The following is a 461,373-nucleotide window of genomic DNA, read 5'->3' as shown; positions in this document are numbered from 1 at the left end:
GCCGGCCGGGCCGGCCGGTACGGCACCGAGGACCGGGTGATCCTCTCCGACCTGCGCGCCCAGCAGCTCACGGCGCTCGGCGCGTTCCGGGTGTCCGCCACCAGCGACCAGATCCGGCGGTACGACGAGACCTCGGTGGACCCGGGGTTCCAGGTCGCCACCCGCCTGGAGGAGCGCAGCCTGCCGGTCGGCGACGCGGCGCCGGAGGTGCTGCCCTCGGAGCAGTGGTGGTCGGCGAGCCAGCAACGCCAGGAGCTGCTGCGGCAGGTCGAGGCGAGCGTGCTCGACGACGCGGTGCGTCAGGCCGACGACGCCAGCAGCGGCCAGCTCCGCACCACCCTGCTGGTGGTCGGTGGCGTCGTGGCGGTGCTGCTGGTCGCCCTGCTGATCTCCCTGTTGGTCGGGCGGTCGGTCGCCCGGTCGATGCGGTTGCTGCGCAGTCAGGCGCTGCGGATCGCGCAGGTGGAGCTGCCCGACGCGCTGGACCGGCTGCGCACCGTCACCGGTGGCGTGCCGACCATCGACGTGGCCCCGGCGGTCGTCCGTTCGCTCGACGAGATCGGTGAGCTGGCCGAGGCGTTCGTCGCGGTGCACCGCAGCGCCGTGACGGTCGCCGTGGAGCAGGCGCTGATGCGACGCAACGTCAACGCGATGTTCGTCAACCTCGCCCGCCGCAGCCAGGTGCTGGTGGAGCGGCAACTGGAGCTGCTCGACGACCTGGAGCGTGAGGAGAGCGACCCGGACCAGTTGGAGAACCTCTTCAAGCTCGACCACCTGGCCGCCCGCATGCGCCGTAACGACGAGAGCCTGCTGGTGCTGGCCGGTACGGACTCCACCCGCCGGTGGAACCGTCCGGTGGGCCTCGGCACCGTGCTGCTGGCCGCCGCCGCCGAGATCGAGCAGTACCAGCGGGTACGACTGGAGCCGATGGGCGTCGTGAACGTGGTCGGGCACGCGGTCGGCGAGCTGGTGCACCTGCTGGCCGAGCTGCTGGAGAACGCGACGGCCTTCTCCCGTCCGGACACGTTCGTCGTGGTGAGCGCCCGGGTCGAGGCGTCCACCGCGCTCATCGAGATCGTCGACGACGGTCTGGGCATGAGCCCGTCCGCGCTGGCCGAGGCGAACGCGGTGCTGGCCAGTCCGCCGGCCGCCGACGTCGCGACAGTCGAGCGGATGGGTCTGTTCGTGGTCAGTCACCTGGCGAGCCGCCTCGGCGTGCGCGTGCAGCTCGAAGGGCGCCAGAGTGGCCTCGTCGCGCGGCTCGTGCTGCCGGCCACCCTGCTGGCGCCCGGCGACGCGGTCGAGTTGGATCCGCCCGCGCCCGCCCGGATGCTGGCGTCGAACGCCGCCCGGGGCGTCGCGGCGCAGCGTGGGCCGGGGGCGGCCCCCTCCGCCGGCGTCCGCGGGCCAGCGATGCCGCTGGACCTTCCGGTGGCCGGTCGCCCGCCGGCCGCCGCCGTGCCGCGCCAGACCCGTCCCGTTCCGGTACGCGCCGAGGACGTGTTGGCCCCGGCCGCCGCCGGAGGGGGCAACGGCGGCTGGTGGTCCCGCCAGGGGCCGACCGGGCCTGCTGCCCCCGCCCAGCCCGTGCCGCCCGCCACGCCGGTGACGGCCGGCACGAACGAGCGGGGTCTTCCGGTACGCGTACCGATGGCGCAGCTCTCCGCGGTCACCCGCCCCGCCCAGCCGGAGTCGTCGCCGCCGCGCGCCGACCTCGACCCGGACGCGGTCGGTGGCATGCTTTCCCGGCTCTACAGCGGGGTACGGCGTGCCGAGGCCGAGGACACCACCGAGATACCGGTGCCACCCTCGTGGGGGCACGACGAAGGAGGACGACGACAGTGACGACGTTGAGCCAGGAGGCACGTGATCTCAGCTGGCTGGTGAGCGCGTTCGCGGAGCGGGTGCCGGGTGTGGCGCACGCGGTGGTGGTCTCCTCCGACGGACTGCTGGTGGCGATCTCCGACCACCTGCCCCGCGACCACGCGGACAAGCTCGCCGCGGTGACGTCCGGGCTGATGAGCATCACGGCGGGCGCGGCGCAGATGTTCGACGGCGACATCGTCAAGCAGACGGTGGTCGAGATGGGCCGGGGCTACTTCCTGGTGATGCAGGTGCGTGACGGGTCGATCCTGGCCACGCTCGCGGCCGGGGACGCCGACATCGGCGTGGTGGGTTACGAGATGGCGCGGTTGGCGAAGCAGGCGGGGGAGATGCTCACCCCGGCGCTGCGCGCGGAGTTGCAGCAGGCGCTGCCCCGCTGAGTCTGCCGGCCGTGACCCGGACGGTCACCGGCTCACCCGAGCCGAGCCGTCCGGGCCCGGCTGTCCGGGCGAGGAGTTCAGAAGCCGCCCTCGGCGATGACGGAGCGGTACCAGTGGGCGCTGCGCTTGAGCACCCGGCGTTGGGTCACGTAGTCCACGTAGACCAGGCCCCAACGCTGCTCGTAGCCCTCGTCCCATTCGAAGTTGTCGAGCATCGACCAGACATGGAAGCTCTCCAGCGGCACCCCGTCAGCGATGGCGCGGTGCGCGGCGGCCAGGTGGTCGCGCAGGAAGGTGATCCGGCCACTGTCGTCGACGGTGTCGTCCGCGGCCAGGGTGTCGGGGGTGGGCAGACCGTTCTCGGTCACGGTGAGCGGGATCGGGCCGTAGTCGCGGGTGACCCGGGTCAGGATGTCGTACATCCCGTCGGGGTAGATCTGCTGCCAGCCGGCCTCGGAGGTGGGCCAGCGGTGTTCGGTGCTGCCGTCGGCGGCGACGTAGATGGGCGTGTAGTACTGCACGGCCAGCAGGTCGACCGGCGACGAGATCACCGCCAGGTCGCCGTCGCGGATGCCCCGGACCATCCGGCTCTGCGGGCCCAGGTCGGCCAGGACGTCCTGCGGGTAGCTGCCCTTGAGCACCGAGTCGAGGTAGAGGCGGTTCTCGTAGCCGTCGTAGAGATGTGCGGCGGCGGCGGCCTCGGCGGAGTCGTCGGTGGGGTAGCAGGGGTGCAGGTTCAGCGCGGGGCCGATCCGGCTGGTGCTGTCCGAGGCGCGTAGCGCCCGCACCGCGAGGCCGTGCGCGAGCTGCAGATGGTGGGCGACGAGGTAGGCGGCGGCGGGGTCCTGCCGGCCGGGGGCGTGGTGGCCGGTGAGGTAGCCGTTCTGCACGACGGTCTTGGGCTCGTTGATGGTGAGCCACACCGGCACCCGGTCGCCGAGGGCGGTGAAGACCGCGTCGGCGTAGTCGGCGAAGCGGTAGGCGGTGTCGCGGGACTCCCAACCACCGGCGTCCTGCAACGCCTGCGGCAGGTCCCAGTGGAACAGGGTGGCCATCGGGGCGATGCCGCGCTCGTGCAGACCGTCGAGGAGACGACGGTAGAAGTCGAGCCCACGCTGGTTGGGCACGCCGCTGCCGTCGGGTTGGATGCGGGGCCAGGAGATGGAGAAGCGGTAGCTGCGCAGACCCAGGTCACGCATCAGGTCGAGGTCTTCGACGTACCGGTGGTAGTGGTCGGCGGCCACGTCCCCGGTGTCGCCGTTGCGGGTGCGCCCGGGGATGCGGCTGAAGGCGTCCCAGACCGACTCGCCACGGCCGTCCTCCTTGGCGGCGCCCTCGATCTGGTAGGCGGAGGTGGCCGCGCCCCAACCGAAGTCGCGGGGGAAGCGCAGGGGGCCGGCGGGCCCGGTAGGTATCGACATGGATTCTCCTCGTGGATACGGGGCCACCGCCAGGTTCGGGAGCGCTCCCAGGATAGGCCAGAAGCGCTCAACCCGGTGAGCCGGCCGTCACGGCGGCCGACGATGGCGGGTCGAGGCGGGTGAGGGCCCCGGACAGCGAACGAGGCCGACCGGGCGGCGCTTCGCGCCTGTCCCGTCGGCCTCTTTTCCCATCGTGTACGGGGGTTTAGTGTGGGGACGGGGGAGGGCAACCCCCGTCCCCACCGTAACTGCACACACACGGGCGGAATTGGGTCCTGCCGTGCGTGTCGCGCGGGAGCCGGGCCACGCGAGTGGCTCTGGTTCCACCTCCCTCCCTGTGGCGGGATGATGGCTGACGGCGGCGTCCGGGCTGGCCCGCCGTCGGCCTTCGGATGGTTCCCCGGGTCCGCCACGAGGACGGTCCCGGCGATCTTCCAGTTGGAACCTTTGTCGATGGAAGCGCTCCCATCGACCGATGTTGCGACTGTAACGCCCGTCACGCCTTTGTGAAAGACCCAAAACGAGATCGAAACAAGTGGGTGAACCAGCTCGCTCCGCGCTTGTTGTGGGAGCGCTTCCATGGCACACTGTCGATTCAACGCGACAGGAGCCAGATCGCGTGGGCGTGGGACCGCCGAGGGCAGCCGGAGCACGACTTCCGGTCACGGCACCCGAGCGCAGCCGGCGGGACCCCCTCCCGCGCGGGCCGCATCGCCGCACCCCGGCCGGGCCCGGGGCTACCACCTTCCCGGCGCCTCGAATCCCCCGCGTACCACCACCCTGCGGGCAGGCGCCTCGCCGGGCACCACCCGGCCTGGTCCGAGGAGACACCGCGCACATGAGACATCTGGCACGACGCCGTCGAGTGGCGATCCTCGCCGCCGCCGCGCTCGCCGTTGGCGGGGTGACCCTGCCCGCTGGCGCCGCACAGGCCGCACCGGCCTGCGACGTGGTCTACGCGACCAACGACTGGAACACCGGCTTCACGGCCAACGTGACCATCAAGAACCTGGGCGACCCGATCAGCAGCTGGTCGCTCAAGTGGACCTTCCCGAACAGCGGCCAGCGGGTCACCCAGGGCTGGTCGGCCCGGTTCAGCCAGTCCGGCAGCGAGGTCACCGCGACCAACGAGTCGTACAACGGCAACCTCGGCACCGGGGCCTCCACCACCATCGGCTTCAACGGCTCCCACACGGGGAGCAACCCGAAGCCCACCTCGTTCACCCTGAACGGCACCCCCTGCAACGGCACCCCGGCCAACCAGCCGCCGACCGTCTCGCTCAGCCTGCCCTCCGGGCCGTTCACCGCGCCCGCCGACGTGCCGCTGACCGCGAGCGCCAGCGACCCGGACGGGACGATCAGCAAGGTCGAGTTCTACCGCAACGGCCTGCTCATCAACACCGACACCACCGCGCCGTACTCCTACACGCAGGAGGACCTGCCGGCCGGCAGCTACACGGTGCAGGCCAAGGCGTACGACAACGCCAACGGCATCGGGGTCGCCGAGAAGTCGTTCACCGTCGGCGCCGCCAGCGGCCCGACGCTGGTCGCCACGCCGTCCGCGGTGAGCGTCAACGAGGGTGGCACGTCCACCTTCAACCTCAAGCTCAGCGCCGCGCCGACCACCAGCGTGCCGGTCACCCTCACCCCCTCGGGTGACAGCGACATCACGGTCTCGCCGACCACCGTCACGCTGACCCCCAGCAACTGGAACACCGGGGTCACCGTCACGGTCGCCGCGGCCGAGGACACCGACACCGTCGGCGGTAGCGCCACCATCACCGCCGCCGCCACCGGTCTCGCCTCGCTGGCGGTCGCCGCCACCGAGATCGACAACGACACCCCCGGCGGCGACAACGCCTACATCAAGAAGTTCCTCGACCAGTACGGCAAGATCAAGAACTCGGGTTACTTCAGCCCCGAGGGCGTGCCGTACCACTCGGTCGAGACGCTGATCGTCGAGGCGCCCGACCACGGCCACGAGACCACCTCGGAGGCGTTCAGCTTCTGGATCTGGCTGGAGGCCCAGTACGGCCGCGTCACCCAGAACTGGGCGCCGTTCAACAACGCCTGGACGGTGATGGAGAAGTACATCATCCCGTCGCACGCCGACCAGCCCACCGCGGCCTCGGCCGGCACCCCGCAGTACGCCGCGGAGTACAACCTGCCCAGCCAGTACCCGTCGGCCCTGAACCCGAACATCTCGGTCGGACAGGACCCGCTGCGCTCGGAGCTGCAGTCCACCTACGGCACCGGCGACATCTACGGCATGCACTGGCTGATGGACGTCGACAACACGTACGGCTTCGGCCGCTGCGGCGACGGCACCACCAAGCCGGCGTACATCAACACCTTCCAGCGGGGCACCCAGGAGTCGGTGTGGGAGACCATCCCGCAGCCGTCCTGCGACACCTTCAAGCACGGCGGTCAGTACGGCTACCTCGACCTGTTCGTCAAGGACACCGGCGCTCCCGCCAAGCAGTGGAAGTACACCAACGCCCCGGACGCCGACGCCCGTGCGGTGCAGGCCGCCTACTGGGCGCTGACCTGGGCCAAGGCGCAGGGCAAGCAGGCCGACGTCGCCGCCACCGTGGCCAAGGCCGCCAAGATGGGCGACTACCTGCGGTACGCGATGTTCGACAAGTACTTCAAGAAGATCGGCAACTGCGTCGGGGCGAGCACCTGCCCCGCCGGCAGCGGCCGGGACTCGGCGCACTACCTGCTGTCCTGGTACTACGCCTGGGGCGGCGCGTACGACACCAGCCAGAACTGGTCCTGGCGGATCGGCTCCAGCCACAACCACTTCGGCTACCAGAACCCGTTCGCGGCCTGGGCGCTGACCAACACGCCGGAACTCAAGCCGCAGTCGTCGACCGCGGTCTCCGACTGGACCAAGAGCTTCGACCGGCAGCTCGAGTTCTACACCTGGCTCCAGTCGTCCGAGGGCGGCATCGCCGGTGGCGCGACGAACAGCTGGGACGGCAGCTACGCCCAGCCCCCGTCGGGCACCAGCACCTTCTACGGCATGTTCTACGACGTCGACCCGGTCTACAACGACCCGCCGTCGAACCAGTGGTTCGGCATGCAGGCGTGGTCGATGCAGCGGATCGCCGAGCTGTACCTGCAGACCGGCAACGCGAAGGCCAAGGCGCTGCTGGACAAGTGGGTGCCGTGGGCCATCGCCAACACCACGCTCGGCACCAACTGGTCGATCCCGTCGGACATGAAGTGGACCGGCCAGCCGACCACCTGGAACCCGAGCAGCCCGCAGCCCAACACCAACCTGCACGTCGAGGTGATCAGCAAGGGTCAGGACGTCGGCGTCGCCGCCTCCTACGCCCGGATCCTGATCGCGTACGCGGCCAAGTCGGGCAACGCGGCGGCGAAGACCACCGCCAAGGGTCTGCTGGACGCGCTGGACGCCGCCAGTGACTCGAAGGGTGTCTCCACCACCGAGACGCGCGGCGACTACAAGCGCTTCGACGACGTCTACGACGCCTCCACCGGTCAGGGCCTCTACGTCCCGCCGGGCTGGACCGGGAAGATGCCCAACGGCGACGCCATCGCCGCCGGGAAGAGCTTCCTGGACATCCGGTCGTTCTACAAGAACGACCCGGACTGGCCGAAGGTGCAGGCGTACCTGAACGGTGGCCCGGAGCCGACCTTCAACTACCACCGCTTCTGGGCACAGGCCGATGTGGCCATGGCGTACGCCGACTACGGGACGTTGTTCCCGAACGGCTGAGAGCCACCCGGGGTGGGTGGAGTGCCCCGCCCACCCCGGGGTTCGGCCGGGTCCGGGGGAACGACGGGACCCGGCCGGCGGACGGCCTGACACCCACGGTCAGGCCGGGGTGGGCCGGTCATCTGGTCAACGCAGCGGGTCGACCGGCCCACCCCACCGCCCGGACTGAAGACTGCCGCGAAAAAGCCCAGAAATTCGGGCTGTCACGGGATCACACCAAGGACGTTGACGGAGTAACGTACGTCACCGGAGAGGCCGCTCCCCCCGTGGCGGCCTCTCCACTTTTTTTATCCCCGGGACCGCGGCGCGGGGTCCGGCAGCGCCGCGACCGGGTGCCGCAACCCCGGGTGCTCCGGTGGCAACGACCGGCGCAACACCACCCAACTCACCGCCAGCGCCGCCGCGACCAGCGGCCACGTCAACGCGACCCGCGCCACCACGAGCGCGAGCACCTGTCCACTCAGGTAGAGCGGGACGAACACCGCCACCCGCAGCAGGTAGGTCGCCGTCCACACCCAACTGGCCCGGCCGTACCCGCGCAGCAGCGCCGGATCCCGTCGCCACCGGGCCCGCTGGCCCAGCGCCGCGCCGACCAGCACGCCCAGCAGCGGCCAGCGCACCACGATGCTGACGGCCCACGCCAGCGCGCTCGCGGCGTTGGACAGCACCTGGATCAGAAAGAAGTTCTCGGCCCGGCCGGTACGCACCGCGATCAGCGCCGCGACACAGACGGCCAGCAGGCCGATCAGCACCGAACGCGGCCGGTCACCCCGGCGCAGCCGTACGCCGGCCACGACGACACCGACGGCGAGCGCCGCGCCCACCCCGGCCCACAGCGACTCGCCGCCGACCAGCCAGCCCACCGCGAACGCCACCGGCGGCAGGGTGGCGTCGGCCGCCCCACGCCGCCCGCCCAGCAGGTCCGCCAGTGATTCGGCCCGCTCCGGGCCGGCCGGGACCTGCCCCGGCCCGTCCACGGTCGGTCGCGCCGGGTCGGGCTCGACCTGGCCGGACTCCCGCTCCGGTGTGCCGCTCACCGCCACCTCCTCACCCCCGCCCCAACCTAACCGCCGACAGCCGGTGGGCCACCGACCGACCGGCCGGGCCCGGCCGCTACGGTGTGCGGATGCGCGCGACGGCACGGGGTTGGACCGCGGTCTGGTTGGTCGTACTGGCCCTCGTCCAGGCGGCCGCCTTCCTCGCCGTCTGGCGGGTGGCCGTGCACACCGAGATCGGTCAGTGGGTCGACACGGTCGCCCTCACCGGCAACGAGATCGGTCAGGACCGTATCGACGGACCGGTGGACCGGATCCTGAACGCGATGTCCGTCGTGTCGCTGCTCGCGGCCACCGCGACGATCGGCTTCATCGCGCTCATGCGGGGGCGGATCGCCCTGGCCGTCACCGCGACCCTGCTCATCGCCGGGGCCAACGTCACCACCCAACTGCTCAAGTTCGGGCTGAGCCGGCCCGACTTCGGCGTCGATCCGGAGCGGGCGGCGGTGGGCAACAGCCTCCCCAGTGGGCACACCGCCGTGGCCGCGTCGGTGGCGGTCGCGTTGATGCTCGTCCTACCGCGCAAGGTACGGGCCGTCGGCGCCTTCGTCGGCGCGCTCTACGCCGCCCTCGCCGGGGTGGCCACCCTCTCCGCCGGTTGGCACCGGCCCAGTGACGCCGTCGCCGCCTATCTGGTGGTGGGGGTCTGGGCGGCGCTGGCCGGGCTGCTCCTGCTGATCACCCAACGGGAGCAGGCCCAGGTCGAGCCCGGCGACGCGCACCGCCTCGCCGCCGCCGTCCTCGGTGTCGCCGGAGTGCTCGCCCTGATCGCCTCCGGGCTGGCGCTCGCCTGGCTGGTGGATCTGCGGGGGACCGGTCCGGAGGAGCTGGCCCGCCGACCCCTGTTCGCCGGGTACGCGGGCAGCGCCGCCGGCATCGCCGGGACGATGGCGGTGGTGATGGCGCTCGCGCTGACCGTCGTGCACCGGCTGGTACCCCGCGTGAAGGGCTGACCGGGCGGGCGTCCACTGATCAGCCGCCCTGGCGGGGCGCGGGCACGTGCGGGGCGACTTTCCGCAGGTGGGTGAGCACCACCGGGTCGATCCGCCCCGGCACCAGGCGCTCCTCCAGGTTCTCCAACCCCGCCCAGGAGACCAGCGCCGCCTCCGGCCCGGCGTCGCCCACCGGGTGACCCAGCGCGGTGAGCAGCGCCGCCACCTCGTCGGCGACCGCGCCGCTCAGGTCGAGCAGGGTCGCCGGGTCGGGCCGACTGAACAGCATGGTGTGCACGGCCAGCAGGCGACCGAGCTCGGCGACCGGGTCCGGATGGTCGTCCACCCGCAGGTCGACCACCACGTCGCTGGTGCCGCCGTACCCACCGCCGCGCTCGACCACCAGCAGGCCGGCGCTCTGCCGGCCGCGCCGGTCCCCGCCGGCCTCGTCACCGGCGCGCAGCGCGGCGACCAGCCGCTCGGCGAACGGCAGCGCCGAGGCGTCTCGCCACGTCTCGCCCATCGCGTCGACAACCTCGGGGCCGGCCAGGATGTTGCCCTGGGCGGCCCAGCCGTCGCCGACGCGTCCGCCCGCCCAGGGGTGGCAGGCCGGGCCGGTCCAGCTCGCGCCCGGTCCACTGACGCCCACCACGCCGAGCTGCCGATGCTGCCGCTCGGGGTCGGCGGCGACCAGGCCGGCCACCACGTCGGCGGCGGTCACCCCGGTGCGTAACAGCGCGAGCCCCTGCGGACGGTAGGCGAGGTTGACGTGCGCCTGGGTGGCCAGCGCGCCCACCTCCGCCGCGGCGGCCGGCACCAGCGCTCCGGCGGCGAGGAACTTGCTCGCCACGACGACGCCGTGGCGGCGGCCGTCGGCGGAGCGGGCGACGAGGGAGAAGGTCACCCGCCGAGAATAGGCCGTGTGTCGAAGTCCTCGGTCGAGCCGAGGCGGAGTCCGGACGGCGGTCCGGCAAGGCGGAGATGCGTTCGGATACCGGTGTTGTATCCGGACGCATCTCCAAGGCGGCAGGTCGTCGTCCGGGTCCGCCGCAGGCCGGCCAGGGACTTCGACACACGGCCTAACCCGCGTGGTCGCGTACACCGATGCCTCAGAAGGGCGTCGCGGCGGCCTCCGGCGGCGCGCCGCGCGCCCGGCGGGCGTCCGCGACCGCGACGCCGCCGAGCACGACCGTCCCGGCCGCGGTGGCGACCACCCCCGGCAGGAACAGCAGCGGTACGGCCGCCGCCGCGAGCACTCCGATGGCGATCCACCGCGACGGCGAGACCCGCCCGAAGACCTCGTACTCGAAGCGGGCCCGACCGGTCAGGAACAGCGCGGGCCCGCCGAGCACCATGACCACCCACGGCGCCGGGGCGTGGCCCAGCGGTTGCTCGATGACCAGCTCGTAGCCGATCGCCGTCGCGGCCAGACCGATCACCATGATCAGGTGTGTGTCGGCCGCCGAGCGGCCGATGTTGGCCGGGTGGCGGGCCATCTTCACCGCATCGGCCAGAATCTGCCCGGCGCGTTGCACGTAGATCCGCCACAGCATGATCGACGTGGCCACCGCGAACGCGAACGCCACCATGTGCCCCGAACCGTACGGGCCCTTGCTGTACGCGAAGCCGGCCACCAGGATCGTCTCGCCGAGCGCCACGAGGAAGAACTGCTGGTACCGCTCCGCCAGGTGCTCCCCGGCGATCTCCCACTTGGAGACCGTGGAGCGGCCCAGGCCCGGCACCGGCCAGCCGAACCGTGCGGCCAGGTACTCGACGAGCAGGGCCACGGCCCACAGCACCACCTGCCCGTTGGTGGGCAGCAGCGCCCCGCCGATCCACAGCACACCCGTGACGGCGAACACCACCGCCATGCGCACCTTGAGCCGGCGGTACGGGTGCGGCCCCAACGCGACCGACAGGATCACCGGGCGGGTCACCTGCGCGATCACGTACGCCGTGGCGAACATGAGCGACGTCTCGCTGAACGCCCGGGGGATCGCCACCCCCATCACCATGCTGCCCACGAGCGCGGTCAGCACGACGATCTGCAGCGGCGCGCGGTACGGGTCGTAACGGCTCGTCGTCCACGCCGTGCCCTGCCAGACCGACCAGAGCGCCAGCAGCAACAGCAGCGTCTTGCCGCTGCCGGTGATCGCCGCCGCGGCGTGGTCGCGGGCCGGCTCCCTGCTCAGATCCTCGAACGCCCGCGCGGAGATCCGGGTGAGCGCGAAGACGTACACGAGGTCGAAGAAGAGTTCCAGGAACGTCGCCCGACCGGGCGCGGCCGCCGCCGGGACCGGCTCCAGGTGACCCGCCGCCCTGGAACCCATGGTCAGCGGCCTGCGCCGGTGCTCCGGTCCACCTCGCAGTGGTAACACCTCCGTCGGCAGCGGCGCGGCGAACCGGCGATTACGCCCACTAAGGGGATCTTGCTCATGGGCGCCGTCAACGGGCACGATCGACCGGTGACGAATCGATGGGGCATGACGGTGCCGTTGGGCGGGGTCCCACTGGCCGACCACCAGGCGGTCTACGCGACCCTCGAGCAATCCGGGTTCACCGACGTGTGGTCGTCCGAGGTCGCCGGGACCGACGCGTTCACCCCGCTGGCCCTCGCCGCGGCGTGGCAGCCGCAGCTGCGGCTGGGCACCGCGATCACCCCGGTCTTCACCCGTGGCCCAGGGCTGCTCGCGATGAGCGCGGCGGCGCTCGCCGAGGCCGCTCCGGGCCGGTTCGCGCTCGGCATCGGCGCGTCCTCCCCGGTGCTCGTCCGGGACTGGAACGCGGCGCGGTTCGACGAGCCGTTCCGGCGTACCCGGGACATGCTGCGGTTCCTGCGTGCCGCCCTGCGCGGTGAGATGGTGGACGAGGTCTACGACACCTTCACCGTGCGCCGGTTCACCCTCGAACGCCCGCCGACGGCGCCGCCGCCGATCCTGCTCGCCGCGCTGCGCCCGGGGATGCTCCGGCTGGCCGGCGCCGAGGCCGACGGGGTCATCCTCAACTGGCTCAGCGCCGACGACGTGCCGCGACCCCTCGCCGAGCTGGGCGAGCGCCGGACCGGCTTCGAGGTCGCCGCGCGGATCTTCGTCTGCCCCACCGAGGACGCCGCGTACGCCCGCACCCTCGGCCGCCGACTGATCACCAGCTACTTGACGGTCCCGGCGTACGCCGAGTTCCACCGCTGGCTCGGCCGCGACGGGACGCTCGCGCCGATGTGGGAGGCGTGGGCGGCCGGTGACCGCCGCGCGGCGAGCGCGGCCGTACCCGACGAGGTGGTCGACGCCCTGGTGCTGCACGGCTCACCAGAGCGGTGTCGGGCCCAGGCGCGTCGCTACGCCGAAGCCGGCGTGGACGTGCCGGTCCTCGCGCTGCTGCCCACCCCGGAGGTGACCGCCGGCGGCGCCGCCGCGCTGATGACCCTCATCGCGCAGCTGGGCCCCGAGCCGCTGGGAGCGTCCGCGTGAACCTGACCGACCGGATCGTGGTCGTCACCGGAGGCGCCGGTGGCATCGGGGCGGCCCTCACGCGCCGCTTCGCCGCCGAGGGCGCCGCCGCCGTGGTCGTCGCCGACCTGGACGCCGAGGCCGTACGCGCCGTGGCCGAGGGCGTCGGTCCGGTGGCGCACGCCGCCGCCGTCGACGTTACCGACGAGGCCCAGGTACGGGCGCTCGTCGACGACACCGAACGGCGGTTCGGCCGCATCGACCTGTTCTGCGCCAACGCCGGGGTCACCACGGGCGGGGGAGTGGAGGTCGACGACGCGGGCTGGGACCGGGCGTGGCGGGTCAACGTGCTCGCCCACGTCTACTCGGCCCGTGCCGTGCTGCCCGGCATGCTCGCGCGCGGTGGCGGCCACCTGCTGCACACCTGCTCGGCGGCGGGGGTGCTGACCGCGGTGGGCGACGCCGCGTACACCGCCACGAAACACGCCTCGGTGGGCTTCGCCGAGTGGCTGGCGATCACCTACCGGGACCGGGGCATCCGGGTCAGCGCCCTCTGCCCGCAGGGGGTGGACACCCCGATGCTCGCGGACGGGATCGCCGAGGGGCACCTCGGCGCCCGGGTGATCACCGCCTCCGGCGCGGTGCTCACCCCGGACCAGGTCGCCGACGCGGCGATCGCCGGGCTCGCCGAGGAGCGGTTCCTGATCCTGCCGCACCCGGAGGTCGCCGACTACGCCCGCCGCCGGGCCGAGGATCCGGACGGCTGGCAGGCCGGCATGCGCAAACTCATCCGCCGCCTCACGACCTGACCCGGCGGGGCCTGGCCCGGCGCGGCCTGGCCCGGCGCGGCCTGGCCCGGCGCGGCCTGGCCCGGCGCGGCCTTTCTCCAGCCCCTGTACCTGTATCGCCGGCTCCTGGAGCCCTGACGTTGTCGACGTGATGGTCATGGCAGGCAGCATGGAGGGTTGACGCAGCGTCAAGGTCAAGCCTCCGTCAGGCCGGCAGGCTTCGAGTTGACCAAGAGGTTTGCGTCAGAAAGACGTCCACCGATGACGCGAACCTCTTGATCAGCGCCGGAGGCGGCGGGCGCGACGCAGGGGAGCGGGGTGCACGGACCAGAGCACGCGACGCCACCAGGGGCGGGCCGCCCGCAGCGTCGTCACGTAGGCGGTGGCCACCTCGGCGGCGCGGGCCGCCTGGTCGGCCGTCGCGGTGCCGGGGGCGAAGCCCACCTGGTTGAGCAGCGCCGCCAGCTCGTCCACGGCCGGGTCGGTCCCGGCCTGCCCGTCGGGCCGCGAACCATCCCTCCGCTGGTCCCGGGCGTCCGTGAGGGCCTGCCGGGCCCGCCCGGCCACCTCGGTGGCCGCCAGGTCGTCGCCGACCGGCCGACCGGCCAGCCGCAACGCGTCGGTCAGCTCCCGCCAGGCGCCCGCGATGCGCTGGCCGGGATCACCCCGCACCAACCGGTCGCGACTCAGCGAGCGGCGCATCGCCAACAGGGTGAGCAGCAGCGCCCCCACCACCAGCAGCAGAGAGCCGCTGCCACCCGCGACCAGCACGGGTGTGGACACACCACCGCGCGCCGGCGGCACGTCGGGAGCGGCCACCGGGTCCGGCGACGCGGTCGGCTCAGTGGTGGGCGCGGGCACCTCCGACGGCGGCGGGTCCTCGGGTGTGGGGCGGAAGTCCTCCTCCACCGGCCGCGGCTCGTTCTCCGGTCGGGGCAGCGGGTCGAACGGCACCCAGCCCAGCCCGTCGAACAGCACCTCCGGCCAGGCGTACGCGTCACCGGCCCGCACCGGCCCCTGACCACCAGAGGAGAAACCGACCACCACCCGCGTCGGCAGCCCGGAGAGCCGGCCGAGCACCGCGAACGCCGCCGCGAACTGCTCCGACGTTCCCCGCTGCCCGCCACCGTTGCGCGGGCCGAAGAGGAAGAAGGCCAGGTTCGGGTACGCGTGCCCGCTCGGCGCGTCCGCCACCACCCGGTAGTGCTCGCCCAGGAACTGCTCGATCGCCGCCGCCCGCGCCCACGGGGCACCGTTCTCCTCGGCGAGCTGGGTTGCCAGCCGGCGCATCGGGTCCGGCACACCGTCGGCGACCCGCAGCACCCGGGCCACCTCCTCGCCGGCGGGCACGTTCGCGCTGGCCAGCAGGTTGTTGTCCGGGCGCTCCCGCACCGACGTCACCTCGTACCGCAGACCCGGCGTCAGGCCCTCCGGCCGGATCAGCGTCCCGGTCGCCGGGTCGTACGCCACCCGCGCGCCGCTGACCTCACGCGGCGTCGCCACGGCGGGGAGCAGCCGCCCGGTCAGCTCCGCCACGGTGACCTGCTGCCGGACGGTCTCCACATCGCTGTCCCGGGCCGGCACGGTGGCCGGCAGGATCCGCCCCGCGTTGCGGTACGTCGCGCCGACCCGCCAGGTGATACCGTCGTAGTCACTGAGCACGGCCAGCCGGATCCGCACCCGGCCGGCCGCGTCCGTGCCCTCGGCGGATGGGGCGACGCCCTCCGTGCGCACGTCGAGGAGCTTCTGCTCCGGGTGCAGCGCCCACCCCGAGATCCGGATCAGCGGGTTCTCGTCGAGCGTCTCGACCTGCGGCGGCTCCACGTACCGGCGCGGGTCGACCGGCCGCCCGTCGACCTGGCCGGCGATCACCGGGCCGAGCAGCGCGACCAGACCGATCACCAGGACGACGCCGAGCGCCGCCGACACCGCCAGCCGGAGTCGCACCGCCGCCCGTACCCCGGGGGCGAGACCGGCCGCCGGGTCGCCGCCGGCCGGCGGCGTGCCGGTCGGTGCGGCCAGCCCGACCGCCGCGACCGCGACGAACGCCACCGTCGCCCCGATCGCCGGCTCGGCGTTCGGGCCGACCACGTAGAGGGCCGCCGCGTAGAGGCCCGCCGCCGGCAGGTAGCCGAGCAACACCCGGCCGGTGCGCAACGCCACCTCCGCCCCGGCCAGACCGGCCAGCCAGGCCGCCACCACCGGCACCAGCACCGTGTCCGGCGTGGGCTCCACCGGGATCATCGCGGTGAGCAGGCGGGGAATGCCGTTGCGCGCCGCGTCCGCGCTCACCTCCAGCAGGCCGCCCGGCAGGTCGGCGCGGGTGGCGGCCAGGCGCAGCGACCACAGTGTCCAGCCGGCCAGCGCCGCCATCGACACCGGCGCCACCAGCCACGACGGCAGCCGGCGCGCGGCCACGCTGACCAACACCGAGCCCACCGCCGCGCCGATCACCAGCCGGGTCAGCAGGTCGCCCGCGTACACCCGGCCCAGCGCCACCCCGGCGAGTGCGACGAGCGCGATCAGCGTCAACGGCACGACGGCCGCCCGCAGCCCGCGCACCACCCGCCCCGCCGCGCTCGGGCCGCCCGATGTCGCCTGCTGCGGCGCGAGGCCCGTCACCACCGGCGCACCCCGTCCCACTCGGCGGCGAACTGCGCGCCGTCGACCGCGTCGACCACCACCAGGCCGCCCGTGCCCGACGGCGTCGGCTCCGCCGCGCCGAACACCCCGACCACCACCGACGGGTACGCGCCGCGCAGCGCCCCCACGTGACCCAACCCGTCCCGCCCACCGGGACCGGTCAGGAAGACCAGCGTGTCGCCGAGCCGCTCCTGGCGCAGCCGGGTGGTGACGGCGCGCAACGCGTCCTCGGCATCGGACAGGTCGGCGGCGGCGAGCCGGTCCAGCGGGCCGAGCGGGACGGCCTCCCCGCCGTCCGCCTGCTCCGGACCGACCAGCAGCAACAGCACCGGCAGATCCGCACGGTGCGCGGCGGTCACCACCGACGCCGCCGCCTCGCACGCGGACTCGAACGACTCCGCCACCCCGCCCGTGCGGTGCGGGTGCGCCGCCGCCCGATTGTCCAGCAGGACGACCAGACTGGGCAGGCTGGTGTCCACGTTCTCCCGCACCATCAGCTCGCCGACCCGGGCGCTCGTGCGCCAGTGCACCCGCCGCAGCTCGTCACCCACCACGTACTGCCGCAGCGAGTCGAACGTGATCGACCCGTGCGGCACCCCGTCGACCCGGCCGTCGAGGCTGCGCCCCGCGCCCGTCGGCACCGCCGACAGCGGGTGGATCCGCGGGTGCACCCAGACCGGCGTCGTCTCCCCGTACGGTCGGGCAAGCGCCACCAGACCCAGCGGATCCCGCCGGGTCACCCGCAACGGACCGACCGCCACCACCCCACGACGGTCGGTCGGCACGTCGTAGCGGACCTCGGTGTCCCGACCGGGACGCAGGCGCAGCAGCGGCACCGGCACCGCGCGGCTCCCGCAGCGGTCCTCGGCCAGCAGGTTCGCCGAACGCAGCCGGCCGGCGTTGCGGACCGTCAGCGTCATGCTCGCCGGCTCGCCGCGCGCCACCCGGTCCGGATCGGCCCGGCGCGCGACCACCAGCCGGGGCCGCCAGGCCGCCGTCAGCGCCGCGTAGCCGACGGCCGCGCCGGCCGCCGCGCCCAGCAACGTCAACTCGGGGTACGCGAAGCGGAAACCCGCTCCCAGCAACACGACGGCGGCGACGAGCAGCCCGACCCCGCGGGCGGTGATCCCCATGACGCTGCTGCCGGTCAGCCCTGCACCGGGGCGGGTTGCCCCGACGGAAGCGGCACCGGCACCGAGGCGACGGCCTGGCGCAGCACCTCCGCGGCGGTCACCCCGCGCACCTGCGCGTCCGGCGTCAACAACAGCCGGTGCGCGAACACCGGCTCGGCGAGCGCCTTCAGATCCTCCGGCATGATCCAGCCCCGCCCGTCGATCAGCGCGTACGCGCACGCCGCCCGCGTCAACGCGATCACGCCCCGAGGGCTGACCCCGACCCGTACCTGCGGATGGGTACGGGTCGCGGCGGCCATCCGGACCGCGTACGCGTACAACGGCTCGGCGATGTGCACCCGGCGCGCCATCCGGACCATCTCCCCGACGGTCGCCGTGTCGGTGATCGGGACGAGCGCCTCGGGGGAGCGGACCGTCGCGCCGCGCAGCACCTCCACCTCGACCGCCTCGTCCGGGTAGCCGACCGACAGCTTCACGAGGAAACGGTCGAGCTGCGCCTCGGGCAGCCGGTAGGTGCCGTCCATCTCCACCGGGTTCTGCGTCGCCACCACCAGGAACGGCGCCGGCACCGGGTGCCGGACCCCGTCCACGGTGACCGTGCGCTCCTCCATCACCTCCAGCAGCGCCGACTGCGTCTTCGGCGACGCCCGGTTGATCTCGTCGGCGATCACGATGTTGGCGAACACCGGCCCCGGATGGAACTCGAACTCCCTGCTCGCCTGGTTGAAGATCGTCACGCCGGAGACGTCCGACGGCAGCAGGTCCGGGGTGAACTGGATGCGCCGCCACTGTCCCTGCACGGTCGCCGCGATGGCCCGTGCCAGGGTCGTCTTACCAACCCCCGGCACGTCCTCCAGCAGGACGTGCCCCTGGGCGAACAGCGCCGTCAGCGCCAGCCGGACCACCTGCGGCTTGCCGAGCACCACCGCGTTGACGTTCTCGGCCAGCCGGGCGGCCAGGGCGGCGAAGCCCTGGACCTCCGGCTGGGTGAGCGGCTCGTGGGTGTTCACGGTCGGTGGTGCTCCTCGCCTGGTGCTTCAGCAGGTGGGCAGGACGTTGATGTTGTCGCCGCCCTCCAGGTTGAGCCAGGCCCAGGGAATGTAGTTCTTCCCGCTGTACTCGACCTGCACCCACCAGGTGCTGCGCTTGTCCTTGTTGTAGATGTAGGCGTAGACCTCTTCGCCCGACTTCTTGCAGTAGGCCTTCAACCGCGTGCCGTTTGCCACCCAGCCAGCCTGGCGGTCGTTGTCCTGCCGTGGGACCTCGAAGATCTCGTTGCCGTTGCGTTCGCCGGGGATCTCCCGCGTGCAGTAGCTCGCCTCCGGGCCTGACGCGCCGTTGCGGCACGTCGCGATCCCGTACAGCGGCAGCGTCTCCTCGCTCCGCTGGGCGCTGCCCTTACCGGCGGCGTTGGTCGCCGTCACCGTGAACGAGTACGCCGTGCCCGGCGTCAGACCCGTCATCGTGATGCTGGAACACGCCCCGGCCTTCGCCGGCTCACCCGACGTGCTCAGCGAGCAGGTGGCCCTGCCGCCGCCCGCGTCCACGGTGAACGTGACGGTCGCTCCCGTCGCCGTCGACGAGGAACCGGTCACCGTGACCCGGGGCGCCGCGACCGTACGGGCCGTGGCGGTCGCCTCCGGACCCGGCCCGGCCTCGTTGACCGCCTTCACCTTCACCGTGACGTTCTGGCCGTTGCCCAGGCCGGTGACGGTCGTGCGGGTCTCGGTCACCTCGCTGGTCTTGCCACCGACGTCCACCTGGTACTTCGTCACCGGCCGCCCGTTCGCCTCGGCCGGCGACCACTGCACCGTGACCGCGCCCGGCTGGTCGGCGACCGTGCCGGCCTGCAGATCCAGCGGACGACCCGGCGCCGCGAACGGCACCACCGTGTTGCTGACCGGCGAGGCCGCCGAACCGGCGCCCTTGTCGTTGACCGCCACGACGGTGAACGCGTACTGGGTGCCGTACTCCAGCTCACCGGCCGGCACCACCAGCTCGGTCTTGGTCGACTCGCCGGCCGGCGCGTTCGTACCCGCCGACGTGGCCGTCACCGCGTACTTGGCGATCTTGTTGCCCTGGGCGTTCGCGGCCGGCCACTTCACCACCACGGTGCCGTCCGGCCGCTCCTGCGCCGTGACACTGGCCGGCGGATCGGGCACCGCGGCGGTCGGGGTGACCGGATTGCTGCTGCGCGGCGGGCCGTCACCCTTGGCGTTCACGGCGTGCACCGCGAACCGGTACGTCTCGCCGTTGGTCAGCCCCTTCACCTCGACCGAGCGCTGGTTGGCGCCCACCTCCAGGCGCTGACCGGCACCCTGCACGACGTACTTGATGATCTCCGCGCCGTTCGCGGCGGCCGGCCGCCAACTCACCCGGGCCTGGGCGTTGCCGGCGGCGGCCGTGACGCTGCGCGGCGCGCTCGGCTTGGTCACCCGGGGCTTCTTCGGCGGAGGCGGCGGCGGGGGCGCCGGTGGCGGGTCACCGCCCAACACGTCGTTGGCGTACTTGTCGACCTCGCGCACCTGGTGCTTGTCGTCCACCACCCGGGCGGTGGCCGAGTCCGGCGAGTTGATGAAGAGGTGGTTCTCCCGCACCTCCATCTCCAACGGGCCGGTCGCCTTGCCCTTGATGGTGTCGACCAACTGGCCGCCCGCGTCGAAGGAGTAGATGGTGCCGGTGGCCTCGTCGGCGCAGTAGAACCGGTCGGCCCACGCCACCGCCGGGCTCAGCCGGTCGCCGCTGCCCGGCACCGTGAACGCCCGCTCCTCACCGACGTCACCCACCACCAGCACCCGCCGCTCGGCCGGCACCGTCACCGGCACCCGCGACCCGGACGTGCGAGCCGGCACCGCTGCCCGGCCGGGCAGCGTCAACGGCGTCGGGCGTACCTCACCGCGCCGCACCCGCACCAGCTTCCCGGCCGTCCGGTCCAGCACCGCCACCCCGTCGTCCAGGGTGGAGACCTGCAACTCGTGGCTGGGGTCGGCGACGTCGTACGTCTCGACCCGCTCCGGGCTGAGCCCGCCACCGGCCGGCGCGGCCGAGGCCGGCGCGGACGGCAGCTTCGCGGCGGTGACCGCCGAGACCGTGCCCTCGCTGGGCACCGCGATCCAGAGCCGGCCCTCACCGTCGAACGCGCCGCCGGTGATGCCCGGCGGATAGCGCACCGGCTCGCCCACCGGGCTCAACGACCGTGGGTCGAGCTGCCGCACGATGCCCTGCACCGCGTCGACGACGAACGCCGCGTCCTCGTGCAGGGCGACACTCACCCCCAGGCCGGGCGTGGTCGGCGTGGTCGCCGTGAGCTGCAACGTCGCCAGGTCGAGTGAACTGATCTGCCCGGTCTGCAGGTCCCGCAGGATCAACAGCCGGTCGGTCTGGGCGACCTGCATCGGGTGCCGACGGGCGCCGGGAATCTCGGTGCGGGTGTCCACCCGGGCCGTCACCCCGTTGACCCGGGCCAGCTCGCTGCGCACCGCGCTCCACAGCCAGGAACTCGCGTCGTAGTTGGCCACCGCGTTGTCCGCCGCGCCCAGTCCCAGGACGGTCAGCCCCATGGCGGCCAGCAGTGCGGTGACCGTGCCCACCGTCACGAGCCCGCCTCGCAGTCGGGACCGGGCACGGGGGGCGTCGGTCCGCTCGGCGTCGTCGATGCTGGCCACAGCCGGCTGCCTTCCCTGAGTCGTGGCAGGTGGCGTACGCCTCGCGGCGACCCCTCCCCTGAGCCGGGTGCCATCATATGGCCCGGCCGGGAACGGGGGAACCCGCACCGTCACCCCTGTGGATACCGAGCGTGCGCGGTGGACGCGCAGCTCAGCTCCACAATCGCCAATCCGACGACGACCAGCTCCACGGCGAGGTGATCAGCTCGGCGGCGTGGAGCGCTCGCGGTCGGTGCACACCTGACCCGAGGTGGCGAAGCTGTCGGTCGAGTACACGGCCAGCACCGTGAAGCAGTAGTCCACCCGGGAGCTGAGCCCGTTGACCGTGTGACTGGTCCGTCCCGGCTCCACGGTGGCCATCACGCCGAGCGCCGACCCCGCCCGTCCACCCGCGACCATGAACGGCACCGTGCCTCCGGACGGATCCGTCCAGCTCAACGTGATCGTCACCGCGTCGTCGCGCAGCTTCAGGTCGCCGGGAGGGGGACCGGTCGTCGCCGGGGCCGCCGTCACCGGCGTCCCGGACGGCGGCGGCTCGTTACGGCTCAACACCACCGCGCCCAGGCCCGCGACCGCCACCAGGGCTACCCCGGCGGCCACCGCCGCGCCGATCACCGTCGCCCGGTTGCGGCCCGTCGAGCCAGTCCCATCGGTGTACGCCGACGCGTGTACCTCCGGGGAGTAGTACTGCCCCGGGTACACCTCGTGACCGGTCCGAACGTGCTGCGCCGGGTACCGCTGGCCGGCCGGGTACTGCTCGGCGGCCGGGTACGCGGACGTGATCGGCGGCCCGTCGGACGCGGCCAGGCCGGGCACCAGGTCGTCCACCGGAGTTGACGCAAAGCCGCCGTGCCCGCCGGTGACGTGTGCCGGGCCGCCGTGTCCACCCGGGACGGGTCCCGGTCCGTTGTGTCCGTACGGGATCGGGGCGACCGGCGGCGTCGGGGCGGGTTCGAGGTTCGGTGCCCAGCCGGGTGGGGTCGTCAGCTCTCCGGCGTCGGGCCTGCCCGGTTGGGGGCTCGCCGGCCCGACGGCCGGAAACACCTCCGTCGACGCGGACGCGAAACCCGACGCTTCGCCAGGCCCGGTGGTCGGCGCTTCCGTGCCTGCGTTGCCCGGTCCGGGCCGCTCGGGCACGCTGGCCTGGCCGTCCGCTGTGCCCCCCGTCCCCGGCACGCTCTCGACGACGGGTGCGGGCCGGACGTCCGCCGACTCCGGGACGTCAGCACCGGGCGCGGGTAACGGTTGCGGGGGTGCGCTGCTGCTCCAAGGCGGAACGGTCAGTCCCCACGGCGGTGCGCTCACCGGAGGCGCCGACACCGGTTGGCCCTGGCCGGGCGGACCGGACACGGGGTGGTGCTGGTTGGGCGGCCCGGAGACCGGCTGGCTCTGACCGGGTGGTCCCGACACGGGGAAGCCGGGCGGCCCGGACACCGGGAACGCCTGGGTCGGGGGGCCGGAGACGGGGTAGGGCGGTGCGGACGTCGGAAACGCCTGGGCTCGGGGACCGGAGACGGGGTGCGGTGGTGCGGAGGTCGGGAACGCCGGGCCGGGGGGTCCGGAGACGGGGTGCGGTGGTGCGGAGGTCGGGAACGCCGGGCCGGGGGGTCCGGAGACGGGGTGCGGTGGTGCGGACGTCGGGAACGCCGAGGCCGGGGGACCGGACGCGGGGTGAGGTGGTGCGGAGACCGGGAACGCCGAGGCCGGGGCACCGGACACGGGGTAGGCGTGCCCCGGCGGCCCGGACACCGGGTTGACGGGCGGCCCGGAGACTGGTTGGTCGTACCCGGGCGGAGCGGACACCTGGCGGTTGGGGCGCGCGGCTGGTCCGGAGGCCGGGGGCAGGGGCGGTCCGGAGACCGGCTGCGACGGTGCGGCGGGCGTCGCGCCGAGCGCGTGGTGCGAGGGCGTGCCTACCGGTCCGTTCGTCGTCGGGATCGCCCCGGACGGTGCCGAACCCTCCGCGGTGACGGCTGTGCCGCTCCGCCCTGTCGCCGCGAGCCGAGCCGCCTCCTCGGCCAGCAGGGGCTCGATCTGCCGTACCTGAATCGTGGGGTCATCCCACCGCGGAGCCGGCACCGGCGCTGCCGGCGCGCTGGTGTGCCCAGCGGTGGTGGGCTGCGGCGCGGCGGTGGGCGGCCCGCCGGGGGCCGGGCGGACCGGCGCGTCGTCCGTGCGTTGGCGCGGCGGCGCGGGTGGAGGCTGTTGCCGCACGTCCGACGTGGGCTGGGCCGTCACCCCGGGCGGTGGCGCGAGCATCGGCCGGGGCGCGGCTGCCTGCTGCTCGACCCGCTGGCGCGGCAGCATCGGCGGTGCGGCGGGTACCGGGGGGACGGCGGACGCCGGCCGCGCCGGACCGGTGGGGGGCGGGGGAGGCTGCGGCGCCCAGGGCGACGCGGGCGTCGGCGGATTGCCCGCCGCCGGACGCATCGCGGCCAGGGTCGCCAGAGACAGCGTCGGCCCGGAGAGCGCCGACCGGGCCCCGAAGTCGGTCGAGGTGTCGGCGGCGGAGGTCGTGGGTCCGGCGTACGGCTGCTCCGTAGCGGGGCTGGTCTCGCCGAGATAGGTCCGGGCGGCGCGTACCACCGGGTGGTTCTCCCCGAGCGCGGCGGGCCCGGCGCTGGCGACCCTGGTGTAGTTGCGGCGGGCCTCGTGCCTGTTACCCAGTTCCTCGGCGACCTCCGCCAGCTCGAAGGCGAGCGCGAGCATCGTCGGCTCGGAATGGTCCCACCGCCGCTCGCCCACCGCGAAGGCCTCCTCCAGCACCCGGCGGGCGGCGAGCGGGTCGTCGGCCTCGCGGTGCAGGCGGGCCAGCAGGTGCGCGGTGTGCAACGTCTCGGGATGGTCCTCGCCGTACGGCGGACGGGCGGACCCGACGGCGTCCGCGAGTAGCTGCCGGGCGGCGTCGTGGTCGCCCGCCGCGCGCAGCGCGAGGGCCCGTTGCTGTACGGCGGCCAGGGGAGAGGGATGGGACACAGGGCAATGCTGCCGTCACCGGGCCGCCGACGCTACCCGGGCCCGCGCTCAAGCCGACTCTGATGACCCTGGGTGGTGGTGTGAGCAGCGGCGGGAGGGCGATGTGCATGATCCACGAGCGGCGTGTACAGTAACTCCCCGTGCGGCCCGCTGGGCCGACCTTCGGATGCAAGATCATCTGGGTCGACGAGGTAGGCTGAACGAGCAAGTCCGGGTGGCGGAATGGCAGACGCGCTAGCTTGAGGTGCTAGTGCCCGTATAGGGCGTGGGGGTTCAAGTCCCCCCTCGGACACATCATTACCACATATCGATCATGATCCGCGCAGGTTGACCTGCGCGGATTTTTCTGTGGTTGGTGTGCAGTGCTCCTGGTCGCAGACGATGGTGATCTTTCTGCTGCGCAGGAGTGTGACCAGGTCGCGTGGGGTCCGGATGTCGCTCTGGGTCGTCATGTAGCCTCCCCGTCTGCCCGATCACGTCGTATTCGTGGGCCGGTCGAGCATCCGTCGGCGGGGCGCGGCACGCATCGGTGGTAATTGCGACCCGTTCATCCACCTCGACCAGCTGGGCGAGGTCGACAGCGAGTTCCTCCAACTCCCGGAAGAACGCACCATCGTGCTCAGCGCCGAAGGCGTCGACGTTGGCGTTTTCCGGCTGCCAGTCGGGCGGCGTTGCCCATGCCGCGACGAGGGCGGGTCAGCCGGTCGGGGTGGGGCGGACGTGGAGCAGGTTGCGCTCTGCGAAGACCTTCCGCGCCTCAGCGTCGGTACGGGTCGATGATCTCCTTGGAGCGCAGCGCGGGCGACGACGAGCGGGCGGCACGGCTGGCGCCGATTCCGCGATCGTGGTCATCCTGCCGGACCGAGGCAACTGCGGAGCGCGCGCTGAGCGGTCAGTTGTAGGGCATGCTGGGGAACCAACCGAAACCGAAGTGCGCGGGAACCCGCAGGTCCCAGTACACGACGGTGAAGACGCCCAAGGCGACGAGCAGCGTCCCCGTGGCGAGGGTGCTGCGGCGTGGGTCGGCCATCCAGCCCAGGAAGCGTCCCCGGCTGAGCAGGACGATGCCAACGAACAGCACTGTCACCACGAGGATGTTGCCGACGGACTGCAGAGCGAACGCCAGCGCACCGTAGACCGGGTTGCCGGTGTCCACCGCCCAGTGGAACAGCTTGTTGAACAGCGGATAGGGGCGGCCGATGAGAAATCCACCGATGAGCGCGCCGAGCACCACCACGCGCCCCGCCGGCCGGTCTGCGAACACGTCCGGCACGATGCGGAGCGCCGCGAGGCCGAGGTAGAGCAGCGCCAGACCGATCAGGCCGAACACCACCGAGGACTGGATGAGCCGGACCGGCATGTCCCCGACTGACGCGGTGGACAGCTGCGGCAGCCGGTCGCCGAGCACCACGCCGATCGCGCCGTACGCCGCCGCTACGGGCAGCATGCCGGCCGCCAGCAGGCCGATGGTCCGCAGAAGGGGACGCCACGTCCCGCTGGCCGTCCGTGGCGTCCGGCCGGCCTGGCTCATCGGCCCAATCGAGGCGACCATGGCGATGTTGCAGGCGGTGAAGGTGCCGGCGAAGCCGGATACGAGGGCGAAGAGCAGGCCAGCGCCGGTGCCGGAGAGCGCGGTGGCCTTGGCGTCGTGCCCGAGTACTCCATTCGCCACGGTGTCACCGATCATCGAGTCGACCAGCTCGAACGACCACATGACCGCCAGCAGCAGGCCGGCGGCGGTGCTGACCAGCGCGGCCTGCCGGTGGCCGGAAGGCGCGGCGGAAACGGTCTGTGGCGCGGTTTCGCGGTGATCCTCGTGGTCCGTTCGCAACGTCATCGTCGCCTCACCTCCGGGTTGGGGGGCTGGGGAACGGTCGCGGGCAACGTCGCGTCGCGGCCGATGATCCGAGCATGCCGAGCCGGCGTCGCCGGCACGTCTTTCGAGTGCGGAACTTCGGGTCAGTAGACGGCGGCGGCGACCGATGGGGCCGATGGGGCCGACGGGGGCAGCCGGTGCGGCAGGGGAATGCGCTCCGGCTCCCCGGTGAGCAGGTGCCGGGCGACGTCGGCCCCCATCTTCATGGCGTGGTCCATGTTCCCGTACTCGTACATCCAGACGCCGAAACGGCCGCGGGAGTAGATGCCCCGCCCCTCAAGATGGTCGAGGATCAGCGCCACGGCCTCCGTGCGGTCCAGCGTCGGGATCGGGTACGCCATCGGAATCCTTCGCACGTACCGGGAGACGACGGCGCTGGGATCGGGCAGCAGCCCGGCCTGCTCGAGACCGAGCAGGGTCTGCCGCACCGCCACGTCGTCATCCGGCCATTCGCCGTCGGACGGCAGGGCGATCTCCGCCAGGTACGACACGTGGTGCTCCCGTGGCTCCGGCATGTTGGCACTGGCGAACAGGCCCATGTTGGTGATCCTGTAGAACGGATAGCTGCCCTCAGGGAAGTACAGCCAGTGCCACGCCGGGTCGATCCGGCCCTGGGCGCCGACGCCCACCACCAGCACCCGGTTGTGGCGCAACACCGCTGCGGCGTCGCGTACCTCCGCCGGGCACCGGGTGAGCGCCGACACCAGCGCGGTCAGGGGCATGGTGGAGACCAGCCGGTCGTACGACAGCCGCTCGCCGGAGCCGTACGTGACTGTCCGGGCGTCGGGATCGATCTGCCGCACCGGCGCCGCGTACCGTACGTCGGGCAGCCGGGCCGCCAGGCGCCGGAACGGCTCGCCGATGCCGCCGCTGCTCGGATAGGTGAAGGTGCTGTTGGGTCCCCACCCCGGCGCGGTGCGACGCTCGACCAGGTTGCGCAGCGCGCCGTGCCAGTCGACCGTGGCCACCCGGTGGGTCACCCAGTCGGTGGACATCTCGTCGGTGGGCACCGTCCACACCTTCTCGTGGTACGGCCGCATGAACCGCTCGACGATGCCGGTGCCGAAGTGTGCGAGCAGCCAGTCGTCGTAGTTGCGCACCACGACGTTCGGCCGCTCGATCATCTTGACCAGGCAGTCGACGGCGTCGTCGGTCGGCAGGGCGCTGAGGTTGTGCTGGAACGGGTAGGGCACCCAGTTGTCGCCGTAGCGGATGTAAGAGGAGCGCTGGTGGCGCAGCACGTCACCGGCCATGACGTCGTCGAGCAGGGCGTCGAAGTCTCCGAAGTAACTGAAGGCGACGTGCGCGCCCTGGTCCCACACGAAGCCGCCCTCGTCGGTGAACGACGAGGCGAGCCCGCCGGCCACCATGCCGCGTTCCAGGACCATCGGGCGGGCGCCGGCGCGGTGCAGTTCGTGGGCGGCGGCCAGTCCGCACGGGCCGGCGCCAATGATGAGCTGGTCGTATCGCATCCGTGCGTTACCTCCGCAGGCGGGAAGGAAGGGAGGTCCGGCGGTTCGGGCGGTGGCCCGGCCGGACCGGAGGCTCAGTCGGCGGCGGGCATCGGCCGGATGACAATGCTCGCCAGGTCGACGCCCTCGGGCTGGCCCAACACCCAGACGATGTTGTCGGCGACCTGGCCCGCGGTCAGGCTGCCCCCCGGGGGAGTGCCGCCGGCGCGCGCCCAGAAGGAGGTGTCGACCCGGCCGGGCGCGATCAGGGTGACCCGGATCCCGTCACCGGCAACCATCAGGCGGACGTTCTCCGCGAGCCCGGTCACCGCCCACTTCGTCGCCCCGTACAGGTTGCCGTGGGTGGCGACGAGGCCGGCGAGGCTGCCCACCAGGATGATCCGGCCGCGGGTGCGGCGAAGGCTCGGCAACGCCGCGCGCACCAGCAGGGCCGGTCCCAGCACGTTGACGAGGATCATCTCCCGCCAGCCCTGCGGGTTCCCGTCGTCCACGGCGTCGAAGGTGGCCATGCCGGCGTTCGCGATCACCGTGTCCAGCCGCCCGAAACGCTCGACCGTGGTGCGTACGGCCCGCTCCACCGCGGCGGGCTCGGCCGCGTCGGCGGGGATCACCGCCAGTCGCTGCCCGGCGTCGGCCCCGGCGGCGAAGCGGGCGAGCCGCTCCGGGTCCCGCCCGGTCACCGCGACCCGGTGGCTGCGGCGCAGCAGGCGTTCGGCGGTCGCCGCACCGATGCCGGCCGCACCGCCGGTGATCAGGGTGACTGGATCGTCCGCCATGGCTGTCCTCTCCTCCGCGCCGACGGGCGTGGCCGGCGGCCGGGGTCGGCCCTGCGCGGGGAGTGACATGCCGACCTCGCCGCCACCATTCTCGGCCGCCGCCGTGGGACTTGGCGTCTCCGAGATTGCCGGGTCCGGACACGCGTGCGGGGCAGGGCCCGGCCCTGCCCCGCACGCGGGTTCGCCTAGGGCCTGTTTCATGAGAACTGGCCGGCCTGCGGCGGGCCCGTACGACGACCGGCGGCGTTGCGGTGGTGTCCGGATACAACACCGGTATCCGGACACCACCGCGCCTTGCCGGATCGCCGCCCGGACTCCGCCTCGGCTCGACCGCCCTTATGAAACAGGCCCTAACGGGCCTGTGCGGGCGCCTCCGCCGCGGCCGCGCCGGCGACCGGCTTGGTCGGCTTAGGCGGCGGGGGCACCGGGTCGACCTTGCGCAGCGCGAGGACCGACAGAACGGCCAGGCCGAGCACGACGATCGCCCCGACCAGAGCGACGGTGTTCAGACCTGCGGTGAAGGCGTCGTGCGCGGCGTCGACCAGGCCGCTGCCCAGTGGGCTGGGCAGCGACCGGGCGGTGGCTTCCGCGGCTTCGACGCTGCCCCGGGCGGCCCGCGCCGCCTCGGCGGGGACGCCGGAGGGCAGCGCGTCGGTCAGTTCGGTGCGGTAGACGGCGGCGGCGACGCTGCCCAGGGCCGCGATGCCGAAGGCCACCCCGAACTCGCTGCCGGTCTGCATGACCGCTGAGGCGGAGCCGGTCTCCTTTGTGGAGACGGCGCCGATCGCCAGGCCGGTCACCAAGCCGAGCGGGATGCCCACGCCGAACAGCACGATGCCGAAGCCGATCAGAATGGGCGCTAGCCCACCGGTGCGGGTGACCTGGGTGAGCACCACGTATCCGAGTGCTGCGATGACCATTCCGGTAGCGAGCACGTACGCCGGGCGGATCCGTTGCGCCAGACCCGGACCGAGCATGAGCCCGACGATCAGCCCCAGGGTCGGCGGTAGCATCCACAGCCCGGTCCCCAGGGTGGAGAGGCCCTCCACGGTCTGCAGGTGCAGCGTGACCAGCAACGAGCTGCCGCCCTGCACCGCGCCGCCGAGCAGGCCGAAGATGACCGCCGCGGCGAAGATCTGGTTGGAGAACAGCCCGGTGTCGAGCATCGGATCCCGAAGCGACCGCTGGCGCAGGACAAAGGCGGTGGCCGCCACGAGACCGAGGACCACGGCGCCGAGGGGCGCGGGCGCCCAGCCGTCCTTCGCCAGCTCCTTGAGACCGAAGATGACGAGCAGCACGCCGGCCAGGGAGAGCCCGACGCTGGCGAGATCGAGCGGACCTCGTTGCGGATTGCGGTATTCGGGCAGCAGCCGGGGACCGGTCAGCAGCAGCAGGAGCATCACCGGGACGGCGATCAGGAACACCGAGCCCCACCAGAAGAACCGCAGAAGGACACCACCGACGATCGGTCCGATCAGCAGGCCGCCCATGAAGCAGCTCATCCAGGAGGCGATGGCCATCCCACGCTGAGCCGGGTGGACGAACATGTGGCTGATCAGGCCCAGCCCGCAGGGCATGACGGTAGCTGCCGCCACGCCCATCAACGCCCGGGCGCCGAACAGCATCCAGAACGAGGTGGAGAAGGCGGCGACCACCGAGGTGATCCCGAACAGCGCCGCACCCAGCAGCAGCAGCTTCCGCCGGCCGACCCGGTCACCCAGGCTACCCATCGTGATGAGGAATCCGGCGGTCATGAAACCAAAGATGTCGACGACCCAGAGCTGTTCGGTGCTGTTGGCGGAGAGCGCCCTGCTCAGGTGCGGCAGGGCGAGGTAGAGCACGCTGAGGTCCAGCGACATCAGCAGTGCGGCGAGGGCCAGCACGGCCAGCCCGGCGAACTCGCGGCGGCCCGCAAGCGCGCCCGGAGGGGCGGCGGTGTCCGACGGAGTGTCGGCGTGCGACGACATGTTGATCCTTCCTTCACTGTTGTCGGCCGTGTGGGGACGGCGGGACAGGGTCACCGGACGTACGGACGGAGCTGCCGGTGATTGCGCAGAGCCTCGGCCCACCAGACCAGCTCGTCGAACATGCGCCGGGCGTCCACCGACACGGACTCGGCGTCGACTGGCCGGCCGTGGGCGTCGAAGAGCGCCCGGTGGTGTGACAGGCTGATGGTCTCCCGGATGGTCGCCGCACCGAGCGCGGCGAAGACCTGCCGGAGCTGCTCGGCGGCGCGGAGGCCGCCCGCGGGGCCGCCGTAGCAGAGGAAGCCGACCGGCTTCGCCTGCCATTCCTCCCGGTACCAGTCGACGGCGTTCTTCAACGACGCCGGGAAGCTGCGGTTGTGCTCGGGCACCACCACCACGAAGGCGTCCGCACCGGCCAGCCACGGACTCAGGTCGCACACGGCCTGCGGCATCACGTCGCCATCGGCGAGGCGTACCTCCGGCAGGCGCGCCTCGGCCAGCTCGATCAGGTCTACCTGGAGGTCGTCGCGCAGCTCGGCCTGGCCGGCGAGCCAGCGGGCCGCGACCGAGCCAAAACGGCCGGCCCGTATGCTGCCGACGACGATTGCCAATCGTAATCGCGATGACGACATTCCACGAACTCCTCGTATCCGTTGGCCGGCGTCCGTTGAGATGGCAATAGCTCGTCGTCATTGTCGTCGCGCGGCTTACGGATCTGTTCCGGATTTGTTCCGGCACGTCGGAGCAGCGTCAGAACGCCTCGCAACGCCATCTGCGCGGGTCTCGGTTAGAGTCCCCACATGCGCTTTGGTGTGCTCGGCCCACTGGAGGTGTGGACCACCAATGGGCGGCACGTCAAGATTCCCGAGTGGAAAGTGCGGGCGCTGTTGGCGGACCTGTTGGCGCAGTCCGGCCAGGTTGTCACGGCCGACCGACTAATCGATGATCTTTGGGGGGACCGGCCGCCGACCAACCCGCACGCGGTGCTCCGCAGCAAGATCTCCCAGTTGCGGCGGGTGCTGCGCGACGCCGAGCCGGGCCTGCCCGAACCGGTGGTCCGGCGCGGCGTCGGCTACGTGCTGGACATCCCGCCCGACGCGCTCGACGCGCACCGCTTCGAGGCGCTGCTGGCCCGTGCCGAGCGCACCGAGGATCGGCGCGAGAGGGTCTCGGTCCTGGCCGAGGCGCTGGCGCTGTGGCGCGGACCGTCCTTCGTGGGGTTCGCCGACGCCCCGTTCGCCGTCGGGGCGGTGGCCCGGCTGGAGGAGCGGCGGCTGGCCGCGCTGGAGGATCAGGTCGAGCTGCGCGCCGAGCTCGGTGAGGACGTGACGCTGATCGGCGAACTGGCCGACCTGGTGGCCGACCATCCGTTGCGGGAACGGTTCCGGGCCACCCAGATGCGGGTGCTGTACCGCCTCGGCCGGCAGGGCGACGCACTCGCCGCGTACCGGGACCTGCGCGAGCGGCTGAACGAGGAACTGGGGCTCGAACCGTGCCCGGCCGTGGTCGGTCTGCACCAGGCCATCCTGCGGCAGGAGGAGGGCCTGACGGCACCGCCTGCCGGGCCGCCGGTCCGGCGACGGCTGACCAACCTGCCGACGCCGCTGACCGGACTGGTCGGCCGTGACGGCGCCGTCGACGAGGTGCGCGCCGTGCTGGGCGGCGGCCGCCTGGTCACCCTCGTCGGCCCGGGCGGGGTGGGCAAGACCCGGCTGGCGGTGGAGGCCGCCGGCGGGCTGAGCGCCGACTTCCCCGACGGGGTCTGGATGGTCGAGCTGGCCGCTCTGGACCGGACGGTCGGAACGGTCGACCAGGACAGGGCCGACCGTTCCGCGATGCAGGGACTGGTTGACCGGATCGCGGCCGAACTGGACGTGCGGGCCCGTGCCGACACCCAGTCCTGTGTGGAAGGTCTGGCCGACGCACTGCACGACCGCCGTCTCCTGCTGGTGCTCGACAACTGCGAACACGTCGTCGACGACGTGGCCGAGCTGGTTCGCCGGCTGCTTGGTGGGCTGCCTGGCCTGCGCGTGCTCACCACCAGCCAGGAGCCGCTGGGTGTGTCCGGTGAGCAGGTGTGGGTGGTGCCGCCGCTGGCGTTACCCGAACCGGGGGTCGACCACGACCCGGACCGGCTGCTCCGCTACGGCGCGGTCGAGCTGTTCACCGTCCGCGCCCGGGCCGGGGCGGCGGGCTTCACGCTCGGGCCTGACAACGCGGCCGACGTCGCGGCGGTCTGCCGCCGGTTGGACGGCATCCCGCTGGCCCTCGAACTCGCCGCCACCCGGGTCCGGGCGATGGGCGTGCGCCAGCTCGCCGCCGGCCTGGACGACCGGTTCGGATTACTCGCCTCGGGGCGGCGCTCGGAACCGGCTCGGCAGCAGACGCTGCGGGCGATGATCGACTGGAGTTGGGAGCTGCTCAGCGGTCCGGAGCGGGCCCTGTTGCGCCGGCTCGCCGTGCACGCCGACGGCTGCACGCTCGCCGCCGCCCGTGACGTCTGCGCGGGCGGCGAGGTGGCCCCGAGCCAGGTGCCGGACCTGCTGGCCCGCCTGATCGACCGCTCCCTCCTGGTACCGACCGAACAGCCCGACGGCCCCCGGTACCGCCTGCTGGAATCGGTCGCCGCCTACTGCCTGGAACAGCTCGGTGCGTCCGGCGAGCTGACCGACCTGCGCTCTCGCCACGCTGGGTGGTACACCGCTCTGGCCGAGCAAGCCGACGAGCGGCTGCGCGGTGTGCACCAGCGCACCGCCCTGCGCCAGTTGGACGCCGAGGCGGCCAATCTCCGCGCCGCGCTGCGCGGCTGCGCACACCGTGGCGACGCGCACCTCGCGCTGCGCCTGACCTGCGCGCTCGCCTGGTACTGGGTGCTGCGCAGCCGGGTCGGTGAGGGCCGCGCCGCGCTGACCGCCGCGTTGGCCGTGCCGGGCGCCGCGCCCGAGGGACTGCGCGGCACCGCGATGACCTGGCAGGCAGGCATCGCGGCGCTGGCCGGCGAGCCGCCGGACGCGCTGGTCGAAGAGCGGTACGCCACGGCGAAGAGCTATGTGGATGATCCGGACGATCCGGCGGGCCGGGCCCGGGCGGCCCTGCTGCTCGCGGTGGTCACCCCGATCGATGTCACCCGGCCGGCCGCGAACCCGGTCAACCGGCTGCTGGCGACCTTCCGGGCCCTCGGCGACCGGTGGGGGGAGGCCGCGGCGCTGGCCGTGCTGGCGTACCACGCCCAGTTGTGTGGCGACTTTTCCGCCCTGCGCCGTGACGCCGAGCGGAGCCTGGTGCTCTTCGGTGAGTTGGGCGACCACTGGGGCATCCTCCAGGCGACCACGCCGCTGGCCGAGCTGGCCCTGTTCACCGGCGAGTACGACCGTGCCGGCCGCTGGTTCGCCCACGGGCTGCACATCGCGCAGGAGCTCGGGCTGCGCGCCGAGGTGGCGCGGCAGCTGAACGGTGCGGGCCGGATCGCCCAGCTCCACGGTGACCACGTGCGCGCCCGGGAGATGTTCCGCCGGGCCCGCACCGTCGCCGCCGAGGAGTCGGTCAAGGCCATGGAGCAGGCTGCCGACCTCGGGTCGGCGGTCTCCGACCGGTGGGAAGGGGATCTCGACGCTGCGGAACGGCGGCTGCTGCGGTGGCTCGACTGGAACCGGCGAGCCGCCTGGCCGGCGGGCATCGCGGCGGTGCAGGCCGAGCTGGGGTACGTCGCCGAGCAGCGCGGCGACGCCGACACCGCGTCGGCCCGGCACCGGGAGGGCTGGGAAGCCGCCCTGCAGACCCGCGAGCGCCGGACCATCGCGTTGGCGATGGAGGGCCTGGCCGGGGCCCGGGCGGTGGCCGGCGACGGGGTGGGCGCGGCCCGGCTGCTCGGTGCCGCGGCGGCGGCCCGCGAGTCGGTGAGGATGCCGTTGCCGCCGGCCGAGCGCCTGGACGTGGAGCGGATCGCCGGGCGGGTCCGCGCTCTGCTCGGCGAGCACGGCTTCAAGGGTGAGTTCGATTACGGGGCCGGCCTGCGGCCGGAGGAGTGTGTGGCGCGGACCCTGACAGAGGTGTCCCGCACCGTCGCCCCTGCCGCCACCGGCGGTGCCGCCGGTGGCGCAGATCAGTCCAACATGTGAGGTGCCCGGAGGGCACGGAGAGAGGTAGACCATGACCGAGAGCATCTTTCCGGCCGGCGGTACGACGGTCGAGGCGAACGGGGTCGACCTGTGCGTCGAGACCTTCGGCCGGCCCGCGGACCCGGCTGTACTACTGCTGGCCGGGTCGACGTCGTCGATGCTGATGTGGGACGAGCAGATCTGTCAGCGGCTGGCCGACCACTCGCGCTTCGTGGTGCGCTATGACTACCGCGACACCGGGCAGTCGGTGACCTATCCGCCCGGCAAGCCGCCGTACACCCTGCTCGACCTCGCCGCCGACGTGGTCGGCGTGCTGGACGCGCTCGACCTGCCCGCCGCCCACCTGGTCGGCCAGTCGATGGGCGGCATGGTGGCCCAGCTGGTGGCGCTCGATCACCCCGACCGGGTCGCCGGCCTCGTCCTGGTCTCGTCCAGCCCGGTCGTGCCGGGCTCGGACAGCCCCGACCTGTCCGGCATGTCCGATGAGTTCCAGAAGGCGTACGCGGACGTCCAGATGCCTGACTGGTCGGACCGGGAGCAGGTCATCGAGTACCGGTTGTCGTTGCAACGTCCCTGCACCGGCTCCGGCCGGATGTTCGAGGAGGCGCGCTACCGCCGGTTGATCGGGCGCGAGTTCGACCGGGCGGTGGACATCGAGGCGAGCATGAAGAACCAGTTCGCGATGGGGGACGTGCCGCCGTGGCGCGGGCGGCTCGGTGAGCTCGCCACGCCCACCCTTGTGATCCACGGCAGCGACGATCCGGTGCACCCCTTCGACCACGCCACCGCCCTGGTCCGGGAGATCCCGGACGCGTCGCTGCTGCGTCTTGACGGGGTCGGCCACGAACTGCACAGCCAGGACTGGGACACGATCGTGGCTGCCGTGGTGACGCACACGGCCTGACCGCCGCTCGCCCGATCGAGGTGAGCAGCCTGCGAGATGCCCCGGTCCGTCGGCCCCCGCCATGCTGGAACGACAGGGGCCGCCGGCCGGGCCGGGGCAGTGTCCGGCGACCGATCCGGCGCCCCGATCCACGTCGTGGTCCGCACTCGCCACCCTGACCGGGTCCGGCAGGGGCGGGCCGACACAGGAGGAGCGCTCATGCGGATGCGGGTGTTGGCAGGGACCGTCAGCCTGGGGGTGGTCGCCGGGTTCGCCGTCGCGGCCCCCGCGGGGGCCGGCATCCGGCCCAGCGTGCCATCGGTACGCGACTGGTCCGTCGCCGGGCAGAACACGCACAACACGCGGCACGCGGCGACCGAGCGGACCATCGACGCCCGCAACGTCGGCCGACTGCGGCCCCGCTGGGTGTTCACCGCGAACGGTGACATCAATTCCACTCCGGCGGTGGCCGACGGCGTGCTCTACGTACCGGACGCGGGCGGCACGTTGTGGGCCATCCGGGCCTCCGACGGCACACCGGCGTGGTCGCACCCGATCAGCGACTACACCGGCCCACCGGTCGACGGCTCCCGCACCACACCTGCGATCTCCGGTGATCTGGTGGTGATCGGCAAGGGCTTCACCGTCGAGTCGCCCAGCGGCGCCGGCGTCATCGCCGTGGACCGCGGGAACGGCTCGCTGCGCTGGCGTACCCAGGTCGACCCCAACCCCCGCGCGAAGGTGACCGGCGCCCCGGTGATCGACCGGGGCGTGGTCTACGTCGGCGTCTCCTCCTCGGAGGAGATCCTGCCGGCACCGCACACCTTTCGGGGCAGCGTCGTCGCGCTCGACCTGCGGACCGGCCGGATCCTGTGGCAGACCTACATGGCCCCGCCGGGTTACACCGGCAGCGCCGTCTGGGGGAGCAACCCTGTCGTGGACCGTCGCCGGGGCCTGGTGTACGTCGGCACGGGCAACAACTACACGGTGCCGGAAGGCGTGTGCACCCGCCCCGCCCAGACCGACTGCGAGTTGCCCGCCGCCAATGACTACTTCGACTCGGTGGTCGCTCTCGACCTGCGGACCGGGCGGGTCCGCTGGGTGCACAAGACGCTCAGCGCCGACGCGGTGTCCGAACTGGACCCGCCACCCGGCACCGACATGAACTTCGGATCGTCGCCGAACCTGTACACCACGACGATCGGCGGACGCCAGCGCGAGCTGCTCGGGATCGGGCAGAAGAGTGGCGACTACTGGGCGCTGGACCCGGACGACGGCCGGGTGGTGTGGAAGACGCAGGTCGGCCCGGGTGGTGGCATGGGCGGAATCCAGTGGGGCTCGGCCACCGACGGCCGGCGGATCTACGTGGCGCTGGCCAACTCGGACCGGGTGCCCTTCGTGATCCCGTCCGGTAACGGCGGTGAGACCACCGTGACCGGGGGAATGTGGGCGGCGCTGGACGCAGCGACCGGCCGGATCCTGTGGCGGACCCCCGATCCGCAGGGCGACATCGACATGGGCTACGTCACGTCCGCCAACGGTGTGGTGTACGTCGGTTCCGGCGCCGGCACCGGCGACAACATGTACGCCCTCGACGCCCGCACCGGCGCCATCAAATGGCGGTTCGCCAGTGGCGGCTCCGTGATCGCCGGAGCCGCAGTCGTTGACGGCTCGGTCTACTGGGGATCCGGGTACCACATCGGTACGGGCAACAACAAGTTGTACGCCTTCGACCTGCGCTGACCGATAGCCCGGACGGAGCGCAGGCTCCGCCCGGCATCCTCCACCGACGTCAGGGTGGTTGAGCGATCATGATCGAATCTGGTTCGTGGACCGACCGCCGGGACCGGCACGGTGCGGCGCCCATCCCGGGTGCCGCCACGGCGCTCCGGCCGGATCCGTCGATGCGCGGAATCCTGCTCGCCGGAGGTACCGGCTCGCGGCTCTGGCCGGTGACCAAAGCGGTCTCGAAGCAGCTGGTTCCGGTCTTCGACAAGCCGATGGTCTTCTATCCCCTGTCCATGCTCATCTCGATCGGCGTCCGCGAGATCCTGGTGATCACCACGCCCGAGGACCGCGACGCGTTCGTCCGGCTGCTCGGTGACGGCTCTCAGTGGGGGCTGCGTCTGGAGTATGCCGTCCAGCCCCGCCCGGAGGGGATCGCTCAGGCGTTTCTCATCGGCGAGGAGTTTCTCGACGGGCGCAGTTCGGTGCTGATCCTCGGCGACAACCTGTTCCACGGGGCCAACCTGGGGCGCTGGTCCGGGCCGGGCGCCGAGGTGGTGGGCGCGCACATCTTCGCTTGGCCGGTGCCGAACCCGTCGGCGTACGGAGTGGTGGAGTTCGACGCCGCCGGCCAGGTGCTGTCCATCGAGGAGAAACCGTCGCGCCCGCGCTCGCGGTACGCCGTGCCCGGCCTGTACCTCTACGACAACACCGTCATGGAGGTCGCCCGTGGCCTGCGGCCCAGCGTGCGCGGCGAGTTGGAGATCACCGCGGTCAACGACCACTACCTCCGGAAGCGCCAACTGAGCGTCACCGTGCTGGATCGGGGCTCTGTCTGGCTGGACACCGGCACGGTCGCCGACATGGCCCGGGCCGGGGAATACGTCCGGGTGGTCGAGGAGCGCCAGGGCTGCAAGATCGGCTGTGTCGAGGAGGCGGCCTGGCGGGCCGGGCTGATTACCGACGCGGAACTGCGCGAGCTGGCCCGGCCCCTGCTCAGCAGCGGATATGGCGAGTACCTCCTGGGGCTGCTGAGCTGATCATGCCGACACGACAACCGGCTGGACCCGACCCGCGCTGCCCCCGATCGGCCCGAGCCCCGCCGTGACCGACACCCTCCCGGGCGGGCCGGAACCCGCCGCGTCACCGTCGAGCACCCCGGAGGCCCCCAGGTGGAAGGGTCGATCGTCCGTCGTCTCACCCACGACCACACGTGGGTGCTGGTGTCCGTGTCCGGCCTGGTCGGGACCGCGGACGTCGCCGCCGTCCTCGCCGCCGTCGGCCGGGCCGGCACGGCGGCGGAGATGCTGACCCTGCTGCCGGCACCCGAGGGCACCGCGCTGAGCTTCGTCACCCCACGGTCCGACGGCCCACCGGTCCTGACAGCCCTGGCCACTGCCGCGCCCGTCGGCGGAGGCGCGATTGTGCGCTGCCGCGGCGACGTGGCCCGCCTGATCCTGCACGGCGAGGGCATCCGCGCCGACCCACTGGTGCTGCCGACCTTCCAACAAGCGCTGCACCGCGTCGGCGTGACGACGCTCGCGCTGTCCGTCTCGAACACGCTCGTCGAGGCGGTCTGCGCCGCGGCCGCGCTGCACCGGGCGCTCCCCAGCCTCACCGCCGCGTTCGATTGCGAGGCGGCGATCCTGCCCGCGCCCCGACCGCGATCCGTGCCCCCGGTGGCCGCCCGGCCGCCCGTGGCCGGCCGTACCACGCCGCCACTAACCATCGCCGGACGTTAGGAGAGATTCATGCGCGTCCTGTTCGTTGCCCCACCCGCCCTCGCCTCCCACCTGTTCGTGCTGACGCCGTTGGCCTGGGCCCTGCGCACCGCCGGACACGACGTCCGCGTCGCCACCCAGCCGGACCTCGCCGAGAGCATCACGCAGGCCGGCCTGACCGGCGTGCTGGTCGGCTCGGACATGGGGGAGACCCTCATGCGGGTCGCCGCGGCCGAGCCGGCGGAGAAGCCGGCCGCTCCGGACCACCCCCGGCAGGAGGACTACGCCCGCGAGGATCCGTTCGGAGAACTGGACTACCTCACCCGCCACCTGCTGCGGCACCTGTGTCCCGACGACATGCTCGACGAGCTCGTGGGCTTCGCCCGCGCCTGGCGGCCCGACCTGGTGGTGTGGGACGGGCTGAGCTACGCCGGCGCGGTGGTGGCCCGGGCCTGCGGCGCCGCGCATGCCCGCATGCTGTTCGGCGCCGACGGGTACGTGCAACTGCGCACTGCGGCGCTACGCCGCCGTCCGGACCGGGACCCGCTGCGCGAGTGGCTGGAGCCGCTGCTGGAGCGGTACGGCAGCAGGTTCGACGACGACGTGCTGACCGGCGACTGGACCATCGACACCCAGCCGCCGTGGATGTGGCGCCCGCAGGGTGCCCGCCACCTGCACGTGCGTCCGACCGCGTTCAACGGCCCGTCGATCGTGCCGGAGTGGCTGCACCAGCCGGACGGCCGGCCGCGCGTCTGCCTCACCCTCGGCGTCACGCACCGGGCCGCCGACGTCGCCGAGGCGACCGCGGCGGACCTGTTCGAGGCGGTGGAAGGGCTGGACGTGGAGGTGGTGGCCACGCTGAACGCCGAGCAGGTCGGCGACACGCCCGTGCCGGCGAACGTGCGGCTGACCGATTTCGTGCCGCTCAACGTGCTGCTACCCACCTGCCGGGCGGTGGTTCACCACGGCGGCAACGGCGCGTCGGCGTCGGCGTACGAGCACGCGGTTCCGCAACTCGTGGTGCCGGGGGCGTACTGGAGTGAGAAGTGGTTCGGTCCACTGGCAGTGGCGAACGGGGTGGAGGACCAGGGCGCGGGCGTCTACGTCGCCGACTCCGACAAGCTGACCGGGGAGCTGCTGCGCAAGGCGCTGGAACGTGTGCTCTCCGACCCGTCGTACGCCCACCACGCCAAGCGGTTGCGCCGGGAATTGCTCGCGGTGCCGACGCCCCGCGACGTGGTGCCGCTGCTCGAAGGGCTGACCGCCGAGCACCGCCGGGACCGGGTCTGACCCAGCACAACGCACGGGCCCGGCCGGACGGTGTCCGACCGGGCCCGTGGGCGTAGCGGCTCAGCCGCGGGACCGCTCGGCCACGAACTCCCGGATCGTGCGCCCCACGTACGCGGTCATCTCGTCGGTGATGCCGGGGTAGACGCCGATCCAGAAGGTGTTCTCGACGACGACGTCGCTGTTCTCCAGGCTGCCCACCACCCGGTAGTCGACCTGCCGGTACGCCGGCTGGCGGGTCAGGTTCCCGCTGAACAGCAGCCGGGTCCCGATCTGCCGGGACTCCAGGTGCAGCACCAGCTCATTGCGAGTGAACGGCGCGCCCGGCTGCACAGTGATGACGAAGCCGAACCAGCTTGGATCGCTGTCCGGCGTCGCCTCGGGCAGCAGCAGGCCCGGCACACCGTCGAGGTCGGCCCGCAGCAGCTGCCAGTTCTTGCGCCGGGCCTCGCCGAACGCGGCCACCCTGTCGAGCTGGCGAAGCCCGAGCGCCGCCTGCAGGTCGGTCGTCTTCAGGTTGTAGCCGATCTGGGAGAACGTGTACTTGTGGTCGTACCCGAAGGGGAGCCCGCCCAGTTGGCAGCCGAACCGCTTGTGGCAGCGGTCGTCCTCACCGGGCCGGCACCAGCAGTCGCGTCCCCAGTCCCGAAAGGACTGCACGAGGTGGGACAGCTCCAGGCTGTTGGTCAGCACGCAGCCACCCTCGCCCATGGTGATGTGGTGCGCGGGATAGAAGCTGACCGTGCTCAGGTGTCCGAACGTGCCGGTCGGTCGGCCCTGGTAGAGCGAGCCGACCGCGTCGCAGTTGTCCTCGATGAGCCACAGCCCGTGCTCCTCGGCCAGGGCCATCATGCCGGTGGCTTCGAAGGGGTTGCCGAGCGTGTGCGCCACGATGATCGCCTTGGTCCGAGGGCCGACCGCGGCCCGGACCCGCTCCACCGTGGTGTTGTAGGTGCCCAACTCCACGTCGACGAACACCGGCACCAGGCCGTTCTGCACGATCGGGTTGACGGTGGTGGGGAACCCGGCGGCCACCGTGATCACCTCGTCGCCCGGGCGCAGCCGTCGGTTGCCCAGCTCCGGGGCGGTCAGCGCGGACAGGGCGAGCAGATTGGCCGACGAGCCGGAGTTGGTCAGTAGGGCCTTGCGCATCCCGAAGTGGCGCGCGAAACGCCGCTCGAACTGCACGGCGTATGTGCTCGCCGCGATCCGCATGTCCAGCGCGGCCTCGACCAGCGCGGCACGCTCCGTCTCGTCGAAGACCGGGCCCGACGAGAGCACCGGCGTCTCGCCCGCAAGGAACTCCACTGCGGTGCTCTGCTCCCGGTGGTACTCGTGCACCAGATCGAGAATTCTCGCCTTGAGGTCAGTCATGCCTGCTCGCCTTCTCTCTCCATGAGTCGCGTGGGGCGGGGTCGTCGGCGTCCGCGGACGCCCACACATCCCGGACGGTCCTGCTCAGCGAGCGGTGCGGCGACCAGCCCAGCACCGCGCGGGCCCGCCGGATATCCGCCTGCTGCCAGCTCGCGCCGGCCGTCCGGGCGCCGTCCGCCGCGGGCACGAGCGTGAGGTCGTAATCGACCCCGCTCGCCACGGCGAGGGCCCGGACGACCTCCTCGGCCGAGCGGGCCACCCCCGAGCCGACGTTCAGCGCCCGGTCGTCGCCCACCGCCGAAGTGGCCGCCGCGACCACCGCGTCCGCCACGTCCCGGGCGTCGACGTAGTCGCGGAACTGCCGCAGGTTCAGCAGGCGCAGTTCGGCCCGCCCGCCGCGTTCGTGGGCTGCCCGCAGCTCGGTCAGCGCGGCGCCCAGCACGCTGACCGGTGACATGCCGGGCCCGATCGCGTTGAACACGCGCAGCACCACGACGTCGAGGTCGTGTGCCGCGGCGACCGCGCGGAGCCGGCGGCTGCCATCCAGTTTGGAACGGCCGTATGGGCTCGCGGGCTCGGTCACCGTGTGTTCGTCGATCGCCATCGGCGGCGGCACCGGGGCGTACTCCAGGCACGAACCGAGATGCACCAGTCGGGCCGGTATGGCGCTGTCCGCTAGGGCGAACGCGATCTGCTCCGGCACCTCGGCGTTGGCCACCACCATCGCCGCCGGCTCGGGACGCCAGATCAGCCCGGCCGCGTTGACCACCAGAGCCGGTGCCAGGTCGCGTAGGGCCGCCGAAAGGACGGGGTACAGCGGCCCGGCGGACGGCAGGGCGATCCGGCGCGGCATGTCAGGGCTGCGGACGGCACCCACCACGTCCCACCCCGCCGTGGTGAGTGCGGAACGCACGTGCCGGCCGAGGAAGCCGGTGGCGCCGACCACCACGGCGCGCGGCCCGGTCACCGGACCTCCACCCCGGCGTGCCGGCGCACCGCCTCGGCCAGGGCCGCCCGCCCGATCACCTCGTCGTGGTGCTGCCGCAGGCTCCGGCGCGTGGTCACCGCCGCCGCGAAATCCGCTACCAGCGCGGCGAACTGGTGGTGACTCCGCAGCGGGCGCTGTCGTTCGCCGGCGGCACCGCTCAGGTTCAGCACGGGCCGGTGCTCCGGCGGCGGGGTGAACGCGCGCTCCAGTACGATCCGCCCCTCGCCACCCCACAACTCGTACGCGTTGCGGTAGGCGTGCTGGAAGCCGAAGGAGATCGCCGCCTCGACGCCGTCCGGCGCGACGAGCAGGGCGGAGCCGGCGACGTCCACGCCCGTCGGGCCGGGGCGCAGGTGGGCGCTGACGACCCGCAACTCCGGCCCCAGGAACATCTGCGCTGCCCGCAGCGGATAGAAGCCGAGGTCGAACAGCGCGCCGCCGCCGAGCTCCGGCCGGTACCGGACGTCCTCGGGTGGCAGCGGCGGAATGCCGAACACGCTGGTGACGGTGCGCAGCGGGCCGATCTCGCCGGCGGCCACCAGCCGCCGGACAGCGTCGTGCTGCGGGTGGAGCTGGAACGCGGCGTTCTCCATGAGGACCAGGTCCCGGGCGGCAGCCCGGCCGATCAGCTCGTGCGCCTCCGTGCCGGTCCGGCCCAGCGGCTTCTCGGCCAGCACGTGCCGACCCGCGACCAGGGCGGCGTCGACCCAGCGGGGCAGCAGTCCGGCCGGCAGTGGCACGTACACCGCGTCGATGTCGTCGCGGTCGAGCAGCCGGTCGTATCCGGTGACCGGAGCGGCGCCGAACCGGTCGGCGAACCGCTGCGCGCGCCGACCGTCCCGGCTGGCCACGGCGACCAGTCGCAGCCGGGGCTCGGCGACCACCGCCGGCAGGGTGCGGCGCCAGGCGATGTCCGCGCAGCCCAGTACGCCGAGCCGGACCGGTCCGTGCCGGTTCACGGACAGGCCTGGGCGAGGCTGTGGAGCGCGGCCAACAACGACCGGCCCTCGACTGTCACATAGTGGCTGTGCGTCAGGAGCATCGCGAGTTGGTGCGGCGTGACCCAACGGAAGGACTCCGGTGGCCGCACCGGCACACGCTCGTCGGCCTCCACCACCATGTACCGGTTTTCGGCGTGGTAGAAACGGCCGCCCTCCTCGGAGAGCACGCAGTCGTAGCGGATCCGTTCCGGCGGCGCCGTGAGCACCGTGTCCAGGAACGGTGGCTGGTCCATCGCAGGCAGATGGGCGTAGTTCTCCGGCCGGCACAGCACGGTGGGGCCGAGTTCCGGAACGTCGCGCAGGCCCGGCTGGACGGCCGCACGGGCGAGCAGGTGCAGCACACCGCCGATCGGCCGGGCGAGGAACGCGACGACGCCCCGGCCACGGGGCCGCAGCAACGGCTGACTCCAGCCGGGCACCTCCCGTACGGCGGTCCGCACGTCCACGCCGATGATGCTGAAGTGCCGGCTGGCGTCGTGGTCGATCGCGTACCGGTCGCGGTGCCAGCCGTGCACCGGAGCGAGACCCATCCGCCGGACGACCAGGGGACGACGGCTGCGCAGCGCGGTGAGCCAGCTCAGCACGTCGATGTCGCGCTCCACCGCGCCGGCGGTGGGGGCGAAACCCTGGGCCACCAAATCGGCGAAAGCGTCGCCGGTCGGCTCGACAGACGGCCGCAGCACCGTCGCAAGGCAGGCCAACACCGTACGGGTGTCCATGTTGACGACGTTGTCGAGCCCCATCAGCACTTGCAGGTCGCGCAGGGTGATCCAGCGGAAGTTCTCCTGCTCGGGGACCGGACCGACCGCCTCGACCACCATGTTCCGGTTGCGCTTGCCCAGAAACCAGGAGCCCTGCTCGGACTGCAGCACGTCGGCGACCACGGTTCCCCGTGCCGGCCGGACGAAATGCTCCAGATACGGGGTCGCGGCACCGCCGTGGACCCGTGTGTAGTTGCTGTGGGTGGCCTGCACCGTCGGCGAGACCTGCACCCCGTTGACGTTGCCGGGCTCCATCTTGACCTGCACCAGGCACTCCAGCTCGGCTTTGCGGCGTAACAGCAGGCCGAGCAGCCCGATCTCCGGCTGGGAGATGATGGGCTGCTGCCAGCCCGGCACCGCCCCGCCCTCGCCGCGCACGTCCAGCCCGGTCACCGTGAAGAACCGCCCGCTGCGGTGTCCCAGGTCGCCGGTAGCCGGATCGGTCCTCCAGCCCCGCAAAGCGTCCAGCGGCACCTGCGTCACAGTGCTGGCGCTGGCCTGGCGCCGTTCCTCGTACCACTGTCGCAGGCCGTCGTCGGGCCAGGCGCCAGCGGTGGTCGACGCCGCCCCGGTGGTCGCCGTCCCGGTCACCGACCGGCCTCCCGCCGGGGCGTGGTTCGGTCGGTGACCGGCGCGGCGGCGCGGTCAGCGAGGCCGCACGCCGTGGCCAGCCGTTCCAGGGCAGGGACCACCTCGTTCGGGGTCGGCTCGGCCAGCACCTCGGCCCGCAGCCGGCCCGCGGCCTCCCGGAACGAGGGCTCGGTTACCAGCCGCAGCACAGCCTCGCGGATCACCTCGGGAGTGACCTCCTCCTGCGGGATGCTCAGCCCGGCCCCGAGTTCCTGGATCCGGCTTGCGCGAACCGGGGCGTCCCACTGCGCCGGCACGAGCGTGAGCTGGGGCACCCCGCATCGAGTGGCCGTCGCGCCGATGCCCGCCGCGCCGACGTGCACCACGGCCGCGCAGGTGGGTAGCAGCGCGTGCATGGGCACGAAGTCGACCAGCCGCACGTTATCCGGCAGGTCGATCGTTTCGCCCTCCGGAGGCACCAGCGTGGCGACGACCTCCAGATCGAGGTCGCCGAACACCTGGAGGGTCTTGATCGGGATGGGGTCGTGGCCGTGGAAGCCGCGCATCGAGATGCCCGCCGTGATGCAGACCCGGGGGCGCGCGGGCGGCTCGCGCAGCCAGTCCGGCAGCCGCGACGGCCCGTTGTACGGCACGTACTGCACGGTGACGGTGGGCAGGCCCAACGGCAGGCGCATGCTGGCCGGGGACTGGTCGAGGGTGTACTGCCCGGTGATGAGCTCCTCGTCGTACGAGGACCCGAACCGCTCCGCGGTCTGTGCCAACCACTCGCCGAGCGGGTCCTGCCGCCGCTCCGGTAGCTGCTGCGCCAGCAGCGACAGGAAGTGCTGCCGCATCCGGACCATGACGTCGGCGCCCCAGAGTAGGCGTACGTGAGGTGTGCCGGTGGCCCGGGCGGCCACCGCCCCGGCGAAGGTGAACATCTCCCAGACGATCAGATCCGGCTCCCAGTGCCGGGTGTAGGCCACCAGGTCGTCGACCATCGGGTCGTTGAAGACCTGTCCCGAGTAGATGGTCGCCTCGCGCAGGAAACGGACGAAGTCGTCGTACGCCACGCCGGCGGGGTCGATGAGCACGTTCGCCACCCGCTCCGCCCAGCCCTCGTCGTCGGACTTCTCCACCAGCACCTGGTCGAAGCTGTGGTCCCGGCCGACCGACACGGCGGGCAGCCCCGACGCGACGATGGTGTCCTGCAACGCGGGCTGGCTGGCGATCCGGACCTCGTGCCCGGCGGTACGCAGTGCCCACGCCGTCGACACCATCTGGAAATAGTGGGTCCGTTCGGCGTAGGTGACAAAGAGAACCCGCATCTGACACCCTTCCTGAAAGGAACGAGGAGAATTGGCGCTGACCGGAGGAAAGGTCTGCACTCCGCTTCCGGTCGGTCTGCACAACGGACTCGAGGCCGGTTTTCGAGGTGGTTCACCCGCCGCCAGTAGGGTGCCCGGTGACCATTCTGCGCCCTTCGCCCACACGGGTCTTCTCGCAGATTGCGCGGTCGATGGCCCGGTCGAGCAGTTCATGGGTCGGCTCGGGCGTCACCCGCACGGGGACGGCGGCCAGCACGGTGAGCGCCGCAGCGTAGCCCGGTGGCACCGGCAGGTCGGTGAGGTAGGCCGGCGGGCTCACCTGGGACCGGTAGCGCAGCAGGGTGAGCCCCGGTCCGAGCGTCACCTCCGACATCGGCACCCGCAGCCCGTCACCGGTGGCCTTGAGCACGGATTCCTTCCTGGTCCAGCAGCGTAGGAAGCCCGCCCGCGAGCGGATGGGGTCGACCTCGTCGCGCGCCTGGATCCGCCGGGCCAGCCGGCGCCAGTCCAGCTCCGCCTCCTGTTCCACGTCGAGGCCGACCGGCCCGGCGCTGGTCACCGCCACCCCGACCAGCTCACCGGCGTGCGTCACCGACAGGTGCAGCGGATGCCCGGGCAGGGTGGGCCGTCCGTGCGGACCACGGCAGTCCGGGCAGCGGCGGCGCACGGGCACCCGATGCGCCGGGAGGCCGATGCGAGCCCCGGCGGCCAGCCGCAACAGCGCCGCGCCGAGGGTGAACCGGTCCCGGGCGGCGTCCCTGGCGAAGCCGGCACGGCGCCGCAGCTCGTCGGTGTCCAACAGATTCAGATGCTCGGAACGCAAACTCGCCAGCGGCGCCCACCAGACTCCGCACAATTGTTCGGGCTCCATTTGCGAATGATGGCACGAGGGTGCCGATTACGTGGTCGGCGCAGGTTTCGAGGCTCCGCAATTTTGGAGGTGCGCGCCGCGCGGGTTGGGCCGACGATGGTGGCGGAATGACCGCCGAATTCCGGCCGCGACATCCTGCGGCCCGAATTGCGGACGGTGCCCGCCCCGGCCGAGCTCGAACCGGCGGACCGGTCCGGCCACCGCGTGCCCGCGAACGGAGGAAGCCATGCGCGCCCAGCTTCGGTCCGACACCTCGCTGCTGGAATTCTGGGAGGCGACCCGGCTCAGCGACGACGCCCGTTACCCGGACCAAACCGAGCCAACAGCGGGCACGGACAAGGCGATCCGGGCCACCCTGGCCGGCGTGCTCGGCCACGGGTGCGGCCAGCGGGTCGGCACCGTCCTCGCCAAGGGCGGCACCTTCGTCCAGGCCCGCACCACGCCGTCGGCCGGCGCGCTGTACCCCTTCGAGGTGCTGGTCGGCCTGAGCGACGGCGAGCGGTGCGTCAGCTACCTGTACGAAGTCGACTCCGGGCAGCTCAACTCATTCTCCTCGGCGCCACCCGTGCCGCTGGCCGAGCTGGTGGCGCAGGCGGGGCTTGCCGACGTCGAGCCCGCACCGGTGCGCGCCGTCATCACCCTGGTCGCGCGGCCCTGGACCTCGATGGCCAAGTACGGGCGACGCGGCTACCTGTATACCTACCTGGACATCGGTCACGCGGCCACGAGTCTGGCGCTCGCGGCCCGGGCGGCCGGCCTGGAAGCCGCCATTCACCTGCGGTTCCGCCGCCAGTGGCTCGCTCACGCCCTGGGCCTGGCCGGCACCTGCCGGGAACCTCAGGCCGTTGTGACGATCAGCGCCCCGGAGGAGACCTCGACCGGCCGCCCGGCCGCCGACCCTCCGGCCGACGGGGATGGCGTGGTGACCCCCGTCTGGCGGGACCGCCGGCAGGCCCGGCTGGAGCCACCGGGCGACCCGGAGCGCCGCAACTTCGAGGCGCTGCGGGACATCAGCCTCGCCTACGCGCCGGCGGCGGTCGCCCGTCCCGGCCGGATCGTCTCGGTAACCGAGCCGCCGCCCCCGGCCGACATGTCGGCGGACGTCGTGCTGCGCCGGCCCGATAGCGTCCCGGGCGACCACGCGGCGCTGGCCGTGCTTCGGCAGTCGGCCAAGGGTTTTCTCCCGGCGGCGGTCTCCCTGGACCAGCTCGCCGGCCTCCTCGAGGGCCTGGACGGGCAGCTCGCCGCCGACTTCGCCGAATCCACCCCGACGGGCGTCGGGGTCCGCGTGGTGGCACGCACGGTCACCGGCCTCACCCCCGGCGCGTACGCCTGGTCTGCCCGTCGGTACGCCCTTCTGCCGGCGGGCGGCGGCCCGGTGGAGGTGGAGGACGTACTGGCCACCTGCCAGCGGCAGGACGGTCTGCGGCACGCCGGGGCGCTCGTGCTGCTGCACACACCGCTGCGCTCGCTGCTGCGCGAGCAGGGCCGGGCCGGCCTGGCGGAGATGCACTTCCACGCCGCCCACGTGGCGCAGCGCATGTGTGTGAACGCCGCCCGGGAACGCGTCGGCATCACCTGCGTCGGCGGCTTCGACGAGGCGCACGCCGCCCGGCTGGGCCGGCTACCCCGGGGCGAGGAAGCGATCTACCTGCTCGCGGTCGGCGTCGCCGACGCGACCGCCCGCAAGGTCGACCGGGATCCGGTCGCGTACAGCCACGGCCGTAAGGCCGCGGGCCTCATCTGAGCACCGGCACAGATCGGATTACGAAGTGAGCGACCCATGCTGACCGACACCGTCCTCGCGGCCCGGCTGACCTCGGCGCACCACGACCTGGCCCGCGCCGCCGGTGAGCTGTTCACGCCCGAGCGCCTCGCCGGCTGGCGGGACGGCCCGGACGGGCCGCTGACCACGCGGGCCTGGCGGGACATCGCCGCCGCCGGCCTGCTCGGGGTAGCCCTGCCGACCGCGCTCGGCGGCCGAGGGCTGGGCCTGCTGGGCAGCCTCGTGCTCGGCGAAGCCATGGCGCCGCTGGCCGACGCGGGCGTCCTGCTGGGCATGCACGTGCACAACGACGTGGCGGCGCACTGGCTGACCGACGCCGCGCCCGAGCTGCGGGACCGGTACCTGCCCCGGCTGCTCGACGGCACGCTGGTGGCCTGCCAGTGCGACACCGACGCGTCCGCCGAGGAGCCGACAACGGCCCGTCGGGAGGGCGACGAGGTGATCGTCAGCGGGTCCAAACGGTACGTCGTCAACGGCGCGATTGCCGGGCTCTGCTTCGTCAGCGTCCGGCTGGACAACGCGGCGGCGCTGGTGCTGGTGGAGAAGGACCGGCCGGGGGTGCGGGTCGGCACGGTGTACGACAAGCTCGGCACCCGGTCGGTGGATTCGGCCCGGATCGACTTCGCCGACGTCCGGATCCCCGCGGCGCACGTGCTGTCCCGCGGCGGCGTCGCCCAGTTGCTGCGTTGGAACCGGGTGATGACCCGCATGCGCTACCTGATCGCTGCCGACGCGTACCTGATCCACCGGCGGCTGCTCGACACCATCGGCCAGCACAGCACCCGGCGGCGGCTCGGCGGCCGGGCGCTCTCGACCTGGCCGGTCAACGCACACGCGCTGGCCGCGGCGCGGGCCGACCTGGAACTCATGGCGGCGGGCCTGGCCCACCTGCTGGACCGGGTGGACGGGCCGGCCCCGGCAGTGCCGGAGGTGGCCGAGCTGAAGTGGTTCTGCGTCGAGCGGGCGTGCGCGCTGGCGGCGCTGTGCTGCGACCTGGAGGGCGGCGCCGGCTACATGTGGGGCAGCCCATCCCTGCGTGACCTGGCCCAGTTGCGTGGCCTCCGGATGGCCGGCGGCAGCCAGACCACCATGCTCACCCTCGCCAACCATAGCTTCGCGTGCCGGGCCGAACTGTCCGGTACGCCGCACCCCACGGCGGCGCTGGCCGGCGCCGGGACGGCGGCCGGTCATGTCTGACGACCGGCTCGACGTCACCTTCCGGGCGGCGTGTGCCCGCTTCGCCGACCGGCCGGCGCTGCGGTTGGGCGCCGCGGTGCTCAGCTACCGGGAGGTGGCCGACGAGGCGTCCCGACTGGCTGGGGTACTCGACGGCATCCTCGGCCAGCGCGCCCGCCCGAACCCCGACCGCGTCGCCGTGTACGCCCACAACAGCATCGACTACCTGCTGTCCTACCTCGCGGTGGTGTTCAGCGGGCGGGTGCCGGTGCTGATCGACCAGGCGTTCGGCGGGCGTGAGCTGGCCGCTATCCGGTCCGGCTGCGGCGTAACCGCCTACCTGGTGGACGCCGGGTCGTCGGCGCACTTCCCGCTGCCGCCCGAGTCGGTGGTGCCGCTCGCCGGTAGTACGCACGCCCTGATCATCGTGCCCGCCGAGGGGGACGTGCCGGACCTGCTCCCGGACACGGCCGTCTGCCGGTTCACCTCGGGCACCACCGGCGTGCCCAAGTGCCTGGAGTTCTCCGGGTTCGCGGTGCACAGCGCCGCCCGCAACTGGGTCGCCGGCACCGGGCTCGCCGCGACGGACCGGACCCTGTGTCTCGCCGCGTTCACCAACGGGCTGGCGTACAACACGTCGCTGTTGTCGACGTTCCTGGTCGGCGCCGAACTGTCCGTCAACCCGGGACTCCCCACCTCGGCGAAGATCGTCCGGGCGCTGGCTGATTCTCGTGCCACCCGGCTGGTCGCCTTCCCGTTGGTCTACCGGATGCTTGCGGACGCCGACCTCGCGGCGGCCCGGTTCGCCGGCCTCGACCTGGCCGTCTCGGCCGGCGCGGAACTCCCGGCCGAGGTTCGCGCCCGCTTCGAGAAGCGGTACGCGGTGCGGATCGCCGACTACTACGGCGTCGCCGAGGCGGGGCCCTGCACCTTCGAGCGGGATCCCGCCTACCGGCGGGGTCTCGGCACCGCTCTACCCGGTGTGGTCCTGCGCACCCGGTCCCACTCTGGCGGGCAGGCGGAGGTGCAGCTGCGTACCAGTTCGATGGCCAGCCGATATCTCAACGCTCCGGGCCTGCTGGAGAGCCGCATCGACGCGGACGGTTACTACGCCACCGGTGATCTCGGCTATGTCGAGGACGGCCGGCTCTTCGTCACCGGGCGGTTGGCCGGGCCGATCAACCTGGCCGGGCGCAAGGTGGATCCCCGCGAGATCGAGGACGTGGTCAAGGAGCTCGACGGGGTGCGGGACGCCGTGGTCTTCGCCGACACCGGCGCGGACGACCAGGTGTTGCTGCACCTGGCGGTGGTGGGTCGCCCGCCGCTCGGCCGCGCGGGGTTGGTCACCGGGTGCCGGGACCGGCTGGCCGCGTACAAGGTGCCGCAGCGGGTCAGTTTCGTAGCGGAGATCCCGCGCTCGTCGACGGGGAAGGTGCGCCTCACCGACCTGCGCGCCGTCGTCGCCGAGTCGGTGGAACGCCCGGCGGGCGGGATCCGGTGAGCGTGAAGGAGGACAGGATGACCGGGGTGGACGTGCGGACCGGCGGTCCGGATCTGCGGGAGTGGGTGGAGTCGCTGGTCGTCCTGGCCACCGGTCGGGCGGTGTCGGTGGACGAGCTGCGCGGCTGCGCCGGGTCACTGGAAGCCGCAGGGGTCAACTCGATCGCCTACATCAACCTCATCGAGGCTCTGGACCGACAGTTTCACGTGGTCGTCGACCCGGAGCGGGATGCCGAGGCGTTGTCCAGCGTGGACGGGATCATGGCGCTCATCCGTACGGCCGGCACCGACGACGGGGCGGACCGGGCATGAGCGCCCCGAGCCTCGCCGGCACGTCCCGGAGCGCTGAGGTCCGCCGTCTGCTGGCCGAGCTGGCTCCGGCCGGCGCTGCCGCCGCGGCGGTTTCCGGCGCGGTGCTCGCCGCGGGCCCCGACGTCGGCCTGCCGGACGCCGTTGCCGTGCTCGAACACGCCTGCGGGGTACGGCCGCTGCTGGACATCCTTCCCGGGGTCGCCCACCCGACGGTGGGCGCGGTCCGCGCCGGCGACCTGCCCTGCGCGCTGGCCCTGTTCACCCCGGACGCCACGCTGTCCCTGACCGTGCCGGTGGTCCGGGCCCGGCGCGGCGCGGACGGGATCGTCCTCACCGGCCGGTACCGCTACGGCAACCCGGCCGCGTCGGCCGCCCTGGTCCTGGTCGAGGCGGCCGATGGTCCGCGGCTGTCCCTCGTCCGGCACGACCTTCCGGGCGTGCGGACCACCGGCACCGACGGATGGGGCTGGGCTGAGGTGGCCGGCGTGACCGTCGACGAGATGCTGCTGTCCCGGCCGGTCTCCTGGGACCCGGCGGGTCCGTTGCTGACCGCCATCGATGCCTACGCCTGGGCGTACGTCCCGGTCGCGGCGGCGCACGCCGCGGAGGCGGTGGCGCGGTTGCGGCGGGAACTGGCCGACCAGGCCGTCGAGGTGCTCGTCGCCTCGCAGTACCTCGCCCACGAGCTGACCCGGCTGGACATCGAGCTGGCGTTGCTGGCCTCCGCCGCCCGCTTCGGCCCCGGACTGCGCGGCGGTGGGCCCGGCGGCATCGCCGCGGCGGCCGTGCTCACCGCGTGCGCCACCCTGACCCACCGCACCGCGCAGGTCGCGGCCGACTTCGCCACCGAGCTGGGCGTGCCCGGCGGCCCGGCCGCCGATCCCGCCTGGCGGACGGCGGTGCAGGCGCCGTTCGGCGGGCGACGGATGGCCGAGGGCGAGCTGGCCCGCCGGATGGGTCTGCTGGCGGAGCGGAGCTGAGATGGCCCTGCCCACCGTCGTCTGCGGACGGACCGGCCGGATGGCGACGCTGCTGGCCCAGGCTGTTCGGGACACCACCGACCTGGCGCTGGCCGGCCGGCTCAGCCTGCGGGACCCAGCCGGACCGCCGGCCGCCGGCGTGTTCACCGCGCTCAGCGACCTGCCCGCCGCGCCGGCTGTGGTGGTCGACTTCACCCACCGGGCCGCGACCGTCCGGCTGCTGCGGGCCGCCGAGGGCACCCCGTGCGCGCTCGTCATCGGCACGAGCGGTCTCACCGAGACCGATCAGGCGCTGCTGCGTCGGGTGGCGCGTCGGCGGCCGGTGGTGCACGCGGCGAACTTCAGCCCGGTCATGGCCCTGCTCCGCCGCTTCGTCGGCGAACTCGCTCAGGTGCTGGACGACAGTTGGGACGCCGCCGTCGTGGACGTGCACCACGCCCGCAAGGTGGACGCCCCCAGCGCGACCGCGTCGGCCCTGTCCGGTGCCTGGGGCGGCACCCGGGCCGCACCGCCGATCTCCTCGCTGCGGTTCGGGGACGCCGTGAGCGAGCACCGGTTGCTCGCCGGGGGCGCGGGCGAACAGCTGGAACTCACCCACCGGATCAACGAGCGGTCGGCCTTCGTCCCTGGCGTGCTCGCGGCAGTCCGATTCGTCGGCCGGGCCAACCCCGGCCTCTACCGTCTGGAGGACGCGCTGTGCGGCTGACTTCATCGCAGCACCTGCGGGAACTGGTCGTGAACCTGGCGCGGGAGCAGCCGGACGGCGTCGCCCTGTGCGCTCCGGGCCAACCCGACCTGGCCTTCGCCACCCTCGCCACCCAGTTTCTGGCCACCGGCGAACGGTTGCGCGAGCTGGGCGTCGGTCCCGCGGACACGGTCGCGCTGGCACTGCCCTCGGGGCCCGCCCTGGCCACCACCTTTCTCTCCGTGGCGGGGCACGCCCGCTGCATGCCACTCAACCCCGCACATACCGCGGAGGAGTTCTCCGACTACCTCCGTCGGTCCGCGGCCCGCGCGTTGGTGGTGCCGGCCGGCGCGGCCGGGACCGCCGCCACCGCGGTGGCCCGGGAGCTGGGGATCCGAACGTTGGAGCTGGTGACCCGCCCGTCCGACCCGGCGGGCGTGGGTGTGCTCGTCGGGCATGCCGTCGATCGGCCGGCGGCCGACCGGCCCGGCCACGCGGACGACATCGCCCTGCTGCTGTTCACCTCCGGCACGACCGCCCGGCCCCGGATGGTGCCGCTCACCCACGCCAACCTGCTCACGGCGGCCCGCAACACCGGCGGTGCGCTGCGGCTCGCGCCGGACGACCGCTGTTTGAACGTGATGCCGCTGTTCCACGCGCACGGCCTGACCAGCACGCTGCTGGCCAGCCTGGTGCGGGGGGCGTCGGTGGTCTGCCCACCCGGCTTCGACGCCGCGGCCTTCCTCGATCAGCTCGTCGAGTTCTCGCCCACCTGGTACACCGCCGTCCCCGCCATGCACCGCGCGGTGCTGGACGCCGCCGCGAGCACCGGCCGTCGGCCGGAACGCCGGCTGCGTTTCATCCGCTCGGCGTCGGCGCCGCTGCCGGACACCGTGCTGGACGGGTTGGAACGGCTGTTCGCCGCGCCGGTGGTCGAGGGGTACGGGATGACTGAGGCCGCCTCCCTGGTGACGTGCAACCCGCTGCCCCCCGGCGACCGTCGGCGCGGTTCGGTCGGCCTGCCGGTGGGTGAACCGGTCCGGGTGCTCGACCCGGCCGGTCGGCCGGTGCCGGCGGGCACCGCCGGAGAGATCGCGATCCGCGGCGCCAACGTCACGGCGGGCTACGCCGACGATCCGGAGGCCAACGCGGCGGCCTTCGTGGACGGCTGGCTGCGCACCGGCGACCACGGCTACCTCGACGGGGACGGCTATCTGTTCGTGGTCGCCCGGGTCAAGGAGATCATCAACCGGGGCGGCTCGAAGGTGTCCCTCGCCGAGGTGGACGAGGCCCTCGCCGATCATCCCGACCTCGCCGAGGCCGCCGCCTTCGCCCTGCCCCATCCGACCCTGGGCGAGGACGTGGCGGTGGCGGTGGTGCCCCGCGTCGGGGTCACCGTGCGCGAACAGGAGGTGCGGGAGTTCGCCGCCCGGCGGCTCATCGCTCACAAGGTGCCCGGCCGCGTCTTCGTGGTCACCGCGCTGCCCCGCACCGCCACCGGCAAGGTCCAGCGGCTGCGGCTCACCGAGCGACACACCCCGGCCGGGCGTACGCCTGCGGTGGCGACCAGCAGTGACCTGGAGCGCCGGATCGCCACGGTCTGGGTCGCGGTGCTGGGCACCGAACGGCCCGGCGCCACCGAGAACTTCTTCGATCTCGGCGGTGACTCACTGCGGCTCGCACAGGTCGCCGAGCGCCTCCGGGTCGAACTGGGCCGTGAGGTGCCGGTGCCGGTGCTGCTCATGCACCCGACCGTGCGCGGCCTGGCCGAACACCTGAGCCGGGACGGCGCGGCCGACCCGCCGCCGGCCGACGAGCAGCGCCGCCGGCACGACGGTCGCGACCGACTGCTGCGCCAGCGGCGGGGCCACGGCGCGGCCGCACCGGCGGGGGAGGCCGGCTGATGGCGACCGGTCTGGAGATCGCCATCATCGGAATGGCCTGCCGCTTCCCCGGCGCCGACGGCCCCGACCAGTTCTGGCGCAACCTCCGCGACGGCGTCGAGTCGATCAGCCACTTCGACGCGGTGGAGCTGGCCTCCGCCGGGGTGCCCGAACAGGCCCTGGCGGAACCCGGGTACGTCCGGGCGCAGGCGGTGCTGCCGGACATCGACCGGTTCGATGCCCAGTTCTTCGGCATCAACCCGAAGGAGGCCGACCTCATGGACCCGCAGCAGCGGGTCCTGCTGGAGTGCGCCTGGACGGCCATCGAGGACGCCGGCTACGACCCGGACCGGGTCGACGGGCCGGTGGGCGTCTACGCCGGCACCTACTACAACTCGTACCTGCCGCTGCTGCCGCCCACGGACGACGTGGCGGAGCAGTTCGCCCGCAACATCGCCAACGAGAAGGACTACGTGGCGACCCGGTTGGCGTACAAGCTGAACCTGACCGGTCCGGCCGTGACCGTCCAGACGGCATGTTCGACGTCGCTGGTGGCGGTGCACCAGGCCGCCCAGGCGCTGCTCGCCGGGGCCTGCGACCTTGCCCTCGCGGGCGGGGCGACGGTCCGCGCCGAGCAAGTGACGGGCTACCCGTACCAGCCCGGCGGGATCTTCTCCTCCGACGGGCACTGCCGGGCCTTCGACGACGACGCCGACGGCACCGTTCCCGGCAACGGTGTGGGTGTCGTGGTGCTCAAGCGGCTGGAGGACGCGCTCGCCGACGGCGACACCGTGTACGCGGTGATCCGGGGCTCGGCCGTCGGCAACGACGGCGGCGAACGGGCCGGCTTCACGGCCCCCGGCGTGGCGGGGCAGGCGCGGGTGATCGCGGCGGCGTACGCGGTGGCCGAGGTGGACCCGGCGACGGTCGGTTACGTCGAGGCGCACGGCAGCGCCACTCGCCTGGGCGACCCTATCGAGGTCGAGGCGTTGACCCGCGTGTTCGGCCCGGCCGGGGCGGCCCGCTGCGCGATCGGCTCGGTCAAGACCAACATTGGGCACACCCACGCGGCGGCCGGAGTCGCCGGACTGATCAAGGCGGTGCAGGCGCTCCGACACGGGCAGATCCCACCCAGCCTGCACCACGTCCATCCGAACCGGGGCATCGACTTCAGGGCCACCCCGTTCGTGGTGAGCACCGGCCTGACCGCCTTCCCGCGCGGCGACCATCCCCGCCGGGCCGGTGTCAGCTCGTTCGGCATGGGCGGCACCGGCGTACACGTGGTTCTCGAGGAGGCCCCGCCGCCGGACGCGCCTCCACCGCCGGACGCGGCGGGTCCCTGCCTACTGGCGCTCTCCGCCCGTGACGCCCCGGCACTGGAGGAGCGCACCGACGCGATCGCCGTGCACCTGGCCGCCCGTCCCGAGGTGGACCTCGCGGCGGTCACGCACACCCTCTGGCAGGGGCGGCGTCCCTTCGGCCACCGGCGGGTGGTGGTCGCCGCCGACGCGGCGGAGGCCGCCGCCGCGCTCACCGCCCGGGACCCACGCCGGGTGCTCAGCGGCGTGCCGGGCGACACCCGGCCGGATGTCGCGTTCCTCGTGCCCGGCGTGGGTGACCAGCGCCGAGGGCTCGGTTACGAGCTGTACCGCACCCAGCCGGCCTACCGGGCCGCCGTCGACGAGTGCGCCGAACTGCTCGCGCCGCTGCTCGACAGGGACATCCGGACCCTGCTGCATCCCCCTGCGGACGCGCCGGCGGCCGGCCCGGCGGACCTGCGGCGGCTGCTCGGGCGTGGCACGGCCGTCGCCGGGGAGGAGCCGGAGCCGCTGCACCGCACCCGGTACGCCCAGCCCGCCGCATTCGTCACCGGCTACTCGCTGGCCCGTCTGTGGGCCGCTCACGGGGTCCGGCCCGCCGCGCTGATCGGCTACAGCCTCGGCGAGTACGTGGCCGCCTGCCTGGCGGGCGTGTTCACCCTTCCCGACGCGCTGCGCCTGGTGGTGCGCCGGGCACAGCTCATCGACCGGCTCCCGGCCGGTGCGATGCTCGCCGTACCGGCCGCCGAGACCGAGCTCGCCGCCGATCTGGTGCCGGGTGTGCACGTGGCCGCGGTCAACGGTCCGACCCTGTGCGTGCTGGCCGGCACGCCGGAAGGGGTCGCGGAGGTCGAGCGACGCCTGCTCGCCGGTGGCCGGGCCGTGCGGCGGCTGCCCACCGGCCATGCCTTCCACACCCCGCTCATGGATCCGGTCGTCGACGAGTTCGCCGACCTGGTCGCCTCGGTGGCGCGACGCCCACCGGCCGTGCCCTACGTGTCGAACGTGACCGGCACCTGGGTCACCAGCGACGAGGCCACCGACCCGGCGTTCTGGGTGGCGCACCTGCGCCGGCCGGTCCGGTTCGCCGACGGGCTCAACGAGCTGTACGCAGATCCCGACCGGGTGGTCGTCGAGCTGGGCCCGGGACAGGCTCTGGGCAGCCTCGCCACGCGGGCGGGCACCACGGGCGTCACGGTGTCGAGCCTGCCCGGCGTCTTCGACCGGGACCCCGAGCCGGTGCACTTCCTGCGGGCGGCCGGCCGGGTGTGGCTGGCCGGGGTGACGATGACTCCGCCCGTGCCGGCGGGCCGGCCGCCGCGCCGGGTGCCGCTGCCCACGTACCCCTTCCAACGTCGGCGGCACTGGGCGGTGCCCCCGGCCGGGTCGCGGTCGCACCGCGTCCCGCCAGCGCTGACCCGTCGCCACGACGTGGCGGATTTCTTCCAGGTCCCCGCCTGGGAGACGCTGCCGCCACGCCCCCGGCGCGACCCCGTGGCGAGCACCGGGCACTGGCTGGTCCTCGCCGACGACCGGGGTCTCGGTGCCGCCCTCGCGGCCGAGGTGACGTCCGGCGCCGACTCGGTGACCGTGGTGCAGCGTGCCGAACACGACGCCCCCGGCCTGCGCCGGCTGGCCGACGGCCGGTACGCGATGCCGGCGGCGGACGGGAACTACCCGGAGCTCCTCGCCGAGCTGACCCGGGCCGGCCGGCGACCCGACCGGATCGTGCACCTGTGGACGGTCGGGATCGGCCCGGGCACCGGCGAACGAGACGCTAACGAGCGAGGCTTCCGCAGTCTGCTCCCGCTCGCTCAGGCGCTCGCCGGCCGTAACGACGACAAACCGGTCGACCTCGCAGTGGTCACCGCCGACCTGCGTCGGGTGACCGGCGCGGAGGCCGGATCGCCGCTGGCCGCGACGGTGCTCGGGGTGTGTCTGGTGCTCCCGCTGGAACACCCACACCTGCGCTGCCGCACCCTCGACGTCACCCTCTCCGGCGGCGGGCCGGAGGAGGTCGCGGTCACGCTGCGCGAGGAGCTGTGCGATCCGGCCGGGCCGGCCACCGTCGTCCTGCGCGGCCGGCACCGCTTCGGGCCGACCTACCAGACGGTGCCGCTGCCCCCGGCCGGCGGCCCCGTTTCCGGCGGTAACTATCTGCTGACCGGCGGGCTGGGCGGCGTCGGTCTGTCGCTCGCCCGAGAACTGGCCCGGACCGAGAACGCCGGCCTGGCCCTGCTGTCCCGCACCGCATTGCCGCCGAAGCAGAGGTGGGACGAGTGGTTGGCGACACGCCCCACCGACGCGACGGCGGACCGGATCCGCGCGGTCCGCGAGCTGGAGCGGCTCGGCGCCCGGATCGCTGTGCTGACCGCCGACGTCACCGATCCCGGCCAGCTCCACGAGGCAGCACGGCACGCTGTCGCCGCACTCGGCCCGGTACACACCGTGGTGCACGCCGCCGGAGTGGCCGGTGGAGGCCTGATCCAGCTCAAGGATGCCGCTGCCGCGGCGCGGGTCCTGGCCCCGAAGGTGCGCGGCGGCCTCGCCGTCGTGGACCTGGCCCGGCGCATCGGCGCCCGGACGGTGGTGCTGTGCTCGTCCACCCTCGCCCTCAGCGGCGGAATCGGTCAGGTCGACTACGTGGCCGCGAATGCGTTCCTCGACGCCCTCGCCCAGCACGCCGCCGGCGAGCCCGGACCCGAGGTGGTCTCGGTGAACTGGGACGCCTGGCAGGAGGTCGGGATGGCCCAGCGGCATCTCGCCGCCGCCGACCCGGCCGCCGCGCCGGCGCAGCCGGTGGATCATCCGCTGCTGCGCGCCCGCCAGGAACTCACCGACGGACACGCCGTGTACGACGCGACAGTGGACGCCACCGACTCCTGGCTGGTCGACGAGCACCGGATGCTCGGCGACGCCGTGGTGCCCGGGACCGGTCATCTGGAGCTGGCCCGGGCGGCGTACGCGGACCTCACCGGTGCCGGCTCCGCCGTTCTCACGGACGTGCGGTTCCACACCCCGGCCGTGCTGGGCCGGTCGGGCCGGCGGGACCTGCGGGTGGTCCTCGACCGGGCGGTCGAACCGGTCCGGTTCACCGTGGTCAGCCCGCACCCTCGGGCGGGGGACACGGACGGGCCGGCCTGGCAGGTGCACGCCACCGGCCAGGTGGCGACGCTGGCCGGGCACCCGCCACCCGACCGGCCCGTCGAGCGGCTCATCGCCGACGGCCGGCTGCGAGACCTCGGGCTACCCGAACCGGTCGCGCTGATGAGTTTCGGCGGACGCTCGCGGTGCCTGCGTCGGGTGTGGCGGGGCGAGCGGGAGGCGCTCGCCGAGCTGGTCCTGCCCGACCGTTACGCCGCCGACCTCGATCGGCTGCACATGCACCCGTCGCTGATGGACCTTGCCGCCGGTTTCGTGGGCACCCACCTCGCCGAGACGTTCCGCATCCCCATCTCGTACGGGCGGCTGCGGTGCTGGCGGCCCCTGCCCCGCCGGGTGTACAGCCACCACGTGTACCGGGAGGACGACCGGCCGGACCGGGAGACCAGCACCGCCCAGATCACGCTCTACGACGCCGACGGCCGGGTGCTGGTCCAGATCGGGGACTTCGTCCTGAAGCGCGTCGCCGACCTGCGGCAGACCCTGGACGCGGCGCGCTCCGGCAGCGGCCCGGAGATCGGCGACTTCCGGCTCCCGGGCGGGCCGGCCGGCAGCGGCGCCGGGTTGCTCGGCGCGCACCTGGTCACCGGTCTGCGGCCGGCCGAGGGCGCCGACGCCTTCCGCCGGCTGCTCGCCGCGAGCATCGGCCCGCAGGTGGCCGTGGTGGCCAAGGACCTCGACGCGGTGCTCGCCGACATCGCCGGTCGCCGGGTGGCCGACGCGGTGACCGAGCGGCCGGCGGCGCATCCCCGGCCGACGTTGGCCACGCCGTACCGGTCGCCGGGGGACGCCGTGGAGGCGCGGCTTGTCGATATCTGGCAGGGCCTGCTCGGCGTGGACCGGGTCGGGGTCGACGACGACTTCTTCGAGCTGGGCGGGCACTCCCTGCTCGGGCTGGAGATGGTCAACCGGATCGGCCGTGAGTTGGGGCTGAGCGTGCCGCTGAGCCTGCTGTTCGAGGCGCGCACCGTCGCCGAGCTGGCCGACGCGCTCCACCGGGAGCCGGCGCCGATCGGCTCGGCCGTACTGACCGAGAGCCGAGGAGGGTGACCGATGAGGGACATCGAGAGGGTCGGCGTGGTGGGCGCCGGCGTGATGGGAACCGGTGTGTCGCAGGCGCTGGCGGAGGCCGGGCTGCGGGTGGTCCTGGTGGACCGAACCACCGAGATCCTGGACCAGGCCCGGCGCGCGGTGGGTGACGGCGTACGCCTGCGGCGGCTGCTCGCGGGCACCGGCGGGGACCGGGCGGCGGTGCTGGACCGGATCACCTGGCGCACCGACCTGGACGCCCTCGCCGAGGTCGACTTCGTCATCGAGAATGTCACCGAGGACTGGGCGGTCAAGCAGCCGGTGTACGAGCGGCTGGACGAGGTGTGCCGGCCGGACACGGTGCTGGCCGCGAACACCTCGGTCATCGCGATCACGGCCCTCGGCGGGCTGACCCGCCGGCCGCAGGCGGTGCTGGGTATGCACTTCATGAACCCGGTGCCGCTGCGACCCATGGTCGAGGTGATCCGGGGCCACCACACGAGCGACGAGACCATCGAGCGTGCCCGCTCCCTGCTGGAGCGGTTGGGCAAGGAGGCCGTGGTGGTGGCAGACTCGCCGGGCTTCGTCAGCAACCGGGTGCTCATGTTGACCATCAACGAGGCGGCGTTCCTGCTGCAGGAGCGGGTCGCCGACGTCGCTGAGATCGACCGGCTCTTCCGTGGCTGCTTCGGACACCCGATGGGCCCGCTCGAAACCGCCGATCTTATCGGTCTGGACACCATCGTCCAGTCCATCGAGGGGCTGCACGAGGCGTTCGCCGACAGCAAGTACCGCCCCTGCCCGCTGCTGCGCCGGATGGTGCAGGCGGGCCTGCACGGGCGCAAGAGCGGCGCGGGCTTCTACTCCTACGCCGGCGACCGGCCGGCGCCCGCGGAGAGGCGAGGATGATGGAGAACATTCGACAGCAGGTCCGCGCGTTTCTCGCCCGGTACATCCGGGACCGGGAGATCGCCGACGACGAGAACATCTTCGCCGCCGGGCACGTCAACTCGCTGTTCGTCATGCAGCTCGTGCTGTTCGTCGAGGGCGAGCTGGACTGTCCGGTGGCGGACGCGGACCTGGAGCTGGAGAACTTCAGCAGCGTCGACGCCATTGTGGCCCTGGTCGAGCGCCGGATTGCGACGGTACGCGGATGAGGCTCCAGCTCACGCCCGACCAGCAGCGGAAGCGGGAACGGTTCGCGGCGTTCGCCGACGACCACCTGGTTCCGTACGCCGACGGCTGGGACCGCGCGCAGGAGCTGCCCCGCGCCGTCGTGCACGGTCTCGCGGAGGCGGGGCACCTCGGCGCCGTAATCCCCGCCGATCACGGCGGCGTCGGTCTCGACGCGATCAGCTTCGGGCTGCTGCACGAGGAGGTGGGCCGGGGCTGTTCCTCGGTACGCAGCCTGCTCACCGTGCACAGCATGGTGTCGTACGCGCTGGTCCGGTGGGGCCGCCCCGAGCAGCGTGCCCGCTGGCTGCCGGAGCTGGCCCGGGGTGCGTGCCTGGGCGCGTTCGCGGTGACGGAACCGGGTGCGGGCAGCGACCTGGCGGGGGTGTCCACCCGGGCCCGCCCGGTGGCTGGTGGCTACGCGCTGGACGGACACAAGCACTGGATCACCTTCGGCCAGTACGCCGACCTCTTCCTGGTCCTCGCCCGGCTGGCCGACCGGCCGGCGGCATTCCTGGTGGAACGGGAGCGCGCCGGGCTGACAGTGGTGCCGCAGACCGGCGCGCTCGGCACCCGCGCCTCGATGCTGGCCGAGTTGCGGCTGGCGGACTGCCGGATCCCGGCGGAGAACCTGGTAGGGCGGTCGGGCTTCGGGCTGTCCGCAGTGGCCGCGACCGCCCTGGAGCTGGGGCGCTACAGCGTCGCGTGGGGCTGCGTCGGGCTGGCGGAGGCCTGCCTGCGGGCGTCCCTGGCCTACGCGGACACGCGGGAGCAGTTCGGCCAGCCGCTGCGTCGCCACCAGTTGGTGCAACGGATGCTGGCGGACATGGTGACCGGGACCAGCGCCGCCCGGCTGCTCTGTCAACAGGCCGGCTGGCTGCGCGAGAGCGGCGACCCCGAGTCGGTGCACGCCACCTGGCTGGCCAAGTACTTCGCCTCCACCGCCGCGGCCCGCGCGGCCGACGACGCCGTGCAGATCCACGGCTCGCGCGGCATCGGCGACGCGTACCCGGTGCAGCGGCACCTGCGCGACGCGAAGGTCATGGAAATCATCGAGGGCAGCACGCAGCTTCAGCAGATCACCATCGCGGAGTCGGCGTACCAGCTGCGGCCCCGACCGACGGGTGGGGTGGAAACCCGCCCCCAGGACGTCAAGGGAGCGATCCGATGAGCTCCGGGGTCGTACCGCCGCCCACCGGGGCGCCGTCCGGAAAAATGATCAAGTGTGTCGTCTGGGACCTCGACCACACGGTCTGGGACGGGGTGCTGCTGGAGGACGGCGAGGTGCGGTTGCGGCCGGGCATCGCCGAGGTGCTGCGTGTGCTCGACGAGCGCGGTGTCCTGCACTCGATTGCCAGCCGCAACGATCCGGACGCCGCGCTGGCGGCGTTGCATGAGCTGGGCGTGGCCGAGTACTTCCTGCACCCGCAGATCGGCTGGGGCGCCAAGTCGACGTCCGTACGGGCCGTCGCCGACGCCCTCAACATCGGCCTGGACGCGCTCGCCTTCGTCGACGACGACGGCTTCGAGCGGGCCGAGGTCGGTCACGCCCTGCCCGAGGTGCGCTGCATCGACGCCGCGGAGGCGGCCACGCTCGCCGACCGCCCCGAGCTGAGCCCCGAGGTGGTCACCTCGGACGCCCGGCAGCGTCGCGACATGTACCGCGCCGACCTGATCCGCCAGCAGGTGGAGAGCCGCTTCGACGGGCCGACCGAGGAGTTCCTGGCCACCCTGCGGATGCACCTGACGATCGCCGAGGCGGGCCCGGACGACCTGCTCCGGGCCGAGGAGCTGACCGTGCGCACGCACCAGCTCAACACCACCGGCTACACCTACTCCATGGCGCAGCTCGACGCGTTCCGCACCTCGCCCCGGCACCGGCTCTACGTGGCGCGGCTGTCCGACCGCTACGGCCCGTACGGGACGATCGGGCTCACCCTGATCGAGCTGGACAGCCGGGTGTGGACGATCAAATTGCTGCTGATGTCCTGCCGGGTGATGTCCCGGGGTGTGGGCGGCGTCGTCATCACGTTCCTGCGCCGGCTGGCCCGCGACGCGGGCGTGCGGTTGGTTGCCGAGTTCGTGCCGAACGGCCGCAACCGGATGATGCACGTCACCTACCGGATGAACCGGTTCCGGGAGATCGGCCGCGACGGTGACCGGTTGCGCCTCGAGTGCGACCTCACCGACGTACCGCCGATCCCCGGACACCTGCACGTGGAGACGCCGTGACGCCCGACGCGGCGGCGGCGGACGCCGTCGCGGGCCCGGCGGGGGAGGTGGGCGTGGTCCGTCCCCGGCCGCTACCCGAGGCCGCGCTGCGGCTCATCTGCTTCCCGTACGCCGGCGGAGGCGCCTCGGTCTTCGCTTCCTGGCCGGCGGGAACCGGGCCGGACATCGAGGTCTGCGCCGTCCAGCTGCCCGGCCGGGAGGCGCGGCTCGGGCAGCCGCCCTTTCGGGACGTGCGCACCCTCGTCTCCGCCGTCGAGGCGGGCGTCGGCAGCCTGCTGGACGAGCCGTTCGCGCTCTTCGGGCACAGCATGGGCGCCCTCGTCGCCTACGAGTTCGCCCGCCGGCTGGCTGCCCGAGGTCAGCCGGCGCCGGCCCACGTGTTCGTCTCCGCCCGGCCGGGGCCGCACCTGCCCCGGCCCTGGCCCGGCGCGCACCTCCTTCCCGACGACAAGTTCATCGACCGGCTCCGGGAGATGGGTGGCACCCCGGCGCAGGTCCTCGGCGACGCGCGGCTGATGCGGCTGGTCCTGCCGGTCCTGCGGGCCGACTTCGCCGTCAACGACGAGTACGTGCACCGCCCCGGGCCGCTGCTGAGCTGCCCGGTCACCGCGCTCGGCGGCCTGGACGATCCCCAGGCGCCGCCCTCGGCGCTGGCCGCCTGGCAACGGCACACGAGCGGTCCGTTCCGGCTGCGGCTTTTCAGCGGCGGCCACTTCTACCTGCGCGAGCACCGCGACGAGTTGCTGCGGGTGGTCCGGGAGTCGCTGACCGGCCGCTGAACCCCGCCGGCTCACCTTTTCAGCAGCTCCGCCACCTGGTACGCCAGGTCGAGCGCCCGGTCCCGCGCGAGCCCCCGTCCGCCGCCCGCCGGCGTGCCCGGTCGGTCGCCGTCGAGCGCCACGCGCAGACCACCGGGGTGCGTGCACAGCGCGCGGTGCACCGCGAAGTACCCGCGTACGCCCTCGAGGATCCGGGCGAACGGTGTCCCGGGCGCCGCCATCGGGTCGCACTGCCACAGCACCCGGCGCCCGGCGGCGGTCACCTTCTCCACGATCGGGGGGAGCGACTCGTCGATCCGGCCGGGGCCGATCCGGCAGGTGAGGGTGAGCCGGCCGGCGACGTTGTCCGGGTTGAGCCGTTCGCAGAGCTCGACGGTGGCCTCCGGCAGCGTGTCCGGCCCCAGGGTCACGGTCACCGGGTTGGCGATCCGGGCGACGAGGTCCACGTGGGCGCCGTCGAGGCGGCCCACGTGCTCGCTGAGCCCGAGTAGGTGGCCGGAGAGGCCGTACCGCCGGCCCCGAGCGGCCCGGACCAGTGGGCGCTCGTACTCCAGCACGAGAGCGTCGTGAGAGCTGTACGGGCGGGCAGGTGGGCGCGTCGCGGCGTCCGGCACCCCGCACGCCCGGATGAAGGCCATGGCGCGGCCGAGTTCCTGGGCGGCGTCGAGGTGCGGTGTGGCCGGGTCGACGCCGTCCAGCAATCCCTGCTGCCAGCGGTGCACCGACTGGAGGTCGGCCAGGTCCCCGGTGAAGTGGGCGCGCAGCACGTTCATCGCGCCCGCCGCGTTGGCGTAGGCCAGGATCAGTCTCTGCGGGTCGGGGATTCGGGCCGCCTCCGCGGGCGTGCGGTCGTTGATCAGGTCGCCCCGCCGGCCGGGCGGTCCGGCGTGGTCGATCGGCGCGGCCGCCGGGTGGGCGCATCCGCCGGCGGCCCGGGCGACGCTGACCACCGGCATTGAACCGCCGTACGCCAGGACCAGGGCCATCTGGGCGAGGGTCGCGGCGTTGGCGACCAGGTGCGCCTCGGTGTTGCCGGCGGAGGACTCCACGGGGTCGCCGCCCTCAAGGAGGAACGCGCGGCCCTCGGCCGCGACGGCCAGCCGGTCGCGTAGCTCGTCGACCTCGGCCGGCGTGACGAGCGGCGGCACGGTGGCGAGCTGGCGCATCACGACCGCCAGTTCCGCCTCGTCGGGCCACGGTGGTCGCTGCGCCCTGGGCAGGCCTCGCCAGCCGTCGAGGCCGTTGGTGTCGTGCTCGGCGGTTCCGCTGATCTCCGGCGTGGGCCAGGTGGTCGGCGGCCAGCGTCGCAGCAGGCCTGGCGGTTTCATACGGTCTCCCTCCGACGGCCCCGCCCACTCGTCCGCCGGTCCAGGATGGCCCCACGCCGGATACCGGCGGATCTCCGAGAATGCGCAGCCCGGGTCGGGGCCGGGCGACCAGCTGTCGGGCGGCGAACGCGCGCAATTCGGAAGGTGCGCGGCCGGCGCGGCGGATGCGACGGTCGGGTGGTCAGCGGGCGGTCCGGTGTGTCGTACCACCGTCCGGCGGGCAGGAGACGCCGAGGAGGCACTTGTGGCGGTGAACCGGGGATCGCGGGCGGTCGTGCTGGGCGGGAGCATGGCGGGCCTGCTCGCCGCTCGTGTGCTCACGGACGCGTACGACGAGGTGACGATCGTCGACCGGGACGAGCTGGCCGGGAGCGGCGCACGCCGGGGCGTGCCGCAGGGCCGCCACGTGCACGGCCTGCTCGCCCGGGGCCAGCAGATCCTGGACGAGCTGTTCCCCGGCTTCACCGCGCGGGCGGTCGCCGCTGGCGTGCCGACGGGTGACCTGGGCGAGCTGCGCTGGTTCTTCAACGGCAGGCCACTGCGACGGGCGAGCACCGGACTGGTCTGCGTCTCGGGGTCCCGGCCGCTACTGGAGGCCCAGGTGCGCGACGCGGTCGCCGCGCTGCCCGGGCTGCGACTGCGCGACGGCTGCGACATCGTCGGTCTGGTGACCACGGAGGACCGGAGCCGCGTCACCGGTGTCCGGGTGCACCCGGCCGGCGCCGCCGACGAGGAGGTCATCCCCGCCGACCTGGTGGTGGACGCGACCGGGCGCGGGTCTCGCGCCCCGGTCTGGCTGGCCGAACTGGGCTATCGGCGGCCGGCGGAGACCCGGGTGCCGATCGATCTGGTGTACACCACCCGGCACTACCGGCTGCGCGACGAGGGCATCCTGCGCGGAGACCTGTCGATCAACCCGGTCTCCACCCCCTCGCACCCCCGGGGGGCGTTCTTCTCCCGAATCCAGGACGGCCGGAGCGTGCTGTCGCTGACCGGTGTGCTGGGCGACCACCCGCCGGCGGACGAGCGGGGCTTTCTGGACTTCGTCCGGTCCCTGCCCGTACCGGACATCTTCGACGTCATCCGTGACGCCGAACCGTTGGACGACCCGGTCTCCTTCCGCTACCCGGCGAGCGTGCGCCGGCACTACGAGCGCCTCGACCGCCTCCCAGCCGGGTTCCTGGTCCTCGGCGACGCCCTGTGCAGCTTCAACCCGGTATACGGCCAGGGCATGACGGTGGCCGCCCTGGAGGCGCTGACCCTGCGCGAGCACCTCCGGACGGGTCTGGCGCCCCGGCCGGGGGAGTTCTTCCGCGACGCCGCCCGGGTGGTCGACGTGCCGTGGGACGTCTCCGCCGGAAGCGACCTGAGTTTCCCAGGGGTGGTCGGGCCGCGCCCGCCGAAGGTCCGGATAGCTAACGCGTACATGTCCCGCGTGCAGGCCGCCGCGGTCCGCGACGGCGCGGTGACCCGGACCTTCATGCGGGTGGCCGGCCTGGTCGACCCCCCGACCGACCTGATGCGCCCGCGCATGATGTGGCGGGTCCTCACTCAGGCGCGGGGCGTGGCTCCGGCCCCGGCCCGGCCGGTCGAGCAGGCCACCGTCGGCGACTGAGCCGGCGATTCGCGTCTGCGGCCAGGACGGCAATCTGGAAGATGCACTGTCGTCCTCGGGCGAGAAGCATAGGCACAGATGATCTTCGCCCCTGGTCCCGTCCTCCACGCGAGGGGTCGGGACGGCCCGGACCCCTCAGATAGCAGGTGCTTCCATGGTCATGTCACGTCGGCAGATCCTCGGCTCGACTGCCGCGTTATCCGGCGCCACCGTCGGTCTCGGCGGCCTGGGTGCCACGCCCGCCCAGGCCGGTGGCAACCCCGCGACCGCTGTCGACCCGCTGGTCGCCATTCACTCCGATGATCCGCGGTACGCGCAGCTCATGCTGCGTTCGTTCAACCCCCGGTTCATCTCGTCCCCGGAGACGGTCCACCTGACCTACACCGCCGAGCAGGTCCGTGCGGCGGTCGAGCAGGCGGTCGGCCGTGGACAGCGCATCACCGTCCGCAGCGGCGGTCACTGCCTCGACAACCTGGTCGGCGACCCGGCGTTCCGGGTGCTGGTCGATGTGTCGGCCATGAACCAGACCTGGTACGACCAGCGGCACCGGGCGTTCGTCGTGGAGTCCGGCGCCACCCTCGGCCAGATGTACGAACAGCTCTACCTGGGCTGGAAGGTCACCGTGCCGGCCGGCGTGTGCCCACCGGTGGGTGTCGGCGGCCACATCAGCGGCGGCGGGTACGGGCCGTTGTCGCGTAAGTTCGGCCTCTCCGTCGACCACCTCTACGGCGTGGAGGTGGTCGTCGTCGACCGGTCCGGTCGGGCCCGGACCATCCTGGCCACCGGCCGTCCCGACGACCCGCACCGCGACCTGTGGTGGGCGCACACGGGTGGCGGCGGGGGCAACTTCGGGTTCGTCACCAAGTACCTGTTCCGCACGCCCGGCGTCACCGGCGACGACCCGGGCAAGCTGCTGCCCACCCCGCCACCGACCCTCTTCATGACCTGGGCTTCCTACCCATGGGACGGGCTGACCCAGGAGGGCTTCGTCCGACTGGTCAAGAACCACAACGCGTGGCACGCCGCCCACAGCGGCCCCGGCGACCCGTTCGAGGGTCTGCACAGCGCGCTGCACCTCAACACCGAGAAAGAGCAGGCCATCTACCTGGAGATCCGCACCGACGCCACCATGCCCGACGCGCGCAGGATGCTCGACGAGTACATCGCCGCCGTGTCGGACGGGGTGGGCGTCGCCCCGCAGATCAGCACGACCGACGACCTCTGGTTGGCCAACGCGACGCTGGAGTTTCCGCAGACCATCCCGCCGCGCACCAAGTCCAAGGGCAGCTACCTGCGCAAGCCCCTCGCCGACTGGCAGATTGTGGAGCTGTACCGGGGCCTGCGGGACCCGGCCTACAAGGGGCAGTGCCTGGTCTACTTCGCCGGCTACGGCGGCCAGGTCAACGCGGTTCGGCCGGGCGCCACCGCGGTCCCGCAGCGGGACTCGATCCTCAAGCTCTGGTTCTCCGCCTCCTGGCCGAACGCCGCCGACGACGAGGAGTCGGTGGACTGGGTGCGCCGCTTCTACCAGCGGGTCTTCGCCGACACCGGTGGCATGCCGGTCTCCGGCGACCGCTACGACGGCTGCTACATCAACTACCCGGATATCGACAGCAAGGACCCGGCCTGGAACCGGTCCGGCGTGCCGTGGAGCACCCTCTACTACAAGCAGAGCTATCCCCGCCTGCAGCGCATCAAGTCCAAGTACGACCCGAACAACATCTTCCGGCACGCCTTGTCCATCGAGCCGGCGGCTGGCTGAGTCGTCGGGCGGGTACGCCGAACGGGCCGGTCGCGACGCGATCGGCCCGTTCCGTGTGGCTCACCGGCGTTCAGGTCGGCGGCACGTCGTCCGGCGTCTCAGCGGCGAGCCGCCGCCGGATGTCCTCGCGCAGCGCCTTCTTGTCCACCTTCCCGACGTTGGTGCGGGGGAGGGCGGCCACCTCGACCAGCCGCTCCGGCCGCTTGAACCGGGCCACTCCGGCGCGCTCCATCACCGCCTGCACGTCGGACAGCTGCACCGGCGCACCGGCCCGGATCACCGCGTAGAGGCAGACCCGCTCGCCGAACTCGGGATCGGGCATCGCCACGGCGGCGGCCAGGTCGATGCCCGGGACCTGGTAGGCGAAGTTCTCCACCTCCTCCGCCGAGATCTTCTCGCCCGCCCGGTTGATCATGTCCTTGTCGCGTCCCTCGACGACCAGGTTGCCGTCGGGACGGCGACGCACCACGTCACCGGTCCGGTACCAGCCGTCGGCGGTGAACGCGATCCGGTTCTGCCCCTCGGCCCGGTAGTAGCCGCGGGGGGTGTATGGCCCGCGGGTCAACAGCAGCCCGGGGATGCCGTCCGGCACCGTCCGGCCTTCCTCGTCGACCACCAGGATCTCGTCATCCGGGCAGATAGGGCGGCCCTGGGTGTGGCACACCACCTCGTCGGGGTCGTCCAGCCGGGTGTAGTTGAGCAGCCCCTCCGCCATGCCGAAGACCTGCTGAAGCTGACAACCGAGGGTGGACCGGACCCTCCAGGCCACCTCGTCTGCCAGCCGGGCGCCACCCACCTGGAGCACCCGCAGCGTACCGAGGTCATATCCCGGCCCGGACTCCTGAAACGCGAGCCAGCTCTGGGCGATGGTCGGCACCGCGGCGGTCACCGTGACCCGTTCCCGCTCGATCAGGTCGAAGACCTTCTTCGGCGCCGGCGACGGGGCGACAACCACCCGACCACCGACCAGCAGGGTGCCGAGAATGCCGGGACACGCCAGCGGGAAGTTGTGGGCCAGCGGGAGCGCCGCCAGGTACACGGTGGACGGGCCGAAGCCGGAGATCTCGCCGCTGCGCCGGGCGTTGTACGCGTAGTCGTCGTGGGTCCGGGCGATCAGCTTCGGCAGGCCGGTGGTGCCGCCCGACAGCAGGAAGAGCGCCACGTCCCGGCTGTCTGGCGCGGCGGCGTCCAGCTGCCGGCGCGCCGCTGCCGGGTCCTCGGCGGGCCGGCACAGCGCCCGCAGGTCCACCGAGCCCGGCGCGGGCCGAGCGCCGGCGGCGAGCACATGCGAGAGGCCCGGCTGCCCCGCGGCGATGCGCCGGGCCATCTCCTGGTGGTCAAAGCGGTCCGTCTCTGCGGGCACCACCACCGCCCGAGCCTCGGCCTGCCGGACGAGGTGGGACATCTCGTGGTGGCGGTGCGCCGGCAGCGCCATGACCGGCAGCACGCCCAGCCGCAGGCAGGCGAGCGTCAGCACGACGAACTCCCAACGGTTGTCGAGCTGCACCACGATCCGGTCGTCCCGGCGCAGGCCCAGCGTGTGCAGGCGCAGCGCCAAGCCGTCGGCCCACTCCACCAGCTCCCGGTAGGTCAGCCGGACGTCCCCGCTGACCAGCGCCTCCGCGTCGGGCACGGCGTCGGCCACCGCCAGGATGCACGCGCCCAGCGGCCGACCCTCCCAGTAACCCGCGGCGACGTACCGGGCCACCGCCTCCGGCGGCCAGGGCACCAGGCCGGTCCGGCTGGGCTCGGGCCCGCCCGCTCCACCTGTCACTGTGGCCTCCTCCCGCCGGCTGGCCGTCCCACCGCCTCGCCCGATGCGGGCGGGTGCGTAGCGGCGGACGGCCCGCAGACGCGGGGGCCGGACATCGGACCGCAGGCTGGTGAGACTTCTCTCGATCATGCCGGTGGGGCGACCGGGGACGCATCTCTGAGCGTGCCGACCGAGGAGGGGGAGCACGGCCGCGGCGGGCGCCCTCAGGGGCGCCCGCCGCGGCCAACCGGTCAGTTCTGCTGCTCGGGCAGCGTCGAGTAGTGCTTCACGAGGTCGTCGAAGGACGGCTCGCCGCCGCCCAGGGCCGGGCGGCCGGCCTCCCGGTCGAGCAGCTCGCCCATCTTGTCCAGAGCCAGGTGGAAGCCGGCGGCGCTCTGCGCCAGGTGGCCCGGGTCGCCGACCACGTTCTCCAGCACCAGCCGGCAGCCGTCCCCGTGTGGGCTCAGCAGCCAGCGGTAGACGTCGCCCTTGCCGGCGTACACGAACCGGCGCGGCTCGTCGATCTCGACGACCCGGGCTCGCTCCACCATCTCCGGAGAGAACGTCACGGTCACGTTGCCGCCCTCGACCGGCTCCACGACGACTGAGAAGCCGAACCACGAGGAGTGCTCCTCGCTGTCGGTGATCGCCCGCCAGACGCGTTCGGGCGGGTCCGGGTAGTCGTGAGTGAAGCGCAGAAGCGGCTTCTCGTCGGGGCCGGGGTGCCGGGTGGTCCGCGTACGGAAGGTCTCGGGATCCATCAAATCCGGTCTCCTCTTGGTTCACTGGCCTGGCCCACGGGGTGTGGGCCGGTCGTAGCAGACTGTCAATATTGGACGGAACGGGTCAAGTGCACACGCCCGGCGGCCACGTCGGTCGATCCGATGTGGCCGTGGCGGCACTGTTCCCCGTCAGCCGTGGCAGGAGCCCGCAGCGGCATCGCCGTAGCGGTCGTGGTGGCGGATCCACCCCATGGTGTCCGCCATGCCCTCCTCCTGGCGGCCCAGCGGGGTCAGGTCGAGGTAGTTGTAGGTGTTGTTCAGGATGTCGCTGCCGCGCCCGTGTGTGGAGTACGCGTAGAGCACCCGGCCGTCGTCGTCGCGCAGGAACGCGCTCACCCCGGGCAGTTCCGGCTCGTCCGTGCCGACGTCCAGCGTGAAGTCCCGGTAGAAGGCGTCGCCCCGGGTGGTGTACCAGGGGATGTCCCAACCCATCCGGCGCTTGAACGGCACGATGTCCCGCTGCGGCGCGGCACAGACGATGACCAGTGAGGTGTCCCGCGCGTGGAGGTGTGCCAGGTGACCGATGTTGTCGATGAACAGCGAGCAGACCGGGCACCAGTCGTGCCCCTCCAGCGGCCACATGAAGTGGTAGGTGAGCAGTTGTCGCCGGCCCTCGAACAGCTCCGGCAGCGTCCGCTCGCCGTCCGGGCCCTCGAAGACGTACTCCTGGTCCACCACCATCATCGGCAGCCCGCGTCGGTCCACGTTGAGCGCGTCCCGCGCCCGGGTCACCTCCTTCTCGCGCTCCAGGAAGGCCCGCCGCGCGGCGAACCAGTCGGCCCGATCGACGATCTTGACATCCGTCATCGCTCTCTCCTCCTGCCGAGGCTCCGGCGGCTCACCGCAGGCCCTCGCCGCGGTCAGGCAGGGCGTCGACGAACTCGCCCCGGGCCAGCGCGGCCGCGATCGTCTCGATGTCGTCGCTCATGTAGCGGTCCCGGTCCAGGGTGGACACCAGGGACCGGATCCGGTTGTGGATCGCTCGCCCGGCCGGGCTGAGCCGGTCCGCGACGCCCCGCAGGTCCACCGCCTGAGCGGCGGACAGGTACTCCACGGCCAGGATGAGGTCGTTGTTGCGCAACACCCGGCGGGCGTTGCGGGCGGCAATCAGGCCCATGCTCACTACGTCCTGGTTGTCGCTGTTGGACGGGATGCTCTGGGTGCTCGCCGGGCTGATGGTCCGGTTCTCCGCGACAAGCGCCGTCGCCGGGTATTGGGCGCCGGTGAAGCCGCTGTTCAGACCCGGCTCACCGGCTACCAGGTATTCCGGCAGGCCGCCGTTGAGGTGCCGGTTGAGCAGGCGGTTGGTCCGCCGCTCAGAGGTCACGCCGAGCTGGGTCAGGGCGATGGTGAGGAAATCCATGGCGAAGGCCACCGGCTGACCGTGGAAGTTGGCGCCGTGGAAGACCTCCTTGCCCTCGAAGAAGAGCGGGTTGTCGTTGGACGAGTTCAGTTCGGTCGTCACGATGCCCGTGGCGTGGTAGACGGTGTCCCGCACCGCGCCGACGACCTGCGGGATGGCCCGTAGCGTGTAGGGCTTCTGCAGGTAGATCTCGCCGCGCTGGACGCTGACCCCCTGCTGCTTCTGCTCCTCGACCTGACGGCGGATCTCCCGGTGCTCCAGCGCCAGGCCGCTGCCGGCCAGCAGGGCGCGCATGTTGGCGGCGTTGTCGATCTGGCCCCGGTGCGGCCGGGCCAGCTCGTGCCCCTCGGCCATGAAAGCACCGGTCGAGCCCTGCAACGCCTCCAGCGCCAGCGCCGTCACGATCTCGGCCTGCCGGACCTGGTTGAGCGCCCGGCCGGCCAGCAGGGCGCCAAGGCCGGTCATGGCGGAGGTGCCGTTGATCAGCGACAGCCCCTCCTTGAACCGTAGCTGCAGCGGCTCCACACCGAGTTGCCGCAGGACGGGGCCGGTGGGGGTGGGTCGGCCGTCGCGCAGCACGTACCCCTCGCCGATGATCACGGCGGCGATGTGCGACAGCGGGGCGAGGTCGCCGCTGGCGCCCAGAGAGCCGATCTCCGGGATGGCCGGGGTGATGCCCTGGTTGAGCAGCAGGGCCAACCGTTCCAGCAGCTCCGGCCGGACCGCCGAGTAGCCCCGCGCCAGCGCGTTGAGCCGGGCTGCGACCATGGCCCGTGCCTCGTCCTCGGCGAAGATCGGCCCGACCCCTGCGCAGTGGCTGCGCACCAGGTTGAGCTGGAGATCGATCTCCATGGCGTTGTCGACCATCATGTACGCCAGGTCGCCGTACCCGGTGGTGATGCCGTACACCGGGATGCCCTGCTCGACGATGTCCTGGAACATCGCCCTGCTCGCCGCGGCCTTCTCCAGGGCCGTCGGGGCGATGACGCACGGCGCCTGCTCCTCGGCTATCCGCCGGATGCCGGCGATGTCCACGTTCTGACCGTCGAGTTCGACGGGCGTTGTCTCCACCAGGGTCACGTCTCTCCACCTAAATGTCGTCGGGCTGGGCGGTTCGGGGACTCGTAGCGTCATCCCCGCGCGGGGCGGTCAGGCGCTGCCGCTCACCTCCCCCCGCGTCCGGGTACCGTCATCGGGCCGCGTCTCCGCGTCCACCAGAGCGGCGAGCCCGGCCAGCGTCGGGTCGGCGAGGAAGCGGCGGGCCGAGACGCTGACGCCGGTCCGCTCCCGGACTTCGTGCAGGAGCGGCGGGATCAGCAGCGAATGCCCGCCGAGGGTGAACAGGGAATCCTCCGGCGTCACCTCGTCGGTGCCGAGCACCTCGGCCCAGACGCCCGCCAGGATCCGCTCGGTCGAAGTGGAGGGCTGGCGGTCACCGGGCGCGCGCAGCGACGTCGGCGCCGGCAGTCGACGCCGGTCGACCTTTCCGCCCACGTTGCGCGGCAACGTCGGCAGGGTGCGGAAGCTCACCGGCGGCATCAGGCTGCCGAACCGCTGTCGCAGCCGGGACCGCCAGGCGGCGGTCAGGTCGTTCGCGCCCGCGCCGTCCGCCGGCTCCCGGACCACCACGTACGCCATCAGGCGCACGACCAGGCCGCTGTGATCGCGTACCGGCACCACCGCGCACTCGGCGATCGAGTCCGCGGCGGCCAGCGCCGTCTCCACGTCGGTGAGCTCCAGGCGGGTGCCGAAGAACTTGATCTGGAAGTCCTGCCGGCCGCGGAACTCCAGCAACCCGTCCAGCCGCCGGCGTCCGAGGTCCCCGGTGCGGTACCAGCCGTGGTCCGGCAACCCGAACTCCTGGTGGGCGCGCAGCGGCGTGAAGGCGTCGGCGGGCGCCTCCGCGCCCACATAGCCGGGCGTGACGTAGGGGCTGCGGACGACCAGTTCACCGGTGACCCCCGCCGGGCAGGGCCGGTCCTGGTCGTCGACGACGAGCACCTGGCGGCCGGGGATCGGCTCACCGACAGGCACCGTCCCATGTACCGGCCCGGTCACCTCATGCCAGGTCGCCAGCACGATCTCCGTCGGGCCGTACAGATTGGTCAACCGGGCCGCCGACAGCGCCCGGCGTAGTTCCCCAGCCAGCTCGCCGGGGAGCGGCTCTCCGGCGAGCAACAGGTGCCGCAGCGCCGGCAGCGCGTCTCCGTGACCCCGCGACACCAGGGCCCGCAGAATTTCCCGGGCGAAGCTCGGCACGGTCTGGAAGTGGCTGATCCGTTCGTCGGCCAGCCAACGCACCAGCCGACGGGGGTCCACCCGCACCCGGTCGGGCACCGGGCAGAGAGTCGCGCCGGCGCCGAGCGCGGCGAAGATCTCGCAGAGCGCCGCGTCGTATCCGGGCGCCGCCCACTGGGCCACCCGACTGCCCGGCTCCATCGCGAAGTGCGTTGCCATCCACTGGCAGAACTGCGCGAAGCCGGCATGGGTGTGCGGAATCCCCTTCGGCACGCCGGTCGACCCCGAGGTGTACGCGACGTACGCCAGGTCGGACGCGTCCGGGCCGGCCGGTACCGGCGGGTCGACCTCCGCGTCGGCGCGGAGCAGCGTGTCCACCGCGATGGCCTGCCCGTCCAGTTCGGTGCGGTACCAGCGGGCCAGCTCGTCGTCGTCCGGGTCGCCCTCCACCAGCAGACAGGCCGGGCGCAGGTCGCCCAGGATCAGCCGACCCCGTTCACCTGCCTCCCCGGCCCCGATGCACACCAGGTGCGCGCACGCGTCGAGGACGCCCAGCAGCACCGCCACCTGGCGCGGCCCGGCCGGCATCCGCACCGCCACCGGCGCGCCCGCCGCCAGGCCCAGGCGCCGCAGCCCCCGGGCGCTGGAGCTGGCGAGGCTGGCGAGTTCGCCGTAGGAGACGGCCTCCGACTGCCAGGCCACCGCGGTCTCACCCGGGTCCTGCTCGGCGCGAGAGTGCACCGCCGCGGCGACGGTGGGCCAATCGGCGGCGACCGGTTCGATGCGGTCGGCGGCCCGGGCTGCGGCACGGAGCTGCTCCGGCGTCTCCAGCGGCAGCGCGGCCACCGGCTGGCCGGGATCCTTGAGCGCGGCGTCCAGCAGGGTACGCAACTGGCCGAGCAGCGCCCGTGCCGACTCCGGCTCGAACAGGTCCGCCCGGTACGCCAGCGTGCCCGTCACCGCCGACTCGACGGTGTCGACCTCCAACGACAGGCTCACCGGGACCGCCCCGGCGCGGACGGGCAGCCGGCGGACGATCGCGCCGGTGAGCACGAGGTCCGGCTCGGGCGACTCCGGGCAGCTGAACGCCGCGTCGAGCAGAGGTGGCCGCTGCGCGTCCCGGTCCACGTCCACCTCGGCGACCACGTCGGCGAAGGGAAGTTCCCCGTGGTCGAGCGCGGCCCGGCGGGCCTGGGCCACCCGGGCCAGCAGGTGCCGGAAGGTGGGGGCGTCGGCGAAGTCGACGCACACCACCAGCGGGTTCTGGAACGGCCCCACGGTCGCGGCGAACTCCGGGCGGGGCCGCACCGCCACCGGGTGTCCTACGGTCACCCGCTGCTCGCCGGTGTGCCGGAACAGCAGCGCGTGAAACGCCGCGGCCAGCACCACGGCCGGGACGCTGCCTTCGGCGGCGCACACCTCGCGCAGGTGGCCAGCGGTCTCCTCACCCCAGTCGAAGGACACCGCCCCGCCCGCGTACCCCGAATCGGCCGCGGGCGGTCGGTCGGCGGGCAGCGACAGCGTCGGCGGTGGCGGGGTCAGCGCGGTCCGCCACCACTGCGCCAGCCGCCCGTACGTCGGGCCGGTCGCCTGCTCCCGCTGCCACCGCGCGAAGTCGCGGTACTGCAACGGCAGGAACGGCAGGGCGGGCTCGCGGCCCTGCACCGCCGCCGAGTAGCACTCGCCCAGCTCGGTCACCAGGATGCGGGCCGAGCTGTCATCGGCCACCAGTCGGTGCAGCACCAGCAGCACCTCGTGCTCCTCGGGGCCGAGCCGGACCAGTGTGAACCGGCTGAGCGGGCCGTCGGCGTGGTCGACCACGGATTCGGCCAGACCGGTGCGCAGCCGTTGCGCGGCCGCCGCCCGCTCCGCCTCGGCGACGGTGGTGAGGTCGACCAGCGCCGGAGCGTCGGAGCCGGCGTCGATCGCCTGCCACGGGACGCCGTCCCGCTCGACGACGCGGGTCCGCAGCGCCTCGTGCCGGTCGACCAGGGTCCGCCACGCGGCGCACAGGGCGTCCTCGTCGAGCGGGCCGTGCACCTGGTACGCGCGGCACACCGTGTGCGCCGGCGTCTGCGCGGACAACCTCTCCAGAAACCACAGGCCCTGCTGGGCCCGAGAGGTGACCGCCTGGACGCCGTTGCCCCGTCTGTCGTTCATCGCTACCCGTTCCTCGTGCTGTCGATGACCCGCCGGCGCCACGCCCCGTCGCGCCGGCGGAGCCCGGGCGCCGGCGCGACCGGGGGAATCAGTAGAAGTAGCTGATGTAGGGGGCCCGTTCGGGCGTGGCCATGGTGTCCCAGAGCTGTGCGCAGCGCGTGTCCCGCGCGACGATGCGGCCACCCCGGGCCAGGTCGGTGGCGGTGGTGCCGCCGAGCAGGATCGCGCCGACGGCCGCCACGTGCATCTCCAGGTCCGGCTCGGCGGTGCTCCGCCGGCAGGTGGCCTGCCCCGCGTCGACGTCGAGGCGGAACGTGCCGTCGGTGTGGCCCTCCGGGTCGTGCACGCGCAACGTCAAGGCCCCGTCGCCGGCCCAGCCGCGAGCCTCGAGCAGCGTCGGCACGTCCAGCGGGCGTAGCCACACGCCGTCGTGGCGCTGCGCGCGCAGTTTGCGTGCGTCGGTCACCCACCACGCCAGCGGGTTGTCCACCGGGGCGTACCACACCTGGATGGTGGCCACCATGTCGACGGAGAGCAGGTAGCGCCAGAGCGTGGCGGCGGCCTCGGCGTCCACGGCGAGAAAGTCGATGACCTGGAGCATGTTGCGGGGCGTCGTCTCCGGCGCCCAGTCCGAGGTGATGCGGTACGACACGAAGCCCCGGTCACCCACCGCGACGCAGGCCCGCGGCGCACCGCCGCCGCCGATGGCGAGCATCTGCTCCAGGCGCGGGTTCGTCGGGTCCATGGCCAGCCGGTCCCAGTAGCAGGACGGCGGTATCACCTCGCCCGGGGTTCTGGCCGCCTGCCGCTCGTACACCGACTGGGCAAGATCCCGGGCCGCAATGCCGGAGACCCGTCGTACGGGCAGGTCGCCGTCGGGCGCGTCGTCGCGCCAGCCCACCCCCCGCACGTCGATGTTGAGGCTGTTGTACCAGGTGGCCGGGCCGTAGCCGAAGCGCCAGTAGATGGGCCACTCGGACACGCCCCCGGCGGCGATCGGCTTTCCCTCCTCGACCGCCCGCTCGTGCAGTCGGTGCAGGGTGGCCTTCATGAGTCCCTTGCGCCGCAAAGTGGGGTGGCAGGATCCGCCGGTGCAGGCGGCGAGCGGCACCGTCCGGCCGCCCGGCAGCACCAGGTCCCGGTGCAGCGAGGCGTTCGTTGCCACGTAACCGGCGTCGTCGGTGATGGCGATGGCCCGGTCCGGAGGGTGGGTGCGTCGGTAGAAGTCGACCACCTCCGGATCGTCACCGGGCGGCGAGGCGAACGCGCCAAGCCAGTTGTCGAGCCATTCGCCGTACCGTTCCTCGGTCACCTCGACCAGACGCATGCCAGCGGGAAGGTCAGCGGTCATCACACGAGTCCCTTCGGTCTGGTCGGTCACTTGCCGGATGCGGCGGGCACGGCCGGAGCGCTCAGTTCCGCCAGCGGCAGCTCGGGGTTGGCGACCCCGGCGCGCAGCACGTGGGTGAAATCGGCCAGCATGGCGTTCATCGAGGCCTCCGTGAACCGGTCGACGCTGCTGTTCACCGCGAAGAGCAGTTCGTTGGTCGGGCTCAGCTCGGCGGTCCACAGGATCGCGTCGTCCGGGATGTCCGGCCCGACCGACTGGGAGACACGCCGTTGGGCGGCCGTGCAGCCGACCCCGCCGGTGCCCTGTTCGCGCAGCACGAACGGGTTCGGTGACATCTGGAAGCCGGGCCGGGCCCGCTCGGCGATCCGGTCGCCCTCCTCCAACGCGGCGATCTCGTCGGCCACCTCGGTTGCCAGCCGGACGAACGGCACCTCGTGCGTGAACGCCGACATGCAGCTCTCCCGGACACGCTCGACCACGTCGCGGAAGGTCTGGCAACCGGTCAGGCTGGTGCGCAGCGGGAACAGGTTGACGAAGTAGCCGACGGTGTCGGCCATCCACCGGCGCCGCCGTCCCGGCCCCGACGTGAGCGTCCAGATCACCCCGTCGGTGATCCCGGTCCGGGCCAGCAGGTGCACCCGGTACGCGGCGAACAGCACCATGAACGGCGAGCACCGCAGGGACCGGGCGAATTCCACCGTCGCGGTGCCCAGGTCGGGACCGAGTGCGAACCGGTCGCACCGGGTGCCCGCCGGGGCGCCCACGGCCGGCGGTCGGTCGGTCGGCAGGGTCACCGGCCGGGCGTCGCGCAGTCGTTCCCGCCAGTACCGGAAGGAGGCGGCGGCGGACACCTCGTCCGAACCGGCCTGCTGCCGGGAAACGTACTCCCGGAACTGGTGCGCCTCGCGCAGGTCGGGCTGCCGGCCCTCGCGCCGCGCCGCGTAGAGCTCGACGATGTCCCGCATCACCAGTCCGAGCGACCACACGTCCACCACCGGCAGGTGGGCCACCAGCACGACGATCGAGTCGTCCTCGGCCAACCGGCCCACGTGGACCCAGAAGGCCGGCACCTGGTTCATGTCAAAGGTCTGGCCCTCGATCTCGTTGAGGAATTCCTCGGCCCGATCGTGGCGTGGCCTGCCGTCGTCGGGCAGGTCGCGGACCACCACCGTCGGCGAGCCGGGCGGCAGGACCTGCTGCCGCCAGCCGTCCTCGTCGTGCAGCAGCACCGTGCGCAGCGCCTCGTGCCGCTCGACCACGTCGTCGAGGGCGGCGGTGAACGCGGGCAGGTCGAGGTCTCCGGTCAGCCGCCAGCCACCGCTCGAGATGGGGCGCGGGCCGAAGGCGCCGGCGGAGCCGTCGTTCAGGTGTTGCAGGCGGAGGAACTCCTGCTCCAGCGAGAGCGGGAACGGGGTGTCGGGCATCATCGGTCTCTCCCTCTCCGGGGGTGGCGCACTCTGACGTCAGGTGGCGGGTTCGAGGGTCACGAAGACCTGACGGATGAACGTGTCGAGGTCCGGGTCGTCGAAGAGCTGGTCGACCCCGACCGAGGTGATGCCAAGCTCGTCCTCGATCCAGGCGATGATGAGCAGTGCGGTGATCGACTGCCCGCCCAGCTCGAAGAAGGTGGCGTGCTCCGAGCCCGGGGGCACGTCGAGCGCCTCCCGCCAGATGGCGGTGATCTGTTTTTCCACCGAGGAAATGTCGGTGCCGGACGCGGAAGCGCCGCCCGGCGCGGGGGGCGTGCCCATAGGGTCACCTTTCTGCTGGAGCGGGCGTCCGCGCCGCCACGGCGCCGGACCGCCCGCCGGCAGGTCCACAGCCCGATCGTGGCACCGCCGGTCCGGGCGCTTCACCTCCTGAATTGCCCCGACCGCCTCGTCGTTGCGCACCTTCAGAGAAGCCGCCGCCGGGGCGGCGCCGATATGGTCGGAACGCTTGCTGGCTGCCGCAATCCCCTTGCCAGTCAACGGATTCCCGCGCGGCCGGCGGACGGATCGGGCCACCGCGCCGTCGTTGGTATCAGCGGTGGGTGGCCCCTGACATCACCCCGGGCCGATCCCCGACTCACGCCGGCACCGCGTCTCTCGGATCGGTGCCGCGTCGCCCGCGCAGCTAGGCCGGACTTCCTGGAGGAGTAGATGGCTGGTCATCGGAAGTACCACGAACGGACGATCGCGCCGGTCGACGATCCATTGGCCGCGGCGGGACAGCTCGTCGCGGCCCGGCAGGGCCGCGACCACGTGTGCTACGAGGGGCCCGAAGGGTACGCGGTCGCCGTGGACCCGGTCGCGGAGGTGATCGCCGACCGGCGCCGACTGGTGCTGCGCACCGACGAGGGCCAGCGGACTCTGCCCTTCTCCGGCGCGGCGCTGCGCGGGCTGTCCGCCCTGCTTGACGAGGTGCCGGTGGAGGCCTGGCGCTGCTACGGCTGGGCCGGGTTCGAGCTCGCCGCGGCCCGGGACGGGTTGACGGAGCTGCTCGACGACGAGCCGTTCCTGCACCTGATGATTCCCCGCGTCGAGGTGCGCTTCCACACCACCGGCACGCTACTGCGGGCGCTCGATGTGGCCGACCTGGACGGGCTCCAGGCCGAGCTGGAAAGCGCCGCGCCGGTCCGCCTGCCCGCCGGTCCAACCCCGGTGGACGACTGGGACACCGAGCCGTACCGGCACGCGGTGGAACGGGCGATCCGCACGATCCGCTCCGGTCGGCTGGAGAAGGTCATCCTGTCCCGCAGGGTGGCGGTCGCCTTTCCGGTCGACCTGACGGCGACCTACCAGCTGGGCCGCCGGGCGAACACGCCGGCCCGCTCGTACCTGCTGCGCCTCGGGGGTCTGGAGGCCACCGGCTTCAGCCCCGAGACGGTGGTCGAGTTTTCGAAGGGCTGGGTGACCACCCAGCCGGTCGCCGGCACGCGTGCGCGTACCGGCCGTGGGGAGCTCGACGAGACGCTGCGTCGGGAGCTGCTCACCGACCCCAAGGAGGTCTACGAACACGCGATCTCGGTGAAGGTGGCGGTCGACGAGCTGGCTGAGCTGTGCCGCGGCGGGCCGGTGGAGGTCCTGGAGTTCATGGCCGTCCGCGAACGCGGGTCCGTGCAGCACCTCGCCTCCACGGTCCGGAGCCCGCTGGCGGCGGCCGGCGACGCCTGGGACTCGTTCGGCGCGCTGTTCCCCGCGGTGACCACCTCCGGTGTGCCGAAGCGGGCCGCGTACGAGGTCATCCACGAGCTGGAGCCGTGCGCCCGTGGCCTGTACGGCGGCGCGGTGCTGACCTACGACGCGGACGGCGCGATGGACGCGGCGGTGGCGCTGCGGACCGTGTACCAGCGCGACGGCCATGCCTGGTTGCAGGCGGGCGCCGGCATCGTCGGCACCTCGTCGCCGGCGCGGGAACTGACCGAGACCCGGGAGAAGTTGGCCACCATCGCCCGCTACCTGGTCGCCCGTGAATCCGATGGTGCCGCCGGCGAGCGCCGGGGACACCCGTCGAACGCGAACCAGGAGATGGGGGAGACATGCAGCCGTTCCGCATAGCCGTTCCGGAGGCGGACCTCGACGACCTGCGTCGTCGCCTCGCCGCCACTCGGTGGCCCGACGAGCTGCCCGACGTGGGCTGGGAGCGGGGCGTCCCGCTCGGTTATCTCCAGGATCTGGCCGAGTACTGGCGCACCGAGTACGACTGGCGGGCCGCGGAGGCCCGACTCAACCGGTACCCGCAGTTCCGCACCGACCTCGACGGCGCACCCGTGCATTTCCTGCACGTACGGTCTCCGGAGCCCGACGCCGTGCCGCTGCTGATCACGCACGGATGGCCGGGGTCGGTGGCGGAGTTCCTCAACGTGATCGGGCCGCTGTCCGACCCGGTGGCGTACGGCGGCGACCGCCGCGACGCGTTCCACCTGGTGATCCCCGCCCTGCCCGGTTACGGCTTCTCCCGGCCGCTGCCCGGTCCCGGCTGGGATGTGCCGCGCATCGCGTCCGCCTGGGGGGAACTGATGAGCCGGCTCGGGTACGAGCGGTTCGCCGCCCAGGGCGGCGATGCCGGCTCGGTGATCTCCCTGGTGCTCGGCGCCCTGTACCCGGAGCGCCTCATCGGGGCGCACGTGAACATGCTGATGGCGTTCCCCCGCGACCCGGCCGAGCTGGCCGACCTGGACGAGGCCGACCGTCGGCGGCTGGCGCTGCTGGGCCGCTTCGACACCGAGCTCTCCGGCTACATGCGGATCCAGCAGACCCGCCCGCAGACCCTGGCGTACGGGCTCACCGATTCGCCCGTGGGGCAGCTGGCATGGGTCGTGGAGAAGTTCCGGGAGTGGACGGACTCGGCGAAGGCGCCCGAGGACGCCGTGGACCGGGACCACATGTTGACCGTCGCCTCCACCTACTGGCTCACGGCCACGGCCGGCTCGTCGGCCCAGTTCTACTACGAGGGCGCCGCGGCGGTGCGCGCGGCGGCGGCGGGAGCGCCTCCGCCGCCCGTGCGGGCGCCGGTCGGGGTGGCGGTCTTCCCGCACGACATCTTCCAGCCGGTGCGCCGGTTCGCCGAGCGGGACTACCCGACGATCTCCCACTGGACCGAGTTCGACCGGGGCGGCCACTTCGCCGCCATGGAACAGCCCGACCTGCTGGTCGGCGACATCCGGGCCTTCTTCCGGCCGTTGCGCTGACCCGGGTGTCGGCCCGCCGGCCGCCCGTGGCCGGGACCCTGCCGCAGCGGCGCGGGCCTCCGCCGCTGCGGACCGTCGAACGAGGTCCACGGAGGACACCATGGAGGAACGGATGGAACAGCGCTGCCCCGTCCGGCTGGACACCACCGGACGTCGGATCCACGCCGAGGCGGACACCCTGCGGACACAGGGCCCGGCGACCCGCGTGGAGCTGCCGGGTGGGGTGCTGGCCTGGTCACTCAACAGCTACGCGACGATCAAGAGGGTGCTGACCGACCCGCGGGTCACCAAAAGCGCCCGCAACCACTGGCCGGCGTTCATCAACGGTGAGATCCCGCCGGACTGGGAGATGATCAGCTGGATCGCTATGGAGAACATGGTCACCGCGTACGGGCGGGATCATGTGCGGCTGCGCCGGCTGGTCGGCAAGGCGTTCACCCCGCGGCGCACCGAGCTGATCCGCCCGCGCGTGGTCGAGCTGACCGGTGAGCTGATCGACCGGATGGCCGCCCGTGCGCCGGGCGAGGTCGTCGACCTGCGGGCCGAGTTCGCGTACCCGCTGCCGGCCCGGCTGGTCGCCGATCTCATCGGCATGTCCGAGGAGGCCCGAGTCGAGACGGCCAAGGCGATCGACATGATGGTTGACACCACTGTGTCGCCGCAGCAGGCCCAGCAGATCCTCCAGGACTGGCGCGCCGCGATGGTCGAGCTGATCGCCGAGAAGCGCCGCAACCCCGGCGACGACATCACCAGCGACCTGATCGCGGCCCGCGACGTCGACGGCACCCGGCTCACCGAGGCGGAGCTCACCGACACCATCTTCGCCATCCTGGGCGCCGGCTCGGAGACCACCATCAACTTCTTTGACAACGCCATCACCGCCCTGCTGACCCACCCGGATCAGTTGCACCTGGTCCGCACCGGAGAGGTGAGCTGGGACGACGTCATCGACGAGACGCTGCGGGTGGAGTCGCCGCTGGCGCACCTGCCGCTGCGGTACGCCGTGGAGGACATCGACCTCGGCGGCGTCACCATCCCGGCCGGCGACCCGATCCTGGTCAACTACGCGGCGGTCGGCCGGGACCCGGCCCTGCACGCCGGCGCCCCGGGGGAGTTCGACGTGACCCGCGCTGACAAGGAGCACCTGTCCTTCGGGCACGGGCCGCACTACTGCCTGGGCGCCGGCGTGGCCCGGTTGGTGGCCACGGTTGGGCTGTCCAGCCTCTTCGACCGCTTCCCGGAGATGGCCCTGGCGGTTGCTCCCGACGAGCTGAGCCCGCTGCCCACGTTCATCATGAACGGGCACCGCAGCCTGCCGGTCCGGCTGACCGCGCCAGTGCCGTCGCTGTCCTGACGATCCGTCCCCGCCGCGCCACCACGCCGACCGGCGGGGTGGCGCGGCGGCGTCGTGGGCGGGAGAGGACGCGAACCCGGGGGCGTCGCGATGGCGACGCCCCCGGTCGGTGTTGGTGCATGCCGGTCAGCCGGGCTGGGCCGGGCTGTTCTGATAGGCGGCCAGCAACCAGCGTCCCTCCTGGCGGTTGAGGAGCCAGGAGGCCCGGATGGCCCGCTCCGGCGCGACGTCGGACTCACCCTCGGCCAGCACGCCGCCCTCGGTCAGCAGCAGCGCGGTGTCGGGGGAGAGGAACCGCACCTCGAACGGCTGACCGGTGACCCGGGTGCCCCGGTACGGCCCGGCGAAGGCGGTGGCCATGAAGTCCCGGATCTCCGTCCGCCCCTTGCGGTAGAGACCCGGCAGGATCATCGTGCCGTCCTCGGCGAACTGGGCGGCGAAGGCGTCGGCGTCGTGCTCCGCCCAGGCCTCGACGATGCGCTGGGGTACGGCGGCGACGGCGGCCTGCTCGGCGTCCGATGGAGCGGCCGACTCGGATGTGGTGGAGGTCATGTCGTTACTCCCTTCCATGGTCGGTGGCGGCGGGCGCGTGCGTCGCCGTCACAGGTAGAGCGTGTTCGGTTCGAGGCCGCACAGCACCCGGCCGTACAGCTCCGCGTTGGTGTCCGGGTTCATCAGGGCGTGCAGGTTGACGGATTGCACGTCGCGCAGGACCCGCTGCATCGGCACCGAGTCGTAGACGGAGGAGCCGCCGCTGGCGTCGGCCAGGATCCGGACCGCCTCCCGCGCCCGTCGGCAGGCCGCGCCGAGCGCGGCGCGGGCCCGGGCACGCTCCTCCACACTCCACTCGCCGGCGTCGTTCGCCTTGCCGTCCACGAGGTCCGTGAGCCGGTGGGCGTGGTGTCGGGCCTCCTCGAGGCGCTGCGCCGCGTCCGCGACCTGCAGGTGGGTGACCGGCGCCTCGGCCTGTGCGTCGTACCCGGTGTAGGTGATCTTCCGGTCGGGCAGTCGCTCGGTGAAGATGTCCCAGGCGGCCTGGGCCAGGCCGACCACGGACCCGACCGACGACGCGGACGCCACCGGCAGCAGCGGCGGACGGTAGATCGCCGCCTCGGCGTTACGTCGGCTCGCGGACTGCTGCTGGAGCACCGCGCCCAGCGGCAGGACCCGGCTGGCCGGCACGAAGAGGTCGTCGGCGACCGTGCTCACGCTCCCGGTGCCACGCAGGCCCGCGGTGTGCCAGTCGTCGACGATCGTCAGCGCCGACATGGGCACGAGGGCCATGACCGGCATCGGACCGCCCTCGGCGTCCAGCTGGACGGCGATGATCTCCTGCCAGTGGCTGTGCAGCGCTCCGCTGACGAATCCCCAGCGGCCGTTCACCACGATGCCGCCGTCCGCGCGGATGGCCGTCGCGGTGGGACTGAGCGTGCCGCAGATGCGCACATCCGGCGTGGCGAAGACCTCGTCCTGCACCTCGTCGGGGAAGAGGCAGGTCATCCAGGTGGGGATCCAGTAGACGGAAGCCACCCACGCTGCCGCGCCGTCGCCGCGGGCCAGTTCGACGGCGACGTCGACCAGCGTGCGGGTGTCCGCCTCGTAGCCGCCGTAACGGGCCGGGACCCGCAGTTTGAAGACACCAGCCTCGGCCAGCGTCTCGATCGTCTCCTCCGGCAACCGCCGGTTCTGCTCGGTCCACTCCGCCCGATCGCGGAGCACCCGCGTCGCGGCGGTGGCCCGCCGGACGACTTCCTCCCTGGTGGGGACACCGGTCGCCAACACCATTGCCTCCTCGATGTGCTCGTTGGCTGTGACAGGTCGGGCCGACCGGGTCGCCCCGGCCGGGGTCATGCGGCCGAGACGGCGAACTGCCCCGGGGTGCGACCGGTGCCGGCCGGCCCCCGGTACGCCTGGGCGAGGTCGAGCCAGCGGTCGGCCTCCGGCCCGATCGCCCGCAGCCCCAGGTCGTCGCGGTGGCGACGGCGGGTGACCAGCAGGCACAGGTCCTCGGCTGGACCCCGGACCGAGTTCGGGGCGTCCGGTGGCCCGAACTGCCAGCGGGTGCCCGACGGCGCCACGATGTCGAAGTGGAAGGTCGTGTCCGGCGGGGTCAGCTTGCGTGCGTGGTACCCGAAGTCCCAGGTCCGGACGGCGAACTCCACCAGGTGCCGCAGGCGGTCGGTGCGGGTGCGGCGCACTCCGAGCGTGTCCGCGATGTCCTGGCCGTGACCGAACAGCTCCATCATTCCGGCGGCTGCCAGCACCGGCGCCGGCAGCGGGCGGACTAGCCACGGCACCAGTTGCCCGGCAGGCACCGCCGCCAGCGCATGCTCGGTCTCGGCCCGCTGCCGACGCCACTTCACCAGCAGCTCAGCCGGGGTGTCGTGCAGGTGCGGCGCCATCGCCGCGACGACGTTGGCGTTGAAGTCCGGGCCCAGCCCGCCGGCCATCGCCGTGAACCCGTCGGGGTTGGCGGCCGCGAGCCCGGCTAGGTGGAAGGTGGCGGTCAGGTGCGCCATCTGGTGCGTGATCGTCCACCCGACCGCTGGTGTGGCCAACTGCCACTGCTCGTCGGAGAGGTCCGCCACCAGTTGGTCGATCTCGTCGCCGTCGGCCGCCAGGGCCGCGATCACGTCCTGCTGCTCAGCCACCTGTTCGTTCCTCTCGGTCGGGGTCCGGCGCGCGACCGGCGGCCAGCGTGTCCGGACCGTCGGGACGGGAGCGGTCAGTCCCAGGATGGCGGGGGCGTGGCAGTCGTGTCCTCTCCCGACGTGCTCTGCCCGCCGCCGCTCCGACGGAGATCCTCGTGCAGCCGCACGCCGACCTGCCGGGCCGCGGTGAGACTGGCCCACGCGCTCAGCGCGACCAGCGCCGCGTCGTCGTGGCCGCCCGCCCGGACCTCGTCGATCAGCCGGTCGGTGACCTGGTAGGACGCGAGCGCGACAAGCAACGCCAGGCGCCCCGCGGGCCGCTGCGCCGGGGCCAGCGGCGCGACGAGCGCGTCCAGTTCGGGCCGGCCGATCGGCCCCGGTGTCCCGTCGGTGGTGCGGGCCACCCGGTCCCGCACCAGCCGGCGCAGCGGCTCGGGCGCGGCGGTGGCGGCGCACCCGTCGACCGCCCCGACGGCGCGGGCCAGCGCGTCGACGATGGACGGGCTGCCCGCCGCCCAGGCGAGGTCGGGTGGGGTGGCGGCGGCGGGCGGAAGCAGCGCCAGTGAGCGGCCGGGCGGCCGGTCGGTGCGGGCCAGCGCGCCGAACAACCCGGCGGCGACCCGCCGCGCGCCGCCTCGTACCGCCGGGGGCAGTGCGGGCAGCGGCGACTCGGTGAGGAAGACGTTCACCATGCGGTTGAGGTAGTGAAACGTGACCGCCACCCCGATCAGCCCGGCGGACCAGGCGGCGGGAAACGGCGGCGGCGGGCGGCGGGCCGGGCCGGGCGAGCCGCTGGCCTCGGCCCAGGCTGCCAGCTTGCGCAGCCGTGGGTCGGCCAACCCTGCGGCGCCCCGGGCGACGACCGCAGGCGCTCCCGCCCTGCCCACCAGCCCGGTCAGCGTCGCGCCGTGTACCTCTACGCAGTACGGGCAGCGGTTGCTGTGCGACACCGCCGCGGCCACCGCCTCCCGTGCCGTCCGCTCGGCGGGCCCGGCCGCCAGCAGCGTCTCCCGCAGCATCAGCCAGCTCGCAGCCAGTGCCGGTGGGGCGGGCGAGTGTAGGGCGATCGGCGGTGCGAGCATGCCGAAGTCGTCGACGACCTGCCGGTAGACGTCGTCCACCGTTCCGCGGGCGGCGCTCGGCTTGACCGGCCTGATGTGCTGGACCTGGGCGAGACCGGGGTTTCCCATGGCCCGGGCGAGCAGTCTTCCCATCGCTTCTCCTTCTCCGCCGCCGGGTGACGGTCCGTCCGTCCCGGCCGTCGGCCGTCGTCGGTCAGCCGCGCAGCGCTGGAGAACGGGCGGACACGGTGGAGCCCTCAGGCAGCCCACCGTGATAGGTCACCGGCACGCCGCGCTCCTGCAGAGCCCGGACGATGCCCGGGATGGCCCGTTCGGCGAGGGCGGCGATGGTCAGCGCCGGGTTCACGGTCAGCGCGCCGGGCACCGCCGAACCATCGGTGACGAAGACTCCCGGGTGGCGCCGCAGCTCGTGCCGGTCGTCCAGCGCCGAGGTCTCCGGGTCGTCACCGATCCGGCACGACGCCAGCGGGTGCACCGTGTACGCCCCGACGACGTCGTTCGTCCACGGCATGACCCGGGCCAGCCCGTCGCGCTCCAGAATGTCGCGCACGTCGGCGTCGGCGGCCGCCCAGCCGTGCAGGGTGTTGGCGGTCGGCACATAGCGCAGTGGACCGCGGCCCAGCATCTGCTGGGAAATCCGCTCGGCGTTGCCGGTGGCCGGCGGCGGCCCGAAGACACCCTCATTGTCGTCCTCGGACATCGTGAAGATCGTTAGCCAGGACTGCCAGCGGCGCATCAGCTCCTTCTTCTCCGCACCGAACCAGGTCGGCCCTGTGGCGTCCGGGACCTGGGCCAGGATGGTGCCGAGGCCGGGCGGGAAGTAGAGCTGCTCCAGCGAGTACCGGTCGAACTCCGGCAGATCCGGGTCGAGGCGGTCCCAGCTCGCCACGGTCGGGCCGCGCCCGATCTGGTTCGCGGCGTACGCCTGCCCGCCCGGCCGACTCAGGCCCAGCACCGTCCGGACCCGGTCCTCGTCGAAGACCGCCGTGTTCAGCCGTTCGCCGTTGCCGGAGAAGTATCGGCCGACGGCCGGCGGCATAGGGCCCAGCTCCGGCTCCGAGCGGCGGAGGAGGACCGGGGTGGCCCCGGCGCCCGCCGCGACGATGACGACCTTCGCCTCGATGGAGCCCTCGTCGTGCAGCACCCGGTAGTCCTCGTCGTCGACGATCCTGTAGTGCACCCGGTAGCCGCCGTCGTCGGTGCGGGAGAGGTGCTGCACCTCGTGCAGCGGGCGGATCTCCGCGCCGTGCGCCAGCGCCGCCGGCAGATAGTTGAGCAGTAGCGAACGCTTCGCGTCGAAGCGGCAACCGGCCATCATCCAGTTGCAGTTGGTGCAGCGTTCCAGGTCGATCGCGGACGGCACCGGGTTGGCCGTGCGGCCGGCGTGCGCGCAGGCGGCCCCGAAGAGGCCGCCGGCGTAGGGAACCTGGTCCCAGTCGTACCGGGTGACCGGCAGCGCCTCGGTGACTCGGTCGTACCAGGGGTCCAGGGTGTCGCGGTTGATCGCCGCCGGCCACATCGGGCGCCCGATCCCGCCGCGCCGCTCGAAGACGAACCGCGGCGCCCGCGGCATGGTCGCGAAGTAGACCACGCTGCCGCCGCCGACACAGTTGCCGCCGAGGACGCTCATCCCGTCGCCGACCACGAAGTCGAAGACCCGGGTGTACGAGGAGCCCAGCTCGAAGTCCTGGTCGAACTCGTCGCCGCTGAGCCAGGGCCCTCGTTCCAGCACCACCACCCGGGCGCCGCCGGCGGCGAGGTGATACGCGGGGATCGCGCCGCCGAAGCCGCTGCCGATCACGAGGACGTCGGTGCTCTCGGTGCTGTTCATGCCGGGCTCCCGGTGGACGTGGTGTGCGGGTGCAGCGGCGCGAGTGGGCGTCCGTACGAGTACTCGGGAAATCGCCATAGGCCGTCGGCGTCGGGCTGGTGGTAGCCGATGGTGAGCAGGCCGGGGTGCCCGGCGGCCAGCGCTGCGTGGGTGTTCGTGTGGGCCGCGCTGTCGAAGGCCATATTGCTGAAGAGCGCCAGGCCCACCCACATCTCCTTTTCGGGATGGCCCACGGCCAGCAGTTCCTGGAGAAGGTGGGTGCGGTCCTCGTGCGTGAGTGCCACGAACGGCGGCACCTCGGGGTCCAGCCGGTGTCCCCGCTCCTCGGCGTAGCGGCTCGCGTGGGCGTTCAGCGCCGCGGCGAGCGGCTCCAGCACCGCGGCGTACCCGCTGGCCGGATGCTCCAGCAGCTCCAGCGCGCCGGCCGCGACGGCTCCGCCGCCGTCCGCCGCGCCGGAGACCGCCCGGTCATCCGGCCACCGTCGCTCGCCCGGCACGATCGTGTCGGCGAACGCTTCGATCGTCATGACCCGCACCTGGTCGGAGTCGTTGGTGTCGGCGTGCACAGCTGCCTTCTTTCTGTGGCAGTGGGGGGCGGCGTACCTCGGTTCGATGTGCGGGCCGGCGTGCGCCGCTAACGGAAGGGGACCCGGGTCGACGTCGCGGCGGGCCCCCGCCGCCACGGCGACCAGCGTGAATGTGCGGATTCATCCTGCCGACGGGTCGATCGCCCCGCACCTCCGACGTTGCGGTGCTGACCACGTAGGAGATGGCCTTCTTGCGGCGTGCGCAATCAGGCGCGCGGCGTTTGCCGCGCGAGTCCGTCGCCGAATACTGGCGGTGGCGCCGTCGCGACGCGGCGTCGTCCGCGCCGGCCCCGAGTCGGTGCCAGGTGACGCGGGAGGCGAGATGATCGTGGGGCGGGTGGCATCGTCGGTGGTTCGGCGACACGTCAAGTACGTCAATCCGGTGCCGACGACCGAGGCGAGCGGGCTGGTGGCGCAGACCTACGCGCAGATCGCGGACGAGATGCGACTGGTGGTGACGCCGGCCCTGCCGCACTCGATCGTTCCGGAGCTGCTCGCCGCGTACTGGATGCTCAGCCGCGAGCCGCTGCTGCCCACCACCGTGGTGGACCGCTCGGTGAAGGAGGCGGTGGCCGCCACCGTGTCGGTCGCCAACATCTGCCCGTACTGCGTCGACATGCACAGCGTCGGCCTGTACGACCTGGCCGGGGAGCCCGATGCCGAGGCCGTGGTGGCCGACCGGGTTGAGGAGTTGGCCGACGACCAGTTGCGCCTCGCGGCGCGCTGGGCGCGATCCGCGCACACCGCCGACCCACCACCATTCCCGTTCGACGAGCCGGCCCGGCCCGAGCTGGTCGGAGTGGTGGTGGGCTTCCACTACATCAGCCGCATGGTCAACGTCTTCCTGGCCAACTTCCTTCTGCCGCCCGGTCTCAACCCGCGGGCACGGCGCCGGCTGAAGCGCGGCATCAGCCGGGTGCTGCACCCGACGCTGCACGACCCGCGTGAGCCCGGCCGGTCGGTTCCGTTGCTGCCGCACGCCCCGCTGCCCGCCTCCGCCGGCTGGGCTGCCGGCAACCCGCACGTGGCCGCGGCTACCGGCCGGGCCTACGCGGCGTTCGAGGCCGCCGGGGAGCGGGCGCTCAGCCCGGTGGTGCGGAACCTGGTCGGGGAGAGGCTCGCCGCCTGGCACGGCGAGGACACCGGCCTGAGCCGCCGCTGGTGCGAGCTGCTGGTCGACGGGCTGCCCGAGGCGGATCGCGCTGCCGGCCGGCTCGCCCTGCTCACCGCGTTCGCCTCGCACCAGGTGGACGAGGAGGTGATCGGTGAATTCCGGCGGCACCGACCGGACGACCGCAGTCTGGTGGAGGCGGTGGCGTGGGCCAGTTTCGCGGTGGCCCAGGAGGTGGGCGCCCGACACGTCGCCGCCGGGCCTGCCGGACCTGAGCACGGTCGAAGACGCGGTACGGACGGCCCGACCCGCAGTCTGGGAAGGCACTCGTGCCCGGTCACGCGCGGGTGACGTATGCGATCCCCAGAGGAGGCAGAATGACCAGCTACGGAGTGGCCCTCACGGACACCGAGGGTCGTCCGGGGGGCCTCAACGGAGCCCACCACCGCTTCGCCTTGAACGCGTTCATGGTCGTCGTCATCGGTCACTGGGCCGAACACCTGGCCCAGGCATACCAGATCTGGGTGCTGGGCTGGCCGGTGCCGCAGTCCCGCGGCGTGCTCGGGCTGGCCTACCCCTGGCTGGTCACCTCGGAGTGGCTGCACTACGGCTACGCCCTGGTCATGCTCATCGGCCTCTGGGTGTTGCGCCCCGGCTTCGTCGGCCGCAGCCGCAGCTGGTGGACGGCTGCCCTGGTCATCCAGTTCTGGCACCACATCGAGCACCTGCTGCTGCTTCTGCAGGCCCAGACCGGCCACTACCTGTTCGGCCGCTCGGTGCCGACCAGCATCCTGCAACTGGTGCTGCCCCGGGTCGAGCTGCACCTGTTCTACAACACGGTGGTCTTCCTGCCGATGATCGTGGCCGTCTACCTGCACCTGCGGCCCAGTCCGGCGGAGCAGCGGCTGATGGCCTGCTCCTGCCGCCCGGCGACGGCGCAGGCATGATCCGGGCGACGCCGGTCGCGGACCGGATTCCGTCCCTGTCCCGGGCCCGGGTACTCGCCGCCGTCGTGCTGACCGTCGTGGTCGGGATCGCCGTGCTGCTGGCCGCCGGTCGCGAGCCGCAGTTGCGGTTGGTCGGTGCGCAGCCCGGCGAGGACACACCGTTGCGTGTCGCGCCGACGAGCGTGTCGCTCACCTTCAGCGACGACCTGTCCATCGAGACGGTGCATCTGGCCGTCATCGGCCCCGACGGCCGTCCGGTCAGCCAGGGCCCGCCGAAGGTCGACGGCCGTCGGCTCACCGTGTCCACAGTGGATGGGGGTGTGGGCCGCTACCGGTACGCGTATCACCTGAGCCTGACCGACGGTCGCGAGGTGACCGGCGACGCCGGCTTCGTCGTCGGCACGGGCGTGGCCGTGGCATCCGCGCCACCGGCGGATCCGGCCGGGCACCAGCACCTGCGCCGGGACGGCTGGAACCTGGCCCTGGCCCTGGTCGACCTGGTGCTCGTGCTGGGCGCACTTGTCGCGTTGCTGCCGGCAGGGCGTCGGCGCGGGCCGCAGCGCGGTGGTGACCGGACCCCCGGTCGCTGACCGTCCCGCCGGGCCGTCCCGGCCTCACCGAATCGGCGTCCGCCCGCGCGGGACGCGGACGCCATCGCAGAAAGGGGGAGAGCAATGCCCACCACACTCGGTTCCCTCCGGCGGCTGGTCCTGGCACCGTCGCTGGCGGAGGTGACCTTCGCCCGGCGGGGCTTCCCGGTCGGGCCGGCCCCGGTGACCAGACGACTCGAGGCCATCCCGCAGTCGGTGATCTGCGGCTTCGAATGGGGCATCGACACCCGCGACGAGTGGGAGCTGGAACGGCGGCTCAGCCTCGTCGAGGAGGAACTGCGGGGCTTCGCGTACGAGGGCGCGGCGATGGCCTGCACCGTGCTGGACGCGATCGGTCCCCGGCGCGGCGGGCGCACCCGCAGCCTGCTGCTCGGCCCGGGTGCGCCGCACCTGTTCCTCGCCTACATCGGCATCGGGTTCGCGATGGCCCGGTTGCCCCGGATGCGCTGGCGCACGGTGCTGCCCGACCTCACCGGGTCGCCGTACCACCCCACGATGAGCTGGCTGGCCGTCGACGGGTACGGCTTCGACAGGGCCTACTTCGAGATCGACCGGTACGTGCGCCGGCAGGAGCGCCCGGCGCCGTACCCCTGGCTGGGTCGGGCCGACTACTTCCCGCGCGCTGTCGACCAGGGGATCGGACGGTCGTTGTGGTTCATCCACACGGCACGCCCCGACGACGTGGCGGCAGCCGTGGACCGCTTCGCCGCGGAGCGGCACGCCGACCTCTGGAGCGGGGTCGGGCTGGCCGCCACGTTCGCCGGCGGCGTCGACGCGGACGCGCTTGCCGCCCTGCGCCGGCTCGCCGGCCGGTACGCCCCGGACCTCGCCCAGGGCGCCGCGTTCGCCGCGAAGGCCCGCTGCCACGCCGGTCACGTACCCGAGCACTCTCGGACTGCCATGACCGCGCTGGGCGACTGCTCCGTCGAGGCCGCCGCCGCCCTCGCCGACGATGTGGCCGCCGCCCTCGACCGGGCGGGCGACGTCGAGCCGTACGAGGCGTGGCGGCGAGCGCTGCGCTCCCGGTTCGCGCCGGCGACGCTGTCCACCAGGGACTGAGCCACCGGTCCCCGCCGACGACCCGGCCGCCATCCGTGGCGACCGGGTCGTCGGTTGGCCCGGACCCGGCCGGCGGGGCCTTCAGTCCGCACCTTTGAAGAAGACCTCACGTTCCCTTTTTGCCACCATCAGGATTGACGTTTTCGCGTCTTTGCCACACCCACTCTGCTGGGGGGAAAACATGCGTCTTGTCCGTGCCCTGCGCCGCCGCATCCTGACGCCGAACGTGCGCGAGACCAGGATGGAAGTGCGCGGCTTCACCGTGAAGAACGATGCCGCGAAAAGCTTGCTGGAAACCGTCGGGTCATCGTTTCTCGAGGGCTACGGATACGCGGCTGAGGCACCCCACGCCGCTGCCGCAGAACCTCGACTTGAAACCGTTCCAACGCAATTTCGCGGATTCGCGTACGAGGGCGCGGCGATGGCGCTCGCGATGCGCGACGGGCTGCGCCTCGGCCGCCCGCGGCACGTCGCCGACCTGCTGGCCGGGCGGGGGGACGCGCACGCCTACATGGCTTACGTCGGCGTGGGTTGGGCGATGGGCCGGCTGCCCCGGTCCCGGTGGAACCGGCTGTACGCTCCCGACCCGCTGCTGCGCTGGCTGGTCCTCGATGGCTACGGATTCCACCAGGCGTACTTCCGCACCGCCCGGTACGTGTACGCGGCGTACCAGCCGGCCCGCTTCCCGTGGCCCGGCGACGACCGCACCGGCTACGCCGCCCGTGCCATCGACCAGGGCATCGGGCGGGCCCTGTGGTTCGTCGGCGGCACGGACGTGGACCGGGTCGGTGAGCTGATCGGCGGGTTCGCCCCCGAGCGGCGCGCCGACCTGTATGCCGGCGCGGGTCTCGCGGCCACCTACGCCGGCGGGGCGACCGAAGCCGAACTGGTCCGCTTTCACTACGCGGCTGGCCGGCACCAGAGCCAACTGGCACAGGGCAGCGCGTTCGCCGCCGGCGCCCGGGTGCGCGCCGGGCTGCTCGTCCCGCACAACGAGGTGGCCACCGCGGTCTTTTGCGGCATGACCACCACCGAGGCGGCCAAGGTGACCGACGCCGCGCTGGCGCGCGCCCAGCCAAGCGCCACCCACCCCGCCTACGAATCGTGGCGGGTGGCCATCGCCGAGGAGTTCCGGCACCGGCGCTGAAGAGCGCCGCCTCGCCGCCCAGTCCGGGCTTGCGTCCCGGACAGCCGCCGAACCAGAGGTCCGTCCGTCCGCCGCCGAGTGGGCCGGATCGACACCGGCGCGTACCGAAGGAGAAAGCTGTGAGCAGGATCGCTGTCGTCGGGATGGCCTGCCGGTACCCGGACGCCACCTCACCCCGAGAGCTGTGGGAGAACGCCCTCGCGGGCCGCCGGGCGTTCCGCCGGCTGCCGGACGTCCGGATGCGCCTGGAAGACTACTGGGACTCGGACCCGCGCACCCCGGACCGCTTCTACGCCCGCAACGCGGCGGTCATCGAAGGCTACAAGTTCGACCGGATCGCCTACAAAGTCGCCGGCAGCACCTACCGCTCCACGGATCTCACCCACTGGCTGGCTCTGGACGTCGCCGCGATGGCGCTCGCCGACGCCGGCTTCCCCATGGGTGAGGGACTGCCCCGCGAACGCACCGGTGTGGTCGTCGGCAACACCCTCACCGGCGAGTTCTCCCGGGCCAACCAGCTGCGGCTGCGCTGGCCGTACGTGCGGCGCATGGTGGCCGCCGCGCTCAAGGAGCAGGACTGGGACGACGACAGTCTCAGCTCCTTCCTGGATGGCTTGGAGGCGACGTTCAAGAACCCGTTCCCCGAGGTCGACGAGGACACCCTGGCTGGCGGCCTGTCCAACACCATCGCCGGGCGTATCTGCAACCACTTCGACTTCAAGGGCGGCGGCTACACCGTCGACGGCGCCTGCTCCTCCTCGCTGCTGTCGGTGGCCACCGCGTGCAAGACCCTGGTGGACGGCGAGGTGGATGTCGCGGTCGCTGGCGGCGTCGACCTGTCGATCGACCCGTTCGAGATCATCGGCTTCGCCCGCACCGGCGCGCTCGCCACCGGCGAGATGCGCGTGTACGACCGCGGCTCCAACGGCTTCTGGCCGGGCGAGGGCTGCGGGATGGTGGTGCTGATGCGCGAGTCCGACGCGTTGCGGGCCGGCCACCGGATCTACGCCACCGTTGCCGGATGGGGCATCTCCTCCGATGGCAAAGGCGGCATCACGCGGCCCGAGGTCGCCGGCTACCAGCTCGCCCTGCGCCGCGCCTACGAGCGGGCCGGCTTCGGCATCGAGTCCGTGCCGCTGTTCGAGGGGCACGGCACCGGCACCCCGGTCGGCGACGCCACCGAGCTCAAGGCACTGTCGCAGGCCCGGCGGGCCGCCGACCCGGGGGCGTCAATGGCGGCCATCAGCTCGATCAAGGGCATGATCGGTCACACCAAGGCCGCAGCCGGGGTGGCTGGCCTGATCAAAGCGGCGATGGCCGTGCACCAGCAGGTGATACCCCCCGCCGTCGGCTGCGTCGACCCGCACGAGCTGCTGGCCGAGGAGGCGGCGACGCTGCGCGCGCTGCGCAAGGCGGAGCCCTGGCCGGCGGACGAGCCGGTCCGGGCGGGTGTCACCGCGATGGGCTTCGGGGGCATAAACACCCACATCGTGCTCGACGGCGTCCCAGCGGTGCGGCACGAGCGGTTGGACAGCCGGACACAGGTGCTCGCCTCCTCGGCCCAGGACGTCGAGTTGCTGCTGATCGACGGCGCCAGTCCCCAGGAACTGCGGGAGCGGCTGGCCCGGCTGCTCGACTTCGTCCCCCAGGTGTCGTACGCCGAGCTGGGCGACCTGGCCGCCACCCTGCACGCGGAGCTCCGGCACCTGCCGCACCGCGCTGCCGTCGTGGCCAGCTCACCGGAGGACGCGGAGCGGCAGCTGCGCCGCCTCTGCCAGGCCCTCGACGCCGACGAGACCGAGCTGTTCAGCAGCGACGGACGGTGCTTCCTCGGCCACGTCGGCGGCCCCCGCCGCGTGGGCTTCCTCTTCCCCGGGCAGGGCTCCGGCCGCGGCACCTCCGGCGGGGCGTTGCGGCGCCGGTTCGCCGAGGTGGAGGAGATTTACCAGCTCGCGGACCTGCCGAGCGGGGGGTCGGCCGTTGCCACCGAGGTCGCCCAGCCTCGCATCGTCACCGGCTCACTGGCGGGACTGCGGGTGCTGTCCCTGCTCGGCATCAAGGCCAGCGTGGCCGTGGGGCACAGCCTGGGGGAGATCTCCGCCCTGCACTGGGCGGGAGTGCTGGACCGGTCCTCGCTGCTGCGTACCGCGGCGCTGCGCGGGAGGACGATGAGCCGGCTGAGCGCCTCTGGCACGATGGCCAATATCGGCGCCGCGCCCGAGCTGGTCACCGACCTGACCGCAGGACTGGCGGTGGTGATCGCCGGTTACAACGGTCCGGAGCACACCGTGATCGCCGGGAGTGCCGCCGACATCGAGGAGGCCACCCGGCGCGCCACCGAGAAGGGTCTGTCGGTCAGTCGGCTCGCGGTGTCGCACGCTTTTCATTCCCCGCTGGTGGCTCCGGCGGCGGAGGCCTTCCGCGACGCCCTGTCCGGGCAGCGCTTCGCGGCGGTCGGCCAGCGGGTCATCTCGACGGTGACCGGTGAGGCGCTGGCCCCGGAGACCGACGTCGCCGCGCTGCTGCACCGGCAGATCACCGACCCGGTGCTGTTCGCCCAGGCGGTCGCGCTGGCGGCCAAAGAGGTCGACCTGTTCGTCGAGGTCGGACCGGGGCGGGTGCTGTCCGGGCTGGCTTCCGCCAGCACCGACGTGCCGACGGTGGCGATGAACACCGACGACGAGTCGTTGGCCGGGCTGCTGCGGGTGGTTGCCGCGGCGTACGTGCTCGGTGTCGCCGGCGTCGGCGCGGCCCTGTTCCACGGCCGGCTGGTCCGTCCCCTGCGGGTCGGCCAGGAATTCAGCTTCTTCGCCAGCCCGTGCGAGGCGGCGCCGGTCCTGAACCTGCCGGCCGCCACCAGTCGGCCAGCCGCCGGGCCGGTCGCATCCGACGGGGTGAAGCCGAGTGACGAGTCGGGTGTGGACACGCTGCGGCGGCTCGCGGCCGAGCGGGCCGAGCTGCCGCTGGAGATGGTCCACGGGCAGAGTCATCTCCTCGACGACCTGCACCTCAGCTCGATCACCGTCGGCCAGATCGTCAACCAGGCCGCCCAACTGCTCGGTGTGCCGCCCGCGCAGACTCCGACCAACTTCGCCACCGCGACGGTGGAGCAGCTCGCCGAATCGCTGCGGGAGCTGGCCGCGACCGGTGGCGGCGTCGGGCCGGGACCGACCGTCGAGGGTGTTGGTGACTGGACCCGGGCCTGGCGGATCGATCTCGACGAGACACCCTGTCCGGCCCGACCGGCCCCGGAGGTGCACGGCCACTGGGACCTGCACGCCGACCCCGGCCACGCGCTGGCCGAGCCGCTGCGGGCGGCGCTGAGCCGCGGTGCCCTCGGCGGCGGCGTCCTGGTCTGCCTGCCCGACCGGTGCGAGGAACGGCACGTGCGGATCGCGCTACGCGCGGCGCAGTCCGTCGCGACCGCCGCCCCCGGCACCCGGTTTGTCCTGGTACAGCACGGGCGGGGCGCGGCCGGCCTGGCCCGGACGCTGCGGCTGGAGGCGCCGCACCTGCGCACCACGATCGTGCACACGCCCGCTGTCCTCGATGCGGTGGACCGGGTGGTCGCCGACGTGGCCGCCACCGCCGAGCACAGCGAGATCTACTACGACGACGACGGGCGGCGGCATGTCCCGACGCTGCGCGCCATGCCGGTACGGCCCGCGGCCCACACCGCGCCGCTGGACGAGACCGACGTTCTGCTGGTGACCGGCGGTGGCAAGGGGATCACCGCGGAGTGCGCCCTTGCCCTGGCCGTTGACAGTGGGGCCCGGCTGGCCGTGCTCGGCCGCAGCGATCCGGCCGGCGACGAGGAGTTGGCGGCGAACCTCCGTCGGATGGCCGATGCCGGCCTCCAGGTCTCCTACCAGCGGGCCGACGTCGGCGACGCCGCCCAGGTGCGGGCCGCGGTGGACCGGATCCGCGCGGACCTCGGCGAGGTGACCGCCGTGCTGCATGGCGCCGGGCGCAACGAGCCGATGCCCCTCGCCCAGGTGGACGACGCCGCGCTACGGCGGACCTTCGCCCCGAAGGTGGACGGGCTCACGGCGGTGCTGTCGGCGGTGCGGCCCGAACGGCTGCGGCTGCTGGTCACCTTCGGCAGCATCATCGGCCGGGCCGGGCTGCGCGGTGAGGCGCACTACGCGGTCGCCAACGAGTGGCTCAGCGACCTGACCGAGGAGTTCGGCCGGCAGCACCCCGAGTGCCGGGTGCTCTGCCTGGAATGGTCGGTCTGGTCCGGCGTCGGCATGGGCGAGAAGCTGTCCGTGGTGGAGACCCTCAGCCGGGCGGGGATCAGTCCAGTCAGCATCGACCAGGGGCTCACGCTGCTGCGTCGGCTGCTCGCCGACGCCCAGGCACCGCCGACCGTGATGGTCGCCGGGCGGGCCGAGGGGGTCGACACCATCCACCGGGACAGCCCCGAGCTGCCGCTACTGCGATTCGTGGACCGGACCCCGGTGCGCTACCACGGCGTCGAGCTGGTCAGCGAGGTAGACCTCACCTCGGCCACCGACTTCTACCTGGCCGACCACCAGCTCGACGGGAACCTGCTGTTCCCGGCCGTGTTCGGCATGGAGGCGATGGCCCAGGTCGCCACGGCGGTGAGCGGCGGCGTCTCGCCGGTCATCGAGGACGCCCGCTTCGTCCGACCCATCGTCGTGCCCCCGGACGGCAGCACCACGATCCGGATCGCCGCCCTCGTCGTCGACGACGACCGGGTCGACGTGGTGATCCGCAGCGCGGAGACCAACTTCGCCGCGATCCACTTCGCCGCCTCGATCCGGTTCTCCGGCGAGCCGGCCCCCGCGGCGGAAGCCGACGAGCAGGCCGTCGCCGGTCTGCCGCCGGTTAACCTGGACCCCGCCGTCGACCTGTACGGCGACACCCTGTTCCAGGGCGACCGGTTCCAGCGGCTGCGCCGCTACCACCGGGCCGCCGCGCGGCACGTGGACGCGGAGGTGGCGGCGGTACCGTCCACCGACTGGTTCGCGGCGTACCTGCCGGCCACCCTGCTGCTCGGCGACCCGGGCGTACGGGATGCGCTGATGCACGGCAACCAGGTCTGCGTGCCGGACGCCACGCTGCTGCCGGCGGCTATCGAACGGCTCTGGCCGGCAGGCGAGCGTCTCGCCGAGGCGGGCACGCTGCGCTACCGGGCGAGGGAGCGCAGCCGGGACGGCGACACCTACGTCTACGACATCACCCTCCACGACGACGTGGGGACGGTCATCGAGCGGTGGTCCGGGCTGCGGCTGCGGGCCGTTCGCAAGGGTGACGGCCGCGGCCCTTGGGTGGCTCCGCTGCTCGGCCCCTACCTGGAGCGCACGCTCGGCGATCTGCTGCCCGCTTCGGTGGCGGTCGCGGTCGAACCCGACCCGGTACTCCCGGCGGCGCCGGACGCGCCGCAGGGCGAGCACCTCCGCCGGCGCCGTGCGGCGACGGCGCTCGCTGCCGGCCGCGCGCTCGGCCGCCCGGCCGAGATCGGCTACCGCCCCGACGGCCGACCCGAGCTGCGCGAGGCCGCCCTGGTCTCCGCGGCCCACGACGCCGGACTCACCCTCTGCGTCGTCGGTGCCCCCGGCTGCGACGTGGTCCGGGTGAGCCCGCGCCCGGTGCACGTGTGGGCTTCCCTGCTGGGCCGGCACGCCGACCTGGCGAGGGCGGTGGCGGAGACGGACGGCGAGTCGCCGGAGACCGCCGCCGCCCGAGTCTGGGCCGCGATGGAGTGCCTGCACAAGGCCGGCCACACCAGTCTCGCGCCGCTCGGGCTCGAACCGGCCGACCGGGCCGGGTGGACCGTCTTCTCCTCGGGCGACCTGCGCATCGCCACTCTCGCCACGACGCTTCGCGACGTGCCGGAGCCGGTGGTCTTCGCGATCCTCACGGAAGGACGTGGCTGAACATGGACAAGTACTTCGAGTACCTGCACACGGTGGGTTTCGAGGAGACCAATCTGGTCGGCAACGTGTACTACGTCAACTACCTGCGTTGGCAGGGTCGCTGCCGGGAGATGTTTCTGAAGGAACGGGCGCCCGAGGTGCTGGCCGACCTGCGGCACGACCTCAAGCTGTTCACGCTGCGGGTGGACTGCGAGTTCTTCGCCGAGATCACGGCGTTCGACGAGTTGTCCATCCGGATGCGTCTGGTGGAGCTCGCGCAGACGCAGATCGAGTTCAGCTTCGACTACGTGCGGCTGGACCAGGCCAACGGCGAGACACTGGTGGCGCGGGGCCGGCAGCGGGTGGCGTGCATGCGCGGGCCGAACACTCGTACCGCGCCGGCCCGGGTGCCCGAGGCACTCGCGTACGCCCTCGCACCGTACGCCCGGTCGGTCCGGGTCTGAGGTCGGGAGGTGAGCGTGGACAGCGCGCGGACGGCCCCTGCCGGGGTCATCGATCCGGACACCCTGCGTTGTGCCTTCGGCGCCTTCGCCACCGGCGTGACCGTGGTCACCGTCGGCGGCGCGGCTCCGCACGGCATGACGGCGAACTCCTTCACCACCGTGTCACTCGATCCGGCGCTGGTGCTGGTCTGCGTCGATCGCCGGGCGATCATGCACACCTGCCTCGTCGAGGCCGAGGGCTTCGGTGTCTCCGTGCTGGCGGCTGACCAGGAGAACGTGGCCCGGTACTTCGCCGACCGGCGCCGCCCCATGGGTGGCGCACAGTTCGACGCGGTGCCGTGTCTGACCGGCCGGCACACGGGAGTGCCACTGATCGCCGGCGCGGCTGTTCATTTCGAGTGCCGGTTGTGGCGCAGCTACGACGGCGGCGACCACACCATCTTCCTGGGCCACCTGGTCTCCCTGGAACGCAGCGCGGACGCGGACGCGTTGCTGTTCCTCTCCGGGCGGTTCCGGCAAATCGGGCGGGAACGGAGCGGTGCGGCATGACCGATGTACGCGAGCGAGGCCGACGCCGGCCGCCGGGGCCCTCGGCCCTGGCCGGTCCGGGACTCCTGCTGGCCATGAGCCGGGACAGGCTGGGCATGATGACCTCGGCCGCGGCGCGCTACGGCGACGCCGCACGGCTGCCGGTCGGCCCGAAGCAGCTGTACTTCTTCAACCATCCCGACCACGCCAAGCACGTACTGGCCGACAACAACGCCAACTACGAGAAGGGCATCGGCCTGGTGCACGCCCGGCGGGCGCTGGGCGACGGGCTGCTCACCAGCGAGGGCGAGTTGTGGCACAAGCAGCGCCGGGTGATCCAGCCGGCCTTTCAGAACCGGCGGTTGGCCGACTACGCCGGGGTGGTCGGCGAGGAGGCCGCCGGGCTGGTCCGGCGGCTCTCGGGGCGGGTCGGCGGCGCGCCGGTCGACGTCCTCGAGGAGATGACCGCGCTGACGCTCGGGGTGCTCGGCCGTACCCTGCTCGATTCGGACCTGAGCAGCTTTGCCGACGTCGACGACTCGTTCGCCGCGGTGCAGGACCAGGCCATGTTCGAGCTGACGACTCTCAGCGCCGTGCCCACCTGGGTGCCGCTGCCCCGCCAGCTGCGGTTCCGGCGGGCCCGCCAGCACCTGCAACGGGTGGTCGACAGGTTGGTCGAGAGCCGGCGCGGGGGCGCGGACGAGTCGGACGACGTGCTGTCCCGGCTGATCGTCTCGACCCGCGCCGAGGCCGACCCACGGGTCGGGCGGCAGCGGCTGCGCGACGAGTTGGTCACGCTGCTGCTCGCCGGCCACGAGACCACCGCGAGCACGCTGGGCTGGAGTTTGTACCTGATCGACAGGCACCCCGAGGTGGCGCGGCGGCTGCGGGAGGAGGCCCGGGAGGTGTTGGGCGACCGCCTGCCGGTCTACGGCGACCTGCACCGCCTCACCTACACCGCGACGGTCGTGCAGGAGGCGATCCGGCTGTACCCGCCAGTGTGGATCCTTCCCCGCAAGGCCCGGGAGGACGACGAGGTGGGCGGCTTTCACGTGCCGGCCGGAGCGGACATCCTGGTGTGCCCGTACACGCTGCACCGGCATCCGCGTTTCTGGCCGGAGCCGGAGCGGTTCGATCCCGACCGGTTCGGGTCGGGGCACGGCGCCGAGCGACCGCGGTACGCCTACATCCCGTTCGGCGCCGGACCCCGCTTCTGCGTGGGCAGCAACCTGGGCATGATGGAGGCGGTGTTCGTTTTGGCCATGGTGATGCGGGAGCTGCGACTGGTCGTCCCGCCCGGGCAGCGGGTGCGGCCGGAGCCGATGCTCTCGCTGCGCATCCACGGCGGACTGCCGATGGCGGTGCGCCGGCCGGAGTGAGCCACGACGACAACGACGTCCGGCCGGTCGTCCGGCACCGGGTCGCGGTGCGGAATGACCGGCCGGCCTGGCGCGGGTTCAGGGCACGGGCCGCTGCCCCGACGGCCGTCGTGGCGGGGGACCCAGGAGGAGCGCGTCATGTGATGGAACCCGGCCGCTGCGGCGTCGGACCGGCCGGGCGCCACCACACCACCGTGGGGTTCAGACCTGGCTGACCAGCCGCTCCAGCGCGGCCTTGCGACTGTCCAGGAGTGCCAGCAGGACCGGAGGATCCAGCTTGCAGGCGGCCTTCAGGTGGACGTGCGCGGAGACGCTGCTGCGCCCGCGTAGGGTGATCGGACCGACCGTGGCGACGGTGACGTCCTTCTGTTGCAGGCCGAGCGGCTCGCCGCCCACCGAGTGGCAGAGCACGTACCACGTGCCGTCGGGTACGGAGTCGAAGACGTACTCGCCGGGCTCCCGCAGGATGGTACAGCGCAGCGGGGTTCCTTCCGGGATGCGGTGGGGGAACAGGCCCATGAAGATCAGCCCGTCGGGGCCGCCCTCGGGTGGTCCGTACACGGTGCCGCCGATCCGGTTCTGCGAGGCGCCGCGGTTCTGGGTGGGGATCCGGGGGACGTAGCCGCCCGTCCGGCGGTAGTTCGTGGGGGAGAGCCCGACGCTGCGGGTGAAGCGGGTGCTGAAGGTCCCCACGCTGTTGTAGCCCACCCGCAGGCTGATGTCCGCGACGGTGAGCCTGGTGGTGATCAGCAGGCGCTTTGCCTCCTGGAGCCGGATCGCCGAGAGGAATCGTCCGGGCGAGATGCCGGTGACGCGTTGAAAGACCCTGGTGAAGTGGAACTTACTGAACATGGCGGCCCTTGCCATGTCATCCACCGTCAATTGCTCCGAAAGATTTTCGAACATGGTGTCAATTACTCGCTCCACTGCTCTTTCGGTGCTGCTGTGCATTTGCTCTCCCCGCATGAGAAGCCTGCGCGACTTGCGATGGCCAGCCTTTTGGGCCACCGGTGCGGATTGACCGGAGGGGATTACCCGCTACGGCGATCGATGCTAGCCAACGTAAAAAAGGCTCGCAACACGTGCCGCAATCGGAGCTTATCGCCGCGTGACGATGCCCGCTTATTGAGCCTTGCGGAGTAGTAGAAAGTGCCGCTGTCCATTTGTATCGAGTCCGGGCGGCGTCCGCCTCGCGCGGCTGTCGGCGTGGCCTCGCCTTTTGCCGGTCAGTGACCGCCGTCACTGTGGTGACCGCAGAGTAGCGCGACGACCGCATAATGTGACAGAGTTCACAGCCCAGGGTTGTCCGGCGAAGGGGCCGTCATACTTTCGATGCTGGTTGATCTACGAGCGGTAGACCGAACCGCCAGCGACCTGGGGGGTCTGTGCGTATCTCCGAGCTCAGTCGGCGCACTGGAGTGTCGATTCCCACCATCAAGTACTACCTGCGGGAGGAGCTGCTGCCGCCGGGGGATCTCAAGGCCCGCAACCAGGCTGAATACGGCGAGCGGCATCTCCGGCGCATCTGGCTGATCCGCACGTTCACCACGGTGGGCGGCCTGGATCTGTCGTCGGTGCGCAAGCTCATCCAGGTCATCGAGGACGAGCGGCTGCCCTTGGCGGCCGTATACCAGATGCTTGACCGCACGATCTCCCGGCCATCGCCCGAACCGCCCTGCCCGGACAGCGTGGCGCAGGCCCGGGACCAGGTCGACCGCCTGATGGAGCAGCTGGCCTGGCGCCCCCTCGACGACTCGAGCGGCACGACCACCCTGGTGCACGTGCTCGCGGCGCTGCACACCCTGGGCTGCGAGTCCGACCTGGCCTTCCTGCAGTCCTACGCGAAGGCCGCCGCGGCGCTCGCCGACGCCGAGCTCGACCTGCTGGTCAGCGACAGCGGGGAACCAGACCGCGGCGCGGCGGTCGTGCGGGGAGTGCTGCTCGACGTCGCCTCGGCAGCGCTGCGCCGGATGGCCCACGAGCAGCAGGTGCTGGTCCGGCTGCCCGACGCCGCAGGCTGACCCGGCGCGCGGCCGGCGCTCATGGAGCAAGTTCCAAGAAGACTTCTCTCGTCGGCTGCAGCAGGATGTGGATAACCGGCAAATGATGCTGCGGCAGAGTATTGGCGTCGACTGCGGCGACTAGAAACAGCAGGCGTCGACGGTAATTGCAGACCGAGTCGAGCTCTGGACGTCAACTGCTCAGCGCAGGTTCGTTTTCTGTCGGCTGCGGGCAACCAACTCCATCGCTGTCGACAATGTTTGTCGACAGCGATGGGTGATTGCCGCGCCGACCGGGAGGCGGACGCGGGCGACACCACGTCTGGGAGGAAAATTGACACCGAAACCATCGGGCGCATTCCGTCGTGCGCTCCCCGCAATCTTCGTGCTCGCCTTGGTGGCCGGGCTGTTCGTCGTCGCACGTCTGCCCGCCGCATCGGCCGAGGAACGCTCGTCGCTTGCCGCCAGGTTCCGGTTCACCGAGCTGCCCATCGCCCTGCCGCCGGGCCTGCCCCAGCGAACCGTCCGGCAGGTGAACCCGGCATACGAGCACATCCGGTCCTGGATCTCCTCCGTCGGCGCGGCCATCGCGGTCAACGACATCGACGGCGACCAGGCCCCCAATGACCTGTGCCTGGTCGACTCCCGCAGCGACAGCACCGTGGTGACGCCCGCCCCGGTGCCGGGCCAGCCGCCCCGGTACGCGCCCTTCGTCCTCGACCCCGCCCCACTGCCCACCCACGCCGCGATGGCGCCGATGGGCTGCGCGCCCGGTGACTTCAACGGTGACGGGCTCACCGACCTGCTGGTCTACTACTGGGCACGGACGCCGGTGGTCTTCCTCCACCGGGCGGGTGCCGCGGCAACACTGTCCGCACAGACCTTCCAGCCGACCGAGCTGGTGCCCACCACGCCGGGGCCGAACGGGGCCTACCAGGGCAAGCTCTGGAACACCAACGCGGTCTCCATCACCGACTTCGACGGTGACGGCCATCCGGACATCGGTGTGTTCAACTACTTCCCGGACAGTCAGGTGCTTGACCCCGCCGGTCAGCCCAACGTCACCATGAACCACTCGCTTTCCCGCGCGACGAACGGCGGCGGCGCCCACCTGCTGCGCTGGACAGCCGCGACCACCGGCGCCCGGCCCACGGTCAGCTACGTCGAGCAGGACGCCGCCGTGCCCCCGGCCGCGGCGACCGGGTGGACTCTCGGCGCGGGCTCGGCCGACCTCGACGGTGACCTGCTCCCCGAGCTGTACCTAGCGAACGACTTCGGCCACGACCACCTGTTCCGCAACGACTCCACCCCGGGCCGGATCCGGTTCAGCCTGACCGAGGGGCGGCGTGGGCCGTTCACCCCGAAGTCCATGGTGGTCGGGCGGGATTCCTTCAAGGGCATGTCCATCGACTTCGCCGACCTCGAGGGCAGCGGCCGGTTCGACATGTTCGTCAGCAACATCACCACCTCCTGGGGCCTGGAGGAGAGCAACTTCGTCTGGCGCAACAACGCCACCAGCACCGAGGACGCCCGCCGCCGGCTCGACCGGGGCGAGGCGATCTTCGACAACAAGGCCGCCGACCTCAACATGGCGTGGGTCGGCTGGGGCTGGGACAGCAAGATGGCGGACTTCGACAACAGTGGCCGGCTGTCGGTGGTGCAGGCCACGGGATTCGTCAAGGGCAACATCAACCGGTGGTCCTGGCTCCAGGAGCTGGCCATGAGCAACGATCTCATGCTCGCCGAGCCGCACATGTGGCCCAACGCCGAACCCGGTGACGACATCGCCGGCTCGCAACCCTTCGCCTTCTGGGTCCGCGAGGACAACGGGCGCTACGCCAACATCAGCGCCGAACTCGGCATGACCGACGACACGCCCAGCCGGGGCGTGGCGGTGGCCGACACCGACGGCAACGGCGCGCAGGACTTCGCCGTGGCCCGCCAGTGGGGCGCCCCCGTCTTCTACCGCAACGAGAACGCCGGCCAGGGCAACTTCCTCGGACTGCGGCTGCACCGTCCCGCCGACGGCGGTGACGATCCCGGTAGCCCCGCGTACGGCGCGCAGGTCCGCATCCGCGCCGCGGACGGTCGTACCCAGCTCGCCCAACTCGACGGCGGCTCTGGCCACTCCGGCAAGCGGAGTTTCGACGTGTTCTTCGGCCTGGGTGCCGCCGGTGACCGGCCGGTCGAGGCCGAGATCAGCTGGCGCGCGGTCGACGGCACGGTGCACCACCAGACCACACAGCTGACCGCCGGTTGGCACGACCTCGTGCTCACGGATGTCGCTCAGGAGGTGAGGTAGGCATGACCAGCGTACGTAGCGCCCCATCGTCCACCCGGGACGACGCCAGCAGCACCGTCGCGGCCAGTCCGGCGCCGGTCAACGGCCAAGCCCCCGGAGCAACGGTCACCGGAATGGGCGCCCCGCCCGGTGGCGTATCCCCGCGCATCGATCGCCGCGACCCCCGCTATCTTGCGCTCCGCAACTTCGCGCTCTCGATGAGCGTCTTCAACATCCTCGGCTACACGGTGCTCGGCTTCGAGCAGCCCTGGACGTGGCCGTTGTTCGCGCTGGCGATCGGCTACACCGCCGAGATCGTCATCGAGCAGGTCACCGCCTGGGCGCAGCGGCGCCGTCCGACGTACCGCGGCAACGGGGTGTGGGGCATGTACACCTTCCTGCTGCCCACCCACATCACCGCGCTGGCCGCGAACATGCTTCTCTACGCCAACGACCGGTTCTGGCCGATCGCCTTCGCGGTGGTCGTCGCGATCGGGCAGAAGACGGTCCTCCGCGCCCCGATCAAGGGGCGGATGCGTCACTTCATGAACCCGTCGAACTTCGGCATCACCATTACGCTGCTCACGTTCTCGTGGGTGAACATCGCCCCGCCGTACCAGTTCACCGAGAACGTGCCGGACTCGATCCGGATGATGGTGCCGCTGATCATCATCACCGCCGGCACCGTGCTCAACGCGATGCTGACCCGCAAGATCCCGCTGATCGTCGGCTGGCTCGGCGGCTTCGTCATCCAGGCGCTGGTACGTCACTTCATCTGGGACGTGGCACTGTGGGGCGCGTTGGTCCCGATGACCGGGGTCGCCTTCGTGCTGTTCACCAACTACATGATCACCGACCCTGGTACGACGCCGACGAAGGGCCGAGACCAGTTCATGTTCGGTGCGTGCGTCGCCACCGTGTACGGCATCCTCATGGCGTTCAACGTGGTCTACACCCTGTTCTTCGCCGTGACGATCGTCTGCCTGCTCCGCGGCCTGTACTGGTGGGGCCGGCACCTGCGCGGGCGGCGGGTGGAGTCGGCGTCCTCGGCCGTGCCGCAGCCGGCGCCGGCCTGACCGGGAGGTACCTGCGACACCAGGGCGGCGGTCCCATTGGGCCGCCGCCCTTCCGGGCAAACGAGCACATCGTGTACGGGGTGGGCGCGACAAGGTTCGTCACACCGCTGATACGCGAGCCGGCCCGGAATTGACGCCGTCGATACGCCAGGTTGCCGTCAGGGGACCGCCGGTCACGTGAGGCATCAAGCGTGCGGCGGATCGGGTGTGCCAGGCGGGAGGCATCCGCACGGGTGGAGTATCCACCTGGACCGGTGAGAACCGGACGATCCCGACGACGAAGACAGCGGCGAACCGACCGGCAGCGCGGTCGTAGTCTGCGATCTGCCTACCGCCTCCAACCTCGTCGACTTCGTGCAACTGCTCAACCGCAGCGTCGCTGGCACCAGCGACAGCCTCACCATCACCTGAGCGCACGACCGCCCGACTGGGGCCTCGCGTCGTGCTCGACGTTGACGCGAGGCCCGGTCGTCGGAGCGAAGGACAAACTCGGGGACCGTCCTTCGCTCGCTCTCCCGCCGATTCGGGACGTACCGTCAAGGACAGGTCCGGCGCATCGGAGGGCGACCTCCGGTAACCGGCGCGACCGGGCACGGACGGAGGGGATGTTCGGTGCGGGCGAAGGGGCGCGCGGAAGGGCCGATCGGAGAGGCCGCCCCTCGTGCAGGAAGCAGGGGCTAGTCCGCCAGGGCCGCGCGGCGGAGCCGCCGCACGTCGGTGATCGTCATGCCGACCAGGACGGCCGCGCTCACGATCATGACGAGCCACGGGGCCAGCATGGTCAGCAGCGGCGTCGAGGCGAGCAGCAGCGCCAGCCAGGCGACGCGGGTGGGCGGGAGTTGGTTGAGGAGCACGTACTCCGAGCTCATCCGGCCGAGCACGTACAGGACCGGTCCCACGGCGAGGAGAGCGACCCAACTCGCCGGTGTGGTCCCCTGCGGGTCGTGCAGGACGAGGTCCACGCCGCCGGACGTGGCGATGATGCCGGTAACGACGAAGGCGTAGACGTACGGGGCCAACAGGATCGACCTGTCCGGACGCAGGTGCGCCGACCGGTCGACCAGCTTGTTGCTCTGTAACACGTAGATTTGCCAGAACAGCAGCGCAGTGACGACCGCGGTGAGGAACGCGACGGCACGGGCCGGGGTGTAGCTCGCGCCGCTGAATATCAACGTGGACATCAGTGCCATGTCGCCGAGGGCGAGAATGGTGATCTGCTGGTAACGCTCGCCGAAGTGCGTGCTCAACCGGTTGATGGGTAGCCGGCCTCGTCGAGGCGTCGGGTAGCGCAGTCCGGCGGCCAGGTAGTCGACAGCGAGCGCGCCGGCCCACAGGCCGGTGCGCCACGGCGGTCCGGTGAACCCGCCGGCGAGCCACAGGACGCCGGAGAGGACGAACCAGAAGAGGACACGTTCCTCCCGGGCGTGCGCACGGAGTGGGCGCAGCGCGACGACCAGCAGGATCCCCCGGAGCAGATGGATGCCGACGTACGCGCCGGCGAAGAGCAGCCCGCGCTCGCCGTAGGCGGCCGGTACGGCGATCGCCATGAGGGCCACGCCGAACACCGTGCCGGCGACCACCGCCTGGACCGCCCGGAGTCGGGGATCGTAGAACTCGGTGGCGTTCACCGTCACCGACCAGGTCCACCAGGCCGCCAGCAGCAGGATGAGGGTCTGTCCCAGGCCACCCCAGCTCGGATTCCTCGCAAACTGCATCGAGAGCTGCGCGAACACGGCGACGTAGAAGACGTCGAAGAACAGCTCCAGGAGCGTCGCCCGATTCGACGACTTGGGGCTACGTCGCGGCCCGGTCGGCTCCGTGCTCGTCATGGGCCCGCCGTTCCCGGCGCGTCCTCCGCCGACGCTTCCGCGCCAGGTGGTGACGATCCCGAGGCGACGCCGTGACACCCATCGCCGAGGGCTTGTCGCACATGGCGATCAACGAGCAAGGTGGCCGGAGGTTACCCGCCAGTCGAGCGGGGGGCGGTGGCCAGCGGGGGTGGATCGAGCCAGCTGGCCGCAGACACCTGGTAGCCCTCGATCGAGTTCGAGCCCTGGAGGGCGTGCGCGATCAGAGTTCGTCGGAGGTGTCCCGTCCAGCGGTTCGGCTCGGCGGCCTGCGGATCGGGTCCAGGGGCGCCGTTCGGGGTCTGTCCCCGGCAGAACTGGACAGACCCCGAACGGATTTGCGCTAACTCACCGAATCGATGGACTCACCTCAGCCGGTGCAGGGCGTATTGATCGTGTCCTCGCCCGAGACGTTGCCGCCGTAGATCCAGCCGTATGGCGCAGCCCCTCCGACGCTGACGTAGTACCACCAGTTTCCCGCCGAGTTCTGGAACCGGCACCAGCCGCCGAGTCGCTGGCCCACGATGAGGTAGTTGCTCACGTTGCCGCAGCTGGAGCCCGGACCGTTCCTGAGGGGGATGGACGTCGTCACGGTGGCGCCCCCGAGACCGTTGCTCGTCGGACTCCAACCGCAGACGGCCAGGGCGCTCGAGGGGGCGTTCGACGGTGTGAAGTTTGGCGCCTGGTTCGTTGAGGCGCTGGCCGGTGCCGCCCCCGATACGACGCCAAGCGCGATGGCGGCGCCCACCGCGAGTGCCCCCCGCTTCAGCTTCTGCATATGCTCCTCCTCCGTTGCGGAACAGATCGAGAGGTTTCTACATCGATCTGGCCTTGAGTCTCGCCGGGGATTGGTGACGCGGAAAAGGGTCTGACCTGTGCGGAACAGTCTCGTACAGTTCCGTACACACCGTCTTGATGGCTGCCGGTGGCCTGGAGCGCCACCTTTCTCGGCCGCCTCTTGCCGCGCGACCCGGCTGCCTACAGCCGGAAAGGAGCAGGCTCGTCAGCTGTCGGTGGCGTCAGCGGCCCGCATGGCGGCGGCCTCCTCGCAGACCTCGGCCGCTGCGACAAGGTTTCCCGACATGGTGAGTGCGCCGGCAAGGGTGTCGAGGCCCACGGCCAGCCAGGTTCGCGAACCGATACGTCGCCACAGGCCGGTGGCTGCTTCCGCACGACGTCGAGCAAGCGCAGGTTGCCCCGCCAGGAGTTGGGCCTCCGCGAGCGCGTTCAGTGTCGCGGCCTCGCCCCACAGGTTGCCGAATTCGCGGTACGTCCACAGGCTGCGAGCCAGAAGCCGTCTTCCCTCCGCGTGTTCACCCCGGCGTACGAGGACGTCTCCCAGCCAGCACGTCGCGTGGGTGGCGCTGAGCCGGTCACCCAGGGCCGCGCTGATGGTTGCCGCCTGTTCGAAGCAGTCGCCCGCGGCACGGTAGTCGCCGTGCGCGCGGTGACTCTGCCCCAGGCAGCGCAGAGCCTGCGCTTCGCCAGGCCGATAGCCTGCGAGCCTGCTGATGCGAAGACACTCCGCAAACCGCTTCTCAGCCCTTTCCGCGTGCCCATTTTCCAGCTCGATGACGCCGATGCCGTTCATCGCGTAGACGAGGCAGTTGACGTTGCCGGCCCCGCGAGCCAGCGTGGCGGCAGCCTCGAAATGACGTATCGCAGACGGGTAGTGACCGAGTAGCCGGTGTACGTAGGCCAGCCCGGCGGTGGCGCTGGCACGGTATGTCGGGCCTTCACCCTCGGCGAGCAGAAGTGCCTGCTCAAAATGTTCAATCGCTTCCGGGTACCGGTCCAGAATGGTGGTGAGCTCACCGAGGCACCGGTGCAGTTTCGCGGCGCTGCGCCGGTCGCCGCCGTGCAACGCCACCTTCAGCGCCCGGTCCTGGAGCCGTTCCCAGTCGTCGAAGTGACTGCCTATCTGGAAGAAAGAGGTCATGGCGGTGATCAAACCGGCAGCCGAAGCGATGTCGGTGCCGTTCAAACCCCAGTCGGCCACGCTGATGAGAAACCGGCGTTCGCCGGTGAACCAGGTCTGCGGGTCGGTGAGGAGTTCGTCCGTGACTTCTCCTGGTAGTCGCCAGTGCACGAGCCCGGTTTGCGGTATGCCAAGAAAGTCGGTGCAGAGGATGTCCGCGGCACGCTCTGCCAGGTCGAGACTCGCGCTGAGCACCCTGGTGGCGGCCGAGCGGCATTCGTGCGGTGAATCCTCTTGTTCGGCACGTTCGCGCCCCAGCAGTTTCACCAGGTCGTGCAGACGGTAACGGGGGCCGGCGGTGCTGACGGAGGAAATCTCCACCAGGTGCACGTCCACGAGACCGTCGAGCACGGCCTCCGCATCCGGGAGGCTCAGGTCGAGGAGCGCTGCGGCGGACCAGGAGGCGAAATCCGTCGCGGGTAACAGGCTGAGCATCCGCAGGGCGTGCTGTGACTGCACGTCCATAGCCTGGTAGGTGAGTTCGAGGCTGGCCCGTACGGCCACATGTCCGACGGCCAGTTCGTCGAGCTTGCGCTGTTCGTCGGCCAGCGCCCGGGCGACCTTCCTCAGTGGCCAGTGAGGACGCGCGGCGAGTCGTGCTCCGGCCACCCAGACCGCGAGGGGAAGACCGCCGCAGGTGTCCACGATCAACCGAGCGGATGCCGGGTCGGCGACAATCCGTTCGTGGCCGAGCATGTCGGCCAGCAGAGCGAGGGCGGCTGACGGCTCCAGCACACTCAGGGGCAGGCGACGGCCACCGAGCTCGGCCAGGCTGGTCCGGCTGGTGACGATGGTGGCGCAACGTGACCCGCTCGGCAGCAGGTCGCGTACCTGAGGTGCGTCACGTGCGTTGTCCAGGATGACGAGTACCTGTTTCTCGGCCAGCAGCGTCCGGTACAGATTGATCCGATGAGGCAGATTCGCGGGCACGGCTCCACCGCGTACGCCGAGCGCACGCAGGAACGCGCCGAGAACGGCTGCCGGCGTGGCTTGCTGTTCATTGAAGCCGCCCAGGTCGACATAGAGCTGACCGTCGGGGAAGCGCAGGGTGAGCAGGTGCCCGACGCGTACCGCGAGTGCGGTCTTCCCGCCGCCGGCCGGGCCGGTGATCAACAGAGTCGCCGGGCCAGGTCCGTCCTCGGTCAGTAGCCGGCAGGCCCGATCCACCTCCTCGTCTCGGCCCACGAACACCGACAGGTCGGGCGGGAGCAGGTAGGGTCTCGCCTGCGCTGCGGGCAGGCCGGTGTTCGGAGACTGGGCCGCCTCGGCAATGCTCACCCGCGCCGCGATGCCTGCGGCGACGTCCACGTCTGGTGTCGTCTCTTCGGCCACGGCCAATACCCGTTGGGCCTCGAGCCACTCATCGACGACAGACGGTGCGCAGCGGCACGCCCGCACAATCGCCGCGACCAACTCCTGGTTGGGCAGTGAGCTGCGATTGAGCGCAGTCGCGACGGTGCTCGGGGGCAATTGACAACCTTGCTTCCGGCCCTCCCTCTCCAGGGATCGGTAGGAAAGCCCGGACCACGCCTTCAGCGCGCGCAAGCGGGCGACAAACTCCGCCGCTGTCCGCACCCTGCCGGGCCTCGGTAGCGGCGTTGTCACGATTCCATCCTAGCGACCACCAGCGAGGCGGATTGACCCTGAGATCGCGTCGAATCGCTCACCCGGCGCTAAGGTGAGTCGGTCCCTGTAGGGCCGCCGCTGAGTGACTTCGTCCCGCGCTGGGTGGGCAGAGTCATGCGTTTGTGCTGAACGAGTGTGAAGATCGCTGCCGTCACCCGTATCACCACATTGCGCACCCCCTCGCCGGGGTTCTGACCTCGACGCCCGGCGCCGGCGTCAGGACCGCAGCCGCCTGGCTCATTGCGCCCCTGCGCCGGACCTGGCGGCCACAACGCTCGAGTTGCTGGTCGACGCGTGAACGTCGAGATAGGCCTGTCGGATACGGCCGTACGTGACGTCCTGAGCGAACTCGGCAACCACTGCCTCACGGGCGGCCACCGCCATCCGCTGCGCCAGGCTCGGATCGTCGAGCACGGCCGCGACGAGTTCCGCCGTGCCAGCAGTGTCGCCGGGCGCGGCGAGGAATCCGGTGCGCCCGTGGTCGACGATCTCGGCAAGGCCACCGGTGTCCGCAGCTACCAGCGGCGTTCCGGTCGCCATCGCCTCGGTAGCGACCAGCCCGAACGGCTCCAGGCGCGACGGCATGATCACCACCGAGGACCGCTGATAGGCCGCACGGACCTCCGCCAGCGTGCCGAATGGACGCCAGGTCACCAGGTGAGCCAGGCCCGCCGCGTGCAGCCGGTCGCGGACGACGGTCTCCAACCCTCCGACGCCCATGATCTCGAACCGGGCCCGTGGGTGGCGGGCGTGTACCCCGGCGAAGATCTCGGGTACCAGGTCGAACCCCTTCTGCTCGTAGAACCGGCCGACGTACAGCACGGTGTCCGGGCGGCGCGTCGCTGGGTCGTCGGGCGGTCGGAAGAACGTCGTGTCGGTGCCGTTGTACGCCACCCGGGTCTTGCCGGCGGTGAACGGGAATCGCCGTTCGAGGTCGTCACGGACCGCGCCGCTGACGGCGATCACCAGGCCGGCGTGCGCGAGGGCGGAGAACTCCATCTGATAGTTGAACGGGCCTGGCACGTCGTCATACGCGCCGATGTCCCACGTCATCGGCAAATGACAGGTGTAGACCAGCGGCACGCTGTTCTTCCAGATGCTCTGTGACGCGATCACCCCCGGCCAGTCCTGGCACACCACCACGTCGTAGTCCTGGGCGGCGCCCCGCCTGGCCAGCTCGCTGGCGGAGTAGGTCAGCACCCGGTCCCCGGCGAACGCCGGCAGGTGCACCGACGGCACGTCCAACGGGCGTTCGCCGAGGTGGAACAGGTCCACGTGGTCGCCGGCCGTGCGCAGGTAGCGCACCAGGCACTCCATGTAGGTGCCCAGACCACCCGTGGTCTGCGGCGGATACTCGTAGGTGAACTGGGCGATGCGCATCATGCCGGTCCTCTCAAACGGTTGTCGACGTCCGCGCCATCTCGGTGCGCAGACGCCGGGCGAGCAAGGCAACGGTGAGGCCGGCCACGGAGACGATGGAGAGCGCGGCCCGGAAGCCGGCCGCGTCGATGAGGACGCCGACCAGCAGCGGGGCGACGAGGAAGCCGACGCGTGACACCAGCGACACCGTGGCGATGCCGGCACCCGCGCTCGCCCCCGAGAGGCGGCCGACGAGGCTGAACGCGATCGGAAAGATCGGGCTGCTGCCGAGGCCGACCAACGCGAACCCGGCCAGCGCCGCGACCGGGGAGGCGACGAGCAGGCTCAGCCCGAAGGCGACGGCGGTGAGCAGCGCGCCGGCCAGCAGCACGCGGGTCGGCCCGAAATGGTCGACCAGCCGGTCGCCGACCAGCCGTCCGGCAGCCATGAACACCGAGAATGCGACGAACGCGAGCCCGGCGACGCCTGGCGCGGCGCCCAGCCCGCTGGTCAGATAGACGGCGCTCCAGGACTGTGGGACGTCCTCGATGAAGGCGGCGGCCAGCACGATCAGCCCGAGCAGGACCAGCACCGGCGTCACCCGGGCCGTCCGGGTGGTCCCCGGACGGGAAGAGGCTGGCGCGGCGGGTGCGGTGTGTCGGTACAGGCCCCGGCCCAGCACCAGCGCGGCGGCGCAAATCACGACCCCGACCACCAGCAGGTGCAGCCAGACGGCGACACCTAGTGCCGCGGCGGCGGTGCCGAGGACGCCGCCGGTGACCGCGCCAATGCTCCACGAGGCATGGAAGCCGTTGAGGAGAGAGCGCCCGGACCGCTGCTCAACCAGGACGCCGTGAGCGTTCATCGCGACGTCCATCAGCGCGTCCACGGCGCCGAGCAGGACCAGCGCCAACAGCAGGCCCCACCAGGCGGGGGCGAGGCCGGGCAGCACCAGGCACACCGCCAGGGCGGTGATCGCCGCGAGCAGTGCCCGGCGGCTGCCGTACCGGTCGACCACCATCCCGGACAGCAGGGTGAATATCAGGCCGCCGATGCCGCCGCCGGTGAGGCTGAGGCCGAGGGTGGTGGCGTCGAGGTCCAGAGCGTGCTGGACGGACGGGATGCGCGGCGCCCAGGTGGCGAAGGCGGCGCCGTTGGTGAAGAAGGCGGCGCCGACCGCCCACCGCGCGTGGCGCAGCGTCCGAGCGTCCGAAGTGGTCTCGATCGACACATGGCCTCCAGGTCAACGGCGAACACGACTCTCCGTTTGGCTGATCACTGTGCGTACCTGGGCATGCAGACGCGGATTGGTCGTCGCGACGACATCCCCGCTCCACGCGGTGACCGGCCGGCCGTCGTGGCCGCTGACCACCCCGCCGGCCTCCTGCACAATCAGCACCCCGGCCGCGTAGTCCCACGCCTGGCCGTCCACCTCGGCGAACACATCGACGCTGCCATCGGCCACCCGGCACAGCGCCTCGCCACCGCAGCCGGTGATCCGGATGTCGTGCGCGGCGTCCCACAGGCCGAGCAGGATCTCCCGCGCCCGCTCCTTCCACGGCGGCGGCGACGCCGAGCATATCGCCAGGGCCCGGGCCAGGTCGGTGGTGCTGGTCAGGCGCAGACGGCTCGTGCCGCGGTACGCCCCGCCGCCGCGTACGGCGGTGTATTCGACGTCCGTTCCAGCGGCGTAGAAGGCTGCCACCATCGTGCGGTCACGGTACGCGTACGCGACGCTCACCCCCCACGTCGGCAACCCTCGCAGGTAGTTGTGCGTCCCGTCCAGCGGGTCGACGACCCAGCAGTGCGGCGAGGCGGGTCCGTGGTTGCCCGACTCCTCGGTCAGCACGTGGTGCCCGGGAAAGGCCGTCCGGATGCGGCTGAGAATGAGCTGCTCGGCCGCCGCGTCCGCCGCGCTGGTCAGCTCGTATGCGTCCTTGGGCACCGCCGCGACACCGCCCGCGGCGGCGTGCAGCAGCTCCCCGGCTTCACGGGCAGCGCCGCGGGCCACTGCCAGGGCCCGTGCCGGGTCGGCCGAATCGGTCATTGACGGCCCGCCAGGAATCGGTCGTGGAACTCGGCGAGCACGTCGGCATCCTCGTACCCCAGGCGCATGCTGGCGGTGGCCGCCCGCGAGAAGAACCGGAACGCCTGGCCCTCGGTCGGCGTCAGCTCGCCCGGGTCGAAGTCCGCCCGCATCCAGAAGGTGTGCTCGAAGCCGTACGACCGTTGCCGCGCCCACAGCACTCGGACCTCCTGCGGGTGCGGCGTCAGCCCCAACTCCTCGCCGAGTTCCCGCAGCACACACTGGTGCGGGGTCTCGCCGTCCTCGATCATCCCGCCGGGCACACTCCACATGCCGGGGAACGGAATGGCAGGGTCGTCGTCGCGCAGTTGGAGCAGCACCTCGTCGCGCCCGTTGACGACGATGACCTGCACGCCCTCCGGGCCGGTCATGTCACCGCCCCCGGGAACTTGAGCAGGGCGGCTACCACGTCGGCGACGTCGCCGTCGGACATCGTCGGGAACAGCGGAAGCGACAGGATTCGCCCGCTCATCTCGGTGGCCACCGGAAGGTCACGTTCCACGGGGGAGAGCACCTTGCGGTAGTACGGCTGCAGGTGCATGCCGCGGAAGTGCACCCCGGCGCCGATACCCTCGGCGCGCAGGTGGGTCAGCAGGGCATCGCGCGTTCCCGGCGGGGCGTCGCTCGGCACCGTGACCACGTACAGGTGCCGGGCGTGCCGGTCGCCAGGCCGGACCGCCCGCAGCGGCGTGAGCCAGTCCAGGGCCTCGAGTTGTTCGTCGTAGCAACGGCTGAGCCGCTCGCGCTCGCTGATGTACCCGTCGAGCTTCGGAAGCTGATGCAGGCCCACCGCCGCCTGTACATCCGTCATGTTGTATTTGAAGCCCGGCAGGTGCAGCTCCCAGTGGATCGAACCCGAGGCACTGTTGCGCTTCCACGCGTCGGTGGAGATCCCGTGCGTCACGAGCATCCGGGCGACTCGCTCAGCCTCGTCGTCGTCCAGGGTCAGGATGCCGCCCTCGACCGTCGTGATGTTCTTCGTCGGATAGAAGCTGTACGCGGTCATCGTGCCGCGCGAGCCGATCCGCGCGCCGCCGTACGTTGCGCCGATGGCGTGCGCCGCGTCCTCGACCACGGCGAGCCCGTGCCGGCGGGCGATCTGGTCGATCGCGTCGAGGTCGCACGCCTGCCCGGCCATGTGCACCGGAACGATGGCCTTGGTGCGCGGCGTGATCGCCCGCTCGATGAGCGACGCGTCGATGTTCAGGGTGGCCGGCTCCACGTCCACGAAGACCGGCCGCGCCCCCAGATGCCAGATCACATTGGCCGTGGAGGGCCAGGAGATCGGCGTGGTGATGACCTCGTCGCCGGTCGATACGCCGACCGCGGCGAGGGCCACGTGCAACGCGCCGGTACAGCTGTTCGTCGCGATGGCATGCCGGCTGCCGACGTAATCGCGAACCATCGCCTCGAACCGCTTGGTCCGGGGGCCGGTTGTCAGCCACCCCGAACGCAGCGTCTCGACGACCTCGGCCTCCTCCGCCGGGCCGATGTCCGCCGTGGCCAGCGGCAGGAAGTCGCGCCGGACCGGCTCGCCGCCCTCCGCCGCCGGCTTGCGTGCCTGCGCCAGCAGAGTGCGGACGGTGTTGGCTCTCGTCACGTCGGCCGGGGTCAGACCGTCCTCCGTCGCCGAGTTCAGGATCTCCTGGATGCCTTCTGCGGGCTGGCGACCGGCGACGATGCCGGTGTCGCGGCGCAGCGCGGAGGCGTCGGCTGCGTAGTCTCGGGTGTCGAGGAGCGTGCCGGAGCTGGTCAGCTCCGCCCCGGGGACGCGCTCAGCCACCTCTTCGGCGATCTCCCGGACGGAGGCGTTGATGCTGACCATGTTGTAGACGGCGGCGTCGGTGGACACCGCGTCGGGATCGTCCACCAACCGGACGTAGGCGTCCGCTGCGTCCGCCACGTGCAGCAGCGGTCGACGCTGGCGGCCGTCTCCGTCCACATGCACCTTCTGGTGCAGCACCGCGGAGGCGGTCATCGCGTTGATCATCAGGTCGTAGCGCATGCGCGGAGACGTACCGAACAGGGTGCCCATGCGCAGGGAGACGGTCCGAAACCCAGGTCCGGCCTCGGCGGCGATCGCCTGCTCCGCAGCGATCTTCGACCGGGCGTACGCCGTGAGCGGCGCGACCTCGGCGCCCTCGTCCAGGAACTTCGCGTCGTTCATCCCGTACACGCTGCAGGAGGATGCGAACAGGAACAGGCGCGCGCCGTGCGCCTTGGCGAGCCGGGCGAACGCGACGGCAGCGTCCACGTTCACCGACTCGGTCCACGACTCGTTGATGTCGCCGGCCGGGTCATTGCTGAGCGCGGCGAGGCAGATCCCGACGTCTATGCCGGTCAGCGCGCTGTCCGGCAGGTCCCGGACGTCGCTCTCCACGATCCGCAGGTTGTCGTTTCCCTCCACGGCGGCGAGGGCTTCGCGACCGAAGTAGAACCGGTCCACCGCCACCACCCGGTGGCCGGCGGACAGCAGACGGGGTACCAGTACGGAGCCGAGGTAGCCGCCGGCTCCGGTGACGACGACTCGCCGAGGTTCGCCGGGCCCGCTCCGGGCCAGCTCGGTGCTGGGCGCGTATTCCTGCACTGTCATGACGGTCTCCTTCGGTGCCCGTACCCGCTGGCGTTCATCGCCACCGCGCCGTCGGGGGCGGTGATTGCCGTCGTGCTGAGCGGCGTGCCGCCCTCGTCCGCCGACGCGGCGAGCAGGTGACACAGTTCGATGTCGATGAGGGCGTTCCCGGCCGGGTTGCGCACCCGGGCGGTTCCGCGGCAAGCCGCCACGAAGGCCGCCGCCTGTCGTGCGAAGGCGTCATTCGAGGCGAAGTCGCGGGTCACCGACGGACCGCGCCGCGGATGGTGGCGCAGGCCTCCCGGCTCCAGATCACCGGGCCGTAGGTCCAGGGCCCCGTCGGTGCCGAGGATGCGGACATCCCAGGCGTCCATTCCCGGCGGCCGCACGTAGCTGGCGGTCATCGTGCAGAGCACGTCGCCGGGGAAGGTGAGCAGGATGGCGCAGGTCTCGTGTCGCACCGCGCCGGCCCGCGTCAGCGCCTTGCGGTTGGCGATCGCCGCGACGGTCTCGGGTGTGCCGAGAATCCAGCGCAGCGGATTGAGGAACGCGTAGCTCACATGCGTGACGAACATGCCACCGCTGGCTTCTTCGTCGTAATACCAGGAGCGCGGATCCTGGTCCACCAACGCGATGGTCTGCACGGCGAGCAGCTCGCCGAGGGCGCCCGAGTGGATCATCTCCGCTGCGGCGTGCCAGACACGCTTGTACCGGGCCTCGTAACCGGCCTCGACGACCAGCCCGTACTCGGCCGCGAGCGCGGCGATCTCCCGGGCGGCCGGACGGGTCGCCGCGAGACTGCCGCCGGCCAGCACGTGCATCCCCGAGCGCAGCGCCCAGCGGACCACGTCGTCCTGTAGCTGGTGCGGCACCTCGGCGAGCAGCGCGTCCGGGGCGGTGGACGCCAGCTCACGGTAATCGTCCGTGCTGACGGGGATGCCGAAGCGGGCGGCGAACTCCTCGGCCCGGCTGCGGCGTCGGGCGGCAATCCCGCACAGCTCCACGCCGTCGACGGCGGCCAACGCGTCTGCGCGGATCTCCGCCATCCGTCCGGCTCCCACCACGGCGACGCGCACGGCCGGCGCCTACCGGCCCGCGACGGCCGGGACCGCCGCCGGTCCTGCGGTGAGCCCGGTTCGGGTGAACGCGGCGGCCGCCTTCGGCGCCTGTTCGGTAACCTGCGGAGCGGGCTCCGGCGGTCGCATTGCCATTTCCGGCGGCCCGCCGAGCGGGCCGCCGATCGGCTCGAAGGAGCCCGCTCGCATCGAATCACGGTATGCGTGCAGCGCCATTTCGTCGGTTCGGACAATCTTTTCGGCGAACGTCGTCCGGCGCAGCGTCACCCGGTTGTTCCAGGCTCTTCCCACGGTTTTCCGCCTTCTTTCCGAAGTGGCCCGACCGTCCGATCCGAAACGCCAGCTCGCGATGTATCGCCTTTTTCTAGGCCGGAGGGTGGACGGTATCAGGTCAGCAGCCATAAATGTCAATGGCATTGATTGGCATGGTGGTTCGGTGCCTCCCGTCAACTGCCGAACAATCGGATGGCGACAGGACTTCCGCTGGAAGGTGACAACCGTCAGGTGTGGGCGGGCGTGGACGCCCGGACCAGGACCACGCCGGGAGCGTCTGCCAGGCGGGAGTTGAGCTGCGCGACGGCGGCCTCCGTCGTGGTCGCCGCGCAGTCCAGTCGATCCACCGGCAGGTCCGGGCCCACCGCCCGGACCAGGCGATCGACCAGCGCGTCCGCGCTGTCCGGGCGGTCCGCACCGGGTGCCAGGGGCTGGCCTCCGGTCTTGTCCTGGGTGCCGTTGACCAGGACGACGACGACCACCGGAACGCGCCGCGCCGCCACGTCGAGCAGGCCCTGCAGTCCGGTGTGGAGCAGAGCGTAGTCGCCGATGACCGCCACTGTGGCCGCCTGGCCGCGGGCTGCGCCGCCGGCCACGGAGACCGCCGAGCCGAGACACACGGCGGCGTCCGAGGCCTCGTACGGCGCGTAGCAGAGGTTGACCGACGACCCGACGTCGGTGGCGACGAACACTCCGGTCCGGCGGAGATCGGCGATCGCCGCGAACACCGGATGGAACGGTGGGTAGGTGGAGTCCTTGCGGGTCTTGGCCTGGACGGTCCGCCACTCGGCGGGGCCCTCGGCGAGCGCACGGGTGACAGCCCCCGATCTGATCGGACCCTCCGGCGGGAGGTGCCCGCTGATCCGTCCGATCGCCTGGTGACCGCCCGGGACCTGCTCACGGATCCGCCGTTCCAGATGCGGCAGCGGGCTCTCCAGGATGACGATGCGGTTGTGCTCCTCGACGAACCGCGTGATCTCTTTCTCGTTCCGGTCGGCACCGAGCCGGCGTAGCGTCAGCCGGCACGCGCCGTCCGGCACCTCGGCCTCCGAACGCCCGAAACAAATCAGTCCCACGTCGTGCGGCGCAGCGCAGGCCAGCACCGGTTCGGCGCCCGGCACAGGTGAGTTGGTGGAGTGCTGGCGCAGGCGGCGGTGCTGTGTCCGGCCCAGTTTGGTGAGCCGCTGGGCGACCGCCGGGTCGAGCGTCGGCCGATCGCCGGCGATGGTGTCGCCCACCGGCTCCGGGCCGCCGCCCGCGCCGGTCGGCACGGCGCCGGTCAACCGCAGGACGACCGGCACCGATTCGGCCTCGGAGAGGCGGACGACGGTGGCGATACAGTGCTCCAGATCGCCGTCGAGGGTCGGTTCGATCAGCGGGATGCGCAGGATCTCCGCGAGGTCGCGGCTGTCCTGCATCGCTGTGGAACGGGAGCAGTCGAGATCGTCGGCGACGATCAGCACGATCGCCGCTCCGATCGAGTGCACCGCCGCGTTCAGCAGCGGATCGAACGCCACGTTGAGGCCATTCTGTTTGCACATCACCACGCTGCGTCGACCGACGAAGGACAGGCCCAGGGCGTTCTCCACCGCGACTTTCTCGTTCACCGACCATTCGAAGCCGAGCAATGCTTCCGCCGCGGTGTCGGCCACGTGTGTGATTGGCGCTCCCGGTACCGCGAAACAGTGTTCGACGCCGTGTTTCGCAAGCATCGCGGAAACCGAGCTGCAATCGCAGTCACCTTGGCAATGGCTCACGTCGGCTCCCTACATAGCGATGTTCATCGACTTGCGACGCTACCACCGCTCGAATTGGAATTGCGCATTCCGGGACGTGTAAAACTAGAGAAATTCGGCGCTCGAAGATGGCATTCACCGGGACCGCCGGCCGGCGCTCACCGACCGTCGTCCTCCCACCAGCCCGGATAGGCGCGGTCCGGCATGGTCGCGGCATCGAAAGCGGTCATCCGGGCGTACCCCTGGTAGAGCCGGAAGTAGTGGGGGAGGGCGCAGCGACCGAGCCAGGGCTTGCGGGTGCCGCCGTAGTGCAGGATCCGGGGCGCAGGCCCCCGGTACTCGCGGACCACCGTCCGTGCGACCTGGAAATTCCACTCGTAGCCCAGCTCCCGCCAGTGATCGCCGAGCGCGACGTTGAGCGAGTCCTGGTCGGGCAACACGAGGTCGGTGCGGTTGCGGGCGAAGTCGAAGACGCGCCGGGTGGCGTCGATCGCATCCCAGCGCTTCAGGTCGATGACCAGGACCCCCGCATTCAGTTGCCGTCCGGCGTACCGCTTGCCAAATATCTGCGCCGGTGCCCCGAAGTCCCAGTCGCGCACCGCTCCGAAGGCATGCTCCCCGAGTGGGGCCTCGGCCAGCGGCCGCACATCGCCGACCACAAGGGTGTCCGCGTCCATGTAGAGCATCCGCCGGTGCCGCCCGGCCAACAGGCCGGGGGCGAGCAGGTAAGCGAAAACCGTCGGCGCGAACTCCCTGTTCTCGCAGCGGGTGGAGGGCAGATCCCGCAGGAGCGCCTCGTTCACAGGAAGGAACTCGACGGTGGCGGCGGACGACCACGATGCGGCGATGAGCTCCCGCGATCGTGCGGAGATGCCGATGTCGACCACGTACATGGCGGGCCGCACGCCCTCCGGGAGGTTCGCCAGCAGCGACCGGCCAGAGACCGCCGCGGGGAGGGCGTAGTTGTCGTCCGTGGCCCACACCAGGGCCACGCTGTCGGTTGTCGCCACGGGAGTTCTCCCTGGTCCGCGAACCGGAATGGTCAGAACGTGGGACCGCCGGCGGCGATGCACCGCCGGCGGTACTCGTCGTACATCACCCGCATGTCGGGCAGGTGGTGCGGGTCGCCGAAGCGGTAGACGACCGGTAGTGGCCCGTTCCATTCCCGGCGTAACTCGTCGAGGACGGGGAAGTGCCACTCGAGACCGAGCCGCTTCCAGCGCGTCGGTACGTCGCGGCGGCGGAGCTTGTCCTCGGCGAGCGTCCTGGTGTCGACCACCAGTACGCCAGGGTCGATGATCGGGATGTCACCCGAGCCGGGTTGAGTGAAGCGCGGTGCGCCGGCTACCGGGCAGCCGTCCAGGTCGATCGAGCTGAGCGGCGACAGGTCGCCGATGACGAGGGTGGCGCAGGCCAGATGAATAATCCGGTGGTGCGCCTCCGCCAGCTTCTCGGAGAGCAGGACGGCCGCGCCCAGCTCCCCGGGCGGGAGCGGCGCACCGGCCGCGGGGTCAAGGAATTCCAGGCGGCCGCGGCCGAGCAGCGCCGACAGGCTCTGCTTGGTCTCCGGCCGCAGCCCCAGATCGAGTACGACGAAGTGAAAGTCGTCGGACGGGCTGTTCTCCAGGAGCGAGGTGGCGGACACCGCGGCGGGGCCGGCATCTGCTTCGGATACCGCGTACGTGACGACATGGCGGTTCGGTCGGTGCACCGGTGGCTGACCTTCCTCGGGGGAGCGATCGCGGGCCAGCGGACCTAGATGAAGTCCACTCCGGACCTGTCGCGCTGCCGGGACAGGAAGGAACCGATGATCTGGGCTGCCGCCTGGTCCTGGGTCATCCCCTTGTTGCGCGCCCACGCACGCATCTGCCGATGATCCGCCGCTGGCAGCGTGACGACGACCTGCCGGACCCCCTCGGCTCCGCGCGCCGGCACGCCGATCGGGTGCAGACCGGTGCGTGGATTGCCCTTCAGCTGCTTCATCGATCGCAGCCGGTGGATCTGCTCGGCCCGGGTCAGCCCGGCGAGCTGAGAGGCGATGGCCTTGAGGTCCACCCGCTCCCGGGCCACGTCCTTGACTGCGTCCTCCACCCTCAGGGCGGTCTTCACGTCGATGTCGCCCTGGTCGACCAGCGTCTTCAGTTCCGGGTCCAGCCGCTCGTACTTCACGTACGAGCGAACCTGGTGATACGGCAACCCGAGCTCGTCCGCTGCGGCCTTCATCGAGCCGTACTTGTGGTAGAGCAAGGTGCAGACGTCAATGAGATCCAGCTGGTTCATGTTGCGCCGGATCAGGTTCTCGCTGAGCGAGAGGACCTTGGCGGAGATCTCGTCGACCGCTCGCTCCAGGATGGCGGCGTTGATCGTCCGGCGGTTGAGCCGTTGGTGGGCGAGGAAACGGCGTTGCCCGATGATGATCTCGTACCGGTCCGCCGTGCCGTCGATCGGTGCGACGACGATCGGCTCCAACTGGTTGTTCACCCGGATGCTCTCCACGAGATCATCCAGGCCCTCATCGACCGCCCGGGTGCGGGCCTGCCGAGCGCTGATCTCCAACCGCTCCAGTGGCAGGTCCTCCACCGAGCGAATCTTGACACCCACAATCATCCCCCCCGTGTGCAGAAGTTCGTCTAGATCGATCGACCTCCATGGCATTTCTACAACCTGATGGTTTCATTGGCCACGGCCACGCCAGGAATGCGCGGTATGGATGGTTGTCCACCTAACGCCAAGCGCGAGGGTTTAACGGGGTGGATGCCGTTGCTACAGCACGGATGCGGGGCGACGGTGGCGGTGATCCCCGGGCCGGGCCCGGTCGCCCGTCGGCTGCGGCGTGCCGTCCTGGTGCCAGGGGACCGTGATCGATCGACAATGCGTGCCGCAGGGAAACTAGATTCGAAAGTGTGATCTTGGCAGGCCGAGGGCGGCTGTCAGCGGTCGGACTTCCGGGGGTGTACCACGAGATCGCCGGCCGCACTCGAGGTGATCTGATCGTCGGCGAAGGTGACGTCGACGGGGATCCCGGTGCCCGACAACTCGTTGTGACCCTTGACGTAGGCGCCGGTCAGCCGCCCGTCGCGGCAGTGCACGACCGCGCAGCCGCCCGGCACCAGTGTGGTCCGCAGTGGCCGACCCATGACTGTCGTCCGCACCGGCACCGGGTCGTCGCCGGCACCGGGAACGGGCCGGTGGAACAGGAAGACGAACACATCACCGGCGGCGCTCACGCGGCGCAACTGGAGAACGCCGTCGCCTGGCCCGTCGGCCCGCGGCGCCGTGTGGGTCCAGGCGGCCAGCGCCGTACGGGCGTCGGCGGCGACGGTGATCGGCAGCCCGGCCTGGGCCGCGTCGGCCAGGCGGGAGCACCGGGCACCTCGCTCGTCAACCCCCGGCAGCTCACCCAGTAGCAACACGGGGCGTCCACGGCGGGCGTACGCGACCAGGAGTTCCTGGAGTTCGGCCGGCATGAGCGGTCCTGATGTGGTGACCAGCGGACGGCCCTGACCGATGTCGTCGTCCGTCTCGCTGAGCGCGATCGAGAACGGCACCCCGTACCGCAGACAGTGCTGGACGAACGGCGTGATCGTCCGGCCGGCGGGCGGTTCCGTCCCGTTGCCCCACGAGGTGATCGCCGCCTGGGCGGGGCGGACGAGGAGGACAACGTCGGCCTCCGGCCGGCTCGCGGCCAGGGCCGGTCCCGCCGCACGCAGGAAACTGGTGAACCCCCGCAGCGCCGCCAGGCTGGTCCCGGGAGAACCGTCGACCTGTATCGGCGCTGCCTCGCCGTACGGCGGGTCGAGCAGCGCTGGATCGCCGGCGACCATCCGCCGGTGCGCCGCGTCCATCATGAGGTGACCGCCCCACTCGGCGGTGGCGCAGGCGGTGTAGACGCTGATGCCGGTGGCGCCGCAGGCGAGGCCGAGCAGGGAGCGGTAGATCGGTACGGAGGCTGCGGCGCATGCGCGCCCGACCCACGTCAGCGACCAGTTCTCCTCCAGCACCGGCCCGGGGGCGCGCTTGGCCGCCAGCACGTACCGGGTCAGCTCGTCGTCGTCGGCGGGGTCGCCGGTCCAGTTCGTGAATCCATAGTGGACCGTACGCGCCGTCGTCGGTCCAGTGCGGCTCAGCCAGGCATCCAGAGCGGGGGATCGCGCTCCCGCCGGCGGCGCTGCGTTCATCAGCAGCGGCACGTTCAGGCCGAGCCGCGCGCCGATGTCGTCCAGCCCGGCCGCCAGCGACTCGTTGAGCCAGGCCGCCCATTGGGCGTGGTCGCCGCCCGCGCCGGGGCGCGGCGGCCGGAGGCCGGGATACCGCCGGGCGAAGGCTGCCAGTCCGGGCTCCGAGTAGTCCAGGGCGTCCGGCGCCAGCCCCGTCTCCCCGAACCAGCCCTCGTTGCCCACCTGGACCGCCACGACCGGCCCGTGCGGATGGATCCGGGGCCGCAGGACGTCGCCGACCGCGCGCAGCCACTGCCCGGCGTCCGCCAGGAAGACCGGATCATGCGGCGACGGCAGCGGGTAACCCTGCGCGGACAGCGGCTCGTCGGTGGCGGAGAGCGCGGCGACCCGACCGGTGCCCCCGGCTGGTCCGACCCTGTCGGGCAGTCCGCCGAGGGGGAGTTCGGCGTGCACGTACGGGCCCGGTTTCGGCAGCGCCCACAGGCCGGCGGCGTGCACCAGGTCGAGGAACCCGACCAGGTCCCGGTTGCCCGGGCCGGTGAAGGTGAAACGACCCGGCTCCATCTCGTGGTGGCGCCAAGGAACGTAGAAGCTGACGGTGGTGAGCCCGGCCGCCCGAAGCGCGCGCAGCTTGGCCGCCCACCGCTCGGCCGGGTCGCGGTAGTACGGGTAGTCGCCGGCCAGCAGCAGGTCCGGCCGGCCGTCGATGACCAGCACACCGTCGCGGATCACGGAAGTCATGCGTCCGCCGCCGACATGGTGAGCAGGATCTTCAGCGCGGCATACCCGTCGGCCGGGTCCGGGACGCCCAGCATGGTCATGGCCTCGCCGGCCCGATCCAGCGGGATCTCGTGGCTGACCAGGGACTCCAGCGGCAGGCTGGGGGCGAGCTTCAGCGCGGACCTGAAATCCGCGGGGGCGTACGGGCCGGCGCCGACCAGCCGGATCGCGCCGGTCGCCAGCCGGTGCAGCGGAATCCGGGCGACGCTGCCCAGCCGCTCACCCATCACCAGGATGGTGCCGCCGTCGCCGACGAGGTCGATCCCGATCCCGGGCATGGTGCCGACGGTGTCGATCACCAGGTCCGGCCGGCGGACGAGATCGGCGACGGCGGTTACCTCGACCGAGCGCGGCAGCGCCTCCCGAACCAGGGACGCCCGGCGCGGGTCCGGTTCGGTCAGCTGAACCCGGAAGCCCCGGTAGGCCAGGACCAGCGCGCAGAGGGCGCCGATCGGGCCGCCGCCGAGGACGAGGATGGTGTCGTCCCAGCGGGGTGCCGCGCTGCGCAGGTTGTTCAGCACGCAGGCCAGCGGCTCGACCAGCGCGGCGCGCCGGTCCGGCAACTCGTCCGGGATCGGGTGAACGAAGCGTTCCGGCACGAGCGCGTACTGCGCCATGGTGCCGTCGCGGTCGACGCCTATTTCGTGACCGTCCTTGGCCCGGCAGAGCGCCATGCGTCCCCGTTGGCACATCGGGCAGGTCGTGCAGTAGTAGGTGGGGTTCACCACCACCCGGTCGCCGCCGCGCAGGCTGCGCACCGCCGCGCCGACCGCCGCGACCCGGCCGACGGATTCGTGGCCCAGCACGACACCGGGTGCCGCCGCGGCCTCGCCCAGCAAAATGGCGCGATCGGTGCCGCAGATGCCGGTCATCCTGATTCTGACCAGCACGTCCTCGGGGTCGGTGATGATCGGCACCGGCCGCCGGGTGAGTGTCCCGTGCGAGGTCGCGGTGTGGAGCGCGTACGCGGGCATGGTGGCGGTCACGGCGAACTCCTTTCGTCGACTGGACCCGGACGACGGCTACGACGGCAGACCGGCGAGGTGCCGCTCCGCGTCCGGCTCGTCGGCGGTGGCGAGCTGGTCCACGAGGTCGTCGAGCAGCAGCGCGCCGACGAGGTAGTGGTAGGCGGCCAGCTCGACCGGCGTGATCGGCTGCCCGTCGGCGCCGCGCCGGAGCTTGTCGTCCGAGAGCCGGCACGCGGCCTCCGACAGCACGTGCAGGTCGTGGGTGAGCAGCAGCCGGGTGCGCCACCCCGGATCGTCGAGCAGACCGCGCGTACCGGGCAGTTGGGTGAGGAAGGGCACGAAGGCGAGAACCGCGTCCCGGTACGGGTGCTCAGCGCTGTCGCGCAGGCCGGCCCGGTACGACCGCGGCGTCCCGCCGAGCGACTGGACCACGCAGCCACGCCGGAGGGCGGGATCCCACACGGAGAGGCTGAACAACGCCTTGGCGATGTCATAGATCGGGTCCAGCGGCGCGGTCGAGCCGCGGGGATCGATCAGCCGGAAGTCCCGGCCGTCGGGGGCGACCAACACGTTGCGGGTGTTGGCGTCGCCGTGTGCGGGAAAGCCGAGCCGCCGGGGCGCGAGCTGAGCGAGCCGGTCGGCCTCCCGGTCGCGCAGCTCGGTCAGTACGCGGATCGGCGAACGGCAGCGGCGGCCGTTGACGATCAGCACCTCCGCGCCGGTCAGCTCCGGCAGGGCTCGCCGCAGTAGCGGCAGCCGGCGGAAGAAGCGCTCGATGACCACCCGATCCAGGTAGTCCGCCGGTGCCGGCGCCGTCGTCGCGGCGTAACCGTGTTCCAGAAGTTCGGTGGCCACCATGCGGTAGGTCTCGAAGAAGGCGCCGGTGTCACCGGCGCGCAGCGGCGCGGCAAGGTCCCGGGACGGAAAATACGGCATGACCTGCGCCGCCCACTCGGGTCGGTGCACGCTGGCGGCGATCGGCTGATACCGCATGGCCAGCCGGGGCGCCTGCCGGCGGGCCAGGTCGATCTGCGACTCCTTCATCCGGAACGAGGCGAGGTCGTGGCCGTCGACGGTGCCGGGTCGCGCCGCTACGACCTTCAACACCATCGGCGTGCCGTCCGGCCGACGCGCATGGTAGACCCGGGCCGACGAGCCGCCCTCCAGGATCTCCGCGCCGACGGAGACGCCGAACCACTGTGCGGCGGTGTCCCGGCACGTCTCCGGCGCGTCGACGGTCACCACCGGATGTTCTCCAGGATGAGTTCGTGGAGGCGGGACGTGGACGCGGCGATGCAGGACTGTTGGTTGAGTGGGCTGATGTCCAGCAGCACGGTGTCGTGCAGGGACTTGCCGTAGGCGTCGGTCACCACCACGCCGGCCCGTTCGGCGATGAAGACGGCGGCCGCGATGTCGTACGGGAACAGGTGCAGGATGTTGCCGTGCCCGACCCGGCGGAACTCGGTCTCCGACTCCGGGCGGTCGCGCAGGATGCGGTTGCCGATGTCGACGTACGCGTCCATCTGCCCGGTCACGATGCGGGAGAGCGAGAACGACGCCGAGTTGAAGACGTAGACAGCGCCGCGGTTGGCGGAGGCGTCGATGAGGTGCCCGTACGCGTCAACCATCATCCGGGCGGGATGCCCGTTGAATTCCAGCGACCAGAACATCCGCTCCAACTCGCTGGTGTCGCTCAACCGCGGCACCGGATCCGGGTACCCGCCGGACTCGACGGCGCCGCCGTTCTCGTCGGCGTACAACCAGTTGCCGGTCTTGACCTCGGTGAGCACCGCGTGCGTGATGTCGCCGATGGTCGGGGTCCCGGGGTACGGCGCCGCGGCGATGGACACACACGCCATCTCCAGGTCGGCCGCCGCGGCGCGGGTGCCGTCGATCGGATCGATGATCAGCACGTGCCGCGGGTCGTCCCCGATCACTGTCAGGCCGGCGCTCTCGGTGTAGCAGGCGACCGGCTGACCCGCGCGCCGCAGGAAGTCGGCGGCGGCCTGCTCGGCGACGACGTCGACGGGGAACTCCGCGTCACCGCCCTGTGCCGCGCCACTCACGTAGTGCCGGCCGACTCTGCTGCGGCTGGCCACGACGGTGTCCCTGATGTGCTGCGCCAGGCCCAGCAGCAGTTCACGCATGACGGTCACCGCACCGAGAGGAAGAGTTGGGTGAGGCGGTCGCACATCTCGTCGGCCTCGGCGAAGCTGATGATCAGCGCGGGGCGGACCTTCAGCACGTTGCCGTACCCGTAGAGGGAGGTGCGCAGCAGCAGCCCGTGCGCCATGCCCTCCTCGGCGAGGTGGTTGGTCAGTTCGGCGTCCGGTCGACCGTCCGCGTCGGTGATCTCCATGCCCAGCATCAGGCCCAAGCCGCGTACCTCGCGGACGAAGCCGACCTTGGTGGCCAGCTCCTCCAACCGTTCCCGGATGTGCGCGCCCACCGCGCGGACATGCTCCAGGAAGCCGGGTCGGCGGATGATCTGCAGCGTCCGTGCGGCCGCCGTCGCGGCCAGCACGTTACCGCCAAAGGTGGAGTTGATGTGATGGGCGGTGAGGCCGGAGAACCGCTCCTCGGTCAGGATCCCGGCGATCGGCATGCCCGACCCGCCGAGCCCCTTGCCGAAGGTCAGCATGTGTGGCGAGACGCCGAAGTGATCGGCCGCGAACATGTGACCGGTTCGACCGAAGCCGGTCTGGATCTCGTCGAAGATCAGCGCGATGCCGCGCTCGTCGCAGAGCCGGCGCAGCACCTGGAGGTATCCGTCCGGCACCACGATGTTGCCGCCGTTGCCGGAGATCGGCTCGACGATGATCGCCGCCACCTTGCCGGAACTGGCGTAGTCGATGAAGTCGCTGATCCGCTCGGCGCACAGCAGGTTGCAGCTCGGATACTCCTGCTTGTAGAAGCAGCGGAGGCAGTACGGGTCCGGCACGTGCACCACGCCGGGCATCTGGAACGTGAACGGCGCCCGCCGGAACGCCGCGCCGGAGGCCGCTGTCATGGCGATGGTCTGTCCGAGGTGGCCACGGAAGAGGCTGACCACGTCGGACTTGCCGGTCACGTGCTGTGCGATCTTGATCGCGCCCTCGTTGGCGTCCGAGCCGCTGGCCGACTTCAGGTGCACCTTCGCCAACCCGGGCGGCGCCACCTCGGTCAGGCCGCGTACCAGGTCGTTCAATGCGTCGGTCTGGAACTTGGACGTGACGTGGATCAGGTTCGGCGCCTGTTCCTGGATCACCTGGACGATCTCCGGGTGGGAGTAGCCGAGGGACAGGTTGAAGGTGCCCGCGGAGCAGTCGAGGAAGCGTTGCCCGTCCTCGGTGTATGCCCACACGCCCTCACCGCGGACGAACTTGAGCCGGTCCGGGCGGTAGTAGTAGCCCGACAGAGGGTCGTCGCCACCTAGCATGCTTGTCGGTTCCGCGTGCATGGTCATGTTTCCTCCGTCATGGGTCAGACGAGTATTTGCAGCACCCGCGTGAGGCGGAGCTGTTCGAAAGACTCGAATCGCAGGTCCGCCGCGCTCAGGTCGAGCGACGAGGTGACCGGGTTGGGCACCGCGACGCACCTGATCCCGGCCGCCTTGGCGGCGTGCACGCCGCTCGGCGTGTCCTCGAAGGCGATCGCCTCCTCGGCCGCGACACCGAGGTCGTCGAGCGCTGCCAGATAGAGCGCCGGTTCCGGCTTGGCGAGGCGTCGGTCGGCGTCGGCGCACCGGATCGTGCGCCAGCCGTCGGCGACGCCGCACTGCCGGCTGTAGCGCTCCACCCAGGCGCGCGGGCTGTTGCTGACGATCCCGCGCGGCAGGCCGAGCGCGTCCACCTCGGCGAGCATGTGCGGCACACCGGGCCGTGCCTGGATGGTCACCAGCAGTTGGTCGAGCCGGCGTTCGAGCCGTCGGTCCAGCGCCGCCCGGTCGATCGGCCCACTGGTGAGGTGGTCGAGGTGACCCCAGATGTCCGCGCCGATCCGGCCGACGGCCTGGGTCCACTGGTCGTGGCCGAGCGACGCGCCGGCCTCGGCGAAGATCTCGGCGTGCGCCTGGAAGATGAGCCCCTCCGGGTCCCACAGTGTGCCGTCGAAGTCGAAGAGGACCGCTCGGGCACGGGTGCGGCGCGCTCGACGCTCCCGGGTGAGTAGTGCCACGCGGCTGGCTCCTTCGGTGTCTACGGCGATCGCAACGGTCGGCTGTCCAGGGCAGACAACCACCCCGGTCTGGCATCGGCCTGGCAGCGGGCTGGTTGCGCTGTCAGCCCGGTGCCAGGGGGGTCGTCGACTGTGATGCCACGACGGTGGTGCCACGACGTGAGGAGTCAGCGATGCGGGTGGCAGTGATCGGCCATGTGGAATGGACGACGATCGCCGAGCTCGGCGAGGTGCCGCACCGCGGCGAGGTCGTGCACGCGGCCGTCACCTGGGAGGGGCCGGCCGGCGGCGGCGCTGTCGCTGCGGTACGGATGGCCGAGCTCACCGGCGGATGCGTCTTCTTCACCGCGCTCGGCGACGACGAGGCCGGCGAACGGTCACGGTCGGCGCTGAAGGGCCGCGGTGTCGAGGTGCTGGCGGTGACCCGGACCACGCCCACCCGTACGGCGGTCAGCCTCGTGGACGCGACGCGGGAGCGGACGACGGTGACGCTCGGGCCCCGGTTGCACCCGGAGGCGCACGACCCGCTTCCCTGGGACGACCTGGCCGGATTCGACGCGGTCTTCTTCGCGGCGGGAGCGCCGGACGTGCTCCGGTCGGCCCGCGCCGCCCGGTCCCTCGTGGTGACCACTCGCGAGCTGGAGACGGTGGCCGCGGCCGGGGTCCGGCCCGACGCGCTGGTCGGCAGCGCCCGCGACGGCGCCGAGCGGTACCGGCCCGAGCTGCTGGCCCAGACGCCCGGGCTGGTGGTGGTGACGGACGGCGCGCAGGGGGGCACCTTCACCTTGGCCGGCGAGCCGCCCGACGTCTATCCGCCGGTGCGGGTCGACGGGCCACTGCTGGACACCTACGGCGTCGGGGACACCTTCGCCGCGGCCCTCACCGTCGGCCTCGGCGCGAACCTCGACGTACCGGCGGCGTTGGAACTGGCCGCCCGCTGCGGTTCGGCCTGCCTCACCGGCACCGGTCCGTACGGCGCGGGCACGTCGGTGGCCGCCCTCCGGATCCAGGGGTGAGTCCCGCCAGCGCCGGTCGGTCAGGCCACGGCGTAGTCACCGAAGCGGCGCGTGGACGCGGCCGTGAGGCGTCGTCCGATCAGCGTCCTCAGCCGCCGTTCCTCCGCGTCGAGGCCGCCGTCGGCCGCGGCCCGAGCGGCGTACGGCAGGCAGTAGCGCTCCCTGTCGTACCACAGCGCCGCCGCCCCTCGGTCGGACGGCGACGGAGCCGGCCAGCCGGAATGGACGCCGTGCGGGACGAGCATCCGGTCGGCCTGCTCGGCCGAGCGCAGGTACCACCGCACCAGCCGTTCACACGCCTGCTTCCGCACGACTGCCGGGCGTCGCCGCGCCAGCTCGGTGGCGTGCAGCCGCGGCAGCGCGCGCAGCCTGCAGCGGCCCGCCGGGTCGAGCTCCACCAGGTGCAGGTCGACCAGCAGGTCCAGCGCTGTCTCGGTGTCCCGGACGCTCGCGCCGGCCAGGGCGCCGCACGCTTCCGGGCCGAGGTCCGGCATCGCGACGGTCCCGAGCAGCGCGAAGAGCGTGCCCGGGTCGACCGGGCCGCCGCTGGGCAGGCGCGCCAGGCTGGCGTCGATCCGCGCGGCGACCCCGTCGTTGCCCGACCGAAGTTCGGCAAGGCGTTGCGACTCGTCGCGCAGCCGCCGAGCGAGGGTGGCGATCCGACGGCCCGGATGACCGGTGATCCGTGCGCCGACGAGCCGCAGTGCGAGGGGGAGCCCGTCGCACGCCGCCACCACGGCGGTGGCGTCGCGCTGCTCCGCGTGCACCCGGTCCCGGCCCACGAGCCGCGTGAACAGGGCGCGGGACTCCTCAGGGTGCAGCGCGTCCACGGCGAAATGGTGATCCCCGGGCACTCGGGTCAGCCGGCTCCGGGCGGTCACGATCACCGCGCACGTGCCGGCGCCGGGCAGCAGGGCACGGACCTGATCGGCGTCGGCGGCGTCATCGAGCAGAAGCAGTACCTGACGGCCGGCCAGCGCGCTCCGCAGCAGTGCGGCACGTTCGTCCACCGCCTCGGGCACCACGGCGGCCGGTACGCCGACGGCACGCAGGAACCGGGCCAGCGCCTCCCCCGTACCCAGCGGCCGGTCGCTGCTGCCGCCGAGGTCCACGAACAGCTGCCCGTCACCGAAGGCGCGACGCACCAGGTGCGCGACGTGCAGGGCGAGCGCGGTCTTGCCGGTGCCGGCCGCACCGGTGATTGTCACGACGGTGACCGTCTCCCGTCGCGCGCCGGCCCGCACCAGGGCGCGCAGTTCGGCGGCGGTGGACTCCCGGCCGGTGAAGTCGGGCAGGTCGGCGGGGAGCTGCGCCGGCGTCGGGGCGCGGGCCGGTGCCCGTACGCGGTCCCAGTCGCTGTCGGTATCCGACCACGAACCCAGGATCGCGTCGAGTCGGCTCTTGAGTTCCGGACCGGGCCCGAGACCGATCTGACCGATCAGGTTGTGCCGGGCGGACTCGTAGACGGCCACCGCCTCGGCGGGCCGGCCGGCCTGCGACAGCGCGTGCATCATCTGCTCGGTGAACGGCTCCCGCAGCGGGTGCTCGGCCACCAGCCCCCGCAGCCGCGCGATCACCTCGTCATGACGGCCCAGGCGAAGCTCAGCCTCGTTCTGCCACTCCCGCACGGTCAGCCACTGCTCGCGCAGCCGCTCGGCCTCGTCGCAGCGCAGCGCCTCGGCCGGCACGTCGGCGTACGGCTCACCCCGCCAGAGGCGTGCCGCGCCGGCGAACTCGGCGGCGGCGTCGGCCCAGCGCTGCTCGTCAAGAGCCCGCTTGCCGGCCGCCCGGTGCTTGTGGAACAGCCCGACGTCGACCTCCTCGGGGGCGACGGTCAGCAGGTAGCCGCCGGTGTTGGTGCGGATTCGCGCGCCCAGCGCAGGGCCGAGCGTGCGCCGCAACCGCATCACGTAGCTGTAGACGGTCGAGGTGGCTCCGCTGGTCTGGCGGCCGTTCCAGAGCAGGTCGGCCAACTGGTCGATGGTGACCACGGTGTTGGCGGAGCGCAGCAGCGCGGCGAGCACGACCCGCTGGCGGGCAGAGGCCATGGCGATCTCCCCCTGCGCGTGCCGGACCGCCATCGGTCCCAGAACACCGAAGGCCGGCGACGGGATATCGGTCATGGTGCGGCCCCTGTCTCAATCGGAAGATTTGCGGGCCGGGTGATTTCCGCCGTCCCTGCACGGAACCCGTTGCATGGTATTCCGCCGGACAACGCCGGCAAGTCAACGCGGTAAATGGGCAACGATGAGATCCACGAAATGGAGGTCCGGAATTGAACACGATAGGCGTGGATGTCGGCGGGACCAAGATGGTCGCGGGCGTGGTCGACGCGGACGGTCGTGTCCTGACCCGCCGAAGTGAGCGCACTCCGGCGGAGACAGCCGATGTTCTTCCGGCGATGTGCCGCCTGATACGGGCGGTGCGCGGCAAGCAGGAGATCGGGGCGGTCGGCGTCGGTGCCGCCGGTTTCGTCGACCTGCACGGCGCCACGGTCCTCTTCGCCAAGCACATCGGCTGGGCCGGAGAGCCGGTGCGGGAGACACTGGCGGGCGTCCTCGGCCTTCCTGTGGTGGTGGAGAACGACGCCAACGCCGCGGCGTGGGGCGAGGCGCGCCACGGCGCCGGGCAGGGCGAGAGCAGCCTGGTGTGCGTGACCATCGGCACCGGGATCGGCGGCGGGCTGATCGTGGACGGGAAACTGTTCCGGGGCGGCCACGGGGTAGCCGCCGAACTGGGTCACCTGTGCGTGGTGCCGGACGGGCACCGCTGTGGGTGTGGCGCCCTCGGCTGCTGGGAGATGTACGGGTCCGGGGGAGCCCTGGTACGCGAGGGGCGTCGGCGCGGCGCGGTGGCGGCCGCGGACGCCCTCGCCGGTTCCGCGATCAGTCGGGCCGCCCGGGCGGGCGAGCCCGTCGCGGTCGATCTGCTGGCCTGGTTGGCCGACTGGATCGGGCGGGGCCTGGCCGGGCTGGCCGCCGTGCTCGACCCGCCCTGCTTCGTGCTCGGCGGCGGCGTTGTCGCCGAGGCGGGCGACCTGCTGCTCGAGCCGATCCGCACGTCCTTCCGCCGGCACCTGACCGGAGCCGAGCACCGGCCCGCGGCACGTGTGGTGCCGGCGGCGCTCGGCCACGATGCCGGGCTGATCGGCGCCGCGGACCTGGCACGCGCGGCCGCCGAGCGGAGCACGGCGCGGAGTGTTTCTAGTGCACCGACGGGCTGGCGGCTCTAGGTGTGCTGTCCACGCAGGTCGCTCGCGACGGTGTGACGACGTGCGCTGATGTCCGTCGGCCCGGCCGCCCGGGTCACCGCGCCCGGGTGGATCCGACCCCCGTGCGGCCGGGCGGTGTGGTCTGCCGGCGTGCGTGCTTCTAGTGACAGAACGCGTACCGGGTGGCGACCGGGCCATCGACTGATTCGGGCCTGGGCGCGCATTCCGGAGACATTGTGTGGATACTGAGGGCGGCGTCGACCGCGAAGCGGATACCGTGGCGCCGGACACGAGGGCGGTTCTCGAAAGTGGATAAGTCCCGCGGTTCGGGAGCGCTGATCGCCCATTATCTGTGGCCCTACCGCGGCCGGGGGTTCGCCCTCGCCGTCCTGGTGATCGCCGACATCGCGATGCTCACGGCCAATCCGCTGATCGCCGCGCATTTCGTCAACGAAGCCGAGCGGGGAGCACCCTCGCGCGAACTCCTCCGAATCGCCGTCGCATTCCTGCTCATCGCATTGGCGAATCTGGCCGTCACCCTGATCTCCGGACGGCTGGCCGTGGGGCTGGCGCAGCACTCCACCAACGACCTTCGGATCGATCTGGTGGATCACGTCCTTCAACTGGATCACGCCTTCCTGTCTCGCACACCCAGCGGTGACCTGTTGGAACGCATCGACGGCGATACCACGACGCTGGAGCAGTACCTGTCCTCGTTCATCTTCGACATGCTCGCGGCCTCACTGCTGACCATCAGCGTGGTGACGGTGGCGGTGATCAGCGACTGGCGGCTGGGCGGCGCGCTCGCGGTCAGCGCGGTGATCGCCTTCGTGATCGTGATACGCGCGCAGGCCGTGGCACGCCCGTGGCTGCGCGCCGAACGCCGGGCCCGCTCGCAGCTGTCCGGCTTCATCTTCGAACGGCTCTCCCGCCGGGAGGACATCCGTGCGGCTTCCGCCGAGAACTACACACTCGACCGACTCGACGAGCCGCTCACCGGCCTGCGTAAGGCGATGGCCCGGGCCGGGGCGGGCCTGCGGGTCTCGTCCAGCGGGCTGGAACTCGGCGTGGCGATTGCCTCCGCGGCGGTCCTGGCACTGGGCGGGTTCCTACTGGCCGGCGAGGACGTCGCGCTCGGCACCGTGTTCCTCGCCTATCAGTACATCGGAGTGCTGAGCCTCGCGCTCTACCGGGTCAGCCAGCGGCTCTCCGACCTGGCCGCGGCCTCGGGCAGTCTGAATCGCATCGCCGACCTGCTCGCACTGCCGGTAGCGGAGACGTCCGGTCCGCTCCGTCCCGCACCCGACGCCGACGTCGAGTTCCGTGATGTCAGCCTCAGCTACGACGGCGTCACGGTGGTGCTGCGGGAGGTGAGCTTCCGGGTGCCCGCCGGTGGGTCGCTGGCGCTCATCGGCCGCAGCGGGAGCGGCAAGAGCACCGCGTCCGGACTGATCTGGCGGGCGTACGACCCGGATGGGGGAACGGTGACCCTCGGCGGCGTCGCGACCACCGACCTGCCGGTTCGGACGGTCCGCACCGCGGTGGGTGTCGTCACCCAGGAGACCTACCTGTTCCACGCCAGCCTGCGCGACAACGTCACGGTCTTCGACGCGACCATCGGGGACGCGGCGGTCTCGGACGCGCTCCGGGCGGTGGGGCTGTCGAGTTGGCTGGCCGCCCTGCCGGCCGGGCTGGACACGGTCATCACCGGTGACGGGTCGAGCCTGTCCATCGGACAGCGGCACCTGCTGTCCATGGCCCGGGTGCTGGTGCGCGATCCGCGCATCGTGGTGATGGACGAGGTGACCTCGCACCTGGACCCGGCCACCGAGCAGGTGGTGCACGACGCCATGGCCCGGTTGATGATCGGTCGGACGACGGTGCTCGTCACCCACCGTGGCCAGGCCCTGGACCTGGTCGACCAGGTGGTCGTGCTGGACGCCGGGGCAGTCACCTGGCAGGGGCCACGGGACGACGTGCCGGCCTCCATCGCGTCATCGCTGCTGAAGGGCGCCGTCTGATGGCCATCCTGCGGTTGCTGTTCGCGGCGTTCCGCGTACACCCGAGGGCGTTCGCCCTCAACCTGGCCCTGCAACTCGGCCGCATGCTGATCCCGCTGGCGCCTCCGTTGCTGGTCAAGGCGATCTTCGCGCGCTACCAGGCCGGGGTCACGCTGACCACGGTCACCTGGGGGCTCATTCTGGGCATCCTCGGCATCTCGGTGATCCGCATCGTGACAGTGGTCGTCGCCACCGCGGCGGACGGACAGTGCAAGGCGCTGATCATCGACGGTCTGACGCGGAGCGCCTTCCGCTCGGTCCTGCGCGAGCCGGCCGCCACTCCGCTGAGTCGACCGCTCGGCGACGTGGTGAACCGGCTCAGCGCGGACACCCTCCGAGTGTCCGACCAGGCTGTGTCCGCCCTGCAGACCGCCGGCACCGCGGTGATGGGGTTCGTGGCGCTGTCATTGATGATCGCGCTCGACTGGCGTCTGAGCCTCGCGGTCGTGGTGCCGGTCACGGTCTGCGGCGGGGTGGTCTGGCTGTCCCGTTCCCGCGCCGGCATCGCGTACCAGGCCGAGCGGAATGCCGCCGGCGAGGTCAGCCAGCAGATCAGCGACATGACCAGCGGGGCGGTGGCTATTCAGCTGGCCGGGACACGTGCGGAGGCGCTGCGGCTGCTGCGGGAGTCGTGCGAGCGGCGGCGTCGGGCGACGACCCGGTCGCGGATGTACTTCGAGGTGCTGCTGGGTTCGACGCTGGCCAACATCAGCGCGATCGGCGTGGGGCTGCTGCTGCTCATCGGAGCGGGCCAGGTCGGTACGGTCGCCACGGCCGCCGATCTGGCGCTGTTCATGGCCTACCTGCACTCGGTGGTGGCTTTCGTCGCGATGTTCGGCGGTCATCTGGCCGCGTACCGGATGTCGGAGGTGTCGGCGACCCGGCTGGACGCCGTCGTCCCGGGCACCGTGGACGGGTACGCGTCGGCCGACGAGGCGGCGGTTCCGGCCACCGACGCGTCTGCGGCCGGCCGCTTCCGGGACCTTCGAGTCGAGCACCTCACGTTCGTCCACCCGGAAAGCGGCCACGGAATCCGGGACGTGAGCTTCACCCTGCGACGCGGCCAGCTGTTGGTGGTGATCGGAACGGTGGGCGCGGGCAAGACGACGCTGCTGCGCGCGATTCTCGGGCACCTGCCGCGCCAGGGCGGCCGGGTGCTGGTCAACGGCGAGGAGCAGGACGTGCTGCAGCTGCCGAACTTCGCGTACACGCCGCAACGACCCGGCCTGGTCTCCGACTCGGTACGGGAGAACATCCTCGCCGGTGCCCAGGACGCACCCGAGCGGGTGGACGGTGCGGTGTGGGCGAGTGCGCTGGAACTGGATGTGGCGCGACTGCCCGAGGGGGTCGACACCGTCGTGGGCCCCGAGACCGGCCTGTCCGGAGGCCAGGTTCAGCGCGTCGGGCTGGCGCGCATGCTCGCGCAGGGTGCGGACGTTCAGGTCGTCGATGACCCGTCGAGTTCACTCGACGGTCGCACCGAGCGTGAGGTGTGGAACCGGATGTTGGGCCGACCGGACACCACCTGTATCGCGGTGACGCACCAGCGGTGGATCCTGGACCGCGCCGACCTGGTGTTGGCCCTGAACCACGGCACCGTCGAGGCGCTGGGCCCCTGGCGCGAGGTGCGCCGGACATCGGCGGTGGCCCAACGGCTCTTCACCCGCACCGGCCGGGCCCGCAGCGGCCCGGTCCGTACGGATCAGGACCGGGCCGGCGAACCTCGGCGCTCCTGGCTACCCGCCGGGCCGCGCCGAAGCCGATGATTCGGTACGCCCGGTAGCGGTCCGTCGCTCAGCGACGGCCCAGTACCTCCTCGTAGGCCACCAGGTGGTCCGGCATGCCCACCGCCGAGTCGTACTGCTGTGCCGTCTTCGTCCCGCCGGCGCGCAGCTGCTCGACGAGCAGCGGCTCGGTCAACGCCCGGATGAGCTGCCGGGTGAGCGACCGGGGATCCTTGGCGGTCCACAGCAGGGCGTTCTGCTCGTGGACGCAGAACTCGTCGAAACCAGTGACGTTGGTGGCGATCAGGCACGTGCCGGAGGCGAGTGCCTCCAACGCGGACAGTCCCAGACCCTCGCGCCAGCTGGGCTGAACGACGAAGTCGGCCGCCGCGTAGACGTCCGGCATCTCGTGGTACGGCGTGTCGAAGATCAGCTTGATGCGGTCCTGAAGCCCGTGCTCGTCGATGAAGGCGGTCATCTCCTCGATGTAGCCGGGCGTACCGCAGTTGGCGGAGCCGAGGAGTCGCAGCTCCAGGTCGAAGCCTTCGGTACGGCACTGGTGCACGGCTCTGAGCAGCTCCATCTGGCCCTTGTACCGGGCGAACCGGCTCGGGCAGATGAGGAGGGGGATGCCCGGCGTGGCCTGCAGCGCGTTCCGTCCCCTCTCGCGGTCACCGGAGGCGAACCTCGCCACGTCGATGCCCTGGCGGACCGGGCGGACGCGGCCCTGCGGGGACAGCCGGCGGACCACCCCTTCGTAGTGCCGGCTGGTGGGCATGAAGCAGTCGATCGAGTTCAGTCCGTGGACGAACCTGCCTCGGGCGGCGCCTGCCGGGGTTTCCAGCGCCGACATCTCGAAGAATGACGTCACGAGCTTCGCGTCGAGCTGTTCGTCGGCCAGCGCCATCGAGGCCATCAACGCTGTGCCGTGCGAGAAGACGTGGACGATGTCCACCGGATGGTCCGTGAGGAAGGTGTGCAGCTGCTGTCCGATCCGGAACATCTGATGTTCCCAGACCAGCCGGTGACCGTCGTAGGAATTGTCCGGCACGAAGACCGATCCGCCGGACCCGTGTACCGCTGATGCGATGGCATCGGTCGTTTCATTACCACAGACGAGGTGCGCCTGCACGCCCAGACCGACCATTCCGTAGAGCAGATTCTGGACGCTCACCTCGCCACCACCGGTGACCGGAGGCATCGCTGCGGACACGTAACACACGCTCAGTTTCCCGTTCATTGCTCGCCTTTCTCGGCAGCGGCCCGGCGACTGGGACACAGGGAGACGCAATCTGCGTCGGGCCGGTTGGGAAGGTGGCCGCCGGGCCGCATTCCGCGTCGGCTGGCCTGTCGTGAGGACCGCTCCACTGTAGCCTTCGGCAGAAGCGGTTCAGCGGCCCTGATACGGGCGATCACATTGTTGTCCACGTATGTCGCAAACCGCATCCCTCCGAGCCGGAAAGGCATCCCATGCCTGATCAGGTCTTCAACATCGGCGTCGTCGGCGCCGGCCTCGTCGCGCAGACCGCCCACCTGACGGGGGTGCGAAAATCCACGTCCGCCACGCTCTACGCGATCTGCGACGCGGCGGAGGATCTGCTGCGCCGCGTGGCGGACATCCACCGCCCGGTCACCACCTTCGCCGACTACGACGCGATGCTGGCCGACGACAAGGTCGACGCCGTCATCGTCGCCGTCGCGGACGAGTTCCACGCCGCGCTCACGATCCGGGCGTTGGAGGCCGGCAAGCACGTCATCGTGGAGAAGCCGATGGCGACGACGGTGGAGGACGCGGAGGCGATCGCCGAGGCGGCCCGCCGCAACGATCGGATCGTCCTGGTCGGGCACGAGAAGCGTTACGACCCCGGTGTCGCCTTCGCGCGGGACTTCATTCGCGACGAGATCGGCGAACTCATCGCGTTGAAGCACTGGTACGGCGACTCCGCCTACCGCTACCAGATGACGGACACGCTGCAACCGGTCATCGAGTCCAGCGCGGCCTCGGTCCGCCCTCCCGGCGACCCGAAGGGTGACCGACAGCGGTACCTCGTGCTGGCACACGGGTCACACCTGTTCGACACGGCGCGCTACCTGGGCGGTCCGATCGAGAGTGTGCGCGCCCGCCTCTCGACCAGGGCCGGAGCGCACTGCTGGTTCGCCGAGGTCGCCTTCGCCAACGGTTGTCTCGGCCATCTGGACCTCACCGTCGCGGTCCGGATGGACTGGTGGGAGGGCTTCCAGGTGTACGGGGCCGAGGGCAGCGTGGTCGGCAGGGTCTTCCACCCGTGGTATCGGCGCGCCGCCGAGGTGCAGGCATTCTCCACCCGGGACGCGCAGTTCCGGCAGCCGCTCGGCGAGGACGCGGAAGTCTTCCGACACCAGGTCGACGACCTCGTCTCGGCGGCCACAGCGGGAACTGCGCTGCGCGGCGCAGACGCCGAGGACGGCCTGGCGTGCGTGCGGGGGATGGTCGCCATGACCCGATCGGTGCGATCCGGCGACTGGGTCAAGCTCGCTGACGTGAGCGGGGGTCAGTGACGGGGCTCGAGCCCCGCGTCGGCGGGGCGACGACCAGTTCGGTCTCCGGGTCGTGGTCGAGGTGCGGCGGGCCGGCCACGACCATGGTGGCCCGGGCCCAGGGCTGTTCCCGCAGCATGAACGGGAGCTCATCGCGCAGCCAGTTCGCCACGTGCTCCATCTGCTCGGGGGAGTCGCCGTCGCGGACGACCAGCAGGCGCTCCTGCTCGTCCAGGTCGCCCTGCAGGTACACCGAGGCGTCGAGCCAAGGGGCGAGTTCCTCGCGGATGATGCCGGTGCCCTCGACGTAGACGAAGTCGGTGTTGGCTGGAACGGTGATCGATCCGGGCCGGTCACGGTCGATCCAGGGCTGCGGACGGAAGTCCACCGCCTCGCCACGGTGCAGCGGGCGCAGGACGTTCTCGGCGAGCACCGTGCCCCAGTCGAAGTAGCCGTGGTGCCAGGCCACGTCGTCGGTGTGCACGATGGCGGAGTTCGGCACCGCCTCGCGCAGCCGCTCGGCCAGAGTCGTCTTTCCGGCGCCGCCACGACCGTCGATCGCGATCACCCGAGGACGCCCGGTGACGTCGGGTGACGCGTCACGAAGCTGCTGGATGACGTCGAGGACCGGCACTGCCCGCCAGCCCACCGCCTCCGTCTCGCCTGGATGTAGTCGCATCGACAACCCTTTCCCGAAACGGTGGTGGCACCCGAGGGGGCTCAGCGCCAGTCGCCCCAGCCTATCGACGCACGGGTCGGCGGACACCTCCGTGCCGTGGCGGCGGCGCCCGGCGCACCGGCGCTGTCGCGGTGGAACTAGAACCACTCGTGCGGGGCCGCCACCGGAAACAGCGCTCGGTCGCGGGTGACGACGCCTGCCGCGGGTTGCGATGGCAATGCGGCTATGGGACTGTCGACTTTCCGGAAGCCTCGTGCACCACCGCTTCTCGCCGCGTCTCGGCGACCTCCGCTGATCGCCGCGACTTTCTCGATGGTGGTGCTGGGCGTGGTGACGCCGCCACCATTCGAGCTACGTGCCGCTGATGTGCTGTGGGCTAGCGATCCGCTTCAGCGGCGGTGCCGCCACGAGGGCCACTGATTAGCCGGAGAAAGAAAGAGGGTCGCCGTATGGATGCGGACCGACAGCCGTTCGCGGTCGTGCTCGCCTTGGACGACAGCTATGCGCTGCCCGCGGCAGTGGCGATACGGTCGTTGGTGGAGAATCTCGCGTCCGATACGGCAGTGGAATTTGTCATTCTCGATCTGGGTATTTCTGCGGCCGGCGCCGATCGGCTGCGGGCCGCGGCGGCGCCCTACCGGTTGGTGGTCGAGCACTTCGACACCACGCGGCTCGCCGATCTGCCCGTCTCCACCGAGGGTCACTCCCGGCAGTTCGGTACGGTGATCTTCGGCTACCTTCACCTCCCCGTGCTGCTGGCCGGCCGCTACGAGCGCCTGCTCTATCTGGACGCCGACATCCTCGTCGTCGCCGACGTCGCACCGCTGCTGCGGCTCGACCTCGCCGGTCGACCGGTAGCCGGCGTGCCCGACTGGGGCATCCCCACGGTCTCCGACGCCCAGGGTGTCCCCGACTGGGCCGAACGGGGACTGGCACCCGACACCCGGTACCTCAACTCCGGCCTTCTGGTGATCGATGTCGACAGGTGGCTCGCCGCCGATCTCACCCGGTCCGCACTGGCCTACGCCGGCCGCCACTCGCACCTTGACCTGCCGGACCAGCAGACCTTGAACGCGGTGCTGCGCGGGGACTTCGTGACGCTGGGACGGGAGTGGAACTGCATCGTCTGGCCGCCCCTGCTGGACACCTACTCCGGGCCGCTCCCCAGGATCTGGCACTTTGTCGGCCGATTCAAGCCGTGGACACGGGGCTGCCGCTCACACCACCACCAGTTGCTGTACCAGGCCTACGCCGAACTGGTGGGTTGGCGGCCGACGTGGCTCACCGCCGGGCGTTCGCGGCTGGCCGTACCCGAGCAGAACGAGCGAGCTGCGTAGACCAGCTCGTCCAACCCGTCCGAACACGTATCCCAGGGAGATCATCTTGAGTATCGATCGACGACAGTTCCTGAGCGTCAGCGGCGCGGGGGCGCTGGGAGTCGCGCTGTCCGGCACCATCGACGCGCTCTTCAGCGGTGCGCCCGCCCTGGCGCACCACGGCAGCGGGTACGGCGACCTCCTGCCCGACCCCGCCGGGTTGCTCGACCTGCCCCGCGGGTTCCGCTACCGGGTCCTGTCCCGCGAGGGCGACCCGATGCGGGGCGGCACCGTGCCGGGCAACTTCGACGGCATGTGCACGTTCGAGAGCCCGCGTGAGGGCCGTCGGCTGGTGCGCAACCACGAGAACCGCCAGGACGCCGAGTCGCCGGTGCGGGCGATGCCCGCACTGACCTTCGACCCGGCCGCGGCTGGAGGAACCACCACCGTCGCGATACGACCGAACGGTGCCGTCGACGAGCACGTCAGCCTGGCCGGTACGGCCGTGAACTGTGCCGGTGGCAGGACCCCCTGGCAGACCTGGCTCTCCTGCGAGGAGACCGAGAGCCGTCGGGGCGAGGAGGGATACGAGGCCGACCACGGTTGGATCTTCGAGGTCGACCCGTTCCACAACCTCCGCAACGAGCGGCCGACACCGCTTACCGCCATGGGACGGTTTGTGCACGAGGCGGTCTGCGTCGACCCCGGCACCGGCGTGGTCTACGAGACCGAGGATGCCTGGGCGGAGAAGTTCGGCTGCTTCTACCGCTTCCGGCCCCGCCGCCCGCTGGGCGGTCACGGCAGTCTCCGCGCGGGCGGAACTCTCCAGGTGATGCGCGTGCCGGGCGTACCGGACCTGTCGGTGGTGCAGGAACCGGATGCCACGTTCGACAACATCGAGTGGATCGACGTGCCGGATCCCCGGGCGGTCACCACTCCGACCCGCTTCCAGGACTACGGCGCCGCAGGGGTGACCCATGCGCAGAAGCTCGAGGGCGCCTGGTGGGGCACGGACGACTGCGCCTACTTCGTCTCGTCATATGCCAGTCGGGAGGACGGGTCCGCCGCGGCCCACAAGGGTCAGGTCTGGCGGTACGACCCACGTCGGCGACGCCTCACCCTCGTGGTGGTCTTCCACGGGACCGGCAGCGAGGAGCAGCTGTTCGAGACGCCGGACAACATCTGCATGACGCCGTTCGGCGGCCTCATGCTCTGTCAGGACGGCGGCGGCGACAACTACCTGATGGGTACGACGACGGCGGGCGAGCCGTACCTGTTCGCGCGCAACCGGCAGAACATCGGTACGGAGTCGGCCCCGGCGTACGGCGAGTTCGCCGGGGTGTGTTTCTCCGCCGACGGGCGAACCCTCTACGTCAACTGCTACCAGCCGGGCACCACCTTCGCCATCACGGGACCCTTCCGCTCCTGAGCGTCGCCGCAGTCATCGCGGGCCCCGCGCCGACCCCTGTCCCGTCCGGCGGGGGTCGGCGTGCCGTCCGCCCCGCCGTCCGTCACGTCCCGACCGGATCCAACCCACCCTCCGCACCATGCCTCCGTCCGGCGCTTCCGCTTGCTGAGCGCCAGGGCAGGGCACCGGTGTCTCCACGATTGCGATGACGAGCATGCGGATTCTGCTCCTAGGAGCGTCGGGATACGTCGGCGGCGCGCTCTGGAAATCGTTCTCCGTCCGCCACCACGTCGTCGGCACCCGCGGTACGCGCGACGTCGAGGGCCTCGTCCACGTCGACCTGACCGACGCGCGGACGCTGAGCCGGCTTGCCCGGCAGGACTTCGACCTCATCGTGCACACCGCCGGGCTGGTGGGGCTGGAACAGGCGGAGGCTGATCCGGAGCGGGCGTGGCGGCTCAACGTCGAGTCGGTCCGGACTCTGCTGGAGGCGGTCCGCGACCGACCCACGCGCATCGTCTACCTGTCCAGCGACAACGTCTTCGACGGCTCCCAGGAGGCGTACGTCGAGTCCGACCGCACCGCGCCGGTGAACGCCTACGGACGCACCAAGGTCGCGGCGGAACGGCTGCTCGGCGGGCCTCACCTCGTGGTCCGGATTCCCCTCGTGTACGGCTGGAGCCCGGTCTCCGACCGGTTCCTCGCCCGGTTTCGGGGAGCGCGGACGCCGGCGCAGACCGACATCCTCTGTGCGCCGGTGTACCTGCCGAGCGTCGCCACGGCGCTCGAGGTGCTGTGGACGGAGTCCGGCGTCGTTCATCTCGGTGGCCCGGAGGTGGTCACCCGATTCGAGCTGATGTCGCGGGTCCGCGACGCCCTCGACCTTCCGACGGAGGTGGTGCCGGTGCGCAATGCCGATTCGCCGAACCCGTGGTTGCGTCCGGGTCGGCTCGTTCTGCGCAGTACCCGACACGAGCCGTTGGGGCCGGACCTGCCGACGGCGCTCGATCACCTGCGGCGGCGCCGTGGCGCCTCCCGCCGGGAACCTCCGACGTCCGGGTGACGCCACGCTGGCCGGTGGCACGGCGGCCAGGTGATCGCCGCCGCCAGCCGCCCCGCCGGCCCGGGGGCTCAGGCGGGGTCGGCTCGACGCCTCAGGGTTGGGCCGGCGGCGTTGCCAGGACCGTGGTCATGATCGTCCTTGGGGCGTCCCAGCCTGCTCCGGCTGCCGGTCGCCACCCCCGCCGGGCGCCTCGACGTGCGGGTGCGGAGCGTCCCAGGCGATCCGCCCGCCGGACAGGGTCAGCAGGAAGACCAACCCGGCGGCGAGCGCCCCGTCGGGCAGCGGTGCGGTGAAGACCGGACCACTGCGCCGCATCGGGTACGTGTACCGATTTCCGCTGCCGGTGTCGGGCCCGGTGAGCCACGGCAGGACCAGCTCCACCCGATCGGCGTGCGGCAGGTGGTAGACCACGTGCGGGACGCCCTCTCGGACCTCGATCCGACAGCGCTCACGCACCAGCCGACGCCGCGTGTCACCGGTCGACGGCGCCAACTCGGCGCAGCGGTCGAAGTCGCCGCGCCGGTAGGCGGCGTCGAACAGGCGATCCACCACGTCACGCTGCACCGGGGCGCACCGCCGGTACGCCGTCAGGTCGCCCAGGGCGAGCGCCGCCTCCGCGATCCGGCCCCGGTGGCGGCGCCAGTCGTCCTCGCTCAGCTGGTCGAACCAGCCGTAGGCCAGCGCCAGCTCGATCGGGTCGCTGCCCGCGCCGCCGCTGGGGGCCAGCGCGAACTGGTGCAGCCGGGCCAGTGCGCTGCGTTGCCAGGTGAAGCTCCGCGCCAGCCGGCGGGCATTGTCCGACAGTCGGCGGTGCGTCGCCGGTTTCTCGCGGTACACGTGCAGCGCGTGCCGGATGGTCCCGGCCAGCGACGCCGCCAACACCGCGTCGTCGGTGCGGAACGAGCGGGGGACGGCGTACCCGGTGGCGATCGGGTCGGTCAGTGGCCGGAGGTGGCCGTAGTGGCTGAGTGTCTCCTGGGCGGTGGCCACCGGCACCGCCCCGCAGGCCATCGCCTCACCGAGGGTGATGAGGAAGCCGTCCAACTCGAACTTGGACGGAAAGAGGCAGAAGTCGGCGACCGCCGCCGGCGCGAACAGGTCCTCCTCCGCGACCATCCGCCAGTCGAGGTACACGTTGCCGGGGTACCGGTCGGCAACCTCCTGGAAGTAGGGGTTGCCCGCCGCGCCGCCGGTCTCGCTGGTGCCGACCGCGCAGCGGACGAGGAAGTTGACCTCCCGGTCGTGACGCAGCACCGCGTCGACCGCCCGGAACAGCTCCAACTGACCCTTGTGGTTCTGGTCGAAGCGGGCCGCGTGATAGAAGGTCGGCCGGCGGGGGTCCAGGCCGAGCCGGCCGAGGACGGCGTCCCGGTTCACGTCGCGAGGGTCGCGGGCCAGCCACCAGTCGGGCAGCGCGCAGCCGCCCACGATCTGCTTGTGCGCCGTCTCCCGGACCACGCGGGCGACGGTGGACGAGGCGAACAGCCGCTCCGACGGGGCATCCCGGAACGTCGAGTAGTAGTCGCGTTGGCCTGCCGAGACGAAGTCGATCAGGTCGGTGTACGCCGCGACCAGCGCGTAATAGCTGGTGTAGTCCTCGCCCTGCTCGTGGCGCAGGTGTGAGGGGCGTAGGTACCGGGCCATCCGGTCGCGCAGCGGGTCGTCACCGGAGGGCTCGGCGAAACGGTCCAGATCCACTGTGACACCGAGGTGGGTCAGCAGCCTCTCCACCTGCGGCCGGTAGACCTTCCCGCTGATCGGCGGGTTCATCGCCACGGTGCTGACCACCATCCGGTCGTCGCGACGGGCGTACGCCGGCGGCAGCAGGTAGTGGAACAGCGGCTCGTACGCCTGCACGACGACCGGCTCCGGGGCGAGGAACTGGTCGATGAAGCGGATCGCGTCGACCTGGAAGACCAGCGGCTTGAGAAAGGCCAGGTCAACGCCCTGCATCTCGTTCGGCGGATAGAACTGCTCGGGCAGCAGGTCGAGGTATGCGTCGGAGAGCAGATAGAAGTCGACCCCCTCGCGTTCCAGCCGCAGACCCCGGGTGACCAGCCGCAGTTGCAGTTCCCCCGGGTGGTCGGGCCAGAGCCGCTGGTCGAGCACCACCGGAACGGTGTGCTCGTCGGTCCAGTCGACGACTGTGGCACCGTGTCGAGCGGTCAGGTGTGCGGCGCAGCCGTGCGCCGGGGTCACCACCGACACCCGGTGTCCTTCCCGGGCGTACTGGCGGGCGAGGTTCCAGACCAGGCTGGCGGTGCCGCCCCGCATCATTCGAGGGTCGAAGCCGAGCGCCTCGAAGGCGACCTTGACGATGTGCATGTTCTCCCCTCCACCGGCGTCGGCCCCCTGGGTCGGCCGGGTCGCGTCACAGGCTGTTCCGTCGCCCGGCGGTCACCGCGCAGCGCCGGGCGAGCTGGATCGCGTGGCGCAGATCCATGGCGGCGAAGTAGGCCCGGTCGTGGTCGTAGTCGTACGCCAGCTCGTGCAGCAGCCGACGGAGGTACAGCAGCCGGGAGACCGGGTGCGCGGCGGCGGCCGGGTCGTCGCGATAGCCGGCGAGCAGCAGATCGCAGACCCGGCGCTGCCACTGGTCGGCGGCCCGGCTGAGCTGGCGGAGCCGCATCCGGCGCTCGGGACTCCATCGCGGGTCCGAGGCGACGACGCCGGCGTCGAGCTCCAGGCCCGCCAGACAGGCCTGGTCGCGGGTGCCGCCGAACTCCTCGACGACCTGCTGTAGGACCTCCTCGCCGGTGAAGTACTCCGTGGCCCGGTGCAACGAGACGACGTCCTGCCACGGCGACTGGGTGGCGAAGGCCGGGTCGGTGGGTTCCAGTGCCACCGGGGACAGGTCGATCAGCCGCAGGTCCCACTCGCCGCCCGGGTGACGGCGGATCAGCACGTGACCGAGGTGCAGGTCACCGTGGCAGGGCGCAACGGGGGAGGCGGGCATCAGGTCTGCCTCGGCGGCGGCCTCGCGCAGCTCGGCGCTGAGGCCGGCCGCCGCGGTGTCCCGGGCGGCTTCCGGAAAGCGCTGATCGGTGATGATGCGGGGCAGCAGATCGGCCAGCCGGTCGTCGATGTCGTCGATGCACGCCGCGACGGGGAATGGGGCGCCGGTGGCGGGACCGGCGAGGGCGCTGTGGAAGCCGCGGAGGCTGCGGCCGACCTGACGCAGGGGGACCTCCAGCGGGCCCAGGTGGTCGCGGACGTCGTGGGGCCGATCGTCGGTGGGAACGTGCCGCCACATCTCGCGCAGGTTCTCCCGCAGGGGCACGTCCAGCGGTTCGCCGGACAGGTACTCGTAGAGCAGGCCGAGTGGCCACCGCCGTCGGGTGTGCGGCTCGACGTAGACGTAGTCACCCCGGTACGCCGCCGTGTATCCGGTGCCGTCCATCCGGCGCACCGCCGCCGGCTCGTTGAGCCCCAGGTGCAGCCTGCGGTACGTCTTGTGCACGTGTGGGGTGCCGGCCAGGTCCACCAGGGACAGAGAATTGGAGGACCAACCCGGGTCGAAGGGCAGTTGCCGCCGGAACTCGGGGGCGCCGCCCGAGAACTCGATGACACCGCCGCGCGCGGTGCGGACCCGTCGCCCGGCGGCGAGTGCCTCGGTCACAGCCCTGTCGAACGGCTCGAACGGGTGCGCCTCGCGGGCCTGCCCGGCCGCATCCCAGGTGACCACGGCGGCCCAGCGCAGGTCGAGCCGGTGCGGGGTGCCCAGCAACACCAACCGGGCGGGCCGGGGCGCGCCGGCCAGGTCGGCGTGGTCGATGACGGTGAGCCCGTCGGCGTGCCGTCCGGCGGCGTCCATCCACGGCGCCTGGCGCAGGGTGCGGACGAGCTGGTCGAGGTCGTACGGATGCGCCGGCGTCATGTCACGCACCCGCCGGCCGGCTCGTCCGCGGCCGCGAGGCCCTCGGTGCGGGGGCGCCGCGTGCGCCAGGTCCCCGTCCCCTCATCGTGGCAGCCGGTCGAGAGAAACGCGGCGGGGGCGCGGATTCGTTTCCCGGACAGAGGTGGTGCTGACGATTGTTGAACGCGGCCCAGTATGCGTTCTGCTCTGCACGATGTGATCCCCCGTTGTTCTTTCGGGATGCGGCGCGAAATGGCCATCAATTGATCACCGAGGCTACTCGTAGGCGTTTGAGTGTCGCAAGTGAGAGAGTGCCCATCGGCGTGATCGGGCACGGATCGAGTGAGCTGACCGGTGGCGGTAACTGTGCCGCCGGAGCGACTGGCCGTGCAACGATAAGTGCCTCTGCGCTGCCGGGGCGAAGTCGGCACGGCTGATCGCGGGGGCGTCGCGGCGACTCGCCGATGGTGCCCGAGAAGGTGACCATCGCTCGTGTCGCTCGGCGCCCACTCTGCCGTCGGGTGACCGCCGCCCGCCTGCACCGGTGGGGCGGCGGGCAGGCGCGCCGGTGTGCAACCGGTCGGGCGCGTGCTGGTCGATCGGTCGACGGAAGATCGGACAGGGATCGGATTCGAGCAGGTCAGGGGCGGTGCGGGTGGCTCGATCGCCAGGTCGGCGGGTAACCGGGGGTGGCCCGTCGGCAGTCGTCGGTCAGCTGTGTGGTTCTAGGAAACTTCGTCGACTGCTTGCCAATACAGCGAAAATCATGATGGTGTGAGGGTTGGGCGGAGCGGGGGCTTGACGGTCCGCGCCCGCCACGACGCCGCGGGAGTCATGGCCCCGTCGGATGCGGTGACCGCCTGATTTGCGTCGACCGAGTCTCATTCCGACAACCCGATCGGCACGGCGATCATTGGGGCGCTGGCCCGATTGGATATGTCCCTGTACCGTCTTGCAGAGTTCGATGAAGGAAAATTTGACGGCTCAGGAACAACGCATTTTGCAAACATCGCGCTACGGTCGATGAAGCTCGTTGCGCTGCGATGTCTGGTGCCGAACCGAATCAGCTCGGTGAATTGTCCAGCAGGATCCCGGCGTGCACCACGCCGCCCGGGCCGGCCTGCGGTGCGGCTACGACAACTGCCGGAACGGGCGTCTCAGGACGCGTGTGCGGCAGCGAGATCTCGACCACTACATGCGGAGCGGGGGGCACTGTGATCACGCCGAAGACGGCGGGCGAGCCCGGAGTCACTGCCGATGCCCGGGGGTTCGCGTTGCGCAGCCCGGAGGGCACCGCGTACCGGGTCGACATCGACACCGACGTGCTGTCCCCGGCGAACCCGACACTGGCCGACTACTTCGCCGGCCGGCGGGTGCTGGCGTTCGTGGGCCCCACCGTCGACCGGCTCTACGGCGCTCCTCTGCGGGCGTATCTGGATGCGCGGTTGGCCAGGGGCAGCTGGAGTATCCACCGCATCCGCTCGGGTGAGCGGCACAAGACGCTCGCCTCGGTCGAGGAGATTTGTGCGACGGCGAAGAAGCACCGCCTGGACCGGCAGGGCGTGATGCTTGCCGTCGGTGGGGGTATCACCGCGGACCTGGTCGGCTTCGCCGCCGCCATGTACGCCCGAGGCATCGACTACGTCAAGGTCAACACCACGTTGGTGGGGCAGGTGGACGTCGGCGTCGGTGTGAAGACCGGCGTCAACGCCTACGGCTCGAAGAACATGCTCGGCGCGTACCACCCGGCGGTCGGCTCGCTCAACGACCCGGGCTTCTTGAAGTCGCTGCCGGCACGTGAGATCCGCTGCGGCCTCGGAGAGATCGTCAAGATGGCGGTCATCAAGGATGCCGCGCTCTTCGGCACCCTGGCCGCGCACCCCCTGCTGTTCCAGGACACCGCGTCCAGCCGGCAGCGTGAGGATTACGTGCTGCGCACGGCGATGAAGTTGATGCTCGTCGAACTCTGCGGCAACCTGCGGGAACGCAGCCTGGCCCGGCTTGTCGACTTCGGGCACACCTTCGGGCCCGTCATCGAGGTGGCCAGCGGGCACCGGATCGCGCACGGGGAGTCGGTGGCCATCGACATGGCGATCTCCAGTCACGTCGCCCGGCTGCTGGGCATCCTCGACGTGGCCGAGTGCCGGCGCATCGTGAGCCTGCTGTGCGCTCTCGGCCTGCCGGTCTTCGACCCCGCGATCTGCACCCTCGACCTCATGCGGGCGGCGCTGCACTCCGCCTGGGACCGGCGCGGGCGGCGGCTGCACCTCGTGGTGCCCGACAGAGTCGGCTCGGCGGTCTTCGTCGACGACCTGAAAGACCTGCCGGACGACCTGCTGGCGGCGGCGCTCGATTCGCTCGCCCGCGACGCGGTGGACCGGCCGATGACGGGAGTGGCGCAATGACGAACCTGGAGAGCCTGATGCGGACCTCGGTCGGCGACCACGGCGGAGTGGGCGAGCTGCGGGTGTACCGCGCCTACGACAGGGACACCGCCCCGGCTGACGTCGCCTTCATCGACCTGGTCGTGCTGCCACCCGGCAGCTCGATCGGCCTGCACCGGCACGGGGACGACCAGGAGACCTACGTGCTGCTCCGCGGCGAGGCGACGATGCGCCGCGGCGCCGAGGAGTTTCGCGTCCGGGCCGGTGACCTGGTGATCAACCCACCGCACACCGTGCACGGCCTGGTCAACGACTCGTCGGAGGACGTACGCCTGCTGGTGTTCGAAATCGCCCCGGTCACCGGCGGGACGCCCTCGTGACCGGTCATCGCCAGCGGGATCTCCTCACCCGGGAAGCAGCCCACCTGGCACCCGGCGCCTCGGAGGAGGCGGCCGTCGGCGAGCGGGTCTTCACCTCCGGCGTCGGTACGGTGTTGACCGACGCCGACGGCAACCGGTATCTGGACTTCGCCGCGGGCACCCTCACCCAGTCCCTCGGACACTGCCACCCCGAGGTGGTCGCCGCCCTCACCGAGCAGGCCCGCCAGCTGTGGAACGTGCACGACTTCGCCACCGCTGACCGGGCCGAGCTGTGCGAGCTGCTGGCGGCCCTGCTCCCGGCGGAACTCGACACCTACGCGTACTTTTCCACCGGCGCCGAGGTGGTGGAGGCCGCGCTGCGGGCGGTCGCGGCCGTCGCCCCGCCGGGCCGCAACCGCATCGGCGCGCTGCGGTACGGCTTCCACGGCAAGACCCAGGGCGCCCGGCTGCTGGTGCACTGGGACATCGGCTACCAGTCGCTGGCCGGCAACAGCGTGCTCGGCTACTCGCCCTACTGCTACCGCTGCCCACTGGAGCTGACCTATCCGAGCTGCGGGGTGCGTTGCGCCGACCTCGTCCGCAAGCACATCGCCGACAAGCCCAACATGTCGGCACTGGTCTTCGAGCCGGTCCTCGGCGCGGCCGGGGTGATCGTTCCGCCCCCCGGCTACTGGGAGCGGATCGGCGACGCGTGCCGCTCCAACGGGGTGCTGCTCGTCGCGGATGAGGTACTCACCGGCGGGGGCCGCACCGGCACCTTCCTCGCCAGCGAGCAGTTCGGTGTCGAACCGGACCTGGTCACCCTGGCCAAGGGGATGGCCTCCGGCTTCCCGTTCGCGGTGCTCGCCGGGCGGCGGGAGGTGCTGCGCCATCCGGAAATCGACCGGGCCGGCTCCACCGCCTCCACCTTCGCGAGCAACCCGCTGGGCATCGCCGCCGCCCTGGCCACCCTGACCGTGCTGCGCCGCGACGAACTCCTCACGCAGGTCCGCGTGCTCGGTGACGTGCTGGCCGCCCGGCTGGCGACGCTGCACGATCGGCACCCGATGCTCGGGGACGTGCGCGGGCTCGGGTTGCTCTGGGGACTGGAGTTCGTCCGGGACCGGACCACCCGCACCCCGGCGCCCGAGCTGGCCCGCGCGGTCTACCGGCGCGCCCTTGACCTCGGCCTGCGTACCGCGCTCGGCGGAAACATCCTGCGGCTGGCCCCACCGTTCACGCTGGACGCTGCCGAGCTGGCCCACGGCCTCGACCTGCTCGATCAGGCGCTCACCGAGACCGCAGAGGTGACCCGGTGATCGTCGCGGATCACCTCAGCAAGCACTTCAAGCGTTTTCGGCGCGACCCCGGCCTGCGGGGCAGCCTGCGCACCCTGCTGACCCGCGATCACGAGCTGATCCGCGCGGTGGACGACGTCTCGTTCGAGGTGCCGGCCGGGGCGAAGGTGGCGTACATCGGTGCCAACGGCGCCGGAAAGTCGACCACGATCAAGTTGCTGACCGGGATCATGCGGCCCACCACCGGCCTGGCTCGGGTCGCCGGCCTCGACCCGCACACCCAGCGCACCACGGTGGCGCGTCGCATCGGCGTCGTCTTCGGCCAGCGCAGCCAGCTCTGGTGGGACCTACCCGTGCTCGACTCGTTCCGCATCCTTCGCCACCTCTACGAGGTGCCGCCGGAGGTGTACCACCGCAACATGGCGCTCTTCCGCGACCGGCTCGATCTGGACGCCCTCGGCGCCACGACGGTGCGTCAGCTCAGCCTCGGGCAGCGGATGCGGGCCGAGATCGCGGCGTGTCTGCTGCACGACCCGGCCGTGGTCTTCCTCGACGAGCCGACCATCGGGTTGGACCTCATGCTCAAACAGGCGGTCCGTGACCTGATCAATCACGTCAACGCCGAACTGGGCACGACCGTCATGCTCACCAGCCACGACATCGGCGACATCACCGGCATCTGCGACCAGGCGCTCGTCGTCGACCGGGGCACCGTCGTGCACCAGGGGACGATGCGGGAACTGCTGCACTCGGTCGACACCCGGGCGGTGATATTCGAGTACGTCCCGGGGACTGTCAGTGCGGCGGAGGCCGTCGGACGCATCGAGGCCGGGCTGCCGGAGGCGACCGCCACCCCGACCGAGGCGGGCCGGATCAGGGTGGTGTACCCGGTGCGGCGCTGGTCGGCCCGCCAGGTCATCTCGTTCCTGTTGGACGCCTTCGAACTGACCGACGTCCTCATCCCCGACGCCGACCTGGAGACCGTGCTGCGCCGCATCTACGGCAGCGACCCGACCCCGGCGGCCCCCGTGGGCGGCGCCCGATGACGCAGGCCCTGCGCAGGTACGCGCCGATCGCGCTCGCCGGGGTACACGCCGTCCTGCAGTACCGGGCGACGATCGTGCTCAGCGCGGTGACCGCGGCGACCGGCACCGCTTTGCAGGTGTTCCTCTGGCGGGCGGTGTACGCCAACACGTCCACCCCACCCGGGCTGGCGTTGACCAGCCTGACGACGTACGTGGTGCTGGCGCAGGTGCTCGCCCTGCTCCACGCCAACAAGGTCGACGACGTCGTGGCCGGCGAGGTGTACCGCGGCGACATCGCCGTGTCGCTGCTACGACCAGCCAACTACGTGCTGACCTGCCTGGTGACCAACCTCCCGGCGGCGGTGGTCGCCGCCGCCCTCGCAGGCGGGCCGGTGCTTCTGGCGTTCGCGCTGCTCACACCGCTGCGCGGGCCGACGGTGGCCAACGTGCTGTTGTTCTCCGTCGCCGCCGCGCTGTCCGTGCTGCTCGCCTTCGAGGTCAACCTGCTCGTCGGGCTGGCCGCGTTCGTCAGCACCAACACCTGGGGCATTCGCATGATCAAGAATGCCGCGGTGGCCTTCCTGGCCGGCCAGATAGTGCCGCTGGGCCTGCTGCCGGAGGACGTGGCCCGGGTCATCCGTCTCCTGCCGTTCCAGGGGCTGATCGACGGGCCGTTGCGGTTGCTGCTCGGCACGTACCGCAGCGCCGCCGAGGCCGGCGGCATCCTCGCCGTCCAGGCCGTGTGGGTGCTCGTCCTGCTCGGCGTGACCGCAGTGGCCTGGCGGGGCGCCCTGCGTCGGATTGAGGTGGTCGGCGGATGATCTGGGCGACGATCCGGCGGTACACCTGGCTGACCGTTGTGCTCTCCGGGGTGAGCATGCACCGGCTGACCGCGTACCGGTTGGACTTCTTCGTCGGCGTCGCCAGTTTCGCGATCCGGGTGGCCTGTCAGATCGCCCTGATCGGCGTGGTGTTCCGACACGTCGACGGGCTGGCCGGCTGGAACTATCAGCAGGCGCTGTTCCTGCTCGGGTTCTCGCTGCTGCCGCGCGGTCTGGACCGGCTCTTCACCGACCAGTTGTGGATCCTGGCCTGGCAGCTGGTGCGGACCGGCGACTTCTACCGCTACCTGATCCGGCCGGTGAACCCGCTGTACATCATGCTGTCCGAGCGGTTCATGTACCCGGACGGCTTCGGGGAGCTGTTGCTGGGCATCGCCATCGTGGTGATCGCCGGAGAGTCGATGGACCTGCACCTCAGCGTGGTGCAGTGGCTGCTGTTCCTCCCGCTGGTGCTCTGCGGCGCGGTCATCCAGGCGGCGGTGAAGGGACTCTTCGCCTCGCTGTCGTTCTGGACCACCTCCAGCCTCTCCGCTGTCACCGCCGTGCACCAGCTCGGCGACTTCGGGTCCTACCCGATGGGGCTCTACCACCCGATGTTGCGGGCTCTGCTGACCTGGTTGCTTCCGTTCGCCTTCACCGCCTACCTCCCGGCCCGCTACCTCATCTTCGGCGACATCGACGGACTGATCTGGATACTTCCGGTGACCGTGCTGACCGCAGCCATCGCGTACGGCACGTTCCGGCGTGGTGTCGACCGCTTCGAGATGACGGGCAGCTGAACGTGCCCCCGCTCGCCGGCTGCTGCCGTACCCGGTTCCGGTGGCCGCGGTGCGGGCCGCGACTGTCCCGCGGCACCCCGCGGTCGGCTCGCCCGCCGCCCGCAACCGTCTGCGCCGCGCCCGTTCCGTCGTCCACTCCCGTCGGAGGGATCTGACCTGATGCACGTCATCGAGACCTACTTCGAATGCGGCGGCTTCGACCACCGCTTCATCCAGGGCGGCACGTCGGTCTACCTGTGGAATCTGGCCCGAGCCGTCGCCCGGGCGGGGCACCGTGTCTCCATCGTCACGCCCGCGCACGGCCGCCTGGCCGACCTGCGGGAGCTGACCGACGTTCGCGACCTGCCCTACCGCGACAGCTATGAGCTTCCGCTGGTCCTCGACCCCCGCGTCTGGCGAGAAGGCTTCCCGGACGAGGTTCGCGTGCCGCTGTCCACCACCGCGCACCACCTCGCCCTGGAGGGGGTGAACCTCTACTTCCTCTCCAACGAGCTGCTCGACAGCCTGCCGGACCGCTTCTACCCGTCGTACGACACGAAGGGGCGGGACCTGGTCTTCTTCAAGCCCATCGCGTACCAGGTGGACAGCATCCGCTTCATCCGCCAGTACTTCGCCGGGGAGCGGGCCGTGGTGCACGCCCACGAGCCGTATTACCACTACCTGATGCCCGCGGCGTTCCGTGCCGATCCGAGCAAGCAGGTGGTCAGCACCGTGCAGAGCAACATGCCGATCGGCAAGTCCGAGTACCGACCCCTCGTGCGTCGCCTCCTGGACTTCCTCGACACGAGGTTGGCGCTGCCTCCACCGGACCCGGCGCCCGACGGGTCCCTGGCACCCATGATCCAGTACCAGCAGCGCACCCACCTGCACTACGCGTACCCCGACGACCACGTCCGCATCTACGACCTGGTCGCCGAGCACGCCGACCGGATCGATTTCCTCTCCCCGGGGCACCGGCGGTTCTACAGCGACTTCGCCAACACCCCGTTCGAGCAGGTCTTCGCCACGCTCCCGGTCGCGCAGACGGTCCAGCGACACGCGGCGAAGCAGGTGGTCGGTGGCTGCGCCATCGGCGAGGCCTGGACCGGAGCCCGGCCGGATGTCGACCGGACGTCGGTGCTGGCCGGCCTCGGCCTCGATCCGGCTCTGCCGACGTTCTTCCACAATGCCCGCTACGCGGTGCACCACAAGGGTCAGGTGGAGCTGATCCGGGCGGTGGACCGGGCGCTGACCGAAGGGCTCGCCGCCAACATCATCGTCCGCTGCATCAGTGACGCGGGCATCGACGATCCGCTGTTCCACGAGGTCGCCGCCCGGCACGCCGGCCGGATTCATCTGGAGTGGCACCGCGTCGACGACAAACGCATAGTCGAGTACGCCTCCAGCGCCGACTTCTGCCTCTTCCCGTCGAAGTTCGAGATGGACACCTTCCTCATCGCCATGGGGGAGGCGATGGCCTGCGGGGCGGTTCCCATCGCCACCGCCCAGGAGGGCATGGCGCATTTCGGGCATGTGCCGGACCCGCTGAGCGGGCCGCTGCCGCCGGGCGCCACGGGCTTCGCCGTCAACCGGTCGTTCGCCGAGGACGACCGGCTGCTGGTCGACGCGCTGGTGGACCGGATGCATGCCGCTGTTCGGCTGCTGCGCGAGGATCCGGACCGTTACGCCGCGATGTCAGCGAACGCCGCCGCGACAGCCCGCGCGTTCACCTGGGACCGGTGCGCCGATCGGCAGCTGGCCACCTTCACCGCCCTTCAGGGAGGTGTCCCGCCCGAGCTACCCGTCGAGCGGATCCTCGAGCACGGCTGGTTCGACCTGCTCCCGGAGTCCGCGTGGACGGAGCACCGGGAGGCCGTCGCGGAGGCTGCGCTGCGCCGCGGCGACATCGAGGCGTACGGGCGGTGCCGGCCGGTCGACGACGAGGCGGCCTGCCAGCTGTTCGAGGCCGCCTGGGAACGGGCCGACACCGCGGCCTGCGCGCGTGCCGCCGAGGGTCGGCCCGACCTGTCGACCCGGCTCCGGAAACGCTACGAGCTGAGCGTGGGACGCCTGCGGCACCACATGCCGCACGTGGTCCGCGCTGAACTGGTCCTACCCGGCGACCCCGACGACCTGCGCGCCCCGGCCACAGTGCTGCCGATGGCCCGCTCCGACGACGGATTCGAGGTGGCGCTGCCGGCCGGGACGACGTCCCCGCTGCACGTGCTGCTCACCCTCGCCTCCGGTCGCACCACGTGGGACGTGGTCGGTCATGCGTGACGAGGTACGCGCGGTCCTGCTCGCCGGCGGCGAGGGACGCCGGATGGGCCGGCTGGGCCAGGGCCGGCTCAAGCCGCTGATTCCGTTCGGCGGGTCCTGCCGCCTGATCGACTTCAGCCTGGCCAACGCCGCCGCGTCCCGCCTGCCGCTGGTGGTGCTGCTGTCGCAGTACGAGGAGCGGCGGCTCATGGACGACCTGCGCCGGACCTGGTGGCGGCGGGACTTCCGGGTGCACTTCGGTCCGTGGGACGAGTGGTACCGCGACGGCGTTCCCGGCCCGCTGCCCGCCTCGGACGCCCCGCCGGAGCGGGGAACGGCCGATGCCCTGATCCGTAAGGCGCGCTACATCTTCGAGCCGGGCGTACGGGACGTCCTGGTCCAGCACTCCGACCACGTGTACCGCTTCGACTACCGGCCGATGATCGCCCAACACCGGGCCAGTGGGGCCTCCCTGACCCTGGCCTACCAGCGGATCGACCCCCGCTACGTCCACCTGTTCGGCATGGTCGAGTTCGATCCGATGGGCCGGCTCACCCGGTTCGTGGAGAAGCCGTCCACCGTAACCAGTGACCTCGTCTTCTCCGCGTTCTGCCTCTTCGACGCGGCCGTGCTGCACCGGTACCTGGAGCAGCTCGACGGCACCGACTGGCAGCACGACATCAGCCGGGACGTGATTCCGGCGATGCTCGCCGCGGGGGAGCGGATCGAGGGTTACCCGGTGCAGGGCTACTGGGCGGACATCGGCACCGTGGAGCGGTACCACAGTGCCCACCTGGGCATGGTCGACCCGGGCACGGCGGCCCGCCCGGACCTGGACACCATGCCCCGCACCGTCGCTCCGGCCGTGGCACGTTCCCTGATCAGGGACGGTTCCGGGGTGCGGCGCAGCGTCGTCCCGGTCGGCCTGGTCAACGCCGGGCTGGTCGAGGAGAGCGTCGTCTTTCCCGGGGCGAGAGTGGGGGCCGGGGCGCACGTCACCCGCTCCGTGCTCCTGCCGGGTGCGCAGGTGGCCGACGGCGTCCGGCTGGACTCGGTCATCGTCTGCGAGGACGGCTTCGTGCAGGACGTCCCCGAGCCGCCGGTCGTGACGGGAGCCGACCGTTGAGCGGACCGCTGGTCGTGGTGCTCGATGTCGGCGGGACGACACTGCGGTCGGCATGCTTCGACCGGGCCACGAGGATGCTGCGCGGGATCAGCCGGGTGCCAACGGAGGGGATCGGTAGGTACCCGTCGGCGCCGGTCACCGATCTGCACGAGCGGGTGGTCGACCAGATTGTCGAGGTTGCCGGGGCCCAGCTGCGGGCACACGGGGCGGGCGCGGTGTCGGTGGCGTTCGCCGGGCCGACCACCACGACCGGCGCGGCACTCGCCGCCCCGACCATCTTCGGCGCCGGTGGACCGCCGATGCCGCTGGGCGAGCTGGTCGGGGCCCGGCTGGGCGTGCCGGTCTCGGTGGTCAACGACCTCACCGCGGCGTCCTGGCGCTACCGCGACACCATCCCCGCGCCGTTCTGCCTCATCACTGTCAGCTCGGGCGTCGGCAACAAGGTCTTCTGGGGTGACAGGGTGCTCGTGGACCCCGACGGCCACGGCGGCGAGCTGGGCCACTGGCGGATCGATCCCGCGCCGGACGCCCCGATCTGCGACTGTGGGCAGCGCGGGCATCTCGGCGCACTGGCCTCGGGACGGGCGATGCAGGCAGCCGCTCGCCGGGCGGCCGCCGCGGATCCCCGCGCCTTCGCCACCTCCGCCCTGGCCCGGGTCGGTCCTGCCGAGGCCATCGACAACACCGCGCTGGTAGCCGCGATCCACGCAGGAGACACCTTCGCCCTCGACGTGCTCCGGTCCGGGCTGCGGCACCTGGCGACCGCGATCACCGGGATGTTCACCGCGATCGGGGTCCGCCGGTACGTGCTGATCGGCGGGTTCGCCCAAGCCGTCGGGGAGCCCTTCGTCGACCTGCTGCGGGAGGCACTCGCGGCGGCGGGTTGCTTCGGTCTCGATCGGGCCGCGATCGACGGGATGGTCGTGTTCGGTGAGCCGGACGACGACCATGGCCTGATCGGGGCGGGCCGGTTGATGGACGTCCAGCTCTCCGGGAGCACCCCGCTGGCGCTGGCGGGTCCCTGAATGCGAAGGAGGAGAAGGTGCGTGTTCTCGTAGTTGGCAGCGGATTCGTCGGCCGTACGGTGGCCGGGGCCGTGGGGGCCGGCGGTAACCAGGCGGTGTTGGCCTCTCGGCGCCGCCCGGACGGGGTGGCGGCCTGGGTCGGTCTCGACGTCACCGACGCTGACGCCTGCGTCGCCGTGCTGCGCGACATCCGTCCGGACGGCGTGGTGGCCGTGCACGGTCCCTCCGACGTCACCTGGTGCGAGGAGCATCCGGAGGAGGCACGACAGGCGCACCTGGGCAGCGCGGAGAATCTGGTGCGGGCGGCGCGGAACGTCCGGCTGGTCCAGATCTCCACCGACAACGTCTTCGACGGCGCGGCACCCGGGTACGACGAGACGGCCCGGCCCGCCGCGGCCAACGCCTACGGCCGGGCGAAGTTGGCCGCCGAGCGGGCGTCGTGGGAGCACGGCGACAGCACCGTGCTGCGCGTGAGCCTGATCTACGGCCCCGAGTCTCCCGCCCCCGGGCGGCGGCCGAACTTCGTCGCCCACTGCGCCCAGGAGCTGCGCGCCGGTCGGTCCGTGACGGTGCCAGACCGACAGTGGACCACCCCCGTGTACGTGGACGACGTCGCCGCGGTCACCGTCGCCGCGCTCGGTGGCGCACCGCCGCTGCTGCACCTGGGCGGGCCTCGCCGGATCAGCCGCGTCGACTGGGCGTACGCGATAGCAGACCGGATCGGCGCGTCGGGGTCGCTGGTGGAGGTGGAGCCGAAGGAGTCCGGCCGGTACGCCTGCCGTCCGGTGAACTCGTGCCTGACCAGCGTGCTCCTACCCGATCTGCTCGACCGCTGGGGGCTTGCGGTGCGCGACGTCGACGCGGGGCTGGTCGCCTCGGTGGGGGCGGCGGCGTGAGCGGGCGCGTCACCGGCACCGGCTCCCGTGTCGTGTACCGCAACCGATGGATGACCGTTCGGGAGGACGAGGTGCGATATGCCAACGGCAGCACGGGTTTCTACGGTGTGGTGGACAAGCCCGACTACGCGTTGATCATCCCACGCGACGGGGATCGGCTGCACATGGTGGAGCAGTACCGGTACCCGGTGGGCGGGCGGTACTGGGAGTTCCCCCAGGGGTCGTGGCCCGAGAGCACCAACGGGCGGTCGACTGTCGAGCTGGCCAGCCACGAGCTGCGTGAGGAGACCGGACTGTCCGCGACGACGCTCGTGCCCCTCGGACGGGTGCACGTGGCGTACGGCTACTCGACACAGGGCTGTCACGTGTTCCTCGCCGAGGGGTTGCGCGCGGGCGAGCCGGCCCGGGAGACCACCGAGTCCGACATGCGGCAGGACTGGTTCGACCGCGACGCCTGCCAGAACCTCATCGCCGCGGGCCGGATCACCGACTCGGCGACCCTGGCGGCGTTGGCACTGCTCGACCTGCACGACCGTCGGGCTGAGGGGCGGTGAGTCAGCTGGGTCGCGAAGCCGCGGAACGACCGCACGGCCGGGTGACGGGTGACCCCGGGGCGCCACCGTTCCGGGTGGTCGCCACCGACCTCGACGGCACCCTGCTGCGCCGGGATCTCACCATCTCGCCGCGCACCCAGGCCGCGCTGGGCCGCATACGGGCCGCTGGCGCCCTGCACGTGGTGGTCACCGGCCGTTCGGCGATGGGCTGCCGCCGGCTGCTGGGCGGGGTGACGTACGACGGGGTTGCGGTCTGCGGCCAGGGCGCCGAGTTGTACGACTTTGCCAGCGCCCGGGTCCTCGCCTCACGCCTGCACGACACGGAGGTTCTGGTGTCGGCGCTGCGCCGGCTACGAGAGGTGACCGGCCCGCTGGAATTCGGTGTGGTGTCCGGGCGGCCGGACGGGCAGTTCCTGGCCACACCGGGATTCGCCGCCAAGCCGGGGCGGGACTGGACGGTCGTGACCGACGAGCGCGAGCTGTGGGAGAGGCCGGTGGCGAAGGTGCTGTTGCGGCACCCTGACCTCGATGACGACACGTTGACCGCGTTGGCGGAGCGGGAGTGCGCTCCGCAGGTCGCCGTGACGCACTCCGGCACCGCGCTGGTCGAGGTGCTGCCGGCGGGGGTGAGCAAGGCCAGCGGACTGGCCGCGGCAGCCGAGCACATCGGGTTCACCCGGGCCGAGACGATCGCCTTCGGGGACATGCCGAACGACATCCCGCTGCTGACCTGGGCGGGCTGGGGTGTGGCGATGGGCAATGCCCACCCCCGGCTGCGCACCTACGCCGACGAGATCACCGTCGATCACGAGCAGGACGGTGTTGCGGTGGTCCTGGAACGATTGTTCCTGTGATGCCGATAGTTCTGGCTCTGCTCAACTCCCGCGCGTTCACCTCGACGCCCGGTGTGCAAACGCCGCCTGCCATCCCGCAATCGAGTTCCAAGGAGCACCGGTGAGCCCTGAGATTGACGTGCTGGTCCTGGGAGGGGCCGGCGTCGACACGATCGTCTACGTACCGCAACTGCCCCTGCCCTTCGCCGACAGCTACCTGGTGCCGGCGATCGAGACGCGGGCCGGTCAGACCGGCGACTTCATCACCCTTGGCCTGCACGCGCTGGGTCTGCGCACCCACCACATCGACGTCGTCGGCGACGACCGCGAGGGTGACCTCGTCCGCGCCCTGCACCGTGACCGGGGGATCCCCCTGACCGACGTGCCGCTGCCGGCCGGGACCCGCCGCGCGGTGAACCTTGTCGGGCCGGACGGACGGCGGCTGTCGCTCTACGACAGCAGCCGGTCCGGCGCGGACGACCGGTTGCCCGCTGAGACGGTGGCGAGGCTCGCCGCGGCCAGTCGCCACGCCCACGTGTCCATCACCTACCCGTGCGCCTTCGCCATACCCGCGCTGCGCGAGGCCGGGCTGACCATCTCTACCGACCTGCACAACTGGGACGGCGTCGAGCCCTATCACGAGGCCTTCGCCCACAGCGCCGATCTGGTGTTCGTCTCCGCCGCCGCGCTGTCCGACCCGGAGAGGACCATGCGGCGGATCATGGAGCGGGGCCGGGCCCGGCTGGTGGTGGCCACCGCCGGAGCGGACGGCGCCTACCTGCTCGCGGACGGCGAGATCACCCACATCCCGGCGGTCACCCCGCCGGCCCCGGTGCTCGACTCGAACGGCGCGGGTGACGCCTTCGCCGCGGCCTTCCTCTTCGGTTGGCTGGCCGCCGAGCCGCCGCAGCAGTGCGGTCGGTACGGCGCGATTGCCGGGGCCTACGCCTGCACGGTGCCGGCGACACGTGCCGACGCGATCGATCGCGCCGCACTGCTTGCCCGAGCCGCCGAGTTGGCGAACCCGCCGGTCGGCGTGGACGACCTTCGGCCGTCCCGGTGACCCGCGCGCCCGACAGCGCCTTCGACGTCGTCGTCCTCGGCGGCGGGGTGGCCGGGTGTGTGCTGGCCGCGCGCCTGAGCGAGAACGCCGACCGCAGGGTCTGCCTCGTGGAGGCCGGCGCTGACCATGGCGCTCGCCAGGAGGCCTGGCCCGCACCGCTGCGCAATGCCCGCGCTCTGCCCCGTGAGCACGTGTGGGAGCGGCACGCGGCCTCCTTCCGCATCCGCGCCCGGGTCCTTGGCGGCTCCTCGTGCATCAACGGCTGTTGGAACACCTGGGGTTCCGACGCCGACCACGCCGAGTGGGCACGGGCGGGCGGCCCGAGGTGGTCGGCGGCTGGTCTGGACCGGTTCCGCCGCCGGGCCGTCACGCAGATGCAGATGACCCCCGTGCCTGAGCAGGAATTGTCGCAGTGGAGCCGTGCCGCAGTCGCCGGCGCCGAGGACCTGGGCTGGCAAGAGGTGGACATGGCCCTCCCGGGTAGCCCCGGCTACGGCATGCCGCTGCTCAACGCCACCGAGGGCCTGCGCCGCAACGTCGCCTTCGGCTACCTCGATCAGGCGGTCAGGTCTCGGCCAAACCTGACGATCATCGCCGGGAGCACGATCGATCGGTTGATCGTCCGCGCCGGCCGGGTCCGCGGCGCGGAGGTCGACGTGAACGGACAGGACGTCACGCTGACAGGCGGCGAGTACCTGCTCGCCTGCGGTACCTTCGGCTCGCCGGCGGTGCTCATGCGCAGTGGAATCGGGCCCGCGATCCACCTGTCCGAGGTGGGCGTGCGTGTGGAGGTCGACCTGCCAGGCGTCGGCGCGAACCTCACCGACCAGCCGGGGGTGTTCGTCCCGCTGCCGCCCACCCCGGAGCTGAACGCGGGACTGGCGGCCAAGGACGCGGCCGGCGACCTGTATGTCAGCCGGGTGCTGGTCCGCGCGGCGAGCCCGCGCTGCCCGGACGGGGCATGGGACCTGCACCTCCTGCCAACGGCCGGGCCACCACTGTTCGGCAAGCTCCCACCAGGGCAGTACGAGGCCGGCATCTCGGCCTTCCTGATGAAGCCGGTCAGTCGCGGCCGGGTGAAACTGCGATCCGCTGATCCCGCCGACGAGCCGGAGATCACTCCGGCGCTCCTGTCCGACGAGGACGGCCACGACCTCAGGACCCTGCGCCACGGGCTGGACCTGGTCACGGATCTGGCCGCCACGGCACCGCTGAACGCACTGGCGGGACCGGTGATCGGCCGGCCCGGCCGGGACCTCACCGACGACATGCTCCGGACCCTGGCCGGCACCTACTGGCACCCGGTGGGTACCTGCGCGATGGGCGGCCAGGACGACGGGACGGCGGTGGTGACCCCCGACGCGCGGGTGCGGGGGGTCTCGAACCTGCGCGTGGTGGACGCCTCCATTCTGCCGACTGTGCCGGCCGCCAACACCCAGTTGCCGGTGCTGGCCATCGCCGAGATGCTGGCCGACGAGCTGAGGAGCTGAGACCGTGTCCGATCCGAGCCACGGGGGACCTGTTGTGAACACCGACGTGCGTGACTTCCGCCTGCTCTACGGATGCATGGGCCTGGGCGGGGCCTGGGACGACTCCCCGTACGGCCCGCGCGAGATCGAGCAGGCCGAGGCCGTGGTGGTCGCCGCGATGGACGCCGGGATCACCGCCTTCGACCATGCCGACATCTACCGGCGCGGTAAGTCCGAGGCGGTCTTCGGCGAGGTCCTGGCCCGCACGCCCGGCCTGCGCGAGCGTATCGTGCTGCAGAGCAAGTGCGGTATCCGCCTACCCGACGGTGGCCACGGTGGTCGCTACGATCTGCGCGGTCCGCACATCGTGCGTTCCGTGGAGGAGAGCCTTACCCGGCTTCGCACCGACGTGCTCGATGTCCTGCTGCTGCATCGGCCCGACCCGCTGGCCGATCCCGACGAGACCGCCGAGGCTCTCGGGTCGCTGTACGAACAGGGCTTGGTACGCCAGTTCGGGGTGTCCAACATGAGCGCCGCGCAGATCGCGCACCTACAGTCTCGGCTCGACCAACCGCTCGTCGTGAACCAACTGGAAATGAGCCTGCACAAGCGGAACTGGGTCGAAGCGGAGGTGTCTGTCAACACCACCACCACCACTGGATTCCCCCTGGGTACGGTGCAGTATTGCGTCTCCGAGCGGATGGGAATGCAGGCCTGGGGTGCCCTGGCGCAGGGACGTTTCACCGGGCGAGCCGGAACCGAGGCCGAGGAGAAGACCACTCGGCTGCTGGTCGAGCTCGCCGAGGCGAAGCGGACCACGCCGGAGGCCGTCCTGCTGTGGTGGTTGCAGCGTCACCCGGTCCGGGTCGCTCCGGTCGTCGGCACCACCCGCCCGGAGCGCATCGGCGCTTGCGCCGACGCGGTCGGGCGGGAGCCCGATCTCAGCCACGAGGAGTGGTACCAGCTGTGGGTTACCGCCCGTGGAGCCGCACTGCCGTAGCCGGTGAGCCATCCGGTCGCGCGCGAACCGATACGGGCTGAGCGGTGGTCCACGCCCAGCGCGTGGCCGACTTCTCGACCGGCGGCCTGACCCGTCATCGACATGAGGTGCCGGTCCCGGCACTCGAGCCAGCCGCCGTCGCCTGCGTCGGTAGTTCCGGGACCGGCTTCAGGCTCGCGAGGTGATGGCGTCCTGGTCACCGAGGTGGTGGAGGCAGCGTCCGACAGTCGATCCCGGCGTCGAACAGATCGTCCAGCGGCTCGCGGGAAAGCGCTGGACGTGCAGCCGGAACTGCTCGGTCGTCAGCCGCTGCCCCTACGAGCAGAACGGCGGCGGGTCGTCCGGGTCCTTTGTGATGCCCAGGTCCGCGCAGTCGAAGGCGCTGCCCACCCCATGGATGCGCCAGCCTCGGCTCGGCGTGTACCGGAAGAGGTACGCGCCGTCGCCCTCCTGGTTCGGGTCCCAGCCGGTCGCCCAGTCCCTCCAGCAGTCCACCCTTTCCGGCCTGATCCGGTAACCGTCCGGCAGGCCGGGGACCCGGTTCAAGGTGGCAGCCGTCACCGGGCAACCATGGTCGGGTCGTTCACTCGCGGTCGTCATCGACGGCCGGGCCGGGGATGTCGACGCTGACGGTGGTGGTGGCGCCGACGGCGGCGGCGAGGTGGAGTTCGGCACCGCCGAGGGCGGCGGAATAGGGGCATCCGTCGGTGGATCGATCGCCGGCGTTGGCGGGCCAGAAATTCCGCCACCCACCAGCGTCGCGGCAGCGACGATCGCCAGCACGCCCGTGGCCGCGGCGGCGCTCCTCACGAGAACGCCGTGCCGGCGCAGCCGGCGGGACTCGTGCAGCGCGCGCTCGTACAGGTCGGTGCTTCCTCCGTGCTCGGCCAGATCGGTCATGACGTCGCGTAGCCGATTGAGATCGTCGGTCAACGGGGTACCCCGTTCGTCTCCGTAGCGGACAGCAGCTCGGGCGCGATCTGACGCAGCCGCGCCAGCGCCTTGCTCGTCTGACTCTTGACCGTGCCGATCGAGCAGGACAACATTTCGGCCGCCTCGGCCTCGCTGCGGTCGTCGAAGAAGCGCAGCACCAGCACCGCGCGCTGACGGCGGGTGAGTTGGTCCAGCGCCCGGAGCAGCGACAGCTTCAGGTCTGTGCGACCGGCGTGGTCGCTGTCCGGATGAGGCAGGTCGGCCAGTTCTCCGGGCAGGCTCTCGGCGATCCGGGTCCGTCGCCAGCGGCGGGCATGCAGGTGGTACATGGCGATGCGGGTGTACGCCTCGAAGTGTCCGCTGTCCGCAAGCCGGCGCAGCGCCCGATGGGTGCGTGCCAGCGCGTCCTGCACCAGGTCCTCGGCCAGGTGCCGATCACCGGTCAGGAGAAACGCGCTGCGTTGCAGCGCCGCTGCCCGGGCCCGGACGAACGCGCAGAACTCAGCCTCGGCCGGATCCTCCGGCCGAGATCTGGTGCTCGTCGCCGGGACAGCCCGACGCGCCACTGGGTCGGCCACCATCGCTCCGCTTCTCGTCATCGGAACAACACTCGCAATCGACAACTGCCACTGGTCATTCGGTCCGCTACGAGCAGAACGGTGGCGGGTCGTCCGGGTCCTTCTCGATGCCCAGGTCGGCGCAGTCGAAGGCGCTGCCCTGTCCGTGGATGCGCCAGCCCTGGCCCGTGGTGTACCGGAACAGGTACATGCCGTCCCCCTGCTGGTTGCGGTCCCAGCCGAAGGCCCAGCTTCTCCAGCACCCCACGGTGTCCGGGGTGATGCGGGAGCCGTCGGGTAGGCCGGGCACGCGGTTCAGAGTCACAGCGGTCACGGGACAGCCGCCGTCGGGAGGCGTGCCCGACGTCGTCGACGGTAGTGCCGCGGGTGTCGATGGCGCTGCCGAGAGGGTCGGCGCCGACGGCGGTGAGGCGGTGGTGATCGCGGAGGACGCCATGCTGGGTGGGGCCGAGGATCGTGCCGAGGCGGCAGGTTGACCGTCGGAGCAGCCTGCCGGGGCGACCGCGACGAGAGCGGCAGGTACGAGGATGCGAAATCCGGTGTGGAGAGCCATACCTGGTGAAAGACCCGCCACACCGGAAAGGTTGCCGGTGGGCCGCCGAGACTTTCTCGCACCGACTCGGGTCGCAATTCGAGTGCCCGGCGCCACCTCAACTTCGACGATCACCGTGCTCGTAAAGCAGGTGTCGTTGAAGATTCCCGCGAAACAGAGCCAGGGTGATCGTCAACCTGGCTTCGGTTAACGTCGCAAGGTTTCTGATGAAACTCAAGGTTGCATTTCCACGACTAATCGATGATTGAAGCGACGTTGTTCGATCGAGGCGAACGGCTCCCTGGTCGGTGGTGGCAGGGTCGCGCTCCAAGCGGTGCGGGCGGCCTATCGGCTGAGGCGGACAATCCCCACCGAATCGATGTCGGCTGGTCTCTAAACGTGATGTTCACCGCACACGCGCAGTGACCTTCGGCTTGACCCTGCCCCAAGGGCAGGGGGTCCGATGTGCCGGAGAACTCGCGAACCCGATGACGGGAGCTGGAGATGAGGTGGAGGCTCGGCGCTGCCCTGACCGGGGCGGCCGCCGTGGACGGAATGCCGGCCATCACCGTGAACGCCGCCGGGTACGGCGTCGACGTCCTGGGCGGCAACGCCCACGCCCTGGACACGACCACACGCACCTGGTCGACCGGGTCATGCCGCAGCAGGACGTCACCTGTGACAAGCGCTGAGAAGCAGCGACCTCTGGGAGAAGAGAATGAGCCGGAGAAGCACGGCAGTAACAAGCTTGGCCCTGGTGGTGACGGTCGGTCTGGTCGGCTATCTGGCGGCGATGCCGGCGGACGCCACTGACGTGAAGGGCGCCGCGGCCAAGGGCGTGACCTGGGGTGCCTGCCCGGCCCCCGTCGCCGCGGTCGCGCCCACCCTGCAGTGCGGCACCGTCTCGGTGCCGCTGAGCTACAGCGACCCCGACGGGCAGCAGATCGAGCTCGCGGTGTCGCGGATCCCCAGCACCAACCCGGCCAAGCGCCGCGGCGTGCTGCTGATGAACCCGGGCGGCCCGGGTGTGCCCGGCCTGACCATGCCCAACGACCTGGTCACGCTGGGCGCGCCGAGCGGCCTCACGGACGCCTATGACCTGATCGGCACCGATCCCCGCGGCACGGGGAAGTCGGCCCCCGTGGATTGCAAGTTCACTCTCGAGCAGAAGTATTCGGGCAACATTCCGCCCTACGCCGTGGACGCGGCCGCCGTCGAGGAGCAGGCCGCGAAGTCCCGGGCGGTGGCCGAACAATGTGCCGCCAACGACACCGGCGGTCTGATGGCCCACATCTCCACCGCCAACGCCGCGCGAGACCTCGACCGGATCAGGCTCGCCCTCGGCGAGCGGAAGGCCAGCTTCTTCGGCCTCTCCTACGGCTCGGCGCTGGGCATGGCGTACGCCTCGATGTTCCCGTACACCAGCGATCGCGTCATCATCGACAGCAACACCGGCGACACTGCCCTGACCCGGGCCTCGCTCCGCCGGTTCGCGCGCGGTGCGGAGCAGGCCTTCCCGGACTTCGCCGCGTGGGTGGCGCAGCGGCACCAGGCGTACGGTCTCGGCCGCACCCCGGCCCAGGTGCGGGCGAACTACTTCCGGACCGCCCAGCGGCTCGACAAGACGCCGGTCGCCACCGTGGACGGTCAGCTGTTCCGGGCCATGATCTACGCGGGCCTCTACAACAGGCCGGGGGACTACGCCCGGACCGCGCGATTCTGGCAGCTGGCGGCCGCGTCCAACCCGGCGGCGGCCCGTGAGCTGACGGCCGCTGCGGGACCCGGGACGGCGGGCGCGACGCCGCAGCCCGGTTCGGTCGTGCTGTCGGCGTACCTGGTAACGGTCTGCAACGACTCGGTGTGGCCGCGCGACATCCAGGCCTATCAGCGCAGCGTCGCCGAGGACCGGAAGGCGTTCGCGCTCTACGGGGCGGCGACGGCCAACATCAACCCGTGCGCCTTCTGGCCGTTCAAGCCGTCTGAGCCGCAGGTCGCCGTCAACGACAACGGCCCGGCGAACGTTCTCATCATGCAGAACCGGCGGGACACCGCCACGCCGCTGCTGGGCGGGCAGCTCGCGCGCAAGGCCTTCGCGAAGCGGTCCCGTCTGGTGACCGTCGACGAGAACCAGCACGGGGTGTTCATCTTCGACGACAACCCGTGCGCGCTGAACGCCGGCACCGCCTGGCTGGTCGACGGTGTGATGCCGAAGCGGGACATCTTCTGCAAGGCGTCCGCCGGCTGACGCCGCGTACGCACCACGCCGGGGGGCGGATCGTCTCCCGGCGTAACCAACGGATTTACCACCACTGCCTGGTTGGAAGGATCAGGCAGGTTCGTGGAAGTGGAAGCCCTGTCCGGCCAACCGGCCGCCGTCGTAGCTGTCTGAATCTGCCCGGCGCCGGTCAAGGACCGGTCCGGGGGTGATGACCAGGATGGGAGATGCCGCATGACCAGATCGACTGACAGTTCCGATCAGGACCTGGACGCGACCCTCGACTCCTTCGCCCAGGGGCTGGCCCACGTCTCCCGCTCACCCGTGCTGCGCACGCCGGGCGATGAGGGCCTCGACTACCAGGACCTGACCTATCCGTCCGCGGACGGCGTGCCGCTCGAGGCGTGGCACATTCCCCGTGCCGGCTCGACGAAGCTGGTCGTGGCCATGCACGCCTTCGGCTTCAACCGGTACGGTTTCCCGGCTCACGTCGAACCGTGGCGGTCGGCGTTCGGCCCCGGTAACGACACCGAGATCGACTTCGTCAAGGACTACCGGATCCTGCACGACGCGGGCTACCACGTGCTCGCCTTCGACTTTCGCAACTGCGGCCTGAGCGCGGCGGCCAACGGCGGGCTGTCACTCAACAACCGGTTCGAGGCCCGCGACGTCATCGGCACGATGAACTTCATCCGGTCGCGGCCCGACCTCGCGGCGATGGACGTCGGGATCTTCGCCCGCTGCATGGGCGCCAACGCCACCTTCCGCGCCATCCACACCGACCCGGCAGCCTTCGCCGACGTCCGCTGCCTGGTGGCCCCGCTGCTGCTGTCCCCACGCGCCTTCCTGGAGACGGGCCTGGCCGCCGCCGGTCTGGGCGAGCACGCCGACGAGGTCGACCAGCGATACCACCTGATCACCGGCGGGTGGCTGACCGAGGGCCGGACCAGCGCGTGGGCACCCGCGGTGACCATGCCCACCCTCACCTACGGCGTCCACGACGACACCCTGACCCGGCCGTCCGACCTCGAGGAGGCGTACGAGGCCGTCGGCGCCGACGAGAAGGAGCTGTTCTGGATTCACGACACGCCGCGGCGCTGGGACGGCTACAAGTATTTCCAGCGGCACCCCGACCGGATCCTCGACTGGTTCGCGCGGTTCATGACGTAGCGAGACAGGCGGACAGGACGAACCTGGAACAGGCCGGCCGGTGGCTCGCTGCCATCGCGCCGGCCGCCACCACCGACGTCGCCGGGCTGGGCGTGCGGGACCACGCGGCGTCGCGCCCGGGCGGGGAGGTGAGATCCGGGGAAGCCTCGCTAGTGGGGAAGCGCGCCGGGTGCGTCGACCTGACCGGCGATGATGACCTTCATGCGGTCCAGGACGTCGAGCTGCGCGGGGTTGTACAGCTCTTTGACTGCTTGACTGATGATCGCCCAGTGACGCGGTCCGCGGCCCGCTTTGCCGTCCTTGGCCACGGCCATCAGGTCGGGGTGCCTCTGCTGGTGCTCGTGGACCTCGGGCGCGTAGCGTTCGGCCAGCAGTCGCCGGGTCTCCTCGTCCGCGTCGGCGGGCAGCGAGTCGAACTCGCGTGCGCAGCCGGTGCGCGGGTGCGACATCAGCGCCTTTAGCTCCCGCAGCACCCAGGGTTCGAAGACTCGTGAGCCGAGCATGGCGATCGTCCGATCGCTGTCCGTCAGATCATCGGCGACCCCGCCGAATCCAGCCGGCAGCTCCGTCAGGTGCAGCTGCTCCCGGACCTCGGTCAACTCGGCGCGGATTCGTCGTTTGCGTTCGATGTCGGCGACCATCGCGGAGTCGAGCGTGCTGAACAACTGCTCCGCACCCTCGACCCGATGCCGCATGGCCGCGATGTCCGACAGCCGCACACCGAGATCGGTGAGGCGGCGGATCTCCAAAAGCCGGACCAGGTGCGGCAGCCGGTACTGCTTGTAGCCGTTGGCCAGCCGCTCCGGCTCTGCCAGCAGACCGATCGCGTGGTAGTGCCGCACCGTCTTCACGGTGAGGCCAGCGATCTCGGCCAGCTCTCGCGTGCTCCAGCCACGCCTCGCGCGCATCAGCAGATGAACACCCCGTTCCCCTGGGGCGCGGTCATGGGCAGGGGCGGTCGCCGAGCCTGCCCCGGGTGGGTAGAGGGTGGCGTACATGCGTTCGATGACATCGATCTGGGCCGGGTTGTGCAGGTCGAGGATTCCCTCGAAGACCACCGACCAAGCCCCCATGTCGACGCCGGTAGCGGCCCGTTCCGCCATTGCCTTCAGCTGAGGGTGGCTGTGGATGTCGCGGATGACCTCAGGCGCGTACCGCTCCGCGAGACTCTGCCGAAGCTGCTCGTTCGCATCGCCGGGCAGGGTGTCGAACTCCGTCGCCGTCCCACTTCGCGGCCTGGACATCAACTCGCGCAGGGTTTCGACGACCGGCGGGTCCAGCAGCCGGACGGCGACGAGCAAGAACGCGTGGGTGGCCCGCGACCGGCTACCGACGTGACCGTCGAATCCGGATGGAAGGCCGGCCAGGCTGACGTCCCGCAGGATCAGCGCCAGTTCGGCCCGGATCCGTTGCTGGTGGTCGATGCTCGCCGCCAGTTCGGCGTCCAAGGCGCGGAAGGTCCGATCGGCGCCCTCGCTCGAGTCCTCGACGTCCGCGACCTCCGGCAGTGAAACTCCGAGTTCCACGAGGCGGCGGATTCGTAGCAGCCGGATCAGATGTGCGGTCTCGTACTGTTTGTAGCCGTTGTGCGCTCGTTGCGGTTCCGGCAGCAGCCCGATCCGGTGGTAGTGGCGAACGGTCTTCACCGTGGTGCCAGCGACCTCGGCCAGCTCGCGAGTGCTCCAACTGATCTTCATCCGAAGTTCGGCCTCAGCCGGCCGCTACTCGATCGGTGAAAGCGGTGAGCCTTGTCATGGCCCGGCTGACCCGCTCGTCCAGCGCCAGCGTCTCCTCGTGCTTGACGAGGCGTCCGCGGGGCTGGCGTTTGCCACGTAGGTAGAGCGAGCACGCCAGGTCCGAGCACACGTACTCGCCGACCGTGTTGCCGCGTCGGCCCGCGGCGCCGGCCAGGGGTGCCGCGAAGAGTGTCACGCCCGAGGAAAGGTGCTCGGTCTGGCAGATGCGACACATGCTCGACCGCTGCCCGCGCCCCTTGCTCGCGTCGGACTGTCTGAGGACCAGACCGATCGGGCCGTGAGGGCCGGGAGCGACCAAGGCCGCACGCTGCGGTGCGGCGGGATCGGGCCAGCCGAGAAAGTCGAGGTCAGCCCATGGCACGGCGCCTTCGGTGAAACCCGGTGGCAGCTTGATGCGCCCAGCCTCGCCCTTGCTGCAGTTGACGAACGAGGACCGGATCGCTTTCTCGTCGAGCGGTTCCATGTCAGCGACGATAGCCGCCACCGCCTCGAAACGGAAGCGGACGTCGGTTTCCGTTTCGTGTACTGTCGGCCCCGGCAAACCGACCGCCCGCTAGAAAGTCAAGGTCCCGTGGACACCCAGACCCGACGCATCCCACTCAACGCAACCTTCGCCGTCCTGGCGGCGTCTGTGGTCGCGTACACCCTCATGCAGTCATTGCTGACGCCCGTCCTCGCGACGATGGTGACGGTCCTGCACACCACGCAGAGCACCGTCACGTGGGTACTGACCGCCTACCTGCTCTCGGCCTCGATCTTCACGCCGATCATGGGTCGGGCCGGCGACCTGCTGGGCAGGAGAGGTGTTCTCGTCTCCGCCCTGCTGGCGTTGTCGTTGGGCTCCCTGCTGGCGGCGATCGCCACGAACATCACGGTGATGATCATCGCCCGGGTCGTCCAGGGAGTCGGCGGCGGCGCTCTTCCGCTGGCCTTCGGCATCATCCGTGACGAGTTTCCCGAGGACAGGGTGGCCGGCGCGGTCGGGCTGATCGCCTCACTGAGCGCGGTCGGTGGGGGTCTCGGCATCGTCCTGGCCGGTCCCATCGTGGACCTGTTGGGCTACCGCTGGCTGTTCTGGCTGCCCATGATCGCGACGATCGCGGCCGCCGCCGCCGCCTACGTCGCGGTGCCGCCGTCGCCCGCACGTGGTGGCGGCTCGGTGAGCTGGCTGCCTGCGGTGCCGCTCTCGGCCTGGCTGGTGTGCCTGCTGCTGGCGATGACCCAGGCGCCCGCGTGGGGCTGGGGCTCACCGGCGGTTGTCGGCCTGCTGATCGGGGCGCTGATCCTGGGCGCGGCGTGGATCCTGGCTGAGCAACGCGCCGCGGTTCCCCTGATCGACCTGCGGATGTTGCGCCTGAGTGCCGTATGGACCAACAATCTGGTCGCGCTGCTCACCGGTGCCGCCATGTACGCGGTCTTCGCCTTCCTGCCGCAATTCGTCCAGACCCCTCCTGCCGCCGGCTACGGCTTCGGCGCCAGCATCGCAGCAGCCGGTCTGCTGCTCCTACCCTCGTCGATCACCATGTTCGTGTCCGGAGCGTTCGCCGGCCGCCTGGCCGCGGTCATCGGTGCCAAGCGCGTCGTCGTCCTCGGTTGCCTCATCGGTGGCGCCGCCCTGGCACTGCTCGCCGCCGCGCACGATCACACGTGGCAGATCTACCTGGTGTCGGCTCTCATCGGCGTCGGACTCGGACTCGCCTTCGCGGCGATGTCCGGCCTCGTCGTCGCCGCCGTGCCACCGTCGCAAACCGGCGTCGCCAGCGGCATGAACGCCAACATCCGGACGATCGGCGGCTCGATCGGGGCGGCGCTGATGGCCAGCGTCGTGACCTCCCAACTGATGCCGAACCGCCTGCCGGAGGAGTCCGGCTATACACTCGGCTTCGCCGCGATGGCGGTCGTACTGGTGATGGCCGCGGCGGCCGCGCGGCTGATACCTGACACCTCTGCCAGGCAACGGATGGCTCCAATCACGCCGCCCGCCGAGCAGGGCGAACCGACAATGCGTGTCGGCGGAACACACGTCGCCGTCGCTCCGGGAGGGGAATTCTCGTGCGCCGAGACGCGGCCCGAAACCAGGAGCTGATCCTGAGATGCGCCCATGAGGTGTTCACCGAACTGGGAACCGATGTGGGCATGGACGTCGTCGCCAGCCGTGCGGGCGTGGGTGTCGGCACCGTGTACCGGCACTTCCCGAACAAGGACCTCCTCCTCAGCCGCCTGGTGAACATGATGTACGAGGGCCTCGTCGAAACCGCGCAGCAAGCCCTCGCGCGAGGAGACGGGACGGGCCTGGAGGAGTTCCTTCGCCTGCTCAGCAGATCGTTGATCGACCACCTCGGCTATTCCGACCGGTTCATCAGCGGCCGAGGGCCGGAAGTGGGCGAGCAACTGGACAGCCTGTTCGACCAACTCCTGACCCAGGCGAAGGCGCATCACCGGATCAACGAGAACACCACGAAGGGCGACCTCCAGATCCTGATCTGGGGAGTGCGCGGTGTCGTCGCCGTGAGCGGCTCCGTAGCCCCCGACGCCTGGCAGCGCTTTCTCGACATCCATCTCGCGGGACTACGCGCATCGCCATTCCCCAGCGCTGAGCCAGGGCCGGATACCGAACAGATCAGGCAGATTCTGGACGCTCGCGGCAAGGAATGACCTTCCTGGCCGACATGTCCGATGCGGCGGCGCGCTCCGCCGCCGCACCGGCGGTAACCAACGGCCGTCTCTGCCCCCCGGCGCGATCTTCGTAGGGCGGCGGCGCAGCTGCCGCGGCCGGCACTGCCGGCACTGCCAGCACCAACGCGACCGTCGCCATGGCGACCCGTGCCCGGAGCCTGCGCTTCCCGGGCCGGGCCGGCCGGGCCCTACCGGGGTTGAGCTGGCGACGGATCAGTTCGACGATGCCCCCGAGCAGGAACGACAGTCCGAGACCGACGGCGATGCCGAGGAGCGGGTTCTCGACGAAGGCCGCACCGCCCAGCACACCGAGCCCCGAGACGTACGCTGCCCAGGCCAGCGCCGCGATCGCCGACGCCGGGCTGAAGCGCGACAGCGGCAACCCGGCCGTACCGGCGGCGACGTTCATCGTCACGCGGCCGCCGGGCAGGAACCGGGACGTCACGATCAGCAGACCGGCCCGGCGCTCGATCTGCCGACCCGCCGCGGCGACGGCTCGGGCGACACGCGGAGAACGCCCAATCAGCCGCGATCCGACAGCGCTGCGGCTCAGGAAATACGCGAGGTGATCACCGATGAACACGCCGACAGCGGTGGCCACGACCACCAGCAGCGGAATCGGCGTGCCGGTGCGGGCGAACACGCCGGCCGCGAGGACCGCCGCCTCGGACGGGATGAACGGCAGGATGCCGTCCAGGCTGCCCAGGAGCGCCAGCAGCGGGTACAGAAGCGGCGAGGTCATCACCGGGTCGACGAGGCTCATCAGATCCATGCCTCGAAGCGTGGGCGAACGACACCGGCCGCCACGTCGCTCCGCGGTGTCGGTACGAGTCGTCCCGCCGTAGGGGGTGGCGTACATCCCCGGTTCGATGTAGCGCGGATGACCTCCTGGGTACGGTGGCCGCGTGACAGCATCGCCGGAGCCGAACCAGTACGCCGGTTCGCCCACGCCGGCCGGGATCGATCTCCGGCGGCGCCGGCCGCTGCTGACGTGGCTGCTGTGGTGGCTCGTCGCCGGAGGGCTGGCGCTGCTGGCCCTGTCCGCGAATGCGGCGCTGGGTGCTCAACTGTTCGGAATCAACCCGACGGTCGCGGTGCTCGCGGGCCTCGCCCAGGGCGTCGCGCTGCTCCTGGTCCTCGTTCGGCCTCGCGAGGCGACCGCACTGCAACTGCTGGCTGTGGTGGTGATCGCGGTGGCTCTCCCCGCCGGCTCGGCCTCCACGTGGCCGCTCACCGTGCCGGGCCTGCTGACGCTGATCGCGCACACCGGCCTGGTCTCGGCCCGCTACGACTGGCGCGCCGCGGTGCTGACCTGGGGATCGAGCACACTGCTCATCCCTGTCGTGGCGGCGCTCGACCCGCGCGGCCGATCGGTCGGCGACGGCCTGCTCATGGAGATTCTGTTCGCGGCGCTGTCGGCCGTCGTGCTCGGCACCGTCCTGCTGATCCGCCGCTGGCGGGACATTCGCCGGGAGCTCGCCGACGCGCGGCACGACGTCGAGATCGAGCAGAGCCAGCGAGCCGTCGCCGAGGAACGCACCCGGATCGCCAGAGAACTGCACGACGTCGTCGCGCACAGCATGTCGGTCATCCACATGCAGGCCACCTCCGCGTCGTACCGGATCAGCAACCTGGGCCCGGAGGCCGAGATGGAGTTCAAGGGGATAGCCGCCGGCGCCCGGTCGGCGATGCGCGAGATGCGACAGCTGCTGTCCGTGCTGCGGGCGGAGGACGCGGACGTCGAGCTGGCTCCGGTGCCCGACCTCAGCGGGCTGCCGGACCTGGTGGCTTCGGCCGAACGGGCCGGCCTGCCTGTCGAGGTACGTCAGACCGACGCCGTGCGGGCAGCGGCGGTGCCGGAATCCGTGGCCCTGGCCGCGTACCGCATCATCCAGGAGTCGCTCAGCAATGTCATCCGGCACGCGCCCGGCGCACGTACGCTGGTCAATCTCGATCTTGAAGGTGGTGATCTGGTGCTGTCGGTCGTGAACGAGGCCGCGGTGCGGCCGGCCCAGCCGATGGAGACCTCCAAGCTGACCGGTCACGGGCTGACCGGAATGCGCGAGCGGGTCCGGCTGGTTGGCGGATCGCTGGAGAACGGCGCCGGTGACGGAGGCGGCTACCGCGTGAGGGCACGAATGCCGATCGGGGGCCCGCAGTGATCCGCACGCTCATCGTGGACGACCAGTCGATGATTCGAGTGGGCATCCGGGCGATCCTGGAGGCGCAACCCGACATCGAGGTGGTCGGTGAGGCGGAGAACGGACAACTCGGCGTGGACCTCAGCCGCAGGCTGCGCCCCGATCTCGTCCTGATGGACGTCCGGATGCCGGTACTCGACGGGCTGGCCGCGACCCGGTCCCTGCTCGGGTCCGAACGCCCGGCGGAGCACACCCCGCGAGTGCTGATGCTGACGACGTTCGACCTCGACGATTACATCTACGCCGCGCTGCAGGCGGGTGCCAGTGGCTTTCTTCTCAAGGACAGCGAGCCCGACGATCTGGTCCGAGCCGTCCGGGTGGTGGCCGGCGGCGAGGCGCTGCTGGCGCCCAGAATCACCCGTCGACTCATCGAAAACTTCGTCGAGACGCGACCACACCAGCCCACCGGTACCACGGCGCTCAATGCCCTGACCGACCGTGAACGCGAGGTACTGCGCCTGATAGCGCTCGGCATGTCGAACACCGAGATCGCCGCCTCGCTGTTCATCGCCGAGCCCACCACCAAGACACACGTCAGCCGGATCCTGCAGAAGCTCAACCTGCGTGATCGTGTCCAGGCCGTGGTGTTCGGCTACGAGAGCGGCCTCGTCTCGCCCGGCGGACAGGCCCGCCCGAGCAGGTAGTCCCGAGCTGTTCCTAGACCGGGTGCCGATGTCGAGGTCGTCTCACTCTCCCGGTCATCCAGGTGACCTACGCAGGCCCCTACGACGGATGTACGCCGGACCCTACGAGCGGCGGCGCCGGAACGATCCTCCGGACTGACGCCGGGCGACGTGGCAGGCATCCACAGTTGCCGGCATGGAAGTGCTGAACAGTCTCTGGGCGGCGGTGGAACACCACCCGTACGCGGTGATCCCTCCGCTCGTCATGGCCGAAGGACCCGCCGCGACCGTCTTCGCCGGGTCGCTGGTCGGCGCGGGGACCGCGAGTTTCTGGCCGCTCCTGGTGGTGGTGGTCTGCGCCGACGTGGCCGCTGACAGCCTGCTCTACCTGATCGGTCGGCTCGGTGCCCGATCCGTCTTCAGCCGGTTGCTCCGGCGTCTCGGGTTGAGCCACGAGCGTCGCGGCCGGCTGACCGCGGCCGTACGCCGGAACCTGCCCAGGGTCGTCTGGAACGCCAAGGTCGCCGACCTCGCAGCGGTCCCCTCCTACGTCGCGGCCGGGCTGGCCCGGGTGCCCTTCCGGCACTTCCTGGCCTGGGTCGCCGCCTTCAGCCTGCTCCGCGCCGCCCTGCTGATCGGCCTGGGCGTGCTGGTCGGTGACCGGGCCGCCGAGCTGTTCGCGAGTGCCGGCTCCGCGCTGGTCATCGGCGGTGCGTTGGCCCTCGCCGTCATGTTCGTCAACCTGTTCGTCCGGCGCGCTGTCGGACGTCGTCATTCCGAGGTGAAATCATGAAGATCCTGATCGGCGTCGACACCTACGCTCCCGACGTCAACGGCGCGTCGTACTTCGCTCAGCGGCTCGTGGCCGCGCTGGCCGGCCGGCACGAGGTGCATGTGGCCCGCCCGTCGACCGACCGCAAGACCCGCACCGTCACCTCTGGCGGTGTGGTCGAGCACCATCTCGCGTCGCTGCCGGTGCTGCGGCGCAGAGGTTTCCGGTTCGCCAGCCCGGCCGGCCTGAACTCGCGGGTCCGGCGGCTGTTGGAGTCTGTCCGGCCGGACGTGGTGCACGTGCAGAGCCACTTCTTCATCGGCCGCGCCCTCATTCGGGCCGCCACTCAGCTTGGCATCCCGGTCGTGGCAACCAACCACTTCATGCCCGAGAACCTGACGCACTACCTGCCGGGGGGCGAACGGCTGCACGACTGGGCCTGGGCCGACGCCGCGCGTGTGCTGTCCCGTGCGGACGTGGTGACCGCTCCGACGCCGTACGCGGCGGCGTTGGCCGAGCGCTCCGGTGTCGCCGGGCCGGTGCTGCCGATCTCCTGCGGCATGGACCTCTCCCGCTTCCGGGCAGACGCGCCGGCCGCCGGCTTCCGCAGGCGCTACGGCGTTCCGACCGGGCCAACGATCGGGTACGTCGGTCGCCTGGACAAGGAGAAGAACCTCGAGGTGCTGGTGCGGGCGCTGCCCGCCGTACGCGCGAAGGTGCCAGCCGCCCAGGTGGTGCTCGCCGGCACCGGTGCGGAAAGGCGTGCGCTGATCCGGCTGGCCACCAGTCTCGGGGTGGCCGATTCGCTGATCTTCACGGGATTCGTCGACGACGATGATCTGCCCTCGGCGTACACGGCGGCTGACGTCTTCGTGAACGCCGGCACCGCCGAACTGCAGAGCCTGGTGACCCTGGAGGCTATGGCGTCCGGCAGGCCCGTCCTCGGCGCCGACGCCGCCGCCCTGCCGCACCTCGTGCACGACGGCGACAACGGCTACCTCTTCCCGCCCGGCGACTCCGCGACGCTGGCCGCCCGGCTGATCGACGTGCTCGCCGATCCCGATCGCGCCGCGGCGATGGGCCGCCGTAGCCGGGCGCTCGCGGAGGAGCACGACGTGAGCCGTACGGTGGCCGCCTTCGAGGACCTGTACGCGCTCCGGCGCACTCCCGCAGCATCCCCGGTCGGGCAGCTGTCATGACGGTCACCACCCGGACGACACGCGCCGGCTGGCGTGCCGGTGCGTTCGTCGGAGCGGCCGTGTCCCGGAGACGCGCTCCTCAGCATCCGCGGAAGGCGCATGCCCGAGCACCGCCCGGGAGATTCGGTCTCCCGACCAGTGACGCCACGTCCACGCCTCGGAGATGACACCACGCCACCGCCGGGTGGCCGTGGTCCGCTGGTGGCATGCGGCTGGCCGACCCGACGCGGAGTCAACCGGGCCGCGGTGGGCCCAGCCTCCCCACGGCATCAGCCGGATGCGGTCGCGGCGAGACGTGGGCGGGCGTACGCGGCATAGGTGAGGTAGCCGTCGTCGCCGCCGGTGTAGTAGGTGTCCGGGTCCGCGATTGTCAGCGGTAGGTCTGTCCGGAATCGCTCGACGAGGTCGGGGTTGGCCAGGTACGCGCGGCCGAGCGAGATGAGGTCTGCTCCGTGGCCCAGCCAACGCTCGGCGTCGTGCCGGGTCGCCGCCGCCGGGCTGTTCGCCGCTGAGGGGTTGATGATGAGCGTGCCGGGCCAGGCGCGGCGCAGCCCGAGTAGTACCCGCTCGTCGGTGCCGGCCAGGTGGACGTACGCCGGTCCGAGTGGGATGAGCTCGGCGAGCAGCGCGCCGTACACCTCGGGGATGTCCGTGTCGATGGCGTCGGCGATGCCGGCGCCGGGCGACAACCGCAACCCGACGCGGTCTGCGCCGATCGCGTCGATGGTGGCCGCGACCGCCTCCACGGCGAACCGGATGCGCCCGGAGACGGACCCGCCGTAGCGGTCGGTGCGGAGGTTGGCGTTGTCGGAGAGGAACTGCCCGATCAGGTACCCGTTCGCGCCGTGTACCTCGACGCCGTCGAAGCCGGCCTGGACCGCGCTCCGCGCCGCCGCCGCGATGGATTCGATCTCACCCGGCACCTCGCCGGTCGACAGCGCCCGCGGCGTCGGCGCGAGCTGCGGTCCGGTCGGGGTGAACACGTACGTCCCGCGGGCGGCGACCGCGGAGGGCGCGACCGGCTGGTGGCCGGTCGTGTCCGGGTGGCTGATCCGACCCGCGTGCATGATCTGAGCGAAGATCCGGCCTCCGTTGGTGTGCACGGCGGAGGTGACCTGCCGCCAGGAGTCGACCTGCGCGGGGGTGTGCAGTCCCGGCGTGAGCGGATTGGACTGTCCGACCGGGCTGGGGTGCACACCTTCGGTGATGATCAGACCGGCGCTGGCCCGTTGGGCGTAGTACGTCGCCATCGATGCGGTGGCGAGTCCGTCGCGGGTGGATCGCACCCGCGACATCGGGGCCATCACGATGCGGTTGGGAAGCTGCAGCCGGCCGAGAGAGACGGTGTCGAAGAACGATGTCATGACCCTCACCGTAAAATCTGACACTGATGTCAGATGCAAGCTTTCGTGGCGCGACGTGGCGGGGCTCACGACTCGCCTCGCCGCGCTCGCATTCCGTGGCCCGCGCGGTCACCGCATTGATGAAAGCGAACAAGAGGAGCTCACGATGCAGCAGGTCGCTGATTCGGCGACCCTTTTCGTAGGCTTCTCCTTGGCTTCGTTCAGGAGGTGGCGGCCCTCGCCATGGCGACGAGACTCAGGCGTTGGTGAGTTCCGTGCGATGGGCGCGGTTGGCGGCGATCAGCTCGTCCAGCACGGCGCGGGTCTTGATCAGCTCCTCGATGTGCCGGTCAAGCCGGTCCCGCTCCTGACCCATGCGCTCAAAGGCGGCCTCGGAGGTGTCCGCACTCGGGGCCTCGACGCACGGCAGCAGGTCGACGATCGTCCGACTGCTCAGGCCGGCGGAGAACAGTCGCTGGATGAACAGGATCCGCTCGACCTGACCCTCGACGTAGCGGCGGTGCCCGCCCGGGCCGCGCAGGCTGGTGAGCAGGCCCTGTTCCTCGTAGTAACGCAGGGATCGCACGCTGACCCCGGTGCGGCTGGCGAGTTCACCGATCCGGATGGTTGTGGTCATCGCTGCCTACCCGCCCTTATCTCACGTCTGTGTGAGATTTACCCTACCGGCACTCGTCCGCCTCGCCCATGCCCGTCGCCCCGGCGGCTTCGGCCCGTACTGGTCGTGCACCATGCCGAGGACCAGGTCATCCCGGCGGGGCCTGCTCGCGACCGCTCGCCCAGCGAAGGCGTTCGGCGAGGTCACGCACCTCCTCGTCGAACACCCGGTCGATCTCGCAGGGGCTGTGTCCCCTGATCGGTGGGGGAAAGATGTCTCCAGGGGCTGCGGTGACGTCGCGTGGGTCACGGAACCGGCGATCCACCGACTGCGCTCGGTCGAACCCGCCGGGCTGCTGGGGTGAGAAGACGCGACCGCCGATCGGGTCGGTGTCGCGCCACAGGTTCACCCACCGCCAGTCGACCCGGTCGGCGATCTCGCGAATCACCTCGTCGCTGACGTATGCGGGGAAGAGCCGGGCGTACAGCCGGCGCAGCGGGGAGCCGTGGGTCAACAGGGCGATCCGGTCGGTGACCCGGCGTGGCAGCTGGAGGACGGTCGCGGCGAGCAGGACGGAGCCGTGACTGTGTCCGGTGAGCACCACCGTGTTGCCGGAGTCGACGAGGTGGGTGATCCGGCAGGTCAGTTCGGGCAGGGCCCGCTCGGCGTAGCAGGGTGGCGCGAACGGGTGCGCCGTTCGGGGCCAGAAGGTGCCCAGGTCCCACAGCACGCCCACGTAGCGACGGAATCCGGGCGTGCGGTAGGCGAAGATTCCGCCGACGATCAGTCCGAGGAAGAGGGCGGCGATCAGGTAACTGCCGGCGCCGATGCTGAAGTTGACGAAGCCGGCCGGGAGGCCCACGTAGCGCTGGATCAGCTCGTCCGGAGGCGTCGGCAGCAGACCGAGCGTGACCGCTGCTATGCCGATCCCGGCAAGGCAGGCGTAGAGCACCGCGAGCGGCACCAGCCTCTCGGTGAACCGGGCACGGGCTATGGTCCTGCGCACCTGCCGCAGCCGTGGCTCGGCATCGGCCGGCGCGTCCGGAAAGTCACGAGCGACGATCGCCGACGCGGCGCGGATCCGTCCCGGCCGGGACACCAGCGCCTGCACGCCAGCGACGGCCAGTGTCACCAGCACCGCCAGTGAGAAGCCGAGAATCGCCCAGACGCAGGCCTGCGGAGGGCTGGTGATCGACGCCTGTACGGTCGGCGCACCCCGGTTCAGGATGTCGGACACCCGGTAGACCAGTTCGGCGGAGAACGTGAGCGCCAGACTGATCGCGGCGACGGGCGCCGCCAGGGCACCGAGCCCGAGCGAGAGGGCCATCCCCGGCTGTCGATTGCGGTGCCAGAACAGCGCCACCCCCAGGGCAACCAGCAGCACCGCCTGACCGACGAAGAACCCTACGGCTGTCAGCTCGTAGCCGGGTAGATCGTTCTGCTCGGGCCAGGGGCCCGAACTGGTCAGGATGTGGATCCAGACCAGCGCGCTCAGGCCGAGGGCGATCGTGCGCAGCGCACGGACCAACCGATCGAGCCGCCATTCCGTATGTGCGGCCAAGGGCGGAGTGCAGAGCAGAACCGCACACGTGATCAGCAGAAGTGCGCAAGGTGTCGCCAGCGCGACGGTGCCGATCGACAGCCCCTGTGCGGCCCGGGCGACGAGCAGGCTGAGGTCGAGGGTGGCGAACGCCGCTGTGACGTGGATCGAGCGCAGCCGGCCGACCAGCGGTTCGTTGTCCCAGCGGCCGACGGCGGTGAGTCGGTGCGTCGGACGGGTCTGGTTGGCCGACCGGAGAACGTGAGTGGGCAATGCAGGGCGAGCGGTGATCCCCCACACCAGGGCGATCGCCGCCACTGGCACCAGCGCGAGCACCGCCAGGCGCTGTCCGGCCGGGCGTCCGCCGAGCCAGGAGAGCCAACTCCGTCCGCCCAGGCACTCCGGTGAGGACATGCACTTCCAGGCGATCACGTCCAGCGCGATCCCGACGATGCTCAGCACGTACATCGCGGTCAGGATGAGCGCCAGCAACCGGCAGAGCGCCTTGATCACCGGGTCGGCGCCGGCTCCGGCCGGACGCATCCAGATGGCGAGGTTGATCAGCATGAAGGGCAGCAGGATCACCATCGACAGCGTTCGTACCGCGTTTCCCGCCGGCAGGTTGTTCCAGCGGTAGGCCTCCAGCGCCACCCCGTCCGGCTCGCCGCCCTCGTGACATTCCGGCGAAGGCCGGTAGAAGCCACCCCTGTGGTCACCCGCCACCTGCCGCACGTGCGGCCGATCCAGCAGCTCAGCCGGGCCGATGGCGGACACCCCGTGTACCCGCAGCTCTACGACACCCACTTCCCCGGCGCGCCCGCCCACCTCTCGTTGATCCATCCCGTATCGGCCCCCGGCGCTTCCGCAGCGCACACGACCCGCTCGGCTGATCCGGCGGCGCCCGCGTGGCGAAACGGCGTACCCCCCAAATGGGAAAACAAGCCTGGGCGCCGGTCGGCGCGGCGGTTCCTCAGGGTTGGAGCGAGCGCAGCGTCAGTGCCAGATGACGCTGGAAGTCCGCCCCGGCGTCGGGGCCGGCGGCCAGGACGACGCCGTGGTGGGCGGCGATCAGCAGCCGGAAGTCGGCTACGGTCAGGTCGGTACGGACGCCGGCGGCCGGCCCCTCCCACATCCGCGGGAGGAGCCGGTGCGCGTCGGGGGCCTTCGGTGAGTCGGCGGATGAGAAGGACGCCCGGACCGGCCTGGCCCCGCTTGTCCTCCTGCTGCCCGGCCGGCTGGAGTCGCCCCTGCAGCAGGTGGCCGGCCTCACCCTCTTCGACCATCTGACGCTCAGCCAGATGTCGCACGGACGGGTTAGCTTCGCGGAAGCACCGAGATGGCCACGATGGCGCTGTTGACGACAGTGGCCGTCACGGTCCGGGTCACGGCTGCACCTGCGGCGTCGGCGCCCCAGTCGCCCCGCTCGAGTTCCTTGGCCCGCGTGATCACCGGTGACGTCCACGGGATCTCGCGGTGGAACTGCGGGAGGGTCCCGCTCGCCGAGAGCAGCGCCCCGAGCGCGGCGACCCGGGCCTGCGGCTCGGCACCGTCCACGAGGACCCGCCGAACGTCGGCGAGCAGGCGGGACCGGCGTTCGGTCCGGCCGTCACGCAGCGCCGTCGTCCGGAACAGGCCGAGTACCTTACGGGGTTCCTGGTCGATGTCGCCCCGTGCGACGAGCCGCTCCAGCACCGGCCCTCGCAGGGTGGGGCCGATCGCGGCCAGTGCCGTCTGCACCCCTCGGGGTTTCTCGGCGAGGTAGTCCCACGCCGGTCGCAGGAGGCTGTCCGATGGCGGGTGACCGGCGACGCTACTGACCCGCTGCCGGTCGGTCGTGGTCAGGTGCTCGCCGAGGGCGAGGTCCGCGAGGACGGCGCCGCCGAGGACGTAGAAGAGGGTGTTCTCGCCGGCGATGGTCCCGGATGCGGGTTGGAACAGGAGCAGGAGAAGGTCTTCCACGAGGGTCGCTGCGTCCGACCGGGGCTCGGTGGTCATCGGCGGGGCTCCCAGCGGAAGAGTCGGGTGGCGAGGGCGACGGCGACGACGACCCAGCCGAGCGTGGGCGCGAGCAGGAGCAGGGAATCGGTCACGGCGACGCCGCCGTTCCAGGCGTTCATCGTCAGTTCGGTGGCCGCCCCGCCGGGCAACAGCCGCTTGAGAAGGGCGAGGCTCTCGGTGCCGGAAACACCGACCCAGGTGGCCACCGCGATTACACCGAGCGTAACGGGCAGCGTGGTCACCTGAGCGTGCTCCGGTGAGTTGGTCAGCCCCGCGGTGGCGAGCGCCAGACCGGTCATCATGGCCAGGGTGGCGAAGACCGCCACCACCAGCAGGGCGACGTTGGACGGCCGACCGGCGACCACGGCCAGGGCGGCCAGGATCGCGGTCACCTGCACCGCCGCGATGACGAGTACGGGCAGCAGCAGTCCGGCGAGGATGCCGGCGTCGCTCTCGGCGGTGGAGCGCAGCCGCTTGAGAAAGAGGTTCTGCCGCCGGGAGGCCAGGGTGGTCACGGCCGCGGCGTAGAGGCCGAACGCGGACACGGTGAACATGACGACCGCTGCGATGTAGCCGAGGCTCCCGAGCGCGGCGTACGTCTCGTGCTGACGCACGAAGAACGCGCTGACCGCGACCGGGATGATGAGGCTGGTGACCAGTACCAGTCGGTTGCGGAAGATCTGGATCAACTCGCTGGACGCGATGGACAACACGGTGATGGGCCTCTCGGAAGAACGAATCAACTGTTGATGGCGCGGAACACGTCGTCGAGCCGGGTCGGTCCCGCCGTCAGGTCGCGCAGTTCCACGGCGTGGTCCTGCGCCCAGCCGAGCAGGAGGTGCAGGTCCTTCTGCAGCTCGAAGGTCTCGACGGTGACCTTCCCGTCGGCGTCCGCCACGGCCGCCAGCGGAAGTGGCGCAACCGGTGCGGCGAGGGAGAAGCGGATCACGCCGGGGAGGGTGCGGGTCAGCTCAGAGACCGTGCCCTCGCGGTGCAGGACGCCCTGGTGCATGAGCCCGATCCGGTCGGCGCGCTGCTGCGCCTCCTCCAGGTAGTGCGTGGTGAGCACGATGGTGGCGCCGTTCTCCCGGAGCCGGTCCACGCTCGCCCAGACGGCGTCGCGGGACTGGATGTCGAGGCCGGTGGTCGGCTCGTCCAGGAAGAGCAGGTCCGGGGTGCCGTAGACCGCGGTGGCGAAGTCCAGCCGCCGCTTCTCGCCGCCGGACAGGTGGGACACCTTGCGGCCGGCGCGATCGGTGAGGTCGACCAGGTCGATCACCCGGTCGACGTCGTCGGTGCGGCGGGTGAGCCGGCCGACCAGGCCGACCGACTCACGGACGGTGAGATCCGGGGAGAATCCGCTCTCCTGGAGCATGACGCCCATCCGGGGACGTACCCTCCGACGGTCGCCGGGGCTGTGCCCGAAGACGCGTACGGCGCCCGAGGTGGGTTTCCGGTGTCCCTCGACGACCTCCAGGGTCGAGGTCTTCCCGGCGCCGTTGGTGCCCAACAGCGCGTAGAGCTCTCCGGGTCGCACCGCGAAGGTGAGGTCCTTGACGGCGTGGAAGTCGCCGTAGGTGAGGTTCAGCCGTTCGACGTCGATGACGGGTGTGGTGGACATGCACCCATGACAGCGCGGATACGGCCGGCCGGTCAGTGGCGCCGCGTCATCACCGCATGTGACGTGGTGTCACTGGTCGTCGCACCTGGCTGCCCGATACTGAAGTGGTGACCGGAAGATCGCCGCGCTTCACCGAGTCGACGCAGGGGAGGCTGCGCCGGCTCAACCTCGCTACGTCACTGCCGCCGGTGGTGTTCGCCGCGGTGGTCCTGCTGTACACCGACGCGCGTACCTGGTGGCACCTCCTCGTCCTGGCACCCGGGGCCGTGGCGGGCGTGGTGGCCTTCGAGCGGTGGACGGCCAACGATCTGGCACGGGCGGCGTTGCCGTGCCTGGCCGTGGCGGGAGTGGTGTGGCCGCTGGGGGTCCTGATTGTCGGGAGCCCCAACGCCTACTGGGGGTTCTGCGCCGTGGGCTCCCTCACCCTCCGCGAGGTGCGGCGGCGCCGGAAGCTGGTGGTGGCCGGGCTGTTCACCTACGTCGCGGCCGTCGGCGCGCTGCGGCTGTTGGTGCAGCGGGACGACATCGGTCACGTACTCCTCACGTACGTCCTCATCCCGACCGTCCTCACTGTCCTCGTGACCATCTTCACGGTGTTGGGTGAGCGCTTCTACGACCTCATCCGGGAACTCGAACAGACTCGGGAACGGGAGGCTGAACTCGCCGTGATGCGGGAACGCGTCCGGTTCGCCAGCGATCTGCACGACATCCAGGGCCACACCCTGCACGTCGTGAAACTGAAGATCGCCCTGGCCCAGCGCCTGCTGCTCGGTGACACCGTTCGGGCCGAGAAGGAGCTACGCGAGACCTACGCGCTGGTCAGCGACACCATCGCGCAGACCAAGGAACTCGCGTACGACCAGCGGCGGCTCAACCTCACCGCGGAGATCGAGAACGCCAAGAACCTGTTCGAGGCCGCCGGCATCCGGGTCCGGGTGACCCGGGAGGGCGAGGTCGACGCCCGCGTCAGCGAACTGCTCGGTCAGGTGCTCCGCGAGACCACCACCAACATCCTGCGCCACGCGCAGGCTACCCAGGTGCGGATCACGCTCGCCGCGTCGGGCATCACCATCGTCAACGACGGCGTGACCGCCACCGACGGCCTCCCCGCGCTCAGGGGACTGGCAGCACTTAGGCAGCGGCTGGCGGGTGACGGAGGGGAGCTGACCGTGGAACAGCAGCAGGGACGGTTCCGGACGGCGGTGACGTTCCCGGCCGTGCGTGCCGACGCAGAGCGGAGTGACGACCGATGACCACCATCGTGCTCGCCGACGACGAGGCGCTGCTGCGTACGGCCCTGGCCGCGCTGCTGCCGATGGAGGGCGACATCACCGTTCTCGCCGAGGCGTCCGACGGCCGGACGGCCGTCGAGGCCACCCTGCGGCACCGGCCGGACGTGCTGGTCATCGACCTGGAAATGCCGGACGTGGACGGTCTCGGCGCGGTCGCCGAGATCCGCCGCGTGCGGCCCGAGCAGGTGATCCTCATGCTGACCCGGCACGCCCGCCCGGGCGTGCTGCGCAAGGCGTTGAAGCTCGGCGTCCAGGGTTTCGTCAGCAAGTCCGCCGAGCCGGTTCACATCACCTCGGTCATCGCCACCCTGCACGCCGGGAAACGGTGGATCGATCCGGACGTGTCCGCGCTCGCCGTCACCGAGGACAACCCCCTCACCGACCGTGAAGCCGACGTGCTGCGGGTCACCGGTGAGGGCTACTCGGTCGCCGACATCGCCGTCCGGCTCCACCTCGCCCCGGGCACCGTCCGCAACTACCTCTCCAACGCGATGCGCAAGACCCAGACCCGGACCCGCCACGAAGCGGCCCGCTACGCCCGCGAGCACGACTGGCTGTGACCATCGGGGGACCATGTCAGATCGGCATGGACACCGCTGTTTCCGTCTTCGACCGCATGCCGGATCCCTGCCACTGTCGAGTCCTGTCCGACCGGCGCGCCCGCGCCGGACCACGGCACCGACAAGGAGCGATCATGGTGCTTCCGACACACCGTCTGGTAGCCGCCGCGGCAGTGGTGGCCCTGGCCGCCTGCGGCCCCGCCGACGCCGCCGAGCAGCCGGCACCCGACCGTACGACGACGGCCAGCGCGTCCACCGCCGCCACCGCGAGCCCCGATTTCCGGCGACTGGAGGAGAGGTTCGACGCGCGGCTGGGGGTCTACGCGATCGACATCGGCTCAGGTCGCACCGTGCGGTACCGGGCCGACGAGCGGTTCGCGTACACGTCGACGTATAAGGCGTTGGCGGCTGCCGAGGTCCTCGACGAGACCACGGACGCCGAGTTGGACCGGGTGGTCCGGTACTCGGCGGACGACCTGGTGACCTACTCGCCGATCACCGAGCAGCACGTTGCCGACGGCATGACGCTGCGCGCCATCGCCGACGCGGCCGTGCGGTACAGCGACAACACCGCCGGCAACCTGCTGTTGCGCCAGCTCGGTGGACCGCAGAAGTTCGAGAAGGAGTTGCGCGAGGTGAGGGACAAGGTCACCGATCCGGCGCGCTACGAGACCGAGCTCAACGAGGCGAAGCCGGGTGACCGCCGGGACACCAGCACCGCGGCGGCCTTGGCCGAGGATCTGCGGGCGTACGCCGTGGGAGACGCCCTCGAACCGGCGGACCGCGACGTGCTCAACGGTTGGTTGAAGGGCAACACCACCGGCGGCGCGCTGATCCGCGCCGGGGTGCCCGACGGCTGGGTCGTGGGGGACAAGACCGGTGCTGGCGGCTACGGCACCCGCAACGACATCGCGGTGATCTGGCCTCCGAACCGCGCGCCGATCGTCCTCGCGGTGCTGTCCAGCCGCGACCAGAAGGACGCCGACTACGACGACGCCCTGATCGCCCAGGCGGCCGAGGTCGCCATCACCGCGTTGTGACGGCGCGTCGGCCCGCTCCGGAGGCGTGCTGACGCCAGCCTGCCTGCCGCACCCGTGTGGATCGACGACGCGTACCTCGAAATGTCACGGTGAGCTGGTGACACAGTGGCACTGCACGCCGGACGACGGCGCGCGCTGCAATGGGATGTCCGGCATCTTCGAAAGGAACCTCCCAATGAGCGCGCCACGATCCGATGGACCCTGGGCAGGGGCGGAAGGCCCAAGCCCTTCTGGCCAGACACTCTCGCGCTCTCGGACGTCGGCGCGGTCCGGGCCGGCCGTCGACAGCTCCCGGCCCTTCGGCGCCCACCTGCGCATGAGCTGGTGGAAGCCGCTCGTGGTCATCCTGGTGCCGCCGCTGGTGATGCTGCTCCTCCAGGTGGTGCTCTACCAGGTCGTGGGGGTCGTCGAGGGCAGCGACGACCCGATGTCGCCCACGCTCACGCCGTTGAAGTTGTTGGCCATCAACATCAGCATCGGCGCGGCGGGCGTCCTTGCGATCCTGCTTCTGGTGTGGATCGCCAAGGTGCCGTGGCGCAGCCTGATCAGCTATCCCCGAACCTTCGACGCCCGCCGCCTGACGTACTACCTGGTCGGAGCGGCGCTGCTGGTGGGTGCCGGGATCGGTGTCGTGGCGCTGGTCGCGCCCGACTCCCCAGGCTGGACCGCCTTCGGTGTCACCGGCACGACGATCGGCGTGCTGGCGGTAACCGTACTGAGTACGCCTTTCCAATCCGCCGGCGAGGAGCTGATGTTCCGGAGTGCCGTGCTGCCCGCCGCCGCGTCCTGGGTGCGCGCGGTGCGCCCCGCCCTGGTTGTCGGGCTCGTCGTATCCGGTCTGGGCTTCGCCGTGGTCCACGGGTCGGCCGACCCCTGGCTGTTCGGCTATTACACGTTCATCGGCATCAGCACCGGCCTGATGGCCATTCTCAGTCGCGGCATCGAGGCGTCGGTTGCCTTCCACGTCGCCAACAACGTCCTGTTCGGGATCGTCAACACGGTGATGGCGGACGGCGAGCCCTACGCGATCGACCGGTCCACCGACTCGGGTGACGCGACGCTGCTGATCCTCGGCGCCGTCAACATCGCCATGGTGGTGCTGGTCTGGCTGCGCGAGCGGCGAGCCCGGACCACCCACGCGCCCTAACCCCACCAGGGCAGGGTGCCCGTCCGCAGGTGATCGTGCAGGCTCCGGGCGACCTGTGCCATCGTCGCCTCACTGCCGGGCTGTGCGACGGCGGGCACCCGGGACGCGGTGAGGGCGGCGATGGCGTACGACTGCCCGTCAGCATGATCCACCACCCCGATCTCGTGGCGCAGGTGCAGCAGGGTGCCGGTCTTCGACGACCAGCGGGACGCGTCCGAGGTGAAGTCGGGGGCGAGTCGCTGCCGGTGCAGGTTGTCCGCCAGGAGAGCGCGTACGCGGGCGGCGGTGCTCTCGTGGATCGTCGAGGGCCGCCAGAGGGCGTGCAGCAGGTCGACGAAGGCCCGCGCCGACCCGGCGTTGGCGCGGCTGACGTCGAGTTGGGCGACGGGATGGCCCTGCCCGGGGGTCGCCGCGCCGATGGCGAGGGAATGTGCCAGGTGTACGTCGTCGGGGCCGAGGCGCTCCGCCGGCGTCTCGGCGAGGTCGCCGACCCGGTGCCGCACGGCGATGCCCTCGATCCGCAGTCGCCGCAGCTCGGCGGCGACCGCAGCCGGCGGGACTAGGTCGAGCAGGGCGTCGGCGGCGACGCCGTCGCTGACGGCGGTGCTCAGATAGAGCAGGTCGTCCACGGAGACTCGCGCGGGATGGCGGAAGCGGCTGAGGCCGGTCGGGCCGGGAGTGGTGATCCGACCGGGCGCGACGTCGACCGGCATCGCCGGGTCGAGCTCCCCACGCCCGATCCGTTCCAGGACGGCGACCGCCAGCGGCACCTTGACCAGCGACGCTGACGGGTACGAGGTCTCGGCGTCGAAGCCGATCTCCTGGCCGGTGTCGAGGTCACGGACGAGGAAGGCGCCGCGCAGTCCTGCCTCGTCGAGCAGGTCACGCGCGTTGCGGACGACAGCCGCGGCGCTCATCCCGCCTCCCCTGTCGGCCGGTCACCGGTTGCCCCGTCCCCGGCCGCGCCGAGGCATCGTGCGATGTCCGCGTACAGGACGGTGCGGAGGTGGTCGAGGTCCTCGCGTGCCCCGGCGGCGACGCCGTAACCCCGTACGAGCCGCGGGCCGGCGAGGGGGCACCAGTGCAGCGCGAAGTCCTCGGCCTGCTGGCGGGAGCACAGCAGCAGATCGGGGGAGCCGAGAGCCGCTGCCGCGCCGTCGACGAGGGACGGCGTGATCGACACCTGAGCCGGTGCCAGGCCGGCCGACTGGCCGGCGCGGGTCACCGGATCCCGCAGGTGCGCGACGTCGTCCTCGGGCTGGATCAGGATTCGGCGGCGTGCCTGCGTACGGGCTCGGCCGGTGCGCAGCGTCTCCAGGAACACCGTCGGCGCCGGGAAGGGAGTCCGGGCGGCCAGCCCGAGCGGTACCCGCCACAGCGCCGTCGCCTCCGGAACCGCCACGATCCCCGTACCGACCTCAAGGGTCTGGCAGAGCCTTACGCGCTCCTGTGGACCGGCCGGCCGTACCTCGAGCTGGATCCGCTGCCGCCGAGCCGCGACCACCAGGGCCGCGAGGCGGTGCGGCGGGCAGATTTCAGGTACGGCAACCCGTAACGGTCGTAACCGGGCCCGCTCGGCGTCGTCGGCCATGGCGTCGGCGAGGTCGACCAGCCGTCGCGCCGTGGGCAGCATGTCCTGCCCGAACGGGGTCAACCGGACCGCGCGCGAGGTCCGGTCGAACAGCCGCGACCCGAAGCGCTCCTCCAGGGCGGCGATGCGGCGGCTCGCCACCGACTGGGGGATTCCGGCCGCTGCGGCACCGGAGGTGAAGCTGCCGTGGCCGCTGACGGCGACGAAGGCCCGACACGCGGCCACGATGTCCATCCGGCCAACCTATACCCGGAACGCATGGGTGAGACCGCAGGAATCAAGACCGGCATCGTTCGCTGCGCACGGAGTCGTCCGCGGTGAGGCGCGTGCAGTGGCCGACGAACTGGGCCCACCGCCGCGGTGGCTCGACGAGAGGCCGGCGTTCATGTCTCCGGCAAGGACGACCCGACGTCACCGACGAGCAGCAAGCCAGGGCTGCGGTGAAGGCCGCAGTGATCGTCTTGGCCGCGTCGACGTACTGGTCAACAACGCCGGCTACGGGCTGTTCGGCAGCGTCGAAGAAATGTCTGACGCCGACACCCGAGCGCTCTTCGACACCAACGTGTTCGGTCTGCCCAACGTCCTGCGCGCGGCGAACCCGCGGGCTGGTGCCCGCAGACCGGCGCGGAAAGCGGGAATGCCGGACGCAGGCCGACCGTCAGGTCCTGAGTGTCCGGTCTGCCGTTGCCGGTAGCCACGAGGAGGGCGTGCGCACCTCGATGTAGGGTCCTGCGCGTGACTGATCCACTCCTGCCGAGTGATCCAGTGGAGCTGGGGGGCTACCGGTTACTCGGGCGGCTCGGCCAGGGCGGTATGGGCGCGGTCTATCTCGGGCGGGACGGCAACGGGCGGCTGGTCGCGGTCAAGATGATCCGGCCCGAGTACGCCGACGACACCGAGTTTCGCGGCCGGTTCCGCAGTGAGGTCAACCGGGCCCGGCAGGTTCCGCCGTTCTGCACGGCCGAGGTGCTCGACGCCGACCCCAACCATCCCACGCCCTACCTGGTGGTCGAGTACGTGGACGGCCCCAGCCTGGCCGAGGTGATCACCCGCAACGGCCCGCTCAGCGGGGGCAGCCTGCACAGCGTCGCGGTCGGGGTGGCGACAGCGCTGGCCGCCATCCACGGCGCCGGAGTGATTCACCGGGACCTCAAGCCGGCCAACGTGCTGTTCGCGCTCGGCACCCCCAAGGTCATCGACTTCGGCATCGCCCGGGCTTTCGAAGTGACCAGTCAGCACACCCGTACCGATCAGATGGTCGGAACGGTCGCCTACATGGCGCCGGAGCGCTTCGACACCGAACGTCGTGCCGTGGTCGGCCCGGCCGCGGACGTGTTCGCCTGGGGCGCGGTCGTCACCTACGCCGGCACCGGGCGTACCCCGTTCCGGGCCGATTCGCCCGCGGCGACCGCGGCCCGGATCCTGACCCAGCCGCCGGAGCTGTCCGGGTTACCGGACCGGCTGCGCGAGGTGGTGGCCCGCACGCTGGCCAAGGACCCGACGGAGCGGCCCACCGCGCACGAACTGCTCGACCTGCTGCTGGACCTGGATACCGACGTGAAGACCAAACTGATCCGCCCGGAGCTGCTCCGGGCGGCCACGGCGGCCCGACGGACCAGCAGGTTCGGCTTCGGCCGCCGGCGACCGGGCCGGGTGCGGCGAATGGCCCTGGCCGGTGCGGCAGTGCTGGCGCTGGGCGTGACCGGAGTCCTCACCGCCCAGCTGCTGCCCTCGCTGGGGGTGGCCGGGAATGGGCAGGGCGGCGCTCCGATCACGACGGGTGGCGCCAGCACGCCCGGGCCAACCTCGTCATCGAGCCGGGTCGCGGGACGTCCGGCGATTATCGACCGGCTGGACCGGCCCGGCCAGTGGACGGACAGCCGCGACGAGGCCGAGGGCCGGTGCGTCTTCGGCGACGGGCGGCTCGAGGCCCGTACCGGGATGTCGCCGGTGTACCGCTGCCACGGTCCGCAGGACTCCTTCAAGGATCAGACCGTCAGCGTCGACGCGACGGTCCTCACCCCGGGGGCGTGTGCGGCGATCTGGTTCCGGGTGGCCGGTGCGAACGCCTACCTGGTGTCGCTCTGCGAGACCGAGGTCCGACTGGGCGTGGACACCGACGACGGCGTCACCCAGGAGGCGCGGGCCGCGGTTGCCGGAGCCGTCCTGGGACATGCACGCCGGGTGGGAGTCGTCGTGCAGGGCGACAAGGCGACCGTCGAGGTCGACGCCGCGCCACTGATCACCACCGCGCTCGGGCCGCCGTCCCTGACGGCAGGCCGGGTGACATTCGGCGTCATCGATGACGTCATCAGCGGCGACGCCCGCGCCGCGTTCGCCCGTGTGGAGGTCACGAAGCTGTGAGATGCAAGCTGCTCGCCGCGCTGCTGATGGTCGTGGTGGTCGGCGGGTGCGGCACCGGCTCGCCGGACGCCTCCTCCGCCACCACCGCGTCACCGTCGGCCGTCGCGGGCCTCGGCGGGCCCGCGAGCGACCCGCCGGGCACCCCCACGGGTACGCCGTCAAGCGCGCCGGCCGTACCGCAGCCCCGATTCGCCGACCTCACCCAGGGCAGCACCACGTCGGTGGTGACGCTGCACTCCTACGACCCGGCCAACGCATCCGCCGTCGTGGAACCGATCCTCTTCATGACCAGCGACGCGTACTGCCGGGCATTCAAGATCGATCGATCGGACGGCCGGTGTACGCACCTGGCGTACATCACGGAGGAGAGCCATACCAAGGTCACCGTGCCGCTCGCCGATGACGTCGATTACTTCACCTGGGAGGACGCCCAGGGGGACGTGTGCATGGACGCCCCGGAGAAGGGGGGCACGTGTCCCATGACGGGCACACAGTTCGCCGCGTGGTTCGCGCTCAACAAGGGAGCCATGGTCGCGGTCGCCACCGAACTCGGCATCATCACCCGCATGGCGATCGTCTACACGCCCTGATTGTCTCCCCGGTTGAAGACCGGGCCGCCGCTCGGTGCCTCAGCCGGCGGGGGAGCGAGGCCAGAGGATCTCGTCGGCGGCGTCCTCGGCCGCCTGAAGGACCCGGAGGATGTTCCGGCCGGTCAGCTTCTCCAGGTCGGCCTGTGACCAGCCGCGCTGCCCGAGTTCATTCAGCAGCCGCGGGTAGCCGGACACGTCTTCGAGGCCGATCGGCTGGCGATCGCAACCGTCGTAGTCGCCCCCCAGCCCGACGTGGTCCATCCCGGCGACCGCGCGAACGTGGTCGACGTGGTCGGCGACCTGGGCGATGGTGGCCTCCGGCCGGGGATGCGTCGTCAGCCAGGCCCGGAAGGGTTCAGGAGCGTCGGCCGGGACACCGGGCAGGCCGAAGGCGGACGACGCGGGTCCGGCGGGAAGGGACGACGGCAGGTGTTCGCCGGGGCGCGGCGCGCGCGTCCATTCGTCCTCCGCCGGCGGCAGGCCCAGCCGTCGCCACTCCTCGGTCGCCGCCGCGAGCCACTCGGCGACCTCGCCGGAGACGAACGGCGGCGCGAACGCGACCATGCACACGCCGCCGTTGTCCCGCAGTCGGACAAGGACGTCGTCGGGCACGTTGCGGCTGTGCCCGGTGAGCTGCCTGGCCGAGGAGTGGCTGAAGATCACCGGAGCGGTGGCGACGGCCAGGGCCGCGCGCATCGTCGTCTCCGCCACGTGCGACAGGTCGCCGAGCACCCCGATGCGCTGCATCTCGGCGACGATCGCACGGCCCTCGTCGTTCAGGCCCCCGACGCCGGGCCGGTCGGTCGCCGAATCGGCCCAGGAGGTGTTGTGGTTGTGGGTCAGGGTCACGTAGCGCACGCCCAGCCGGGCGAAAGAGCGCAGCACCCCGAGCGAGGAGGCCAGGCTGTGTCCGCCCTCGATGCCGATCAGGGAAGCGATCCTGCCGGTGCTCAGGGCCCGCTCCACGTCCCGGGCTGAATACGCGATCGCCAGCTCGTCCGGATACTCGGCGGTCAGGCGGTACACGGCGTCGATCTGCTCCATCGTCGCCACGACCGCATCCGGTTCGCTGAGGTCCGACGGCACGTACACGGACCAGAACTGCCCACCCACCCCACCGGCGCGCAGCCGGCCCAGGTCGGTCTGCAACTCGGGCCGCTCATGCAGGCCGGTCACCCGATAGCCGCTTCGGGCCCGCAGAGCCAGCGGCAGGTCGTTGTGCCCGTCGATCACCGGCATGGCACGCAGAGCGGCTTCGACCACGGACATCTGTCAGCTCCTCACCGTCGGCTGTTCGGCGACGTCGGCCGGGTCACGGCTGACCCCGGTGGCTCGCGTGCCAGGAGCCATCCTGCCGCCGGAGGCCACAGGTGTCTTCGTGCGGTGCGACGAGACCGGGGGTGGATTCCTGTCCGCCCTTCCACCACTTCGGGTAGCGGTCGCTGTCGTCGCCGACGACGAATCGGCAGGCGTCGTGTTGTCGGTGGCACCGAAGACAACCGGGCGCGGTGATCGGCAGTCTTGCCGGACACGTAGGTGGGTGGAGGCGGCGCGATGAAGGCTCTTAAGTTGACGGCGGTGCTCGGCGTGGCCGTCCTGACGATGAGTGCGTGTGGTGGCGGTTCCGGCGACAGCGGCGGAACCGACCTGGTCAACGGCAAGACCTTCGTCATGGCACTGCCTGGCGACCCCGGCAACCTCGATCCACACTTCACCTCCCTGTCGGTCACCGGTCAGGTCGGCCGCTTCCTGTACGACTCGCTGCTCGGGTTCGCCCCGGACGGGCGGTTGCTTCCCGGCCTCGCCGCGTCGTGGGAGTCGGCGGGCACCACGGCGACGTTCACGCTGCGCAGGAACGTCACCTGCTCCGACGGCAGCGCGCTGACCGCGAGCACCGTGGCCGCGAACATCAACTTCGTCGGCGATGTCAAGAACGCCTCGACGCGGATCGGCACATACGTCCCGGCCGGCGCCAAGGCCACGGCGGACGACAGCGCCGGAACCGTCGCTGTGACGGTGCCCGCCCCGGACGCGTTCCTGGACCGCAATCTGGGCGGCCTGCCGATCGTCTGCGACGCCGGTCTCAAGGACCGCGCCAAGCTCAAGCAGAACGCCCTGGGCTCCGGCATGTTCACGCTCACCGAGGCGGTTCCCGACGACCACTACACGCTGACCCGGCGCAAGGAATACGCGTGGGGGCCCGGCGATTTCAAGGCGGACCAGGCCGGACTGCCCGACAAGGTGGTGCTGCGGGTCGTCGCGAACGAGGCCACCACCGCCAACCTGATGCTCTCCGGCGAGGTGAACGCGGCCCGCTTCACCGGGCCGGACGGCCAGCGGTTGCAGGGCGCCGCGTACCTCAAGCGCGACATCATGGCACCGACCGGAGAGATGTGGTTCAACCAGAAGCCCGGCCTGCCCACCGCGGCGCTGGACCTGCGCCGAGCGCTGGTGCAGGCCCTCGACCTCGCCCAGCTTCGGCAGGTCTTCGTGAGCGGGCGTGGCGGCCCACCGACCGGGCTGGTCGTCCCCGCCACCAGCCCCTGCAAGCAGGACACCGTGACCGGTAACCTCCCGACATTCGACGCCGCCGGCGCGAAGACGGCCGTGGCCGCGGCCTTGAACGGCAAGCCCGTCAAGCTGACCGTCGCGTTCGACACGTCGTCCGGTCCGGGTGCGCAGGCCGCAGCGGAGCTCGTGCAGCAACAGTGGGCCGCCGCCGGCGTACGAGTGGAACTGAAGTCGGTGACCGAGGCGCAGATCGGTCAGATCGCCTCCGGCCAGTTCGCCTGGGACGTGGCGATGTTCCCGATCGGCGTGTCGCTGCCCAGTCAGCTGGTGCCGTTCTTCTCCGGGCCCACGCCCCCCAACGGCAGCAACTTCGCCAGTGTCCGCAACGACGCCTACGTGGCCGCGGTGACCGCCGCCGCCAGAACCCCCGGTGACGGGGGATGCGATCAGTGGGCCGCGGCGGAGAAGGCCCTGCTGCAACACCTCGACCTGGTGCCGTTCGCCAACTCCAACGTGCCGGTGTACGCCCGGGGATCGCAGTTGGACCTCTCCACGGGCGACGTCGACCCGGCGTCCATCCGGATGCTCGGCTGAGGAGCACCAGCGTGACCGCGACGACCGTGACCGCCCTGGCCGAGAACCAGTGGATCCGGTTCACGCTGCGCCGCTGCGGACGACTGCTGCTGTCACTGTGGGTCCTGGTGAGCGCCGCGTTCCTCATGATCCATGCGCTGCCCGGCGACCCGGTCCGGGCCGCGTTGGGCCCCACCGCTCCGAGCGCGCTGGTCGAGCAGCGGCGTGCGCAGATGGGCCTGGACGATCCGCTCGCGCTGCAGTACGCGCACTTTCTCGGCCGTCTGTTCACCGGGGACCTGGGGACGTCGATGACCTCGGGCCTGCCGGTCGCCGACGTCATCGGGGACCGGATCGGCTCCACCGTCACGATGGCGGCGCTGGCGTTCTCCGTGGCTCTGCTCGTCGCGATACCGCTGGGGCTGGTGATGGCGGTGCTGGCCCGAAGTGGGCGTCGGGCAGCCGACGGGCTCTTCACGTCGGCCGGCATCGTGGCCGCCACCATCCCGGAGTTCCTCCTGGCGGTCGGCCTGGTGTTCGTGTTCGGCGTGCAGCTCGGCTGGGCGCCGGTGGCCGGACGATCCGGGGCCGGCTCCTACGTGCTGCCCGTGGTGGCACTGGCCGTCGGGCCGGCGTTCGTGCTGGCCCGCATCATCCGCGTGGAACTGCTGACCGTGCTGCACGCCGACTACATCCGCACGGCCCGGGCGAAACGGTTGCCACCGTGGCTGCTCTACCTGCGGCACGCGCTGCCGAACGCGCTGACCGCCGCCCTGACCATCGGCGGCCTCCTGTTGGGTTCGCTGGTGGCCGGGACCGTGCTGGTGGAGAACATCTTCGCGTGGCCGGGGCTGGGTGGCACGATCGTCCAGTCCATCCTCGCCAAGGACTATCCGACCGTGCAGGGCGTGGTCCTCGTCTACGGGGCCGGCGTGCTGCTGGTCAACCTCGCCGTCGACGTGGTCCTCGCCGTGCTCGACCCGCGCTCCGCGATCCGGGAGGGCTGAACCATGGCGGGAGCGACGGCGCGACGGTGGGTCACGGTGCTGCGCAGTCCGCTGGGCATCCTCGCCGTGCTGCTGCTGTTGGTGGTGCTCGGCCTCACCGTGCTGGCGTACCCGCTGTGGCACGCCCGCGCGCACGCGGTGGTGCCGGCGGAGATCCTGCAGGGTCCATCCGCCCGGCACCCGGCCGGCACCGACCTGCTCGGCCGGGACATCCTGGCCCGGGTGCTGGTGGCGACCCGGCTGTCAGTCGGCCTGGCGCTCGCCGCCACCGGCATCGGCGTGGCCGTCGGCCTCCTGCTCGGCGCGGCCACAGCGCTGGCCGGAAAGCGGTTCGGGCGCTGGATCGGCACGCTCGTCAACATCGCGGTGGCGTTCCCGAATCTGTTGCTGGCGCTGTTCTTCGCGGTGGTCTTCGGGGTCGGGGCCAAGGGCGCGGTACTGGCCATCGGGTTCGCGATCGCGCCCGGCTTCGCCCGGCTCACCCAGACGCTCGCCGCGGCTGTCTCCGGGCGAGACTTCATCGCCGCCGCCCGCATCGCCGGAGTGGGCCGCGTCCGCATCCTCTTTCGGCATGTGCTGCCCAACATCGCCGAGCCCCTCGTGGTCACCGCCACATCGGCCGCCGGCAGCGCGTTGCTGGCGTTCGCCGGTCTGTCGTTCCTCGGGCTGGGTGTGCAGGCACCGTCCTACGACTGGGGGCGGCTGCTCGGCGAGGGCCTGACACAGATCTACATCCACCCGGCGGGAGCACTCGCGGCAGGGCTCGCTGTCGTCGTCGCGGCGTTGGCGTTCAACCTCGCCGGGGAGGTCGCGGCTCGGGCGCTCAGCTCGCATGCCGCCCAGCACGGTCTCCGGCGCCCACCCGCACCGGAACTGGCTCCCGTCGTACCAACGGGAGAACCGACGGTGCTGGCCGTGGAGAACCTCAGCGTCTCCTTCCCGGCCGACAAGGGCTTCGTCACTCCCGTACGCGGAGTCAGCATGACGCTGCGACGGGGTGAGTCGGTCGGCATCGTCGGCGAGTCCGGTTCCGGCAAGAGCCTGACCGCGCTGGCGATCGCCCGGCTCGTGGAGAGTCCGGGCCTGGTACGGGCCGACCGGCTCGACTTCCTCGGCACCGACCTGCGGGCCGAGGACTCCCGCTCGGTGCGCGGCCTGCTCGGCACGTCGCTCGCGATGGTCTTCCAGGACCCGATGACGTCGTTGAATCCGATCCAGCGGATCGGCCGTCAGCTCGCCGAGGTGGCCGAACGGCATCAGCGGATGAACCGACGCAGGGCCTGGGACCGGGCGGTGGAACGGCTCGATGCCGTACGCATCCCCGCTGCCGCCCGGCGCGCCCGGCAACTGCCGCACGAGTTGTCCGGCGGCATGCGTCAACGGGCGATGATCGGCATGGGCATCATGGCCCAGCCTTCGTTGATCATCGCCGACGAGCCGACCACGGCGCTCGACGTGACAGTGCAACGTCAGGTGCTGGAACTCCTGGCCGAGGTTCGCGGCGGCAACCAGGCAGCCCTCCTGTTCATCAGCCACGACATCACCGTCGTCGCCGAGGTGTGCGTGCGGGTGCTGGTCATGTATGCCGGTCACATCGTCGAGGACCTGCCCAGCGCGGCGCTGCTGCGCGACGCGCGGCACCCGTACACCCGGGCGTTGGCCGCCGCCGTGCCCACCATGGAAACCGACCGGGAACAACCACTCGCCGTGATTCCCGGCCGCCCCGCTGATCCGCGCCGACCAGTCGCCGGCTGCCCGTTCGCCCCCCGCTGCCCGCTGGCCACGGAGCAGTGCCACGAGCAGAACCCGCCACTGGCCACGTACGGCACCGCGCACCGCGTCGCGTGCTGGCACGCCGATCTCGCACCGCCGGCGGTGGCACCCGTCACCGTTTCGGAAGGAGACCTGAGATGAACCTCGAGCACCGGCTCGCCACGATCGCAGCACGTCACGGCGTCCCCGGCGCCGCCGTGGGCATCCTGCACGGCGACACCATCACCGAAGCCGCCTGCGGTGTCCTGAACCGGGCGACCGGCGTGGAGGCCACCACCGACTCGCTGTTCCAGATCGGGTCGATCACCAAGGTGTGGACCGCGACCGTGGTCATGCGGCTGGTCGACGACGGGCTGCTGGATCTCGATGCGCCGCTGGTCGACGTGCTCCCGGAGCTGCTGCTCCGGGACGCCGACGTGACCAGGAAGCTGACCATGCGCCATCTGCTCACGCACACCAGCGGCATCGACGGTGACATCTTCACCGACACCGGCCGCGGCGACGACTGCCTCAAGAAGTACGTCGCACTGCTGGCCGAGGCCGCCCTGACCCACCCGCTGGGCGCTACCTGGTCGTACTCGAACTCGGGGTACTCGCTGGCCGGCAGGGTGATCGAGAAGCTGACCGGTGACACCTGGGACGCGGCGCTGCGAGAGATGCTGTTCCGACCGCTCGGGCTGACACACACCGTCACGTTGCCGGAGGAGGCGCTGCTGTTCCGTACCGCGGTCGGTCATCTGCCCGGCGCCGACGGCTCCCCGGAACCGGCGTCGCAGTGGGGCATCCCCCGATCCGCCGGCCCGGCCGGCGGCGTCACCGCCACCGTCGGCGACGTGCTCCGCTTTGCCCGCATGCACCTGAACAGTGGCAGATCCGCCGATGGCGCCGCTGTGCTCAGCACCACGGCGACCACCGCGATGGCCGCCCACCAGGTGGAACTGCCCGACAAACACACTGTCGGTGACTCCTGGGGGCTCGGCTGGGAGCGGATGGGCTGGGACGGCCACCGGCTCATCGGTCACGATGGCAACACCATCGGCCAGGCCGCGTTCCTGCGCCTGCTGCCCGAGCGGGATATCGCCGTGGCACTGCTCACCAACGGCGGTAACGCCGCAAGACTGTACGAGGAGTTGTACCGGGAGATTTTCGCCGAGATCGCCGACGTGGCCGTGCCGCACCCACTCGGACCGCCGGACAAACCGGTGGCGATGGACGTGGCCCCGTACGCGGGGCTCTACGAGCGGGCCAGCATCCGGCAGGAGGTGCTCACCGGCGGGGACGGCCCGATCCTGCGGGTATCCGTGACCGGGCCGCTCGCGGAGGTGCTCAAGGACCAGAACGTCGACTACCGCATGGTCGCGGTCGCTCCGGACCTGTTCGTCTGCCAGGACCCGACGACCGGCAACTGGATGGCCGCCACGTTCTACCAGATCGAGAGCGGGGAGCGCTACGTTCACTTCGGAGCCCGCGCCACACCCCGGGTCGGGTGAGGTCGACATGCCCGAGCTTGTTTTCGAGGACGTCACCGTACGGTTCGGCACCCGCCGGCGCGGGACCGTGGCGGTCGACAGTGTGAACCTGACCGTGCCGGCCGGAGCGGTCGTCGGCCTGGTCGGCGAGTCCGGGTCGGGCAAGTCGACACTGGCCCGCGCCGCGGCCGGGCTGACGCCCGTCACCGGCGGCCGGATCCTGCTCGGCGGGCAACCGCTGGACGCGGTTCGGGCGCGTGGACGACGTCCGCTGCAGATGGTCTTCCAGGACCCGTACTCCGCGCTCGATCCCCGGATGGCGATCGGCGCGTCGATCGCCGAGGCCGTGCCCCGCGGCAGCACCACGGCGCAGCGCCGCGCCGAGGTCGCGCGGCTGCTCGGTCTCGTCGATCTGCCGCCCGAACTGTCCACCGCCAGCCCGGATCAACTGTCCGGCGGTCAACGGCAGCGGGTCGCGCTCGCGCGGGCGCTCGCCGGGCAACCCGAGGTCCTGGTGGCCGACGAGATCACCTCCGCGCTGGACGTCTCCATTCAGGGCGCCGTGCTCAACATGGTCCGGGACCTGCAACGGCGGATGCGGTTGACAATGCTGTTCATCTCGCACAACCTCGCGGTGGTGCGCTACGTCAGCGACTTCGTTGCGGTCATGCACCAGGGCCGGATCGTGGAGTACGGCCCGGTGGACGACGTGCTGACGGATCCGCGGGACCCCTACACCCGGGACCTGCTCGCCGCGATTCCGCACGCCCGGGCGTAGGCCCGGCCGAGACAGGACGGCGGTCACCCGATGCAGCCTCGTGCGAGCCTGGGCCGGATCCTCGACGACCTCGGCGCCACGTTGCTCGACCTGGTTCACGGCGACTCGCACACCGGCGCGCCGATCGGCGGCGTCTCGATCCACGACCCGTTGGACGAGCTCGTTCTGCCGCCGCACGCCCTGGTGCTCGGCGTCGGCCTGCGGGAAATCCACGAGATCGCCGACCTGCTGCGTGCGCTCGGCACGCACGGCGCCGCCGGTCTCGTGGTCCGTGGTCCCCTGGCCGACTCCGACAGCCTGCGATCAGCCTCCCAGGAGTCCGGGGTGGCGCTGCTCGCGCTGACCCGCGGCGCATCCTGGGCGCAGCTCGCTGCCCTGCTGCGGTCCATGCTCGGTCAGGGCGACGTCGGCGACGCCGGACCGGAGACGCTCGGCGGGATGCCCTCCGGGGATCTGTTCGCGGTGGCCAACGCGGTCGCGGCCCTGGTCGACGCGCCGGTCACCATCGAGGACCCGGACTCACGGGTGCTGGCATTCTCCGGGCGTCAGGAGGAGGCCGACGAGTCCCGGGTGGAGACGATCCTCGGTCGGCAGGTGCCGGAACGGTACGCGCGAGTGTTGGCCGAATCCGGCGTCATCCACGACGTGCGCAACAGCGAGCAACCGGTGTTCGTGGCACCGCTGCCCAGCATGGCCACCTTCCTGGTGCCGCGCGTCGCCGTGGCGGTCCGCGCCGGCGACGAGTTCCTCGGCTCCATCTGGGCAGCCGTACGCGAGCCTCTGAGCCCGGACCGGTCCCGTGCCTTCAGCGACGCGGCGAAACTGGTCGCCCTGCACCTGCTGCGGTTACGGGCCGGCGCGGACGTCGCACGGCGGTTGCGGACCGACCTGGTCAGCACAGCGCTGGAGGGAGGCTCGGGCGCTCGGGAGGCCCTGGCCCGGCTGGGGCTCACCGATCAGCCGCTGGTGGTGCTCGCGCTCGCGCCGGCCGAGCGGATCACCCCGGGCGTCGATGACCGATCCGGGGTCGTCGCGCAACGCCAGCGCCTCGGAGACGCGCTGGCGATGCATCTGGGCACGGTGCATCCGGCCAGCGCGGTCGCCCTGCTCGGCGATGTGACGTACGGGCTGTTGCCGGTCGGCCGCGACGCGCCGGCGAAGCAGGCGGCCCGGGTGACCGCCGGGTTCCTCGATCGGATCGGCACCCGACTGCCGGCGATGGCCGGTGTGAGCCCGGTGGCGAACACACCCACCGACCTGCCCGCCGCCCGCACCAGCGCGGACCGGGCCCTTCGTGTGCTGTGCGCCGGGCGGGGCGGTTCGCGCCGGGTCGCCCATCTCGCCGACGTGTACACCGAGGCGTTGCTGCTCGAAATGGGCGACGCCATCGCGGCTCGTGGGGACGCACCCAGCGGCGTGGTGGCGCGGCTGATCGCGTACGACGCGGAGCACCAGTCCAGCCTCGTCGAAACGTTGTCGGCCTGGCTGGACGCGTTCGGTGACGTGGTCGCGGCGGCGGCGGCGTTGCACGTGCATCCCAACACGTTCCGGTACCGGTTGCGGCGCCTCGCCGAGCTGGGCGGCCTGGATCTGACCGATCCGCACGCGCGCTTCGGCGTGATGCTCCAGCTGCGCGTGTTCGGACTCTGACAGCCGATCTTGGTCGTCCGGACGAGAGTGGCGTGCCCGTCTCGTGCCGCCGCACCAAGACAGCGATCGCGGTGACCGGCAAGCTTCGTACCAGAGTTCCCCAACGCCAGGAGAGTGCCGTGGTATCGCCGATCGGCTGCACCGCCACCCGGAGAGAAAGGTCGACGGACATCAACGTTGAACTCTGGCAGCGTCGCCTGGCCACGCTCGCCGAACAGCACCGCGTTCCCGGCGCCACGCTCGGCATCCTGCGGCTGCGCCCGGATGGACCGGACGAACTCTTCGAGGCCGCGTACGGCGTACTCAATGTGAACACCGGGGTCGAGACGACCACCGATTCGGTGTTCCAGATCGGCTCCGTCAGCAAGGTGTGGACCGCAACCCTCGCGATGCAGTTGGTGGACGAGGGGCTACTCGATCTCGACGATCCGGTGGTCCGGGTGCTGCCGGAACTCACCCTGTCGGACCCGACGGTGGCCGAGCAGGTGACGATGCGCCATCTGCTCGCCCACACCAGTGGCATCGACGGCGACGTCTTCACCGACACCGGACGCGGTGACGATTGTCTGGAGAAGTACGTGGCAACGCTGCGCGACGAGGCGCAGAACCACCCGCTCGGCGCCACCTGGTCGTACTGCAACTCCGGGTTCGTGCTCGCCGGGCTCGTCATCGAGAAGCTGACCGGGATGACCTGGGACGCCGCTGTCCGGACCCGGCTGACCGGGCCGCTCGGGTTGGCGCGTACCAGCACGCTGCCCGAGGAGGCCCTGCTGGAACGGACCGCGTGCGGGCACACCGACAGCGCCGACGGACCGGAACGGGTCCCGCAGTGGATGCTCCCGCGTGCGCTCGGGCCGGCCGGCCTCATCAACGCCAGCGTCGCGGATCTGCTGCGCTTCGCCCGGATGCACCTCACCGGGGGTGTGGCGGAGGACGGCACCCGCGTGCTCAGCGAGCGCAGCACCGCGGCGATGGCGGAACACGAGGTCGACCTGCCCGACCGGTACACCCTCGGCGACTCGTGGGGTCTGGGCTGGATCCGCTTCGGCTGGGACGGGCGTCGGCTCATCGGCCACGACGGCAACACCATCGGGCAGTCCGCCTTTCTGCGGTTGCTGCCGGAGCAGAACATGGCGGTGGCGCTGCTGACCAACGGTGGCAGTGCCGGGGACCTCTACCGAGATCTGTACCGGGAGATCTTCGCCGACATCGCCGGCGTGACGATGCCACCGCCGTTCACGCCGCCCGCCGAGCCGGTGTCGGTGGACGTGACACCGCACCTGGGCACGTACGAGCGAGCGAGCACTCGGTTGGAGGTCCTCGACGGCGCGGACGGCCCGGTGCTGCGGATGACCGTGACCGGCCCGCTCGCCGAGCTGACGCCCGATCCCGTCAAGGAACTACCTCTGATCGCGGTCGGCACGGATCTGTTCGCGATCCGTCTGCCGGACCGGGACTCGTGGATGCCGGTGACGTTCTACCGGCTGCCCACGGGGGAGCAGTACCTGCATGTCGGCGTTCGCGCCACGCCGAAGGTGACGTGAGATGAGTCTGCGGGAACGCCTCACCAGTCGTCTGCCGCACATGCTGGAGGACATCGCGGAGTTGGTCGGGTGCGAGTCGCCATCGGCCGACCTCGCCGCCGTGGCCCGAAGCGCCGACGTCCTGGCTGCCGTCGGACAGCGGCGGCTCGGCGTGCCGGCGGAGAAGATCGTTCTCGACGGGCACACCCACCTGCGGTGGCGCTTCGGTTCGGGGCCGCCGACGGTGCTGCTGCTGGGTCACCACGACACGGTCTGGCCGATCGGTTCCCTTCGCGACCGGCCGTACGAGGTGAGGGACGGCATCCTGCGTGGACCGGGGTGCTTCGACATGAAGGTCGGCGTTGTCCAGGCGCTGCACGCGGTCGCCGAGCTGCACGACCGTACCGGCGTGACGCTTCTCGTGACCGGCGACGAGGAGCTGGGATCGCCCAGCTCCCGATCACTCATCGAACAGGAGGCGGCGGGAGCCGCCGCAGCTCTGGTGTTGGAGGCTTCCGCCGCCCGTGGCGCTCTCAAGACCGCCCGCAAGGGCATGTCCCGTTACGTCGTGCACGTCGAGGGACTCGCCGCGCACGCCGGCCTGGAACCGGAGCGTGGTATCAACGCCGGGGTCGAGGTCGCCCACCAGATCCTCGCCGTTCTCGCCCTGGCCGATCCGAGCCGAGGTACGAGCGTGGTGCCGACCGCGATGTCCGCCGGCAGCGCGGGCAACACCGTTCCGGCGACCGGCACGTTCGTCGTGGACGTGCGAGTACGCGACACCGACGAGCAGCGACGGGTCGATCTCGCCCTGCGGGAGCTGCGGCCGGCCGTCCCGGGCACCCGGCTGACCATCGAGGGTGGGCCCAACCGGCCGCCGTTGCCGTCTTCGGCGTCCGAGGCGCTGTACGAACGCGCCGCAGCGGTGGCGCGAGACATCGGTCTGCCGGTCCCCGGGCGGGCCGCCGTCGGAGGCGCGTCGGACGGAAACCTCACCGCTGGCGTGGGCACGCCCACGCTGGACGGGCTCGGGGCGGTCGGCGGCGGGGCGCACGCCGACTCCGAGCATGTCGTGGTCGCGGAGATCCCGCACCGGACGGCGTTGGTGGCCGCGCTCACCAGGGCCTTACTGGAGCAGCCGTGAGTGCGGCCGTTGCGGTGAGCAGCACCCCCGGGGATGACGCCTCGGCCTCCGCGGCGGCGGCCCGGGTCCGCGTCGCGGCACTGACCGAGCTCGACGACCTGCGCGCCGTGCACCGGCTGCTGATCAGCATCTGGCAACGGACTCCGGACAATCCACCGATGACGCCCGAGCTTCTGCGCGCTCTCAGCCTGGCGGGCAACTATGTGGCCGGGGCGTTCGACGGCAGTGAGCTCGTCGGGGCGTGCGTGGGCTTCTTCGCCGCCCCTGAGCGCCGCGAACTGCACAGTCACATCGCCGGAGTCTCGGCCACCGTCCTGGGCCGCGGGGTGGGACACGCACTGAAGCTGCACCAGCGGGCCTGGGCGCTGCAGCAGGGCGCGGCCACCATCGCCTGGACGTTCGATCCGCTCGTCGGCCGTAACGCGTACTTCAATCTGGTGAAGCTGGCGGCGACGCCGACGCGTTACCTGACGAACTTCTACGGCAGCATGCATGACGGGATCAACGGCGACGACGACACCGATCGCCTCCTGCTGCACTGGAGTCTCGCGGACCCTGAGGTACGGCAGGCGTCGGCTGGCCGCGTACGCCGATGGGACGCCGCGGCACGGCGGCGAGCCGGTGCGGAGGTGGCCCTCGACCGGGATGCCGACGGTGCGCCGGTGATCGGCAGCACCACTGGCGACGACCTGCTCGTGGCCACCCCCGAGGACATCGAGAAGCTACGCGTGGCTGACCCGGCAACCGCCCGCCAGTGGCGCCGGGCACTGCGGGAAGTGCTGGGCTCATTACTGGCCGAAGGCGCGACGGTCCTCGGATTCGACCGGGCAGGGTGGTACCTGCTCAGGCGTGACAGTGCGACGAGGAGAGATGGATGAAACTCACCGGCATCGAGTTACGCCGCGTCCGCATGCCACTGGTGGCACCGTTTCGGACCTCATTCGGGGTCGAACACGACCGGGACATCCTGTTGGTTCGCGCGGTCACGGACGAGGCGGAGGGCTGGGGGGAGTGCGTGGCGATGGCCGACCCGCTCTATTCCAGCGAATACGTCGAGGCTGCCGCGGACGTCCTGCGTCGGTATCTCATCCCCGCCCTTGGCGCCCGGCCACCTGCCGACGCGACCGCGGTCGGCCCGACGCTGCAGCGGTTCAAGGGACACCGGATGGCGAAGGCGGCGTTGGAGACGGCGGTGCTCGACGCGGAACTGCGGGCCGGTCGCCGGAGCCTGGCGCGCGAACTCGGTGCGGTGCGGGACAGGGTGCCGGCCGGCGTTTCGGTCGGCATCATGGACTCGGTCGACCGACTGCTGTCCGACGTGGAGGGTTACCTCGATGAGGGCTACATCCGGATCAAGCTGAAGGTTCAGCCCGGCTGGGACGTCGAGCCCGTCCGCGCGGTACGGGAGCGCTTCGGCGACGACGTGCTCCTGCAGGTCGACGCGAACACCGCGTACACCCTCGGGGATGTCGCGCTGCTGGCCGCGCTTGACCCGTTCGGGCTGCTGCTGATCGAGCAGCCGCTCGACGAGGAGGACATCCTGGGTCATGCGGCGCTGGCGCGGCAGGTGCGCACTCCCATCTGCCTCGACGAGTCGATCGTTTCGGCGCGTGCCGCCGCGGATGCGATCCGCCTCGGGGCGTGTCACATCGTCAACGTCAAGCCGGGTCGGGTCGGTGGCTATCTCGAGGCCAGGCGCATTCACGACGTCTGCGCGGCCCACGGTGTACCGGTGTGGTGCGGCGGCATGCTCGAGACCGGCATCGGTCGAGCGGCGAACGTGGCACTCGCGGCGTTGCCGAACTTCACCCTGCCCGGGGACACCTCCGCCTCCGGCCGCTACTACCGGACGGATCTGACCGAGCCGTTCGTCCTGGACGACGGGCACCTCGCCGTGCCCAACGGCTTCGGCATCGGCGTCGCTCCGGTGCCGGAGATCCTCGCCGAGATGACGACATCGCTCGAATGGCTACCCCTGGCCTGAATCCGCCTGTCCGGGTCTCGCCGGGACGCCTCAGGTCCGGACGGATCGCGTTGACTCGACCACATCCCGTAGTTAGCGTTTACACCCTTCGTCCACTTCGGAGCGCGCCGCCACCACCAGGCCGGCCAAGGAGGACCACGTGCGACTGCGACAGCGAAGGTCACGTCCCGGACCGATTCGGCAGGGCAGAGGTGTCGTAGCCCTGACATTGGGTGCACTTCTGGCGGTGCCGATCGGCGCGACACCCTCGCACGCTGCCGAGCAGCGGCTCGATGAGGGTCTGGTGCACCACTTCGCGCTCGACGAGACCAGTGGAACGACCTTGGCCAACTCGGGTAGCGCGGGCTCGGCCGCGAACGCCACCCTGGTGAACCCCGGGAAGGCGAGCCTGACCGGAGACGGAGTCAGGTTCAACCCCGACTCCTACCAGAGCGCCCTCGACGGCGCGTACGTGGCGCTGCCGAACGACATCACCGCCGGCATGTCCAACCTCACCGTCGACTACGACGTGTGGATCGACCCGGCGAACGTCGGCGAGCACCAGATGTGGAGCTTCGGCCGCAAGTCGGGCTCGTGCGACGCCGACACCGGCGCCGAGGGCTCGATCTTCGCGTCGAACACCCAACGGTTCCGCGTCGCGGTGGGTCCGGCGAACCTGCAACAGAACCGGGTCCCCATGCGGGAGGGAGCGTGGACCCATGTCACGTACACCCAGTCGTTGAACCCGGACGGAACGAGCTGGGCCGGCCGGCTCTACCTCGACGGTGTGCCGCACGCGACGTCGACGAACCTGACCACGCCACCGTCGGTGAGCGCTGCCGGAACCAACTGCAACTTCCTCGGTCGCTCGCAGACGTCGGGTCACTACTCGTTCCGCGGGACGATCCGGGACTTCCGGGTCTACGACCGCGCACTGAGTCTCGACGAGACGCTCACCCTGGCGGAGAGGACCGTCTCCGAGGGCGTCCGCGCCGACGCCGCCGCCATCGACCTCGGCCTGACCAGTGCGGTCGTACACGACATCGTTCTGCCCAAGGTGGGCTCCGTGGCCGGGTCGGCCATCACCTGGACGAGTTCGGACCCCTCGGTCGTCGAGGTCCACACCCCGCCCGCTGTCGCCAGCGCCCGCAAGGTCGCGGTGACCGGCACGATCAAACGGCCCGCGCAGGGGCAACCCGACGCGACAGCCACGCTCACGGCGACCGTCCGCAAGGGCGCCCAGGGGGTCACCACACGGGAGATCCCCGTCGTGGTCAAAGCCGAGTTCGACGACGCGCAGGCGGTCGGTCGTGACGCCCTCGACCTGACCCTGCCGGGCACCGATGACGTACGCGGGAACCTGAACCTCCGCGCCAAGGGCGAGTTCGGCTCGACGATCACCTGGCGGTCGACGACCAATCTCGTCACGCCGACGGGCGAGGTGACCCGTCCGGCCTTCGGCCACGAGGACGTCGCCGGCACCTTGACGGCGACCATCACCAGGGGTACGGCCTCGCGGACCAGGTCGTTCCCGGTGACCATCACCGCCATGCCCCGTTCCGAGGAGTACGAGCGGTACTTCATGGGCTACTTCAAGGGCGAGGGAATCGCCGACGGCGAGCAGATCATGTTCGCCACGTCCAACGGGAACACCGCTCTGGACTGGACCGGGCTGACCGGCGGCCGGCCGTCGCTCATCTCGCAGCTGGGCGACCAGGGCCTTCGTGACCCGCACATCGTTCGCTCCCCCGACGGCGACACGTTCTACATGATCGCCACCGACCTCAACTGGTACGACCAGGGCGGATACGCCATCAACGACACCCAGTACATCGAGGTGTTCGAGTCGCACGATCTGGTGGACTGGACCCCTCAGCGGCACGTGCAGGTCGCGCCCGACAACGCGGGTAACGCCTTCGCCCCGGAGTCGCTCTGGGTCGAGGAGATCGGCGCCTACGTCGTGTTCTGGGCCCAGTCGCTGTGGAGCGACCCGGTGAACCGCACCGGCCAGGGCAACGCGCAGATGTGGTACGCCACGACGCGGGACTTCAGGACGTTCTCCGCTCCCCAGGTCTGGCAGGACCCCGCTCCGCTGTCGCGAATCGACACCACCGCGATCCGGGTCGGCGACCACTACTACCGGGTGACCAAGAACGAGGCCGGCAACCAGGGCTCGGACATCTTCTCGGAGAAGCACACCGACTTCCTGGACAGCAACCTCGACAACTGGACGTTGGTCGCGCCGGCGCTGGGACGCACGACGTGGGTCGCCAACCAGGGGTACGAGGGACCGGTCATCTTCACGGCGAACCCCGGCGACACCTCCTGCCCCGGCCAGTTCTACCTCTGGGGCGACCGGTACACGAACGGCGGCGGATACCAGGCCGCGTGCCACGAGAACATCGAGGCCCCGACCTGGAACGCCAAGGCGATCACGATGACCAACGCGGGTGTCGTCCGTCCGCGTCACGGCACGGTGATCCCGCTGACCGTCCGCGAGTGGAACGACATCCGCGGGATCCCGAACACCGACGTCACGACCACCACCGAGGTGGCTGTCGCGCCGTACCCGAGTAAGGCCCAGACGACCCGAGCCACCGCGACGGTCACGGCGGCCGACGGGTTCGAGACCGGCGGTCAGGTGCGGTTCAGCATCGGCTCGTGGTCGACGCTCGCCCACCTCGACGACGGCGTGGCCACTGTCACGCTTCCGGCGGGTCTGCCGGCGGGCACCCGGGCGCTCAAGGCCGAGTACCTCGGCTTCGGCTACCTGAAGGCGTCGGCGGGTACGGCGTCGTTCGAGGTGCCCTCCGGCCCGACCGCCGTCAAGGTCAAGGCGAAGGCCACGCCAGCGTCGGTTGTCCGCGGGGGAACGTTCAGGTTGACCGTGACCGTCGAGCCGGCGGGCGGACCGAAGCATCACGCTCCGACCCCGACCGGCGAGGTCACCGTCACCTTCGGCGGCACCGTGCAGGTCGTACCACTGACGGATGGTGCGGCGGTCGTCGAACTGCGGACCGCCGACCTGCGTCCCGGGACCTATCGGGTCCACGCGGCCTACTCCGGTAACCCGACCTACCGGTCCTACGCCGCCGACTACCAGAAGTTGCGGGTGCGCTAGCCGGCACAGGCGCCCCGGGACGAGCGGGGACGGTCCGCAGCGGGAGCGGGCGAGATCCGTTGATCTCGCCCGCTCGTCGTTCACGGCTCCCGGTCGCCGCCGCCGTGGGGCGCCGACTGGATGGCAGGACGGATGTGAAGCGGGATGCGGCAAGTCCTCGCGCCGATAGAGCCGGAGGATAAACCGCATCGCCGTGACGTCACTACAGTGGCGTCCATGACCGCACGTCCACTTCTTGCCGAGCAGTTCGATCTGCGGCCGCATCCCGAAGGTGGCTGGTTCCGGGAAACCTACCGGTCCGCTGTCACGTTCGAGCCGGACGGCTACCCGGGCAGCCGTGCCGCCGCGACCGCGATCCTCTTCCTCCTCGAACCGGGGGATTCTTCGGCCTGGCACACCGTGCGGTCGGACGAGATCTGGTTCTGGCATTCCGGTGGCCCGCTGGCGCTGACCATCGGCAGGGACAGTGAGCCGACGATCCTGAGCGCCCAGCGCCCGCAGCTCCTCGTGCCGGCAGGCGAGTGGCAGTCCGCGAGACCGGCGGGCGACGAGCACGTTCTCGTCAGCTGCGTGGTGAGTCCGGGCTTCGAGTTCGCCGACTTCCAGATGCCGTGAGCAGCAGTATCCGCCTGGGCGGTGCTCCGCGGCCGCGATCCTCGGGTGCGGACAGTGGCCACCGCGAGGCAAGGGCGACGGTGACGTCGTCGGCCCACCGCACGATGTCCTCGAGCAGCTGGTGCAGCTGCTCCGGCGAGGTCGGGGGCAGGTCGTCGACCACGACCAGGCGGTCGCCGGCCGCGACGGCGTCGGCGACGAGATCGCGTACGGGCGCGTCGTCCCCTCGGCACCAGCGGGCGCCAGATCGAGGAAACCAGCGGCGCAACGCGGTGGTCTTGCCATAACCGGCGGCGGCCGCCACGCAGCAGACTCCCCGCTGGTGACCTGCCCGCAACGGATGCACCGCGCTCCCTCCGGCCGTGCCGCGCGAATCCGGATGAAAGCTCGCCGATCGCCCGTGGATTAAGGTTCACCGGGGACGTCCGGGGAGGCAAGGCCCTGGTCGGTCGCGTACCCGATCCACGGTGTGTCCACCCGGTGATCGCGACGACAAGGTCCTCAACCCTCGGCCGAACGGTGTTCGGCTCGGGTCGCGGTGCTGCTCCGTACCGGATGCGTCCCCACCTGTAATGCGGCCTAGCAGGCCGTGTTGTGCTTCGGCAGGCGCCCGTGCACCAGGTACGCGGTGACCATGCCGGTCAGGCAGGCGTTGGCCAGGCCGCTGAGCAGAGGCACATGTGTCTGCTTGTCCACGGTGACCAGCCGTGAGCCGGTGATGGACCGGGCGGTCGCGATCGAGTTGGCCAGCGGCACCGAGGCGTCGCGCAGCGCGGCGACGACGAGCGCCGCCGGGGCCCGGTTGCTGGCGAGCGGCGGGGTGTTGTCGTGGCTGACCGACCAGAAGGCGCAGGGGTTGAGGTTGGCGATCGACGGGCCGAAGACGGGATAGCGGGTGCCGAGGCGGGCCACGTCGTGGCGGTAGATCGCCAGGTCTCGCGGCCACGCGTTGTCGCCGCAGCGGAAGGCCATGTTGACCGCGGTGTGGTTGTCCGCCGGCACGTCCGGGGTCCCGGGCAGGGGAGCCGGTCGCGGGTCGAGTGGGATCGGCGGCGGGGTGCGGGAGAGGATGGCGGCCAGGTTGGTGGCGACCACCGGCCACAGCTGCTCGAAGTACGTCGCGATGACCGTCAGGGAGCCCAGCTCGCCGGCGGTCCAGGCGTGATCCCCGGCCACGATCGGCTCGATCGCCGCCTCAGCGAAGGATTGGCTCAGGGTTTCCGCGACCTCGGCCGGCGTGGCGCCGAGCCCGAACGCCGCGCTGTTGTCGGCGAGGTACCGGGTGAAGGCGGCGTAGTTCTCCTCGAAGGCCGGGAGCCGCCTCAGCTCGTAGGGGCGCCAGGCGAGGTCGTAGTTGACCGGGCTGTCCAGCACGAACCGGTCGACCCGGTGCGGGAAGAGTGTGCCGTACGCGACGCCGAGCATCGCCGCGTACGAGCCCCCGAGGAAGGAGAGCTTCCGCTCCCCCAGACGTGCCCGGATGACGTCCATGTCGCCGGCGGCCTGTGCGGTCGTGGCGAACGGCAGCGCCCAGCCGGCGTGCCGGGCGCAGGCGCGGGCGTACTCGCGCGCCTCGGCGGCGGTGTCCTTCAGGGATTGATAGGTCGCGGTGCGCACCCAGTAGCCGCCCGGCTCCTCCTCCGGCTGGCCACAGGTGATCGGAGTGCTGCGTTCGACGAAGCGCATGTCGAACCCGACGATGTCGTACCGGGCGAGCACCGCGGGATCGACGACGGCGGCGAGGTTCAGCGGCTCGGGGACGCCGGCGCCACCCGGCCCGCCACCCGTGGTGAACAGCACACCGCGGCGAAGCGCCGGGTCGGTCGCGGGGAGCCGGGAGATCATGATGTCGATCGTCGGGCCGGATGGCCGCGCATGGTCGAGCGGCACCTGGACGATGGCGCAGCGCAGGCGGGTGTCACCAACACCTGGGCAGGCCCGCCACGTGAGGGTCGTCCCGCTGGCCGCCGAGGCTGGGGCGACGGCCATGGTGAGGCAAGCGACAACGACGGCGGCCATCGCGCGCACCCATACCCCCCGAACATTGACTCCTGTGTATCTACGCTGCACACGTTAGGCGCATGTCCCCCACGCCGCAACGTGGCCTGGGTCCGACGCTGACCGGGTCGCAGCCGCTCATGCCGCCGAGGGGCCGCCGTTGGGCGACCGCCTGTCGTCGAAACTCGGCGCCTGAACACTTTCCCGCCTGATCGGCAATGTCAGGGTGGAGCGCGGACTGTGCCGAGGAGGGCCATGGCTTCGGATGCGGATTTGATAGGCCGGTCGCTGGACGGCGATGTCGACGCCTTCGTAGAGGTGGTCGAGCGTCACGAGGCCGCCGTCGGTTCGTACCTCGCTCGCCGGGCGGGGCGGGATGCGGCTGAGGACCTCCTGGGCGAGGTCTGGGTCGCGGCGTTCGAATCGCGGCGATCGTACGACCGGTCGTACAACGATGCGCGGCCCTGGCTGTACGGGGTGGCATTGAATCGCCTGCGGCGCTACTGGCGGTCCCGGCCGGCCGAGGACCTGGTCGCGGACGTGCCGGACGTCACTACCGGGGATCCGTGGTCGGCGGTGGACCTCGGCGTGGACGCCCGTGCGGTGCTCCGGTCGGCCCTGACGCGGCTCAAACCCGAAGAGCGGGAGGTTCTCAGGCTCGTCGCGTGGGAGGACCTGACCGCAGCCGACGCCGCGCGGGCACTCGGCATACCGGCCGGCACCGCGCGGCGGCTGCTGAGCCAGGCCAGGACGGCATTGCGCGACGCCCCGGGGGTGTCCGCGCTTCTGAAGGACCGCAACAGCGCGAAGGAGAGACACCGATGACCGACGAGCTCGATCTGGTCGGTGCGTTGGGCAGCGCGGAACCACTACGCCCCGAGGCGTATCAGCGGGCACGCGCGGTGCTGCGGGCGGCTATGGCCGACCCCGGAACCGTGCGGCCGCTGGGCGCGGGACCAGCGGGGGACACGACTATGGAGGCGACCTCAACCATGGAAACGACGACAACCACGCGGGACCACGAATCCAGCCCGGCGCTTCAGCGCCGCCGAAGGATCGGTATCGCGGGCCGACTGGGCATCGGCGCGGGGGTGGGGGTTGCCGCCGCGGCGGCAGTCGTCGCCGTGGTGCTCAGCTCGTCGGCGACCGGGGGCATGGAGGCCGGCAAGGATTCGCCAGCCGCCACCTCGGGCCCGACCACCGTCGACGGGTCGGCCGAGCGCGCGCCGCTGATGACCCTGGCCGGCTCCATCAAGACGGTCACCCCGGCGGCGGGCGACGCGTGGCTGGTGAAGGCGACACAGGTCCACGGCACCAAGACCATGCAGGTCGTCTACACGCTCTACACCGACGGTCACGCTATCTATACGGGCAACAGCGTGAAGGACATCAAGCGTGCGATCGCCCGTCACCAGGACCAGATGACGGAGGGCGGCTACGCTCCGCTCCTCAAGGCCGCCGCCGCCGCGGCGGACAGCAGCCCGACCGACGGCCGGACCCAGATGCTCAAGGCAGCCAAGGATCCGCTGGTGGGCCTCGACCCCACAGCGCAGAAGACGATGTGGGACAAGCAGCAGGCGAAAGCCCAGGTGATCATCAAGCAGAAGGGCGGCAACGCCAAGCCGAAGCCGTACAGCCCGCAGGCCGTTGAGCGGCACTTCGACAACGCGCTGTGGACGTACAGCACCGAAGCGCTGTCCGCTGGCGACGGCAACACGCAGATCCGAGCCGGTGTGCTGCGTCTGCTGTCCACCATCTCCGCGGTTACCGTTCAGAACTCGACCACCCACGGCAGGGCCACGCTGACGATCACCGCCGGCCCCGAGGTGTTCGGCGGCGAGGGCAGCGAGGTGCTGATCATCGACGCCACGACCGGCATGCTGGTCAAGGACGTCTCCACGGTGCCGGGCCTACCCCTGGCCTCCACGACGTACGAGTCCTCCCGCGTGACGACGGCCGACCTGTAGGCCGGGAACTCCCACCCATCGGCATTCCGGCACACGGGCGTGACGCGCCCGGCGCTCGATGACGGTGCGGGTCGCTCGGAGGCGGCCCGCACCGTCGTTCGTCGTGCGCACGGTCCGTGCCTGACTGCGATGATCGACGCGTGACGTACATCCCGGACCTGGCGCCCTATGACTACTACCCGGGCGCACCGGACGCCGTTGCCGTTGGTTGGCTGGACTCGGGCATGCCCTTCACCGCAGGAGCCTGTCCGCGAGACGTTCGAGACCGCCTGGTGAGGCTCGGCGCTGAGCCGGTACGGCTCATGCGCGGGTACCACTACTGCCAGTTCTGTGCGGCGACGGTCGAGCCTCCGCGCGTGATTCGGGCCGACACGCGGGCCTACGACGCTCCCGATGTTGTGCGCGGGAACGGCGAGATCTGGCTCACCGGAGCGGACGGGACGAACTTCGCCGCACCGGCGCTGATCGGCCACTACGTCGAAGAGCACCGCTACCTGCCACCCGCTGGCTTCATCGAGGCGGTTCGGACCGGTGTTCCCACCCCCGGCGTCGCGTAGTGAGGTCAGCGCTACGCGTCCCGGAACCACCCGATCGCTGGAGCGTTCACGTAGTCGTCCTCATGCTCCGGCGGCCAACGATCGCGCAGAGCAGTCAACGTCTCGGCGGCGGCACCGGCGACAGTGCATGGCGGCGAGTGCAGGCATCCTGGAGAACCCGCAGCCGCGAAGCTGCGATGCATGTCCCATGCTTGCGCCAGTTGCTGGTCAGACAGGCGGTGCAGAACGTAGACGCGAGGGTCGTAGTCCCACGACCCGCCCTCGTCGTCATTGGTCACCATGACGAACCAATATTCGCGACCGCCATGATGGGCGACGCCGGTGATGGGACCGTCATACCAATCGCTGAACCACTCTTTCCGGACCTGGGTCAGCTCAGGCAGGCCAGTGAGGCGCGACGCCGCGTGCACATCGCCGATCGTACTGCCGGGCGCACACACCGCAGCAGATCACTCCGGCCAACAGATAGCGGCGGGGGATGCCGACAGCTGGGGTCGGCGCGGTGTTGGCAGCTGTCCAACGTCGCCGGGTCGAGGCCGCCGGCCGGCGGGAGCGGGTGGATCCGACCCCTTGTCGAGATGGTCCTTGAGGTCGGCGGCCCACTGTACGAGCCGGTCATCCGACGGTGATGGCCACGGCGCGGCCGGCCCGGCGGCCGGAGAAGAGACAGCCGCCCAGGAAGGTGCCTTCCAGCGCGCGGTAGCCGTGCATGCCGCCACCACCGAACCCACTGGCCTCGCCGGCGGCGTAGAGCCCGGGTACCGGCTGGCCGGCGCCGTCCAGCACCCGACCGTCGAGGTCGGTGTGCAGGCCGCCCAGGGTTTTGCGGGTGAGCACGTGCAGGCGTACGGCGATCAGCGGTCCGGCCTTCGGGTCGAGGAACCGGTGTGGCGCCGCGGTCCGCATGAGCCGGTCGCCCCGGTAGTTCCGGAAGTTGCGGATGGCGGCGATCTGCATGTCCTTGGTGAAGCTGTTGGTCAGCTCCCGGTCGCGTGCCTCGATCGTGCGCTGGATGTCGAGCGGGTCCAGCAGAGGCTCGTCCGTGAGCGCGTTCATGCCCTTCACCAACTCGTCCAGCCGGTTGGCCACGACGAAGTCGGCGCCCTGCTGCTTGAACGCCTCCACCGGCGCCGGTGCGCCGCCACGGAGGCGGCCGAGTACCTGTTTGACGCTGCGACCGGTCAGGTCCGGGTTCTGCTCGGAGCCGGAGAGCGCGAACTCCTTCTCGATGATCTTCTGGGTAAGGATGAACCAGCTGTGGTCGTGGCCGGTGGTGCGCAGGTGGGCGAGCGTGCCGAGGGTGTCGAATCCGGGGTAGAGCGGGACCGGCAGCCGTCGTCCGCGCGCATCGAGCCAGACGGACGACGGCCCGGGCAGGATGCGGATGCCGTGCGCGTCCCAGACCGGGTTCCAGTTCTGGATGCCCTCGACGTAGTGCCACATCCGATCGGGGTTGATCACTGCGCCGCCGGCGTCCTGCGCGATGGTCAACATGCGGCCGTCCACGTGGGCGGGCACGCCGCTGATCATGTGGTTGGGCGGCGTGCCGAGCCGTGCCGGCCAGTTGCGGCGGACCAGGTCGTGATTGCCGCCGATGCCGCCAGAGGTGACGATGACGGCCTGCGCGGTGTAGGCGAAGTCGCCGATCTCCTCCCGCGAGCTGGCGGTGCCGCGGGCGGCGTCGCTGGGCTCCAGGACCCGGCCCGTGGCGCCCACCACCGCGCCGTCGCTGACGGTCAGTGCGTCGACCCGGTGTCGGAAGGCGAACCGGACGAGGCCGCGTCCGGCGGCCTCCCGCACGATCGCGATGAAGGGTTCGAGCAGACCCGGTCCGGTACCCCAGGTGACGTGGAAGCGGGGCACCGAGTTGCCGTGTCCGGTGGCGTCGTAGCCTCCGCGTTCGGCCCAGCCGACGATGGGGAACATCTTGACGCCGAGACCCCGCAGCCACGCGCGTTTCTCACCAGCGGCGAAGTCGACGTACGCCTCGGCCCAGCGCCGTGGCCACGCGTCCTCGGGGCGGTCGAAACCGGCGCTGCCCTGCCAGTCCTGCCAGGCGAGTTCGGTCGAGTCGCGGATGCCCATCCGGCGCTGCTCGGGCGAATCGACCAGGAACAGCCCGCCGAAAGACCAGAAAGCCTGGCCGCCGAGACTCTGCTCGGGCTCCTGGTCGAGCAGCAGGACGGACCGGCCAGCGGTGACGAGTTCGGCGGTGGCCACCAGTCCGGCCAGGCCCGCGCCGATCACCATCACGTCCGCGTCCGCTGTCCTGGTGGTCATGCCGGCTCCTTCAGTTCGGTGAGCGGGTGGGTGGGCCCGGCCGTCGAGGGCGGCGACGAGTTCCTCGGCGCCTTCCATCCCCGCGGCCAGCCCGGTCTCGGCAGTCTGCCCGGCCATCTGCGGGAAGACAGTGATGCCGGCCACGCCGCGCAGGATGCTGTCGGCGGGCAGCGGTGAGGTCCCGTGGGATCGTGTCGCAGAAGGTCGTAAGCCGCGTAGCTCAGCCGGGATCGGACCCCTCTGCCGGCAGGTGCAGGTGTTGCAGGTCCTCCGGTACCGGGAGGTCCGGCCGGTAGATCAGCATCGGGGGCTGGCTGTCGGTGTCGGCGCGGGCGGCGGGAGCGTCGGCGAGGGAGAACTGGTCTCGGAGTCGGCCGAAGAAGTCGTCGACGTCGGCGACGATGAGCTTCGCGCGGCGTCGGGCGGGGTAGACGGCGACCCAGTCGCCGGGGTCGAGGATTCCGTGTACGCGTCCGTCGACGACGACGGTGACCTGGCCCGAGCGGGGGAGCACCTGCACGCCCACCGGTTCGTCCGGGGCGGTGACCATGCTGCGGTTGAACGCCATGTGAGGGGCGACCGGGGTGAAGACGAGGGCGTTGAGGCGCGGCGACAGGACCGGTCCGCCTGCGGCGAAGGAGTAGGCGGTGGAGCCGGTCGGTGAGGCGACCATGACGCCGTCGGCGGAGTAGGTGGCGAACAGTCGTCCGGACAGGTACACCGCGACGCTGGTCTGCCGGTCCCGGCCGAGTTTCTCGAAGACGACGTCGTTGAGGGCGCTGAGGCCCAGCGGGACACCCCAGCCCACCTCGTCGGGTGTGCTCGGCCGGGGGAGAGGCGGGACGGCATCGGGACCGCGGCCGTAGCGCAGCAGAGTGCGAAGTTTCGGTGGGACCTGTAGCGGGCGCGACGCCCGCAGGGTGAGCAGCATGCGCTCCTGGATGGGTGCGCGTCCGGTCAGGGCGGCGCCCAGCACCCTCGGCAGGTCCGTCGCGGCGAACGGGGTGAGGAAGCCGACCCGGCCGGCCTTCACGCCGAGAACGGGTGCGTCGGCTTCGACTGCGACGGCCAGTCCGCGCAGGAGAGTTCCGTCGCCGCCGATCGTGACGACGAGCTGAGGTCGCTGCGGCAGGTCGGCCAGCACGTCGGCGGGGCTCTGCTCGTCCTGCCAGACGTCCAGGGTCCGCGCAGCGGCACCGTGCTCAGCGCAGATCCGCGACACCATGTCCGCCGTCTCGGCGGCCTGCGACCTGGTCGGGTGTACGACGACGCCAACGAGCATTCGAACTCCTCCACGCCCTCTCGGCTGTCATCTCATCTGACGCTGAACACTGCGGCATCACCCTACGTACAGGGTTCCGTGGCGAGGCTCGAGGCATCCCGTCATCGCTCGCTCCACGGCAGTTCAGCCATCCGGCGCAGGCACGACGAGACGTCGACCACTCGCGCGCCGCCCTCGTCGAGCACGGACTACGCCGGAGACGGCAGGGCGTCGAGGCGGGCGCGGACCGACTCGCTCGATGGATGGTCGAGGTCGGTGAGGATGCTCAGGGCCTGCTGCCACACGGTCCGCGCGGCGCCCGCGTCCCCCGCGCTGAGGTGGGCGTCACCGAGGTGAGTGAGGGTGTCCGCCTCGTGGGCGCGGTAGCCGAGTTCTCGGAACAGTCCGAGGGCCTCCCGGTAACAGTCGACGGCCCGATCGTGCTGGCCGAGGTGGTGCCGGGCGTGGCCGAGGCTGTCCCAGGTGGCGGCCGTGCCGCCGCGGTCGTTCACCCGGCGCAGGAGGCTGAGCGCGTGTTCGCAGTAGTCGACGGCGGTGGCGTGGTCGCCGAGCAGCGTGTGGCACCAGCCGACAGCGTTGAGCGCGAACGCCTCCCCGCGTTCGTGTCCGGCCGCGCGGTAGAGCAGGACGGCCCGGCGGGCGTGCTCCAGGGCGCTGGGCAGGTCCTCCCGGTGCTCGTGCAGATAGGCGAAGAGGCGGTGGATGAATGCCTGCCCGGTCGTGTCGTCGCTGCCCACATAGAGGTCGAGGGCGTGGTGCAGGTGCTCCTGCGCGTCGTCGAGCCGCTGCAACCGCAGGTCGGTGTGGGCGAGGCTGAGGTGGGCGCCGGCACGCGCGGCCGGGATGCCGAGCCGGTCCGCGCACTCCAGCGCGATCCGCCAGGCGACGGCGCGGTCGTACCAGTACCCACGGCGTTCCAGGTACGTGTCGAGGGCCCAGGCGAGCTGCCAGGCCCCCCGGTCGAGGCCGGACGCGGCGGCGAGGCGCAGCGTGGCGAGCAGGGCGGCGCGCTCGGCGTGGAACCAGGCCGTCGCCTGACCCGGGTCCGCCAGGTGCTCCGACGTGTCGGCGGCCGGCGGCGGGTCGAGCGGGAGCGGAATGGGATCCCGTTGGGCGTGCACGAGCCGGTTCGCGGCGTGCGCGGCGTGCGTGTAGTGGCCGACCAGGCGCGACCGCGCGGTCCGCCCGTCGTCGGGGGCAACCTCCTCGGCGGCGTACGCGCGCAGGAGGTCGTGCAGGGCGTACCGGCCGGGTGCCGGTTCGGCGACCAGGTTGGCGCGGACCAGTTCGGCCAGCAGGCGGCGGGTGGGGGTCAGCGGTTGCCCGGCGAGGCTCGCCACGGCGTGCGCGCCCACGTCCGGGCCCGGGTGCAGGCTCATCAGGTGGAACAGCCGCCGCGCGTCGGCGCTCAGCGCAGCCTCGGACCAGGAGAAGACGGCGCGTACCCGGGTGGTCGGGTCGCCGGCGTCGAGGGCGTCGAGGCGGCCGTGCACGTCGTCGAGTTCGGCGGCGATCGCGGTCAGCGGGAACGCGGTCTGCTGCGCGCGAGCGCAGACGATGGCGAGGGCGAGCGGCAGCCGCGCGCAGGCCGCGATGATCTGCTGCACGGCGGCCGGCTCGGCGGCCACCCGGTCGACGCCCAGGCGGCGGGCCAGCAGGAGCCGGGCCTCGTCGGGGTCGAGGACGTCGACGGCGAGCGGGTGGGCGCCGTGCACGGTCACCAGGGGAGCGAGCCGGTCGCGGCTGGTGACCACGGTGGCCGACGTGGGTGCGCCGGGCAGCAGGAGCCGTACCTGATCGGCGTCGCGGGCGTTGTCGAGCACGACGAGGATCCGCTTACCGGCCAGCAGGCTGCGGTAGCGCGCCGCCTGCACGTCCGGGTCGGCGGGAATCCGCTCGGGCGGCAGGCCGAGGGATTCGAGTAGGCCGCGCAGCGCGGCGGCCGGCCGGACCGGCACCCCGCCGGGGTCGAAGCCGCGAAGGTCGGCGTAGAGCTGGCCGTCGGGAAACCGGTGCGCCATCTGGTGCGCCCAGTGCACGGCCAGGGTGGTCTTGCCGACGCCGGCAGTGCCGGAGATCACCGCGAGCACGCCGCCGGTCGCCACCCCTGTCGGCTCGGCCAGCAGCTTGTCGAGGCCGGCCAGGGCGTCGGTGCGCCCCACAAAGCCGCGGACGTCCGTGGGCAGCTCCGCCGGCACGGGGGCCGGCGTACCGGCGGCCGGCGCGGCCCGGGGTTGCGGGGAACTGCCCTGCAACAGCGCCTGGTGGAGCATCTGGAGGGTCGGTTCCGGGTCGACGCCGAGCGCTTCGGCCAGCCGGGTCCGTAGTGCGGCGTACTCCCGCAGCGCGTCGGCGGTGCGCCCGAGCGCGTGCTGGGCCCGCATCAGCGCGGCGGTGAGCGACTCCACGAGCGGGTGTTCCGCCGCCAGCTCGGCCAGCAGCCCGATGGTGACGGCCGGGTTGTGCGCACCCAGCTCGGCATCCGCCCACGCCACCACGGCGTCCAGGTGCTCCCGGGTCCAGCTCTCCCGCATCCGGGCGGCCCAGTCCCCGGCGATGCCGGCCAGCGGTACGCCCTGCCGGAGCCCGATCGCCGCGCGCAGGGTGGCCAGCCGTTCCCGGTCGTCACCGGTGTCCCCGGCGCGCAGCAACAGCCGACGGAACCGGTGCAGGTCGACCAGTTCCTCGTCGATCTCCAGCACGTACCCGCCGGAGCGGTGAACCAGCGTCGGCGCGTCGGCGTCACCAGCCGCCTCGCGTAACACCTGCCGGATCCGGGTGACGTGCGCCCGCAGGCTGCCCCGTGCGTCGGCGGGGGCCTGCTCGCCCCATACCCGGTCGACCAGCGCGGCCTGTTCGACGACCCGGCCCGCGTCGACCAGCAACGCCGCCAACACCGCCCGCTGTCGCGGCGGCCCCGGGTCGACCGGTCGTGCCCCGGCGAGGACCTGCACCGGGCCGAGCAGCCGGTATCCGACCGCTTCGGCCCGCCCGTTCACCACGAGACCCGCACAGCATCAGCCACCTTCGGCGTCGCAACGATTCCACAACGTAACGGCCCATCGTCGGTTGCCATTCTCTTCGTGCCCGACCGCAACGGCATCACGGGGGTCCGGAGGCGGTCGGTCGAGCCGAGGGAGGGAGGCAGCCATGAAGATCGTCGTTCGCGCCGTGGAGTCGGTGAAGACCACGCAGTACCCCGATTCCTGATCACGCCCGGTGGGCGGCCGTCGTTCGCCGGCGGTCGCCCACCCCGGTGAAACCATCCTCGGACCCGGAGGTTTGTCATGCGTGTCGGCCTCAAACCCTGCGAGTGGGAGCGCGTCGGCGACAGTCTGGTCGTTGTCTGCGACCCGAGCCGCTCGGTGCAGCTCGACGACCCGGACGGCCAGGTGGAACGCCTGCTCACCGTGCTGTCCGACCAGCCGGGAACGCTCGCCGAGCTACGCGCCGCCCTGACCGCCGGCGGGGTCGAGGTGAGCACCGACGACCTCGGCGGCGCGCTGGACGCGCTCGACGACCTACGGTTGCTGCGGGACGTCGACCGGCACGTCGACCGCGCCCGGGCCGGCCGGGACTTCAGCAACCTCGCCTTCTTCGAGCTGTACGCGACGCTGGAGACCAGCGAGGCCGACCTGCAACGGCGGGTGCGCGACGCCCACGTCCTGCAACTGGGTACGGGCGGGCTCGGCTCCAACGTGCTGCAGAACCTGGCCGGCCTCGGCGTCGGCAGGCTCACGCTGGTGGACGCCGACGAGGTGGAGCCGCGCAACCTTGCCCGGCAGTTCCTGTACCGGGAGGCGGACCTCGGCACCACGAAGGTCGACCGCGCCGCTGACTGGGTGCGCTCCTTCCACTCCGGCATCACCGTCGAGGCGGTACGCCGCTGGATCGCCGGCCCCGACGACATCGCGGACCTGCTGCCCGGCGTCGACCTGGTGGTGTCCGGCGTCGACCAGGGCGAACGGATCGACAACTGGGTCAACGAGGCGTGCCTGCGCGCCGGGGTGCCCTGGGTCCGGGGCGGCATGGTCGGCTCCCAGCTCATCTACTTCTCCGTCGACCCGGGCCGTAGTGCCTGCTACGACTGCCGGGTCCGCGCCTACGGCGACGGCCGGGACGTCCAGGCGTCGGTGCTGGAGCCGGCCGCGATGACCGCGCAACGGCTCAGCGCCCGCATCTCCCGCCTCAACCGGGCCAACGGGCCGTCGGCCGCGCTGGTCGGGTCCCTCGTGGCGTTCGAGGCGCTGCGCTACCTGACCGGCTACGAACCGCCGTACGCGGCGGGCGCCGAGGTGCTGGTGGACCTCTCCGCCGGCTGCCGACCCAGCCGCGAGCCGTGGCCGCGCGACCCGGACTGCCGCACGTGCGCGATGGCCGGCGCTCGCACCGCCGCCACCGCGTCATGACCGACGCGACGAGCACCGTGCGGCTGCGCCCGCTGACGGTCGTCGAGGAGGGCACGGACGTCCTCGTCGGCGACCCGGAACGGGGCGCCTACGTCGCGATGCCCGCGGTCGGTGGTGTCGTCATCCGGGCGCTGCTGGACGGCGCCCCGCTCGCCGAGGCCGCCGAGCGGGGCGAGGCGTTCGCGGGCGAGCCGGTGGACCTGGACGACTTCGTCGCCGTCCTTACCGAACTGGGGTTCGTGGACAGCGACGAGGTGCCCGCGCCGGTGCCGACCGCCGCCGTGCAGCAACGCTCGTGGACCGCCGGCCCGCCGGCGGCACTGGTCCGGCCGCTGTTCTCCCGGGTGGCGTGGGTGATCTACGCCGCCGCCGCGATCGGGGTGGTGGCGTGCCTTCTGGTACGCCCGGACCTCTGGCCCCGGCCGGCCGACCTCCTGCTCACTGACGATGTCGGCACCAGCCTGCTGATCATGCTGCCGGTCACGTACGCCCTGGTCGCCGTGCACGAGGCGTGGCACTGGCTGGCCGCGCGCGCACTGGACCTGCGGACCCGCTTCGGTATCGACCGGCGGCTGTTCTTCCTGGTCTTCGAGACCGACCTGTCGCAACTGTGGAGCGTGCCGCGTCGCCAGCGCTATGGCCCACAGCTCGCCGGCCTGGCCGTCGACATGGTGCTCCTCGCGGCGCTGCTGGCCGGGCAGGTCGTCCTCGGGCCGGTACGTCCCCTCCCGGCGCTGGTCTTCGTCCTGGTGGCCAGCACGCTCTGGCAGTGCATGATCTTCCTACGTACCGACCTGTACGCCGTCCTGGTCACCGCGATCGGCTGTCGCGATCTGTGGCGGGTCAAGTCCCTGCTGCTGCGGCGGGCCTTCCGCCGGCTCGACGAGCGGCAGCGGGCCGAGCTGGACCGGGCCGACCCGCACGACGTGCGGGTGGGCATCTGGTTCCGCTGGGTGTGGCTCGCCGGGTGCCTGCTCGCCGCCGGCTACTTCGTGCTGTTCTACCTGCCGCTGCTGCGCTACGTCGCCGGATGGGCGGCCGACGGGTTCGCCGCCGGGCCGGGCAGCGCGAGGCTGTGGTGGGGGCTGGTGACCGCCCTGCTGGTCTACGCGCCGATCGTGGTGACGCTGGTGCTGGCCGTCCGGGCGGTACGCACCCGAGCGGGTCGGTGAGCCGCCGCGCCACCGAGCCCTTCGACGCCTCCCTGCTGCGGTGACCTGCGGCAGCGCGGTGCTGACACCGCGTGCCTGCGGAGGGAAAACTCGTCGTGCCGGGTGACAACCCGCACGTCAGCCACGATTCGAGGGCATACGGCCACCTGCCGGTGGAGCTGTTGGTCGGCGCGCGCGAGAAGCGGTCAGCCGGTCTTGGTGGCGAAGGGGCCGCCGGCGCCGAACGCGAGCCGCGCGAAGTTCTCGGCGATACGGCGATGTCCGGCGGGGTCGGGGTGCACCCCGTCGGGAAGGGGGAGTTCGGCGTAGTCCGCCTCGCCGTACAGGTCACGTCCGTCGAGGTAGTGCAGGTTCGGGTCATCGGCCGAGCGCTGTTCGACGATCCGGGCGAGTTCGTCACGGATGACGTTGAGGGTCAGCCGTCCGGCGCTGCGTTCGGCCGGATCGCCCGTGGCCTTGAACCGCAGTGTCCCGCCCTGGAAGTCCGGCACGAGAGGACCGGGCGTGTCCTCTTGAACCGGGCACAGGATGGCGGACACGACGAGCAGTGGCGTGGTCGGGTGCCCTTCGCGGACAGTGTCGAGGAAGCCGTGGACCGCAGGGGTGAAGGCGCGGAGACGCATCACGTCGCTGTTGACGATGTTGATGCCGATCTTGATGCTGATCAGGTCCGTAGGGATGTCCCGCATGGTGCGGGCGGTGAACGGGTCGAGCAGCGCGCTCCCGCCGAACCCCAGGTTGACCAACTGGACGCCGCCCTCGGCAGCGGCCAGGGCTGGCCAGATGGCGGTGGGATGACCGGCGTTCGAGCCGTGGCTGATGGAACTGCCGTGGTGCAGCCACGTCCTGCTTCCGTTGGATGGGGTCTGCTCGACGGGCGCGTCGGTGCGCAGCGCGATCAACTCGGTGATCTCCGTGTGGGGAAGCCAGATTTCGACGTCCTTCGCACCCTCCGGCAGACCCGCGAAGCGGGCGGTGCCGGCCGGCCCTTCAGCCAGCACAGAGGTTTGGAGGAACATGTCGGTAACCGTCCGGACGTTGCCTTCGGGCACCGAGGCCTGTGCGGCCAGGCGGCCGTTGATCAGCAGGTCGTAGACGCCGTCCGGTGGGGCCGGGAAGCCTTGGTAGACCCGCTTGGTGGGCAGCGTGTCCAGTTCGATGGCGGTGGCCCGGGTACGGAAGGCCAGCCGTACGCCGGATGGCTGTGCCTCGGCCATCGCCAGTTGGTCGTCGGGGATCTGCTGGCGCGCCCGTTCGGTCAGCCGATGCGGCAGTAGACCCCGCGCGGTCGCCTCCAGATCGACAGCGCCGCGCACGAGGCCGGCGCTGATCGGAGTGGTGGTCCACTGGTGTTCGGTGGGCATTGCCGCACAGCCTCTCGATCGAGATATCGATGTTCATCGGCGCGCCGCGCTACGAACCGCCGGCGGTGGTGCGGCCGTTGTCGGGTCAGCGGGTGCTGCGGTTGCGTAACACCGCGTCGAGCGAATCCACGATCCATTCCCAGGATTCCAGCGCGTTGGGAGCGCTGTGCTCGAAACCACCGGCTAGCTCCAAGCTGACGTAGCCGTGGAAGACGCTGCCCAGCATCCGGACCGCGTGGGTCGCGTCCGGCTCGTTCAACCCGTAACCCCGCAAGATCGCCCGAGCCATCTGCGCGTGTCGGACACCGGCACTGGCGGCCGCCGTTTCCGGACCGAGCCGGAGCCGGGCGGCGGCGTAGCGGCCCGGGTGCTCCCTGGCGTAGTCGCGGTAAGCGTCGGCGAACGCGGCTAGAGCGTCCCTGCCGGCCCGACCGGCGACGGCATCAGCGACGCGGTCGGCGAGTTCCTCAAGCGCGAACAGCGCGATGCGGATCCTGAGGTCCTGTGAGTTCTTCAGGTGCGAGTACAGGCTCGGGACCTTGACGTCGAATCGCCGAGCGAGCGCCGAGACGGTGACCTGGTCGAAGCCGACCTCGTCGGCCAGTTCCGCTCCCGCTCGGGTCAGACGCTCCGGCGTCAGTCCTGGTCTGTCCATCAGCCCTCCTGTTTGCCTACAGTCATTATGCTACTGCCTAATACCTATAGGCAAATCCGCTCGTGGGCGTGAGCTGAGGCGACGTTCCGCTTGGTCGCGTGCGCGTCAGCGCTCCGGCTCGCCGGGTGAGCCTCAGTGAATGGCCGGGCTGAGTCTGGTTGCCGCCGCGCTGGCCCTGGTCGCGCTCCTCGACGCCTGGCGCAGCCGGGGATGGTCGCTGGGGGTTCCGTCCCTCGCCGACCGGTCGGGCGACATCCGGCGAGCGCGAGGCCGGCGCCGGACCGCACGCGGCCGCGCGGACGAGGCCGTGCCGGCAAATGGCCTTCGATGGGTCCGGCTCGTCCTAGTGGGCTAGACGCTGGAGCCAGTCCTGCAGGAGTGCGGTCTCGACGGGGCGGAGCGGGACGGCAGCTGGATCCGTCCCGCCGAGGGTGGCATCGAGCGCGAGGGCGCGAGCGGCGAGGGTGGAGTCCGGGGCTGGGCTCGTGTCGGTGGTCAGGGCGTCGATGAGTGCTTCCCGCATGCGCGATGAGACCTCCGGGTCGCGTTCGCTCTCGGGGGTGCCGATCAGGGAGAGCGTGGTGCCGGTTACCGCTGCCAGCGTGAGGTGGGCGGCAAGGACGGGCGGCACCCGTAGGCGGCCGTTGGAGGCGGCGCGGCCGAGGAACGTCATGAGGAGTTCCTGAGCCTCCCGCGCGGCAGGCGGCCGCCTGCCGGGGCGATCGGTGCCGTACATCAGCAGGTAGAAGGCGGGATGTTTCAGGCCGAAGTCGACATGCATGTCCCATCCGCGGCGTATGTCGTCGACCGGGTTGCCGCTCGACGACAAGGTGTGCTTCTGCGCCAGGTAAAGGTCGAAGGCGTGGATGGCCAGCGCCGAAAGGAGCCCGTCCTTGTCGCCGAAGAGCTGGTACAGGGAGGCGGCGCGGATGCCCGCCGCCGCTGCGACGGCGCGGGTGGAGAGCCCCTGGGCGCCCTCCCGTTCCAGGAGCTCGGCTGCGACTTCCAGGATCTGCCGGCGACTGCGGGTCTTCGCATCATCCACGGTTGCAATGTTACGGCATAAGGCGTATCACTGGTTCGGCCAGCGATACGAGAATTACCGTAGCAGTGATACGGCAGGAGAGATCGATGAATCGTGTGGGATACGGCGCCATGCAGCTTGCGGGCCCCAAGGTCTGGGGATTCCCGGACGACCCGGAGGCGGCGCGGCGGGTTTTGCGCCTGGCTGTCGAGCTGGGCGTGACCTTCTTCGACACCGCGAACGCCTACGGGCCACGAACGGTGAACCAGCTGATCGGGCAGGCGCTGGGACCGATCCCCGAGGGCGTGATCGTGGGCAACAAGGTCGGCGCAGAGCGCGGCCCGGACAAGTCCTGGGTCGTCGACGGTCGCCCGGAGACGGTCCGGCGGCAGGTTCACGAGGCCCTTACCGACCTGGGAACGGACGCGAGCGAGCTGACCTACCTCCGACTCGTCGGCGACACCCCCGGCGCGCACCAGGACGTACCGCTGGAGGAGTCGCTCGGCGCGCTCGTCCAGCTGCGAGACCAGGGGCTGATCCGCCGCATCGGCCTGTCCGGCGCGTCCCCGCAGGTGCTGGCCCGCGCCCAGCAGGTGACCCCCATCGCGGCGGTGCAGAACCGCTTCAACCTGCTTGACCGCAGCGGCGTCCAGGTCCTCGCCGACTGCGAGACCCAGGGCGTCCTCTTCATCCCCTACTTCCCGCTGGCCGCCGGACGGCTCAGCGGCCACCAAGAGCTGACCGGCCCAGCAGAGCGCCTGGGTGCCACACCGGCCCAGATCGCACTGGCCTGGCTGCTGCGCCGTTCGCCCTCCATCGTCGTCATCCCCGGCACGAGCAGTACCGACCACCTGCGGTCCAACATCGCAGCTGCCGACGTTGCCGAACAATTGACCGACACCGAGGTCGCGCGCCTGACCGGACTCGTCGACGAGTCGCAAGCAGTCCTCGGCCAGCCCACGCCCTCCGCTCACGGCCACCGCTGAAGGGGCCCCGGGATTGCCGCTATCGGCCTCTGCTGCGCCAGGGCTCCCGTGGGGGCCGCCCGCCCGCCTTGGACGCGCAGGCGTACGAGCAGCGCAACGTCGTGGAACGCTGCTTCAACCGGCTCGAACGGTTCCGCCGTCGCCACCCGCTTCGGTCGACCGGCCTTCGGCAGTGATCCGGAGAAGTCCCTCCACGCCGCGGAGGAAGGTCTCGGACACCAACGCGGGGTCGAAGAGGCATCCGGCTGCCATGGCGCCGTCGCGAAGCATGACGAAGTGACGCGCTGCGGACTCTGCCGTCTCCTCCTCGACCTGTGCCATCAGCGTGGTGAGCGTGTCCAGGAACCACTGCCGGTGGGCGATGATCTCCTGACGCACGGGATGTCCCGTGTCGGGATACTCCGCCGCGGCGTTCAGAAACGCGCATCCGCGGAACCCCGGCGACTGGATGCGCTCAGCGATGGAGTTGGCGATGGCCAGAAGGGGGGCGACCGGCCGTGAATTGGTGGTGATGACCGCGTCGACCGCGCCGCGATCCATCGCATGGATTTCCCGCAGGTAGGCGAGGATGAGGTCGTCCTTGCTGGGGAAGTGCCGGTAGAAGGTGGCCCGGGTCACCTTCGCCTCGGCGATGATCCGGTCGACGCCGACGGAATGGATGCCCTCCGAGTAGAAGATCCTGGTGGCTGTGGCAAGGAGCCGTTGGCGCGCCTCGGAGGGCCGGGCACCGTGTGCTGTGGTCGCCATACCGCCATCGTAGCGGACAGAACGTTCGGTCTGAGGGACGTGACTGGTCCCTGAGCTCGACACCGCCAGTCGGTGGCGAGGGGGTGGAAAGCGGCGCCGGGGCAGATTGATCGCGCCCGCGTCGGCGGGTGGGCCGCCATGGCCCTTCGAGATGGATAGAACGTTCGGTCTTGACGATGGAGGCGCGGCCTGTCATGCTGGACAAGACAGAACGATCGGTCTCTCTAGCCCCTCGCTGAAAGGGTCACCCGTGACCACCATTGCTGCTTCGCCCGGCATCTCCCAGACCGCGCACGCACTGCGGCGGCTGTACTTCGTCCGCTTCGCGTTCGCCATCGTGTGGGCACTCGTGACGATCGCCACCGCCAAGGAGATCGGTCCGCTCGCGGTGACGCTGTTCGTGCTCTACCCGCTGTTCGACGTAGGCGCCGCCATCTACGACCTTCGTTCCTCGCGCGCCACGGGCTCGCCGACTCTGCTGTACGTGAACATCGCGGTAAGCCTGATCACGGCCGTCGGCGTGGGTGTCGCAGCCGCCTCCGGCATCCCCGCCGTTCTGCGCGTGTGGGGCGCGTGGGCGATCGTCGCCGGTCTGGTCCAGTTGATCGTCGGTGTCACCCGTCTGAAGATGGGCGGCCAGTGGCCGATGATCATCAGCGGCGGCATCTCGGTTCTGGCCGGTGGGTCCTTCATCGTGGGCGCGGCCGCGGATCACCCGTCGCTGACCAACGCGGCCGGCTACGCCATTCCCGGCGCCATCTTCTTCCTCATCGCGGCCATCCGTCTCGGCCGTACCGCCAAGGGCAACTGACATGACCGCCATCGAGTACGACGTCGTTGTGATCGGTGCCGGTCCGGTCGGGGAGAACGTCGCCGATCGGGTCGTCCGGGGCGGGCTGACCGCCGCGATCGTCGAGCGGGAGCTGGTCGGCGGCGAATGCTCGTACTGGGCCTGCATGCCGACCAAGGCGTTGCTGCGCAGCGCGTCCGCGTTGCGGGCGGCTCGTCAACTGCCGGGTGCACGGGAGGCGGCGACGGGAGACCTGGACGCGGCTGCGGTGCTCAGCCGGCGGGACTCCTTCGCGTCGCACTGGCAGGACGACGGTCAGGTTTCGTGGCTGGCATCGGCTGGCATCGCGCTGCACCGCGGTCAGGGGCGGATCAGTTCCGCCCGCGTCGTCGAGGTGACCGGCGTCGACGGCGTCACCACGACGCTGACCGCGCGGCACGCCGTGGTCGTCGCGACCGGCAGCAGTGCCCTGTTGCCGGACATCCCAGGGCTGCGCGAGGCGGCGCCCTGGTCCAGCCGCGAGGCCGCTTCGGCCAGTTCGGTTCCCCGTCGGCTCGCCGTCATCGGTGGTGGCGTCGTGGCCGCCGAGATGGCGACAGCGTTCGCCGCCCTGGGGTCTGCTGTGACGGTGCTGGCCCGCGACGGCCTGTTGCCGTCGGCGGAGCCGTTCGCCGGCGAACTGGTCACCGAGTCGTTGCGCGATGCCGGTGTGTCCGTACACCTCGGCGCGGAGGCCGTCGGCGTCAACCGCGACGACAGCGGAACCGTCCACATCGCGACCGCCGGCGGCGAGCGGATCGAAGCTGATGAGGTGCTGGTGGCCATCGGTCGTACGCCGAACACTCAGGACATCGGCCTCGACCGGGTCGGACTGGCGCCGGGTGCCTGGCTGGCGGTCGACGACACCTTGCGCGTCGTCGGCGGCGGCGAGTGGCTCTATGCGGCGGGTGACGTGAACCGGCGGGTGCTGCTGACCCATCAGGGCAAGTACCAGGCGCGGGCGGTGGGTGACGTCATTGTGGCCCGGGCGAAGGGTGCGAAGGTCGAGGACGGCCGGTGGGGCCGGCACGTGGCGACGGCCGACGAACGTGCGGTGCCGCAGGTGGTCTTCACCGACCCGGAAATCGCGTCGGTGGGCTTGACCGCGACTGCGGCCGAGGCTGCGGGCCTGCGGATCCGGGTCGTTGACTACGACCTGGGCGCCGTCGCCGGTGCCGCTCTGCACGCTGACGGCTACAAGGGGCACGCCCGGATGGTCGTCGACGAGGACCGGAAGGTGATCGTCGGCTTGACCCTTGCCGGTCCGGACGTGGCGGAGCTGCTCCACGCCGCGACGATCGCCATCGTCGGTGAGGTTCCGCTGGACCGGTTGTGGCATGCGGTTCCGGCGTACCCGACCGTCAGTGAGGTGTGGTTGCGGCTGTTGGAGACATACGGCCGCTGACGGTGCGCCGAGCGCTCGTCCCGGCGCGCAGTTCGCGCCGGGACGAGGGCTGCCGTCCACTGCCCACGGACGGCCCGAACGCCGAGCAGAGCGACGGTGGCGGAGCCCGTACCCTGGGGTGGTGATCGACTTTCGTGCGGCGGTCGAAGCGGGCGACCTCGACGCCATCGAGGCCGCCCTGGCGGACAACGTGGTGTTTCGCAGCCCGGTGGCGTTCAAGCCCTATCCGGGTAAGGCGATCACCGCTGCGATCCTGCGGGGCGTGCTGCGGGTGTTCGAGGACTTTCGGTACGTCCGTGAGCTGAGCGGCGAGGGCGGTCACGATCACGCGTTGGTGTTCGAGGCGCGGATCGGTGACGTCGCTGTCGAGGGTTGTGATTTCCTGCGCCTGGATGAGAGCGGCCTGGTCGATGAGTTCACGGTCATGGTTCGTCCGCTGTCCGCCGCGCAGGCGTTGGCCGCCGCGATGGCCGCTCAATTCGAGCAGATCCAACGCGAGGCGGCCACCGGCTAGCTGAAGGGCCGGGTCAGGCGGGTTGGGCGCGGGCGTAGACGTCGCCCGAATTGACCTCGTGGGGGAGTGCCCGCAGGTACGCCGCCACCTCGTCCGCCGGAACCCAGCCATTGAGTGCGAACGCCATCTCGTCACCGAGCGCCACGGTGAACCTGGTGAAGCCCAGGCGGGTGAGCCGGTCCAGGCAGTGCGCGGCCAGGTCCCGTTCGATGGTGGTGAACTCGAAGGACAGCGCGGGCAGGGGGCGACTCAACCCGGCCAGCACCGCGTCCTCGAACCCCTCCACGTCGATCTTGACGAAGTCCGGTGCGCCGTGCGTCGCGACCAGGGTGTCGAGCGTGGTCCCGGCCACCTCGATCTCGACGTCCCAGATCTCGTCCTCCCAGCCGCCGGCCCCGCCGGCGGCCCGCAGGAAATCCGCCGACACCGTGGAGATCGTCGGGTTCGCCGAGTTGACGTGCAGCCGCACCGGCCCGGTACGCGCCCCGCACGCCGCCTCCACCACGGTCACCCGGTCGTCGTCCGCGTAGAGGGCGCGCAGGGCCCGGGTGCAGAGCGGTTGCGGCTCGACGGCCACCACTCGGGCGCCCAGCCGCCGGAAGCTGCCGAGCCGGTCGCCCACGTGCGCGCCGACGTCGAAGACCAGGTCCCCGGGCCGAACAAGGGGCGCGTAGAACGCGTCCATCGCGGCCTCGCGGGCCGGGTCGCCGTAGTACGCCTCGAGGGAGCGGCGCAATCCGGACAGTGTCGGGTCCGCCTTGAGTGCATCCACCGTTCCGGGGTCGTCGCCCACTGGTCTGACCGTAGTCGCGTCCAGGGCAATGCGAGGGTGATTCGTGTCCACTGGGCGGGCACCCCTGGATACCCAGCCTCCTAGGACGGCCTAGACGGGGTGCGTGGTGCCACCCGCGCACCGGCAGTGGCGAGGCGGCACAGTCGATCGGCATTCGGGCGCTCAGCCCTGACGACCGCCGGTCATTCCGATCGGCACCGCCTGGAGGCTCGCCTCCGCGAGATGACGGAACGCGTGGCACTGGGTGAAGTCGTCCGCCTCGCATTCGAGGGCGTGCTCGATCAACTCCTTGGCCTCGACCGTCTCCCGAATCCGCCGTTCCAGCTCGGCGTGATGCTCGGCCAGCAGACTTCGCCGCATGGCGCCGTTCGGGGCGGCCAGCACCGCACGGAGCTGATCCAGCCTGAGCCCGGCGGACTTGCCGCGCAGGATCAGCGTCACCCGAGCGATGTGCTCGTGGTGGTAGAGGCGTCGACCGTTCATCCGGGCAGCCGGGGTGAGCAGCCCGATCGACTCCCAGTGCCGGAGCACGTGGGTGGCCAACCCGAACCTCTCGGCCAGCTGCCCGATGGTCATCATCTTCGGCGTGCCACTTGACTTCATGTTGACATGAAATTGAAGAGTAGGAGGGCAGTCAAGCCGACAAGCGGGAACAACGCCGTCGTACGAGGAGGACACGCTGTGTTCGATGTGATCGTGATCGGTGGTGGACCGGCGGGTCTTTCCGCCGCGCTGTGCCTCGGCAGGACACACCGCAGCACGCTCGTTCTCGACACCGACGAGGGGCGCAACGCCCCGGCGCAGAACGTCCACAACTTCTTCACCCAGGACGGCACGCCGCCGACCGAGATCCGGCGCATCGGCGCCGAGCAGCTAGGGCATTACCCGAGCGTACGGCTGCGGGTGGCCGAGGTCTCGGGGGTCGAGCGGGACGGAGCCGAGACTTTCGCCGTCACCCTCGCCGGCGGACAGATCGAACACGGGCGACGACTGCTGCTGGCCACCGGGCTCGCCGACGGTCTGCCCGCTCTCGACGGCATCGCGCCGCTGTGGGGACGCTCCGCGTTCCACTGCCCCTACTGCCACGGGTACGAGATCAGCGGTCGACCCATCGCCGTGGTCGGAGCCACCCCGGACCGGGTGCGGCTGGCCGTGCACCTGAGCCGCTTCACCGACGACGTCGTCCTCTGCACCGGCGGTCCGGCCGAGTGGACGGCGCCGATCACCGGCGCTCTGGAGAGGGCCGGTGTCGAGGTCCGCACCGAACGGGTCACCGCCGTGCGCGCGGACGGCTCGGACCTGCGCGCCATCCGGTTCGAGACCGGTCCGGAGCTGGAGCGGTCGGCAATGTTCATCAAGACCTCTCTGCGGCAGCGGTCTCCGATCGCCGCGCAACTCGGCTGCGCGATCTTCCCCGATGACACGGTCGAGGTGAACGAATTCGGTCAGACCAGCGTTCCCGGCGTCTACGCCGCAGGCGACATGGCCCGGCGTTCCACCGTCCCGGTGCCGGTCTCCGCGGTGATCGTCGCGGCGGCCAGCGGCACGATCGCCGCCGGCATCATCGACCAGGACCTGCTCGGCGTCGACTTCGACCTGCCCAACCCGTTCGCCAACGCCCGGAGCTGATCACCGTGACCCGAGAAGAGATCGCGTCGACTCCGAGTGCCACGCCGGGTGAGCAGGACGCCGGAGCCGGCCACAGCAATGTTCCGCTGGCCGTGATCGGTCTCGCGCTCGGCATCCTGGTCTCGGTGCTGGACCAGACGGTGGTGTCGATCGCCCTGCCCACCATCGCCGCCGACCTCGGCGGAATCGACAACATCAGTTGGGTGGTCACCGCGTACGTGCTGGCGTCCACGGCCACTGGCACCCTGTACGGCCGGCTCAGCGACCGGTTCGGCCGCCGAGGCACGTTTCTGGTCGCGATGCTCGTCTTCACCGTGGCGTCCGCGCTCTGCGCGTTGGCCGACACCATGGGCCAGTTGATCCTGTACCGCGCCGTGCAGGGAGTGGGCGCCGGCGCGCTGTTCGCGATCCCCACCATCGCGCTCTCCGAGCTGGTGAGGCCGGAGAGCCGAGGACGGATGCAGGGCGCGGTCGGTTCTCTCTTCGCCCTCGCCAGCCTGGCCGGTCCGCTGGTCGGCGGCGCGCTCACGGATGCGGCCGGATGGCGGTGGATCTTCTACGTCAACCTGCCACTGGGCGTGCTGTCGATGCTGCTGGTGGCCTTCGCTCTGCGGCTGCCCCGGCCGACCAGCCGGCCGAGCATCGACGTCCTGGGTTCGGCGCTCCTGATCGGTGCCGTCGTGGCGCTGCTGTTGACCACCGAATGGGGCGGACGTAGCTACGACTGGCTGTCCGGCCCGATCCTGAGCCTGGCCGTCGGCACGGTGGCGCTGTTCGCGCTGTTCGTCTTCTGGGAGCGGCGGGCGGCATCTCCGGTCGTGCCGATGCGCCTGTTCAGCAACCCGAGCGTCCGGCTCATCCTGCCTGCCACGGCCGTGCTCGGCGCGCTGCTCTACGGGTCGATCGTCTTCCTGCCGACCTACCTGCGGAGCGCGTTCGACATCAGCGCCACCGTGGCCGGGCTCGGCATCAACCCGTACATGCTGACCTTTGTGGTGGCCTCGCTCCTCTCGGGGAGCCGGGTCAGCGCCAACGGCAACGCACGTCCGTTCCTGATCGCCGGACCGATCGCCATCGCCGCCGGCTTCGGGCTGCTGAGCCTGCTCGACGCCGACAGCACCTACGGCATGGTCGCTGTCGCGCTGCTCGTCATGGGTGTCGGCGTCGGCCTCATCATGCAGCTGCTCGTCACGGTCGCGCAGAACGCCGTACAGCCCGCGGACCTTGCTGCCACCTCGGCGGCGATCCTCTCCATCCGAGGTCTCGGCATGTCCCTCGGCGTGGCGCTCTTCGGCAACCTGCTCAGCCGCCAACTCGGCCCGGACGCGCAGGCGGGCCCGGAAGTGGCCGACGCCATCCCCGACGTGATGGTGTGGGGCATCCCGCTGGCGTTGCTGCTGTTCGCGCTGACCGTGGCGGTGCCGGCCAGGACGCTTGGCAGCAAGTCCGCGCCGGCCGACGCCGTATCCGCCGAGGCCGGCGCGGACGTCCCGGCCCGTGGCTGACTCGTACGGCCGTCGGTTGTGCCATCCCCGAACTGCCCGCGGCGACCCCCGCTCGTCGCGGCGCGATGGGGTTCGCGAGCAATCCAGGTGACCGGCCCGACCGGGGGAGCCATCGGGCATGGGCGACCGGATGGTCCCCACCCCGCAGCCTCAGCGGCGCAGCAGTGGCAGCAGTTGGTCGCCCTGGCGGGTGATTTCGCGACGGTAGGGCGTGTCGGAGAGTACGAAGTGGGTGATGCCGAGCCGCTGGTATCTGCGCAGCGAGTTCGCCACGTCCTCGGCGGAGCCGACCAGCCAGGTGGTGCCCGCTCCGCCGCCACCGAATCTGCCCGGGGTGGTGTAGAGGTTGTCGTCGAGGACCTCCCCGCGTGCGGCGAGGTCGAGCAGCCGGCGCTGACCGACGGCGCTCTGCCAGTTCCGGTTGCGCGCGGCGCCTGTGCCCTTGGCCATGTCGGCGACCTTGGCTTCGGCATCGGCCCAGGCCTGTTCGGTGGTGTCCCGCACCAGTGTCGTGACCCGCAGCCCGAATTCCAGCGGCGCGTGCTGGCGTCCCAGCTTCTCGCTGAGCTTCGTGAGTCGCTCGATCCGCTCGGCCACGCCGTCGAGTGGCTCGCCCCAGAAGAGTTGGACGTCGGCCTCGGTGGCGGCCACCTCCTCGGCGGCGGGGGAGGCGCCGCCGAAGTAGAGCCGGGGGTGTTGGCGTTCGCCGCGGACGACCGGTCGGAGCGCCAGGGTGGCGTCGGCGACGGCGAAGTGCTCGCCCTGGTAGGTGACGCTCTCCTCGGTCCACAGCCTGCGGACGATCTGGAGGAATTCCTTCGTACGGGCGTAGCGGTGGGCCGGATCGCTCTCGCTGTCGCCGTACGCGGCCAGGTCGTCCTTGCCCGAGACGATGTTGATCAGAGTCCGGCCCCCGCTGAGGTGGTCGAGGGTCGCGGCGGCGGAGGCGAAGTTGGCGGGCCGCCAGTAGCCGGGTCGGATCGCGATCAGCGGCTGGAACGTGGTCGTCCGGGCGGCGAGCGCGGTGGCCACGGTGAAGGTGTCGGGTCGGCCCCAGCCGGTCCCGATGAGCGCGCCGCCCCACCCGTGCTCCTCGAGAGCCCGGGCGTGGTTGGTGAGGGTGTCCAGGCTGTTGTGGTTGTCGATCAGGTCGTCGCCGCGGTGGCCGGGCTCGACCTGGTTCGGGATGTACCAGAGGAATTCGAGGCTCATCAGTGGGTCTCCCCGGTTCGGGGGCGGAGCGGCGAGAGCCGCCCCGCCCCGATGGGTCCGGTCAGCGGAACAGCCGTGGTGCGTTGCGCAGCGTGTGCGCGGCCACGTCGCGGCCGAGCCGGACGCCGACCTCGTCCGCGGTACGGGTGTGGATGCCCGACCACACCCGGGCGTCGACGTTCTCCCTGGTAGGTCGCTGCCAGTCGCGGTAGGTCCGGGTGGCGCCGGGCTGGCTCGGGCTGGTGATGGTGTACGGCTCCCGGGCCTGCGGGCCCAGCAGGGCGGTGAGCACCTGCTCGGCGGCGCCGGAGTAGGTGTTGTGCCCGCTCGGGTAGTCGGGATGCGCCGGCGTGGTGTGCAGCGGCGTCCAGGCCGGGTCGCCGTCCGCGTCGGCCCGGATGGCGGTGACCGGTCGCCAGCGGAGGTGGGCGTACTTGGCGTCGGAGGTCGCGATCTGGGTGTCGACGAGTGCGACGTGGAAGATGGCCACGAGGCTCGCCCGCCCGGCGACCGGCCCGGTGGACTGCGCGAGCGCGGCGCGCAGGATCGCGGTGTAGAGGGTCAGTGAGGAGCCGAGCCAGAAGGTCGCCGTGTCGGTCTGCTGCGGTGTGCGTACGGCGCTGTCCACCGCCCCGTACGCCCGGACCTCGGCGAGGTCCGCCCGGTAGCGCTCCGAGCCCAGGGCGGGCGGTGGCCCGGGCCGGTACCGGTCCGCGCGGTCGAGCAGGAACGGCCGGGCGAAGCGGGTTCCGGCCTGCTGTGCGGGGGAGAAGCTCGGTGGGGTGGGCTGCCAGCTACCCGGGCCCGGTGCGGGGTTCGGGTACGCCGGGTTGACCGACGCGGGGTCGAGTCCGTCGCCCGTCCGCTGGGCCAGCAGCCTGTGTGCTTCGGCGCGGCCTGTGGCCACGCCCCGGTCCTTGGCCCGCCCGTCCGGGATCCGGTCCAGTGTGGTCCGCAGTGCCGTGTCGAGCGGGTCGGCACCGCCGGGTATCAGGGTGCTCAGCGACGTGTGCACGGCGGACGCGAGCGCGGCGTCGCGGTAGTGGCCGGGGTTTCCGGTGGGCGTGGTGCGGGTGGCGCGGGCGGCGGCGAGCCAACTGATCGCCCACGCGCGGCTGTTGGTGACCTGCGGCAGTGTGCTGGTCGCGACGGCGGCGGCGGTGGCGTCGTACCACTGGAGAACAGTGTCGGTCGTGGTGGTGGCGGCGGCCGGCGCGGCGGGCAGGCCGGCGACCAGGACGGCGGCGGCGGTCATCGCCACAGCACGGCGCCAGCCGCGGCGGCTCGACAGGGTCATGATGCGGTGGCTCCTCGCGTGGGGTGGGTGAAACGGGAGGGACTGCGGCGTGCCTCGGCTGCTCATCGGGCCGGTCCGGCGGGGCCCGGTGTCGTCCCGCCGCGTCGGCGGCCAGCCGGATCGGTCAGCGACGGTGGCTGGTAGCCGGCGTCGGCGGGGTTGAGCGTGGTGCCGGGCGGGACGATGGCGTCGATGCGGTCCAGCACGTCCTGGGACAGCGTCACCTTGGCGGCGCCGAGCTGTGACTCCAGGTGCGCCAGGGTGCGCGGCCCGATGATCGCCGACGTGACCGCCGGGTGTTCCAGGACGAAGGCGATCGCGAGGTGGATGAGGGAGAGTCCGGCCTCGTCGGCGAGGGTGGCCAGTTCGTCGACGGCGGTCAGCTTGGCGGCGTTGGCGGGCAGGGTCGGGTCGAAGCGGGCCGGAAGCCTCTCGGCACGTCCGGAGATCGGCGCTTTCAGGCCGGAGTGGTAGCGGCCGGACAGCCAGCCGCCTGCCAGCGGGCTCCACGGGATGACCGCCAGCCCGTACCGCTGGGCCACCGGTAGCACCTCGCGCTCGATGCCGCGGGCCAGAATCGAGTACGGCGGCTGCTCACTGACCACCCGCTCCCTGCCGCGCCGCTGCGCGATCCACTGCCCTTCGACGATCGCGGACGGCTCGAACGTGGACGTGCCGATGTAGCGGATCTTGCCCTGGCGCACCAGGTCGGTGAGCGCTCCCAGGGTCTCGTCGAAGTCGGTGTCCGGCTCCTGCCGGTGTGCCTGGTAGAGGTCGATCCAGTCGGTGCCCAGCCGGCGCAGGCTGTTCTCGACCGATCGGACGATCCAGCGGCGCGAGTTGCCGCGGTGCTGCGGGTTGTCGCCGACCTGGCCGTGGAACTTGGTGGCCAGGAAGACGTCGTCGCGCCGCCCGCCCGCGAGGGCCTTGCCGACGATCTCCTCCGACTCGCCGTTGGAGTAGACGTCCGCGGTGTCGATGGCGTTGATGCCCTCGTCGAGGGCCCGGTGGATGATGCGGATGCCGTCCTCGTGGTCCGGGTTGCCCCGCTGTCCGAAGTTCATCGCGCCCAGGGTCAGGGAGCTGATGCGGACGCCGGTGCGTCCGAAGGGCCGTTGGTCGACCATGACTTTCTCCTTCGCGGTGGGTCAGCGGGACGCGGTGGCGAGCTGCCGCGTGAACTGGTTCGTCGGTCGGGGCAGCCCGTAGTGCTCCCGCAGAGTGGTCCCGGTGTACTCGGTGCGGAACAGCTTGCGGCGTTGCAGGATCGGCACGACGTGGTCGACGAACGCCTCCAACCCGGACGGCAGCACGGGAGGCATGATGTTGAAACCGTCGGCCGCGCCACTGCTGTGCCACTGCTCGATGGCGTCGGCGACCTGCTCCGGCGTGCCGGCGAAGGTGCGGTGTCCGCGCCCGCCGCCGAGCCGGCCGATGAGTTGGCGGACGGTCAGGCGTTCGCGCCGGGCCAGGGTGACGATCAGTGTGTAACGGCTCTTGGCGCCCTCGATCTCGTCCTCGCTCGGCAGGTCGGCGGGCAGTTCCTTATCCAGGTCGAGGTCTTCCGGGGCGACCCGCAACGTCGTGGCGAGCTGCTGCCGGGCGTACTCCGGCTTGATCAGCCGGTCCAACTCCTCCTCCAGCGCGCGGGCCTCGGCCTCGGTGGCCCCGATGGCCGGCACGATGCCCGGCAGGATCTTGATGGTGTCCGGGTCGCGGCCGACCCGCGCGGCACGCCGCTTGAGGTCGCGGTAGAACGCCTGCGCCTCGCTCAGCGTCTGCTGCGCGGTGAAGACGGCCTCCGCGTAGCGGGCGGCAAGGTCCTTGCCGTCCTCCGACGACCCGGCCTGAACCAGCAGCGGATAGCCCTGGGGTGAGCGGGGGACGTTGAGTGGGCCGGCCACCTTGAAGTACCGCCCGGAGTGCTCCGGTGGGTAGAGCAGCTCGTCGTCGCCCCAGCGGCCGGCGTCCTTGTCGCCGAGCGGCGCGGCGTCGTCCCAGCTGTCCCAGAGCTTCTGGGACACCTCGATGAACTCGGCTGCCCGCTCGTACCGGTCCCGGTGCGCCGGCAGGTCGTCCAGGTTGAAGTTCCGGGCCGCCTTCTCGCCAGCGGTGGTGACGATGTTCCAGCCGGCCCGGCCGCCGCTGATGTGGTCCAGCGACGCGAACCGACGGGCCAGGTTGAACGGCTCGTTGTACGTCGTCGACGCCGTCGCGATGAGCCCGATGCGGCTCGTCGCTCCCGCCAGGGCGGTGAGCAGCACGGTCGGTTCCAGCGTGCCGCCCGGACGTCGACCGATGCTGTTCCAGAGCACCGGGCTGTCGGCGAGGAAGAGCGAGTCGAGTTTGCCGCGCTCGGCGATGCGGGCCAGGCGCGTGAAATGCTCGACGTCGGTCTGCGCGAACGGGTCGCTCTCGGGCAGGCGCCAGGCGGCCTCGTGGTGGCCGACGCCCATGAGAAACGCGTTGAGGTGCAGCATGGTCATCCTTCCGTCGGGTCGACGCCGAGCGCCCGTAGCAGGGTTTCGCGGTACGCGAGGAACTGCGGCTGTCGGTACGACCGGGGGGCCGGCAGATCGATGGCGAGGTCGACGGCGATCCGCCCGCTGTCCAGCAGCAGCACGCGGTCGGCCAGTGTGATGGCCTCGTCGACGTCGTGGGTCACGAGCAGCACCGTGGGTCGGTGCCGGGCGTACAGCACGCGCAGGAGGGCGTGCATGCGCAGTCGGGTCAGCGCGTCCAGCGCGCCGAACGGCTCGTCCGCGAGCAGCAGCTCCGGTTCGGAGACCAACGCCCGAGCCAGCGCCACGCGTTGCTGCTCGCCGCCGGACAGCTCACTGGGCCAGGCCCGCTCTCTGCCGGCGAGGCCGACCTCGGCGAGCGCGGCACGGCCGCGTTCGGCGGCGTCCGACCCGCGCAGGCCGAGGACGACGTTGTCCAGCACGCGCTGCCACGGCAGAAGCCGGGCATCCTGGAAGACGACGGATGACTTTTCCGGGACGTCGACCAGTCCCGACCCCGTGGCATCGCCGTCCAGGCCGGCGAGCGCACGCAGGAGCGTGCTCTTGCCCGAGCCGCTGCGCCCCAGCAGCGCGACGAACTCGCCCGTGCCGATCTCCAGGTCGAATCCGTCGAGGACCACCCGGTCCCCGAACCCTCGCGCGAGGCCGTGCACCCGGACGGCGCGGGACGCGGTCAGTCCGCCAGCGTGCGTCGCCACGACAGCGCCCTCCTCTGCGCGAGCCGGACGACGCCGTCGGACAGCAGCCCGAGCAGTCCGTACAGCACGAGTCCAACGATGATCACGTCGGTCTGGCCGTACGTACGGGCCAGTTCCATCATGTAGCCGATGCCGCTGGTGGAGTTGATCTGCTCGACGACCACCAGGGACAGCCAGGCCCCGACGACCGCGAACCGCATGCCGAGCAGGAAGCCGGGCAGCGCGCCGGGCAGCACGATCCGGCGGATGAAGGCGGTTCGTCGCAGCCGTAGCGACTCGCCCAGTTCGACGTACCGGCTGTCGATGGTGCGCAGCCCGTTGTGGGTATGTATGTAGACGGGCACGAACACGCCCAACGTGATGGTGATGATCTTCATCTGCTCGCCGATGCCGAACCAGAGGACCAGCAGCGGAATCAGTGCGAGGGCGGGGATGGCCCGCTTGATCTGGATCGGGCCGTCGAGGATGGCCTCGCCCCACCGGCTCAGGCCGGCGAGCACGGCCAGCGCCGTGCCCACGGCGGTGCCGATGGCGAGGCCCAGGCCCGCCCGTTGAGCCGAGATGACCAGGTTGTCCTGTAGTCGGCCGTCGGCGATGAGGTCGCCCGCCGTGGTCACCACGGTCCAGGGCGCCGACAGGGTACGGGGGTCGATCCAGCCGGCTGCCGAGCCGACCGCCCACACCGCCAGCAGCAGGGTCGGACCGATCGCCGCCCCGAACGGGATGGGACGGCGCGGCGTGAGTCGACGTCGCGGCCGGCGGGTGGGAACGGCGGCGTCCGACCGGGGTCGGGCCAGGGTCGAGGCGGTCACTGGGCACCTCCCGACGTCAGTGCCTGCGCGCCCACCGACTCGTACCGTCGGTCGTAGAGGTCCTCGGCCCTGAGCGGCTTGTTGCCGGTCTCCTTCGCGAGTAGGTCGATGGTCTCCTGGTGCCGGGCGATGGCCTCGGTCCAGCTTGCCGGAATGTCGGCCACGCCGCCGTTCTCGACCAGCCACCTGCCGTCCTCGGCGGTGAGGCCCTGGTCCTTGACGTAGTACCGCTCGATCCACTCGTCCGGGTGGGCCTCACGCCACCGCCAAGCCCGTGCCCACGCCTGCACGTACTCGCGGATCGCGGCCGCCTTCGCCGGATCACCGAGAACGGTGACCGGCGCGTACAGGTGACCGGGGTCGTCGCGCAGGCCGTGCGCGATCGTCGTCGCGCCGTCCCGGGTGTACTTGGTCTCGTACCGCTTGATCTGCACACCGCCGATCGGCGCGACCTCGACCTGGCGGCTGGCGAGCGCGGTGTTGTAGACATCGCCGGTGCTCGGCAGCTCCACCAGCTTGACGTCCTTCTTGGTGAGGCCGGCCTTGTGCAGCACCCGCAGTACCAGTGCTCCCTGCGCCTGTCCCGGGCTGTACGCGATCTTCTTGCCACGGAGGTCGGTGAGGGTGCCGACCGTGACGCCCGGCGCGATGCCGAGCCGGTAGATGGCGTGGTTGAGCGGGTCCTGGCGGAACTTCGAGGCCACGATCTTCGTGGGGATGCCCGTCCAGTGCGAGTGGATCGGCGGGATGTCGGCCACCGAGCCGATGTCCAGCGCCTTCGCGCGGAACGCTTCCAGGGTCTGGGGGCCGCCGCTGATGTTCGCCCACTCCACCTCGAAGCTGAACTTGGCCGCCTCACCGGAGAACTCAATCGCCTTCTGGTGCTCCTTGTCGCCGACGACGAGCTTGGTGCCCTTCGGCACGGCCTGCGGCAGCGGAGCGCCCGCAGCCAACGCCTCAGTGGGTGTGTCGTCACCGGCGCAGGCGGTCAGACCCAGTGTGACCGCGCCGAGGGTCGCGGACAGGAACGCCCGACGGTCCAGGAGAGATGGTGTGGTCACTTACAACTCCTTCGTCGCTGGTTGCAGGGCTGCGTAGCGCCCCATGTGGTAGAGCAGAGGAGCGCCGTCGCTGTGGCTGGCGACCAGTGGCTCGGCGATCACGATGGCGTGGTCGCCCGCGGGCACCCGTTGGGTCACGCGACACAGGAGCCAGGCGACCGGCTCGTCCAGCAGCGGCACCCGGTGCGGCCCGTACCGCCATGCCGGATGTGCGGCGAACCGGTCGATGCCGCTGGTCGCGAAGGTGCGCGCGACGTCCTCCTGGTTTTCACCGAGCAGGTGCACCGCGACGTGCTCCGCGTCGGCGATCGTCGGCCAACTCGAGGACGAGCGGGCCAGGCAGAACGACACCAACGACGGCCGTAGTGACACCGACGTGAGCGAGGTGACGGTGAATCCGACCGGTGGCTCACCCGCGGCGGTGACCACCGCGACTGCGGCGGCGTGCCGGCGCAGCAGAGCACGGAACATGGTCGCGTCGAGCGGGGTCACGGGTTCGGCGATGACGGTCATGGCTGTCCTCCTGGGTCGACGAAGACAGCTGGCGCCGCCACGAGCGCGCGTGGACCCAGGGCGGCGAGCAACCGTCGATCGGTACGAGGAATCGGCAGCCGGTCGTCGTCGAGCCGGCGGCGCGAGGGGAAGCAGAGAGGATCGCGGACTCAGCGGCAGCAGCCGCAGGCGGCGGTCCAGCCACGGCAGCATCCCCGCGACACCGCGATGGCGGTGCCCCGAAGCAGGGTGTGTTGGCTGGTCACGGATACGACGCTAGCCAACTATTCCTATGTGTCAAGTAGGATTTCAGGCGCTGGGAACGGCGCGGGCGCGGTGCCGGCGGCGCCGAGGACTTGAAATCCTACTTGTCTGATAGGAAAATCGGCCCATGCTGCTTGTCCGGCTGTTCACCACCCGCCGGGTCGTCGACCTGATGCGGGTCGCCGCGCAGCTCTGTCACGGGCCCGTCCTTCCGGCCTGAGCAGGCGATCCCTGCCCGCCGGCGGTCGCCCGACCGGCTCGCGTCCGGCACCTCCGCACCCCGTTCCGAGTGGTCGTACGCCAACGAGAGGGATCCGTCATGACCCCGCCGCCCGTTCCCAGCGCTCCGCGCCCCCACCCCTCGGGAGGAACGCCATGACCTCGTCCACGGACGACCCGACCGATGCCGACGTCGACGCGCTGCGCGGGTTGCTGCGCCACCAGGCCAGCACCGTCACGGTGGTCACCGCCGCCGGTGCGCCGCCGGTGGGTTTCACCGCGACATCGTTCACGTCGGTGTCCCTGACGCCGCCGATCGTCTCGTTCTGCCTGAACCTCGGCTCGTCCACCTGGCCGACGCTGGCGCAGGCCCGGCACGTGGCGGTACACCTGCTCGCGCACGGCCAGCACGAGTTGGCCCGGACGTTCGCCACCAGCGGCATCGACCGCTTCGCCGCTCCGACCCGCTGGCGATGCGGTCCGAACAAGCTGCCGATCCTCGACGGCACCCTGGCCTGGCTGGTGTGTCGCATCGTCGACCGGGTGGTCGTCGGCGATCACGTGGTCGTGCTGGCCGAGCCGGAACTGCTGCGGCACGCCGACGTCGGCTCCCCGTTGCTCTACCACCGGGGTCGCTACGCGGGCCTCGCGGACGCACCGGACGGCACGACCCGCCGCGCCGCCGCCTGACCATCGGCCCGGCGTCTGTCGCCGGTCATCGGTCGTCGTCGTCGACAGGGCAGTCGGCGAAGGCCGTCCGGCGCGGCTCGTGGCGTCGCCTCGGGGTCGCGATCGAGGTGCCTGGCTTGGCCGTATGGGACAATGCCGCCAACGGATGAAACTGGTGAGTGGATGTCGTCGACAGCTGAATCGCAAGATCTCCTTGGGCCGGGGGCTTCTCTTGTGCCACAGGGTTTCCGTGGCGTGACGAGGAACCTGGGCCTCAAAGACGTCGGTGACGATTTCACGGTCATCGTGTCCGAAGTTCCCGCGACATCGGCCGCGGTGTTCACGCGCTCCCGGTTCGCCGGGCCCAGCGTCGAGCTCAGTCGGCAGTCCGCGGCGGCCGGGAGCTTGCGGGGCATGGTTGTGCTCTCCCGCAATGCCAACGTCGCGACCGGGAAGGTCGGTGCCGAGAACGCCGCCGAGATTCAGCGCAGGGTCGCCGAGGTCGCCGGAATCCCCACCGGCGAGCTCTTGATCGGCTCGACCGGGGTGATCGGGCGGCCCTATCCGATGACGCAGATCCGGCGAGGGCTCGACGAGTTGTCGTGGCCGTTCCCCGCCGCCGACTTCGACGCCAGTGCGCGCGCGATCATGACGACGGACACGCGCCACAAGGTGGTCCGGCTGCGCTGTGGTGACGCCGTGATCGTCGGCATCGCCAAGGGCGTGGGCATGATCGAGCCGAACATGGCGACGCTGCTGACGTTCTTCTTCACCGATGCGCGGGTCGACAGGGAGGACCTGGACGCGATCTTCCGCCGGGTGGTCGACCGCACGTTCAACGCGCTCAGCATCGACACCGACACCTCGACCAGTGACACCGCCGCGGTGTTCGCGAACGGCGTTGCCGGCCCGACCGACCTCGGAGAGTTCGAGCAGACGCTGCACCGGGCGGCCCTGCACCTGGTCAGGGACATTGCCTCCGACGGCGAGGGCGCGAGCAAGCTCATCGAGGTCCGGGTGAGTGGTGCCCGCGACGACGCGCAGGCGAAGCTGGTCGGCAAGAGCGTCGTGAACTCGCCGCTGGTCAAGACCGCCGTGCACGGCGCCGATCCGAACTGGGGCCGGGTCGCGATGGCGATCGGCAAGCTGGAGGACGAGACCGACATCGACCCCGACCGGGTGGCGATCCGTTTCGGCGATCTGCTGATGTTCCCCGAAAGCTCCACCGACGACCTCTTGGACCGGGCTGCGGAATACATGCGCGGCAAGGAGGTCAGGATTGACATCGACCTCGGGATCGCCGGGGGCTCGTTCACCGTCTACGGCTGCGACCTCACCGACGGCTACATCCGCATCAACGCCGACTACACGACCTGATCAGGCCACGCATCCTGGCGCACCGTGCGCGACGGGGATCAGCCGCGCAGGGGCAACGACCTCGAGAGCGACCGCGAAGCGACTCCCGAGACGGTGCCCGGCCTGGCGGGCGAGGCTTTCGAGGAGCGCCTCGTGGTCGAATCCCGGCATGTCGAGGCCCCGGAGGTAGGCGTCGTGAGCGCGCAGCGGAGCGAGGCCAGCCGCGAACGGCCGCCGTAGCGCAGGCGCATCGCCGGGAGTCGTTGCCCGGCCGCCCAGGTCGGCGTTGACCTAGGCGAACAGGGCGTGGCCCGTCATCGGTCAGGACTGGCGCACGTTCGACGTCCGCCCCTTGCGCAGGGCGGGCTTGTCCACCTTTCCGACGGCGGTGTGGGGGATGGTGGCGGCGAGCACGATCTCCGCACGCACACCCAGGTGATCGAGCACGGCACGGATCGCCGCGCGTACGCGCTCGTCCTCGACCTCGGCCTCGGGGGTCGCCACCACGAGCGTCCCACCCTCGGTCTCCCCAGGCAGTGGTGCCAGTACGGCCGCTTCGGTGATCGGGCACGCGGCCGTCAGCGCGGCCTCGACGCCCGGGCTGAACACCGGACCGGCCGAGCCGCCGAGCAGGTCGGCGACACGACCGAGGATTCGGTACTCGCCGTCGAACTCGGCGACATCCCCGGTGTGATACCAGCCGTCGCGGAACGTGGCGGAGGTCGCCGCCAGGTCACCGAAGTAGCCGACGCTCGTGTGCGCCGAGCGGGCCAGCACCTCGCCGATCGAAGGCCACGCCTCGTCGAGGGGAGCGAGCCTGATCTCCACCCCGGTGACCGGGCTCATGCCGCGGGTGTCCTGCACGACATCGTCCATGTTCCCCAGCATGATGCCGAACTCGGTCGAGCCGTAGATGCGTCGGATGTGGATGCCGAGCACCTCGGCCGCGTCGGCGACGACCTGGTCGCTCAAGTACGCACCGCCGCAGAGCGGCATCCGCAACGCGGGAAGGTCGACGGACCGGCCGCGTGCCGCCTGCGTCAGCAACTCGTAGTGCCTCGGCAGCGCGCTGCACACGGTGGCTCCGGTCTCTTCCAGCCACCGCAGCAGCTGGTCGGGCGCCGCAGACGGATCGGCCAGCACCAGGAGGGCCCCCGAGAGCAGCGCCGGGAACAGGTGGACGTCGCAGCCGTGTGCGACGTCCAGGGTGTGGCGGTTGAACAGCACGTCCGCGGCGGTCGTCGCGGTGTAGGCGATCCACTGTCGCCGGTCGTGGAGCAGGTCATCCTGGCGCCAGGTCACGAGCCGGGGCTTCCCCGTGGAGCCGGACGTCTCCAGCAGCCGGAACGCGCCCTCGTGCGCCGGGAACGGCTGCGCGCCGATCAGCTCGGAGCCGGTCGCCAGCTCTGCGGTCGTCACCTGCTCGACGGCGACGTCCGGCAGTGGCTCCGCGCCGACGACGAGTGCCGGCTTCGTCTGCTCGGCCAGCCAGGCGATGTGCTCCGGCGTCGCGGACCGGCTGATCGGCACGTGGACAGCGCCGCTCCCCGCCAGGGCGAGCACCAGTGCCACGTAGTCAATTCCGTTGTCCAGCCAGGTCGCCACCACCTGGCCCTCGCCGATGCCCCGGGCCCGCAGCCAGCCGAGGGTACGGTCGACCCGCAGCGACAGCTCGCCGTAGGTCAGGCGTTCGCCGTCGGGCACCACCACCGCGAGGGCGTCGGCTCTGCGGGCCACCACGGAGCGGAACTCGGTCAGTAGCATCGTCTCTCCTCAGGCGGCCGTCGGCAGAGTTACCTGGCCGCGATAGAGCAGCCGCACCCCGTCGGATCCGATCGCGGTGCGGCCGTGCAGCGTCCGCTGGTTGTCGATCACCAGCAGGTCACCGGTCTGCCAACGATGCTGATAGAGGTAGCGCGGCGAGTGCAGGTGCGCCGACAGCTCCGCGAAGAATGCGGCAGAGTCGTGGGCACTCACGTCGGCGACGCGCACCTGCCAGCCCTGCGGCACATCCGGCGGGAATCCGAGTGCCAGGTTCAGCGAGCGCACGCGGCCGTAGTCGCGGGTGGTCGGGATCTCGTACCAGTCGGCGGGTACCTGCGGGAAGTAGCCGCGTTCCTCGACGAGGTATTCGAGCCGGCCGTCGGCAAGAACCTTGCCGAGGTGCGGCGGGATCTCACGCCACGCGGTGAGCTGGTCGCACACCGTGGTCTCACCGGAACCGGGCTCGTCGGCGAAGTCCTTGGCGTACAGGACGATCAGGTCGACCTGTTCGCCCACCAACAGTCCGTCGGTGTGCAGGGGGAGGGGGCCACGGCCGGTGACGACCTTCCCCTCGTCCCTGGAGGCGTTGAGCAGCAACAGATCGGCCTGGCCCTCGCCGAACTTGTGATCCACAGTTTGGCCGAGGTGGTGGACGAGCCGCTGGAAGGCATCCTCGGTGAAGTCCAGGCCGCGGGTCAGCGCGACCCCGCTGGTCAGCGCCGCCTCCCGGGACCGCCGGGCCAGCTCTTCGACGGTCTCTCCGGGCGGTGACGTCAACACCGTGCCGAAACCCGAGTCGGTCAGTGTGTTCTCGGCCATCATCATCTCCTCGTTCATCGGATCGCGGCGAGCGCGCGTGCGTAGACCTCGTCGGCGTTCCAGTCGTCGAGGTGTCCTTTACCGGCCAGTTCCAGAAGGTCGGCGAAGCATGCTTGGTAGACGCGGGAGGGGTCGCTCTGCCCGGAGTCCGCAGCGAGCCGTCGCCGCACCCCCTCCTGCAGGTTCCCGCCGTGGTGTACGGCGATCTTGCGGCGCCACGCGATAGCGGGGGTGACGTGGGCGGCCATCGCGGTCCGCAGATGGAACTTCTCCCGGCCGTCGCGGACCTTGCACGAGGGTGTGGTCTCCAGCGCGGTGCGCATCACCGGGAGCGTCCAGAACGGGTGGAACGTCTCGACGCCGTACGCCAGCGCCATCCGGTTGGCCAGCTCACCGCTGGTGCGGGTGCGCGCGACCGCCTCGATGCCCTGGTCGATCAGCTCGTCCGGGTGCTCGAACGGGGTGAAGAGCCCGGCATTGATGAGGTCGCTGCCGTACCCGGTGAGCAGCACGCGACCCGGTTCGACGACGCCGGACTGGTAGAACGCCGTGGCCGTGAGCGCGACCTCGACCACCTCCGGCGTGGTCACGCCGAGCCAGCGGACGGCGGCCGGGACGGCACGGATGATGCTGTCCTCGTCGAGCAGCAGCGGATGCAACTTGAGGCCGGCGACGTCGCACAGCTCCGCGGCGTCGGAGAACTCGTCACCCCAGGGCGTTCCGACGCTGTACGGCCGAACGTCGAGGTTCCGCGCCGCGGCCAGGTAGGTCACGGTGCCCGAGTCGATCCCGCCGGAGAGCAGAGACGCGTACGCGGCCTCGGGGCGGGCGGCGGCGATGCCGGCGATCACCGCATCCAGCTCGGCAAGTTGCGCCTGCCCGGCAGCCAGCGGATCGTCCCGGAACGGCCTGCGGAACTGCTCGAGGAAGTCCTCGGCCTGCGGGGTGGTGCTGGTCAGCCAGCCCGAAGCGGTCCGGGCACGGCGCTGCCGGACCGAGTGGTCCAACCGTCGGATCCCGTCGACCAGCGTGGCCTCCGGATCGGTTCCCACGGGACCCGAGCGCACCCGGGCGGCGAGGCCCCATGCGGGCAAGATAGCCGCGGCGAGCAGCAGGTCGGTGAAGAGGGCGAAGCCGTCGGAAGCGGGGTCCTCGGCGACGTAGATGGCGTCCTCGTTGAACACCGAGGTGATCGCGGTCACGGCGTCCTCGGCCACCTGCAGCACGGTCCGCTGCGCCGGTTGCGTGGGCAGCTCACCGAGTGCGGGCGCCGCCGTCAGCGTACGGACGTCGACATCGAACGGCGCGGCCGCGGGCAGCCCCGCCGCGAGGCCACGGTGGTAGACGAACAGATCACCGACCTCGACGCACGCGCCCATCGACTCAAGTCCGGTCAGGCGCCGGTTGGCGACGACCACCCAACCGCCGCTCATGCCTTGCCCACGATCCGGCGCATTTCCCGCTGCGGCCGCCCCGAGGCGAATCCTGCCCGGTGTGATCTCTTCGCGTTGTCCCGCAGGACGTGCAGCCCCTGGATGTAGTCGTGGTTCATCTGCGGCTTCGTGTTGCGCACGGCCGCCGGGTTGTAGTCGGCGAAAGCCGCCGCGCGGGCCAGCGCGGTCGGCAGCACCTCGGCCGCGGGCACCGCTTCGTGCAGCAGGCCGTCCCGCAGGGAGGACTCGGCGGACCATTCGTCACATGACAGGAGCATGTGCTGCATCACCGAGCGCCCAGCCGAGCGTTCCAGCATGAACGCGCCGAAATTGCATGCGATACCGACCTTGAACTCGGGCATGCGCAGGATCGACGACTCCGCACCGACGCGGTAGTCACAGGTCAGCAGGAGTTGCAGGCCGATCCCGATGGCGTAACCCTCGACGGCAGCCACGGTGGGCTTGGTGACTTCGAGGCTGGCGACGTACAGCTCGGTGATGTTGTCGATCCACTCGTCCACCTCGTCACCGCCCGAGAAGTGGCTGACCTCGTGAAAATCGCCGCCCACGGCGAAGGAGTTGCCCTCGCCGCCGTGCAGCACCACGGCGGCCACCGCGTCGTCGGCCTCGACCTCGCGAAGGATCCCGGTGAGTGCACGCATCCGGCCGTTGCTCATCGCGTTCGAGTGATGCGAGCCCTCGAACGAAACCTGCGCGACGCCGTTCTTCGTCACCACGGTGAAGGTGTCGCGGGGCTGTGTGCGGACAGCGTTGTTCATCAAGCTGGTCCTCCATGACTTTGGGGGTTGAAAGATGCCGCGCGAGCGCCTATCTCCCCGGGGTTGAGCACGATGATTACTCGTCCATGAACACGGTGATCAGCCTTCCGCCGACGTTGCCGGAACAGGCCGCGCAAATGGGGTTACACCCCGATGTCATTAGATTTTGTCGCTGTGGCGCCCACGTTCAGGAAACAGCTATAGCATAGTCACACATCAATATGCCGCCCGATCCTGTGTTGTCAGGGAGAGCTTGACGTTGCCGCCGGGCGGGTCGGTCGACCCGCTCGAGCGGCGAGGCCGGCCGAGACCCGTCCGGTGGCGACCTCCTCGACCGGTCCGGTCAGCCGGACCGCGCCGCCAGCGTCGAAGGACACGGTGACGGCGCCACCGCGCATCCGGACGACAACCTCGTCGTCCACCAAACCGAGACGCCGCACCGCGGCTGCCGCCGCGCAGGCCCCGCTCCCGGACGCGAGCACCGGCCCGGCACCGCGTTCCCACACCACGACCTCAAGCGAACTCCGATCGCGCACCACCGCGAACTCCACGTTGACCCGGGTGCGGAACGCGGAGTGCCGGCCGATCAGCGGCCCCAGATCCCGCGCGGCCGACTCGTCGTCGGCCGGTAGGACGACGACCGCGTGCGGGTTTCCGTTGTGGACGCCGGTCACCCGAATGGTCCGCCCGGCGACGGACAACGGGTGGTCGACGACCGGGCCGGAACCCCCGACCAGGCCGAAGGCGTCCGCGTCGAAGTCCGGACGACCCAGGTCGATCGACACCAGTCCTGCCGACCGGTCCAGCACCCGGACACTGGTATGGCCGAACCCCGTGTCCAGCACGAACTCCGCGCCGTTGCCTCGGGACAGGTGCAGGCCGAGGATGCGCAGCCCGTTCGCGCTCAGCTCGCACGGGCTTCCGTCCGGGTTGAACAACCGGGCCGGCACGGGCTGGTCCGCGCCCCCGGGCGGTCCCCGGAAGACGATTCCGTCCGCGCCGATCCCGAAGTGCCGGTCGCACATCGCGACCGCTGTCGCCGGTGCGGCGGGCAGCCCCTCCTTCGGGTCCACGACCAGGTAGTCGTTGCCCATCGCCTGGTACTTCGCGAAGCGCGGGAGCTCTACCCCTCGTGGCGAGGTCACCTGCGGCTGCCGTCAGCCCACCGCGGGCCGGTCTCGGCGAGCCGCTCGTCCAGGTAGCGTGCGGACGAGTTGAGTCGCCACAGTGTCCCGCGTGCGATGCCGATGCGCATGGCCTCGGAGGTCGCCGCCGGCTTCACCACGTTGTGGAACCACCCGGCTGCGTGCTGGGAGTCGACCGTGATGTGCAGTCGGTGGTAGGTGATCCCGACCTCTGGCAGCCCCAGACGCTCCCATGCGCGCACGACGCATACGAACCGGTCCGGCACCAGCCACTCGGTCATCCCGAGGTAGCCGACCGCCTCGGCGTACCGGTACCGATAGCGCGACAACATCACCGCGAGGTTCCCGGACAGCAGCGCCGTGCCCGTGAGCCGGTCGGCAACCTCCTCCTCCCGCACGTCGAAGACCTCGAAGATCCGGCGGAAGAGAGTGGTGTGCACCTCGTCCGGCCGGCCGTTGCCCATTTCGTCCCAGTAGTTCGCCGCGATCTCCATCTTCGCGGGACCGTCGGTACCGACCTGCATCATGGCGAGCAGGTCGTCGAACCTCGCGTCGATGACCGACTCCTGGATCATGTACAGGCGCAGGTCCTCCGCGTCCGCGAAGTTGCTGATGAACTCGGTGTAGTAGGGATGCTTGTACACCCGGTGCTGCTTGGCCAGTGCCTTCAACCAGGAGACGTAGGCGGCCGGTTCGCTCGGCATGCCGTCCAGTAGGCCGGCTTCGATGCGGGCGTCCTCCGCGGCGCCGGTGGCGGACTCCACCAGGCGGGCGATCTCGTGAATCACGACCGATCCCTCAGCGCTCGGTGCACCCGGAGCGATCCGCATCCCGAGATCATAGATTCGGGCGAGGATCTGCTGCTGCTGCAGAAACGCATCCGGGTCACCCGCGGTAGCGCGGTCGTTCAGCTCTCTCACCCGATCGAGAACCTGTTCTCGCAGCGCACCCTGCACGGCGCGGTCCAGCTGGTCCGCTGATATCGACAGCCAGTTGGAGATGTCGTCGACGACAGACGCGGTACGTTGCACAGAAGCTGTTTGTTGCACGGTTGTACCCCCATGGAATTGATGTGTCATCGGATATCAGTCGCGTACCGCAGACGATTGCCATTCCTCGACCTCGACGCGGTTGTCGTGGAACACCGCACCGCCGCCCATGTCGGCGTCCCGCTCGTTCACCGTCGCGTTGACGGTCGGGCCGCCGGTGAGCTTCATCCAATGGCCCTTCGTGGTCGCTACGACTCCGCTGCGGACATGTCCGGAGGCGTACGCGGTGGAGACGAATGATCCGCGGTCGTTGAAGACCGCGACCGGTGTGCCGTCGGTCAGCCCACGAGCGGCCATGTCGTCCGGGTGCAGCTCGACCCGTGGCGGACCAGCCCGGCGCCGTAGTTCCGGCTTGTTGGCGAAGACCGAGTTGAGGAAGAAGTGCGAGGCGCCGGCGATCAGCGAGAGCGGGTACCGCGCGGCCAGTTCCGGGTCGGTCGACTCGCGTGGCGGGGTGTATCCCGCCACCGCGTCGAACCCGGCCACCACGGCTCGCTCGGACCGGAATTCCAGTTTGCCGGACGGCGTCGGGAAGCCGTCGGCGAAGGGCACGAAGTCGGCCGGATAGCTCAGTCTCGCCCACCCGTCTCGGCGCAGGGACGCGACATCGATACCGGCCAGCGACGGATGGTCCGTGGCCAGCAACTGAGCCGCCATCTCTTCGTCCGAATCGTAGAGTCCCGGCTCGGACAACCCCATGTGCCGGGCGATTCGGCGGAAGATCTCCGTGGTGGACAGGCAGTCGCCCGGAGGGACCGTCGCCGGCTCGTTCCACGCGATGTACATGTGGCCGTAGCCGTCGAGAACATCGAGGTGCTCAGTCTGCATGGTCGCCGGCAGCACGATGTCGGCGTAGTCCGCGGTGTCGGTCTGGAAGTGGTCGACGACTACCGTGAACAGGTCCTCGCGGGCGAGTGCCTGGCGAACCCGTTGCTGATCCGGATTGCTGACCACCGGGTTGGCCCCGTACACGAACAGCGCCTTGACCGGCGGGGTCAGGTCGAGGAGGTTCTGGCCGAGCAGGGTCATGGAGAGCCGCCGCACCGGCGCCGACCGCAGGTCGCTGCGAAGGAGTGCCTCCCGGTTACCGCCGAAGTACCCGTCGGTCGAATAGGTGAGGCCACCGCCCAGCCTGCCCCAGTCACCGGTGACGCCGGGCAGGCAGGCGAGCACGCGTACGGCCGCGCCGCCGCCCGCGTGGCGCTGCATCCCGCTGCCGGCACGGATGCCGGTGGGCCTCGTAGTGGCAATCCGTTCCCCCAGCTGCTCGATCTGCGCGCGGGAGACGCCGGTCAACTCCGCGGTCCGTTCCGGCGGGAACTGCTCGATGCGGGAGCGGAACTCGGGCCATCCCACTGTGTGGTCGGCCAGGTAGGCACGGTCCGCCCCGCCGGCGGCGACCACCACGTTCAGCAGGCCCAGCGCGAGGGCCGCGTCGGTACCGGGACGTGGTGCCAGGTGCTCGTCGGCCTGCTGGGCGGTCCTGGTGGCCACCGGGTCGATCGCAACGACGTACGCGCCCTGCTCGCGTGCCTTGTTGATGAACCGCCACTGGTGATGGCTCGTGGTGAGAGTGTTGACGCCCCACAGCAGGATCAACCGCGAGTGGGCCAGCGATTCGGGATCGATGCCCCGGTGGGTGCCGGTGGCAAGGTCCGCGCCGACCAGCCCCGCCACCGAGCAGATCGTCATGTCGTGCTCGGAGGTGCCGAGCACGTTCCACAGCCGTGCGCCGGCCTGGCCCTGGAGCCCTTGGAGGTACCCCAGGTTGCCCGTTCCCTGGTACGGCCAGATCGACTCGCCGCCGTACTGGCGACGAACCTGGTCGAACCGTTCGGCGATCTCGTCGAACGCCTCGTCCAGGCTGATCCTCGTGAACCTGCCGGTGCCCTTCGGGCCGGTGCGACGCAGCGCATGACGGAGGCGATCGGGCGACGCGGCGTGGTCGAGGTACTGGTTGACCTTGACGCAGAGAGTGCCGTGGGTGAAGGGGTGCTCGGGGCGACCGCGCAACGTGACGGCGGCTCCGTCGCGGACGCCCACTATCCAGCTGCAGGCGTCCGGGCAGTCCAACGGGCATCCACCCGCGACCTCACGGTCGACCACGGTGACGCGTCTACCCGATGCCTTCATTGCGCCAGGGGTTTGCTGTTGAGCACCGCCTGGTCGTGCTCCTCGCCGTACCAACGCTCCGACCAGCGCGAGAACGCGGCGATGACGATGTCGCGGTGCCCCTCCTGGCCGGAGGTCTCCGGGTGCAAGTCTGTGACGTCGTGTGCGACGGCGCGGTCATCGAGCAGCGCAGCATGACCGGGCTGGACGGTGCCACTCCAGAACGGCTCGGAGGAGTCCAGGCCCTTCCACAGCCGCATCTCACCCCCGGTCACGTTGTGCCTGTTGAAGACCAGGATCGCGACGTACTCGTGCCCGTCCTTGTGGACGCCCTCCGGGGTGACCAGCCCGGGTTTCGCTTCCGTGGCGCGGCTGCGGTTCTGGTGAACGTTCACCTGCCAGCTCTCGGAACGGTCCAGTGGCAGCTCGGCGGCGACCGCGTGCAGGTAGGGGAGGAAGTCGGCCTGCAGTGGCTCGTACTCGCGCATGATGCCGCCCGCCACCGTGTTGTATTCGCGGGACTGGCCGTAGGGGCGGTGCGGGAGCAGCTCGAACGACCACGCGCCGGAGACGTAGTCGATCTTGTATTGCGAGAAGCGCTTGTAGCGCGTCTGGTTTCCCATGTAGACGTCGAGCGGAACATTGTCGTAGCTGTCCAACACCTCCTGCGAGACCGGAGGCAGATCGATGATGGCGTAGCCGTCGATGAGTCTTGACATTCTGGTCTTCCGTTCTGTTTGGCAGGTCAGGTTCGAGAGAAGTGCCGATTGGTCGAATCGGGATGGCGGCGAGATGACTCGTCGCTTCAGCCGGCGCATTTATATCGAAGTACGTGAATGTTATCCATTGGTTCTCGTGGGCGTCAAGGCCATCCGTGCAAGACTTTGCGCACCGAAATTCGCAACGGAAATTGGGCATCCGGAAACCCTCGATGCCGTCGGCATCGAGGACCTTCACCAACTGATCAGAAGTGCCTGGTCAGCTCTCCCCGCCGCCGGATGTCGAGAGAACAGCAATGCAGTCCACCCCCGAGGGAACGGCCGTGCCGGAACCGCACGGGCACCGGCTCCACGCCGGCCTGCTCCAGCTGGCGCATGAGGGAAACCTGGTTGGACGGGACGAGCACGCGATCCGGGCCCAGCGCGAGGAGGTTCATCCCGACCCAGCGAGAAGCTCGTGGCCAGTCGAAGGCGAAACCGTCATTCTCGATATCGGTGACCCACAGCGTCTTCCAGCTCCGCAGGGGGCTCGGAATCATTTCGGGTGTCATTTTGGCGGCGTTTGCCAACAGGAGGCCCGGTCGAAGTATGTGCAGTGTCGTGTCCACGTGATCGGCGCAGATGGACATCTCGTGGACCGTGAAATCCGGGCCCAGAACTCGTTGGAGCCAACGCGCACCGCGCCGGTTACCGGTGCTGCTGACGTTGAAGAAGATGTCGTACCCGCATCTCAGGAGGTTTGCGGCATCGAACAGGGGTTCGTCGTCGGCAACTACCGAAGCATTCGACTCGTAGATGTACGTGGAGTCCGGCAGCCTCGGCTTCGGCGCCGACAGCCAGCGGGCTCCGGAATCGAAGTACTCACGCAGCAGGTCGCGGTACGGGAAGACCTCGAAGTACCGGGACCGCATCGGCATCGGGACCTCGATCAGCATGTCACCGATGACCGACAGGCAGTCTCGCGGCATGAGCGCATGCATCGCGACGGACGCCCAGTCCGGCGACGCGTAATGCTGTCCCGGCGCCAGGGGTTCGGGGCGTCGAACGGCGACACCGTGCGACTCGAGTACCGCGGTGAGATCGCGAAAGTCCTCTTCCGCTTCCTCGATGACCCGATCCAGCATCGCGCTGGGAATCTTCTCGCGCTCCGCCTCGACCGGTCGTTCGAAGAAGTGGCGGAGGGAGGGGTCCACGGGTGGGGGAGTGAAGCCGACGGCGGTGCCCAGCACGACCTCCTCCAGCGGGTCCCAGTCGTTACTGCTCCACACAGCGTTAACGGTCATCGGCAATCCCCTCGATCAGGTGGCAGGTAGCCGGGCACGTCCACGCCTCTGAGGTCGCGCGCAGCAGGATCACAGCTGCCGGGCCGCGCAGGTGCGTTGCCGGGCCCTGTCCGTCCGACGCCGGTGATCGTCGAGCAGGCACCTCTGGTTTCCGCACGGCGTACTGCAGATTGATGTGAGCGTCGGCGTCGATGACCTGCCGCGCACGTCGCCGCGGATCGCGGCGGGACGGTGGGCCAGACGCGGCGCCCGTGGGCTGTCACCGGCGTCAGAATTCCGGGAGCCGTGTCTGTTCGGGAGGCCGGCGTCCTGGCCGGAGACCGCCTCAACTCACGTGGACACGGTCGCCGAAACGGACCGGGCCCTCACGGATGACCCTCGCGTACACCCCGAAGTTGGTGTTTCTCCGTTCGGCCAGCACCCGGAGGACCTCCTTGTCGCGGGGCACGCCCGGCTGCGGCAGCGTTACCGTCACGCACCGCTCGGTCTGCTCGGTGATCTCGAGTCTCGTGGTCTCCCCGATGGACACCTCGCGGCCGATCCAGTCGTCCTCGAATCCCGGCCCCCACTCGCCGGCGATGACGATATTGGGCCGGAAGCGGGCCACCGGGACCACGGTTCCTCCCGGCACCTCGGCCGCCAGCGCGGTGAGGGAGGAGCGTGAGATCAGGTGGACCGCGCCGATGTCGAAGTGAGGTGTGCCCGATTCCCGCGCGGCCCGCACCGGCTCACCGGCCAGCGCCGTGAGCGCCGCGTCGAGGTCGGGGTCACCGGCAGCCAGCACGGCGCCGTTCGGCGTGTGAACCTCGACGCGACCGTGGTGTGTGCGCGCCGCGTAGGCGAGCAGGCCGTCGAGGCGACGGACGTGCTTCCAGGTCTTGCAGCTGCCCACCCGCCCATCCGGAAAGGTGGCGGCCCACACGCGGTCGCCGGAAACTCCGCGGCTGTCCAGCCGTACGTCATCGACCGTCTCGCCCTGCATGGACTTGAACGGATACCGGTAAAGTGCTTCGACTGTCGCCTCGACAGCGGACACGAGAGACTCCTTCGCGCGAGGCCCGGACGGTTGGCTGGGCCGGTCATCGGTCGAACAGCACCAGGCTGGCCAGAGCGATGAGGACGGCGCTCGACAGGTAGTTGAGCGCACGCCCCACCCGGGGACGTGTGGCGATCTTGGAGGCCAGGGTGCCTCCGGTGACCCCGACGGTGACATCGATGGGCAGGGCGGTCAGCGGAACGATCAAGCAGAACGCGATCAGGACCAGCAGGCCCGGATCGTCGAGACTGACGATGATCTGCGGGACCAGGGCGAGGAAGAAGGTGACCGTCTTCGGATTCGTGCCCTCCACGACGAAGCCCTGAAGGTAGCTTCGCAAGCCGGACACCCTGGCCGGCCTCTCGGTTCTCACCGTGAACGGCTGGTCACGGAGCCCCGAGATGCCCAGATAGAGCAGGTACGCCGCACCGGCGATCCGCAGCACCGTGAAGGCCAGCTCGGACGAGGCGATCAGGGCGGACGCGCCGATCGCCGTCAGGAGCGCCCACATCGCACTCCCGCTAGCCAGTCCGAAGGCCGCGAACACTCCGGCGATCCGCCCGTTGACGACGCTGCGCGACATCACGTAGAGGATCGACGGCCCGGGGCTCAGGTTCAGCAGGAACGCACTGAGAGCGAACGAGGCAAGGATGGTGAGCGTCAACCGGCTGGTCCTTTCTGCTGAGCTCGGGAAAAGCGTCGCCAACGCGACGGAGTCACAGGTACGTCTCGAGTTCGCCGCGCCGACGGACGTCCAGCGAACAGCAGTGCAGTCCGCCGCCGAAGGTGCGGCCGTGCCGGAAGCTGGTGGGGACCGCGGTGATCCCGGCGTTCTCCAGCTGCTTGATCACCCGCGTCTGGTTGGCCGGCACCACGACCGTGTCGGGGCCGAGAGCCAGAATGTTCATGCCGACCCAGACGGACGCGCGCGGCCAGTCGAAGGCGTAGCCGTCGTCCTCCGGTGTGTCGACCCAGATGGTCTTCCAGGACCGCAGCGGGGCGGGGATCCGATCCGCGGTGAGGCGTTCCGAATTGGCCAACAGCAGCCCCGGCCGCAGGATGTGCAACGTCGTTCCGACGTGGTCACTGCAGATGGAGATCTCGTGCACCCGGAAGTCGGAGCCCAGCTGTCGCCGTAGCCAGGCCGCTCCCCGCCGGTTGCCGGTGTTGCTCACGTTGAAGAAGATGTCGGTCCCGCACCGGAGCATGTTGGCGGCGTCGAACAACGGCTCATGCTCCGCCACGACCGAGGCACCAGGTTCGTACACGTAGGTCTCGTCGGTAAGCAGGGGCTTCGGTGCCGAGAACCAGGAGGCGCCCGCATCGGAGTATTCCCGGAGCAGGCCCCGGAACGGGGCGGTCTCGAAGTAGCGGGCACGCATCGGCATCGGCGCCTCGATGATGCGGTCGCCGATCACCAGCAGGCAGTCCCGCGGCATCAGCGCGTGCATGGCCACGGATTCCCACTCCGGAGTGGCGTAGCGCCGGCCCACGGTGGTCGCGTCCGGACGGCGCACCCGTACGCCGGCACTCGTCAGCGTCTCGGTCAGCTGGGCGAAGTCCTCCTCGGTCTCGTCCACCACGCGTTGCAGCGTGCTGGCGTCGATCCGCTCGTCTCCGGCGTCCGCCGGGGGCTCGAAGAAGTGCCTTAGCGAAACGTCCACCGGAGGCGGGGTGAGGCCGGCCGCGGAGCCGAGAATGACCTCCTCCAGCGGATCCCAGTCGTTGACACTCCAGACGGTGTGCGTCATCACTGCTCCTTGGTTCGACTCGGGCGCAAGCTGAGGCCGAATGGCTGGTCCGTGGGCATGAGCTCGATGAGGCTCACATTGACTCGCTGAGGCTGGGAGATGCACCACTCCACCGCCTCGGCGATGTCCTGGGGGGTGAGCGGGTCGGTGCCGTCGTACAAGGCGTCTGCTCGCTCCTGATCCCCGTCGAACCGGGTCACAGCGAATTCCGTACGGGCCATGCCGGGGGCGATGCAGCTGACGCGGATGCCGCGACCCTCCAGGTCGGTTCGCATGTTGAGACTGAGCTGGTGGACGAATGCCTTGGTGCCGCCGTAGACGTTCCCACCGAGGTAGGGGTACACCGCGGCGATGGAGCCGATGTTCACCACGTGGCCGCGGCCGGCGGCCAGCATGAGGGGCAGGACCGCGCGGACGCAGTGCAGCAGTCCCAGCACATTCGTGTCGACCATCTCGCGCCAGTGGCGCAGCTCGGCATCCTGGATCGGGCCGAAGCCCTTCGAGAGACCGGCGTTGTTGACGAGGATGCCCACATCGGAGAACGGTGCGGGCAGGTCGCCGAGAGCGTGGGCGACGGCGTCTCCGTCCCGTACGTCGACGGTCAGCGGATGCACCAGGTCGTGGCCGAGGCGGTCGGCGAGCTCGGTGAGTCGTTCGGTGCGACGGGCCAGCGCCACGACCGGCCGTCCGGTCTTCACCAGTCGCTCGACGGTGGCCCGGCCGAATCCCGACGACGCGCCGGTCACTATCGCAGAAGGCAGGTTTGTCACTGTTCTCTACCCTTTCCCGTAGGCCGACGACCGTCAGATCCGGCGGCGGTAGACGACGGAATTGCGCGCGGGGTCCAGCTGGCTCACCCAGCGCCGAGGCCCGGCAGCGGGCCCGACCTCGACGAACCCGTGTCCGAGGAACCACGCGTTGGTCGGGCTGGACGCTGCGTACAGTGCACGCGCCGATGACCGGGCCGCCTCCTGGAGGATCCTGTCGAGCAGGAGGCTTCCGGTGCGGCGGCCCTGGAAGCTGCTCTGGACGCACAGGTTGTCCAGGACCCAGTCGCTCCCGAAACGCTGGACGCCGGCGCAGGCCACAATCCGGCTGTCGTCCTCGACGACCAGGAAGTCGGCGTGACGCCGGGCGAACTCGCCGACGTCGCGATGGCGCAGCCGACCGAGCGCGACGAACGGAGCGGACAGGTCGTGCAGGGCCTGGGCGTCGGCCCAGCGGGCTCGTCGCAGCGACAGGAGGCGGGCCTGACTGACGGCGGTCTTCACTGAGCCATCCCGTCGAACGTCGCCGAGGCGCTCGAGATCGGGCACCGCCACTCCGCCGGCTGCGGCCGTCCTGAGTACTGGAGGGCCTCCGGCTGCTCTCCGAAGTCCGCGAGGTTCGGGTTGATGGACCCCTGAAGCCGCAGCTCGCGGGCCCGGATCTTGTCCTGGAGCGAGGCGTAGAGCCCATCCTGCTTCAACTGGTCGAACTGCTGGTGGGAGTTGAAGACGAGCACCGGGTGCGTGAACCGACGGGAGATCCTCGACGCCTGGGAGTGCAGACCCACGATGAAGAACGGATGTCCGGCGACGCTGTAGGCGAAGTCCAGGGCATGGGGGTCACTGGAGACGCCCGGCGCCCACGCGTATTTCTCCCGATCCACCTGGCGAAGCATGGCGAGCTGCGTCCAGAGGGTGTGCTCGAACTCCACCTCGCTCAGCTGCCGCGGATTCTCGAAGATCGCCGCGAAGGAGCTGAACCTGGTCTCGTGCAGCCGGGTCCGGTCGACGAAGCCGACAATCTCCCGGTGCAGTTCCCGAGTGCTGTCGACGTCGAGCATCGACTTCAGTTCGACGCAATACAATTGCTTCTGGCGTACCGACGCGCGTGCTCCGAGGCACGAGAAAGCGGTGCCCTCAATCCAATCCTCGAATGCTGATGTCAGAGGCCTAGAATTTTGGGCAAACTCATCCTGTCGAGCCATCGAAATTCCCCGTAACTTGATTGCACCACCGTGATATAGGCACGAACATGACCCCCCGGTCATCTGTCTTGGACAAGCATCGCCAGTGATGTAGGCTGATTTCTTGACGGCGAGTTGACAGCGACGTCGACACGATGGGGTGCTACCTGGGCCGCGGGGTATTTCGGGCTTAGGTGATCTACGGGGGCATTGTGGGCTTGATGATTCTTGGGCCGGTGGAGGGCCGATCGCAGGGTCGACCGTCGTCGATGGGGAGACCGCAGCAGTGCACGGTTCTGGCCGCGCTGGCCGTGGAGGTCGGACGGACGGTGCCGGCCGACGTGCTCGTCGAGCGGGTGTGGGGGCAGGAGCCACCCGAGCGGGCGCGGCGCACCCTGCACAGTCACATCACCCGCATCCGGCGGTCGCTGGAGATGATCGACACGAGTTCCGGGAATCCGGCCCGGCTGCTGCTGGGCTCCGGGGGCTACCGACTCGACATGGAGCCCGACGACATCGACCTGCACCGTTTCCGCAGGCTGGTGAAGCGGGCCGACAGGCGGCTGTGCTCCGAGGCCGAAGCGCGGGTACTGCTCCGGCAAGCCGTCGCCCTGTGGCGCGGCGAGCCACTGGCCGGGCTGACCAGCGCCTGGGCGGAACGCACTCGGAACGCGTGGACGCTGGAGCGGCTGGACGCCGTGGTCGCCTGGGCCCGGACAGAGCTGGCGATCGGGGACCCGCAGGCGGTCATCGCGGAGCTGAACGCACTGGCCTACGACTTTCCGCTGGTGGAAAGCCTGGCGGCGACGCTGATTCAGGCCCAGTACGCCGCTGGACGCACGAGCGAGGCCCTCGACCGCTACGCGGCCGTGCGCCGGCAAATGGTCGATGCGCTCGGCATCGAGCCGGGTCCCGAGCTGCAGCAGGTGCAGCAGGCGATCCTGCAGGGCGACCGGATCGGACCTACCGGCCCGGCGATCAGCCGTGACGCCGCTGTCGCACCGCAGGTCCGGATCCCGCCGCAGCGCCCGACCCATGCCGTCGCCGGGCCCGCACCGCGCCGGCACCTGGTCGTTCCAGCGCAGCTGCCGATCGACGTCCGGGGGTTCGCCGGCCGCGAATCGGAGATGGCCCAGTTGTCGGACATCCTCGAAAGCTCCCAGGCGGAGAAGCAGCCCGCGCTGTGCGTCCTCTGGAGTGCCGCTGGGTCGGGCAAGACCTCACTGGCGGTGCACTGGGCACACCGGGTGGCGCAGCAGTTCCCGGAGGGGCAGCTCTACGTCAACCTGCGAGGCTTCGAGCCGAGCGGCGTCGTGGTGCGGCCGGAAGAGGTCATTCGCATGTTCCTGGACACGTTCCAGGTGCCGCCGCAAAGCATCCCGGTCAGCCTGGAGGCACAGGCGGCTTTGTACCGCAGCTACGTCGCTGGTCGCCGAATGCTCGTGGTTCTGGACAACGCGCGTGACGTCGACCAGGTCCGGCCCCTGTTGCCCGGCACCGCCGACTGCCTGGTCCTGGTCACAAGTCGCCGTGCGCTGCCCAGCCTCGTGGCGAGCGAGGGCGCTCATCCGATCGCGGTGGGCCCGTTGCCGTACGACGAGGCCAGGCGGGTGCTCTCCAACCGGCTGGGCGCCGCCCGGGTCGCGGCGGACAGTGCGGCCGTCGACCGGCTCATCGCCCGGTGTGCCGGGTTGCCGCTCGCCCTGGCCCTCGTCGCCGCACGCGTCGCAACCCATCCTGACCTGGACCTTCGTACGCTCGCCGACGAGCTCGACGTGGCTGTCGGATCGACCGAGGCGCCGGCCGAGACCGAGGCCGGAAGGGGCGTCCACGTCGTGTTCGTGTGGACCTACCGGACGCTGAGCCCGGCCGCGGCGAGACTGTTCCGCCTGCTGGGACTCTCGCCCGGTCCGGACGTCGACGAACTGGCCGTGGCCCACCTCGCGGCGCTGGACCTGCCCACCACGAGGACGTTGCTCAATGAGCTGAAGGACGCCCAGATGGTCAGTGAGCACAAGCTGACCCGGCTGTCCTTGCACGAGTTGCTCCGGGGCTACGCGATGGACCTGGTCCACGCGGTGGACAGCGCCCAGGAGCGGTCCGCCGCTGTTCGCCGGCTGCTCATCCACTACGTGACCTCATCACGCCGCGCCGCCATACTGCTCGAGCGGCATCTGTCCCAGGACGCTGTGGAGGGCCCGGACGCCGGATTTCCCCGTATCACGACGGCCCGGGAGGCGGTGGAGTGGTTTACCGCCGAGCACGCGATGCTGCTCGACATCGTTCGCCGGGCCGGGGACGAGGGTCATGACGCGAGCCTGTGCAGCCTCGCTCGATCGCTGATGGAGTACTTCAACCGCCAGGGCCATTGGCGGGACCAGATCAACACGCAGCGGCTCGCCCTGGACGCGGCCCGGCGGCTCGGCGACCGGCGCGCCATGGGTCAGGCGCACCGCGGCATCGGGGTGGCCCATGCCTGGCTGGGCCAGTACGACGACGCTTACACGCACAGCCGGAGTGCGCTCGACCTCGCCTGCGAGGTCGGTTCGACGAGTGATCAGGCCCAGGCGCATCTGGCACTGGCGCGCGTCTTCGAGCGGCAGGACCGCCACCGCGAGGCGCTCGATCACGATCAGGCCGCCCTCATGCTGGCCGAGATCGCGAACGACCGGCTGGCGCACGCGGTCTCGCTCAACAATGTCGGCTGGTCACTGGCCATGTTGGAGCAGTACGAGGCCGCCAAGGACCACTGCAGTCGGGCCCTGGTGGTGCTGCGTGAGGTCGGCGATCCGTCCGGGCAGGCCGCGACCTGGGACAGCCTGGGCTACATCAACCACCAGCTGCGCCACTCGGCCGAGGCGATCGAGTGCTACCGCCATGCGATCAGGTTGAACCGGGAGGCCGGGAACCGTTACGCCGAGGCCGACAGCCAGCACCACCTCGGCAACACTCTGATGGCACTGGGCGACTTCGCGGGCGCCAAGGGATGCTGGCAGCAGGCCGTCGTCATCCTCGACGAGTTGAACCACCCCGACGCCGAGACGGTGCGGGAAAGGCTGACCGGTCTGGAGCAGGCGCAGTCCGGGATCGGCTGGGGGCGCTGATCGCCCGGCCGGCCCAGTGTGGGCCGGCCGGCCCAGCTGGCGGCAGCCCAGAAGGGGGCATAGTCGTTGGCTCAGGAATCGTGATTGGTGTGGGCCGTCCCTACCCGTACGGCGACGGGGGCCACCAGGAGGGCTCGCCCCCTCGGTAACGCGGTGACGGCGGCGATAAGCACGGCCGCGGCGGACGCCGAGATGAGCACCGCTGGGGCAACGAGATTCCCGACAGCGGCCAGTGTGAGGCCCGCGAGCGGCATCGGCACAATCAGCAGCATGCCGAAGAGCCCCACGGTCGCCGCGTAGTTCTCCAGTGGCACCCGACGCGCTCTGACGACCCGGATGTACACGCTGAAAAACGCGTCGAGCAGCAGGAACGCCCCGAGGCATCCAGCGAAGACCCAGAGCCGGGCTCCCAGCGCGACGCCCAACGCGGCCAGGCACATCCCCACCGCGACCGCGACCCCGATCGTCGAGAGCGGCACACGCGAGGTCAGCCGGTGGAAGGTCAACAGGCCGACGATGGCCGGCACGCTGCTCGCCGCGTACATCAGGCCCAGCTCACTGCTGCTTGTCCCGAACGTTCCGAACGCGATCTGGGGCGCAGCCCCGTTGATCAGCGCGAGCACGTAATTCAGACCCATGGTGACCAGGACGATGCGGCGCAGGACGGGGTCCTCGAGCGCACTACGTACGGTCGCGCGGAGGGTGCGCTTCGCTGTCGAAATGGGCACCGTGCCGACCGATGGGACCGATACCGACATCCGCAGCGAGACTCCGAACAGACCTGCCGCCACGAACATCAGCACCGGCGGTGGGAACGACAGCACCACGCCCGCCGCCGCCGGCCCCAGGACTATCGCCGCCTGCTCAAAGGCGGTCAGCTGCGACTGGAAACGCTCCTGCCCCTCGGGGCGGACCAGGGACAGTCCGATCTTCTCGCCGCCGACGAAGGTCAATTCGAAGCAGAGGCCCACGACCATCGCGAATATCATCAGCACCGGCAGTACCGCACCGGGATACACCGCCATCAGCAGCCCGGCCACGAGCGCCGTCGCGGTCCTGGTCAGATCCGCCACGACCATCAGGGTCCGCTGTCGTATGTTGTCCAGCCGAAGGATCGCTGCCGACAGTCCCAGGAGTCTCGGTCCCCATTGGAAAAAGACCGCCGCGCCCGACCAGCGCACATCGGCGGTCACGCTGTAGGCGAGCACTGGTACGGCGAACAGGACCAGGTAGTCGCACAACCAGCTGGCGAACCGCATCGCATAATATCTCGCGATACTCACGACAAATACGCTGCCACTGGTCGCAGTTCCCGGCCCAGTCGCTCGTTGATCGTCAAAGCGGTGTCTGGATCGGAAGCGCGATAGCGGATATAGGCCACGCGCCGAAGGGCCTCATAGGTCGAGGGAATCTGCTCGCCGGCGGGAACCAGCACCTTTCGCTCCACGACATCGGCGTAGCGCGGCACGTCGTCCCATCCCTCGATATTCGTGTAGGCGGTGATGCTGCCGGGGTCCACGAAGCGAATGCCCGCGGCCCTCCCGAATGCCGCGGGTTCGTCGAGGCAGTTCTCCGGGTTCGCGCCGACCGCCATCAACAGGGCGGCGTCCGCCATCGACACACCCGTGACGTCGGCTACCAGGTGCACGATCTGGTCTCCCGGTAGCCGTGCGGCGATCTCCATGAGTACCGGTCCGTTCGTGGACAGGCGTACCTCGCAATGGAAAACGCTGTTGTCCAGCCCGACCGCCCCGACCACCTCGCCGACGTACCGCTGGATCGCACCCAGATCGTTCGGTCCCAGAGGGGCGGGTGTGATGTGACCGAGCTCGACAAAGGTCGGCTCGGGGCCGAGGAGCTTCCTGGTCACGGCGGCGATGCGCACGCCGCCGCGCCAGACATATCCGTCGGCGCTGTATTCGTCGCCGGAGACGTACTCCTCGATGACGACCTCGTCACCGAGCGGCCTGCCGAGGTCGATCATGCCGTCGGCTTCGATGGCGGCGTACGCCCGCACAGCCTCAGCCGTGTCGTTCGCCTTCAAGACGTGGATGCTGCTCGACGACTCAACCGGTTTGACCACCACCGGGAAGGTCAGCGCCGCGCACGCGAGCTCCGCCTCGCGGCGCGAGGCCACCTTCCGGTGCCGGGGCGACCGGACGCCGGCGTGTTGCAGCGCCTCACGCATCTCGGCCTTGTTCCGAACGAGCGCGACGTTGGTGGTGGTCAGGCCCGGCAGGCCGAGTTTCTCCGCAACGAGGGCCGCGATCTCGACGTGAAACTCCGAACCGGCAACGACACCATCGAGTTCAACCCCCACTGGCGAGCGACTCACCGCTTCGACGATGGCGTGTGCGTCATTCGTATCTACCCGGACGATGGTGGATGCCAGATCCCTGGTCGCCGCCGTCAGAGTTCGGTCTTCGGCATCGAAGCTGGCAACCACGGTGTTCCAACCCATGGCTGCGGCCCGGACGACGAGCTCGTTGCCGGAAGATACCGGTTCAACGATGAGTACTGATGTCATCGTTCCTCTTGAGTCGTGTACCGCGCATCGACCGCCATACGACGACGGCGGTGGCGGGACAGATGGACACGATCGATCAAGCTAACAGCCTCCACAACAGACACTCGCGTCGGCTCGAAGACCTATCTAGTTGACAAGTAGGGCCTGTTTCCCAAGGACCAGCCGGCCTGTGGCGGGCCCGGACACAACCGCGCCGTGCCGGTGGTCAGGGCCGCCTGCGCGGGCGCGGCGAGAGCTCCGACCAGGGCCACCGCTCCGGCTACCCCCCAATGACGCCCCGTGCGGTGGACCCGACTGCGTCCTCTCGTGACTGATGCCTGTCATACAGACATTGCACGCCCGACGTTGCACAAACCTTGACGGTTTCTTGACAAGGCAGCTTGGAGGCGATTGCCGATGGGTGGGGCTCACCGCTGAGAGCGGCGGCGACGGCGGCGAACCGCCCGGCCCGGCGACGCCCAGAGAAGCGCGGCGGCGTGCTCTGTCAGGTGCGATGAGCGAGCAGACCGCGGGACGTTGGTCCGCTGACCTCTGGACTGCCCAAGCAGTATCTCGTCACCTCCCTTGCGGACGAAGGGGAGACTCCTGCCGGTGAGGCTCGCCGTCGTGTGCCGGCCCCCACCCGCCCATCGGCGGCAGCCGGGCTTCGTCCTCGGTGAGGATGGCCTGGCGCAGGTCCCGCAGCCGGCGGCTCGGCTCCAGGCCGAGTTCACGGCGCAGCGACGAGCGCAACCGGTCGAAAGAGGCCAGCGCGTCGGCGCCCCGCCCGCTGCCGTAGAGCGCGATCATGAAGGCCGCCTGCAGGCGGTCACGCCCGGGATGAGTTCGGGTCAGCGCGGTGAGTTCCGGTACGGCTCGCGCGTGCCGGCCCAGACTCAGCTCGACCTCCAGCCGATCCTCGATCACCTGCAGTCGCGACTCCTCCAGGCTCATGGCCTCCGGCTCCAGCATGCCATCGGCGAGACCGGCGATGGCCGGCCCGCGCCACAGGTTCTCGGCCCGCAGGAAATACCCGACGGCCTCCGCCGCGCGACCCGCGGCCAGCGATCGCCGAGCCTGGTGAGCCTCGTCGTCGAACCGGGTCCGGTCCAGCTCGCCGGGCTCCACATCCAGCAGGTAACCGCCCGGCCGCCGCACGAGCGAGCGCTCGGGCAGGCCGCCGGCGATGAGCAGGCGGCGCAGGGCCGCGGCGCAGTTGCGGATCTGACTGGCCGCGGTGACCGGCGGCCGCAGCGGCCACAGGCAGTCGACCAGTCTCTCGGCCGGGACCACCCGGCCGGTCCGCAGCAGCAGCACGGCCAGGATCCGCTGCTGCCGGCGTCCGCCGAGTGGCAGGGGCGTTCCTTCGACGGACGCTTCCAGCGGACCGAGGATCCGGAAATCCATGCAATGACCTCCATGCCGACCGCACCCCTCGCGCGGCCTGGTCACCAGGTTGCCCAGCACGGGTTGGCGTTTCCTTGGCAGCGTCGTACGGCGCTGCCAACCAACCGGGGTATCCGCGACGTCAGCCCGCCATCACCGTCGCATCGTCCGGACGCCGGTCCCGCCCCGAAGGGACATCGGCTATCCGGCCGGGACGCCGACCGCACGGCCGTCGTGCCGATCCAGCAGGGCCCGGACGATGCCCGCCTCGGAACTGCCGAGCGCTTCCAGGATGCCCAGCGCCTCCCGCCAGGCCCGCGAGGAGTCCTCCAGGTGGCCCAGGGTGATCAGCGCACGGGCGCGTACCAGGGGAGCCCCGATCGCCTCCGCGCGATGTGCCGCCTCGCCGGCGAGCCGGGCCGCCTGCACGGCGTCGCCGTCCTTCCGGGCGACCTCGCCCAACGCCGCCAGCGCGTCGATCTCGATCACCGCGGCGCCGGACTGTCGGGCCAGCGTGACCGCCCGCTCCAACGAGGAGCTGGACAACAGCGGCGTCCGCTCGGCGACGGACGCGGCGAGACCGACCAGGGCCTCGGCCTCCGTCGCCAATGTGCGCGCCGACCTGGCCCACTCGGCGGCCCGGGTGTACCGGGCTGCCGCGCCGGTGAGGTCGCCGGTCAGCCGGAGCAGGCCGCCCTCGGCGATGTCGATCGACGCCTTGCAGTGCCAGTCGTCGGTACGGTCGGCGAGGCGCTGCGCTGCGGCGAGCGCCGACCTCGCCTCCGGCACGTCGCCGCGTAGCGTGTGGATCTGGCCGATCCCCGCGAGCGCATTCGCCTCGATCGAGGCCATGTCGACCTGGTGGGCCGTCCGCACCGCTTCCTCGAGATCGCCCAGGGCGGCCGGGAACTCACCCCGGACGGTGCGTACGAGGCCGAGGTTGGTGAGGATGACCGCCTCGTTGGGCCGTGCGCCGTCCTCCCGGTGGATGACGATGGCGGCGGTGAGTCGCTCGACCGCCAACCGCAGTCGACCCGCCATGGCGTAGATCGTCCCGAGGTTGCTCGACATCACCGCGACGCCGTAGCGGTGGCGGATCCGCTCGTTGAGCCGCAACGCGTGCTCGAAGCAGGCCGCCGCCGTCGCCAGGTGCCCGAGGTCGCCGAAGACCGCGCCGAGCGAGCCGGCCGCGGCGGCCTGGCCCTGCGCGTGCCGGGCGCTGCGGAACAGGTGACCCGCCCGTCGTAGGTGCGCGATCGCGACCAGTTGGTTACCCGTGAGGTGGTACACGTTGCCCAGACTCATGTGTGCCGACGCCCGCAGGACCAGGTGCGCGTCCCCACTCGACGCGTGCAGTGCCGCCTGGGCCACGAGCAGCCAGTTCAGTGAATTGCGGGTGACCCAGAAGTACGTTCGTAGCTGGTCGGCGAGCAGGGCGGCAGCGTCCCTCGACGTGCCGTCGGCGGCCGCCCTGATCAGCGCCACCATGTTCGACTCCTCGGCTTCGAGCCAGGCCAGTGCCGCGTCACGATCGCCGATGCCGGCGTCACCGGCCGCCAGTCCCGTCGGCAGCTCCAGGCGGACCCGCCCCGGCGCCAACAGGTCACCGGCAGCCTGGGCGCGGACCAGGTACCACGCGAACAGGCGGGCGAGGACGGTGTGCGCCTCCGGACGGCCGGTCTGCCGCGCGCTGTGCTGGCCTGCGTAGCGCCCCAGCAGGTCGTGCAGCGCGACGCGATCGTCGTCGAACTCCACCAGGTGGGCGGCGAAGAGCCGGGTCAGCGTCCGGCGGGCCGCGTCCTGGGTTGTCTGCGCCAGGTGGGCGACCGCGTCGACCGACAGACTCAGCCCCGGAACGGTGCCGAGGAGGCGGAACATTCGCTGGGCCTCGCCGGGAAGCCGGGTGTAGGACAGGTCGAACGCCGTCTGTACGGCGACACTCGGATCGTCGTCGATCGCCAGAGCGGCGATGCTCCGCTGCCGCAACTGCCGCGCGTACGCCGACACCGCGAGGTCGGGCTCGTCGTGCAGCAGCGCCGCCGCGATCCGCAGGGCCAGTGGAAGCCGACCACAGACCTGGGCGAGGTCCCGGATCGCGTCACGATCGGCGGCTCGCGGGTCGGCGCCGAGCAGGACGGTGAGCAGCTCGATCGCGTCCGGTTCCGGGAGTAGTCCGATGGTCAGGCGGTGGGCGTCCTGCTGCGCCACGAGCCCGGTCAGGCGGTCCCGGCTGGTGACCACCACCAGGCAGTCCGCAGAGCCGGGCAGCAACGGCCGCACCTGCTCGGCGTCGAGTGCGTTGTCCAGAACGATCAGCAGCCGTCGATCGGCGACGACGGTGCGGTAGAGCGCTGATGCCTCCTCCGGGTCGGCAGGAATGCGGCCCGCCGGCACGCCCAGACCCCGCAGCAGGGCGCCGAGCGCCTCCGCCGCGCGCATGGGTCGGCCGGCGGAGTAACCCCTCAGGTTGAGAAAGAGCTGCCCGTCCGGGAAGCGGTCACGGACGCTGTGCGCCCACCGGATGGCGGTCGCTGTCTTTCCGACACCCGCCGTGCCGACGACCGTGGAGAGGATCAGGACCTGCGGCGCCGCCGCGTCGGCGAGCAGACGGTCGAGCTGACGCGACTCCGCGTCGCGACCGACGAAGTGCCCCGGCGGCAGCGGCAGCTGCGCCGGCCCGGCGGAAGACGTGGGCGTGGCGTCCGAGGGTGTGGTGCCGCGTGACAGCTTCCGGTGGGTCGCCTGGATCTGCTCTCCGGGAGCGACACCGAGGTCGGTGGCGAGCCGATCCCTGAGGGTGTCGTAGGCCGAGATGGCCTCGCTACGACGACCGATCCCGCTCAGGGCCAGCATCAGCAGCTCCACCGGACGCTCGCGGGTCGGCGCCTCACCGATCAGCTCGTGCAGCGGCGCCAGTATCTCCCGGCGTTGGCCGGCGTCGAGGCGGGCGCCGAGCAGCTCTTCCTGCGCCGTCAGTCGTGCCTCGTCGAGATCCGGGAAGAGCCGGCCCCGCTGAGCGTCGTCGAAGACGTCGGCCAGGGCGGCGCCCCGCCACAGGCCGAGTGCCGTGCTGAGCATCGCGATGCGCTGATCGGGCTCGGTGACGCTCCTGCTTGCCTCCACCAGGGCGGTGAACCGGTGTACGTCGACCCGCTCTGCCCGGATTTCCAGTGCGTAGCTGTTGGGTCGGGCGAGCAACGCGGGCTCCGTCGACCGGCCCAGCTCCAGCGTGGACCGCAGGTGCGAAATCATGGCCTGCAGGCCCGCTCGCGCCTGGGCCGGAGGCCGATCTTCCCAGAGCAGGTCGATGAGTCGCTCCGCGGAGTGGAACTGGCCCGGTCGCATCGCGAGGATGGCGAGCAGCCGTCGCTCCTGACGACGTCGGACAGGCACGACCCGTCCGTCGATGACAGCCTCGACGGGGCCAAGCAGTCGCAGCTCCACAGCCGCAGGCTAACAATGCGCACCGACGTCGACAGAGGGCCATATGTCTATGTGGGACGCGCCCGTCGGCCAGGTCCCCGGGTGGCGCAGGCCGACGCGGATGACGGATCTCAGGGCCCCCGCGCCGCCCGGGGACCCTGACGTCCGCCTGCCGTTCAGCTGATCCAGGGGGTGCACGTCCAGGCGCCGCCGTTGAGGTTGAAGCAGGCCTGGTGCTCGTCGGAGGAGTCGAGATCCTCAAGCATGTTGGTCCACACCCCGCCGTTGGTGGAAAGGAACTGCTTGCTGAGGCTGCCCGTGTACCAGTAGCCGTAGGACGACCACACCCGGCGCTCGATGCGTACGGTGAACGTGGCACCGGCGTAGCGGACGTACTGGTCGTTCTGCAGGCGTGCCCAGGCCGCCCGGCAGCCGGGCGACTTCACGACGACGATGCCGAGCCCGCTGTCGTAGCCGCCGCCGGTCCAGCCGTACCGGGTGCCGCTGCACTGGCCGTTGGGATCGACGTTGTGACAGCCGGTGCCCGAACACGCGGCCAGCGCCGGCGACACCGGCGCCGCCGCGGCGACCACGCCGAATCCCATGAACGCCACCAGGGCGATCAGCGTCCGCGCCAGGCGATGCGTCCGGACCTTCGCTACCTTCATGCTGTCCTCCTCAGTCGTGCTGCGTGTCGTGGAGGTGATCCTTCGGCGTCGCCGCATCGCGGCCGCATCGTCAGGTCATCCGCGCCGCGTCAGGACGCCATCGCCGTCGGAGTGGACACCGCGGACCGCCGGGCGACCAGCGAGCGGGGTCGCGATGCGGCCGGCCCGCAGGGGGTGTGCCGGCGCCAGCGCGATGCCGGCGGGTGTCCACGAGGCACAGGGGAATACGCACGTTCCGTGATGCCGGGGCGGTACGCCCACGATGTGATCGCGATGCGCCGACGGTGAGCGCGCTTTCGACACTGCATCGACCCCGAGCATCCTGGAGGAACCGCAGTGTCAACATCACCGTCCCGCGCCGCGCTGCCGCGCGGGCTCACCCGCGGTGCCGCCCGTCGCGGCGCCGCCGCCGCGTTCGCCGCCGCGCTCGTCGCCAGCGGTCTCGTGGCGTTTCCCGCGCCGGCCGCCGCAGCTCCGGACCCGCCCCCGAAGGATGTGGCGTCCAGCACGGTGCCGCCCGATCAGCGGGACTCGACCCTCAAGAAGGGCTGGCGGACGTCGCAGGACCGGGCCTGGACCCTCTCCGGCGACATGACCGGTCTGCACGTGCTCGTGGCGTCGGCGACCTCCGGTTACAGCTGGACGACCGCGGTTTCGCTGAGCGAGCCGGGACTGGAGACCGACCAGTGGATCGGCAACGGCTGCCTCACCGAGTCGGGCCGGCGGCTGGTCGTCACGTACGCGCCGCGCGCCTACACCAACAAGCCCGACCTGTTCGACCGCGGCGCCTTCGTGGCGGTCGTGGACCTCAAGAACCAGTCCGTCCGGAAGGTGGCCGCGCACGCGTCCCTCGCGTACTTCAGCCCCGGCTGCGGTACCGGTGAGAACGTCGTGCTGAGCACGTTCACCGGCGGGGACACCGGCTCGGGCAAGACCCGCCTGACGCAGCTCGACGCCGCGACCGGCACCGTGGCCCCGCCGATTCAGGTGGCCGGCCAGCTCACCTCGGCGCTACCGGTCGCCGGCAAGATCATCGCCGCCGACAACGGCGCGCTGGTCAAGGTCGACCGCAAGGGCCGCCGGTCGGCCGTCGCGCGGACCACCGGCGTACCGTTCCGGCTGGCGGCCAACGGCGACGGCGTCGTGTACATGGATGCCGACAGCAAGGCCGGCCGGGTGAAGCGGACCGTCGTGCGGTCCGGCGCGACGGCCACGCTGGCCGAGGGCGGCACGACCGACATGAACGTGGTCAGGGGAGCGGGCGGTCGGGTCGGCATCACCGGTACCCCCGGCAGGACCCACAAGCTGCCCGCGGGTGTCGCGAAGCTCGACGCGACCGTGCAGGCGGAGATGTCCAGCCAGGGTGAGCTGCTGCTGGACGACATCAAGTGGACGGCCGACCCGCGGGCGACGCAGGCCACGGACGACCGCCGCGCACGGTCGCTCGTCATGAAGGCCAAGGTCCCGGCGACCGGTCGCGGCGTGAGCTTCGCGGTCGCGCCGACGACGCCGACGTCGGGCGACGCCGGCGCTCGGGCGAACCCGAGGACGCCGGGGCGGGCCCGGTCGACAGCGGGTGCCACAACGCTGGCGACACCGCTGCACGACCCGGTGGACACGGCCGCCTGGTGCGCGATCCCCCGCAACGACGTGCGGGTACAGGTGTACCAGCCACGCGCCCGGGAGATCGAATGGGTCGTCGACATGGCGGTGCAGGACTCGCTGATCCTCAACCGGGTCAACAACTTCAACCAGTCCGGTCTGCCCGGCTACAACGTCGCTCAATGGTTCCCGATGCGGCCCCTCGACGGCGGCGGCCACGTGCCCGCGCAGATCATGCTCGGCATTCTCGCCCAGGAGTCGAACCTGTGGCAGGCCTCGCCGCACGTCCTGCCCGGCGAGTTCGGCAACCCGCTCGTCGGCAACTACTACGGGCTCGACATCTACGACGCCGACACGAGCGACGACTGGACGATCCGCTGGGACAAGTCCGACTGCGGCTACGGCGTCGGGCAGGTCACCGACGGCATGCGCAAGCCGGGGTTCCAGAAGCCGAACGAGGTCCCGCTGCCGTACAACCAGCAGCTGGCCATCGCCGTGGACTTCGCCGCGAACATCTCCCAGTCGTTGCGGATCCTGCAGGACAAGTGGAACCAGGTCCACGCGTACAACATGAAGGTCAACGGCGGCGACCCGCAGTACATCGAGAGCTGGTTCTTCGCGGTGTGGGCGTACAACACCGGGTTCTACGCACCCCAGGGCGGCACGGACGAGCCATGGGGCGTCGGCTGGGCGAACAACCCGGCCAACCCGCGGTACCCGGCGAACCGCAAGGCGTTCCTGGAGGAGACCTACGACGACGCGCGGCACCCGAGCCAGTGGCCGTACCCGGAGAAGATCATGGGTTGGGCCGGCCATCCGCTCAACGCGATCGAGAAGCCGGACACCTACACCGACGGTTACCGGTACGCGTGGTGGAGCACGAACGACGGGCGTGCGCGGGTGAAGCCGCACCTGCAGACGTTCTGCGACGAGTCCAACGACTGCTACTACGGCAACAACCTCCCGCCGACCGCACCGGATGTGATCGACGAGCCGGCCGGCCCGTGCCACCACGTGAACGTCATCGGCGAACGGGACCTCAAGTGCTGGTACAACCGATCAGCCGACTGGAAACCGGGCTGTCTGGACTGCGGCAACGCCGCCATCAGGTACGACCCCGGCTGGGCGTATCCGGCCGCCGGGGTGAGCTACTACCCGAAGTGCGGCACCGAACTGCCGGCGAATGCGCTCGTGGTCGACGATGTGGTCGACGAAGTCGTCAGCCCACGCCGTGACGAGGCCGGTTGGCTCTGCACCAGACGGACGAACAGCGGCACGTTCACGCACGGGTTCGCGGGCGAGACGCAGAACGGCTCACTCCAGTACCCGGGCAAGATCGACCTGCACCAGGTCGGCGGCGGGTACGGCGCGCACTACTGGTTCACGCACACCCGCGAGCCGGGCAACAACCTCTACGTGAGCGGAACGTGGACGCTGGACCGGACGGTGAACGGCTGGATGCGGGTCATGGTCCACATTCCTGATCACCTCGGTACCACGCAGCAGGCGGCGTACAAGATCACAACGAAGAACGGCGTGGTCAAGACCCGCATGGTCCAGCAGCGCGGGTACGCGAACCGTTGGGTGGCGCTTGGCGTGTTCGAGTTCAACAACGTCCCGACGGTGGAGCTGACCAACATGGTGTCGGACCTGACACCCGAGGAGCTGGCGCAGCTGCGTGACGATGTGCCGGCCAGCGGGCAGGGCGACCTGGCGCTGGGCCGGCCGCAGGAGAACGTGGCCTTCGACGCGGCGGCGTTCATCCCGCTGCCGGGCAAGCCGCAGCACCAGGTGGTGGCGCTCGGCGACTCGTTCTCGTCGGGCGAGGGCGCCTCGCCGGTGAACGGCTCGGACTACTACCGCGAGACGGACAACAACAGCAAGAACGCCTACCGCAACGGCTGCCACCGCTCGAAGAACGCGTGGTCGCGCAAGGCGGTGCTACCCGGGTCGTCCACGCCGATCGGGCTGCGGGCGGACATCACGAGCCAACAGCACGACGTGAACATGGACTACCACCTGATCGCCTGCTCGGGCGCGGAGACGGAGAACATCCTGCCCCTGCGTACCGTCAGCAACGAGCCCCGCAACGCCGACGGTCAGCGGGGCATGGGCCAGTACCTGGAGGCGTCCCAGCTCGACAAGGGCTACCTGGACGAGAACACGACGCTCGTCACGGTTTCGATCGGCGGCAACGACGCGAGGTTCGGCCCGGTGGTCAAGGAGTGCCTCGTCATGGCCGGCCCACTGGACTGCTTCAAGGCGAAACTGTCGGGCGAGACGGACACCGTGGACGTGTCGACCAGGCGCCGCATCGCCGACGTGGTTCCGCGGTCGAACACGACGGTGCTGGAGGAGATCCACAAGAAGGCGCCGAACGCCAAAATCATGCTCATGGGATACCCGAAGCTCGTCGAGGTGGGCGGCGACCCGCTCTGCACCCTCAAGCTCGTCCTCAGCGACGAGGAGCGGGTGTGGCTCACCGAGATGAGCGTGCTGCTGCGTGACGAGCAGTTGGATGTCGTCTACAACTTCAACACCGCGCACGGTGCGACGATCGCGTACTACTCCGACCCGATCGACGAGTTCGCGGGCAAGGCGGTCTGCGGCTCGCCGGCGGGCATCCACGGGGTCGTGACGGACAAGTCGCCGGGTGACACCCCGGACGGCCCGACGTCGACGCAGTCCTTCCATCCAAACAGCCCGACCGGTGTCAGCCTCTACGCCCAGTCGATGAACTTCACGGTGGCGCAGATGTATCCGTGATGAACGCCGCACGATTCGGGAGCCCGGGCGGCCGTCGGCTGCTCGGGCTCCCGGCCCTGCGCGTGCCCCACACCGCCGGTACGGGCGTGCGCTCCGCACCGCCAGCGCGCGACAGCATCAGGCTGGTCGAAGTGGCTGTTTCAGACGCATGAGGTTCGCGGTGGGACAGCCGTTAGCAACCAATCGCCATCTGTCTGTGGCCGGTGGCCTGTTCCGGCGATGCGGGTCGGCGCGGTGTCGGGAACGATCACGTCATGGAATGTGGATCCCCTCGTCCGGCCTCGCCGCGTCGGGTAGGTCATTCCACGACATGGTTCAAGGTGCTGTCTCTGGTCGGCGTTCTCTTCCTCGCCGCAAGCATTGGGCTACGGCTGCTTGACCAACCCGAGGAGTACCGGACGTTCGACCCGTCGACGACCGGGGTGGTTTCCGACGGGGACGTCGAGGGGCTCTTCTCCCGCTCGTTCGGTGTCGCCGCCGATCCCGGCACGGTCACCGGACTGCGCTGCGCCCTGAACTGTCCGGTGACGTTGTCCGTCAAACTTGATCAGTCATCCCCGGGAACTGTTGCAGTCAGAGTCCGCGCTGGGCTGATGGGCACACAGACGGGCAAGACGAACGCACGCCTCATGGTGATCGCCCCGCACGATTCCGACCACTTCACGCTTGAGGAGCACTCCCACCCGGGGGTGCGGTTGAAGGTGGCCCCGCTCGATGCGGTGAGCGCGGACGTCGGTCGACCGAACGCGGCAATTGTCACGTTCACCGAGATCTTCCCACGTCCCGGAGTGACATTCGAGCTTGACTTCCAGTGGCACCCGGGTAGCAGCGGTGGCTGGAAGGAGTCGTTCTTCGGCCGGCGCAACCTGGGCATCCCGTACTTCACCGGCGACCGCATCTGGTTCGATCCTCCCACTGTGTCTCTGCGTCCGGGCAACGGGCTCGACGCCTCCCTGTCCCGGGTGAACCTCGACGCTTCCGTCACGCCGCAGAGCCGAATCGGTAACGCGCTTCCGGATCCGGACCGCAAGCCGTTGCCCCGGACGGTGCGTTGGTCGGTACCCGGAGAACAAGCCGCCGCCTTCTACTTCGTCACTGCCGAGGAGCGCCGGAAGCGGACCCTGTTCGGGCTCATCAATGAGCAGGTCCTGTTCTTCGCCGGTCTTCTTCTCGGGGCGTGGCTGGGGGAGATTGCCTCCCAATGGCGGAAGAGCTGAGGTGCCCCCGGTAGCGCCGGTCGTACCGAAGACCGTCTTCCCTGCCTCGAGCAACGACTCCTCGGGTCCGATGGCGGAGCGTCCCCGGAGGGCGCCAAGCCGCAGTGGGCGTTCGGCCCGCCGTCGATGTTAGGTTCGCGAACATGACGGTGCGGATCACCGCTGGGGGTTTCCACGCGGCTGACGGTGTCGAGGACTGGCGATGTCTCTACCACCTGGTCTCGGCCTACTTCCGGACCGGCTCGCTGTCTGCGGGGATCGCGTTCGTCGAAGAGATCGGTCGGCTCGCGGGCCGCGATGAGCAGGAGCATCTCAACGTGGACCTGCGCCACGCGGGCGTCACCGTATCCCTGTCCCGGCGGGACATCTCACTGGCGCGGCGGATATCGGCCGCTGCCCGGACGCTGGGCATCTCCGCCGACCCCACCGCGGTGCAGCTCATCAACATCACCCTCGACGCCGCAATGAACGCGGACGTGCTGCCGTTCTGGCAGGCGCTGCTCGGATACCGGCAGATCGGTGACGACTACCTGGCCGACCCGGCGCGGCGCGGCCCCGGCTTCGGGCTGCAACACATGGACACGGCACGACCGCAACGCAATCGGATGCATGTGGACATCGCCGTCCCGCACGATCAGGCGCAGGACCGTATCGCCGCCGCCGTGGCCGCCGGCGGGCGCGTCGTCTCCGACGCGCACGCGCCGATGTGGTGGGTGCTGGCCGACCCCGAGGGTAATGAGGCATGCATCGCGACCTGGATGGGACGCGAGTAGGAATCGGCCAGGGACGCGCGGAGGGTTCGAATGCTGGTCGGCTAGTCGTCGAAGTGGAACTCGAAGGTGCCGGCCTCGATGCGGTCGATGAGTCGGCTGACGTCGTCGCTCTGCCGGATGGCGCTGTCCCAGCCGCTGCTGCTGACGTCGGCCAGGAGCACCGGTGCGGGGTCGCCGCGCAGGTCGAGCACGAGCTGTTCACGGGAGCCGTCACCGCCGATGATCGCGATGCCGGGATGCGCGTCGGTGGCTTCGTCCCACGCCTCGTGCAGCTCGAGCATCTCGCGTGGCGAGTTGAGCCACACGTAGGCTCCGCTGGACACCCACCCTCGCCGGAACCACGACTCACCCTGGAGGTAGGCGCGCCAGGCGGCCGGCAGAGGGCGACCCAGGGCCTTGTGGGCGTCAGCGAACTCCTGGTCCTCCACCGGGCCGCGGTACTCGGCTTCCTCGATGATGGCACCGACGATGTGGTCGTTGAGGTCGGCGAGTTCCTCGGCGGGGATCCAGTACTCCAGCACGTCGCGGCCACCGACCTGGTGAACCTCGTATCGCTCCAGGTACGAACGCCGGACGTCGAATCGGGTCACGTAGCCGACGCCCTCGGCCGGCACGTTCCACTCGCGGGCGATCTTCGTGGCGTACCAACGGTTGAGTACGGGGTAGAAGATGGGCTGGTCGGGCAGGCGTGGTGGCCAGGCCCGCCATCCCGACGCTGCCACGAGGTCACGTTCGGGCTGTCCGGTGGGCCGCCACAGCGTGACCGTGTCGGAGTTGTGGATTGTCTACTCCCTGCCAATCGTGCCTGGTCCGCCACCGACGGCGCGTCAGTGGTACGAGGGGAAAGCCGGTCGGCGGGACCCACGTCCCTCACCAGGCGGTCTGCCGCTCCTACGTGATGTGCGCGCCAGACCCCGAAACGGCTTCGTCGGCTGGTGAGTGGCGGCGGATGACCAACAGGGCGATGTCGTCATCGGGGTGCTCCTGCGCGGTGGTGGCCATGATGCGTTCGCACAACTCCTCTGCCGACTCCGATCGCACGGCGTCGGTGAGGCGCTCGATGCCGGTGTCGATCAGTTCGCTGCGGCGTTCGACGAGTCCGTCGGTGTAGAAGACGAGCGCGGCCCCTGGCGGCAGGTCGATAACGGTGGTGCGGCGGTTGGTCACTGGTTGGCCCACACCGAGTGGCCGGTCCGCTCTCAGGTTGACGAGTTGGGCGGGTTGGCCGGGGATGGCCAGCAGCGGCGGCAGATGACCTGCGCAGGAGAGGTGCACGGTCGAGCGGTCGGGTGCGATGAGAGCGTAGATGGCGGTGGTCAGGGTGCCCGCCTCGAAATGGTGAATCTTGCGGTCGAGGGATGTTAGCGCCGCGGCGGGGTCGTTGGCGTCGAGTGCGTAGGCGCGTAACGCGCTGCGGATGCGTCCCATGACTACGGCCGATGGCAGCCCGTGGCCGGAGACGTCGCCGATGACGGCCCCCAGCCAGCCCGAGGGCAACGCGAACACGTCGTACCAGTCGCCGCCGATGCCCAGGTCGTGGCCGGGCATGTACCGGGCGGCCAGTTCCAGACCGGAGATGTTTGGTAGCCGGGTGGGCAGCAGGCTGCGTTGCAGGGCCAGCGCCGCCTGCCGGTCGACAACCTGCGCTCGGGCCTGGCCTGCCAAGCTGGCGCGGTCGGCGACGAGTTGCAACAGCCGCACGTCGTCGGGCCCGAAGCGTCGCAGGGTCAACGATCCGACGTGTAGAACGCCGATGAGGTTGCCGTTGGCGAGCATGGGCACGCCCAGCAGGGCCCGTACTCCTTTGGCGAGCAGGATGGGATTGACCACGTCGTCAGGCGTGACGTCGTAGATCGTGACCGGCGTCCGTGTCGCCGCCACCCGGCCGGCGAAGCCGCGACCGACTCGAACGCGGAAGCCCCGGCGCACCTCCTCCTCCAGGCCCTTGGCCACCGTCGCGACGAGCTCGCCGGTGTGACCCTCGAGCAGCAAGATGGTGGCGGTATCGACCTTGAGCAGGTCCCGGACACGTTCGAGTAGTTCGTCGAGGAGTTCGGCGATGTCCAGGCCCGACAGCGCGGCATCGGTAATCGATTCGATGCGGCGCAGCCGCTCATCGTTCGTCATCACCTCAGCACCGGCCACCCAAGCAGCCTAGACGCGGCCACGCACCAAGCGGCGCGTCGGGATCTAGATCAACAGTGTTCCAGCATCAACGTGGGGTACCTTCCCATGTCACATTGATGCCTTTGTCGTCCGTGAACGCGTTTCCGGGAGCACGCTCTGTCGCACCACGGCAACGCCCAGGCTCGCACATCCGGCAGGAAGGAAGAGCAGTGGCGGTCCCACCTCGCGACCAGCATGCACCGACCGCCGAGAAACCCGTCTACTCGACGTCGTTCGCCCTCACGGACCTCGCTCGCGTTCGCCGCGAGGTGGAGGCTGTCAGTCGCCGGTGTGGCCTCGACCAGGATGACATCGAGGATTGGGTCACCGCGGTCAACGAGTTGTTGATCAACGTGATTCGACACGGGGGAGGCAGAGGTTCGATACGCCTGATCGCGGACGATCAGCTCATCTGTGAGGTGACGGATCGAGGGCGGGGTTTCGACACGGCCCACTACGTTCCTCCCGTCGAGCGACCGTCCCTGTCCGGAACCGGAGGCATGGGTCTGTGGGTGGTTGGGCAGATGGCCGACTACCTCGTCGTCGACAGCGGCTCCGCGGGCACCACCATCCGCATCGGGGCGCGCACCCGCCCCGCCGGCCAGCGCTACCCCTGACACGCCGACCGGTCTACGGGACCCGCCCACACGCTCGGGCGCTGCTCGGGCGCCGGCAACTCCGCAGAGAGGCACGTGCTCGCCTCCGACTACAGCGGGTTGAGTCAGTGCCGGTGATGGTCAGCAGAGCCACGGCGGGGTGTATCGGCCAACGTAGCGGCGGGCGCGGGGGAACGGGTCTTGCCAGTACTCATCTGGCAGGCGGTGGCGATGCTTGTCGCAGAATTCGGCGAGATCTTCGGTGATGGTGAGGCGTTGCAGCGGCTGGCCCTCGAAATGTGTGTTGACTGCCAGCAGTTGCGATTCAAAGTTCCAGGCTGAGTGGTCGAATGCCCAGCCGTTCCAGGCGGCGTAGACGTGAAAAACCTGTGGCTCGCCAGCGTGGCGCACCGCAATGACATCGATGGACTTGTCGGGATAGACATCCCGGCAGGCCCAGGCGAGGATGTGACATGCGCCGGCGGCGAAGAAGGCTTGGTCTGCCCGGTCCCATGCGACCCGTTGGTCTGCTCGCTCGATCGGCGTCCGGCGAAACATTCCTGCTGCTTCGGCTGCCATAGCTCAGACGGTAGGGGATAGGGGTCTGCTCGCCGGCTGTCCGGCGTCTCCGAACTCAAACGTGTCCGAAGGGGTAATTTCAGCTTCGCGTGGTCCTGATACCGGTCGCCGCGATCCCGGCGGAGGCGGCGCCGTTGAATCCGCCCCAACGCCTCAGGCCGCGGTGGTTCTCCGTCGATGCGGAAGCGCACCGCGGCCTGAAGCGGGCATGGGGCTGGCAGTGATCAGCTCAGCCAGGCCGATTCGATGGCGGCGGTGAGGTCGTCCGGGTGCGAGAGCATCGGCGAGTGTGCGGCGTCCAGCTCGATCACCTGGGTCGGGAACGTCGAGACGGCGTCGATCTCGCCGATCAGCCGTCGTTGCAGCGCCGGCGGAACGGCGTTGTCCTTGGTGCAGACCACGTACGTCTTGGGAACCGAGCCGTAGCGCTCGGGGGTCACGACCGGGGCGTCGGCCGCGATGCCGACCGGGGCGGCCGGGGCGAGCAGGTCGATGGCCGCATCGGCGGTGGTCGCGTCGACGTCGCCGTAGAACGCCTCCCGTACGGTTGCCCGGTCGTCGAGGCCGAGTTGCAGCACTCCGGTCAGTGCCGGGTTCCCGACCAGCAGGGGAAGGACCTGGTCGCCCGCGCTTTCCGGCTCACTGAGGTAGAAGACCGCGGGACGACCGCTCACCGGTGCGTGCGCGGCGACCGAGAACACCCGCTCGAACAGCTCCGGCGCCTGCTCGGTGGCCGCGGTGACGACGGCGCCACCCATGCTGTGCGCCACCACGAGGCAGGGCTCGCCGCCCCCGATCCGGCGGATCTGTTCGACGAGGGTTGCGGCGGCCGACGTCGCGGTGACGCCGGCGGTCGCGGCACTCTTCAGCCCGTGACCGTCGAGGTCGACGGCGACGGACGGGATGCCGCGGGCGGCCAGCCGCGTGGCCACCGGGCTCCAGCACCAGCTGCCGTGCCAAAGGCCGTGTACGAGGACAACAGTTCGCATGGCGTCGACGATACGAAGGGTTTCGCTCGGCAACCTCGTACTCCTTGTACGGGGATACCCGACCGATCTCGAACTGGATGCTGATCCCGGAGCGGGGTCATCGTCCCGGGCTCGGCGCGCAGACGTGTGCAGCTACGACGGGACGGCGGCAAGTTCCGCGGCGCCGAACGAGACGGCGAAGCGCTTGCACCAGATGCTGACGCTGCGGAACTCCGCCGGGTCGACTCCGGCGGCCAGCCGGTACACCTGATCGCCCTGGTTGCCTTTGAGTTTGCCCAGTTCCGCGTACCGGCCGTCGTCGAACACCCGCCAGCCGGCGGTTCCTGCGCGCACCCGCTGATCGGACAACCACACCCGTAGGTCAGGGCCGTCGCTGGTGTCCAGCCCGTCGATCTCCAGCTGGTGACTGCCGTCCGGGTTGCGGACCATCCGGACCGTGCCGCTGGTGTCGTGCTCGTGGGTGATGAAGGTTCCCTCTGCGAGAACGATCGGTGCGGCTGGGACGTCCGCGGCATCGGATGAGGACCGAGACGGCTGCGAGGACTGGGACGGCTTCGAGGACTCGGGCGGCTGCGGGACGGTGGAAAGGGGCTCCGCCACCACCGTGTCGGTGAACAACCGCCACGGTTGGAACCAGTAGAGCGCTCCTGCGGCGCCGATGCCGAGCACGGCGACGACGATCCAGGCGACGGGAGCGCGGAGAGGACGGCGAGTCACGGTTCAAGTCAAGCCCCAGGGCCGCATCGTCGCCAGGCGAGGCCGGATTACCGATCGCTTACGGCACGTGCGGGGCGATCCGGCCCAAGACGTGGGCCGTCGCGGCGCTACGGAGACGGGGGCCGGCTCCACCGGAGGCCGGCCCCCGCATCGTCTCTACTCCGGCCCGCGTGACGCTGCGAGAGTCAGGCGAAGAGGTTGCCGATGATGTCGGCGTAGAACAGGGCGGGGTCGCGGGAGAGGGAGGCCTTGACGTTGGCGGTGGGCTTGTCCGCGATGACTTCGATCTTGCCCGCCTCCAGTCCGTCGAGGGCCTGGGTGACCACCTCGTGGGGCGGGAGCTTGGGAATGTCGACTCCGGCCATCATGTCCGTGTCGGCGATCGCCAGCGCCAGGGCGGTGACCAGAGTCTTCTGGTCGGCCAACTCGAGTCGGATACCGTTCGTCAGGGACCATTCCGCGGCCTTCGAGGCGGCGTAGCCGTTGCTGCCGGGCGCGAAGTTGTACCAGCTCAGCGCCGAGATGACGTTGAGAATGGCGCCACCGGCCAGCTTCGGCGCGAACGCGCGGGTGACGTTGAGCGTGCCCCAGAAGTTGGTATCGAGGTCTTTGCGGATGTTGTCCAGGGAGGGACCCAGCAGTGGGGCTTCCGTGGAGGTGCCGGCGTTGTTGATGAGGATGCCCAGGTCGCCGACCGTGGCCGCCGCTGCCTCGATGGACGACTGATCAGTGATGTCCATCTGGAGGGGGACGGCACCGGGAATGTCGATGCTTTCCAGGCGTCGGGCGGTCGCGTAGACGGTGGCGCCGCGGGCGAGGAGTGCCTCGACGAACGCCTTGCCGAGGCCGCGGTTGGCGCCGGTCACGAGAGCAGTTGAGCCGTTGATTCGCATACCAACACGCTAGAACCTCACGTTGACGTCAGAGGCAAATAGTGCGAGGTGCATCACGCCCGGCGGCGTCCGCGTAGGGGCACGTCACCGGGTTTCACCACAGGACGAGGACCGACCGAAGCGTGCGCAGACCGGCCCGGCCGTCGCGGCGACGAGCAGCGCAAGTCCAGCGTACGTACTATGGCGCGGTGGAAAACCGCGACTGGCTGGGTGAATTCCTCCGACGCCGGCGCGAGGCCCTGTCACCGGTGGAAGCGGGGTTGCCGTCGCTGCGCCGGCGTCGGACACCGGGGCTGCGGCGTGAAGAGGTGGCGGCGTTGGCGAACGTGTCGGCCACCTACTACGAGCGACTCGAGCAGGCGAGAGGGCCTCGACCGTCGGCGGCGGTGCTGACCGGGATCGCGGCGGCGCTGCGGCTGACCGAGACCGAGAAGGTCCATCTGTTCCGGCTGGCGGGCCATCCCGCGCCGCCCGCGTGGGACCCGCAGCCCGAGCCGGTGGATCCCGGGCTCGCGTACCTGCTCACGGCGATCTCGGGAACGACTCCGGCGTTCGTCACCGACGACCTGGGCACCGTCCTGGCGCAGAACTGGCTCAACGTCACGCTGTTCGGGCAGTTCGCCGACCGGCCGGGCCTCGAGGCGAACCTGGTGTGGCACTGGTTCACGTCGCCGTCGTGGCGGCATCGGCTCGATCCACCGGAGCAGCAGGAGCAGACCGGGATGGCGTACGTGTCGGACCTGCGGGCGGTGGTCGCCCAGCGCGGCCAGGACCGCGCGGCAGGTGATCTCGTCGAGCGGCTGTGCGAGGCCAACGCGGAGTTCCGGGCGATGTGGGGGCGGCACACGGTCGCGATGCCGCACTGTTCGACAAAGGTGGTACACGACGAGCGGGTCGGCCGCCTCGACCTGGACTGCGAGGTCGTGTCCGGTACGACGACCCGGCAGCGGATGCTCACCCTGCAGCCGGTCGCGGGAACGCCCACCGCCCAACGGATCGCCGCGCTTCACACGTACCGACCGTCTCCCCATAGTCAGGCCCTCTTCATGCGTCGGTTGTGACAGGGCTGGTGGCGTCGCGACTCGGAGCGTTGGTGGCCTGCCGCTGGACGTCGCGGGCGATCAGCGGCTCGACCAGTACGAGAAGCAGCGCGGCGGCGGCGACCAGCCCACCCGCGCGTGCGGTGACGGCGACGCCGGGTCCGGACAGCACGGCCCCGCCGAGGAACGCCCCGCCGGCGATGCCGACGTTGAACGCAGCCGAGTTCCCGGCCGACGCCAGGTCTGAACTGCCGGGGGCCACCTCCAGCACCCGACTCTGGAGGGCAGGGGTCAGCGCGCCGAGCGCGAACCCGGACAGGGCGAGCAGCAGGGCCACAGCCGGTTGCCAGCCGGAAAACAGGTACAGGCCGGCCAGCGAGACCACGAGAACGAGGAGCGAGCCCGCCAGGGTCCCTCGCTGACTGCGATCGACGACCGCGCCGGCGACCGCGACGCCACTGAAGTTGACCACACCGCGCAGCAGCAGCAGAGGGCCGATCGCCGCTGCGGGAAAGCCGCTCACGTCGGTGAGGAGAGGGTCATCTCCTCCTGGGTCACCGTCGCTCCTCCCGCTGCGTCACCCGCTACGACTTACCCCCGTCCGCCGATCCGACCCACGGTCCCACCGCAGAGCCGGGGCACCTCGACCGAGTCGGGGAGAGCAGCCGACTGGCGGCCTCATCAAGCGCCCTGGCCGGTGCTTCGTCCACCGACAGCGGGACCGGCCCGTCAACCCTCGGCGGGCGATCGGCGGGCGCCGACGGGCCAGAGGATCGTGGTCGGGACGCCGCGGCGCCGCGCCCAGTCGATGGTCCGGTCCGTCGACGCGGGGTGACGGCCAGGCTTGCCGTCCCACACCGCCACGAGCCGCTGCGCCCGCCGGACCAACTCCCGGTTGGCAGCCACGTAGGCGGCGGTTTCCGAGCGGTCGTATCCCGTGTGGACCACCGCCGACGCCCGGTCGAGCAGATCGTCGAAGGCCAGCCGATTCTCCGGCCTGATCACCGCGCTCCGGTAGTCGCGGGCCGGCAGGATCACCTCGTAGGTGCCGCCCAGATCGAGGATCGTACGGGCGAAGACCTGGTCCGCGCCGGCCGCCAGGCAGGTCACGCCGTGCACGGGCCGGTCGCTGATCAGGCCCAACTCGACGCGGAGGGCGTCGGCGACGAGCAGCTCGGTGTCGCGGGTCAGGTTGATGTGCCCGGTCACGCCGACGCGGACCGGGCCGAGGTCAGGCGGCATCCCTCGGGCCTCCGCGCTGCGCGGGCACCGGAGGTGCCAGCCGGATCAGCTCGAACCCGTTGTCGGACAGCACGTCGGGCAGTGCCCGGATCCCCTCGCGATTCTGCTCCTGCACGTCGGGCGGCAGTTCCTCCCACGGCCGCAGGGCGGGATGCCGCCGCTGGACGTCATCACGCGGGTCGCCGTACGTCCAGCCGTCCCCGCGCCGCTCCCGGCACCACCGGTCGTGCTCGAGGCGGGCGAGTTCCTCGATGCGGTCGTCGATGGCCTGCCCGGCGACCGAGGCGTCACCGGTGCCACCGTGCCGGGGGGCCACGACGCATCCGAGATCCAGCAGCTTGGCGGCGATGTCCTGGACATGGGCCCGGTTGGCCCGCCGCAACGACTCGGGTAGTCGTGACCAGTCCACCATCGCCGGGGCGCCGCCGAGTCGTACTCCGGCCCGCTGCTGGGCTTGGACGTACCGCTCGTGGATCAGCCGGGCCAGCCGCTCGGTGAGGTCCTCGGCGATCAGCCGGGCGTCGCAGGCGTGGGCGAGCACCGGGTAGAGGCGGAGTTTGCCGTGCACCTCGTCGAGCAGGTCGTGACGGGAGTCGCCGTGGAATGCCGCGGCGAGCGCCGCCTGCCGGTAGACCGGGACGAACACGGCACTCTCGGCGCCCTGCCACAGGGCGGGTGTGTCCAGCACGAACCGCAGGCCGTTGACCTCGTCCGGCGCGCAGACGTAGATGCGGTCGTACCGGTTACGGCCGAGACCGACGACACCGTCGAGATCCAGGTCGTACGCGGTCAACTGGCAGACGGTGGCCAGGAACGGGTAACGCGCCGCCGCCAGAGCGATCTCGGTGCGGGCGTCCGGTGCCGCGACGTCCACCTGTAGGCGTGGCACGGCGTGGCCTCCGGGGGTGTCGGCGCGGAATGCGCGCCAGTGCCGGGCGGTCTCCACCAGGAGAGCCCGGCGGAAGGCGCCGGTGCCCGCGATGAGGATTCTGGTTGATCGGTCTCCCGTGCTGGGCAGCGGGTGGTGCCGGTGCAGTGCGCGTGCGGCGACGTCGTCGACGTGGAAGTAGTCCAGCCGCAGCCGGCTGGATCCGGCGGCACCGAGTCGTCGGGCCTGCAGGGACAGGCACATCTCCGAGTCGTGAACCAGGACGTAGACCCGCGGTGGTTGCCGTCGGTCCTGGATGAGCCGGTTGGCGGTGTTGGCGATCGCATGGTTGCGGTCGTCGTCCTCGCTACAGGCGTAGATGGTGTGGGCTCGGGGCAGGCCGGCGCCGCGCAACACCGCGGCACTGGTCGGGTCGCCGACCACTCCGAGGTAACGGCGCCACCGGTACTCCAGCGGTCCGAAGGGTTTGGAACGCACCACCACCACACGTTCACCGTCGTCGAAGAGCCGGTCGGCGAGCATGTGGGCGAACTGGGAGTCGCCGCAGACCAGGACGTGACCACGTGCCCGCCGGGCGCGCAGACGGCGACTCTCGGCGGCCAGGAGCAGCCGGCTGGCCTCGGCCACGGCGAGGAGCGTGAACAGCGGGGCCGCGAACCGGGCGACCTGTAGTTGCCACGGGTAGGGGCCGGCGTTCTGGAAGGGTTCGGCACCGAAGACGAAGAGTTGCAGGTCGTAGTAGAGCACGTCGTACGGATCGTGAGCGACGTCCGGTCGGGCCTGGAGCAGGCGCTCGAAACCGACATACCCGAGGACGAGGGCGGCCAGCCCGATCGCTCCGAAGAGGACTCGCAGACTCCAGCCGGTCGGGCGTGACGAGCCGGCGACCGGATCCGTCATGAGCTCATGGTATTTGACGAGGTCGATCGGATCGTCGCTCGACGCGCACACGGGTGCACTTACGGCCCCGGATCGATCACGGAAAGTCGTCGGGTCGGGTGTCGGGCAGCGTGGCCAGCAGTTGCCCGGCCAGCCGCCGCACCACGCCGTCATCCTCCTGATGCGCGAGCCGCACGAGCACCTCCCGGGTCCGGGCGTCCCCGTCGTGCTGACGGGTCAACGCCAGCAGTGCGGTCCGGCGGATCTCCCAGTCATCGTCGTCAGCCAGCCGCAGCAGCAGGTCCCGTACCCCTGTGCGGTCGGCCAGGCCGGCGCCCAGCTGCTCCACGGCCCGACGGCGCACCTCCAGGGCCGGATCGTCGCGGACCAGGCCGACCAGCAGCACCTGGACCTCCGGGTCGCCGCCGAAGTGTTCGCCGAGCGCGGCGGCGATGCGGGCGCGGATCGCCGGGTCCTGGTCCGACAGGCGGCGCATGAGCCGCAACGTCACCGCCATCGACGCCGAGCCCTGCTCGGTCAGACAGCGCACGGCCGCGTCGAACACGGCCGGGTCGGTGTCGGACTCGACGCATTCCAGCAGCACGTCGGTCACCACTTCCGGACTTCCGTACGCGCAGAGGGTCTGTACGGCGGCCAACCGGATGCCGACGTAGCTGTCCCGGCGGGCCCGCCGGCACAGCGTCTCCATGAGGCCGGGGGCGTCGCCGTGGCGGGCGAGCGCCTGGGCGGCGGCGCACAGCACGTTCGGATCGGGGTCCCGACTGACCTGCTCGGCAAGGCACTCCCGCACCTCGCGGTCCGGTGGGTCGGCGAGGCGGGCCAGGCTACGGGTGACCCGCAACCGGACGATCGGGTCCCGTTCCTGGGAGGCGCGGCTGATGAGCAGGTCTCGGGTCGCGTGGCCGAACAGCGGCCGGCCGGTGAGCAGGTCGACCGCAGCGAGCCGGACACTCGCTGTCGGATCGCGTCGAGCGCTTTCCAGCAGCAGTTCCCCGGTGCGGTGGTCGGGGTATGCCTCGGCCAGCGCGCGCACCGCGGCGAGGCGTACCGTCGCGTCCTCGTCGAGGTGAGCCGAGCGGGCCACGACGGTCCACCCGGTGTCGTCGGCGCGGTCCCGGTCGATCAGAGCCGTGACCGCGGCCGCCCGCACGGAGGACTCCTCGTCCTGCTCGATCTGATCGATCAGCCGGGCCCGGCAGCGTCCCTCCGGGTCGGGTACGAGCGCCAACCGCTGCACGGCGACCGCCCGGACCCGCGCGGACGTGTCCGAGCATGCCAGCTTCAGCAACAGCTCGGTGCTCTCCGGGCTGGGCCGCTCCGGCAGCAGCTCGGTCAGGATGCAGCGTCGGACCTCGTCCGGGGAGTCGCCGGTGATCCGCCGCAACGCCGTGGCTCGTGCGGTCTCGGCATGCTCCGGCAGAACCAGCAGACCCTTCAGCACGCACTGCACCACACCGGGGTCGGTGTCGGTGGCCAGCAGTCGCTGCATCGTCTCGGGCGCGTCCGGCAGCTCCGCGCGACGCGCGGTGAGCGCTCCTGCGGCGGCCCGCCGCACCGCGGCGGCGGTGTCCTGGGTGGCCCTGGCCAGCACCTGACGGACGTCGTCCGAGAGTACGGACCGGGTGCCGAGGGACTGCACGGCCAGCGCCCGCACCGCGACGTCGGGGGAGTCGGCGAGGTCGCGCAGCACGTCCACGAGGTCGAGGCCGGCGCCGAGATGGGCGACCAGCGCGCGTACGGCGGCCTGCCGCACCGCGGTGGAGACCTCGGACTGTGCCTGGGCGACCAGGATGTCCCGGCACCGATGACTGTTGCCGCCGGTGGCCTCGATGCGGCCGGCGGCCTCGGCCAGCCCGGCGACCAGGGTGAGGTGGGCCTGCCGCTCGCGACCCTGCCCCAGCTCCCGGACGAGCAGGTCCTCCATCTGCTCCTCGGCCGTGGACAGCACCGCCGCGATCCGGGTGGCGAAGGCAGAGCCGGATCGCCAGCTGGTCCGGATTCCCCGGCGGCGGTACCAGTGCAGGAAGACCTCCCGGCCCGGCCAACCCGGGCCGAGCGTCCGGATCGAGGACAGCAGTTCCTGCTCGGTGAGATCGACCAGGTTCGGGTCGTCGGCGGAGATGCCGTGCTCGACCAGCAGGATGACCTGGCGCAGGACCGCGTCGCCCGCGCCGGCCAGTTCGGCGGGCTGCGGCGCCTCGGCCACGCACTGCGCCGCCAGCACCAGGTTCCACGGCGGCCCGGTCAGGTTCAGGGGCGGCCACGGTGGAGTGACCTCGGTGGCGAGCAGGGTGACCAGCTCGTTGGCGGCCGGGGCGGGCAGGGCGCTGGCGACCAGTCGAAGCACCTCCCGCCACGACGGATCGGCCCAGTTCTCGCGAAACAGCGAACGTAGGTGATCGAGGCCCCAGGTGGTCGGATCATGCTCGTATCTGTCCACAATCTCTTCGGCGCAGAAGAACTCCAGGAACGCGCGGTGCACGAACCCGAACAGTCGTAGCCCGTAGCGTTCCAGGATGAAGCTTCGCTGCCGCAATTTGTCGATCATCGAATAAGCCATGGCGAGCGCCCGCTCATTCTCGAAACCGTAGAACGCGACGAGGTTGTCGCGGAAGATGCGCGCCAGTTCGTCGGACTCGATGTAGTTCCCGGCGGGACCCGACTCGCGGAACTGCATCCAATACGCCAGGTGACGCAGCAGTCGACGCTTCGCCTGCAGGTCCAGTGACGGCACGTCGCCGTGGCTCTCGCGCAGTTGCTTGGTCACGTCCCACTCGGAGATCAGCACGTCGGTCACGTGCGCGTAGAGCCGGCGTCGGTTGCGCGGCAGCGGATGACCCCGGCCGACGATCGCCATGAGCATCAGCAACAGGGGGTTGCCGGCGATCTCGCGCATCGCCCGGGAACTGCCCACCACGTCGAGGATCTGCCGCCGCTGCCGGTCGGCCTCCGCGGCCGGCGTGGGCATCACGTAGCGGTACCAGTTGTCGAGGAACCTCGCGATCTGCTCGTCGTCGAGATCCTCCAGGGTGAAGTGGTCGAAGCCCGCGTTGGCGAAGGTGTGCCGCTGGTAGCCGGCCGCGCGCGAGGTGACCAGGGTCAGCACCCCCGGGTACTCGTTGGCGAACGTGGCGATCTGCGCGGCCACCTCTTCCCGCTGCGCCGGGTCGAACACCTCGTCCAGGCCGTCGAACAGGAACAGCGCCTGGCCTCCCTGGCGCAGGTACGCCTCCAGCACGTCCTGGTCGACACCGGCCAGCCCCTGCTGGTGGCGGTGGCCGACGTAGTCGAGCAAGCCGTCGCACCGGCCGTCCCCGTGGTGAAAGGCGTAGGAGCGCAGCTCGATCAGGACGGGTAGGTGCCGGTCCAGCGCGCTCAGTCGAGGCTCGACGCAGACCCCGGCCAGCGTCAGCGCCAGGTACCGCGCGGCCGCCGACTTGCCGGAGCCGGGGTCGCCCAGCAGTACGATCGTGCGCCGGCCCGGGTCGGACACCACGTCGAACAGGGACAGCTCGTCCTTGGCCGCGTACTCCTCCCAGAGCCGCTCCACCTCCTCCGGGTTGACCACCCCGGGCAGCCCGCCGACGTCGTCGCCCGGCGTCGACCCGGCCCAACGCCACCACGCCAGCGGCATCTCCGGTCGGGCGTCCTCGTGGACGCGGGGCTCCACGAACACCTTGGGTAGGCCGACGGTGAGGTAGCCGATGGTGGGACGCGGCGACACCGCGTCCACCGAGACGGCATGGTATTGCAGCGACAACTGCTTGTAGTACTGGTTGCGGACGACCGTCGGCAGGTGGGTGTCCGGGTCGGCGGGCTCCCGGGCCGGGGATCTGCCGCTGCGCACGTCGGCCAGTGCGGCGGTCACCTTGGCGGTGAGGTCGTCCACGCCGGAGAAGAAGGCGCAGAGGTGGCGCTCCTTCAGCTCGCGGCGCAACGCGACGATCTGCTGCCAGTCCGCGTCCCGGTCGATCATGTCGACCGGCCAGGGCGTGTCCTCCGCGAGCAGGAAGACCAGGCAGGGCTTTCCCGCGGCGAGCGCCTCCCGGTATTCCAACTCGGTGATGGAGGACTCCTGGCCGGGCGGCCGGAACCCGTACCGCCAGGCGAACAGTCCCACGTAGAGGTCGCATCGGCGCACGTCGGCGAGGCAGCGCTCCAGCGGCGGCCGGATGTCGGCGCCGTACGCCTCCATGGCCACGTCGTCGATCTCCAGACGGCGAGCCACGGCGTGCACGGCAGCCCGATATTCCAGCAAGTCCTTTTGGGTGGCCGAAATGTAGACCTTCATGAACGGCAAACTCCAGGGGGTGACTGGCGACCGCGTCATTGAAAATATCAGTAGCTGTCACGTCCGTCCGACCCGTGAACACTCCGAACGCCTGGCGTACATGGGATTCCCGCCGACCCGGGGCCTATGATGGCCGTCAACAGATACGGATCCGGACGGTCGAATCGCGTACCCGTGGAGTTGCGGTTGTCCGAAGCGGATCCGTGTCGGTGCCGGTCGCGAGGGGTGTACGTCAATCAGCATGAGCGGAGGAAGCCATGCTCACGGTCGGTGAGGTGCACACCAGCCTTCTCCAGCACAGCACGGCGTTGGCCCAGGAGCAGAGCGCCGACGTGCTCAGCCTGATCGAGGGCGAGGCCGTGCTGACCTCCCGGCGTCCATCGCTGTACGCGGTGTCACCCGACGTTCGGACCGGCGTCGACTGCTGGCTCCCGAGCGCCAGGAAACGCCAGCTACGTGGGGTGGGCGCCGTCGTCACCCGGGCCATCATCACCGGCGGCCGGATCGTGCAGGCCTCCTCGGTCATCCACGTGGTCGCCGGCGAGCGCCGCCAGCCGTGGTCGCACTACCTGGCCAACCCCGGCGTCCTCGAGACGGTCGGCAGGCTGGACGTCGCCGACCTGAGCGCGGGCTTCCTGCACGGCAACAACGCCGACGTGCTGAACCTGGAGGCGATCACCGGCAGGGTGCTCGACGGTGTGCAGATGTCCGACCTGCTCGACCGGCGCCCGCCACTGCGCACCGCCCGTACGCGGCTGCGCTGGACCGCGCAGGCGGACGACCGGTCGAACCGGGTGTCGGCGGTGGTCACCGTGGACTCGCCCACCCTGCGTACGGTCGAACTCGTGCTCGACCCGCAGGACGTGCCGGCGGCCGTGGCCGGCCTCTGCGAAGATCTCGCGTTGCACGACTGGCTGCTGACCATACTGTCCTCGCTGGTGGAGTCCGCGGTCACCCGATCGGCCTCCGGGCAGGAGCACGTCGAGCGGCTGCGACCGGTGCTGGAGCACCTGCTGCACCTGTGGCTGCCCGGCGCGCGGGTGCACCCGCGGCTGCGGCCGATCTGGGACCAGTTGGAGCAGGTACCCGGGTTCAGCCGCCAGTGGAACTCGTCGGTCAACTGGATCCGGGATCAGATCAGCGTGAGCAACATGGCCCTGCTGCGCGACCTGGCCGGCCGGGCGGCCGTCGACGAGCCGTGCGGGCGCTGAACGCGCTCAATCGCTGATGAACACGTAGCTCAGCCGGTCGACCAGCTCGCTGGGCAGATGCAGACCCTCGCCGCCGGCCCGTTTGGCGACCTGCTGCGCGACCGCCGGCGGCACCGCCACCTGGCCGAGGATGGTCCGTACGGCCAGCTCCACCGGCAGGTACTCGGTGCTCATCAGCGTCAGCGTGCGGTACGCGCAGAACGGCGCGGCCGTCGGGTTCAGCTGGACGATCGCCGGCAGTTGGTCCCAGTCCGTCGGCAGCTCGCCAGCGAGCCGGCGCGGCTGCGTCATCGTCTCGCCCCGATGCCGTAGCACGCCGAGTCGGGTCATCTGCCAGACCGAGGCCAGCAGGGCGCAGGCCCACACCCGGGCGTCCGGCTCGTCGGACCACAGCTCGATGTCGACGAAGATGGAGTGCCGGGGATCGCCCGACTGCAACGGCGGAGACCACGGACGTGGCAGGGTCATCGCCGGCGCGTCGACGTGCCCGGGGGACCGCTTCCCGTTGGACAGCCAGCCCGACTCGCTCAACGGCGGACGACTCCCGGTGGTGCCCCGAGGTGGTTCCACCACCAGGGTGTCGACCACCAACCGGGCCAGCTCGGCGCCGTCGTGCCGGGCGAAGCTGGACTCCCGGGCCACGTAGTCCAGAGTCAGGCCGTGCTCCGCCGCGGCGCTCTGCACCTGCGGGATCACCTCGCGTGGGGTGCCGAAGCGGTGGAAGTAGTCGTCCAACATGAAGCAGGTGCTGATCCGCGGCTCCCGGGATGCGGGCAGCCCTCGTCGGGCCAGAGCCGGGATCGCGGCCGACCAGTCCGCGATCCGCTCGAACTTGCGCCTCAGCTCCTCACAACCGTCGCCGAAGTCCTCCGCGTAGAAGTGCCCCAGCTCCACCGACAGGTGCGAGTACGCCACGCTCTCTGTACGACGCACCGCAGCCGCCTCCTGGAACCTGACATCCATACCGATCACGCGGTGTCCCATGCCGTCTCGTCGAAAAGCTTCTCGGTCAGGTCAACGAAGGCGTCCACCGTCTTGACGTTGGCAATCTTGGATTGCACGTCGTGATCGGAGATCAGCTGCTCCCGCCACTGCAGCAGGGGATCCAGCGGCACCACGCCGAGCAGCGTCGTACGTCCGACACCTCGCCGTCGGGCCAGCTCCGACAGCTCCGCGTCGCACTTGCGGAGGAAGGCCTGCTGGGCGAGACCGAGATGGCCGACCTCCGGCCCACGTGAGTCGATCACCGCCGTACGGATGAAGCGCAGCGACTCGCGTAGCCTCTCCGGCTCGTGGCCGTACTCCTTGCCCATGGCCACGATGCCACCCGCCTCGAAGGCCAGGTCCGCGGCCGCGGTGACGTGCTGGGGGGTCCACCGGTGGAAGACCAACCAGCGCACGGCGACCTTGCGCAGGGTCGAGGTCGCGGTGGCGGCCAGCGCGATCTGACTGGCGTACGACCGGCCGGCGCTGAGGTCCACGAGGGTCAGGTCGAACTCCTCCTCCAGCCGGAGGAAGAGCTCGGCGCAGCGCTTGGCGATGTCGTTGGTGAAACCGAACTCGCTGCCGTTGCGTTGCCCCGGCAGGAGCACCAGTGGACCGGACCCGATGGGCCGCTGACGCAGGCTGGCACGTTCGGAGGTGCCCCACACGTCCAACTGCTCCGGGGACGGGATCTCCCCGCGCAGGTACCGGTGCAGGCCGCCACCGTTGGGCCCGGCGCCCTCCACCCCGTTGACGGCCTGCGGGATCTGGAATGTGATGCCGGCGGTCGGCGAGCCGAAGTCGTAGTCCAGGTAGCAGGTGGGGCGACCGGACAACGCGCTGCGGTAGGCGATGTTCGCCGCGGTCACCGACCGCCCGGTGCCGCCCTTGTGTGACGTGACGAAGACCAGCATTCAGATCCCCTCGCTGGCCTTCTGCTGCCCGGTGGCAACGTCGTTGAGCAGCAACAGGAGAGTGCTCACCAGAGCGGCCGCCGTGCCGGGACGCTCGTCGACCAGCAACTGCGCCCGGCCCAGGCTGGCTCGGATGCTGCGCATGCTGCGCTGCATCGCCTCACCGTCGAAGGTGCCGCGCATCAACTCCCGGTCGAACAGGTACTCGGCCTCGTCGATGAGGTCCTGGGCGTAGTCGGCGAGCTGGCCGGCGCGTGGGAACGGCCGCTCCCACAGCAGCTGACCCGAGGTGACCAGAGCCTGGATCACCCGCACGGTCAGATACCAGGAGGGTGCCTCCGGCTTCGGCGCCAGGCCGGGAAAGGCGCCAGCGGCGTGGTCCCACAGCCCCTGGTGCCGGCCGTCCGGGATGCGCCGCAGCAGCAGGTGGTCCCACACCTCGTCGGCCAGCTCGAGCAGCTCGCTGCGCCGCCGGGCGTTGCTCAGCAGACCGGCGACGGCGGCCGCCCGCTGGAGCAGCACCACGGAGAACTCGTTCACGTTCCACGTCATGATCGGCTTTGACGTGTCGTCGTTCAGGGTCACCGACTTGCCGGGCGCGTGCACGAACAGCGCCGCCTCGCCGGGCGACGCCCGCCGGGTGATCCGTGCCCGCTGCGCCAGCTCGACCAGCACCGAGGCGATCCGCCCGAGTTCCTCGTCGCCGCCCCGCCCGACCGCGATCAGACCCTTCACGGCCAGCGACGTGGCCTGGAGGGTGTAGTAGTCGGTCCGGTCACCGTCGGTCGTCCGCCAGGGGATGTCCTCGATGGGCCACCGTCGTCGGTTGCCGAAGGTCGCCACCGTCGCCCAGTACGTCCGGGTGAGCTCCCAGCGCAGTTGCAGCGCCCGGGACAGCCGCTGCTGCTCCTCGTTGAGCAACCCGAGCAGCCGGGTGCGTTCGGAGTTCAGGTCCTCGATGGCGTCCATCGCGATCACGGTGAAGTAGAGATAGGGGGCGTTCTCCGCCGAGCCCGCACGCTGCACGCCGATCGGCTCGGTTGTCGGAACCTCCTCGGCCCCGGAGATGATCCCCCATGACCAGCCGCACTCGAACAGCATCTCGCTGTTGTCCAGGTCCTCCGTCACCCGACCGGACCCGATGATCACGCTACGCAGGCTCGCCATCGTGTCCCGCAACTGCTCGCGCAGCGCTGCCACCAGCTCGCGGCGGGGCAGCTCGTCCTGGTTGACCATGTCGCACAGACGAATGCCGTACTCGTCGGTGGAGGTGAAGACGAAGGTGCTGAAGCTGCGGAGCAGGCCGACCATCGCCGCCGTGAGGCGTGCGCTCGCCATCGCCTCCAGTTCGTCCAGTTGCGCCAACAGGTCGCGCCGCTGGGTGGAGCTCCGGTAGACCTTGACGAAACCGATCGTCGCCAGCGTGAGTGTGACCGACACCGCGAACGAGTCCACGATGTCCCGGGAACGCTGCTCGTCGGTGAGCTCCGGACCGCCCTCGATCGGGGTGAGGTAACTGCCCCCGCCGAAGATCGGGGTGCCGGCGTCGTCGGTGTACCGCCGGAAATAGTCCATCATCACGCCGACCAGCCGGCGGGGAATCTCGATCGCGCCGCCGATCGGGCTGAGCGCCCCGATCACCTCTTCGTCGGCGCGGTCCGGGTCGTCCAGTGACAACACCGGGACCTTGGCCGCGGGGAGCAACAGGGTCAGCAGTTGCTCCGCGTCGCTGATCGAGTTGGTACCACTTCGACCACCCCAGTGCCATTCACCGTTCGTCCAGCAACTGCGAACCGTAGCCCGCCAGATGTCGAGGATCTCCTGGCGCGGCTGCATCCGCATGATCCACCGCCGTCTGTTGTAGTCGTCGACTCGAAACCGCTGGTATAGCCGTGCCCACGATGATCCACGATGACGTACAGCATCATGGTAGCGGGCCAGTCGAGTGCCACTTGAAAGGCTTCGATGGCCGCGTGTCGGCAATCCGGCCAATCGGGCGGATGGGAATGCCGCGCCGCCGCACTGCGCCGGACAGCGGGACGTCGGCGCATCCCACCGGCACGCATCGCGCTATCCGCGGGTACGGCCGGTGGCCAGCAGCATGCCCGCATACCCGTCCCGCAGCGGCGGCTTGGGCCGCACCTCGTGCACGTCCAGGTCGTACGCGCCCGCCGTGATGGTGGCCACCACGTCGGCGCGTTGCAGCGCCACCGCCGGAAACCTCCGCCGACCGACGCTGTAACCGAGGGACCCGAGCATGACCGTCACGGCGAAGGGGGACCGGGGCCGCAGCGCGTCCAGAAACCGACCGATCGCGTGCTCGGCCTCGGCCCGGTCGGCCGAGATGGAGCAGGCCACGAAGAACATCGTGCCGGCGCTCCAGGCGTGCCTCGGCAGGGTGAAGACGCTGGCCCGCACCACCCGGCCCACCTGCGCCAGTCGCCGCCGCGGGTCCGCCAGTGCCGCGTACGCCGGGTGCTCCGCGCACACCTGCCAGTACGGGTCCCACAGCTCGTCGTAGCTGTCGACCTGCGTGCGCAGCCAGTTCACGTTCGCCGTCGACCATTCACACAGGTCGACAGCCTTCGCGAACGGTAGAAGCGACAGCGCCGGGTACAGATTCGCGCCCGACCCCACGTCGACGCACCGCGCGTCGGAAAGCTTCGCCTCGGCGAAGAAATCTCGGATGCGGCAGAGGATCTCCCGGTCGTCGGATCGCAGGTCCGCGTAGTTGTGCCGGACATATGCCTGCGGGTCGAAGCTGTCCCACTCGACATCGGCATTGACCGGTATCGGCGACCGAATCGGCGAGCGTGGCGTCGACTCGCCGTAACCGTCCCCAGTCGCCGGGGTCAACGCCATGGACGGGCCTCCATCGGATCGGCGGATCGCATTGGTCGCTGAAGCGGCGCTCGGTGCACTGCCCATTATGTATCGACGGTGGTCTGGGCTCACAAGTGTAGGAACTTCCGCCGAGAGTGACGACGGCAAACAGTGGCCGGATGCCGCGTCCTCCGGTGCGGTGGGCGTCGGTGGTGCCGCGCGCGGCGGGTCAGAGGAGTCGGCCGTCGTGGGCGAGCAGGGCGATCTGGGTACGGTTGTCGAGGTCCAGCTTCGTCAGGATGTGCGAGACATGGGCCTTCACCGTTGTCACGCTCATCAGCAGCTCGCTGGCGATCTCGGCGTTCGAGCGGCCCTGCGCGATGGCCAGCACGACGTCGCGTTCCCGGGGCGTGAGCAGAGCCAGTCGGTCATTCGCCCGCTCGTATGACTCGGCGCCGGAGGCAACCCGTTGCATGAGGCGGCGCGTCACGCCCGGAGACAGCATCGGGTTGCCGGCGGCCACCGCGCGTACCGCTTGGCTTATCTGCTCGGGCGGGGTGTCCTTGAGCAGGAAGCCGCTCGCGCCGGCGCGGAGGGCTCGCAGCACGTGCTCGTCGGTGTCGAACGTGGTGAGCACGATGATCTCGGGTGGTCGGTGCCGACGGCGCAGGCGCTCGGTGGCGGTGATGCCGTTGACGCCGGGCATCCGGATGTCCATCAGGACCACGTCGGGCAGGTGCCGGTCCACCGCGCTGATCGCCGTGGCGCCGTCGGCGGCCTCGCCCACGACGGCGATCCCGTCGGCGCCGTCGAGCATCAGCGTGAGCATTCCCCGTACGAGAGGATCGTCGTCGACGATGACGACCCGGATCGGGACGGTCACGTCGGCCATGGCAGCCACGCGGTGAGGTGGAACCGGCCTGCGGCGTCGACGTGATGGGCGACCCGACCCCCGGTGAGCGCGGCCCGTTCGGCGAGGCCGATCAGGCCGGTGCCGGCGCTGCCGGTGGCACCGCTGTCGAGCGTGGTCGGGTTGCTCACGGCGATGCTCAGGCCGGTGCCGGGAGCGCCGGTGAGCACCAGACGGACCGGCTGCCCGGCGGCGTGCTTGCGGGCGTTCGTCAGTGCCTCCTGCGCGATCCGGTAGGCGGTGCGGCCCACCGTCGGAGGGATCTCGGCCGGCGGGCCGAGCGCATCGTCGACCTCGATCTGTTGCCCGGCGGCCCTCGCCTCGTCGACCAGGCGGGGCAGGTCGGCGAGGGTCTGCCCGGGCGGCGCGTCCGTCGGCGCCTCGGCGTCGTCGTTGCGCAGCAGGGTGATGACCTCGCGCAGCTCGTCGAGGGCGTGGTGCGCGCTGGCCCGGATCACCCCTGCGGCAGCGCTGAGCCGCTCGGGCGGCGCGTCCGGCCGGTACTCCATCGCGCCGGCGGCCGCCGCCAGCAGGGACAGCCGGTGGGCCAGCACGTCGTGCATCTCCCGTGCGATCCGGCTGCGTTCGGCCGCACGTGCCTCGCCGACCCGTCGCTCCTGCTCCTGCTCGGCCCGCCGGGCCCGCTCCCGCAGTGCCGCCAGCAGGGCGTGCCGGGCCTGTGCCCAGGTGCCCCAGCCGAGCAGGGCCGCGTAGGCGACCGTCATCAGCACCAGCCGCCAGCCGTACGGCAGGCTGGGCGTCGGCCGCCAGAACGCCTGCACCGCCTCGCCCGCCACGCCGACCGCCGCCACCACCGCTGCCTGTCGGAACGGCCGGTTGCGGGCGGCGAAGAACACCGCGAAGCTGGCCACCGGCGTGGCCACCGCGGACAGCGCGACGAGCAGACCGGCCAACACGCCACCGATCCGCGGATGGCGCAGGGTCACCGGGACGAGGACCAGCGCGGTCACCGCCAGCGCGACGTCGAGGCCGATCAGACCGGCCGGGCTGGAACGGGTGACGGACCAGAGCATTGTCGCGACGAGGACGCCGACCGCCACGGTCGTCGCGCCCGCCGGGACGGAACGCCACGCCCTCGGCCGCTCGACCTCGCATGCCGCCACACCCACATCGCGCAGGCTACTGGGCCCGCCGTGGCCCGGACCACCTCCTTTGGTAGTACGCCGGACCGCCGGGGGGCGTACCCGCCGTGGCGTCCGGACCGACGTGTCGGACCCGGCCTGGTCCGCAGACTCGGACCATGACGAACAACCTTCCCCTTCGACGAGCCGCGGTGGCGGCCGGCGCGGTCGTGGTTGCCGTGGCGGAGTTCGCGCTCCTGCGCTCGGCGGCCGGCGTCGACCTGGCGGTCCGCTCCGGTGGCTCGACCCGGCAGGTCACGCTGGGTGCGGTCATCGGCGCGGCCACTGTCGCGGCACTGGCCGGCTGGGCGCTGCTCGCGGCGCTCCAACGCTTCACCACCCGCGCCCATGTCTGGTGGACCTCGGTCGCGGTCGTGGTCCTGCTGCTGTCGCTCGTGCTCGGCCCACCCGGTGGCGTCGGCGGGGGAGCGAAGGCGACCCTCGCGCTGCTGCACCTGAGCGTCGGCGTCATCCTCATCCTCGGCCTGCCCCGACCGAGTTCGCAAGGGGCGAAGCGATGACGACGTTGACCGTACGCAAACAGGACGGGGCCTTCGTCCTCGACTCCGGTGCGGCCGGGCCGCGCGCCTCGCTGCGTACCGGATGGACCTGGCGGTGCGGTGAGATCCGCACCGGCACCGGCCGCTGGACGGTCGAACCGACCGGCCGCCGACGCATCGGTTTCACCGCACTTGGTGAGCACGGCGTGGCGGTGCGGCTCGACCCGGGCCGGTCGTCCGTGCCAGGGCCCGGCGGGGTGACCCGCTGGGAGTCCGGTCGTGGCGGTGGTGAGCTGGTACGGGACGGAAACCGCCTCGCGGTGCGCCTCCCCGGACGACTGGGCGGGCCGATCCGCGTCGACGTCACGGGCGAGTGGGTCGAGGTGGAGCTGGTGGTCCTCACCGCCTGCTTCGCACTGATGAGTCGACGGCGGCGGCGCACCCTGATCATGATGGCGGCCGTCAGCGGGGGGAGTGGGGGATGACCTGCGGCGGCTGACCGCTGGGGCACCTCACTGCCGTACGTGTCGTGTCAACGTCGCCAGGAGTCGTTCGAGGCCTCTACGGTCGTCGTCGGTCAGGTTCCGAAGAATGGCCGCCTCGTTCGCCAGGTGTTCCTCGATGAGGTGGTCGGTCAACGTCACCCCGGCCGGGGTCAGGCCCACCACTCTGCCGCGCGCGTCGGCTTCGGAGACCGAGCGGGACACCAGGCCGCGGGCGATCAGCCGGTCCACCCGCTTGGTCACCGCGCCGGTGGTGACGAGCATCCGTTCACTCAGTTGACCGGCCGTGAGCGCGTACGGTTCGCCCTCCCGGCGCAGCGCGGCGAGCATGTCGAACTCGCCGTTACCGAGCCCAGCGGCGGCGAACGGTGGCCGCAGGGCCGCGTCGAGCACCTCGGCCAGGTGCTGGATCCGGCCGATGATCAGCAGCGGGGTGGGATCGAGGTCGGGTCGTTCACGACGCCATTGACCAACGATGTCGGCAACCCGGTCCTCGTCCATGCTTGCATCATACCTTCCATGGAAGGTAGTTTTATCTTCCATGGAAGGAAAAACCTCTCGTGCGTCTGTCCCCACGGTCACGGCCTACGTGGACCCGTCCTGTCCGTTTGCCTGGATCACCTCGCGGTGGCTCATGGAGGTGGCGCGCATGCGACCCATCGCGCTGGGGTTCGAGGTGATGAGCCTCGCGGTCGTCAACGAGCATCGCGACCTGGAGCCCTGGTACCGCGCGTTCAACGACCGGGCCTGGGGCCCGGCGCGGGTGTGCACCGCGGTGAGCGTCCATCATGGATCAGCGGCTCTCGCGAGCCTGTACCCGGCGCTCGGTCGGCGCATCCACGACCAGGGCGACAAGGACTTCGACGCGGTCATCCCGGCGGCCCTGGACGAGGTGGGCCTCCCTGCCGACCTGGCCGCGGCGGCCCATCGGGACGACGTCGACGACCAGATGCGGGCGAGCACCGCCCGCGCGCAGCACCTCGTGGGCGAGGACCTCGGCACCCCGACCATCGTGGTCGACGACGTGGCGTTCTTCGGCCCCGTCCTCTCCTCGATCCCGCGCGGGGACGACGCCGTGCGCGTCTTCGACGGCGCGCGCCTGCTGGCCGGCTGTCCGGCGTTCTCCGAACTCAAGCGTGCCCGCACCGACGGTCTCAGCTTCGCGTAGTCCCGCCACCCTCTGGACATTTACAGTTAACAAACCTAATAATTAGTCTCCCGTCGATATCCCTCGGTCGGGCACCCTCGGGAGGACCGGATGGCGCGCGGACTACGAACACCGTTCCTGGCTGCCCTGGCGGCCCTGGTCTCCGCCGCTGCGGCGACCCTGACCTTCGCTTATCCAGCCCTGGCCGCCGGCCCGACGGCCACGTTCACCAAGACCTCCGACTGGGGTACCGGCTGGGAGGGCCGTTACACCATCACCAACGGCGGGTCGAGCACGATCAACGGCTGGCAGGTTGCCTTCACCCTGCCGGCGGGCACCACGCTCGGCTCGTACTGGGACGCCACGGTCAGCAGCGTCGGGCAACGCCACACCTTCACCAACCGCTCGTGGAACGGCACCCTGGCCCCCGGCGCGTCGGCGTCGTTTGGCTTCCTGGCCACCGGCTCCGGATCGCCGGTCGACTGCACGCTCAACGGCGCGTCGTGCGCCGGTGGCACACCACCCACCACGACCCCGCCGACCACGACGCCGCCGACCACCGCGCCTCCCACGACAGCGCCGCCGACGACTCCGCCGCCCACCACTCCGCCGCCCACCACGACTCCGCCGAACACGGGGTTGCCGAAGCACGCCCTGATCGGCTACCTGCACGCCAGCTTCGCCAACGGCGCCGGGTACCTACGGATGGCCGACGTGCCCGACGACTGGGACATCGTCAACCTCGCCTTCGGTGAGCCCACCTCCGTCACCTCCGGCGACATCCGCTTCCAACTCTGCCCGGTCGCCGAGTGCCCCAACGTGGAGACCGAGGCCCAGTTCACGGCGTCGATCCGCGCCAAGCAGCAGCAGGGTAAGAAGGTGCTGCTGTCCATCGGCGGTCAGAACGGGCAGGTGCAACTCACCACGACCGCCGCCCGTGACACGTTCGTCCGCTCGGTGTCGGCGATCATCGACCGGTACGGCCTCAACGGCCTGGACATCGACTTCGAGGGCCACTCCCTCTACCTCAACACCGGCGACACCGACTTCCGCAACCCGACCACCCCGGTCGTGGTGAATCTGATCTCGGCGATCCGCGAACTCAAGCAGCGCTACGGAAGCGGCTTCGTGCTCACGATGGCCCCGGAGACGTTCTTCGTCCAGCTCGGCTACCAGTTCTACGGCTCAGGCCCGTGGGGCGGCCAGGATCCCAGGGCCGGGTCGTACCTGCCGGTGATCTACGCGCTGCGCGACATCCTCACCGTCCTGCACGTGCAGGACTACAACTCCGGTCCGATCGTCGGGCTCGACGGTCAGTACCACACCATGGGCAGCGCCGACTTCCACATCGCGATGACGGACATGCTGCTGGCCGGCTTCCCCGTGGCCGGGAACGCCAACGCGGTCTTCCCCGCACTGCGCGAGGACCAGGTCGCGTTCGGCGCGCCCTCCTCCACCAGCGCCGGCAACGGCTACCTCGCCCCGGCCGGCGTGCAACAAGCGGTGAGCTGCCTGGTCCGGGGCCAGAACTGCGGCGCGTACACGCCGCGCAGCGGAACCAACCCTAACTTCCGCGGCCTCATGACCTGGTCGATCAACTGGGACCGCTACTACTCCTGGGAATTCCGGCTCAACCACGGCCCGTACCTCAAGACGCTGCCGTGACCGCGAGGCTGATCCGACCAGTTCGGTATTTATAGCTCCGAGGCCGGTTGGACACAGTCCAACCGGCCTCTTTCCTTCGCCGGTTGCGCTATCGACACTGATGGGGGCCGATTGCCGATATTGTTCTCCACCACACCGTCCCGTGTCCTGAAGGGTGCTGCCATGAGCTTTGGACGTCGGCACGTGTCACGAGCTTCCGCCGCCGCGCTGTTCGTCGTCGCCGCGATCGCTCTTTCCGCGCTTCCGGCCGACGCGGCGAAGAAAGGCCCGGACCTCACGGTCGACGCGTCCGGAACGCGGATCGCGCTGGGGGTCGACAAGAAGGTCGTCTATCTGAAGATCAGCAACCGGGGGGATGCCACTCCGAGCAACGTGGTCGTCAACGTCCGCCAGCCGCAGGAGGACACCGACCTCCCGCCGGTAGCCCTGCTGTGGCACTTCGGCAGTGGCGTGGGGGAGTGCGACGGCGATATCGGCGGGTTCTACTGCCGACTGTCGCCCGAGTGGATCCCGGGGCCGGGCGAGACCGTCGACGTTCCCATCGACGCGTTCGTCTACGGGAGGGCACCTCACGAGGGCAGGTTCGAAGTTTCGGTCACCATCGATCCGGAAAAGGACGCGAATCCGGCCGACAACACCAGATGGTTCCCGCTGTTGCTGGTCGACGAGCCCACGGCGGACCTCTCGGTGGTCGCCCGAGACGTGAAGGAGTCCGTGCGGGTCGGGGCGGACGGCAGGCCCGTGCCCACCGGGACGCTGAATCCGGGGGAGACGGGCGCCGTGTGGCAGACCGTCGCGAACCAGGGTCGGAAGACGGTCAACGGGGTACGGGTCACGCTGCGTCTGCCCAAGGGTGTGACCTTAACCAGGCAGCCGAGTCAGTGCGTGCTCGCCGATGCCCGGCAGTCAGCCGTCTGCACCTATCCGGGCCTCACCCTCGTTCCGGCCAGCGAAGACACCGACCCGGACGACGGGATCCGTTCGGCAGTCGACCTGTACAACCTGGTGACCACGGCCGCATCCGCCACCGCGCCGGCGACGATGCGGGGCGGAACCGTGCGGGTTGAGGGTCTCGCCGGGCCGTCGACGACCAGCCGCTCCGCACCTGCGTCCACCGAGCTGCCGGCGAACGCCGTCGCCGTACGGGTGGCCGACGTGGACCCCGGCGACAACCAGGACGGGTTCACCGTCGTGCTGGCCGCGAAGAACGGCGGCAGCGCTGGAGGCGGCAGCGCTGGAGGCGGCAGCGCTGGAGGCGGCAGCGCTGGAGGCGGCGGTGGTGACGGCGGATTGCCGGTCACCGGGTCGCAGGTCGGGCTGATCGGCGGCATCGGCATCGCGGCGCTGACGGCCGGAGGTGCGCTGGTCCTCGCCGCTCGGCGTCGCCGGACGGTGCTGGTGGCCCCGAGGACGTGAGGCTCGCAGCCGGATGCTGACACAGTCGCCGCCACGACCTGTGTTCCGACCGGAGGCCGGCCCTTCCAAGAGGGCCGGCCTCCGGTCGCCTCATGCCGCGGCCACTCGGTTCCGCGCGGCACTGGCCAGTCCGTTCAACGTGGTCAGGTCAGCCGCCCCCAGGTACGAGTCCGACATCATGACCACCACCACGTAGTGGCCGACCGCGGCGGCGACATAGCCGACGTAGCGATCGCCCTCGTCGTAGGTGCCGAGGAACAGCACCGTGTCCGGTCCGAGGTGGTCCTCGGCGACCGGGTCGAAGCCCTCCTCGTCGCCACCGGCCCCGCACCGGGCGAGCTGCGCCTTCAGTTCGGTGATGTACGCGTGTGCCCCGTCGCCGCGGTACCGGGCGACGTTCTCGTAGATCCGGAATCGGCTACCGAGATCGGCCGCCTGGGTGCGGTCCACGACCGGCCCCGGCACCGGCGTGTCCGCGCACGGCTGGGGTAGCAGCGGCCACACCAGCCCGTCCTCCACCGGCCCCGGCACGGCTCCGCCGAGATCGTCCGGCTGCAACATGACCCGGTCAGGGATCCCCCGTGGCCGCTGCTGCGCCGCCGCCGGCCCGCTCGCCGACACCAGCCCCAGGATCACGGCCGTCATCACCATCAGTGTCCTTCGCATGCGATCCATCCTCTGCATCGACCGCGACCGGCGGATGGGCAGGCGTGACCACCTTCCCTAGGTACCCGTACTCCCATGTGCCGGCGCCGCCACGGTGGCCGGCGAGTCGGCTGACGGACCTATCCGAGCAGCGCCACCGTCACGGCCAGGGTGGCCAGCGACAGCGTCGTGGTCACGACCACCGCCCGGTTGGCCACCGTCTCGCCGACGCCGTACTCCTGGCCGTAGATGAACGTGTTCTGCGCTGTCGGCAGACCTGCGCACACCACCACGGCGAGCAACTGCGGCGCGGGCAGGTGCAGGGCCAGCCCGGCCGCGTACGCGATGACCGGCTGTGCGACGAGCTTCAACGTGGCGATCAGAGCCAGCTCGGCCAGGCCGGTCGGCTCTGCCCGCGACGGCGCCGTGGGGTGCAGCGACGCGCCGAGCGCGACCAGGGCGGCCGGAACCGCCGCGCCCGACAGCAGGGTGAGCGAGGCGTCGACCGCCGACGGCACGCGCAGGCCCGCGGCCGAGCACGCCACACCGAGCAGCGACGCCAGGATCACCGGGTTGCGCACCGGCAGGGAGGCGATACGACGGACGCGTACCCGCCCGGCCGGGTCGCTGTGCCGGTCCAGGGCGACCAGGATCACGGGCGTCACCACCAGCACCTGCAGGAGCACCACCCCCGCCAGGAACGACACGTTGCCGAGCACCTGCGTCGCGATCGGGATGCCGAGGTTCGCCGAGTTGACGTACCCGGCGGCCATGCCCCAGATCGGTCGTTCGCCGCGGGTGCGACCGAACAGCCAGCTCGCGCCGACCCAGCCGAACGCGACGACCGCGGCAGTGCTCATCCCGAAGGCGAGCAGCGAGCGGCCGGCGAACCCCGACAGCGGCATTCGGGACAGGGCCAGGAACAGGGCGGACGGCATCGCAAGGTGGAACACGAACCGGCCGAGCGCCGACGCCACCCCCTCGCCCAGCAGGCCCCGGCGACAGGCCGCGTAGCCGACGGCGGTGAGCAACCAGATCGGTACGAACGCCGACACCAACCTCATCCGAGGGTCACTCGCGGCCGAGTGACAGGAGCAGGCCGGCGGCGGCCAGGGCGATCCCGGCGGCGGCGGTGTACACCGGGAGCTGGGTGGGGATGCCGAGGTAGACGGTGATGCCGAGGATGCGCGACAGGCCCCAGGGCAGCAGCGCGAGCTGGTCGTTCCACACCGTCAGCGCGCGTTCCAGGCCCACCGAGGCGACCAGGGCGGACAGCACGCCGAGGGGCACGCCCACGGCGGTGACGGTCAGCCCGACGGCGCGTCGGCGACGCAGACCGTACCGGTCCCGCAGGACCACCGCGGTGACCACGAACAGCCAGCAGAACGCCGCGAAGGCGACGGTGACGTACGCCGCGCGCAGGCTCGGCGCGGTCCAGAAGGCGAACCAGTAGCCGCCGGGTCCACGCCACGCGAGCGCCGCCAGGAGAAGGACGCTGCGCAGCAGCGCGACGCCGCCGAGAGCGGCCCACAGGTGGAACGGATCGCGGCGGCCGACGACGAGGCGTACGACGAGGGCGAACAGCGCCCACCCGCCGAGGGTGACCAGCAGGTGCGCCGGCGCGGCGAACCAGGTCGACACGAGCCGGCTCGCGACCAGGACCACGGCCGGGACCAGCCACACCACCACCCGGTCCGCACGCGTCGTTGGCGACGGCAGCGCGGCGACCCGCCACGGCCGGAACGCGCCGACCAGCAACCCGCGCGCGGCGGCTGCGCCGAACCCGCGCCCGTACCGGCCGAGCAGCAGCACCAGCAGGATCGACCCGAGCATCGCCCGGGCCGCCCAGGCCATCGCCGGGTCCCGGTCGGCCCGCCGCGCCCCGAGATCGGCGGCGGTGAAGTTGTACGCGGGCAGATCCAGGTCGGCGCCGTAGCGCTTGAGGTGCGCGTCGCGCGCGTCGTGGTACGCCGCCGTCGCCCGCCGCCAGTCGTGGCGGGCGGCCGGGGCGCCGGTGTCCAGCCACTGCGCGTGTCGCAGCACCATCGTCCGGTACGCGCCAAGCGTCTCGAACAGGTCGACCTGGTAGTCGAGGGTCGCGGTGAAGCGTGCGCGCAGTTCGGCGTCCCGCCAGGTCGCCGGGTCGGTCGCGGCGATCAGGTCGCGCATGCGCCGGGCCAGCGCGACGGCCTGCGCGCCCTCCTCGATCGCCTCGTCGACGCGGCCGCCGGTCACCGCGTAGATGCTGTCCAGGGCTGCGGAGTCGCCGGTCGGGATGTCCCACTCGAAGATCCACATCATGGGCGGCGGTTCGAGCCCGAGCGCCCGTACCGATCGGTCGGCGTACGGACCGATGTAGAGACCCTTGGTGACCGCCTCCCGGGACAGGGCCATGGCCTGTCCGATCGCGGCGACGGTACCCGGGTCGCCGGAGAAGGTGCGGTACGCCCAGTCCGCGGTGATCTGCGCCGGGTCGGCCTGCGGGTCCCAGGCCAGGCGGCCGACGGCGTACGTGTTGAGGTCGTAGAGCTGCCAGAAGCCGGCGCGCAGGTACAGCGACATGGGCCCGGCGCGCAGCGGCCCGCCGTCCTGCGTCCAGTTCCAGACGCCCTCGACGTTGGGGTTGCCGGCAAGGAACGCGCGCAGCGCCTGGCGGTGCAACGGGCCGAGGTCGTTGGGCAACGAGCCGAACGCCTCGAACTCGCGCCGGGCCTGGAACTCCACGATGCGACGGTGCCCGCCGCCCAGCAGGGTCGTGTTCAGCGGCAGATGGCTGTAGAAGTCGCCCAGGGTGTACTTCGTGGACACGATCAGGTGCGGGTCGTCGAGCCCGCCGAGGACCTGCGCGTACGACTCCGGGTTGGTGTGCAGGTCGCCGACGGCGCCGACGCCCACCGTCCAGGTACGGAAGATGATCTCCTTGCCGGCCGGGCCCGCCGTGTCCAGCAGTGCCCGCAGCATCGCGCGTACGGACGTTTCGGTGGTGACCGCGAGCCGTGACGAGAAGTCCCAGCCGGTTCCGGCGTACACCTCGCCGCCCTCGCCGATGCGGACCATCAGACCGTCGACGAACGGCATGCTCTCGAACAGCTCGGACAGGCCGGCCTGGTAGACCGCCCACAGCCGGGGGTCGGTCACGTCGAGCCCGCCGACGGTCCGCGTCAGGTACTCCTCCAACGGGGGCGACACCGCGAGCATGTCGGTCAGCAGGAAGACCTTCATCCCCATGTCATCGGCGTACCGGAGGACGGGGCCGAACGCCGCGACCATCGCCCGCGCCCGGTCGACGTGCGGGTCGCCGGGCGGATAGACCGCGTGCCCGTCGCCGACCTTGGCGAACGCGACGTACTCCAGGAAGCCGGGCACGACGATCCCGTTGTATCCCTGCGCCACCGAGTGGTCGACGAACTGGCGGAACTGCGCGTCGATGCGGGCCACCGCGCCGGCGTCCACCCACGGCGCGCGGGGCAGTACCGCCGACGCGACCACGTCGGTGTTCAGGCCGTAGTCGTCGCCGGCGGCGAAGGCGGCCGGGTCGGGCTCGCGCCCCACCGAACCGGCGTCGGTCAGCCGCAGGCCGAGCCGGGGGACGACCACCCGACCCGTGTCCGCCGCCGGCAGCACCTCGGCGCCGGAGCGGATCCGGTCGGCGAGTCGGTACAGGCCGGCTGCCACGCCCGCGACGTCGGCGCCCTGAATGGTCAGTTCGGCGCCGCGCACGTCGAGCCGGTACGACTCGGGCGTCCCACCGAGAGCGGCCAGCACACCCGCCCGCAGCGTGCGTACCGCCGACAGGTCGGGGGTCGCGCCGCCCGCCGTACCGGTGTCGGGCGTGGTGGTCGCGGACGCGGCCGGGGCCAGCACCGGCCGGGGTAGGCCGCGCAGGACGACCGCGTCCGCAAGCGCGGCCGCGGCCTTGATGAGGCGCGGATCGTCGGGTACGACGAGGGACGCCAACGGCGGGACCGGCGCGGGCGTCCGCGCCGGCGCGGCGACCGCCTCCTCGCGCGGCACGGCGGCGGGGGAGTGGCGCAACCCCAGCGTGTCGCCGACCGCCCAGGCCGTGGCCGCGCCGAGGGCCACCACGACCGCCGCGGCGACGAGCAGTGGGTACGGCCTGCGGGCCTGGGCAACGTGAGCCACGCCCGCATGGTAGTGGCCGCGCCGGCCGTCGTCCTCGACGCGCGAAGGCGGGCGGCGAGCGCCGGCCGCTGTCCGGAAGACGACCGTCTGAGAACTCCAGAGCGGACCGAAGTCTGTCGAGACTGGACGGATGGGTGCGCAGGGTCTGCCCGACGAGGTTCGTCGAGTGATGAAACGCGGCGATCTGATGATGCTCGCCCGGGACGCCGGCACGGCGGTGGACATCGCCCGCACCGGCAAGCTCCGGGATCGGACCTTCCGCCACCAGGCGGAACTGTTCACGGTGGCGCTGCGGGAGCAACAGGCCGCCGCCGACGAAGCCTTCGGGCCACACTCCGACACGATCCGGGTCGTGGCGTGGGACAACGCGGGCGTCATCGTCCGGGTCTGCCGCCTGCTCGGTGTCGTACCCGAAGGCATGCGCGACGCCGTGGCGGCCGGTTTCCACAAGCGTGTGCTCGCCGTGTTCGAGGCCCGCGCCGAGGACCGGGCGGGTCGCCTCATGGACCATGACCTCTACAACGGCCGGACCCTGCGGTACCGGGCGATCCGTGACCTGCGACTCGACGGCGACTACGCCCGAGCGATCGAGCTGGCGAGTCAGGACGAGGTCGACCTCCTCGGCAACGGGGCCGACACGTACGGCTTCGACTACCAGTACGAGGTCGCCGCCGCCATGCTGCTGAGCGGTGCGGCGGCGGACGTCGCGGAGATGCTGCGCACCACCGGGCAGCGATATCGGGAGGCGGTCGCCGGGAGCCGCTTCGACAGCCACTATCTCGTCGACCTCGCCCAGGCACTGGCCGCCTGGGCACAGGGCGCGCACGCCGAGGCGGAGGAGGCCCTCGCCCGGTCACAGCGATGGCTACGCGAAACCGGCAGCATCCCCGGGGCACACGACATCGACGACCTGCTGCTGTCGATCGCCCGCGCCGAGCTCGCGGCCGTCCGTGACGCAGACCCGGTCGGGTTCATCGAAGAGGCCCTGAATTCCACCGAGCGGGTCCGCGCCAGGTGGCAGGTGGTGTCCCGGTCGGCGAGTCCGCTGGCGAGCGCGTTCCGGCATCTCTACGGCGACCTCGCCGCCGTCGCCGCAACGACAGCCGGACGGGCCATCGGCGACGGCGACACGGGAATCGCCAAGGCCGCGGCCGAGCTTGGGTTGCGTGTCGCGTTGTCGGCCAAGCAGTCGGGGTTCGCGACCCGAATCCGCTCGGACGCCCCCGAGATCAGCCGCACCGCCCGGACCGGTCGTCGCCTGATCACGGCGATCGACGCGATCGTGAGCCTCGAGTCGGGCAACCTGCACGGTGCCGGCCTTGCCGCCGAGACGATCGAGCAGAGGCTGAACGACCTGCGCCTGGAACTCGAAGGCGTGTTCTCGCCGATGCTGGCCGGAGCCGTCCTGCCGGTCCCGGACACCGTCGAGCGGATCGTCGGCGTGGTGGGGAACCGGTACGCCCTCGATTGTGTGGCCCTGCCCGACCTGCTGTCCGGCGGCCTCAACTGGTTCCAGACGCTGATCGAACCTGACGGGACGGTGACGTTCCGTCAACTTCCGGCGGCCACCTCGTTGCGCACCTTCCTGGCCGCAGCCGAGGCCGGTGACCTGTTCGGCGGCGACGTTGATTGGTTGGCCCTGGGTGAGACCCTGCTGCCGCAACGACTGCGTACGGCCCTGACGGCGGCCACCGGCGATCCGGTCCGCCTGGTCATCTCGGCGCACGCCGCCCTCAGCCTCGTGCCGTGGGCGGCCTTGGGCATCGGCGGCGGGCTCCGGCTCGTCGAACGGGCGATCATCTCGCAGACGCCGGTCCTGACGGCCCTGTCCGGCGCCGCTCCCGGGCCGGTGACCGGTCCCGCGCTGATTCAGCTGATGGCACGTGAGGACGACGATCCGGGCCAGCTCGCCGTGCGTACCGAGTCGATGAGCTGGAGGCTGCGGCACCGCGACGACGGGACGTTGCCGCTCAGCTCCTGCGAGTTGGAACCGGGACGGACACCGGCCGAGGTGCCCGGTTCCTTCGTCGCGGCGCTCTCCGACGGGCACTGGGGATTCGCCCACATCGCGGCGCACGGTCACGGCGATGGCCTCGGCCAGACCCTGCGGCTACCCGGCGAGCCGGTCAGCGCCGCCCGCGCCCTGACCCTGCACTGGCCACCCGCGCTGCTCATGGCGTCCTGTCACGTCGGCCGGTTCCTCAACCCCGAACACGCCGAACCGCTGAACTTTGTCATGGCGGCGCTGGTCGGTGGCGCCGAGTGCGTGGTCGCCGGTATCGACGAGTTGCACGACGTGGGCGGCGGATACATCGCCGCGGAGATCGTGCGCCTGGTGCGCGGTGGCGACCTGAGCCTGGACGCGGCGCTGCGTCACGCGCAACTGCGGAAGATCAGCCGCTGGCCGGTACACATGTGGGCGGTCTACGCCGCCTACATCCGCTGAATCGTCGCGGCCGCGCTCACCGGCCCATGGCCTGCCACACCCTGCGACGCCGGCCCTCCTCGTCCTCGTCCAGGTAGCGGTCGAGAGCGAACCACCTGATCCGCCAGTCGCGGTAGTTGTTGGACGCCCCGTGTTCCGCCTGACACGCCTCGACACCACGAATGTACGCGGGCATGGTGGCGGCGCCGACGGCGTTCGCGTTGCCACGGATCCGACCGTTGGAGCCGGTGGTCGCGAGCCAGGCGGACAGCTCCTCCACGGCCCGGTCGTCGAGCGGGTTGCGGGCCGGGTACCCGTCGGTGTCCGGCCCGGCCGGGAGATCCATGCCGGGCACCAGCAGGGCGGCGTTGAGTCGCAGCTGGACAACCGAACGCTCGTGGGAGGCACTGAGCGGCAGCTTCACCAGGTTGCCCTGCTCGTCGTGGACCGGCTTCTCGATCAACGCGTACGCCGACCGGAATCGATCGATCGTCGCCTTGCGCATCCGAGCCCAGTCGTCGTGCCCGTATCCCGGGTGGTCCGTGAGCTGCTCCATCTCGTACGAGATGGTCAGCAGGTGCAGTGCGGCCCGCGCCGTCATGATCGCCGGGTTGCGTCGGGCCGTGCGCATCGCGAGGCGCTGCCTGCTGACCGCCTTCACCAGGCCGTACTTCCGGCTGATCTCAGCCGCCGTGTCCAGCGCCCGCTCGCCGAGCAGGACGCCGACCGACAGTTGCTCGTACATCAGTCGGATGCTGCGGTCCTCATCCTCGACGCCCCAATCCGGCTCGTCCTTCTCCAGCTCGTCCAGCCAGCGGCCGACGATCTGCTCGCTGGCGCGGCAGACCGTGCCGGTCTCGCTCAGAATTAGCTGGAGAAAGATCTCCTGCAGGCCCAGCAGTTCCCGTTCGCGGCCGGGCTCGGAGCCATGGACGCGTACGTAGTCGTCGTGCCGCCGGCGGGCCTCCTCGTGCAGCAGGTTCGCCTCCCGGTAGCCCTGCGTGGTGTCCCTTTTCGACGCGACGAGCGCATCGGCCCGGATGGCGCCGAGCGCCCGCGGTGCGAAGTGCGGCCAAGGCAGGTACTCGGCGAGGTGTCGTAGCCGGCGGATCAGGTCGGCCGGCTGCACCACGATCTCCGAGCCGTCCGTCGCCCGCGTCTCGTCGAGCAGCTGCAGACTCGCCTCGTAGATCATCCACCCGGCCAGCCACAGCAGTTCCCGCACGTCGCCGGGCGGCTCGGTGAGCGCGTCGAACGCCTCCTTCGCCCGAAAGCCGCCGAGCCCGTCCCGGTAGCCGTCGATCTCGGCCTCCAACCGGTCGACCAGCGCCTCGTCGGCGGCCCGGCCCTCCTTTCTCTTGCTCGTACTCCAGGCCCGCAGGGCGAGGCAGATCGATTCCATCTCGGAAGCGGTCCAGGTCACGGCGGTTGTCCTCTCCGTTGTCGAGAGCGGTGACGAGCTTGCCGATGGTTCAGGGTCGTGGAGGACGGGAAACGCGTCGCGGCCCGGACCGGCCGGCGCGGCGGGCACGAGCCGTCGCGCAGGACAGAGTGACGGTCATGTTGACGGGAACACGCAGTACGCCAAGGTCGCATCGTCGAACCTCTTGCCGCGGGACCGCCCCGCGTCGTCGCTGTGCTCGCCGTTCCGTACCGCCTCGATCACCGCACGTGGACCAGCCGCACCGGCCAGTTGCAACACCTGCTCCCAGGTGCCGCCGAAACGTTCCACCAACCGGGCCGCGCCGTCACTGAGCACCGCTGCCCGCCGCACGTCGCGTACCGCGACGCTGCCCGTCAGCGCGTGCTCGGCGGCCCGCGGGTCGGTCGACGCCACCCAGAACCCGTCGGGCGCGTTGCGCAGCTCGGCCACCGAGGCCGCGTCGTACGCCGGCAGCCGCGCCGTCCGGTCGTCGTGTACCACCCGCAGCCCGCCCACCTCGTCGATCACCACGTACGAATCGCACAGCACCAGATAGTCCAACCGGTCCCCGGCGACCCGCAGCAGCGCCACCGTCGCTGACGGGCTGTCCCGCGTACCGAGGTGACACGTGTCCCGATGCCGGTCGCACAACCCGGTGATCGCCCCGGCAAGGATGTCGACGAGGGGCACCCGGTCGTTGCCCGACAGTCCCGCCATCAGCAGCTCGCCGAGATTGCGCACCAACCACGGCACGTCGTGCACGCAGCCCGTCCGCACCCCGGCCGGTACGGTCACACCGTCAAGGACCACCACGTACGAGCCGGACGCCGACACATAGTCCTCATTCACCCGGCCCGGAGTGGGTTCCGTCGCGAAGGTGACATCCATCCGTGGGTCGTCAGACCTCGACGCCGGACATACGCTCCGCGTCCGCGACCCGGCCGAGCAGACGATGCAGCGAGTAGATCGCCGACCGGGTCTCCTGCAGCAGCTCACCCGGGTCGCCCGGACCACTCGGCCAGTGTGCGAACGAGCGGCGGTCGAACCCGACGGTCTCGATCCCGCACCGCAGCTCCACACCCAGCGTGGTGATCGCGTCCACGTGCTGGAACGGCACGTACAGGTCGGTGGTCACCAGCAGCACGGTTTCCGCCGCGGTCGGCCGCCGCACCAGATCAGCCCACCCGTGCAGGGTGTCGGCCGTGTTCGCGCGCTGCCCGGGACGCCGGGAAGGGGCGGCTACGACGTACACGGTCCGGTCGGCGCACGGATAACTGCGGACCCACCAGTCGTTGCCGTCGGCCGTGGTGCCTGCCCGCTCCTCGATCGGGCCGGTCGCGGCGAACGCCTCGCGTAGGCCCCGCTGCATGGCGTCGCCCTCGGTCAGGTCGGTGGCCGAACCCGGATCCACGGACTCGCCCGCCGGTGGCAGCACCCGCAGGCTGCCGAGACCGACGATCGTCTCGGTGGAGACCCCGGTCTCGAGCAGATGCGCGGCGTACCGCGATCGGGCCCTGCCGGTGATCCGGCCGCCGCCCAGCACGAGAACATGGTCGTAGTGCGACCGCTGCGGGCGCTGCCGATCGGCCAGCCCGAGCGCTCCGGTGGTGTCCAGAATGAGGCCGTCGATATCGTCGGTGTAGTCGCGGTATCGCGCGTTGAACCGCTCGCCGCCGGCACGGGAGTCCCAGACGGCCGAAAAGTCCTCCAGATAGGCCAGTTGGTCCGTGAGGGGACCGTCGGGAACCTTGCCGCCGAAGGCCGCGACGAGCGCGGCGAGTGCCGGCGACTCCACCCACTCACGGATCTGGTCGGACATCGTGGCCGACGGGAGGCCGCCGGCCGGCCAGCTCGGCAGCGGAACCACAGGAAACGACGTCATCGCCTGCCCGTTTTCCTTTCCTGGCCGTCATCGATCGCTGTACGATCCGGTCCTGCGCGACACGCTACCCGATTCCGCCGGCGCACCGGTACACGTGAATCCGGCGACCGTACGCGAGTGGGCGGCCATAACCCGTGTCGGGTATCCGTCAACCGACAGCGGGCAATACGTGGCGCGATATTGGATACTCCCGTGACCGTCCTTCCTGGTTCGGTTCTCCGGGCCGTCCGCCGCGATGATCTTCTGCAGTTGGCGAGTGAGGCGGACGTCGCCGTCGGCATCGTGCGCCAGCGCGAGCACCTGCTGCGCGACGAGGAGCGGGAAGCCGGAGTGTTCTCCGTCGCCCTGTCGCACTACCTGGCCGAGACCCGGTCTCCGGAGTGGGCGATCCGCTCGCAGGCCTGCTCCTACGCCGCCAGCCTGCTCAGCTTCTGCCGGCACATCGCCGAACCCCTGGGCGGTGACGACGAACCGGCCGAACTGTTCGCCCGGGCCGCCGCCGAGCTGAGGAGTGACGTCCCGTGGGAGGCGGCCCTCGACCACGATCTGGCGCTGAGCGTGTTCAACACCTACCGGCGGGCCCGGCACCTGCGGATGAACGGCGAATACGAAACGGCGCTCGAATTGGTCTCGGTGCCGCTGAAAAGCCTCTTCAACACCGGTGCGGAACCGCATTGGGGCCTCTATATGTACGAGTACGCCATGTGCCTTCTGCTGTCCGGCAGGGCGGCGGAAGTGCCCGGCTTTCTCGCCGGCAAGTGCGCCGAGTGGGAGGCCGAGGGGCAGCCGGAATGCATCACACGCCATCGGCTCGACTTCGCGGTCGCTCTGGCGCACTGGGCGGTCGGCGAGCATGAGCAGGCCCGGCAACGATTCGCCGACGCTCGTGACGGCTTCCTGCTGGTGACCCGGGCCCGGCCGTCGGCCGACGGCCGCGAGTACACCCGGATCCGGCTCAACGTGGAGGCCGTCGAGATCTACCACCTGTCGCTGGTGCAGAGCCTCGCCGAGTGCAGCGCCATGACCGCGTCCAGCGAGGTGGAGGCCATCGCGGCCCGCGATCTCGGCTGCCTGGCCCTGGAGATCACCGAACGGATCCGGGGCCGGTGGCGGGTCATCGCACGCTCGCAGACACCGCTGTCCACGGTGTTTCGGCGGATCTTCGGTGACATCGCGCTGCTGGCCAACGACCTACCCGGCGGGGCTGGTGCCGAGCTGGGCCTACAGGCCGCCCTGTCGGCCAAGCAGACCGGATTCGCGGCCCGGATCCGGCAGCAGAGCCTGCTGATGAGCCCGCAGCTGCGCGCCCTGCTGCAGGAGATCGCCGAGATTGAGGACCCCCCGGTGGAGAGCCTGGTCGCGACCACGGGCGAATCCACCGAGGAGCGACTCCGGCGGGTCAACGGCTGGATCGCGCAGACCACCTCCACGATGCTGGCCGAGACGGTTCTGCCCGAGCCGGCGGCGGTCGGCGAGATCCGGGAACGGATCGGCGACCGGTGGGCCGTGGACTACGTCGCCCTGCCGAACACCCTGAGCGAACACCGCGATGACTGGTTCCGTTCGGTCCTCCCGCCGGTCGGCGGCCCCGCCGAGTTCGAGCGGTTCCAACCGGGACCGGCATTCCACGCGTTCTTCACCGACGCGACCGATCAGCCAGCCCTCGGAGCAGGCGAGCCGTGGGTGGACCGGCTGCCGGAGATGACCGCCCAGGACGGTCCGGACTGGCGGACACTGGCGCGCGAGCTGCTTCCGGACACGATCACCCGGACGCTGCTCGCAGCGACGGAACGGGCACCGGTGGAACTGCTGATCTCCGCGCACGCCGAACTCAGCCTCCTTCCCTGGGCGGCCCTGTGTATCGACGACCTCGGCACGCGACTCGTCGAACGCGCCGTCCTCACCCAGTGCCCGGTGCTGACCTGTCTGGACTCCACCGCCCCGCCCACGGTCGAGTCCCCAGCCCTGGTCTGTCTGGCACCGGACCTGCGCTTCCTCGCAGCCGAACGCACCGCCTGGCACCTACCGCCGGACTCGCCCGTTCTGCAGCGGTGCGACTGGCCGGACGGGGGTGCGACCACCGTCGACGCCGAGCTGGTCTCGGTGCTGCGCGACCGGGCCTTCGACGGCGGGCTGCTGCACATCGCGTGCCACGGCGACGGCACCGGACTGGAACAGCGCCTGTTCCTGCCGCCGAAGCCGTTGCTGGCGGCGCAGGCACTGAGCCTGGAGTGGCCGCCCTCGGTGCTGATGGCCTCCTGCCGGGTCGGCCGGCTGCACAACCCCGACGACGCTGAGCCGCTGAGCCTGGTGATGGCGATGCTGACCGGCGGCGCCCGATGCGTGGTGGCCGCGATCGACGAGATCAGCGATGCCTGGGCGAGCCGGAACACGGCGAACATGATCAACGCGATCCGGCGCGGTCCGACCCGACTCGACCTGGAGCTGCGCGACCTTCAACTGTCCTCGCTGAACAGCTCGCGCCTTGACTGGGCGCTGCTCAGCGCTTACGTCCGCTGATCCCGCCGCCGCGCCGAGAGCACGGCGGCGCCGCCCATGGCCGCCAGGCCGGCTCCGACGCAGGCGAGCACGCCCCAGGCGCCCAGGAAACGGCCACGGATCAGGTACGAGACGAGTTGCGCTCCGAACCACGAGACGCCACCCGCCGCGGCCACCATCGCCACTCGGTCGAACACCTTGAGCGGCAGATCCCCGGGTGCGTTGCGGGACAGCCGGAACAACACGTTCGGGAGGGCCAGCGCCAGACTGCCCAGCATCACGATCAGGGGCAGGTGTAGGCCCGCTGGGATACCCCGCAGGTCGGGTTCGAGCGCCTGGATCGCGGCCAGCACCATCAGGATCGCCCCGATCAGCGAAGCTTGGACGACGCCGATCCGCTGCTCGTTCAGGCTCAGGCCCCGCTGCACCACGATCGCTGTCGAGGCGGCCACCCGGTCGGCGTTACCAGTGGAGTCCTGCGCCAACCGGACGTCGTGCGCCACCCGTTCACGGATCTGCTCCGCCATCGTCAGGTCGCCGGCGACCGGGCCGGCGCCCTCGGCGCGGACCGGGACGTTGGCCCGTATGTTCGTCTCGGCCGCGGTGACATCGTGCCCGATCCGCTGCAGCCGGGACACCTTGTCGGCCAGACCGCCGGCGCGGATCCGGATGTCCTGAAGCTTTGCCTCGGCCGTCGTAAGCTGCGGCGACAGAGCCGTCACCGTGCTGTGCAGCGCGAACAGGTCGGTCGCCGCCCGGTCGGTTGCCGACCTGAGACTGTCCAGCTCCGGCGCGAGGATCCGATGGGCCCGATCCAAGTACCGCAGTTTCGCCGCGTCGAGCAGGTATTTGCTGAGCAGGCCCACCTCTTCTTCGCCGGGGCTCCAGGAGAAGGTGTCGAGGGCGCGCTCACTGTCCTGGTGGGCCAGCAGGACCAGCCGCCGGACCCGGTCGGTCGTCGCCGGCAGCTCCCACAGCATGAAGTCCTGCCGGGTCCGACTCCACTGCTGCGTCCAGTCGTAGTCGAGTTCGTCGGGGAGCCCGTCGGCAACCAGGCGGGCCAGCTCGGGCAGCTCGTCCTCGGACGGTGTGCGGTCGAGGAGAGCCTGATACACGCGCGCGCCACCGAGGTCGTACTCATCGCCGAGGCGGTGGCCCCGCGACCGGCACGAGTCGGGCAACCGGTCGGCGAACTCTCGTTCCAGCTCCGTCCAGGACCGATCGTTCGAGTTCGGGGCGAGGATCGTGGAGATGCAGAGGTCGTCGCCGGTGCTCCAGAGCGCGGCCTCATGGAGTGGGAGTGGCCAACCCGTGCCGGTCCGTGGCCGTTGAGCCCACTGCAGGACGTTCGTCTCGCCGCGCCGCGCGTCGTCCGGCAGCGCCGGACGTTCCGCCGTGCCGGACAGCGTCATCTCCAGTCCGGTCCAGACCGCCGCCCAGCGGCTCACCGCACCGTCCGGGATCGTCCGGCCGGATATCCGCCGGAAGTCGTGCACCAGCAGCGCCGGTCGGATGAGTGTCACGCGCGGTCCGCCTCCCTGCCGTCCGGCCGGCCTTCGGCCGTACGCAGCGCGGTGTCGGTCTTCGCCCGCAGAGCCGCCACCAGATCGCTCACCTCGGCACCACCCGGCACGGCCATCTGCGGGACGGAACGGGCGGTCGGGTCGCGGCGGCTGCCGAGACCGCTCATCGGTACCCGCATACCGTCCTCGAACACGATCAGGAGATCAAGAGCGTCGCTGATCCCGTTGGCGTCCCCGCGGCCGTAGGCAGCGTCGAGGTCGGTCAATGCCGACGTCACCGCAACCCACTTATCCGGGGTGAGTCTCCATCGGTCGACCCTCGGCAGAAGATCGCTCAACGCGGCCAGGTCGATCAGAAGGTGGTCATTCGGCGAGGCTGGTGGCGTCATGTCGCATCCTCGTGGTCGAAGCCGAATACGCGCCCGGCACGGATGGGCCCAAGGCTAGCCAACCGTGTCCAAAGATCGAGAGGGCCGAATCCGATCGGAAAGCCGACAGTGGTGGTCCGGGCGGGGACGCCAGTTGTGATGCGGCGACTACGCTGGTTGATCTGCCATTAGCTGTCATCTGTACGGGTGCGGGAGGTCGAATCCTCATGATGAGCGCCGAGCGAATCCGCGAGCTCTGCCGCCTGATTCGCGAAAAGAAAGCCGAAGTTACTGATGACCTGCTTTCGGAGATCGAAGATGATGTGACCGAATATCGCACCCATCTGACCGGTGAGCAGACCCGGACACCCCCGGAGAAGATCGGCGAAGTGCTCCCGCTGATGGGTTGGCTGCTGCTGGAGGTCTCCCTCGCCCGGTTGTGGGGCGTGCCGGCGGACTGGGAGAACCTGCCGGCCGAGAAGCGGTCGGAGGTGGACCACGCGGTGCAGCAGATCCAGCGGGCCACCAACGCCGCACGCCGACTGCCGTGGCCGCACTACGCGGTGCGCGCCCTGGGCGCCATCCGCTGCGCGGCGCTGGTCGCGTCCAAGCGGGACACCGAGACGGGGTACGACGACGCGTGGATCCTGCACCAGGAGGCCCGCCTCAAGCACCAGAGCTTCGCCGACACCCACGGCTCGGCCGGTGCCGATCGCTACCTCCGCGACCTCGACGAGATCCTGCTGCAACTCGCGCTCGCCGAGACCGGTACCAGCTGCCGCACCGCCGAACGTGTCGTCGGCCGGTGGATCGAGGGCAAGGAACAGGATCGCGACCGGCCCTGGACCGAGGCGGACGGGCCGCGATGGACAAGCCAGATGTTCCGCCGTCTGTCCGACGCCGCCGACCTCGGCGACCGGGCTCTGCGGGCCGCGGAAGAGGTCGAAGAGCGTTGGGGCTTCACCCATCACGTGGACGAGGAGCGGATGGCCCTGCCGACCAGCTACCGCCTTCCGGCGATCATGACCGGTCGCGCTCTGCTGCTGATGTACACCCTGAGTCCCGCGATGGAACACCTCGGCCTGTTCCCCACTGGCGGCGCCATGACCTGGTCCGAGGCCCGACGGTCCTACCTGGAGCGTTTCCGGACGGTGTACGGCTACATCGAGCGCGAGGCCCGGCGGGAGAACGGCGACCATTGGCATCTGCTGCTGGAGCACGAGCGGGCGGTCGTGCAGCTGCGGCTGCACCTGGCCCTGATCGCGCCCGGGACGACCCTGTCCTCCGGCCTGCACTTCGATCCCTGCGTCGAGCTGGAGGTCCTCGACGGTGCGGCGGTCGACGCGCTTTCTGGATGGCTCGCCAGCCAGGGCAAGACACCCGACCAGATCCGCGGCGACGCGAACCTGATCGGTTGCGGCACCAAACCGGACTTCATCGCCTCGGTCGAGCAGCTGCGACGGAAGGCCGGCGCCGAGACCGACTACCGCAGCTGGCGGCGCCGCTGGCAGATCCTCGACCGGTACCGCGACGAGGAGGGACGCGCCGACCGGGTCGAACGCGCCTTCCAGGAGGCCGACGGAGCCTTCCAGAAGCCGTTGATCTGACCATGTCGATCGACCGCGTCGGGTCCGCCACCGACGTGTTCCGACCGGGCACGGCATGATCGGTCGGACGATCATTCGGGAGCATCTCCGCTCGGGGTCAGGACATTCGTGTCCGGTTCCCGGTCCAGGCCGCGTCGAGGATCGCGGTCAGGCTGGCGGTGTCGGTCGGGCCCGGATGGTTCTGGATCAGCCGGGTGACGCCACTGGCCATTTCCGCGAAGCGCGGGAGGTCGGCGCGTGCCACGCCGATGTCCGCCAGGGTGCGTGGGATGCCGATGTCGACGAGAAGCCCGTCGAGCCAGGCGAGGAACGCGTCCGCGGCCTCAACGTCCGAGGCGTCGGTCACGTCGAGCCCGCACACCCGGGCGAGGATGGCCAACCGGTCGCTGATGGCATCCCGGGCCGCGTCCAGCGCGTAGGGCAGGAGCAGGCCGACGCCCAGGCCGTGCGGGGTGTGCGTGGCCGCGCCGATGGGGTACTGGAGGGCGTGCGGGGCCGCGTTGCCCGCATGGGAGAAGGCGAGCCCGGCGAGCATGGACCCGTACGACATGTCCGCCCGCGCGTCCGTGTCGCCTCCGTTCAGGACCGCACGACGCAGGCTACGGGCGATCCGCTCCGCGGCCCGGAGCGCGTAGTGGTCGGTGATCGGGTTGCGGCCGAGGAACACCTGCTCGACCGGGTCGCGCGGTCCGTGGGGCCGGGGTCGCGCGGTGTAGCTCTCCACCGCGTGGCAGAACGCGTCGATGCCGGAGTGGGCGGTGACGGTCGCCGGGCAGGTGTAGGTGAGTTCGGGGTCCACGATGGCGAAGTCGGGCACGATGTGGACGCTGGAGACCCCCACCTTCAACTCGCGGTCCGGGTCGGTCAACACCGAGACGGGAGTGAGTTCGGAGCCGGTGCCGGACGTCGTCGGGACCGCGACGAGGGGAAGCGTCGGCCCCGGCACCTTCGACTCGCCGTAGAAGTCGCGCGGCGTCCCACCGTGGCGTCGGATGACGCCGACGATCTTGGCGAGGTCGATCACCGTGCCACCCCCGATGGCGAGGATCACGTCGGCGTCCACCTCGGCGGCGACCGAGACGGCCAGCGCGACATCGGCGAGTGGCACGTCCGATCTCGCGTCCGAGAACACCTCGACGGCCTCGACCCTCTCCCGCACCGCGGCCACGATCTCGGCCACGCCCGGCTGGCCCAGGAGAACCTGGTCGGTCACCACGAGGACCCGCGAGCCACTCTCGGCCACCACCCGCGGGATGTTCTGCGCGACCCCCTCGCCCACTATCAGCTGGCGTGGTCCGCGGACGGTCTCAAGCATGTCGGTGCCTCTCTCGATCGTCGGCGGCGGTGTGCCGGGTGCAAGCTCGGGGCGGCAGAACGGTCACGGCAGGTCGATCGCCGCGTAGGTGAGGTCGAGGTACTCGAGGATGCCCTCGTGCGACCCCTCCTTGCCGATGCCGGACTGCTTCACGCCCCCGAACGGAGCTGACGGGTCCGAGATCAGACCACGGTTGATACCGACCATCCCTGTCTCCAGCCCCTCGGCGAACCGGAGCGCCCGTTGCAGGTCACGGGTGAAGACGTAGCCGACCAGGCCGTGCTCGGTGTCGTTGGCCTTCGCCAGCACCTCGTCGTCGGACGTGAACGAGATGATCGGCGCGACCGGGCCGAAGATCTCCGCCTTCAGCATCCGCGCGTCGTCGGGCACGTCGACGAGGACCGTGGGCGGGTAGAAGTGGCCCGGCCCGTCCGGGCGCTTACCGCCCACCAGGACCCGGGCGCCCCGATCGACCGCGTCGGCGACGAGCTCGTCGATCGTCGTGACCGAGACGTCGTCGATCAACGCCCCGACGTCCACGCCGTCGTCGAGACCATGACCCACCGACAGCGCGCCCATCCGCTCGGCGAAGCGCGCCGTGAACTCCTCGCGGACCGGCTCCTCGACGTAGATCCGGTTGGCCGCGATGCAGGACTCTCCGATGTTGCGCATCTTGGCCACCATGGCGCCGTCGACGGCGACGTCCAGGTCGGCGTCCGCACACACGATCAGGGCCGCGTTGCCGCCCAGTTCCATCGAGGTACGCAGGACGTTGTCCGCGGCCTGCCGGAGCAGCACGCGCCCGACCTCGGTCGACCCGGTGAACGACAGCTTGCGGGTCCGGTCGTCGGCCAGCAGCGCGGAGACCACCGCGCCGGAACGCTTGGTGGTCACCACGTTGACGACGCCCGGGGGTACACCCACCTCCTCCATGAGGCGGGCGAGGAACAGCATGGTGAGTGGCGTCTGGGCCGCGGGCTTGGTGATCGTCGTACAGCCCGCGGCCAGCGCAGGAGCGATCTTGCGGGCGCCCATGGCCAGCGGGAAGTTCCAGGGCGTCACGAAGACACACGGTCCGACCGGCTTCGGCACGGTGAGGATGCGATAACCGCCTGCGGGGGCGGCGCTGTACCGACCCTCGACGCGTACCGCCTCCTCGGCGAACCACCGGAAGAACTCGGCGCCGTAGGCCACCTCCGCCCGAGCCTCGGCGAGCGGCTTGCCCATTTCGAGCGTGATCAGCCGGGCGACGTCCTCGGACCGCTCGGTCAGTGCCCGGTACGTCGCGGTCAACAACTCCGACCGCTTCCGCGGCGGGGTCGCCGCCCACGCCGGCATCGCCGTGCTCGCCGCGTCCAGGGCGGCGAGCCCGTCGACGACGTCGGCGTCCGCCACCTCGGCGATGGTCGTGCCGGTGGCGGGGTCCTCGACGGCGAAGGTGCCTCCGCTCGCGGCGTCGCGCCAGGCGTCGCCGATGCGGAGCCGCCGGTGCTCGGGGGCCAGGACGGTCATCGGGTCACTCATTGCGTCGCCTCCTGTGATCTTCGTGGTGCTGTGCGGAGTGCCCCAGCGGTCGCGCGGTGCGCGCGGACGGACGGGTCACCCGCCCTCGTCCGGGCGGGGGCGGTGGTGTCCCGGTCTGCCGGCGCGGTTACCGCCCCGCCTCGGACAGCGACAGCCCGGTGTCCGCGTCGAACAGGTGCGCCCGGTCCAGGTCGACCGTGACGGACAGCCGCTCGCCCGGCGTACCGGTGATTGTGGGTCGGGCCTTGACCTTGAGGATCTCGGTCCCCACCCGCACGTCGACCACCGTGCGGTCACCGAGCGGCTCCAGCCCGTACAGCTCTCCCGCCAACGACGCGTCCCCGCGCTGCTCGACGGACAGGTCCTCGGCGCGTACGCCGAGCAGCAGCGCACGACCGTCCTCGGCCGTGGTCCAGCGGGGGCGCGGCAGCGTCCAGCCGTCCGCGCCGACCAGACGGTCCCCTTCGGCGCGGCAGGCGAGCAGGCTGATCGGTGGGCTCCCGACGAACCCCGCCACCCACTGGTTGGCGGGACGCTCGTACACCTCGGTCGGCGTTCCGACCTGCTGCACCTTCCCCTCCTTGAGGACCGCGACCTGGTCGGCCATGGACAGGGCCTCGACCTGGTCGTTCGTCACGTAGACGAAGGTCGCGCCGAGGCTCCGGTGGATGCGGGTGAGTTCGGTGCGCATCTCGACGCGGAGCTTGAGGTCGAGGTTCGTCAGCGGTTCGTCCATGAGGAACGCCCGCGGGCTGCGGACCAGCGCCCGGGCCAGGGCGACACGCTGCATCTCACCGCCCGACAACTGCGCGGGACGACGCTGCAGCAGACGTTCGATGTGCAGCAGTTTCGACATCTGCTCGACGGCGGCGGCGATCTCGCCGGGCGAACGGCGGCGTGCCCGCAGCGGTGAGGCGATGTTCTCGTACGCCGTGTGTCGCGGGTAGAGGGCGTAGTTCTGGAAGACCATGGCCAGGTCGCGCGCGGCCGGCGCGTCACCGGTCGCGTCCCGCCCGTCCAGGTGCACCGACCCCGCGTCGAGCTTCTCCAGGCCGGCGATCGCCCGCAGGGTCGTCGTCTTACCCGCCCCGGAAGGACCGAGCACGACGAAGAACGAGCCGTCCGGCACGTCCAGCGTCACCCCGTCCAGGGCCTGGACCTTGCCGAAGGACTTGCGCAGCCCGTGCGCTGCCACGGTTCCCATCAGGCCACCAGCTCTTCCGTGCTCACGTCGTAGACCGCCGGGGTTCCGCCGGTGTGCCGCAGCCCGACCTTCGCGTCAGCGGCGAAGCGAACGGTCGGAGGCATCCGAACCCGTACGTCGCGTTGGCCGCCGTGGTCGACCACGTAGATGATCTCGTCGCCCAGCCATTCGGCCGAGACCACGCGGGCCGGGATCGAATCCTCCGCACCCGGCGCGGTGACCTCCAGCGCCTCCGGCCGGACCCCGGCGACCAGGCGACTGTCGCGCGGCAGGCCGGGCGGTGGCGTGAGGACCAGCCCGCCCTGACTGTGCAGCATGCCGTCGACCACCTCCACGTCGATCAGGTTCATGGGTGGTGAGCCGATGAACGCGGCGCAGAAGAGACTCGCCGGGCGGTCGTAGACCTCCAGCGGCGTGCCGATCTGCTCCACGCGGCCCTTGTTGAGGATGGCGATCCGGTGACCGAGTGACATCGCCTCGACCTGGTCGTGGGTGACGTAGACCATCGTCGCCCCCAGCTCCCCCTGCAGGTGCTTGATCTCCGTACGCATGTCCGCCCGCAGCTCGGCGTCCAGATTGGTGAGCGGCTCGTCCATGAGGAACGCGCGCGGTCGTCGCACCAGGGCACGGGCGAGCGCGACGCGCTGCTGCTCCCCACCGGAGAGCTGGCGCGGTCGCCGGTCCAGAAGCGGACCGAGCCGCATCAGCCGGGCGGCCTCCTCGACCCGCGTGTGCACCTCCTGCTTGGGCAGCCCCTCGGCGCGCAGGGGGAACGCCAGGTTGTCGCGGGTTCGCAGGTGCGGGTAGAGGGCGTAGAACTGGAACACCATGGCGATGTCGCGCTCGGCGGGCGGCAGGTCGTTGACCAGCGTGTCGCCGATGCGGATGTCACCGGACGTCTGCCGCTCCAGGCCGGCGATGGCCCGCAGCGTGGTCGTCTTGCCGCAGCCCGAGGGGCCGAGCATCACGAACAGCTCGCCGTGGCCGATGGACAGGTCGACCTGATCGACCGCGACCGTGCCGTCCGGGTAACGCTTGTGCAGCGCCGTCACCTCGATGCCCGCCATCAGCGTCGCACCGCCCCGAGCGTCACACCGGCGATGAGGTGCTTGCGTACCAGGTAGGCGAAGACGAGCACCGGTAGGGCGAACACCACGGAGGCGGCGGCCACGAGACCCCAGTCGGTGGTGGTGCCGCCGATCAGGCCGGCGATGGCGGGTGGGGCCGTCCGGACGCTGTCGCTGGACGTGAGGAAGATGGCGAACACGAACTCGTTCCACGAGAAGATGAGCGCGAAGACCGCCGTCGCGGCGATGCCGGGTAGGAGCTGGGGAAGCGTGTATCGCCAGAACGCCTGTAGCCGGGTGTAGCCGTCGAGCATGGCGGCGTCCTCGTACTCCGCGGGCACCTCGTCGACGAAGCCCTTCATCATCCAGATCGTGAACGGCACGTTGAACGCGGCGTAGATGAGGATCAGGCCGATCTTGTTGTCGATGAGTCCGACCTGGCGGTACATGAGGAAGATCGGGATCACCACCACCACGGGCGGCATGAAGCGGGTCGACAGGATGAAGAACAGTTGGTCCTTCTTGGCCTTCACGGCGAAGCGTGAGTAGGCCCAGGCCGCCGGGACTCCCAGCACGGTGGCCAGCACCGTGGAGGCGCCGGCGACCACGAAGGAGTTGAGGAAGCTGACGGACACGGGCGTACGGCCGTCGCCCTGAGCGACGAACACGTCCTTGTAGTGCTGCAACGTGACGGCGAAGTCGAAGAACTTGGCCGGGATGGCGTAGACGTCCCGGTTCTCCTTGATCGACGTCTCGATCATCCACAGCACGGGAAAGAGCATCACGGCGGCCAGCACGGTCAGCAGCACGACCTCCACCGCGGAGCGGCCCCGACCGCCGGGGCGGCGCGCGGGAGGTGTGTGGTCCCCGGCCGGACCGGTGGACACGGCCTCGTCGACGGAGACGGCCATCAGTCCTCCTTGAGCTTGTTCAGATAACGCAGGTAGAGCTGCGTGAGGACGATGACGACGAGGACCATGAGGATCCCGTACGCCGACGCGGTTCCGGTGTTGAAGCCCAGGAACGCGACCTTGTAGATGTGGAACGACAACGTCTCGGTGGAGACCCCCGGGCCTCCGTTGGTGAGGATGTAGACGAGGTCGAACAGCCGGAACGCCTCGATGGCCCGGAACATCACCGCGATGAGCAGCAGCGGCCACACCAGCGGCAGGGTGATGGTGCGGAACTTGAACCATTCGGACGCGCGGTCGATCGAGGCCGCCTCGTAGAGGTACTTGGGTACCGCGCTGAGGCCCGCGAGCGCGATGAGCATGATGAACGGCGTCCACTGCCAGGTGTCGACCACGATCAGGGAGAGCAGGGCCGTGCGCTGCCGGGTGAGCCACTCCACCTGCCCGAGGCCGACCGAGCCGAGCATGCTGTTGACCACGCCGAACTGCGCGTCGAGCATGAAGCGCCAGAACAACCCGACCACGACCGGCGACAGCATCATCGGGACCAGGAACAGGGTGGTCAGTGCTCCCCGCCCACGTGTGCGCCGGGAGATCAGGTAGGCGATGCCGAAGCCGAGCACGGTCTGCAGGGTGACCGCGCCGATCACGTAGACCACCGTCGTCAGGGCCCTCGTGTGGACCTGCGCCGACGTCAGGATGGCGGTGTAGTTGCCGAACCCGACGAAGTCGGCAGGCCCCCCGCGGGTGGCCGAGTAGTCGGTAAAGGACAGGTACAACGCCCACAGCAACGGGAACACCGACATGGCGAGCAACAGCAGGAGCGCGGGGGAGATGAAGGCCACGGCGAGCCCACGGTCGCTCAGCCGGCGGGACCGGCCCGGTGCAGGTGGCGTCGCGGACGCCACCTGCCCGGGACGGTCGGTCGTCAGAGGGGCGGCGTCGCTCACAGTCCGCCGCCGCCCTTACGGTTGCTCGAGTCGAGCACGCTCTGCTGCTCCTTGGCGATGTCGTCGAGCGCGTCCTTCGGATTTTTCGCACCGTTGAGGGCCGCGTTCACGTTGGTGTTCTCGATGTCGACGAGGCGGGCGTACTCGGGCACGTTCCACATGTCCCGCATGCGCGGCACCGAGTCGGCGTACACCTTGTTGAACGGGCCGGCGTTGAGGAACTCGGGTGACTGGATCGCGTCCGTACGCGATGGCACGCCACCGGCGGCAGCCCACTTCTTCTGGATGTCAGCCCGCTCGAACCACTTCATGAAGTTCAGGGCTTCCGCCTGGTTCGCCGCGCCGGAGTAGGCCGACACGTGCATCCCCATCCCGCCGAGCGGGACCAGGTTCGTCTTCTGGGTCGGCAGGGTGGCGAAGCCCAGCTTGTCGAGGATCTTCTCCCGCGTGGGGCCGAGCGTCGACTGCTTCGGGTCGAGGAGGCCGCCGCTCGCCGCGATCCAGTTGAACGCGATGCACGCCTTGCCCTGGGCGACGGCCGCGTTCACCTCGTCGATGAACCAGTTGCCGGAGCCCTTGGCGGTCAGCGGCTTCATCTTGTTGACCAGGACGTCCATCGCCTCCTGGCCGGCCGCGTCGTTGAGGACGCCCTGGATCTTGCGCGCCTTGGCGTCCCAGAGGTTGCCGCCGTAGACGCCGTTGACCGTGTTGTAGGTGACGGCCGCCGCGTCGGAGCCGTTGGCCTGGTGGAACGCCAGCCCGCTCACGCCCGGGTTGTCCGCCTGGCACTTCGTGGCGGCCGCGATCATCTCGTCCCAGGTCTGCGGCGGCTTGTCGCCGATCAGGTCCTTGCGGTAGATCATCGTCCAGGTGTCGCCGAGCAGCGGCAGTCCGTACAGGCTGGCGTTCTCGTCGCGCTTGCCGGTCTCCGCCTGGGGGAACTGGCCGTAGGCCGCCAGGAGGTACGGGTCGTAGGCCTGGACCTCGATGTTGTTCTTGACGAAGTCGGTGAGGTCGAGGATGTTGCCGTTCGTCACGGCCTCGCCGATGTGCTGCGAGTCCAGGATCGCGATGTCGAAGTCGGTCTTGCGCGCGGCGAACTGGGTGAACATGGCGTCGTGCCAGTTCGCGTTCGGCACGGTGTTGACCTTGACGGTCGCGTTCGGCCGTTCCTTCTTGTACTCCGCGTTCGCGAAGGCTTCCAGTGCCTGGGCGGGCGGCCAGTCGAACCAGATGAAGCTGAGGGTCAGCGGGTCCTTGCTGAGTTCCGGGACGGCCGCCGGCGCCTTGGGGGCGCTCGCCTTCGCGTCGTCGTCCTTGTCGCCGCCGCACGCCGCCAGGGTCGTGGCCACCAGCAGCATGGCCGCCGTCGCCAGCCGTACCTTCCGACCGGGAGCGGGCATTCGTCCTATTCGCTTCTGATCGCGCATGTTATGCCTGCTTTCTGGATGGGAACTTCTAGAACCTCGCTATGTGCTTCGCCGAGCGGTTGCCGGGTTGGTGGGCGTGGCGCCGGGCCGTCGTGGGGGCCGGCGTCGGAGGTGCGCCGCGAGGTGGAGAATGAAGATCATCCGCCACATTTCCTATACGATCTGGTGGGGGCGTCAGCATGCCGCAGCGTTGTGACTGATGTCAACAGGTCGCAAAGGCGCAGGAAGGGACCTCACGTCACGATGGACGACGAAGCGATGATCGCGCGGGGCCGGAAGGCCGTGACGGGAGGAACGCCGGTGGGAAGATCGGTCGGCCGGCTCGCCGACGAGGTGTACGACACGCTGCTCGGACAGTTGATGTCGCTACGGATCGAGCCCGGCTCCCGCGTCACGATCGACGTCCTCGCGCGAGAGCTGGGAGTCTCGCAGACGCCCATTAGGGACGCCCTGAACCGGATGGAGGCCGAGGGGCTGGTCGTGCGTGTGCCCCACGCCGGCTACCGCATTCCTCCCCAGATAACCCGCCACCGATTCGAGGACATGCTCGAGGTCCGCCTGCTGCTCGAACCGGCGGCGGCGCGCAGGTCCGCCGAACGCGCCTCGGTGGAGCAGGTGGCCGGACTGCGGCGGATGCTGGAGGAGATGGCGGAGCTGGAGGGCGGCAAGGGATCCGCCGCCTACGGCGCCTTCGGGCTGCGCGACGCCGCGTTTCACGACCTGGTCGCCCTGAGCGCGGAGAACCAGGTGATCCGCGAGGCGCTCGCCCGCCTGCACAGTCACGTGCACCTGTTCCGGCTGCACCACGACGCCCAGGTCACCCACCTGGCCATGGCCGAGCACGAGGACGTCGTGGCCGCGATCGCCGCGCGTGACCCCGACGCCGCCGCCTACGCGATGCGCCGGCACATCCTGCGGTCCGGGGAGCGTTTCCGCCGCTTGTTCGAGGAGGTCACGGACTCGGACCCGGTGGCGGTAGAGGCTTGACGGGCGGGCTGGGCCGAGGAATGCTATCGCCACCGGATCGGATCGGATTGGATCTCCACCACCCGCCACCAGATGCGAGGAGAAGCAGGTGCCCAGAGCGCTGCTCCTGACCGGCGACGCCGCCGAGGAACTCGACACCATGTACCCCTACTACCGCGTGCAGGAGGGCGGCTGGGACGTCGACGTCTCGTCACGGACGCTGCGTGACGTGCAGTTGGTCATCCACGAGTTCGACCCCAACTCCGACGCCTATGTGGAGAAGAACGGGCGCAAGCTGCCGGTCGACGTGCCCTGGGCCGAGGTCGACGTCGAGCGCTACGACGCCCTCATCATTCCCGGCGGACGCGCCCCCGAATGGATCCGGGTCGACGCCGACGTCAGGCGCATCACCGAGCACTTCTTCGCGCGCAACCTCCCCATCGCTCTGGTGTGCCACGGCGCGCAGGTGCCGGCGGTGTACGGGCTGCTGAAGGGCCGCAAGACGGCGTGTTTCCCGCCCATCACCGGCGACATGGAGAACGCGGGCGCGACGGTCATCGACGCTCCCGACGTCGTGGACGGCAACCTCGTCTCCTGCCGGGGATGGCCGGACATGCCGCAGTTCGGCAGGGCGATGATGGAGGTCTTCTCGAAGTCCGTCAGCTCCGCCTCAGCATGAACACACCTGGCCTGCCCCGGTGACAGCACTTCGGACCGTCGTGGTCGACCGATCACCCGTCCACGTGTTGGAGGGCGGTGCCGGGTCCGCGGTGCTGATGCTGCACGGCTCCGGACCCGGCACGACGGGGTCCGGAGCCTGGGCATCGACGGCGCAGGCGCTGGGTACGTCCTGGCACGTGGTCGCTCCTGACCAGGCGGGGTTCGGCCGAACACCCGTGCCGGCGGGCTCGCGAGGCGGGCTCCGGCTGTGGACGGAGCAGGCCGCGGGCCTGATGGACGCGTTGGGTGTCGAGCGCTACGCCGTGGTGGGTCACTCCATGGGCGGCGCCGTGGCGCTGGCGTTGGCCGCCGCGCGCCCGCAGCAGGTTACCCGTGTCGTTGCGGTCTCGACGATGGGCACCCCGGGGGCGCCGCTGTCGGTCGATCTCGACGCGGTCTGGGCTGCCCCCGCCGGCCCGCTCGGGGCACGGGACATGCTGAGCCGCCTCCTCCTCGACCAGGCTCTCGTGACCGACGCGGCCGTCGAGGCCCGTGCGGCGGCGATGCGCGACGGGGCGGCCGCGTACGCGTCGTTGTTCCCTCCGCCGAGGGCACGATGGGTCGACGACCTCACCCTCTCCGCGCAGACGCTGGCGGCGATCCGCGTGCCCGTGCTGCTCGTACACGGCGCCCAGGACCGGCTCACCCCGCTCGACACGGCCGCCCGCCCCCTGCTCGAACACCTGGCCGACGTCCGTCTGCACGTGTTCGGCCGCTGCGGGCACGTGCCGGCGATCGAGCACCCGCGTGAGTTCGGGCGACTGCTGTCGTGCTTCCTCGGCCCCGGCTGAGGCCCCGGGCGGGTGTCCTGCCGGCCACCAGGGCGGGAGCCTCGACATGACCGGAAGCGGCGGCCACGACGTGACGATCGTCGACGCCTGCACGCGCCGTGGGGCAGGGGGCAGCCCTACCGCCGTCCTGATCGATGACAGCGCGCTCGACGACAGCGCTCGGCGGGCGATCGTCCGGCGAGCCGGCACCTCGCACGCGGCGTTCGTCGACACCGAGGCGGACACCACGCCCACGGTGCGGTTCTTCACCGCGCACGGTGAGCTCACCAACTGCGGGCACGGCACCATCGCCGCGCAGGCGGTCCTGCTGCACCGCCGCCGGACCGCAGAACACCACGCCCGTCAGCGGACCGGTGGCCGCACCTTCGACACCACCGCGGTCCAGCGTGACGATGGCATCGAGGTCTGGTTCGACCAGGGCACGGTGGACCTTCGGAGAAGCGGCGCCACAGGGCTCGACCGCATCCTGGCCGCTCTCGGCATCGGCCCGAGCGACGTGCCCGCCGACGACGCCCCGTGTGTCGCCTCGCCGGGAACACCGCGCCTGCTCGTACCGGTGACGACGCTGCCGACCCTGCTCTCGATGCGGCCCGACCTCCCTCGACTCGCGGCGGAGTGCCGTCGTCTCGGTTATCTCGGCTGCTTCGTCTACACACTCTTCCCGACCGGCGACGCGGCGACCGCGCGCATGTTCGCGCCGGCTATCGGAGTCGGCGAGGATGTCGTCAACGCGAACAGCACCGGGTGCCTCGCCGCGCACCTGTTCGGGACCGGCCGCCCCGGCAGCATCGAAGTCGAGCAGGGGCACACCGCGGGTCGTCCCTCGTCGGTCTTCGCCACCGCCCGCGCCACCACGGAGGGCATCTCCGTCCGAGTCGGCGGAATGGCCGTCATCCGATCCGGTCCGAACGGCACGGCAAACCGCTGAGGAGGGTGCATCCGCTCGTTCCGAGCGGACCGTCCATGGCGATCATCGCCATCCGTCGCTACGATCCGATGTCGAGACATCACCGTGCGTTGATACGTGCTGTTCGACCGCCCTGGACGTAGGCGATCCTCCGCCATCACGAATGTGGCACCGGCCTGAGGATCACGCCGTCTCGACGAAGGGAATCCGGATGACCGAGAGCGCGCAGACCACCGGGAGCCGAACCGTTCCGCCCGCCCGGCCGTACCCGTTCAGCGTGCCCGACCGCCTCGTCGTCGACCCGACCTACGGCGAGCTGCGCGAGAGCGAGCCGATGACCCGGGTGCAGCTCCCCTACGGGGAGGAGGCGTGGCTCGCCACCCGGTACGAGGACGTCCGCACCGTCCTCGGCGACGTGCGGTTCGGCCGTGCCCCCGCCGTCCAGCGTGACGAGCCCCGGCTCACTCCGCGCCAGCAGTACAGCGGCATGCTGACCATGGATCCGCCCGATCACACCCGACTGCGCCGGCTGGTGGCGAAGGCGTTCACCGCACGTCGGGTGGAGGCGTTGCGCCCCCGGACCCAGGAGATCGCCGACACACTGGTCGACGACATGCTCCGGCTCGGTCCTCCGGCCGACCTGGTGGAGCACGTCGCCACGCCGCTGCCGATCCAGGTGATCTGTGAGCTGCTCGGGGTCCCGTACGCCGACCGTGACCGTTTCCACATCTGGTCCGAGGCGATCGTCTCGACCACCTCACTGCCGCTGGAGACGATCCAGGAGTACCTGAACAATCTCTGGGGCTACATCGGTGGTCTGGTCGCCGAGCGCCGCCGCGAGCCGGAGATCGACGACCTGCTCGGCGCGCTGGTGCGGGCCCGCGACGAGAATCAGGACCGGCTCAGCGAGACCGAGCTTGTGGAGTTGGCCGCGGGGCTGCTCGCGGCCGGCCACGAGACGACGGTCACCCAGATCCCCAACTTCGTCTACGTCCTGCTGCAGAATCCAGACCAGCTCGCCCGGCTGCGGGCCGATCCGTCGCTGGTGCCGGCCGCGGTCGAGGAACTGTTGCGGTACGTGCCGCTCGGCGTCGGTTCCTCCTTCGCCCGGTACGCCAAGGAGGACGTCGAGGTCGGCGGGGTGCTGGTCCGGGCCGGTGAGCCGGTGCTCGGCTCACTGTCCTCGGCGAATCGGGACGGTACCGTCTTCGCCGACCCGGACCGGCTGGACTTCGACCGCGAGCAGAACCCGCACATGGGCTTCGGGCACGGCGTACACCATTGTGTCGGCGCGCAGTTGGCCCGCATGGAGTTGCAGGTCGCCGTCGCCACCCTCGTCACCCGTCTGCCCGGGTTGCGGCTCGCCGTACCGGAGGCAGAGCTGCCGTGGAAGCGCGGCATGCTGGTCCGGGGCCTGCTCAGCATGCCGGTGGCCTGGTGAGCACCGCCTGGCGGGTCGAGGTGGACTCGGGCCGGTGCATCGGCACGAGTATCTGCGCCGGCACCGCGCCCGAGCACTTCCGTCTGGTCGACGGCCTGTCCGCACCGCTGGCCGACGTCGTCTCCCCGGCCGAGGTCGTCCTCGACGCCGCCAACTCGTGTCCGGTGGAGGCGATCATCGTCCGCGACGTCACCGACGACCGGTTGCTCGCTCCCGAGGAGTGAGCGGTCCTCCAGGCGAGGTCTGAGTTCGAACATTCGTCCGGCGTTGGCACCACCGCGGTCGCCGCCTATGGTGGAGGCATGTCCCCGGTGACGTTCCGCTCTCCTGCCGTCACCGGTGTGACGGCAATCGGGGCTGCCCACGTGGCGACGGCGGCGTGCCGGATGGTCGGCATGCGGGTGCCGGTTGTCCGCGTGGCGCACATCGCGCCCCTGTCGTGGCTGACGAGCCCGGCGCGAACCGGCCGAGGCCCCCCGCGGAATCGTTGCAGCACCGAACGACCGCCAGGGCGAAGCTATCCAGCTTCGGCCCTTTTCTTTTTCCCTTCGAAAGTAGAGGTAGGACCATGAGCGTCGATCAACGAGCTGTCGACCAGCGTTGGCTGGCCGATCTGCGCGCCTCACTGGCGGAAGACTTCGCCACGCAGACGGCTCGGTTGCGGGAACTGACCGAGCTCAACGCCGACACCGGCGACCCGAGTGAGGCCCACCACCGGGCCGCGCTGCTGGTGGCCACCCGGCGCAACATCGAGCAGATCACCGGTGCGCTGAGCCGCATCAGCGCAGGCACCTACGGGACCTGCGCGAAGTGCCGCCAGAACATCCCGGCCGAGCGGCTCGAAATCCTTCCGCACGCGCAGTTCTGCGTTACCTGCCAGGCGAAGCAGAACGGCTGACCGGCGGTGTGGCTGCCGTGCCGCGGCGGGCACGGCAGCCACGGACCGTCACGCGGTGGACGGCTCCGTCACGGTGACGATGTCCAGGACGTCGAGAATCCCCAGGAGCCCGGCGAGCGTCACGGCCTCGGAGCGGGTCAGGGTGAGCGAGCAGGTGGCGTCGGGGTCGTCGGGGGACCCGTAGACGAGATCTCGCCGACCGCCCGGGTGGTGCGTGACCACGCCCACCCGCCGACCGTCGGCGGTGGTGAACATGCGGCGTACCCCGATACCGGGCAGCGGGGTCAGTTCGACAATCATGAGGGCTCCAGCGGGCAGGGTGGCGCATCCGCGTAGCGGGTTCGACGGCGGTGCGAGCGGTCAGGCGAGGCCCAGCGCTCGGCGCGGCGGGGCGCGATCCGCCGACCACGCGGGCACACAACCGGGGGTCGCCCGCCGTGCGCAACGGAACACGATGCACAGCCCGATCGACCGGGTGGCCGAGAGCACCAGCACGAGCACGGCGAGCAGCAGCATCGCCGGCAGCGGAGTCCGCTCGCCGACGCGCCGAAGGCCACGTCGCTCATGCATACCCAAACCATAGCCGTCGCCCAGAGTGTGGACCACATTCGCGTCGGGTGACCGGCCCTCTGCCCGCTGCGTGGTCACCCCTGCGGTCGGCGGCGGTAAACCGGCCTCAGCGCAGTTCGAGGATGATGCCGTCCTCGGACTCGCACCCGCCGGGGCCGTGGTCGCGGATGATTTCCACGATCATGTCGAACAGCGTCCGGCCCTGGCCACGCTCCGCGCCGTGGATCCGGGCCTCGATGCTCGCGCGGTGCGACGGGTGACAGGTGCGACGGTTCTGCTCCAGCCGATGGAGGGTGGCGTCGTGACCGGGCGCGATCCGGGACGATTCGGAGTTGACCCAGACGAGCACCCATCCGGTCCCCGGGTTGCCGAAGCCGCCACGGAGGATGTCGTTGAGGGCATCGACGTTCCCGTTCCACGCGCCGTTATGGAGCAGTCGCGAATTCGCGCACGAAGCCGGCGAAGTCGGCGAACGACGTGCCGTCGATGACGAGCACGGGAACGGCATCGCTTCGCCGGGTCACGCGGCAGGTATCAGCCCGATCCGCCGGGGCGGCCCGGCCCGGGTGTCGGTCCGGCCAGGATCTCCATAAATAACCATCTTGGCTGCATACTCATGTTGCTTGTATATTCCTGGCATGGGATCGACTTCGCGTCCCGCGCTGCGGGAACCGTCGTACTTCGTTCTTGCTGCCCTGCTCGGTGGCCCACTCCACGGCTATGCCGTGATCAAGCGGGTGACCGAGCTGTCCGATGAGCGGGTGAAACTCGCTGCCGGCTCGCTCTACTCGGTCATCGACCGGCTGCTCGGCGAGGGCCTCGTCATCGCCGACGGAGAGGAGGTCGTCAACGGACGTGCCCGTCGCTACTACCGGCTCACCGACGAGGGCTACCGCGTACTCGCCGAGGAGGCCGACCGGCTCGCCCGGGCCGCCCGGGTGGTCATGGACCGCCTGCCGCGCCGGGGCAGGTCGCCGGCAAGCACCCGTCAACCTTCTACCGCGAGGATCAGACCAGCATGAGTTCCGATGTGCTCGAAAGGCGCTACCGCCTGCTGCTGCGGGCCTACCCGGCCGCGTACCGTCGCGAACGTGCCGACGAGCTGATCGACACGTTGATCGGTGACGAGTCAACCGCCCGCCGCTGGCCCGACATTCGACAGTCGGCCGCGCTGATCCGGGGTGGCCTGCGGGTGCACGGTGGCAGCACCGCGCCCCGGCCCACGGCTGTGCTGCTCTGGCAGGGCATCCACCTGGGTGCCATGGCGGTGCTCGCACTCGGTGCGCTCATCGGCCTGGACGACCTCGTCGATGCGTTCCAGTTCGGCGGATTCTCCGACCCCCTGACAGTCCTGCGCAACCAGGTCGTCAACGAGGTCATGGTGGGCGCGGTGTTTGTGGCGCTCGCCGCGGGCCGCACCCGCGCCGCCGCCGTCCTGGTGGTGGCCGCGGCGGTGGTGCCGACCGTGATCTCCCCGTACCTGTTCCTCAACGGTCTGCCGCAGTGGTGGGCACCGGTTGTCGCCACGCCCCTGATCCTGGTGGGCCTACGGCGTCCGGCGGACGTCCCGCCGGCGCCTCGGGCCAATGCCGTCCTGGTCACGGCCGGCCTACTCGTCCTGCATCTGATCTCCGCGGAGGGCTTCCGCGTCGTCGACATGAACGCGCGGCTCGTTGCCGCCAGCATGGTGATCGTCGGGGCGGCCGCCTTCCTGTGGGTGGCGACGGCCGACCAGCGACTGCTGATCGCCGTCGTCCCCACCCTCCTGCTGGGCACACTCCACCAAGCGGGCAACAGCGTGTCGACCGGGGAGTTGCTGCGCCGGCCCGACGCTCTGCCGTCCCTGGTCGTCGCGGTCCTGCTGGCAGTCGGCGCGGTCGTCGCGACCCGGCTGCGGCAGCGCACCCGCGCCTGATCGACGGTGGGGCGGCCCGGCCTCGGCCGAGCCGCCCCACGGCCGCCCACGGTTCGCCGGGACGATCGACACTCCCCCCGCTGACCAGGCTTTTCATCGTTATCTGCGCCAGATCCGCAGTTGTCCGGTGGTGCACCGAGCCGGGGCGCGCTCCTTCCTGGACGACGTCGAGCGGATCCTCTCCGCCGGTAGGTCACACCCGATTCCCGACCGGGTCGGTGACGGTGGCGGCCCCGGACGACGTCCGGGGCCGCCACTCGTGCGGTTCAGGTCAGGCCGCCATGCGGCGGTACGTCACCGCGGGTAGTGGTGGATGTTCCGGGTGGTCTCGCCGTCCACCGACGTGGTGGGGAGCGTCGCCGGGGCCCGCCCCTTCTCCACCCAGTTGACCAGGGCGTCGAGGTCGGCGCCCGGGTTCACCAGTGGCCCGGTGCTGAACAGCGGCGTTCCGCAGTGGTCCACGCCGGGCAGCAGGAAGAGGCGGTAGAAGTCGTCGACCCGCTTGTTGCCGCCGAAGACGGCGTCGACGTGCCTGCGGTAATCGACCGTCCCCTGGGTCGGGATCAGCTGGTCGGACTGACCGTGCCAGGTGAGCAGCTTGCCGCCGGCCCTGGCGAACGCCGACAGGTCGGGGTCGTTGTCCGCGATGACGTCGTCGTACTGCCTGGTCGCCGAGGTGAAGAGCTGCGTGAATGTCTTGTAGGTCAGCTTGGTGCTGTCGAACGACGGGTCCTTCGTCACGAAGTACCTGGCCCACTGGTCGGGCACCTGGAAGGGCGCGCCCGGATTGGCGATGAAGGCGAACGTGGAGCCCTTGTTCTGGCCGTACCAGAGCTTCCTGCCGGACGGTGCGACCGGCCCGGCCCAGATCTTGTTGACCGCGTCGGCCACCGCCCTGGTGATGGTGATCTCCGTACCGTCACACTCGACCTTCTTGCCGACCAGGCGACGCGCGTCCCACCTGCAGTCCTGCGGGTTGTCGATGACGCCGTCCGTGACGCCGTCGAGGGTGTCGCAGGCCGCGACGGCGGCGGTGTTGAAGGCGGCCAGTTCGCACTGCGAGGGTGCGACCTTCTCCTCGTTGTAGACCGCCTGCGACCACAGCGTGGCGATCTCGAACCGGTTCCACTCGATCGCCGGCGCGTTCGCCAGGATGCCCTGGAAGTCCGTCGGGTGGTTCTGCGCCTCCGCGTAACCCTGGCGACCGCCCGTCGAGCAGCCGGTGAAGTACGAGTACGTCACCGCCCGCCGGTAGAACCTGTTGGCCACGTCCTTGCCGATGACCGCCATGTCGTGCACCGAGCGGGAGGCGAAGTTGGTGAGCAGCCCGGTGTTGGTCTTTCCGTCGGCGGTGAGACCCCAACTGGCGTCCAGGCCGGTCTTGACGCCGGCGTCGGTGGCCGCGCCGACGTACCCGCCCTTCACCGCGCTGATCAGCGGGACGCTCAGATCGCTGAGGTCGCCGGCGGAGTAACCGCTGCCGCCGGTGGCCTGGAAGCGTCCGTTCCAGTTCTCCGCATCCTGCGGGAGCGAGATCTTGATGGTGACGGTGTCGTTCGCGCCCGGATGGGTCACGACAACGCTGATGTCACACCAGTCCGGCACCGCCGTGATCGGCGGATTCTGCGGAAGCCCCGGGGTGGAGGGGAACGTGAAGTCGCCTCCGGCTCTGGGGGCCGCCTTGACCGACACCACCCGGGTGCCGGGCGGCGCGGAGACGGGAACGGCGGCGCAGGTGGTGGCGGCGGTCGGGCCGCCGTCGCGCGTGGCGGCGTTGACGGCCACGGGCAGGAGGGAGGCCGCGAGCGGAACTGCCGCGGCCGTCAGGAGCATCAAGCGTCGCTTCATGCCCACCACTCTCACCGGCCGTCGTCGGCCTGACCCCAGGGTGCGGCACTGGTTGACCCCCTGGCCCGGGACCCGGTGGCTTCGGGGAGGACGGTGCCCGTAGCCCGACGCCGACCGCCCGCTCAACCACCGATGGCGGTGCTGCGGGCTTCGACGACCCTGAGCGTGTTCCGCAACGCCTTGCGCAGCACGCCTTTACCCACCGAGCCCAGCAGGATGCCGGTCAAACGGCCCTTGACGTTCCTGCCCTCGCGAATCACGACGACGTCCAGCGTGGTTGTCCCGTCCGGCTGCGGCGTCAACGTGTAGGTGTGCCCCGACCGGCCGCCCCAGATGTTGGAATCGGTCGTCGTCATGGTGACGCGGCGGGGGTTCGACCAGTCGTAGCGCAGCCGCTCCCAGATGCCGCCCGAGCCTTCCGTGACGTCAGCCCAGCCGGGACCCTGGCCGTGCACCGCCAGATATTCGTCGGCGCTGTTGCCGAACACCTCCGACCGGCCCGGCCCGAAGTCGGTGAGCGCGGCAAGAACCTGCTCCGGCGTCGCGGTGGTGTTCTCGACGAAGTGAATGACCGACATGGCGCGCTCTCCTGGATCTTCCGGCTGATGTCCCTCCAGGCTCGCCGACCGCAGGGCCGGGTGAGCCCGTGTCACACCCTGGTTTCTCGCCTCGACCCCCTGGCCGATCCCGAGCCCCGATCAACACCTTGCCGCCGGCCGGCGGACACCGTGCTAGCGTAATAAGAGTCCACTGGCCTCTAAACTCACGACGGTCGGCGCGCGTGGGAAGAACCCGACCGCGACGGCCGGCGCCGATACCGGCCACACAACCCGAGAGGGGTACGAGATGAGCAAGACCTGGTTGATCACCGGAAGTTCCCGCGGACTGGGCCGGGAACTCGCCGAAGCCGTACTGCGGGCCGGCCACTGCCTGGTGGCCACCGCCCGGCGTCCCGAGCAGCTCGACGACCTCGTCGACGCCTACGGCGACCGGGTCCGCGCGGTCGCGCTGGACGTGACGGACGCCAGCGCGGCGCGCGCCGCTGTCGGCGTCGCGGTGCAGGCGTTCGGACGCGTGGACGTCGTGGTGAACAACGCTGGCTACGCCGACGTCGCGTCGATCGAGGACATGCCCGAGGGCGAGTTCCGCGCGCAGGTCGACGCCAACTTCCACGGGGTGGTCAACGTGACCCGTGCCGCTTTGCCGACCATGCGTGAGCAGGGCGGCGGCCACATCATCCAGATCTCCTCCGTCGGCGGGCGGGTGGGCGGCCCGGGCCTGAGCGCGTACCAGGCGGCCAAGTGGGCGGTGGGCGGATTCTCCGAGGTCCTCGCCAAGGAGGTGGCACCCTTCGGGATCAAGGTCACCGTCGCCGAGCCGGGTGGCATGCGTACCAACTGGGCCGGATCGTCGATGACGACGCTGCCGATCAGCGACCCCTACAAGCCGGTCATCGAACCTGTGGTCGCCCGTCTGCGCGCCGCCGACGGCAACCAGTCGGGGGACCCCGCGCGAATCTCCCAGGTGATCCTGGACCTCACCGAGGTTCCGGATCCGCCGGTGCATCTGCTGTTGGGCGCCGATGCGGTGGCGGTGGCACAGGCCGCCGCATCAGCTCTCGCGGCATCGGACACGACGTGGCGCGCGGTGAGCGAGTCCGTCAGCTACGACGCCTGACCGCCGTCGCGGCGGGGTCGGCGGGCGGCCGCGTATGGTACGCGGGTGGGAGGGGCGGCGTCGGGGGAGCGTTCAGAGGTAGAAGCATGAGTACCAGCGGTCAACCACCGAGCTTCCAACGTGCCCGCAGGCCCGAACAGCGCGAGGCGCGCCGCCGCGCCATCCTCGAGAACGCGGCGCAGCTGGTGGCCGAGATGCCGGTGAGCGACATCAGCCTCCGTGAACTCGCCCGGCGGGTCGGGTTGTCGAAGACGAACGTCGTGCGCTATTTCGAGACCCGCGAGGCGGTCTTCTTCGCCCTGCTCAACCAGGCCATCGACGGGTGGCTCGACGACCTTCCCGCCGAGCTGCCACCCGCCACGGCCACTCACACACCGTCGCCCGCCGCCGTCGTGGACGCCCTGGCCCGTTCGGTGGCCGACCGACCGCTGATCTGCGAACTGTGGAGCTCGCTCGGCACGGAACTCGAACGCAACATCTCCGCGGAGGCGGTCCGGGCGTTCAAACTCGCCCACACGGACCTGCAGGTACGCCTCGCCGGGCTGCTCAGACAACGCATCCCCGCGTTGACCGTGCCGGCATCCCGGGAACTCGTGGCCCTGTCGATCCTGCTGATCGCCGGTCTCTGGCCGTTCGCCAATCCCTCGCCCGCCGTCGCGGAGGCTGTTCAGGACCCGCTGCTCGCCAACTCCCGCGTCGATTTTCCCGACCGGCTCAGCCGTGCACTCGTCGTCACCGTCACCGGCCTGTTGACGGTGTAGTCCGTACCGACGTGCTGTCCGGCCCGCCCACGGCGGCCGTCCGCGGTGTAGTAATTTCGCCTGGGAGAGAACGTGCCGAGTGACAACATGGGTTTCGATCTGCTCGGCCGACAACGTGAGCGCGACCTGCTCGATCGGCTGATGCGCGACGTCCGAGCCGGTCAGAGCCGTGTGCTGGTGCTGCGCGGCGAGGCCGGGGTCGGCAAGACCGCGCTGTTGGACCACGTGACCGAGGGGACCCTGCCCGACCGTGTCGTGCGGGTCGCGGGTGTCGAGGCGGAGACCGACCTGGCGTACGCGGCGCTCCAGCTCCTGTGCGCTCCGCTGCTTGTACACCTGGACCGGATCCCCGAACCGCAGCGCGACGCGCTCGCCACGGCGTTCGGCCTCCAGGCGGGCCCGCCGCCGGAGGGGCTGCTCGTCGGTCTCGCCGTGCTCGGCCTGCTCGCCGAGGCGGCGGCCGAGCAGCCTCTGGTCTGCGTTGTGGACGACGCGCAGTGGCTGGACCGCATGTCCGAGGTCATCCTTACCTTCGTCGCCCGCCGTCTGGACGCGGAATCGGTCGCGTTGCTCTTCGCCGTGGGGAGCCCGACCGAGGACCAGTTCCTCGACGGCCTGCCGGAACTGTGGGTTGAGGGCCTGCCCGAGGCGGACGCGCGAGCGTTGCTGGACCGGGTGCTGCCGGGGCTGGTCGACACCCAGGTGCGGGATCGGATCGTCGCCGAGACCCGAGGCAACCCCCTTGCGCTGATCGAGTTGCCCCGCGGCCTGTCACCGGCGGAACTGGCGTTCGGATTCGGCGGGCACAGCGCGACGCCGGTGGCCAGCCGGGTCGAGGTGGGTTTTCAGCGGCGAATCGCGGCGCTGCCGGCCGACAGCCGGCGGCTGCTGCTGACCGCCGCGGTGGAGCCGGTCGGAGACGTGTCGCTGCTCTGGCGCGCCTTGGACCGGCTCGGCATCGGTTCGGCCGCAGCGGTGCCGGCCGAGGCGGCCGGCCTGGTCGAGCTGGGCACCCGGGTACGCCTGCGCCATCCGCTGGTCCGTTCGGCGAGCCGACGTTCGGCCGAGCCCGCCGAACTGCGCGCGGTACACCGGGCACTGGCCGACGTCACCGACCCGCAGCAGGACCCGGACCGGCGCGCCTGGCACCGGGCGCATGCCGCAGTGGGGCCGGACGAGGGGGTCGCCGGTGAGCTGGAACGTTCGGCCGGCCGAGCGCTCGCCCGTGGCGGTCGCGCGGCCGCTGCTGCCTTCCTCGAGCGGGCCGCCGAGCTCACCGCCGACTCCAGCGCCCGCGGCCGGCGGATCCTGGCGGCCGCGCAGGCCAGGTTCGCCTCCGGCGCCACCGCTCAGGTAGCCGCCCTGTTGGCCGCCGCCGAGCTGAGTGATCTGGACCCGGCGCAGCGCGCTGAGGTGGAGCGGCTGCGGGCCCGGGTCGCGTTCGCTGTCAACTCCGGACGAGCAGCGGTACCGCCGATCCTCGAGGCCGCCCGCCGGCTCGAGGCGCTGGATCCGGCTGCGGCCCGCGAGACGTACCTCTCGGCGGTCGGTGCGGCCGTGAACGCCGGGCGGTTCGGCGGCAATGACCTGCGGCTTGTCGCCCGGGCCGCCCGGCGGGTGCCCGAGGGTCCGGAGCCGGCCGGCCTGCTCCTGGCAGCCTTCACGGCGTGGAGCCTCGATGGACAGGCGGCGGCCGTGCCGCTCTTCGCCCGGGCGTTGCACGCGGTCACCGTGCAGGCCGATGTGGACCTGGCCTGGCTGATCGGCCTGGTTCTGCACGAGGTATGGGACGACGTCGCCTTCCACACGCTCACCGAGCGGGCTGTGACCTTCGCGCGGGAGACCGGGCGGCTGTCGCTGCTGCCGACCGCGCTGACGTTCCGGGCCACCGCGCTGATCTTCGCCGGCCGGTTCGCCGACGCGTCCGATCTGCTCGGCGAGGCAGAGGCCCTCGCGTACGCGGCAGGGCCGTCGCCACACCCCGCGACCGCGGTGATCCTGGCGGCGCACCGGGGTCGGGAGGAGCCGGCCGTCGAGCTGATCGACGCCCTGGCCAAGGAGGCCGGCACGGGTGGCATGGGCTGGTTGTTCAGTGTCGCCGGTTACAGCAGGGCGGTGCTGTTCAACGGACTCGGCAACTATCCGGCGGCGCTCGATGCCGTACGGTGGGCGACCGACCGGGATGACCTGGCCGTTCAGCAGTGGGCGCTCGGTGAGCTGGTCGAGGCTGCGGCGCGCTCGGGTGCGGACGCCGTCGCTACGCAGGCACGTGACCGCTTGGCCGAACGGACTGCTCCGGCGGCGACGGACTGGGCGATCGGCACGCAGGCCCTCGCGGACGCGCTGGTCGGGGCGGACGCGGAAGCGGACGAGCGCTACCGGACAGCCATCGACCGCCTCGCCGCCACGCAGCTCGGCCTGCAACTGGCCCGGGCCCGGCTGCTGTACGGGGAGTGGCTGCGCCGGTCGAACCGCCGTGGCGACGCCCGAGCCCAGCTGCGGTTGTCCCACGAGGCGTTCACGGCGATGGGGGCGGAGGCGTTCGCCCAGCGAGCGGGCCGGGAACTGGCCGCCACCGGCGAGACGGTCCGCAGGCGCGTCGTGGGCGCAGCAGAGGAGCTGACCCCGCAGGAGACGCAGATCGCGCGACTGGCGGCGGCTGGTCGGACGAACCGGGAGATCGGCGCCGCGCTGTTCCTCAGCGCGCGTACGGTCGAGTGGCACCTGCGCAAGATCTTCACCAAGCTCGGCATCACGTCCCGACGTGAGCTCCGCGTGGCGATCGACGTCAGCTCGCCCAGACCGTGAACAGTAGGTCTGCGGGATGTATCCACTTGCGGACGAAATGTCACGGTGAGGTGACGTGCGTTCCTGCCGTCAACCGGGACCGACCGCGTTGTGTGTGGCATCGCCGCCGCTGGTGACCGGTGGCGGGTTGACGAGGACCTCCATCAGATCGTGCAGTTGTCGGGTGAGAACCCCTTGATCCATGTCGGCGAGCGCAGGGGTCGCGATGACCCTGCGCATCAACCACACTCCGGCGATCAGGGAGAGGAGCAGTTCCGCGCGTGGGGCGGCGTCGGGCCCGGGCAGGATGTCGGTCAGGTGCCGTCCCACGTGTTTCTCGATGCCGGCGCGGATGATCTCGGCGGCCCGTGGATTGGCGACCGATCGCAGCATCAGCACGAATGGGCCCAGATCGTCGGCCTCAAGCGAGGTCTGCGTGGCCAACCTGGCCGCCGTCCGTTCACTCAGCGCCTCCGGGTCGTCGTCGACGACGGTCCGCGGCGCGAACGAGCGGTCGACCGCCTCGGCGAACAGCTGTTCCTTCGAGCCGAAGTAGCGGTTGACCAGCATCGCCGTCACCCCAGCGCCCCCGGCGACCTCCCGTACGCCGGCACCGTCATAGCCCAGCCGGGTGAACGCCTCTATCGCTGAATTCAGGATCGCCTCGCGGGTGGCGCTGGCGTCGCGCCGTCGGGGGCGGTCGCGGAACGCATCTGTGTCTGCCGTCACGTCTACGAGTGTAGACTACTCCGTGGCGCCATGTCTACAGTCGTAGACATAGCAGCGTGACGCGGAGAAGAGGGGGACCTGATGGACCTGCAACTGACCGGCAAGCGTGCCCTGGTGACCGGCTCGAGCTCCGGGCTCGGTGAGGCGATGGCGCGGCTACTCGCCGCCGAAGGCGCCCAGGTGGTCGTGCACGGACGGAGCGAGAAGCGGGCCGTGGCAGTGGCCGAGGCGATCCGCGCAGTCGGTGGGAAAGCCGACACCGCGCTCGGCGACCTCACCACGGACGAGGGTGCGGACGCCGTAGCTACCGCAGCGCTAGCCGGAGGCCCGGTCGACATCCTGGTCAACAACGCTGGCGCCTACAAGCACCTTTCCTGGACCGACGCCACGCCGGACTCCTGGCGCGAGACGTACGAGGGCAACGTCATCTCTGGCGTACGGATGATCCAGCGACTTGTGCCTGCCATGCGTGAGCGTGGTTGGGGACGCGTCATCACCATTGGCGGCGGTCTCGCGACCCAGCCGTTGTTCCAGCACCCGCAGTACAACGCCACCCTCGCCGCTCGACACAACCTGGCGGTGTCGCTCGCTCGGGAACTGTCGGGCACCGGCGTGACGTCCAACATCGTCGCGCCCGGAGCGATCCTCGTCGAGGCCGTCAAGGACCTGCTGATCGAGATCGCTCCCGAGCGGGGATGGGGCGAGACCTGGGAGCGGATCGAGCAGGACGCGACGAACGAGTTGGTGCCCAACGACATCGGGCGACTCGGCCGGCCGGACGAGATCGCCTCAGCGGTCGCCTTCCTCGCCAGCCCGCTGGCCGGCTACATCAGTGGCGCCAACCTCCGCGTCGACGGTGGTCACATCCGCAATGTCACCTGAAGGGAAGACGATGAGCGACGAGGTTCGAGTGATCGCCGACAAGGCGTACGACGCCCTGATCCAGGGGTTCCAGACCGGTGTGTGGGAGAGCTTCTTCGACCTCTTCGACGATGAGGTGGACGTGATCCTCCCGGCCCCGCAGACCGGTCACTTCACCGGGACTGAAGGGCGCGAGAAGCTGGTCGGGTTCTTCAGCGTGTTCGCACCTGGCGCCAGCCGGTTCGACAAGGTCGAGGTGATTTCCAAGACCGTCGCCGAAGATCGTGTCGTCTTCGAGGACTGGGCTCGGGGTGTCTTCTTCGACGAGCCGTACGCGGCCCGGCACTGTATCCACATCATGGTCCGGAACGGCAGGGTCGTCGGCTTCCACGAATACAACCGACCGCTCGACTGAGCACGACCGATCGACGAGGCGTGGACGGCCGCGCACGTGCGCGGCCGTCCACGGTGGTGTCCCGGGTGCGAAGGGGCTACCCGAGGCTCAGCGGTTCGTCACCCCCGTGGTCGGGGTGGGCTGGACCCGCTCGAACCGCACCTTGCTCAGCCAGCCAGGGAGGTCGCTGAGTACGTACAGCTCGCCGTTCACGTCGGCGCCGAACGCCGTCGGCTGGGTGGGGAAGGTGCCGATCTCGGCGGATTCGTAGCGGCCCGTGGACGTGGGACGCACGGCGAACGCGCGGGTCGAGCAGTAGTCACTCGCGATGTAGGTCCCGCGCGCCTCCGGGGTGACGGACCCCCGGTACACCAGGCCGCCGATGATGGAGCAGTTCTCCGTCATGTAGTGCTCGTACTCGACGACCGGGTCGGTGAGCCGCACTCCGGGCCGGCACTGCGTCTGGTCGAAGACCGGCGTGCCCTCCTTGCAGGACCAGCCGAGGTTCGCGCCGCGCTGCGACGGGCGGATGTGGTTGATCTCCTCGATCAGGCCCTGGCCGACGTCGCCGATCCACAGCGAGTTGTCGGCCGGGTCGATGGAGAACTTCCACGGGTTGCGCAGCCCGTAGACCCAGATCTCCGGCCGCGCGCCCGCCGTGCGGACGAAGGGGTTGTCGAAGGGTACGCAGTAGGGCTTGCTCCCGCAGCTGCGGCTGACGTCGATCCGTACGATCTTGCCGAGCAGGGTGCCGAGGTTCTGGCCGCTCTTGAACGGGTCGTTCGCGTTGCCGCCGTCGCCGGTGGACCAGTAGAGGTAGCCGTCGCGGCCGAAGGCCACCTGTCCGCCGTTGTGGTTGCCGAACTCGGCGTGCTCCTGGGTGAGCAGCACCTGGAGCCGGTCGGGAGCGCCGAGCGGCACCCGTGCCAGGGTCAGCGTGCCGGCCGGCAGGCTCGTGTAGGCCACGTACAGCATTCCGGTGCGTGCGAAGTTCGGCGCCGGCGTGATGCCGAGCAGGCCGCGCTCGTTGTCGGACGTGTCGATCCGGGCGGTCAGGTCGAGCACCGGATCGGCCGCCAGGCCGGTGTCGGGGTGGTATGCGCGTACGGTGCCGTTCTTCTCCGCGATCAACATCCGACCGTCCGGCAGGCCGGTGATCGCGATCGGGCGCTGCAGACCGAACGCCACCCGCTCGGACACGACGGTCAGCTCGGTGAGGGGTGTCGCGCGGGCTTGGGATGTGCCGGCTGCCGCGGTGCTGGCCACCGACGCGGGTGGTACCAGTAGCACGGACAGGGTCAGGATGAGCAGGCCGGCCAGCATGGTGGCCGGGCGATGTCGCCGTCGCTGCATGTTCGGCTCCTCGATCAGGTGGTGGAGGTGGTGTGGGAGCGTTTCCACACTACATCGACCCGGGTCGATGCCAAACCCGCTGGTCGTCCGCCCCGTGCGCCAACGTCATCGGCTGCCGACCGCCCAGATCGAGCTGATTCGATATAGCATCGCGGCAGGGCAGTGTCGCTCCGCAGGGGCGTACGGGCGGCGGGGTGTTCGCCATCCACCGGGCGGGCCGGGCAGCCGGCGGTGGCCACCGATTTCGGGCGCGGCGGGGTTGACGCCGGCTCGACGTCACCCGCGGCGTGCTGGTCCAGTGGCGAGCGCGCGCTCCGGGTCGTCGGCCGTGCGGCGATCGTCGAGCCGTGCCTCGGGTCGGGCAATGGACCGGACAGAACACCGAGGAGTAAGCACAGATGAACGACGTACCCGCTCGACCCCAACGCCGAACCAGGGGACCCGCCAGGCTGCTCCTGGGCGGAGCCTGCGCCCTGGCGATCACCGTGTCGTCGATGGCCCTGGCGACCCTCGCCCGCGCCGACCTCCCCGGGCCGCCCGGGACGACCCTGAAGGCCGCCGCCGAGCGCAGCGGCCGGTACTTCGGCGCCGCCATGGGATCGGACCGCCTCAACGACTCCGGCTTCCTGACCATCGCGAGCCGTGAGTTCGACATGATGACGGCCGTCAACGAGATGAAGCCCGACGCGACCGAGCCCAACCCCGGCCAGTTCAACTTCCAGCGCGGTGACGCGATCTACAACTGGGCCGCCCAGCGCGGCATGCGGTTCCGTGGTCACACCCTGGCCTGGCACGCCCAGCAGCCCAGGTTCTGGGGAAGCCTGAGCGGCAGTGCCCTGCGGAACGCGATGATCAGCCACATCAACGGGGTGATGGCGCACTACAAAAGCAAGTTCGCGTACTGGGATGTGGTGAACGAGGCCTTCGCCGAGAACGGCAGTCGACGGTCGTCGAACCTGCAGTCCACCGGGAACGACTGGATCGAGGTGGCGTTCCGGACCGCGCGTGCCGCCGACCCGAGCGTGAAGCTCTGCTACAACGACTACAACATCGAGAACTGGACGTACGCCAAGACGCAGGGCGTCTACAACATGATCAGGGACTTCAAGGCCCGAGGCGTCCCGGTCGACTGCGTGGGCCTGCAGACCCACTTCACCGGCGGCAGTTCGCTGCCGGGTAACTTCCAGCAGACGTTGTCCAGCTTCGCGGCCCTCGATGTCGACGTGGCGTTGACCGAGGCGGACGTCACCAACGCCTCGACCAGTCAGTACCAGGGCCTGACCCAGGCGTGCATGAACGTGCCCCGCTGCGTCGGCATCACCACCTGGGGCATCCGGGACAGCGACTCCTGGCGCGGCAGCGAGAACCCGCTGCTCTTCGACCGCAACAGCAACCCCAAGGCGGCGTACACCGCCGTTCTCAACGCGCTCAACGCCGCCTCCACCACCGTGCCGGGCACGACGCCGACGACGCCTGCGCCGACGACGCCTGCGCCGACGACGCCTGCGCCGACGACGCCTGCGCCGACGACGCCTCCGCCGACCACGCCTCCGCCGGGTGCCTGTAGCGCGACGTACCGCATGGTCAACAGCTGGAACGGGGGCTTCCAGGGCGAGGTCACGGTCGCCAACAACGGCTCCGCCACCCTCAGCGGCTGGACCGTACGGCTGACGCTGGCCAGCGGACAGACCATCGCCAACGTCTGGAACGGCGTCAACACCGGCACCAGCGGGACGGTCAGCGTCCGTAACGCCGACTACAACGGGTCCCTCGGCGCGAACGCCTCGACCACCTTCGGCTTCCTGGCCAACGGCAACAGCAGCACGGCGCCCGGCAGCCTCTCCTGCACCAGCCCCTGACGGGCGACACGTACCGGTCCCTGAGCGTTGCGAGCGCTGACCGGGCCCGGAGCCACCGGCTCCGGGCCCGGGCGCCGTCGTGGCCGGACCGCCCTCACCTACCGCACCTCGTCGATATGGAGAACGACCATGCGCAGCCTTCTCGCGGCGGTCAGCGCCGCCCTGGTTCTCGGTGCCGCCGCCGGCAGCGTTCCCGCCGCCGCGTCGGACGCCTCCCCTCGATCGTGCCCCCGTGGCCTGCTCTTCTGTGAGGACTTCGAGCGCCTGCCGGTCGGCGGGCCCAGCACGGTGAACTGGGGTGTCGACACCCGCCACGGCACGCTCACCGTCGAGCGTGCCCGCCGTGGCAACCAGGTGCTGCACGTCCACACGGTCGACAACGGACGAGCCTTCCTGCGCGTCGACGACTTCGCCGCCCCCGGCGACCGCTTCTACGGTCGGATGCGTCTGCGCGTCGACGCCTTCCCCACCGCTCCGGACTGGGCGCACTTCACGCTGGTCGAGGCGACCGGCAGCGGCAGCGCCGAGGTCGTCCGTCCGATCGGTGGCCAGTTCGCGCCCACGGTCCCCGGGACGTTCTGGGGCATCGGCGCCGACGGAGGCCCGACCGGTGACTGGACCAACTGGCGAGAGTCCGCCCCGGTCGTCGAGGACACCTGGCAGTGCTTCGAATGGAAGATCGACGCGGCGGACAACCGCGTCGTCGTGTGGATCGACGGCGTGGCGAACCCGGAGCTGACCGCCTCCACGAACGATCACGGCGGCAACGACGTCCCCTTCGTCCTGCCCACCGTCGACACGGTGAAGATCGGCTGGCAGCTCTACCAGGGCGGCACGACGCCCGGGGAGTTCGAACTCTGGATCGACGACATCGCCCTGTCGACCAAGCGGCTCGGCTGCTGACCAGAAGCCCATGCCTGCCGGGGTGTGGCCGTGCCGCCGCACCCCGGCAATGGCGTCGCCTTTCCCGCGTGGCACGTCAGGAGCAGATCTTGCCCCTGTTGATGTGCAGGCCACCGCGACCCGTAGGTGCCGGATCGCCCGGAGGGGTACGCGGTGATGGCCAGCTTGGCTGCGGCAGACACGTCGCGACGGGCGGGTGTCATCGGCGTCACCTAGTAGCGGACTTCCGAGTCCGTTACTGTCGACGCTAACCGGACTCGGAAGTCCGGATAGTGGGAGGACGGCCCGATGACACCGGTACGCATCAGCGACGCCATCCGCGACGTGGCCTTCGAGCCGCACCTGACTCTCGAGGAGGCGCTGAACAAGTACTACGCCCCTGGCCTTGTCCACATCGCCGAGGGCCGCACGCGCGATCGCGCCGAGTTCGCGGAGATGGTCGCCGGCATCCGCAGCAGGGTCGTCGAGGGCGCGGTGACGGTGCTTGACGAACTGTACGACGGCCTGAACTACGCCGAGCGGCACCGCTACACGATGACCATGACCGATGGAACGGTCGTCAACCGGGAGGTGTACTACTTCGCGAAGCTGGCCGAGGACGGTCGGTTCGAGCGGGTCCACGAGACCGGCTTCGACGTCCACCAGGAACCCGGGTTGCTGCCCCTCGAGCCGGGCCGACAGTGAGCGTCTTGCGACGCGCGGACGCGCTGCGAAACCACGAGCGGGTCGTCGCGGCGGCCCGTGAACTGTTCGCCGAGCGGGGCCTGGACGTCACCGTGCCCGAGGTGGCGGCGCGGGCCGGAGTCGGGCGGGCCACGGTCTACCGCAGCTACCCGAGCAAGGACGAACTGGTGCTGGCGGTCGCACAGGAGGGATTCGAGTCGTTGCGGGCGCGTACGCTGGCCGCCCTTGCCGACGCCGACGCCTACCGCGCGCTGCTCGACTACGTGCCCGACCTGCTCGATCATCTGGCCCGCGACCGGGGCCTCGCGGCGGTGTTCTTCGAAGGCCGTTTGCTACCCGCCGCGGAGCTTGTCGACCTGATCGGTCGTCTGATCGAGGCGGCGAAGGCATCTGGCCTGGTCCGCCCGGATGTCGGCGCCCCCGACGTGCGCGTCGTGCTGTGCGGCGTGGTCCGCCAACTTATCGCGTTGGACGAACGGGATCCGGCCGTCTGGCGTCGCTACGCGAGTCTGATCCTCGCCGCGTTCCGTCTCTGACCGCGCCGACGAGCGTAGGTCGGAGCCCGGCGTCGCCGATTCGACCACCGCGGGCTGATGGATCGTCGCCGTTGGCGCCAGACGCGGCTTGGCCCCGATGGGGATCGTGGGTCGCCCGGGCGGCCCGAGAGGAGCACTTTCTGGTGTATTTCTCGGAAAAAGCATACCTGAGCCTTTTTCCGATTTATGCCCTAAATTTTGACTGATTGTCAGTACCGTGAGGTCGGGCGATCATGCAGTCGACGCGGCATCGGAGGCCGGCCCGCCACCGGTCGACGCGCCACTCGGCGGCGGTTCCCGACCGGTCGCGGCTCCGACTGGGCCGCGTCGACAGACACGCGCATCTGCCCGCGTTCGGAAACCACTGACCAACGAGGGAGAACAGACATGCTCGGAATCTCGCTACGTCGGCGAAAGGTCATCGCCGCGGCGTTCGCTGCCGCGACTCTGGCGACGGTGCTGGGCTCAGGCACCCCAAGCGTGTTCGCGGACGGCGGTGTGCAACCAACCCCCGACGAGGGGCACCACACCAGACCGACGATCGTCCTCGTGCACGGTGCCTGGGCCGACGGCTCGAGCTGGAACGGAGAGATCCGCAGACTCCAGGCGCGCGGTTTCGACGTCCAGGTCGCGCCGCAACCCGGCCGGGGGCCGTCGATCGACAGCGGCTACCTGAAGGACTTCCTGTCCACCATCGACGGTCCCATCGTGCTCGCCGGCCACTCGTACGGTGGCTTCGTGATCAGCGACGCCGCCACCGGCAACAGGAACGTCAAGGCGCTCGTGTTCGTGGACGCCTTCGCGCCGGACAAGGGGGAGACCGTGGAGGAACTCACCGCGGGCTCCGGCTCGATCCTCGAGCCGGCTCTGACCGACCCCACGAGCGTCTTCCGGCTCGTGCCGTTCCCCGGTGCCCCGGAGGGTGCGGCCGACGCGTACGTCCTGCCGAAGGTGTTCATCCCCGGCTTCGCCAACGGTCTGCCCCGCCGGCAGGCGGAGGTGCTCGCCGCGACCCAGACCGCCCTGGCCACGAACGCCCTGGGCGAGCCGGCCACGGAGCCGGCGTGGAAGACGATCCCCGCGTGGGCCGTGGTCGGCACCGAGGACCGGGTCATTCCGCCGGCCCGCCAGGAGGAGATGATGGAGCGGGCGGGGGCGGACATCACCCGGATCGACGCCGGGCACCTGGGCCTGATCTCACACCCCGACCAGGTCACCAAGGTGATCCTGGAGGCGGCGCGCACGACCACCTGACGAGGTCTCGTGACATCGGCAGCAGCAGTGGCCGCGTGGGCTGGACCAGTCCACGCGGCCACTTCCCGGCCGGCCGTGGCATCGCGCGGTGCGGTGCCACGGCCGGCCGCCGGGTCAGTCGGTCGCCTTGGCGGCGGCCTCGATCTGGTTGGTGACCGCACCCGAGTCGGTGACCATGGACAGGTGGGGGGCGTTGATCTGGATGCTGTGCGCCTTGGCCCGCTCGGACATGACGACCTGCTCGGCGGCAGGGATGACGGCGTCCTGCTTGCCGATCACCGACCACGAGGGGATCGTCTTCCACGCCGGCTCGCCGGACTCCTCGACCAGAGCGCTGAAGGCCAGCGGACGCTGCCGGGCGGCCAGCACGGCCACGTCCTTGGCGGGAATGCTCTTGCCGGCGAACGCCGTACCGAAGACCGACGGCTTCACGTACAGGTTGACGTTGCCGGGGTCACCGGGGATCGCGACCTGGTCGAAGACGGCGGACGTGTCGCCACCGAAGACCGAGCCCGGCACGGCCGAGGTCAGCGAAAAGACGGTGTCGTGCTGGTCCGGAATGTACGCGTCGACGTACACCAGGGCCTTGACCTGCTCATCGCCCAGAGCGGCGCTCGTGATGACCATGCCGCCGTACGAGTGCCCGACGAGGACAATCGGTCCGGTGATGGTGTCCAGGTACGCGCGGAGACTCGCGGCGTCGTTCTCCACGCCCGACAGCAGGTTCGGCGGGGTGACCACCCGGTAGCCGTCGTGCTGAAGCTTCGCCGCCACCTTGTCCCAGCTGGACCCGTCCGCCCACGCCCCGTGCACGAGCACGACCGTCGGCTTGGCCGTGGGGCGCGACTGCACGACGTGGTTCGTGGATGCCTGCGCGGTGCCGATGCCGGCGCCTGTCACCGCGAGGGCGCCGACGGCCGCGCCCACACAGATGAGGCGGCGGCGAAAGGACAGTTTCACGATGGTTCCTCTCACTTCTGAAGAAAGTCGAGCAGAGCGGCGTTGACCTGATCGCTGTGGGTCCACGCGATGGCGTGCGGCCCGCCCTCGATGACGAGCAGTCGCGTGTCCGCGATGAAGGCGGACAGCCGCTGACCGGTCACCCCGAGGGGTAGGACCCGGTCCTGGTCGCCCTGAATCACGAGTACCGGAACGTCAATCTTGGGCAGGTCCTCGCGGAAATCCGTGAGCCAGGTGGGGATACAGGCAACGGCGGCGACGGGAGATCCGGCCTCGGCCACGTTCACACTGGCCTGGAAAGCCTCGTCGCTGACCAGTGATCCGCCGTATACGTCGAGGTTGTAGAAGTTCTGCAGGAACTGCGTGAGCCACCCGGCCCGGTCCGCCCGCGCGGCCTGGATGAATCCATCGAACAACGCCTGCGGAGCGCCTTCGGGATTGTCGTCCGTCTTCAGCAGGAACGGCGGGATCGGCGACATCAGGACGGCCTTCGCGACGCGTCCGGTGCCGTAGCGACCCAGGTACCGGGCGACGTCACCGGTCCCCATCGAGTGGCCGACGAGGATGGCGTCGCGCACGTCCAGTGTCTCGAGGAGCACATTCACATCGCTGGCGAACGTGTCGTAGTCGTACCCACCGGCGGGCTGGCTGGAATTGCCCCAACCCCGCCGGTCGTACGTGATGACGCGGTAACCGGCGGCGAGCAGTGCGGCGACCTGCTTCTCCCAGGCCTGCCCGCTCAGCGGATAGCCGTGGCTGAGGACCACCGGCGTGCCGGCGCCGTGATCCTCGTAATAGATGTCGATCGGGTCGGCTCCCTCTGAGCCAACGGTGACACGGGGCATGCGTACTCCTTGGGCTTGCGTTCCACGCTGGGAACCCTGCCGAAGGTACGGATAGGGCAGCGTTTCGCGAATCACCCGAATCACGTAGTCCCTGGCTCCCGAAAGACAACGAGAGATGGGCGATGCGGCGTGTCGGGACAAGCCGCAGGCTTGGGCCGAAAAGCGAAGCCGCCGCCCTTTGATCTCTAGGATGACAATCGTGACCACGCCCGACCGCAGGCTCCCGGACGGGCCGCCGTCCCACTGCGAGTTCAAGGTCTTCGGCGGTCTCGGCTGTCGGCGGGACGGCGCGGACGTCGACCTCGGCCCGGTCCGCCAGCGGATCATCCTCGCCAAGCTCCTCGCGGCCGGCGGTGACGCGGTCAGCCTCGACAACATCGTCGACAGTGTGTGGGACGACCAACCTCCGGCCAGCGCCGCCAACCAGATCCACCGGCACGTCGGTAACCTCCGGCGGATTCTGGAACCGGACCTGGACGTCCGCGAGACCGGTCGCTACCTCCTACCGGCCGGTACGGGCTACCGCCTGATCCTCGCGACCGAGGCCTCCGATCTGGCCATGTACCGCGAGCTGGTCCGGCGGGCCCGCGAGGCGCTTTCCGGCGGGGATGCCGTGGCCGGCGTGCGGGCGTACCTGACCGCACTGGAGCTCGGCCGCAGCCCCGCGTTCACCGACCTTCCGGCCGGCGCGTTGCGGTCGCCGGAATTCGTGGCCATCGAACGGGAGCGCGTCGCGGTGGCGCTCGCGGCCAGCGAGGCCGCGATGGCCCACGGCATGGCCGAGGCCGCCCTGACCCCGTTGGTGAGCGTGGCCGCCGCGGCCCCGCTGGACGAAGCCCTGCAGGCGTGCCTGATGCGCGCGTACGTGGCCACCGGCCACCGGGCCGAGGGGGTGCAGGTCTTCGAGCGGACCCGTCACCGGCTCGCCGAGGAACTGGGGGTGGATCCGGGGCCCGAACTGCGGGAGGCGTACCGGGAACTGCTCGCCAGCGGCTGGACCACGCAGGACGAGCCGCGTCCACCGGACGCTCCCCGGCCCGCGCAACTGCCGCCGCCCGTCGCGGGCTTCGTCCGACGCAACGACATGGCCGCCGTGCTCGACGCCCTACTGCCCGACGCGTTCAGCGACGCGACGATCGTGATCACCGTGCTCGGCGGCATGGGTGGCATCGGCAAGACCGCTCTCGCGGTGCACTGGGCCCACCAGATCGCCAACGAGTTTCCCGACGGCCAGTTGTTCCTCAACCTGAGGGGCCTGGACCCGGACGGACGGGTCATGTCAGCGCAGGAGGCGCTCGCCACGTTGCTCGCGTCACTCGGCGAGCCGGCGGTGTCGTCACCACGGGAGAACGTCGACGCCCAGGCGGCTCGTTACCGCAGTCGCCTAGCCGGTCGTCGCGTCCTGATCCTCCTCGACAACGCCCGCGACTCCGACCAGGTCCGGCCGCTGCTGCCGGCCTCGCGGGGCTCTCTGGTCATCGTGACGAGCCGCCACCGGATGACGAGCCTCGTCACCCGGGAGGGCGCGCGCTATCTGCAGGTCGACCGGCTGACCGGAGCCGAGTCCCGGCAGCTTCTGATCAATCGTCTCGGTGCCCGACGCGCCACCGTGGACCCGGATTCGTTGGACACGGTCATCGCGCTCTGCACCGGGCTGCCGCTCGCACTGGCGATCGTCGCCGCCCGCGTGGCGCTCAACCCGGCCCTGCCACTGAGCGCGGTCGTCAGCGCCGTCGCCGACCCGTCAGCCAGACTAGACGCGTTGTCCAGCGCGGACTCGTCCGACGATGTCCGGTCGGTGTTCTCGTGGTCGTACCGCGCGCTCGCATCGTCGACGGCGCAGGTGTTCCGCGCTCTCGCCGTCCATCCGGGTCCGGGGATGTCACTGGAATCGATGGCGAGCGTCGTGGGCGTCGGTCGGACGAGGGCCCGCGCGCTGCTCACCGAACTGGTGACCGCGAACCTGCTCGACGAGGCGCAGTCCGGGCGGTATCTCCTGCACGACCTGTTGCGGGCCTACGCGGCCGAGCTTCTCGACGAGGACCAGGAGAGACCGGAGTACGAGCGGCGTCTCGTCATGCACTACCTGCACTCCGCCCGGGCCGCGTACGCCACGCACCACCGCCAACCGATCGGCACCGTCACCGGTGTCTCGCCGGATGTGACGCCTGAGTCGTTCGACAGCGTGTCAGAGGCCGCCACCTGGTACGCGCGGGAACGGCCAGCGCTGTGGGCGACGATCGATCTTGCTCTCGCGCACGGCCTGGGGCGCGAGGCCGCGGCCATGGTCCTCGTCGCCTCGGCGCCGGGCACCAACTCCATCCCCGCGGGCCGGACACCGACCGTCCTCGCGATCCTCGACATGGCCGGCGCGCTCGGCGAACCGCTGATGGAGGCCGAACTTCTTCGTGCCGTCGGCGAGGTCTTCGCCCCGCTGCCACCGGCCGACGAATACCTACGTCGAGCCCTGTCCATCTTCGAAGGCGCCGGGGACCTCGCCGGACAGGCTGACGTCCTGCGAAACCTGGCCGTGCTCTCCATGTCGCGTGGCGACCACGACGCGGCCAACGCGTACGGCGACGACTCCGTGGCTCTCGCCCGGCGTACGGGGCGTCAGGAACTGCTCGCCGTGTCGCTGCTGACACTCACGAGAGCACGCCTCGGATCCGGTCGGTTCGACGACGGCGTACGGGCCGCGGACGAAGGGCTGGCCATCGCCATGGTGCAGCACCTCGATCACCTGAACATCCGCTACGCGCAGCTCATCGCGGAATCCTCCTGGAAACTCGGCCAGCTCGAGCGGGCGGTGACGGTTTCGGAGTGGGGGTTGGCGGAAGGCGTCAGCGAGTCGAACGGCCCCCGGTGCGCCATCGCGGCGATCCTCGCGCGGGCCGCGTTCGACGTGGGCGACCAGGCGCGCGCGGAGCAGGGCTGCCAGCAGTTCGAGAGCCTCATCGCCGACAACGGCTTCCGGGAACTCATCGATTTCTCCGGCATCGAGGAGGCCGAGGCCTACCGGACCATGGTCGCTTACGTGCGGGCCCGGCTGAGCCTGATGAGCGGCACGTCGTGAGCGGGTAGGGGCGAGCACTCAGTCTGCACTCGTCGCGCACAGCGGTGCGTTCGGATGGTCGGCGAGACCCCGAACCCCTCGCCCGAGGAGCACGATGCACCGCGTCCCAGCCGAGCCCGCCCGAGTCCTTCCGTGTGCGGCACTGACCCCTCGACAGGAACAGATCGCCCTGCTGGTGGCGGCAGGCTCCACCAACGTCGAGGTCGCACGACACCTGGTCATCAGCCCACACACCGTCAAACACCATCTACGCGGCGTGTTCCACCGGCTGAACGTCGCATCCCGCCGCGAACTGCGGAGCAGGCTGACCCACCGCGACACGACCGATCGCTTCGCCCAGAGCTGCCGCCTGACCAGCCAGGAGCGCGATATCGCACGGCGGGTCTCGGACGGCGCGTCCAATCGGGAAGTGGCGGCACAGCTCTTCATCAGCCCGAGCACGGTGGACTATCACCTCCGCAAGATCTTCCGCAAGCTCGACATCACCTCACGCCGGGACCTCGCCGCTCGCCCTCGCCCGTGACGCGACCGATCGGAAGCGGTCCGATCAGCGATCCCTCGTCCGTCGCCAGAGCAGCCCGGCGCCCGCCACGACGAGGACGGCGAGCGCCGCCCCGGCCACGAGGACGCCCGCACCCGAGCCGCGCTCGTCCTGCGCGGACGCCGCGTCGCCCGGTGTGCCGACGATCGGCGCGGTGCTCGAATCGGGGTCGGACACGGTGAACGGGTACGAACCCTGCGCCGGGTGCCCGTCGGTGGAGACGACACGGTAGGCGACGGTGTACGTCCCGTTGGGTAGGGGCTCGGTGACCTGGATCGAGCCCTTCGCCCCGCTGACCACCGCGTCGCCGGTGGGGACCTTCCGTCGGGCGGCGTCGGTCAGCACGATGGTGGCGAACGCGGGGTCGAGCTGTTGGGCGAATTCGAGCACGATCTCGGTGGGCGCGCTCGACACGGTCGACTCCTGGACCGGCGCCGCCGACCGCAGCGTGTTGTGCGCCCAGGCCGGGCTCGCCGGGACGAGGATCGCCACGACGACGCTGAGCACCGCCGCGCCGAGCCGTACGACGAGGGAACGGGACCCTGGTCCGATCATGGCCGGATTCCGGATGACACGGCTCACCCCAGCACCTGCTCTCCGATCCAGCCGCCCGGTCGGCAGCCGGGCGGAATGGCGAAGACGGCGGACCCGATCGGGGTGGTCCATTCGTTGAGCAGGTCCCGGTCCGCCAGCCGACGCTGGATCGGCAGGAACTGTCGGGCGATGTCGGCCTGGTACGAGGTGAAGATCAGCCCGGCGTCGGCGTGGCCGTCGGCGCTGGGGACGCCGTCGTAGTTGTAGGGCCGGCGCAGGATCTTGAGCCGGTCGTCCGTGACGTGCGCGCGGGTCAGGTGGGAGAAGTCGGGGATGACGGTGAGCCCGTCGGGGCCGGTGGCGGCGAAGTCGGGTTCGTCGTGTTCGGCGGTGCCGGTCAGCGGGGCTCCGGTGTCGAGGCGTCGACCGACGGCGAGTTCGCGGTCGGTGCGGCCCAGGAGGTCCCAAGTCTCCAGGTTCATGCTGATGCGCCGGACGACGAGGGTGGTGCTGTCGCGCAGCCATGGCGGACCGTCGGGAACGAACACGGCCGAGTCCATCGGCGTGCCGGGGCGGGGGTTGGCGGTGCCGTCGAGTTGACCGAATAGGTTGCGTTGGGTGTGACCGCCCGGCTCGACGCCCGGACTGCGGCGAAAGCCCTGCTGGACCCACCGCACGGTGGCGAACGGCCGGCTGTCCTTGAGCAGCACCCGCTGGGCGTGCGCGACGGTGATGGCGTCGTCGGCGCAGATCTGCAGGAGCAGGTCGCCGCCGGACCACGCCGGTTGGAGCCGGTCGATGCGGAACGCGGGCAGGTCGGTGACGGAGGCGGGACGCCGGTCGTCGACGCCCCCGGCCCGGTAGAGGCCCGGTCCGAAGCCGAACGTCACGGTGAGGCGTGCGGGAAGGAGCCCGAGTTCGGCCTCGGTGTCGGCCAGGGCCGGTTGCCCCTGGGTGAGCCGGGCCGCGTCGTCGGTGAGCAGCCGCAGCATCCGGCCCACCGCGGCCCGGTCGGTGCCGGCCCGCAGGGTGAGGGCCACGAACGAGGCGTGCGCCTGCGGTTCGGTGGACACCCCGGCCTGTCGGGGCCCGTGGAACGGCTCGACCAGGCTCCCGACGCTCGCTATCGGCGTCGCGCCGGTGGCCGTCCGCCCGCCCCGGTCGGTACGAGTCGCGGCGATGGCGCCCGCGCCCGCGAGCGCCCCTCCGGCGGCCAGGGTCCCACCGGTGAGCAGACGGCGCCTGCTCAGCGGGCGGACAGGCGGCGTACCGGTCACGATGCCGGGCTCATGCTCATCTCCGGCGTGGCGCTCATGCCGGGCATGGGCTCGCCGTGGCCCGGGGCGTAGCTTTCCTGAGCGCCGGTGAACGGCTTGGCCACGGCGGTGAACTGCTGGGTCCTGCCGTCGGCGAAGGTGAGGGTGACGGTCAGCTCGTCGCCGGCCCGCACGGGCTTGGTGAGGTTCATGAGCATCAGGTGGTCGCCGCCGGGCTCCAACGCGTGGCTGCTCCTGGCCTTGATGACGATGCCGCCCTGCTTCTGCTGCATGACCATCTTGCCGTCCTTCATGGTCATCTCGTGCAGTTCCATGGGGGAGGCCGAAGTCGCGGCGCTGGTCAGCGTGACATCGGTGTCCCCGTCGTTGACCAGGGTGCCGAAGGCCGCCGTCATGCCCTTGTCGGCCGCCTTCACCCACGGATCACGGATCGTGACGACGCCGGCGGTGGCGCTGGCCGAGGCCGACGGGCTCGGCTGCGCGGCCGACGAGGGGTCGGACGTTCCGCAGCCGCTGAGGCCGGTCGCCACGAGTGCGGCGGCGACGGCGAGGGCGACGGCTGCGCGTCGCTGTGCGCCGAAAGGGCTGGTGGTGTGCATGAATTCGTCCTCCGATGGTTGCCGCTGCTTCGTTGGTCGGTCGCGGCAGGACGAAAGTTCCGGGTGCGCGGGCGCCGATCTCCGAGGGGTGCGACACCTGGCCCGCGGCGCACCACCAACTCGGCCGGCTGCCCGGATGACCCGACACAGGCGCGCCGCCCGGGACGGGCCCGGGCGGCGCACGTGTGCAGCAGGCCTAGGCGCGCGTGCTCCACTGCTGGTTGGCGCCACCGTGGCACGCCCAGAGGTGCAGCTGCGTCCCGTTGCTCGTCCCGGAACTGACGGCATCGAGGCAGAGTCCCGACTGCGCGGAGGTGATGGTGCCGTTGGAGTTGACGTTCCACTGCTGGTTCGCCTGGCCGTTGCAGTCCCAGATGATCACCGCGGTGCCGTTGCTGCTGCCGCCTCCGCTGGCGTCGAGGCACTTGTTGCCGTAGACGGTCAGCGTGCGGTTGGCGGTACGGGTCCAGCGCTGGTTGGTGCCGCCGTGGCAGTCCCACAGTTGCGCCCGTGCGCCGTTGGTCGTGCTCGAGTTGGGGATGTCGACGCACCGGCCGGACTGGCCGCCCACGATCAGCACGTTCTGCTGGCCGGACGGCGGCGGGGTGGACGGCGGGGGAGTCGACGGCGGGGGAGTGGTGGGCGGCGCGCCGCCACCGAACTGCGCGAAGAAGTTCCACACCTCCTGCTTGACCCAGCTCCGCGCGCCGCTCTCACAGCCGGCGCACCCGTCGACCGGGCCCTGCTGGTGGCCGCCGTCGAACGCGGCCCAGAGCACCGGGTATCCCGGCTGGCAGGAGTAGGCGGTGGTGATGTGGGTCCGGCTGCCCGCCGCGGGTTCGGGCGGGTTCTGTGCGGCGCATCCGTTGTTGCGGACGAATCTGTCCCGCAACGCCCGGCCGTTCGGGATGTTGTCGTTGATGCCGTGGATGCCCAGGTACGCCACGGGCTGCGTGCCGCCGCTGCAACCGCTGATCGCTCCCGGGGCCGCGATGGCCGCGACGGCGCGGAACACCGTCGGTCGGGAACACGCCAACGAGTAGCTCATCGCGCCGCCGTAGCTGAAACCGACGGAGAAGAGTTGTGTCGTGTCGACACAGAGGGCGTTCTCGATCACGCGGACCATGTCGTCGGTGAAGGTGACGTCCTCACCGTTGGCGTTGCCCCAGCCGTTGTTGAGGCCCTGCGGGGCGACGAAGATCGTGGTGTTGTTCGCCTGCGAGAGCATGCCGTAGTAGGCCCACGGCGCGCCGTCGGAGCCGCCCGACGCGACCTGGCTGGCAGTGCCGCCCAACCAGTGGAAGCCGAAGGCCAGCCGGTGGGCGTAGGTGTTGTTGTAGCTGTCGGGCAGCCGAAGGATGAAGCTGCGACTCTTCCCGCCGCTCTGGATCGTGTGGGTGCCGCTGGTCAAACCCGGCGCCTTGCCACAGCCGGCGGTGGCGGCTGCGGCTGCTGGAGCGACGGTCGTGACGACGTACATGCCGACGGCGATCAGAACCAGGACCGCCATGGCTGCCCCGAACCAGGGGGCGGACAGTCTGCGAAGTGGCACAGTTGAATCTCCTTGTGCGTGGAGGCACGTCCGTCTACCGCACGACACCTCGGCTGTTCGGCACGAGGTGATCCATGCGCGGCGCGGGACGTGCCCGTGACGAGGGCCGGCTGAACGCCACCGGTCCTGCGGCCCGTGCCAGACCGGATGGTCGTCGAATCGTCGGTGGCCCACAACGTTCGCCCGAACACCACGCGACCGGCCGCCGGAGGATGCCGGAGCACCAGATCCGCGGTCGAACCGATTCGACTCGACGCTAGATCACACAGTCAAGGGTGTCAATGTCGTGGGCGGCGACGACCGGGACGAGACAGACCTCGGCGACCGCTGCCATGTGCGGGGACGGGCGTCGCGTCAGCGGTTGCCGATGCTCTGGTGCTCGGGCTCGATGACGGCGACAACGCGTTCGTCGTCGCGCGGGTAGGTCCCGTCGGTGTACTTGGCGACGATGCGGTCGATGATCGACCAGGCGGCGTCGCCGTCGAGCCAGTTGACGACACGGCCGCGTACGACAATCGGGGTGAACGGGTCGTCGGCCGGCGCGATGGACAGCGCCAGGCGCGGGTCGCGCCGCAGGTTGCGCGCCTTGCGCTTGCCAGGCCCGGTGAATATGACGATGTGCTCGCCGTGCGTTCCGACGTAGACGGGCGTGGCGTGCGGTGCGCCGTCCGGCAGGACGGTGGCGAGGTGGGCGATCGGTGACCCGTCGAGCACGCGGCGGAGGTCGGGACGCAGCACGGTGGTCCTTCCGGTGGTGGTGGTCATCGGGCGTGGTGGGCACGCCAGGTGATGTAGTCGGCGACGGCGGCCGTGAGGTCGAAGGCCGGTGCGAAGCCGGTGTCGGTGCTGAGGCGGGAGATGTCGAGGTGGGGATCGGGCCCCGGCCCGCCACTGCGACCGTAGAGCACGTCGAGCCGCGCATCCGGTATGGCCGCGCGTACGGCGTCGATCAGCTGCCCGTTGGTGAAGGGCTGTCCGCTCGAGATGTTGTAGACGTCGTGGCCGAGGGCGTCGGCCGTGATGAGCAGGGCGATTGCGCGTCCGGCGTCAGGGGCGTAGCAGAAGTCGCCGCCGTCGTGGGCGTGCAGGGCCGGGGGGCGTTCCCCGCGTAGCACGGCGCTGATGTAGGGCGGGACCGCGTTGAAGGGAGTGGCCGGGTCCATGAGCGGTCCCCAGGTGCTGCCGATGCGGAGCACGAGCGCCTGAATCCCGGTGTCCCCCAACGCGTTCGTGGTGAGCGGTTCGACAGCCTTCTTGAAGGCGATGATCGGGTGTGGTGCGGGCACCGCAGGCAGGGGCAGGTCTTCGTGCCAGAGGGTCGCACTGCCGCCCAGGTAGGAGCCGAGACTGCCGGCGACGGCGAATCGCCGCACGCGCCAGCTGCGTGCGGCGTCGAGCATGGTGAGCAGCCCGGCGGTGTCGGCCCGGAAGTACGCCACTCGGTCCTCGCCGGGGACGCTGCCCGCCAGGTGGACGATGTCGGTGATCCGGTACCGGTCGCCGAGGGCGGACACCGCGGCGGCGTCGGTGACGTCGAGTTGTTCGACGATGACGTCGTCGGGCAGGAACGACGGGCGCTCGGTTCGCCGGTGGGCGGTCGCGACGACGGTGTGCCCGAGGTCCGTCAGGGCGCGCGCGGTCTGGGCGCCGATCATGCCGAGGCCGCCCGTCACGAGGATCACCGGACCACCTCGTAGTGCAGGTGGGTCACGGCCGGCGCGGCGACGGCCTCGATCAGGCGGAGTTCGACGGGTGCGGGCAGGGTCTGGAAGTACGGCCGGCCGGCGCCCAGCAGCACCGGCCGCTGGTGCAGGATCAGCTCGTCGACCAGACCCGCGGCCAGCGCGGCGGTGGTCACTCCGCCTCCCATGAGGGCGACGTCCTTGTCGCCGGCCAGACGGCGGGCCGTGTCGACGGCCTCCTCGATGCCACTGGTCACCAGAGTCTGGCGGGGATGCTCGGCGGGCAGCGGCCGGTGGCTGAGCACCACGAGTGGCGCGTCGGGGTGCGGGGTGCCGCCGCTGTCCCAGCCGGAGTCGTCGTAGGTGTTGCGCCCGGCCAGGCTCGCCCCCACCCTGGCCGCGGCCGCGTCGAAGACGCGGGTGCTGGGAGAGCTCAACCGGAAACCGTCGAACACCGCGCTCGGTGTGTCGCCGTCGAAATACCAGTCGAACAGCATGCCGCCGTCACCGAGGCCGCGTCGGGGTCCCGGGTCACGACCGGTGATGTAGCCGTCGACCGAGACCGACAGGGCTGCGAGGACCTTGCTCATGTATCGCCTCTCAGTCGTCGTGAGACAGGTGCCGGCCTGCCACGGGGGACGTTATCGAGCGACGCGGCTGCCGGTCTTGAACAAATCGCGCACCGTCACGTGGTCGGCGTGTCCACCGACATGGACTCTCCCGGGCGATCGAGCCGCGAGGAACGGCGCGTACGACGCGGTGTGGTCGTGCCCGCACGAGCACCGGTCGACCTCTGCGCCGAGCAGTCCGGCTGGCGTCAACCCGCTGAGACGGCGCACCTCCCGACTCAGGTGGGCCTGATCCGCGTACCCCGCATCGACCGCGAGTCCCACCATCCCGTCGGCCCCGCGCCGTCCGGCGGCCGTGCTGCCCGACTGCGCCAACGCCAGGAAACCCTGGAACCGCAGCGTCCGCTGCAACGCTTTCGGCCCCGTTCCCACCGCCCACACGCAGCGGCGACGGAACTGACTGACCGACAGTCCGAGGTGGTCGGCGACGACGCCGACCGCACGCGGCGCCCAGGGCATCAGCATGCGCACCGCCGCGCGAACGAGGGGGTCCCTGCCGGCGGTCCGCGTGCGGCGCAGCAGGAATTCCTGCAGCACGAGCAGCCCCGCCAACGGTGTGACGGCGGCAGCAATGGCCTCGCCGAGCCGGTCCACCCACCGGTGACCGAGCTCGTCCAGCGCGACCTGCCGGTCGAGCAGGTCCCCGACGCCACCGGGTATCAGAACGGGTGCCCCCGGATGGAATCGAACGCCCAGCAGGGTCGTCGACGCGGGGATCACCTCGACCCGGGGTCCGGTCAACGGGCCGAGCAGGCGCGGCTCTCCGCCGAGCGGCCAGTGCAGCTCCGCGCCGCCGGTGGGCAGGTGCCGCTGCAGGTAGGGCGCCGTCCCGGTGGTCTGCACCCACACGGTCCGAAGGTGGTCGACCAGCCCCGGCAGCGGGGCAAGCTCAAGGTAGGACTCGCCTCCGGTCACGAGCGGACCTGATCCCCGCCGGAGGCGATGGCCCCCTCCACCGCGTCCGCTGCCGCTCGACGCCCGCCCGCCGCCCGCAGCGTCGCGGATGCGGTGTGCAGACGCTCGCGCATCGTCCGGTCGTGCGGGAGGTCGCGGATGTCGGCCTCGACGTCGCTGCTCGGACCGGCGTCGTTCGAGATGGTCACACCGAGGCCGAGAGCCTCGACCCGTGCCGCGACGACATGCTGTTCGCTGGTACGCGGTGCGCACACCATCGGAACGGCGAACCAGAGGGCCTCCATGACACTGCCCATCCCGGCGTGCGTGACGAACAGGTCGGCCTGCGCCAACGCGGCGAGCTGGTCGACGTGCTCGTGGGCTTCGACCCGGTCCGGCAGCGGCCCGACAGCGGCGAGCTCGATCCCGCCGGTGGACACGAGTACCCGGTGGTCGGGCGCCGCGGCGGCCGCTGCCCGGACCAGTGTGCGTACCGCCTCGGGCTCGGCGGCTGCGGTGCCCGCGCTGACGTACACCAGGCGTTCGCGCCCTGCCGGTCCGGTGCCGAGCCGTGCGCGCAGGCACGGCCCGACGAAGTGGTGGTCAGAGCCGAATTGGTCTCCGTTCCACTGAAACCACCGTGGGAGGAACGCGATCGATCGCCGCTCGCGTGCCTCGGCCAGGTCGCGTACGGTGCCGCGCTCCAGTCCCCAGCGGGCGGAGAACTGGTCGAGCTGGTCCTGCAACGGACCGAAGGCGGGATGTGCGGGGTCGAGTACGCTCGTCTGCCCGGTGGCGGCGGCCAACGACCACGCCGGCCCCTGGGCGAAGGACGGGAACATCGCCACCGCTGGCCGGTTCAACAACTGCGCCAGCGCACGGCCGGCCGGATGAGCGGCCCGGTCGTAGAGCAGGACGTCGGGTACGTCGCCGCGCAGGACGGGGATGATCTGCGGTACGACGGCGGTCGCCTCTGCCACCAGCACGAACGGCAGCCACACCGCGAAGTCGGTCGGCGGCACCGTCGACGACGGGCGCGTGACAAGCGCGGACTCGTACGGCACGACGTCCGCGCCGGCACGTCGCGCGGCGGGTGCGGCGACGTCCGGAGCGAAACAGGTGACCCGGTGCCCGCGGGCCCGCAACTCCTCGATCACGTCGAGGACGGGCAACAGGTGACCGGTGGCCCCGACGGCGAGGATGGCGACGTGCGCACCGGCCGACGTGTTCATGCGCGCAGGCCGTGTCGGGCGGTGTACCAGAAGAACCAGGACAGCAGGCCGGCGAGCATGACGACGTACTGCACGTTGGTGATCGTCGCGACCGTGTCGAGGTCGACCACTGACGCGATGGCGACGCGGACGAGGGCGTCCAGCATCAGCACGACGCCGACCACCACGCTCACGAGGCGCAGGCGGTGCCGGAAGACGCGATCGTCGATCCAGCGCTGCTGCCATGCCGCGGCGCCCTCATCGCCGACCTTGGCGGTGGCGATGACCGTGCCGAGGTGGAGCATGAACGGCCGCTTCATGGCCAGCGACAGCAGCACCCACGCGCCGAGCAGGCCGGTGAGCCAGCCGTCCTTGATGTACAACAGCCGCGCGTCCCCGGTGACCACGCTCAGCGCGCCCCCGGCCAGGAAGAGGCTGACGACGACCAGGCCGGCGACGTCGACCCGCCGGCTCCGGACGGCCACGAGGGCGGAGTTCGCGGCGGGAACCGCGCCTGCGGCGAGGGTGGCGGCCAGCACGCCGGCGCCCAGTGCGCGCAGCGCGTAGTAGACGACCAGGGGCAGGATCGCGTCGACGACAACTCGTCCGACCAGGGCGCGGCGCGCGCTCCCGCCCGTACGCGTCGGGGCGCCGGCCACCACCGGCTGCGGGGAGTTCCTGGCCGGCCTCACGGGAGCACCTCGGCGAGGTCCGGTGCGGCGGGGTCCGCGGCGATCGCGTGATCGAAGAGGGCGCACAACTCCTCCGCGTAGGCAGCCAGGTCGCACCCGCCGCCGGTGGCGAACCGCTCGACGGCGGCGTCGACGGCGGCGCGCACCGTCACCGCCATCACCACCGGGTCGAACCGGCGCAGTTCCCCGGACTCCTGGCCGGTGACGAAGAGCTGCGCCAGCAGCATCACCGGTACGTCCTCGCGAAGATCCGCATCCGCCGTGTCCCGGGGCAGGTTGCGGACGATCTCGACGGCCGCGCGTGCGTACGCCGGCCGTTCGCCGAGGAAGCGGAAGTTCGAGCGCAGGTACGCGGCGAGTTTGCCGCGCGCCGTCGACTCAGCCTCGATCGCCGGGACCATGAACTGCTGCGCCCGGTCACCGATGTGGCGTAACGCCGCGGCGACCAGCTCCTGCTTGGTGTCGTAGTGGTACGTGATGAGCCGCGTGCTGCTCAGTCCCGCCGTCTCGACGATCCGCGCGAACGTCGCTCCCGCGTAGCCGTGCTCGGCCAGCAGCTCGACGAACGCCTCCAGGATCCGCGTCTTTCGATCAACCTCAGGTGTTATCTGCATAGATAAAAGTTGAGCAGACGGTGCGGCTCACGTCAAGCGCGAGGCGGTTCGCAGCGTGATACCGGCACAACGGGTCAGAGCCCCCACGGCGACGTCACCGTGGAGGCTCTGACCGTGTGTTGCCACCTCAGAGGCGCGGGTCCTCCTGCACCTTCAGGGCGTTGAGGATCGGATCGCCCTCGCCCTTCTCGCGGGTGAACTGGATCGTCAGATCGCCACCGGTGTGCTCGACCGTGACCGTGTTCGCGTCGACGGCGAGCGCACCCACCTTCGCCTGCACGTCGTGGTCGTAGAGCACGACCTTGCCGTCGGCGAGCACGTCGAAGGCGCGCTTGCCGGCCTTGACCTTCTCGAGCTCCGCGAAGTCGAGGCCGATCCGGTACGTCCCGGCGGGCGCGTTCTTGAAGACGTAGCTGAACGTGTCGCCGGTCCGCTGGGTGCGGAACAGCGCGTCGTCCGTCGTACCGGCGATGTCGGCCTTGGTGGTCTGCGCCCTGCCCCCGACGTACCCCCACTGCCGCGAGCCGAGCGCCTGGTCGGGCGCCCAGAAGAAGCCCGAGGCGTCGACGTACCCGGACCCGCCCGCGTCGACGCCCTTGACGTAGGCCGACGTGGCCAGGCGGACCGGCTTGAGCTGGGTCTCACCCTTGCCGGCGTTGGACGCCACGAGCACGTCCCCGACGAGTACGCCGGGCTTGATGCCGGCGTTGTCGGCCGTCACCGTGACCCTGGTGGACGTGCCGGCCGCGAGCGTGACCGAGCCGGTCGCGGCCGGACCCGTGAGGGTCAGCCACGGCAGGTCGGCGGCCTCGTGCCCACCGTCGTCGGCGCGCTTCTGCTCGCTGACGCGTACCTGAAGCGGTGCGGAACCGGTGTTGGTGACGGTCACGTCGGCCGTCGCCTTCTGGCCCTTGTCGAGCAGCCAGTCGATGTCCTCTCCGGTGACGGTGGCGATGCCCGTGGTCAACGCCGTGTCGACCACTTCCGCCTGGTCCTTCCTGGCGATGGTCACGGCGTGGCTGGCGGTGACGTAGTTCGGCGCCTCGACCTGCACGGTGTTCCCGCCGACCAGCGCCTGTGCCTTCCACCGGCCCTTGACGTCGGTGGTGATGACCCGCTCGCCGGCTGGCCCCTTGAGCGTGACGATCGCTCCTTCGATCGGCTTGTTGTCGTTCTTGTCGGTGACCGTGCCCTCGATCGTCCCGGCGACCGGGAGGGTGTACTCCAGGCCGAGGCCGGCCCTCAGGACGGGCTGGTTGAAGGAATACTGGCTCGCGGGGTTGCGGTTCAGGCTCTCCACGCCGACGGTCGCCGACGAACCCTTGGTGAGGGGGTTGTCGCCGCCGACGCCGTCGCCGTACCCGATCTGGATCCGTCCGTCCGCGACCAGGGTGACCGAGAAGCTCACCCGAGCGGTCGGGTCGGCGAAGAAGGTGACGTTGCGCCACTCGATGACCTGCGCCGGCACCCCGTCCACCTCGGTCGTGCCGAGGTAGATGCCCGCCTCGTCGTCGACGACGAGGTCGTCCCAGAACGGATAGACCGCGTCGACCGGGGTGTTCGACGACGGCAGCTCGGTGTTGTTCGACCACACGGCGGCGCGGTCGAAGGACAACGTGCCGTTCGTCGTCACGCACACGCCGTCCCAGGCCGTGTCGTAGAACGGCTGGAGGTAGTCGGCGTCGAAAAACAGCGGGCCGCAGAGCTCGTCGGCGTGCCACCCGGACTCCTGGGTGCCCTGGCGGTAGAGCCCCTCGGTCACCTTCATCGAGTACGAGCGACCGGCAGGGGCCACCGGCACCGGACCCGGGTCCGGCTGCTCGGGCTCGGGTTCCGGCTCCACCGCGTCCGCCCGCGGGTCGAGCGTCACCCGCAGCGCGGCGATGCTCGGGGTCTTCAAACCCTTCGAGCCCCGCAGCTCCACGGTCAGCGGACCGCCCTCGTGCGTCACCACGGCCTTACGCCAGTCGGCGGCGTTCGGCCCCACGGTCGCGGCCGTGTCGTACGCGTAGTCCGTCAGGGCGCCGTCCACGAGGACGTCGAACACCCGCTTGCCCTTGGCCACCTTGTCGATCTCGGCGAACCCGAGGTCGATCGCGTAGGTGCCCTTGGGCGCGTCCGGGAAGCGGTAGAACAGGTGCTTGTCCGCCGTCGTGCGCTGCGACTGAAACAGGAGGTCGTCGGTCGTACCGGCGATCGGGGCCTTCGTGGAGGCGACCTTCGTCTTGCCCTCGTAGCCCCACGACTTCTTGGTCGCGGGCTGGTCGGCGGACCAGGTGTAGCCGGTGCCGTCGGTCAGCGTCGCGCCGCCGGCGTTGACGCCGACCTGGTACTTCGTGGTCGTGAGCGTCACCGGGACGTAGCTCTTGGACTGACGTCCGGAGTCGGACCGGACCACGATGTTCGCGCCCTGGACGCCGGGCTTGGCGTCCTTCGAGGAGATCGAGACCGTGACGGTCGTCGACTGGCCGGGGGCGAGGGTGCCGCCGGTCGAGGAGAGCGACAGCCACGGCAGGTCGGTGAGCAGGTCGTCCTCGACGTCGACGAGGACGACGTCGTCGGCGACCTGATCGACCGCCCACAGCGCGCCGGTCGAGTCGGTCTCGAGGCCGCCGCCCTGGTTCGTCTTCCTGCCCGGGAACCACCACGCGTTCACCAGTGAGCAGTCGTCGGGGTCGACCTGCAGCAGGCGGGTGGGCCGGTTCGAGGTGAGGTCGGTGTACCAGATGGTGTCCGACGCCTGGTTGTAGGCCAGACCGATGATCTCGGGCAGCGGTGGGGTGCAGAAGGACAGGAGCGCGCCCGGGTTGTCGTGCGAGGTGCCGGCCACAGTCCCGATCTTGCCGTTGCGCCGGCCACCGACGTAGAAGACGTCCCTGGCCGGGTTGTAGGCCAGACCGGTCAGCTGCGAGGTGACGAAGTCGCCCTTGATCTGCCTCGTCTCCTTGCCGGTGTCCCGGTTGAAGCAGTGGATGAAGCTGGCCGGGCTGTCCTCCATCTGGCACATGTCACCGGTCTTGGTGTCCAGTGCCATGTCGAACGCCCGGTAGTCGGGGTTCCACGCCGCGTCGAAGACCTTGCCGGTCTTCTTGCCGGTCACCGTGTAGGCGGTGTTGGTGCGCGCCTCGTAGTCGTGGACCCAGACGTCGCCGTCGTACCCGACGCCGGTGGGCACCTTCTCCCCGACCTTGCCGGGGATCGGGATCCGGGTGATCACATCACCGCCGGCGGTCGGGCCGACCTTGGCTGCCGCCTGCGCCGCCGCGGTGCTCGACGTGGCCGTCTGGCCATCGGCGTTCGACGGCTCCACGCCGCCGCTCGCACCGGCCTTCCAGCCGGCGAGGTCGATCGTGCTGGCCGCGCCCGTGCCGGTGCGCGCGGTGGCGCCGACGGCGTCGAGCTCTGGGTGCCGCGCGGCCTCGCCCAGGGTGTACGTGAGCGGAGCGGAGCCGGTGTTGGTCAGCGTCAGCGAACCCACGCCGTTCTGGTCGGTGCCCAGCAGCGTCTCCAGGCCGTCGGCCTTCAGACCGGCGACGCCCGTGGTCAGGCGCGCGTCGATCTTCGACTGCGCGTAGAGCTTGTCGAGCGAGAAGGGGTACGACCCGGTCGTGTAGTTCGGCGCCTCGACCGTCATGGTGTAATCGCCGACCGGAAGCTGGCGGTGCACGAGGCCGGTCCCGTTGGTCGTGACGGCCTCGACAAGCCCGTCGGAGGTGCTGAAGGAGACCTTGGCGCCGGCCACCGGCAGCCCGTCGTTCTTGTCCACGACGGTCGCGTCGAGGTACCCGAAGTCCGGCAGGTCGTAGGTGACGATCATCCCGTCACGCAGCACCGGGGCGTGATCGGAGAACCGGATGCCGTCGACGCCGGCCCAGCCCTGGATGCCGGTGACGCCGGTCGCGCCGGCGGTCACCGGGTCGTCGGATCCGACGCCGTCGCCGTACCCGAAGATCATCGTGCCCGAGCGGGTGAACGTGGCCGAGAAGTTGACCGGTGCGGTGTACTCCGAGCGGATGGGGTAGGCCCACAGCTTGGCCTTGCGGTACTCGACGACGAACGCGTCCTCGCCGTTGACCTTGGTGGCTCCCGTGAAGACACCACCGCCGGCGGCGAACTCGACGGGGCTCTCCAGGTAGAACGGGAAGGCGCCCGCGCCGCCGTAGCCGGGGCCGGTGCTGCCGTCCGGAGCGATGATGCCGCGCAGACCGACGCCGAGGGTGTCGTGGCTGCCGTTGTAGAGCGCGATCGGGAACGGCAGCTGGACCGTCGCCCAGACACCACTGCCGAACGTGACCTGCTCGGTGCCGCGCAGGTACTCGCCCTCGGAGACGGCGCAGCTGTAGCCGCCCTTGTCGACGACGAGCCCGACCGGGATCTCCGGCGACTCGTTCTGCGCCGCCACGGTCAGCGGGAGCGTCGTGGGCGAGAAGCAGGCGTTGGGCGTCACGGTCAGCTTGTACGCGCCCTCGGGGACGGCGGCGATCGTGAACGCGCCGTTGGCGTCCGTGCGTACCGGCTTCAACGGTGTGTCCCGGACCGCGACGTCGGCGTTCGGCACGGGCTGCTTCTTGTCGTCGACGACCCGGCCGGTGATGTCGTGCTTCGCGGCGGCCGTCAGCGGCAGCTTGACGGAACTCTCCTGACCGAGGGAGACCGTGACGCTGGCGGTCGCGGTCAGGTAGCCGAAGACCCTGGTGCTGAGCTGGTAGTCGCCGACCGGCAGGTTCGTCGTGAACCGGCCGTCCCTGTCGGTGGCGATCGACCGGCTGAACGGCCCGCTGATCGTCACCTGGGCGGCGGGGACCGGGGCGCCGTCGGCGGTGACGACACCGGTGAGGGTGCCGCCCTTGCGGGGCGCGAGCTCGAGCAGGCGGACGAGGTCGAGCCGGCCCTCGCCGTACTTGTTGTTGACCTCGGCGGTGCCGCCGCACTCGGTGTCGTCGACGTCGGTGGCCGACTCGGCGAGCAGGCGACGGGTCTCGTCGACCTGCCCGATCAGGGTCGGGTCGTAGCTCCAGAGCGCCGCGACGGCACCGGCGACGTGGGGTGCCGCCATGGAGGTGCCGGACATCTCGACGTAGGTGTTGCCCGGGTACGACGATCGGACGCCGTCACCCGGCGCGGAGATCTCGGGCTTGATCCGACCGCCCGCACCCTCGCCCTTGCGGGAGAACAACGCGAGGTTGCCGTCCGACGAGTAGGCGCCCACGGAGTAGGCGCTCTCGGTGGCTCCCGGGGAGGAGACGGTGTCGCAGGCCGCGTACGGCGAGGTGTTGCCCGACGACCAGACGCTGAAGATGCCCGCGGCGGTCCAGGCCTCGTCGATGGCCTGGAAGAAGTCGTTGAAGTCGTGCTCGTCGGTCTGACCCCACGAGTTGTTGACGACGTGGGGGCGCTTGGACGGGTCGGGGTTGTTCCCCGCAAGGTCGGTCGGGGCGAGCAGCCACCAGCCGGAGCGCAGCAGCGACTCGACGCCGGTGCTGTCGCAGCAGCCGTTCGTCGCGATCCACTGCGCGTCCGGGGCGACGCCGACGTGGTCGGCGCCGTCGACGCCGACCATGGTGCCCATGGTGTGCGTGCCGTGTCCGTTGTCGTCGCACGGCGCGCCCGTGCACGAGCCCCGGCTGGCCATCCAGTTGTAGTTGTGGTCGACGGTGCCGTCCGGCTTCGCGCCACGGTACTGGCGCGACAGGGCGGGGTGGTCGAACTGGACGCCCGAGTCGAGGTTCGACACGGTGATGCCGGCGCCGGTCGCGCCCATGGCCCACGCCTGCGGCGCGTGGATGGCGTCGAGGCCCCACGTGACGGCGTCGTCCGCGCCGGCCTTCGGGGCGGCGGGCCGCGCGGCCTGGTCGGCGGGGAGCTTCTTATCCACGGGCTGGACCAGGGCGACCTGCGGCGTCGCGTGGATCTCGGCGACCTGGACCCGTGCGGCGACCTCGAGGGCGAGCTTCTCGCTGCCGCCCTTGACGAGTACGGCGTTGGCGATGGGGTAGGGGGTGTACGTCACCCGGGCCCGGTCGAGGTCGGTGGAGACCGAGGCCAGGGAGGTCTTCGACGCGGCGGTCAAAGCGTCGTAGACGAACTGACCCCGGGCGGTCCAGTCGGCGATCTTCTTCGCCGGCCCGAGATCGGCCTTGGTGTCGAACGTGATCCAGAAGTCGGAGGCTGGCTGCGTGCGGAAGCGGTCCTTCAGGGACGGCGCGATCTTCGTGGCCGCCGTGCCGGGATCCGGCTCGGCGGCGGACGCCGGTATCGGCTGGAGGGCGGTCAGGCCGACCGCTGCGGCAAGCGTTGCCGCGAGGGCTTTGAGTCTCATGGGGGTCCTTCGCCTACAGGGGTTGGTAGGGGTCGTGGCTCTCGTGGTCGACGGCACCGTCGGCGTCGTGTACGTCGGAGGCGTGGGCGTCGCGCGCGGTGACGCGCGATTCGCCGAGCCGCTCGGGTGGCGGCTGGTGCTCGATGGCGGAGTCGTCAGGCACGACCGGACGCTCAGGCATGCATTGCCCATGGGCTATGGATCATGGACCCATGCTCGGTGAGCCGGATGACCGTAGCTATCCGGCGGATACGTCAAAATTCACGACGCGTTGTCGAGGGATTCGTCCTCGGCGAACACTCCGGCCTCCACCGCCTTGACCGCGAGCGCGGTCCGGCTGCTCACCTTCAGCTTGCGCATCGCCGCCCGGAGCTGCTGGTCCACCGTGGCCGGGGACTTGGCCAGGATGCGGCTGATCTCCCGGTTCGTCTTTCCCGCGACGACCAGTTGGACCACGTCGAGCTCGCGGGGTGAGAGCTGGTCCCCGTACCCGCGTCGGCCACCGCGCCACAGTCGCGGGACCTCGGCGCCGTGTTCGCGGAGCCGCTGTGCGACACGGTCCGCGTCGCCCCGGGCGCCAAGCCTGAACAGCCCTTCGTACTGTGCCGCCAGCAGTTCGCGGCCCTGCTCGGTGTGGCCCTGCGCGATGACCGCCTCGGCCTGACGCTCGCGGGCACGCAGCGCCTCGTAGGGGCGCGGCAACGCGCCCCAGGCACGCGCCGCCCGGTCGTACGCCGTCGCCGCGCGGGCATGGTCCCCGGCGGCGGCGAGCAGCAGGGCACGACACACGGTGAGCGCGGTGCGCGGCGCGGGCGCCGTACGGCCACGCAGTCCCCTGGCGAACTGGTCGGTCAGGCGTGTCGCGGCCGTCAGGTCACCGGCGGCGAGGTGCGCCTCGATCCGGGCGGGAACGAGGTCGGTCGCCCAGACCCAGATGCCCTTTCGCCGGACGGTGTCCATCGGCTCGTTCGTGATCCGTAGCGCCCGGCCGCCGTTGCCGTCCGCCAGCCACAGCCGCGCGAGCGCCGCGGCGGCCTCCATCGTGTCGTCGGCCGCGCCGAGACGGGCGGACTCCTCGAGGACCAGCCGGAACTGCTCCTCGGCGGCGCGTCGCCGTCCCGCGGCGGCCGCCAGGCGGGCAGCGAGCCGAATGCTGCCCAGGTAGTGCGCCGGCCGGTCGCGGTCGGCGTCGGCGAGTGCCGCGCTCGCCTGGGCGAGGCCGTCCCACCGGCCGGTGAGCCACGCCAGGTTGGCCTGTTCGAGTCGGACGTTGTGCTGCAAGCGGGACGCCTGCTCGACCTCGGCGAGGCGCATGGCCACGTCGAGGTGGTGCTCCGCGTCGGCGTACCGGCCCCAGATCAGCGCGCCGGTGCCGACATTCGTGTGGATACGGGCCACGTCGAGACGCTCTGCCGAGGTCTCGCCGCCCAGGGGCAGGTCGGCGACGACGTCCCAGGCCTCCTCCGCACCCAGCATGAGCAGCGCCGCGGCGCGGTTTCCCGCCAGGTTCAGCTTCTCCGCCGGAGAGTCGATCTGGGCGGTGAGGTCGGCGGCGCGATCGAGCCAGCGTCGATGGGTGGACGCCGGCCACGGTCCCGCGTAGGCCCAGCCGAGGTAGGTCATCGCCCGGGCCGCCTCGACCGGGTCGTGGTCGAGGTTGGCGACCGCCTGCTCCAGCTCGCGGAGGGCGGCCTGCGCCTCACCCCCGGTGATGAGGAGCCGACCCAGGGGATTGCGGATCTCGGCCTGCTGCCGGGCGGAGAGGCCGGGCGTCTCCAGCACCGAGCGCAGGGTACGGATCACCCGGTGGTAGACCTGGTCGACCTTCTCCCGGCGGGCCAGCGCGGCGACTCCGGCGGTACGGGCGACCCGCGCCCGGTCCACCGGCGGCAGCACGGCCCACGACAGCAGGTCGACAAGCAGGTCGACCGCCTTGGTGTGGTCGCCCGAGGCCATGGCCAACTCGGCGCCCTGTTCGGCGTACCGCGCCCAGGACGGGGTCTCGCCGGCTTCTCGGAAATGGTGGGCGAGGCGCGCCACGGGTGGCGGGTGGAGGTGCTCCAGGGCGCGGCCGGCCAGCAGGTGGACGTGTCTGCGGTCGGTCAGCGGGATCGACTCGTAGACCGCGGTGGCGGCCAGGACGTGCCGGAAGCGCCACCTGCCGCGGTCGTCTCCGTCCAGGACTCCGGCGCTGGCCGCCTCCGCGATGGCGGCCCGACACTCGATCGGCGACAGACCCGCGGTCATCGCGATCGTCGCCACCGAGGACGGTTCCGCCAACGTCGCGGCGGCGCGTAACGCCTGCTGCGCCGTGGGCGACAGGCGGCTCACCCGCTCCCGGGTGGAGTCGCGCACCGTCGGCGGCACCTGTAGCTCGCGCAGTTTCAGCCGGACCCACTGGCCGTCGCGGAAGACGAGGTCGGCCCGATCGCACATGAGACGGACCGACTCCTCCAGGGCCAGCGGGACGCCGCCGGTCCGTTCGTGCATGAACGTCGTGAACTCCTGCGAGATCGGGTTGCCGTCCAGCATGGAGGACACCAGCGCCGCCGTGTCGTCGGGGCGTACGGGCGCGAGGGCGATCCTCAGCTGGGTCACCCCGGCGGGTAGCCGGGACGTCAGCCGCAGCAACAGCGACTCGTCGCCGACCTCCTCGGGCCGATAGGAGATGACGAGGCTCGGTCCGTCCGTCTGCTGCCGGGAGATGACGAACAGCAGGAACTCGAGCGTCACCTCGTCGGCCCAGTGCGCGTCCTCGAGGGCGAGGACGTCGACCCGCAGCGCCCGCAGCAGCTCGTCCAGGGCGCGGAACAGGCGATGCCGGGCCGCCTTCGCGTCGTCCAGGGGCGGCAGTGCGGGCGGCAGGCTCGTGGACCATTCGGGGAAGAGGGGTCGTAGCGCGCCGGCGAGGGCGGTGAGGCGCAGGCGCGACACCGGACGGTCGATCCCACGGAACGCGTCGACGATCGGGCCCAACGTCAGCGACTCGCGCAGCGGTGGGCACACCGACACCAGGGTGGTGTGCTGGGCCGGCGCGGAGTGCCACTCGCGCAGCAGTCGGCTCTTGCCGATCCCCGCCTCGCCCTCCACCAGCACGATCGCCGGTGGCCGGGCCAGGGCGTCCCGTAGTGCTGTCAGCTCCCGGTCACGACCCACGAAGCGCGGGGTGGAGACGGTTGGTGCGGTCCCGTCGTCCTCGTTCGAGGGGTCGAGCATGCGTGATGATCTCGCTTTTCGGCACCCTCGCACAAGACCATCGTCGCGGGTGGTCGCGGGCGACCTTGCGGAAATCATCTTAGTCATTAAGATAACTGCATGGGCATATCGACGGACTTCTCGGTGGCTATCGCCGGCGGCGGCCTCTCCGGCCTCTGCCTCGCCCAGTACCTGACGCGAGCGGGCATCGACGCGCACGTCTACGAGCGGGACCCCGGCCCCTTCGTGCGGCGACAGGGCTACCGGATCATCCTCGACCGGTACGGGTTGGAGGCGTTGCGCGAGAGCCTGCCCCGCCCCCTGTACAACCTGGCACTGACCACCGGCGACGAGCCCGGGGGACACCTGCGCTTCACCGACAGCCGACTGCGGGACGCGTTCGCCATCACCTTCAAGGACGAGCCGTACGCCACCCGCCAGGTCGACCGGCTGACGCTGCGCTCGATCCTGCAGACCGGGCTCGACGGCCGGATCCACTACGGCAAGGAGGCCGTCGCGGTGGACAGTGGCGGCCCGGCGGGGCTGCGCCTGCGGTTCTCCGACGGCGGGGCCGTCGCGGCGACCGTCGTCGTGGGCGCGGACGGCGTCGGCTCCGCGCTGCGGGCGCAGCTCATGCCGGACGCCGCCCCGGCGAGCGCGCCGATGGCGGGCATCTACGGCCGGTCGCCCCTGCTGCGCAACGGGGAGAGCATGATCCCGGACGCGTTGCGCAGCAGCGGTGTCCTGGCCATCGCCGATCGACCCGGCCGCGCCTTCTTCTTCACCCCCATGCGGTTCGGCGAGAGGCCACGGGAGGCGTTCGCCCGTCTCGCCCCGGGCAGTTACGCGCCCACCGGCGACGACTACGTCATGTGGGGCCTGCTGCTACGGCAGGAGGAGGTGCCCATCGGCGTTCGCGGCGACCTGCTGGCGCTGTGGCGACTGGCCGCCGGGATGAGCACGGACTTCCACCCGCTCATCCGGCGGCTGGTCGCCACGGCAGAGTTGGACGCCACGGTGCTCAACCTCTTCGCCACCGGCCGCCGCCCCCAGCGGTGGGCGGTGCCCCGGGCGACGATGATGGGCGACGCCGTGCACGTCATGCCACCGTTCGGCGCCCACGGCGGTAACACCGCGCTCCGCGACGCCGCACTGCTCGGCCGCAGGCTGCTCGAGGCCCGGGCGACCGGTCGGGCAGTGGAGGAGGCCATCGCCGCCTACCAGGACGAGATGGTGCCCTACGCCTTCCGCGCCGTCGACACCGCGGGCCGGCTGATGCGCCGTCTCACCGGGGGAGCGGCCGCGCCGCACTGGGTGCTGACCCGCCTGTTACCTCGGCTGCACCGGGTGACCGTGCCGGAGGCATGATGGCGGCATGTCCCAGGTGCCGGCCCGTGCGTCCGCGATCGCCGACCTCATGCGCGCCGGGCGGGAGATGTCTCGGCTGTCCATGGTGTTCCGGTACGCCATCGCGGAGCGGCTGGGCCTGACCGTGAGCGACCTGGAGTGCCTGGACTACCTGGCGGACGTCGGGTCCGCCACCGCGGGGCAGGTCGCCGGCCGGACGAACCTCACCACCGGGGCGGTGACCAGCATGCTGCGCCGGCTCCAGCAGGCGGGGTACGTGACGGCCGAGCGCGATCCGACGGACCGGCGACGGGTGATCGTCACCCTGCGCCCGGAGCGGGCGGTCGAGCTGACGCGGCCGTACGAGCGGTTCGCCGAACGGGCCGAACGGCTCGTCGAGGGCTACAGCGTCGAGGAGGTCACGCTGCTGGTCCGGCACTACGACCGCATGCAGGCGATGTACCTCGCCGAGTTGGACCGCCTCCGCCACGGCGACACCGCGCGGCGGACGCCTGGTCAGGTCGCGGACCGACCGTCGCCGTCCGGGGCGACCGAGGGCCGCGGGTAGCCGAGTTCGTACGAGATCAGACCGGCGGTTTCCAGCAGGAGCGGCAGGTTGCCCTTCAACTCGTCGAGGCTCGCGATGACCTCGATCGCCGTGATCGAGACGGCGGCGATGACCTGCCCTCGGGAGTCCCTGATCGGTGCGGCCACGCACATGACGTACGCGTCGTGCTCGCCGTCGTCCACGGCCCAGCCGCGCTCGTGGATGCGGGCGAGTTCGGCGTCGAGCGCGTCGCGGTCGGCGAAGGTGGTGTCGGTGAACCTCTCGAGGACGACGTGGGAGAGCAGCCGCTCGCGATCCTGGCGGGGCAGGTACGCCAGGATGGTCTTGCCCACGGCGCTCGCGTAGACCGACACCGCGCGTCCGACCCGGGAGGGGAGCTTGACGGCGTCGAACGCCGGACTGTCCACCTTGTCGATATAGATGATCTCGTCGCCGGTCAGCTGCGCCAGGTGCACGGTGTGGCCGGTCTCGCGTTGCAGCGCCCGCAGGTGCGCGGCGGCCGGCTGGCGCAGGTCCATCGAGCCGAGCGCGAGTTCTGCCAGCTCGATCAGCCCGCTGCCGAGGACGTAGGTGCCGGCTCCGGTACGGCGGACGAAGCGCGCGGATTCCAGTGTGTGCAGAATCCGCAGGGCCGTCGACTTGTGGACGCCGAGTACGTCCGCGGCCTCGGTCAGGGACAGCGGACGCTCGGCCGACCGACGGATGAGGTCGATCGCGCGGCGGATTGATTGGGCCACGGCTGTCTCCCCTCGCACGACGCGCGGCGGCGCCGCCTTCGTTGCACCATGTGCAATGTAGATGACGCGATGTGCAATCGCCACTTGACAACGTTGCACATGTCGCTACGATCGTTGCAATTTATGAGATTGACTCCGACTCGTAACGGTGGAGCGACGATGGGTAAGCGGCGCGCTCGTGTCGGCTTCGCCGGGGCGACGAATGACGGCGACAAACGTGCCCTCGCGTCCTGAGATCACCGACGAGCGGCCCCCGCCGACCACGGACGGCGAACCCCTGGGCGCGGACTGGGTCGGCACCGCCGCCGAGGCGTTGCCGGACGACGCGGGCAGTGTCCTGATCGGCCGGATCTGGGATCCGTCCGTCGGCGGTCCCACACCCGTGGCCGTCCGCGACGGGGCGGTCATCGACCTGAGCCACCGGTTCGCGACCGTCCGGGACATCTGCGAGCTGCCCGACCCCGCCGCGACAGTGGTCGGGCTCGACGGGGCGCGGGTCGGGGACTTCGGGGAGATCCTGGCCAACACGGCGGTCGCGACCCGCGACCGTGAGCGGCCCTGGCTGCTGGCCCCGGTCGACCTCCAGGCGCTCAAGGCCGCCGGCGTGACCTTCCCCATCTCGATGATCGAACGGGTCATCGAGGAGCGGGCACGCGGCGACCTGGCGCTCGCGGCGGACATCCGGCAACGGATGTTCGCCGACATCGGCGTCGACCTGCACCACCTGGAACCCGGCTCGGCCGAGGCGGATCGCCTCAAGAGCGTGCTCGTCGCCGAGGGCATGTGGAGCCAGTACCTGGAGGTGGGGATCGGTCCGGACGCCGAGATCTTCACCAAGGGTCAGATCCTCTCCGCCGTCGGCACCGCCGTCGACGTCGGCGTGCTCGCCGCGTCGACCTGGAATAACCCGGAACCCGAGATCACGCTCATCGTCCAGTCCAGCGGACGGATCGTGGGCGCCACCCTCGGCAACGACGTGAACCTGCGCGACATCGAGGGCCGCTCGGCGCTGCTGCTTCCCCTGGCGAAGGACAACAACGCCTCCTGCGCCATCGGCCCCCTGATCCGGCTCTTCGACGACCGGTTCGGCATGGAACGTGTGCGTGCACTCGCGGTCCGCCTGGAGGTCCGGGGCGTGGACGACTTCCGGCTCGAGGCGGTCTCGGAGATGACGCACATGTCGCGCAACCCGGAGGACCTGGTTCGGCAGCTCATCGGCCCGCACCACCACTATCCCGACGGTGCCGCCCTGATGCTCGGCACCATGTTCGCGCCCATCCAGGACCGGGGCCACCCCGGCGAGGGCTTCACCCACCAGGTCGACGACGTGGTACGGATCAGCTGCCCGGCGCTCGGCACCCTGGTCAACCGGGTACGGCACGCCCAGGAGTGCGAGCCCTGGAACTTCGGCGTCCGCGACCTCATGGGCAATCTGGCAAGGAGAGGACTGCTGTGAACGTGGTCAGCACGGTCGACCCCCGGGACGGCAAGCGTCGCGCGACGGATCTCACCGAGACCGACGGGGTCCAGGTGGACGTGATCGCCGGTCAGGCGTCCCGCGCGACGCGCTGGTTGGCCGACCTGGGGAGGCACGGCAGGGCGCGGTTGCTGGACGCGATCGCGGCCTCCCTCGAGGCCCGGCGTTCCGACCTGGTCGCGGCCGCCGAGGCGGAGACCGGGCTGGCCCACGTGCGGCTGGACTCGGAACTCACCCGGGCCGCCGTCCAGTTCCGGATGTTCGGCGACGTGCTCCGCGACGGGGCATACGTCGAGGCCGCCATCGACCACGCCGCCGACACGCCGCTCGGACCCGGCCCGGACGTGCGGCGGATGCTCGTACCCCTCGGGCCGGTCGCCGTCTTCGGGGCCAGCAACTTCCCGTTCGCCTTCTCGGTCGCGGGCGGTGACACGGCCGCCGCGCTCGCCGCCGGCTGCCCCACGGTCCTGAAGGCCCACCCGTCCCACCCGCTGACCTCGCACGCGTCCGCCGCCGCGATCGCGGCGGCCGTCCGCGACCTGGGCGGCCCGGAGGGTGTCATCGGGGTCGTGTACGGGGAGCAGGCCGGCCGCGCGCTGGTGGGGCACCCCGCGATCCGTGCCGCTGCCCTCACCGGCTCGGTCAACGCCGCCCGCGCCATCCAGGCGGCCATCGACGACCGACCAGATCCCATCCCCTTCTACGCCGAACTGAGCAGCGTGAACCCGATCGTCGTCCTGCCCGGCGCGGCCGCCGACCGCGCCGAGGGGATCGCCGAGGGTCTGTTCGCCTCGTTCACCGCCTCCGGCGGCCAGCTCTGCACCAAGCCCGGGCTGGCGTTCGTTCCGGCCGGCCGGGGCGGTGACCAGCTCGTCGACGGTCTGCGCGAGAGGGTCCGCGGCTCGGGCGGCACGGTCCTGCTCAACGAGCGCATCCGGGACGCGTACGAGATCCGGGCGGCGGAGTTCGAGCGGGCCGGCGCGCGGCTCTCGGCGCAGCCGCAGGTCGAGCCCGGCGCGGGCTTCGCTGTCGCGCCGAGACTCCTGGAGGTCGATCTGCCGGGGCTGACCGCCGAGATCGCCGGCGAGTGTTTCGGCCCGCTCATGATCGTGGTCCGGTACGACGACACCGCCGACCTCGACGCCGCGCTGGACGCCGTCCCGCCGTCGCTGACCGGTTCCGTCCACCGTGGCCCCGAGGACGACGCCGACGTCGTACGTTGGCTGGTCGACGTGCTCTCCGCCCGCGCGGGTCGCATCGTCTTCGACGGCTATCCCACCGGTGTCCGGGTGTCGTGGGCCCAGCACCACGGCGGACCCTGGCCGTCGACGAACGCCGTGCACACGTCGGTGGGCGCGACGTCGATCCGCCGGTTCCTCCGGCCGCTGGCGTGGCAGGACGCCCCGAGCTGGGTGCTACCCGAAGAGTTGCGCGACGAGTACACCGCCATTGTGCGACGGGTCGACGGGAGGTTGACGCCAGCGGCCGAATAATTGCGTCCGACGGTCTTCCGGGTGCGTTGTCGCGCCACCCGCCGCTGACGCGTGAATTGCTGTGAAGAAATGATCGGAACGGCAATCCGGTTGGCAATTCGGCAGGCGCTCACCGCGTTTTTTCGGACGCGATCGGGCCGGTCCTGGCCGGACCGTCGACGCGATTTCCCGTACTCCCTGTGGTGGGGAAGTCCCGACCGCGCACCCTCCGGTGAAGCCGGGGGTGCGCGGCCGGGGTGGTTTACGGGGTGACGTCGGTGACGCGCAGCCGCAGCATGGTCCACGACGCGGGCGGAAGGGTCAGCCGGACGCTGGCGTCGCCTGGCCGGGGCGTGTCGTTGGGGCGCGGTTCGGCGTGGTCCGGGCCGTCGGCGGTGTTCTTGGCATCGAGGTCGTTGCCGCCCACGGTGACGCACTCGACGATCTCGCCCAGCTGGGCTCCGGCGAGGTCGACGGTCACCTCGGCCGGGGTGTCGACGACCCGGTTGACGAGGAACACGGTCATCTCCGCGGTGCTGTCGTCCCAGGTGGAGACCGCGTCGACCGCGTCGATGACACCGTAGCGGTCGGTGCTCGTCGTGCTGCCGTCCCGCAGTACGTCCAGCACGACGCCCCGGGCGTGCCGGGCCGTGCGGGCGAACGGGTGGAAGATCGTCTGCCGCCAGGCCGAGCCTCCCGGCTCGGTCATGATCGGCGCGATGACGTTGACCAGTTGGGCCTGGCAGGCCGCGGTCACCCGGTCGCTGTGCCGCAGCAGGCTGACGAGCAGGCCACCGACCACGACGGCGTCGGCGACGCTGTAGTGGTCCTCCAGCAGCGGCGGCGCGACCGGCCAGTCCTCGCCGGTGGGCGGCGTGGACGGCGCCGCCGACTGGTACCACACGTTCCACTCGTCGAACGCGATCATGATCTTCCTGGTCGACCGGCGGATCGCGCCGACCGAGTCCGCGATCGCCGTGACGGCGTCGATGTACCTGTCCATGTCCTCGGCCGAGGCGAGGAAACTGGGCAGGTCGTCGTCGACCGGCTGGTAGTAGGCGTGCAGCGAGATGAGGTCGACGTCGTCGTACGCCTCGGTCAGCACGTCGCGCTCCCAGCTCCCGAACGTCGGCATGCCGAGGTGGGACGAGCCGCAGGCGACCAGTTCGAGGTCGGGATCGAAGCGGCGCATCGCCTTCGCGGTCTGCGCGGCGAGTCGCCCGTACTCGGTCGCGCTCCGCTGGCCGACCTGCCACGGGCCGTCCATCTCGTTGCCGAGGCACCACAGCCTGATCCCGTACGGGTCGGCGGCGCCGTTGTCGCGGCGCTGGTCGGCGAGGTGGCTCCCGGCGCGGTGATTGGCGTACTCCAGCAGGTCGACGGCCTCGGCGGTGCCGCGGGTGCCGAGATTGACCGCCATGATCGGGTCGACGCCGGCCTTGCCGACCCAGCGCATGAACTCGTCCAGCCCGAACGCGTTGGTCTCCAGGCTGTGCCAGGCGAGGTCGAGCCGGGCCGGTCGCTTCTCGACCGGGCCGACGCCGTCCTCCCAGCGGTAGGAGGAGACGAAGTTGCCGCCCGGGTAGCGGACCGTGGTGACGCCCAGCTCGCGGACGAGCGCGAGGACGTCGCCCCGGAAGCCGTCCGCGTCGGCGCTCGGGTGGTCGGGTTCGTAGATTCCGCCGTAGACACAGCGGCCCAGGTGCTCGACGAACGAGCCGAAGAGCCGGCGCGGCACCGGTGCGACGAGTCGACGTGGGTCCAGGAGCAGGCGTGCGGTGTTCACGACTGCCCTCCCCGCTGGCTCTGACGAGGCCGGACGGCCGAAGCGGCGCGGCGGGGGAGTGGGTCCGGCGCTACGTCGAGGTGGGTGTTCAGGGCGGGCTCCTCTCGGAGGAGGCCTCCGACGTCGGGACCCGTGTCGCGGCGCCGGGGACCCGGGGGTGGTGGGTCGGTGCGAGCTCTGGACATCGCCATGATCATCGATTACGTTCGCGATCGATGTAAACGTTACCGATCATGCTCGCCGGAGGGAACACCCCGTTCCGGAATGGCGCCTGACGGAGAGTGCCGTCCCGCTTTCGACGGGTAGAGCCCGGACGTGAATGGCGCGTTTTTGCCGCTCGGGAAGTCCACCTTGCACATTCCCGTGAGGACCGCTCCCCGGCGATCGCACAAGGATGAAAAGGTCTTGTGTTCACAATCGTGGTCGGTTACGTTGGCAACATCCTGGAAACGTAACCGATAACGATTGCAGTCCAGAGAGAGCGGCATGATCGAAGCCAATGCGCCGGTAACAATGAGTGATGTCGCCCGGATCGCCGGCGTTTCCACCGCCACGGTCTCCCGCGTCGTCAACGGGCACTACGGCGTCAGCGCCCGCACGATCGCCCAGGTCCGCACCGCCATCGAACAGCTCGGCTACGAGTCGAGCCTGGTGGCCTCGAGCCTCCGGCGCAGCCGCACCAACGTCCTCGGCCTCGTGGCGCACAGCTTCCAGTCGTACACGGCGGAGGTGCTCAAGGGGGTCATGAAGGCGCTCAGCCGCTCCGGCTTCGACCTCATCATCTACGCCAACAGCGACCTCTACGGGTCCTACTCGGAGGGCTGGGAGCAGCGGCACCTGACCCGCTTGTCGGGCACCCTCACCGACGGGTGCATCGTGGTCACGCCGTGGGGGGAGATGCGCAGCCGTACGCCGGTCGTCGCCATCGACCCCGTGCGCGGCGCGACCGCGCCCTCGGTCATGGCCGACAACCTCGCCGGCGCCACCACCGCCGTCGAGCACCTGCTCGACCTGGGCCACCGACGCATCGGGTTCATCGCCGGACGGGACAGCCTCGCCTCGGCATGGTCCCGGGAGGAGGGCTACCGGGCCGCGCTCGGCGCGGCCGGTGTCCCGGTCGACCCCACGTTGATCGGCCGGGGCGACTTCAATCCCGAGTCGGCGGTCCCGTTGGCGCGTGCCCTGTTGCAGCGGGCCGACCGGCCGTCGGCGATCTTCGCGGCGAGCGACGGGATGGCCCTCAAGGTCCTGGAGGTCGCCAGGGAGTTGGGGCTCTCCGTCCCGGAGGACCTGTCGGTCGTCGGCTTCGACAACATCCCGGAGTCGGCGTCGACCGAGCCGGGCCTGACCACTGTGGACCAGTCGATGTATCAGCTCGGGTACGAAGCCGCGCGAATGCTCAAGTCCCTGGTGACCGGCGAGTGGGACGAGCCGCACCAGATAGTCCTTCCGACCAGCCTCGTGGTCCGCGAATCGACCGCCGCGCCGGCGAGCGACCAGAGGAGGTGACGGCTACCGCACGGCGAGATCCACCGATGGGTTGAGCCGGCCAGCGGGTCGCATCCGCTGCCGGCACAGGAAAGGAGTGGAGCGTGACAACCGCACCGTATCACGGGCGCTTACGCCGCCTCAGCGTACGCCGATTCACGGCGGTGTTCAGCGCCGGAGCCGTCGCGATGGCGGCGGCCCTGTTCGCACCGCAACCGGCAGCGGCGGCGGACACGCCGTGGCTGGACGTCTCCCCGGACCGCTACGCCTCGTTCACCGTTCCGGCCGCGTACGTCCAGGAGCACCTGGGCACCGTCTCGCAGGTCGTCGTCGAGGGAAACTTCGGCCCGTCCGCGGCGTGGACGGAATTCGGCCTGACCCGCCGCGGTGACGTGTGGTCGGGCGTGCTCGGCGCGCTGACGCCCGGGCTGTACCGCTACCAGGTGACCGCCGACGACACCAAGACCATCAAGGACCCGACGAACACCACGAGCGTGGCGTCCGACCCGCTCCTGAGCACCTTCCTGGTGGCGGGCGACTCGGCGCGCTGGCTGGCCGACGCCCCGGCGGGCACCGGCGGCACGGTCGGGACGTTGACCTACCGGGTCCGCGACGAGCAGCGCTCGGCCCTGGTCTGGACGCCACCCGGGTACGCCGCCAGGAAGCCGAAGGGCTACCCCACGCTCTTCCTGGAGTCGGGGAACGACGTGGCCGCCACCGACTGGCTCGACCTCGGTCGCACGAAGCAGATCCTCGACAACCTCTCGGCGGCGGGCGCGATGCAGCCGATGGTCGTCGTCATCGCCGACAGCGCGGACGACCGGGAGCTGAAGGATCTCCGCAAGGCGGTCGCCGACAACTACCGGGTCCTTCGCGATCCGGCGCACCAGGCCATCGCCGGCGTCGCCGACGGCGCGGCGCGGGCGGCCCGGGCGGCGTTCGCCAAGCCGGGTCAGTTCGGCTACGTCGGCTGGTTCTCCGGCACGTCGGCCCCGACGATCGACCGCAGGGACGCCACGGCGCTCCACCACCTCACGCTTCTGCGGCTCTACACCGGAAACGTGACCGACCCGGCGTACAACAGCACCTACCGGCTGACCAAGGCGTTGGACCGGGCCGGCGTCCGGTACGAGTTCGACGGCGTCAACCCGGACGGCGGCGGGAGCTGGACCACCTGGCAGGAGAACCTCGTCGACTTCGTGCCACGCCTGTTCCGGCACGTGGCGGACCACGGACCGAGCCCGGGCCACGGGCGGTTCACGGGCGAGTTCACGCCGCCGCCGGCCGGCACCACCCCGACGCCCTTCGTCACCGAGGACGGGTTCGTCACCTTCGAGACCACCACGGACTTCGCGGACGCCCAGCACGTCACGGTGTGGGCCAACATCGCGCCGGGCGGCAGTTGGCTGCGCGTGCCGTTGACGCGTGACGGCGACCGGTGGCGGGCGACCGTGGGGCCGCTGAAGCCCTGGTTCTACTACTACCGGCTCATCGTCGACCGGGTGCCCTTCAAGGACGTCTCGAACCCGACGAGGGTGACCACGGAGCCGATGTGGAGCACCTTCCTCGTCCCGGGCCCTGCGGCCCGACTGTTGACGGATGTGCCCGCCGGCCAGGGCGGCAAGGTCGAGAGCATGACCTACACCAGCACGGTGGCCGGTCAGGACCGCACCGCGCTGGTGTGGACCCCGCCCGGGTACGACCCGCAGCGGGCGCAGCCCTATCCCGTCCTCTACCTCCAACACGGTGGTGGGCAGAACTACACGGACTGGGTCGAGATGGGCCGGGCCAAGCAGATCCTCGACCACCAGTTCCTCGACGGCGACCTCACGCCCATGGTGGTCGTGATGGGCAACGGCAACTCGTCGGACTTCAACCGGGAACTGCTGGAGAACATCGTGCCGACGGCCCGGTCCCGCTACCACGTCTCCAGCGACCCGTCCCAGCAGGCCCTCGCCGGGCTGTCGATGGGTGGAGGGCAGGCGTTCGGTGTGCTGAAGGCATACCCGGGCCAGTTCGCCTACGTCGCGGCCTTCTCGGCCGGCTTCGGCAGCGGCACCGGCGTCGACGTCGCGGCGATCAACAACGGCACCAAGATGCTGCGGCTGTACGTCGGCGACCAGACCGACTTCGTGTACCCGAGCTTCATGGCCTCGCTGACCACGATGGACACCCTCGGTATCCGCTACGAGTTCGACGGGGTCACCCCCGGGCCGCACGGCTGGGACGTGTGGCAGAAGAACCTCATCGACCTGGCGCCCCGTCTGTTCAAACGCTAGGAGCCTGCCCGGGCGACGCCACCGGGGAGCGGGGTCCCAGCGCCCCGGTGGCGTCGCCCGGGCAGGGATGTCTGTGCACCGCCACCTTCCGAAGGGAACCATCTCAATGAAGAGAAGACGCATACTCGCCACGGTGGCCCTGCTCGCGGCCGGGAGCGGCCTGGTCGCCTGCTCCTCGGACGACGGCGGCAGCGACGCGAGCAACTGCACGAACACCATCACCAAGCAGAACGCGCCGGTCGTGACGATGTGGGGCTGGTACCCCAACACCCAGCTCGTCGTCGACAACTTCAACAAGCTGCACGACGACGTGCAGGTCTGCTGGACCAACGTCGGTCAGGGCGGCGACGAGTACGACAAGTTCCAGACGGCCATCTCGGCGGGCACCGGAGCGCCTGACGTGATCATGGTCGAGGCGGACCGGATCCCGACCTTCCAGATCCAGGGCGCGCTCGTCGACATCAAGCAGTACGGCTACGACGCCGTCAAGGCCAACTACGGCGAGGGCGCCTGGAAGGACGTGTCGGTGGGCGACGCCGTCTACGGCGTACCGGTCGACGGCGGCCCGATGGGCATGATCTACCGCAAGGACATCTTCGACAAGTACAAGATCACCCCGCCGAAGACCTGGGCGGAGTACGAGCAGGCCGCGCAGAAGGTGAAGGACGCCGGCGGCCCGTTGTTCGGGGACCTCGGCGCGAACGTCCCGGCGGTGATGATGGCGCTCCAGATCCAGAAGGGCGCCTCGCCGTTCACCTTCGATCCGGCGCAGCCGAAGTCGATCGGCGTGAAGCTCAACGACCAGGCGTCCAAGGACGTGCTGGACTACTGGGGCGGCCTTGCCAAGAAGGGCCTCGTCGGTACGCAGGACCAGTTCACACCCGAGTACATCTCCGGCGTGATCAACGGGAACTACGCGACGTACATCTCGGCGGCGTGGGCGCCGGGCTACCTCACCGGCGCGGGCGTCGGCAAGGGCCAGGACACCGGCAAGTTCGCGGTCGCGCCACTGCCGCAGTGGGATCCGGCCAACCCGGTGCAGGTGAACTGGGGTGGCTCCGCCTTCTCGGTGACCAAGCAGGCGAAGAAGCCGGAGCTTGCGGCGAAGGTCGCCTACGGGCTCTACGCCGACAAGGAGTCGCTCACCGACGGCTGGACGAACCAGATCATCTTCCCGCTCAACCTCGCGGCGCTCAAGGATCCCGCGTTCGTCGACCTGAAGGTGGCGTTCTTCGACGGCCAGCAGGCGAACAAGGAGGTCTACCTCCCCGCCGCAGAGGCCTACAAGGGTGTGTCCTACGCGCCCTTCGGCCAGTACTACCTCGATGCCATGACGAAGCAGATCAGCGAGGTCATCAAGGGCTCGACCACGGGCTCCCAGGCTGCCGACAAGCTCCAGGACGACGTGGCGAAGTACGCCAAGGAACAGGGCTTCACCGTTCAGTGACCGCTCTGGGTGGGTCGTGCCGGCGGTGGCCGGCCGGCCCACCCACGACCCCCGCGTCCACGCCTTTCGGAGACCACAGATGACAGTCCTGACCGAGAAGCGCACTCCGCATCCGCCCAGCGGGACGCGCAAGATCCGTGGCAAGGTGCACCTCCGCGAGCACCTGATGGGGTGGCTCTTCGTCGGGCCCTTCGCGATCGTCTTCCTGGCGTTCCTCATCGCGCCGCTGGCGTACGCGTTGTACCTCAGCCTCTTCCAGAAGAAGCTCATCGGCGGCACCAGCTTCGTCCTCTTCGACAACTACACCAAGGCGTTCACCGACCCGAGCTTCCTGTCCGGAGCCTGGTTCGTCATCCGCTTCTCGCTCGTCTCCATCCCGCTGCAGATCGTCCTGGCGCTCGTGATGGCCCTCATCCTGGACGCGGTGACCACGCTGTTCGCGCGCTTCTCCCGCCTCATGATCTTTCTTCCGTACGCGATCCCCACCGTCATCGGCGCCGTGATGTGGGGGTTCCTCTACAGCAAGGGCTTCGGCCCGCTCACCGACATCTTCGGGCTGTTCGGCGCCACCGCACCCGACTTCCTGGGTAGCAACCTGATCTTCTACGGCCTGCTCAACGTCGTCACCTGGCAGTGGGCCGGCTACTACATGATCATCCTGTACGCGGCGTTGCAGGGCATCGACCCGACGCTCTACGAGGCCGCCCGGATGGACGGCGCCGGACGGTGGCAGGTCGCGACGCGGATCAAGATCCCGCTGATCGCGCCCGCGCTCATCCTGATCCTGGTCTTCTCGCTGATCGGCACCCTGCAGTTCTTCAACGAGCCACAGATCCTGCGGTACCTCGCCGCGGGCACGATCGGGGCCGACTTCACCCCCAACATGTACGCCTACCAGCAGGCGTTCTCGCTCGCCAACTTCAACTACGGGTCGGCGATCTCGTTCGCGCTCGGCGGCATCGTCTTCATCTGCGTGTACGCCTTCCTGTTCTTCACCCGCAAGCGGAGGAGCTTCCTCTAGATGGCCGACCGCACCAGCGTCCGCGCCGGCGTCCGCCGGCCGCAGCGCTACCTTCCTCTGCAGATCCTCCTCGGCTTCCTGGTGATCTACTTCCTGGTGCCGTTCTGGTGGGTCGTCGTCAACAGCTCCAAGGACGCGCCGGGCCTGTTCGGCGGCGGCAACACCCTGTGGTTCTCCGACCAGATCGACTACGTCGGCAACCTCAGGCAGCTCTTCACCTACGACGGTGGCATCTACCTGCGGTGGATCCTCAACTCCACGCTCTACGCGATCGCCGGCGGAGTCGGCGCCACGGTTCTGGCGGTCATGGCCGGCTACGGGTTCGCCAAGTACCGGTTCGCCGCACGGCGCTTCAGCTTCGCCGTCGTGCTCGGCGCGCTGATGGTGCCGGCCACCGCCCTGGTCATCCCGACCTTCATCATGTTCTCCCGGCTCGGCCTGACGAACACGGTCTGGGCGGTGATCCTGCCGTCGCTGCTCAACCCGTTCGGCGTCTACCTGATGCACGTGTACGCGCGCGACGCGGTGCCGGACGAGCTGCTGGACGCGGCGCGGGTGGACGGCGCGGGGGAGGTGCGCACGTTCCTGCAGATCGCGCTTCCGCTGATGCGTCCCGCGGTGGTCACCGTGCTGCTCCTGTCGGCCGTGGCGTCCTGGAACAACTACTTCCTGCCCCTGGCCATGCTCTCGGACAACCGGCTGTTCCCGGTGACCGTCGGTCTCGGCCTGTGGCAGGGGATCGCCTCGGCGAACAACTCGGGAGGCACCTCCCTGTGGAGTCTCATCATCCTGGGCTCGCTGGTGTCCGTGATCCCACTGGTCATCGCGTTCTTCAGTCTGCAACGACACTGGCGTGGCGGCCTGTCCGTCGGTGGCCTTCGCTAGGTCGCGCCGCGCGACCTTGGGGCATGACAGAGAGGTGTGCTGATGTCGACGACAGATCGGCCGCTGCGCAGCGCGCAGTGGTTCGGCGCCGAGGGCCGCAACGGGTTCATCCACCGGTCCTGGATGCGCAACCAGGGATTCGCGGACGACGTCTTCGACGGTCGCCCGGTGATCGGCATCGCCACCACCTGGTCGGAGCTGACCCCCTGCAACGCCCACCTGCGCGACCTGGCCGAGTCGGTGAAACGCGGCGTGTGGGAGAGCGGCGGTCTGCCGCTGGAGTTCCCGGCCATGAGCCTGGGCGAGCCCCTCATGCGTCCCACGACCATGCTCTACCGCAACCTGCTCGCCATGGAGCTGGAGGAGTCCGTCCGCGCCAACCCCCTCGACGGGGTGGTGCTGCTGTCGGGCTGTGACAAGACCACGCCGGGCCTGCTGATGGGAGCGGCGAGCGTCGACCTGCCGACGCTGATGCTGACCGGCGGGCCGATGCTCAACGGCAAGTTCCGCGGCCAGGACATCGGCTCGGGAACTGTCGTCTGGCGGTTCACGGAGGAGATGCGGGCCGGTCGGATGAGCGCCGCCGACTGCGCCGAGGCGGAGGTCGGCATGTCCCGCAGCCGGGGCCACTGCATGACGATGGGCACCGCCTCCACCATGGCCTGCGTGACGGAGGCGCTGGGCGTGCAGCTACCCGGGGCCGCCGCCGTACCCGCCGTCGACTCCCGGCGGTACGCGCTCGCGCAGGCCGCCGGTCGGCGGATCGTCGCCATGGTGGGCGAGGACCAGCGACTGTCCACGGTGCTCACCCGCGAGGCGTTCGAGAACGCCATCCGGGTCAACGCCGCGATCGGCGGCTCCACGAACGCCGTCGTGCACCTGCTCGCGATCGCCGGACGCCTCGGCGTGCCCCTGTCGCTGGAGGACTTCGACACTCTCACCGCCGACGTCCCGCTGCTCGTCAACCTCATGCCGTCCGGGGCGTACCTGATGGAGGACTTCGCCTACGCCGGCGGCCTTCCGGTGGTGATGAAGGAACTCGCGCCGCTGCTGCACACGGAACACGTCACGGTCAGCGGCCGGAGCGTGGCCGAGAACGTCGACGGCGCGCAGTGCTGGAACAGGGACGTCATCGCCACCATGCAGGAGCCGTTCCAGGCCGCCGGCTCGGGCACCGTGGTGCTGCGCGGGTCGCTCGCGCCGTCCGGGGCGGTGCTGAAGGTCTCCGCCGCCTCCCCCCACCTGCTCACGCACACCGGTCCGGCGCTCGTCTTCGACCGGATCGAGGAGTACGTCGTCGCCGCCGACGACCCGGACCTCGACGTCACGCCCGACACGGTGATCGTCGTCCGCAACGCCGGCCCACGCGGCTACCCCGGCTTCCCGGAGGTGGGCAACGTGCCCATGCCCCGCCGGTTGCTCACCGACGGCATCACGGACATGGTGCGGATCTCGGACGCCCGCATGAGCGGCACCGGCTACGGCACGTGCGTCCTGCACGTGGCGCCGGAGGCGTCCGTGGGCGGCCCTCTCGCGCTGGTGCGCACCGGCGACATGGTCCATCTCGACGTCGCCACCCGCAGCCTCGACCTCCTGGTCGACGAGGCGGAACTCGCCGAGCGTCGCTCCGCCTGGAAGCCGCCGCCGCCGGTGGCCGACCGGGGCTGGGTACGGCTGTACAGCGAGCACGTCCTCCAGGCCGACAGCGGTGCGGACCTCGACTTCCTGGTCGGGGGCAGCGGCAGCGCGGTGCCCCGCCACTCACACTGACGGCCACGCGAACGTACGAGGTAACCACCCATGGAAGAACGGACGGCCCGCCAGTGACAGTTCACGCGGAGAAAGCGGTGGCGACCGCCCACCGGCCAGCGGTCATGGCGGATGTCGCCCGCCTGGCGGGCGTGTCACACCAGACGGTGTCCCGGGTCATCAACGGAGCGCCCGCGATCAGGCGCGAGACGCGGGAGCGGGTCCTCGAGGCCATCCGGCGACTCGACTACCGCCCCAACACGGCCGCCCGTGCGCTGGTCCGTGGACGGTCCGGGATGATCGGCATCATCGGTACGGCCAGGACGCTGTTCGGCCCGACGAGCATCCACCGCAGCGTCGAGGACGCGGCCCGCGCCGCCGGCTACTTCGCCACCTCGGTCAGCCTGGAGGAGGTGACGGTACGGGCGCTCAGCGACGCCACCGAGCACCTCATGCGCGTCGGCGTGGAAGGCGTCGTGATGATCGCCGGCAACGACGAGGCTCTCGAGGTGGTGCGGATGACCCGCTCCCGGGTGCCCTTCGTCGTGGTGGAGGGCGACCTGTCCAGGGCGAGCGTCACCGTCGGCGTCGACCAAGTGCTCGGCGCCCGGATGGCGACCGAGTACCTGCTCGGCCTCGGGCACACCGAGATCGTGCACGTGTCCGGTCCGCTCAACTGGGCCGAGGCCCGCGCCCGCCGCGACGGCTGGCGTACGGCGATGCTGGCGGCGGGCATACGTCCGCCCGAGCCCGTCGAGGGTGACTGGATGGCCCACAGCGGCTACCTCGCCGGGCTGCGGATCTGCGAGATGCGCGGCACCACCGCGGCCTTCGCCGCCAACGACCAGATGGCCATCGGCGTGCTGCGCGCGCTGCACGAGCGTGGCCGACGGGTGCCACAGGATGTCTCGGTCATCGGGTTCGACGACGTGCCCGAGGCGGCGTACCTGATTCCGCCGTTGACCACGATCCAGCAGGACTTCGCGGCGGTCGGTCGACGGGCCATCACGGCGGTCACCCAGGCCATCGACGACACGGTGCCACAGCCCCTGCCGTTGGTCGTTCCCACGCTCGTGGTGCGTGCGAGCACCGCGCCGCCGACCGGCACGTGACACGCGGACGCCGCACGGCGGGGCGGGCCCGGCGTGACGCCGAGCCCGCCCCCGGTGCGGTTACGACAGAGCCGCCAGCCGGAACTGCTGGTTGGTCTGGCCGTGGCAGTCGTAGAGCTGGATCTGCGCGCCGTTGGCGGTGCTCCAGACGTCCAGGCAGCGTCCGGACTGCACACTGCTGATGGTGCCGTTGGAGTTGATGTTCCACTGCTGGTTGGTCTGGCCGTGGCAGCTGTAGATCTGTACGGCCGCGCCGTTGCCGGAGCCGGCCGCGTCGAGGCACATCGTGCCGTACACCTGGAGTTGTTTACCCGAGGTGTAGGTCCAGGACTGGTTCGCCTGCCGGTTGCAGTCCCAGAGGTTCACCCGCGTGCCGTTGGTGCGCGACGCGTTCGGCACGTCGACGCACCGGCCCGACTGCGCGCCGATGATCTGGCTGGCGGAGCCGGGTGGGGTGGTGGGCGTGACGGTGGGTGTGGGTGTCGGGCTGCCCGTCGGGGTGGTGGTCGGCGTCGGACTGGTCGGCGTCGACGGCAGCAGCGGGCAGGTGCTGCGGTAGGTCACCACGCCGCTGTTGTCCAACAGCGGGCACAGGAACTGGCTGTACCGGGCGTCGTTGTCGAGGAACATCTTGACGAACGGCAACATGGTCCGGACCATCACCGGGTTCGACCGTCCGACCATGAAGCCGTGATCCGCGCCGGCGACCTCCAGGTAGACGCTCTCGGTGGTGCTCGGGATGCTGTTGTAGAGACCGGTGGCGTAGGACGGGGTGACCACCGTGTCCGCCTGACCGGCAAAGATCATGGTGGGTACCCGGTCGTTGGCCAGGTTCGACGACGGCGAGTACGGCGCGATGCCGACCACGGCCTTCAGCGACGGACGCCGCATGGCGGCGCTCAGCGCCCCACCGCCGCCCATGGAGTGGCCGGCGACGGCCAACCGGTTCGGGTCGACGCGGTCCCGGACGGGGCTCTGCTGCGTCAGGTAGTCGAGCGCGGCGAGGAGTTGGGTGCCGCGCGCGGTGTCGAAGTCGTTGCGGCTGTTGGTCTCGATGCCGATGACGACGAAGCCGTGCGAGGCCAGCCACGGTCCCATCCAGGCCAGTTCGGCGGAGAACAACGCCGTGTAACCCGGTGAGATCGCGATGGCCCCGAAGGTGCCCTGGCTGGTGTCGGTCGGGTAGTAGATCCGGCCGCCGTTGAAGCCGTACCCGGTCGGGACGGCGACCGACGTGTTGGCGAAGGGGCCGTTCACGGCGGTGACGCTGGTCCGGGTGGGGTCCGGGCCACGCTGGTACGGGTTGTCGGCGGCCGAGGCCGACCCGGTCGTCAGGGTGATGGTGAGCAGCCCGACCGCGGCGGCCATCCCGGCGGCGGCGAGCGTGAGCAGCCGTCCCCGGATGCCGGACGACCTGCGGTCGACAGGGGTGCCCGCCGGGGGCGGCGGGTGGTCTGCGGGTCCTCGCACTGTCGGTACCTCCTGGGGGTGGTGGTGGAAGGACGAGGGGCGGGCGGGCTCGTCCTGCGGTGAGCCCGCCCGCCCCGACGGATCGTCAGGACGAGTACCGGAACTGCTGGTTGGTCTGGCCGTGGCAGTCGTAGAGCTGGATCTGCGCGCCGTTGGCGGTGCTCCAGACGTCCAGGCAGCGTCCGGACTGGACGTTGCTGATGGTGCCGTTGGAGTTGATGTTCCACTGCTGGTTGGTCTGGCCGTGGCAGCTGTAGATCTGGACCGCCGCGCCGTTGCCGGAGCCGGCCGCGTCGAGGCACATGGTGCCGTACACCTGGAGTTGTTTGCCGGAGGTGTAGGTCCAGGACTGGTTGGTCTGCCGGTTGCAGTCGTAGAGCTGCACCCGGGTGCCGTTGGTGGTCGAGGCGTTGGGCACGTCGACGCACCGGCCGGACTGCGTGCCGACGATCTGACCGGCCGAGCCCGGTGGCGTGCTGGGCGTGGGGGAGACGGTGGGGGTCGGGCCCGGCGTCGTGGGCGTGGGCGTGGTGCCCGGGCCCGCGCTGTTCAACGCCTCCAGGGTGGCCGTGTACGCGGCCTTCTTGTTACCGCTGCAGTCGAAGAGCAGCGGCGTGCCGCCGGAGCGCCACGAGTCGCAGTCCCGCACTCCCCACACGGTGAGCCCGTTGCAGCGCGCCACGGCGAGGCAGTCGTTGACCACGCTGCGGTAGGTGTTGGCCTGCGTCGTGCCGGAACCCTCGATGTCCAGTTCGGTGATCTGCACGTCCACCCCGAGGGCGGCGAAGCTGGACAGCGTCGTGCGGTAGTTGCTGTTGTACGGCGAGTTGGCGTTGAAGTGCGACTGGAACCCGACGCAGTCGATCGGCACTCCCCGGGACTTGAAGTCCCGCACCATGTTGTACACGGCCTGGGTCTTGGCCCAGGTCCAGTTGTCGGTGTTGTAGTCGTTGTAGCAGAGCTTCGCGCCCGGGTCCGCCGTGTCGGCGGCGCGGAACGCCGCCTCGATCCAGTCGTTGCCGGTGCGCTGGAGGTTCGAGTTACGACGCGCCCCGCTGTTGCCGTCCTCGAACGCCTCGTTCACCACGTCCCACGAGTAGATTTTGCCCTTGTAGTAACCGGCGACGCGGTTGATGTGGTTCAGCATCGCGCTGCGCAGCGAGCTGCCCTCCATGCCCTGCATCCAACCCGGCTGCTGCGAGTACCAGGCCAGGGTGTGGCCCCGGACCTTCCACCCCCGGGAGAGGGCGTGGTTCACGATCCGGTCCGCGTTGCCGAAGGTGAAGTTGTTCTGCTGCGGCTCGGTTGCGTCGATCTTCATCTCGTTTTCGGGCGTCACGGCGTTGAACTCGCGGTTCAGGATCGTCGTGTACGCGCTGTCGCCGAGCTTGTTGGCGGCCACAGCGGCACCGAAGTACCGGCCGGACTGGGCCGCCGCCGCGCCGAGGGTCGTCTCGGCGGCCTGCGCCAGGTTGGGCAGCATCGATACGACCAGGGTCAAAATTATCGCAGCAGTTCCGGAAAGAGTGAACGCGCGTAGTCGGGTACGCCCGGGGGTACGGGGCCGGGAAACCATGCTGATCCTCCGGTGGTGGGTGGGGAGAACTGGGTCGCTCTTCGGGTGGGTGACTCCGCTGCGCTGGCCGCGGTCGCGATGCTGGGGTCGCTCCCGCGGGTCGACGGTCGCGTGCGTTGTCTGGGCGACTGTGGCCCGCCTGACCAGCGGCGGAAGGTGGCGGTGGGGGGCGGTGGTGGACGCGGTCGGATGCTTCGTGATGGGGCCTGGCGGATCGGGTGAGGCGCCTCCGGTGCGGGAAATGATCATGATGACGATCACACTGATCGATGTCTCAGGCTCGCAGAAAATTCCGGCTTTATCAACCGGTAGTTTCGGGGCTGTTGCGAGACAGGGTGTCGGGGCGTGAGCCGCGTCAGACGCAAGATCGGATAACGTCCGGCCGTCGGTCTCTTCCTGTTACTCCGGAGTGTTCACGTGGTCTCGACCTCGCTGCCCCGCACCACCCTGCTCACGGTGACGGCCACGCTGCTGGCCGCCATCACGGCCGGCTGTGGCGACGGCAACGAGACCCAGCGGTACGCCGACCGCGTACGGGTGGAGGGATTCACGTTGGTCAGGGCGGCGTACTCGAACGGCGAAGGTCGGTCCTACCTCGGGCCGGCCGGCGAAGGGACGCCCACGGTCACCGCCCCCGGGCTCACCCTGACCTCGGGCGGCACGGACACGTCCTACCTGTTCTACGACTACCTCGCCACCGGCCGGGGCACCGCCTCGGACACCGGCACCTGTTCGGTGACCGTGTACGAGATCCGGGACCGGGCCAAGGCCGTGGACTACCTCGACGACGACCTGAACAGCAGCCAGCGGCGGGCGGTGCGTGACGGCACGTCGCGCATCGTGCATCTCGACGTGCTGTGCGACGCGCAGGCCGACACGTGACCCGGTGCGGGCCGGCGGCTCTGCGCCGGCCCGCACCGATCGTCGGAGCACGGTCCGTCGGGGTCAGGGGGCCCAGGGGGCGGCGATGTTCCAGGTGCTGTCGGCCGCCCAGAGGGTGGGGCTGTTGAAGGCGTCACCGCCCGCGCCGTTGCTGAGCCAGACCTCCGAGTTGTAGTGCCGGAGGTACTTCCCGCGGAAGTTGTACGACTCCAGCGACACGCCGCCCCCGGTCAGCCCCACGCGGGCGCACCAGGTGGCGTCGGCGCGCAGGAGCGCCGACCCGTCGTTGGGCGAGTTGCGGACCCGGGAATCCTGGTGCCGCAGGTACTGACCGGGATAGTTGACCGACTCGAAGGAGTAGCAGGCGCCGTCGGCCAGGCCCGGCCGGATGGTGTACGTCGCGTCGTTCCTGAGCAGCGCCGAGCTGCCCGCGTCGACGACCTCGGTGTACGCCAGGCTGTTCTGGTGGCGCAGGTACCGGTTGGTGTAGCCGGGGGTGGTCACCTGCAACGAACGCCGGGTGTTGACCGGCAGGGCGACGGGGGCCGCGCTGCCGATCGACCTGGACGCGTCGACGAGGGCGGTGTTGGCCGCGCGGACCCGGGCCTGGTCCATCTTGACCACCTGCCGGTCGTAGGTGAGGAAGCCGTTCAGCTCGCCCTCCTGGTCGGCGATCTCGGTGTAGATCGAGGCACTGAGACCCTTGCCGAGCATCAGGTTCCGCGCGCCCTCCACCAGCCCCACGTACCGGTCGGTGAGCGCAGCGGAGGTGGGCTGCCACTCGTAGGCGAAGAACTGCCCGTTCGGGCTGTACTCGTGGCCGGGTACGCGTAGGCCCAGGCCGCCGAACTCGCCGAGCACCGCGATCCGGCTGTTCGACGGAGAGGGTGAGTCCGGGCCGAGGTAGACGTGCCAGTCGTCGATGTCGCCGTTACCGGGGTTGCCGAGGGACTGGCAGCAGTTGTAGCCGCTGTGCGGGTTGACCAGGCGGGTGGGGTCCTGGTTCTTGATGTTCTGCGCCACGCGGCGGGTGTCGGCCAGGGCGCGCTCGCCCCAGCCTTCGTTGTAGGGCGTGTAGGCGACGACCGCGGGGGAGCTGCGGTGCTCGTCGACGATCTCGCGTGCCTCGGTCTCGAACTGCGCCTGTTGGGCATCGGTGGGATCGATGTTCTGCGCGGTGAGCGACGGGATGTCCTGCCAGACCAGCAGACCGAGCCGGTCGGCGTGGTAGAACCAGCGCTGCGGTTCGACCTTGATGTGCTTGCGCACCATGTTGAAGCCCAGATCCTTGTGCTTCTGCAGGTCGAACGCGAGGGCGGCGTCGGTCGGCGCGGTGTACAGGCCGTCCGGCCAGAAGCCCTGGTCGAGGGTGCCGACCTGGAAGACGAACTGGCCGTTGAGCTTCGGTCGTAGCACCCCGTTGACCACACCGGTGGTGATCTCCCGCATTCCGAAGTAGTGCATGGTCTGGTCGATGGTCGCGCCGCTGGCGTTGCGCAGGCGGATTCGTAGGTTGTAGAGGAACGGGTCGTCGGGTGACCAGCGGCGGGCGTTCGGCACCGGGACGGTGAAGTCGGTGAAGCCGCCGGTGGCGGAGCCGACGACGGTGCTTCCGTTCAACGCCTCGGCGAGCACGCTGTGCCCGCTCACGTCGCCCCGGGTGAAGACCCGGACCCGCAGGGTGTTGGCGCCCAGGTTCGGGTAGACGTCCACGCTGCTGATCGACGCCGCGGGCACCGGCTCCATCCACACCGTCTGCCAGATGCCCGAGCTGGGTGTGTAGAAGATCCCGCCGGGCTGCTTGGTCTGCTTGCCGATCGGCGGCAGGCTGCCGTTCTGCCGGGTGTCGGTCGGATCCCACACCTTCACCACGATCTCGTTCACGCCGCCATTGAGCTGCGTCGTCACGTCGAAGGTGAAGGCGTCGTAGCCGCCGGTGTGCGCGCCGACCCGCACGCCGTTGACCCAGACCGTGCTCTGCCAGTCCACCGCGCCGAAGTGCAGCAGGGTCCGCCGGCCCGACCAGTTCGGCGGGACGGTGACGGTGCGTCGGTAGAACAGGTAGTTGCGGTTGTCGTTGGCGGGCCGCTGGACACCGGAGAGGGCGCTCTCCACGGGGAACGGCACGTTGACCCGTTCGGGCAGGTCGGTGTTGAACTGCGGGGCGTCGTCGGTGCCGGACTGCCGTAGCTGCCACTCCCCGTTGAGGTTGAGCCAGTCCGGACGCGTCATCTGCGGTCGCGGGTATTCCGGCAGGGGAGTTCCGGCCAGCGCCTGGCTGGTCCACGGGGTGGTCAGTGGTGGCGTCCTGGCCGGGGCGGCCTGCGCCGGTCGGGCCGGTGCGGCGAACACGCCGGCGACGAGGGTGAGGATGAGCAGTAGGGGCAGGGCGGGGCGGGCGGGGACCTGACGTGTCATGCCGTCTCCGAGGGGCGGGTCGCCGCGGGCCGTGCAGCTGAGCCCGCAGCGCGGGCGGTGGACATCGGTTATAGAGGCATCCGGGACGCTCAGTCAATCGCCTGCTGTCAATGCATCTCCTGTCCAGTGCTCCTCAACTGGCGTTGCCTACAACTCCAGGTGCAGAAGTCATCACCTGGCACGAAGGAGTTGTCATGACCGACGTCACCGCACCGTCGTTCAGCGGCGTGCACCACGTCGCTTTCACCGTCCGGAACCTCGAGGCCAGCGTGGCCTGGTACCAGAAGGTCTTCCAGGCCACGCTCGCGGACGGCAAGCTTCCGCACTACGGCCGTGAGTGGACCGGGTACGCCGAGCTGGTCATCGACCAGCGCACCGGCTTCTCCATCGGTCTGCACCACAACGAGGGCAACCAGGGCGAGGAGTTCAACGAGGTCCGTACCGGCCTCGACCACTTCTCCCTCAACGTCGAGACGCGCGAAGGGCTCGAGGCCTGGTCCGCCTGGCTCGACAGCCTGGGCGTCGCGCACTCCGGCATCCAGACCGCGCGGGAGCCGTTCCTCTACTCGACCGTCGTCTTCCGGGACATCGACAACATCCAGCTCGAGGTCGTCGCCTTCGGCGTCTGAGTAGCCGGACCGTGGGTATGACCGCCGACGCGACGGACGCCGGCGCCGGCCCGATGATTCAAGGAGTGGACATGACCAAGGTTCTGATGGTGTTGACCTCGCACGACCAGCTCGGTGACACCGGTCGCAAGACCGGGTTCTGGCTGGAGGAGCTGGCCACGCCCTACTACCGGTTCCGGGACGCCGGATGGGAGGTGACGCTCGCCTCGCCCCAGGGTGGCCGGGCGCCCCTGGACCCGAAGAGCGACGAGCCGGACTTCCAGACCGACCAGACCCGTCGGTTCACGGCGGACGCCGAGGCGGAACGCCAGCTCGGGACGACCGTACGGCTCGACTCGGTCTCCGTCGCGGACTACGACACCGTCTTCTACCCGGGCGGTCACGGACCCCTGTGGGACCTCGCCGAGGACGACACCTCGATCAAGCTGATCGAGCAGGTCGTCGCGGCGGGCAAGCCGATCGCGCTGGTGTGCCACGCCCCGGGGGTGTTGCGGCACTGCGTGACGCCGGACGGTGAGCCGCTGGTGGCCGGCAGGCGGGTCACCGGGTTCACCGACAGCGAGGAGGAGTACATGGGCCTGACGAAGGTCGTGCCCTTCCTCGTCGAGGACGAGCTGGTCGCGAAGGGCGCCGACTTCTCCAAGGCGGGCAACTTCGAGCCGTACGTGGTGAGCGACGGGTTGCTCGTCACGGGCCAGAATCCGGCGTCCTCAGGGCCGGCGGCCGACGAGTTGATCTCGCTGGTGGGACGCAACGGCGGGTAGCGGCAGCGATCTCCGTCCGGTGGGCGTCACCGCCCGCCGGACGGAGCCCGTCCGGTGGCCGCGCCGCGACCTCAGCGGGACCGTACGGTGTGGACCGCGGAGACCGCTCCGGCGCCCTCGCCGACGGCTGTCGCGACCCGCTTGGTGGAACCGGAGCGGATGTCGCCCACCGCGAAGACGCGGGCGGCGCTGGTCTGGAACGGCAGCGGCGCGTCGTGCGTGCCGGACGGCAGCCGGCTGTCGGTCAGCACGAAACCACTCTCATCCATCGCGATGCCCTTCATCCATCCGGACTCCGGTTCGGCGCCGATGAAGCAGAACAGTCCCCGGCAGTCCAGCCGCGTGGGCTCACCCTCCTCCGCCACGACGATCGCCCTCAGGGTGTCCTCCCCGTGCAGCTCCCGCAGGACGCTGCCGGTGTGGACGGTGATCCGGGGATGGGCCCGGATCCGGTCGGTCAGGTACGCCGACATCTTCGCCCCGAGGTCGGCCGCGCGCACCACCAGGTGTACGGAGCAGTTCCGGGCGGCCAGGGAGAGCGCCGCCTGCCCGGCCGAATTGGCGCCGCCCAACACGGCGACCGGCTGGGACTCGTACCCGCGCACGTCCAGCTCGGTGGCCGCGTACCGGACACAGCCGCTCTGCTCGAACTCGGCCCACCGCTCGATGTCGAGGCGTCGGTAACGCGCCCCGGTGGCGGCGATGACCGCGGACGTGCCGATCCGGGTGCCGTCCACCAACTCCACGACGGGTCGCTTCTCGTCGGACACGTCCAGGCCGACCACCGCGCACGGCGCGTAGATCTGGACGCCGAACTTCAGCGCCTGGAGCATCGCCAGCCGGGCCAACTGTTCACCGCTGACACCCTCGGGGAAGCCGAGGTAGTTCTCGATGCGCGCGCTCTTGGCCGCCTGGCCGCCGAGGCCGGTGCCGTCCAGCAGCACCGTGATGAGGCCCTCGGACGCGCCGTACACCGCCGCGGCCAGCCCGGCCGGCCCGGCGCCGACCACGACCAGGTCGGGGTCGCGCGCCGTGGCGACGTAGGTCAGACCGAGCGCCTCCGCGACCGTGCCGGGAGTGGCGTGACGCAGTACGTGGTTGCTGGTGACCGCGACCGGAAGGTCGTCCTCGCCGACACCCTCCGCCCGCATCAGCGCCCGCCCGGGCAGCGACGCCGCGTCGAGCCAGGTGTGCGGGAGGAGCATCTGGTTCACGTACGTCCGCAGCTCCAGCGACTCGGCCACGTGTGGCCGACCGACGATCTCCAGGGCGTTGCCGGCCGCGCCGCGCATCAGCTCGCGCCGGGCCCGGAAGGTCTCGATCAGCACGTCGGCGATGTCGACCTGGTCGGCGAGCACGCGGCGCAGCTCGGGCGCGGTGATCCGGACGACGGTCCCGGCCGTCACGACGCGGACCGTGAGGAACACCTGCTGCCCGGTCAGCAGGCTCAGTTCGCCGAGGAACTCGCCCGGCCCGCGCCGGTAGATCAGTCGTTCGGGCTCCAGCGCCGTCGCGTTGCGGACCGCCTCGGCAGTCGCCGTACGCAGCAGGAAGAAGTCGTAGGAGCTGTCGCCGGCGGCGTACAGGTGTTGTCCCTGGCTGACCTCCTCCTCGGTGCCGTAGCTGGCGAGGCGGTCGAACTGCTCGGCGTCGAGGACAGGGCCGTCGGCGTCTGGAGTGCTCACCATCGAAGAGTAGGTGCCCGTTGTTGACAGCAACTGGACCGACACTGACTTGTCCGACAGCGCCGGGCGGGTGGCTTTCGCGGCTTCCCCGTCGCGACCGCTGCCGCCGGCGGTAACTTGCTGGTCACTGGAAATCGTGTGCCCCGGTGTTGGGTTGACGCGCTGTGGACGGCACGAGAGAGGGACGACAGTGAAGAAGCAAGCGGACTGGGGTCGGGACGGGTGGGCGGTCCAGCCGGGCGAGGGGGAGCTGATCGAGCTGGGCGGCCCGCACCGCCCGGAGATCCTCGTCCGGGGCGCCGAGGCGGATGGGGCGTTGGGCGCCTTCCTGTTCCATCACGACGTGATCGCCGAGAACCCGCCCCACGCGCATCACGACTTCATGAAGATCGCCTACGTCCTGGAGGGCGAGTACCACTTCCGGGTGGGGAACGCCGAGTTCTCCGGTGGCCCGGGTACCACGGTTGTGGTGCCCCGGGGCGCCTACCACACGTTCGTCACCCCGACCGGCGGGAAGCTGCTCTTCGTCAGCGCGCCTGCCGGCAACGAGCAACTCTTCGAGGAACTCGGCGGTCTCGGCCCGAACCCCACGCCGGAGCAGCTCGCCGAGATCGACGAGCGCTTCGCCACGACCCGGCTTCCGGGCGAGGAGGGCCGCCCCTGGAGTCAGCTGCGGGGCGGCGCGGGGACGGCGCACTGATCTCCCGGAGACACCGCGTCCCCTGTCGGGCTGCGTACCGCGACCGGCGTCGGCCAACCTGTGGCCGACGCCGGTCGGGTGGGGACCGGGTCCCCGGCGAGAGCTCCGCGTCGGGGACCGACCCGCCGGCGGTGCCGGTGAACGACTACGCGGGCCTGACGGCCGGCCTGGTCCGACCAACGGTGGTGAGGTAGAGGACCAGGCCGGCGCCGGTGAGGACAAATCCCGCCCACACCGTGGAGAGGGTTCCCCACCCGGCGCCGAGGGCGACGGCGCCGCCGATCGCGCCGAGCGAGTTGGCGAGGTTGAGGGCGGCCAGGTTGAGCGCGCCCATGAGGGTCGGCGCGTCGGGTGCGAACTGGGTCAGCCGTACCTGGATGGCCGGAATGGCGAACATCATGGTCGCGCCGACGCCGAACAGCGCCGGCATGAGGATCAGGATCTCCCGGCCGGTGAAGGCGATGGCCACCAGCAGCACCAGGACGTAGCTGAAGCCGTAGATCAGCGGCCGGCTGCCGTCGCGGTCGGCGGCGCGACCACCGAAGTAGTTTCCGAACGCCATGCCGAGGCCGAAGACGGCCAGGGCGACCGGAATGAGCGACGGGCTCTCCCGTGCCGCGTCGGTGACGAACGGCCCGATGAAGGTGTAGACGGCGAAGATGCTGGAGATGCCGAGCGCCGCGACAGCGACCATGAGCCAGACCTCGCGTCGCCGGAGGGCGGCCAGTTCGTGCCCCACCGAACTGCCGTGCAGGTCGTCGGTGCGCGGCAGCCACGCCAGGAGCGCCGCTCCGGCCAGCAGACCCAGACCGACCACGGTCCAGTAGGTCGTACGCCACCCGGCCTGCTGGCCGACGAGGGTGCCGAGCGGCGACCCCAGGATGGTGGCCACCGTCAGGCCGCCCATCACGGTGGCGAACGCCCTGCCACCCTTGCCGGGGCCGTAGACGTACGCGGCGACGACAGCCCCCGCGCCGAAGAACGCGCCCTGCACGCTCCCGGTGATGAAGCGGAAGACGACAAGAGTCGCGATGTTCGGGGCCAGGCCCGACAGGACGTTGCCGACCAGGAACAACGCGATCAGACCCAGCAGGAGGGTACGGCGGTTGGCGCGCGCCGCGAGAAGCGTGATCGCCGGCGAGCCGATCATGACACCGAAGGCGTAGGCGCTGATCGCGTACGTCGCGACCGGGATGGACGTGCCCAGGTCGGCGGCGAAGAGTTGCAGGATCCCGTTGCTGCCGAACTCGCCGGTGCCGATGGCGAAGGTGCCCAGCGCCAACGCGAAGAGGGTCAGCCCCGGACGGGGCGCCGGCCGCGCGGCGGTGGCCGACCGCGTGGTCGCGTCGCGCCCGCGCGGCTCGTCGTGGATGCCGGGCTCAGCCGGTTGGAGCCGGGTGTGGTGTTCTGTGGTCATGGAGCCTTGTCCTCGTGGGCGGATTGCCTTTTCCGAGGACATGCTGACGTCAGCCAGTTGACAGCTTCTGAAGTCTGTCGGACCGGGCGGACGTCCTCGCGTCCCGGCTGAGCAGCACGAGGGCGGCCACCGTCAGCAGTCCGCCGGCGAGCGCGAGCGCGCGTGCCCCCGACATGGGCAGGAGCGCGCCGCCGAGCAGCGAACCACCGGCGATGCCGACGTTGAACGCGGTGCTGACGCCGGCCGAGGCGATGTCGGTGCTGCCGGGTGCCAGGTGCAGCATGCGGTTCTGCACGGCGGAGGCGAAGGCCGCGTAGGCGAGGCCGAGCCCGGCGAGACAGACGACCGCGCCGGGCGGGAGAGCGCCGAGTCCGTACATGCCGAACAGCGCGGCCGCACCGACGCCCAGCGACGCCAACAGCGAGGCGATCGGCCGGGTGTCCAGGGTCCGCGCCACGAGCAGGGTGCCGACGACGCCCGCGACGCCGGAGGTGAACAGCAGCGGCGTCAGGGCCGCGTCGGCGAAGCCGCCGACGTCGAGCAGGAAGGGCGTGATGTAGGTCTGCAGGGTCAGGAAACCGCCGATGCCGAGGGTGGTGGCGGCCAGCAGCACGGCGAAGCGCCGTCCGTCGGGCGCCGTGCCCCGAGCGCCGCCACCGGCCGCCGGGGGATAGGTGGGTAGGAGGGCGAACACCGCGACGGCGATCACCAGACCGACCCCGGCCAGCGCCGCGAACGCCGCGCGCCAGCCGGCCTGCTGACCGATCCAGGTCCCCAGGGGTACGCCGAGCACCGGCGCGAGCGTCGCCCCGGTCGCGAACAGCGCCACCACCCGGCCCCGCACCGCGACGGGGAAGGGCCCGATCACGGTCGCCGTGGCGATGGACCAGAACAGCGCCTGCGCGACAGCGGTCCCGAGGCGGGCCCCGGCCAGCACGGAGTACGTCTGCGCGGTGGCGGCGACGCCGTTCGCGGCGGCGAACAGGAGCATCGTGACGCCGAGCAGGTGGCGACGGGGGATTCGCCGGGTCAGCCGGGCCAGCGGTACGGACGCCAGCACCACCACGACGGCGTACCCGCTGACCAGCAGACCCACCCGCGAACGGGACCGGTCGAGATCGGACGCGAGGTGAGTCAACAGACCGACGGGCAGCAGTTCGGTCGTGACGAACGCGAACGCGGCCAGGGAGAGCGTGACGAGTACGGCCCTGGCCCTCGCCGGCGACACTTCCGGCGTCACCTACGCGCCCACCGTCCGGCCGGCGCTTGACGGTGCGGAGCGCGTCGATATAATTCATCGAACCGGGATGTCATCAGATGAGGAAGCTCCTCCGTTCGGCACGTACATACCCGTCGAGTCGAGCCGGCCCGCCGTTCGAACAGCGTGGAGGCCTTGTGTCCACTATAGATTCGCCGCTGGCGGCTGTGCGGCACGATCTGCCCGCGCACGGCACCGGTTGGGTCGACGACGTCCTGCTCGCCGGGCCGGGCAACGAGACCTGCCTCGTCCTCGGCACGCCGATCACCCGGGCGCAACTGCGCGCCGAGGTGACCTCCCGACAGGCCCGGCTCACCGACGCCGGGCTGCGCCCGGGCGGCGCGTTGGCGCTACGACTGCCCTCCTCGCTGGCGTACGTGGCCAACCTGCTCGCCGCCTGGCGGATCGGGGCCCAGGTGACGCTGCTCGACCACCGGCTGTCGCGCGGCGAGGTGGAGCGGGCGCTCGAACGCGTCGGCGCGCAGTTCCTCGTCCAGCCCGTCGACACCGTGCTCCCGCCGCTGCGCGGCTTCGTCACCGTCGACGAGACGGTCATCGCGCGCCCGGCCGGCCGGCCGGCGTCGACACCGCACGCCCTCATCCAGCTGAGCTCCGGGTCCACCGGCCCGTCGAAAGTCATCGGTCGCACCGTCGACGACCTGGTCGCCGAGATCGAGCGCTACACGCTCACCGACGGCGTGCCCCGGCCCGGTGAGCGGCTCGTGCTGCTCGCGTCGATGGCGCACGTGCTCGGTCTGGTCGGCGGCCTCCTCTACGCCCTGCACGCCCGGGTCACGCTCACGCTGCCCGAGCGGATGACGGTGGGCGGCGTGCTGGGTGTCATCGCCGGCGACTCCACGCCGACCACGGTGATCGGCGTGCCCGTGCACCTCGAGATGCTGATGGCCGGCCGCCCGGCCGGGCCGTTGCCGCAGTTCGTGCGGATGACCACGGCCGGCGAGCTGGTCCGGCCCGGCGTTCCCGAGCGCTTCGCGGAGTGCTACGACACCGTGCTGGGCAACATGTACGGGATGACCGAGGTCGGCGTCATCGCCACCGACCTGTTCGGTGTGCACCGACCCGGGTTGCGCCCGGCCCCCGGGATCGACGTACGGGTCGTCGACGGTGAGCTTCAGGTCCGTCGGCCCGTCACACCGTACGTGGGGCTCGTCGACGAGAGCCGCTGGTCCGACGGCTGGCTGCGCACGCGTGACGCGGCCACGCTCGACCCCGACACAGGGCTGTTCACGATCCGCGGCCGCCTCGACTCGCAGGTGTCCATCGGGGGCCTCAAAGTCGACCTCACCGAAGTCGAACAGGCCATCCTCGACCTGCCCGGCGTCACCGAGGCGGTGGTGACATTCGACGGCGGTGCCATCGAGGCGTACACGGCCGTCGACAAGCCGTTGACCGGGCGCGAGCTGGACGCCGCGTTGGAGGACGTCCTGGCCCCGTACAAGCGACCGCTGCGGTGGCAGATCCTGGCGAAGCTGCCGCGTACGTCCAGCGGCAAGCTGGTGCGCGACGTGGCCGTGTTGCGCAGCGCGTCGGCCGAGCCGACGTCGTCATGACGCTCCCAAACGGGGCGTGTGTGGCGCGACCGCCGACGGGCCGTCACGGCGCGGGCGCCTCCGGTGGGCCGATGAGCAGCCGGATGCCGCCGGTGTCGCCCTGGCCCGGTCGGTCCTGCCCGGCGACGGCCAGCACCAGGCCGTCGGGAAGGGCTCCGCAGGCCACCCCGGCCGGGCTGCCGGGCACGGGGCGCAACGGCAACGACCCCGGCGGGTCCGGCCAGACGGTCGGCAGCATCAGCGGTTGCCGTAGGCCGCCGCCGCGCAGGCCGGTGCCGCGCGCCTTGCCGATGGCCTCCTTCTGGGTCCACAGCCAGAGGAACGCGCTGGTGTGCAGCTCCCTCGGCTGGTCGGTCAGCCAGTCGGCGTCGGCCGGCGCCATCCAGCGCCGGGCCAGCGCCGCGCCGGGCAGCGCGCGTTCGCGCTCGACGTCCACGCCGACCGGCGTCACGGCGGAGACGGCCACCGCCACCACGCCGCGCCCGTGGCTGATGCTCGCGTGCAGCCCGCGCGCCGCGCCGGTGAGCCTCGGCCGGCCGGACTGGTCCCGTGCCACGCCAACGTCGGCGGCTGGCACGCCGAGCAGGTCGGCAGCCGTGCTGACCAGCTGCTCCGACGCCCGACCCCTGGGGTCGCCGGTGATCGTCGCAACCCGCACCACGACCCATTCCATGGGAGGAGTCAAGCAATGTCAGATGAGGTTCGCCAGTCCATCGTCGATGCCCTGGCCCAGATGAACTACGACGTCGACGACGTCACCGGCAACACGGTGCTGGGCCCCGCCGGGCTCGACCTGGAGTCGCTGGCCGTCGCCGAACTCGCCGTGCGCGTCGAGGACACCTTCGGCGTCAAGTTCACCGACGAGGAACTGGAGAAGCTGGCCGACTACACGCTCGACCGGTTCGCCGCCGAGGTGGCCGGGCGCGCGGAGCCGGCGCGGAGCGCCCCCGTCGCACCGGCCACCTCGGCGGAGTGACGGTGGGCGACAGCGATCGCCGCGACGAGATCCTGTCGATCCTCGCCGACGTGGGCTACCGGAGCGTCGACGCCTCGCGTGAGCGCATCGACTCGCTGGAGCTCGCCCGGCTGGTCTACGAGATAGAGCGGCGCTACGGCCTCGACCTCGACCTCGACGACGACGAGCTGGCGGCCATGTCCACGGTGACCGGTGCGGCGGAGATCCTCAGTCGTCTTACCCTGACGGCGGCGGAGTCGGAGTGACCCGCTCGACTGTCGTCGTCACCGGACTGGGTCTCCTGACGGCCCACGGCCGCGGCCCGGCGCCGCTGTTGGCGGCGGTGCTGGCCGGAAAGCCCGCGTTCGGCGAGGTCCGTCGCTTCGACCCGGGCCGCAGCCGGGTCCGCGCGGCGGCCACCCTCGCCGACACCGCAGATCTGGCCGCCGAGGTGGTCGCCGCCGTGGCGGACGCCTGCGACGACGCCGGGTTGGCGCACCGGCGCGGCGAGTGCCCGCTGTTCTTCGCCACCGGCACGGGCACCAGCGTGATCCGCGCCGGAGGGTCGGGCAACGGTCCGGCTGAACTGGCCGCCTCCGTGGCCCGGCGAAGCGGGCTCTCCGGTGTCGCGCGGGTCTACACGTCGGCGTGTGTGGCGGGCAGCACCGCGCTGGCCGAGGCCGCCTCGATGATCGCCCGGGGTCGGTGCGAACGCGCGGTGGTCGCCGGGGGCTTCCTCGTCGACGCCGACCACCAGGCCCTCTTCGACGCCGGCCGGGCACTGGCCGACGACGGCGCCGTACGCCCGTTCAGCAACGGCCGGCGCGGCATGCTGCTGGGCGACGCGGTCGCCGCCGTGGTGCTGGAGTCGGCGGCCGCCGCCCAGGGCCGGGGCGGTCGGGTCCGGTCCCGACTGGTCGGCTGGGCCCGGGCCGGCGACGCCTACCACGTCTGCCAACCCGATCCGGGTGGCGCCGGGATGGCCTCGGCCATCCGGGCCGGCCTGGCCCGGGCCGGTGTGCCGGCGGCGGAGTTGGCGTACGTCAACGCCAACGGCACCGGCACGACACGTGCCGACGCGGCCGAGAGCAGCGCGCTGCGCGTCGGCCTCGGCGCGGCGGCGGGGTCGGTGGCGGTCAGCTCGACCAAGTCCGTGCACGGGCACGCCCTGGAGGCGTCCGGCCTGCTGGAGTTCGCGGTCACCGCGCTGGCCCTCGACGCTGGCCGGCTACCGGTCAACGCCGGCTTTACCGGGGCGGACCCGCAGTGCCCGGTACGGGTGGTGCGCGAACCCGGCCCGCTGGTGGGTCGGTACGCCCTGAGCTGCAACTTCGCCTTCGGTGGCGCGAACACCGCTCTGGTGCTGGGGGCGGTGTGACAGGCCTCGACACCGCCGCGGGCGCGGTCCGTGAAGTGGCCCGCGCGGCGTGGCCCGAGCCCGGCGACGCCGGTCGACCACCCGCGGTCCGCGGGTTCGTCGCCTCGCCGTTCCCTCCGCTCGTCGTGGCCGTCGCCGGCCGCTGCCTGCGACGGCGCACCGGCGAGGGTCCCGCCGGGCCCACCGCCGTCGTGCTGGTCAGCGCGTACGCCGACCAGGCCACCGCGGCGGCCATCGCCGGGGAGGTGGACGCGGGCCGACGGGTGTCGCCGATGTACTTCTTCCAGTCCGTGCCGAACTCGGTCCTCGGCCACGTCGCCACCGAGTGGGCCCTGACCGGGCCGGTCGTGTCTCTCAGTCCGGCCGGCGATCCCTTCGGCGAGGGCCGGGCGGTGGCCCAGGGCCTGTTCGCCGACGGGGACGCGGCGGAGGCGCTGGTGATCGTCGTCGAGCACGACACCGACCCGGCCAATCCCTCCGGCGCGACGGCCCTGCTGCTCACGCCGGACCACGAGACGACCAGGCCGCCGACCGGCGGCGGACAAGGCGGTTGACATGACCGGATCGACCCGACCCTCGGCCACCATCACCGGGATGGGGCTGGTGACGCCCGTCGGGCGGGGCGCGGCGGACTTCTTCGCGGCCATCTGCAACGGACGCTCCGGGCTGGTGCGCCCGCCCGAGGGGCACGGTGCGGCCGCCGCCACGGAGGTGGTCGGCATCGCCCCGGACATCGACCCCACCACCGTGCTGCCGCCCAACGAGGTGCTGGCCGCCGACCGGTTTCTGATCATGGGTCTGGCCGCCGCGGACGACGCGATGCGGGACGCCGGCCTGGAGGTCGGCCGCGATGTCGACCCACTGCGGGTCGCCGTGGTCGTCTCCAGCGGCGCGGGTGGTCTCACCACGTACGAGGCGCAGGCCAAGGCTCGCGAGGAGCGCGGCCGCACCGCCGTGAGCGCGTACCTCTATCCCGGTTTCCTTCCCAACATGGCCGCCGCGCGCATCGCCATCAGGTACGGCATCCAGGGCTACAGCTCGTGCATCGCCACCGCCTGCGCGGCAAGCGCCCACGCCGTGGCGGAGGCGCTGCGGCTCATCCGGGCCGGCGACGCGGACGTGGTCGTGTGCGGTGGCGCGGAGTCGCCGCTCGGACCGACCGGCACCGCCGGATTCGCCAACGCGCGGGCGCTCGCCACCGGTTGGTCCGACCCGGCGCAGGCGAGCCGCCCGTTCGACCGGCGACGCAACGGCTTCGTGCTCGGCGAGGGCGCCGGGATCATGGTCGTCGAGCGCGCCGAGCACGCGGACGCGCGGGGGGCGGCCGGCTACGCCGACATCATCGGGTGGGGCGCCACCACCGACGCGTTCCACCCCACGTCGCCGCGGGCGGACGGCGCCGGCGCCGCGCAGAGCATGCGCCGGGCGGTCGCCGACGCCGGCGTCGCGCCCACCGACGTCGACTACATCAACGCCCACGGCACGAGCACCAAGCGGGGCGACGTGGCCGAGACCCGCGCCGTCCACAGCGCATTCGGTACGCACGCACCGGCGGTCAGCTCCACCAAGGGCGTGACCGGGCACCTGCTGGGCAGCGCCGGAGCCGTCGAGGCGGCGGCGGCGGCCCTGGCGTTCACCTACGGGGTGCTGCCGCCGACCCACAACCTGGACGATCCGGACCCGGCCTGCGACCTCGACCACGTGCGGGGTCAGGCGCGCCCGGTCCGGCCCCGCGCGGTCCTGTCCAACTCCTTCGCGTTCGGCGGACACAACGTCAGCCTGATGTTCGGTCCGCCCTCCACGGCGCGGGTCCGGGAGGCGGACCCGGCGGCGGTCACCACCACGGATCAACGATGAGAGGAGCGCGATGACAACGACGGAATTCACGCTGACCGACGAGGAGCGGGCCGCGCTGCCCACCGACGAGGACGTCCGGTCGTACGCCGAGCGGGGCTGGTACCTCAGCCAGAAGCTGCTCACCGACGACGAGGTGGACACGCTCGTGGCGGCCAGCGAGCGGTTCTACTCAGGCCACCGCGACCGGCGGTTGCCCCGGCGGCCGGCGAAGCTGGCCTACTGGGAGCCGGAACACGGCGACGTGCAGCGACACAACGACTACGTGCACTACGAGAGTGACGAGATCGGGGCGATCCTGCGCAAGCCGATCATCGGCGCGGTCGCGGCACGGCTGGCGGAGGCGGCCGAGATCCGGGTGTTCCAGAGCACCTTGATCCTCAAGCCGCCGAGCCCCGGCGAGCCGACGAACATCGTGCCCTGGCACTTCGACCGCCACTACTGGCAGACCTGCACCTCCGAGCGGATGCTGACCGCCTTCATCCCGATGCACGAGTGCACCGAGGAGATGGGCACGATCACGATGGTCGACGGCAGCCACACCTGGAAGGAGGTCGGCGGCGACGACAAGACCACGCGGCACTTCGCCGAGCGCGACCGTTCCGAGCTGGAGGATCTGCTCGTCAGCAACGCCGAGTACAACGGCGCGCAGGTCAACAAGATCCCCATGCACATCCCCAAGGGCCACATGAGCTTCCACCACTGCCGCACTTACCACGGCAGCGGGGCCAACCGGAGCCCACGTCCCCGGCGTGCCATCTCCCTGCACCTCCAGGACGGCGACAACCGGTACCGGCGGTTCCACCGCTCCGACGGCGACCTCGTCGTCTACAACCACGATTCCCTGGTACGCCGTAACGAGGCGGGTCTGCCCGACTACAGCGACCCGCAGTTCTGCCCGGTCCTCTGGCGGTCCTCACCCTCGTCGGGCGAGACGGCATGACCGTCGGCACGCCCCGGCCCGTGACAGTCACACGGGACCGGGGCGCCAGCCGGCGCGCCCCGTTGCTGTGGCCGGAGGAGTGCCTGTTCGCGGTGGCCCTCACGCTCGTCGCCGGGCTCGCCCTGGTCACCGGCGCGGTCTCCTGGGCGGTGATCGCCGCGTCTGCCGTGCTGGTCGGCGCGCTGATGACCGGGCTCGCGCTGTCGCGCCGCAGGCGTACCGCCGCGTCGGGAGCGGCGGCGCTCGACGCGGCGGCGGCGCGGGCGGGCGGCGCGGCGAGGCTGGCCAGGACCGTGGGCGGGGTGGCCAGGACGGCGGTGCCGTTCCTGTCCTGCGTGGTGATCTACTCGAGTCTGCGCGACATCACCCCGGAACTCGACTTCCCGCTCGTCGACCCCGCGCTGATCGAGTTCGACCGGACCGTCTTCGGCGGCGACGTCAGCCGTTGGCTCAACGACACCCTCGGCTCACCGGCGCTCACCTTGTTCATGGCGATCTGCTACCTGAGCTACGGCCTGTCCCAGGCGGCGTGGGCCATCTTCTCGTACCTGCGGGGTCACCTGCGCGAGTACCACGACTTCGCGCTCGCGATCTCCATCACCGCGGTCGTCGGCTACGCCGGCTACGTGCTGGTGCCGGGGGTGGGACCGCACATCTACCAGACAGACGTCTACGCCGACCCGCTCCCCGGTCACGAGGGATCGATCGGCGGCGCGCTGGACGCCATCACCGCGGTCCAGGGCCCGGCGCGGGATCTCTTTCCGAGCCTGCACACCGCCATGACGGTGGTGCTGATGGTCTACCTGTGGCGCGACGCCCGCCGCCTGTTCTGGTGGTACCTGCCGATCGGCCTGGGGCTGCTGCTGTCCACGCTGTACCTGCGTAAGCACTACGCCGTCGACCTGCTGGCCGGGGCGGTGCTGGCGGTGCTGGCGGTGGTGGTGGCCGGGCGGGTCAACCGCTGGTGGTACCGGCCCCGGAGCGAGTCACCCGCCGAAGCAGCTCGGTCGTCCGCGCCGTCACCACGTCGATGACCTGCGGATGGTCGAGGATGAAGTGCCCGCCGTCGACCACGGTCAGGTCGAAGCGCCCGACCGTCTCCTGCTGCCAGGCCAGCGCGCCCGCCGCGTCGGCCATCCGATCGTGGCGGCCCACCACGGCGGCGATCGGACACCCCAGCGCCCCTCGGGGCGGGCGGGCGTAGGTCTCCGCCAGCCGCAGGTCGGTTCGCAGCACCGGCAGGGCGAGCCGCATCAGCGCCGGTTCGGCGAGGACCTCGGCCGGGGTGCCGCCGAGGCGCCCCAGCGATTCGATCAGCCGATCGTCGTCCAACCCGTGCAGGGGGCGGTGGGCGAGACCGGCGGCCGGTCCGTTGCGCCCCGCGACGATCACCAGCTCGGGGCCGGGGCCGGTGCGCGACAGCGTCGCCGCCACCTCGTACGCCAGCAGCGCGCCGAAGCTGTGCCCGGCCAGGGCGTACGGACCCGACAGGCGGTCGCGCACCGAGTCGCTGACCGTGGCCGCCAACCGGGGCCAGTCGTCGATCGCCGGCTCCTGCCGGCGGGCGCCGTGCCCGGGCAGCTCCACCGGCTCCACCGCCACGTCGGTCGGAAGCCACCGCCTCCACCTGGTGAAATGCGAGGCCGAGCCGCCCGCGGCCGGGAAGCCGAACACCGTCAACGACGGCCGGCCTGAACGGCCGTTATCCGAGGCTCCATCGGCAACCAGGACGTGATCTATCAGCATTGACATCTCGCTTTCCGTCCGATGTACTTCAACGTACAGGGAAATCATCAGGCGGGGAATGGCCGCTGAGTTCGCCGGACGGATGCGCGTGGGGGGTGCCGTGGGGATGCGCCGCGACCGTCGCTCGGCCTCCCGGGCAGGTGCCACCGACATCGCGGTGGTGGGCGTCGGTTGCCGGTTCCCCGGGGGAGTGGACGACCTCGACTCGCTGTGGCGCGTCCTGGACGAGGGGCGCGACGTCACCGGCCGCGTCCCGTCCGGGCGGCCCGGCGCCGCCTCGCTCGAGACGGTCGGCATCGGCGGTTTCCTGCCCGACATCGACCTGTTCGACGCCGAGTTCTTCGGCGTCTCACCGCACGAGGCGCGCGAGATGGACCCGCAACAGCGCCTCCTGCTGACGCTCGCCTGGCGTGCCATGGAGCACAGCGGCGTGCCTCTGTCGGCCTGGGCCGGCAGCAACACCGGGGTCTACTTCGGTATCCTGGCGATGGACTACGCCGTCCTGCACGCCCGCACCCTCGGTGTCGACCACGTGGGAGCGCACTACGCCAGCGGCAAGGAGTTCAGCTTCGGCTCAGGGCGGGTGGCGTACACGTTCGGTCTGAACGGGCCGTGCATGACCCTGACCGCCGCCTGCGCGTCTTCCCTGCTGGCGGTGCACCTCGCCGCGCGTGCCCTGGCGGCGGGCGACTGCGACACCGCGCTCGCCGGCGGTGTCAACCTGATGGTCGGTCCGGAGCTGACCCTCTACATGCGACGCATCCAGGCGCTGTCGCCGCAGGGGCTCTGCCGCCCGTTCGACGTGGACGCCGACGGCGTCGTGCGTGGCGAGGGCGGCGCCGTGGTCGTCCTCAAGAGGTACGCGGACGCCATCGCCGACGGTGACCAGATCTGGGGCGTGATCAAGGGAAGCGCGACGAACCACGACGGCCGCAGCGCCGGCCTGACCGCGCCCAACGCCGTCGCCCAGGAGCAGCTGCTCCGGGATGCGCTCCGCGATGCCGATGTGTCGCCCGCGGACATCGAGTACGTCGAGGCCCACAGCACCGGCACGCCGCTGGGTGACCCGATCGAGCTCAGCGCGTTGGCGGCGGTCTTCGGTCCCGAACGCGCGCCGGAGCGCCCGCTGCTCGTCGGCTCGCACAAGGCCAACTTCGGTCACCTCGACTCCGCCGCCGGCATCCTCGGCCTGCTCAAGGGCATGCTGGTCGCGCGTAACGGGGTGGTGCCGCCGCAGATCAAGCTGACGCAGCCGACACCACGGTTCGGCTGGTCCGGCTCCGGGCTGGCGGTCCCCACCACCCGTACGGCGCTGCCTGACGCGTCCCGCCGCCTCACCGGCGTCAGCGCGTTCGGTCTGTCCGGCAGCAACGTGCACGTCGTGCTCGCCGCGCCGGGCGCGGAGCGCGTCGCGCAGACGTCGGCACCCGTGTCCTGGCCGGTGCTGGTGCTGTCCGGCCCCTCCGAGTCGGCCCTGGCGGACCAGGTCACGCGGCACGCGGCGCTGCTCGACGACCCCGCGACGGCGGAGCCCGACCAGCTCGGTGACCTGCTGTTCAGCAGCGGTGCCCGGCGCAGTCACCACATCCACCGGCTCGCCGTGACCGGCGCGAGCGCCGCCGACCTGCGCGGCGCGTTGACCGCCCACCAGCACGGCGAACGGTCCGCCCGTACGGTCCGCGGCGAGTTGCTGCACGACGACCCGGCGTACGTGGTGCAGGTGTTCTCCGGCCAGGGTTCGCAGTACCCGGGCATGGGCCTCGACCTCTACCGCGCCGACCCGACCGTGCGCGCCACGCTCGACGAGTGCGACGCGTTGACGCGACGGATCGCCGGCTGGTCGCTGATGGAGGAGCTGGGCCGCCGCACCGGCAGCCGGTTGTCGGACACCCGGTTCGCCCAGCCGGCGATCTTCGCGATCCAGGTCGGGCTCTCCCGGCTCTGGGCTCGGTGGGGTGTGACGCCGGATTCGGTCGTCGGCCACAGCATGGGGGAGGTCGCCGCGGCCTGCGCGGCCGGCGCGCTGTCGCTGGAAGACGCGCTGCGGGTCATCGTGTTGCGGGGAGAGCTGCTGCAACCGGCGTCCGGCAGCGGACGGATGGCCGCGATCGCGCTGTCCGCCGACGAGGTCACCGCCGCCGTCGAACGGTACGCCGAGGTCGTGGTCGCCGCGGTCAACGGGCCGCGCTCGGTCGTGGTCGCCGGTCCGGCGGCCGCCGTGGACCGCCTGCTGGCCGACCTGACCGCCGCCGGGGTGCGGTGCGTGCCGCTGGCGGGCGACTACGCGTTCCACAGCCCGGCTGTCTCGGCGTACGGCGACGAGTTGGAGCGCCGGCTCGACGGGCTGACAGCGGCCGAGCCGTGTGTGCCGATGCTGTCCACCGTGGACCCGGCCGGCGTCGTACCGGAGTTCGGGCCGGCCTACTGGGGCCGGAACGTGCGCGAACCCGTGCTGTTCTGGCCGGCGATCGACCGGCTGTTGTCCCGGCGGCCGGCGGTCTTCGTGGAGCTGGGCCCGCACCCGGTCCTGACCGGGCCGCTGGCGGCGTCACTCGTGGCGCGCTCCCGCCGTGGCGCGGCGATCGGCAGCCTGGCGCGGGGTCGACCGCCGGTGGAGACCCTGACCCGAGCCCTCGCCGAGGCGTACGCCGCCGGTGTCGCGGTGGACTGGGCGGCGGTGCACGGCGAGGGTCGGCGGTACGTGCCGCTGCCGCCGGTCCGGCTCGCCGAGGAGAGGTACTGGCTGCCGACCCCCGAGTCGGTCGCCTCGCCGTCACCACAGGCGGCGCGGGCGGGCTCCGTCGGCTCCGCGCCCACAGCCCCTGGCGTCGGCGGTGTGGCGCTCGGCGAGCTGCGGGCCGAGGTACGCCTCATCGCACCGGACGGCACCGTCGTACAGACGCTGGCCGGGTTCGGTGTGCCGGGCACCGCCGCGCCCAACGGCGCGACCGCCAGCGGTCCGGCGGCCAGCGGTCCGGCGGCCAGCGGTCCGGCGGCCAGCGGTCCGGCGGCCAGCGGCGCGACCGCCAGCGGGACGGATACCGCGGGCGCGGGCGCCGGCGGTGGCGAGGGCGGTATCGGCGGCCGGCACGCGACAAACGGGGCCGGCGCCCGCGCTCGCACTCCGGTGGAGCGGGAGCGGATCGCCGCCCTGGTCAACGACGCCACCGCCGAGGCTCTCGGATACGAACCCGGTCGACGTCTGGCGCGTGGGCGCGGCTTCTTCGAGCTGGGCATGGACTCGCTCGCCCTGGTCGCGCTCGTCAGCCGGCTCGAACGGGAGCTGGGCACCGTCCTCGGCGCGGCGGTCGGCATCGAGCACCCGACCATCGACGCCCTCACCGACCACCTCGTCGCCGAGGCCCTGCCGGCCGCACCGACCGAGCCAGCGCGTCCGGTTGAGCCGCCCCGGCAGGCGGAGCCAGCGCCGATCGCCCCGGAGGCGGCCGTTCCGGTCGCGTCGGTCGTACGCGGGACGGCCGAGCCGGTGGCCATCGTGGGCATCGGTTGCCGGCTGCCGGGGGCTGACGGCCCCGAGCAGTTCTGGCGGCTGCTGTCCGACGGTGTCGACGCCACCGGGGACGTGCCGGCGGACCGGTGGGACGCCGAGGCGCTGCTCGGCGCCGGGCCCGGCGTCCCCGGCACGGTGGTCACCCGGCGTGGCGGTTTCCTGGACCGGGTCGATCTGTTCGACAACGGGTTCTTCCGGATCTCGGCCCGTGAGGCCCGGGCCATGGACCCGCAGCAGCGCCTCTTCCTGGAGGTGGCCTGGGAGGCGCTCGAGGACGCCGGGGTCACGCTGGCGCACCGGCGGTCCGCCCGCGTCGGTGTCTTCGTCGGCATGAACACCAGTGACTACCAGCAACTGCTGACCCGGCGAGCCCGGGACGTCGACCTCTACTACGGCACGGGCAACTCCTTCAGCGGTACGGCCGGCCGGTTGTCGTACTTCCTGGACGTTCGCGGCCCGAGCCTGGCGATCGACACGGCCTGCTCGTCCTCGCTGGTCGCGGTGCACCTGGCCGTGCAGAGCCTGCGCGCGGGGGAGGCGGACGTCGCGCTCGCCGGTGGGGTGAACGTGATGGTCCGGCCCACCGTGCACCTGGCCATGTCGGCCGCGGGCGCGTTGTCGCCCGACGGCCGCTGCAAGACCTTCGACGCCAGCGCCGACGGCTACGGGCGCGGTGAGGGCGCCGGCGTGGTGGTGCTCAAGACACTCGCGCAGGCCGAGCGCGACGGCGACCGGGTCTACGCCGTGATCCGTGGTAGCGCGGTCAACCACAACGGCGCGAGCGGCGGGCTGACGGTGCCCGGCGGCGAGGCGCAGGAGGAGCTGATCCGCACGGCGCTCGCCGCCGGCGGCGTCGCCGCGTCGGACGTGGACTACCTGGAGGCGCACGGCACCGGCACGGTGCTCGGCGACGCCGTGGAGCTGCGGGCGATGGCGCGTGCGCTCGGCGGCGGGCGGCAGCCGGACCGGCCGCTGCTGGTCGGGTCCGTCAAGACCAACATCGGCCACCTGGAGGCGGCCGCCGGTATCGCCGGGTTGATCAAGACGGCGCTGGCGCTGCGACACGGCGAGCTGCCCGCGCACCTGCACGTCACCCGCCCCACCCCTCAGGTGGATTGGGCGCGGCTGCCGGTCCGGATCACCACGTCCTCGACGGCATGGCCGGCCACCGGCGGACGACCCCGGATCGCCGGGGTGAGCGCGTTCGGCTTCACCGGGACCAATGCCCACGTGGTGCTCAGCGGGCCAGCCACCCCGGCATCGCAGAACGGGCACCTCGGCGCTCCTGCGTCCACCCGGGCCGGCGCGCTCAGGTCCGGTCGGGCTCACCTCCTGGTCCTGTCGGCCGCCGGGGACGGCGCCCTGGCCGCCGCGCGGGAGAGCTTCGTCCACGTACTGTCCGCGCCGGGCGGCGCGGACATCGGCGACATCTGCCACGCCGCGGCGGCCCGCCGCGCGCACCTGGAGCACCGGGTGGCGGTGGTCGGTCGCGGGATCGCCGACCTCGCCGCGGGGCTGTCCGGGGGCGACGGCGCGCACCAGGGCGCGGCGTCCGGCGAGACCGAGCGCCTGGTCCTGGTGTACGGGGACCGGGCGCCGGTCGACTGGCGTGCCCTCGATCGCGACGAGCCCGCGTTCCGGGCCACGTTGGACGCGCTCGACGACGGCGGCGCGCTGCGTACGGCACTGACCGCCGGCGACGTCGGCCGGGGCGAGCCCGCCGCCGTGCTGGCCGTCCAGCTCGCCCTCACCGCCGTCTGGGAGGCATACGGGGTACGACCCGACGTGGTCGTCGGACGTGGCGTCGGTGAGCTGGCGGCGGCGTGCGCTGCGGGTGCGCTCGACGCGGGGCGGGCGATCCGTGCGGCGCTCGCCGCCACGACGGTCACCGTGGCGACGCCCGCCGACACGTCGGCGGCACCCGCGCTGTGGCTGGCCTCGGCGGGCGGGCCGGTGTCCGGTCCGCACCCGGTGTCCGTGCGGTCGCCGGCGTCGGGCTGGGACGCGCTGGCCGCGTCGCTCGCGGCGGCGGGGGAGCGGGTGTGGCTCTCCGTCGACGCCGGGCCGGACGCCGGGGCCGTGGCCGTGGCAGGGGAGGCGAGCCTCCTGGCGGTCGGGGCGGATCTGGGTCGCCCGGAAGGTTTCCTGGACGTCGTCGCCCAGCTCCATGTGGTCGGTGTCGGCATCCGGTGGGAGCGGCTGTTCGGCCGTCGTCCGTACCGGGTGACGCTGCCGCGCTACCCGTGGCAGCGCCGCCGGCACTGGGCGGACACGGCGGACCCGGGGACCGGCCCGGCGCCCGTCGCCGAGCGGTCGGCCTCCGCGACCACGGCACCGGCCGTCGCGACCGCCCCGGCTGCCACCGCCGCCGTGAACGTCGTGCCCGAGGTGGCGGCCTGCGGAACCGTCGGTGTGGCCCTGCCCGACGACGTCCGGGACCGCTGCGCCGCGCGGACGTTCACCGTCCGCTGGCGTCGCGTCCCGCCGCCCGCTCCGGAGGCGGCCGGGCGGTGGCTCGTCGTCCCGCTCACGGGCGCGTCCGTCGAGGCGGGCGAGCGGGTGGTCGACGGTCTGCGGCGCGCTGGCGTCGAGGTGACCTGGCGGCCACCGTCCGCCCGCTCGGACCGCGACGAGGACTCCGGCGGCAGGCCGACCGGTGGCGTACGCGAGGACGAACTGCCGCCGTGGGCCGATGTTCCGCCCGACCACGGGATCGTGCTGGTCGCGGCGGCGGCACCCGGCAGCGTGCCGGGCGACGTCCTCGTGGCGCGTGTCGTGCGGGCGGCCCGTCAGTTTCGCGCCGGCCTCGACGTGGCTCCGGGGCGGTTGCGCGTCGTGACGGCCGGGGCGCAGCAGCCGACCGGGGCGGGCGAGGTCGACCCGGCGCAGGCGGCGGTGTGGGCGGCCGGGCGGGTCCTCGCGATGGAGGCGGCGCCCGGGTGGGGCGGCCTGGTCGATGTCGACCCGCACGTGCTCGGCGCCGCGCCACGTCAGGAGGGCCGGCAGGACGCCGGCTGGACGCCCGGCGACGCCGCCGGACTGGCCGGTGCGCTGACGGTGCCGAGGGGACCGGGGACCGGGCCGGCCGAGGACGAGCTGTGCCTGCGTGACGGGGCCTGGTACGCGGCCCGGTTGTCCCCGGCGGACCCGCTGCCGACCGCGCTACCCGAGGTCGACCTCGATCCGGACGCCTGGTACCTGGTGACCGACGCCCTGCGCCCGGCCAGCCGACCGTTCGTCGACGTGCTCGTACGCCACGGCGTGCGCCGGCTGATCGTCGGGGAGGCCACACCGCTCGACGCCACACCGCTCGACGCCGCGCCGTCCGCCGGTGCGTCGCCCGGCGGTGCGTCCCCGGGGGACGTCCGGCTCGCCGAGCTGGCAGCGGCCGGCGTGCAGGTGCGCCGCGTCGACCTCGCGGCGGCGGACCGCCGGGTGGACGAACGATCGGCGACAGACCGTGCGGCGGACCTCGCGGCCGACCTGACGCCGGACGCGTTGGGCGCCCCGCTCGGTGGCGTGCTGCTCGTCGGGATGCCCACGCCGGCCGCCCCGCTCGACACCCTCGACGAGGGCGCGGTGTCGTCGGCCGTGCGCTGGGCTGAGGTCGTACACCGGCTGGACCTGGCGACCCGTGACCTCGCGCCGCCGCTGTTCTGCGTGACCGGCGCGGCGGCCGCGGTCTGGGGGGCCGCCGGGATGACCGCGCGGGCCGCCGCCGAGGGCGCGGTCGACGCGGTGGCCGCGGCCCGGGAGCGGGCCGGTCTACCGGTCCAGGTGGTGCGGTTCATGCCCGTCGACGACCCGGCCGAGTTGTCCCGCCGGGACCGGATGGTGATGGTCGACAGCGGCCTGCGGCCGCTGGCCGGCGCGGAGGTGGGCGAGGCCTTCGAGGTGGCGCTCCGGGCGGGCCTCACCCAGGTCACGGTGGCGGACGTGGACGCGCACCGGTACGCGCGGGTGTGCCGGGAGCGGGCCGACCGCGCGTTCCTGGCCGAGGTGGGCGTCGAATCCGTGGCGGGCGACGGCCGACCGGAGGAGGCCGGGCCGCCGGTCGCGCCGCTGGCCGCCGTCGTGCTGGCGCTGCCGGCGGAGCAGCGGGCCGAGCGCCTGCTGGAGGCGGTGCTCGACGCGGTGGCCGAGGTGCTGGGCGAGGCGTCCGGGGTGGACGTGCTGGCTCACCAGGGCTTCTTCGACCTCGGCATGGACTCGGTGATGTCGCTGAGCCTGCGCGGCTGGCTGGAACGCGAGCTGGGTGTGGACCTGCCGGCGACGCTCACGTTCGAGTTTCCCAACGCGGCGGCGCTCACCGACCACCTGCTGACGCTGCTCGCTCCGGCCGCCACCCCGGCCCGGCCGAGCACGCCGACCACCACGCCGAGCGCCACGGCGGCCGGCACGCCGACCACGGCGCCGGCCAGCACGCCCGACGGGGCCGGCGACGACCTGGCGGAGATGTCCGAGGACGAGCTGATCGCGCGGCTGTCGGCCGCGCTCGCGGAGGGAGGCTGAGATGTCGACGACCGCCTCGCGTACCCCGGACAGCCGCCGGCTCATGGCCGACGCGCTGCGCACCATCGAGGACCTGCGCCGCCGCCTGGCCGACAGCCGTGACGGCTGGTTGGACGAACCGATCGCCATCGTCGGCATGGCCTGCCGATTCCCCGGCGGAGCGCACTCGCCGGAGGAGTTCTGGACCCTGCTGCGCAACGGGGTGGACACCACCGCGGAGTTCCCGCCGGAGCGCGCCGACGCCCGGGCGTACCACGACCCGGACCCGGAGACGCCGGGCAGGGCGTACACGATCCGGGGCGCCTTCCTCGACCAGGTCGACCGCTTCGAGCCGGAGGCGTTCGGGATCTCCCCGCGCGAGGCGCTCGGCATGGACCCGCAGCACCGGATCGCGCTGGAGATCTGCTGGGAGGGGCTGGAGCGTGCCGGCTACGCGCCCGACCGGCTCGACGGCTCGCGTACCGGCGTCTACTTCGGGCTGAGCACGACCGACTACGTACGCGCCCGGCAGGCCGTCGGCGACATCAACGACGTCGACTTCTACCAGCTCACCGGCGAGCCCAGCTTCCTGGCCGGCCGCATCTCGTACCTGCTCGGACTGCGGGGGCCGAGCAAGGTCGTCGACACCTCCTGCTCGTCGTCGCTGGTGGCCCTGCACGAGGCGTGCCAGGCGCTGCGGCTGCGCGAGTGCGACCTGGCGTTGGCGGGTGGGGTGAACCTGCTGCTGTCCCCGTACGGCTTCGTGATGATGAGCAAGTTCCGCGGGCTGTCCGCCGACGGGCGGTGCAAGACGTTCGACGCGTCGGCCGACGGCTACGCCCGCGGGGAGGGCGCCGGCGTCGTGGTGCTCAAGCGGCTGTCCGACGCGTTGGCCGACAACGACCCGATCGTCGCGGTCGTCCGCGGTTCGGCGGTCAACCACGACGGTCGCTCCAGCGGCCTCACCGTGCCGAACCCGCTCGCCCAGCAGGACGTGGTCGGCGCGGCCATGGCCCAGGCCGGCGTCGGGCCGGACGGCGTGGACTACGTCGAGGCGCACGGGACGGGCACCTCGCTCGGCGACCCCATCGAGCTGCGCGCGCTGGAAGCCGTCATCGGCCGGCACCGCCGCCCCGACGACCCGCTGCTGGTGGGCTCGGTGAAGACGAACATCGGGCACCTGGAGCCCGCCGCCGGCATGGCCGGCCTGTTCAAGGTCGTCCTGGCGATGTCGTACGGCGAGATCCCACCGCACCTGCACCTGAGCGAGCCGAACCCGAACCTGGACTGGTCCGGTCTGCACGTGCGGGTGCCCGTCGCCTGCACGCCGTGGCCGGACCGGGGCCACCCGCGCACCGGCGGGGTGAGCAGTTTCGGCGCGAGCGGAACGAACGCGCACGTCGTGCTGGCGGCACCGCCGGCCGGTGCCGATCGTGCTGGCGCCCGACCGCCGTACGGGCTGTTCCTGGCGTCCGCGCGTACCGAGGAGGCGCTGCGCGAGACGGCCGACCGGCACGCGCGGTGGCTGCGCGGTCCGCACGCGGTGTCCCTCGGCGACGCCTGTTACACGACGCACGTCGGCCGTGCGGTCCAGACGCACGGCCTCGCGGTCACCGCCGCCGACACCGACGAGCTGGCGGACGTCCTGTCCGCGTACGCCCAGGGCCGCCACCCGCGCGGGCTGACGGTCGCCGCGCTGCCCCGCCGCCGCGATCGCAAGGTCGCCTGGCTGTTCACCGGTCAGGGCGCCCAGTACCCGGGCATGGCCCGGGGGCTGGTGGGGAACGCCGCCTTCCGCGCCGCGTTCGAGGAGGCCGCGGCGCTCTTCGACAGCGAGCTGCCCCGTCGGTTGGCGGACGTGCTGTGGGCCGACGGTCCGACGCCGCTCGACGACACCCGGTACACGCAGCCGGCGCTGTTCGCGGTCGAGTACGCCCTGGCCCAGATGTGGCTCTCCTGGGGGCTGCGACCGTCCGCGGTGGCCGGGCACAGCGTCGGCGAGCTGGTCGCCGCCTGCGTCGCCGGCGTGCTGGACCTGCCCGCCGCCGCGACGCTGGTGGCCGCGCGGGCACGGCTGATGGCCGAGCTGCCGGCGGGCGGCGCGATGGCCGCCGCGGGCTGCGCGGAGGAGGTCGCCGTCGCGGCGATCGACGGGTACGCGGCGACGGTCTCCGTCGCCGCGGTCAACGGGCCGAGCGACGTCACGATCTCGGGCAACGCCGCCCATCTGGCCACCGTCATGGAACGGCTGGCGACCGACGGCGTCCGCACCCGGCGGCTGGCCGTGTCGCATGCGTTCCACTCGCCGCTGATCCGGCCCATGCTGGAGCCGTTCCGGACGGTGCTGGCCGGCCTGTCGTTCCGCGCGCCACGCATTCCGTTGGCGTCCAACGTCACCGGTCGACTGTTCGGCGACGACGACCTCGGCCCGGACTACTGGCTGCGGCACGCGGCCGGCGCGGTCCGCTTCCGCGACGGGGTGCGCGCGTTGCACGACGCGGGCGTGCGCACCTTCGTGGAGCTCGGGCCCGCGCCCGTGCTGACGGCCCTCGCCGCCCGCTCCCTCGACGGCGAGCCGGACTGCGCGTTCGTGCCCACGTTGCGCCGGGGCGGCGAGGACCTGCGGGAGGTGCTCGGCGCGGTCGGCACGGTGAGCCTGCGGGGTTCGCGCCCGGACTGGCGGGCGTTCCACGAGGGCGAGGACGTCCGCGCGGTACCGCTGCCGACGACACCCTGGCGCGGGGCGCACTACTGGTTCCGCGAGGTCGGGCCGGCGTCCGCGCCGGTCGTCGCCGAGGAGACCCGGGCCGCCGTCGTGGTCGGTGACATCCCGGGCGTCGGCCGCCGCCTGCCCGGACCCGTGCCGGCGTACGAGGTGACGCCCGAGGCGCTGCCCGGGGAGTCACCGGGTCTCGGCGCGGTGCTGGACGTGGCGGTCCGGGCCGCCACGGACTGCCTGGGTGGCGGGTGGCGGTGCGCCGAGGATCTGAGCGTCCACGCGTCGGTCCCGAGCGGCGACCGGGGTCACCTGCGGCTCACCGTCACGGCGCGGGACGACGGCTCGGCCGCGTGGGAGTTGGTCGGGGCCACGGCGGCCCGCGAGGCGCTGGCCGCGCCGTGGATCCGTCACGCCAGCGGGCTGTTGCGTCGCCGGTGGCCGGCCGACCGCCCGTACCCCGCCGGGGACACCGACGCCGAGACCCCACCGGAGATGTCGGTGCCGGACGGCGCGGACTGGCACGAGGTGCTCGACGCCGCGCGGGTCGCGGTCACGGCGGCGGGCGGGGCGGTGCCGGAGGTGGGGTCGACGGTGGCCGGCTGCGGCGCGCTCGGTGGCTCGCCCGCGACGTCGGGTGCCGCTGTGCCGCCGGACGGCGTACGGGGGGTGCGGGTCCGCGCCGGGTCCGTGCGGACCGTCGGCGAGGCGGTGACCGGCGACGTCGACCTGCTCGACGCCGGCGGCGTCCCGATCGGGTACGCGCGGGACGTGACCGTCGCGCCGGTGCCCGCCGCGGCGCACTGGGAGGACCCGGCCGACCTGCTCTACGAGCAGACCTGGGTGCCCCTGCCCGCATCCCCGAAGCCGCCGGCCGACCTGGCCGGACGGAGCTACCTGCTGGTGGCCGACCCGGCCGGTCAGGACGCCGCCCTGGTGACCGGGCTGGCCGCGCTGCTGCGCGAGCGGCACGCCGCGGTCACCGTGGCGGCCCCGCCGGTGGTGGGGAAGGGGCCGGACTGCCGGCCCGACCCCGCCGCGGTCCGGGAACTGGTGGCCGCATGGTCCGCCGGCCCGGGCCGCCCCTCGCTCGCGGTGGTCCTGACCGGGCTCGACGCGCCCGCGTCGGCGGACTGCGACGCCGCGAGCCTTCAGGAGTACGCCGGGCGCGCCGACCTGACGACCCTCGCCCTGCTGAGCGGGATGCTCGACGACCCGGCGTGCGTTGACGCCCGACTCACGCTGGTGACCCGCGCTGCACTGCGAGTGCCGACGGAGTCCGCCGCCCCGGACGCGGTCGCCCCGGTCGCCGGCACGCTCTGGGGTCTGGGTCGGGTGCTGGCGTTGGAGCACCCGGACCGGTGGGGTGGCGCGATCGACCTGGACCCGGAGCGCCGACCCGGCGAGGACCGGCTGCTGTTGGCCGCGCTGACCACGGGTGGGCTGACTGTTGGCGACCCGTCCGGCGTCGACCCCGCCGACGGGGAGGACGGCTACGACGACCAGCAGGCGCTGCGCGCCGATCGTCGGTACGCGCTGCGCCTGGCGCCCGCATCGCTGGCACCCGAGGCGCTGCGTCGTCGGCCGCCGGTCGACGGCGAGGCCACGTACCTGATCACCGGAGCCTTCGGTGGGATCGGCCTGGCCGTCGCGGAGTGGCTGGCCCGTGCCGGCGCCGGCCGCCTGGTGCTGCTCGCCCGCACGCCGCTGCCGGAGCGGAACGGTTGGGCCGACGCCACCGGAGAGGCGGCGCGGCGGATCGACGCGGTGCGGCGGCTGGAGCGGTTGGGGACGACCGTCGACGTGGTCGCCGCCGACGTGGTCGACGAGGCGGCGATGACCGCCGTGTTCGCGGCGCTGGAGGGCGACCCCCTGCCGCTGCGCGGCGTCGTCCACGCGGCCGGCGTGTCCGAGCCCGAGTTCGCCCGCACGGCCACCGACGCAGCGTACCGGCGGGTGTGGCTGCCGAAGGTGATCGGCGGTTGGCTGCTGCACCAGCTCACGCGCGGCGTGGAGCTGGACTTCTTCGTCGGCTTCTCGTCGATCGCGGCGATCTGGGGCTCGCAGCACCTGGCCAGCTACGCGGCGGGCAACGCGTTCCTCGACGCGCTGGCCGGGCACCGCGAGGCCGCCGGCCTGCCGGCCCTGTCCGTCGCGTGGGGGCCGTGGGACCTGCCCTCCGCGCTCTTCGGCGACGAGGTGATGGCATTCCTGAAGGCCACCGGGCTGCGCCCGTTGCCGGCCGACCAGAGCATCCGGTTGCTCGGGGCGCTCGCGGCCGGTGACGCCTCGCAGCGGGTGGTGTGCGCGGTGGACTGGTCGGTGTTCAAGCCGGTCATGCAGGCCCGTACGGAGCGGCCGATGCTGCGCGGCATCACCGCCGACGAATCGGCTGCGGACGACGTCGCGGAAGCGCCGCTGCTGGCCGGCCTGCGCGCCGAGCGCGACCCGCGCCGGGTGCGGGCGACGCTCGTCGCGTACGCGGTCGAGGTGGCGGCGGACGTCCTGGGCGCCGGGTCGGGGGCCCTCGACGAGGAGAGCGACGTGCTGGCCAGCGGCATGGACTCGCTCATGGTCATGGACGTTGTCCGGCGTTGCCGGCGGGATCTCGGCCTCACCGTGCGCGCCGGTGACCTGCTCACCCTCGCCACCCCGGCACAGTGGGCCGACCTGTTCGCCGGGCTGCTGGCCGACCGGTCCGTCGACGCGTCCGCCGACGACGGCGTCCCGCCCGCCGGTGACCTGGGCGGCGGGGACCAGGGCGGCGGCGACCTGGCGGATGACCCGGCCAGTGACCCGGCGTGGATCGCCGGCGACGTGACCCTCGCGCCGGACATCCGGGTGGTCGGTGACCCGCCCGCCCGGGTGCGCGACCCCCGGCACGTCCTGCTGACCGGCGCGACCGGCTTCGTGGGCGGCTACCTGCTGCACACCCTGCTCGAGTCGACCGCCGCCCGGGTGTGGTGCCTGGTGCGGTGCGCCGACGAGGAGGCCGGCCTGCGGCGGCTGCTGGACAACATGGAGCGCTACCTCCCGCTGCCGGCCACCGCCGTCGACCGGATCACGGTGCTGCCCGGTGACCTGGGCCGGCCCGGGTTGGGCCTGTCCGCCGACCGGTACGACGAACTCGCCGACCTGCTGGACGGCATCTACCACTGCGGCGCCCGGGTGCACTTCGGCTACAACTACCGGCAGCTCCGGCCGGACAACGTCACGGGCACCGAGGAGGTTCTGCGGTTGGCCGCGCGCGGCCGGCCGACCGCGGTCCACCACGTCTCGACGTACGGCATCTGGGGTCTGCCGGCTCCCGGCCGGGACGTCGTCGGCGAGGACGACGACATCGCCACGGCCGGTCGGCTGGTGACCGGTTACGTGCAGACCAAGTGGGCGGCGGAACGACTTGTCGAGCTGGCCCGCGAACGCGGGGTGCCGGCCGACATCTACCGGCCGGGCCGGGTGCTGGGCGACTCCCGCACCGGCGCGAGCCTGACCACCCACTTCACCACCCGGGTGATGAAGGGCTGCGTGCAGCTCGGGTTGGCGCCGGACATCGACATCAAGGTGGAGATGACGCCCGTCGACTACGTGGCGAGTGCCCTGGTGCACATCTCCCGCTACGGCCCGGACCTGGGTGGCACGTACCACCTGGTGAGCCCGTACAAGGCGCTCTTCGCGGACGTGGTGCGCGCGCTGCGTCGGCACGGCTTCCCGGTCGAGGTCGTACCCGTCGGCCAGTGGTGGCAGGCGCTCAAGGCGACCTATGCCGTCGGCACGAACGAGCTGCACCCGGTCATGCCGGTGGTCCAGGAGTTCGTGGTCGGTGGCGAGGAGGCCGTCCACTACGCCGTCGGCAACACCGAGGAACAACTGCGGGGCACCGACGTGCGGTGTCCGCCGTTGGACGACGACCTACTCGACATCTACCTGCGCTGGATGGTGCGGACCGGCTACCTGCCCGCTCCCACAGCGGCCGATGAAGGAGCTTGAACGACATGACTGATCATCCGCGCAGCACTCCGGAGTACGACGTCGCGATCATCGGGTCCGGCCTGTCCGGCACCATGCTGGCCGCCTGCCTGGCCCGCAACGGCGCGAAGGTGCTGATCGTCGACGGCACCACCCATCCGCGCTTCGCCATCGGCGAGTCGACCATCCCGGCGACGTCGATGATGATGCGGCTGGTCAGCGAGCGGTACGGGGTTCCCGAGATCAAGTGGCTGTCCACCTTCGAGGGTGTGCAATCCAAGATCAATACGACCTCGGGGGTCAAGCGCAACTTCGGCTTCGTCTACCACCGGCCGGGGGAGCGCCAGGACCCGCGCGAGACCCACATGTTCCCGATCCCCAAGGTCACCCACACCGAGAGCCACTTCTACCGCCAGGACATCGACAACTGGATGCTGACGGTCGCCGCCAAGTACGGCACCACCGTCCGCCAGCAGGTGCGGATCACCGGCGTGGAGATCGACGACGACGGTGCGACCCTCAACCACACCGGCGGCCACTTCCGGGCCAAGTTCGTGGTCGACGCCAGCGGCTTCCGCTCGGTGCTGGCCGAGCAGTTCGGCCTGCGGGAGGAGCCGACCCGGTTCCGCCACCAGTCGCGGTCGCTGTTCACGCACATGGTCGGCATCCGGCCGTACGACGAGTTGGCCCCCAAGTCCCGCTACGGGCACCCGAGCCCGTGGCACGACGGCACGCTGCACCACCTGTTCCGCGGCGGCTGGATGTGGGTGATCCCGTTCGACAACCACCTGCGCGGCACCAACGACCTGTGCAGCGTCGGGCTGCAGCTCGACCCGCGGATCCACCCGGTGCCGGACTGCTCTCCGGAGGAGGAGTTCCGCCGCTTCATCGCGCAGTACCCGGACATCGAGCCGCAGTTCGCCGAAGCCCGGTCGGTCCGTGACTGGACCCGCACCGGCCGGCTGCAGTACTCGTCGCGGCAGACGGTCGGCTACCGCTGGTGCCTCACCTCGCACGCGGCCGGCTTCCTGGACCCACTGTTCTCCCGGGGGCTGTCGAACTCGCTGGAAACGATGCACGCGCTGGTGCACCGCCTGCTGTCCGCGATCGAGGACGACGACTTCTCGGTCGAGCGGTTCGAGTACATGCAGGAGTTCGAGCAGGGTCTGCTCGACTTCAACGACGACCTGGTCGCCAACGCGTACACGTCGTTCGGTGACTGGCGACTGTGGGACGCCTGGTTCCGCATCTGGTCGCTCGGGCAGTTCATCGCCACCTTCGAGGTGAACCGGGCGTACGCCCGCTTCCTGGACACCCGCGACCCGGCGGTGCTGGCCCCGCTGGAGCGGCCGTGGTGGCGGGGGCGGGTCATCCCGCAGGACTCGCCGTACGGAGCGGTCATGGTCCTGTTGCAGCAGGTCAACGACATGACCCGGGCGGTGCAGGAGGGGCGGGCGGACTCCGGGGAGACGGCTGCCGAGCTGCTGCGGCTGCTGCGTGAGGCGGACTTCGTACCGCCCGCGTGGGGCCTGGCCGACCCGGACAACCAGTGGACCGACGCCAACTTCTTCGAGATCGGCAAGACCCTGCGCTGGGCCCGCAAGAAGGCGCCGAAGGCCGTCGGCGACCTCACGTACGAGGGTCTGACGCTCTTCATGAAGAAGCGCTTCTCGCCCGGCGAGTTCGCCGTCGGCGAGGAACTCAAGCACCTCATCGCGCGCTGGCCCGTGGTCGGCAAGCGACTCCGCGTCCCGACGCCGAAGTGAATCCAATGGATAAGGAGTCCATGATGGAAGGTGCGGCCGCGCACAACGGGATGTTCGACGTGGTGGTGATCGGTTCGGGGCTGGCGGGCTCCACCCTGGCGGCGTGCCTGGCCGCCAACGGCGCGTACACGCTGGTGATCGACGCCGGGACGCACCCCCGCTTCGCCGTCGGCGAGTCGACCATCCCGTACACGTCGATGGCCATGCGGTTGATCAGCGAGCGGTACGGCGTGCCGGAGATCAAGTACCTGAGCACCTTCGAGTCGGTGTACGCGCACATCAACACCACCGGCGGGGTGAAGAGGAACTTCGGCTTCGTCTACCAGCGGCCGGGCGAGAAGCAGCGGCCCGAAGAGTCCAACATGTTCCAGATCCCGAAGATCCTGAACACCGAGAACCACTTCTTCCGGCAGGACATCGACAACTTCATGCTGACGGTCGCGGCCAAGTACGGCGCGGTGATCCGGCAGCAGACGCGCATCGCGGGCGTCCAGGTCGACGACGACGGCGTGACGCTCGACGTCGGCCCCGGCGCGCCCGTGCGGGCCCGCTACCTGGTGGACGCGAGCGGCTTCCGCTCGGCGCTGGCCGAGCAGTTCGACCTGCGGGAGGAGCCGACCCGGCTGGAACACCACTCGCGGTCGTTGTTCACGCACATGGTCGGCGTGCGGCCGTTCGACGACTTCGCCCCGCGCGGCACGTACGGCAACCCCACCCGGTGGCACGAGGGGACGCTGCACCACATCTTCGAGGGCGGCTGGATGTGGGTGATCCCGTTCGACAACCATCCCCGGTCCACCAACGACCTGTGCAGCGTCGGCGTGCAGTTCGACCCGCGGATGTACCCGGTGCCGGACTGCTCGCCGGAGGAGGAGTTCCGGCAGTTCCTCGACCGGTACCCGGGCATCGCGCAGCAGTTCACCCACGCCACGCCGGTGCGCGAGTGGGTGCGGACGGGCCGCCTGCAGTACTCGCCGAAGAAGACGGTGGGCTACCGCTGGTGCCTCATGTCGCACGCGGCGGGCTTCGTCGACGCGCTGTTCTCGCGCGGCCTGTCGAACACCATGGAGATCATCAACGCGTTGACCCAGCGGCTGCTCGACGCGCTCAAGGACGACGACTTCGCCGTCGAGCGGTTCGAGTACGTGCAGGAACTCGAACAGGGTCAGCTCGACTTCAACGACGACCTGGTCAACAACGCGTACATCGCGTTCCGGGACTGGGACCTGTGGGACGCCTGGTTCCGGGTGTGGGCGTTGACCCAGATTCTCTCCACCTTCGAGATCAACCGGGGTTACGCGCTCTACTCCAAGACCCGTGATCCCGCCGTGCTGCGGCGGATGGAACGGCCGTGGTGGCGGGTGGAGCTGCGCGAGTTCGACCGGTCGAAGGTCGACGACCCGGACCACGCCGAGGTGCTCGAGTTCCTGGCCGGCGTCAGCCGGATGATGCGCGCCGTCGACGCGGGGGAGGCGGAGCCCAAGGACGTCGCCAAGCAGATCCGCGACCAGCTCGCCCGCGCGCGGTTCGTGCCGCCGGCGTTCGGTCTGGCCGACCCGGAGATTCGGATCACCGGCGCCTCCGCGGCCAAGGTGCTCGGCACGCTGCGCTGGGCGAAGCGGGACGCGCCGCCGGCGATCGGTGAGCTGACCTACGAGGGTCTGACCCTCTTCATGCGCAAGCGCTTCGCCCGGGGCGAGTTCGAACCGGTCGAGGAGATCAAGCAGAAGCTCGCCGGCTGGCCGGTGCTCGGCTCCCGGCTGCGCGTTCCCGAGCCGAAGTAACCCGAGGAAATTGGAGTGCACGGTGAGTGAATTGATCGAGGCCGAGAAGGCCACCTATGACGTCGCCATCCTCGGCGCGGGTTTCGCCGGCTCGATGCTCGGCGCGATCCTGGCCCGCAACGGCGCGAAGGTGCTGCTGGTCGATGCCAAGGCGCACCCGAAGTTCGCCATCGGGGAGTCGACCATCCCGAACATGCTGGTGTCGTTGCGCACCATGTCCGAGCGGTACAAGGTGCCGGAGTTGATGACCCTGGCGACGCTGACCGCCTGCCAGAAGATCATCTCGCCCTGGCACGGCAAGAAGGACCACTTCGCCTTCCTCAACCACCAGGAGGGCAAGCCGCAGGACCCGAAGCAGGTCACGATGTTCAACTTCCCGAGCCTGCTGCACGAGACGCCGCACATGTACCGGCAGGACACCGACGCGTACCTGTTCCACGCCGCGATCAAGTACGGCTGCACGGCCCGGGTGAACTTCACGATCGCCGACGTCGACTTCGACGACTCCGGCGTCACGGTCAGTTCGACCCGGGGCGAGCAGTTCCGCAGCCGGTACGTGGTGGACGCCAGCGGTTACCGCTCACCGCTGGCCGAGAAGTTCGGGCTCCGCGAGGACCCGTGCCGGTACAAGCACCACTCGCGGGCCGTCTGGAACCACATGATCGACCTCAAGACCACCGACGAGGTGTTCCAGCGCACCGGAGCGGACAAGCCGCCCGTGCCGTTCTACGAGGGCACCGTCCACCACCTGTTCCCGCGCGGCTGGTCCTGGGTGATCGCGTTCAACAACCACAAGGACTCCAAGAACCCGCTGTGCAGCGTGGGTCTCACGATGGACCCGCGGATGTACCCGAAGACGCCCGGCATGTCGCCGGAGGAGGACTTCTGGAAGCACATGCAGCGGTTCCCGGGCATGGCCGCGCAGTTCGAGGGCGCCCGGCCCATGCGGGAGTGGGTGGGCACCGACCGGGTCCAGTACTCGTCGAAGACCACCGTCGGTGACCGGTGGGTGCTGCTGGCCCACGCCGCGGCGTTCATCGACCCGCTGTTCTCCCGGGGTCTGTCCAACACCTGCGAGGCGGTCAACGTGCTGGCCTGGCGGATCCTGCGGGCGGTCGGCGACGACGACTTCTCGGCCGACCGGTTCGAGGGGGTGAACACGCGCCAGCAGGCGCTGTTCGACGGCAACGACAAGCTGGTCAACGCCGCGTACGCCTCGTTCGAGCACTACTCGCTGTGGACGGCCGTGTTCCGGATCTGGGCGTGGGGCTCGAACGCCGGCACGTTCCGGGCCCACGAGGCGTACCGCCGGTGGCGCTCCACCGGCGACGACCGGCATCTGAACGAGCTGGAAGAGGTGAAGAACCCGGGTCTGCACTGGTCCGACCACGAGGGCTACGGCGAGCTGTTCGAGGACATGGTCAAGCAGTGCGGCGACTTCGAGGCCGGCAAGATCACCGGCGACGAGGCGGCGGACGCCCTCTACGACCACCTCAACCGGGCGCCCTTCGTGCCGGACCACTGGGGCTGGAAGGACCGCCACCTGCGGTTCATCAACCCGACCCCGCTCAAGATCGGCCGGACGATGCTGTGGGCGGCGACCAAGGCGCCGCCGGACGTGCGGCGGCTGATGCTCGGCTTCCTGCGTGAGGCCGGCAAGGAGCAGCTCATGGGCCGGAAGATCTTCTAGGAGGCCGGATGACCACCACCGAACCCGACGCCACGGTGTCGTACGACGTCGTGATCCTGGGCAGCCATCTGGCGACCGGCCTGCTCGCCACGGTACTGGCCAAGCAGGACCTGCGGGTCCTGCTCGTCGGCTCGCGCGACGACACGCTGCTACCGTCGGGCGACAGCACCGTGCCGTACACGACCGCTGTGTTGCACCTGCTGGCCGAGCGGTTCGACGTACCGGAGATCGCCTCCTTCGCCCACTTCGAGGACCTGCCGGACGCGGTACGCCGGACCAGCGGGATCAAGAAGAGCCTGGCGTTCCTGCACCACACGGCGGGTCGCCGGCACGATCCGGCGCACACCGTGCAGTTCCACGTGCCGGGCGAACACAGCGAGTGGCACCTCTACCGGCCGGACGTCGACGGGTACGCCCGGGAGTTGGCCGTGCGGTACGGCGCGTCGGTGCTGCCGGAACGGGCGTCGACCACCGAGGTCCGGCTGGCCCCCGAGGCCGTACACCTGACCTTCGGCTCGGGGCGGACGGTGACCACGCGGTTCGTGGTGGACGCCTGCGGCGAGGAGTCACCGCTGCGGGCGGCGACCGCCGACGGCGAACCGCGCCCGCTGCTGTTGCGGTCGAGGATGATGCACGCCCACCTGCGCGGCGTCCGGAAGTTCGAGGAGTGCAGCCGGCTCGCCGACTACCACCGGGCGACGACCTGGTCACGGGGGACCGTGCACCACCTGTTCGACGGCGGCTGGATCCAGGTGGTGGACTTCCGCAACCACCACGACGCGGCCAACGACCTGTGCAGCGTGACGGTGGGCCTTGACCAGGACCGGTTCGACGACCTGCCGGCGGAGCCGGACGCCGCGTTCCGGGCGCTGGTCGCGCCGTTCCCGAGCCTCGCGGAGCAGTTCGCGTCCGTCACGGCGGAGGGCGGCTGGACCACCTCGCCCCACTGGCAGCGTCGGGCGGCGGTGACCCACGGGCCCCGGTGGTTCGCCATGGAGCGGTCGGCCTGCCGTACCGACGAGTTCCTGTCCCGGGACGTGACGATGACGGCGGAGACGGTCCACGCGCTCGGGGCCGCGCTGCCCCGGGCGCTGCGCGACGAGCCGGCGACGGGCGTCGTGCTGGCCGAGGTGGCCGCCTTCCAGGACGCGCTGATCGAGTTCAACGATCAGATCCTCGCCGCCGCCCGTACGGCCGCCGGCAGCTTCGCGTTGTGGAACGCGTACAGCCGGGTCTGGCTGCTCTGGCAGATCCTGGCCCACCTGTCGCTGAAGCGGGCCACCAACGATGCCCTGGCCGCCGGGACGTGGGATCCGGTCGAACGGTTCGCCGACGGCGGACTGTGGTTCCGCACCCCGGACGGTCTGCGCCAGATGTTGGACTGGTTCTTCGAGGTGTTCGCCCGGGTCCGGGCCGGGGAGCTGAGGCAGGCCGAGGCGGCCGACATGATCTTCCGCGAGCTGCGCCGGGCGCGGTTCGTGCCGCCGCTGTACCGGTTCGGCGACCCGAACGCGCGGTACTACCACTTCACGATGCCCCGTCGGCTTCTCATGGTGGCCTGGGTCATGACGGTGGCGCCCGCGGACTTCAAGCGGCTGCTGACCAAGGACAACGTGACCGGCCGACGGGACGACGCGCCGTCGCCGACCCGGGGGCGGGCGTCGGTCGACGACGGGCGGGTGTCGGTCGACGATGACGGGCGGGTGGCGGCCCACGACGTCGGACGTGCGGACGGCCCGGCCGCCGGCGCGCCCGGCGTCACTCAGCCAGGTCGGCGGTGAGGTAGTGCTGGATCGTGCGACCCATCATCCGGGCCAGGTCGTCGCGGTCGTGCCGGGACAGCTCGGTGCCGTCGATCAGGTAGCGGCACAGGGCCAGGCCGATCACCTGGGACGCGGCGAGCGCCGCGCGCAGTTCGTGTCGGTCGGGGCTGACGCCCTCGGCCAACGTGCCGAAGAACGCCCGGACGAACTCGTCGCGCATCAGCTCGGCGATCTCGTCGCTGGTCAGCGAGGCGGACAGCCGGGCCCGGTAGGAGATCGTCGTACGAGGGCTGTCCCAGTGGGTGAGCAGAGCGGTCGCGGTGGCCCGACCCAACCGGCGACGGCTGCCGGCCAGGAGCTGCTCGGCCAGCTCGACGGGGTTGCCGTCGACCTGCACCGCGTGGCGCAGGAGTTGCTCCTTGGAACCGTAGTAGTGCCGCACGAGCCGCGGGTCGACACCCACGCGCCGGGCGACACTGCGGATGCTCACCCCGGTCAGGCCGCACTCGGAGATCTCCCGCCGGGTGACGTCGAGGATCGCCTGCCGGATGCCGCTGCCACCGTCGAATCCCTGCTGCGTCGTCAAGGCAACCTCTTACGAGTTCCCGTACGCCCGAGCGCACGGCCCGATGAAATACCGAAGTCTAGACCTTTGAGGATATGTCAGTCCGGTCCGGGTTGCTCCTGCAAGCCGGTCATTCCGTCGCGTCGGTTCACCACGCGGTCGAGGGGGCACCGTGGACTTCGCCTGGACGCCTGAGCAGCGGGACGCGTACGACCAGGTGCGCGCGAGCGCCGAGCAGGCGTTCCCGCCCACCGCCGACGCCAGCCGGCTGCATGACCGGGAGGCCTGGAGACGCCTCGGCCGGCTGGGATTGCTCGGCCTGTGCATCCCCGCCGAGTACGGCGGCGGTGGGCTGGGCGCCCTGGACACCGCGCTGCGTGTCGAGGCGTTCGGTCGGGGGTGCGCGGACACCGGTCTGGTGTTCGCGGCCAGCGCGCACCAGTTCGCGTGCGCGGTGCCAATCGCCGGGTTCGGCACGCCGGAGGTGAAGAAGGGCCTCCTACCGCGGATCTGCTCGGGCGAGGTGGTGGCCGGCAACGCGATGACCGAGGCGGGCGCGGGCTCCGACGTCTCGCGGCTCGCCGTGACCGCGACGGAGACGGCGGACGGCTACCTGCTCAACGGCGAGAAGACGTTCGTGACAAACGGACCGGTGGCCGACGTGCTGGTGACCTACGCGACCACCGATCCGGCGGCCGCCCATCTCGGTGTCACCGCGTTCGTGCTGGACCGGGACACTCCCGGCCTGACGGTCAGCGAGCCGTTGGACAAGATGGGACTCGTGTCGGCGCCGGCCGGTCGGGTGTCCTTTCAGGACTGCCTGGTGCCGGCGCACCGGGTGCTCGGCGAGCCGGGCCAGGGCGCGGCGATCTTCCAGCACTCGATGCGTTGGGAACGGGCCTGCCTGTTCGCCGGATATGTCGGCCTGCTGGACCGCCTGGTGCAACGCTGCGTCCAGCACGCGACCTCGCGCCGCCAGTTCGGCCGGCGCATCGGTGACTTCCAGGCGGTGGCGAACCGCATCGTGGAGATGAAGCTGCGGACGGAGTCGGCGCGGCTGCTGCTCTACCGCTGCTGCTGGGAGATGGACAACGGCGGCGGCTCGGAGCTCAACGTGGCGTTGTCGAAGCTGGCCGTCTCCGAGGCGGCCGTCGCCGGGGCGCTGGACGCGGTGCGCCTGTTCGGTGGACTCGGATACCTGCGCGACACCGGGATCGAGACGATGCTGCGCGACGCCGTCCCCAGCACGATCTTCTCCGGCACGTCGGACGTCCAGCGGCTGCTCATCGCCCGCGAACTGGGCCTGTGAGGGCCGCGGCATGACCAGGGAGGTGTCGACCGTGCGGGACGTGGACCGGTCCGGGACGCCGGGTGGCGTGGGTATCCACGGCTACGTGGCCGAGTGGGCCCGGCGTACACCCGACGCGCCGGCGGTGATCGCGGACGACGGCCAGCTCACGTACGCGGAGCTGGCGACGGCCGCACGGCGCCTGGCGGCGGGGCTGGCGCGTGTCGGGGTGTCCCCGGGTGACCGGGTGGTGCTGTGGTCCGACAAGCGGGCCGGCGCGGTGGCCGTCATGCAGGCGGCGCTGGCGCTGGGGGCGCCGTACGTCCCGGTGTCCGCGGCGAACCCGCCCGCCCGGGTGTGGCGCATCGCGGCCGACTGCGCGGCGACCGTCGTCGTGGCGGACGGTCCGGCGGCGGACCGGGTCGCGCGCGACGGCGGTGTGCCGGACGGCCCGCCGCTCGTGTCGCTGGACGAACTGCAGCGGTTGGGTGCCGAGGGTGACCTGCCGCCGGTGCACCGACCAACCCCGGACGACCCCGCTTACATCCTCTACACCTCCGGGTCGACGGGATCCCCGAAGGGCGTCTGCCTGAGTCACCGCAACGCGGCGGCGTTCGTCGAGTGGGCCGGTGACCTGCTCGCCGTGTCGCCACGGGACCGGCTCGCCAACCACGCCCCGTTCAACTTCGACCTGTCGGTCTTCGACCTCTACGCGGCCTTCCGCGCGGGCGCGTCGGTGCACCTGGTCCCGGCCGAGCTGGCGTACGCGCCGGTGCAGTTGGCGCGGTTCGTGCGCGACGAGGGCATCACCGTCTGGTACTCGGTGCCGTCCGCGCTGACCCTGATGATCCGGGACGGCGGGCTGCTGGACGGCCCGCCGCCGCCGGCCCTGCGGGCCTGCGTCTTCGCCGGTGAGGTGATGCCGATCCGGTACGTGCACGAACTGCGTGCCGCCTGGCCGGGCGTGCGACTGCTCAACTGGTACGGGCCCACCGAGACCAACGTGTGCGCGTCGTACGAGGTGACCGACGCCGACGAGGGGCGCGACCGCCCGTTGCCGATCGGCCGTCCGGCCAGCGGCGCGGTGTTGACCCTGGTCCCGCCGAGCCCCGACGGCGCAGGTGCCGCCGGCGCCGGCGACTGCCGGGAGGGCGAGATCGTGGCGGACGGGCCGACGGTGATGCTGGGCTACTGGGGGCGGGAGCCGCAGCGTGGGCCGTACCGGACGGGTGATCTCGGGCGGTTGGCGTCCGACGGCGCACTGGAGTATCTCGGCCGCCGCGACGACATGGCGAAGGTGCGCGGCAACCGGGTGGAGCCCGCCGAGATCGAGGCCATCCTCGCCGCGCATCCGGACGTCGCGGCGGCTGCGGTGGTCGTCGCCGGCGTCGGGCTCGCCGCGCGGTTGCACGCGGTCGTGGTGCCGGCGGGCGACCGCCGACCCGGCCTGCTGGAGATCAAGCGTTGGTGCGCCGGACAGCTGCCGACCTACATGATCGTCGACTCGGTTCAGGCGGCCACGAGCCTGCCGCTCACCCCGAACGGAAAGACCGATCGAGCCGCGCTGCTGGCGGCGATCGAAGGAGGTGGACCATTACTGACACCGAACTAGTCAACGTGGAACCGAGTGCGTTCCTGGCGATCATGGGCTCGCTGGCCAGCGGCGTCAGCGTGGTGACCGCGCTCGACGCGTCCGGTCGGCCGCACGGCCTGACCTCGTCGTCGGTGTGCAGCGTCTCCAAGGACCCGCCACTGCTGCTGTTCTGCGTGCGGCAGGTGAGTTCGACCCTGGACGCCATCCGGGAGACCGGCGGGTTCGCCGTGAACTTCCTCGATGCCGACGGCCACGAGGTCTCCGACCTGTTCGCCAGCTACAACAGCGACAAGTTCGCCAATGTGACGTGGCGTCCCGGCGATGTGGCCGGCATGCCGCGGCTGGAACCCACCGTCGCCTTCACCGAGTGCGCGCTCCATGACGTGATCACCGCCGGTGACCACGTCATCGTGCTCGGCCGTCTCGTCGGCGGCGCGACGGCGCCGGACCGATTGCCGCTGGGCTATTGGCGCGGGACGTATGTCCGGGTCTCCCGCCCCCCTTACCCACGAGAGGAGCGCAACGGACAGCGTCCCAGCGATCCTTCCCAGTCAATCCATCTCGAGTAGGGAAACAGAGTGGACAAGAACCAACCAGCGACCCACAGCGCGGCGTGGACATGGCTTGCGGCCCTGGTCGCCGTGTTCATGGTCGCGATCGACACCCTCGTTGTCACGACGACGCTGCCGGTCATCCGTACCGAGCTCAACGCGAGCCTTGAAGATCTTGAATGGATCGTCAATGCGTACACGCTCACCTTCGCCGTCTTTCTGTTGACCGGCGCGGCGCTCGGTGACCGTTTCGGCCGACGCAAGGTCTTCACCATCGCGCTGCTGGTCTTCACCATTGCATCCGGGCTGGCGGGTCTCGCCGACAACATCGAATTCCTGATCGCCGCACGCGCGGTGCAGGGTCTGGGTGCCGCGGTCGTCCTGCCGCTGACCCTCACGCTGTTGGCCAGCGTCGTGCCGGCACGTCAGCGCGGTCACGCCTTCGGACTGTGGGGTGCGATGGTGGGCCTGGGTATCGCCCTCGGGCCGGTCATCGGCGGCGCGGTGACCGAAACCTGGTCCTGGCAGTGGATCTTCTGGGTCAACGTGCCCATCGGTCTGCTGCTGCTGCCGGTGATGACGCGCGTCCGCGAGAGCCGCGGCGGCTACGGCCGACTGGACCCGGTGGGTGTCGTCCTGGTCACCGCCGGCATGCTCGGCATCGTCTCCAGCCTCGTGCGGGGCAACAGCGTCGGCTGGGACAGCCCCTCCATCCTGGCGGGGTTCATCGTCGGCGGTCTCCTCGTGCTGGTGTTCATTTTCTGGCAGTCGCGGGCACGTACGCCGATGGTGCCGCTGTCGTTGTTCCGCAGCCGAGGCTTCAGCCTCACCATGGTGGCGACGATCATCATGCCGTTCGGCGTCTTCGGCGCCGTCTTCCTCGGCACCCAATACCTGCAGAGCATCCTCGGCTACTCACCGCTGGAGGCCGGTGTTCGCACGCTGCCGTGGACGGCCATGCCGATGATCGCGGCGCCGATCTCCGGCATCCTGACCGACAAGATCGGCGGCAAGCCGCTGGTGATCCTGGGCCTGACGATGCAGGCCATCGGCGTGGGCTGGATCGGTTCGGTCGTCGGCGACCTGACGTACTCGAAGCTGGTGGTGCCGTTCGTGATCACGGGCCTCGGTCTGGGCATCTTCCTCGCGCCGATCGGCCGGTTGGCCTTCGGGTTCGCGCCCGCCGAGTTGGAGGGTGTGGCATCCGGCGTGTCCAACGCGATCCGGCAGACCGGCACCGTGATGGGTGTGTCGGTGGGCGGCGCGATCCTCGGCGCGAACGGCGGCTACGAGTCCGTGGCGACGTTCGTCAACGGCCTGGAGGAGGCCCACCTGGTGGCCGCCTGCGCGCTCGCGGTGGGCGCGGTCATCGCGCTGTTCATCCCGCACCTGCGGACGCAGGGCCACGGCCACGCGGTCGAGGAAGAGGAGGAGGTCCTCGCGGCGGGCGCTCCGACCTGAGTTGTCCACGGGAATCGAGGCCCCGACCGTGTGGTCGGGGCCTCGGTCGCGCCAGGGGGGCTTGGCGCGACCGGATCCTTCGATGGTGAGGCGGTGGACCACCGGTAGCCGGTGTCGCAATGGCGGCAGGCACGATGGTGGGAGCTGATTGCGCCGACGTGGCGTCGGGCACCGGCTCGACGCGCCCGGGCCACGACGTCACGGCGCGGAACGCGGCGTCGTCGAGAGCGGAATCGGCATCGGCCCACGTCAACCGGGTTGACCGGAGGCGGCCGATTGCCGTGCCCGCATTCGTGTGCGACATCTCGGTCCGGTACGTCATACCGGATGAGACCTATTCCAGCCGCAACGGTCCGCAACACGACCGGTGCCGCTCGATGGCCCACCCATTTAGGGGGGGACAGCGCGGCCCTCGGCAGGATAACATCCATCGATGAACTGGCGGTACGCTAATGGGGGATGGGGCCACCAGGGATATGAAGTCATCAGCGCTAGCGGTTACGGATGTCCAGATACTCTTCTACGAGCCGGAAGGGTTGTTATTGACAGCGGGATTATTGCCGGCAGACGTAGGTGGGCACGAGTACCGCGTAATGTTTCAATTGAGTTACCTGGGCAGTGGTGAGATTACGGCACACGTCGGCTTCCAGCAGTGCGACGGCACCGACAGGACGGCACCCGAGTTCGTCACGGTGGAGTTGCTGGGAGCGACACGCCACCGGATGCCCATCATTTGGACGGCCTCGGCCTCGGTGCGCGCGGAGCAGGTGAACTGCCGGCTCATCATCTGGGGGGAACCCGCCGGTGACGACCTGCTGCGGGGGGAGTTGATCGCCGAGGTCTCCGGGCGGCTGCCGGTGTTGACGGCCAGTTGCCGGGCATCGGTGACACAGGCGGAACTGCCTACCCGGGCGCGGGTCGCCTAGACGGCCGGCTGCCCTCCGTCGTGGCGCGGAGGGCGGTCGGCTCTCGGGGGAGGCGACATGGCAGTCCTTTCGCGGGCCAGCGGCGCGATCGACCGGTCGCACGTCGGGTGATGCGGGTTACCGGGTCACGCTCGCGATGAGGTGTCCCCCTGCCACGGACGTAGGCGGGGGATCCACGCCGGGACCGCGGCGCGGTAGGTGTCGTACGCCTCGCCGTACCGCCGGCGCAGGCCGGGCTCCTCGTAGAACCGCACGAACGCGGCCTGGATGAGGGCGATGGCCAACCCGTACCACAGGAGCGCGGCCTGGCCGAAGATCAGAGCCTGACCGAGGATGGCCGTCACCACCGCGACGTACATCGGATTGCGAACGTACCGGTAGGGCCCGCCGATCACCAGGTGTTCGGTCGGCGCCACCGGGGCCGGAGTGCCCAGACCCTCCACAACGAACCGCACGAACGACTGCAGGAGAAACGCCACCGCGACAACCAGCATCAGCGCGCCGATGACTCGAAGCGGCTGGTAGAAGGCGAACGGTGTTTCGACCTCCCAGTCGGATATCCACCACGGGCCGAGGCCGGCGACCACACCCGGCGCGGCGCAAAAGAAGACAAGACTTCCGACGACGGCCCGTGTTCGAAGCACTGCGCCATGCTACGGCGCGTGCGGGGCACCATGTCAAGGCGTCGTTACGTAGTGTTGTCTTTGACTCGCTCCAGATCCTCCGTATTTCCGCACGTAGGAAGGCGATACTATGGCGTTTGCCCCCATACGATGAATAGGGCATGCGATGAACTGTGAAAGGTGAACTTGTGGGCGCGGAGGTGTCCCCGAACGGTGCTCCACGACGACGGACGGGGCGACGTGTCGGGCCGACGGTGAGCCATCAGCTCATCCTCGAGATCGCTCGTGGCCAGTTCGCCGAGCGAGGCTATGAGGGCACCACGGTGCGCACCATCGCCCAGGAGGCGGGTGTCGACAGCGCGCTGGTGCACCATTTCTTCCTCACCAAGGAAGGCCTCTTCGAGGCGGCGGTCCGTGGCGCCCTGCAGCCGCCGGATCTGGTGGAGCGGGCGATGAAGGGCCCGCGTGGCCAGGTCGGCCGGCGCGCTGTCGAGCTGTTCTTCAGCCACTGGGACGAGCCCGACACGGCGGCGCGGCTCGGCGGCATCCTGCGGTCGATGACGGCCAACGACATGGCGGCGGACGCCGTCCGTAACTTCCTCGGCGACCAGGTGATCCTGCCGCTGACCCGGGCGCTGGGTCACTCCCAGCCGGAGCTGCGCGCCGCCATGGTCGGCTCGCACCTGATCGGTCTCGCCACCACCCGGTACGTCTTCCGCGTACCGGCGATCGCCGAGCTCACCGCCGCCGCTCTGGCCGCGGGCACGGGTAAGGCCATCCAGACCTACCTCACGGGCGTCCTGGCCTGATCCGCCCGCCCTCGACGGGCGGGCGTCACCGGCGTCGGGCCAGTGGCCGACGTCGATCCTAGCGCGGCATCCCCTTGACGAACCCGCGTGGGCTTCTAGAATTCATCGAGCAGGGATGTCATCAGAGGGGGAAGAGCCGGTGGGTTTCCCGGCCTCCCCGGTGACGCCCCACGGGGGAGACCACGTCCGGCGACCTGGGAGGGGTTTGTGCCGACAGACCAACGCGACGAGATACTCGGCCAACTGATGGTGTACGTGCGCCACGAGCTGATCGGCGACCAGGACGAGGCGGTCACCGGAGTCGACCTGCGTCCCGACTCGCCTCTGCTCGAGTGGGGCGTTCTGAACTCGCTGAACACGGCTCGGCTCATCGCGTTCGTCCGGGCGGAGCTCGACGTCGACGTGCCGCCTTCGCACATCACGGGACGCCACTTCCGCAGTCTCGACACCATCACCGACCTGATCCTGTCCTTGCCCCGCGCCTGACAGGCCCGCCGAGGAGGCGCCATGAACACCAAGCCAGCAGAGTGGGACGTCGGCATCATCGGAGGCGGGCCCGCCGGGTCCACGGCCGCCGCGTACCTGGCCAAGGCGGGGCTGTCCGTCGTGGTCTTCGAGAGCGCACACTTCCCCCGCGAGCACGTGGGCGAGTCGTTGGTCCCGGCCACCACGCCGGTGCTGTTGGAGACCGGGGCGATGGCCGCCGTCGAGGCCGCCGGCTTCCCGCGCAAGTTCGGCGCGGCGTGGACGTCCGCCGAGTCGCGGCCGGTGAGCCACATGGGCTTCTCCAACCTCACCCACGACTTCCGGCTCGCGGAGGTCATGTTCAACGAGCGGGACCAGGCCGGTGTCGACCGGGATCACACCTTCCACGTCGACCGGGGCAAGTTCGACCAGATCCTGCTGGAGAACGCGGCGAGTCTCGGCGCGGAGGTCCAGCACGGCGTGCGGGTCAACCGCGTCGACTTCGAGGGCGAGCACCCCGTGATGCACACCCGCTCCGCCGACGGGCAGCGCGAGGTGCCGGTGCGGCTGGTGATCGACGCCAGTGGCCGGAACACCACGTTGGGCAGTCAGCTCAAGGTGAAGGTCGCCGACCCGGTCTTCAACCAGTACGCGATCCACACCTGGTTCGACGGCTTCGACCGGCAGGCGTTGTCGGCTGAGCAGGAAAAGTCCGACTTCATCTTCATTCACTTCCTGCCGCTGACCGACAGCTGGGTGTGGCAGATCCCCATCACCGAGACGATCACGTCGATCGGCGTCGTCACTCAGAAGAGCCGGTTCGCGGAGGCGGCCCGGGAGGATCTCGAAGCGTTCTTCTGGGAGTGCGTGGGCAGCCGGCCCGAGCTGGAGGCGGCCCTGCGTAGCTCGGAGCAGGTACGGCCGTTCAAGGCCGAGGGTGACTACAGCTACGCGATGAAGCAGATCTGCGGCGACAACTTCGTCATGATCGGCGACGCCGCCCGCTTCGTCGATCCCATCTTCTCCACCGGCGTCAGCATCGCCCTCAACAGCGCCCGGCTGGCCTGCAACGACATCATCGCCGCCGCCGAGGCGGGTGACTTCAAGCGCGAGCGGTTCGCCACGTACGAGATGTTGCTGCGGCGCGGCGTGCGGAACTGGTACGAGTTCATCTCGGCCTACTACCGGCTCAACATCTTGTTCACCGCGTTCGTCCAGGACCCGCGGTATCGCCTCGACGTGCTGAAGATGTTGCAGGGCAACATGTACGACGAGGCCGAGCCCAAGGCGCTCGTCGAGATGCGGAACGTCATCCGGGCCGTTGAGCAGGACCCCGAACATCTCTGGCATCCGTATCTCGGCGAGTTGTCGGCTCCGACGGCGGCTCCCATCTTCTGACCACAAGGGGGCCGTGCGGCCCCGGTAGGGGGGACATCAGTGAGCGTGGGCAGCAGTGTGTTCAGCGACCTGGCTGTGCACCACGTCGAATTCCACGTCACCGACGCGGTCTGGGCGGCACGCGAGCTCGCCGCGCAGTACGGCTTCGCCGTCGCCGGCTCGCGCCGCGCCGAGGACCACGTGTCGGTGGCGCTACGGCAGGGTTCGACGGTTCTCGTGGTCACCGAGGGGCTCGTCGACGCGCACCCGGCCAGCCTGTACGTGCAGCAGCACGGCGACGGGGTGGCCGACCTGGCGATGCGTACCCCGGATGCCCGGGCGGCGTTCGCGGTCGCGGTGTCCCGCGGCGCGCGGGCGGTGGCCGAGCCTGCCGCCCGCGACGGGTTCGTCACGGCCACGGTCGGCGGCTTCGGCGACGTGACGCACACCTTCGTCCAGCCACCCGAGGGTTCGGCCGGGCCGGTGCTGCCCGGCATGACCCCCGGTCTGCCGGACGGGCACATGCTCCAGGCGGGTCCGGGGCCGCAGTTGGGAGTGGTCGACCACCTCGCCGTCTGCCTCGAGGCGGGCACGCTCGACGAGACCGTGGACTTCTACCGGACGGTGCTCGACTTCGACATGACCTTCGAGGAGCACATCCTGGTCGGCAACCAGGCGATGTTCTCCAAGGTGGTGCAGAGCCCGTCCCGCTTGGTCACGCTCACGCTCATCGAGCCGGACGCCTCGGCCGCCGCCGGGCAGATCGACGACTTCCTCAAGGGGCACGGTGGCCCGGGTGTGCAGCACGTGGCGCTGTGCTCCCCGGACATCGTGTCGGCCATCTCGGCGCTGACCGACCGCGGGGTGGAGTTCCTGCGCACGCCGGAGACCTACTACGAACTGCTCGGCCAGCGACTCGACCTCGCCCGGTACGACGTGGACCAGCTACGGTCCCGCAACATCCTCGTCGACGAGGACCACGACGGCCAGCTGTTCCAGATCTTCGCCAGGTCCACCCATCCGCGCCGGACGTTCTTCTTCGAGGTCATCGAGCGGCTGGGTGCGCGCACCTTCGGCAGCGGGAACATCCGGGCGCTCTACGAGGCGGTCGAGGCGGAGCGGACCAAGACCCACGACGTCCTGTGACCACCATCGCGGCCCAGGGAACCGACCTCGCCGGCCTGCTCTGCCTCGACGATGTGGCGTCGGCGGCGCGACGGGTGCTGACCGAGCCCGTCTGGGACTACGTGGCCGGGGGCAGCGGCACCGAGTCGACGCTGCGCGACAACCGGGACGCGTTCGACCGGGTGCACCTGGTCCCACGGGTGCTGGTGGGTGCGGAGACCTGTGACCTCGGCACGGAGGTGCTGGGCACGCCCATGGGTCTGCCCGTCGGGGTGGCGCCGATGGCCTACCAGCGGCTCCTGCATCCGGACGGTGAGGTGGCGCTCGCCGAGGCGGCCCGGGACGAGGGCGCGGTCTTCGTCGCCAGCATGCTCAGCAGCGAGCCGATCGAGCGGATCGCCGCCACCGCGGCGGCGGTCTGGATGCAGCTCTACTGGCTGCGCGACCGCGCTGTGGTCGCCGACCTGGTGACCCGTGCCGAGAACGCTGGTTGCCGGGCTCTCATGCTGACGGTCGACGTGCCCCGGATGGGCCGTCGCCTGCGGGACATGCGGTCCGGGTTCACGCTGCCCGACGACGTCGTGGCCGCCAACCTGCCGCCGGAGGTCGGCGCACCCGCGCACTCCGGCGGTCTGCACAGTTCGGCGCTGATGGTGCACACCGGCCTCGCGTTCGACCCGAAACTGTCCTGGCGGGACCTGGAATGGCTGCGGCGCCGGACGCGTCTGCCGATCGTCGTGAAGGGCGTCCTGCACCCGGAGGACGCGGTGCGCGCGGCGGACCTCGGGGTGGACGCGGTCGTGGTGTCCAACCACGGGGGCCGCCAGCTCGACGGCGCGGTGCCCAGCATCGCCGCGCTGGAGCCGGTGGTCGCGGCCGTGGCCGATCGCTGCGCGGTGCTCCTGGACAGCGGCGTCCGCAGTGGCGTGGACGTGGCACGGGCGCTGGCCCTCGGCGCCTCCGCGGTGCTGGTGGGTCGGCCCGCTCTCTGGGGCTTGGCGGTGGGTGGCCGGGCCGGGGCCCGCCGGGTGCTCTCGTTGCTGCGGACCGAGTTGGAGGATGCGATGACGATGATGGGCTGCGCCGACCTGCGGGCGCTGGGCCACGGCGCCACCGTCGCCGCCGGTGGGCCGGGATCGGCGACGCGGGTCCGGGCGTCCGGTGACGCCCTCGCGGGATGGTCCCCGTGACCGGCGTGTCGGGGACGACCACGGTGGGCGCACGCGCACCGATCGCGCTGGCCGACCTGCACGGTTCGCTGGCCGACCCGGTGCTCGACTCGATGACCTTCCTCAACGAGATCGCCGGTCGCTTCCCGGACGCGGTGTCGTTCGCGGCCGGCCGGCCGTACGAGGAGTTCTTCGAGGTGGAGGCGGTGCACCGCTACCTGCGCCGCTACTGCGACCACCTGCGTGACGAGCACGGGTTGAGCGAGCGTCAGGTCAACCGCACCCTGTTGCAGTACGGACGCACCAAGGGCATCGTGCACGACCTGGTGGCCACCAACCTGGCGGTCGACGAGGGTATGGACGTCGACCCGGAGGCCGTCGTGGTGACGGTGGGCGCCCAGGAGGGCATGTTCCTCGTGTTGCGGGCGTTGCGGACCGACCCCCGCGACGTGCTGCTGGCGGTCTCGCCCAACTACGTGGGAATTCGCGGGGCAGCGTCGCTCGTCGACATGACCACGCTGGGGGTGCGGGACGG

366 protein-coding genes, 1 tRNA gene and 3 pseudogenes (2 of these 370 running past the window's edge) are annotated in these 461,373 nt (G+C 71.0%); 186 read left to right on the top strand and 184 right to left on the bottom strand.

Annotated features, from left to right (window positions below):
- Positions 1-1,845, top strand: partial view of a sensor histidine kinase gene (locus ACTFTM_RS21750; protein ID WP_449562331.1) — the 3' portion only. Its footprint begins 696 nt before the window's first position; only the last 1,845 of its 2,541 coding nucleotides appear in the window; its start codon lies beyond the left edge, outside the window; the stop codon is at positions 1,843-1,845.
- Positions 1,842-2,264, top strand: a complete 423-nt coding sequence (locus ACTFTM_RS21745; protein WP_053652618.1) for a roadblock/LC7 domain-containing protein — start codon at positions 1,842-1,844, stop codon at positions 2,262-2,264. The genes ACTFTM_RS21750 and ACTFTM_RS21745 overlap by 4 nt, the downstream gene beginning before the upstream one ends.
- 77 nt (positions 2,265-2,341) lie before the next feature.
- On the opposite strand, the gene ACTFTM_RS21740 is transcribed toward ACTFTM_RS21745, so the two are convergent.
- Entirely contained in the window at positions 2,342-3,685 is a 1,344-nt protein-coding gene (locus ACTFTM_RS21740) for a GH1 family beta-glucosidase (protein WP_449562330.1), read from the bottom strand.
- A gap of 838 nt (positions 3,686-4,523) precedes the next feature.
- Between ACTFTM_RS21740 and ACTFTM_RS21735 the strand changes: the two genes are divergently transcribed.
- Positions 4,524-7,430 (top strand): glycoside hydrolase family 48 protein, encoded by a 2,907-nt coding sequence (locus tag ACTFTM_RS21735; RefSeq protein ID WP_449562329.1) that lies wholly within the window; start codon positions 4,524-4,526, stop codon positions 7,428-7,430.
- A 287-nt stretch (positions 7,431-7,717) separates the two neighbouring features.
- On the opposite strand, the gene ACTFTM_RS21730 is transcribed toward ACTFTM_RS21735, so the two are convergent.
- Positions 7,718-8,407, bottom strand: a complete 690-nt coding sequence (locus ACTFTM_RS21730) for a DUF3159 domain-containing protein (protein WP_449566690.1) — start codon at positions 8,405-8,407, stop codon at positions 7,718-7,720.
- 143 nt (positions 8,408-8,550) lie between these two features.
- Between ACTFTM_RS21730 and ACTFTM_RS21725 the strand changes: the two genes are divergently transcribed.
- Positions 8,551-9,438, top strand: coding sequence for a phosphatase PAP2 family protein (locus tag ACTFTM_RS21725; RefSeq protein WP_449562328.1), 888 nt, complete (start codon positions 8,551-8,553; stop codon positions 9,436-9,438).
- Between the two features lie 19 nt (positions 9,439-9,457).
- On the opposite strand, the gene ACTFTM_RS21720 is transcribed toward ACTFTM_RS21725, so the two are convergent.
- Together ACTFTM_RS21720 and ACTFTM_RS21715 are read right to left on the bottom strand one after the other, a co-directional pair.
- A complete protein-coding gene (locus ACTFTM_RS21720) occupies positions 9,458-10,321 on the bottom strand; it encodes a DUF1028 domain-containing protein (RefSeq protein WP_449562327.1) in 864 nt (287 codons plus the stop codon).
- A gap of 205 nt (positions 10,322-10,526) precedes the next feature.
- A complete protein-coding gene (locus ACTFTM_RS21715; RefSeq protein WP_449562326.1) occupies positions 10,527-11,747 on the bottom strand; it encodes a low temperature requirement protein A in 1,221 nt (406 codons plus the stop codon).
- A 153-nt stretch (positions 11,748-11,900) separates the two neighbouring features.
- On the opposite strand from ACTFTM_RS21715, the gene ACTFTM_RS21710 reads away from it, so the two are divergent.
- Positions 11,901-12,884: an LLM class F420-dependent oxidoreductase gene (locus tag ACTFTM_RS21710; protein WP_449566689.1), complete on the top strand. Its 984-nt coding sequence runs from the start codon at positions 11,901-11,903 to the stop codon at positions 12,882-12,884.
- Positions 12,881-13,672 carry an SDR family oxidoreductase gene (locus ACTFTM_RS21705; protein ID WP_449562325.1) on the top strand — a complete coding sequence of 264 codons (792 nt, stop codon included), beginning with the start codon at positions 12,881-12,883 and terminating at the stop codon, positions 13,670-13,672. Before ACTFTM_RS21710 ends, ACTFTM_RS21705 begins: the two co-directional genes overlap by 4 nt.
- 258 nt (positions 13,673-13,930) lie before the next feature.
- Here the strand turns inward: ACTFTM_RS21705 and ACTFTM_RS21700 are convergent, their stop codons facing one another.
- The 5 genes from ACTFTM_RS21700 to ACTFTM_RS21680 all read right to left on the bottom strand — a co-directional run bounded on the left by ACTFTM_RS21700 (position 13,931) and on the right by ACTFTM_RS21680 (position 24,068).
- The gene (locus ACTFTM_RS21700; RefSeq protein ID WP_449562324.1) at positions 13,931-16,294 is read right to left on the bottom strand and encodes a transglutaminase family protein; all 2,364 of its coding nucleotides are present in this window, start codon (positions 16,292-16,294) and stop codon (positions 13,931-13,933) included.
- Positions 16,270-17,427 (bottom strand): DUF58 domain-containing protein, encoded by a 1,158-nt coding sequence (locus ACTFTM_RS21695; protein ID WP_449562323.1) that lies wholly within the window; start codon positions 17,425-17,427, stop codon positions 16,270-16,272. Before ACTFTM_RS21695 ends, ACTFTM_RS21700 begins: the two co-directional genes overlap by 25 nt.
- A gap of 14 nt (positions 17,428-17,441) precedes the next feature.
- Positions 17,442-18,437, bottom strand: coding sequence for an AAA family ATPase (locus ACTFTM_RS21690; protein ID WP_449562322.1), 996 nt, complete (start codon positions 18,435-18,437; stop codon positions 17,442-17,444).
- Between the two features lie 27 nt (positions 18,438-18,464).
- Entirely contained in the window at positions 18,465-21,092 is a 2,628-nt protein-coding gene (locus ACTFTM_RS21685; protein ID WP_449562321.1) for a fibronectin type III domain-containing protein, read from the bottom strand.
- 201 nt (positions 21,093-21,293) lie between these two features.
- Positions 21,294-24,068 carry a tetratricopeptide repeat protein gene (locus ACTFTM_RS21680; RefSeq protein WP_449562320.1) on the bottom strand — a complete coding sequence of 925 codons (2,775 nt, stop codon included), beginning with the start codon at positions 24,066-24,068 and terminating at the stop codon, positions 21,294-21,296.
- A gap of 208 nt (positions 24,069-24,276) precedes the next feature.
- On the opposite strand from ACTFTM_RS21680, the gene ACTFTM_RS21675 reads away from it, so the two are divergent.
- Positions 24,277-24,360, top strand: a tRNA-Leu gene (locus tag ACTFTM_RS21675).
- A 19-nt stretch (positions 24,361-24,379) separates the two neighbouring features.
- On the opposite strand, the gene ACTFTM_RS21670 is transcribed toward ACTFTM_RS21675, so the two are convergent.
- The 6 genes from ACTFTM_RS21670 to ACTFTM_RS21645 form a co-directional block, all read right to left on the bottom strand.
- Positions 24,380-24,520, bottom strand: coding sequence for a hypothetical protein (locus ACTFTM_RS21670; protein WP_449562319.1), 141 nt, complete (start codon positions 24,518-24,520; stop codon positions 24,380-24,382).
- A gap of 440 nt (positions 24,521-24,960) precedes the next feature.
- Entirely contained in the window at positions 24,961-25,905 is a 945-nt protein-coding gene (locus tag ACTFTM_RS21665) for a hypothetical protein (protein ID WP_449562318.1), read from the bottom strand.
- Positions 25,906-26,027: 122 nt separating this feature from the next.
- Entirely contained in the window at positions 26,028-27,416 is a 1,389-nt protein-coding gene (locus tag ACTFTM_RS21660; protein WP_449562317.1) for a protoporphyrinogen/coproporphyrinogen oxidase, read from the bottom strand.
- A gap of 74 nt (positions 27,417-27,490) precedes the next feature.
- The gene (locus ACTFTM_RS21655; protein ID WP_449562316.1) at positions 27,491-28,192 is read right to left on the bottom strand and encodes an SDR family oxidoreductase; all 702 of its coding nucleotides are present in this window, start codon (positions 28,190-28,192) and stop codon (positions 27,491-27,493) included.
- Positions 28,193-28,542: 350 nt separating this feature from the next.
- A complete protein-coding gene (locus ACTFTM_RS21650; RefSeq protein WP_449562315.1) occupies positions 28,543-30,159 on the bottom strand; it encodes an MFS transporter in 1,617 nt (538 codons plus the stop codon).
- Positions 30,160-30,209: 50 nt separating this feature from the next.
- Positions 30,210-30,770 carry an NADPH-dependent FMN reductase gene (locus tag ACTFTM_RS21645; protein ID WP_449562314.1) on the bottom strand — a complete coding sequence of 187 codons (561 nt, stop codon included), beginning with the start codon at positions 30,768-30,770 and terminating at the stop codon, positions 30,210-30,212.
- Positions 30,771-30,959: 189 nt separating this feature from the next.
- Between ACTFTM_RS21645 and ACTFTM_RS21640 the strand changes: the two genes are divergently transcribed.
- The 6 genes from ACTFTM_RS21640 to ACTFTM_RS21615 all read left to right on the top strand — a co-directional run bounded on the left by ACTFTM_RS21640 (position 30,960) and on the right by ACTFTM_RS21615 (position 39,896).
- Positions 30,960-34,277 (top strand): BTAD domain-containing putative transcriptional regulator, encoded by a 3,318-nt coding sequence (locus ACTFTM_RS21640; protein WP_449562313.1) that lies wholly within the window; start codon positions 30,960-30,962, stop codon positions 34,275-34,277.
- Positions 34,278-34,308: 31 nt separating this feature from the next.
- Positions 34,309-35,181, top strand: a complete 873-nt coding sequence (locus ACTFTM_RS21635) for an alpha/beta fold hydrolase (RefSeq protein WP_449562312.1) — start codon at positions 34,309-34,311, stop codon at positions 35,179-35,181.
- 198 nt (positions 35,182-35,379) lie between these two features.
- Positions 35,380-36,903 carry an outer membrane protein assembly factor BamB family protein gene (locus ACTFTM_RS21630; protein WP_449562311.1) on the top strand — a complete coding sequence of 508 codons (1,524 nt, stop codon included), beginning with the start codon at positions 35,380-35,382 and terminating at the stop codon, positions 36,901-36,903.
- Positions 36,904-37,064: 161 nt separating this feature from the next.
- A complete protein-coding gene (gene rfbA / locus ACTFTM_RS21625) occupies positions 37,065-37,925 on the top strand; it encodes a glucose-1-phosphate thymidylyltransferase RfbA (RefSeq protein ID WP_449566688.1) in 861 nt (286 codons plus the stop codon).
- A gap of 132 nt (positions 37,926-38,057) precedes the next feature.
- Positions 38,058-38,627, top strand: a complete 570-nt coding sequence (locus tag ACTFTM_RS21620; RefSeq protein WP_449562310.1) for a hypothetical protein — start codon at positions 38,058-38,060, stop codon at positions 38,625-38,627.
- A gap of 9 nt (positions 38,628-38,636) precedes the next feature.
- On the top strand, positions 38,637-39,896 hold the full coding sequence (locus ACTFTM_RS21615; RefSeq protein ID WP_449562309.1) for an activator-dependent family glycosyltransferase: 1,260 nt from the start codon (positions 38,637-38,639) through the stop codon (positions 39,894-39,896).
- A 60-nt stretch (positions 39,897-39,956) separates the two neighbouring features.
- On the opposite strand, the gene rfbH is transcribed toward ACTFTM_RS21615, so the two are convergent.
- From rfbH to ACTFTM_RS21585, 6 genes are all read right to left on the bottom strand, one after another.
- Positions 39,957-41,267 carry a lipopolysaccharide biosynthesis protein RfbH gene (gene rfbH / locus ACTFTM_RS21610; RefSeq protein WP_449562308.1) on the bottom strand — a complete coding sequence of 437 codons (1,311 nt, stop codon included), beginning with the start codon at positions 41,265-41,267 and terminating at the stop codon, positions 39,957-39,959.
- Positions 41,260-42,234 (bottom strand): NAD-dependent epimerase/dehydratase family protein, encoded by a 975-nt coding sequence (locus ACTFTM_RS21605; RefSeq protein WP_449562307.1) that lies wholly within the window; start codon positions 42,232-42,234, stop codon positions 41,260-41,262. The genes rfbH and ACTFTM_RS21605 overlap by 8 nt, the downstream gene beginning before the upstream one ends.
- On the bottom strand, positions 42,231-43,214 hold the full coding sequence (locus ACTFTM_RS21600; protein WP_449562306.1) for a Gfo/Idh/MocA family protein: 984 nt from the start codon (positions 43,212-43,214) through the stop codon (positions 42,231-42,233). Before ACTFTM_RS21600 ends, ACTFTM_RS21605 begins: the two co-directional genes overlap by 4 nt.
- Positions 43,211-44,608 (bottom strand): NDP-hexose 2,3-dehydratase family protein, encoded by a 1,398-nt coding sequence (locus ACTFTM_RS21595; RefSeq protein ID WP_449562305.1) that lies wholly within the window; start codon positions 44,606-44,608, stop codon positions 43,211-43,213. The genes ACTFTM_RS21600 and ACTFTM_RS21595 overlap by 4 nt, the downstream gene beginning before the upstream one ends.
- The gene (locus tag ACTFTM_RS21590) at positions 44,605-45,915 is read right to left on the bottom strand and encodes an activator-dependent family glycosyltransferase (RefSeq protein ID WP_449562304.1); all 1,311 of its coding nucleotides are present in this window, start codon (positions 45,913-45,915) and stop codon (positions 44,605-44,607) included. The genes ACTFTM_RS21595 and ACTFTM_RS21590 overlap by 4 nt, the downstream gene beginning before the upstream one ends.
- A 112-nt stretch (positions 45,916-46,027) precedes the next feature.
- A complete protein-coding gene (locus tag ACTFTM_RS21585) occupies positions 46,028-46,786 on the bottom strand; it encodes a 4'-phosphopantetheinyl transferase family protein (RefSeq protein ID WP_449562303.1) in 759 nt (252 codons plus the stop codon).
- 226 nt (positions 46,787-47,012) lie between these two features.
- On the opposite strand from ACTFTM_RS21585, the gene ACTFTM_RS21580 reads away from it, so the two are divergent.
- Genes ACTFTM_RS21580 through ACTFTM_RS21520 form a run of 13 tightly spaced genes read left to right on the top strand, consistent with a single transcriptional unit; the run spans position 47,013 to position 64,802 of the window.
- Positions 47,013-48,533: a nitroreductase family protein gene (locus ACTFTM_RS21580; RefSeq protein WP_449562302.1), complete on the top strand. Its 1,521-nt coding sequence runs from the start codon at positions 47,013-47,015 to the stop codon at positions 48,531-48,533.
- A gap of 36 nt (positions 48,534-48,569) precedes the next feature.
- Positions 48,570-49,769 (top strand): acyl-CoA dehydrogenase family protein, encoded by a 1,200-nt coding sequence (locus ACTFTM_RS21575; protein ID WP_449562301.1) that lies wholly within the window; start codon positions 48,570-48,572, stop codon positions 49,767-49,769.
- Positions 49,762-51,249, top strand: a complete 1,488-nt coding sequence (locus ACTFTM_RS21570) for a class I adenylate-forming enzyme family protein (RefSeq protein ID WP_449562300.1) — start codon at positions 49,762-49,764, stop codon at positions 51,247-51,249. The genes ACTFTM_RS21575 and ACTFTM_RS21570 overlap by 8 nt, the downstream gene beginning before the upstream one ends.
- A gap of 17 nt (positions 51,250-51,266) precedes the next feature.
- The gene (locus ACTFTM_RS21565; RefSeq protein WP_449562299.1) at positions 51,267-51,560 is read left to right on the top strand and encodes a phosphopantetheine-binding protein; all 294 of its coding nucleotides are present in this window, start codon (positions 51,267-51,269) and stop codon (positions 51,558-51,560) included.
- The gene (locus tag ACTFTM_RS21560; RefSeq protein ID WP_449562298.1) at positions 51,557-52,540 is read left to right on the top strand and encodes a hypothetical protein; all 984 of its coding nucleotides are present in this window, start codon (positions 51,557-51,559) and stop codon (positions 52,538-52,540) included. Before ACTFTM_RS21565 ends, ACTFTM_RS21560 begins: the two co-directional genes overlap by 4 nt.
- A 1-nt stretch (position 52,541) precedes the next feature.
- Positions 52,542-53,246 (top strand): 4-hydroxy-tetrahydrodipicolinate reductase, encoded by a 705-nt coding sequence (locus ACTFTM_RS21555; RefSeq protein ID WP_449562297.1) that lies wholly within the window; start codon positions 52,542-52,544, stop codon positions 53,244-53,246.
- Positions 53,237-55,129 (top strand): non-ribosomal peptide synthetase, encoded by a 1,893-nt coding sequence (locus tag ACTFTM_RS21550; protein WP_449562296.1) that lies wholly within the window; start codon positions 53,237-53,239, stop codon positions 55,127-55,129. Before ACTFTM_RS21555 ends, ACTFTM_RS21550 begins: the two co-directional genes overlap by 10 nt.
- Positions 55,129-60,639, top strand: coding sequence for a type I polyketide synthase (locus tag ACTFTM_RS21545; protein WP_449562295.1), 5,511 nt, complete (start codon positions 55,129-55,131; stop codon positions 60,637-60,639). Before ACTFTM_RS21550 ends, ACTFTM_RS21545 begins: the two co-directional genes overlap by 1 nt.
- A 3-nt stretch (positions 60,640-60,642) precedes the next feature.
- The gene (locus ACTFTM_RS21540) at positions 60,643-61,527 is read left to right on the top strand and encodes a 3-hydroxyacyl-CoA dehydrogenase family protein (RefSeq protein WP_449562294.1); all 885 of its coding nucleotides are present in this window, start codon (positions 60,643-60,645) and stop codon (positions 61,525-61,527) included.
- Positions 61,524-61,775, top strand: a complete 252-nt coding sequence (locus tag ACTFTM_RS21535; protein ID WP_449562293.1) for an acyl carrier protein — start codon at positions 61,524-61,526, stop codon at positions 61,773-61,775. The genes ACTFTM_RS21540 and ACTFTM_RS21535 overlap by 4 nt, the downstream gene beginning before the upstream one ends.
- On the top strand, positions 61,772-62,962 hold the full coding sequence (locus tag ACTFTM_RS21530) for an acyl-CoA dehydrogenase family protein (RefSeq protein ID WP_449562292.1): 1,191 nt from the start codon (positions 61,772-61,774) through the stop codon (positions 62,960-62,962). The genes ACTFTM_RS21535 and ACTFTM_RS21530 overlap by 4 nt, the downstream gene beginning before the upstream one ends.
- On the top strand, positions 62,959-64,023 hold the full coding sequence (locus tag ACTFTM_RS21525; RefSeq protein WP_449562291.1) for an HAD-IIIC family phosphatase: 1,065 nt from the start codon (positions 62,959-62,961) through the stop codon (positions 64,021-64,023). Before ACTFTM_RS21530 ends, ACTFTM_RS21525 begins: the two co-directional genes overlap by 4 nt.
- The gene (locus ACTFTM_RS21520) at positions 64,020-64,802 is read left to right on the top strand and encodes a thioesterase II family protein (protein ID WP_449562290.1); all 783 of its coding nucleotides are present in this window, start codon (positions 64,020-64,022) and stop codon (positions 64,800-64,802) included. Before ACTFTM_RS21525 ends, ACTFTM_RS21520 begins: the two co-directional genes overlap by 4 nt.
- Before the next feature lie 11 nt (positions 64,803-64,813).
- On the opposite strand, the gene ACTFTM_RS21515 is transcribed toward ACTFTM_RS21520, so the two are convergent.
- Complete coding sequence (locus tag ACTFTM_RS21515; protein ID WP_449562289.1) at positions 64,814-66,130, bottom strand: 3-deoxy-7-phosphoheptulonate synthase; 1,317 nt, start codon at positions 66,128-66,130, stop codon at positions 64,814-64,816.
- Between the two features lie 289 nt (positions 66,131-66,419).
- On the opposite strand from ACTFTM_RS21515, the gene ACTFTM_RS21510 reads away from it, so the two are divergent.
- Together ACTFTM_RS21510 and ACTFTM_RS21505 are read left to right on the top strand one after the other, a co-directional pair.
- Positions 66,420-67,745: an FAD-dependent oxidoreductase gene (locus tag ACTFTM_RS21510; protein ID WP_449566687.1), complete on the top strand. Its 1,326-nt coding sequence runs from the start codon at positions 66,420-66,422 to the stop codon at positions 67,743-67,745.
- 154 nt (positions 67,746-67,899) lie between these two features.
- Positions 67,900-69,507: an FAD-binding oxidoreductase gene (locus ACTFTM_RS21505; protein WP_449562288.1), complete on the top strand. Its 1,608-nt coding sequence runs from the start codon at positions 67,900-67,902 to the stop codon at positions 69,505-69,507.
- Positions 69,508-69,577: 70 nt separating this feature from the next.
- On the opposite strand, the gene ACTFTM_RS21500 is transcribed toward ACTFTM_RS21505, so the two are convergent.
- From ACTFTM_RS21500 to ACTFTM_RS21465, 8 genes are all read right to left on the bottom strand, one after another.
- Positions 69,578-71,281 (bottom strand): (2,3-dihydroxybenzoyl)adenylate synthase, encoded by a 1,704-nt coding sequence (locus ACTFTM_RS21500; protein ID WP_449562287.1) that lies wholly within the window; start codon positions 71,279-71,281, stop codon positions 69,578-69,580.
- Positions 71,282-71,511: 230 nt separating this feature from the next.
- Entirely contained in the window at positions 71,512-72,021 is a 510-nt protein-coding gene (locus tag ACTFTM_RS21495) for an SRPBCC domain-containing protein (RefSeq protein WP_449562286.1), read from the bottom strand.
- A gap of 150 nt (positions 72,022-72,171) precedes the next feature.
- On the bottom strand, positions 72,172-72,849 hold the full coding sequence (locus tag ACTFTM_RS21490) for a DUF899 domain-containing protein (protein WP_449562285.1): 678 nt from the start codon (positions 72,847-72,849) through the stop codon (positions 72,172-72,174).
- Between the two features lie 31 nt (positions 72,850-72,880).
- Positions 72,881-74,485: a tyrosine 2,3-aminomutase gene (gene cmdF, locus ACTFTM_RS21485; protein ID WP_449562284.1), complete on the bottom strand. Its 1,605-nt coding sequence runs from the start codon at positions 74,483-74,485 to the stop codon at positions 72,881-72,883.
- A gap of 69 nt (positions 74,486-74,554) precedes the next feature.
- Positions 74,555-77,803 (bottom strand): non-ribosomal peptide synthetase, encoded by a 3,249-nt coding sequence (locus ACTFTM_RS21480; protein ID WP_449562283.1) that lies wholly within the window; start codon positions 77,801-77,803, stop codon positions 74,555-74,557.
- A gap of 88 nt (positions 77,804-77,891) precedes the next feature.
- Positions 77,892-79,154, bottom strand: coding sequence for a GNAT family N-acetyltransferase (locus ACTFTM_RS21475; protein ID WP_449562282.1), 1,263 nt, complete (start codon positions 79,152-79,154; stop codon positions 77,892-77,894).
- 26 nt (positions 79,155-79,180) lie between these two features.
- Positions 79,181-80,581, bottom strand: a complete 1,401-nt coding sequence (locus ACTFTM_RS21470; protein ID WP_449562281.1) for a condensation domain-containing protein — start codon at positions 80,579-80,581, stop codon at positions 79,181-79,183.
- A 36-nt stretch (positions 80,582-80,617) separates the two neighbouring features.
- Positions 80,618-81,160 carry an acyl carrier protein gene (locus ACTFTM_RS21465; protein WP_449562280.1) on the bottom strand — a complete coding sequence of 181 codons (543 nt, stop codon included), beginning with the start codon at positions 81,158-81,160 and terminating at the stop codon, positions 80,618-80,620.
- A gap of 135 nt (positions 81,161-81,295) precedes the next feature.
- On the opposite strand from ACTFTM_RS21465, the gene ACTFTM_RS21460 reads away from it, so the two are divergent.
- From ACTFTM_RS21460 to ACTFTM_RS21450, 3 genes are all read left to right on the top strand, one after another.
- On the top strand, positions 81,296-82,693 hold the full coding sequence (locus ACTFTM_RS21460; protein ID WP_449562279.1) for a salicylate synthase: 1,398 nt from the start codon (positions 81,296-81,298) through the stop codon (positions 82,691-82,693).
- Entirely contained in the window at positions 82,675-83,826 is a 1,152-nt protein-coding gene (locus ACTFTM_RS21455) for an epoxide hydrolase family protein (RefSeq protein ID WP_449562278.1), read from the top strand. Before ACTFTM_RS21460 ends, ACTFTM_RS21455 begins: the two co-directional genes overlap by 19 nt.
- 112 nt (positions 83,827-83,938) lie before the next feature.
- Positions 83,939-85,180, top strand: coding sequence for a cytochrome P450 family protein (locus ACTFTM_RS21450; RefSeq protein WP_449566686.1), 1,242 nt, complete (start codon positions 83,939-83,941; stop codon positions 85,178-85,180).
- A 126-nt stretch (positions 85,181-85,306) separates the two neighbouring features.
- Here ACTFTM_RS21450 and ACTFTM_RS21445 read toward each other — a convergent pair whose 3' ends face one another.
- The 6 genes from ACTFTM_RS21445 to ACTFTM_RS21420 all read right to left on the bottom strand — a co-directional run bounded on the left by ACTFTM_RS21445 (position 85,307) and on the right by ACTFTM_RS21420 (position 91,271).
- The gene (locus ACTFTM_RS21445) at positions 85,307-85,732 is read right to left on the bottom strand and encodes an SgcJ/EcaC family oxidoreductase (RefSeq protein ID WP_449562277.1); all 426 of its coding nucleotides are present in this window, start codon (positions 85,730-85,732) and stop codon (positions 85,307-85,309) included.
- Positions 85,733-85,780: 48 nt separating this feature from the next.
- Positions 85,781-86,965, bottom strand: coding sequence for an acyl-CoA dehydrogenase family protein (locus tag ACTFTM_RS21440; RefSeq protein WP_449562276.1), 1,185 nt, complete (start codon positions 86,963-86,965; stop codon positions 85,781-85,783).
- Between the two features lie 62 nt (positions 86,966-87,027).
- Complete coding sequence (locus ACTFTM_RS21435) at positions 87,028-87,831, bottom strand: TIGR03084 family metal-binding protein (RefSeq protein ID WP_449562275.1); 804 nt, start codon at positions 87,829-87,831, stop codon at positions 87,028-87,030.
- A gap of 74 nt (positions 87,832-87,905) precedes the next feature.
- Positions 87,906-89,045: a carboxymuconolactone decarboxylase family protein gene (locus tag ACTFTM_RS21430; RefSeq protein ID WP_449562274.1), complete on the bottom strand. Its 1,140-nt coding sequence runs from the start codon at positions 89,043-89,045 to the stop codon at positions 87,906-87,908.
- A gap of 61 nt (positions 89,046-89,106) precedes the next feature.
- Positions 89,107-90,744 (bottom strand): GMC family oxidoreductase N-terminal domain-containing protein, encoded by a 1,638-nt coding sequence (locus ACTFTM_RS21425; protein ID WP_449562273.1) that lies wholly within the window; start codon positions 90,742-90,744, stop codon positions 89,107-89,109.
- On the bottom strand, positions 90,741-91,271 hold the full coding sequence (locus ACTFTM_RS21420; protein ID WP_449566685.1) for a DUF5987 family protein: 531 nt from the start codon (positions 91,269-91,271) through the stop codon (positions 90,741-90,743). The genes ACTFTM_RS21425 and ACTFTM_RS21420 overlap by 4 nt, the downstream gene beginning before the upstream one ends.
- Positions 91,272-91,653: 382 nt before the next feature.
- On the opposite strand from ACTFTM_RS21420, the gene ACTFTM_RS21415 reads away from it, so the two are divergent.
- From ACTFTM_RS21415 to ACTFTM_RS21375, 9 genes are all read left to right on the top strand, one after another.
- Positions 91,654-92,793: a carboxymuconolactone decarboxylase family protein gene (locus ACTFTM_RS21415; RefSeq protein ID WP_449562272.1), complete on the top strand. Its 1,140-nt coding sequence runs from the start codon at positions 91,654-91,656 to the stop codon at positions 92,791-92,793.
- A gap of 26 nt (positions 92,794-92,819) precedes the next feature.
- Complete coding sequence (locus tag ACTFTM_RS21410; protein ID WP_449562271.1) at positions 92,820-93,389, top strand: hypothetical protein; 570 nt, start codon at positions 92,820-92,822, stop codon at positions 93,387-93,389.
- Positions 93,386-93,979 carry a copper resistance protein CopC gene (locus tag ACTFTM_RS21405; RefSeq protein WP_449562270.1) on the top strand — a complete coding sequence of 198 codons (594 nt, stop codon included), beginning with the start codon at positions 93,386-93,388 and terminating at the stop codon, positions 93,977-93,979. Before ACTFTM_RS21410 ends, ACTFTM_RS21405 begins: the two co-directional genes overlap by 4 nt.
- Before the next feature lie 84 nt (positions 93,980-94,063).
- Positions 94,064-95,059: a DUF1702 family protein gene (locus ACTFTM_RS21400; protein ID WP_449562269.1), complete on the top strand. Its 996-nt coding sequence runs from the start codon at positions 94,064-94,066 to the stop codon at positions 95,057-95,059.
- Positions 95,060-95,240: 181 nt separating this feature from the next.
- Entirely contained in the window at positions 95,241-96,206 is a 966-nt protein-coding gene (locus ACTFTM_RS21395) for a DUF1702 family protein (protein WP_449562268.1), read from the top strand.
- 119 nt (positions 96,207-96,325) lie between these two features.
- Entirely contained in the window at positions 96,326-102,109 is a 5,784-nt protein-coding gene (locus ACTFTM_RS21390; RefSeq protein ID WP_449562267.1) for a type I polyketide synthase, read from the top strand.
- Between the two features lie 2 nt (positions 102,110-102,111).
- Positions 102,112-102,552: an acyl-CoA thioesterase gene (locus tag ACTFTM_RS21385; protein ID WP_449562266.1), complete on the top strand. Its 441-nt coding sequence runs from the start codon at positions 102,112-102,114 to the stop codon at positions 102,550-102,552.
- Positions 102,553-102,561: 9 nt separating this feature from the next.
- Positions 102,562-103,101 (top strand): flavin reductase family protein, encoded by a 540-nt coding sequence (locus ACTFTM_RS21380; RefSeq protein WP_449562265.1) that lies wholly within the window; start codon positions 102,562-102,564, stop codon positions 103,099-103,101.
- Positions 103,098-104,459, top strand: coding sequence for a cytochrome P450 (locus ACTFTM_RS21375; RefSeq protein ID WP_449562264.1), 1,362 nt, complete (start codon positions 103,098-103,100; stop codon positions 104,457-104,459). The genes ACTFTM_RS21380 and ACTFTM_RS21375 overlap by 4 nt, the downstream gene beginning before the upstream one ends.
- A 201-nt stretch (positions 104,460-104,660) precedes the next feature.
- Here the strand turns inward: ACTFTM_RS21375 and ACTFTM_RS21370 are convergent, their stop codons facing one another.
- Positions 104,661-105,410 (bottom strand): helix-turn-helix domain-containing protein, encoded by a 750-nt coding sequence (locus ACTFTM_RS21370; protein ID WP_449562263.1) that lies wholly within the window; start codon positions 105,408-105,410, stop codon positions 104,661-104,663.
- 434 nt (positions 105,411-105,844) lie between these two features.
- On the opposite strand from ACTFTM_RS21370, the gene ACTFTM_RS21365 reads away from it, so the two are divergent.
- The 3 genes from ACTFTM_RS21365 to ACTFTM_RS21355 all read left to right on the top strand — a co-directional run bounded on the left by ACTFTM_RS21365 (position 105,845) and on the right by ACTFTM_RS21355 (position 109,816).
- Positions 105,845-106,480: a MerR family transcriptional regulator gene (locus tag ACTFTM_RS21365; protein WP_449562262.1), complete on the top strand. Its 636-nt coding sequence runs from the start codon at positions 105,845-105,847 to the stop codon at positions 106,478-106,480.
- A 364-nt stretch (positions 106,481-106,844) separates the two neighbouring features.
- Positions 106,845-108,761, top strand: a complete 1,917-nt coding sequence (locus tag ACTFTM_RS21360) for a CRTAC1 family protein (RefSeq protein ID WP_449562261.1) — start codon at positions 106,845-106,847, stop codon at positions 108,759-108,761.
- Between the two features lie 113 nt (positions 108,762-108,874).
- Entirely contained in the window at positions 108,875-109,816 is a 942-nt protein-coding gene (locus ACTFTM_RS21355; RefSeq protein WP_449566684.1) for an enediyne biosynthesis protein, read from the top strand.
- 677 nt (positions 109,817-110,493) lie between these two features.
- Here the strand turns inward: ACTFTM_RS21355 and ACTFTM_RS21350 are convergent.
- The 20 genes from ACTFTM_RS21350 to ACTFTM_RS21255 form a co-directional block, all read right to left on the bottom strand.
- On the bottom strand, positions 110,494-111,645 hold the full coding sequence (locus ACTFTM_RS21350; protein WP_449562260.1) for a low temperature requirement protein A: 1,152 nt from the start codon (positions 111,643-111,645) through the stop codon (positions 110,494-110,496).
- Between the two features lie 388 nt (positions 111,646-112,033).
- Positions 112,034-112,441, bottom strand: coding sequence for a hypothetical protein (locus tag ACTFTM_RS21345; RefSeq protein WP_449562259.1), 408 nt, complete (start codon positions 112,439-112,441; stop codon positions 112,034-112,036).
- A gap of 225 nt (positions 112,442-112,666) precedes the next feature.
- Positions 112,667-115,246, bottom strand: coding sequence for an ATP-binding protein (locus ACTFTM_RS21340; RefSeq protein ID WP_449562258.1), 2,580 nt, complete (start codon positions 115,244-115,246; stop codon positions 112,667-112,669).
- A gap of 258 nt (positions 115,247-115,504) precedes the next feature.
- Complete coding sequence (locus ACTFTM_RS21335; protein WP_449562257.1) at positions 115,505-116,650, bottom strand: glycosyltransferase family 4 protein; 1,146 nt, start codon at positions 116,648-116,650, stop codon at positions 115,505-115,507.
- A gap of 10 nt (positions 116,651-116,660) precedes the next feature.
- Positions 116,661-117,857 (bottom strand): MFS transporter, encoded by a 1,197-nt coding sequence (locus ACTFTM_RS21330; RefSeq protein WP_449562256.1) that lies wholly within the window; start codon positions 117,855-117,857, stop codon positions 116,661-116,663.
- Positions 117,858-117,869: 12 nt separating this feature from the next.
- Positions 117,870-118,673 (bottom strand): inositol monophosphatase family protein, encoded by an 804-nt coding sequence (locus ACTFTM_RS21325; protein ID WP_449562255.1) that lies wholly within the window; start codon positions 118,671-118,673, stop codon positions 117,870-117,872.
- Entirely contained in the window at positions 118,670-119,083 is a 414-nt protein-coding gene (locus tag ACTFTM_RS21320; RefSeq protein ID WP_449562254.1) for an NUDIX hydrolase, read from the bottom strand. Before ACTFTM_RS21320 ends, ACTFTM_RS21325 begins: the two co-directional genes overlap by 4 nt.
- Positions 119,080-121,305, bottom strand: a complete 2,226-nt coding sequence (locus ACTFTM_RS21315; RefSeq protein WP_449562253.1) for an aminotransferase class I/II-fold pyridoxal phosphate-dependent enzyme — start codon at positions 121,303-121,305, stop codon at positions 119,080-119,082. Before ACTFTM_RS21315 ends, ACTFTM_RS21320 begins: the two co-directional genes overlap by 4 nt.
- The gene (locus ACTFTM_RS21310) at positions 121,302-122,348 is read right to left on the bottom strand and encodes a Gfo/Idh/MocA family protein (RefSeq protein ID WP_449566683.1); all 1,047 of its coding nucleotides are present in this window, start codon (positions 122,346-122,348) and stop codon (positions 121,302-121,304) included. Before ACTFTM_RS21310 ends, ACTFTM_RS21315 begins: the two co-directional genes overlap by 4 nt.
- A 21-nt stretch (positions 122,349-122,369) precedes the next feature.
- Positions 122,370-122,627 carry a hypothetical protein gene (locus ACTFTM_RS21305; protein WP_449562252.1) on the bottom strand — a complete coding sequence of 86 codons (258 nt, stop codon included), beginning with the start codon at positions 122,625-122,627 and terminating at the stop codon, positions 122,370-122,372.
- 233 nt (positions 122,628-122,860) lie between these two features.
- Positions 122,861-124,345 (bottom strand): thiamine pyrophosphate-dependent enzyme, encoded by a 1,485-nt coding sequence (locus ACTFTM_RS21300; RefSeq protein ID WP_449562251.1) that lies wholly within the window; start codon positions 124,343-124,345, stop codon positions 122,861-122,863.
- Positions 124,346-124,527: 182 nt separating this feature from the next.
- On the bottom strand, positions 124,528-125,379 hold the full coding sequence (locus ACTFTM_RS21295) for a glycosyltransferase family 8 protein (protein ID WP_449562250.1): 852 nt from the start codon (positions 125,377-125,379) through the stop codon (positions 124,528-124,530).
- 32 nt (positions 125,380-125,411) lie between these two features.
- A complete protein-coding gene (locus ACTFTM_RS21290) occupies positions 125,412-126,080 on the bottom strand; it encodes a hypothetical protein (protein WP_449562249.1) in 669 nt (222 codons plus the stop codon).
- Between the two features lie 44 nt (positions 126,081-126,124).
- Positions 126,125-126,949 carry a ParB/RepB/Spo0J family partition protein gene (locus ACTFTM_RS21285; protein ID WP_449562248.1) on the bottom strand — a complete coding sequence of 275 codons (825 nt, stop codon included), beginning with the start codon at positions 126,947-126,949 and terminating at the stop codon, positions 126,125-126,127.
- Positions 126,950-127,299: 350 nt separating this feature from the next.
- The gene (locus ACTFTM_RS21280; protein ID WP_449562247.1) at positions 127,300-129,288 is read right to left on the bottom strand and encodes a beta-galactosidase; all 1,989 of its coding nucleotides are present in this window, start codon (positions 129,286-129,288) and stop codon (positions 127,300-127,302) included.
- Positions 129,285-130,313: a zinc-dependent alcohol dehydrogenase gene (locus ACTFTM_RS21275; protein WP_449562246.1), complete on the bottom strand. Its 1,029-nt coding sequence runs from the start codon at positions 130,311-130,313 to the stop codon at positions 129,285-129,287. The genes ACTFTM_RS21280 and ACTFTM_RS21275 overlap by 4 nt, the downstream gene beginning before the upstream one ends.
- Positions 130,314-130,349: 36 nt before the next feature.
- Positions 130,350-131,537, bottom strand: a complete 1,188-nt coding sequence (locus ACTFTM_RS21270; protein WP_449562245.1) for a phosphotransferase — start codon at positions 131,535-131,537, stop codon at positions 130,350-130,352.
- A complete protein-coding gene (locus tag ACTFTM_RS21265; RefSeq protein WP_449562244.1) occupies positions 131,534-132,442 on the bottom strand; it encodes an inositol monophosphatase family protein in 909 nt (302 codons plus the stop codon). The genes ACTFTM_RS21270 and ACTFTM_RS21265 overlap by 4 nt, the downstream gene beginning before the upstream one ends.
- Positions 132,443-132,447: 5 nt before the next feature.
- A complete protein-coding gene (locus ACTFTM_RS21260; protein ID WP_449562243.1) occupies positions 132,448-133,740 on the bottom strand; it encodes an aspartate aminotransferase family protein in 1,293 nt (430 codons plus the stop codon).
- Between the two features lie 17 nt (positions 133,741-133,757).
- Positions 133,758-134,450: an HAD family hydrolase gene (locus tag ACTFTM_RS21255; RefSeq protein WP_449562242.1), complete on the bottom strand. Its 693-nt coding sequence runs from the start codon at positions 134,448-134,450 to the stop codon at positions 133,758-133,760.
- 173 nt (positions 134,451-134,623) lie between these two features.
- On the opposite strand from ACTFTM_RS21255, the gene ACTFTM_RS21250 reads away from it, so the two are divergent.
- Positions 134,624-135,466: a PfkB family carbohydrate kinase gene (locus ACTFTM_RS21250; RefSeq protein WP_449562241.1), complete on the top strand. Its 843-nt coding sequence runs from the start codon at positions 134,624-134,626 to the stop codon at positions 135,464-135,466.
- Between the two features lie 20 nt (positions 135,467-135,486).
- On the opposite strand, the gene ACTFTM_RS21245 is transcribed toward ACTFTM_RS21250, so the two are convergent.
- A complete protein-coding gene (locus ACTFTM_RS21245; protein ID WP_449562240.1) occupies positions 135,487-137,589 on the bottom strand; it encodes a BTAD domain-containing putative transcriptional regulator in 2,103 nt (700 codons plus the stop codon).
- 152 nt (positions 137,590-137,741) lie between these two features.
- Here ACTFTM_RS21245 and ACTFTM_RS21240 point away from each other — a divergent pair, with 152 nt between their 5' ends.
- The 3 genes from ACTFTM_RS21240 (at position 137,742) to ACTFTM_RS21230 (ending at position 142,503) form a co-directional block, all read left to right on the top strand.
- On the top strand, positions 137,742-138,698 hold the full coding sequence (locus tag ACTFTM_RS21240; RefSeq protein ID WP_449562239.1) for an ROK family glucokinase: 957 nt from the start codon (positions 137,742-137,744) through the stop codon (positions 138,696-138,698).
- A gap of 287 nt (positions 138,699-138,985) precedes the next feature.
- The gene (locus ACTFTM_RS21235; protein WP_449562238.1) at positions 138,986-140,698 is read left to right on the top strand and encodes an ABC transporter ATP-binding protein; all 1,713 of its coding nucleotides are present in this window, start codon (positions 138,986-138,988) and stop codon (positions 140,696-140,698) included.
- Positions 140,698-142,503: an ATP-binding cassette domain-containing protein gene (locus tag ACTFTM_RS21230; RefSeq protein WP_449562237.1), complete on the top strand. Its 1,806-nt coding sequence runs from the start codon at positions 140,698-140,700 to the stop codon at positions 142,501-142,503. Before ACTFTM_RS21235 ends, ACTFTM_RS21230 begins: the two co-directional genes overlap by 1 nt.
- A 28-nt stretch (positions 142,504-142,531) precedes the next feature.
- On the opposite strand, the gene ACTFTM_RS21225 is transcribed toward ACTFTM_RS21230, so the two are convergent.
- Entirely contained in the window at positions 142,532-143,674 is a 1,143-nt protein-coding gene (locus ACTFTM_RS21225) for a glycosyltransferase family 4 protein (RefSeq protein ID WP_449562236.1), read from the bottom strand.
- 257 nt (positions 143,675-143,931) lie between these two features.
- Here ACTFTM_RS21225 and ACTFTM_RS21220 point away from each other — a divergent pair, with 257 nt between their 5' ends.
- The gene (locus tag ACTFTM_RS21220) at positions 143,932-144,999 is read left to right on the top strand and encodes a Gfo/Idh/MocA family protein (RefSeq protein ID WP_449562235.1); all 1,068 of its coding nucleotides are present in this window, start codon (positions 143,932-143,934) and stop codon (positions 144,997-144,999) included.
- Here the strand turns inward: ACTFTM_RS21220 and ACTFTM_RS21215 are convergent.
- Positions 144,968-145,657: a uridine kinase family protein gene (locus ACTFTM_RS21215; RefSeq protein WP_449562234.1), complete on the bottom strand. Its 690-nt coding sequence runs from the start codon at positions 145,655-145,657 to the stop codon at positions 144,968-144,970. The two genes, ACTFTM_RS21220 and ACTFTM_RS21215, sit on opposite strands and share 32 nt — an antisense overlap.
- 449 nt (positions 145,658-146,106) lie before the next feature.
- On the opposite strand from ACTFTM_RS21215, the gene ACTFTM_RS21210 reads away from it, so the two are divergent.
- The 3 genes from ACTFTM_RS21210 (at position 146,107) to ACTFTM_RS21200 (ending at position 149,444) form a co-directional block, all read left to right on the top strand.
- Positions 146,107-146,994, top strand: a complete 888-nt coding sequence (locus ACTFTM_RS21210; protein WP_449562233.1) for a glycosyltransferase family 8 protein — start codon at positions 146,107-146,109, stop codon at positions 146,992-146,994.
- A 46-nt stretch (positions 146,995-147,040) separates the two neighbouring features.
- The gene (locus ACTFTM_RS21205; RefSeq protein ID WP_449562232.1) at positions 147,041-148,402 is read left to right on the top strand and encodes an alkaline phosphatase PhoX; all 1,362 of its coding nucleotides are present in this window, start codon (positions 147,041-147,043) and stop codon (positions 148,400-148,402) included.
- 193 nt (positions 148,403-148,595) lie between these two features.
- Positions 148,596-149,444, top strand: coding sequence for an SDR family oxidoreductase (locus ACTFTM_RS21200; protein ID WP_449562231.1), 849 nt, complete (start codon positions 148,596-148,598; stop codon positions 149,442-149,444).
- A 126-nt stretch (positions 149,445-149,570) separates the two neighbouring features.
- On the opposite strand, the gene ACTFTM_RS21195 is transcribed toward ACTFTM_RS21200, so the two are convergent.
- Together ACTFTM_RS21195 and ACTFTM_RS21190 are read right to left on the bottom strand one after the other, a co-directional pair.
- Positions 149,571-151,769, bottom strand: a complete 2,199-nt coding sequence (locus tag ACTFTM_RS21195; RefSeq protein ID WP_449562230.1) for a glycosyltransferase — start codon at positions 151,767-151,769, stop codon at positions 149,571-149,573.
- A 46-nt stretch (positions 151,770-151,815) separates the two neighbouring features.
- Positions 151,816-153,321, bottom strand: a complete 1,506-nt coding sequence (locus ACTFTM_RS21190) for a hypothetical protein (protein ID WP_449562229.1) — start codon at positions 153,319-153,321, stop codon at positions 151,816-151,818.
- Between the two features lie 1,193 nt (positions 153,322-154,514).
- Here ACTFTM_RS21190 and ACTFTM_RS21185 point away from each other — a divergent pair.
- The 15 genes from ACTFTM_RS21185 to ACTFTM_RS21115 all read left to right on the top strand — a co-directional run bounded on the left by ACTFTM_RS21185 (position 154,515) and on the right by ACTFTM_RS21115 (position 170,191).
- Positions 154,515-155,705: a sedoheptulose 7-phosphate cyclase gene (locus ACTFTM_RS21185; RefSeq protein WP_449562228.1), complete on the top strand. Its 1,191-nt coding sequence runs from the start codon at positions 154,515-154,517 to the stop codon at positions 155,703-155,705.
- Positions 155,702-156,064, top strand: coding sequence for a cupin domain-containing protein (locus tag ACTFTM_RS21180; RefSeq protein ID WP_449562227.1), 363 nt, complete (start codon positions 155,702-155,704; stop codon positions 156,062-156,064). The genes ACTFTM_RS21185 and ACTFTM_RS21180 overlap by 4 nt, the downstream gene beginning before the upstream one ends.
- Entirely contained in the window at positions 156,061-157,362 is a 1,302-nt protein-coding gene (locus tag ACTFTM_RS21175) for an aspartate aminotransferase family protein (protein ID WP_449562226.1), read from the top strand. The genes ACTFTM_RS21180 and ACTFTM_RS21175 overlap by 4 nt, the downstream gene beginning before the upstream one ends.
- Entirely contained in the window at positions 157,359-158,387 is a 1,029-nt protein-coding gene (locus ACTFTM_RS21170; RefSeq protein ID WP_449562225.1) for an ABC transporter ATP-binding protein, read from the top strand. The genes ACTFTM_RS21175 and ACTFTM_RS21170 overlap by 4 nt, the downstream gene beginning before the upstream one ends.
- A complete protein-coding gene (locus ACTFTM_RS21165) occupies positions 158,384-159,187 on the top strand; it encodes an ABC transporter permease (RefSeq protein ID WP_449562224.1) in 804 nt (267 codons plus the stop codon). Before ACTFTM_RS21170 ends, ACTFTM_RS21165 begins: the two co-directional genes overlap by 4 nt.
- Positions 159,184-159,987, top strand: coding sequence for an ABC transporter permease (locus ACTFTM_RS21160; RefSeq protein WP_449562223.1), 804 nt, complete (start codon positions 159,184-159,186; stop codon positions 159,985-159,987). The genes ACTFTM_RS21165 and ACTFTM_RS21160 overlap by 4 nt, the downstream gene beginning before the upstream one ends.
- A 159-nt stretch (positions 159,988-160,146) precedes the next feature.
- Complete coding sequence (locus ACTFTM_RS21155) at positions 160,147-162,246, top strand: glycosyltransferase (RefSeq protein WP_449562222.1); 2,100 nt, start codon at positions 160,147-160,149, stop codon at positions 162,244-162,246.
- A complete protein-coding gene (locus ACTFTM_RS21150; protein ID WP_449562220.1) occupies positions 162,239-163,351 on the top strand; it encodes a sugar phosphate nucleotidyltransferase in 1,113 nt (370 codons plus the stop codon). The genes ACTFTM_RS21155 and ACTFTM_RS21150 overlap by 8 nt, the downstream gene beginning before the upstream one ends.
- A complete protein-coding gene (locus ACTFTM_RS21145; protein WP_449562219.1) occupies positions 163,348-164,376 on the top strand; it encodes an ROK family protein in 1,029 nt (342 codons plus the stop codon). Before ACTFTM_RS21150 ends, ACTFTM_RS21145 begins: the two co-directional genes overlap by 4 nt.
- 17 nt (positions 164,377-164,393) lie before the next feature.
- The gene (locus ACTFTM_RS21140; RefSeq protein ID WP_449562218.1) at positions 164,394-165,272 is read left to right on the top strand and encodes an SDR family oxidoreductase; all 879 of its coding nucleotides are present in this window, start codon (positions 164,394-164,396) and stop codon (positions 165,270-165,272) included.
- A 50-nt stretch (positions 165,273-165,322) separates the two neighbouring features.
- A complete protein-coding gene (locus ACTFTM_RS21135) occupies positions 165,323-165,826 on the top strand; it encodes an NUDIX domain-containing protein (protein WP_449562217.1) in 504 nt (167 codons plus the stop codon).
- A complete protein-coding gene (locus tag ACTFTM_RS21130) occupies positions 165,823-166,680 on the top strand; it encodes a Cof-type HAD-IIB family hydrolase (protein WP_449562216.1) in 858 nt (285 codons plus the stop codon). The genes ACTFTM_RS21135 and ACTFTM_RS21130 overlap by 4 nt, the downstream gene beginning before the upstream one ends.
- 100 nt (positions 166,681-166,780) lie before the next feature.
- Positions 166,781-167,722 carry an adenosine kinase gene (locus tag ACTFTM_RS21125; protein WP_449562215.1) on the top strand — a complete coding sequence of 314 codons (942 nt, stop codon included), beginning with the start codon at positions 166,781-166,783 and terminating at the stop codon, positions 167,720-167,722.
- The gene (locus tag ACTFTM_RS21120; protein WP_449562214.1) at positions 167,719-169,212 is read left to right on the top strand and encodes a GMC family oxidoreductase; all 1,494 of its coding nucleotides are present in this window, start codon (positions 167,719-167,721) and stop codon (positions 169,210-169,212) included. Before ACTFTM_RS21125 ends, ACTFTM_RS21120 begins: the two co-directional genes overlap by 4 nt.
- 34 nt (positions 169,213-169,246) lie before the next feature.
- Positions 169,247-170,191: an aldo/keto reductase gene (locus ACTFTM_RS21115; RefSeq protein ID WP_449562213.1), complete on the top strand. Its 945-nt coding sequence runs from the start codon at positions 169,247-169,249 to the stop codon at positions 170,189-170,191.
- A gap of 315 nt (positions 170,192-170,506) precedes the next feature.
- Here ACTFTM_RS21115 and ACTFTM_RS21110 read toward each other — a convergent pair whose 3' ends face one another.
- From ACTFTM_RS21110 to ACTFTM_RS21100, 3 genes are read right to left on the bottom strand one after another with little or no spacing between them, the layout of a single operon-like run.
- Positions 170,507-171,124 carry a hypothetical protein gene (locus ACTFTM_RS21110; RefSeq protein ID WP_449562212.1) on the bottom strand — a complete coding sequence of 206 codons (618 nt, stop codon included), beginning with the start codon at positions 171,122-171,124 and terminating at the stop codon, positions 170,507-170,509.
- On the bottom strand, positions 171,121-171,723 hold the full coding sequence (locus tag ACTFTM_RS21105) for a SigE family RNA polymerase sigma factor (protein ID WP_449562211.1): 603 nt from the start codon (positions 171,721-171,723) through the stop codon (positions 171,121-171,123). Before ACTFTM_RS21105 ends, ACTFTM_RS21110 begins: the two co-directional genes overlap by 4 nt.
- A 46-nt stretch (positions 171,724-171,769) precedes the next feature.
- Complete coding sequence (locus tag ACTFTM_RS21100; RefSeq protein WP_449562210.1) at positions 171,770-172,006, bottom strand: hypothetical protein; 237 nt, start codon at positions 172,004-172,006, stop codon at positions 171,770-171,772.
- A gap of 31 nt (positions 172,007-172,037) precedes the next feature.
- Between ACTFTM_RS21100 and ACTFTM_RS21095 the strand changes: the two genes are divergently transcribed.
- From ACTFTM_RS21095 to ACTFTM_RS21085, 3 genes are all read left to right on the top strand, one after another.
- Entirely contained in the window at positions 172,038-172,178 is a 141-nt protein-coding gene (locus tag ACTFTM_RS21095; protein WP_449562209.1) for a hypothetical protein, read from the top strand.
- 774 nt (positions 172,179-172,952) lie between these two features.
- The gene (locus ACTFTM_RS21090) at positions 172,953-174,479 is read left to right on the top strand and encodes an alpha/beta fold hydrolase (RefSeq protein WP_449562208.1); all 1,527 of its coding nucleotides are present in this window, start codon (positions 172,953-172,955) and stop codon (positions 174,477-174,479) included.
- A 204-nt stretch (positions 174,480-174,683) separates the two neighbouring features.
- Positions 174,684-175,619, top strand: a complete 936-nt coding sequence (locus ACTFTM_RS21085) for an alpha/beta hydrolase (protein ID WP_449562207.1) — start codon at positions 174,684-174,686, stop codon at positions 175,617-175,619.
- 149 nt (positions 175,620-175,768) lie between these two features.
- Here the strand turns inward: ACTFTM_RS21085 and ACTFTM_RS21080 are convergent, their stop codons facing one another.
- Both ACTFTM_RS21080 and ACTFTM_RS21075 read right to left on the bottom strand, forming a co-directional pair.
- Positions 175,769-177,316, bottom strand: a complete 1,548-nt coding sequence (locus tag ACTFTM_RS21080; RefSeq protein WP_449562206.1) for a MerR family transcriptional regulator — start codon at positions 177,314-177,316, stop codon at positions 175,769-175,771.
- A 13-nt stretch (positions 177,317-177,329) separates the two neighbouring features.
- Complete coding sequence (locus ACTFTM_RS21075; protein ID WP_449562205.1) at positions 177,330-177,839, bottom strand: FBP domain-containing protein; 510 nt, start codon at positions 177,837-177,839, stop codon at positions 177,330-177,332.
- Between the two features lie 57 nt (positions 177,840-177,896).
- On the opposite strand from ACTFTM_RS21075, the gene ACTFTM_RS21070 reads away from it, so the two are divergent.
- Together ACTFTM_RS21070 and ACTFTM_RS21065 are read left to right on the top strand one after the other, a co-directional pair.
- A complete protein-coding gene (locus ACTFTM_RS21070) occupies positions 177,897-179,462 on the top strand; it encodes an MFS transporter (protein ID WP_449562204.1) in 1,566 nt (521 codons plus the stop codon).
- A complete protein-coding gene (locus tag ACTFTM_RS21065; RefSeq protein WP_449562203.1) occupies positions 179,429-180,031 on the top strand; it encodes a TetR/AcrR family transcriptional regulator in 603 nt (200 codons plus the stop codon). Before ACTFTM_RS21070 ends, ACTFTM_RS21065 begins: the two co-directional genes overlap by 34 nt.
- Here the strand turns inward: ACTFTM_RS21065 and ACTFTM_RS21060 are convergent.
- Positions 179,997-180,824 carry a DedA family protein gene (locus tag ACTFTM_RS21060; protein WP_449562202.1) on the bottom strand — a complete coding sequence of 276 codons (828 nt, stop codon included), beginning with the start codon at positions 180,822-180,824 and terminating at the stop codon, positions 179,997-179,999. The genes ACTFTM_RS21065 and ACTFTM_RS21060 overlap by 35 nt on opposite strands.
- A 133-nt stretch (positions 180,825-180,957) precedes the next feature.
- On the opposite strand from ACTFTM_RS21060, the gene ACTFTM_RS21055 reads away from it, so the two are divergent.
- From ACTFTM_RS21055 to ACTFTM_RS21040, 4 genes are all read left to right on the top strand, one after another.
- Complete coding sequence (locus ACTFTM_RS21055; protein ID WP_449562201.1) at positions 180,958-182,214, top strand: sensor histidine kinase; 1,257 nt, start codon at positions 180,958-180,960, stop codon at positions 182,212-182,214.
- A complete protein-coding gene (locus ACTFTM_RS21050) occupies positions 182,211-182,897 on the top strand; it encodes a response regulator (RefSeq protein ID WP_449562200.1) in 687 nt (228 codons plus the stop codon). Before ACTFTM_RS21055 ends, ACTFTM_RS21050 begins: the two co-directional genes overlap by 4 nt.
- Before the next feature lie 175 nt (positions 182,898-183,072).
- A complete protein-coding gene (locus ACTFTM_RS21045) occupies positions 183,073-183,669 on the top strand; it encodes a DedA family protein (RefSeq protein ID WP_449562199.1) in 597 nt (198 codons plus the stop codon).
- Positions 183,666-184,847, top strand: coding sequence for a glycosyltransferase (locus tag ACTFTM_RS21040; protein WP_449562198.1), 1,182 nt, complete (start codon positions 183,666-183,668; stop codon positions 184,845-184,847). The genes ACTFTM_RS21045 and ACTFTM_RS21040 overlap by 4 nt, the downstream gene beginning before the upstream one ends.
- Positions 184,848-185,116: 269 nt before the next feature.
- On the opposite strand, the gene ACTFTM_RS21035 is transcribed toward ACTFTM_RS21040, so the two are convergent.
- The 7 genes from ACTFTM_RS21035 to ACTFTM_RS21005 form a co-directional block, all read right to left on the bottom strand.
- Positions 185,117-186,211: an alkene reductase gene (locus ACTFTM_RS21035; RefSeq protein WP_449562197.1), complete on the bottom strand. Its 1,095-nt coding sequence runs from the start codon at positions 186,209-186,211 to the stop codon at positions 185,117-185,119.
- A gap of 235 nt (positions 186,212-186,446) precedes the next feature.
- Positions 186,447-186,815, bottom strand: a complete 369-nt coding sequence (locus tag ACTFTM_RS21030) for a MerR family transcriptional regulator (protein WP_449566682.1) — start codon at positions 186,813-186,815, stop codon at positions 186,447-186,449.
- Positions 186,816-186,954: 139 nt separating this feature from the next.
- Positions 186,955-189,186 (bottom strand): hypothetical protein, encoded by a 2,232-nt coding sequence (locus ACTFTM_RS21025; protein WP_449562196.1) that lies wholly within the window; start codon positions 189,184-189,186, stop codon positions 186,955-186,957.
- A 130-nt stretch (positions 189,187-189,316) separates the two neighbouring features.
- Positions 189,317-189,478, bottom strand: a complete 162-nt coding sequence (locus ACTFTM_RS21020) for a hypothetical protein (RefSeq protein WP_449562195.1) — start codon at positions 189,476-189,478, stop codon at positions 189,317-189,319.
- A 182-nt stretch (positions 189,479-189,660) separates the two neighbouring features.
- Entirely contained in the window at positions 189,661-190,341 is a 681-nt protein-coding gene (locus ACTFTM_RS21015; RefSeq protein WP_449562194.1) for a GOLPH3/VPS74 family protein, read from the bottom strand.
- Positions 190,338-191,057, bottom strand: coding sequence for a hypothetical protein (locus ACTFTM_RS21010; RefSeq protein WP_449562193.1), 720 nt, complete (start codon positions 191,055-191,057; stop codon positions 190,338-190,340). The genes ACTFTM_RS21015 and ACTFTM_RS21010 overlap by 4 nt, the downstream gene beginning before the upstream one ends.
- Before the next feature lie 26 nt (positions 191,058-191,083).
- Positions 191,084-191,965, bottom strand: a complete 882-nt coding sequence (locus ACTFTM_RS21005) for an ABC transporter ATP-binding protein (protein WP_449562192.1) — start codon at positions 191,963-191,965, stop codon at positions 191,084-191,086.
- Positions 191,966-192,072: 107 nt separating this feature from the next.
- Here ACTFTM_RS21005 and ACTFTM_RS21000 point away from each other — a divergent pair, with 107 nt between their 5' ends.
- The 4 genes from ACTFTM_RS21000 to ACTFTM_RS20985 all read left to right on the top strand — a co-directional run bounded on the left by ACTFTM_RS21000 (position 192,073) and on the right by ACTFTM_RS20985 (position 196,004).
- Positions 192,073-193,218 carry a sensor histidine kinase gene (locus tag ACTFTM_RS21000; RefSeq protein ID WP_449562191.1) on the top strand — a complete coding sequence of 382 codons (1,146 nt, stop codon included), beginning with the start codon at positions 192,073-192,075 and terminating at the stop codon, positions 193,216-193,218.
- Positions 193,215-193,817 carry a response regulator gene (locus ACTFTM_RS20995; protein ID WP_449562190.1) on the top strand — a complete coding sequence of 201 codons (603 nt, stop codon included), beginning with the start codon at positions 193,215-193,217 and terminating at the stop codon, positions 193,815-193,817. The genes ACTFTM_RS21000 and ACTFTM_RS20995 overlap by 4 nt, the downstream gene beginning before the upstream one ends.
- Before the next feature lie 131 nt (positions 193,818-193,948).
- Positions 193,949-194,857, top strand: coding sequence for a class A beta-lactamase (gene bla, locus ACTFTM_RS20990; RefSeq protein WP_449566681.1), 909 nt, complete (start codon positions 193,949-193,951; stop codon positions 194,855-194,857).
- A 97-nt stretch (positions 194,858-194,954) separates the two neighbouring features.
- Positions 194,955-196,004: a CPBP family intramembrane glutamic endopeptidase gene (locus tag ACTFTM_RS20985; protein ID WP_449562189.1), complete on the top strand. Its 1,050-nt coding sequence runs from the start codon at positions 194,955-194,957 to the stop codon at positions 196,002-196,004.
- Here ACTFTM_RS20985 and ACTFTM_RS20980 read toward each other — a convergent pair.
- Positions 196,001-196,921, bottom strand: coding sequence for a serine hydrolase (locus tag ACTFTM_RS20980; protein WP_449562188.1), 921 nt, complete (start codon positions 196,919-196,921; stop codon positions 196,001-196,003). The genes ACTFTM_RS20985 and ACTFTM_RS20980 overlap by 4 nt on opposite strands.
- Positions 196,918-197,829, bottom strand: coding sequence for a LysR family transcriptional regulator (locus tag ACTFTM_RS20975; RefSeq protein WP_449562187.1), 912 nt, complete (start codon positions 197,827-197,829; stop codon positions 196,918-196,920). Before ACTFTM_RS20975 ends, ACTFTM_RS20980 begins: the two co-directional genes overlap by 4 nt.
- Here ACTFTM_RS20975 and ACTFTM_RS20970 point away from each other — a divergent pair.
- From ACTFTM_RS20970 to ACTFTM_RS20960, 3 genes are read left to right on the top strand one after another with little or no spacing between them, the layout of a single operon-like run.
- Positions 197,720-198,289 (top strand): SDR family NAD(P)-dependent oxidoreductase, encoded by a 570-nt coding sequence (locus ACTFTM_RS20970; RefSeq protein ID WP_449562186.1) that lies wholly within the window; start codon positions 197,720-197,722, stop codon positions 198,287-198,289. The genes ACTFTM_RS20975 and ACTFTM_RS20970 overlap by 110 nt on opposite strands.
- A gap of 41 nt (positions 198,290-198,330) precedes the next feature.
- On the top strand, positions 198,331-199,959 hold the full coding sequence (locus tag ACTFTM_RS20965; RefSeq protein ID WP_449562185.1) for a serine/threonine-protein kinase: 1,629 nt from the start codon (positions 198,331-198,333) through the stop codon (positions 199,957-199,959).
- On the top strand, positions 199,956-200,549 hold the full coding sequence (locus ACTFTM_RS20960) for a hypothetical protein (protein WP_449562184.1): 594 nt from the start codon (positions 199,956-199,958) through the stop codon (positions 200,547-200,549). The genes ACTFTM_RS20965 and ACTFTM_RS20960 overlap by 4 nt, the downstream gene beginning before the upstream one ends.
- A 39-nt stretch (positions 200,550-200,588) precedes the next feature.
- Here the strand turns inward: ACTFTM_RS20960 and ACTFTM_RS20955 are convergent, their stop codons facing one another.
- Positions 200,589-201,818 carry a dipeptidase gene (locus ACTFTM_RS20955; protein ID WP_449562183.1) on the bottom strand — a complete coding sequence of 410 codons (1,230 nt, stop codon included), beginning with the start codon at positions 201,816-201,818 and terminating at the stop codon, positions 200,589-200,591.
- A gap of 285 nt (positions 201,819-202,103) precedes the next feature.
- Here ACTFTM_RS20955 and ACTFTM_RS20950 point away from each other — a divergent pair, with 285 nt between their 5' ends.
- The 12 genes from ACTFTM_RS20950 (at position 202,104) to ACTFTM_RS20895 (ending at position 218,676) form a co-directional block, all read left to right on the top strand.
- On the top strand, positions 202,104-203,654 hold the full coding sequence (locus ACTFTM_RS20950) for an ABC transporter substrate-binding protein (RefSeq protein WP_449562182.1): 1,551 nt from the start codon (positions 202,104-202,106) through the stop codon (positions 203,652-203,654).
- An 11-nt stretch (positions 203,655-203,665) separates the two neighbouring features.
- Positions 203,666-204,640 (top strand): ABC transporter permease, encoded by a 975-nt coding sequence (locus tag ACTFTM_RS20945; RefSeq protein WP_449562181.1) that lies wholly within the window; start codon positions 203,666-203,668, stop codon positions 204,638-204,640.
- A gap of 3 nt (positions 204,641-204,643) precedes the next feature.
- Complete coding sequence (locus tag ACTFTM_RS20940) at positions 204,644-206,554, top strand: dipeptide/oligopeptide/nickel ABC transporter permease/ATP-binding protein (RefSeq protein ID WP_449562180.1); 1,911 nt, start codon at positions 204,644-204,646, stop codon at positions 206,552-206,554.
- Positions 206,551-207,903, top strand: a complete 1,353-nt coding sequence (locus tag ACTFTM_RS20935) for a serine hydrolase domain-containing protein (RefSeq protein WP_449562179.1) — start codon at positions 206,551-206,553, stop codon at positions 207,901-207,903. Before ACTFTM_RS20940 ends, ACTFTM_RS20935 begins: the two co-directional genes overlap by 4 nt.
- A 7-nt stretch (positions 207,904-207,910) precedes the next feature.
- Positions 207,911-208,660 (top strand): ABC transporter ATP-binding protein, encoded by a 750-nt coding sequence (locus tag ACTFTM_RS20930; protein WP_449562178.1) that lies wholly within the window; start codon positions 207,911-207,913, stop codon positions 208,658-208,660.
- 30 nt (positions 208,661-208,690) lie between these two features.
- Positions 208,691-210,310, top strand: a complete 1,620-nt coding sequence (locus ACTFTM_RS20925) for a PucR family transcriptional regulator (protein WP_449562177.1) — start codon at positions 208,691-208,693, stop codon at positions 210,308-210,310.
- A gap of 119 nt (positions 210,311-210,429) precedes the next feature.
- On the top strand, positions 210,430-211,854 hold the full coding sequence (locus ACTFTM_RS20920; protein WP_449562176.1) for a serine hydrolase domain-containing protein: 1,425 nt from the start codon (positions 210,430-210,432) through the stop codon (positions 211,852-211,854).
- 1 nt (position 211,855) lies between these two features.
- Entirely contained in the window at positions 211,856-212,977 is a 1,122-nt protein-coding gene (locus ACTFTM_RS20915) for a M20 family metallopeptidase (RefSeq protein WP_449562175.1), read from the top strand.
- Positions 212,974-213,855, top strand: a complete 882-nt coding sequence (locus ACTFTM_RS20910) for a GNAT family N-acetyltransferase (protein WP_449562174.1) — start codon at positions 212,974-212,976, stop codon at positions 213,853-213,855. The genes ACTFTM_RS20915 and ACTFTM_RS20910 overlap by 4 nt, the downstream gene beginning before the upstream one ends.
- Positions 213,852-214,961, top strand: coding sequence for an o-succinylbenzoate synthase (gene menC / locus ACTFTM_RS20905; protein ID WP_449562173.1), 1,110 nt, complete (start codon positions 213,852-213,854; stop codon positions 214,959-214,961). The genes ACTFTM_RS20910 and menC overlap by 4 nt, the downstream gene beginning before the upstream one ends.
- Before the next feature lie 226 nt (positions 214,962-215,187).
- Positions 215,188-218,061 carry an immunoglobulin-like domain-containing protein gene (locus ACTFTM_RS20900; protein ID WP_449562172.1) on the top strand — a complete coding sequence of 958 codons (2,874 nt, stop codon included), beginning with the start codon at positions 215,188-215,190 and terminating at the stop codon, positions 218,059-218,061.
- A 216-nt stretch (positions 218,062-218,277) separates the two neighbouring features.
- Positions 218,278-218,676: a cupin domain-containing protein gene (locus ACTFTM_RS20895; protein WP_449562171.1), complete on the top strand. Its 399-nt coding sequence runs from the start codon at positions 218,278-218,280 to the stop codon at positions 218,674-218,676.
- Between the two features lie 579 nt (positions 218,677-219,255).
- On the opposite strand, the gene ACTFTM_RS20890 is transcribed toward ACTFTM_RS20895, so the two are convergent.
- Positions 219,256-220,695, bottom strand: a complete 1,440-nt coding sequence (locus tag ACTFTM_RS20890) for an alpha/beta fold hydrolase (protein ID WP_449562170.1) — start codon at positions 220,693-220,695, stop codon at positions 219,256-219,258.
- A 234-nt stretch (positions 220,696-220,929) separates the two neighbouring features.
- Here ACTFTM_RS20890 and ACTFTM_RS20885 point away from each other — a divergent pair, with 234 nt between their 5' ends.
- From ACTFTM_RS20885 to ACTFTM_RS20875, 3 genes are all read left to right on the top strand, one after another.
- Entirely contained in the window at positions 220,930-221,499 is a 570-nt protein-coding gene (locus ACTFTM_RS20885) for an RNA polymerase sigma factor (protein ID WP_449562169.1), read from the top strand.
- Positions 221,496-222,641 carry a hypothetical protein gene (locus ACTFTM_RS20880; protein ID WP_449562168.1) on the top strand — a complete coding sequence of 382 codons (1,146 nt, stop codon included), beginning with the start codon at positions 221,496-221,498 and terminating at the stop codon, positions 222,639-222,641. Before ACTFTM_RS20885 ends, ACTFTM_RS20880 begins: the two co-directional genes overlap by 4 nt.
- 140 nt (positions 222,642-222,781) lie before the next feature.
- Positions 222,782-223,198: a DUF7919 family protein gene (locus ACTFTM_RS20875; RefSeq protein ID WP_449562167.1), complete on the top strand. Its 417-nt coding sequence runs from the start codon at positions 222,782-222,784 to the stop codon at positions 223,196-223,198.
- 11 nt (positions 223,199-223,209) lie between these two features.
- On the opposite strand, the gene ACTFTM_RS20870 is transcribed toward ACTFTM_RS20875, so the two are convergent.
- On the bottom strand, positions 223,210-223,608 hold the full coding sequence (locus ACTFTM_RS20870) for a hypothetical protein (RefSeq protein WP_449562166.1): 399 nt from the start codon (positions 223,606-223,608) through the stop codon (positions 223,210-223,212).
- A gap of 205 nt (positions 223,609-223,813) precedes the next feature.
- On the bottom strand, positions 223,814-225,478 hold the full coding sequence (locus ACTFTM_RS20865) for an FAD-binding dehydrogenase (protein WP_449562165.1): 1,665 nt from the start codon (positions 225,476-225,478) through the stop codon (positions 223,814-223,816).
- Between the two features lie 18 nt (positions 225,479-225,496).
- On the opposite strand from ACTFTM_RS20865, the gene ACTFTM_RS20860 reads away from it, so the two are divergent.
- Positions 225,497-225,655, top strand: a complete 159-nt coding sequence (locus ACTFTM_RS20860; protein WP_449562164.1) for a hypothetical protein — start codon at positions 225,497-225,499, stop codon at positions 225,653-225,655.
- Positions 225,656-225,698: 43 nt separating this feature from the next.
- Here the strand turns inward: ACTFTM_RS20860 and ACTFTM_RS20855 are convergent, their stop codons facing one another.
- Positions 225,699-226,760, bottom strand: coding sequence for an NAD(+)/NADH kinase (locus ACTFTM_RS20855; RefSeq protein WP_449562163.1), 1,062 nt, complete (start codon positions 226,758-226,760; stop codon positions 225,699-225,701).
- Positions 226,761-226,948: 188 nt separating this feature from the next.
- A complete protein-coding gene (locus ACTFTM_RS20850; RefSeq protein WP_449562162.1) occupies positions 226,949-229,759 on the bottom strand; it encodes a BTAD domain-containing putative transcriptional regulator in 2,811 nt (936 codons plus the stop codon).
- 288 nt (positions 229,760-230,047) lie between these two features.
- On the opposite strand from ACTFTM_RS20850, the gene ACTFTM_RS20845 reads away from it, so the two are divergent.
- Positions 230,048-231,169 carry a HesA/MoeB/ThiF family protein gene (locus ACTFTM_RS20845; RefSeq protein WP_449562161.1) on the top strand — a complete coding sequence of 374 codons (1,122 nt, stop codon included), beginning with the start codon at positions 230,048-230,050 and terminating at the stop codon, positions 231,167-231,169.
- Positions 231,166-232,341, top strand: coding sequence for a hypothetical protein (locus ACTFTM_RS20840; protein WP_449562160.1), 1,176 nt, complete (start codon positions 231,166-231,168; stop codon positions 232,339-232,341). The genes ACTFTM_RS20845 and ACTFTM_RS20840 overlap by 4 nt, the downstream gene beginning before the upstream one ends.
- A 185-nt stretch (positions 232,342-232,526) precedes the next feature.
- Here the strand turns inward: ACTFTM_RS20840 and ACTFTM_RS20835 are convergent, their stop codons facing one another.
- The 3 genes from ACTFTM_RS20835 to ACTFTM_RS20825 all read right to left on the bottom strand — a co-directional run bounded on the left by ACTFTM_RS20835 (position 232,527) and on the right by ACTFTM_RS20825 (position 235,405).
- Positions 232,527-233,705, bottom strand: coding sequence for a GDSL-type esterase/lipase family protein (locus tag ACTFTM_RS20835; RefSeq protein WP_449562159.1), 1,179 nt, complete (start codon positions 233,703-233,705; stop codon positions 232,527-232,529).
- 85 nt (positions 233,706-233,790) lie between these two features.
- Positions 233,791-234,360 carry a TetR/AcrR family transcriptional regulator gene (locus tag ACTFTM_RS20830; RefSeq protein WP_449562158.1) on the bottom strand — a complete coding sequence of 190 codons (570 nt, stop codon included), beginning with the start codon at positions 234,358-234,360 and terminating at the stop codon, positions 233,791-233,793.
- 343 nt (positions 234,361-234,703) lie between these two features.
- Positions 234,704-235,405 carry a TetR/AcrR family transcriptional regulator gene (locus tag ACTFTM_RS20825; protein ID WP_449562157.1) on the bottom strand — a complete coding sequence of 234 codons (702 nt, stop codon included), beginning with the start codon at positions 235,403-235,405 and terminating at the stop codon, positions 234,704-234,706.
- 86 nt (positions 235,406-235,491) lie between these two features.
- On the opposite strand from ACTFTM_RS20825, the gene ACTFTM_RS20820 reads away from it, so the two are divergent.
- Positions 235,492-236,370, top strand: coding sequence for an aldo/keto reductase (locus ACTFTM_RS20820; RefSeq protein ID WP_449562156.1), 879 nt, complete (start codon positions 235,492-235,494; stop codon positions 236,368-236,370).
- A gap of 41 nt (positions 236,371-236,411) precedes the next feature.
- Positions 236,412-236,507, top strand: a pseudogene (locus ACTFTM_RS20815) (IS5/IS1182 family transposase); the annotation flags it as partial.
- On the opposite strand, the gene ACTFTM_RS20810 reads toward ACTFTM_RS20815, so the two are convergent.
- Positions 236,485-237,117, bottom strand: a complete 633-nt coding sequence (locus ACTFTM_RS20810; protein ID WP_449562155.1) for a TetR/AcrR family transcriptional regulator — start codon at positions 237,115-237,117, stop codon at positions 236,485-236,487. The pseudogene ACTFTM_RS20815 and the gene ACTFTM_RS20810 sit on opposite strands and share 23 nt — an antisense overlap.
- A gap of 151 nt (positions 237,118-237,268) precedes the next feature.
- Here ACTFTM_RS20810 and ACTFTM_RS20805 point away from each other — a divergent pair, with 151 nt between their 5' ends.
- The 3 genes from ACTFTM_RS20805 (at position 237,269) to ACTFTM_RS20795 (ending at position 239,865) form a co-directional block, all read left to right on the top strand.
- Complete coding sequence (locus ACTFTM_RS20805; protein WP_449562154.1) at positions 237,269-237,928, top strand: hypothetical protein; 660 nt, start codon at positions 237,269-237,271, stop codon at positions 237,926-237,928.
- Position 237,929: 1 nt separating this feature from the next.
- Positions 237,930-239,351: a dihydrolipoyl dehydrogenase family protein gene (locus tag ACTFTM_RS20800; RefSeq protein WP_449562153.1), complete on the top strand. Its 1,422-nt coding sequence runs from the start codon at positions 237,930-237,932 to the stop codon at positions 239,349-239,351.
- A gap of 121 nt (positions 239,352-239,472) precedes the next feature.
- On the top strand, positions 239,473-239,865 hold the full coding sequence (locus ACTFTM_RS20795; protein ID WP_449562152.1) for a nuclear transport factor 2 family protein: 393 nt from the start codon (positions 239,473-239,475) through the stop codon (positions 239,863-239,865).
- 13 nt (positions 239,866-239,878) lie between these two features.
- On the opposite strand, the gene ACTFTM_RS20790 is transcribed toward ACTFTM_RS20795, so the two are convergent.
- Together ACTFTM_RS20790 and ACTFTM_RS20785 are read right to left on the bottom strand one after the other, a co-directional pair.
- The gene (locus tag ACTFTM_RS20790; RefSeq protein ID WP_449562151.1) at positions 239,879-240,658 is read right to left on the bottom strand and encodes an FkbM family methyltransferase; all 780 of its coding nucleotides are present in this window, start codon (positions 240,656-240,658) and stop codon (positions 239,879-239,881) included.
- Between the two features lie 162 nt (positions 240,659-240,820).
- Positions 240,821-241,261 carry a MerR family transcriptional regulator gene (locus ACTFTM_RS20785; protein WP_449562150.1) on the bottom strand — a complete coding sequence of 147 codons (441 nt, stop codon included), beginning with the start codon at positions 241,259-241,261 and terminating at the stop codon, positions 240,821-240,823.
- Between the two features lie 78 nt (positions 241,262-241,339).
- Between ACTFTM_RS20785 and ACTFTM_RS20780 the strand changes: the two genes are divergently transcribed.
- Both ACTFTM_RS20780 and ACTFTM_RS20775 read left to right on the top strand, forming a co-directional pair.
- On the top strand, positions 241,340-242,287 hold the full coding sequence (locus ACTFTM_RS20780) for an NAD(P)/FAD-dependent oxidoreductase (RefSeq protein WP_449562149.1): 948 nt from the start codon (positions 241,340-241,342) through the stop codon (positions 242,285-242,287).
- Positions 242,288-242,292: 5 nt separating this feature from the next.
- A complete protein-coding gene (locus ACTFTM_RS20775) occupies positions 242,293-243,792 on the top strand; it encodes an MDR family MFS transporter (protein WP_449562148.1) in 1,500 nt (499 codons plus the stop codon).
- Positions 243,793-243,942: 150 nt separating this feature from the next.
- On the opposite strand, the gene ACTFTM_RS20770 is transcribed toward ACTFTM_RS20775, so the two are convergent.
- The 8 genes from ACTFTM_RS20770 to ACTFTM_RS20735 all read right to left on the bottom strand — a co-directional run bounded on the left by ACTFTM_RS20770 (position 243,943) and on the right by ACTFTM_RS20735 (position 251,907).
- Positions 243,943-245,004 carry an LLM class flavin-dependent oxidoreductase gene (locus ACTFTM_RS20770; RefSeq protein ID WP_449562147.1) on the bottom strand — a complete coding sequence of 354 codons (1,062 nt, stop codon included), beginning with the start codon at positions 245,002-245,004 and terminating at the stop codon, positions 243,943-243,945.
- Between the two features lie 61 nt (positions 245,005-245,065).
- Positions 245,066-246,301 (bottom strand): vanadium-dependent haloperoxidase, encoded by a 1,236-nt coding sequence (locus tag ACTFTM_RS20765; protein ID WP_449562146.1) that lies wholly within the window; start codon positions 246,299-246,301, stop codon positions 245,066-245,068.
- 62 nt (positions 246,302-246,363) lie between these two features.
- Positions 246,364-247,428 carry an aldo/keto reductase gene (locus ACTFTM_RS20760; RefSeq protein WP_449562145.1) on the bottom strand — a complete coding sequence of 355 codons (1,065 nt, stop codon included), beginning with the start codon at positions 247,426-247,428 and terminating at the stop codon, positions 246,364-246,366.
- 21 nt (positions 247,429-247,449) lie between these two features.
- Positions 247,450-248,781, bottom strand: coding sequence for an LLM class flavin-dependent oxidoreductase (locus ACTFTM_RS20755; protein ID WP_449562144.1), 1,332 nt, complete (start codon positions 248,779-248,781; stop codon positions 247,450-247,452).
- Positions 248,782-248,783: 2 nt separating this feature from the next.
- Complete coding sequence (locus ACTFTM_RS20750) at positions 248,784-249,521, bottom strand: ABC transporter ATP-binding protein (protein ID WP_449562143.1); 738 nt, start codon at positions 249,519-249,521, stop codon at positions 248,784-248,786.
- The gene (locus ACTFTM_RS20745; RefSeq protein ID WP_449562142.1) at positions 249,497-250,333 is read right to left on the bottom strand and encodes an ABC transporter permease; all 837 of its coding nucleotides are present in this window, start codon (positions 250,331-250,333) and stop codon (positions 249,497-249,499) included. Before ACTFTM_RS20745 ends, ACTFTM_RS20750 begins: the two co-directional genes overlap by 25 nt.
- Complete coding sequence (locus ACTFTM_RS20740; RefSeq protein ID WP_449562141.1) at positions 250,330-251,394, bottom strand: ABC transporter substrate-binding protein; 1,065 nt, start codon at positions 251,392-251,394, stop codon at positions 250,330-250,332. Before ACTFTM_RS20740 ends, ACTFTM_RS20745 begins: the two co-directional genes overlap by 4 nt.
- Positions 251,395-251,907 carry a flavin reductase family protein gene (locus ACTFTM_RS20735; protein WP_449562140.1) on the bottom strand — a complete coding sequence of 171 codons (513 nt, stop codon included), beginning with the start codon at positions 251,905-251,907 and terminating at the stop codon, positions 251,395-251,397.
- Positions 251,908-252,525: 618 nt separating this feature from the next.
- Between ACTFTM_RS20735 and ACTFTM_RS20730 the strand changes: the two genes are divergently transcribed.
- The 3 genes from ACTFTM_RS20730 to ACTFTM_RS20720 all read left to right on the top strand — a co-directional run bounded on the left by ACTFTM_RS20730 (position 252,526) and on the right by ACTFTM_RS20720 (position 254,634).
- Positions 252,526-253,059 carry a flavin reductase family protein gene (locus tag ACTFTM_RS20730; RefSeq protein ID WP_449562139.1) on the top strand — a complete coding sequence of 178 codons (534 nt, stop codon included), beginning with the start codon at positions 252,526-252,528 and terminating at the stop codon, positions 253,057-253,059.
- A 132-nt stretch (positions 253,060-253,191) separates the two neighbouring features.
- The gene (gene argJ / locus ACTFTM_RS20725; RefSeq protein WP_449562138.1) at positions 253,192-254,415 is read left to right on the top strand and encodes a bifunctional glutamate N-acetyltransferase/amino-acid acetyltransferase ArgJ; all 1,224 of its coding nucleotides are present in this window, start codon (positions 253,192-253,194) and stop codon (positions 254,413-254,415) included.
- 24 nt (positions 254,416-254,439) lie between these two features.
- Positions 254,440-254,634: a hypothetical protein gene (locus ACTFTM_RS20720; protein WP_449562137.1), complete on the top strand. Its 195-nt coding sequence runs from the start codon at positions 254,440-254,442 to the stop codon at positions 254,632-254,634.
- An 81-nt stretch (positions 254,635-254,715) separates the two neighbouring features.
- Here ACTFTM_RS20720 and ACTFTM_RS20715 read toward each other — a convergent pair whose 3' ends face one another.
- From ACTFTM_RS20715 to gntA, 15 genes are all read right to left on the bottom strand, one after another.
- Positions 254,716-256,158 (bottom strand): class I adenylate-forming enzyme family protein, encoded by a 1,443-nt coding sequence (locus ACTFTM_RS20715; protein ID WP_449562136.1) that lies wholly within the window; start codon positions 256,156-256,158, stop codon positions 254,716-254,718.
- Positions 256,159-256,167: 9 nt separating this feature from the next.
- The gene (locus tag ACTFTM_RS20710; RefSeq protein ID WP_449562135.1) at positions 256,168-256,977 is read right to left on the bottom strand and encodes a TauD/TfdA dioxygenase family protein; all 810 of its coding nucleotides are present in this window, start codon (positions 256,975-256,977) and stop codon (positions 256,168-256,170) included.
- A gap of 14 nt (positions 256,978-256,991) precedes the next feature.
- On the bottom strand, positions 256,992-258,410 hold the full coding sequence (locus tag ACTFTM_RS20705) for an asparagine synthase C-terminal domain-containing protein (protein ID WP_449562134.1): 1,419 nt from the start codon (positions 258,408-258,410) through the stop codon (positions 256,992-256,994).
- On the bottom strand, positions 258,407-259,189 hold the full coding sequence (locus ACTFTM_RS20700; protein ID WP_449562133.1) for an enoyl-CoA hydratase/isomerase family protein: 783 nt from the start codon (positions 259,187-259,189) through the stop codon (positions 258,407-258,409). The genes ACTFTM_RS20705 and ACTFTM_RS20700 overlap by 4 nt, the downstream gene beginning before the upstream one ends.
- A gap of 242 nt (positions 259,190-259,431) precedes the next feature.
- The gene (gene dapF / locus ACTFTM_RS20695) at positions 259,432-260,334 is read right to left on the bottom strand and encodes a diaminopimelate epimerase (protein WP_449562132.1); all 903 of its coding nucleotides are present in this window, start codon (positions 260,332-260,334) and stop codon (positions 259,432-259,434) included.
- Positions 260,331-261,365: an iron-containing redox enzyme family protein gene (locus ACTFTM_RS20690; protein ID WP_449562131.1), complete on the bottom strand. Its 1,035-nt coding sequence runs from the start codon at positions 261,363-261,365 to the stop codon at positions 260,331-260,333. Before ACTFTM_RS20690 ends, dapF begins: the two co-directional genes overlap by 4 nt.
- Before the next feature lie 54 nt (positions 261,366-261,419).
- Positions 261,420-263,489: a molybdopterin-containing oxidoreductase family protein gene (locus ACTFTM_RS20685; protein WP_449562130.1), complete on the bottom strand. Its 2,070-nt coding sequence runs from the start codon at positions 263,487-263,489 to the stop codon at positions 261,420-261,422.
- A 23-nt stretch (positions 263,490-263,512) separates the two neighbouring features.
- Positions 263,513-264,214, bottom strand: a complete 702-nt coding sequence (locus ACTFTM_RS20680) for a 2OG-Fe dioxygenase family protein (RefSeq protein ID WP_449562129.1) — start codon at positions 264,212-264,214, stop codon at positions 263,513-263,515.
- A 245-nt stretch (positions 264,215-264,459) separates the two neighbouring features.
- Positions 264,460-265,497 carry a hypothetical protein gene (locus tag ACTFTM_RS20675; RefSeq protein WP_449562128.1) on the bottom strand — a complete coding sequence of 346 codons (1,038 nt, stop codon included), beginning with the start codon at positions 265,495-265,497 and terminating at the stop codon, positions 264,460-264,462.
- 325 nt (positions 265,498-265,822) lie between these two features.
- Positions 265,823-266,533, bottom strand: a complete 711-nt coding sequence (locus ACTFTM_RS20670) for an MOSC domain-containing protein (RefSeq protein WP_449562127.1) — start codon at positions 266,531-266,533, stop codon at positions 265,823-265,825.
- A gap of 43 nt (positions 266,534-266,576) precedes the next feature.
- Positions 266,577-267,197, bottom strand: a complete 621-nt coding sequence (locus ACTFTM_RS20665) for a LysE family translocator (protein ID WP_449562126.1) — start codon at positions 267,195-267,197, stop codon at positions 266,577-266,579.
- 52 nt (positions 267,198-267,249) lie between these two features.
- Entirely contained in the window at positions 267,250-268,284 is a 1,035-nt protein-coding gene (locus tag ACTFTM_RS20660; protein WP_449562125.1) for a hypothetical protein, read from the bottom strand.
- A complete protein-coding gene (locus ACTFTM_RS20655) occupies positions 268,284-269,030 on the bottom strand; it encodes an SDR family NAD(P)-dependent oxidoreductase (RefSeq protein WP_449562124.1) in 747 nt (248 codons plus the stop codon). Before ACTFTM_RS20655 ends, ACTFTM_RS20660 begins: the two co-directional genes overlap by 1 nt.
- 57 nt (positions 269,031-269,087) lie before the next feature.
- Positions 269,088-269,600: a GNAT family N-acetyltransferase gene (locus ACTFTM_RS20650; protein ID WP_449562123.1), complete on the bottom strand. Its 513-nt coding sequence runs from the start codon at positions 269,598-269,600 to the stop codon at positions 269,088-269,090.
- Positions 269,552-270,256 (bottom strand): guanitoxin biosynthesis heme-dependent pre-guanitoxin N-hydroxylase GntA, encoded by a 705-nt coding sequence (gene gntA / locus ACTFTM_RS20645; RefSeq protein ID WP_449562122.1) that lies wholly within the window; start codon positions 270,254-270,256, stop codon positions 269,552-269,554. The genes ACTFTM_RS20650 and gntA overlap by 49 nt, the downstream gene beginning before the upstream one ends.
- A gap of 200 nt (positions 270,257-270,456) precedes the next feature.
- Here gntA and ACTFTM_RS20640 point away from each other — a divergent pair, with 200 nt between their 5' ends.
- Positions 270,457-273,339, top strand: a complete 2,883-nt coding sequence (locus tag ACTFTM_RS20640; RefSeq protein ID WP_449562121.1) for a BTAD domain-containing putative transcriptional regulator — start codon at positions 270,457-270,459, stop codon at positions 273,337-273,339.
- 71 nt (positions 273,340-273,410) lie between these two features.
- Here the strand turns inward: ACTFTM_RS20640 and ACTFTM_RS20635 are convergent, their stop codons facing one another.
- The 5 genes from ACTFTM_RS20635 to ACTFTM_RS20615 form a co-directional block, all read right to left on the bottom strand.
- The gene (locus ACTFTM_RS20635) at positions 273,411-274,622 is read right to left on the bottom strand and encodes a hypothetical protein (RefSeq protein WP_449562120.1); all 1,212 of its coding nucleotides are present in this window, start codon (positions 274,620-274,622) and stop codon (positions 273,411-273,413) included.
- Positions 274,619-275,866, bottom strand: coding sequence for an ATP-grasp domain-containing protein (locus ACTFTM_RS20630; protein ID WP_449562119.1), 1,248 nt, complete (start codon positions 275,864-275,866; stop codon positions 274,619-274,621). The genes ACTFTM_RS20635 and ACTFTM_RS20630 overlap by 4 nt, the downstream gene beginning before the upstream one ends.
- A gap of 555 nt (positions 275,867-276,421) precedes the next feature.
- A complete protein-coding gene (locus ACTFTM_RS20625; protein ID WP_449562118.1) occupies positions 276,422-277,252 on the bottom strand; it encodes an AfsR/SARP family transcriptional regulator in 831 nt (276 codons plus the stop codon).
- 180 nt (positions 277,253-277,432) lie between these two features.
- Positions 277,433-280,675, bottom strand: a complete 3,243-nt coding sequence (locus ACTFTM_RS20620) for an AfsR/SARP family transcriptional regulator (RefSeq protein WP_449562117.1) — start codon at positions 280,673-280,675, stop codon at positions 277,433-277,435.
- A gap of 155 nt (positions 280,676-280,830) precedes the next feature.
- On the bottom strand, positions 280,831-281,322 hold the full coding sequence (locus ACTFTM_RS20615; RefSeq protein ID WP_449562116.1) for a hypothetical protein: 492 nt from the start codon (positions 281,320-281,322) through the stop codon (positions 280,831-280,833).
- A gap of 336 nt (positions 281,323-281,658) precedes the next feature.
- Between ACTFTM_RS20615 and ACTFTM_RS20610 the strand changes: the two genes are divergently transcribed.
- The 3 genes from ACTFTM_RS20610 to ACTFTM_RS20600 all read left to right on the top strand — a co-directional run bounded on the left by ACTFTM_RS20610 (position 281,659) and on the right by ACTFTM_RS20600 (position 287,680).
- Complete coding sequence (locus tag ACTFTM_RS20610; protein ID WP_449562115.1) at positions 281,659-285,690, top strand: golvesin C-terminal-like domain-containing protein; 4,032 nt, start codon at positions 281,659-281,661, stop codon at positions 285,688-285,690.
- 320 nt (positions 285,691-286,010) lie between these two features.
- A complete protein-coding gene (locus ACTFTM_RS20605) occupies positions 286,011-286,907 on the top strand; it encodes a hypothetical protein (protein ID WP_449562114.1) in 897 nt (298 codons plus the stop codon).
- Between the two features lie 104 nt (positions 286,908-287,011).
- On the top strand, positions 287,012-287,680 hold the full coding sequence (locus ACTFTM_RS20600; RefSeq protein ID WP_449562113.1) for a VOC family protein: 669 nt from the start codon (positions 287,012-287,014) through the stop codon (positions 287,678-287,680).
- A gap of 455 nt (positions 287,681-288,135) precedes the next feature.
- On the opposite strand, the pseudogene ACTFTM_RS20595 reads toward ACTFTM_RS20600, so the two are convergent.
- Positions 288,136-288,462, bottom strand: a pseudogene (locus ACTFTM_RS20595) (ADP-ribosylation/crystallin J1); the annotation flags it as partial.
- 109 nt (positions 288,463-288,571) lie between these two features.
- Positions 288,572-289,825 (bottom strand): PP2C family protein-serine/threonine phosphatase, encoded by a 1,254-nt coding sequence (locus tag ACTFTM_RS20590; RefSeq protein WP_449562112.1) that lies wholly within the window; start codon positions 289,823-289,825, stop codon positions 288,572-288,574.
- Positions 289,826-290,016: 191 nt separating this feature from the next.
- Here ACTFTM_RS20590 and ACTFTM_RS20585 point away from each other — a divergent pair, with 191 nt between their 5' ends.
- Entirely contained in the window at positions 290,017-290,463 is a 447-nt protein-coding gene (locus ACTFTM_RS20585; protein ID WP_449562111.1) for an ATP-binding protein, read from the top strand.
- A 120-nt stretch (positions 290,464-290,583) separates the two neighbouring features.
- Here ACTFTM_RS20585 and ACTFTM_RS20580 read toward each other — a convergent pair whose 3' ends face one another.
- From ACTFTM_RS20580 to ACTFTM_RS20565, 4 genes are all read right to left on the bottom strand, one after another.
- Positions 290,584-291,021: a hypothetical protein gene (locus ACTFTM_RS20580; protein WP_449562110.1), complete on the bottom strand. Its 438-nt coding sequence runs from the start codon at positions 291,019-291,021 to the stop codon at positions 290,584-290,586.
- A gap of 224 nt (positions 291,022-291,245) precedes the next feature.
- On the bottom strand, positions 291,246-292,010 hold the full coding sequence (locus ACTFTM_RS20575) for an alpha/beta fold hydrolase (RefSeq protein WP_449562109.1): 765 nt from the start codon (positions 292,008-292,010) through the stop codon (positions 291,246-291,248).
- 132 nt (positions 292,011-292,142) lie between these two features.
- Positions 292,143-292,727 (bottom strand): DM13 domain-containing protein, encoded by a 585-nt coding sequence (locus ACTFTM_RS20570; RefSeq protein ID WP_449562108.1) that lies wholly within the window; start codon positions 292,725-292,727, stop codon positions 292,143-292,145.
- 185 nt (positions 292,728-292,912) lie between these two features.
- Positions 292,913-293,620 carry an SDR family oxidoreductase gene (locus ACTFTM_RS20565; protein ID WP_449562107.1) on the bottom strand — a complete coding sequence of 236 codons (708 nt, stop codon included), beginning with the start codon at positions 293,618-293,620 and terminating at the stop codon, positions 292,913-292,915.
- Between the two features lie 188 nt (positions 293,621-293,808).
- Between ACTFTM_RS20565 and ACTFTM_RS20560 the strand changes: the two genes are divergently transcribed.
- On the top strand, positions 293,809-294,681 hold the full coding sequence (locus ACTFTM_RS20560) for a helix-turn-helix transcriptional regulator (protein ID WP_449562106.1): 873 nt from the start codon (positions 293,809-293,811) through the stop codon (positions 294,679-294,681).
- Here the strand turns inward: ACTFTM_RS20560 and ACTFTM_RS20555 are convergent.
- From ACTFTM_RS20555 to ACTFTM_RS20540, 4 genes are all read right to left on the bottom strand, one after another.
- Positions 294,665-295,183 carry an MFS transporter gene (locus ACTFTM_RS20555; RefSeq protein WP_449562105.1) on the bottom strand — a complete coding sequence of 173 codons (519 nt, stop codon included), beginning with the start codon at positions 295,181-295,183 and terminating at the stop codon, positions 294,665-294,667. The two genes, ACTFTM_RS20560 and ACTFTM_RS20555, sit on opposite strands and share 17 nt — an antisense overlap.
- A 206-nt stretch (positions 295,184-295,389) precedes the next feature.
- A complete protein-coding gene (locus tag ACTFTM_RS20550) occupies positions 295,390-295,902 on the bottom strand; it encodes a hypothetical protein (RefSeq protein WP_449562104.1) in 513 nt (170 codons plus the stop codon).
- Positions 295,892-297,691: a RyR domain-containing protein gene (locus tag ACTFTM_RS20545; RefSeq protein WP_449562103.1), complete on the bottom strand. Its 1,800-nt coding sequence runs from the start codon at positions 297,689-297,691 to the stop codon at positions 295,892-295,894. The genes ACTFTM_RS20550 and ACTFTM_RS20545 overlap by 11 nt, the downstream gene beginning before the upstream one ends.
- A gap of 76 nt (positions 297,692-297,767) precedes the next feature.
- Positions 297,768-301,982, bottom strand: coding sequence for a HEAT repeat domain-containing protein (locus ACTFTM_RS20540; RefSeq protein ID WP_449562102.1), 4,215 nt, complete (start codon positions 301,980-301,982; stop codon positions 297,768-297,770).
- 257 nt (positions 301,983-302,239) lie between these two features.
- Here ACTFTM_RS20540 and ACTFTM_RS20535 point away from each other — a divergent pair, with 257 nt between their 5' ends.
- Positions 302,240-303,193: an SCO2521 family protein gene (locus ACTFTM_RS20535; protein ID WP_449562101.1), complete on the top strand. Its 954-nt coding sequence runs from the start codon at positions 302,240-302,242 to the stop codon at positions 303,191-303,193.
- 6 nt (positions 303,194-303,199) lie between these two features.
- Here ACTFTM_RS20535 and ACTFTM_RS20530 read toward each other — a convergent pair whose 3' ends face one another.
- The 6 genes from ACTFTM_RS20530 to ACTFTM_RS20505 form a co-directional block, all read right to left on the bottom strand.
- Positions 303,200-304,156, bottom strand: coding sequence for an SCO2522 family protein (locus tag ACTFTM_RS20530; RefSeq protein WP_449562100.1), 957 nt, complete (start codon positions 304,154-304,156; stop codon positions 303,200-303,202).
- A 5-nt stretch (positions 304,157-304,161) separates the two neighbouring features.
- A complete protein-coding gene (locus ACTFTM_RS20525) occupies positions 304,162-305,091 on the bottom strand; it encodes an SCO2523 family variant P-loop protein (protein WP_449562099.1) in 930 nt (309 codons plus the stop codon).
- Positions 305,092-306,933, bottom strand: coding sequence for an SCO2524 family protein (locus ACTFTM_RS20520; protein ID WP_449562098.1), 1,842 nt, complete (start codon positions 306,931-306,933; stop codon positions 305,092-305,094). It lies immediately after the preceding gene.
- A 228-nt stretch (positions 306,934-307,161) separates the two neighbouring features.
- Complete coding sequence (locus ACTFTM_RS20515) at positions 307,162-307,953, bottom strand: SCO2525 family SAM-dependent methyltransferase (RefSeq protein WP_449562097.1); 792 nt, start codon at positions 307,951-307,953, stop codon at positions 307,162-307,164.
- Between the two features lie 190 nt (positions 307,954-308,143).
- Positions 308,144-308,806, bottom strand: a complete 663-nt coding sequence (locus ACTFTM_RS20510) for a response regulator (protein ID WP_449562096.1) — start codon at positions 308,804-308,806, stop codon at positions 308,144-308,146.
- Positions 308,794-309,954, bottom strand: coding sequence for a sensor histidine kinase (locus tag ACTFTM_RS20505; RefSeq protein WP_449562095.1), 1,161 nt, complete (start codon positions 309,952-309,954; stop codon positions 308,794-308,796). The genes ACTFTM_RS20510 and ACTFTM_RS20505 overlap by 13 nt, the downstream gene beginning before the upstream one ends.
- A 131-nt stretch (positions 309,955-310,085) precedes the next feature.
- On the opposite strand from ACTFTM_RS20505, the gene ACTFTM_RS20500 reads away from it, so the two are divergent.
- Together ACTFTM_RS20500 and ACTFTM_RS20495 are read left to right on the top strand one after the other, a co-directional pair.
- A complete protein-coding gene (locus ACTFTM_RS20500) occupies positions 310,086-310,487 on the top strand; it encodes a DUF6069 family protein (RefSeq protein ID WP_449562094.1) in 402 nt (133 codons plus the stop codon).
- Positions 310,484-310,951, top strand: a complete 468-nt coding sequence (locus ACTFTM_RS20495; protein WP_449562093.1) for a hypothetical protein — start codon at positions 310,484-310,486, stop codon at positions 310,949-310,951. The genes ACTFTM_RS20500 and ACTFTM_RS20495 overlap by 4 nt, the downstream gene beginning before the upstream one ends.
- A gap of 27 nt (positions 310,952-310,978) precedes the next feature.
- On the opposite strand, the gene ACTFTM_RS20490 is transcribed toward ACTFTM_RS20495, so the two are convergent.
- Positions 310,979-311,470, bottom strand: coding sequence for a MarR family winged helix-turn-helix transcriptional regulator (locus tag ACTFTM_RS20490; RefSeq protein ID WP_449562092.1), 492 nt, complete (start codon positions 311,468-311,470; stop codon positions 310,979-310,981).
- On the opposite strand from ACTFTM_RS20490, the gene ACTFTM_RS20485 reads away from it, so the two are divergent.
- The 3 genes from ACTFTM_RS20485 to ACTFTM_RS20475 all read left to right on the top strand — a co-directional run bounded on the left by ACTFTM_RS20485 (position 311,469) and on the right by ACTFTM_RS20475 (position 315,197).
- Entirely contained in the window at positions 311,469-312,137 is a 669-nt protein-coding gene (locus ACTFTM_RS20485) for a mycothiol-dependent nitroreductase Rv2466c family protein (RefSeq protein ID WP_449562091.1), read from the top strand. The genes ACTFTM_RS20490 and ACTFTM_RS20485 overlap by 2 nt on opposite strands.
- 90 nt (positions 312,138-312,227) lie before the next feature.
- Positions 312,228-313,781 (top strand): chitinase, encoded by a 1,554-nt coding sequence (locus tag ACTFTM_RS20480; RefSeq protein ID WP_449562090.1) that lies wholly within the window; start codon positions 312,228-312,230, stop codon positions 313,779-313,781.
- A gap of 162 nt (positions 313,782-313,943) precedes the next feature.
- A complete protein-coding gene (locus ACTFTM_RS20475) occupies positions 313,944-315,197 on the top strand; it encodes a hypothetical protein (protein ID WP_449562089.1) in 1,254 nt (417 codons plus the stop codon).
- A gap of 90 nt (positions 315,198-315,287) precedes the next feature.
- Here ACTFTM_RS20475 and ACTFTM_RS20470 read toward each other — a convergent pair whose 3' ends face one another.
- The 3 genes from ACTFTM_RS20470 to ACTFTM_RS20460 all read right to left on the bottom strand — a co-directional run bounded on the left by ACTFTM_RS20470 (position 315,288) and on the right by ACTFTM_RS20460 (position 319,985).
- Positions 315,288-315,863 carry a hypothetical protein gene (locus ACTFTM_RS20470; protein WP_449562088.1) on the bottom strand — a complete coding sequence of 192 codons (576 nt, stop codon included), beginning with the start codon at positions 315,861-315,863 and terminating at the stop codon, positions 315,288-315,290.
- Between the two features lie 119 nt (positions 315,864-315,982).
- Entirely contained in the window at positions 315,983-316,906 is a 924-nt protein-coding gene (locus tag ACTFTM_RS20465; protein WP_449562087.1) for an AEC family transporter, read from the bottom strand.
- A 7-nt stretch (positions 316,907-316,913) separates the two neighbouring features.
- Positions 316,914-319,985, bottom strand: a complete 3,072-nt coding sequence (locus tag ACTFTM_RS20460; protein WP_449562086.1) for a hypothetical protein — start codon at positions 319,983-319,985, stop codon at positions 316,914-316,916.
- 130 nt (positions 319,986-320,115) lie between these two features.
- Between ACTFTM_RS20460 and ACTFTM_RS20455 the strand changes: the two genes are divergently transcribed.
- Positions 320,116-322,431: a CHAT domain-containing protein gene (locus ACTFTM_RS20455; protein WP_449562085.1), complete on the top strand. Its 2,316-nt coding sequence runs from the start codon at positions 320,116-320,118 to the stop codon at positions 322,429-322,431.
- A 16-nt stretch (positions 322,432-322,447) separates the two neighbouring features.
- Here the strand turns inward: ACTFTM_RS20455 and ACTFTM_RS20450 are convergent, their stop codons facing one another.
- The 3 genes from ACTFTM_RS20450 to ACTFTM_RS20440 form a co-directional block, all read right to left on the bottom strand.
- Positions 322,448-323,833, bottom strand: a complete 1,386-nt coding sequence (locus ACTFTM_RS20450) for a hypothetical protein (RefSeq protein WP_449562084.1) — start codon at positions 323,831-323,833, stop codon at positions 322,448-322,450.
- 135 nt (positions 323,834-323,968) lie between these two features.
- Positions 323,969-324,682 (bottom strand): hypothetical protein, encoded by a 714-nt coding sequence (locus ACTFTM_RS20445; RefSeq protein ID WP_449562083.1) that lies wholly within the window; start codon positions 324,680-324,682, stop codon positions 323,969-323,971.
- 49 nt (positions 324,683-324,731) lie between these two features.
- Positions 324,732-325,715 carry a hypothetical protein gene (locus ACTFTM_RS20440; protein WP_449562082.1) on the bottom strand — a complete coding sequence of 328 codons (984 nt, stop codon included), beginning with the start codon at positions 325,713-325,715 and terminating at the stop codon, positions 324,732-324,734.
- Positions 325,716-325,907: 192 nt separating this feature from the next.
- Between ACTFTM_RS20440 and ACTFTM_RS20435 the strand changes: the two genes are divergently transcribed.
- Positions 325,908-328,235 (top strand): CHAT domain-containing protein, encoded by a 2,328-nt coding sequence (locus ACTFTM_RS20435; RefSeq protein ID WP_449562081.1) that lies wholly within the window; start codon positions 325,908-325,910, stop codon positions 328,233-328,235.
- Here ACTFTM_RS20435 and ACTFTM_RS20430 read toward each other — a convergent pair.
- Together ACTFTM_RS20430 and ACTFTM_RS20425 are read right to left on the bottom strand one after the other, a co-directional pair.
- Positions 328,223-329,737, bottom strand: a complete 1,515-nt coding sequence (locus tag ACTFTM_RS20430; RefSeq protein ID WP_449562080.1) for a CATRA conflict system CASPASE/TPR repeat-associated protein — start codon at positions 329,735-329,737, stop codon at positions 328,223-328,225. The genes ACTFTM_RS20435 and ACTFTM_RS20430 overlap by 13 nt on opposite strands.
- Entirely contained in the window at positions 329,734-330,015 is a 282-nt protein-coding gene (locus tag ACTFTM_RS20425; RefSeq protein WP_449562079.1) for a hypothetical protein, read from the bottom strand. Before ACTFTM_RS20425 ends, ACTFTM_RS20430 begins: the two co-directional genes overlap by 4 nt.
- A 122-nt stretch (positions 330,016-330,137) precedes the next feature.
- Between ACTFTM_RS20425 and ACTFTM_RS20420 the strand changes: the two genes are divergently transcribed.
- Positions 330,138-331,712, top strand: coding sequence for a hypothetical protein (locus ACTFTM_RS20420; protein WP_449562078.1), 1,575 nt, complete (start codon positions 330,138-330,140; stop codon positions 331,710-331,712).
- A 97-nt stretch (positions 331,713-331,809) separates the two neighbouring features.
- Here ACTFTM_RS20420 and ACTFTM_RS20415 read toward each other — a convergent pair whose 3' ends face one another.
- The 7 genes from ACTFTM_RS20415 to ACTFTM_RS20385 form a co-directional block, all read right to left on the bottom strand.
- On the bottom strand, positions 331,810-333,027 hold the full coding sequence (locus ACTFTM_RS20415; RefSeq protein WP_449562077.1) for an iron-containing alcohol dehydrogenase: 1,218 nt from the start codon (positions 333,025-333,027) through the stop codon (positions 331,810-331,812).
- Positions 333,028-333,090: 63 nt separating this feature from the next.
- On the bottom strand, positions 333,091-334,551 hold the full coding sequence (locus ACTFTM_RS20410) for an NAD-dependent succinate-semialdehyde dehydrogenase (protein ID WP_449562076.1): 1,461 nt from the start codon (positions 334,549-334,551) through the stop codon (positions 333,091-333,093).
- Positions 334,552-334,678: 127 nt separating this feature from the next.
- A complete protein-coding gene (locus tag ACTFTM_RS20405) occupies positions 334,679-335,755 on the bottom strand; it encodes an ABC transporter ATP-binding protein (protein WP_449562075.1) in 1,077 nt (358 codons plus the stop codon).
- Positions 335,755-336,822 (bottom strand): ABC transporter ATP-binding protein, encoded by a 1,068-nt coding sequence (locus ACTFTM_RS20400; RefSeq protein ID WP_449562074.1) that lies wholly within the window; start codon positions 336,820-336,822, stop codon positions 335,755-335,757. The genes ACTFTM_RS20405 and ACTFTM_RS20400 overlap by 1 nt, the downstream gene beginning before the upstream one ends.
- Positions 336,822-337,733: a carbohydrate ABC transporter permease gene (locus ACTFTM_RS20395; protein ID WP_449562073.1), complete on the bottom strand. Its 912-nt coding sequence runs from the start codon at positions 337,731-337,733 to the stop codon at positions 336,822-336,824. The genes ACTFTM_RS20400 and ACTFTM_RS20395 overlap by 1 nt, the downstream gene beginning before the upstream one ends.
- On the bottom strand, positions 337,733-338,578 hold the full coding sequence (locus tag ACTFTM_RS20390; protein ID WP_449562072.1) for a carbohydrate ABC transporter permease: 846 nt from the start codon (positions 338,576-338,578) through the stop codon (positions 337,733-337,735). Before ACTFTM_RS20390 ends, ACTFTM_RS20395 begins: the two co-directional genes overlap by 1 nt.
- 101 nt (positions 338,579-338,679) lie before the next feature.
- Positions 338,680-340,086 (bottom strand): sugar ABC transporter substrate-binding protein, encoded by a 1,407-nt coding sequence (locus ACTFTM_RS20385; RefSeq protein WP_449562071.1) that lies wholly within the window; start codon positions 340,084-340,086, stop codon positions 338,680-338,682.
- Positions 340,087-340,413: 327 nt separating this feature from the next.
- On the opposite strand from ACTFTM_RS20385, the gene ACTFTM_RS20380 reads away from it, so the two are divergent.
- From ACTFTM_RS20380 to ACTFTM_RS20350, 7 genes are all read left to right on the top strand, one after another.
- Entirely contained in the window at positions 340,414-341,100 is a 687-nt protein-coding gene (locus ACTFTM_RS20380) for a GntR family transcriptional regulator (protein ID WP_449562070.1), read from the top strand.
- An 88-nt stretch (positions 341,101-341,188) separates the two neighbouring features.
- A complete protein-coding gene (locus tag ACTFTM_RS20375; RefSeq protein WP_355047859.1) occupies positions 341,189-341,758 on the top strand; it encodes a DJ-1/PfpI family protein in 570 nt (189 codons plus the stop codon).
- Between the two features lie 19 nt (positions 341,759-341,777).
- Positions 341,778-342,590 (top strand): alpha/beta fold hydrolase, encoded by an 813-nt coding sequence (locus tag ACTFTM_RS20370; RefSeq protein WP_449562069.1) that lies wholly within the window; start codon positions 341,778-341,780, stop codon positions 342,588-342,590.
- A gap of 46 nt (positions 342,591-342,636) precedes the next feature.
- On the top strand, positions 342,637-343,518 hold the full coding sequence (locus tag ACTFTM_RS20365) for a PhzF family phenazine biosynthesis protein (RefSeq protein WP_449562068.1): 882 nt from the start codon (positions 342,637-342,639) through the stop codon (positions 343,516-343,518).
- Between the two features lie 190 nt (positions 343,519-343,708).
- Positions 343,709-344,938: a cytochrome P450 gene (locus tag ACTFTM_RS20360; RefSeq protein ID WP_449562067.1), complete on the top strand. Its 1,230-nt coding sequence runs from the start codon at positions 343,709-343,711 to the stop codon at positions 344,936-344,938.
- Positions 344,935-345,162, top strand: a complete 228-nt coding sequence (locus ACTFTM_RS20355; RefSeq protein WP_449562066.1) for a ferredoxin — start codon at positions 344,935-344,937, stop codon at positions 345,160-345,162. The genes ACTFTM_RS20360 and ACTFTM_RS20355 overlap by 4 nt, the downstream gene beginning before the upstream one ends.
- A gap of 344 nt (positions 345,163-345,506) precedes the next feature.
- Positions 345,507-345,836 (top strand): TraR/DksA family transcriptional regulator, encoded by a 330-nt coding sequence (locus tag ACTFTM_RS20350; protein ID WP_449562065.1) that lies wholly within the window; start codon positions 345,507-345,509, stop codon positions 345,834-345,836.
- 48 nt (positions 345,837-345,884) lie between these two features.
- Here the strand turns inward: ACTFTM_RS20350 and ACTFTM_RS20345 are convergent, their stop codons facing one another.
- The 3 genes from ACTFTM_RS20345 to ACTFTM_RS20335 all read right to left on the bottom strand — a co-directional run bounded on the left by ACTFTM_RS20345 (position 345,885) and on the right by ACTFTM_RS20335 (position 346,755).
- Complete coding sequence (locus ACTFTM_RS20345; protein WP_449562064.1) at positions 345,885-346,136, bottom strand: potassium transporter TrkA; 252 nt, start codon at positions 346,134-346,136, stop codon at positions 345,885-345,887.
- A 60-nt stretch (positions 346,137-346,196) separates the two neighbouring features.
- Positions 346,197-346,406, bottom strand: coding sequence for a hypothetical protein (locus tag ACTFTM_RS20340; protein WP_449562063.1), 210 nt, complete (start codon positions 346,404-346,406; stop codon positions 346,197-346,199).
- Positions 346,407-346,512: 106 nt separating this feature from the next.
- Positions 346,513-346,755 (bottom strand): hypothetical protein, encoded by a 243-nt coding sequence (locus ACTFTM_RS20335; RefSeq protein ID WP_449562062.1) that lies wholly within the window; start codon positions 346,753-346,755, stop codon positions 346,513-346,515.
- A gap of 289 nt (positions 346,756-347,044) precedes the next feature.
- Between ACTFTM_RS20335 and ACTFTM_RS20330 the strand changes: the two genes are divergently transcribed.
- Both ACTFTM_RS20330 and ACTFTM_RS20325 read left to right on the top strand, forming a co-directional pair.
- Positions 347,045-347,428 (top strand): PadR family transcriptional regulator, encoded by a 384-nt coding sequence (locus ACTFTM_RS20330; RefSeq protein WP_449562061.1) that lies wholly within the window; start codon positions 347,045-347,047, stop codon positions 347,426-347,428.
- A complete protein-coding gene (locus ACTFTM_RS20325) occupies positions 347,425-348,321 on the top strand; it encodes a hypothetical protein (protein WP_449562060.1) in 897 nt (298 codons plus the stop codon). Before ACTFTM_RS20330 ends, ACTFTM_RS20325 begins: the two co-directional genes overlap by 4 nt.
- Positions 348,322-348,615: 294 nt before the next feature.
- On the opposite strand, the gene ACTFTM_RS20320 is transcribed toward ACTFTM_RS20325, so the two are convergent.
- A complete protein-coding gene (locus tag ACTFTM_RS20320; protein WP_449562059.1) occupies positions 348,616-350,169 on the bottom strand; it encodes a tannase/feruloyl esterase family alpha/beta hydrolase in 1,554 nt (517 codons plus the stop codon).
- A gap of 122 nt (positions 350,170-350,291) precedes the next feature.
- The gene (locus tag ACTFTM_RS20315; RefSeq protein ID WP_449562058.1) at positions 350,292-350,747 is read right to left on the bottom strand and encodes an SRPBCC family protein; all 456 of its coding nucleotides are present in this window, start codon (positions 350,745-350,747) and stop codon (positions 350,292-350,294) included.
- A gap of 268 nt (positions 350,748-351,015) precedes the next feature.
- On the opposite strand from ACTFTM_RS20315, the gene ACTFTM_RS20310 reads away from it, so the two are divergent.
- From ACTFTM_RS20310 to ACTFTM_RS20300, 3 genes are all read left to right on the top strand, one after another.
- Positions 351,016-351,846: an oxidoreductase gene (locus ACTFTM_RS20310; RefSeq protein WP_449562057.1), complete on the top strand. Its 831-nt coding sequence runs from the start codon at positions 351,016-351,018 to the stop codon at positions 351,844-351,846.
- Between the two features lie 86 nt (positions 351,847-351,932).
- Positions 351,933-352,607, top strand: coding sequence for a TetR family transcriptional regulator (locus tag ACTFTM_RS20305; RefSeq protein WP_449562056.1), 675 nt, complete (start codon positions 351,933-351,935; stop codon positions 352,605-352,607).
- Between the two features lie 72 nt (positions 352,608-352,679).
- On the top strand, positions 352,680-355,415 hold the full coding sequence (locus ACTFTM_RS20300) for an AAA family ATPase (RefSeq protein WP_449562055.1): 2,736 nt from the start codon (positions 352,680-352,682) through the stop codon (positions 355,413-355,415).
- A 69-nt stretch (positions 355,416-355,484) separates the two neighbouring features.
- Here ACTFTM_RS20300 and ACTFTM_RS20295 read toward each other — a convergent pair whose 3' ends face one another.
- A complete protein-coding gene (locus tag ACTFTM_RS20295; protein WP_449562054.1) occupies positions 355,485-356,123 on the bottom strand; it encodes a TetR/AcrR family transcriptional regulator in 639 nt (212 codons plus the stop codon).
- Positions 356,124-356,204: 81 nt separating this feature from the next.
- Here ACTFTM_RS20295 and ACTFTM_RS20290 point away from each other — a divergent pair, with 81 nt between their 5' ends.
- Both ACTFTM_RS20290 and ACTFTM_RS20285 read left to right on the top strand, forming a co-directional pair.
- Positions 356,205-357,005, top strand: a complete 801-nt coding sequence (locus ACTFTM_RS20290; RefSeq protein WP_449562053.1) for an SDR family NAD(P)-dependent oxidoreductase — start codon at positions 356,205-356,207, stop codon at positions 357,003-357,005.
- A 10-nt stretch (positions 357,006-357,015) separates the two neighbouring features.
- On the top strand, positions 357,016-357,399 hold the full coding sequence (locus tag ACTFTM_RS20285; RefSeq protein ID WP_449562052.1) for a nuclear transport factor 2 family protein: 384 nt from the start codon (positions 357,016-357,018) through the stop codon (positions 357,397-357,399).
- Between the two features lie 87 nt (positions 357,400-357,486).
- On the opposite strand, the gene ACTFTM_RS20280 is transcribed toward ACTFTM_RS20285, so the two are convergent.
- Entirely contained in the window at positions 357,487-358,731 is a 1,245-nt protein-coding gene (locus ACTFTM_RS20280; RefSeq protein ID WP_449562051.1) for a PQQ-dependent sugar dehydrogenase, read from the bottom strand.
- Between the two features lie 398 nt (positions 358,732-359,129).
- On the opposite strand from ACTFTM_RS20280, the gene ACTFTM_RS20275 reads away from it, so the two are divergent.
- From ACTFTM_RS20275 to ACTFTM_RS20255, 5 genes are all read left to right on the top strand, one after another.
- Complete coding sequence (locus ACTFTM_RS20275) at positions 359,130-360,590, top strand: endo-1,4-beta-xylanase (protein WP_449562050.1); 1,461 nt, start codon at positions 359,130-359,132, stop codon at positions 360,588-360,590.
- Between the two features lie 129 nt (positions 360,591-360,719).
- Positions 360,720-361,493, top strand: a complete 774-nt coding sequence (locus ACTFTM_RS20270) for a hypothetical protein (protein ID WP_449562049.1) — start codon at positions 360,720-360,722, stop codon at positions 361,491-361,493.
- A gap of 288 nt (positions 361,494-361,781) precedes the next feature.
- Complete coding sequence (locus ACTFTM_RS20265) at positions 361,782-362,177, top strand: hypothetical protein (protein WP_449562048.1); 396 nt, start codon at positions 361,782-361,784, stop codon at positions 362,175-362,177.
- A gap of 5 nt (positions 362,178-362,182) precedes the next feature.
- Positions 362,183-362,713, top strand: coding sequence for a TetR/AcrR family transcriptional regulator (locus tag ACTFTM_RS20260; RefSeq protein ID WP_449562047.1), 531 nt, complete (start codon positions 362,183-362,185; stop codon positions 362,711-362,713).
- A 387-nt stretch (positions 362,714-363,100) separates the two neighbouring features.
- Entirely contained in the window at positions 363,101-363,967 is an 867-nt protein-coding gene (locus ACTFTM_RS20255; RefSeq protein WP_449562046.1) for an alpha/beta fold hydrolase, read from the top strand.
- 114 nt (positions 363,968-364,081) lie between these two features.
- On the opposite strand, the gene ACTFTM_RS20250 is transcribed toward ACTFTM_RS20255, so the two are convergent.
- Both ACTFTM_RS20250 and ACTFTM_RS20245 read right to left on the bottom strand, forming a co-directional pair.
- On the bottom strand, positions 364,082-364,927 hold the full coding sequence (locus ACTFTM_RS20250; RefSeq protein WP_449562045.1) for an alpha/beta hydrolase: 846 nt from the start codon (positions 364,925-364,927) through the stop codon (positions 364,082-364,084).
- A gap of 11 nt (positions 364,928-364,938) precedes the next feature.
- Positions 364,939-365,772, bottom strand: a complete 834-nt coding sequence (locus ACTFTM_RS20245; protein ID WP_449566680.1) for an alpha/beta fold hydrolase — start codon at positions 365,770-365,772, stop codon at positions 364,939-364,941.
- Positions 365,773-365,971: 199 nt separating this feature from the next.
- On the opposite strand from ACTFTM_RS20245, the gene ACTFTM_RS20240 reads away from it, so the two are divergent.
- Together ACTFTM_RS20240 and ACTFTM_RS20235 are read left to right on the top strand one after the other, a co-directional pair.
- Positions 365,972-368,845, top strand: coding sequence for a BTAD domain-containing putative transcriptional regulator (locus ACTFTM_RS20240; RefSeq protein WP_449562044.1), 2,874 nt, complete (start codon positions 365,972-365,974; stop codon positions 368,843-368,845).
- A 94-nt stretch (positions 368,846-368,939) separates the two neighbouring features.
- Positions 368,940-369,368 carry a response regulator transcription factor gene (locus ACTFTM_RS20235; RefSeq protein ID WP_449562043.1) on the top strand — a complete coding sequence of 143 codons (429 nt, stop codon included), beginning with the start codon at positions 368,940-368,942 and terminating at the stop codon, positions 369,366-369,368.
- A 24-nt stretch (positions 369,369-369,392) separates the two neighbouring features.
- Here ACTFTM_RS20235 and ACTFTM_RS20230 read toward each other — a convergent pair whose 3' ends face one another.
- From ACTFTM_RS20230 to ACTFTM_RS20165, 14 genes are all read right to left on the bottom strand, one after another.
- A complete protein-coding gene (locus ACTFTM_RS20230; protein ID WP_449562042.1) occupies positions 369,393-369,941 on the bottom strand; it encodes a copper resistance CopC family protein in 549 nt (182 codons plus the stop codon).
- Between the two features lie 23 nt (positions 369,942-369,964).
- The gene (locus ACTFTM_RS20225) at positions 369,965-371,197 is read right to left on the bottom strand and encodes a Dyp-type peroxidase (RefSeq protein ID WP_449562041.1); all 1,233 of its coding nucleotides are present in this window, start codon (positions 371,195-371,197) and stop codon (positions 369,965-369,967) included.
- The gene (locus ACTFTM_RS20220; protein ID WP_449562040.1) at positions 371,194-371,796 is read right to left on the bottom strand and encodes a copper chaperone PCu(A)C; all 603 of its coding nucleotides are present in this window, start codon (positions 371,794-371,796) and stop codon (positions 371,194-371,196) included. The genes ACTFTM_RS20225 and ACTFTM_RS20220 overlap by 4 nt, the downstream gene beginning before the upstream one ends.
- Positions 371,797-371,992: 196 nt before the next feature.
- Positions 371,993-373,348: a ricin-type beta-trefoil lectin domain protein gene (locus ACTFTM_RS20215; protein WP_449562039.1), complete on the bottom strand. Its 1,356-nt coding sequence runs from the start codon at positions 373,346-373,348 to the stop codon at positions 371,993-371,995.
- A gap of 354 nt (positions 373,349-373,702) precedes the next feature.
- On the bottom strand, positions 373,703-374,113 hold the full coding sequence (locus ACTFTM_RS20210) for a PPOX class F420-dependent oxidoreductase (protein WP_449562038.1): 411 nt from the start codon (positions 374,111-374,113) through the stop codon (positions 373,703-373,705).
- Entirely contained in the window at positions 374,110-375,030 is a 921-nt protein-coding gene (locus tag ACTFTM_RS20205; RefSeq protein ID WP_449562037.1) for an NAD-dependent epimerase/dehydratase family protein, read from the bottom strand. Before ACTFTM_RS20205 ends, ACTFTM_RS20210 begins: the two co-directional genes overlap by 4 nt.
- Positions 375,027-375,620 (bottom strand): dihydrofolate reductase family protein, encoded by a 594-nt coding sequence (locus ACTFTM_RS20200; RefSeq protein WP_449562036.1) that lies wholly within the window; start codon positions 375,618-375,620, stop codon positions 375,027-375,029. Before ACTFTM_RS20200 ends, ACTFTM_RS20205 begins: the two co-directional genes overlap by 4 nt.
- Before the next feature lie 51 nt (positions 375,621-375,671).
- On the bottom strand, positions 375,672-376,574 hold the full coding sequence (locus tag ACTFTM_RS20195; RefSeq protein WP_449562035.1) for a helix-turn-helix domain-containing protein: 903 nt from the start codon (positions 376,572-376,574) through the stop codon (positions 375,672-375,674).
- Positions 376,571-377,785 (bottom strand): nucleotide disphospho-sugar-binding domain-containing protein, encoded by a 1,215-nt coding sequence (locus tag ACTFTM_RS20190; RefSeq protein ID WP_449562034.1) that lies wholly within the window; start codon positions 377,783-377,785, stop codon positions 376,571-376,573. Before ACTFTM_RS20190 ends, ACTFTM_RS20195 begins: the two co-directional genes overlap by 4 nt.
- Complete coding sequence (locus tag ACTFTM_RS20185) at positions 377,782-378,456, bottom strand: VC0807 family protein (protein ID WP_449562033.1); 675 nt, start codon at positions 378,454-378,456, stop codon at positions 377,782-377,784. The genes ACTFTM_RS20190 and ACTFTM_RS20185 overlap by 4 nt, the downstream gene beginning before the upstream one ends.
- On the bottom strand, positions 378,453-379,070 hold the full coding sequence (locus ACTFTM_RS20180; RefSeq protein WP_449562032.1) for a TetR/AcrR family transcriptional regulator: 618 nt from the start codon (positions 379,068-379,070) through the stop codon (positions 378,453-378,455). Before ACTFTM_RS20180 ends, ACTFTM_RS20185 begins: the two co-directional genes overlap by 4 nt.
- A gap of 127 nt (positions 379,071-379,197) precedes the next feature.
- Entirely contained in the window at positions 379,198-385,389 is a 6,192-nt protein-coding gene (locus ACTFTM_RS20175; RefSeq protein WP_449562031.1) for a S8 family serine peptidase, read from the bottom strand.
- A 13-nt stretch (positions 385,390-385,402) separates the two neighbouring features.
- Positions 385,403-385,552 (bottom strand): hypothetical protein, encoded by a 150-nt coding sequence (locus tag ACTFTM_RS20170; RefSeq protein WP_449562030.1) that lies wholly within the window; start codon positions 385,550-385,552, stop codon positions 385,403-385,405.
- A 98-nt stretch (positions 385,553-385,650) separates the two neighbouring features.
- Complete coding sequence (locus ACTFTM_RS20165) at positions 385,651-388,605, bottom strand: ATP-binding protein (RefSeq protein ID WP_449562029.1); 2,955 nt, start codon at positions 388,603-388,605, stop codon at positions 385,651-385,653.
- Between the two features lie 99 nt (positions 388,606-388,704).
- Between ACTFTM_RS20165 and ACTFTM_RS20160 the strand changes: the two genes are divergently transcribed.
- Complete coding sequence (locus ACTFTM_RS20160) at positions 388,705-389,952, top strand: FAD-dependent oxidoreductase (protein WP_449562028.1); 1,248 nt, start codon at positions 388,705-388,707, stop codon at positions 389,950-389,952.
- A 7-nt stretch (positions 389,953-389,959) separates the two neighbouring features.
- A complete protein-coding gene (locus tag ACTFTM_RS20155) occupies positions 389,960-390,499 on the top strand; it encodes a MarR family winged helix-turn-helix transcriptional regulator (RefSeq protein WP_449562027.1) in 540 nt (179 codons plus the stop codon).
- Here the strand turns inward: ACTFTM_RS20155 and ACTFTM_RS20150 are convergent.
- The gene (locus tag ACTFTM_RS20150; protein ID WP_449562026.1) at positions 390,448-391,236 is read right to left on the bottom strand and encodes an IclR family transcriptional regulator; all 789 of its coding nucleotides are present in this window, start codon (positions 391,234-391,236) and stop codon (positions 390,448-390,450) included. The two genes, ACTFTM_RS20155 and ACTFTM_RS20150, sit on opposite strands and share 52 nt — an antisense overlap.
- A gap of 217 nt (positions 391,237-391,453) precedes the next feature.
- Between ACTFTM_RS20150 and ACTFTM_RS20145 the strand changes: the two genes are divergently transcribed.
- Entirely contained in the window at positions 391,454-392,692 is a 1,239-nt protein-coding gene (locus ACTFTM_RS20145) for a fumarylacetoacetate hydrolase family protein (RefSeq protein ID WP_449562025.1), read from the top strand.
- Entirely contained in the window at positions 392,689-394,206 is a 1,518-nt protein-coding gene (locus ACTFTM_RS20140) for an aldehyde dehydrogenase family protein (protein ID WP_449562024.1), read from the top strand. Before ACTFTM_RS20145 ends, ACTFTM_RS20140 begins: the two co-directional genes overlap by 4 nt.
- 241 nt (positions 394,207-394,447) lie before the next feature.
- Here the strand turns inward: ACTFTM_RS20140 and arfA are convergent, their stop codons facing one another.
- Positions 394,448-395,971 (bottom strand): arabinosylfuranosidase ArfA, encoded by a 1,524-nt coding sequence (arfA, locus tag ACTFTM_RS20135; protein ID WP_449562023.1) that lies wholly within the window; start codon positions 395,969-395,971, stop codon positions 394,448-394,450.
- Between the two features lie 486 nt (positions 395,972-396,457).
- Between arfA and ACTFTM_RS20130 the strand changes: the two genes are divergently transcribed.
- The 7 genes from ACTFTM_RS20130 (at position 396,458) to ACTFTM_RS20100 (ending at position 405,952) form a co-directional block, all read left to right on the top strand.
- Positions 396,458-397,480 (top strand): LacI family DNA-binding transcriptional regulator, encoded by a 1,023-nt coding sequence (locus tag ACTFTM_RS20130; protein WP_449562022.1) that lies wholly within the window; start codon positions 396,458-396,460, stop codon positions 397,478-397,480.
- A gap of 83 nt (positions 397,481-397,563) precedes the next feature.
- Positions 397,564-399,738 (top strand): alpha/beta hydrolase, encoded by a 2,175-nt coding sequence (locus ACTFTM_RS20125; RefSeq protein ID WP_449562021.1) that lies wholly within the window; start codon positions 397,564-397,566, stop codon positions 399,736-399,738.
- A gap of 106 nt (positions 399,739-399,844) precedes the next feature.
- The gene (locus ACTFTM_RS20120; RefSeq protein ID WP_449562020.1) at positions 399,845-401,185 is read left to right on the top strand and encodes an ABC transporter substrate-binding protein; all 1,341 of its coding nucleotides are present in this window, start codon (positions 399,845-399,847) and stop codon (positions 401,183-401,185) included.
- Between the two features lie 79 nt (positions 401,186-401,264).
- Positions 401,265-402,206: a carbohydrate ABC transporter permease gene (locus ACTFTM_RS20115; protein ID WP_449562019.1), complete on the top strand. Its 942-nt coding sequence runs from the start codon at positions 401,265-401,267 to the stop codon at positions 402,204-402,206.
- Positions 402,207-403,091, top strand: coding sequence for a carbohydrate ABC transporter permease (locus ACTFTM_RS20110; RefSeq protein WP_449562018.1), 885 nt, complete (start codon positions 402,207-402,209; stop codon positions 403,089-403,091). It begins immediately after the preceding gene.
- 42 nt (positions 403,092-403,133) lie between these two features.
- Positions 403,134-404,861 carry an IlvD/Edd family dehydratase gene (locus ACTFTM_RS20105; protein ID WP_449562017.1) on the top strand — a complete coding sequence of 576 codons (1,728 nt, stop codon included), beginning with the start codon at positions 403,134-403,136 and terminating at the stop codon, positions 404,859-404,861.
- Between the two features lie 77 nt (positions 404,862-404,938).
- Entirely contained in the window at positions 404,939-405,952 is a 1,014-nt protein-coding gene (locus ACTFTM_RS20100) for a LacI family DNA-binding transcriptional regulator (RefSeq protein ID WP_449562016.1), read from the top strand.
- Positions 405,953-406,012: 60 nt separating this feature from the next.
- Here ACTFTM_RS20100 and ACTFTM_RS20095 read toward each other — a convergent pair whose 3' ends face one another.
- Both ACTFTM_RS20095 and ACTFTM_RS20090 read right to left on the bottom strand, forming a co-directional pair.
- On the bottom strand, positions 406,013-407,422 hold the full coding sequence (locus ACTFTM_RS20095) for a poly(ethylene terephthalate) hydrolase family protein (RefSeq protein WP_449562015.1): 1,410 nt from the start codon (positions 407,420-407,422) through the stop codon (positions 406,013-406,015).
- A gap of 85 nt (positions 407,423-407,507) precedes the next feature.
- Positions 407,508-408,998, bottom strand: a complete 1,491-nt coding sequence (locus tag ACTFTM_RS20090) for an endo-1,4-beta-xylanase (RefSeq protein WP_449566679.1) — start codon at positions 408,996-408,998, stop codon at positions 407,508-407,510.
- 417 nt (positions 408,999-409,415) lie between these two features.
- Between ACTFTM_RS20090 and ACTFTM_RS20085 the strand changes: the two genes are divergently transcribed.
- Positions 409,416-409,880 (top strand): hypothetical protein, encoded by a 465-nt coding sequence (locus ACTFTM_RS20085; protein ID WP_449562014.1) that lies wholly within the window; start codon positions 409,416-409,418, stop codon positions 409,878-409,880.
- Positions 409,881-409,943: 63 nt separating this feature from the next.
- Here the strand turns inward: ACTFTM_RS20085 and ACTFTM_RS20080 are convergent, their stop codons facing one another.
- Positions 409,944-412,298 (bottom strand): AbfB domain-containing protein, encoded by a 2,355-nt coding sequence (locus tag ACTFTM_RS20080; protein WP_449562013.1) that lies wholly within the window; start codon positions 412,296-412,298, stop codon positions 409,944-409,946.
- Positions 412,299-412,492: 194 nt separating this feature from the next.
- Here ACTFTM_RS20080 and ACTFTM_RS20075 point away from each other — a divergent pair, with 194 nt between their 5' ends.
- Together ACTFTM_RS20075 and ACTFTM_RS20070 are read left to right on the top strand one after the other, a co-directional pair.
- Positions 412,493-412,927 carry a VOC family protein gene (locus ACTFTM_RS20075; RefSeq protein ID WP_449562012.1) on the top strand — a complete coding sequence of 145 codons (435 nt, stop codon included), beginning with the start codon at positions 412,493-412,495 and terminating at the stop codon, positions 412,925-412,927.
- A 71-nt stretch (positions 412,928-412,998) separates the two neighbouring features.
- Entirely contained in the window at positions 412,999-413,691 is a 693-nt protein-coding gene (locus ACTFTM_RS20070; RefSeq protein WP_449562011.1) for a type 1 glutamine amidotransferase domain-containing protein, read from the top strand.
- A gap of 71 nt (positions 413,692-413,762) precedes the next feature.
- Here the strand turns inward: ACTFTM_RS20070 and ACTFTM_RS20065 are convergent, their stop codons facing one another.
- A complete protein-coding gene (locus ACTFTM_RS20065; protein WP_449562010.1) occupies positions 413,763-415,376 on the bottom strand; it encodes an FAD-dependent oxidoreductase in 1,614 nt (537 codons plus the stop codon).
- 190 nt (positions 415,377-415,566) lie between these two features.
- On the opposite strand from ACTFTM_RS20065, the gene ACTFTM_RS20060 reads away from it, so the two are divergent.
- On the top strand, positions 415,567-416,076 hold the full coding sequence (locus ACTFTM_RS20060; protein WP_449562009.1) for a cupin domain-containing protein: 510 nt from the start codon (positions 415,567-415,569) through the stop codon (positions 416,074-416,076).
- A 145-nt stretch (positions 416,077-416,221) separates the two neighbouring features.
- Here the strand turns inward: ACTFTM_RS20060 and ACTFTM_RS20055 are convergent, their stop codons facing one another.
- Entirely contained in the window at positions 416,222-417,493 is a 1,272-nt protein-coding gene (locus ACTFTM_RS20055; protein WP_449562008.1) for an MFS transporter, read from the bottom strand.
- Between the two features lie 49 nt (positions 417,494-417,542).
- The gene (locus ACTFTM_RS20050; RefSeq protein ID WP_449562007.1) at positions 417,543-418,733 is read right to left on the bottom strand and encodes an MFS transporter; all 1,191 of its coding nucleotides are present in this window, start codon (positions 418,731-418,733) and stop codon (positions 417,543-417,545) included.
- 164 nt (positions 418,734-418,897) lie between these two features.
- Between ACTFTM_RS20050 and ACTFTM_RS20045 the strand changes: the two genes are divergently transcribed.
- On the top strand, positions 418,898-420,322 hold the full coding sequence (locus ACTFTM_RS20045) for a class I adenylate-forming enzyme family protein (RefSeq protein WP_449566678.1): 1,425 nt from the start codon (positions 418,898-418,900) through the stop codon (positions 420,320-420,322).
- Between the two features lie 43 nt (positions 420,323-420,365).
- On the opposite strand, the gene ACTFTM_RS20040 is transcribed toward ACTFTM_RS20045, so the two are convergent.
- Positions 420,366-420,995 carry a 4'-phosphopantetheinyl transferase family protein gene (locus ACTFTM_RS20040; RefSeq protein ID WP_449562006.1) on the bottom strand — a complete coding sequence of 210 codons (630 nt, stop codon included), beginning with the start codon at positions 420,993-420,995 and terminating at the stop codon, positions 420,366-420,368.
- Between the two features lie 15 nt (positions 420,996-421,010).
- Between ACTFTM_RS20040 and ACTFTM_RS20035 the strand changes: the two genes are divergently transcribed.
- Genes ACTFTM_RS20035 through ACTFTM_RS20005 form a run of 7 tightly spaced genes read left to right on the top strand, consistent with a single transcriptional unit; the run spans position 421,011 to position 426,486 of the window.
- A complete protein-coding gene (locus ACTFTM_RS20035; RefSeq protein ID WP_449562005.1) occupies positions 421,011-421,298 on the top strand; it encodes an acyl carrier protein in 288 nt (95 codons plus the stop codon).
- A 2-nt stretch (positions 421,299-421,300) separates the two neighbouring features.
- Entirely contained in the window at positions 421,301-421,543 is a 243-nt protein-coding gene (locus ACTFTM_RS20030) for a hypothetical protein (protein ID WP_357125192.1), read from the top strand.
- Positions 421,540-422,655 (top strand): beta-ketoacyl synthase N-terminal-like domain-containing protein, encoded by a 1,116-nt coding sequence (locus ACTFTM_RS20025; protein WP_449562004.1) that lies wholly within the window; start codon positions 421,540-421,542, stop codon positions 422,653-422,655. Before ACTFTM_RS20030 ends, ACTFTM_RS20025 begins: the two co-directional genes overlap by 4 nt.
- Positions 422,652-423,209, top strand: coding sequence for a beta-ketoacyl synthase chain length factor (locus ACTFTM_RS20020; protein WP_449562003.1), 558 nt, complete (start codon positions 422,652-422,654; stop codon positions 423,207-423,209). The genes ACTFTM_RS20025 and ACTFTM_RS20020 overlap by 4 nt, the downstream gene beginning before the upstream one ends.
- Position 423,210: 1 nt before the next feature.
- Positions 423,211-424,512, top strand: coding sequence for a beta-ketoacyl-[acyl-carrier-protein] synthase family protein (locus ACTFTM_RS20015; RefSeq protein WP_449562002.1), 1,302 nt, complete (start codon positions 423,211-423,213; stop codon positions 424,510-424,512).
- 10 nt (positions 424,513-424,522) lie between these two features.
- Positions 424,523-425,452 (top strand): phytanoyl-CoA dioxygenase family protein, encoded by a 930-nt coding sequence (locus ACTFTM_RS20010; RefSeq protein ID WP_449562001.1) that lies wholly within the window; start codon positions 424,523-424,525, stop codon positions 425,450-425,452.
- 20 nt (positions 425,453-425,472) lie between these two features.
- Positions 425,473-426,486 (top strand): phosphatase PAP2 family protein, encoded by a 1,014-nt coding sequence (locus ACTFTM_RS20005; protein ID WP_449562000.1) that lies wholly within the window; start codon positions 425,473-425,475, stop codon positions 426,484-426,486.
- Here the strand turns inward: ACTFTM_RS20005 and ACTFTM_RS20000 are convergent.
- A complete protein-coding gene (locus ACTFTM_RS20000; RefSeq protein ID WP_449566677.1) occupies positions 426,407-427,198 on the bottom strand; it encodes a thioesterase II family protein in 792 nt (263 codons plus the stop codon). The genes ACTFTM_RS20005 and ACTFTM_RS20000 overlap by 80 nt on opposite strands.
- Positions 427,199-427,304: 106 nt before the next feature.
- Here ACTFTM_RS20000 and ACTFTM_RS19995 point away from each other — a divergent pair, with 106 nt between their 5' ends.
- Genes ACTFTM_RS19995 through ACTFTM_RS19970 form a run of 6 tightly spaced genes read left to right on the top strand, consistent with a single transcriptional unit; the run spans position 427,305 to position 448,903 of the window.
- The gene (locus tag ACTFTM_RS19995; protein WP_449561999.1) at positions 427,305-435,221 is read left to right on the top strand and encodes a type I polyketide synthase; all 7,917 of its coding nucleotides are present in this window, start codon (positions 427,305-427,307) and stop codon (positions 435,219-435,221) included.
- Position 435,222: 1 nt separating this feature from the next.
- Positions 435,223-441,903 (top strand): thioester reductase domain-containing protein, encoded by a 6,681-nt coding sequence (locus tag ACTFTM_RS19990; RefSeq protein ID WP_449561998.1) that lies wholly within the window; start codon positions 435,223-435,225, stop codon positions 441,901-441,903.
- Between the two features lie 5 nt (positions 441,904-441,908).
- Complete coding sequence (locus ACTFTM_RS19985) at positions 441,909-443,648, top strand: NAD(P)/FAD-dependent oxidoreductase (protein WP_449561997.1); 1,740 nt, start codon at positions 441,909-441,911, stop codon at positions 443,646-443,648.
- A gap of 20 nt (positions 443,649-443,668) precedes the next feature.
- Positions 443,669-445,432, top strand: a complete 1,764-nt coding sequence (locus ACTFTM_RS19980) for an NAD(P)/FAD-dependent oxidoreductase (RefSeq protein WP_449561996.1) — start codon at positions 443,669-443,671, stop codon at positions 445,430-445,432.
- A 22-nt stretch (positions 445,433-445,454) separates the two neighbouring features.
- Positions 445,455-447,122 carry an NAD(P)/FAD-dependent oxidoreductase gene (locus ACTFTM_RS19975; protein WP_396803041.1) on the top strand — a complete coding sequence of 556 codons (1,668 nt, stop codon included), beginning with the start codon at positions 445,455-445,457 and terminating at the stop codon, positions 447,120-447,122.
- Between the two features lie 8 nt (positions 447,123-447,130).
- Positions 447,131-448,903 carry an NAD(P)/FAD-dependent oxidoreductase gene (locus ACTFTM_RS19970; RefSeq protein WP_449561995.1) on the top strand — a complete coding sequence of 591 codons (1,773 nt, stop codon included), beginning with the start codon at positions 447,131-447,133 and terminating at the stop codon, positions 448,901-448,903.
- On the opposite strand, the gene ACTFTM_RS19965 is transcribed toward ACTFTM_RS19970, so the two are convergent.
- Positions 448,881-449,471, bottom strand: coding sequence for a TetR/AcrR family transcriptional regulator (locus tag ACTFTM_RS19965; protein ID WP_355047930.1), 591 nt, complete (start codon positions 449,469-449,471; stop codon positions 448,881-448,883). The genes ACTFTM_RS19970 and ACTFTM_RS19965 overlap by 23 nt on opposite strands.
- A gap of 151 nt (positions 449,472-449,622) precedes the next feature.
- Between ACTFTM_RS19965 and ACTFTM_RS19960 the strand changes: the two genes are divergently transcribed.
- From ACTFTM_RS19960 to ACTFTM_RS19940, 5 genes are all read left to right on the top strand, one after another.
- Positions 449,623-450,759 (top strand): acyl-CoA dehydrogenase family protein, encoded by a 1,137-nt coding sequence (locus tag ACTFTM_RS19960; protein ID WP_449561994.1) that lies wholly within the window; start codon positions 449,623-449,625, stop codon positions 450,757-450,759.
- Between the two features lie 10 nt (positions 450,760-450,769).
- The gene (locus ACTFTM_RS19955; protein ID WP_449561993.1) at positions 450,770-452,350 is read left to right on the top strand and encodes an AMP-binding protein; all 1,581 of its coding nucleotides are present in this window, start codon (positions 450,770-450,772) and stop codon (positions 452,348-452,350) included.
- 32 nt (positions 452,351-452,382) lie between these two features.
- Complete coding sequence (locus ACTFTM_RS19950; protein WP_449561992.1) at positions 452,383-452,901, top strand: flavin reductase family protein; 519 nt, start codon at positions 452,383-452,385, stop codon at positions 452,899-452,901.
- Between the two features lie 9 nt (positions 452,902-452,910).
- Positions 452,911-454,344, top strand: coding sequence for an MFS transporter (locus tag ACTFTM_RS19945; protein ID WP_449561991.1), 1,434 nt, complete (start codon positions 452,911-452,913; stop codon positions 454,342-454,344).
- A 593-nt stretch (positions 454,345-454,937) separates the two neighbouring features.
- Entirely contained in the window at positions 454,938-455,270 is a 333-nt protein-coding gene (locus tag ACTFTM_RS19940) for a hypothetical protein (protein WP_449561990.1), read from the top strand.
- 125 nt (positions 455,271-455,395) lie between these two features.
- Here the strand turns inward: ACTFTM_RS19940 and ACTFTM_RS19935 are convergent, their stop codons facing one another.
- Positions 455,396-455,914, bottom strand: coding sequence for a methyltransferase family protein (locus ACTFTM_RS19935; RefSeq protein ID WP_449561989.1), 519 nt, complete (start codon positions 455,912-455,914; stop codon positions 455,396-455,398).
- A 233-nt stretch (positions 455,915-456,147) separates the two neighbouring features.
- Here ACTFTM_RS19935 and ACTFTM_RS19930 point away from each other — a divergent pair, with 233 nt between their 5' ends.
- The 6 genes and pseudogenes from ACTFTM_RS19930 to ACTFTM_RS19905 form a co-directional block, all read left to right on the top strand.
- Positions 456,148-456,702: a TetR/AcrR family transcriptional regulator gene (locus ACTFTM_RS19930; RefSeq protein ID WP_422735482.1), complete on the top strand. Its 555-nt coding sequence runs from the start codon at positions 456,148-456,150 to the stop codon at positions 456,700-456,702.
- A gap of 207 nt (positions 456,703-456,909) precedes the next feature.
- Positions 456,910-457,188 carry a phosphopantetheine-binding protein gene (locus ACTFTM_RS19925; RefSeq protein ID WP_355047938.1) on the top strand — a complete coding sequence of 93 codons (279 nt, stop codon included), beginning with the start codon at positions 456,910-456,912 and terminating at the stop codon, positions 457,186-457,188.
- A gap of 21 nt (positions 457,189-457,209) precedes the next feature.
- A complete protein-coding gene (locus ACTFTM_RS19920) occupies positions 457,210-458,565 on the top strand; it encodes an NAD(P)/FAD-dependent oxidoreductase (protein ID WP_449561988.1) in 1,356 nt (451 codons plus the stop codon).
- Positions 458,566-458,610: 45 nt separating this feature from the next.
- Positions 458,611-459,690, top strand: coding sequence for a 4-hydroxyphenylpyruvate dioxygenase (hppD, locus tag ACTFTM_RS19915; protein ID WP_449561987.1), 1,080 nt, complete (start codon positions 458,611-458,613; stop codon positions 459,688-459,690).
- A 5-nt stretch (positions 459,691-459,695) separates the two neighbouring features.
- Positions 459,696-460,766 (top strand): annotated as a pseudogene (locus ACTFTM_RS19910) (alpha-hydroxy acid oxidase); the annotation flags it as partial.
- 89 nt (positions 460,767-460,855) lie between these two features.
- Positions 460,856-461,373, top strand: the start of a protein-coding gene (locus ACTFTM_RS19905) for an aminotransferase-like domain-containing protein (protein WP_449561986.1). Its footprint extends 805 nt past the window's final position; the window shows 518 of its 1,323 coding nt (coding positions 1-518); it begins with the start codon at positions 460,856-460,858; the stop codon falls past the right edge of the window.

The organism is Micromonospora sp. RB23 (assembly GCF_053585025.1).
The sequence above is the reverse complement of the archived record's forward strand: the minus strand, read 5'-3'. Positions and strand labels throughout refer to the sequence as shown.

Bases quoted from the DNA above. Each gene is read 5' to 3' on its own strand.
- ACTFTM_RS21740 (WP_449562330.1), bottom strand. From the start codon at position 3,685: ATGTCGATACCTACCGGGCCCGCCGGCCCCCTGCGCTTCCCCCGCGAC.
- ACTFTM_RS21735 (WP_449562329.1), top strand. From the start codon at position 4,524: ATGAGACATCTGGCACGACGCCGTCGAGTGGCGATCCTCGCCGCCGCC.
- ACTFTM_RS21715 (WP_449562326.1), bottom strand. From the start codon at position 11,747: ATGGGTTCCAGGGCGGCGGGTCACCTGGAGCCGGTCCCGGCGGCGGCC.
- ACTFTM_RS21710 (WP_449566689.1), top strand. From the start codon at position 11,901: ATGACGGTGCCGTTGGGCGGGGTCCCACTGGCCGACCACCAGGCGGTC.
- ACTFTM_RS21695 (WP_449562323.1), bottom strand. From the start codon at position 17,427: ATGGGGATCACCGCCCGCGGGGTCGGGCTGCTCGTCGCCGCCGTCGTG.
- ACTFTM_RS21670 (WP_449562319.1), bottom strand. From the start codon at position 24,520: ATGACGACCCAGAGCGACATCCGGACCCCACGCGACCTGGTCACACTC.
- ACTFTM_RS21665 (WP_449562318.1), bottom strand. From the start codon at position 25,905: ATGACGTTGCGAACGGACCACGAGGATCACCGCGAAACCGCGCCACAG.
- ACTFTM_RS21660 (WP_449562317.1), bottom strand. From the start codon at position 27,416: ATGCGATACGACCAGCTCATCATTGGCGCCGGCCCGTGCGGACTGGCC.
- ACTFTM_RS21655 (WP_449562316.1), bottom strand. From the start codon at position 28,192: ATGGCGGACGATCCAGTCACCCTGATCACCGGCGGTGCGGCCGGCATC.
- ACTFTM_RS21650 (WP_449562315.1), bottom strand. From the start codon at position 30,159: ATGTCGTCGCACGCCGACACTCCGTCGGACACCGCCGCCCCTCCGGGC.
- ACTFTM_RS21640 (WP_449562313.1), top strand. From the start codon at position 30,960: ATGCGCTTTGGTGTGCTCGGCCCACTGGAGGTGTGGACCACCAATGGG.
- ACTFTM_RS21635 (WP_449562312.1), top strand. From the start codon at position 34,309: ATGACCGAGAGCATCTTTCCGGCCGGCGGTACGACGGTCGAGGCGAAC.
- ACTFTM_RS21630 (WP_449562311.1), top strand. From the start codon at position 35,380: ATGCGGATGCGGGTGTTGGCAGGGACCGTCAGCCTGGGGGTGGTCGCC.
- rfbA (WP_449566688.1), top strand. From the start codon at position 37,065: ATGCGCGGAATCCTGCTCGCCGGAGGTACCGGCTCGCGGCTCTGGCCG.
- ACTFTM_RS21615 (WP_449562309.1), top strand. From the start codon at position 38,637: ATGCGCGTCCTGTTCGTTGCCCCACCCGCCCTCGCCTCCCACCTGTTC.
- rfbH (WP_449562308.1), bottom strand. From the start codon at position 41,267: ATGACTGACCTCAAGGCGAGAATTCTCGATCTGGTGCACGAGTACCAC.
- ACTFTM_RS21590 (WP_449562304.1), bottom strand. From the start codon at position 45,915: ATGCGGGTTCTCTTTGTCACCTACGCCGAACGGACCCACTATTTCCAG.
- ACTFTM_RS21585 (WP_449562303.1), bottom strand. From the start codon at position 46,786: ATGGAGCCCGAACAATTGTGCGGAGTCTGGTGGGCGCCGCTGGCGAGT.
- ACTFTM_RS21580 (WP_449562302.1), top strand. From the start codon at position 47,013: ATGCGCGCCCAGCTTCGGTCCGACACCTCGCTGCTGGAATTCTGGGAG.
- ACTFTM_RS21575 (WP_449562301.1), top strand. From the start codon at position 48,570: ATGCTGACCGACACCGTCCTCGCGGCCCGGCTGACCTCGGCGCACCAC.
- ACTFTM_RS21570 (WP_449562300.1), top strand. From the start codon at position 49,762: ATGTCTGACGACCGGCTCGACGTCACCTTCCGGGCGGCGTGTGCCCGC.
- ACTFTM_RS21565 (WP_449562299.1), top strand. From the start codon at position 51,267: ATGACCGGGGTGGACGTGCGGACCGGCGGTCCGGATCTGCGGGAGTGG.
- ACTFTM_RS21560 (WP_449562298.1), top strand. From the start codon at position 51,557: ATGAGCGCCCCGAGCCTCGCCGGCACGTCCCGGAGCGCTGAGGTCCGC.
- ACTFTM_RS21555 (WP_449562297.1), top strand. From the start codon at position 52,542: ATGGCCCTGCCCACCGTCGTCTGCGGACGGACCGGCCGGATGGCGACG.
- ACTFTM_RS21545 (WP_449562295.1), top strand. From the start codon at position 55,129: ATGGCGACCGGTCTGGAGATCGCCATCATCGGAATGGCCTGCCGCTTC.
- ACTFTM_RS21540 (WP_449562294.1), top strand. From the start codon at position 60,643: ATGAGGGACATCGAGAGGGTCGGCGTGGTGGGCGCCGGCGTGATGGGA.
- ACTFTM_RS21535 (WP_449562293.1), top strand. From the start codon at position 61,524: ATGATGGAGAACATTCGACAGCAGGTCCGCGCGTTTCTCGCCCGGTAC.
- ACTFTM_RS21530 (WP_449562292.1), top strand. From the start codon at position 61,772: ATGAGGCTCCAGCTCACGCCCGACCAGCAGCGGAAGCGGGAACGGTTC.
- ACTFTM_RS21525 (WP_449562291.1), top strand. From the start codon at position 62,959: ATGAGCTCCGGGGTCGTACCGCCGCCCACCGGGGCGCCGTCCGGAAAA.
- ACTFTM_RS21515 (WP_449562289.1), bottom strand. From the start codon at position 66,130: ATGAAACCGCCAGGCCTGCTGCGACGCTGGCCGCCGACCACCTGGCCC.
- ACTFTM_RS21510 (WP_449566687.1), top strand. From the start codon at position 66,420: ATGGCGGGCCTGCTCGCCGCTCGTGTGCTCACGGACGCGTACGACGAG.
- ACTFTM_RS21505 (WP_449562288.1), top strand. From the start codon at position 67,900: ATGGTCATGTCACGTCGGCAGATCCTCGGCTCGACTGCCGCGTTATCC.
- ACTFTM_RS21495 (WP_449562286.1), bottom strand. From the start codon at position 72,021: ATGGATCCCGAGACCTTCCGTACGCGGACCACCCGGCACCCCGGCCCC.
- ACTFTM_RS21490 (WP_449562285.1), bottom strand. From the start codon at position 72,849: ATGACGGATGTCAAGATCGTCGATCGGGCCGACTGGTTCGCCGCGCGG.
- ACTFTM_RS21480 (WP_449562283.1), bottom strand. From the start codon at position 77,803: ATGAACGACAGACGGGGCAACGGCGTCCAGGCGGTCACCTCTCGGGCC.
- ACTFTM_RS21475 (WP_449562282.1), bottom strand. From the start codon at position 79,154: ATGACCGCTGACCTTCCCGCTGGCATGCGTCTGGTCGAGGTGACCGAG.
- ACTFTM_RS21470 (WP_449562281.1), bottom strand. From the start codon at position 80,581: ATGATGCCCGACACCCCGTTCCCGCTCTCGCTGGAGCAGGAGTTCCTC.
- ACTFTM_RS21460 (WP_449562279.1), top strand. From the start codon at position 81,296: ATGGCTGGTCATCGGAAGTACCACGAACGGACGATCGCGCCGGTCGAC.
- ACTFTM_RS21455 (WP_449562278.1), top strand. From the start codon at position 82,675: ATGCAGCCGTTCCGCATAGCCGTTCCGGAGGCGGACCTCGACGACCTG.
- ACTFTM_RS21450 (WP_449566686.1), top strand. From the start codon at position 83,939: ATGGAACAGCGCTGCCCCGTCCGGCTGGACACCACCGGACGTCGGATC.
- ACTFTM_RS21445 (WP_449562277.1), bottom strand. From the start codon at position 85,732: ATGACCTCCACCACATCCGAGTCGGCCGCTCCATCGGACGCCGAGCAG.
- ACTFTM_RS21440 (WP_449562276.1), bottom strand. From the start codon at position 86,965: ATGGTGTTGGCGACCGGTGTCCCCACCAGGGAGGAAGTCGTCCGGCGG.
- ACTFTM_RS21430 (WP_449562274.1), bottom strand. From the start codon at position 89,045: ATGGGAAGACTGCTCGCCCGGGCCATGGGAAACCCCGGTCTCGCCCAG.
- ACTFTM_RS21425 (WP_449562273.1), bottom strand. From the start codon at position 90,744: ATGAACAGCACCGAGAGCACCGACGTCCTCGTGATCGGCAGCGGCTTC.
- ACTFTM_RS21420 (WP_449566685.1), bottom strand. From the start codon at position 91,271: ATGACGATCGAAGCGTTCGCCGACACGATCGTGCCGGGCGAGCGACGG.
- ACTFTM_RS21415 (WP_449562272.1), top strand. From the start codon at position 91,654: ATGATCGTGGGGCGGGTGGCATCGTCGGTGGTTCGGCGACACGTCAAG.
- ACTFTM_RS21410 (WP_449562271.1), top strand. From the start codon at position 92,820: ATGACCAGCTACGGAGTGGCCCTCACGGACACCGAGGGTCGTCCGGGG.
- ACTFTM_RS21405 (WP_449562270.1), top strand. From the start codon at position 93,386: ATGATCCGGGCGACGCCGGTCGCGGACCGGATTCCGTCCCTGTCCCGG.
- ACTFTM_RS21400 (WP_449562269.1), top strand. From the start codon at position 94,064: ATGCCCACCACACTCGGTTCCCTCCGGCGGCTGGTCCTGGCACCGTCG.
- ACTFTM_RS21395 (WP_449562268.1), top strand. From the start codon at position 95,241: ATGCGTCTTGTCCGTGCCCTGCGCCGCCGCATCCTGACGCCGAACGTG.
- ACTFTM_RS21385 (WP_449562266.1), top strand. From the start codon at position 102,112: ATGGACAAGTACTTCGAGTACCTGCACACGGTGGGTTTCGAGGAGACC.
- ACTFTM_RS21375 (WP_449562264.1), top strand. From the start codon at position 103,098: ATGACCGATGTACGCGAGCGAGGCCGACGCCGGCCGCCGGGGCCCTCG.
- ACTFTM_RS21370 (WP_449562263.1), bottom strand. From the start codon at position 105,410: ATGCACAGCAGCACCGAAAGAGCAGTGGAGCGAGTAATTGACACCATG.
- ACTFTM_RS21355 (WP_449566684.1), top strand. From the start codon at position 108,875: ATGGGCGCCCCGCCCGGTGGCGTATCCCCGCGCATCGATCGCCGCGAC.
- ACTFTM_RS21350 (WP_449562260.1), bottom strand. From the start codon at position 111,645: ATGACGAGCACGGAGCCGACCGGGCCGCGACGTAGCCCCAAGTCGTCG.
- ACTFTM_RS21345 (WP_449562259.1), bottom strand. From the start codon at position 112,441: ATGCAGAAGCTGAAGCGGGGGGCACTCGCGGTGGGCGCCGCCATCGCG.
- ACTFTM_RS21335 (WP_449562257.1), bottom strand. From the start codon at position 116,650: ATGATGCGCATCGCCCAGTTCACCTACGAGTATCCGCCGCAGACCACG.
- ACTFTM_RS21325 (WP_449562255.1), bottom strand. From the start codon at position 118,673: ATGACCGATTCGGCCGACCCGGCACGGGCCCTGGCAGTGGCCCGCGGC.
- ACTFTM_RS21320 (WP_449562254.1), bottom strand. From the start codon at position 119,083: ATGACCGGCCCGGAGGGCGTGCAGGTCATCGTCGTCAACGGGCGCGAC.
- ACTFTM_RS21315 (WP_449562253.1), bottom strand. From the start codon at position 121,305: ATGACAGTGCAGGAATACGCGCCCAGCACCGAGCTGGCCCGGAGCGGG.
- ACTFTM_RS21300 (WP_449562251.1), bottom strand. From the start codon at position 124,345: ATGCTTGCGAAACACGGCGTCGAACACTGTTTCGCGGTACCGGGAGCG.
- ACTFTM_RS21280 (WP_449562247.1), bottom strand. From the start codon at position 129,288: ATGACTTCCGTGATCCGCGACGGTGTGCTGGTCATCGACGGCCGGCCG.
- ACTFTM_RS21265 (WP_449562244.1), bottom strand. From the start codon at position 132,442: ATGCGTGAACTGCTGCTGGGCCTGGCGCAGCACATCAGGGACACCGTC.
- ACTFTM_RS21260 (WP_449562243.1), bottom strand. From the start codon at position 133,740: ATGACCATGCACGCGGAACCGACAAGCATGCTAGGTGGCGACGACCCT.
- ACTFTM_RS21250 (WP_449562241.1), top strand. From the start codon at position 134,624: ATGCGGGTGGCAGTGATCGGCCATGTGGAATGGACGACGATCGCCGAG.
- ACTFTM_RS21245 (WP_449562240.1), bottom strand. From the start codon at position 137,589: ATGACCGATATCCCGTCGCCGGCCTTCGGTGTTCTGGGACCGATGGCG.
- ACTFTM_RS21230 (WP_449562237.1), top strand. From the start codon at position 140,698: ATGGCCATCCTGCGGTTGCTGTTCGCGGCGTTCCGCGTACACCCGAGG.
- ACTFTM_RS21220 (WP_449562235.1), top strand. From the start codon at position 143,932: ATGCCTGATCAGGTCTTCAACATCGGCGTCGTCGGCGCCGGCCTCGTC.
- ACTFTM_RS21215 (WP_449562234.1), bottom strand. From the start codon at position 145,657: ATGCGACTACATCCAGGCGAGACGGAGGCGGTGGGCTGGCGGGCAGTG.
- ACTFTM_RS21210 (WP_449562233.1), top strand. From the start codon at position 146,107: ATGGATGCGGACCGACAGCCGTTCGCGGTCGTGCTCGCCTTGGACGAC.
- ACTFTM_RS21200 (WP_449562231.1), top strand. From the start codon at position 148,596: ATGCGGATTCTGCTCCTAGGAGCGTCGGGATACGTCGGCGGCGCGCTC.
- ACTFTM_RS21195 (WP_449562230.1), bottom strand. From the start codon at position 151,769: ATGCACATCGTCAAGGTCGCCTTCGAGGCGCTCGGCTTCGACCCTCGA.
- ACTFTM_RS21190 (WP_449562229.1), bottom strand. From the start codon at position 153,321: ATGACGCCGGCGCATCCGTACGACCTCGACCAGCTCGTCCGCACCCTG.
- ACTFTM_RS21180 (WP_449562227.1), top strand. From the start codon at position 155,702: ATGACGAACCTGGAGAGCCTGATGCGGACCTCGGTCGGCGACCACGGC.
- ACTFTM_RS21165 (WP_449562224.1), top strand. From the start codon at position 158,384: ATGACGCAGGCCCTGCGCAGGTACGCGCCGATCGCGCTCGCCGGGGTA.
- ACTFTM_RS21160 (WP_449562223.1), top strand. From the start codon at position 159,184: ATGATCTGGGCGACGATCCGGCGGTACACCTGGCTGACCGTTGTGCTC.
- ACTFTM_RS21155 (WP_449562222.1), top strand. From the start codon at position 160,147: ATGCACGTCATCGAGACCTACTTCGAATGCGGCGGCTTCGACCACCGC.
- ACTFTM_RS21150 (WP_449562220.1), top strand. From the start codon at position 162,239: ATGCGTGACGAGGTACGCGCGGTCCTGCTCGCCGGCGGCGAGGGACGC.
- ACTFTM_RS21135 (WP_449562217.1), top strand. From the start codon at position 165,323: ATGACCGTTCGGGAGGACGAGGTGCGATATGCCAACGGCAGCACGGGT.
- ACTFTM_RS21105 (WP_449562211.1), bottom strand. From the start codon at position 171,723: ATGACGAGAAGCGGAGCGATGGTGGCCGACCCAGTGGCGCGTCGGGCT.
- ACTFTM_RS21090 (WP_449562208.1), top strand. From the start codon at position 172,953: ATGAGCCGGAGAAGCACGGCAGTAACAAGCTTGGCCCTGGTGGTGACG.
- ACTFTM_RS21085 (WP_449562207.1), top strand. From the start codon at position 174,684: ATGACCAGATCGACTGACAGTTCCGATCAGGACCTGGACGCGACCCTC.
- ACTFTM_RS21080 (WP_449562206.1), bottom strand. From the start codon at position 177,316: ATGAAGATCAGTTGGAGCACTCGCGAGCTGGCCGAGGTCGCTGGCACC.
- ACTFTM_RS21075 (WP_449562205.1), bottom strand. From the start codon at position 177,839: ATGGAACCGCTCGACGAGAAAGCGATCCGGTCCTCGTTCGTCAACTGC.
- ACTFTM_RS21060 (WP_449562202.1), bottom strand. From the start codon at position 180,824: ATGGATCTGATGAGCCTCGTCGACCCGGTGATGACCTCGCCGCTTCTG.
- ACTFTM_RS21045 (WP_449562199.1), top strand. From the start codon at position 183,073: ATGGAAGTGCTGAACAGTCTCTGGGCGGCGGTGGAACACCACCCGTAC.
- ACTFTM_RS21040 (WP_449562198.1), top strand. From the start codon at position 183,666: ATGAAGATCCTGATCGGCGTCGACACCTACGCTCCCGACGTCAACGGC.
- ACTFTM_RS21035 (WP_449562197.1), bottom strand. From the start codon at position 186,211: ATGACATCGTTCTTCGACACCGTCTCTCTCGGCCGGCTGCAGCTTCCC.
- ACTFTM_RS21025 (WP_449562196.1), bottom strand. From the start codon at position 189,186: ATGGATCAACGAGAGGTGGGCGGGCGCGCCGGGGAAGTGGGTGTCGTA.
- ACTFTM_RS21020 (WP_449562195.1), bottom strand. From the start codon at position 189,478: ATGTGGGAGGGGCCGGCCGCCGGCGTCCGTACCGACCTGACCGTAGCC.
- ACTFTM_RS21015 (WP_449562194.1), bottom strand. From the start codon at position 190,341: ATGACCACCGAGCCCCGGTCGGACGCAGCGACCCTCGTGGAAGACCTT.
- ACTFTM_RS21005 (WP_449562192.1), bottom strand. From the start codon at position 191,965: ATGTCCACCACACCCGTCATCGACGTCGAACGGCTGAACCTCACCTAC.
- ACTFTM_RS20995 (WP_449562190.1), top strand. From the start codon at position 193,215: ATGACCACCATCGTGCTCGCCGACGACGAGGCGCTGCTGCGTACGGCC.
- ACTFTM_RS20980 (WP_449562188.1), bottom strand. From the start codon at position 196,921: ATGAGCGCCGCGGCTGTCGTCCGCAACGCGCGTGACCTGCTCGACGAG.
- ACTFTM_RS20970 (WP_449562186.1), top strand. From the start codon at position 197,720: ATGCGGCGGCTCGCCACCGACTGGGGGATTCCGGCCGCTGCGGCACCG.
- ACTFTM_RS20975 (WP_449562187.1), bottom strand. From the start codon at position 197,829: ATGGACATCGTGGCCGCGTGTCGGGCCTTCGTCGCCGTCAGCGGCCAC.
- ACTFTM_RS20955 (WP_449562183.1), bottom strand. From the start codon at position 201,818: ATGTCCGTGGTCGAAGCCGCTCTGCGTGCCATGCCGGTGATCGACGGG.
- ACTFTM_RS20950 (WP_449562182.1), top strand. From the start codon at position 202,104: ATGAAGGCTCTTAAGTTGACGGCGGTGCTCGGCGTGGCCGTCCTGACG.
- ACTFTM_RS20940 (WP_449562180.1), top strand. From the start codon at position 204,644: ATGGCGGGAGCGACGGCGCGACGGTGGGTCACGGTGCTGCGCAGTCCG.
- ACTFTM_RS20935 (WP_449562179.1), top strand. From the start codon at position 206,551: ATGAACCTCGAGCACCGGCTCGCCACGATCGCAGCACGTCACGGCGTC.
- ACTFTM_RS20930 (WP_449562178.1), top strand. From the start codon at position 207,911: ATGCCCGAGCTTGTTTTCGAGGACGTCACCGTACGGTTCGGCACCCGC.
- ACTFTM_RS20925 (WP_449562177.1), top strand. From the start codon at position 208,691: ATGCAGCCTCGTGCGAGCCTGGGCCGGATCCTCGACGACCTCGGCGCC.
- ACTFTM_RS20915 (WP_449562175.1), top strand. From the start codon at position 211,856: ATGAGTCTGCGGGAACGCCTCACCAGTCGTCTGCCGCACATGCTGGAG.
- menC (WP_449562173.1), top strand. From the start codon at position 213,852: ATGAAACTCACCGGCATCGAGTTACGCCGCGTCCGCATGCCACTGGTG.
- ACTFTM_RS20895 (WP_449562171.1), top strand. From the start codon at position 218,278: ATGACCGCACGTCCACTTCTTGCCGAGCAGTTCGATCTGCGGCCGCAT.
- ACTFTM_RS20890 (WP_449562170.1), bottom strand. From the start codon at position 220,695: ATGGCCGCCGTCGTTGTCGCTTGCCTCACCATGGCCGTCGCCCCAGCC.
- ACTFTM_RS20885 (WP_449562169.1), top strand. From the start codon at position 220,930: ATGGCTTCGGATGCGGATTTGATAGGCCGGTCGCTGGACGGCGATGTC.
- ACTFTM_RS20880 (WP_449562168.1), top strand. From the start codon at position 221,496: ATGACCGACGAGCTCGATCTGGTCGGTGCGTTGGGCAGCGCGGAACCA.
- ACTFTM_RS20865 (WP_449562165.1), bottom strand. From the start codon at position 225,478: ATGACCACCAGGACAGCGGACGCGGACGTGATGGTGATCGGCGCGGGC.
- ACTFTM_RS20855 (WP_449562163.1), bottom strand. From the start codon at position 226,760: ATGCTCGTTGGCGTCGTCGTACACCCGACCAGGTCGCAGGCCGCCGAG.
- ACTFTM_RS20845 (WP_449562161.1), top strand. From the start codon at position 230,048: ATGCGTGTCGGCCTCAAACCCTGCGAGTGGGAGCGCGTCGGCGACAGT.
- ACTFTM_RS20840 (WP_449562160.1), top strand. From the start codon at position 231,166: ATGACCGACGCGACGAGCACCGTGCGGCTGCGCCCGCTGACGGTCGTC.
- ACTFTM_RS20835 (WP_449562159.1), bottom strand. From the start codon at position 233,705: ATGCCCACCGAACACCAGTGGACCACCACTCCGATCAGCGCCGGCCTC.
- ACTFTM_RS20830 (WP_449562158.1), bottom strand. From the start codon at position 234,360: ATGGACAGACCAGGACTGACGCCGGAGCGTCTGACCCGAGCGGGAGCG.
- ACTFTM_RS20820 (WP_449562156.1), top strand. From the start codon at position 235,492: ATGAATCGTGTGGGATACGGCGCCATGCAGCTTGCGGGCCCCAAGGTC.
- ACTFTM_RS20810 (WP_449562155.1), bottom strand. From the start codon at position 237,117: ATGGCGACCACAGCACACGGTGCCCGGCCCTCCGAGGCGCGCCAACGG.
- ACTFTM_RS20805 (WP_449562154.1), top strand. From the start codon at position 237,269: ATGGATAGAACGTTCGGTCTTGACGATGGAGGCGCGGCCTGTCATGCT.
- ACTFTM_RS20800 (WP_449562153.1), top strand. From the start codon at position 237,930: ATGACCGCCATCGAGTACGACGTCGTTGTGATCGGTGCCGGTCCGGTC.
- ACTFTM_RS20785 (WP_449562150.1), bottom strand. From the start codon at position 241,261: ATGAAGTCAAGTGGCACGCCGAAGATGATGACCATCGGGCAGCTGGCC.
- ACTFTM_RS20770 (WP_449562147.1), bottom strand. From the start codon at position 245,004: ATGAGCCTCGAATTCCTCTGGTACATCCCGAACCAGGTCGAGCCCGGC.
- ACTFTM_RS20765 (WP_449562146.1), bottom strand. From the start codon at position 246,301: ATGACCCTGTCGAGCCGCCGCGGCTGGCGCCGTGCTGTGGCGATGACC.
- ACTFTM_RS20760 (WP_449562145.1), bottom strand. From the start codon at position 247,428: ATGGTCGACCAACGGCCCTTCGGACGCACCGGCGTCCGCATCAGCTCC.
- ACTFTM_RS20755 (WP_449562144.1), bottom strand. From the start codon at position 248,781: ATGCTGCACCTCAACGCGTTTCTCATGGGCGTCGGCCACCACGAGGCC.
- ACTFTM_RS20735 (WP_449562140.1), bottom strand. From the start codon at position 251,907: ATGACCGTCATCGCCGAACCCGTGACCCCGCTCGACGCGACCATGTTC.
- ACTFTM_RS20730 (WP_449562139.1), top strand. From the start codon at position 252,526: ATGACCTCGTCCACGGACGACCCGACCGATGCCGACGTCGACGCGCTG.
- argJ (WP_449562138.1), top strand. From the start codon at position 253,192: ATGCCGCCAACGGATGAAACTGGTGAGTGGATGTCGTCGACAGCTGAA.
- ACTFTM_RS20715 (WP_449562136.1), bottom strand. From the start codon at position 256,158: ATGCTACTGACCGAGTTCCGCTCCGTGGTGGCCCGCAGAGCCGACGCC.
- ACTFTM_RS20710 (WP_449562135.1), bottom strand. From the start codon at position 256,977: ATGGCCGAGAACACACTGACCGACTCGGGTTTCGGCACGGTGTTGACG.
- ACTFTM_RS20705 (WP_449562134.1), bottom strand. From the start codon at position 258,410: ATGAGCGGCGGTTGGGTGGTCGTCGCCAACCGGCGCCTGACCGGACTT.
- ACTFTM_RS20700 (WP_449562133.1), bottom strand. From the start codon at position 259,189: ATGAACAACGCTGTCCGCACACAGCCCCGCGACACCTTCACCGTGGTG.
- ACTFTM_RS20680 (WP_449562129.1), bottom strand. From the start codon at position 264,214: ATGTCAAGACTCATCGACGGCTACGCCATCATCGATCTGCCTCCGGTC.
- ACTFTM_RS20675 (WP_449562128.1), bottom strand. From the start codon at position 265,497: ATGACCGTTAACGCTGTGTGGAGCAGTAACGACTGGGACCCGCTGGAG.
- ACTFTM_RS20660 (WP_449562125.1), bottom strand. From the start codon at position 268,284: ATGACGCACACCGTCTGGAGTGTCAACGACTGGGATCCGCTGGAGGAG.
- gntA (WP_449562122.1), bottom strand. From the start codon at position 270,256: ATGGCTCGACAGGATGAGTTTGCCCAAAATTCTAGGCCTCTGACATCA.
- ACTFTM_RS20640 (WP_449562121.1), top strand. From the start codon at position 270,457: ATGATTCTTGGGCCGGTGGAGGGCCGATCGCAGGGTCGACCGTCGTCG.
- ACTFTM_RS20630 (WP_449562119.1), bottom strand. From the start codon at position 275,866: ATGACATCAGTACTCATCGTTGAACCGGTATCTTCCGGCAACGAGCTC.
- ACTFTM_RS20625 (WP_449562118.1), bottom strand. From the start codon at position 277,252: ATGGATTTCCGGATCCTCGGTCCGCTGGAAGCGTCCGTCGAAGGAACG.
- ACTFTM_RS20615 (WP_449562116.1), bottom strand. From the start codon at position 281,322: ATGAAGGTAGCGAAGGTCCGGACGCATCGCCTGGCGCGGACGCTGATC.
- ACTFTM_RS20580 (WP_449562110.1), bottom strand. From the start codon at position 291,021: ATGGCAGCCGAAGCAGCAGGAATGTTTCGCCGGACGCCGATCGAGCGA.
- ACTFTM_RS20575 (WP_449562109.1), bottom strand. From the start codon at position 292,010: ATGCGAACTGTTGTCCTCGTACACGGCCTTTGGCACGGCAGCTGGTGC.
- ACTFTM_RS20565 (WP_449562107.1), bottom strand. From the start codon at position 293,620: ATGCGAATCAACGGCTCAACTGCTCTCGTGACCGGCGCCAACCGCGGC.
- ACTFTM_RS20550 (WP_449562104.1), bottom strand. From the start codon at position 295,902: ATGCCGCCTGACCTCGGCCCGGTCCGCGTCGGCGTGACCGGGCACATC.
- ACTFTM_RS20545 (WP_449562103.1), bottom strand. From the start codon at position 297,691: ATGACGGATCCGGTCGCCGGCTCGTCACGCCCGACCGGCTGGAGTCTG.
- ACTFTM_RS20540 (WP_449562102.1), bottom strand. From the start codon at position 301,982: ATGAAGGTCTACATTTCGGCCACCCAAAAGGACTTGCTGGAATATCGG.
- ACTFTM_RS20535 (WP_449562101.1), top strand. From the start codon at position 302,240: ATGCTCACGGTCGGTGAGGTGCACACCAGCCTTCTCCAGCACAGCACG.
- ACTFTM_RS20530 (WP_449562100.1), bottom strand. From the start codon at position 304,156: ATGGATGTCAGGTTCCAGGAGGCGGCTGCGGTGCGTCGTACAGAGAGC.
- ACTFTM_RS20525 (WP_449562099.1), bottom strand. From the start codon at position 305,091: ATGCTGGTCTTCGTCACGTCACACAAGGGCGGCACCGGGCGGTCGGTG.
- ACTFTM_RS20520 (WP_449562098.1), bottom strand. From the start codon at position 306,933: ATGCGGATGCAGCCGCGCCAGGAGATCCTCGACATCTGGCGGGCTACG.
- ACTFTM_RS20515 (WP_449562097.1), bottom strand. From the start codon at position 307,953: ATGGCGTTGACCCCGGCGACTGGGGACGGTTACGGCGAGTCGACGCCA.
- ACTFTM_RS20510 (WP_449562096.1), bottom strand. From the start codon at position 308,806: ATGGCCGACGTGACCGTCCCGATCCGGGTCGTCATCGTCGACGACGAT.
- ACTFTM_RS20500 (WP_449562094.1), top strand. From the start codon at position 310,086: ATGACGAACAACCTTCCCCTTCGACGAGCCGCGGTGGCGGCCGGCGCG.
- ACTFTM_RS20495 (WP_449562093.1), top strand. From the start codon at position 310,484: ATGACGACGTTGACCGTACGCAAACAGGACGGGGCCTTCGTCCTCGAC.
- ACTFTM_RS20485 (WP_449562091.1), top strand. From the start codon at position 311,469: ATGCTTGCATCATACCTTCCATGGAAGGTAGTTTTATCTTCCATGGAA.
- ACTFTM_RS20490 (WP_449562092.1), bottom strand. From the start codon at position 311,470: ATGGACGAGGACCGGGTTGCCGACATCGTTGGTCAATGGCGTCGTGAA.
- ACTFTM_RS20480 (WP_449562090.1), top strand. From the start codon at position 312,228: ATGGCGCGCGGACTACGAACACCGTTCCTGGCTGCCCTGGCGGCCCTG.
- ACTFTM_RS20475 (WP_449562089.1), top strand. From the start codon at position 313,944: ATGAGCTTTGGACGTCGGCACGTGTCACGAGCTTCCGCCGCCGCGCTG.
- ACTFTM_RS20470 (WP_449562088.1), bottom strand. From the start codon at position 315,863: ATGCGAAGGACACTGATGGTGATGACGGCCGTGATCCTGGGGCTGGTG.
- ACTFTM_RS20465 (WP_449562087.1), bottom strand. From the start codon at position 316,906: ATGAGGTTGGTGTCGGCGTTCGTACCGATCTGGTTGCTCACCGCCGTC.
- ACTFTM_RS20455 (WP_449562085.1), top strand. From the start codon at position 320,116: ATGGGTGCGCAGGGTCTGCCCGACGAGGTTCGTCGAGTGATGAAACGC.
- ACTFTM_RS20440 (WP_449562082.1), bottom strand. From the start codon at position 325,715: ATGACGTCGTTTCCTGTGGTTCCGCTGCCGAGCTGGCCGGCCGGCGGC.
- ACTFTM_RS20415 (WP_449562077.1), bottom strand. From the start codon at position 333,027: ATGCTTGAGACCGTCCGCGGACCACGCCAGCTGATAGTGGGCGAGGGG.
- ACTFTM_RS20410 (WP_449562076.1), bottom strand. From the start codon at position 334,551: ATGAGTGACCCGATGACCGTCCTGGCCCCCGAGCACCGGCGGCTCCGC.
- ACTFTM_RS20405 (WP_449562075.1), bottom strand. From the start codon at position 335,755: ATGGGAACCGTGGCAGCGCACGGGCTGCGCAAGTCCTTCGGCAAGGTC.
- ACTFTM_RS20400 (WP_449562074.1), bottom strand. From the start codon at position 336,822: ATGGCGGGCATCGAGGTGACGGCGCTGCACAAGCGTTACCCGGACGGC.
- ACTFTM_RS20395 (WP_449562073.1), bottom strand. From the start codon at position 337,733: ATGGCCGTCTCCGTCGACGAGGCCGTGTCCACCGGTCCGGCCGGGGAC.
- ACTFTM_RS20385 (WP_449562071.1), bottom strand. From the start codon at position 340,086: ATGCCCGCTCCCGGTCGGAAGGTACGGCTGGCGACGGCGGCCATGCTG.
- ACTFTM_RS20365 (WP_449562068.1), top strand. From the start codon at position 342,637: ATGACCGGAAGCGGCGGCCACGACGTGACGATCGTCGACGCCTGCACG.
- ACTFTM_RS20360 (WP_449562067.1), top strand. From the start codon at position 343,709: ATGACCGAGAGCGCGCAGACCACCGGGAGCCGAACCGTTCCGCCCGCC.
- ACTFTM_RS20350 (WP_449562065.1), top strand. From the start codon at position 345,507: ATGAGCGTCGATCAACGAGCTGTCGACCAGCGTTGGCTGGCCGATCTG.
- ACTFTM_RS20345 (WP_449562064.1), bottom strand. From the start codon at position 346,136: ATGATTGTCGAACTGACCCCGCTGCCCGGTATCGGGGTACGCCGCATG.
- ACTFTM_RS20340 (WP_449562063.1), bottom strand. From the start codon at position 346,406: ATGCATGAGCGACGTGGCCTTCGGCGCGTCGGCGAGCGGACTCCGCTG.
- ACTFTM_RS20330 (WP_449562061.1), top strand. From the start codon at position 347,045: ATGGGATCGACTTCGCGTCCCGCGCTGCGGGAACCGTCGTACTTCGTT.
- ACTFTM_RS20325 (WP_449562060.1), top strand. From the start codon at position 347,425: ATGAGTTCCGATGTGCTCGAAAGGCGCTACCGCCTGCTGCTGCGGGCC.
- ACTFTM_RS20320 (WP_449562059.1), bottom strand. From the start codon at position 350,169: ATGAAGCGACGCTTGATGCTCCTGACGGCCGCGGCAGTTCCGCTCGCG.
- ACTFTM_RS20315 (WP_449562058.1), bottom strand. From the start codon at position 350,747: ATGTCGGTCATTCACTTCGTCGAGAACACCACCGCGACGCCGGAGCAG.
- ACTFTM_RS20310 (WP_449562057.1), top strand. From the start codon at position 351,016: ATGAGCAAGACCTGGTTGATCACCGGAAGTTCCCGCGGACTGGGCCGG.
- ACTFTM_RS20305 (WP_449562056.1), top strand. From the start codon at position 351,933: ATGAGTACCAGCGGTCAACCACCGAGCTTCCAACGTGCCCGCAGGCCC.
- ACTFTM_RS20290 (WP_449562053.1), top strand. From the start codon at position 356,205: ATGGACCTGCAACTGACCGGCAAGCGTGCCCTGGTGACCGGCTCGAGC.
- ACTFTM_RS20285 (WP_449562052.1), top strand. From the start codon at position 357,016: ATGAGCGACGAGGTTCGAGTGATCGCCGACAAGGCGTACGACGCCCTG.
- ACTFTM_RS20280 (WP_449562051.1), bottom strand. From the start codon at position 358,731: ATGCAGCGACGGCGACATCGCCCGGCCACCATGCTGGCCGGCCTGCTC.
- ACTFTM_RS20275 (WP_449562050.1), top strand. From the start codon at position 359,130: ATGAACGACGTACCCGCTCGACCCCAACGCCGAACCAGGGGACCCGCC.
- ACTFTM_RS20270 (WP_449562049.1), top strand. From the start codon at position 360,720: ATGCGCAGCCTTCTCGCGGCGGTCAGCGCCGCCCTGGTTCTCGGTGCC.
- ACTFTM_RS20265 (WP_449562048.1), top strand. From the start codon at position 361,782: ATGACACCGGTACGCATCAGCGACGCCATCCGCGACGTGGCCTTCGAG.
- ACTFTM_RS20255 (WP_449562046.1), top strand. From the start codon at position 363,101: ATGCTCGGAATCTCGCTACGTCGGCGAAAGGTCATCGCCGCGGCGTTC.
- ACTFTM_RS20245 (WP_449566680.1), bottom strand. From the start codon at position 365,772: ATGCCCCGTGTCACCGTTGGCTCAGAGGGAGCCGACCCGATCGACATC.
- ACTFTM_RS20235 (WP_449562043.1), top strand. From the start codon at position 368,940: ATGCACCGCGTCCCAGCCGAGCCCGCCCGAGTCCTTCCGTGTGCGGCA.
- ACTFTM_RS20230 (WP_449562042.1), bottom strand. From the start codon at position 369,941: ATGATCGGACCAGGGTCCCGTTCCCTCGTCGTACGGCTCGGCGCGGCG.
- ACTFTM_RS20220 (WP_449562040.1), bottom strand. From the start codon at position 371,796: ATGCACACCACCAGCCCTTTCGGCGCACAGCGACGCGCAGCCGTCGCC.
- ACTFTM_RS20210 (WP_449562038.1), bottom strand. From the start codon at position 374,113: ATGACCACCACCACCGGAAGGACCACCGTGCTGCGTCCCGACCTCCGC.
- ACTFTM_RS20200 (WP_449562036.1), bottom strand. From the start codon at position 375,620: ATGAGCAAGGTCCTCGCAGCCCTGTCGGTCTCGGTCGACGGCTACATC.
- ACTFTM_RS20190 (WP_449562034.1), bottom strand. From the start codon at position 377,785: ATGAACACGTCGGCCGGTGCGCACGTCGCCATCCTCGCCGTCGGGGCC.
- ACTFTM_RS20180 (WP_449562032.1), bottom strand. From the start codon at position 379,070: ATGCAGATAACACCTGAGGTTGATCGAAAGACGCGGATCCTGGAGGCG.
- ACTFTM_RS20175 (WP_449562031.1), bottom strand. From the start codon at position 385,389: ATGAGACTCAAAGCCCTCGCGGCAACGCTTGCCGCAGCGGTCGGCCTG.
- ACTFTM_RS20165 (WP_449562029.1), bottom strand. From the start codon at position 388,605: ATGCTCGACCCCTCGAACGAGGACGACGGGACCGCACCAACCGTCTCC.
- ACTFTM_RS20160 (WP_449562028.1), top strand. From the start codon at position 388,705: ATGGGCATATCGACGGACTTCTCGGTGGCTATCGCCGGCGGCGGCCTC.
- ACTFTM_RS20155 (WP_449562027.1), top strand. From the start codon at position 389,960: ATGTCCCAGGTGCCGGCCCGTGCGTCCGCGATCGCCGACCTCATGCGC.
- ACTFTM_RS20130 (WP_449562022.1), top strand. From the start codon at position 396,458: ATGATCGAAGCCAATGCGCCGGTAACAATGAGTGATGTCGCCCGGATC.
- ACTFTM_RS20120 (WP_449562020.1), top strand. From the start codon at position 399,845: ATGAAGAGAAGACGCATACTCGCCACGGTGGCCCTGCTCGCGGCCGGG.
- ACTFTM_RS20115 (WP_449562019.1), top strand. From the start codon at position 401,265: ATGACAGTCCTGACCGAGAAGCGCACTCCGCATCCGCCCAGCGGGACG.
- ACTFTM_RS20110 (WP_449562018.1), top strand. From the start codon at position 402,207: ATGGCCGACCGCACCAGCGTCCGCGCCGGCGTCCGCCGGCCGCAGCGC.
- ACTFTM_RS20105 (WP_449562017.1), top strand. From the start codon at position 403,134: ATGTCGACGACAGATCGGCCGCTGCGCAGCGCGCAGTGGTTCGGCGCC.
- ACTFTM_RS20090 (WP_449566679.1), bottom strand. From the start codon at position 408,998: ATGGTTTCCCGGCCCCGTACCCCCGGGCGTACCCGACTACGCGCGTTC.
- ACTFTM_RS20080 (WP_449562013.1), bottom strand. From the start codon at position 412,298: ATGACACGTCAGGTCCCCGCCCGCCCCGCCCTGCCCCTACTGCTCATC.
- ACTFTM_RS20075 (WP_449562012.1), top strand. From the start codon at position 412,493: ATGACCGACGTCACCGCACCGTCGTTCAGCGGCGTGCACCACGTCGCT.
- ACTFTM_RS20070 (WP_449562011.1), top strand. From the start codon at position 412,999: ATGACCAAGGTTCTGATGGTGTTGACCTCGCACGACCAGCTCGGTGAC.
- ACTFTM_RS20055 (WP_449562008.1), bottom strand. From the start codon at position 417,493: ATGACCACAGAACACCACACCCGGCTCCAACCGGCTGAGCCCGGCATC.
- ACTFTM_RS20040 (WP_449562006.1), bottom strand. From the start codon at position 420,995: ATGGAATGGGTCGTGGTGCGGGTTGCGACGATCACCGGCGACCCCAGG.
- ACTFTM_RS20035 (WP_449562005.1), top strand. From the start codon at position 421,011: ATGTCAGATGAGGTTCGCCAGTCCATCGTCGATGCCCTGGCCCAGATG.
- ACTFTM_RS20015 (WP_449562002.1), top strand. From the start codon at position 423,211: ATGACCGGATCGACCCGACCCTCGGCCACCATCACCGGGATGGGGCTG.
- ACTFTM_RS20010 (WP_449562001.1), top strand. From the start codon at position 424,523: ATGACAACGACGGAATTCACGCTGACCGACGAGGAGCGGGCCGCGCTG.
- ACTFTM_RS20000 (WP_449566677.1), bottom strand. From the start codon at position 427,198: ATGCTGATAGATCACGTCCTGGTTGCCGATGGAGCCTCGGATAACGGC.
- ACTFTM_RS19995 (WP_449561999.1), top strand. From the start codon at position 427,305: ATGCGCCGCGACCGTCGCTCGGCCTCCCGGGCAGGTGCCACCGACATC.
- ACTFTM_RS19990 (WP_449561998.1), top strand. From the start codon at position 435,223: ATGTCGACGACCGCCTCGCGTACCCCGGACAGCCGCCGGCTCATGGCC.
- ACTFTM_RS19985 (WP_449561997.1), top strand. From the start codon at position 441,909: ATGACTGATCATCCGCGCAGCACTCCGGAGTACGACGTCGCGATCATC.
- ACTFTM_RS19980 (WP_449561996.1), top strand. From the start codon at position 443,669: ATGATGGAAGGTGCGGCCGCGCACAACGGGATGTTCGACGTGGTGGTG.
- ACTFTM_RS19970 (WP_449561995.1), top strand. From the start codon at position 447,131: ATGACCACCACCGAACCCGACGCCACGGTGTCGTACGACGTCGTGATC.
- ACTFTM_RS19955 (WP_449561993.1), top strand. From the start codon at position 450,770: ATGACCAGGGAGGTGTCGACCGTGCGGGACGTGGACCGGTCCGGGACG.
- ACTFTM_RS19950 (WP_449561992.1), top strand. From the start codon at position 452,383: ATGGGCTCGCTGGCCAGCGGCGTCAGCGTGGTGACCGCGCTCGACGCG.
- ACTFTM_RS19940 (WP_449561990.1), top strand. From the start codon at position 454,938: ATGTTTCAATTGAGTTACCTGGGCAGTGGTGAGATTACGGCACACGTC.
- ACTFTM_RS19920 (WP_449561988.1), top strand. From the start codon at position 457,210: ATGAACACCAAGCCAGCAGAGTGGGACGTCGGCATCATCGGAGGCGGG.